Source organism: Klebsiella sp. PL-2018, assembly GCF_019048985.1.
GTDB classification, from domain to species: Bacteria; Pseudomonadota; Gammaproteobacteria; order Enterobacterales; family Enterobacteriaceae; genus Klebsiella; species Klebsiella michiganensis.
Window position 1 is genome coordinate 516,012 of sequence record NZ_CP077673.1, and the last position, 461,373, is coordinate 977,384.

Annotated in this window: 421 protein-coding genes, 5 tRNA genes, 3 rRNA genes, 2 pseudogenes, 1 riboswitch and 1 other annotated feature (2 of these 433 running past the window's edge); of the genes and pseudogenes, 221 read left to right on the top strand and 210 right to left on the bottom strand. The window is 55.5% G+C overall.

Annotation, left to right across the window (positions count from 1 at the left end):
* The 12 genes from amiB to rlmB form a co-directional block, all read left to right on the top strand.
* A protein-coding gene (gene amiB, locus MKleb_RS02430) for an N-acetylmuramoyl-L-alanine amidase AmiB (RefSeq protein ID WP_025107634.1) crosses the window boundary here: on the top strand, positions 1-14 show its 3' end. 1,318 nt of this gene lie to the left of the window's left edge; only the last 14 of its 1,332 coding nucleotides appear in the window; its start codon lies beyond the left edge, outside the window; it ends in the stop codon at positions 12-14.
* Between the two features lie 10 nt (positions 15-24).
* Positions 25-1,914, top strand: coding sequence for a DNA mismatch repair endonuclease MutL (gene mutL, locus MKleb_RS02435; protein WP_025107633.1), 1,890 nt, complete (start codon positions 25-27; stop codon positions 1,912-1,914).
* Entirely contained in the window at positions 1,907-2,857 is a 951-nt protein-coding gene (miaA, locus tag MKleb_RS02440; protein ID WP_032695150.1) for a tRNA (adenosine(37)-N6)-dimethylallyltransferase MiaA, read from the top strand. The genes mutL and miaA overlap by 8 nt, the downstream gene beginning before the upstream one ends.
* Positions 2,858-2,949: 92 nt before the next feature.
* Positions 2,950-3,258: an RNA chaperone Hfq gene (hfq, locus tag MKleb_RS02445; protein ID WP_004097968.1), complete on the top strand. Its 309-nt coding sequence runs from the start codon at positions 2,950-2,952 to the stop codon at positions 3,256-3,258.
* Between the two features lie 75 nt (positions 3,259-3,333).
* A complete protein-coding gene (gene hflX, locus MKleb_RS02450; protein ID WP_004097973.1) occupies positions 3,334-4,614 on the top strand; it encodes a ribosome rescue GTPase HflX in 1,281 nt (426 codons plus the stop codon).
* 65 nt (positions 4,615-4,679) lie between these two features.
* Positions 4,680-5,936 carry an FtsH protease activity modulator HflK gene (gene hflK, locus MKleb_RS02455; protein ID WP_014227623.1) on the top strand — a complete coding sequence of 419 codons (1,257 nt, stop codon included), beginning with the start codon at positions 4,680-4,682 and terminating at the stop codon, positions 5,934-5,936.
* Between the two features lie 2 nt (positions 5,937-5,938).
* Positions 5,939-6,943: a protease modulator HflC gene (hflC, locus tag MKleb_RS02460; RefSeq protein ID WP_004097977.1), complete on the top strand. Its 1,005-nt coding sequence runs from the start codon at positions 5,939-5,941 to the stop codon at positions 6,941-6,943.
* A 197-nt stretch (positions 6,944-7,140) separates the two neighbouring features.
* A complete protein-coding gene (locus MKleb_RS02465) occupies positions 7,141-7,338 on the top strand; it encodes a DUF2065 domain-containing protein (RefSeq protein ID WP_004097978.1) in 198 nt (65 codons plus the stop codon).
* A gap of 102 nt (positions 7,339-7,440) precedes the next feature.
* Positions 7,441-8,739 carry an adenylosuccinate synthase gene (locus tag MKleb_RS02470; RefSeq protein WP_004097979.1) on the top strand — a complete coding sequence of 433 codons (1,299 nt, stop codon included), beginning with the start codon at positions 7,441-7,443 and terminating at the stop codon, positions 8,737-8,739.
* 149 nt (positions 8,740-8,888) lie between these two features.
* Entirely contained in the window at positions 8,889-9,314 is a 426-nt protein-coding gene (nsrR, locus tag MKleb_RS02475; RefSeq protein WP_004097980.1) for a nitric oxide-sensing transcriptional repressor NsrR, read from the top strand.
* A 37-nt stretch (positions 9,315-9,351) separates the two neighbouring features.
* Entirely contained in the window at positions 9,352-11,802 is a 2,451-nt protein-coding gene (gene rnr, locus MKleb_RS02480) for a ribonuclease R (RefSeq protein WP_217076430.1), read from the top strand.
* Positions 11,803-11,888: 86 nt separating this feature from the next.
* Positions 11,889-12,620: a 23S rRNA (guanosine(2251)-2'-O)-methyltransferase RlmB gene (gene rlmB / locus MKleb_RS02485; RefSeq protein WP_004109129.1), complete on the top strand. Its 732-nt coding sequence runs from the start codon at positions 11,889-11,891 to the stop codon at positions 12,618-12,620.
* Positions 12,621-12,665: 45 nt separating this feature from the next.
* Here rlmB and MKleb_RS02490 read toward each other — a convergent pair whose 3' ends face one another.
* Entirely contained in the window at positions 12,666-13,019 is a 354-nt protein-coding gene (locus MKleb_RS02490) for a hypothetical protein (RefSeq protein ID WP_025107632.1), read from the bottom strand.
* Between the two features lie 105 nt (positions 13,020-13,124).
* Between MKleb_RS02490 and MKleb_RS02495 the strand changes: the two genes are divergently transcribed.
* Positions 13,125-14,762, top strand: coding sequence for an isovaleryl-CoA dehydrogenase (locus tag MKleb_RS02495; RefSeq protein ID WP_025107631.1), 1,638 nt, complete (start codon positions 13,125-13,127; stop codon positions 14,760-14,762).
* Here MKleb_RS02495 and yjfN read toward each other — a convergent pair.
* Together yjfN and bsmA are read right to left on the bottom strand one after the other, a co-directional pair.
* Positions 14,753-15,028 (bottom strand): DUF1471 family protease activator YjfN, encoded by a 276-nt coding sequence (gene yjfN, locus MKleb_RS02500; RefSeq protein ID WP_014227626.1) that lies wholly within the window; start codon positions 15,026-15,028, stop codon positions 14,753-14,755. The genes MKleb_RS02495 and yjfN overlap by 10 nt on opposite strands.
* Before the next feature lie 137 nt (positions 15,029-15,165).
* The gene (gene bsmA / locus MKleb_RS02505) at positions 15,166-15,474 is read right to left on the bottom strand and encodes a biofilm peroxide resistance protein BsmA (RefSeq protein WP_004097988.1); all 309 of its coding nucleotides are present in this window, start codon (positions 15,472-15,474) and stop codon (positions 15,166-15,168) included.
* Positions 15,475-15,671: 197 nt separating this feature from the next.
* On the opposite strand from bsmA, the gene yjfP reads away from it, so the two are divergent.
* A complete protein-coding gene (gene yjfP / locus MKleb_RS02510; protein WP_004097989.1) occupies positions 15,672-16,388 on the top strand; it encodes an esterase in 717 nt (238 codons plus the stop codon).
* Here the strand turns inward: yjfP and ulaR are convergent.
* Entirely contained in the window at positions 16,385-17,140 is a 756-nt protein-coding gene (gene ulaR, locus MKleb_RS02515) for an HTH-type transcriptional regulator UlaR (protein ID WP_004097990.1), read from the bottom strand. The two genes, yjfP and ulaR, sit on opposite strands and share 4 nt — an antisense overlap.
* Positions 17,141-17,246: 106 nt before the next feature.
* Positions 17,247-18,311, bottom strand: a complete 1,065-nt coding sequence (gene ulaG, locus MKleb_RS02520) for an L-ascorbate 6-phosphate lactonase (RefSeq protein ID WP_004097991.1) — start codon at positions 18,309-18,311, stop codon at positions 17,247-17,249.
* A gap of 364 nt (positions 18,312-18,675) precedes the next feature.
* Between ulaG and ulaA the strand changes: the two genes are divergently transcribed.
* Genes ulaA through MKleb_RS02550 form a run of 6 tightly spaced genes read left to right on the top strand, consistent with a single transcriptional unit; the run spans position 18,676 to position 23,085 of the window.
* Entirely contained in the window at positions 18,676-20,076 is a 1,401-nt protein-coding gene (gene ulaA / locus MKleb_RS02525; RefSeq protein WP_004097992.1) for a PTS ascorbate transporter subunit IIC, read from the top strand.
* Between the two features lie 12 nt (positions 20,077-20,088).
* Positions 20,089-20,394, top strand: a complete 306-nt coding sequence (gene ulaB, locus MKleb_RS02530; protein ID WP_004109091.1) for a PTS ascorbate transporter subunit IIB — start codon at positions 20,089-20,091, stop codon at positions 20,392-20,394.
* A gap of 9 nt (positions 20,395-20,403) precedes the next feature.
* Entirely contained in the window at positions 20,404-20,871 is a 468-nt protein-coding gene (gene ulaC / locus MKleb_RS02535; protein WP_004097995.1) for a PTS ascorbate transporter subunit IIA, read from the top strand.
* Positions 20,872-20,884: 13 nt separating this feature from the next.
* Positions 20,885-21,535, top strand: coding sequence for a 3-keto-L-gulonate-6-phosphate decarboxylase UlaD (locus MKleb_RS02540; RefSeq protein WP_025107630.1), 651 nt, complete (start codon positions 20,885-20,887; stop codon positions 21,533-21,535).
* Positions 21,536-21,544: 9 nt separating this feature from the next.
* A complete protein-coding gene (locus MKleb_RS02545; protein WP_014227628.1) occupies positions 21,545-22,399 on the top strand; it encodes an L-ribulose-5-phosphate 3-epimerase in 855 nt (284 codons plus the stop codon).
* Positions 22,399-23,085 carry an L-ribulose-5-phosphate 4-epimerase gene (locus MKleb_RS02550; protein ID WP_004097998.1) on the top strand — a complete coding sequence of 229 codons (687 nt, stop codon included), beginning with the start codon at positions 22,399-22,401 and terminating at the stop codon, positions 23,083-23,085. The genes MKleb_RS02545 and MKleb_RS02550 overlap by 1 nt, the downstream gene beginning before the upstream one ends.
* A gap of 62 nt (positions 23,086-23,147) precedes the next feature.
* Here MKleb_RS02550 and MKleb_RS02555 read toward each other — a convergent pair whose 3' ends face one another.
* Positions 23,148-24,341 (bottom strand): MFS transporter, encoded by a 1,194-nt coding sequence (locus MKleb_RS02555; RefSeq protein ID WP_025107629.1) that lies wholly within the window; start codon positions 24,339-24,341, stop codon positions 23,148-23,150.
* Positions 24,342-24,521: 180 nt separating this feature from the next.
* Entirely contained in the window at positions 24,522-24,797 is a 276-nt protein-coding gene (locus MKleb_RS02560; RefSeq protein WP_004098000.1) for a YdgH/BhsA/McbA family protein, read from the bottom strand.
* 336 nt (positions 24,798-25,133) lie between these two features.
* Between MKleb_RS02560 and rpsF the strand changes: the two genes are divergently transcribed.
* From rpsF to MKleb_RS02585, 5 genes are all read left to right on the top strand, one after another.
* Positions 25,134-25,529, top strand: a complete 396-nt coding sequence (rpsF, locus tag MKleb_RS02565; RefSeq protein ID WP_004098001.1) for a 30S ribosomal protein S6 — start codon at positions 25,134-25,136, stop codon at positions 25,527-25,529.
* A gap of 5 nt (positions 25,530-25,534) precedes the next feature.
* Positions 25,535-25,849, top strand: coding sequence for a primosomal replication protein N (priB, locus tag MKleb_RS02570; protein ID WP_004098002.1), 315 nt, complete (start codon positions 25,535-25,537; stop codon positions 25,847-25,849).
* A gap of 4 nt (positions 25,850-25,853) precedes the next feature.
* Entirely contained in the window at positions 25,854-26,081 is a 228-nt protein-coding gene (gene rpsR, locus MKleb_RS02575) for a 30S ribosomal protein S18 (protein WP_000135199.1), read from the top strand.
* 41 nt (positions 26,082-26,122) lie between these two features.
* Entirely contained in the window at positions 26,123-26,572 is a 450-nt protein-coding gene (rplI, locus tag MKleb_RS02580) for a 50S ribosomal protein L9 (protein ID WP_004098003.1), read from the top strand.
* 146 nt (positions 26,573-26,718) lie between these two features.
* The gene (locus MKleb_RS02585; RefSeq protein WP_025107628.1) at positions 26,719-27,669 is read left to right on the top strand and encodes a DMT family transporter; all 951 of its coding nucleotides are present in this window, start codon (positions 26,719-26,721) and stop codon (positions 27,667-27,669) included.
* 19 nt (positions 27,670-27,688) lie between these two features.
* On the opposite strand, the gene MKleb_RS02590 is transcribed toward MKleb_RS02585, so the two are convergent.
* Positions 27,689-28,345 carry a LysM-like peptidoglycan-binding domain-containing protein gene (locus tag MKleb_RS02590; RefSeq protein ID WP_025107627.1) on the bottom strand — a complete coding sequence of 219 codons (657 nt, stop codon included), beginning with the start codon at positions 28,343-28,345 and terminating at the stop codon, positions 27,689-27,691.
* A 451-nt stretch (positions 28,346-28,796) separates the two neighbouring features.
* On the opposite strand from MKleb_RS02590, the gene fklB reads away from it, so the two are divergent.
* Together fklB and cycA are read left to right on the top strand one after the other, a co-directional pair.
* Positions 28,797-29,417 carry an FKBP-type peptidyl-prolyl cis-trans isomerase gene (gene fklB / locus MKleb_RS02595; RefSeq protein WP_004871077.1) on the top strand — a complete coding sequence of 207 codons (621 nt, stop codon included), beginning with the start codon at positions 28,797-28,799 and terminating at the stop codon, positions 29,415-29,417.
* Between the two features lie 306 nt (positions 29,418-29,723).
* Positions 29,724-31,127, top strand: a complete 1,404-nt coding sequence (gene cycA / locus MKleb_RS02600; protein WP_004128150.1) for a D-serine/D-alanine/glycine transporter — start codon at positions 29,724-29,726, stop codon at positions 31,125-31,127.
* A 114-nt stretch (positions 31,128-31,241) separates the two neighbouring features.
* On the opposite strand, the gene ytfE is transcribed toward cycA, so the two are convergent.
* The 4 genes from ytfE to MKleb_RS02620 form a co-directional block, all read right to left on the bottom strand.
* Positions 31,242-31,904 (bottom strand): iron-sulfur cluster repair protein YtfE, encoded by a 663-nt coding sequence (gene ytfE, locus MKleb_RS02605; RefSeq protein WP_014227630.1) that lies wholly within the window; start codon positions 31,902-31,904, stop codon positions 31,242-31,244.
* A gap of 82 nt (positions 31,905-31,986) precedes the next feature.
* On the bottom strand, positions 31,987-32,958 hold the full coding sequence (locus tag MKleb_RS02610) for a DMT family transporter (protein ID WP_004098010.1): 972 nt from the start codon (positions 32,956-32,958) through the stop codon (positions 31,987-31,989).
* Between the two features lie 75 nt (positions 32,959-33,033).
* Complete coding sequence (locus MKleb_RS02615; RefSeq protein WP_025107626.1) at positions 33,034-33,858, bottom strand: AraC family transcriptional regulator; 825 nt, start codon at positions 33,856-33,858, stop codon at positions 33,034-33,036.
* 80 nt (positions 33,859-33,938) lie between these two features.
* Complete coding sequence (locus tag MKleb_RS02620; RefSeq protein WP_014227633.1) at positions 33,939-34,787, bottom strand: SDR family oxidoreductase; 849 nt, start codon at positions 34,785-34,787, stop codon at positions 33,939-33,941.
* A gap of 90 nt (positions 34,788-34,877) precedes the next feature.
* Here MKleb_RS02620 and MKleb_RS02625 point away from each other — a divergent pair, with 90 nt between their 5' ends.
* The gene (locus MKleb_RS02625) at positions 34,878-35,255 is read left to right on the top strand and encodes a winged helix-turn-helix transcriptional regulator (RefSeq protein WP_004098015.1); all 378 of its coding nucleotides are present in this window, start codon (positions 34,878-34,880) and stop codon (positions 35,253-35,255) included.
* Between the two features lie 52 nt (positions 35,256-35,307).
* Here the strand turns inward: MKleb_RS02625 and MKleb_RS02630 are convergent, their stop codons facing one another.
* Positions 35,308-37,251, bottom strand: coding sequence for a bifunctional 2',3'-cyclic-nucleotide 2'-phosphodiesterase/3'-nucleotidase (locus tag MKleb_RS02630; protein WP_025107625.1), 1,944 nt, complete (start codon positions 37,249-37,251; stop codon positions 35,308-35,310).
* A 191-nt stretch (positions 37,252-37,442) separates the two neighbouring features.
* Here MKleb_RS02630 and cysQ point away from each other — a divergent pair, with 191 nt between their 5' ends.
* The gene (cysQ, locus tag MKleb_RS02635; protein ID WP_004098019.1) at positions 37,443-38,186 is read left to right on the top strand and encodes a 3'(2'),5'-bisphosphate nucleotidase CysQ; all 744 of its coding nucleotides are present in this window, start codon (positions 37,443-37,445) and stop codon (positions 38,184-38,186) included.
* Here cysQ and MKleb_RS02640 read toward each other — a convergent pair.
* A complete protein-coding gene (locus tag MKleb_RS02640) occupies positions 38,176-38,733 on the bottom strand; it encodes a YtfJ family protein (RefSeq protein ID WP_025107624.1) in 558 nt (185 codons plus the stop codon). The genes cysQ and MKleb_RS02640 overlap by 11 nt on opposite strands.
* Positions 38,734-39,055: 322 nt before the next feature.
* Here MKleb_RS02640 and MKleb_RS02645 point away from each other — a divergent pair, with 322 nt between their 5' ends.
* Positions 39,056-39,262 carry a DUF1107 domain-containing protein gene (locus tag MKleb_RS02645; RefSeq protein ID WP_004098023.1) on the top strand — a complete coding sequence of 69 codons (207 nt, stop codon included), beginning with the start codon at positions 39,056-39,058 and terminating at the stop codon, positions 39,260-39,262.
* Positions 39,263-39,329: 67 nt separating this feature from the next.
* Here MKleb_RS02645 and araC (MKleb_RS02650) read toward each other — a convergent pair whose 3' ends face one another.
* The 5 genes from araC (MKleb_RS02650) to msrA form a co-directional block, all read right to left on the bottom strand.
* Positions 39,330-40,202, bottom strand: coding sequence for an arabinose operon transcriptional regulator AraC (araC, locus tag MKleb_RS02650; protein ID WP_004098024.1), 873 nt, complete (start codon positions 40,200-40,202; stop codon positions 39,330-39,332).
* A gap of 30 nt (positions 40,203-40,232) precedes the next feature.
* Positions 40,233-42,242 carry a beta-galactosidase gene (locus MKleb_RS02655; protein ID WP_025107623.1) on the bottom strand — a complete coding sequence of 670 codons (2,010 nt, stop codon included), beginning with the start codon at positions 42,240-42,242 and terminating at the stop codon, positions 40,233-40,235.
* Positions 42,243-42,260: 18 nt separating this feature from the next.
* Complete coding sequence (locus tag MKleb_RS02660; RefSeq protein ID WP_025107622.1) at positions 42,261-43,493, bottom strand: oligosaccharide MFS transporter; 1,233 nt, start codon at positions 43,491-43,493, stop codon at positions 42,261-42,263.
* 196 nt (positions 43,494-43,689) lie between these two features.
* Positions 43,690-45,033, bottom strand: coding sequence for a polyamine export protein PaeA (locus MKleb_RS02665; protein WP_025107621.1), 1,344 nt, complete (start codon positions 45,031-45,033; stop codon positions 43,690-43,692).
* A 184-nt stretch (positions 45,034-45,217) separates the two neighbouring features.
* On the bottom strand, positions 45,218-45,856 hold the full coding sequence (gene msrA, locus MKleb_RS02670) for a peptide-methionine (S)-S-oxide reductase MsrA (protein ID WP_025107620.1): 639 nt from the start codon (positions 45,854-45,856) through the stop codon (positions 45,218-45,220).
* 209 nt (positions 45,857-46,065) lie between these two features.
* Here msrA and tamA point away from each other — a divergent pair, with 209 nt between their 5' ends.
* From tamA to MKleb_RS02685, 3 genes are read left to right on the top strand one after another with little or no spacing between them, the layout of a single operon-like run.
* Positions 46,066-47,799 (top strand): autotransporter assembly complex protein TamA, encoded by a 1,734-nt coding sequence (gene tamA / locus MKleb_RS02675; RefSeq protein ID WP_014227642.1) that lies wholly within the window; start codon positions 46,066-46,068, stop codon positions 47,797-47,799.
* Positions 47,796-51,572 (top strand): autotransporter assembly complex protein TamB, encoded by a 3,777-nt coding sequence (gene tamB, locus MKleb_RS02680; RefSeq protein WP_025107619.1) that lies wholly within the window; start codon positions 47,796-47,798, stop codon positions 51,570-51,572. Before tamA ends, tamB begins: the two co-directional genes overlap by 4 nt.
* 2 nt (positions 51,573-51,574) lie before the next feature.
* On the top strand, positions 51,575-51,919 hold the full coding sequence (locus MKleb_RS02685; RefSeq protein ID WP_004098039.1) for a gamma-glutamylcyclotransferase family protein: 345 nt from the start codon (positions 51,575-51,577) through the stop codon (positions 51,917-51,919).
* A 149-nt stretch (positions 51,920-52,068) separates the two neighbouring features.
* Here MKleb_RS02685 and ppa read toward each other — a convergent pair whose 3' ends face one another.
* Complete coding sequence (gene ppa / locus MKleb_RS02690; protein WP_004098041.1) at positions 52,069-52,596, bottom strand: inorganic diphosphatase; 528 nt, start codon at positions 52,594-52,596, stop codon at positions 52,069-52,071.
* 403 nt (positions 52,597-52,999) lie between these two features.
* On the opposite strand from ppa, the gene ytfQ reads away from it, so the two are divergent.
* From ytfQ to yjfF, 4 genes are all read left to right on the top strand, one after another.
* A complete protein-coding gene (gene ytfQ / locus MKleb_RS02695) occupies positions 53,000-53,956 on the top strand; it encodes a galactofuranose ABC transporter, galactofuranose-binding protein YtfQ (protein WP_004098043.1) in 957 nt (318 codons plus the stop codon).
* A 110-nt stretch (positions 53,957-54,066) separates the two neighbouring features.
* Positions 54,067-55,569, top strand: a complete 1,503-nt coding sequence (ytfR, locus tag MKleb_RS02700) for a galactofuranose ABC transporter, ATP-binding protein YtfR (RefSeq protein WP_025107618.1) — start codon at positions 54,067-54,069, stop codon at positions 55,567-55,569.
* 10 nt (positions 55,570-55,579) lie between these two features.
* Positions 55,580-56,605 (top strand): galactofuranose ABC transporter, ATP-binding protein YtfT, encoded by a 1,026-nt coding sequence (gene ytfT, locus MKleb_RS02705; protein WP_014227645.1) that lies wholly within the window; start codon positions 55,580-55,582, stop codon positions 56,603-56,605.
* Positions 56,592-57,578, top strand: coding sequence for a galactofuranose ABC transporter, permease protein YjfF (yjfF, locus tag MKleb_RS02710; RefSeq protein ID WP_004098052.1), 987 nt, complete (start codon positions 56,592-56,594; stop codon positions 57,576-57,578). Before ytfT ends, yjfF begins: the two co-directional genes overlap by 14 nt.
* A 44-nt stretch (positions 57,579-57,622) precedes the next feature.
* Here yjfF and fbp read toward each other — a convergent pair whose 3' ends face one another.
* A complete protein-coding gene (fbp, locus tag MKleb_RS02715; protein ID WP_004098053.1) occupies positions 57,623-58,621 on the bottom strand; it encodes a class 1 fructose-bisphosphatase in 999 nt (332 codons plus the stop codon).
* A gap of 175 nt (positions 58,622-58,796) precedes the next feature.
* Here fbp and mpl point away from each other — a divergent pair, with 175 nt between their 5' ends.
* Both mpl and MKleb_RS02725 read left to right on the top strand, forming a co-directional pair.
* A complete protein-coding gene (gene mpl, locus MKleb_RS02720) occupies positions 58,797-60,170 on the top strand; it encodes a UDP-N-acetylmuramate:L-alanyl-gamma-D-glutamyl-meso-diaminopimelate ligase (protein WP_004098056.1) in 1,374 nt (457 codons plus the stop codon).
* A gap of 64 nt (positions 60,171-60,234) precedes the next feature.
* On the top strand, positions 60,235-60,780 hold the full coding sequence (locus MKleb_RS02725; protein WP_025107617.1) for a GNAT family N-acetyltransferase: 546 nt from the start codon (positions 60,235-60,237) through the stop codon (positions 60,778-60,780).
* 659 nt (positions 60,781-61,439) lie between these two features.
* Here the strand turns inward: MKleb_RS02725 and MKleb_RS02730 are convergent.
* From MKleb_RS02730 to yjgA, 4 genes are all read right to left on the bottom strand, one after another.
* Positions 61,440-62,648 (bottom strand): aldose 1-epimerase family protein, encoded by a 1,209-nt coding sequence (locus tag MKleb_RS02730; RefSeq protein WP_025107443.1) that lies wholly within the window; start codon positions 62,646-62,648, stop codon positions 61,440-61,442.
* A 326-nt stretch (positions 62,649-62,974) separates the two neighbouring features.
* A complete protein-coding gene (locus MKleb_RS02735; RefSeq protein ID WP_014837210.1) occupies positions 62,975-64,117 on the bottom strand; it encodes an iron-containing alcohol dehydrogenase in 1,143 nt (380 codons plus the stop codon).
* Positions 64,118-64,311: 194 nt separating this feature from the next.
* Positions 64,312-65,823: a CoA-acylating methylmalonate-semialdehyde dehydrogenase gene (locus MKleb_RS02740; RefSeq protein WP_025107445.1), complete on the bottom strand. Its 1,512-nt coding sequence runs from the start codon at positions 65,821-65,823 to the stop codon at positions 64,312-64,314.
* A gap of 636 nt (positions 65,824-66,459) precedes the next feature.
* On the bottom strand, positions 66,460-67,011 hold the full coding sequence (gene yjgA, locus MKleb_RS02745) for a ribosome biogenesis factor YjgA (protein ID WP_004098062.1): 552 nt from the start codon (positions 67,009-67,011) through the stop codon (positions 66,460-66,462).
* A gap of 94 nt (positions 67,012-67,105) precedes the next feature.
* Between yjgA and pmbA the strand changes: the two genes are divergently transcribed.
* From pmbA to MKleb_RS29825, 13 genes and pseudogenes are all read left to right on the top strand, one after another.
* Positions 67,106-68,458: a metalloprotease PmbA gene (gene pmbA / locus MKleb_RS02750; protein ID WP_217076431.1), complete on the top strand. Its 1,353-nt coding sequence runs from the start codon at positions 67,106-67,108 to the stop codon at positions 68,456-68,458.
* A 36-nt stretch (positions 68,459-68,494) separates the two neighbouring features.
* Complete coding sequence (gene cybC, locus MKleb_RS02755) at positions 68,495-68,881, top strand: cytochrome b562 (RefSeq protein ID WP_025107446.1); 387 nt, start codon at positions 68,495-68,497, stop codon at positions 68,879-68,881.
* A gap of 291 nt (positions 68,882-69,172) precedes the next feature.
* Positions 69,173-69,511 carry a PRD domain-containing protein gene (locus MKleb_RS02760; RefSeq protein ID WP_004098070.1) on the top strand — a complete coding sequence of 113 codons (339 nt, stop codon included), beginning with the start codon at positions 69,173-69,175 and terminating at the stop codon, positions 69,509-69,511.
* Positions 69,512-69,522: 11 nt separating this feature from the next.
* Positions 69,523-69,885 carry an SFCGS family glycine-rich protein gene (locus MKleb_RS02765; protein ID WP_004098072.1) on the top strand — a complete coding sequence of 121 codons (363 nt, stop codon included), beginning with the start codon at positions 69,523-69,525 and terminating at the stop codon, positions 69,883-69,885.
* Positions 69,886-69,887: 2 nt separating this feature from the next.
* A complete protein-coding gene (locus tag MKleb_RS02770; RefSeq protein ID WP_004098073.1) occupies positions 69,888-70,187 on the top strand; it encodes a DUF4312 family protein in 300 nt (99 codons plus the stop codon).
* A gap of 21 nt (positions 70,188-70,208) precedes the next feature.
* Entirely contained in the window at positions 70,209-70,985 is a 777-nt protein-coding gene (locus MKleb_RS02775) for a DUF4311 domain-containing protein (RefSeq protein WP_004098075.1), read from the top strand.
* A 12-nt stretch (positions 70,986-70,997) separates the two neighbouring features.
* Positions 70,998-71,642 (top strand): DUF4310 family protein, encoded by a 645-nt coding sequence (locus MKleb_RS02780; protein WP_004098076.1) that lies wholly within the window; start codon positions 70,998-71,000, stop codon positions 71,640-71,642.
* A gap of 42 nt (positions 71,643-71,684) precedes the next feature.
* A complete protein-coding gene (locus MKleb_RS02785) occupies positions 71,685-72,818 on the top strand; it encodes an amidohydrolase/deacetylase family metallohydrolase (RefSeq protein ID WP_025107447.1) in 1,134 nt (377 codons plus the stop codon).
* Positions 72,802-73,920, top strand: a complete 1,119-nt coding sequence (locus tag MKleb_RS02790) for a DgaE family pyridoxal phosphate-dependent ammonia lyase (RefSeq protein ID WP_217076432.1) — start codon at positions 72,802-72,804, stop codon at positions 73,918-73,920. Before MKleb_RS02785 ends, MKleb_RS02790 begins: the two co-directional genes overlap by 17 nt.
* Positions 73,917-74,657: a 2-dehydro-3-deoxy-phosphogluconate aldolase gene (dagF, locus tag MKleb_RS02795; RefSeq protein ID WP_025107449.1), complete on the top strand. Its 741-nt coding sequence runs from the start codon at positions 73,917-73,919 to the stop codon at positions 74,655-74,657. Before MKleb_RS02790 ends, dagF begins: the two co-directional genes overlap by 4 nt.
* An 88-nt stretch (positions 74,658-74,745) precedes the next feature.
* Positions 74,746-75,897 (top strand): lactonase family protein, encoded by a 1,152-nt coding sequence (locus MKleb_RS02800; protein ID WP_025107450.1) that lies wholly within the window; start codon positions 74,746-74,748, stop codon positions 75,895-75,897.
* A 22-nt stretch (positions 75,898-75,919) separates the two neighbouring features.
* Positions 75,920-77,830 carry a BglG family transcription antiterminator gene (locus tag MKleb_RS02805; protein WP_025107451.1) on the top strand — a complete coding sequence of 637 codons (1,911 nt, stop codon included), beginning with the start codon at positions 75,920-75,922 and terminating at the stop codon, positions 77,828-77,830.
* Between the two features lie 24 nt (positions 77,831-77,854).
* Positions 77,855-77,974 (top strand): annotated as a pseudogene (locus MKleb_RS29825) (type II toxin-antitoxin system mRNA interferase toxin, RelE/StbE family); the annotation flags it as partial.
* A gap of 7 nt (positions 77,975-77,981) precedes the next feature.
* Here the strand turns inward: MKleb_RS29825 and nrdG are convergent.
* The 3 genes from nrdG to MKleb_RS02820 all read right to left on the bottom strand — a co-directional run bounded on the left by nrdG (position 77,982) and on the right by MKleb_RS02820 (position 82,020).
* A complete protein-coding gene (nrdG, locus tag MKleb_RS02810; RefSeq protein ID WP_004098087.1) occupies positions 77,982-78,446 on the bottom strand; it encodes an anaerobic ribonucleoside-triphosphate reductase-activating protein in 465 nt (154 codons plus the stop codon).
* Positions 78,447-78,767: 321 nt separating this feature from the next.
* Positions 78,768-80,906 (bottom strand): anaerobic ribonucleoside-triphosphate reductase, encoded by a 2,139-nt coding sequence (gene nrdD / locus MKleb_RS02815; RefSeq protein WP_025107452.1) that lies wholly within the window; start codon positions 80,904-80,906, stop codon positions 78,768-78,770.
* Between the two features lie 370 nt (positions 80,907-81,276).
* The gene (locus MKleb_RS02820) at positions 81,277-82,020 is read right to left on the bottom strand and encodes a MurR/RpiR family transcriptional regulator (RefSeq protein WP_025107453.1); all 744 of its coding nucleotides are present in this window, start codon (positions 82,018-82,020) and stop codon (positions 81,277-81,279) included.
* Positions 82,021-82,280: 260 nt separating this feature from the next.
* Here MKleb_RS02820 and MKleb_RS02825 point away from each other — a divergent pair, with 260 nt between their 5' ends.
* The 3 genes from MKleb_RS02825 (at position 82,281) to celB (ending at position 85,358) form a co-directional block, all read left to right on the top strand.
* Positions 82,281-82,589, top strand: coding sequence for a PTS sugar transporter subunit IIB (locus tag MKleb_RS02825; RefSeq protein WP_025107454.1), 309 nt, complete (start codon positions 82,281-82,283; stop codon positions 82,587-82,589).
* 79 nt (positions 82,590-82,668) lie between these two features.
* A complete protein-coding gene (locus tag MKleb_RS02830) occupies positions 82,669-83,976 on the top strand; it encodes a 6-phospho-beta-glucosidase (protein WP_014227663.1) in 1,308 nt (435 codons plus the stop codon).
* Positions 83,977-84,002: 26 nt separating this feature from the next.
* Complete coding sequence (gene celB, locus MKleb_RS02835) at positions 84,003-85,358, top strand: PTS cellobiose transporter subunit IIC (RefSeq protein WP_025107455.1); 1,356 nt, start codon at positions 84,003-84,005, stop codon at positions 85,356-85,358.
* A 119-nt stretch (positions 85,359-85,477) separates the two neighbouring features.
* Here celB and treC read toward each other — a convergent pair whose 3' ends face one another.
* From treC to treR, 3 genes are all read right to left on the bottom strand, one after another.
* Positions 85,478-87,133: an alpha,alpha-phosphotrehalase gene (gene treC / locus MKleb_RS02840; protein ID WP_025107456.1), complete on the bottom strand. Its 1,656-nt coding sequence runs from the start codon at positions 87,131-87,133 to the stop codon at positions 85,478-85,480.
* A gap of 54 nt (positions 87,134-87,187) precedes the next feature.
* Positions 87,188-88,606 (bottom strand): PTS trehalose transporter subunit IIBC, encoded by a 1,419-nt coding sequence (gene treB / locus MKleb_RS02845; protein ID WP_014227666.1) that lies wholly within the window; start codon positions 88,604-88,606, stop codon positions 87,188-87,190.
* A gap of 128 nt (positions 88,607-88,734) precedes the next feature.
* Complete coding sequence (gene treR / locus MKleb_RS02850) at positions 88,735-89,682, bottom strand: trehalose operon repressor TreR (RefSeq protein ID WP_014227667.1); 948 nt, start codon at positions 89,680-89,682, stop codon at positions 88,735-88,737.
* Positions 89,683-89,862: 180 nt separating this feature from the next.
* Between treR and mgtL the strand changes: the two genes are divergently transcribed.
* Positions 89,863-89,916 (top strand): mgtA regulatory leader peptide MgtL, encoded by a 54-nt coding sequence (gene mgtL, locus MKleb_RS30270; RefSeq protein WP_219539102.1) that lies wholly within the window; start codon positions 89,863-89,865, stop codon positions 89,914-89,916.
* Positions 89,917-90,060: 144 nt separating this feature from the next.
* Complete coding sequence (gene mgtA, locus MKleb_RS02855) at positions 90,061-92,769, top strand: magnesium-translocating P-type ATPase (RefSeq protein ID WP_217076433.1); 2,709 nt, start codon at positions 90,061-90,063, stop codon at positions 92,767-92,769.
* Positions 92,770-92,836: 67 nt separating this feature from the next.
* On the opposite strand, the gene ridA is transcribed toward mgtA, so the two are convergent.
* From ridA to MKleb_RS02885, 5 genes are all read right to left on the bottom strand, one after another.
* Positions 92,837-93,223 carry a 2-iminobutanoate/2-iminopropanoate deaminase gene (ridA, locus tag MKleb_RS02860; protein WP_009652347.1) on the bottom strand — a complete coding sequence of 129 codons (387 nt, stop codon included), beginning with the start codon at positions 93,221-93,223 and terminating at the stop codon, positions 92,837-92,839.
* Between the two features lie 154 nt (positions 93,224-93,377).
* Complete coding sequence (gbpA, locus tag MKleb_RS02865; protein WP_217076434.1) at positions 93,378-94,841, bottom strand: N-acetylglucosamine-binding protein GbpA; 1,464 nt, start codon at positions 94,839-94,841, stop codon at positions 93,378-93,380.
* Between the two features lie 259 nt (positions 94,842-95,100).
* Entirely contained in the window at positions 95,101-95,562 is a 462-nt protein-coding gene (pyrI, locus tag MKleb_RS02870; protein ID WP_004098115.1) for an aspartate carbamoyltransferase regulatory subunit, read from the bottom strand.
* Positions 95,563-95,573: 11 nt separating this feature from the next.
* Positions 95,574-96,509, bottom strand: coding sequence for an aspartate carbamoyltransferase (gene pyrB, locus MKleb_RS02875; RefSeq protein WP_014227670.1), 936 nt, complete (start codon positions 96,507-96,509; stop codon positions 95,574-95,576).
* Positions 96,510-96,545: 36 nt separating this feature from the next.
* Complete coding sequence (locus MKleb_RS02885; protein ID WP_072351778.1) at positions 96,546-96,650, bottom strand: pyrBI operon leader peptide; 105 nt, start codon at positions 96,648-96,650, stop codon at positions 96,546-96,548.
* Positions 96,651-96,842: 192 nt separating this feature from the next.
* On the opposite strand from MKleb_RS02885, the gene MKleb_RS02890 reads away from it, so the two are divergent.
* A complete protein-coding gene (locus tag MKleb_RS02890; protein WP_014227671.1) occupies positions 96,843-97,295 on the top strand; it encodes a YhcH/YjgK/YiaL family protein in 453 nt (150 codons plus the stop codon).
* A 111-nt stretch (positions 97,296-97,406) separates the two neighbouring features.
* Here MKleb_RS02890 and argF read toward each other — a convergent pair whose 3' ends face one another.
* Positions 97,407-98,411 (bottom strand): ornithine carbamoyltransferase, encoded by a 1,005-nt coding sequence (gene argF, locus MKleb_RS02895; RefSeq protein ID WP_014227672.1) that lies wholly within the window; start codon positions 98,409-98,411, stop codon positions 97,407-97,409.
* On the bottom strand, positions 98,381-98,476 hold the full coding sequence (gene argL, locus MKleb_RS30275) for a putative translational regulatory protein ArgL (protein ID WP_370798676.1): 96 nt from the start codon (positions 98,474-98,476) through the stop codon (positions 98,381-98,383). The genes argF and argL overlap by 31 nt, the downstream gene beginning before the upstream one ends.
* A 99-nt stretch (positions 98,477-98,575) precedes the next feature.
* Between argL and rraB the strand changes: the two genes are divergently transcribed.
* Positions 98,576-99,001 (top strand): ribonuclease E inhibitor RraB, encoded by a 426-nt coding sequence (gene rraB / locus MKleb_RS02900; protein WP_004098122.1) that lies wholly within the window; start codon positions 98,576-98,578, stop codon positions 98,999-99,001.
* Between the two features lie 52 nt (positions 99,002-99,053).
* Positions 99,054-99,812 (top strand): tRNA isopentenyl-2-thiomethyl-A-37 hydroxylase MiaE, encoded by a 759-nt coding sequence (gene miaE, locus MKleb_RS02905; RefSeq protein WP_014227673.1) that lies wholly within the window; start codon positions 99,054-99,056, stop codon positions 99,810-99,812.
* A gap of 40 nt (positions 99,813-99,852) precedes the next feature.
* On the opposite strand, the gene MKleb_RS02910 is transcribed toward miaE, so the two are convergent.
* The 5 genes from MKleb_RS02910 to pepA form a co-directional block, all read right to left on the bottom strand.
* Entirely contained in the window at positions 99,853-100,875 is a 1,023-nt protein-coding gene (locus MKleb_RS02910) for an alpha/beta hydrolase (protein WP_025107460.1), read from the bottom strand.
* Positions 100,876-101,027: 152 nt separating this feature from the next.
* Positions 101,028-101,531 carry a GNAT family N-acetyltransferase gene (locus MKleb_RS02915; RefSeq protein ID WP_004098126.1) on the bottom strand — a complete coding sequence of 168 codons (504 nt, stop codon included), beginning with the start codon at positions 101,529-101,531 and terminating at the stop codon, positions 101,028-101,030.
* A gap of 122 nt (positions 101,532-101,653) precedes the next feature.
* The gene (locus tag MKleb_RS02920) at positions 101,654-104,509 is read right to left on the bottom strand and encodes a valine--tRNA ligase (protein WP_004098127.1); all 2,856 of its coding nucleotides are present in this window, start codon (positions 104,507-104,509) and stop codon (positions 101,654-101,656) included.
* Positions 104,509-104,952, bottom strand: a complete 444-nt coding sequence (holC, locus tag MKleb_RS02925) for a DNA polymerase III subunit chi (RefSeq protein ID WP_004098129.1) — start codon at positions 104,950-104,952, stop codon at positions 104,509-104,511. The genes MKleb_RS02920 and holC overlap by 1 nt, the downstream gene beginning before the upstream one ends.
* A 122-nt stretch (positions 104,953-105,074) precedes the next feature.
* Positions 105,075-106,586 carry a leucyl aminopeptidase gene (gene pepA / locus MKleb_RS02930; protein ID WP_004098131.1) on the bottom strand — a complete coding sequence of 504 codons (1,512 nt, stop codon included), beginning with the start codon at positions 106,584-106,586 and terminating at the stop codon, positions 105,075-105,077.
* Between the two features lie 393 nt (positions 106,587-106,979).
* On the opposite strand from pepA, the gene lptF reads away from it, so the two are divergent.
* On the top strand, positions 106,980-108,077 hold the full coding sequence (gene lptF / locus MKleb_RS02935) for an LPS export ABC transporter permease LptF (protein WP_025107461.1): 1,098 nt from the start codon (positions 106,980-106,982) through the stop codon (positions 108,075-108,077).
* Complete coding sequence (gene lptG, locus MKleb_RS02940; RefSeq protein WP_014227676.1) at positions 108,077-109,159, top strand: LPS export ABC transporter permease LptG; 1,083 nt, start codon at positions 108,077-108,079, stop codon at positions 109,157-109,159. Before lptF ends, lptG begins: the two co-directional genes overlap by 1 nt.
* A gap of 41 nt (positions 109,160-109,200) precedes the next feature.
* Here lptG and MKleb_RS02945 read toward each other — a convergent pair whose 3' ends face one another.
* Both MKleb_RS02945 and MKleb_RS02950 read right to left on the bottom strand, forming a co-directional pair.
* A complete protein-coding gene (locus tag MKleb_RS02945; RefSeq protein ID WP_025107462.1) occupies positions 109,201-110,703 on the bottom strand; it encodes a helicase HerA-like C-terminal domain-containing protein in 1,503 nt (500 codons plus the stop codon).
* An 86-nt stretch (positions 110,704-110,789) separates the two neighbouring features.
* Positions 110,790-111,611, bottom strand: a complete 822-nt coding sequence (locus MKleb_RS02950) for a TIM barrel protein (protein ID WP_025107463.1) — start codon at positions 111,609-111,611, stop codon at positions 110,790-110,792.
* Positions 111,612-111,972: 361 nt separating this feature from the next.
* Here MKleb_RS02950 and MKleb_RS02955 point away from each other — a divergent pair, with 361 nt between their 5' ends.
* Positions 111,973-113,478: a CoA-acylating methylmalonate-semialdehyde dehydrogenase gene (locus tag MKleb_RS02955; RefSeq protein ID WP_025107464.1), complete on the top strand. Its 1,506-nt coding sequence runs from the start codon at positions 111,973-111,975 to the stop codon at positions 113,476-113,478.
* Between the two features lie 18 nt (positions 113,479-113,496).
* Positions 113,497-114,306 (top strand): 5-deoxy-glucuronate isomerase, encoded by an 810-nt coding sequence (gene iolB / locus MKleb_RS02960; RefSeq protein ID WP_025107465.1) that lies wholly within the window; start codon positions 113,497-113,499, stop codon positions 114,304-114,306.
* A gap of 547 nt (positions 114,307-114,853) precedes the next feature.
* On the opposite strand, the gene MKleb_RS02965 is transcribed toward iolB, so the two are convergent.
* Both MKleb_RS02965 and MKleb_RS02970 read right to left on the bottom strand, forming a co-directional pair.
* Entirely contained in the window at positions 114,854-115,711 is an 858-nt protein-coding gene (locus tag MKleb_RS02965; RefSeq protein ID WP_004098142.1) for a MurR/RpiR family transcriptional regulator, read from the bottom strand.
* Positions 115,712-115,862: 151 nt separating this feature from the next.
* Entirely contained in the window at positions 115,863-117,776 is a 1,914-nt protein-coding gene (locus MKleb_RS02970; protein WP_014227681.1) for a bifunctional 5-dehydro-2-deoxygluconokinase/5-dehydro-2-deoxyphosphogluconate aldolase, read from the bottom strand.
* A gap of 525 nt (positions 117,777-118,301) precedes the next feature.
* On the opposite strand from MKleb_RS02970, the gene iolD reads away from it, so the two are divergent.
* The 5 genes from iolD to MKleb_RS02995 all read left to right on the top strand — a co-directional run bounded on the left by iolD (position 118,302) and on the right by MKleb_RS02995 (position 124,823).
* Positions 118,302-120,242 carry a 3D-(3,5/4)-trihydroxycyclohexane-1,2-dione acylhydrolase (decyclizing) gene (gene iolD / locus MKleb_RS02975; protein ID WP_014227682.1) on the top strand — a complete coding sequence of 647 codons (1,941 nt, stop codon included), beginning with the start codon at positions 118,302-118,304 and terminating at the stop codon, positions 120,240-120,242.
* A 48-nt stretch (positions 120,243-120,290) separates the two neighbouring features.
* The gene (locus MKleb_RS02980; RefSeq protein WP_217076436.1) at positions 120,291-121,304 is read left to right on the top strand and encodes a bifunctional inositol 2-dehydrogenase/D-chiro-inositol 1-dehydrogenase; all 1,014 of its coding nucleotides are present in this window, start codon (positions 120,291-120,293) and stop codon (positions 121,302-121,304) included.
* Positions 121,305-121,345: 41 nt separating this feature from the next.
* The gene (locus MKleb_RS02985) at positions 121,346-122,230 is read left to right on the top strand and encodes a sugar phosphate isomerase/epimerase family protein (RefSeq protein WP_004098146.1); all 885 of its coding nucleotides are present in this window, start codon (positions 121,346-121,348) and stop codon (positions 122,228-122,230) included.
* A 25-nt stretch (positions 122,231-122,255) separates the two neighbouring features.
* The gene (gene iolE / locus MKleb_RS02990) at positions 122,256-123,155 is read left to right on the top strand and encodes a myo-inosose-2 dehydratase (RefSeq protein WP_004098147.1); all 900 of its coding nucleotides are present in this window, start codon (positions 122,256-122,258) and stop codon (positions 123,153-123,155) included.
* A 168-nt stretch (positions 123,156-123,323) separates the two neighbouring features.
* Complete coding sequence (locus MKleb_RS02995; RefSeq protein WP_014837228.1) at positions 123,324-124,823, top strand: sugar porter family MFS transporter; 1,500 nt, start codon at positions 123,324-123,326, stop codon at positions 124,821-124,823.
* Positions 124,824-124,998: 175 nt separating this feature from the next.
* Here the strand turns inward: MKleb_RS02995 and MKleb_RS03000 are convergent, their stop codons facing one another.
* The 8 genes from MKleb_RS03000 to MKleb_RS03035 form a co-directional block, all read right to left on the bottom strand.
* A complete protein-coding gene (locus tag MKleb_RS03000) occupies positions 124,999-126,309 on the bottom strand; it encodes an ABC transporter substrate-binding protein (RefSeq protein ID WP_014837229.1) in 1,311 nt (436 codons plus the stop codon).
* Positions 126,310-126,508: 199 nt separating this feature from the next.
* Positions 126,509-127,579 carry an ABC transporter ATP-binding protein gene (locus MKleb_RS03005; protein WP_025107466.1) on the bottom strand — a complete coding sequence of 357 codons (1,071 nt, stop codon included), beginning with the start codon at positions 127,577-127,579 and terminating at the stop codon, positions 126,509-126,511.
* Between the two features lie 5 nt (positions 127,580-127,584).
* Positions 127,585-128,409, bottom strand: a complete 825-nt coding sequence (locus tag MKleb_RS03010; protein ID WP_025107467.1) for a phosphodiesterase — start codon at positions 128,407-128,409, stop codon at positions 127,585-127,587.
* A gap of 10 nt (positions 128,410-128,419) precedes the next feature.
* On the bottom strand, positions 128,420-129,307 hold the full coding sequence (locus MKleb_RS03015; protein WP_004108826.1) for a carbohydrate ABC transporter permease: 888 nt from the start codon (positions 129,305-129,307) through the stop codon (positions 128,420-128,422).
* Entirely contained in the window at positions 129,297-130,169 is an 873-nt protein-coding gene (locus tag MKleb_RS03020; protein WP_025107468.1) for a carbohydrate ABC transporter permease, read from the bottom strand. The genes MKleb_RS03015 and MKleb_RS03020 overlap by 11 nt, the downstream gene beginning before the upstream one ends.
* Before the next feature lie 190 nt (positions 130,170-130,359).
* Entirely contained in the window at positions 130,360-131,379 is a 1,020-nt protein-coding gene (gene ahr / locus MKleb_RS03025) for an NADPH-dependent aldehyde reductase Ahr (protein ID WP_217076438.1), read from the bottom strand.
* 129 nt (positions 131,380-131,508) lie between these two features.
* The gene (locus MKleb_RS03030) at positions 131,509-132,087 is read right to left on the bottom strand and encodes a class I SAM-dependent methyltransferase (RefSeq protein ID WP_025107470.1); all 579 of its coding nucleotides are present in this window, start codon (positions 132,085-132,087) and stop codon (positions 131,509-131,511) included.
* The gene (locus MKleb_RS03035) at positions 132,087-133,100 is read right to left on the bottom strand and encodes an HNH endonuclease domain-containing protein (RefSeq protein ID WP_025107471.1); all 1,014 of its coding nucleotides are present in this window, start codon (positions 133,098-133,100) and stop codon (positions 132,087-132,089) included. The genes MKleb_RS03030 and MKleb_RS03035 overlap by 1 nt, the downstream gene beginning before the upstream one ends.
* A 307-nt stretch (positions 133,101-133,407) precedes the next feature.
* On the opposite strand from MKleb_RS03035, the gene MKleb_RS03040 reads away from it, so the two are divergent.
* The 5 genes from MKleb_RS03040 to MKleb_RS03060 all read left to right on the top strand — a co-directional run bounded on the left by MKleb_RS03040 (position 133,408) and on the right by MKleb_RS03060 (position 137,868).
* Positions 133,408-133,492: transfer RNA gene (locus tag MKleb_RS03040), tRNA-Leu, on the top strand.
* A gap of 188 nt (positions 133,493-133,680) precedes the next feature.
* Positions 133,681-134,931: a tyrosine-type recombinase/integrase gene (locus MKleb_RS03045; RefSeq protein WP_217076439.1), complete on the top strand. Its 1,251-nt coding sequence runs from the start codon at positions 133,681-133,683 to the stop codon at positions 134,929-134,931.
* A gap of 158 nt (positions 134,932-135,089) precedes the next feature.
* A complete protein-coding gene (locus MKleb_RS03050) occupies positions 135,090-135,395 on the top strand; it encodes a hypothetical protein (RefSeq protein WP_217076441.1) in 306 nt (101 codons plus the stop codon).
* A gap of 60 nt (positions 135,396-135,455) precedes the next feature.
* Positions 135,456-136,823 (top strand): restriction endonuclease, encoded by a 1,368-nt coding sequence (locus MKleb_RS03055; protein WP_217076442.1) that lies wholly within the window; start codon positions 135,456-135,458, stop codon positions 136,821-136,823.
* A 10-nt stretch (positions 136,824-136,833) separates the two neighbouring features.
* On the top strand, positions 136,834-137,868 hold the full coding sequence (locus tag MKleb_RS03060) for a DNA-methyltransferase (RefSeq protein WP_175341513.1): 1,035 nt from the start codon (positions 136,834-136,836) through the stop codon (positions 137,866-137,868).
* Between the two features lie 385 nt (positions 137,869-138,253).
* Here MKleb_RS03060 and MKleb_RS03065 read toward each other — a convergent pair whose 3' ends face one another.
* From MKleb_RS03065 to MKleb_RS03080, 4 genes are all read right to left on the bottom strand, one after another.
* Positions 138,254-139,144, bottom strand: a complete 891-nt coding sequence (locus MKleb_RS03065) for a plasmid partitioning protein RepB C-terminal domain-containing protein (protein ID WP_217076443.1) — start codon at positions 139,142-139,144, stop codon at positions 138,254-138,256.
* Positions 139,137-140,039: a ParB/RepB/Spo0J family partition protein gene (locus MKleb_RS03070; protein WP_217076444.1), complete on the bottom strand. Its 903-nt coding sequence runs from the start codon at positions 140,037-140,039 to the stop codon at positions 139,137-139,139. Before MKleb_RS03070 ends, MKleb_RS03065 begins: the two co-directional genes overlap by 8 nt.
* Before the next feature lie 13 nt (positions 140,040-140,052).
* Positions 140,053-141,564 carry a recombinase family protein gene (locus tag MKleb_RS03075; RefSeq protein ID WP_217076445.1) on the bottom strand — a complete coding sequence of 504 codons (1,512 nt, stop codon included), beginning with the start codon at positions 141,562-141,564 and terminating at the stop codon, positions 140,053-140,055.
* A 248-nt stretch (positions 141,565-141,812) separates the two neighbouring features.
* Positions 141,813-142,124, bottom strand: a complete 312-nt coding sequence (locus MKleb_RS03080; RefSeq protein ID WP_217076446.1) for a conjugal transfer protein TraD — start codon at positions 142,122-142,124, stop codon at positions 141,813-141,815.
* Positions 142,125-142,943: 819 nt separating this feature from the next.
* Here MKleb_RS03080 and mobQ point away from each other — a divergent pair.
* On the top strand, positions 142,944-144,431 hold the full coding sequence (gene mobQ, locus MKleb_RS03085) for a MobQ family relaxase (protein ID WP_217076447.1): 1,488 nt from the start codon (positions 142,944-142,946) through the stop codon (positions 144,429-144,431).
* Between the two features lie 93 nt (positions 144,432-144,524).
* On the opposite strand, the gene MKleb_RS03090 is transcribed toward mobQ, so the two are convergent.
* The 3 genes from MKleb_RS03090 to MKleb_RS03100 are packed head-to-tail and all read right to left on the bottom strand — an operon-like array spanning position 144,525 to position 146,341.
* Complete coding sequence (locus tag MKleb_RS03090; RefSeq protein WP_217076449.1) at positions 144,525-145,184, bottom strand: hypothetical protein; 660 nt, start codon at positions 145,182-145,184, stop codon at positions 144,525-144,527.
* Positions 145,185-145,198: 14 nt separating this feature from the next.
* Positions 145,199-145,759 (bottom strand): hypothetical protein, encoded by a 561-nt coding sequence (locus MKleb_RS03095; RefSeq protein ID WP_049110045.1) that lies wholly within the window; start codon positions 145,757-145,759, stop codon positions 145,199-145,201.
* 15 nt (positions 145,760-145,774) lie between these two features.
* Entirely contained in the window at positions 145,775-146,341 is a 567-nt protein-coding gene (locus tag MKleb_RS03100) for a hypothetical protein (protein ID WP_217076452.1), read from the bottom strand.
* Between the two features lie 341 nt (positions 146,342-146,682).
* Between MKleb_RS03100 and MKleb_RS03105 the strand changes: the two genes are divergently transcribed.
* The 4 genes from MKleb_RS03105 to MKleb_RS03120 all read left to right on the top strand — a co-directional run bounded on the left by MKleb_RS03105 (position 146,683) and on the right by MKleb_RS03120 (position 148,607).
* Positions 146,683-147,090: a hypothetical protein gene (locus tag MKleb_RS03105; protein WP_217076454.1), complete on the top strand. Its 408-nt coding sequence runs from the start codon at positions 146,683-146,685 to the stop codon at positions 147,088-147,090.
* Positions 147,091-147,215: 125 nt separating this feature from the next.
* A complete protein-coding gene (locus tag MKleb_RS03110) occupies positions 147,216-147,686 on the top strand; it encodes a hypothetical protein (RefSeq protein WP_187259171.1) in 471 nt (156 codons plus the stop codon).
* A 111-nt stretch (positions 147,687-147,797) separates the two neighbouring features.
* On the top strand, positions 147,798-148,076 hold the full coding sequence (locus tag MKleb_RS29830; RefSeq protein WP_228740774.1) for a hypothetical protein: 279 nt from the start codon (positions 147,798-147,800) through the stop codon (positions 148,074-148,076).
* 123 nt (positions 148,077-148,199) lie between these two features.
* The gene (locus tag MKleb_RS03120; RefSeq protein WP_217076456.1) at positions 148,200-148,607 is read left to right on the top strand and encodes an H-NS family histone-like protein; all 408 of its coding nucleotides are present in this window, start codon (positions 148,200-148,202) and stop codon (positions 148,605-148,607) included.
* 62 nt (positions 148,608-148,669) lie between these two features.
* Here the strand turns inward: MKleb_RS03120 and MKleb_RS03125 are convergent, their stop codons facing one another.
* From MKleb_RS03125 to MKleb_RS03140, 4 genes are all read right to left on the bottom strand, one after another.
* Complete coding sequence (locus tag MKleb_RS03125) at positions 148,670-149,920, bottom strand: hypothetical protein (RefSeq protein ID WP_049271439.1); 1,251 nt, start codon at positions 149,918-149,920, stop codon at positions 148,670-148,672.
* 364 nt (positions 149,921-150,284) lie between these two features.
* Positions 150,285-152,942 (bottom strand): DotA/TraY family protein, encoded by a 2,658-nt coding sequence (locus MKleb_RS03130; RefSeq protein ID WP_217076458.1) that lies wholly within the window; start codon positions 152,940-152,942, stop codon positions 150,285-150,287.
* 16 nt (positions 152,943-152,958) lie between these two features.
* A complete protein-coding gene (locus tag MKleb_RS03135; protein WP_217076461.1) occupies positions 152,959-153,483 on the bottom strand; it encodes a hypothetical protein in 525 nt (174 codons plus the stop codon).
* 320 nt (positions 153,484-153,803) lie between these two features.
* Positions 153,804-154,568 carry a hypothetical protein gene (locus MKleb_RS03140; protein WP_217076739.1) on the bottom strand — a complete coding sequence of 255 codons (765 nt, stop codon included), beginning with the start codon at positions 154,566-154,568 and terminating at the stop codon, positions 153,804-153,806.
* 1,457 nt (positions 154,569-156,025) lie between these two features.
* Between MKleb_RS03140 and MKleb_RS03145 the strand changes: the two genes are divergently transcribed.
* Positions 156,026-156,724 (top strand): DNA-binding protein, encoded by a 699-nt coding sequence (locus tag MKleb_RS03145; RefSeq protein ID WP_217076462.1) that lies wholly within the window; start codon positions 156,026-156,028, stop codon positions 156,722-156,724.
* 31 nt (positions 156,725-156,755) lie between these two features.
* Here the strand turns inward: MKleb_RS03145 and MKleb_RS03150 are convergent, their stop codons facing one another.
* The 11 genes from MKleb_RS03150 to MKleb_RS03200 form a co-directional block, all read right to left on the bottom strand.
* The gene (locus MKleb_RS03150) at positions 156,756-156,995 is read right to left on the bottom strand and encodes an H-NS family histone-like protein (RefSeq protein WP_014639269.1); all 240 of its coding nucleotides are present in this window, start codon (positions 156,993-156,995) and stop codon (positions 156,756-156,758) included.
* A 69-nt stretch (positions 156,996-157,064) separates the two neighbouring features.
* On the bottom strand, positions 157,065-157,415 hold the full coding sequence (locus MKleb_RS03155; RefSeq protein WP_217076463.1) for a hypothetical protein: 351 nt from the start codon (positions 157,413-157,415) through the stop codon (positions 157,065-157,067).
* A gap of 39 nt (positions 157,416-157,454) precedes the next feature.
* Positions 157,455-157,691: a hypothetical protein gene (locus MKleb_RS03160; RefSeq protein ID WP_217076465.1), complete on the bottom strand. Its 237-nt coding sequence runs from the start codon at positions 157,689-157,691 to the stop codon at positions 157,455-157,457.
* Positions 157,692-157,743: 52 nt separating this feature from the next.
* Positions 157,744-158,040, bottom strand: a complete 297-nt coding sequence (locus MKleb_RS03165; protein ID WP_217076466.1) for a hypothetical protein — start codon at positions 158,038-158,040, stop codon at positions 157,744-157,746.
* Between the two features lie 79 nt (positions 158,041-158,119).
* Positions 158,120-158,434, bottom strand: a complete 315-nt coding sequence (locus tag MKleb_RS03170) for a hypothetical protein (protein WP_001090932.1) — start codon at positions 158,432-158,434, stop codon at positions 158,120-158,122.
* A 183-nt stretch (positions 158,435-158,617) separates the two neighbouring features.
* Positions 158,618-158,821 (bottom strand): helix-turn-helix transcriptional regulator, encoded by a 204-nt coding sequence (locus MKleb_RS03175; RefSeq protein WP_217076468.1) that lies wholly within the window; start codon positions 158,819-158,821, stop codon positions 158,618-158,620.
* A gap of 293 nt (positions 158,822-159,114) precedes the next feature.
* Positions 159,115-159,444, bottom strand: a complete 330-nt coding sequence (locus MKleb_RS03180) for an NIPSNAP family protein (protein ID WP_217076470.1) — start codon at positions 159,442-159,444, stop codon at positions 159,115-159,117.
* 426 nt (positions 159,445-159,870) lie between these two features.
* Positions 159,871-160,614, bottom strand: a complete 744-nt coding sequence (locus tag MKleb_RS03185) for a hypothetical protein (RefSeq protein WP_025107479.1) — start codon at positions 160,612-160,614, stop codon at positions 159,871-159,873.
* A gap of 165 nt (positions 160,615-160,779) precedes the next feature.
* Positions 160,780-161,214, bottom strand: coding sequence for a VOC family protein (locus MKleb_RS03190; protein WP_004117617.1), 435 nt, complete (start codon positions 161,212-161,214; stop codon positions 160,780-160,782).
* Between the two features lie 146 nt (positions 161,215-161,360).
* Complete coding sequence (gene symE, locus MKleb_RS03195; protein WP_023320260.1) at positions 161,361-161,684, bottom strand: endoribonuclease SymE; 324 nt, start codon at positions 161,682-161,684, stop codon at positions 161,361-161,363.
* Between the two features lie 289 nt (positions 161,685-161,973).
* Positions 161,974-162,678, bottom strand: a complete 705-nt coding sequence (locus MKleb_RS03200) for a DNA/RNA non-specific endonuclease (RefSeq protein ID WP_077254608.1) — start codon at positions 162,676-162,678, stop codon at positions 161,974-161,976.
* Positions 162,679-163,152: 474 nt separating this feature from the next.
* On the opposite strand from MKleb_RS03200, the gene MKleb_RS03205 reads away from it, so the two are divergent.
* On the top strand, positions 163,153-164,184 hold the full coding sequence (locus tag MKleb_RS03205; protein WP_217076472.1) for a DUF1176 domain-containing protein: 1,032 nt from the start codon (positions 163,153-163,155) through the stop codon (positions 164,182-164,184).
* A gap of 209 nt (positions 164,185-164,393) precedes the next feature.
* Entirely contained in the window at positions 164,394-165,407 is a 1,014-nt protein-coding gene (locus tag MKleb_RS03210; protein WP_217076474.1) for a LacI family DNA-binding transcriptional regulator, read from the top strand.
* A gap of 136 nt (positions 165,408-165,543) precedes the next feature.
* Here MKleb_RS03210 and MKleb_RS03215 read toward each other — a convergent pair whose 3' ends face one another.
* The 6 genes from MKleb_RS03215 to MKleb_RS03240 form a co-directional block, all read right to left on the bottom strand.
* Positions 165,544-165,975 (bottom strand): GlcG/HbpS family heme-binding protein, encoded by a 432-nt coding sequence (locus tag MKleb_RS03215; protein ID WP_025107482.1) that lies wholly within the window; start codon positions 165,973-165,975, stop codon positions 165,544-165,546.
* The gene (locus MKleb_RS03220; protein WP_025107483.1) at positions 165,962-166,873 is read right to left on the bottom strand and encodes a dihydrodipicolinate synthase family protein; all 912 of its coding nucleotides are present in this window, start codon (positions 166,871-166,873) and stop codon (positions 165,962-165,964) included. Before MKleb_RS03220 ends, MKleb_RS03215 begins: the two co-directional genes overlap by 14 nt.
* On the bottom strand, positions 166,867-167,694 hold the full coding sequence (locus MKleb_RS03225; RefSeq protein ID WP_025107484.1) for an SDR family oxidoreductase: 828 nt from the start codon (positions 167,692-167,694) through the stop codon (positions 166,867-166,869). The genes MKleb_RS03220 and MKleb_RS03225 overlap by 7 nt, the downstream gene beginning before the upstream one ends.
* Before the next feature lie 23 nt (positions 167,695-167,717).
* Positions 167,718-168,821, bottom strand: a complete 1,104-nt coding sequence (locus MKleb_RS03230; RefSeq protein WP_004108723.1) for a mandelate racemase/muconate lactonizing enzyme family protein — start codon at positions 168,819-168,821, stop codon at positions 167,718-167,720.
* 52 nt (positions 168,822-168,873) lie between these two features.
* On the bottom strand, positions 168,874-170,325 hold the full coding sequence (locus MKleb_RS03235) for an MFS transporter (protein WP_014227730.1): 1,452 nt from the start codon (positions 170,323-170,325) through the stop codon (positions 168,874-168,876).
* A 144-nt stretch (positions 170,326-170,469) separates the two neighbouring features.
* Positions 170,470-172,119, bottom strand: coding sequence for a signal transduction protein (locus tag MKleb_RS03240; RefSeq protein ID WP_025107485.1), 1,650 nt, complete (start codon positions 172,117-172,119; stop codon positions 170,470-170,472).
* A 565-nt stretch (positions 172,120-172,684) separates the two neighbouring features.
* Between MKleb_RS03240 and MKleb_RS03245 the strand changes: the two genes are divergently transcribed.
* The gene (locus tag MKleb_RS03245; protein ID WP_014227732.1) at positions 172,685-174,049 is read left to right on the top strand and encodes an MFS transporter; all 1,365 of its coding nucleotides are present in this window, start codon (positions 172,685-172,687) and stop codon (positions 174,047-174,049) included.
* Between the two features lie 41 nt (positions 174,050-174,090).
* Here the strand turns inward: MKleb_RS03245 and MKleb_RS03250 are convergent, their stop codons facing one another.
* The gene (locus MKleb_RS03250) at positions 174,091-175,434 is read right to left on the bottom strand and encodes an OprD family outer membrane porin (protein ID WP_025107486.1); all 1,344 of its coding nucleotides are present in this window, start codon (positions 175,432-175,434) and stop codon (positions 174,091-174,093) included.
* Positions 175,435-175,518: 84 nt separating this feature from the next.
* Positions 175,519-176,298 carry a histidine phosphatase family protein gene (locus tag MKleb_RS03255; RefSeq protein ID WP_163586401.1) on the bottom strand — a complete coding sequence of 260 codons (780 nt, stop codon included), beginning with the start codon at positions 176,296-176,298 and terminating at the stop codon, positions 175,519-175,521.
* Positions 176,299-176,793: 495 nt separating this feature from the next.
* Here MKleb_RS03255 and surE point away from each other — a divergent pair, with 495 nt between their 5' ends.
* Positions 176,794-177,669, top strand: a complete 876-nt coding sequence (gene surE / locus MKleb_RS03260; RefSeq protein ID WP_014837294.1) for a 5'/3'-nucleotidase SurE — start codon at positions 176,794-176,796, stop codon at positions 177,667-177,669.
* 68 nt (positions 177,670-177,737) lie between these two features.
* Here surE and MKleb_RS03265 read toward each other — a convergent pair whose 3' ends face one another.
* Complete coding sequence (locus tag MKleb_RS03265) at positions 177,738-178,862, bottom strand: ribosomal protein uL16 3-hydroxylase (protein ID WP_025107488.1); 1,125 nt, start codon at positions 178,860-178,862, stop codon at positions 177,738-177,740.
* 603 nt (positions 178,863-179,465) lie between these two features.
* On the opposite strand from MKleb_RS03265, the gene MKleb_RS03270 reads away from it, so the two are divergent.
* From MKleb_RS03270 to MKleb_RS03290, 5 genes are all read left to right on the top strand, one after another.
* A 16S ribosomal RNA gene (locus MKleb_RS03270) occupies positions 179,466-181,005 on the top strand.
* An 87-nt stretch (positions 181,006-181,092) separates the two neighbouring features.
* Positions 181,093-181,167 (top strand) — tRNA-Glu (locus MKleb_RS03275).
* Between the two features lie 190 nt (positions 181,168-181,357).
* Positions 181,358-184,377: ribosomal RNA gene (locus tag MKleb_RS03280) — 23S ribosomal RNA — on the top strand.
* Between the two features lie 194 nt (positions 184,378-184,571).
* Positions 184,572-184,687: ribosomal RNA gene (gene rrf / locus MKleb_RS03285) — 5S ribosomal RNA — on the top strand.
* Together the 16S, 23S and 5S rRNA genes with 1 tRNA gene alongside form the textbook arrangement of a ribosomal RNA operon.
* Positions 184,688-185,354: 667 nt before the next feature.
* Positions 185,355-185,672: a hypothetical protein gene (locus tag MKleb_RS03290; protein WP_014227738.1), complete on the top strand. Its 318-nt coding sequence runs from the start codon at positions 185,355-185,357 to the stop codon at positions 185,670-185,672.
* Positions 185,673-185,711: 39 nt separating this feature from the next.
* Here MKleb_RS03290 and MKleb_RS03295 read toward each other — a convergent pair whose 3' ends face one another.
* The 3 genes from MKleb_RS03295 to MKleb_RS03305 are packed head-to-tail and all read right to left on the bottom strand — an operon-like array spanning position 185,712 to position 190,629.
* Entirely contained in the window at positions 185,712-186,836 is a 1,125-nt protein-coding gene (locus MKleb_RS03295; protein ID WP_004098191.1) for an ABC transporter permease, read from the bottom strand.
* The gene (gene rbbA / locus MKleb_RS03300; protein ID WP_025108467.1) at positions 186,836-189,565 is read right to left on the bottom strand and encodes a ribosome-associated ATPase/putative transporter RbbA; all 2,730 of its coding nucleotides are present in this window, start codon (positions 189,563-189,565) and stop codon (positions 186,836-186,838) included. The genes MKleb_RS03295 and rbbA overlap by 1 nt, the downstream gene beginning before the upstream one ends.
* Positions 189,562-190,629: an HlyD family secretion protein gene (locus MKleb_RS03305; RefSeq protein ID WP_004098195.1), complete on the bottom strand. Its 1,068-nt coding sequence runs from the start codon at positions 190,627-190,629 to the stop codon at positions 189,562-189,564. Before MKleb_RS03305 ends, rbbA begins: the two co-directional genes overlap by 4 nt.
* Positions 190,630-191,162: 533 nt before the next feature.
* Here MKleb_RS03305 and MKleb_RS03310 point away from each other — a divergent pair.
* Positions 191,163-192,560, top strand: a complete 1,398-nt coding sequence (locus MKleb_RS03310) for a diguanylate cyclase (RefSeq protein WP_009652888.1) — start codon at positions 191,163-191,165, stop codon at positions 192,558-192,560.
* Between the two features lie 404 nt (positions 192,561-192,964).
* Here MKleb_RS03310 and trpS read toward each other — a convergent pair whose 3' ends face one another.
* From trpS to MKleb_RS03415, 21 genes are all read right to left on the bottom strand, one after another.
* Entirely contained in the window at positions 192,965-193,972 is a 1,008-nt protein-coding gene (gene trpS / locus MKleb_RS03315; RefSeq protein WP_014227742.1) for a tryptophan--tRNA ligase, read from the bottom strand.
* A 206-nt stretch (positions 193,973-194,178) separates the two neighbouring features.
* A complete protein-coding gene (mtr, locus tag MKleb_RS03320; RefSeq protein ID WP_025108468.1) occupies positions 194,179-195,435 on the bottom strand; it encodes a tryptophan permease in 1,257 nt (418 codons plus the stop codon).
* Positions 195,436-195,768: 333 nt separating this feature from the next.
* Positions 195,769-197,157 (bottom strand): tryptophanase, encoded by a 1,389-nt coding sequence (tnaA, locus tag MKleb_RS03325; RefSeq protein WP_004128455.1) that lies wholly within the window; start codon positions 197,155-197,157, stop codon positions 195,769-195,771.
* Positions 197,158-197,281: 124 nt separating this feature from the next.
* Positions 197,282-197,377 carry a tryptophanase leader peptide gene (gene tnaC / locus MKleb_RS03330; protein WP_004098218.1) on the bottom strand — a complete coding sequence of 32 codons (96 nt, stop codon included), beginning with the start codon at positions 197,375-197,377 and terminating at the stop codon, positions 197,282-197,284.
* 241 nt (positions 197,378-197,618) lie between these two features.
* The gene (locus tag MKleb_RS03335; protein ID WP_004108688.1) at positions 197,619-197,948 is read right to left on the bottom strand and encodes a DMT family transporter; all 330 of its coding nucleotides are present in this window, start codon (positions 197,946-197,948) and stop codon (positions 197,619-197,621) included.
* A 17-nt stretch (positions 197,949-197,965) separates the two neighbouring features.
* Positions 197,966-198,379 (bottom strand): DMT family transporter, encoded by a 414-nt coding sequence (locus MKleb_RS03340; protein WP_014227744.1) that lies wholly within the window; start codon positions 198,377-198,379, stop codon positions 197,966-197,968.
* Between the two features lie 19 nt (positions 198,380-198,398).
* Positions 198,399-199,085 (bottom strand): hypothetical protein, encoded by a 687-nt coding sequence (locus MKleb_RS03345; protein WP_217076476.1) that lies wholly within the window; start codon positions 199,083-199,085, stop codon positions 198,399-198,401.
* 12 nt (positions 199,086-199,097) lie between these two features.
* Complete coding sequence (locus tag MKleb_RS03350) at positions 199,098-199,718, bottom strand: phosphate propanoyltransferase (RefSeq protein ID WP_014837302.1); 621 nt, start codon at positions 199,716-199,718, stop codon at positions 199,098-199,100.
* Positions 199,715-200,137 carry a BMC domain-containing protein gene (locus MKleb_RS03355; RefSeq protein WP_004098223.1) on the bottom strand — a complete coding sequence of 141 codons (423 nt, stop codon included), beginning with the start codon at positions 200,135-200,137 and terminating at the stop codon, positions 199,715-199,717. Before MKleb_RS03355 ends, MKleb_RS03350 begins: the two co-directional genes overlap by 4 nt.
* A gap of 12 nt (positions 200,138-200,149) precedes the next feature.
* Complete coding sequence (cutD, locus tag MKleb_RS03360; protein ID WP_025108470.1) at positions 200,150-201,097, bottom strand: choline TMA-lyase-activating enzyme; 948 nt, start codon at positions 201,095-201,097, stop codon at positions 200,150-200,152.
* Between the two features lie 56 nt (positions 201,098-201,153).
* On the bottom strand, positions 201,154-204,540 hold the full coding sequence (gene cutC / locus MKleb_RS03365) for a choline trimethylamine-lyase (protein WP_025108471.1): 3,387 nt from the start codon (positions 204,538-204,540) through the stop codon (positions 201,154-201,156).
* Between the two features lie 25 nt (positions 204,541-204,565).
* The gene (locus tag MKleb_RS03370; RefSeq protein ID WP_217076478.1) at positions 204,566-205,720 is read right to left on the bottom strand and encodes a 1-propanol dehydrogenase PduQ; all 1,155 of its coding nucleotides are present in this window, start codon (positions 205,718-205,720) and stop codon (positions 204,566-204,568) included.
* A 15-nt stretch (positions 205,721-205,735) separates the two neighbouring features.
* Positions 205,736-205,993, bottom strand: a complete 258-nt coding sequence (locus tag MKleb_RS03375; protein ID WP_004098229.1) for a EutN/CcmL family microcompartment protein — start codon at positions 205,991-205,993, stop codon at positions 205,736-205,738.
* Positions 205,994-206,019: 26 nt separating this feature from the next.
* Entirely contained in the window at positions 206,020-207,624 is a 1,605-nt protein-coding gene (locus MKleb_RS03380) for an acetaldehyde dehydrogenase (acetylating) (protein ID WP_025108472.1), read from the bottom strand.
* A gap of 53 nt (positions 207,625-207,677) precedes the next feature.
* Entirely contained in the window at positions 207,678-207,956 is a 279-nt protein-coding gene (locus tag MKleb_RS03385; protein WP_002442217.1) for a BMC domain-containing protein, read from the bottom strand.
* 15 nt (positions 207,957-207,971) lie between these two features.
* Positions 207,972-208,256 (bottom strand): BMC domain-containing protein, encoded by a 285-nt coding sequence (locus tag MKleb_RS03390; RefSeq protein WP_004098238.1) that lies wholly within the window; start codon positions 208,254-208,256, stop codon positions 207,972-207,974.
* A gap of 17 nt (positions 208,257-208,273) precedes the next feature.
* Positions 208,274-208,552 (bottom strand): BMC domain-containing protein, encoded by a 279-nt coding sequence (locus tag MKleb_RS03395; protein WP_004098239.1) that lies wholly within the window; start codon positions 208,550-208,552, stop codon positions 208,274-208,276.
* A 404-nt stretch (positions 208,553-208,956) separates the two neighbouring features.
* The gene (locus MKleb_RS03400) at positions 208,957-209,475 is read right to left on the bottom strand and encodes a FidL-like protein (RefSeq protein ID WP_004098240.1); all 519 of its coding nucleotides are present in this window, start codon (positions 209,473-209,475) and stop codon (positions 208,957-208,959) included.
* Positions 209,472-210,272: a winged helix-turn-helix domain-containing protein gene (locus tag MKleb_RS03405; RefSeq protein ID WP_014227752.1), complete on the bottom strand. Its 801-nt coding sequence runs from the start codon at positions 210,270-210,272 to the stop codon at positions 209,472-209,474. The genes MKleb_RS03400 and MKleb_RS03405 overlap by 4 nt, the downstream gene beginning before the upstream one ends.
* A gap of 145 nt (positions 210,273-210,417) precedes the next feature.
* Positions 210,418-211,002 carry a TetR/AcrR family transcriptional regulator gene (locus MKleb_RS03410; RefSeq protein ID WP_004098242.1) on the bottom strand — a complete coding sequence of 195 codons (585 nt, stop codon included), beginning with the start codon at positions 211,000-211,002 and terminating at the stop codon, positions 210,418-210,420.
* A gap of 147 nt (positions 211,003-211,149) precedes the next feature.
* Positions 211,150-211,932, bottom strand: a complete 783-nt coding sequence (locus MKleb_RS03415) for an NAD(P)H-dependent oxidoreductase (RefSeq protein ID WP_025108473.1) — start codon at positions 211,930-211,932, stop codon at positions 211,150-211,152.
* An 87-nt stretch (positions 211,933-212,019) separates the two neighbouring features.
* Here MKleb_RS03415 and MKleb_RS03420 point away from each other — a divergent pair, with 87 nt between their 5' ends.
* The 4 genes from MKleb_RS03420 to MKleb_RS03435 all read left to right on the top strand — a co-directional run bounded on the left by MKleb_RS03420 (position 212,020) and on the right by MKleb_RS03435 (position 214,193).
* On the top strand, positions 212,020-212,928 hold the full coding sequence (locus MKleb_RS03420) for a LysR family transcriptional regulator (RefSeq protein WP_025108474.1): 909 nt from the start codon (positions 212,020-212,022) through the stop codon (positions 212,926-212,928).
* Positions 212,922-213,365, top strand: coding sequence for a FosA family fosfomycin resistance glutathione transferase (locus MKleb_RS03425; protein WP_025108475.1), 444 nt, complete (start codon positions 212,922-212,924; stop codon positions 213,363-213,365). The genes MKleb_RS03420 and MKleb_RS03425 overlap by 7 nt, the downstream gene beginning before the upstream one ends.
* Before the next feature lie 251 nt (positions 213,366-213,616).
* The gene (locus MKleb_RS03430; protein WP_042933975.1) at positions 213,617-213,904 is read left to right on the top strand and encodes a BrnT family toxin; all 288 of its coding nucleotides are present in this window, start codon (positions 213,617-213,619) and stop codon (positions 213,902-213,904) included.
* Entirely contained in the window at positions 213,891-214,193 is a 303-nt protein-coding gene (locus tag MKleb_RS03435) for a BrnA antitoxin family protein (RefSeq protein WP_025108476.1), read from the top strand. The genes MKleb_RS03430 and MKleb_RS03435 overlap by 14 nt, the downstream gene beginning before the upstream one ends.
* 120 nt (positions 214,194-214,313) lie before the next feature.
* Here the strand turns inward: MKleb_RS03435 and MKleb_RS03440 are convergent, their stop codons facing one another.
* Both MKleb_RS03440 and MKleb_RS03445 read right to left on the bottom strand, forming a co-directional pair.
* A complete protein-coding gene (locus MKleb_RS03440; protein ID WP_025108477.1) occupies positions 214,314-215,657 on the bottom strand; it encodes an APC family permease in 1,344 nt (447 codons plus the stop codon).
* Entirely contained in the window at positions 215,654-216,565 is a 912-nt protein-coding gene (locus MKleb_RS03445) for an acetamidase/formamidase family protein (RefSeq protein ID WP_025108478.1), read from the bottom strand. The genes MKleb_RS03440 and MKleb_RS03445 overlap by 4 nt, the downstream gene beginning before the upstream one ends.
* A 587-nt stretch (positions 216,566-217,152) precedes the next feature.
* Here MKleb_RS03445 and MKleb_RS03450 point away from each other — a divergent pair.
* Positions 217,153-218,139: an IS110 family transposase gene (locus MKleb_RS03450; RefSeq protein ID WP_025108460.1), complete on the top strand. Its 987-nt coding sequence runs from the start codon at positions 217,153-217,155 to the stop codon at positions 218,137-218,139.
* A gap of 55 nt (positions 218,140-218,194) precedes the next feature.
* On the opposite strand, the gene MKleb_RS03455 is transcribed toward MKleb_RS03450, so the two are convergent.
* Positions 218,195-219,619, bottom strand: a complete 1,425-nt coding sequence (locus MKleb_RS03455; protein ID WP_025108159.1) for an aminotransferase-like domain-containing protein — start codon at positions 219,617-219,619, stop codon at positions 218,195-218,197.
* Positions 219,620-219,796: 177 nt separating this feature from the next.
* Here MKleb_RS03455 and MKleb_RS03460 point away from each other — a divergent pair, with 177 nt between their 5' ends.
* The 4 genes from MKleb_RS03460 to MKleb_RS03475 all read left to right on the top strand — a co-directional run bounded on the left by MKleb_RS03460 (position 219,797) and on the right by MKleb_RS03475 (position 223,477).
* Entirely contained in the window at positions 219,797-219,961 is a 165-nt protein-coding gene (locus MKleb_RS03460; protein WP_064507003.1) for a DUF1127 domain-containing protein, read from the top strand.
* A 923-nt stretch (positions 219,962-220,884) separates the two neighbouring features.
* Positions 220,885-221,349, top strand: a complete 465-nt coding sequence (locus tag MKleb_RS03465) for a MarR family winged helix-turn-helix transcriptional regulator (protein ID WP_014227766.1) — start codon at positions 220,885-220,887, stop codon at positions 221,347-221,349.
* A gap of 6 nt (positions 221,350-221,355) precedes the next feature.
* Entirely contained in the window at positions 221,356-222,423 is a 1,068-nt protein-coding gene (locus tag MKleb_RS03470; RefSeq protein WP_025108160.1) for an HlyD family secretion protein, read from the top strand.
* The gene (locus MKleb_RS03475) at positions 222,413-223,477 is read left to right on the top strand and encodes a DUF2955 domain-containing protein (protein WP_004098265.1); all 1,065 of its coding nucleotides are present in this window, start codon (positions 222,413-222,415) and stop codon (positions 223,475-223,477) included. The genes MKleb_RS03470 and MKleb_RS03475 overlap by 11 nt, the downstream gene beginning before the upstream one ends.
* 2 nt (positions 223,478-223,479) lie before the next feature.
* Here the strand turns inward: MKleb_RS03475 and MKleb_RS03480 are convergent, their stop codons facing one another.
* Positions 223,480-224,394: a LysR family transcriptional regulator gene (locus tag MKleb_RS03480; protein WP_025108161.1), complete on the bottom strand. Its 915-nt coding sequence runs from the start codon at positions 224,392-224,394 to the stop codon at positions 223,480-223,482.
* 312 nt (positions 224,395-224,706) lie between these two features.
* Here MKleb_RS03480 and MKleb_RS03485 point away from each other — a divergent pair, with 312 nt between their 5' ends.
* Genes MKleb_RS03485 through MKleb_RS03495 form a run of 3 tightly spaced genes read left to right on the top strand, consistent with a single transcriptional unit; the run spans position 224,707 to position 226,974 of the window.
* Positions 224,707-225,390, top strand: coding sequence for a nucleoside recognition domain-containing protein (locus MKleb_RS03485; RefSeq protein WP_014227768.1), 684 nt, complete (start codon positions 224,707-224,709; stop codon positions 225,388-225,390).
* Positions 225,383-225,850 (top strand): YjiG family protein, encoded by a 468-nt coding sequence (locus MKleb_RS03490; protein WP_004128539.1) that lies wholly within the window; start codon positions 225,383-225,385, stop codon positions 225,848-225,850. The genes MKleb_RS03485 and MKleb_RS03490 overlap by 8 nt, the downstream gene beginning before the upstream one ends.
* Positions 225,851-225,870: 20 nt before the next feature.
* Complete coding sequence (locus MKleb_RS03495) at positions 225,871-226,974, top strand: M20 peptidase aminoacylase family protein (RefSeq protein WP_025108162.1); 1,104 nt, start codon at positions 225,871-225,873, stop codon at positions 226,972-226,974.
* A 59-nt stretch (positions 226,975-227,033) separates the two neighbouring features.
* Here MKleb_RS03495 and MKleb_RS03500 read toward each other — a convergent pair whose 3' ends face one another.
* From MKleb_RS03500 to MKleb_RS03525, 6 genes and pseudogenes are all read right to left on the bottom strand, one after another.
* Complete coding sequence (locus MKleb_RS03500; protein ID WP_025108163.1) at positions 227,034-227,288, bottom strand: putative Se/S carrier protein; 255 nt, start codon at positions 227,286-227,288, stop codon at positions 227,034-227,036.
* Positions 227,285-228,052 carry a putative 2-hydroxyacyl-CoA dehydratase activator YjiL gene (gene yjiL / locus MKleb_RS03505; protein WP_014837323.1) on the bottom strand — a complete coding sequence of 256 codons (768 nt, stop codon included), beginning with the start codon at positions 228,050-228,052 and terminating at the stop codon, positions 227,285-227,287. Before yjiL ends, MKleb_RS03500 begins: the two co-directional genes overlap by 4 nt.
* A gap of 8 nt (positions 228,053-228,060) precedes the next feature.
* Positions 228,061-229,212: a double-cubane-cluster-containing anaerobic reductase gene (locus tag MKleb_RS03510; protein ID WP_025108164.1), complete on the bottom strand. Its 1,152-nt coding sequence runs from the start codon at positions 229,210-229,212 to the stop codon at positions 228,061-228,063.
* A gap of 82 nt (positions 229,213-229,294) precedes the next feature.
* A complete protein-coding gene (locus MKleb_RS03515) occupies positions 229,295-229,534 on the bottom strand; it encodes a DUF2164 domain-containing protein (protein WP_009652824.1) in 240 nt (79 codons plus the stop codon).
* Positions 229,535-229,699: 165 nt separating this feature from the next.
* Positions 229,700-230,397, bottom strand: a protein-coding gene (locus MKleb_RS03520) for an IS1 family transposase (protein ID WP_223274117.1) whose coding sequence is annotated in 2 segments (ribosomal slippage) — positions 229,700-230,148 and positions 230,148-230,397 — 699 coding nt in all. Because the reading frame shifts where the segments join, the coding sequence is not laid out codon by codon here.
* A 59-nt stretch (positions 230,398-230,456) separates the two neighbouring features.
* Positions 230,457-230,711: pseudogene (locus MKleb_RS03525) on the bottom strand (IS1-like element transposase); the annotation flags it as partial.
* A 288-nt stretch (positions 230,712-230,999) separates the two neighbouring features.
* Between MKleb_RS03525 and MKleb_RS03530 the strand changes: the two are divergent.
* Complete coding sequence (locus MKleb_RS03530) at positions 231,000-232,211, top strand: phosphoadenosine phosphosulfate reductase (protein WP_025108165.1); 1,212 nt, start codon at positions 231,000-231,002, stop codon at positions 232,209-232,211.
* Positions 232,211-232,837: an IbrB-like domain-containing protein gene (locus tag MKleb_RS03535; RefSeq protein ID WP_014227775.1), complete on the top strand. Its 627-nt coding sequence runs from the start codon at positions 232,211-232,213 to the stop codon at positions 232,835-232,837. Before MKleb_RS03530 ends, MKleb_RS03535 begins: the two co-directional genes overlap by 1 nt.
* Positions 232,838-232,847: 10 nt before the next feature.
* Here MKleb_RS03535 and mdtM read toward each other — a convergent pair whose 3' ends face one another.
* From mdtM to MKleb_RS03550, 3 genes are all read right to left on the bottom strand, one after another.
* Positions 232,848-234,089 (bottom strand): multidrug efflux MFS transporter MdtM, encoded by a 1,242-nt coding sequence (gene mdtM / locus MKleb_RS03540; RefSeq protein WP_025108166.1) that lies wholly within the window; start codon positions 234,087-234,089, stop codon positions 232,848-232,850.
* 163 nt (positions 234,090-234,252) lie between these two features.
* Positions 234,253-235,533, bottom strand: coding sequence for a DUF445 domain-containing protein (locus tag MKleb_RS03545; RefSeq protein ID WP_217076740.1), 1,281 nt, complete (start codon positions 235,531-235,533; stop codon positions 234,253-234,255).
* Between the two features lie 9 nt (positions 235,534-235,542).
* Positions 235,543-236,240, bottom strand: a protein-coding gene (locus MKleb_RS03550) for an IS1 family transposase (RefSeq protein WP_223274117.1) whose coding sequence is annotated in 2 segments (ribosomal slippage) — positions 235,543-235,991 and positions 235,991-236,240 — 699 coding nt in all. Because the reading frame shifts where the segments join, the coding sequence is not laid out codon by codon here.
* A gap of 378 nt (positions 236,241-236,618) precedes the next feature.
* Here MKleb_RS03550 and MKleb_RS03555 point away from each other — a divergent pair.
* Positions 236,619-237,053 (top strand): RICIN domain-containing protein, encoded by a 435-nt coding sequence (locus MKleb_RS03555; RefSeq protein WP_025108168.1) that lies wholly within the window; start codon positions 236,619-236,621, stop codon positions 237,051-237,053.
* 88 nt (positions 237,054-237,141) lie between these two features.
* Here MKleb_RS03555 and MKleb_RS03560 read toward each other — a convergent pair whose 3' ends face one another.
* A complete protein-coding gene (locus MKleb_RS03560; protein WP_025108169.1) occupies positions 237,142-237,783 on the bottom strand; it encodes a LysE family translocator in 642 nt (213 codons plus the stop codon).
* A gap of 46 nt (positions 237,784-237,829) precedes the next feature.
* Positions 237,830-238,645, bottom strand: a complete 816-nt coding sequence (locus tag MKleb_RS03565) for an AraC family transcriptional regulator (protein WP_025108170.1) — start codon at positions 238,643-238,645, stop codon at positions 237,830-237,832.
* 208 nt (positions 238,646-238,853) lie between these two features.
* Between MKleb_RS03565 and MKleb_RS03570 the strand changes: the two genes are divergently transcribed.
* Both MKleb_RS03570 and MKleb_RS03575 read left to right on the top strand, forming a co-directional pair.
* Complete coding sequence (locus tag MKleb_RS03570; RefSeq protein ID WP_025108171.1) at positions 238,854-239,780, top strand: Rpn family recombination-promoting nuclease/putative transposase; 927 nt, start codon at positions 238,854-238,856, stop codon at positions 239,778-239,780.
* 178 nt (positions 239,781-239,958) lie between these two features.
* Entirely contained in the window at positions 239,959-241,329 is a 1,371-nt protein-coding gene (locus MKleb_RS03575) for an NAD-dependent succinate-semialdehyde dehydrogenase (protein ID WP_217076480.1), read from the top strand.
* Positions 241,330-241,374: 45 nt separating this feature from the next.
* Here the strand turns inward: MKleb_RS03575 and MKleb_RS03580 are convergent, their stop codons facing one another.
* The 16 genes from MKleb_RS03580 to MKleb_RS03655 form a co-directional block, all read right to left on the bottom strand.
* Positions 241,375-241,695 carry a hypothetical protein gene (locus MKleb_RS03580; protein ID WP_004098289.1) on the bottom strand — a complete coding sequence of 107 codons (321 nt, stop codon included), beginning with the start codon at positions 241,693-241,695 and terminating at the stop codon, positions 241,375-241,377.
* Positions 241,695-242,240 carry a YfaZ family outer membrane protein gene (locus tag MKleb_RS03585; RefSeq protein WP_004098290.1) on the bottom strand — a complete coding sequence of 182 codons (546 nt, stop codon included), beginning with the start codon at positions 242,238-242,240 and terminating at the stop codon, positions 241,695-241,697. The genes MKleb_RS03580 and MKleb_RS03585 overlap by 1 nt, the downstream gene beginning before the upstream one ends.
* Positions 242,241-242,588: 348 nt before the next feature.
* Positions 242,589-243,545: a GTPase gene (gene yjiA, locus MKleb_RS03590; protein WP_025108173.1), complete on the bottom strand. Its 957-nt coding sequence runs from the start codon at positions 243,543-243,545 to the stop codon at positions 242,589-242,591.
* A gap of 11 nt (positions 243,546-243,556) precedes the next feature.
* The gene (locus tag MKleb_RS03595) at positions 243,557-243,760 is read right to left on the bottom strand and encodes a YbdD/YjiX family protein (protein WP_004098292.1); all 204 of its coding nucleotides are present in this window, start codon (positions 243,758-243,760) and stop codon (positions 243,557-243,559) included.
* A 109-nt stretch (positions 243,761-243,869) separates the two neighbouring features.
* Complete coding sequence (btsT, locus tag MKleb_RS03600) at positions 243,870-246,020, bottom strand: pyruvate/proton symporter BtsT (RefSeq protein WP_025108174.1); 2,151 nt, start codon at positions 246,018-246,020, stop codon at positions 243,870-243,872.
* A gap of 297 nt (positions 246,021-246,317) precedes the next feature.
* Positions 246,318-246,830 (bottom strand): 4-hydroxyphenylacetate 3-monooxygenase reductase subunit, encoded by a 513-nt coding sequence (locus tag MKleb_RS03605; protein WP_025108175.1) that lies wholly within the window; start codon positions 246,828-246,830, stop codon positions 246,318-246,320.
* A 19-nt stretch (positions 246,831-246,849) separates the two neighbouring features.
* Positions 246,850-248,412 carry a 4-hydroxyphenylacetate 3-monooxygenase, oxygenase component gene (gene hpaB, locus MKleb_RS03610; RefSeq protein ID WP_004128599.1) on the bottom strand — a complete coding sequence of 521 codons (1,563 nt, stop codon included), beginning with the start codon at positions 248,410-248,412 and terminating at the stop codon, positions 246,850-246,852.
* 363 nt (positions 248,413-248,775) lie between these two features.
* Positions 248,776-249,666, bottom strand: a complete 891-nt coding sequence (hpaA, locus tag MKleb_RS03615; RefSeq protein ID WP_009652862.1) for a 4-hydroxyphenylacetate catabolism regulatory protein HpaA — start codon at positions 249,664-249,666, stop codon at positions 248,776-248,778.
* Between the two features lie 9 nt (positions 249,667-249,675).
* Positions 249,676-251,052, bottom strand: coding sequence for a 4-hydroxyphenylacetate permease (hpaX, locus tag MKleb_RS03620; protein WP_025106899.1), 1,377 nt, complete (start codon positions 251,050-251,052; stop codon positions 249,676-249,678).
* A gap of 43 nt (positions 251,053-251,095) precedes the next feature.
* The gene (hpaI, locus tag MKleb_RS03625; protein ID WP_217076741.1) at positions 251,096-251,887 is read right to left on the bottom strand and encodes a 4-hydroxy-2-oxoheptanedioate aldolase; all 792 of its coding nucleotides are present in this window, start codon (positions 251,885-251,887) and stop codon (positions 251,096-251,098) included.
* A 10-nt stretch (positions 251,888-251,897) separates the two neighbouring features.
* Complete coding sequence (gene hpaH, locus MKleb_RS03630) at positions 251,898-252,701, bottom strand: 2-oxo-hept-4-ene-1,7-dioate hydratase (protein WP_004098303.1); 804 nt, start codon at positions 252,699-252,701, stop codon at positions 251,898-251,900.
* A 99-nt stretch (positions 252,702-252,800) separates the two neighbouring features.
* Positions 252,801-253,181, bottom strand: a complete 381-nt coding sequence (locus MKleb_RS03635) for a 5-carboxymethyl-2-hydroxymuconate Delta-isomerase (protein WP_004098305.1) — start codon at positions 253,179-253,181, stop codon at positions 252,801-252,803.
* A gap of 12 nt (positions 253,182-253,193) precedes the next feature.
* Positions 253,194-254,051 carry a 3,4-dihydroxyphenylacetate 2,3-dioxygenase gene (gene hpaD / locus MKleb_RS03640; protein ID WP_004098307.1) on the bottom strand — a complete coding sequence of 286 codons (858 nt, stop codon included), beginning with the start codon at positions 254,049-254,051 and terminating at the stop codon, positions 253,194-253,196.
* A 1-nt stretch (position 254,052) separates the two neighbouring features.
* Positions 254,053-255,519: a 5-carboxymethyl-2-hydroxymuconate semialdehyde dehydrogenase gene (hpaE, locus tag MKleb_RS03645; RefSeq protein WP_025106897.1), complete on the bottom strand. Its 1,467-nt coding sequence runs from the start codon at positions 255,517-255,519 to the stop codon at positions 254,053-254,055.
* The gene (locus MKleb_RS03650; protein WP_025106896.1) at positions 255,516-256,280 is read right to left on the bottom strand and encodes a fumarylacetoacetate hydrolase family protein; all 765 of its coding nucleotides are present in this window, start codon (positions 256,278-256,280) and stop codon (positions 255,516-255,518) included. The genes hpaE and MKleb_RS03650 overlap by 4 nt, the downstream gene beginning before the upstream one ends.
* Positions 256,277-256,909 carry a fumarylacetoacetate hydrolase family protein gene (locus MKleb_RS03655; protein ID WP_048262622.1) on the bottom strand — a complete coding sequence of 211 codons (633 nt, stop codon included), beginning with the start codon at positions 256,907-256,909 and terminating at the stop codon, positions 256,277-256,279. The genes MKleb_RS03650 and MKleb_RS03655 overlap by 4 nt, the downstream gene beginning before the upstream one ends.
* Positions 256,910-257,194: 285 nt before the next feature.
* Between MKleb_RS03655 and hpaR the strand changes: the two genes are divergently transcribed.
* Positions 257,195-257,632, top strand: a complete 438-nt coding sequence (gene hpaR / locus MKleb_RS03660) for a homoprotocatechuate degradation operon regulator HpaR (protein WP_217076481.1) — start codon at positions 257,195-257,197, stop codon at positions 257,630-257,632.
* A gap of 121 nt (positions 257,633-257,753) precedes the next feature.
* On the opposite strand, the gene MKleb_RS03665 is transcribed toward hpaR, so the two are convergent.
* Positions 257,754-258,968: an amino acid deaminase gene (locus tag MKleb_RS03665; protein ID WP_217076482.1), complete on the bottom strand. Its 1,215-nt coding sequence runs from the start codon at positions 258,966-258,968 to the stop codon at positions 257,754-257,756.
* Positions 258,969-259,169: 201 nt separating this feature from the next.
* Between MKleb_RS03665 and MKleb_RS03670 the strand changes: the two genes are divergently transcribed.
* The 5 genes from MKleb_RS03670 to MKleb_RS03690 all read left to right on the top strand — a co-directional run bounded on the left by MKleb_RS03670 (position 259,170) and on the right by MKleb_RS03690 (position 264,058).
* On the top strand, positions 259,170-260,609 hold the full coding sequence (locus tag MKleb_RS03670) for an N-acyl-D-amino-acid deacylase family protein (protein WP_025106893.1): 1,440 nt from the start codon (positions 259,170-259,172) through the stop codon (positions 260,607-260,609).
* Positions 260,610-260,619: 10 nt separating this feature from the next.
* Complete coding sequence (locus MKleb_RS03675; RefSeq protein WP_004098320.1) at positions 260,620-261,012, top strand: RidA family protein; 393 nt, start codon at positions 260,620-260,622, stop codon at positions 261,010-261,012.
* A 103-nt stretch (positions 261,013-261,115) separates the two neighbouring features.
* Positions 261,116-262,600 (top strand): sodium:solute symporter family protein, encoded by a 1,485-nt coding sequence (locus MKleb_RS03680; protein WP_025106892.1) that lies wholly within the window; start codon positions 261,116-261,118, stop codon positions 262,598-262,600.
* Positions 262,597-263,469, top strand: coding sequence for a 2-dehydro-3-deoxygalactonokinase (locus tag MKleb_RS03685; protein ID WP_025106891.1), 873 nt, complete (start codon positions 262,597-262,599; stop codon positions 263,467-263,469). The genes MKleb_RS03680 and MKleb_RS03685 overlap by 4 nt, the downstream gene beginning before the upstream one ends.
* A complete protein-coding gene (locus MKleb_RS03690) occupies positions 263,456-264,058 on the top strand; it encodes a 2-dehydro-3-deoxy-6-phosphogalactonate aldolase (protein WP_025106890.1) in 603 nt (200 codons plus the stop codon). Before MKleb_RS03685 ends, MKleb_RS03690 begins: the two co-directional genes overlap by 14 nt.
* Here the strand turns inward: MKleb_RS03690 and MKleb_RS03695 are convergent.
* Together MKleb_RS03695 and MKleb_RS03700 are read right to left on the bottom strand one after the other, a co-directional pair.
* Positions 264,055-264,918, bottom strand: a complete 864-nt coding sequence (locus MKleb_RS03695; RefSeq protein ID WP_014227796.1) for a MurR/RpiR family transcriptional regulator — start codon at positions 264,916-264,918, stop codon at positions 264,055-264,057. The genes MKleb_RS03690 and MKleb_RS03695 overlap by 4 nt on opposite strands.
* A 70-nt stretch (positions 264,919-264,988) precedes the next feature.
* On the bottom strand, positions 264,989-265,522 hold the full coding sequence (locus MKleb_RS03700; protein WP_029946908.1) for a GNAT family N-acetyltransferase: 534 nt from the start codon (positions 265,520-265,522) through the stop codon (positions 264,989-264,991).
* 32 nt (positions 265,523-265,554) lie between these two features.
* On the opposite strand from MKleb_RS03700, the gene MKleb_RS03705 reads away from it, so the two are divergent.
* On the top strand, positions 265,555-266,391 hold the full coding sequence (locus tag MKleb_RS03705; protein WP_025106888.1) for a GNAT family N-acetyltransferase: 837 nt from the start codon (positions 265,555-265,557) through the stop codon (positions 266,389-266,391).
* A gap of 3 nt (positions 266,392-266,394) precedes the next feature.
* Here the strand turns inward: MKleb_RS03705 and MKleb_RS03710 are convergent, their stop codons facing one another.
* Positions 266,395-267,756, bottom strand: coding sequence for an MFS transporter (locus MKleb_RS03710; protein ID WP_025106887.1), 1,362 nt, complete (start codon positions 267,754-267,756; stop codon positions 266,395-266,397).
* A 179-nt stretch (positions 267,757-267,935) separates the two neighbouring features.
* On the bottom strand, positions 267,936-268,850 hold the full coding sequence (locus MKleb_RS03715; RefSeq protein ID WP_025106886.1) for a GntR family transcriptional regulator: 915 nt from the start codon (positions 268,848-268,850) through the stop codon (positions 267,936-267,938).
* Between the two features lie 139 nt (positions 268,851-268,989).
* Between MKleb_RS03715 and MKleb_RS03720 the strand changes: the two genes are divergently transcribed.
* The 10 genes from MKleb_RS03720 (at position 268,990) to MKleb_RS03765 (ending at position 280,345) form a co-directional block, all read left to right on the top strand.
* Complete coding sequence (locus MKleb_RS03720; RefSeq protein ID WP_025106885.1) at positions 268,990-270,012, top strand: zinc-binding alcohol dehydrogenase family protein; 1,023 nt, start codon at positions 268,990-268,992, stop codon at positions 270,010-270,012.
* 11 nt (positions 270,013-270,023) lie between these two features.
* Positions 270,024-271,469, top strand: a complete 1,446-nt coding sequence (locus MKleb_RS03725; RefSeq protein ID WP_025106884.1) for a tagaturonate reductase — start codon at positions 270,024-270,026, stop codon at positions 271,467-271,469.
* A gap of 284 nt (positions 271,470-271,753) precedes the next feature.
* Complete coding sequence (locus tag MKleb_RS03730; RefSeq protein ID WP_025106883.1) at positions 271,754-274,519, top strand: sigma 54-interacting transcriptional regulator; 2,766 nt, start codon at positions 271,754-271,756, stop codon at positions 274,517-274,519.
* Positions 274,520-274,618: 99 nt separating this feature from the next.
* On the top strand, positions 274,619-275,041 hold the full coding sequence (locus MKleb_RS03735) for a PTS sugar transporter subunit IIA (protein ID WP_025106882.1): 423 nt from the start codon (positions 274,619-274,621) through the stop codon (positions 275,039-275,041).
* 14 nt (positions 275,042-275,055) lie between these two features.
* Entirely contained in the window at positions 275,056-275,526 is a 471-nt protein-coding gene (locus MKleb_RS03740; protein ID WP_025106881.1) for a PTS sugar transporter subunit IIB, read from the top strand.
* An 18-nt stretch (positions 275,527-275,544) separates the two neighbouring features.
* A complete protein-coding gene (locus tag MKleb_RS03745; RefSeq protein ID WP_025106880.1) occupies positions 275,545-276,324 on the top strand; it encodes a PTS mannose/fructose/sorbose/N-acetylgalactosamine transporter subunit IIC in 780 nt (259 codons plus the stop codon).
* Positions 276,302-277,153, top strand: coding sequence for a PTS system mannose/fructose/sorbose family transporter subunit IID (locus tag MKleb_RS03750; RefSeq protein ID WP_217076483.1), 852 nt, complete (start codon positions 276,302-276,304; stop codon positions 277,151-277,153). The genes MKleb_RS03745 and MKleb_RS03750 overlap by 23 nt, the downstream gene beginning before the upstream one ends.
* 12 nt (positions 277,154-277,165) lie before the next feature.
* On the top strand, positions 277,166-278,227 hold the full coding sequence (locus MKleb_RS03755) for an SIS domain-containing protein (RefSeq protein ID WP_025106879.1): 1,062 nt from the start codon (positions 277,166-277,168) through the stop codon (positions 278,225-278,227).
* Between the two features lie 17 nt (positions 278,228-278,244).
* A complete protein-coding gene (locus MKleb_RS03760) occupies positions 278,245-279,255 on the top strand; it encodes an SIS domain-containing protein (RefSeq protein WP_025106878.1) in 1,011 nt (336 codons plus the stop codon).
* A 139-nt stretch (positions 279,256-279,394) separates the two neighbouring features.
* Positions 279,395-280,345 carry an Rpn family recombination-promoting nuclease/putative transposase gene (locus tag MKleb_RS03765; protein ID WP_025106877.1) on the top strand — a complete coding sequence of 317 codons (951 nt, stop codon included), beginning with the start codon at positions 279,395-279,397 and terminating at the stop codon, positions 280,343-280,345.
* A 53-nt stretch (positions 280,346-280,398) separates the two neighbouring features.
* Here MKleb_RS03765 and opgB read toward each other — a convergent pair whose 3' ends face one another.
* From opgB to MKleb_RS03795, 6 genes are all read right to left on the bottom strand, one after another.
* Positions 280,399-282,690 carry a phosphatidylglycerol--membrane-oligosaccharide glycerophosphotransferase gene (gene opgB, locus MKleb_RS03770; RefSeq protein WP_025106876.1) on the bottom strand — a complete coding sequence of 764 codons (2,292 nt, stop codon included), beginning with the start codon at positions 282,688-282,690 and terminating at the stop codon, positions 280,399-280,401.
* A 257-nt stretch (positions 282,691-282,947) separates the two neighbouring features.
* Entirely contained in the window at positions 282,948-283,442 is a 495-nt protein-coding gene (locus MKleb_RS03775; RefSeq protein WP_014227812.1) for a YjjA family protein, read from the bottom strand.
* Positions 283,443-283,507: 65 nt separating this feature from the next.
* On the bottom strand, positions 283,508-284,245 hold the full coding sequence (gene dnaC / locus MKleb_RS03780) for a DNA replication protein DnaC (protein ID WP_014227813.1): 738 nt from the start codon (positions 284,243-284,245) through the stop codon (positions 283,508-283,510).
* A 2-nt stretch (positions 284,246-284,247) separates the two neighbouring features.
* Positions 284,248-284,787, bottom strand: a complete 540-nt coding sequence (dnaT, locus tag MKleb_RS03785) for a primosomal protein DnaT (protein WP_009652817.1) — start codon at positions 284,785-284,787, stop codon at positions 284,248-284,250.
* A gap of 108 nt (positions 284,788-284,895) precedes the next feature.
* Positions 284,896-285,369, bottom strand: coding sequence for a threonine/serine exporter (locus tag MKleb_RS03790; protein ID WP_004098364.1), 474 nt, complete (start codon positions 285,367-285,369; stop codon positions 284,896-284,898).
* Positions 285,360-286,136 (bottom strand): threonine/serine exporter family protein, encoded by a 777-nt coding sequence (locus MKleb_RS03795; protein WP_025106875.1) that lies wholly within the window; start codon positions 286,134-286,136, stop codon positions 285,360-285,362. The genes MKleb_RS03790 and MKleb_RS03795 overlap by 10 nt, the downstream gene beginning before the upstream one ends.
* 283 nt (positions 286,137-286,419) lie before the next feature.
* On the opposite strand from MKleb_RS03795, the gene pobA reads away from it, so the two are divergent.
* From pobA to bglJ, 4 genes are all read left to right on the top strand, one after another.
* A complete protein-coding gene (gene pobA / locus MKleb_RS03800) occupies positions 286,420-287,604 on the top strand; it encodes a 4-hydroxybenzoate 3-monooxygenase (protein WP_025106874.1) in 1,185 nt (394 codons plus the stop codon).
* 22 nt (positions 287,605-287,626) lie between these two features.
* Positions 287,627-288,496: a helix-turn-helix domain-containing protein gene (locus tag MKleb_RS03805; RefSeq protein WP_025106873.1), complete on the top strand. Its 870-nt coding sequence runs from the start codon at positions 287,627-287,629 to the stop codon at positions 288,494-288,496.
* 278 nt (positions 288,497-288,774) lie between these two features.
* Positions 288,775-289,497: a helix-turn-helix transcriptional regulator gene (locus MKleb_RS03810; RefSeq protein ID WP_014227819.1), complete on the top strand. Its 723-nt coding sequence runs from the start codon at positions 288,775-288,777 to the stop codon at positions 289,495-289,497.
* A complete protein-coding gene (gene bglJ, locus MKleb_RS03815) occupies positions 289,458-290,138 on the top strand; it encodes a DNA-binding transcriptional activator BglJ (protein WP_025106872.1) in 681 nt (226 codons plus the stop codon). Before MKleb_RS03810 ends, bglJ begins: the two co-directional genes overlap by 40 nt.
* A gap of 13 nt (positions 290,139-290,151) precedes the next feature.
* On the opposite strand, the gene MKleb_RS03820 is transcribed toward bglJ, so the two are convergent.
* A complete protein-coding gene (locus MKleb_RS03820) occupies positions 290,152-290,610 on the bottom strand; it encodes a YbaK/EbsC family protein (RefSeq protein ID WP_014227821.1) in 459 nt (152 codons plus the stop codon).
* 340 nt (positions 290,611-290,950) lie between these two features.
* Here MKleb_RS03820 and MKleb_RS03825 point away from each other — a divergent pair, with 340 nt between their 5' ends.
* On the top strand, positions 290,951-292,294 hold the full coding sequence (locus MKleb_RS03825; RefSeq protein ID WP_025106871.1) for a PTS sugar transporter subunit IIC: 1,344 nt from the start codon (positions 290,951-290,953) through the stop codon (positions 292,292-292,294).
* 46 nt (positions 292,295-292,340) lie between these two features.
* On the opposite strand, the gene fhuF is transcribed toward MKleb_RS03825, so the two are convergent.
* Both fhuF and MKleb_RS03835 read right to left on the bottom strand, forming a co-directional pair.
* Positions 292,341-293,129, bottom strand: coding sequence for a siderophore-iron reductase FhuF (gene fhuF / locus MKleb_RS03830; protein WP_025106870.1), 789 nt, complete (start codon positions 293,127-293,129; stop codon positions 292,341-292,343).
* A 107-nt stretch (positions 293,130-293,236) separates the two neighbouring features.
* Positions 293,237-294,283, bottom strand: coding sequence for a GGDEF domain-containing protein (locus MKleb_RS03835; protein WP_025106869.1), 1,047 nt, complete (start codon positions 294,281-294,283; stop codon positions 293,237-293,239).
* Positions 294,284-294,546: 263 nt separating this feature from the next.
* On the opposite strand from MKleb_RS03835, the gene MKleb_RS03840 reads away from it, so the two are divergent.
* Entirely contained in the window at positions 294,547-294,786 is a 240-nt protein-coding gene (locus MKleb_RS03840; RefSeq protein WP_033836844.1) for a DUF1435 domain-containing protein, read from the top strand.
* A gap of 19 nt (positions 294,787-294,805) precedes the next feature.
* On the opposite strand, the gene MKleb_RS03845 is transcribed toward MKleb_RS03840, so the two are convergent.
* The 4 genes from MKleb_RS03845 to rsmC all read right to left on the bottom strand — a co-directional run bounded on the left by MKleb_RS03845 (position 294,806) and on the right by rsmC (position 296,322).
* Positions 294,806-294,892 (bottom strand) — tRNA-Leu (locus MKleb_RS03845).
* Positions 294,893-294,923: 31 nt separating this feature from the next.
* A tRNA-Leu gene (locus tag MKleb_RS03850) sits at positions 294,924-295,010 on the bottom strand.
* A gap of 28 nt (positions 295,011-295,038) precedes the next feature.
* A tRNA-Leu gene (locus MKleb_RS03855) sits at positions 295,039-295,125 on the bottom strand.
* Between the two features lie 168 nt (positions 295,126-295,293).
* Positions 295,294-296,322: a 16S rRNA (guanine(1207)-N(2))-methyltransferase RsmC gene (rsmC, locus tag MKleb_RS03860; RefSeq protein WP_025106867.1), complete on the bottom strand. Its 1,029-nt coding sequence runs from the start codon at positions 296,320-296,322 to the stop codon at positions 295,294-295,296.
* 158 nt (positions 296,323-296,480) lie between these two features.
* Here rsmC and MKleb_RS03865 point away from each other — a divergent pair, with 158 nt between their 5' ends.
* The 13 genes from MKleb_RS03865 to deoD all read left to right on the top strand — a co-directional run bounded on the left by MKleb_RS03865 (position 296,481) and on the right by deoD (position 308,881).
* Positions 296,481-296,894 (top strand): DNA polymerase III subunit psi, encoded by a 414-nt coding sequence (locus MKleb_RS03865; protein ID WP_014837349.1) that lies wholly within the window; start codon positions 296,481-296,483, stop codon positions 296,892-296,894.
* Positions 296,863-297,309 carry a ribosomal protein S18-alanine N-acetyltransferase gene (rimI, locus tag MKleb_RS03870; RefSeq protein WP_004098383.1) on the top strand — a complete coding sequence of 149 codons (447 nt, stop codon included), beginning with the start codon at positions 296,863-296,865 and terminating at the stop codon, positions 297,307-297,309. Before MKleb_RS03865 ends, rimI begins: the two co-directional genes overlap by 32 nt.
* Before the next feature lie 14 nt (positions 297,310-297,323).
* Complete coding sequence (gene yjjG, locus MKleb_RS03875; protein ID WP_004098385.1) at positions 297,324-298,001, top strand: pyrimidine 5'-nucleotidase; 678 nt, start codon at positions 297,324-297,326, stop codon at positions 297,999-298,001.
* 92 nt (positions 298,002-298,093) lie between these two features.
* Complete coding sequence (prfC, locus tag MKleb_RS03880) at positions 298,094-299,683, top strand: peptide chain release factor 3 (protein WP_004098388.1); 1,590 nt, start codon at positions 298,094-298,096, stop codon at positions 299,681-299,683.
* A gap of 217 nt (positions 299,684-299,900) precedes the next feature.
* Positions 299,901-300,512 carry a molecular chaperone OsmY gene (gene osmY / locus MKleb_RS03885; protein ID WP_014227828.1) on the top strand — a complete coding sequence of 204 codons (612 nt, stop codon included), beginning with the start codon at positions 299,901-299,903 and terminating at the stop codon, positions 300,510-300,512.
* 124 nt (positions 300,513-300,636) lie between these two features.
* The gene (locus MKleb_RS03890; protein WP_003856556.1) at positions 300,637-300,798 is read left to right on the top strand and encodes a DUF1328 domain-containing protein; all 162 of its coding nucleotides are present in this window, start codon (positions 300,637-300,639) and stop codon (positions 300,796-300,798) included.
* 120 nt (positions 300,799-300,918) lie between these two features.
* Positions 300,919-301,992, top strand: a complete 1,074-nt coding sequence (locus MKleb_RS03895) for a patatin-like phospholipase family protein (protein ID WP_004128693.1) — start codon at positions 300,919-300,921, stop codon at positions 301,990-301,992.
* Positions 301,989-302,783 (top strand): metal-dependent hydrolase, encoded by a 795-nt coding sequence (locus tag MKleb_RS03900; RefSeq protein ID WP_025106866.1) that lies wholly within the window; start codon positions 301,989-301,991, stop codon positions 302,781-302,783. Before MKleb_RS03895 ends, MKleb_RS03900 begins: the two co-directional genes overlap by 4 nt.
* A 131-nt stretch (positions 302,784-302,914) precedes the next feature.
* Positions 302,915-304,192, top strand: a complete 1,278-nt coding sequence (locus MKleb_RS03905; protein WP_004098395.1) for a NupC/NupG family nucleoside CNT transporter — start codon at positions 302,915-302,917, stop codon at positions 304,190-304,192.
* A 416-nt stretch (positions 304,193-304,608) separates the two neighbouring features.
* Positions 304,609-305,388 carry a deoxyribose-phosphate aldolase gene (gene deoC / locus MKleb_RS03910; RefSeq protein WP_014837351.1) on the top strand — a complete coding sequence of 260 codons (780 nt, stop codon included), beginning with the start codon at positions 304,609-304,611 and terminating at the stop codon, positions 305,386-305,388.
* A gap of 78 nt (positions 305,389-305,466) precedes the next feature.
* The gene (gene deoA / locus MKleb_RS03915; RefSeq protein ID WP_014227832.1) at positions 305,467-306,789 is read left to right on the top strand and encodes a thymidine phosphorylase; all 1,323 of its coding nucleotides are present in this window, start codon (positions 305,467-305,469) and stop codon (positions 306,787-306,789) included.
* Positions 306,790-306,841: 52 nt separating this feature from the next.
* A complete protein-coding gene (gene deoB / locus MKleb_RS03920) occupies positions 306,842-308,065 on the top strand; it encodes a phosphopentomutase (RefSeq protein ID WP_014837353.1) in 1,224 nt (407 codons plus the stop codon).
* 93 nt (positions 308,066-308,158) lie between these two features.
* Positions 308,159-308,881, top strand: a complete 723-nt coding sequence (deoD, locus tag MKleb_RS03925; protein ID WP_004098401.1) for a purine-nucleoside phosphorylase — start codon at positions 308,159-308,161, stop codon at positions 308,879-308,881.
* 49 nt (positions 308,882-308,930) lie between these two features.
* Here deoD and lplA read toward each other — a convergent pair whose 3' ends face one another.
* Together lplA and MKleb_RS03935 are read right to left on the bottom strand one after the other, a co-directional pair.
* Positions 308,931-309,947, bottom strand: coding sequence for a lipoate--protein ligase LplA (gene lplA, locus MKleb_RS03930; protein ID WP_014227834.1), 1,017 nt, complete (start codon positions 309,945-309,947; stop codon positions 308,931-308,933).
* 10 nt (positions 309,948-309,957) lie between these two features.
* Complete coding sequence (locus tag MKleb_RS03935) at positions 309,958-310,599, bottom strand: YtjB family periplasmic protein (RefSeq protein WP_217076484.1); 642 nt, start codon at positions 310,597-310,599, stop codon at positions 309,958-309,960.
* Between the two features lie 104 nt (positions 310,600-310,703).
* Between MKleb_RS03935 and serB the strand changes: the two genes are divergently transcribed.
* From serB to nadR, 3 genes are read left to right on the top strand one after another with little or no spacing between them, the layout of a single operon-like run.
* Positions 310,704-311,675, top strand: coding sequence for a phosphoserine phosphatase (gene serB / locus MKleb_RS03940; RefSeq protein WP_014227836.1), 972 nt, complete (start codon positions 310,704-310,706; stop codon positions 311,673-311,675).
* A 9-nt stretch (positions 311,676-311,684) separates the two neighbouring features.
* Positions 311,685-313,067 (top strand): DNA repair protein RadA, encoded by a 1,383-nt coding sequence (gene radA / locus MKleb_RS03945; RefSeq protein ID WP_004098408.1) that lies wholly within the window; start codon positions 311,685-311,687, stop codon positions 313,065-313,067.
* A 21-nt stretch (positions 313,068-313,088) separates the two neighbouring features.
* Positions 313,089-314,321 (top strand): multifunctional transcriptional regulator/nicotinamide-nucleotide adenylyltransferase/ribosylnicotinamide kinase NadR, encoded by a 1,233-nt coding sequence (gene nadR, locus MKleb_RS03950; protein WP_004098414.1) that lies wholly within the window; start codon positions 313,089-313,091, stop codon positions 314,319-314,321.
* A gap of 108 nt (positions 314,322-314,429) precedes the next feature.
* Here the strand turns inward: nadR and ettA are convergent, their stop codons facing one another.
* Positions 314,430-316,097, bottom strand: coding sequence for an energy-dependent translational throttle protein EttA (gene ettA, locus MKleb_RS03955; RefSeq protein WP_217076485.1), 1,668 nt, complete (start codon positions 316,095-316,097; stop codon positions 314,430-314,432).
* A gap of 273 nt (positions 316,098-316,370) precedes the next feature.
* Here ettA and sltY point away from each other — a divergent pair, with 273 nt between their 5' ends.
* Both sltY and trpR read left to right on the top strand, forming a co-directional pair.
* Positions 316,371-318,308, top strand: coding sequence for a murein transglycosylase (sltY, locus tag MKleb_RS03960; RefSeq protein ID WP_025106864.1), 1,938 nt, complete (start codon positions 316,371-316,373; stop codon positions 318,306-318,308).
* A 117-nt stretch (positions 318,309-318,425) separates the two neighbouring features.
* On the top strand, positions 318,426-318,758 hold the full coding sequence (gene trpR / locus MKleb_RS03965) for a trp operon repressor (RefSeq protein ID WP_004098417.1): 333 nt from the start codon (positions 318,426-318,428) through the stop codon (positions 318,756-318,758).
* Here the strand turns inward: trpR and yjjX are convergent.
* Positions 318,745-319,260: an inosine/xanthosine triphosphatase gene (gene yjjX / locus MKleb_RS03970; RefSeq protein ID WP_025106863.1), complete on the bottom strand. Its 516-nt coding sequence runs from the start codon at positions 319,258-319,260 to the stop codon at positions 318,745-318,747. The two genes, trpR and yjjX, sit on opposite strands and share 14 nt — an antisense overlap.
* Positions 319,261-319,374: 114 nt before the next feature.
* Here yjjX and gpmB point away from each other — a divergent pair, with 114 nt between their 5' ends.
* Entirely contained in the window at positions 319,375-320,022 is a 648-nt protein-coding gene (gene gpmB / locus MKleb_RS03975) for a 2,3-diphosphoglycerate-dependent phosphoglycerate mutase GpmB (protein WP_014227840.1), read from the top strand.
* On the opposite strand, the gene robA is transcribed toward gpmB, so the two are convergent.
* Positions 320,019-320,888, bottom strand: a complete 870-nt coding sequence (robA, locus tag MKleb_RS03980; protein ID WP_014227841.1) for an MDR efflux pump AcrAB transcriptional activator RobA — start codon at positions 320,886-320,888, stop codon at positions 320,019-320,021. The genes gpmB and robA overlap by 4 nt on opposite strands.
* 209 nt (positions 320,889-321,097) lie before the next feature.
* Here robA and creA point away from each other — a divergent pair, with 209 nt between their 5' ends.
* Genes creA through creD form a run of 4 tightly spaced genes read left to right on the top strand, consistent with a single transcriptional unit; the run spans position 321,098 to position 325,113 of the window.
* Positions 321,098-321,571: a protein CreA gene (creA, locus tag MKleb_RS03985; RefSeq protein WP_004098425.1), complete on the top strand. Its 474-nt coding sequence runs from the start codon at positions 321,098-321,100 to the stop codon at positions 321,569-321,571.
* Positions 321,572-321,583: 12 nt separating this feature from the next.
* Positions 321,584-322,273: a two-component system response regulator CreB gene (gene creB / locus MKleb_RS03990; RefSeq protein WP_004098427.1), complete on the top strand. Its 690-nt coding sequence runs from the start codon at positions 321,584-321,586 to the stop codon at positions 322,271-322,273.
* Positions 322,273-323,697, top strand: coding sequence for a two-component system sensor histidine kinase CreC (gene creC, locus MKleb_RS03995; RefSeq protein ID WP_025106862.1), 1,425 nt, complete (start codon positions 322,273-322,275; stop codon positions 323,695-323,697). The genes creB and creC overlap by 1 nt, the downstream gene beginning before the upstream one ends.
* A gap of 57 nt (positions 323,698-323,754) precedes the next feature.
* Positions 323,755-325,113: a cell envelope integrity protein CreD gene (gene creD / locus MKleb_RS04000; protein WP_025106861.1), complete on the top strand. Its 1,359-nt coding sequence runs from the start codon at positions 323,755-323,757 to the stop codon at positions 325,111-325,113.
* Positions 325,114-325,167: 54 nt separating this feature from the next.
* Here creD and arcA read toward each other — a convergent pair whose 3' ends face one another.
* A complete protein-coding gene (gene arcA / locus MKleb_RS04005; RefSeq protein WP_002887843.1) occupies positions 325,168-325,884 on the bottom strand; it encodes a two-component system response regulator ArcA in 717 nt (238 codons plus the stop codon).
* 95 nt (positions 325,885-325,979) lie between these two features.
* On the opposite strand from arcA, the gene yjjY reads away from it, so the two are divergent.
* The 6 genes from yjjY (at position 325,980) to thrC (ending at position 332,245) form a co-directional block, all read left to right on the top strand.
* Positions 325,980-326,120, top strand: a complete 141-nt coding sequence (gene yjjY / locus MKleb_RS04010) for a YjjY family protein (protein WP_001541509.1) — start codon at positions 325,980-325,982, stop codon at positions 326,118-326,120.
* A gap of 398 nt (positions 326,121-326,518) precedes the next feature.
* A complete protein-coding gene (locus tag MKleb_RS04015; protein WP_025106860.1) occupies positions 326,519-327,205 on the top strand; it encodes a tRNA/rRNA methyltransferase in 687 nt (228 codons plus the stop codon).
* A gap of 212 nt (positions 327,206-327,417) precedes the next feature.
* Complete coding sequence (gene thrL / locus MKleb_RS04020) at positions 327,418-327,486, top strand: thr operon leader peptide (protein WP_004222578.1); 69 nt, start codon at positions 327,418-327,420, stop codon at positions 327,484-327,486.
* Positions 327,425-327,542, top strand: a sequence feature (Thr leader region). Its footprint overlaps the gene before it by 62 nt.
* Positions 327,543-327,567: 25 nt before the next feature.
* Complete coding sequence (gene thrA, locus MKleb_RS04025; protein WP_014227847.1) at positions 327,568-330,030, top strand: bifunctional aspartate kinase/homoserine dehydrogenase I; 2,463 nt, start codon at positions 327,568-327,570, stop codon at positions 330,028-330,030.
* 1 nt (position 330,031) lies between these two features.
* On the top strand, positions 330,032-330,961 hold the full coding sequence (gene thrB / locus MKleb_RS04030; protein WP_025106859.1) for a homoserine kinase: 930 nt from the start codon (positions 330,032-330,034) through the stop codon (positions 330,959-330,961).
* Positions 330,962-330,964: 3 nt separating this feature from the next.
* Positions 330,965-332,245: a threonine synthase gene (gene thrC / locus MKleb_RS04035; RefSeq protein WP_004098452.1), complete on the top strand. Its 1,281-nt coding sequence runs from the start codon at positions 330,965-330,967 to the stop codon at positions 332,243-332,245.
* Positions 332,246-332,297: 52 nt separating this feature from the next.
* Here the strand turns inward: thrC and yaaA are convergent, their stop codons facing one another.
* A complete protein-coding gene (gene yaaA / locus MKleb_RS04040) occupies positions 332,298-333,071 on the bottom strand; it encodes a peroxide stress protein YaaA (RefSeq protein ID WP_004098454.1) in 774 nt (257 codons plus the stop codon).
* Between the two features lie 77 nt (positions 333,072-333,148).
* The gene (locus MKleb_RS04045) at positions 333,149-334,579 is read right to left on the bottom strand and encodes an alanine/glycine:cation symporter family protein (RefSeq protein WP_025106858.1); all 1,431 of its coding nucleotides are present in this window, start codon (positions 334,577-334,579) and stop codon (positions 333,149-333,151) included.
* A gap of 203 nt (positions 334,580-334,782) precedes the next feature.
* On the opposite strand from MKleb_RS04045, the gene tal reads away from it, so the two are divergent.
* The 3 genes from tal to MKleb_RS04060 all read left to right on the top strand — a co-directional run bounded on the left by tal (position 334,783) and on the right by MKleb_RS04060 (position 337,854).
* Positions 334,783-335,736, top strand: coding sequence for a transaldolase (gene tal / locus MKleb_RS04050; RefSeq protein WP_025106857.1), 954 nt, complete (start codon positions 334,783-334,785; stop codon positions 335,734-335,736).
* A gap of 99 nt (positions 335,737-335,835) precedes the next feature.
* Positions 335,836-336,423 (top strand): molybdopterin adenylyltransferase, encoded by a 588-nt coding sequence (gene mog, locus MKleb_RS04055; RefSeq protein WP_004098459.1) that lies wholly within the window; start codon positions 335,836-335,838, stop codon positions 336,421-336,423.
* Between the two features lie 120 nt (positions 336,424-336,543).
* Entirely contained in the window at positions 336,544-337,854 is a 1,311-nt protein-coding gene (locus MKleb_RS04060) for an MFS transporter (RefSeq protein ID WP_014227850.1), read from the top strand.
* Positions 337,855-337,900: 46 nt separating this feature from the next.
* On the opposite strand, the gene satP is transcribed toward MKleb_RS04060, so the two are convergent.
* The 3 genes from satP to MKleb_RS04075 form a co-directional block, all read right to left on the bottom strand.
* Positions 337,901-338,467 carry an acetate uptake transporter gene (gene satP / locus MKleb_RS04065; protein ID WP_014227851.1) on the bottom strand — a complete coding sequence of 189 codons (567 nt, stop codon included), beginning with the start codon at positions 338,465-338,467 and terminating at the stop codon, positions 337,901-337,903.
* A gap of 88 nt (positions 338,468-338,555) precedes the next feature.
* Positions 338,556-339,305, bottom strand: coding sequence for an acidic protein MsyB (msyB, locus tag MKleb_RS04070; RefSeq protein WP_025106856.1), 750 nt, complete (start codon positions 339,303-339,305; stop codon positions 338,556-338,558).
* 27 nt (positions 339,306-339,332) lie between these two features.
* Positions 339,333-339,737 (bottom strand): DUF2541 family protein, encoded by a 405-nt coding sequence (locus MKleb_RS04075; RefSeq protein ID WP_025106855.1) that lies wholly within the window; start codon positions 339,735-339,737, stop codon positions 339,333-339,335.
* Positions 339,738-340,123: 386 nt separating this feature from the next.
* On the opposite strand from MKleb_RS04075, the gene dnaK reads away from it, so the two are divergent.
* The 4 genes from dnaK (at position 340,124) to MKleb_RS04095 (ending at position 344,851) form a co-directional block, all read left to right on the top strand.
* Positions 340,124-342,040, top strand: coding sequence for a molecular chaperone DnaK (dnaK, locus tag MKleb_RS04080; RefSeq protein ID WP_004128758.1), 1,917 nt, complete (start codon positions 340,124-340,126; stop codon positions 342,038-342,040).
* 87 nt (positions 342,041-342,127) lie between these two features.
* A complete protein-coding gene (gene dnaJ, locus MKleb_RS04085; RefSeq protein WP_014837364.1) occupies positions 342,128-343,264 on the top strand; it encodes a molecular chaperone DnaJ in 1,137 nt (378 codons plus the stop codon).
* A 167-nt stretch (positions 343,265-343,431) separates the two neighbouring features.
* Positions 343,432-344,379 carry a LysR family transcriptional regulator gene (locus MKleb_RS04090; RefSeq protein ID WP_163586396.1) on the top strand — a complete coding sequence of 316 codons (948 nt, stop codon included), beginning with the start codon at positions 343,432-343,434 and terminating at the stop codon, positions 344,377-344,379.
* 124 nt (positions 344,380-344,503) lie between these two features.
* Positions 344,504-344,851, top strand: a complete 348-nt coding sequence (locus MKleb_RS04095) for a phage holin family protein (RefSeq protein ID WP_014227856.1) — start codon at positions 344,504-344,506, stop codon at positions 344,849-344,851.
* A gap of 140 nt (positions 344,852-344,991) precedes the next feature.
* Here MKleb_RS04095 and MKleb_RS04100 read toward each other — a convergent pair.
* From MKleb_RS04100 to MKleb_RS04110, 3 genes are all read right to left on the bottom strand, one after another.
* Positions 344,992-345,689, bottom strand: a protein-coding gene (locus tag MKleb_RS04100; RefSeq protein ID WP_223274117.1) for an IS1 family transposase whose coding sequence is annotated in 2 segments (ribosomal slippage) — positions 344,992-345,440 and positions 345,440-345,689 — 699 coding nt in all. Because the reading frame shifts where the segments join, the coding sequence is not laid out codon by codon here.
* 33 nt (positions 345,690-345,722) lie between these two features.
* Positions 345,723-346,238 carry a glycoside hydrolase family 108 protein gene (locus tag MKleb_RS04105; RefSeq protein WP_217076487.1) on the bottom strand — a complete coding sequence of 172 codons (516 nt, stop codon included), beginning with the start codon at positions 346,236-346,238 and terminating at the stop codon, positions 345,723-345,725.
* A 16-nt stretch (positions 346,239-346,254) separates the two neighbouring features.
* Positions 346,255-346,698, bottom strand: coding sequence for a winged helix-turn-helix domain-containing protein (locus MKleb_RS04110; protein WP_025106852.1), 444 nt, complete (start codon positions 346,696-346,698; stop codon positions 346,255-346,257).
* A gap of 385 nt (positions 346,699-347,083) precedes the next feature.
* Between MKleb_RS04110 and MKleb_RS04115 the strand changes: the two genes are divergently transcribed.
* The 5 genes from MKleb_RS04115 to nhaR all read left to right on the top strand — a co-directional run bounded on the left by MKleb_RS04115 (position 347,084) and on the right by nhaR (position 355,948).
* Positions 347,084-349,183 (top strand): glycoside hydrolase family 18 protein, encoded by a 2,100-nt coding sequence (locus MKleb_RS04115; protein WP_217076488.1) that lies wholly within the window; start codon positions 347,084-347,086, stop codon positions 349,181-349,183.
* Positions 349,184-349,273: 90 nt separating this feature from the next.
* On the top strand, positions 349,274-352,333 hold the full coding sequence (locus MKleb_RS04120; RefSeq protein WP_025108495.1) for a hypothetical protein: 3,060 nt from the start codon (positions 349,274-349,276) through the stop codon (positions 352,331-352,333).
* A 328-nt stretch (positions 352,334-352,661) separates the two neighbouring features.
* Positions 352,662-353,354, top strand: coding sequence for a winged helix-turn-helix transcriptional regulator (locus MKleb_RS04125; RefSeq protein WP_025108496.1), 693 nt, complete (start codon positions 352,662-352,664; stop codon positions 353,352-353,354).
* 466 nt (positions 353,355-353,820) lie between these two features.
* Entirely contained in the window at positions 353,821-354,996 is a 1,176-nt protein-coding gene (gene nhaA, locus MKleb_RS04130; RefSeq protein ID WP_025108497.1) for a Na+/H+ antiporter NhaA, read from the top strand.
* Between the two features lie 52 nt (positions 354,997-355,048).
* Positions 355,049-355,948 carry a transcriptional activator NhaR gene (gene nhaR, locus MKleb_RS04135; RefSeq protein WP_014227863.1) on the top strand — a complete coding sequence of 300 codons (900 nt, stop codon included), beginning with the start codon at positions 355,049-355,051 and terminating at the stop codon, positions 355,946-355,948.
* Positions 355,949-356,100: 152 nt separating this feature from the next.
* On the opposite strand, the gene rpsT is transcribed toward nhaR, so the two are convergent.
* Complete coding sequence (gene rpsT / locus MKleb_RS04140; protein ID WP_003018940.1) at positions 356,101-356,364, bottom strand: 30S ribosomal protein S20; 264 nt, start codon at positions 356,362-356,364, stop codon at positions 356,101-356,103.
* A gap of 330 nt (positions 356,365-356,694) precedes the next feature.
* On the opposite strand from rpsT, the gene ribF reads away from it, so the two are divergent.
* From ribF to rihC, 6 genes are all read left to right on the top strand, one after another.
* Positions 356,695-357,633, top strand: a complete 939-nt coding sequence (gene ribF, locus MKleb_RS04145; protein WP_217076489.1) for a bifunctional riboflavin kinase/FAD synthetase — start codon at positions 356,695-356,697, stop codon at positions 357,631-357,633.
* A 44-nt stretch (positions 357,634-357,677) separates the two neighbouring features.
* Complete coding sequence (gene ileS / locus MKleb_RS04150) at positions 357,678-360,494, top strand: isoleucine--tRNA ligase (RefSeq protein ID WP_025108498.1); 2,817 nt, start codon at positions 357,678-357,680, stop codon at positions 360,492-360,494.
* Positions 360,494-360,994, top strand: a complete 501-nt coding sequence (gene lspA / locus MKleb_RS04155; RefSeq protein ID WP_004098485.1) for a signal peptidase II — start codon at positions 360,494-360,496, stop codon at positions 360,992-360,994. The genes ileS and lspA overlap by 1 nt, the downstream gene beginning before the upstream one ends.
* Before the next feature lie 51 nt (positions 360,995-361,045).
* A complete protein-coding gene (gene fkpB / locus MKleb_RS04160; RefSeq protein WP_004098486.1) occupies positions 361,046-361,495 on the top strand; it encodes an FKBP-type peptidyl-prolyl cis-trans isomerase in 450 nt (149 codons plus the stop codon).
* A 1-nt stretch (position 361,496) separates the two neighbouring features.
* The gene (gene ispH, locus MKleb_RS04165; protein ID WP_014227866.1) at positions 361,497-362,447 is read left to right on the top strand and encodes a 4-hydroxy-3-methylbut-2-enyl diphosphate reductase; all 951 of its coding nucleotides are present in this window, start codon (positions 361,497-361,499) and stop codon (positions 362,445-362,447) included.
* A 65-nt stretch (positions 362,448-362,512) separates the two neighbouring features.
* On the top strand, positions 362,513-363,427 hold the full coding sequence (gene rihC / locus MKleb_RS04170; RefSeq protein WP_163586397.1) for a ribonucleoside hydrolase RihC: 915 nt from the start codon (positions 362,513-362,515) through the stop codon (positions 363,425-363,427).
* Between the two features lie 28 nt (positions 363,428-363,455).
* On the opposite strand, the gene MKleb_RS04175 is transcribed toward rihC, so the two are convergent.
* A complete protein-coding gene (locus tag MKleb_RS04175; RefSeq protein WP_004098489.1) occupies positions 363,456-364,394 on the bottom strand; it encodes a LysR family transcriptional regulator in 939 nt (312 codons plus the stop codon).
* 280 nt (positions 364,395-364,674) lie between these two features.
* Here MKleb_RS04175 and MKleb_RS04180 point away from each other — a divergent pair, with 280 nt between their 5' ends.
* From MKleb_RS04180 to MKleb_RS04195, 4 genes are all read left to right on the top strand, one after another.
* Positions 364,675-365,730 (top strand): 4-oxalomesaconate tautomerase, encoded by a 1,056-nt coding sequence (locus MKleb_RS04180; RefSeq protein ID WP_217076490.1) that lies wholly within the window; start codon positions 364,675-364,677, stop codon positions 365,728-365,730.
* A gap of 108 nt (positions 365,731-365,838) precedes the next feature.
* Positions 365,839-367,272 carry an anion permease gene (locus tag MKleb_RS04185; protein ID WP_217076491.1) on the top strand — a complete coding sequence of 478 codons (1,434 nt, stop codon included), beginning with the start codon at positions 365,839-365,841 and terminating at the stop codon, positions 367,270-367,272.
* A 108-nt stretch (positions 367,273-367,380) separates the two neighbouring features.
* Entirely contained in the window at positions 367,381-368,640 is a 1,260-nt protein-coding gene (locus MKleb_RS04190) for an SLC13 family permease (protein WP_064406661.1), read from the top strand.
* A gap of 69 nt (positions 368,641-368,709) precedes the next feature.
* Positions 368,710-370,998 (top strand): hydratase, encoded by a 2,289-nt coding sequence (locus MKleb_RS04195; protein ID WP_217076492.1) that lies wholly within the window; start codon positions 368,710-368,712, stop codon positions 370,996-370,998.
* Between the two features lie 66 nt (positions 370,999-371,064).
* Here the strand turns inward: MKleb_RS04195 and MKleb_RS04200 are convergent, their stop codons facing one another.
* Complete coding sequence (locus tag MKleb_RS04200) at positions 371,065-372,009, bottom strand: LysR family transcriptional regulator (protein ID WP_046878536.1); 945 nt, start codon at positions 372,007-372,009, stop codon at positions 371,065-371,067.
* A 92-nt stretch (positions 372,010-372,101) separates the two neighbouring features.
* Here MKleb_RS04200 and MKleb_RS04205 point away from each other — a divergent pair, with 92 nt between their 5' ends.
* Positions 372,102-372,731: an alanyl-tRNA editing protein gene (locus tag MKleb_RS04205; protein WP_163586400.1), complete on the top strand. Its 630-nt coding sequence runs from the start codon at positions 372,102-372,104 to the stop codon at positions 372,729-372,731.
* 44 nt (positions 372,732-372,775) lie between these two features.
* On the opposite strand, the gene MKleb_RS04210 is transcribed toward MKleb_RS04205, so the two are convergent.
* The 6 genes from MKleb_RS04210 to citS all read right to left on the bottom strand — a co-directional run bounded on the left by MKleb_RS04210 (position 372,776) and on the right by citS (position 380,177).
* Positions 372,776-373,474, bottom strand: coding sequence for a citrate response regulator transcription factor CitB (locus MKleb_RS04210; RefSeq protein ID WP_004098499.1), 699 nt, complete (start codon positions 373,472-373,474; stop codon positions 372,776-372,778).
* The gene (locus MKleb_RS04215; protein WP_014227876.1) at positions 373,467-375,095 is read right to left on the bottom strand and encodes a citrate sensor histidine kinase CitA; all 1,629 of its coding nucleotides are present in this window, start codon (positions 375,093-375,095) and stop codon (positions 373,467-373,469) included. Before MKleb_RS04215 ends, MKleb_RS04210 begins: the two co-directional genes overlap by 8 nt.
* Positions 375,096-375,325: 230 nt before the next feature.
* Positions 375,326-376,627, bottom strand: a complete 1,302-nt coding sequence (locus tag MKleb_RS04220) for an oxaloacetate decarboxylase subunit beta (RefSeq protein ID WP_025108511.1) — start codon at positions 376,625-376,627, stop codon at positions 375,326-375,328.
* A gap of 15 nt (positions 376,628-376,642) precedes the next feature.
* The gene (oadA, locus tag MKleb_RS04225; RefSeq protein ID WP_217076493.1) at positions 376,643-378,412 is read right to left on the bottom strand and encodes a sodium-extruding oxaloacetate decarboxylase subunit alpha; all 1,770 of its coding nucleotides are present in this window, start codon (positions 378,410-378,412) and stop codon (positions 376,643-376,645) included.
* A gap of 15 nt (positions 378,413-378,427) precedes the next feature.
* Entirely contained in the window at positions 378,428-378,676 is a 249-nt protein-coding gene (locus tag MKleb_RS04230) for an oxaloacetate decarboxylase subunit gamma (protein WP_025106464.1), read from the bottom strand.
* Between the two features lie 160 nt (positions 378,677-378,836).
* Positions 378,837-380,177, bottom strand: coding sequence for a citrate/sodium symporter CitS (gene citS / locus MKleb_RS04235; protein WP_025106465.1), 1,341 nt, complete (start codon positions 380,175-380,177; stop codon positions 378,837-378,839).
* A 405-nt stretch (positions 380,178-380,582) separates the two neighbouring features.
* On the opposite strand from citS, the gene citC reads away from it, so the two are divergent.
* The 12 genes from citC (at position 380,583) to folA (ending at position 395,021) form a co-directional block, all read left to right on the top strand.
* On the top strand, positions 380,583-381,611 hold the full coding sequence (citC, locus tag MKleb_RS04240; protein WP_025106466.1) for a [citrate (pro-3S)-lyase] ligase: 1,029 nt from the start codon (positions 380,583-380,585) through the stop codon (positions 381,609-381,611).
* Between the two features lie 29 nt (positions 381,612-381,640).
* The gene (gene citD, locus MKleb_RS04245; RefSeq protein ID WP_025106467.1) at positions 381,641-381,934 is read left to right on the top strand and encodes a citrate lyase acyl carrier protein; all 294 of its coding nucleotides are present in this window, start codon (positions 381,641-381,643) and stop codon (positions 381,932-381,934) included.
* Positions 381,931-382,800: a citrate (pro-3S)-lyase subunit beta gene (citE, locus tag MKleb_RS04250; RefSeq protein ID WP_025106468.1), complete on the top strand. Its 870-nt coding sequence runs from the start codon at positions 381,931-381,933 to the stop codon at positions 382,798-382,800. The genes citD and citE overlap by 4 nt, the downstream gene beginning before the upstream one ends.
* A gap of 10 nt (positions 382,801-382,810) precedes the next feature.
* The gene (gene citF / locus MKleb_RS04255) at positions 382,811-384,337 is read left to right on the top strand and encodes a citrate lyase subunit alpha (RefSeq protein ID WP_025106469.1); all 1,527 of its coding nucleotides are present in this window, start codon (positions 382,811-382,813) and stop codon (positions 384,335-384,337) included.
* 19 nt (positions 384,338-384,356) lie between these two features.
* Positions 384,357-385,265 carry a triphosphoribosyl-dephospho-CoA synthase CitG gene (gene citG, locus MKleb_RS04260; RefSeq protein WP_025106470.1) on the top strand — a complete coding sequence of 303 codons (909 nt, stop codon included), beginning with the start codon at positions 384,357-384,359 and terminating at the stop codon, positions 385,263-385,265.
* Positions 385,266-385,510: 245 nt separating this feature from the next.
* Positions 385,511-386,332 carry a 4-hydroxy-tetrahydrodipicolinate reductase gene (gene dapB, locus MKleb_RS04265; protein WP_004098517.1) on the top strand — a complete coding sequence of 274 codons (822 nt, stop codon included), beginning with the start codon at positions 385,511-385,513 and terminating at the stop codon, positions 386,330-386,332.
* A 457-nt stretch (positions 386,333-386,789) separates the two neighbouring features.
* On the top strand, positions 386,790-387,938 hold the full coding sequence (gene carA, locus MKleb_RS04270; RefSeq protein WP_014837384.1) for a glutamine-hydrolyzing carbamoyl-phosphate synthase small subunit: 1,149 nt from the start codon (positions 386,790-386,792) through the stop codon (positions 387,936-387,938).
* A gap of 18 nt (positions 387,939-387,956) precedes the next feature.
* Positions 387,957-391,181 carry a carbamoyl-phosphate synthase large subunit gene (carB, locus tag MKleb_RS04275; protein ID WP_014837385.1) on the top strand — a complete coding sequence of 1,075 codons (3,225 nt, stop codon included), beginning with the start codon at positions 387,957-387,959 and terminating at the stop codon, positions 391,179-391,181.
* Positions 391,182-391,569: 388 nt separating this feature from the next.
* Positions 391,570-391,803, top strand: a complete 234-nt coding sequence (locus tag MKleb_RS04280; protein ID WP_014227888.1) for a YgdI/YgdR family lipoprotein — start codon at positions 391,570-391,572, stop codon at positions 391,801-391,803.
* 149 nt (positions 391,804-391,952) lie between these two features.
* Positions 391,953-392,486: a glutathione-regulated potassium-efflux system oxidoreductase KefF gene (gene kefF / locus MKleb_RS04285; RefSeq protein WP_004098522.1), complete on the top strand. Its 534-nt coding sequence runs from the start codon at positions 391,953-391,955 to the stop codon at positions 392,484-392,486.
* Positions 392,479-394,344 carry a glutathione-regulated potassium-efflux system protein KefC gene (gene kefC / locus MKleb_RS04290; protein WP_014227889.1) on the top strand — a complete coding sequence of 622 codons (1,866 nt, stop codon included), beginning with the start codon at positions 392,479-392,481 and terminating at the stop codon, positions 394,342-394,344. The genes kefF and kefC overlap by 8 nt, the downstream gene beginning before the upstream one ends.
* A gap of 197 nt (positions 394,345-394,541) precedes the next feature.
* On the top strand, positions 394,542-395,021 hold the full coding sequence (gene folA / locus MKleb_RS04295) for a type 3 dihydrofolate reductase (protein WP_004098524.1): 480 nt from the start codon (positions 394,542-394,544) through the stop codon (positions 395,019-395,021).
* A 40-nt stretch (positions 395,022-395,061) separates the two neighbouring features.
* Here folA and apaH read toward each other — a convergent pair whose 3' ends face one another.
* From apaH to lptD, 6 genes are all read right to left on the bottom strand, one after another.
* A complete protein-coding gene (gene apaH / locus MKleb_RS04300) occupies positions 395,062-395,910 on the bottom strand; it encodes a bis(5'-nucleosyl)-tetraphosphatase (symmetrical) ApaH (RefSeq protein ID WP_025106471.1) in 849 nt (282 codons plus the stop codon).
* 3 nt (positions 395,911-395,913) lie between these two features.
* Positions 395,914-396,291 (bottom strand): Co2+/Mg2+ efflux protein ApaG, encoded by a 378-nt coding sequence (gene apaG, locus MKleb_RS04305; RefSeq protein WP_004098526.1) that lies wholly within the window; start codon positions 396,289-396,291, stop codon positions 395,914-395,916.
* Positions 396,292-396,293: 2 nt separating this feature from the next.
* Positions 396,294-397,115: a 16S rRNA (adenine(1518)-N(6)/adenine(1519)-N(6))-dimethyltransferase RsmA gene (rsmA, locus tag MKleb_RS04310; RefSeq protein WP_004098527.1), complete on the bottom strand. Its 822-nt coding sequence runs from the start codon at positions 397,113-397,115 to the stop codon at positions 396,294-396,296.
* Positions 397,112-398,092, bottom strand: a complete 981-nt coding sequence (pdxA, locus tag MKleb_RS04315) for a 4-hydroxythreonine-4-phosphate dehydrogenase PdxA (protein ID WP_014837386.1) — start codon at positions 398,090-398,092, stop codon at positions 397,112-397,114. The genes rsmA and pdxA overlap by 4 nt, the downstream gene beginning before the upstream one ends.
* A 121-nt stretch (positions 398,093-398,213) precedes the next feature.
* Entirely contained in the window at positions 398,214-399,500 is a 1,287-nt protein-coding gene (surA, locus tag MKleb_RS04320; RefSeq protein WP_004098530.1) for a peptidylprolyl isomerase SurA, read from the bottom strand.
* A gap of 53 nt (positions 399,501-399,553) precedes the next feature.
* On the bottom strand, positions 399,554-401,896 hold the full coding sequence (lptD, locus tag MKleb_RS04325) for an LPS assembly protein LptD (protein WP_014227893.1): 2,343 nt from the start codon (positions 401,894-401,896) through the stop codon (positions 399,554-399,556).
* A 244-nt stretch (positions 401,897-402,140) separates the two neighbouring features.
* Between lptD and djlA the strand changes: the two genes are divergently transcribed.
* Positions 402,141-402,968, top strand: coding sequence for a co-chaperone DjlA (djlA, locus tag MKleb_RS04330; protein ID WP_004098532.1), 828 nt, complete (start codon positions 402,141-402,143; stop codon positions 402,966-402,968).
* 30 nt (positions 402,969-402,998) lie between these two features.
* Here the strand turns inward: djlA and MKleb_RS04335 are convergent, their stop codons facing one another.
* Together MKleb_RS04335 and MKleb_RS04340 are read right to left on the bottom strand one after the other, a co-directional pair.
* The gene (locus tag MKleb_RS04335) at positions 402,999-403,697 is read right to left on the bottom strand and encodes a response regulator (RefSeq protein WP_025106473.1); all 699 of its coding nucleotides are present in this window, start codon (positions 403,695-403,697) and stop codon (positions 402,999-403,001) included.
* Entirely contained in the window at positions 403,687-405,312 is a 1,626-nt protein-coding gene (locus MKleb_RS04340) for an ATP-binding protein (protein ID WP_014837388.1), read from the bottom strand. The genes MKleb_RS04335 and MKleb_RS04340 overlap by 11 nt, the downstream gene beginning before the upstream one ends.
* A gap of 322 nt (positions 405,313-405,634) precedes the next feature.
* On the opposite strand from MKleb_RS04340, the gene MKleb_RS04345 reads away from it, so the two are divergent.
* Both MKleb_RS04345 and citX read left to right on the top strand, forming a co-directional pair.
* A complete protein-coding gene (locus tag MKleb_RS04345; RefSeq protein ID WP_025106474.1) occupies positions 405,635-406,990 on the top strand; it encodes a 2-hydroxycarboxylate transporter family protein in 1,356 nt (451 codons plus the stop codon).
* Between the two features lie 168 nt (positions 406,991-407,158).
* A complete protein-coding gene (citX, locus tag MKleb_RS04350) occupies positions 407,159-407,698 on the top strand; it encodes a citrate lyase holo-[acyl-carrier protein] synthase (RefSeq protein WP_025106475.1) in 540 nt (179 codons plus the stop codon).
* A gap of 81 nt (positions 407,699-407,779) precedes the next feature.
* Here the strand turns inward: citX and rluA are convergent, their stop codons facing one another.
* From rluA to araB, 6 genes are all read right to left on the bottom strand, one after another.
* Positions 407,780-408,439, bottom strand: a complete 660-nt coding sequence (gene rluA / locus MKleb_RS04355; protein ID WP_004098537.1) for a bifunctional tRNA pseudouridine(32) synthase/23S rRNA pseudouridine(746) synthase RluA — start codon at positions 408,437-408,439, stop codon at positions 407,780-407,782.
* A gap of 12 nt (positions 408,440-408,451) precedes the next feature.
* The gene (gene rapA / locus MKleb_RS04360; protein ID WP_025106476.1) at positions 408,452-411,358 is read right to left on the bottom strand and encodes an RNA polymerase-associated protein RapA; all 2,907 of its coding nucleotides are present in this window, start codon (positions 411,356-411,358) and stop codon (positions 408,452-408,454) included.
* Between the two features lie 187 nt (positions 411,359-411,545).
* Positions 411,546-413,903 (bottom strand): DNA polymerase II, encoded by a 2,358-nt coding sequence (polB, locus tag MKleb_RS04365; protein ID WP_108703579.1) that lies wholly within the window; start codon positions 413,901-413,903, stop codon positions 411,546-411,548.
* A gap of 157 nt (positions 413,904-414,060) precedes the next feature.
* The gene (gene araD, locus MKleb_RS04370; RefSeq protein WP_217076495.1) at positions 414,061-414,756 is read right to left on the bottom strand and encodes an L-ribulose-5-phosphate 4-epimerase; all 696 of its coding nucleotides are present in this window, start codon (positions 414,754-414,756) and stop codon (positions 414,061-414,063) included.
* A 73-nt stretch (positions 414,757-414,829) separates the two neighbouring features.
* Positions 414,830-416,332: an L-arabinose isomerase gene (araA, locus tag MKleb_RS04375; RefSeq protein ID WP_004098541.1), complete on the bottom strand. Its 1,503-nt coding sequence runs from the start codon at positions 416,330-416,332 to the stop codon at positions 414,830-414,832.
* Between the two features lie 10 nt (positions 416,333-416,342).
* Positions 416,343-418,052, bottom strand: a complete 1,710-nt coding sequence (gene araB, locus MKleb_RS04380; RefSeq protein WP_025106478.1) for a ribulokinase — start codon at positions 418,050-418,052, stop codon at positions 416,343-416,345.
* Between the two features lie 337 nt (positions 418,053-418,389).
* On the opposite strand from araB, the gene araC (MKleb_RS04385) reads away from it, so the two are divergent.
* Both araC (MKleb_RS04385) and MKleb_RS04390 read left to right on the top strand, forming a co-directional pair.
* On the top strand, positions 418,390-419,235 hold the full coding sequence (araC, locus tag MKleb_RS04385) for an arabinose operon transcriptional regulator AraC (protein ID WP_217076496.1): 846 nt from the start codon (positions 418,390-418,392) through the stop codon (positions 419,233-419,235).
* A gap of 128 nt (positions 419,236-419,363) precedes the next feature.
* Positions 419,364-420,131 carry a DedA family protein gene (locus tag MKleb_RS04390; protein ID WP_014227902.1) on the top strand — a complete coding sequence of 256 codons (768 nt, stop codon included), beginning with the start codon at positions 419,364-419,366 and terminating at the stop codon, positions 420,129-420,131.
* Here MKleb_RS04390 and thiQ read toward each other — a convergent pair.
* From thiQ to sgrR, 4 genes are all read right to left on the bottom strand, one after another.
* Entirely contained in the window at positions 420,118-420,819 is a 702-nt protein-coding gene (thiQ, locus tag MKleb_RS04395) for a thiamine ABC transporter ATP-binding protein ThiQ (RefSeq protein WP_014227903.1), read from the bottom strand. The two genes, MKleb_RS04390 and thiQ, sit on opposite strands and share 14 nt — an antisense overlap.
* Positions 420,803-422,413, bottom strand: coding sequence for a thiamine/thiamine pyrophosphate ABC transporter permease ThiP (thiP, locus tag MKleb_RS04400; protein ID WP_025106479.1), 1,611 nt, complete (start codon positions 422,411-422,413; stop codon positions 420,803-420,805). Before thiP ends, thiQ begins: the two co-directional genes overlap by 17 nt.
* Positions 422,389-423,372 carry a thiamine ABC transporter substrate binding subunit gene (thiB, locus tag MKleb_RS04405; RefSeq protein WP_009654640.1) on the bottom strand — a complete coding sequence of 328 codons (984 nt, stop codon included), beginning with the start codon at positions 423,370-423,372 and terminating at the stop codon, positions 422,389-422,391. Before thiB ends, thiP begins: the two co-directional genes overlap by 25 nt.
* 31 nt (positions 423,373-423,403) lie before the next feature.
* Positions 423,404-423,566, bottom strand: a riboswitch (TPP riboswitch).
* A 37-nt stretch (positions 423,567-423,603) separates the two neighbouring features.
* Positions 423,604-425,259, bottom strand: a complete 1,656-nt coding sequence (sgrR, locus tag MKleb_RS04410; protein ID WP_025106480.1) for an HTH-type transcriptional regulator SgrR — start codon at positions 425,257-425,259, stop codon at positions 423,604-423,606.
* 87 nt (positions 425,260-425,346) lie between these two features.
* Between sgrR and sgrT the strand changes: the two genes are divergently transcribed.
* Together sgrT and MKleb_RS04420 are read left to right on the top strand one after the other, a co-directional pair.
* On the top strand, positions 425,347-425,499 hold the full coding sequence (gene sgrT / locus MKleb_RS04415) for a glucose uptake inhibitor SgrT (protein WP_004098552.1): 153 nt from the start codon (positions 425,347-425,349) through the stop codon (positions 425,497-425,499).
* Between the two features lie 228 nt (positions 425,500-425,727).
* On the top strand, positions 425,728-426,912 hold the full coding sequence (locus tag MKleb_RS04420; RefSeq protein WP_025106481.1) for a sugar efflux transporter: 1,185 nt from the start codon (positions 425,728-425,730) through the stop codon (positions 426,910-426,912).
* A gap of 47 nt (positions 426,913-426,959) precedes the next feature.
* Here MKleb_RS04420 and MKleb_RS04425 read toward each other — a convergent pair whose 3' ends face one another.
* Positions 426,960-428,270: an MFS transporter gene (locus MKleb_RS04425; RefSeq protein ID WP_217076497.1), complete on the bottom strand. Its 1,311-nt coding sequence runs from the start codon at positions 428,268-428,270 to the stop codon at positions 426,960-426,962.
* A 230-nt stretch (positions 428,271-428,500) separates the two neighbouring features.
* Here MKleb_RS04425 and MKleb_RS04430 point away from each other — a divergent pair, with 230 nt between their 5' ends.
* Positions 428,501-429,397, top strand: coding sequence for a LysR family transcriptional regulator (locus MKleb_RS04430; protein ID WP_014227908.1), 897 nt, complete (start codon positions 428,501-428,503; stop codon positions 429,395-429,397).
* Positions 429,398-429,435: 38 nt separating this feature from the next.
* Here the strand turns inward: MKleb_RS04430 and aroD are convergent, their stop codons facing one another.
* The 9 genes from aroD to leuL all read right to left on the bottom strand — a co-directional run bounded on the left by aroD (position 429,436) and on the right by leuL (position 439,625).
* Entirely contained in the window at positions 429,436-430,191 is a 756-nt protein-coding gene (gene aroD / locus MKleb_RS04435; protein WP_025106483.1) for a type I 3-dehydroquinate dehydratase, read from the bottom strand.
* Between the two features lie 33 nt (positions 430,192-430,224).
* The gene (locus tag MKleb_RS04440; protein WP_217076498.1) at positions 430,225-431,439 is read right to left on the bottom strand and encodes an MFS transporter; all 1,215 of its coding nucleotides are present in this window, start codon (positions 431,437-431,439) and stop codon (positions 430,225-430,227) included.
* Positions 431,440-431,450: 11 nt separating this feature from the next.
* Positions 431,451-432,314 carry a shikimate dehydrogenase gene (locus tag MKleb_RS04445; RefSeq protein WP_025106485.1) on the bottom strand — a complete coding sequence of 288 codons (864 nt, stop codon included), beginning with the start codon at positions 432,312-432,314 and terminating at the stop codon, positions 431,451-431,453.
* Positions 432,315-432,324: 10 nt separating this feature from the next.
* Positions 432,325-434,358 carry an oxidoreductase gene (locus tag MKleb_RS04450; protein WP_025106486.1) on the bottom strand — a complete coding sequence of 678 codons (2,034 nt, stop codon included), beginning with the start codon at positions 434,356-434,358 and terminating at the stop codon, positions 432,325-432,327.
* Positions 434,359-434,761: 403 nt separating this feature from the next.
* Entirely contained in the window at positions 434,762-435,367 is a 606-nt protein-coding gene (gene leuD / locus MKleb_RS04455; protein ID WP_014227913.1) for a 3-isopropylmalate dehydratase small subunit, read from the bottom strand.
* 10 nt (positions 435,368-435,377) lie between these two features.
* Positions 435,378-436,778 carry a 3-isopropylmalate dehydratase large subunit gene (leuC, locus tag MKleb_RS04460; protein ID WP_025106487.1) on the bottom strand — a complete coding sequence of 467 codons (1,401 nt, stop codon included), beginning with the start codon at positions 436,776-436,778 and terminating at the stop codon, positions 435,378-435,380.
* 2 nt (positions 436,779-436,780) lie between these two features.
* Positions 436,781-437,872, bottom strand: a complete 1,092-nt coding sequence (gene leuB, locus MKleb_RS04465) for a 3-isopropylmalate dehydrogenase (RefSeq protein WP_025106488.1) — start codon at positions 437,870-437,872, stop codon at positions 436,781-436,783.
* Positions 437,872-439,443 (bottom strand): 2-isopropylmalate synthase, encoded by a 1,572-nt coding sequence (leuA, locus tag MKleb_RS04470; protein WP_004098567.1) that lies wholly within the window; start codon positions 439,441-439,443, stop codon positions 437,872-437,874. Before leuA ends, leuB begins: the two co-directional genes overlap by 1 nt.
* Before the next feature lie 95 nt (positions 439,444-439,538).
* Positions 439,539-439,625: a leu operon leader peptide gene (leuL, locus tag MKleb_RS30280; protein ID WP_009654551.1), complete on the bottom strand. Its 87-nt coding sequence runs from the start codon at positions 439,623-439,625 to the stop codon at positions 439,539-439,541.
* A gap of 603 nt (positions 439,626-440,228) precedes the next feature.
* Here leuL and leuO point away from each other — a divergent pair.
* The 19 genes from leuO to ftsZ form a co-directional block, all read left to right on the top strand.
* Entirely contained in the window at positions 440,229-441,197 is a 969-nt protein-coding gene (gene leuO, locus MKleb_RS04480) for a transcriptional regulator LeuO (RefSeq protein ID WP_086073947.1), read from the top strand.
* Between the two features lie 391 nt (positions 441,198-441,588).
* On the top strand, positions 441,589-443,313 hold the full coding sequence (ilvI, locus tag MKleb_RS04485) for an acetolactate synthase 3 large subunit (protein ID WP_025106489.1): 1,725 nt from the start codon (positions 441,589-441,591) through the stop codon (positions 443,311-443,313).
* A 2-nt stretch (positions 443,314-443,315) separates the two neighbouring features.
* Positions 443,316-443,807 carry an acetolactate synthase small subunit gene (gene ilvN, locus MKleb_RS04490; RefSeq protein ID WP_004098573.1) on the top strand — a complete coding sequence of 164 codons (492 nt, stop codon included), beginning with the start codon at positions 443,316-443,318 and terminating at the stop codon, positions 443,805-443,807.
* A gap of 180 nt (positions 443,808-443,987) precedes the next feature.
* A complete protein-coding gene (gene cra, locus MKleb_RS04495; protein ID WP_004098577.1) occupies positions 443,988-444,992 on the top strand; it encodes a catabolite repressor/activator in 1,005 nt (334 codons plus the stop codon).
* A 626-nt stretch (positions 444,993-445,618) separates the two neighbouring features.
* Positions 445,619-446,077 (top strand): division/cell wall cluster transcriptional repressor MraZ, encoded by a 459-nt coding sequence (gene mraZ, locus MKleb_RS04500; protein ID WP_009654608.1) that lies wholly within the window; start codon positions 445,619-445,621, stop codon positions 446,075-446,077.
* Between the two features lies 1 nt (position 446,078).
* Entirely contained in the window at positions 446,079-447,020 is a 942-nt protein-coding gene (gene rsmH / locus MKleb_RS04505; RefSeq protein ID WP_004098579.1) for a 16S rRNA (cytosine(1402)-N(4))-methyltransferase RsmH, read from the top strand.
* Complete coding sequence (gene ftsL / locus MKleb_RS04510; protein ID WP_002888550.1) at positions 447,017-447,382, top strand: cell division protein FtsL; 366 nt, start codon at positions 447,017-447,019, stop codon at positions 447,380-447,382. Before rsmH ends, ftsL begins: the two co-directional genes overlap by 4 nt.
* 15 nt (positions 447,383-447,397) lie before the next feature.
* The gene (locus MKleb_RS04515; RefSeq protein WP_004098582.1) at positions 447,398-449,164 is read left to right on the top strand and encodes a peptidoglycan glycosyltransferase FtsI; all 1,767 of its coding nucleotides are present in this window, start codon (positions 447,398-447,400) and stop codon (positions 449,162-449,164) included.
* Positions 449,151-450,638, top strand: a complete 1,488-nt coding sequence (gene murE / locus MKleb_RS04520; protein WP_004098583.1) for a UDP-N-acetylmuramoyl-L-alanyl-D-glutamate--2,6-diaminopimelate ligase — start codon at positions 449,151-449,153, stop codon at positions 450,636-450,638. Before MKleb_RS04515 ends, murE begins: the two co-directional genes overlap by 14 nt.
* On the top strand, positions 450,635-451,993 hold the full coding sequence (murF, locus tag MKleb_RS04525) for a UDP-N-acetylmuramoyl-tripeptide--D-alanyl-D-alanine ligase (protein ID WP_163586168.1): 1,359 nt from the start codon (positions 450,635-450,637) through the stop codon (positions 451,991-451,993). The genes murE and murF overlap by 4 nt, the downstream gene beginning before the upstream one ends.
* A complete protein-coding gene (gene mraY / locus MKleb_RS04530; RefSeq protein WP_004098585.1) occupies positions 451,987-453,069 on the top strand; it encodes a phospho-N-acetylmuramoyl-pentapeptide-transferase in 1,083 nt (360 codons plus the stop codon). Before murF ends, mraY begins: the two co-directional genes overlap by 7 nt.
* Before the next feature lie 2 nt (positions 453,070-453,071).
* Complete coding sequence (gene murD, locus MKleb_RS04535) at positions 453,072-454,388, top strand: UDP-N-acetylmuramoyl-L-alanine--D-glutamate ligase (protein ID WP_025106491.1); 1,317 nt, start codon at positions 453,072-453,074, stop codon at positions 454,386-454,388.
* Positions 454,388-455,647 (top strand): cell division protein FtsW, encoded by a 1,260-nt coding sequence (ftsW, locus tag MKleb_RS04540; RefSeq protein ID WP_004098587.1) that lies wholly within the window; start codon positions 454,388-454,390, stop codon positions 455,645-455,647. Before murD ends, ftsW begins: the two co-directional genes overlap by 1 nt.
* A complete protein-coding gene (gene murG, locus MKleb_RS04545; RefSeq protein ID WP_014837405.1) occupies positions 455,644-456,714 on the top strand; it encodes an undecaprenyldiphospho-muramoylpentapeptide beta-N-acetylglucosaminyltransferase in 1,071 nt (356 codons plus the stop codon). Before ftsW ends, murG begins: the two co-directional genes overlap by 4 nt.
* Positions 456,715-456,761: 47 nt before the next feature.
* Positions 456,762-458,237 carry a UDP-N-acetylmuramate--L-alanine ligase gene (gene murC, locus MKleb_RS04550; RefSeq protein ID WP_014227921.1) on the top strand — a complete coding sequence of 492 codons (1,476 nt, stop codon included), beginning with the start codon at positions 456,762-456,764 and terminating at the stop codon, positions 458,235-458,237.
* Complete coding sequence (locus MKleb_RS04555; RefSeq protein ID WP_046877801.1) at positions 458,230-459,150, top strand: D-alanine--D-alanine ligase; 921 nt, start codon at positions 458,230-458,232, stop codon at positions 459,148-459,150. Before murC ends, MKleb_RS04555 begins: the two co-directional genes overlap by 8 nt.
* 1 nt (position 459,151) lies before the next feature.
* Positions 459,152-459,985, top strand: coding sequence for a cell division protein FtsQ (ftsQ, locus tag MKleb_RS04560; RefSeq protein WP_217076499.1), 834 nt, complete (start codon positions 459,152-459,154; stop codon positions 459,983-459,985).
* Positions 459,982-461,238, top strand: a complete 1,257-nt coding sequence (ftsA, locus tag MKleb_RS04565; RefSeq protein WP_004098594.1) for a cell division protein FtsA — start codon at positions 459,982-459,984, stop codon at positions 461,236-461,238. Before ftsQ ends, ftsA begins: the two co-directional genes overlap by 4 nt.
* 62 nt (positions 461,239-461,300) lie before the next feature.
* Positions 461,301-461,373: the 5' end (the start) of a cell division protein FtsZ gene (ftsZ, locus tag MKleb_RS04570; protein WP_004098597.1), read on the top strand. 1,079 nt of this gene lie beyond the right edge of the window; the window shows 73 of its 1,152 coding nt (coding positions 1-73); its start codon is at positions 461,301-461,303; its stop codon lies off the right edge, out of view.

Below are 461,373 nucleotides of genomic sequence, written 5' to 3' on the forward strand. Positions count from 1 at the left end.
CGTTGTTAAATTAAGGAGACGGCCATGCCGATTCAGGTTCTACCGCCGCAGCTCGCCAACCAGATTGCCGCAGGTGAAGTGGTGGAACGTCCGGCGTCGGTGGTCAAAGAGCTGGTGGAAAATAGCCTCGATGCCGGGGCGACGCGCATCGACATTGATATTGAGCGCGGCGGGGCGAAGTTAATCCGCATTCGCGATAACGGCTGCGGCATCAAAAAAGACGAGCTGGCGCTGGCGCTGGCTCGTCACGCCACCAGTAAAATTGCTTCGCTGGATGACCTTGAGGCGATCATTAGCCTCGGCTTTCGCGGCGAAGCTCTGGCCAGTATTAGCTCAGTGGCGCGTCTGACGTTGACCTCGCGTACCGAAGATCAGCAGGAGGCCTGGCAGGCCTATGCCGAAGGGCGCGATCAGGCGGTCACCGTGAAGCCGGCGGCGCACCCGGTGGGAACAACGCTGGAAGTGCTGGATCTGTTTTATAACACCCCCGCCCGGCGCAAATTTATGCGCACCGAGAAAACCGAGTTTGGCCATATCGACGAGATCGTGCGGCGCATTGCGCTGGCGCGCTTCGACGTGACCATCAACCTCAGCCACAACGGCAAGTCCGTGCGCCAGTACCGGGCGGTATCGCAGGACGGCCAGCGCGAGCGGCGTCTGGGCGCGATCTGCGGTTTGCCATTTCTCGAACACGCGCTGGCGATTGAGTGGCAGCACGGCGACCTGACCCTCAGCGGCTGGGTGGCCGATCCGCTACATACCAATCCGACGCTGGCGGAGATTCAGTATTGCTACGTCAATGGGCGGATGATGCGCGATCGCCTGATTAATCACGCGATTCGCCAGGCCTGTGAAGACAAACTGGGCGCCGACCAGCAGCCTGCCTTTGTGCTGTATCTGAAGATAGATCCGCATCAGGTGGATGTGAACGTCCATCCGGCCAAACATGAAGTGCGTTTTCATCAGTCGCGCCTGGTGCATGACTTTATCTATCAGGGCGTGCTGAGCGTCCTGCAGCAGCAGCTGGAGGTGCCGTTGGCGGAAGAGGGCGATGAGCCCGCGCCGCGGCAGGTGCCGGAAAACCGCATTGCGGCGGGCGGCAATCATTTTGCCCAGCCAGCGGTCGCGCGTGAAAGCGCCGCTCCCCGTTACCGGGATGAGCCCGCCGCGCCGCGTTTTAATACCGGAGGTTCGCGAGAGTCCGCCGCCTCGGGTTCATCTGGCGGAGCCGCCTGGCCGCACGCGCAGCCAGGCTATCAAAAACAGCAGGGTGCGCTTTATCGCCAACTGCTGGATACGCCGGCCACGGAGCGCAAACCCCTGGCTCCCGCACCGGCAGCGGAAGGCCTGTCGGGCCATAGCCAAAGCTTTGGCCGCGTACTGACGATTATCGATAGCGACTGCGCGCTGCTGGAGCGCGGCGGTAAGTTAGCGCTGCTGGCTCTGCCGGTTGCTGAGCGCTGGCTGCGCCAGGCGCAGCTAACGCCGGGCGCAGAGGCGGTTTGCGCCCAACCGCTGCTTATCCCGCTGCGGATAAAAGTGTCCGACGAGGAAAAAGACGCGCTCAAGCAGGCGCAGTCGGCGCTGGCTGAGGTCGGGATTGAACTCCAGTCCGATGCGCACCACGTGACGGTCCGCGCAGTGCCTTTACCCTTAAGACAACAAAATTTACAAATCTTGATTCCTGAACTGATAGGCTACCTGGCGCAGCAAAAAACCGTCGACGTCGGCAATATTGCTCAGTGGATGGCGCGTAATCTGGCGAGCGAACATGCGCAGTGGAACATGGCGCAGGCGATTGCCGTCCTGGCGGATATCGAACGCTTATGTCCGCAGCTGGTTAAAGCGCCGCCGGGTGGTCTGTTACAACCTGTTGATTTACATTCGGCGATGAATGCCCTGAAAGATGAGTGATGTAACTGAGGCAAGCCTGCCTAAGGCAATATTTTTAATGGGCCCGACGGCCTCTGGTAAAACCGCATTGGCTATCGCCTTACGTAAAGTTTTGCCAGTAGAGTTGATTAGCGTTGATTCAGCCCTCATCTATCGAGGAATGGACATAGGCACGGCCAAGCCCGATGCCGCGGAGCTGAGCGCTGCGCCGCATCGTCTGCTGGATATTCTTGACCCGGCCGAAGCTTATTCCGCGGCGGATTTCCGCCGCGATGCGCTGGCAGAGATGGCCGATATCGTCGCTGCCGGGCGAATTCCGCTACTGGTTGGCGGAACGATGTTGTATTTCAAGGCGTTGTTGGAAGGATTGTCGCCTCTACCCTCGGCTGACCCTGAGGTCAGAGCCAGGATCGAGCAACAGGCCGCAGAGCAGGGATGGAACGCGTTACACCAGCAGCTACAGGAAATTGATCCGGTTGCCGCCGCGCGTATTCATCCAAATGATCCGCAAAGACTTTCCCGAGCACTGGAAGTTTTTTTCATTTCGGGTAAAACTTTAACGGAGCTGACGCAAACGTCAGGTGATGCTCTGCCGTATAAGGTGCACCAGTTCGCCATCGCCCCGGCGAGCCGTGAACTGCTCCATCAGCGCATAGAACAGCGTTTTCATCAGATGTTGGCTTCAGGTTTTGAAGCAGAAGTGCGGGCGCTTTTTGCCCGGGGAGATTTGCATACGGATATGCCTTCCATTCGTTGTGTCGGATATCGCCAGATGTGGTCTTACCTAAATGGCGAGATCCCGTATGATGAAATGGTTTATCGAGGTGTTTGCGCCACGAGACAGTTAGCTAAACGTCAGGTGACCTGGCTGCGCGGTTGGGAAGGTATCCACTGGTTAGACAGTGAACAACCTGAACAAGCGTTCAACAAAGTATTACAGGTTGTTGGTGCTAGCCTGGACTGAACGTGTACAATTGAACGGGTATCGTGCGTAATTTTTTTAAGAATCGTAAGGTTCTGAGTACAAAACAAGCATACATATAAGGAAAAGAGAGAATGGCTAAGGGGCAATCTTTACAAGATCCGTTCCTGAACGCTTTGCGTCGGGAACGTGTTCCGGTTTCTATTTATTTGGTGAATGGTATTAAGCTGCAAGGGCAAATTGAGTCTTTCGATCAGTTCGTGATCCTGTTGAAAAACACGGTCAGCCAGATGGTCTATAAGCACGCAATTTCTACTGTTGTCCCGTCTCGCCCGGTGTCACACCACAGCAACAATGCTGGCGGCGGTACAAACAACTATCACCACGGTGGTGGTGCGCAGGGTTCTTCTGCGCCGCAGCAAGACAGCGAAGACGCCGAATAAGGCAGATGCTGTTTTTCCACGTCGGGGAGCCAGGTTTTCTGCGTTCCCCGCTGGTATTTTATAAGGGGTTTACGCTTGTTTGACCGTTATGATGCCGGTGAGCAGGCGGTACTGGTACACATCTATTTTTCGCAAGACAAAGATATGGAAGATCTCCAGGAGTTTGAAACTCTGGCCTCTTCCGCCGGTGTCGAAGCAATGCAGGTGATTACCGGTAGCCGTAAAGCACCGCACCCGAAGTATTTTGTTGGTGAAGGTAAAGCAGTCGAAATTGCGGAAGCCGTAAAAGCGACCGGTGCATCGGTCGTGCTCTTCGATCATGCCCTGAGTCCGGCACAGGAACGGAACCTGGAGCGCTTATGCGAATGTCGGGTTATCGATCGTACCGGCTTGATTTTAGATATTTTTGCCCAGCGAGCGCGTACCCACGAAGGGAAACTGCAGGTCGAGCTGGCGCAGCTGCGCCACATGGCGACTCGCCTCGTTCGCGGCTGGACCCACCTTGAAAGACAGAAAGGCGGGATTGGTTTGCGCGGCCCGGGGGAAACCCAGCTCGAAACTGACCGCCGCTTGCTGCGTAACCGTATTATGCAGATCCTGGCGCGACTGGAAAAAGTTGAAAAACAGCGTGAGCAGGGACGGCGGTCACGCGCCAAAGCCGATATTCCAACCGTGTCGCTGGTCGGTTATACCAACGCCGGTAAATCCACGTTGTTCAATCAGATAACCGAAGCCGAGGTCTATGCTGCGAACCAGCTGTTCGCCACTCTGGACCCAACGCTGCGCCGGATTGATGTCCCTGATGTCGGCGAAACCGTCCTGGCGGATACCGTAGGCTTTATTCGCCACCTGCCGCACGATCTGGTGGCCGCGTTTAAAGCGACGCTCCAGGAGACGCGCCAGGCGACGCTGTTGCTGCATATCATTGATGCTGCCGATGTGCGCGTGCAGGAAAATATTGACGCAGTGAATACGGTGCTCGCGGAAATCGAAGCTGATGAGATCCCGGCGCTGCTGGTCATGAATAAAATCGACATGCTGGATGATTTTGAGCCGCGTATCGATCGGGATGAAGAAAATAAACCGATTCGGGTCTGGCTTTCCGCCCAGACCGGGGTTGGCGTACCGCTGCTTTTTCAGGCTTTGACGGAACGGCTTTCTGGTGAAGTGGCCCAGCACACGCTGCGCCTGCCACCGCAGGAAGGTCGGTTGAGAAGCCGGTTCTATCAGCTTCAGGCGATAGAGAAAGAGTGGATGGAGGATGACGGTAGCGTTGGTCTGCAGGTGCGCATGCCGATCGTTGACTGGCGTCGCCTCTGTAAACAAGAGCCAGCGCTGGTTGAATACGTGATTTGACCTTGCAGCTTGCCTGAAGATATTGACCCCTGTGGGGATATCAAAAACAAATATGGAGCATATACATGGCGTGGAATCAGCCCGGTAATAACGGACAGGACCGCGACCCGTGGGGAAGCAGCAATAACCAAGGCGGCAACTCTGGGGGAAATGGCAACAAAGGCGGTCGCGAGCAGGGACCTCCCGATCTGGATGATATCTTCCGTAAGCTAAGTAAAAAACTTGGCGGCCTGGGTGGCGGAAAAGGTGGACTGGGCGGCGGTAGCGGCTCTCAGGGACCTCGCGGGCCAATGGGCGGACGTATCGTCGGCATCGTTGCCGCCGCTGCGGTTATTATCTGGGCAGCCAGCGGTTTCTATACCATTAAAGAAGCTGAACGTGGCGTCGTCACTCGCTTTGGTAAATTTAGCCATCTGGTTGAGCCTGGCCTTAACTGGAAACCTACTTTCATTGATAACGTTCAGGCGGTTAACGTTGAGTCGGTCCGCGAACTGGCGGCTTCCGGCGTCATGCTGACGTCTGACGAAAACGTCGTGCGCGTTGAGATGAACGTGCAGTACCGCGTGACCGATCCGGAACGCTATCTGTTTAGCGTCACCAGCGCGGACGACAGCCTGCGTCAGGCCACCGACAGCGCCCTGCGTGGCGTGATCGGTAAATACACCATGGACCGTATCCTGACCGAAGGACGTACCGTCATTCGTAGCGATACCCAGCGCGAGCTGGAAGAGACCATTCGTCCGTACAACATGGGTATCACCCTGCTCGACGTCAACTTCCAGACGGCGCGTCCGCCGGAGGAAGTAAAAGCCGCGTTTGATGATGCGATTGCCGCGCGTGAAAACGAACAGCAGTACATTCGTGAAGCGGAAGCTTACACCAACGAAGTCCAGCCGCGGGCTAACGGTCAGGCGCAGCGTATCCTTGAAGAGGCTCGCGCCTATAAGACCCAGACCGTTCTTGAAGCGCAGGGTGAAGTGGCTCGTTTTGCAAAAATTCTGCCTGAGTATAAAGCGGCTCCGGAAATTACCCGCGAGCGTCTGTATATCGAAACCATGGAAAAAGTGCTGAGCCATACGCGCAAAGTGCTGGTTAACGATAAGGGGAGCAACCTGATGGTTCTGCCTCTGGATCAGATGCTGAAAGGCGCCGGCGCGCCGGCGGCAAAGAGCGATAGCAGTGGCGCAAGCGATCTGCTGCGTCTGCCGCCTGCAGCCAGCTCAAACAGCGCCAGTAACGCTTCTACCTCTACGGGAGGCACCATTATGGACCAACGCCGCGCCAACGCGCAGCGTAACGACTACCAGCGTCAGGGGGAATAACGATGCGTAAATCTGTTATCGCGATAATTGTCATCGTGCTGGTGGTGCTCTACATGTCCATCTTTGTGGTCAAAGAGGGCGAGCGCGGCATTACGCTGCGTTTTGGTAAAGTTCTGCGCGACGATGAAAACAAACCGCTGGTGTACGCGCCTGGCCTTCACTTCAAGATTCCTTTTATTGAATCCGTGAAGATGCTTGATGCGCGTATCCAGACGATGGACAACCAGGCCGACCGCTTTGTTACCAAAGAGAAGAAGGACCTGATTGTTGACTCTTACATCAAGTGGCGCATCAGCGACTTTAGCCGTTACTACCTGGCAACCGGCGGCGGTGACGTTTCCCAGGCCGAGGTGCTGCTGAAGCGTAAATTCTCTGACCGTCTACGTTCTGAAATTGGCCGTCTGGATGTGAAAGACATCGTGACCGACTCCCGCGGCCGTCTGACCCTGGAAGTCCGCGATGCGCTGAACTCAGGTTCTGCGGGCACAGAAGATGAAGTCAGTACGCCGGCTGCCGATGACGCGATTGCTAAAGCGGCGGAGCGTGTTGAAGCAGAAACAAACGGTAAGGTTCAGGTGATCAACCCGAACAGTATGGCGGCGCTGGGTATTGAAGTCGTCGACGTGCGTATTAAACAGATCAACCTGCCTGCCGAAGTGTCTGAAGCGATCTACAACCGTATGCGCGCCGAGCGTGAAGCGGTAGCGCGTCGTCACCGTTCACAGGGTCAGGAAGAAGCTGAAAAACTGCGCGCGACCGCGGATTATGAAGTGACCAAAACGCTGGCGGAAGCCGAGCGTCAGGGTCGTATTCTGCGCGGTGAAGGCGATGCTGAATCGGCGAAACTGTTTGCTGATGCATTCAGCCAGGATCCAGGCTTCTATGCCTTTATCCGTAGCCTGCGTGCGTATGAGAACAGCTTCCAGAGCAATCAGGATGTGATGGTTCTCAGCCCGGACAGCGATTTCTTCCGCTATATGAAATCACCCACGTCAGCGACCCGCTGATAAGCAATGAGTAAGCAAAAAGGCGCCCGTTGAGGCGCCTTTTTTACAATGTTCGCAGCGGATTTGGGTTCGCCAATGGGTTATGTATTTTGTTTCATAAAGCCGGTTCATAACAATGATGAAATACCGGAGAATATGAATTGAGCAACGACTCACAGGGGTGAGCGACGGTGGCTGTACTTACATAAAGGTGAATAATGAACTCTACAATTTGGCTGGCACTGGCGCTGGTTTTAGTACTTGAAGGGCTTGGGCCGCTGCTTTATCCGCGCGCGTGGCGTCGAATGGTCGCCACGATGAGCCAATTACCGGATAATTTATTACGCCGGTTTGGCGGAGGTCTTGTGGTTGCCGGTATCGTCATCTACTACATGTTGAGGAAAACGATTGGCTGAGCGTAAAGTAGACTAATTTCCCGCCTTTTGAGTGCAAAAAGTGCTGTAACTCTGAAAAAGCGATGGTAGAATCCATTTTTAAGCAAACGGTGATTTTGAAAAATGGGTAACAACGTCGTCGTACTGGGCACCCAATGGGGTGACGAAGGTAAAGGGAAGATCGTCGATCTCCTGACTGAACGGGCTAAATATGTTGTGCGCTATCAGGGCGGTCACAACGCCGGCCATACTCTCGTAATCAACGGTGAAAAAACCGTCCTCCATCTCATTCCATCAGGTATTCTTCGCGAGAATGTCACCAGCATCATCGGTAACGGTGTCGTGCTTTCTCCGGCTGCGCTGATGAAAGAGATGAAAGGTCTGGAAGACCGTGGTATCCCTGTCCGCGAGCGTCTGCTGCTTTCTGAAGCGTGCCCGCTTATCCTCGAATATCACGTTGCGCTGGATGTCGCGCGTGAAAAAGCGCGCGGCGCGAAAGCTATCGGTACGACCGGTCGCGGTATCGGCCCGGCTTACGAAGATAAAGTGGCTCGCCGCGGTCTGCGCGTTGGCGATCTGTTTGATAAAGCCACCTTCGCTGAGAAACTGAAAGAAGTGATGGAATATCACAACTTCCAGCTGGTGAATTTCTACAAAGCTGAAGCGGTTGATTACCAGAAAGTTCTCGATGACGTCATGGCGATTGCCGACATCCTGACCGCGATGGTTGTTGACGTTTCCGATCTGCTTGACCAGGCGCGCAAGCGTGGCGATTTCGTCATGTTTGAAGGCGCACAGGGTACGCTGCTCGATATCGACCACGGTACCTATCCGTACGTAACCTCTTCCAACACCACCGCAGGTGGCGTGGCGACCGGCTCCGGTCTGGGTCCGCGTTATGTAGACTACGTTCTGGGTATCATCAAAGCGTACTCCACTCGCGTAGGTGCGGGTCCGTTCCCGACTGAGCTGTTTGATGAAACCGGCGAGTTCCTGTGCAAGCAGGGTAACGAGTTTGGCGCTACCACCGGCCGTCGTCGTCGTACCGGCTGGCTGGATGCCGTAGCGGTGCGCCGCGCGGTGCAGATTAACTCCCTGTCCGGTTTCTGCCTGACTAAGCTGGACGTCCTGGACGGCCTGAAAGAAGTTAAAATCTGCGTAGCCTACCGGATGCCGGATGGCCGCGAAGTGACGACCACTCCGCTGGCTGCTGACAACTGGGAAGGCATCGAGCCGATTTACGAAACCATGCCGGGCTGGTCTGAAACCACCTTTGGCGTGAAAGAGCGCAGCGGTCTGCCGCAGGCAGCGCTGAACTACATCGCACGCATTGAAGAGCTGACCGGCGTACCGGTTGATATTATCTCTACCGGTCCTGACCGTACCGAGACGATGATTTTGCGCGATCCGTTCGACGCATAACGATCTCCAGGGGCGCCGTTAAGGCGCCTCTTGTTTTTGCTGTTCGCCCGCCCCATTTAAATAAATTAGCGGCCTGAGCGCTGGCTGGTTTATCATCAATAGTAATTGTCTACCGACGCACTCTGTTTTTCTTTTCCCTGAGGTTGATTGTGCAGTTAACGAGTTTCACTGATTACGGATTACGCGCGCTGATTTATATGGCGTCGCTACCGGATGGAAGAATGACCAGCATCTCCGAAGTGACGGAGGTTTACGGCGTTTCCCGTAATCATATGGTTAAAATAATCAATCAACTAAGTCGCGTGGGGTACGTGACGGCGGTACGGGGAAAAAACGGGGGAATTCGTCTGGGGAAACCGGCAAATATGATTCGCGTGGGTGATGTTGTTCGCGATCTGGAGCCGCTCTCGTTGGTCAACTGCAGCAGCGAATTTTGCCATATTACGCCCGCCTGTCGTCTGAAACAGGCGCTTGCTGAAGCCGCGCAAAGTTTTCTCAAGGAACTGGATAACTACACGCTGGCCGATTTGGTTGAAAAGAATCAACCGCTTTATAAATTATTGCTGGTGGAGTGACGTAAACTTCACTGGAGATGACAACGGAGGAACCGACATGTCACAAGATCCTTTCCTGGACCGCGAATCTGAAAAATACGCTAATCCAATCCCGAGCCGGGAATTTATCCTCGATCATTTAGCAAAACGCGAAAAACCGGCTAGCCGACATGAGCTGGCAATAGAGCTGAATATTGAAGGCGAAGAACAACAAGAAGCATTGCGCCGCAGACTGCGCGCAATGGAACGCGATGGTCAGCTGGTCTTTACGCGTCGTCAGTGCTATGCGCTGCCGGAACGTCTTGACCTGCTGAAAGGGACCGTTATCGGTCATCGCGATGGTTATGGCTTCCTGCGCGTTGAAGGCCGTAAAGATGACCTGTATCTGTCGTCCGAGCAGATGAAAACCTGTATTCACGGCGATCAGGTGCTGGCGCAGCCGCTGGGCGCCGACCGTAAAGGCCGTCGCGAAGCGCGTATTGTCCGCGTACTGGTGCCAAAAACGGGCCAGATTGTGGGCCGCTACTTTACCGATGCGGGCGTTGGCTTCGTGGTGCCGGATGACAGCCGCCTGAGCTTCGATATCCTGATCCCCCCGGAACAGATCATGGGCGCGCGGATGGGGTTTGTGGTGGTGGTTGAGCTGACCCAGCGCCCAACCCGCCGCACCAAAGCGGTCGGCAAGATCGTTGAGGTCCTCGGCGACAATATGGGTACCGGCATGGCGGTCGATATGGCCCTGCGCACCCATGAAATTCCCTACGTCTGGCCGCCAGCGGTCGAAAAACAGGTCGCCGGCCTGAAAGAACAGGTACCGGAAGAGGCGAAACAAGGGCGCGTTGATTTACGCAGCCTGCCGCTGGTCACCATTGATGGCGAAGACGCCCGTGACTTTGATGATGCCGTGTACTGCGAGAAGAAACGCGGCGGTGGCTGGCGTCTGTGGGTGGCGATCGCCGATGTGAGCTACTACGTGCGCCCGGGTACGCCGCTGGATGGCGAAGCGCGCAGCCGCGGCACGTCGGTCTACTTCCCGTCTCAGGTGGTTCCGATGCTGCCTGAAGTGCTCTCTAACGGCCTGTGTTCACTGAATCCTCAGGTCGACAGGCTCTGTATGGTTTGTGAAATGACGATTTCGGCCAAGGGGCGTCTGACCGGCTTCAAATTCTACGAAGCGGTGATGAGCTCCCATGCCCGTCTGACCTATACCAAAGTCTGGCATATGCTGCAGGGCGACCAGGATCTGCGTGAGCAGTACGCGCCGCTGGTTAAGCATATTGAAGAGCTGCATAACCTCTACAAAGTGCTGGACGGCGCGCGTGAAGAGCGCGGCGGTATCTCATTTGAGAGTGAAGAAGCTAAATTCATCTTTAATGCTGAACGCCGCATTGAACGTATTGAGCAGACTCAGCGTAACGACGCGCACAAGCTGATTGAAGAGTGCATGATCCTGGCGAACATCTCCGCTGCGCGCTTCGTTGAGAAGGCCGAGGAACCGGCGCTGTTCCGTATCCATGACAAACCGAGTACGGAAGCGATTACCGCATTCCGTTCGGTGCTCGCGGAGCTGGGGCTTGAACTGCCTGGCGGCAACAAGCCGGAGCCGCGCGACTATGCGGAATTACTGACCTCTATCGCCGATCGTCCGGATGCAGAGATGCTGCAAACCATGCTGCTGCGGTCGATGAAACAGGCGATATACGACCCGGAAAACCGCGGCCACTTTGGTCTGGCGCTGCAATCCTATGCCCACTTCACCTCGCCGATTCGCCGCTATCCTGACCTTTCGCTGCATCGCGCGATCAAGTATTTACTGGCGAAAGAGCAGGGCCATAAAGGCAATAGCACCGAGACCGGCGGCTGGCACTACAGCATGGACGAGATGCTGCAGCTGGGGGCGCACTGTTCGATGACCGAGCGTCGTGCTGATGAAGCGACGCGCGATGTTTCGGACTGGCTGAAGTGTGATTTCATGCTGGATCAGGTGGGTAACGTCTTTAAGGGCGTGATTGCCAGCGTGACCGGCTTTGGTTTCTTCGTCCGTCTGGATGAGCTGTTTATTGATGGTCTGGTGCACGTCTCCTCCCTCGATAACGACTACTACCGCTTCGATCAGGTCGGACAGCGTCTGATTGGTGAATCCGGCGGCCAGACCTATCGACTGGGCGATCGCGTGGAAGTGCGCGTTGAAGCGGTCAACATGGACGAGCGTAAAATTGACTTCTCGCTTATCTCCAGCGAGCGCGCGCCGCGCAACGTCGGTAAGACCGAGCGTGAAAAAGCGAAGAAAGGCGGCGCAGGTAAATCTTCCGGACGTCGCCGTCAGGCGGGCAAGCAGGTAAACTTCGAGCCGGATAGCGCATTCCGCAAACAGAAAGGTCAGTCTCAGCCGAAAGCCGCTCAGCCAAAAGGCGAGAAGAAAGCGAAAAAGCCGTCGGAGAAAACCCAGAAGATAGCCGCAGCGACCAAAGCCAAGCGCGCGGCGAAGAAAAAGAATATCGCTGAGTAGTGCGATTCCCTTTACCCCCGCGCCTCCCGACATCGTGGCGGGGCGGGGGGAAGGGAACGGATAACAGAACCTAAACGAGTAGATAAATGAGTGAAATGATTTACGGCATCCACGCGGTGCAGGCACTGCTGGAGCGCGCTCCTGAACGTTTTCAGGAAGTCTTTATTCTGAAAGGCCGTGAGGATAAGCGCCTTATGCCGCTGATCCATGCCCTGGAAGCGCAGGGCGTGGTGATTCAGGTCGCCAGCCGCCAGTTTCTGGATGAGAAAAGCGAAGGCGCCGTTCATCAGGGAATTATTGCCCGCGTGAAGCCCGGACGTCAGTATCAGGAGAACGATCTGCCGGATCTGATCGCCTCTCTCGATCAGCCGTTCTTTTTGATCCTTGACGGCGTGACCGATCCGCACAACCTCGGCGCCTGTTTACGTAGCGCTGACGCCGCTGGCGTGCATGCGGTGATTGTCCCCAAAGACCGTTCTGCGCAGCTGAATGCCACGGCGAAAAAAGTGGCCTGCGGCGCGGCGGAAAACGTCCCGCTGATCCGCGTCACCAACCTGGCGCGTACCATGCGTCTGCTGCAGGAAGAGAACGTCTGGATCGTCGGTACCGCCGGCGAGGCCGATCATACGCTGTTCCAGAGCAAAATGACCGGATCGCTGGCGCTGGTCATGGGGGCGGAAGGCGAAGGCATGCGCCGCCTGACCCGGGAGCACTGCGACGAGTTGATCAGCATCCCGATGGCCGGTAGCGTGTCGTCGCTGAACGTATCGGTCGCCACCGGTATTTGCCTGTTTGAAGCGGTACGCCAGCGCAGCTAATCTCTTCTTTCCAAATAAGCCATTCTCTGGAATGGCTTATCTTCTTCAGTTCTGACCGCCTTCTCGCTCTATCCGACGGGCAATGTCGAGACCTCTTTCAACATAGTTCAGGACCTGGCTCAAGGGTAATTCTTCTCCCGGTTCATCTCCCGTTTGCTCGAGGAATTTAAGCTGCGCGCCTCGATTCTTTAATACTTTGATGAGATTAAGAAAATTTCCAACAGGATTCTGCTCTTCCAGAATGTCATCGCAGATTTTGTTTTCATCAAATGAGGTGACGTAACCGGAAGCGTTCAGGTTCTGTTTGATAGCGCTCATCGCGAGATGAGGAAGATGGCGGTGGATAAGCGGAATATAGTTCGGCGCATTTTGCCGATCTTCAATAATTAAATGAATCATGAAATTCCCTTTCTGATTGTGAGAGAACTTTATAACAGAGTTCTCTGACGGAAAGTGCGCCGTTGTCCATACTTATGGATAGAGCCATTGAAGGAGGGAAACATAATGCACTGGCAAACTCATACCGTATTTAATCAACCCTCGCCGCTATGTAACAGTAACTTATTCCTGTCCGATACCGCCCTGCGTGAAGCCGTCGTCCGCGAAGGCGCGGGCTGGGATGGCGATCTGCTGGCGAGCATTGGCCAACAGCTGGGGACGGCCGAATCGCTGGAACTGGGGCGCCTGGCCAACAGCAATCCGCCGGAACTGCTGCGCTATGACGCAACGGGATCGCGTCTTGACGATGTTCGTTTCCATCCCGCCTGGCATTTACTGATGCAGGGGCTGTGCGCTAACCGGGTACATAATCTTGCCTGGCAGGAAGAGGCTCGTGAAGGCGCCTTCGTTGCCCGCGCTGCCCGCTTTATGCTGCATGCGCAGGTCGAGGCGGGCACCCTGTGTCCCACCACCATGACCTTTGCCGCGATTCCATTGCTGCAGCGCTCCTTACCCGAGACTTTTAGCGACTGGCTATCGCCGCTATTAAGCGATCGCTACGATCCGCACCTTGTGCCGGGTAATCAGAAACGCGGGCTGCTTATCGGGATGGGGATGACGGAAAAGCAGGGCGGGTCCGATATCCTGAGCAACACGACGCGAGCGGAGAAAAGCGCAGAAGGCTTTTATCATCTGATCGGACATAAATGGTTTTTCTCGGTACCGCAGAGCGATGCTCATCTGGTGCTGGCTCAGGCGCCGGCGGGCCTCTCCTGCTTTTTTGTTCCGCGCCTGTTGCCGGATGGCCAGCGTAACGGCGTACATCTGGAAAGGCTGAAAGATAAATTAGGTAACCGCGCGAACGCCAGCAGCGAAGTCGAGTTTTTCAATGCCTGCGGCTGGCTGGTCGGAGAAGAGGGCGATGGCGTCCGGCAAATTCTCAAAATGGGCGGCCTGACCCGTTTTGACTGCGCGCTGGGTAGCCATGCGCTGATGCGCCGGGCCTATTCGGTAGCGCTATACCATGCTCTGCAGCGTCAGGCATTTGGTAAAAATCTGGTCGATCAGCCGATAATGCGTCAGGTTCTGGGGCAGATGGCGCTGCGGCTGGAAGGGCAAACCGCCTTTCTGTTCCGCCTGGCGAGGGCCTGGGACAGGCGCGACGATGTGCAGGAAGCGCTATGGGCAAGGCTGTTCACGCCCGCCGCGAAATTTGCTGTCTGCAAATCCGGGATCGCGTTCGTCGCCGAGGCGATGGAGGTACTGGGCGGTTCAGGCTATTGTGAAGAGAGTGAATTACCGCGTTTGTACCGTGAAATGCCGGTAAACAGCATCTGGGAAGGTTCCGGTAATATTATGTGTCTGGACGTGATGCGGGTTCTGATGAAGCAGCCGGCGGCGCTCGAACTTCTGGCGGCGGAGTGCGCGGAAGTGAAAGGGCAAAATCGTCATTTCGATCGGACGTGGCGGCAGCTGCAGCAGTGGCTACGGCGGCCTCTGGAAGAGCAGGGGCGGGAGATTACCCGGCTGGTCTATATGCTGGGCGTTGGGGCGCAGCTATTACGCTTCGCGTCACCGCCGCTGGCAGAGGCCTGGTGCCGTATGATGCTCGACGCGCGCGGCGGCATGCGGCTGGATGAGCAGACGCTGGATGACTTACTGTTACGGGCAACGGGGCGTGGACGACAGGCGCCTCAGGCATAAAGAATGGCCTGTACCCGCCAGTTGTCCGGCTGCTGCTCCTCGTACATCTGGACGATGCGATACCAGGAGGCGCCCTGCTCATCGGCCTGCACGGCGATAGCGTGTTCAACATCCTGCTGGCTGCCCGAGATGTTGTTAACGCAAATCAGGCCAATTTCGTTCAGGCCCGTTACGCAGTCAGCGCTGGCAAACTCCGCTGACTGCGCGGAAGTATTGGCCGTGACGGTGGTCAACATCAGGCTGGGTAGGGTAAAAGTTCGTTTCATCGTCAGCTCCATTTCACATAGTCCTGAGGGCAGTCCGTTGCTAACGTCCTGCCAGGTTACAGCTGGCCGAACGTTATTATGCACAGGAGAACGTGAATGGATGCAAAGCAGTGTAAAGCTGGCTTAAAGGTTGACCGCTATTTACGGTACAAAATTGCCTGCGAATACCACTGGCCCGGAACCATGGTGTCATCAATCATTATGATGACGTAGTAATCCGCTTTAGCCGCCTCAGCTTTGACCTTTAGCGCAGCCTCGACATCCATCGGTGAGCCGTACATTAATACGCTCACCGTCCCCATCTTCTGCAGACCCGCCGTCTGATTACGCTGGATCTCTTGTGGATGGTCGGTTGCCGGCGGCGGCGCCTTTGGCGTCCCCTGTAGGGCGCTACAGCCGGTTAAAGCGATTGCCATTAACCACGGTGCAAACCTACGCATAACCATATCTCGTTTCCTGTTAGTCATAGTGTAGTGGTAGCCTGAATGTCATTTCCGGGGAATGTTCCCAAATTGTTATCCCGTACGCGATTTTCGAATGAAAATATCGTGAAAGCGTAATCTGGTTCTCAAGATTATGAATCATGTGCGAACGAGCGACTTGAGTAATAACATAACATCACTTGAGAGAAAGGAGACGGTAAATGATTGCACTAGAAATGCGTAACCTTGCGGGTGGGGAGGTTCTCCATGCGTACCCGCAGGGCGCCGCGGATACGGCGCTGCCTTGCATTGTCTTTTATCATGGTTTTACCTCTTCTAAGCTGGTCTACAGCTATTTTGCCGTTGCGCTTGCAGAGGCGGGGTTTCGGGTGATTATGCCTGATGCAGCGGAACACGGCGCGCGCTACCGGGGAGACGAACAGGGGCGGATGCAGCGCTTCTGGCCGATTCTGATGAACAATTTTATTGAATTTCCGGCACTACAGGAGGCGATTCGGGATCGGGGATGGCTTGCTGACGACAGGCTGGCGGTGGCAGGCGCATCGATGGGCGGAATGACGGCATTAGGGATTATGACCCACCACCCGGAGCTGAAAAGCGTAGCCTGCCTGATGGGGTCAGGCTATTTCAGTTCGCTCTCGCAGGCGCTTTTCCCTTCGCCTTCGTTCGATGCAGAACAGCTGGTGGCGTGGGACGTCAGCCAGCAGCTGGCGACCCTGGCCAGCCGTCCGCTGCTGCTCTGGCACGGCGATGAAGATGATGTCGTGCCGCCGGGGGAAACCTTCCGCCTGCAGCAGGCGCTGCAGCAAAACGCGCTGGCCGACAATTTAACCTGCCTCTGGCAGAAAGGCGTCCGCCACCGCATTACGCCGGAAGCGTTAGCCGCGACGGTGGACTTTTTTCAACGTCACCTTTAAACGCGAATCACCTGCACGCCCTGATCCTCAAGCTGCTTGAGGATCGCCTCATCCGCCTGTTTACCGGTAATCACCAGGTCGATTTGCCCGGCCTGGCTAAAGAGCATTCCGGCGCGTTCGCCGACTTTGCTGCTGTCGACCAGGACCGCGAGTTTGCCGACGACGTTAAGCATTTTTTGCTCCGCCATCGCCGTCAGCATATCGGTTTTATACAGCCCTTCGGCGGTCAACCCTTTGCCGCTGGTGAACATCCAGTGCCCGGCATACAGGCTGTTTTCGCTGCCCTGCGGGCTCAGGGTGATAGAGTGGCTGCGGTTATACTGCCCGCCCATAATGATGACGCTGTCGTGTTCCTGATCGATCAGATAGTTGGCCAGCGGCAAATAGTTGGTGATGATCTGTACCGGTTTGCCGCACAGCTCCTGCCCAAGCAGGAATGCGGTAGAGCCGCAGTTAATGACGATGCTTTCGCCAGGGTTGACCAGCTGCGAAGCCGCACGCGCAATCCGTACCTTCTCATCGTGGTTTTGCGCCTGGTGAATATTCATTGGCGACCAGCGCGGGCGCTGCTCGCTGATGGCTTCCGCGCCGTTGCGGACTTTTTTTAGCCTGCCGCTTTCGTCGAGTTTGTTGATATCGCGTCGTGCCGTCGCCGGAGAAATTCCCAGCCGGGAAATCACCTGCTCCACGGTGACAAATCCCGTTTGTGCCAGCAAATCCAGTAAAATTTGATGTCTTTGCGCTTCCGTCATGAGCAAATCCGATTAAAAGTGATAAGCAAAGATGATATTTGAAATCAGGTGAAAATACTAATGCTGACGGGGATAATTTCCGGCGGGCGGTCCCGCCGGAGAAGCCTTACAGGAACGACTTAAAGGGCAGGTCCGGTTCCATCGTGAAGCAATCGTCGAATCCGCGCGGATAATGGTATTCGAAGTTGTCTTTATCCAGCGGCCAGGTGAATTTTCCGCCCACCTGCCAGATGAAAGGCTTAAAGCCATACTGCAGACGATCTTTTTTCATCTCCCACAAAACGCGGATTTCCTGCGGATCGGCCTGGAAGTTTGACCAGATATCGTGATGGAACGGGATTACCACTTTAGCATTCAGCGACTCGGCCATGCGCAGGATATCGGCGCTGGTCATTTTGTCGGTGATACCGCGCGGGTTCTCGCCATAGGAGCCCAGCGCCACGTCGATCTGGTGTTCGTTACCGTGCTTCGCGTAGTAGTTGGAGTAGTGGGAATCGCCGCTGTGATACAGGTTGCCGCCCGGCGTTTTGAACAGGTAGTTCACCGCGCGCTGATCCATTCCGTCCGGCAGGACGCCTGCGGCTTTTTGATCCGCGGGTAAGGTGATGAGGGCCGTACGGTCAAAAGCGTCAAGCGCGTGGATTTCAACATCCTTTATTTTAACCACATCCCCTGGTTTCATCACGATACAGCGCTCTTTTGGAACGCCCCAGCCCATCCACAGGTCGACGCAGGTTTGCGGGCCGATGAACGGCACGTCCTCGGCGCAGTTCTGCATGACCGCGGCGGCCACGTTCACATCAATATGATCGTTATGATCGTGAGTGGACAGTACGGCGTCGATCTGGCGAATAGCGAACGGATCGAGAACAAACGGAGTGGTGCGCAGGTTTGGCTGGAGCTTCTTCACGCCGGCCATACGCTGCATCTGGTGGCCCGTTTTCATCAGCGGGTTCCCGTGGCTTTGCTTGCCGGTACCGCACCAGAAATCGACGCAGATATTGGCTCCGCCTTCGGATTTCAGCCAGATGCCCGTACAACCCAACCACCACATGGCAAAGGTGCCCGGCGCAACCTGCTCTTGTTCAATTTCTTCGTTCAGCCAGCTACCCCACTCCGGAAAAGTGTTCAGGATCCATGATTCGCGGGTGATGGTTTGTACTTTACTCATTTGTTTTTCCCTCACATATTATCAGAAGTAATCACGATGTGATTTGTTTTGACGAATACTGGCACCGTTTATTCAAGATTGCAATCCTGAAATTTGCCCTTCATGAGGGGAATCGTGGAGAGTAAAAAGAGGGGCAGGCTGACGTTATGACATGAGTTAGGTTTTATTTCATTGATTTAAATATACTATTTTACATTTTGTAGAAATGAGAATTAATACGATGGCGGATTGTGTGATTATTTGCGGCGTGCGTCACATTTAATCAAATATAATCTTGTTGTGATTATTTTTGATTATTAGAGTGATCGCAACAACCAACCTGGGCGTAGCGTGCGTTCAGAGCGTCCACCTTCTGGAGTGTGTTATGGAGATTCTCTACCACATCTTTACCGTGTTCTTTAACCAGGTTATGACCAACGCCCCGCTGCTGCTGGGTATTGTGACCTGCCTGGGCTATATCCTGCTGCGCAAAAGCGCCAGCGTTATTGTTAAAGGGACGATTAAAACCATTATCGGTTTTATGCTGCTGCAGGCCGGCTCCGGCATTCTGACCAGCACGTTTAAGCCGGTCGTGGCGAAAATGTCTGAGGTTTACGGCATTAACGGCGCTATCTCCGATACCTACGCGTCAATGATGGCCACGATCGAACGCATGGGCGACGCCTACAGCTGGGTGGGCTATGCCGTGCTGTTAGCCCTGGCGCTGAATATCTGTTATGTCCTGCTGCGGCGTATTACCGGTATTCGCACCATCATGCTGACCGGGCACATCATGTTCCAGCAGGCGGGGCTGATTGCCGTCTCTTTTTACATCTTCGGCTACCCGATGTGGACGACCATCATCTGTACGGCGGTACTGGTGTCGCTCTATTGGGGCATTACCTCGAACATGATGTATAAGCCGACTCAGGAAGTGACCGACGGCTGCGGCTTCTCCATCGGACACCAGCAGCAGTTCGCTTCATGGATTGCTTACAAGGTCGCCCCGTATCTGGGCAAAAAAGAGGAGAGCGTTGAGGATCTTAAGCTGCCGGGCTGGCTGAACATCTTTCACGACAACATCGTCTCCACGGCCATCGTGATGACCATTTTCTTCGGCGCGATTCTGCTCTCCTTCGGCATCGACACCGTACAGGCGATGGCGGGTAACACCCACTGGACGGTCTATATCCTGCAAACGGGCTTCTCGTTCGCCGTCGCTATTTTCATTATCACCCAGGGCGTGCGCATGTTCGTCGCCGAACTTTCCGAGGCGTTCAATGGTATCTCCCAGCGCCTGATTCCCGGCGCCGTACTGGCCATTGACTGTGCGGCGATCTATAGCTTTGCGCCAAACGCCGTCGTCTGGGGCTTTATGTGGGGCACCATCGGCCAGCTGATCGCCGTCGGTATTCTGGTCGGCTTCGGCTCTTCCATTCTGATTATTCCGGGCTTTATCCCGATGTTTTTCTCAAACGCCACCATCGGCGTCTTTGCTAACCACTTTGGCGGCTGGCGCGCGGCGCTCAAGATTTGTCTGGTGATGGGCATGATCGAAATATTTGGCTGCGTCTGGGCGGTGAAGCTGACCGGCATGAGCGCCTGGATGGGCATGGCGGACTGGTCAATTCTGGCGCCGCCGATGATGCAGGGCTTCGCCTCCATCGGTATCGCGTTTATGGCCGTCATTATCATTATCGCACTGGCTTATATGTTCTTCGCAGGGCGCACGCTGCGCGCTGAAGAGGACGCGGAAAAACAACTGGCAGATGCTTCTGCTCAATAAGGAGTTTCGACTATGACCGTACGTATTCTGGCTGTATGTGGCAACGGGCAAGGCAGTTCCATGATCATGAAGATGAAGGTGGACCAGTTTTTGACCCAGTCAAATATCGATCACACGGTAAACAGCTGCGCGGTGGGGGAATACAAAAGTGAACTCAACGGCGCGGACATCATCATCGCCTCCACCCATATCGCCGGTGAGATTAGCGTCTCCGGCAATAAATACGTGGTTGGCGTGCGCAACATGCTCTCGCCTGCGGATTTTGGCCCGAAACTGCTGGAGGTGATCAAAGCGCACTTCCCGCAGGATGTGAAGTAAGGACGCCAAATGAAATTACGTGATTCGCTGGTGGAGAACAACTCCATCCTTTTACAGGCCGACGCCAGCACCTGGCAGGAAGCCGTCAAGCTGAGCGTTGATTTACTGGTGAAGGCGGATGTCGTGGAGCCGCGCTACTACCAGGCCATTCTGGATGGCGTTGCTCAGCACGGCCCTTATTTTGTGATTGCTCCCGGTCTGGCGATGCCGCACGGTCGGCCGGAAGAGGGGGTGAAGAAAACGGGCTTTGCGCTGGTTACGCTGAAAACGCCGCTGGTTTTCAATCATGAGGATAACGACCCGGTCGACATCCTGATCACCATGGCGGCCGTGGATGCCAATACCCATCAGGAAGTCGGCATCATGCAGATCGTCAACCTGTTTGAAGATGAAGCCAATTTTGACCGTTTACGCGCCTGCCGCTCCGCGCAGGAAGTTCTGGAATTAATTGATAACGCTACGGCAGCGGCCGTTTAAAAGGAACACCAAAATGTCATTACCTATGTTGCAGGTTGCGCTCGATAACCAATCTATGTCTTCCGCGTATGAAACGACGCGCCTGATTGCCGATGAAGTGGACATTATTGAAGTCGGTACCATTCTCTGCGTGGCTGAGGGCGTACGCGCCGTTCGCGACCTGAAGGCGCTCTATCCCAACAAAATCGTGCTGGCGGACGCCAAAATCGCCGATGCCGGTAAAATTCTCTCCCGCATGTGCTTTGAAGCCAACGCCGACTGGGTCACCGTGATCTGCTGCGCGGACATCAACACCACCAAAGGCGCGCTGGACGTGGCGAAAGAGTTCAACGGCGACGTCCAGATCGAACTGACCGGCTACTGGACCTGGGAGCAGGCGCAGGAGTGGCGTGAAGCGGGCGTTCAGCAGGTGGTTTATCACCGCAGCCGCGATGCCCAGGCCGCCGGCGTAGCGTGGGGCGATGCGGATATCAGCGCGATCAAACGCCTGTCCGGGATGGGCTTTAAAGTCACCGTCACCGGCGGCCTGGCGCTGGAGGATTTGCCGCTGTTCCAGGGGATTCCGATCCACGTCTTTATCGCCGGTCGCAGCATTCGCGACGCCGCTTCCCCGGTGGAAGCCGCGCGGCAGTTTAAACGTTCGATCGCCCAGCTGTGGGGCTAAGGAGCGGCTATGCTGTCGAAACCTATTCCGCTCGGCATCTATGAAAAAGCGCTCCCCGCCGGGGAGTGCTGGCTGGAACGTCTGCGGCTGGCTAAGGCGCTCGGTTTTGATTTCGTCGAAATGTCGGTCGATGAAACTGACGACCGCCTGGCCCGGCTCGACTGGAGCCGGGAGCAGCGCTTCGCGCTGGTTAACGCGATTGCGGAAACCGGGGTGCGCGTGCCCTCAATGTGCCTGAGCGCCCATCGGCGCTTCCCGCTCGGTAGCGAAGACGACGCGGTACGGGCGCAGGGCCTGGAGATTATGCGCAAAGCGATTCGGCTGGCGCAGGATGTGGGGATTCGCGTAATCCAGCTGGCGGGCTACGACGTCTACTACCAGGAAGCCAATAACGAGACGCGTCGTCGTTTCCGCGATGGGCTAAAAGAGAGCGTTGAAATGGCCAGCCGCGCGCAGGTAACGCTGGCGATGGAAATTATGGACTACCCGCTGATGAACTCGATCAGCAAGGCGCTGGGCTACGCCCACTACCTGAATAATCCGTGGTTCCAGCTCTATCCGGACATCGGCAACCTTTCCGCCTGGGATAACGACGTACAGATGGAGCTTCAGGCCGGGATGGGGCATATCGTGGCGGTGCATATAAAAGACACGAAACCCGGCGTATTTAAAAACGTGCCGTTCGGCGAAGGCGTCGTCGATTTTGAACGTTGTTTCGAAACGCTCAAGCAGACGGGCTACTGCGGCCCGTATCTAATTGAAATGTGGAGCGAAACGACCGACGATCCCGCCGCCGAGGTCGCGAAAGCGCGCGATTGGGTGAAGGCGCGGATGGCCAGCGCCGGTCTGCTGGAGGTGGCATAATGCAAACGCTGAAACGGCAGGTTTTCGACGCCAATATGGATTTACCGCGCTACGGCCTGGTCACTTTTACCTGGGGTAACGTCAGCGCTATCGACCGCGAACGGGGGCTGGTGGCGATTAAGCCCAGCGGCGTCGCCTACGAGACCATGAAAGCGGACGATATGGTGGTCGTGGATCTCGAAGGGAACGTGGTGGAAGGACGCTATCGTCCTTCTTCCGATACCGCCACGCATCTGGCGCTGTATCGCCGCTATCCGAGCCTTGGCGGCGTGGTGCATACCCACTCGACGCACGCGACGGCCTGGGCGCAGGCGGGTCTGGCTATTCCCGCTCTGGGGACGACCCACGCGGACTACTTCTTTGGCGACATTCCCTGCACCCGGGCGTTAAGCGCGCAGGAAGTGGCGGAGGCTTATGAGCTGAACACGGGCCACGTGATTATCGAAACGCTGGGTGACGTTGAGCCGCTGCATACGCCGGGCATCGTGGTCTATCAGCACGGGCCTTTTGCCTGGGGCAAGGATGCGCACGATGCGGTGCATAACGCGGTGGTGATGGAAGAGGTGGCGCGGATGGCGTGGATTGCTCGCGCGATCAATCCGCAGCTGAAGCCCATCGATAGCTGGCTGATGGACAAGCATTTTATGCGCAAGCACGGGCCAGATGCCTATTACGGGCAAAAGTGAAACAGGTGCTCCGGAGCATTTCATCTTTATGATGAATCAACCGGTCTGCTCCGGAGCCATTTTTAGTTTTGCTGATAAGCCGACGGCATGCAGCGCATGCCAACCAGCGTCACAACGCAGATTATCGCGCCGGCGTAAAACGTCGAGGCGGCGCCCAGAACTTCCCACAGCACGCCCGCACCGGCGCTGGCCAGCAGCAGGGCGATGCCGCTCATCAGGTTGAACATCCCGAACGCTGTTCCGCGCAGTTCAGGCGGGGCGGTGTGCGCCACCATCGCCGCCAGCAGACCCTGCGTCATGCCCATATGAATACCCCACAGCGCGACGCCGGCTAAAAGCGTGCTCCAGTGGCTGCTGAGCGCCAGCACGATATCGGCGGCGATCAGCACCAGCAGGCCCCACTGCAGCATTCTGCTGTGGCTCATGCTGTCCGATAGTTTCCCGAATGGATAGGCGGTCAGGCTGTAAACCAGATTCATGGCGACCATCACCAGCGGAATAGCGAACAGCGGGATCGCCATCTGCTGGGCGCGCAGGACCAGAAAGGCTTCGCTGAAGCGGGCAAGGGTAAAAATCGAGCCGATAGCCACCACCCACCAGTAGGCGGCGGAAAGCTTCTTGAGATTCTCGCGGCGCAGGGGGTTAGTGCGTTTCTGGACGACCGCCGTCCTGGGCTCTTTTAATCCAAAGCCCAGTAAAGCGATAGAGAGAACGGCGGGGATCGCCGCGACCCAAAAAATAGACTGGAAATCGTTATCCCAGAGAAACATCAGCGCGACGGCAAGCAGCGGCCCCAGAAAAGCGCCGATGGTATCCAGCGACTGGCGCAGCCCGTAGGCGGCTCCGCGAATTTCCGGCGGGGTGACGTCGGCGACCAGCGCATCCCGCGGCGCGCCGCGTATCCCTTTGCCCACGCGGTCGATCATCCGGGCGCTAAACACCACGCCTGAGGTGGGCGCGATGGCGAAAAGAGGCTTGCTCAGCGCACCCAGGCCATAGCCGAGCAGCGCCAGCCCTTTACGCTTGCCGACATAATCGCTGATGACGCCGGAAAACACCTTCAGTATCAGCGCGGTGGCTTCCGCGACGCCTTCGATAATGCCGATAATAATGACGCTGGCTCCCAGCGTGGTGGCCATAAATAGAGGGAGCAGGCTGTGGATCATTTCCGAGGAAACATCCATCAGCAGGCTAACGCCGCCAAGAACCCAAACCCCTTTTGGGATACGGCTTAGCGTGGCAAAACGCGGAACCATGAAGCACTCCGGATAATCATGCGGTTAAAGAGTGATTAAATCAGGTTACGCTGGCGCTGATAAGTCACGAGAAAAAATAATTCTCAATTGCATTAAGGCGCGATTGTGCGGGTATGACCGCCGGGCAATGCCATCGTTGGCTTCTCCCTGCAACGGGAAGAAGCCAACGATCCGGGAAAACTAGCGGTAAATGGCGGCACTGGCGTGAATGGCGCCGTCGCTTCCCGGTTCATGAATGAGGATCGGCTGGAAGTACTTCGCTCCCTGAGCATCGCTCTGCTGGCTAAGCGCCTGGTCGGCTTCCTGCTCGGTGGCGATGTTGTGGTTGATATAGATAACGCCGAGGCTCTGCACATCGTCCATGTTGCGGGCCTGGCGGGCATCGATTTTAATAGCAGCCAGCGCGTTGGCGCTCAACAAAAGCGCTGCCATCATGGTTATGAGGATGTATTTCATCACCTACCTCCTTATGACGCTCCTGACGTTCACCCGCTTCCCTGGGGTATGGATTGCTTCTGATCTAAGTGTAATCTCTGCCTGTCTGGCGTATCGCGACCATTTCTGATGCAGTTGTTCAAAAAATTGTCGCTTCCGTCGTTGATTAATTTTAAATCACTGGCTTAAGGTCACTTCGCGCTTAGTGCGAATTATTTGCACAATTCACTTGTCTTAAACCCCGCTCGCCCGTATTATGACGCGTCAATTTTTCAGCCGCCCTTTAACACGTTCCTTGCCTCCATGGGCCGCGGCTGACCCAGACAGGAGGCTGAATAATCCGTAAGGAGCAATTCGATGCGTCATTACGAAATCGTTTTTATGGTCCATCCTGACCAGAGCGAACAGGTTCCGGGCATGATCGAACGTTACACTGGTGCAATCACTGCAGCAGAAGGTACGATCCACCGTCTGGAAGACTGGGGCCGCCGTCAGCTGGCTTATCCGATCAACAAACTGCACAAAGCTCACTACGTTCTGCTGAACGTTGAAGCGCCGCAGGAAGCGATCGATGAGCTGGAAACTAACTTCCGCTTCAACGACGCCGTTATCCGCAGCATGGTAATGCGTACTAAGCACGCTGTTACCGAAGCATCTCCGATGGTTAAAGCGAAAGACGAGCGCCGTGAGCGTCGCGAAGATTTCGCCAACGAAACCGCAGATGATTCTGAAGCTGGGGATTCTGAAGAGTAATCCTGATGACCAACCGTCTGGAGCTGTCCGGCATTGTATGCAGGACTCCACTTCGTAAGGTCAGCCCGTCAGGAATTCCACACTGCCAGTTCGTGCTTGAGCATCGTTCAGTGCAGGAGGAAGCCGGTTTTCACCGGCAGGCATGGTGCCAGATGCCCGTGATAATTAGCGGACACCAGAACCAGGCCATTACTCACAGTATAACGGTCGGTAGCGCAGTAATCGTTCGAGGGTTCATCTCTTGCCACAAGGCAAAGAACGGCTTGAGCAAAATGGTTCTGCATGCCGAGCAGATTGAATTGATAGATTCTGGAGACTAGCCATATGGCACGTTATTTCCGTCGTCGCAAGTTCTGCCGTTTCACCGCGGAAGGCGTTCAAGAGATCGACTATAAAGATATCGCTACGCTGAAAAACTACATCACCGAAAGCGGTAAGATTGTCCCGAGCCGTATCACCGGTACCCGTGCAAAATATCAGCGTCAGCTGGCACGCGCTATCAAACGCGCTCGCTACCTGTCCCTGCTGCCGTACACTGATCGTCATCAGTAATCGGTCACGGTCCATTAATACGACTTTGAGAGGATAAGGTAATGCAAGTTATTCTGCTTGATAAAGTAGCAAACCTGGGTAGCCTGGGTGATCAGGTTAACGTTAAAGCGGGCTATGCTCGTAACTTCCTGGTACCACAGGGTAAAGCTGTTCCTGCTACCAAGAAAAACGTTGAATTCTTCGAAGCACGCCGTGCTGAACTGGAAGCCAAACTGGCCGAAGTTCTGGGCGCTGCTAACGCACGTGCTGAAGCAATCAACGCACTGGGCACCGTTACCATCGCGTCTAAATCTGGCGACGAAGGTAAACTGTTCGGTTCCATCGGTACTCGCGACATCGCTGACGCTGTAACTGCAGCTGGCGTTGCCGTTGCTAAGAGCGAAGTTCGTCTGCCGAACGGCGTTCTGCGCACCACCGGTGAGCACGAAGTGGACTTCCAGGTTCACAGCGAAGTTTTCGCTAAACTGGTTGTTAACGTTGTAGCTGAGTAATTTTTTACTCAACTCACGTCGAGACGCCGGCCTTGTGCCGGCGTTTTGCTTTTCTGTCTTTGTCGAATCTTTTCCTGGTATGGTGGCTATTCTTAGCAACTTTCTGGATAATAAAATAAAACACTATTTTATTTCTGGTGAAGTGAATGGACGCACCCTCGATTTTTTCCCGCAAGAAAGTGGCTTATGCCTGCGCAACCCTCTGCTGTCTGCTGTGGGGAAGCTCCTATCCGGCGATTAAAAGCGGCTATGAACTGTTTCAGATTGCCACTGATGATGTGCCGTCTAAAATCGTCTTTGCTGGCTATCGCTTTCTGTTTGCCGGCGCGCTGCTGCTGCTCTTCGCGCTGGCGCAGCGTAAGCCGATTGCCCGCTTGAATCCCCGTCAGTGCGGGCAACTGGCGATACTGGGCGTCACGCAAACGTCTATCCAGTACGTTTTCTTCTACGTTGGCCTGGCGTTTACCACCGGCGTGAAGGGATCGATTATGAACGCCACCGGTACCTTCTTCAGCGTTCTGCTGGCGCACTTTATCTATCAGAATGACAGGCTGAGCTACAACAAAGCCATCGGCTGTATTGTCGGCTTTGCCGGCGTGATGCTGGTCAACGTTAATCGTTCATTGAGCGATTTTAGCTTTGTCTGGCAGGGTGACGGCTTTGTGGTGCTGGCGGCGTTTATCCTGTCGGCGGCGACGCTGTACGGGAAGCGCATTTCGCAGACGGTTGACCCGACGGTGATGACCGGCTGGCAGCTGGCGTTTGGCGGCCTGGTACTGGTCGGCGGCGGCTATCTGACCGGCGGCACCCTTGAGGTTCACAGCGCCGCTGCTGCGCTGGTTCTGGCTTATTTGACGCTGCTCTCTTCCATCGCCTTTGCTCTATGGAGCGTGCTGCTCAAGCATAACCGGGTGAGCATGATTGCGCCGTTTAACTTTGTGGTCCCGGTTGCCGGCACCGTGCTGTCGGCCATCTTCCTCGGCGAGAATATTCTTGAACTGAAATATGCGGTTGCGCTGGCGCTGGTGTGCGCCGGGATCTGGTGGGAGAATAAGCCGGGGACAACATCCGGGAAATCGCCACAGCAGGCCGGGTAAGCTACCCGGCCGTGAGGCCTTAACGGACGCGAATAAAGCTGCCGTTCGACTGGCGGGTAAATAGCACCTGCTGGCCGCCGCCGGTATCGATAGTCAGCCCGGTGACCACGCCGCTGGCGTTCTGACGGATCTGGACCGTCTGCCCGGTCTGCAGTGAGCTTAGCGGTTTACCGGCGCCTTCCACCTGGGCCATGGCGTAAACGTCGGTCGGCGGCAGGTTGTGGTCGCGGAACAGCTGCGCGAGAGTTTTCCCCGATTCAATACGGTAGGTCCGCCACTGCTGCTCGATGCCGGGAGTCGACTGCGGCTCCTGATAAGGCTGAGATGCGGTCTGCTGCGGCTGATCCGGCTGCTCATCCTGAATCGGCTCCGGTGCGACCGGCGCCACCTGATCGGCATCGTTGACCGGCGGCGTGTTGGTGATGGGCGGCAGCGGGACCGCCTGATTGCCGGAAGAGGGCTGCGACTGGGATTGCAGGTTGAGATTCGCCTCGCGGCTGGCCTGAACCGGGCTGCTGTTATCCTCGGAAGGGAGCAGAACGCCGATAATTACCAGCAGCGCCCCGGCAATGATGCCGCGGCGGTGCATCGGCGGTAGCGGATCCATGAGGCGAAAATGATCCGGGGCGTGCCAGATCTTCGCCAGGGTAGATGTCAGTTCAAAGCGCCCGGGCATGGCTTTCCTCCTGCTCCGCATATTTTTATCCTGTAAATAAAGTATATACCCTAAATAATTTAAGTCGCAGGACAAGGTTTGCCTTGAACAGCGCTTGCGCTGGCCCCGTAGGGGCGAGGCCGCAGGCCGAGTAACGCGGCAAGCCAGTAAGTTCCCAGGAGCATAGATAACTATGTGACTGGGGCGCGCTGGCGAAGCCAACGCTCCTGCAACTTAAAGTATGACGGGTATAGATGGCTAACTTCCTGAAGGACGAGACAAAGCTATGTTTCGTGAGGTTAACCTTATCTCTCTATTGTTTCTGTTTCCCTTAGATTTGTCATCATCCAGGCGACAAAGTTTTACCCGTCGTGCTATGGCTGATATGCTTCCCACCTCTTTTCTCCGCTCGCCGCCTTTCGCAATTTGAAGGCCCGGGAGCATGAGAATCCCCACCAAAAAAGGAACAAAGATGGCAACCCCAACTTTTGACACGATCGAAGCACAGGCAAGTTACGGTATCGGCTTGCAGGTTGGACAACAGCTGAGCGAATCTGGCCTGCAGGGGCTGCTGCCGGAAGCGCTGGTCGCGGGTATTGCTGACGCGCTGGAAGGTCAACAGCCGCAGGTGCCGGTGGAAGCCGTTCACCGCGCGCTGCGCGAAATCCACGAACGCGCTGACGCCGTGCGTCGCGAGCGTTTCCAGGAAATGGCCGCGGATGGCGAGAAATACCTGGAAGAAAACCGCGAGCGCGAAGGCGTGAACAGCACCGAGTCTGGCCTGCAGTTCCGCGTTCTGACCCAGGGCGAAGGCCCGATCCCGGCGCGTACTGACCGCGTTCGCGTTCACTACACCGGCAAGCTGATCGACGGCACCGTCTTCGATAGCTCCGTTGCGCGCGGCGAACCGGCTGAATTCCCGGTGACCGGGGTGATCGGCGGCTGGATTGAAGCGCTGACTCTGATGCCGGTGGGTTCCAAATGGGAACTGACGATTCCGCACAGCCTGGCCTACGGCGAGCGCGGCGCGGGCGCATCCATTCCTCCGTTCAGCACCCTGATTTTTGAAGTTGAACTGCTGGATATTATCTAAACAGCAGGTGCTTCCTCTCCCGTACGGGGGAGGGAGCCGCTTTAAATAGTGTAAAACCCTTAAGTTGAGCGTTTGGTGGAGCTTTATATTGCATATCTGCTTAATGGGTGTATTTTTGTGAGCTGTTTCGCGTAACCGGAGTGATATAACACTCACTTTAAACATAAAATTAACATTATATCTAAATCATAGTATTCATCCCTCCGATTCTTACCTAATATCGATAAACCCTCGTTCCGGGGTTAATACGAATGAAGGGCCAGTAGAGCCCGAACAACACAGACAGGTACAACAGGAAAAAATCACATGGTAGATCAGGTCAAAGTCGCTGCCGACGAACAGGCTCCGACTGAACAATCGCTGCGGCGAAATCTCACTAACCGGCATATTCAGCTTATTGCTATCGGTGGTGCGATTGGCACCGGGCTGTTTATGGGCTCAGGCAAAACCATCAGCCTTGCCGGGCCGTCAATTATTTTTGTTTATATGATCATCGGCTTTATGCTGTTTTTCGTCATGCGCGCCATGGGCGAACTGCTGCTGTCGAATCTCGAATACAAGTCGTTCAGCGATTTTGCCGCCGACCTGCTGGGCCCCTGGGCAGGCTATTTTACCGGCTGGACCTACTGGTTCTGCTGGGTGGTAACCGGGATGGCGGACGTGGTGGCGATCACCGCCTACGCGCAGTTCTGGTTCCCGGGACTCTCCGACTGGGTCGCCTCGCTGGCGGTCATCCTGCTGCTGCTGGGCCTTAACCTCGCCACCGTGAAGATGTTCGGCGAGATGGAGTTCTGGTTTGCGATGATCAAAATCGTCGCTATCGTGGCGCTGATTGTCGTCGGCCTGGTGATGGTGATGATGCACTTCCAGTCACCGACCGGCGTAGAAGCCTCTTTCGCCCATCTGTGGAATGACGGCGGCTGGTTCCCGAAAGGCATCAGCGGATTCTTTGCCGGCTTCCAGATAGCGGTCTTCGCCTTTGTGGGCATCGAACTGGTGGGAACCACGGCGGCGGAAACCAAAGATCCTGAGAAATCCCTGCCGCGGGCGATTAACTCAATTCCAATCCGCATCATTATGTTCTACGTCTTTGCGCTGATCGTGATTATGTCAGTGACGCCGTGGAGCTCCGTCGTGCCGTCAAAGAGCCCGTTCGTTGAGCTGTTTGTGCTGGTCGGGCTGCCGGCGGCGGCAAGCCTGATCAACTTCGTGGTGCTGACCTCGGCGGCCTCTTCCGCTAACAGCGGCGTGTTTTCCACCAGCCGTATGCTGTTCGGTCTGGCGCAGGACGGACAGGCGCCGAAAATGTTCGCCAAGCTGTCGAAGCGCGCGGTACCGGCGAAAGGCCTGACCTTCTCCTGTATGTGTCTGCTGGGCGGCGTGGTCATGCTGATGGTCAATCCAAGCGTGATCGCGGCGTTTACCATGATTACCACGGTGTCGGCGATCCTGTTTATGTTCGTCTGGACGATTATCCTGTGCTCGTATCTGGCCTATCGCAGAAAGCGTCCGCAGCTGCATGAGCAGTCCAAATATAAGATGCCGCTGGGCAAACTGATGTGCTGGGTGTGCATGGCATTCTTCGTCTTTGTGCTGGTCCTGCTGACGCTGGAAGCCGATACCCGCGAAGCGCTGATGGTGACCCCGCTGTGGTTTGTGCTGCTCGGCGCGGGCTGGCTGTTTGCCGGCAAGAAGCGCCTGGCGAAATAAAAAATCTTCGGCAGCGGTTTTTAACGTTGCTTGCAACGGTCCGTCATAAAAAAGGCCACCCGGGGTGGCCAATAAGACTGACAATGTCGAGGGCGCCTGCGGGCGCCTTTTTATTTACTTTCCGGCGAGGGCACGCGGGAACAGTACGTTATTTTCAAGGCTGATGTGCTCCATCAGGTCATCAATCAGCTCGTTGATGCCGTTGTACATCGCTTTCCAGGTAGTGCAGGCTTCCGCCGGCGGCGTCACGTTCTGCGTGATGTGCTTAATCACCTCCAGCAGCTCGCCCGCTTCATCATGCTCGCTTTCCATGACGCTGATAGGACCGCCGGCCTGCGTTCCCATGCCCTGTTTGATCATCGGGAACAGAATCTGCTCCTCTTTCATCATATGGCTGGAAAGCTCCTGGTGCAGCATGGTCAGATACTTGGTTAAGCCTTTCGGAACGTTGGGTTTGTCGGCGTGAACGCGCTCGACTTTAGTGGCCTGTAAAATCAGCTCCGGCAGCTGCTCGCGATGCCGGTCGTGATAGCGAACGATAATGTGATCGATGATTTCCGCATAGGGCGCAGCCCGCCAGTCGCGCTCTACCGGCTCTTCCGCCAGTTTGGCCAGCTCGGCTTCAATCACCGCGACGTCCAGCTCTTTGCGCGACGCCGCGCGCTCCAGCGTCTGTTTGCCGCCGCAGCAGTAGTCCATATCGTATTGACGGAACAGCGCGGAGGCGCGCGGAATCGTCAGCGCCAGCTCGCCTAAAGGTTGGTCACGGAAAGCCATAGCAGTTACCTCGTCATCAAGAATATAAGTTGTATTTTAAATGCATCTTATGTTCCTGGGAATACCCCTTTAGGATACCAGGCTATTTTTTCTCGCTGACCAGCTCCTGCAGCGCGGGCTTTTCCGGGCGGGCACGCACGGCGGACACCACGCCGAGCACCAGCAGCAGGATACCGCTGAAGGTGAGAAGCGGGGGCAGGCTCTGGCGCAGAATAAAGGTATACAGCAGTCCGGCAAGGGTTTCGAAGACGATCAGCGGCCCGAGGATCACCGTTGGCAGACGCTGGCTGGCAACGTTCCAGCACCACGCGCCGACCCATGAACAGAAGATAGCGATCGCCAGCATCAGGGTGACAAACACCGCCGGGCGCGGGCCGAAGGGGAGCGGAAAGTCCGCGTGCTGGCCGTGCAGCCATCCGCAGGCGATAAGGTATCCGGCCAGGGATACCGGCAGGGTCACCAGCGCCTGCGCGGTGGCCCACATCATCGGCGGTTTATCCGGATTTTCCCGCAGCCAGCGTGCGTTGCGCAGCGCGTACCAGGCCCAGCACACCACCGAGATCAGCGCCAGCGCGATACCGGAGCCGTAGCGCCACGGGCTGAAATCGGGTAAGCCCTGATGCAGCTCGGCGATATTGACGCACGCCAGGCCGAGGGCAATACAGACCAGCGCCGGGAACAGGCGTCGCCACGGCAGCTTGCCGTCGCGCTGGCTATAGAGCAGGTTGGCGAAAACCGGCAGCACGACCGGCAGGGTGCCGATGATCATCGTCGATACCGGCGCGCCGGTACGCTGAATCGCGCTGGCCAGGCAGACGTAATAGATTAAGTTGCCCATCATGGTCAGCCCCAGCGCCGTCCACCAGTCTTTCCCGGTGAGCTGGCGCAGCCGCGCGCGGCCCAGCCAGGCCAGCGGCAGGGCGATCAGCCCCAGCGCCAGATAGCGCCCCATCGACTGTAAAACCGCCGGGTATTCCGGCACCAGTAAAGGACCCACGAATATCAATCCCCACATCAGCCCTGCCAGCAGGGCATACAGCACACCACTAATCATCACGCCTTCCATTACTCTTTTCGTTGGCGACAGTGTAGGAGAGGTTTAAGCGGGAATATTGTATGAGGTTGCGCATTAGCGCGGGAGAACCTGCTTTTGATAACGCACCGGCGTAATGCCGTAGCGGCGGGTGAACGCGCGGGTCAGGTGCGACTGGTCGGTCAGCCCGGCGGCGAGAGCGACGTCGGCGGCGGGCATGCCGCGGGTGAGAAACGCTTTAGCGCGCCACAGGCGAATCGCCATCAGCATCTGGTGCGGCGTAACGTGGAAGTGCGCTTTGAACTGGCGCTGGAAATGGTACGGGCTCAGCGCCGCTACCTGCGCCAGCTCATCGAGGGTCACCGTACGCATATAGTTATCGTGCAGATAGTCGCGCACCTGCTCGAAGCGGTGGCGGGCTTCGGGCAGCGCAGCGGCGTGATGGGCAAACGGGCGGAAGGTATCGATCAAATCCAGCAGCAGACCCTGCTGCGCCAGCGGATCGTCAGTATGCCACAGGCCGTAGATGAGATTGCCGATTTGCCGGGAGCGCAGCGGATCCTGACGCACCACCTCGCTGAACCACCAGTGGCGCACGCCGGTCACCTCTTCCAGCGTATCCGGGTCAAGATAAATCATCCGATAGCGCCAGCCGTCGGCGGTCTCCGCCTCGCCGGTGTGCAGTTCATCGGGATTCATGGTGACGATAGAGTTGACCGAAGCCACGTGCTGGCTGCCGCGATAGCGAAAACGTTCGGCGCCGAGTTCTATCGCGCCGATACCAAAAGCTTCATGGGTGTGCGGTTCAAAGGCGTAGCGGGAGATATGGGCATGGTACAGCTCAACGCCGGGCAGCTGCGCCAGATGGCGAAAGCGCGCGCTGTCTCTTTCATCACTGAACTGTTCTGGTACGCCTTGCATGCGATAACTCCCGACGGACATCCGTGCATTATTGAGGATGGCCCGCCGGGATGCTACAAAAATTAACCACTATGTAACAGTTACAGAATGCCTTTGACGCTCTCTGCCAGCGTCGTGGTTGGGCGACCGATGAGCTTACTCAGGGTGCGGCTATCGTCGAACAGACCGCCTTTGGACGCGCCGGTATCAGAATCCGCCAGCATGTCAGCCAGGCCAGCGGGCAGGCCTACGCCCTTCAGCGCGGCGGCGAAGTCGGCTTCGCTGAGGTTTTGATACACCACGTTTTTACCGCTTTGTTTGCTCAGCTCAGCGGCAAGTTCGCTGAGGGTCCACGCTTCATCGCCCGCCAGCTCGTACACTTTTCCGGCATGGCCCTCTTCGGCGATAACGCGAGCGGCGGCGGCGGCGTAGTCCGCGCGGGTGGCGGAGGCGATTTTGCCGTTACCGGCCGCGCCGATAAATACGCCATGCTCAATCGACGGCGGCGCGCTGGCAAGGTAGTTTTCGGTGTACCAGCCGTTGCGCAGCAGGGCATACGCAATGCCGGAGTCGGCGAGCATTTTCTCGGTGGCGATATGCTCATCCGCCAGCCCCAGCGGGGAGGTATCGGCGTGCAGCAGGCTGGTGTAGGCGATGAATTTCACGCCGGCGGCTTTCGCCGCGTTAATCACGTTGCGGTGCTGGACGGCGCGCTGGCCGACTTCGCTGGACGAGATCAGCAGCAGTTTGTCCACGCCCTGCAGGGCGGCGGTCAGCGCGGCTTCATCGCTGTAGTCGGCCTGACGAACCACTACGCCCTTTTGGCTCAGCGATTCGGCCTTCGCCGGGTTGCGCACGATAGCCACAACCTGGCCTGCGGGGACGGTAGTTAACAGATTTTCCAGGACGTGCTGGCCAAGCTGGCCGGTTGCGCCGGTAATTGCGATCATAGGTCTTCTCCTTCGTGTTCATTGGCAGTTGTGGTAAGCTAACACCTTAACTAACTTTTAGTAAGTACGTACAAAAAGGTAAGTGTGAATATGGCGAATCTGACGCTGAGCGAGCAGCTACGCAACGGCAACCTGTTTGCCGAACAGTGCCCCTCGCGGGAAGTGCTCAAGCACGTGACCAGCCGCTGGGGCGTACTGATTTTGGTGTCCCTGCGCGATGGCACCCATCGGTTTAGCGATCTGCGGCGTAAGATCGGCGGCGTCAGCGAAAAGATGCTGGCCCAGTCGCTCCAGGCGCTGGAGCAGGATGGCTTTCTTAACCGCGTGTCGTACCCGGTGGTACCGCCGCACGTTGAATATAGTCTGACTCCGCTCGGTGAGCAGGTGAGCGAGAAGGTGGCGGCGCTGGCGGACTGGATTGAGCTGAACCTGCCCGCGGTTCTGGCGAACCACGAACAGGTAGCCTGAGGGTGATGTCAGGATAGCCCCGGTAAGCGCAGCACAACCGGGGAACCGGCAATTATTTACTCAAATCCAGCTGATAAATGGCAAAGCCGATATCGTCGGTAGCCACCTGGCGCATCGGGTATTGCGCTTTCTCTTTGATAAACGCCGCGGCCTTATCGCCCGGTGAGGTTTCAAAGCGAATATCCAGCGGTACGCTGCTGTGGATCGGCGCCAGGCGCCAGTTGTTATCCGCGGCCGGATGGATCTCGCCGTTTTTCTTCGACTCCGCGCCAATCCACGCCGCCAGCACCGAGCGGTTTTCATCCGGCGAGGCGAACGCGATATGATCCTCGCCGGTGCCCTGGAATTTACCGCCGTAAGCGCGGTAGTTATTGGTGGCGACGAGGAAAGTGGCGTTCGGATCGATTGGCTTGCCGTTAAAGGTCAGGTTTTTAATTCGCTCGGCCTGCGGATTAACGGGCTGACATTCGCCGTCATAGCGCGCCGGCTGGGTGATATCGATCTGGTAGTTCACGCCATCGATGACATCGAAGTTGTAGGTGCGAAAGCCGTCCCAGTTAATCAGCGACTGCGGCTTTCTGCTGCCGGGGTCAATCTGATTGAACTGCCCGGCGGAGCACTCCAGCCACTCTTTAACCTCTTTACCGCTGACTTTCATCACCACCAGGGTGTTGGGATACAGGTAGAGGTCGGCGGCGTTGCGGAAGGTGAGCTGCCCTTTTTCCACTTCAACAAAGCTGGCGGGGTCATTTTTGCGTCCGCCGACTTTAAACGGCGCGGCGGCGGAGAGTACCGGTAGTTTCGCCAGATCCGGGTCGCCCTGAATATAGTGCTCAACGTAGGCCTTCTGGGCCATATTGACCACCTGCACGGTCGGATCGTCCTGCACCAGCGCCAGATAGCTGTACATATTATCCGAGGATTGACCAATCGGTTTGCCGACAAACTCGCGGGTGGCGTCATGGTCGGCTTTTAGTACCGCCACCATGTTGCTGTCTTCTGCCGCCAGCGATTTCTTCGCCACCGAGTCGTAGATCGGCCGCGCTTCGGCTTTCGCTGCGCTGACCTGCCATTTACCGCTGTCGTTGTTCAGAACCAGATCGACCACCCCAAGGTGATCGCCCCACATGCCCGGCATCACTGCCGGTACGCCGTTCAGCGTACCTTTCGCGATATCTGCGCCTTTGATACCGGCAAAATCTTTGCTCGGGAAGACGGCGTGAGCGTGGCCGAACATAATGGCATCGACCCCAGGCACCTGGCTTAAATAGTAAACGGAGTTCTCCGCCATCGCCTGATACGGGTCGGCGGAAAGGCCGGAGTGGGCAATGACCACCACCACGTCCGCGCCTTTCTCACGCATTTCCGGGACAAACTTGCGCGCGGTGGCGGTAATGTCGTTGACGGTGACTTTGCCGCTGAGATTGGCTTTATCCCAGGTCATAATCTGCGGCGGTACGAAGCCGATATAGCCAATGCGCAGGGTCTGCGTTTTGCCGTCGCTATCCTGTACCTGGGTATCCTGAATCAGATAAGGCGTAAACATCGGTTGGCCGGTTTTGGCGTCAATAATATTGGCGTTCACGTAGGGGAATTTTGCCCCGGCCAGCGCTTTGTGCAGGAAGTCGAGCCCGTAGTTAAACTCGTGGTTGCCGAGGTTACCTACGACATAATCCAGGGTATTCATCGCCTTGTAGACCGGGTGAACATCGCCTTCTTTCAGTCCCTTCGCCGCCATATAGTCGCCCAGCGGGCTGCCCTGAATAACGTCGCCGTTATCGACCAGCACGCTGTTTTTGGCTTCCTGGCGCGCTTTCTCAATCAGGGTTGCGGTACGCACCAGGCCAAATTTTTCCGTGGCGCTGTCTTTGTAATAGTCAAAGTCCATCATATTACTGTGCAGATCGGTGGTTTCCATGATCCGCAAATCGACCGTCGCCGCATTTACGCTGGCGGCGATCAGCGTGGCCAGCAGCGTTGCGCTAAACTTAATCATCAGTGGCGTCCTTTTTTATGAGCAATAGCACAGAAGAAAATGTATTTACATTCTGTTGCTTACAGAAATGTGAATCATGCCAGAAAAGCGGTGAAGGAAACCGCCATCGTTATCACAGATAGCGGAACTCACAATGATGCGATATAAATAAAACAACGAGTTAACGCCACTGTAACCAGACGAGGTGGAGAATGTTAGAACAAGTATGTCAGCTAGCACGGAACGCGGGCGATGCCATCATGGAAGTTTACGATGGAAAACAGCCGATGGACGTTGCCAGCAAGAAGGACGATTCTCCGGTCACGGCCGCGGATATTGCGGCGCACAAGGTGATTATCAGCGGCCTGCTGGCGCTGACGCCCGATATTCCGGTTCTGTCGGAAGAGGACCCGCCGGCCTGGGAGGTGCGCCAGCACTGGCAGCGCTACTGGCTGGTGGACCCGCTGGACGGCACCAAAGAGTTTATCAAGCGCAACGGCGAGTTTACCGTCAATATCGCCTTGATTGAAAACGGGAAGCCGATCCTTGGCGTGGTCTACGCGCCGGTGATGAAGGTGATGTACAGCGCGGAAAAGGGCAAAGCGTGGAAAGAGGAGTGCGGCGTTCGCAAGCAGATTCAGGTCCGCGATGCGCGTCCGCCGCTGGTGGTGATTAGCCGCTCCCACGGCAATGACCCGGAGCTGCAGGAGTATCTGGAGCAGCTTGGCGAACACCAGACCACCTCAATCGGTTCATCGCTGAAGTTCTGTCTGGTCGCCGAAGGGCAGGCCCAGCTTTATCCGCGCTTCGGGCCGACCTCCACCTGGGACACCGCGGCCGGTCATGCGGTCGCCAGCGCCGCCGGGGCGCACGTTCACGACTGGCAGGGGCGTACCCTTGATTACACGCCGCGTGAATCGTTCCTCAACCCCGGCTTCCGGGTCTCTATTTATTGAGCAGCTTGTGCAGCAGGGCAACCACCTGCTGCACCTCTTCCTGGCTAAGCGCGCCGTCTTTAGCCCACTGTACGCGGCCATCTTTATCCAGCACCACGATGGCCGAACTCTCTTCATTAAGCTGCCACGCTTTGCGGACCACACCGTTGCTGTCGACGATAAACTGCGACCAGGGGTAGAGCTGCTTATTGCTCTCAATACTGCTGCGGACAAACATGCCTGAACCCGGGATAGCGTCATCGGTATTGACGATTGTGGTGGTTTGATAGCGATCGTGCGGGAGCTTCGCGCTTTTAATCGCTTCAATCAGGGTCGCGTTTTTTTCTTTTGCCGACGAGCGCCCGGCAATATGCTGCACGACGCGCACTTTCCCCACCAGCTGCGCGCTATTCCAGCTTTTATAGCTAAACTTATCGTTGCTCAGTACCAGCTCCCCCCGATCCGCGACGCCGACCGGCGCAACGCGCTGACCATCGACAAAGTTATGCGCCGACGCCATCAGCGGGAACAGGAGACATGAAACGGCCAGTAATCTACGTAGGGTCATGGTGTTTCCTTTTATTATCTGTGCAGGTGATCCGACCACTTGGTCTGCTTTAATCATAAGTGCGATTTATGGGCATTACCCGCAATGATGGTGCCAGTTTGCGTGTTGACGCACAATTCCGTCTAAAATCGGCGACTTATACTACCTTCATCGGATGCCTGAAACGAAAACTCTGAATTATTGTCATCATAAGGTAAATAAACTTATACAAACTGGGTATCACTCAGATTCTGGACTATAGTTTCAGGGCATTAAAATTTGCGATTCCGGTACGTGGGCTAACTGTGGCACCACAGGAGCGTAACCCTGGCAGGAGACAACAATGAAAATTTTCCAACGCTACAACCCGCTACAAGTAGCGAAGTACGTGAAGATCCTGTTCCGTGGACGTTTGTATATCAAGGACGTTGGCGCTTTTGAGTTTGATAAGGGCAAAATCCTTATCCCGAAGGTTAAGGACAAGCTGCATTTGTCAGTGATGTCTGAAGTCAACCGCCAGGTGAGCCGTCTGCAAACAGAGATGGCATAACCTGAAAAGAGGTATGACTACACGGTAAAAAGGCGGCTCCCTAAGGGAGCCGTTGATGTTTCTGGACCTATCCCTTCATTTCCGCATAGCGTTTACGGTACTCTCCCGGGGGAATGCCGTTATGTTTACGGAAAATGCGCGTGAAATAGACCGGGTCTCCGTAACCTACCGACAGGGCGATTTTGTTAAGCGGCAGGGAGGTGCTCTGGATCAGCCACCTCGCGCGGTTGATGCGCTGCGCCTCGCGCCAGGCGTAAACCGTTTGCCCCAGCTCATTTTTGAACAAATGCGCCAGCCGCGAAGGGGAGAGAAAAACCATCGCCGCCAGGGTCTCGATCTTCATCTCCTGGGCAATATGTTCGTTAAGATAGTCGCACACCGCGTTAATCCGCGGGTCGTGGGCGTGGCGGTTGCTGATCGGCTGTCGCTGAAAGCAGTTCAGGATCAGGCGCTCCAGCGCATTCATCGCCAGCGCCTCCGACAGCGGGGCGGAAGCGGAGTGGTGGCGGATAACTTCATAGAACAGATCGCGCAGACTCTGCAGCTGCTCAGGATCGTTGACCGTGGTTTTACCAATGCCGTGGGTCGTTTGATCCCATTTTAGCCAGTCTATCCAGTAGGGCCGGGGGATGAAGTAGATCCATAAATGATCCCAGTATTCGCTGTGTTCGTCCCGTCCGTAATGGTGCGGAACGCCGGGCGGGAAGAGCAGCAGATCGTTTTCACGACACAGAAGGGAGCCGTCTCCCGCTTTCGCGCGCGCCTGGCCGCGAAGCGTCAGATTGATGATGTAACCTTTCATCCCCTGCGGGCGGTTTATGTAGTAGTCCAGCTTTGAGCCGCGGGTGATGGGGGTAAAGCCGGCGACGACCCAGGCGTTGAAGGTAAAGGTCTTCATCAATGGCGAGAAGTTCAGTAGCTCATTGATATCCAGTTCCATCGTTTCTCCCGCCCGAGCGCCGCCGCCCGCTTAACTTTCGATGATAGTAAATTCCCATGCTTTGAGGCGCAACGGCTGGCCGCAGCTAACTTTTTCCCCGCTCAACAGCGCGTTGCCCGATGTCTCGCTGATAAACGCCTGCGGTTCGCCGGAGTAGTTGAACAGGAAGTGGATGCTGTTGCCGTCGCGGTTGCGCATCTTTTTGACCACCAGCGGATAGCGGTAGGCCGATGTACGTGAACGCAGATCCAGTCCTGCGGTCAGCCGATCGAACAGCTGGCTAATCAGCGTTTTCTGCGGCAGGAAGCCAACGTAAATCGCCCGACCCTGAGCGTAATCCGCCTCGGTGGCGGCGGCATAGTCGCCCCATGCCGGATGCTGATAGCGCAGTAGCGTACGGGTACCGGCGTCCGGCGTCAGCAGCTCCATCCACAGCTCGGCCTGATTGTCTTGACGGCAATCAATGTCCGCGCTGCAGGCGCTTACCGTGGTTTCTTCCGGCAGGGTGAATTGACTGTAGCTCACGCCGCAGCTCTCGCGCAAAATTCCCGGCTGCGCGCCGCTGCGCACCTTCACGTTTTCATCGCTAAAGCCTGATTTAAAGCCGATCAGCGCTCTGCCGCCCTGCTCGATATAGCGGTTGATGCGCGTCAGCAGGCCATCATCGGCGGCGTAGAGTCCGGGTACGATCAGCGCGCGGTAGCGCGCGGTTTCCTCGTTAACGTCGTGGATAATATCGAGGCTGATATTGTGGTCATACAGCGCATCGTGGAAGCGGCGGAAAATATCGTTGTAAATATTGCCCTGCGCGTCGCCGGGACGGAACTGGTTAAGGGCGTCCATCGCCTCATTGCTTATCAGCAGCGCGACGTCGTTTTCTGCCTTCAGCTCCGCCAGCTGCGGCGACAGGCGGGCAAAGTCAGCCCCGATAGTGGTGGCCTCCTGCCAGGTCGCGTTGCGCGAGAAGTCGTGGCTTAACAGCCCCTTCCAGTAGGTCTCGAACGCGTTATGAATCGAATGCCAGTGCCAGTAAGAGACCATTGCCGCCCCCGATGCCACGTGGCTAAAAGCCTGCAGGCGCAGCTGGCCCGGATAAGGTGTCCACTGGGCAAAGCCCTGCGCCTGGGTTTCCAGCACGAAGTAATTCTTACCCTGCTTTAGCGAACGCGTAATGGCGCCGCCAAACGCGATTTCTCGCCCGGTCAGGTGTTTCTGGCTCGGGTGATAGATATCGACACCGGCAATATCCAGCGTCTGCGCCGCCGCAAAATGGTCAACTCGCGGCTGCACGCCGTAGGAGTAGCCGCGCCATTCAAAATCGAAGTTGTGGGTGACGAACTGATGCGGCTGGGCATATTCGCGCACGATCTCCGCCTGCCAGGCGAGATACTCCGTCACCTGCTGGCGCTGGTAGCGGGAGAACGCGCAGGCGAGGCTGGCGTTGATAGTGTTTTCGACCGGCGGAAAATCCTGCCAGCTATCGATGCGGTTGCTCCAGTAGTCCAGACCAAAATCGTTATTCAACTGGTCAAGGTCGGGGTATTTTTCCTGCAGGCTGCGTACAAAACCCTCCTGCATATGGCGGCCGATATTATCGTAATGCTTGGTTTCGTTATCCAGCTGCCAGCCAATAATCGCCGGATGGTGCTGCACGTGCGCCATTAGCGTACGGATAATCTTTTCGGCATAGCGGCGAAAGGTCGGGTTGACGATATCCATAATCTGGCGCGGGCCATATTTTTGCTGCCCGTTGACGGTAGTGACCAGAATATCCGGGTGCTTCGCCGCCAGCCAGGCCGGGACGGCGTAGGTTGGCGTGCCGATAATCACCGCGATCCCCGCTTTATGCATGGCATTCAGCACCCGGTCGATATGGTAGAAGTTATATTCGCCCTCCCGGGGCTCCAGCGTACTCCAGGTCGATTCGGCAATCCGCACCACGTTAATGCCCGTTTCCTGCATTAAGGCGATATCTTTCGCCAGCCGATCTTCCGGCATATATTCATCGTAATAGGCCACGCCATAAAATAAATCAGACATACAGGTTACCTCCTTAAATTAATGCGCGGGCGCCGGCTGCGGGGCAAAAGTGCGCGCTTTGTCCAGCGTAATAAATGAAATCAGGGTAAAGCACAGGGCGATACCGCCGAGCACGATATAGCTGCTGGTAAAGCCCATGCTCTGGTACATATGACCGATGCCGGTAGAAAGGAAAATAGAGCTAAAGCTTTTCGAAAACTGGAAGCCGATTAAATAAACCGTGGCCGAAAGCAGCGGGTTGAAGTTGGCCGTAATATATTTCAGCGCGGCGACGAGTAATACCGAGCTTTCAAAACCGTGCAGCAGTTTAATCAGGCTAATGGACACCGGACCCATAGCCCAGGCCGAGCCGATAATGCGCAGACTCATAATCATTCCGCAGTACAGCAGAGCATTTTTCGGGCCGATTTTATTCACGAACCATGGGGCGAAAAACATCACCACCGCATCAAGGAAAATCTGACCTGTGGTTAAATAGCCGAAGACTTCCGCGCCGCGCGCTTTGCTCTCAAAGAAGTGGCTGTAATAGATGGCGAACTGCTGGTCGTAGGTTTCATATACCGCGCCGACGCCGATCGTGTAGATCGCGAAGAACCAGAATTTCTTCATTTTCAGCAGCGAGGTGGCGTCGCTCAGGGTGACCGGCGAGGCTTTACTACTGTGTATCGCGCCTTGTTTATTCGCGCTAATCTGCATTTTCCAGACAATGACCAGCAGGCATACGCCGGCACCGCTGGCCAGCCAGAAAATCATGTTCTGGTCGATCCCGTAGAGCTTGCCTGCCGCGAAGGTGCCGATAGCCGCGCCAATGCCGCCAAACATTCTGGCGCGACCAAACTCAAAACCGGAAGCGCGGCTGACTTTATCAATGTAAGCTTCGCAAATACCGCAGCCTGCGCCGTAGGCCATGCCAATATAGATGCCGCCCGCCAGCGCCCCGAGAAAAACGTTAACTTTTAATAATGGCGCAAAGACGTAGATCCAGTAGGGGGCAAAGAGGGTAATAATGATGGCCAGCAGCCACATCAGGTTTTTACGATAGACCAGCCTGTCGGATATAAAACCGAATAGTGGTTGAACGCAAACGGCAATAATCGCGGTAAAGGAATAAACCAGACCGACGTCAGTGTAATTAATGCCGATGGTTTCCGTTAACCACAATGATAAATAAGGATAGCAGCATCCCCAGCCAATAAAGAAGAACAGGAAGAACAGACAGCTTATATAGTAGTTTTTATTTGATTCTATCATGGTAACCCTCGCTTCCTTTATTCAGGAATATGATCGTGTAGACGCGAGCAAAGTTACCTTTTTGCGCAGAGGGGAGTCATGAACGTTTCGCTGTGGAGCAGTAAAAATCTGCTATTGCCCGAGGGGCGTGAGCAGCCTCACATTCGGACAATAAAAAAGGCGGATTTTCATCCGCCTTGTCGGTTCGTCAACGGTTTTACGCTGACTCTTTATCGCTGTTGGCCGCATCCGGCAGCTTGGGCACCAGCACCGTCGGCTTATTGTCGATACGGGTCACCAGCAGCTGATCGATGCGGTAGTTGTCGATATCCACCACTTCGAACTTATAGCCGGAGAATTTCACCGCGTCGGTGCGCTTGGGAATTTTACGCAGCATAAACATCATAAAGCCGCCGATGGTCTCGTAATTGCCGGACTGCGGGAAATCATCGATATCCAGCACCCGCATCACGTCGTCGATCGGCGTTCCGCCGTCAATGAGCCAGGAGTTTTCATCGCGCGCGACGATCTGCTCTTCCAGCCCCTGGCCGACGAGGTCGCCCATCAGGGTGGTCATCACGTCGTTCAGGGTGATAATCCCGACCACCAGCGCATATTCGTTCATGATCACGGCGAAGTCTTCACCGGCGGTTTTAAAGCTTTCCAGCGCTTCAGACAGCGTCAGGGTATCCGGGACAATCAGCGTATTGCGAATCTGCACGCCGCCGGTCAGCACCAGACTCTGGTTTGCCAGCACGCGGTTCAGCAGGTCTTTGGAATCAACGTAGCCGATGATGTGGTCGATATCTTCATTACAGACCAGGAACTTGGAGTGCGGATGCTCCGCGACCTTATTCTTCAGGCTCTGTTCATCTTCGTGAAGATCGAACCAGATGACGTTTTCACGCGAGGTCATCGATGAAGGCACGGTGCGTGATTCCAGTTCGAACACGTTCTCAATCAGCTCATGCTCCTGCTTACGCAGCACCCCTGCCAGCGCGCCGGCTTCCACCACGGCGTAAATATCATCGGAGGTAATGTCGTCTTTACGCACCATCGGAATTTTGAACAGGCGGAAGATATTGTTGGCCATGCCGTTAAACAACCACACCAGCGGGCGGAAGAGAAACAGGCAGAAGCGCATCGGGTTGATGATGCGTAAAGCGACGGCTTCAGGCGCGATCATACCGATGCGTTTCGGAGTCAGGTCAGCAAACAGAATGAACAGGCTGGTGACCAGGGTAAAGGAGATAATAAAGCTCAGCTGCTCGGAGAGCTCCGGGGACATATAGCGGCTAAAGAGGCTGTTAAACGCCGGCGAAAATGCCGCATCGCCGACGATACCGCCGAGAATCGCTACCGCGTTGAGGCCGATTTGCACCACGGTAAAGAACATCCCGGGGTTTTCCTGCATCTTCAGCACGCGTTGAGCGTTGATGTTGCCGTCATCGGCCAGCAGCTTGAGTTTGATTTTACGTGATGCGGCCAGCGAGATTTCCGATATCGAAAAGAACGCACTGACGGCTATCAGACAAAGTATTACTAAAATACTGTTTAACATATCTTATCTGACCGTTGAGATCAGATCCTCGGAAGGGAAGTGGATAACGCTAAGTGGAATTCACAAAAAGCCGGTCCGAAGGCTCTGGACCGGCGATAGCACGGCGTAGTATAGCGTAAGGTACTGTAAAGCCGCCAGAGCGTAAATTATTCAATCCGGCGGCCTGCCCTACGGTGCAGCCGCATCAGGCCTGCGGCGGCAAACAAACCCCAATTCCGCCAATGCCGCAGTATCCGTACGGATTTTTATGCAGATACTGCTGATGATCGTCTTCCGCATAGTAGAACGGCTTCGCCGTCGCGATCTCGGTGGTGATAGTGCGCGGGTCGTTGGCTTCATTCATTGCCGCCTGGAAACGCGTCAGGCTGGCCTTCGCCGCCTCGCTCTGCTCAGGCGTTAGCGGATAAATCGCGGAGCGATACTGCGTTCCGCGGTCGTTACCCTGCTGCATGCCCTGCGCCGGGTCGTGATTTTCCCAGAATACCTGGAGCAGCTGCTCATAGCTGATAACCTGCGGATCGTAGACCACGCGCACGGCTTCAGCATGGCCAGTCTCGCCGCTGCAGACTTCGCGGTAGGTCGGGTTGGGCGTATAGCCGCCGGTGTAGCCAGCGGCGGTGCTATAAACGCCGGGCAACTGCCAGAACAGGCGTTCAACGCCCCAGAAGCAGCCCATGGCGAACAGGGCGACTTCCATTCCTGCGGGAACGTTGGTCATCGAGTGACCATTGACGGCGTGGAGCGTAGCCACCGGCATCGGCGTGTTGCGTCCCGGCAGCGCGTCCGCTTGGGCGACAAGATGCGTTTTATCAAATAGACTCACGGTGGGCCTCTCAAAACAGAAAATGTGGTTAAGGTTGTAACCAAGCGTGTCTTTGAACACAATAAACGCGCTTAATACGTCTAGATTTAAACATAAGAATTATTTGGGATAACGTCTATTTTTCAACCCTTAGTTGTTAGGGTTTTGTTAAGCCGTGGAGCGGCACTTTCGTTTCCTTCGGGGGGAAACAAGGATATTCAGGAGAAAAAGTGCTACAAATCCGCCAGTTATGTATCGCCAGCGTTTTGCTGGTCAGCGGGGTCGCCAGCGCAGCGAGCGTGCGTTTGCAGGTTGAGGGACTATCCGGGGAACTGGAAAAAAACGTCCGCGCCCAACTCTCTACGATCCAGAGCGATGAAGTCACGCCGGACCGGCGCTTTCGCGCGCGCGTTGATGATGCTATCCGCGAAGGACTGAAAGCGCTGGGCTACTACGAACCCACGATTGATTTTGATTTACGTCCGCCGCCGGCGAGGGGGCGTCAGGTGCTGATCGCCAAAGTCACGCCCGGCGAACCGGTGCGCATTGGCGGCACTGACGTGATTTTACGCGGCGGCGCCCGAACCGATCGCGACTATCTGGATTTGCTAAACACGCGCCCGGCGATCGGCACGGTCCTCAATCACGGTGATTATGACAGTTTTAAAAGCTCTCTGACCCGGGTTGCGCTGCGTAAGGGCTACTTTGACAGCGAGTTTAATAAAAGCCAGCTTGGCGTTTCCCTCGACCGGCATCAGGCCTTCTGGGATATCGACTACAACAGCGGCGAGCGCTACCGCTTTGGCCCGGTCACTTTTGAAGGCTCGCAAATTCGCGACGAATATCTGCAAAACCTGGTGCCGTTTAAGCAGGGCGACTACTACACCTCGCAGGATTTAGCCGAACTTAACCGCCGCCTGGCGGCAACCGGCTGGTTTAGCTCCGTCGTGGTGGCGCCGCAGTTTGACAAGTCCCGTCAGACGAAAGTGCTGCCTCTGCAGGGCGTGGTCTCTCCGCGTAAAGAGAACACCGTGGAAACCGGGGTTGGCTACTCAACCGATGTCGGGCCGCGCGTCAAAGGCACCTGGAGAAAGCCGTGGATGAACTCCTACGGCCACAGCCTCACTTCCAGCCTCAGCCTTTCCGCCCCTGAACAGCAGCTTGATTTCAGCTACAAGGTACCGCTGTTAAAAAGCCCCCTGGAGCAGTACTACCTGATGCAGGGCGGCTTTAAACGTACGGATCTCAACGATACCAAATCTGACTCCACCACCCTGGCCGTTTCGCGCTACTGGGAGATGTCGAGCGGCTGGCAGCGCGCGCTGAACCTGCGCTGGAGTCTTGACCACTTTACCCAGGCCAACGTCACCAACACCACCATGCTGATCTATCCCGGCGTGTCGGTGAACCGTACCCGTTCGCGCGGCGGCCTGATGCCGACCTGGGGCGATTCGCAGCGCTATTCGGTGGACTACTCCAACACCATGTGGGGCTCGGATATTAACTTTATTGTGATGCAGGCGCAGGACGTCTGGATCCGTACCCTTTATGACCGCCACCGCTTCGTGGTGCGCGGCAACCTCGGCTGGATTGAGGCCGATAACTTCAGCAAAGTCCCGCCGGATCTGCGTTTCTTCGCCGGCGGCGACCGCAGCATTCGCGGTTATAAATACAAATCTATCTCGCCAAAAGATGACGACGGCAAACTGATGGGGGCCTCGAAGCTGGCTACCGGCTCGCTGGAGTATCAGTACAACGTGAGCGGCAAGTGGTGGGGCGCGGTGTTCGTCGATAGCGGTGAAGCGGTAAGCGATATCCGCGAAAGCAACTTTAAAACCGGCGCCGGCCTCGGCGTGCGCTGGCAGTCTCCGGTCGGGCCAATCAAGCTGGATATCGCCAGACCGATCGGCGACAAAGAAGAGCACGGTTTACAGTTTTACATCGGTCTGGGGCCTGAATTATGAGTTTATGGAAGAAGATAAGCCTCGGCGTACTGATTTTTCTGCTGCTGCTGCTGGGGACGGTAGGATTCCTGGTGGGGACGACGACCGGTCTGCATCTGGTTATCAAAGCCGCCGATCGCTGGGTCCCGGGGCTGGAAATCGGTAAAGCCACCGGCGGCTGGCGCGATCTGACGCTGGAGAACGTGCGCTTTGAGCAGCCGGGCGTGGCGGTCACCGCCGGCCAGTTCCATCTGGGCGTTAAGCTGCGCTGCCTGTGGGACAGCAGCCTGTGCGTCAACGATATCTCCCTGCGCGATATCTATGTGGCGATCGATACCAGCAAGATGCCGCCAGCGGCGCCGGTTGAAGAAGAAGAGAGCGGGCCGCTGAATCTCTCCACGCCTTATCCCGTCACCCTGAGCCGGGTGGCGCTGCATAACGTCAACGTGAAAATTGACGATACCGCCGTCTCGGTGCGCGACTTTTCCACGGGGCTCAACTGGCAGGAGAAAAACCTCACCCTGACGCCGACCTCGCTGCAGGGGTTGCTCATCGCGCTGCCGAAGGTGGCGAAGGTGGCCCAGGAGCAGGTCGTCGAGCCGAAAATTGACAACCCGCAGCCGGAAGAAAAGCCGCTCGGCGAGACGATGAAAGAGCTGTTCTCGAAACCGGTGCTGCCGGAAATGACTGACGTCCATCTGCCGTTGAATCTTAATATTCAGGCGTTCCGCGGCGAGCAGCTGCGTCTCACCGGCGATACCGATATAACCATCTACAATCTGCTGCTTAAAGTCAGCAGCATCGATGGGCAGATGAAGCTGGACGCGCTGGACGTAGACTCCGACCAGGGGAAAGTCACGGCTTCCGGTAACGCGCAGCTGCAGGATAACTGGCCGGTCGATATCACCCTCAACGGTACGCTGAATATTGACCCCCTGAAGGGCGAGAAAGTGCAGCTAAAAGTGGGCGGCGAAGTGCGTAAAAAGCTCACGGTCGGCGTCGATCTGAATGGTCCAGTCGCGATGACGCTGCGCGCCGAAACGCAGCTGGCTGAGGCCGGCCTGCCGCTGGATATGGAGGTGAAAAGCCAGCAGCTCTACTGGCCGTTTACCGGCGAGAAAGCGTATCAGGCTGACGATCTTCTGCTGAAATTTAACGGCAAGATGACCGACTACACCCTGGCCTTTAGCACCGCGGTGAAAGGGCAGTCGCTGCCGCCAGCGAAGATTAACCTGAACGCGAAGGGCAACGAGCAGCAGGTGAATCTCGATAAGCTCACCGTCGCCGCCCTCGAAGGGAAAACCGAACTGAAGGCGCTGCTCGACTGGCAGCAGGCGATCAGCTGGCGCGGCGAACTGACGCTTGACGGTATCAACACCGCTAAAGAGGTCCCGGACTGGCCGTCGAAGCTCAACGGTCTGATTAAGACCCAGGGCAGCCTGTACGGCGGCAGCTGGCAGATGTCGGTGCCGGAGCTGAAAATTACCGGTAACGTGAAGCAAAATAAAGTCGATGTAAGCGGATCGCTGCAGGGCAACAGCTATATGCAGTGGAAAATCCCCGGCCTGCATCTGGCTTTAGGCCCTAACAGCGCCGACGTGAAAGGCGAGCTGGGGGTCAAAGACCTTAACCTTGACGCCACCATTGACGCGCCGCATCTCGATAACGCCCTGCCGGGCCTGGGCGGGACGGCGAAAGGGCTGGTGAAGGTTCGCGGCACCGTCGACGCGCCGCAGCTGCTGGCGGATATCACCGCCCGGGCGCTGCGCTGGCAGGAGCTGTCGGTGGCTCAGGTGAACGTGAAGGGCGATGTGAAATCCACCGACCAGATTGGCGGTAACCTTGACGTACGCGTAGACCGTATTAGCCAGCCGGGCGTGAATATCAGCCTGGTGCAGCTCAATGCGAAGGGCAATGAGAAGCAGCACGACCTGCAGCTGCGGGTGCAGGGCGATCCGGTCTCCGGGCAGCTCTCGCTGGCGGGGAGCTTTGACCGCAAAGCGGAGCGCTGGAAAGGCACGCTGAGCAATACCCGTTTCCAGACCCCGGTGGGGCCGGTGGCGCTGACGCGTGATATCGCGCTGGATTACCGCAACCTTGAGCAGAAAATCAGCATCGGGCCGCACTGCTGGACTAACCCGAACGCCGAGCTGTGCGTACCGCAGACCATCGACGCCGGCGCGAGCGGGCGCGCGGTGGTGAACCTCAACCGTTTCGATCTCGCGATGCTCAAGCCCTTTATGCCGGAAGCGACACAGGCCAGCGGCGTGTTTAGCGGTAATGCCGATGTGAGCTGGGACACCACCAAAGAGGGGCTGCCGCAGGGTAAGGTCACCCTGAGCGGGCGTAACGTGAAGGTGACGCAGACGGTTAACGACGCGCCGCTGCCGGTGGCTTTCGATACCCTGAACCTCACGGCCGATCTGCACAATAACCGCGCCCAGCTGGGCTGGCTGATTCGCCTGACCAACAATGGCCAGCTGGACGGACAGGTGCAGGTCACCGATCCCCAGGGCCGACGCAATCTGGGCGGTAACGTCAATATCAGCAACTTCTCGCTGGCGATGATCAACCCTATCTTCTCGCGCGGTGAAAAGGCGGAAGGGAGACTGAACGCGCGTCTGACGCTGGGCGGTAACGTCCAGAGCCCGCAGCTTTTCGGTCAGATGCAGCTGAACGGCGTGGATATTGACGGTAACTTTATGCCGTTTGATATGCAGCCGAGCCAGCTGGCGATGAATTTTACCGGTACCCGTTCGACCCTGCAGGGGACGGTGAACACTCGCCAGGGACAGATTGCGCTCAGCGGCAACGCCGACTGGACGCAGATTGACAACTGGCGCGCGCAGATTGCGGCGAAGGGCAGCCGGGTGCGGATAACCGTGCCGCCGATGGTGCGCCTGGATGTGTCGCCGGACGTGGTCTTTACCGCCACGCCAAGCCTGTTTAACCTGGATGGCAGCGTTGACGTACCCTGGGCGCGTATCGTCGTCAACGAAGTGCCGGAAAGCGCCGTTGGGGTCTCATCTGACGAAGTGATGCTGGATAAAAATCTGCAGCCGATTAAGCAGCAGAGCGCCGGTATCCCTATCAACAGCAATCTGACGATTCACGTGGGCAACAACGTTCGTCTCGACGCCTTTGGTCTGAAAGCGCGTCTGACCGGCGATTTGAAAGTGGCGCAGGACAAACAGGGGCTGGGGCTCAACGGGCAGATCAACATCCCGGAAGGGCGTTTCCATGCCTACGGCCAGGATCTGATCGTGCGTAAAGGCGAGCTGCTGTTCTCTGGTCCGCCGGATCAGCCGCTGCTGAATATCGAAGCCATTCGTAATCCGGACGCCACCGAGGACGACGTTATCGCCGGCGTTCGCGTGACCGGCTCGGCCGATCAGCCGAAGGCGGAGATTTTCTCCGATCCGGCGATGTCGCAGCAGGAAGCGCTCTCTTACCTGCTACGCGGGCAGGGTTTAGGCAGCGGACAGAGCGATAGCGCAGCCATGACTTCAATGCTTATTGGTATGGGGGTTGCACAAAGTGGTCAGGTTGTGGGTAAAATCGGCGAGACGTTTGGCGTAAGCAATCTGGCGCTGGATACCGAGGGAGTGGGCGACTCCTCCCAGGTGGTGGTCAGCGGCTATGTACTGCCGGGTCTGCAGGTAAAATATGGGGTAGGGATCTTTGACTCCCTGGCGACGTTGACGTTACGCTATCGCCTGATGCCTAAGCTATATATGGAAGCTGTGTCTGGCGTAGACCAGGCTCTCGATTTGCTCTATCAGTTTGAGTTTTAGCAATGCGAATATTTGTTTACGGCAGTTTACGACGCAAACAAGGCAACAGCCACTGGATGACCAACGCTCAGTGGCTGGGCGATCATAGTGTCAATGATTATCAACTGTACAGCCTGGGCCACTATCCAGGCGCGGTGCCCGGCGATGGCACGGTACATGGTGAGGTCTATCGTATTGACGCATCGACGCTGGCTGAATTGGATGCGCTGCGTACCAAAGGCGGCGAGTATGCTCGTCACCTGATCCAGACGCCCTACGGTAGCGCCTGGATGTATGTCTATCAGCGCCCCGTTGAGGGCTTCACGCTGATAGAAAGCGGCAACTGGTTGGATAAAGACCAGTATTAATAACGATAACGCCACCTTCGGGTGGCGTTGTTTTTTGTGGCGTTAGGTGCTGTCGCCGGCTAAGGCGTCAGCCGCCGCTCGGGCATGGATCAACGGCCAAAAAAACACCGCCCGGAGGCGGTGTTTTTGCGAACCTGAGTGCGGCTGAATTACTTCTTAGCGCGCTCGAAGGAAGCCACGATTTCAGCTTTCGCCGCTTCAGCGTTGTCCCAGCCGTCAACCTTAACCCATTTGCCCGCTTCGAGGTCTTTATAGTGCTCGAAGAAGTGGGTGATCTGCGCTTTCAGCAGTTCCGGCAGGTCGTTCACATCTTTAATGTGATCGTACTCTTTGCTCAGCTTGGTGTGCGGTACCGCAACCAGTTTCGCATCTTCACCGGATTCGTCGGTCATTTTCAGCACGCCAACCGGACGGCAGCGGATGACTGAACCTGGCTCCAGCGGGTACGGCGTCGGGACCAGAACGTCAACCGGGTCGCCGTCCAGGGACAGGGTGTGGTTGATGTAGCCGTAGTTGCACGGATAGAACATCGCCGTGGACATGAAACGGTCAACGAACAGTGCACCGCTCTCTTTGTCGACTTCGTATTTGATAGGATCTGCGTTCGCCGGGATCTCGATCACGACGTAGATGTCTTCCGGCAGATCTTTGCCCGCAGGTACGTTGAGTAAGCTCATGTCTGTTTCCTTTAAAATGTATGGCAAACAAGTGCCCGGTATTATAGCCAACTCACATCGAATGTCTTCGCTTCTTTTTCCCCAGAACGGGTGGGTGGAGTCTGAATTTTTCAGCGTAAGACAGCCTGAAAATCCATAAACATAGCCGCATACTGAATAAAATTATGTAACCGTTTTCATTGCATATGCTTGATATCTCAAAGTGTGCAAAATTTCGTCATAAACGGCGAAGCTCGCGCGGCTCGCGAAGCCTCACCGGCTCTCCGCTGGTGAGATGGCCGCCGATTAACATCTAATTAACTTTTTTGAAGTGTGATGTAACGCATTCAGTTACATCTCCGATTGTCTATAGTTTGTCCGCAGGTGAGGCTTTAACCAACAATAACCCTACGAGGATCCTCTTATGTGGAAGCGCTTACTTCTTGTCACAGCAGTTTCCGCAGCTATGTCGTCTATGGTCATGGCTGCCCCTCTTACCGTAGGTTTTTCGCAGGTCGGTTCTGAATCCGGCTGGCGCGCGGCCGAAACTAACGTCGCGAAAGAGGAGGCCGCGAAGCGCGGCATCACTCTGAAGATTGCCGACGCGCAACAAAAACAGGAAAACCAGATTAAAGCCGTACGCTCCTTTATCGCTCAGGGCGTCGATGCCATCTTCATCGCGCCGGTCGTAGCGACCGGCTGGGAGCCGGTACTGAAAGAAGCGAAAGAGGCCAAAATCCCGGTATTCCTGCTCGACCGCTCAATTGATGTTAAAGACAAAGATCTCTACATGACCACCGTCACCGCGAACAACGTGCTGGAAGGCCAGCTGATCGGTGAGTGGCTGGTGAAAACCGTCGACGGCAAGCCGTGTAACGTTGTTGAACTGCAGGGCACCGTAGGGGCCAGCGTGGCGATTGACCGCAAGAAAGGCTTCGCTGAGGCCATTTCTAAAGCCTCTAATATCAAAATTATCCGCTCCCAGTCCGGCGACTTTACCCGCAGCAAGGGCAAAGAAGTCATGGAGAGCTTTATCAAAGCGGAAAACAACGGCAAGAACATCTGCATGGTTTACGCCCATAACGACGATATGGTGATTGGCGCCATTCAGGCGATTAAAGAGGCCGGGCTGAAGCCGGGCAAAGATATCCTCACCGGCTCTATCGACGGCGTGCCGGATATCTATAAAGCGATGATGGCCGGCGAGGCCAATGCCAGCGTCGAGCTGACGCCGAATATGGCCGGTCCGGCGTTCGATGCGCTGGAGAAATACAAAAAAGACGGCACCCTGCCTGAAAAAGTCACCATCACCAAATCGACCCTCTACCTGCCGGATACGGCGAAAGAAGAGTTAGAGAAGAAGAAAAATATGGGCTACTGAGTAGCCGAATGACAGGTTCACCGCCGCCTCCGGGATGTCCCCGGTCGCTAAAGCGCGGCTGATTTCCCTCTCCTCCCATCGGGGAGAGGGCAAAGGTGAGGGGGGAGAGCATGAACGGCGAATTACATCAGGAAATCCTTCGTACTGAAGGGCTTAGCAAATTTTTCCCCGGCGTGAAGGCGCTGGATAACGTTAATTTTAGCCTGCGCCGGGGCGAAATCATGGCTCTGTTAGGCGAAAACGGCGCAGGTAAATCCACCCTGATCAAAGCGCTGACCGGCGTCTATCATGCCGATCGCGGGGCCATCTGGCTGGAAGGGCGGGAGATCGCGCCGAAAAATACCGCTCACGCCCAGCAGCTGGGGATCGGCACCGTCTATCAGGAAGTGAACCTGCTGCCTAATATGTCGGTGGCGGACAATCTGTTTATCGGCCGCGAGCCCAGACGCTTTGGCCTGCTGCGGCGTAAAGAGATGGAAAAGCGCGCCACCGCGCTGATGGCGTCCTACGGTTTTTCTCTTGATGTCCGTGAACCGCTGAACCGCTTTTCGGTGGCGATGCAGCAGATTGTCGCGATCTGCCGGGCGATCGACCTGTCAGCAAAAGTGTTAATTCTTGATGAACCGACCGCCAGCCTGGATACCCAGGAGGTGGAGATGCTCTTTACCCTGATGCGCCAGCTGCGCGATAGCGGGGTCAGCCTGATTTTCGTCACCCACTTCCTCGACCAGGTCTATGCCGTCAGCGATCGCATCACCGTGCTGCGTAACGGCGGTTTTGTCGGCTGCCGGGAAACCCGCGAGCTGCCGCAAATTGAACTGGTGAAGATGATGCTGGGCCGTGAACTGGAGCATAACGCCCTGCAGCGCGCGGGCCGCACCCTGCTGAGCGATAAGCCGGTGGCCGCCTTCGAAGATTTTGGCAAAAAAGGCACCATCGCACCGTTTAGTCTGCAGGTCCGTCCCGGTGAAATCGTCGGCCTGGCGGGGCTGTTAGGCTCGGGACGTACGGAAACGGCGGAGGTGATCTTTGGCATTAAACCCGCCGACAGCGGCAAAGCGTGGATCAAAGGCAAGCCGCAAACCCTGCGCTCGCCGCATCAGGCATCCTGCCTCGGGATCGGCTTCTGTCCGGAAGATCGTAAAACCGACGGCATTATCGCCGCCGCCTCGGTGCGGGAAAATATCGTTCTCGCGCTCCAGGCGCAGCGCGGCTGGCTGCGGCCGATTGGTCGGCGCGAACAAAATGAGATTGCTGAACGTTTCATTCGTCAACTGGGTATTCGTACCCCCAGCGCTGAACAGCCGATCGAATTTCTCTCCGGCGGTAATCAGCAGAAGGTGCTGCTCTCCCGATGGCTGCTGACGAAGCCGCAGTTCTTGATCCTTGATGAACCGACTCGCGGTATTGACGTTGGCGCCCACGCCGAAATCATCCGCCTGATTGAAACCCTGTGCGCCGATGGTCTGGCGCTGCTGGTCATTTCTTCAGAGCTGGAAGAGCTGGTGGGTTACGCCGATCGGGTGATTATCATGCGCGATCGCCAGCAGGTGGCGGAGCTGGTTCTGAGCGAGCTCTCCGTGCCGGCGATCATGAACGCTATTGCGGCATAAGGAGTAACCGATGATGCCTCAATCTGTTCCGAAAACCGGCCAGCCGAAACGGCGCTTTAACTGGCCAAAAGGGATGCCGCAAATTATTGCGCTGCTGCTGGTGCTGGTCGTTGACAGCCTGGTCGCCCCGCATTTCTACCAGATCGTGCTCCAGGACGGGCGACTGTTCGGCAGCCCGATAGATATTTTGAACCGCGCCGCGCCGGTGGCGCTGCTGGCGATTGGCATGACGCTGGTTATCGCCACCGGCGGGATTGACCTCTCCGTCGGAGCGGTGATGGCGATTGCCGGCGCAACGGCGGCGTCAATGACCGTGGCGGGGCACAGCCTGACGGTTGTGCTGCTCGCATCGCTGGGGGCCGGCGCGCTGGCCGGTCTGTGGAACGGCATTCTGGTGGCGGTGCTGAAGATCCAGCCGTTCGTCGCCACGCTGATCCTGATGGTCGCCGGACGCGGCGTGGCGCAGCTGATCACCTCCGGGCAGATCGTGACCTTTGACTCTCCGCATCTGGCGTGGCTCGGCAGCGGATCGCTACTGCTGTTCCCGACGCCGGTGATTATCGCGATCGTGACGCTGGTGCTGTTCTGGCTGTTTACCCGCAAAACCGCGCTGGGGATGTTTATCGAAGCGGTGGGGATTAACATTCGTGCGGCGAAAAACGCCGGGGTAAATACCCGCATCGTCGTGATGTTGGCCTACGTGCTGAGCGGCGTTTGCGCGGCGATTGCCGGGATTATCGTTGCGGCGGATATTCGCGGCGCGGATGCCAATAATGCCGGGCTATGGCTGGAGCTGGACGCCATCCTGGCGGTGGTTATCGGCGGCGGCTCGCTGATGGGCGGGCGTTTTAACCTGCTGCTCTCGGTCGTCGGGGCGCTGATTATCCAGGGGATGAATACCGGGATCCTGCTGTCAGGATTCCCGCCGGAGCTTAATCAGGTAGTCAAAGCGGTGGTGGTGCTGTGCGTACTGATCGTCCAGTCGCCGCGCTTTATCAGCATACTGAAGGGGATGCGCGGCCATGATAAAACGTAATTTACCGTTAATGATTACCCTCGCGGTCTTCGTACTGGGATACCTTTACTGCCTGACCCAGTTTCCCGGCTTTGCCTCGACGCGGGTGATCTGCAATATCCTGACCGACAATGCCTTTCTTGGGATCATCGCCGTCGGCATGACCTTCGTGATCCTCTCCGGCGGGATCGATCTGTCGGTCGGGTCGGTGATCGCCTTTACCGGCGTATTTCTCGCTAAAGCGATCGGTTTCTGGGGGATTTCGCCGCTGGTGGCGTTTCCGCTGGTGCTGGTGATGGGCTGCGCCTTTGGCGCGTTTATGGGCCTGCTTATTGATGCGCTGAAGATCCCGGCGTTTATCATCACCCTCGCCGGGATGTTTTTCCTGCGCGGCGTCAGCTACCTGGTCTCGGAAGAGTCGATTCCCATTAATCATCCGGTGTATGACGCGCTGTCAGGACTGGCATGGACCATCCCCGGCGGCGGGCGTCTGAGCGCGATGGGGCTGTTGATGCTGCTGGTGGTGATCGGCGGAATTTTTATGGCCCACCGCACCCGCTTTGGCAATCAGGTTTATGCCATCGGCGGTAATGCGACTTCGGCGAACCTGATGGGGATTTCCACGCGGAGCACGACGATCCGCATTTATATGCTCTCTACCGGGCTGGCGACGCTGGCGGGGATCGTTTTCTCCATCTATACCCAGGCGGGCTATGCGCTGGCGGGCGTTGGCGTTGAACTGGACGCGATTGCATCGGTGGTTATCGGCGGTACGCTGTTGAGCGGTGGGGTGGGGACGGTTCTCGGCACGTTGTTTGGCGTCGCCATTCAGGGGCTGATTCAAACCTACATCAACTTCGATGGTACGCTGAGTTCATGGTGGACCAAGATCGCTATCGGTATCCTTCTGTTCATCTTTATCGCGCTGCAGCGCGGCCTGACGGTGCTGTGGGAGAATCGGCAGAGTTCGCCGGTGACAAGGGTGGGGCACTGATGGAAGGATTTCCCCTCCCGTAAGGCGGGAGGGGAAGAGGCGGGTTACGCGTCCGGGAACTCTTTAATAAAGTTTTCGACGTCTTCAACCATATGGTTGTTGCCGACGAAGAAAGAACGGCGCTGATGCAGGCTTTCCGGGATGATATCCAGAATACGCTCTTTACCATCGCTGGCCTTACCGCCCGCCTGTTCCGCAAGGAACGCCATCGGGTTGCATTCGTACAGCAGACGCAGTTTACCGTCCGGGTGGCTGGCGGTGCTCGGATAGAGATAGATGCCGCCTTTAAGCAGGTTGCGGTGGAAATCCGCCACCAGAGAGCCGATGTAGCGTGAGGTATACGGGCGCTGGGTCTCTTTATCTTCTTCCTGGCAGTGCTTAATGTACTTCTTCACGCCCATCGGGAACTTAATGTAGTTACCTTCGTTAATCGAGTAGGTGTTGCCTTTTTCCGGGAAGCGCATGCGCTCCTGGCACAGGCAGAAGACGCCAAGGGAGGGGTCATAGGTAAAGGCGTGGACGCCGCAGCCGGTGGTGTAAACCAGCATCGTCGAGGAGCCATACACCACATAGCCCGCGGCGACCTGTCGGTTGCCCGGTTGCAGGAAATCTTCTTCGGTAACGGGGGTGCCCACCGGCGTGACGCGGCGGTAAATAGAGAAGATCGTGCCAACAGAGACGTTAACGTCGATGTTAGAAGATCCATCCAGCGGGTCCATCAGCACCACGTATTTGGCGTGTTCGCATCCTTCAAAGACGACGATCTCATCTTCTTCTTCAGAGGCGATCCCGGCAACAATATCGCGTGCTCGCAGTGCGGCTTTCAACTTTTCATTGGCAAACAGGTCGAGTTTTTGCTGAACCTCGCCCTGAACGTTTTCAGCACCGCTGGCACCCAGGATATCGACCAGGCCGGCCTTGTTGATATCGCGGTGGATGATCTTGGCGCCTAACTTTATCGCCGACAACAAAGCAGTAAGCTCGCCGGTTGCGTGAGAGAACTCGTGCTGCTTTTCGACAATAAATTCACCTAACGTTTTCATAACCCGTTCCCTGCATGTTTATGTGAAGTAAAACGAACATAACAATCTTAACAAAGAATAAAAAAAGTTCGCACTGGTGAATCGCGCCAGCAAAATACGGATTCGCCTGAAATGCATTTCTTTCCCCCCCAACATCCCGGTAAACTGTGCTTCAGATAAGAGAAGGAAATGACGAATGCGCATTCATATTTTAGGAATCTGTGGCACGTTTATGGGGGGGCTGGCGATGCTGGCGCGTTCCCTCGGTCATGAGGTAACGGGGTCGGATGCGAACGTCTATCCGCCAATGAGTACCCTGCTGGAAAACCAGGGAATTGAGTTAATTCAAGGATATGATGCCAGCCAGCTGGATCCGCAGCCGGACCTGGTGATCATCGGTAACGCAATGACGCGCGGAAACCCGTGCGTGGAAGCGGTGCTGGAAAATAATATCCCTTACATGTCCGGTCCCCAGTGGCTGCACGATTTCGTGCTGCGCGATCGCTGGGTGCTGGCGGTTGCCGGAACGCACGGGAAAACCACCACTGCCGGCATGGCGACCTGGATCCTCGAAGCCTGCGGCTACAAGCCGGGCTTTGTTATCGGCGGCGTTCCGGGCAACTTCGATGTTTCCGCGCGCCTCGGCGACAGCCCGTTCTTCGTGATTGAAGCCGATGAATACGACTGCGCTTTCTTCGATAAACGTTCCAAATTTGTTCATTACTGCCCGCGCACGTTGATTCTCAATAACCTTGAATTCGACCACGCGGACATCTTTGACGATCTAAAAGCTATCCAGAAGCAATTTCATCATCTGGTGCGTATTGTGCCGGGCAAAGGCAAGATTATCCTGCCGGAGAACGACATCAATCTGAAGCAGACGATGGCGATGGGCTGCTGGAGCGAGCAGGAGCTGGTTGGCGAACAGGGGCACTGGCAGGCGAAAAAGCTCACCACCGATGCTTCCTCCTGGGAAGTGTGGCTGGACGGCGAGAAAGTCGGCGAAGTGAAGTGGGCGCTGGTCGGCGAGCATAATATGCATAACGGCCTGATGGCCATCGCCGCCGCCCGGCATGTCGGCGTGCTGCCTGCCGATGCGGCCAACGCGCTGGGCAGCTTTATCAACGCCCGCCGCCGTCTGGAGCTGCGCGGCGAAGCCAACGGCGTGACCGTATACGATGATTTCGCCCACCACCCGACGGCGATTCTGGCGACCCTGCAGGCGCTACGCGGCAAAGTTGGCGGTACCGCGCGTATTCTTGCCGTGCTTGAACCCCGTTCTAACACCATGAAAATGGGCATTTGCAAAGACGACCTGGCGCCGTCTCTCGGTCGCGCGGACGAGGTCTTCCTGCTGCAGCCGCAGCATATTCCGTGGCAGGTTGCTGAAGTGGCTGACGCTTGCGTACAGCCTGCGCACTGGAGCGCCGATGTCGATGCGCTGGTGGATATGATTGTTAAAACCGCCCATCCTGGCGACCACATTCTGGTGATGAGCAACGGTGGATTTGGCGGCATTCATCAGAAGCTGCTCGATAAGCTGGCGAAAAAAGCCGAGGCGGCCGAGTAGGCTATTCTCCTCGTTTATCCGCCCTCCGCGTGAGGGCGGATAGTTTTTGTGGCCAGGAGGGTTCATGTTGAATTCAGAAAGAGTGACCTCTACCGATTCCGCGCATTTTCCCGCGCTTGATGCGCTGTACGGCAGGGCCTTCCCGTGGCACGAGCAGCGTGAAGCCGAGGCTAAGCAGCAGGCGCTTGATAATCCGCATTATGAACTGGAAGCCTGGTTCGATGATGGCCAGTTTATTGGCCTGAGCGGCTGCTGGCGGTTTGCTGACTATCGCTACGTTGAACATCTGGCCATCGACGATACCTTGCGATCGCGCGGCTACGGCAAGCGGCTGTTAGCTGAAATACTTCAGCGCGCGCCGCTGACCGTTCTGGAAATCGATCCGCTGACCAGCGAAGTTGCCCATAAGCGCCTGCGCTTTTATGAAACCATGGGATTTTGCGCGAATCCCTGGGCGCATCGTCATCCGACCTATCATCAGGGCATCGCCGATCATGAACTGATCGTGTTGAGCTATCCGCAGCCGATTAATGAGGCGCAGTACCAGCGCTTTGCGCAGGATTTGCGTTTGGTGGTCATGGAGCAGGCTGGCGCGGTCAAGGTTTTGTAGCCCGGACAAGGCGCGTCAAGCGCCGCCTCCGGGAAGCAGCGCGCAATGTCATCTCCGCTTTTTTCCCCGGCTCGCGCTGCGCTTAGCCGGGCTACGGGTTTACCGTCGTCTGCGGGACGGTAGCCCGGACAAGGCGCGTCAAGCGCCGCCTCCGGGAAGCAGCGCGCAATGTCATCTCCGCTTTTTTCCCGGCTCGCGCTGCGCTTGGCCGGGCTACGGGTTCAGCGCCGTCTGCGGGCCGGTAGCCCGGACAAGGCGCGTCAAGCGCCGCCTCCGGGAGGCAGCGCGCAATGTCATCTCCGCTTTTCTCCCGGCTCGCGCTGCGCTTAGCCGGGCTACGGGTTCAGCGCCGTCTGCGGGCCGGTAGCCCGGGTCAGGCGCGTCAAGCGCCGCCTCCGGGAAGCAGCGCGCAATGTCATCTCCGCTTTTCTTCCGGCTCGCGCTGCGCTTAGCCGGGCTACGGGTTTACCGTCGTCTGCGGGCCGGTAGCCCGGGTCAGGCGCGTCAAGCGCCGCCTCCGGGAGGCAGCGCGCAATGTCATCTCCGCTTTTTTCCCGGCTCGCGCTGCGCTTAGCCGGGCTACGGGTTCAGCGCCGTCTGCGGGCCGGTAGCCCGGGTCAGGCGTTACGCCGCAACCCGGGATGGGCTCAAAGCTTACGCTACTCCTTCGCGATAGGCGTTTCGTTTTCCGCCACTTTGGTATCGCCCTGAATGGCCGCGATTTTCTTCTCCACGTCGGCAACCTGCTCGCTGCTGTGCAGCAGCGTATAGGTCAGATCAAACTGGGTGCTTGCCCCGGGCTGAAGCTGCTTAACGCGTTTTTGCTCGCGCTCGATGGTTACCGGATAGGCGTAGCTGGTACCCGGCTCAATACCGGTCACGTAACCCTGTTTCTCGGTATCGGTGTTTTTCCACAGCGTCAGCACCGGCAGCTGGCGGGTATCAAACTGAATCGATGCCCCTTTGTCGCCGGCTTTGTTGACCACGGCGGCCAGCGTTTGATGATTTTCGTCCGCCAGCGGCTGCATGTTAAACACCATTTCATCGAAATCTTTGGTTGGACCGGCGTAGGTTTGCCAGGTTTTTAAGCCGGCTTTGGCGTAGTCATTGAACGGGCTGATGCTGGCGATCGGCGCCATAAAGCGGGCCCCCTCTTCGAGGATCGGCTTGCCAAAGTTGCTGTGATAGATAATCTGATAGTCATGCGGATAGTCAGCATGGTTGGTTAAGACATCGTGCAGGCTGAAGCTGTTGCTGCCGGGTACATAGCGCAGCTCGGTCATGGTCTGCAGATCCGCTTTCTTAAACGTGCTCTCCTTCACCAGCCCGCGAACGCGAATTTCATACGGCGCGGTGTCCGCGACTTCCACTTCCACCTGTGAAGCCGGCGTGTTGCCGACTTTACCGTGCAGGGTATAAATCTGCCCGTCTGCGGTTACCGGGTGGCCGGTCCATTCATAGCCGCAGCGCACCATCATTTCATTGAAGCCTTCCAGCCAGCCCAGCCCGTTGCGGCTTTCGAGGTTAATAAAGGCCGGGTTGACCACCTCTTTTACCGGTGAGTCCCAGCCCATCCGTGAACCAAAACCTTCGATTTTCAGTAGATTCATGCCGCGAGTCGGGCTCAGGGTAATCGTCAGGCCGTCTTTGCTGTGGATCACGAGGATTTTGCTGCCTTCCTGTTTCCCGCCGTGAAGGACTTTTTGCTCAATGCTGAAGTTATGATCTTTTATCTTCAGCTGGTCGCTGGTTATCTGCCAGTTTCCTTTATCCATACCGCTTTCAGCGCTTGTCAGCACCCATGTTTTCGCGACTACAGGCCCAGAAACAAGCATAGCGATTGCTGTTAAAGCTAATGTTTTTTTCATTTTTTAACCCTTTTGCTGAATCGATTGTGTTGCTGATGCAGGGAATTTAGTTGTAAGTGGATTATGAAAATGTGAAGTGTCTCACCTGGTGAGAAAACGGCCGTTTTTATATTTTTAAATGAGATTTAAATCGCTTTTTTTAAGTAATTATAAAAGTTGTTGCTAAAAAAATGTGAATCAAGATGATTTTAGCTTTAACGATTCAGCTATTACTGGCTACGGCTATGATGAAGCCTTTAGAAACGACAGGGCCGCCGGGCTTTAGTGGCCCAGGCGGCCCTGGTTGAAGCGGCTTTATCGTGTAAAAAAACGCAGCGGGGAGGTTATCAAGCGCCGTAGAACGCTTTGGTATAGAGCCCTTTGACATCCTGAACGGACGGATAGTTAGGATTCGTTAATGTGCAGGGATCGTCAACGGCATGGTGACTCATTCTGTCGAGGACGTTCACAAAGGTGATTTCATTGATTTCAACTTCGCCGCACTGGCTTAGCGTTTTCGGCACGCCCAGACGTTGATTCAGCGCGTTGATCGCTTCAATCAGGTTTTTGATGCCTAACGCCGCTTCCAGCTGACGATATTTTTTGGTGAACTTCGCATTATATTGAATGATATAAGGCAGCATAATCGCGTTTGCCAGACCGTGGGTAATACCAAACTCGCCGCCAATCTTATGCGCCATTGAATGAACTAACCCCAGCGAGGCGTTGGTGAAGGCGATTCCCGCCAGCGCAGAAGCATTGTGCATATGCATGCGGGCGTTTAAATCATCAGGTGAGCGCCAGGCGATTTCCAGATACGTAAACACCAGCCGAATCGCTTCTACCGCATAGGGGTCAGTAAACGAGTTGGCCGCGGTGGACACATAGGCTTCAATGGCGTGGGTCAGAACGTCCATTCCGGTATGAACGGTAACGTGCGGCGGCATTTTTGCCGGAATGGTGGGGTCGAGAATGGCGATATCCGGTACCAGATCGGCGGCAACAATCGGGTATTTGATATGATTTGCCGTGTCGGTGATCACCGAAAATGCGGTGATCTCAGAGGCGCTGCCGCTGGTGGAAGGGATCGCCACAAATCGGGCTTTATTGCGTAGCGCCGGCATGGAACCGACCGGGAGAATATCCTCGAACTTCAGCTGCGGATGCTCGTAGAAACACCACATTACTTTTGCGGCATCAAGCGCGGAGCCGCCGCCAATCGCCACTATCCAGTCCGGTTCAAAAGCCTGCATCGCTTTTGCGCCGCGCCAGACGGTTTTAATGGACGGATTGGGTTCGACATTATCGATAATAATGCACTCCATACCTGCTTTATTGAGTTCGCTGACGGCTTTATCCAGAAAGCCAAAACGCTTCATGGAACTTCCGCCAGTGACTAACGCGGCTTTTTTGCCGCTCAGGGTGGAAAGATGTTCTAAAGCATTTTCGCCATAAATAATACTGCGAGGAATTGAGAAGGCCTGGGTCATAGGAAACTCCATTTAATATTAAGGATTTTTTTAGTGTGCATTCGTCATTTACGATTCAGCGACACGTGCAGAGTAAAAAAATCGAATTAATGCTCCAGATATTGCTGAAGCAATATCTGGAGGGAGTTGACCGTCATACTTCGAGCGGCTGGTGCGTTGACTGCAACTTGAATTATTTGGGGTATTAGCGGCGTTTAAATCGTACCGTCCCAGGAGTCGACTTTTTCGCGTTTCGCTTCCTCTTCATCAAACCAGCGCGAGGTCACGCATTTTGATTCGGTGTAGAAACGGACGCCGTCTTTGCCCAGGCAGTGCAGGTCGCCGAAGAAGGACTGCTTATGGCCTGAGAACGGGAATACGCCGACCGGCACAGGTATACCGACGTTGATACCGACCATGCCGCCGTGGGTGCGTTTCTGGAATTCGCGGGCGTAGTAGCCGCTTTGGGTGAAAATAACCGAGCCGTTGGCAAACGGGTTATTGTTCATAAGTTGCAGACCTTCCTCGAAGGTTTTGACCCGCTTAAAGCACAGCACCGGCCCGAAAATTTCCTGCGTGCCGATGCTCATCTCTTCGGTTACGCGATCCAGGATGGTTGGCCCGACGTAGAAGCCATTTTCCTGACCCGGCACCTGAATAGCGCGACCGTCGAGCACCAGCTTTGCCCCCTCCTCAATGCCTTTATTAATCCAGTTGATGACCGATTGCTTATGATCTTTAGAAATCACCGGACCCATATCGGTATCGCGCAGATAGCCGGGGCCGATTTTCAGCTGTTTGGCTTTCTCGACGACGGCGGCAATCAGCTTATCAGCGATCTCTTCCTGCACCACGACAACCGGCAGCGCCATGCAGCGTTCGCCCGCGCAGCCAAACGCGGCGTTGATAATCCCCGCTGCGGTACGGTTAATTGGCGCATCGGCCAGCACCAGGGCATGGTTTTTCGCTTCGCACAGCGCCTGAACGCGCTTGCCGTGAGCGGCGGCTTTGGAGTAAACGTGCAGGCCCACGGAGGTTGAGCCGACGAAGGAGACGCCGTTGACGTCCGGGTGGGTCAGCAAGATATCGGCTTCATTGCGTGAGCAGGTCACGACGTTAATCACCCCATCCGGCACCCCTGCTTCCTGATAGAGTTTGGTGATTTCCATACAGGTCATCGGCGTCATACTGGCCGCTTTAATCACCATGGTATTACCGGAGGCGACGCATAATGGCGCCATCCATCCCATCGGGATCATTGCCGGGAAGTTAAACGGCACAATACCGGCGAACACGCCAATTGGCTCACGATAAAGGTTGGTGTCGATCCCGGCAGAGGCGTCCATCAGGTTTTCACCGGCCATGAGAGTGGGAATCGAGCAGGCAAGCTCGGTACCTTCTTTCGCTTTTAATACATCGCCCTGGGCGTCGCCCCAGGCTTTACCGTTTTCTTTTGCCACCAGCTCGGTTAAGCGGTCCTGATGCTGGATTAATAATTCGCGAACGCGGAACATAATTTGCGAGCGTTTAATGGCCGGCGTATCTGACCACGCCGGAAAGGCTTTGCGCGCCGCGGCAACGGCATCCAGCACTTCTTGCTCGGTGCAGCAGGGGGCCTGAGCCATGACTTCCCCGGTACTTGGGTTATAGACGTCCATATAGCGTTCGGTCTGCGATACGCGCCATTGACCATCAACGAAATATTTCAGCCTTGGTACAGTAGTCATATTTTTCTCCATGATGATAGCTGTCGACTCTCTAAAATCTGGCTCCGGTCGGCGGCAAATAACCGACCGCCGGGTTAGCCCCTCTCGTGAAAAGTGAATTCCTGCTTCTTGCCGGACGATGGCCTCCGCTGGGCGATTCACCTGCGGCGGTGCGGATGATTTTGTCGACTTTCTGCTGAGGAAAGCCTGCAGACGCCAGGTTTTAATGAACAGAACTCACTGGCCAAAAATACGCGCACGCACCGTTTCGGTTCTTGTACTTTAATGAAATTTATTTTTCATTATTATAATGTATGAAATAACAAAACCGTTTTGAGAGGTGGATCAAAGATAAGCAAACTGCTGATAAAGTCAGCGCCCTAAAGGCAGGGTTATATTGTTTTATTTAATAAAGTTAACAGGTTGTGTTGATGGCATTGGCGTTGATGGCGAGGGGAGATTGCCAGCCGGATTGCAATGGAACGGCTTTCTTGTGAAATAAAAGTTAAATATATGCGCGAAATCGAATGAAAATGAAAAATTAAAACCGATTTAAATGCAGGGAAAATTCGAATTGACCATTGTCCATGGCATTGCGTTCGAGGGAGTGGGTCGCCCGGATCGGGCAACAGCCGTAATCCGGGGAGTCATACAGAATTAGCCTTCGCTTTCGGCCAGTTCGCGCAGGTACTGGAAGATAAGACGCGCGGACTTCGGCGGCTTGTTGCCTTCTTTCTCTTTTTTGGCGTTGCGGATCAGCGAACGCAACTGCTGACGATCGGCATCTGGCCACAGGTTCAGCACTTCAGCCACGGCATCATCACCATTATCAATCAGACGATCGCGGATCTGCTCAAGCTTATGGAACAGCGCAACCTGCTGGTTGTGGCGGTTCTTCAGCTTGTCCAGCGCCTGACGAATCGGCTCGACGTCGCGGCTGCGCAGCATTTTACCAATCAGCTGCATCTGGCGGCGGCGGCCTTCTTTCTTGATACGCTGGGCGAGTTCAATCGCGTCGCGCAGGTCGGTATCCAGCGGGATTTTATCGAGCGCGTTTTTACCCAGCTCGACCATTTCCGCGCCAAGACGCTTCAGTTCTTCGGCGTCACGCTTAATTTCACTTTTACTGACCCAGATAATTTCATCGTCTTCATCTTCGACGTCATCACCAGGGACGTCGTCGAGCCAGTCTTCGGGCTGCTTTGTCATCTCAGGCTCCTTAAAAAAGAGACTAATGTTACCAGTTAAGGCGCGCACTGAAAAACGGTTCTCTGTTAGACTTCAGTTAACTCCTTCTTACATTATGGCATTAGCGATGAAAGTCATCTCTCAAGTTGCACAACAGCGTAAGACGCTGGAAGAGGCCGTGACCACGGCGCTGGAACTGGCGGCAGGCAAATCCGACGGCGCGGAAGTCTCCGTCAGTAAAACTACCGGTATCGGCGTGAGCACCCGCTACGGCGAAGTGGAGAACGTAGAATTCAACAGCGATGGTGCTCTCGGCATCACCGTTTATCACCAGAATCGCAAAGGCAGCGCGTCTTCGACCGATCTCAGCCCGCAGGCTATTGCCCGCACGGTGCAGGCGGCGCTGGATATCTCCCGCTATACCTCGCCGGACCCGTGCGCGGGCGTGGCGGATAAAGAACTGCTGGCTTTTGAAGCCCCGGACCTTGACCTGTTCCATCCGGCGGAAGTTTCCCCGGATGAAGCCATCGAGCTGGCCTCCCGCGCTGAACAGGCGGCGCTAAAAGCCGATAAACGCATCAGCAATACCGAAGGCGGCAGCTTTAACAGCCACTACGGCATTAAAGTGTTCGGCAACAGCCACGGCATGCTGCAGAGCTACTGCTCTACCCGCCACTCGCTCTCCAGCTGCGTGATTGCCGAAGAGAATGGCGATATGGAGCGCGATTACGCTTACACCATCGGACGGGCGATAGACGACCTGCAATCGCCGGAGTGGGTTGGCGAAGAGTGCGCCCGCCGCACCCTGTCGCGCCTGGCCCCGCGTAAGCTATCGACGATGAAAGCGCCGGTGATTTTCGCCAACGAAGTCGCTACCGGTCTGTTTGGCCATCTGGTCGGGGCGATCGCCGGCGGTTCGGTTTACCGTAAATCCACCTTCCTGCTTGATGCGCTGGGTAGCCAGATCCTGCCGGACTGGCTGACCATTGAAGAGCATCCGCACCTGCTGAAAGGTCTGGCTTCGACGCCATTTGATAGCGAAGGCGTCCGTACGGAACGCCGGGATATCATTAAAGACGGCGTACTGACCCAGTGGCTGCTGACCAACTACTCGGCGCGTAAGCTGGGGCTGAAGAGCACCGGCCACGCCGGCGGTATTCACAACTGGCGGATCAACGGCCGCGGCCTGAGTTTTGCAAAGTTGCTTAAAGAGATGGGAACCGGCCTTGTCGTAACGGAACTGATGGGGCAGGGTGTAAGCGGCGTCACCGGCGACTACTCACGCGGCGCGTCCGGCTTCTGGGTAGAAAACGGCGAAATTCAGTATCCGGTCAGTGAGATAACCATTGCAGGAAATCTGAAAGATATGTGGCGTAATATCGTGACCATCGGCGACGATATCGAAACGCGCAGCAACATTCAGTGCGGTTCCGTACTGCTGCCGGAGATGAAGATCGCCGGGCAATAACACTTGTGTGCTTAATAATAAAAAAGGAAGTGAGCAATGCGTAAAAAACTGTTAGCGATGCTGGCCGTATCGGCTTTTGCGCTTGGTTCGGCATCGGCTTTCGCCGATCTGGGCGAAGACATGGATACCCTTGCTGAGAACCTGCAAGTGGTGCAGAAAACTTCAGATGCCGGCGAGCTGAAAGCGGCGCTGAATAAGATGCGCACAGCGGCGGTTGACGCCCAGAAAGAGACGCCGCCGAAGCTGGAAGGTAAAGCGGCGGACAGCGCGGAAATGAAAGACTATCGTCACGGTTTCGATGTGCTGATCGGCCAGATTGACGGCGCGCTGAAGCTGGCTAATGAAGGCAAAGTCAAAGAAGCCCAGGCCGCAGCGGAAGAGTTTAAAACCACCCGCAATACATACCATAAGAAGTACCGTTAATTTCTCTTTGTGGGGAGGCGTCAGCCGATGCCTCCCACATTCTGTTAATTCAAAACTCCATCACCGTCACATTTTTCGCTTTTCCTGCATGCCGGTTTTCGCCACCGTGACACCGAGGATCTTGTGATGTTCATCACGAGAATTGGTTGAGGCGAATACATTCACAATAACTATGTGAAATAGATCACGCCTGCCTTCTTCCTTTCCACTTCGAAGTGGAAAACAACTCGCTACAAACTCTTTGCCCCCGGCATTAGTGTTATCCCCAGAGACATCAACGGGGTAATTCAAGTGAATAACGGAGCGGTAACACACGTCCCAGAGGAGCAGGCCACGCTAACCGAACAGCTGGCCGACAAGATGCTGCAGCAGGTTTTCGCACTATTAAGCCGCCGCAACATCGTCCCCAACGACGTTCAGGAGCAAATGCTGACTTCCCACGTTCGGGCGATGGCCCATCGGTCAATCAGCGGCGAGCCGCTGCCGGAAGTGGATGCCAGCCTGTTCGAAGAGATCTCAGAAGATTCAATGATGCTGGCCCGCGAAGTGGTCGCGCAGTTCGGCAATCTGCCAGATGAAGAAGCCTGGCTGCTGTCCGTCCACTTCGAAGTCGCGAAAGATAACCTGTAAGGAGCACACAAATGGAACAAATCACCGTTGTTATTGGCGATCGCCTGGGTAAAGGACAAAAAGTTGCCGCAGGTGCGGAAAAAGCCGGCGCTCGCGCCGTGGTCGTGCCGGGCGTTGCCGCGGATATGAAGCTGGGCGACATGATGAAGGCGGAAAACGCCACCTTCGGTATCTCTTTCTGCGGCAGCGGCGGCGCAGGGGCTATCACCGCGCAGAATAAGCACGGCTACAAGGCGAAATATGGCATGCGTTCCGTTGATGAAGGCGTCACCGCGATCAACGAAGGCTACAACGTACTGGGCTTCGGCTTTATGGATAAAGAAGAGCTGGGTGAACGCCTGGTTGAGGCCTGGAAGAAGAAGTACGGCGCGTGAGCATGAAAGAGCAATTCACCACCACGGTGAGCGTTACCGGCAAAGGCGAGAGCAAAACGCGCGCTTTTGCCGATGCCCTGAACCATGTCCAGGCGGCGGTGATGAAAACGTCGCCGCACATCTTACTGCGTATTGAACCACAGGACGTGGAGGTTGTTCATGCGCGTGAAGCGGTACGGAAAGAGGCCTTTTTATTCTTCTTTCTGCGCCGTGAGCGACGAACCTACAGCGTGGAGCTGAAGGTCACCGTCACCGTGACCGCCATTAATCTCGATAAAGTGGATTTCGTCACGCAAACCTGATTTTCACCAAAGGGTCAGACTATGTTCCTGATAATTTTAATAAAATCGCTCATCATCGGCGGCCTGGTTGGCGTCGGCGTAGGCGCCGGAGCGGCACGCATGTTTCATGCGCCCACCACGCAGGGGATGGGGGCGTTTCGTACCTTGGGCGAGCTGAATTCATGTGAAGGCGATCCGGCTTCCCACTTCTCATTTGGCCTGGGCTTCTTCTTCAACGCCTGGGCCTCTTCCGTCGCGGCAGGCTCCTTCACTCAGGACGTTGACCACCGCATTATCCCCAACTGGGGGGCGGCAGCGCTGATGATTAAAAACCGCAACGTCGGCGAGACGCTGCACGATCCGAAAAAGATGGCCATCGCCTGCGGCATTATCGGCATGATCGTGGTCGCTTTCCTCAACCTCACCGCCTCTTCTGTACCGGAAGCGCTGCAGGTGACGGCGGTTAAAGTGCTGGTTCCGGCGGCAAACCTGCTGGTGAATACGGTGATGCCGGTCATCTTCTGGCTGGCGGCGATTGATGCCGGTAAAAAATCAGGCTTCTGGGCGACGATTTTTGGCGGCGCGGCGCAGCTGATTATGGGCAACGCCGTTCCGGGCCTGGTGCTGGGCATCCTGATCGGGAAAGGCGTTGAAGAGAGCGGCTGGCACCGCGTCACCAAGGTGATGATGGTGGCGATCGTCGCGCTGTTCGTTCTGAGCGGCTTCTTCCGCGGTTTCGACATGAAGATGATTGAATCCTTCCATCTGACCGTGCCGAACTGGCTGGAACTGATCCACAACTCGCTCAGCGGTAAATAACAGGAGCCTCTCATGGAACAAAATAAAGGTTTTTGGTATGCCGACTGGTCGTTCCCGATCTTTGTTGGCCTGCTCTCCGCCGGCGTCTTTGCCGGGACGCATATGTACTACCTCTACGGCATCGGCGCGTTTAACGAAGTCGCCTTCGTGGCGATGCTGAAAGCGGGAATTGATACCGGGGCCTACGGCGCGGTAGCGGCGTTCGGCGCCAGCTTCCTGTTCGCGCGTATTATCGAAGGCTCGCTGGTGGGGATTCTGGATATCGGCGGGGCGATTCAGACCGGCGTCGGCTTAGGCGTTCCGGCGCTGCTGCTCGGCGCGGGCTTTGTTTTCCCGGTCGCCAACTTTGCCGCCTCGCTGGTCACCGGACTGGTGCTGGGCCTCGCGATTGGCTACATCATCATCCTGGCGCGTAAATTCACCATCAACCAGAGCGATTCCACCTACGGTGCGGACGTCATGATGGGGGCCGGTAACGCCTCAGGCCGTTTCCTCGGACCGTTGATTATCCTCAGCGCCATGACCGCTTCTATTCCTATCGGCATCGGTTCCCTGGCGGGCGCGCTGCTGTTCTACATCTGGCAGAAGCCTATCACCGGCGGCGCGATCCTTGGCGCCATGCTTCTTGGGTCAATCTTCCCGGTGGCGATTAGTTAAGTCCTGCGGGCGCCTCGGCGCCCGCGTTAACAGGAGAGAGATATGTTTGATTTACTCCTGCGCCGTGCGCGCCTCGTCGACGATACCCTGACCGATATCGCCATCCGGGACGGTAAAATCGCGGCGCTTGGCGAGATTAGCGCGCCTGCGCGCAAAACCCTTGAGCTGGACGGTCGCTATTACGTCAGCGCAGGCTGGATTGACTCTCACGTTCACTGCTATCCGAACTCGCCGATTTACCATGATGAGCCGGACAGCGTGGGGGTTGCTACCGGCGTGACCACCGTGATTGACGCGGGCAGCACCGGCGCGGACGACGTGGATGATTTCTACCAGCTGACCCGCAAAGCCGCGACCGAAGTTTACGCCCTGCTTAACATCTCCCGCGTCGGGCTGATTGCCCAGAATGAACTGGCCAATATGGCGAATATCGACGCGGAGGTGGTGAAGCAGGCGGTCAACCGCTACCCGAACTTTATCGTCGGCCTGAAGGCGCGGATGAGCAGCAGCGTGGTGGGGGAAAACGGCATTACGCCGCTGGCGCGCGCAAAGGCGATTCAGCAGGAAAACGGCGGCCTGCCGCTGATGGTGCATATCGGCAACAATCCGCCCGACCTGGATGAGATCGCCGACCTGCTGACCTCCGGCGACATCATTACCCACTGCTACAACGGTAAACCCAATCGTATCCTGACGCCGTCCGGCGAGCTGAAAAGCTCGATTTCCCGCGCGCTACAGCGCGGCGTGCGCCTTGATATCGGCCACGGCACCGCCAGCTTCAGCTTCGAGGTGGCGCGGCGGGCGATTGCTATGGGCATTCTGCCGCACACCATCAGCTCCGATATTTACTGCCGCAACCGTATCGACGGCCCGGTGCGATCGCTGGCGCTGGTGATGTCGAAATTCCTCGCCATTGGCATGTCGCTGCCGCAGGTCATTGACTGCGTGACCGCCAACGCCGCTGAAGGCCTGCGTCTTAGCCACAAAGGGCGGCTGGAAGTGGGTTACGACGCCGACCTGACGCTGTTTACCCTCGCGCAGACGCCAACGGTGCTGGTGGATGCGGAAAAAGAGAGCCTTCAGACCGACAAGATTCTGCTGCCGCTTGCCGCCGTTCGCGCGGGCAAGGGCTATCTGACCGAACAAGGGAGCGCAGAAAATGCCTTCGATTTTTGAGAAATATGATTTAAAACAGGTGATTAATACCTCCGGTCGTATGACCATTCTCGGCGTCTCCACGCCACGGCCGGAAGTGGTGGACGCCGCGATGGCGGGGATGAACCAGTACTTCGAGATGAAAGATCTGGTCAATAAAACCGGCGCGTATATTGCGAAGCTGCTGGACGTGGAAGGGGCGACCGTCGTCTCCTGCGCCTCGGCGGGCATCGCCCAGTCGGTGGCGGCGGTGCTGGTAAAAGACAGCGACTGGCTGCTGGAAAACCTGCACGTGACGCCGATTGAAAACAACGAAATCGTGCTGCCTAAGGGTCATAACGTCAATTTTGGCGCGCCGGTGGGCACCATGGTGGCGCTGGGCGGCGGCAGGCTGGTGGAAGCGGGCTACGCCAATGAATGTTCCGCCGGGCAGCTGGCGGCGGCCATTACCCCGCGCACCGCGGCCATTCTGTATATCAAATCCCACCACTGCGTGCAGAAAAGCATGCTCAACGTGGCGCAGGCGGCAGCGGTGGCGCAGAGCCATAATCTGCCGCTGATTGTCGACGCGGCGGCGGAGGAAGACCTCCAGGCCTACTATCGCGCCGGCGCGGATCTGGTGATTTATAGCGGCGCGAAGGCGATCGAAGGGCCGACCAGCGGGCTGGTGATTGGCAAAACCCAATACGTTGAGTGGGTTAAACGTCAGTCGAACGGCATTGGCCGGGCGATGAAGGTGGGCAAAGAGGGGATCCTCGGCCTGACCTGCGCCATTGAGCACTATCTGACGGCGCGCAAAGAGAGCGGTGAAGAGATGGTGGCGAAGATGACGCCGTATATTCAGCAGCTCAATACGCTCGATGGCGTCACCGCGCGCGTGGTCTGGGACAGCGCCGGCCGCGATATCGCGCGGGCGGAGATCAAGTTTGATGAAGCGGTGACCGGCGTCGATACCGGCGATCTGGTCAATGCGCTGAAGCAGGGCGAATACGCCATCTACTTCCGTGGCTATAAAGCAAATGAAGGCATTATTGAAGCCGATGTCCGCAGCGTGAACGCGCAGCAGCTGGAGATTGTCTCCTGTCGCATCGCAGAAGTTTTGAACAAGGAGAAAAACGCATGAAACTGACCCCTAATTTTTATCGTGACCGCGTCTGCCTGAACGTGCTGGCGGGGAGCAAAGAGAACGCCAGCGAGATTTATGAGGCGGCGGAAGGTCATGTACTGGTGGGCGTGCTCTCCAAAAATTACCCGGACGTCGCCAGCGCGGTTGCCGATATGCGTGAATACGCGCAGCGGATTGATAACGCGCTCTCCGTGGGACTGGGCGCGGGCGACCCGAACCAGTCGGCGATGGTCAGCGAAATTTCGCGTCAGGTGCAGCCGCAGCACGTCAACCAGGTATTTACCGGCGTGGCGACCAGCCGCGCGCTGCTGGGGCAGAACGAAACCGTGGTTAACGGCCTGGTGTCGCCAACCGGTACGCCGGGAATGGTGAAGATCTCCACCGGCCCGCTCAGCAGCGGCGCGCCGGACGGCATCGTACCGCTGGAAACGGCGATTGCGCTGCTGAAAGATATGGGCGGCAGTTCGATTAAATATTTCCCGATGGGCGGGCTGAAGCATCGCGACGAGTTTATTGCGGTGGCCGAGGCCTGCGCCCATCATGATTTCTGGCTGGAGCCCACCGGCGGGATCGATCTGGAAAACTACGGCGAGATCCTGCAGATCGCGCTGGACGCAGGGGTGAGTAAAATTATCCCGCATATCTACAGTTCGATTATTGATAAAGCCAGCGGTCACACCCGCCCGGCGGACGTGCGTCAGCTGCTTTCGATCACCAAACAGTTAGTAAAATAGCGCCGATTGTCCCTCACCCCGGCCCTCTCCCCAACGGGGAGAGGGTTAGGGCGAAGGGAAACCGCCACCGAACCATCAAGGAGTCACCATGCCAACCGCTCGTCACCTGCTTGTTGCTTCACTCTCTCTGCTCGCCGCCGGCGCCGCTGCGCAAACCCAGTACGCCTGGGTCGGCACCTACAACCCCAATGGCGAAGGGCTGTATCGCTTTACCGTTGATAGCCAGACCGGGGCGCTGCGCGATAAAACGCTGGTCGGGACGCTGCCTGACCTGGCCCAGCTTACCGTCTCGGCGGATGGCAAAACCCTGTACGGCGCCAGCGAAGTGGAAAAGGGAGTGGTGCAGGCGTGGCGCATCGGCAGCAACGGTGAACTGAGCGAGCTGAATCAGGTCGCTTCCGGCGGCGCCGGGCCGGTTTATCTCTCCCTGACCCCCGATGGACGTCATCTGCTGGTGGCAAACTACGTCAGCGGCAGTATCGCCGTGCTGCCGGTGAAAGAAGATGGTAACCTGGGCGAGGCGGTGGATGTGCGTCAGGATCAAGGACCTGCAGGCGCGGAACGCCCGGCGGCAGCCGTCGAAGGCAGTTTTGCCATTAGCGATCATAACGGCCCCCACGCCCATATGATCGCCGCCGATCCCAGCGGTAAATTCGTTTACTCCACCGATCTCGGCCTGGACCGGATCTATCAGTACCGGCTGGATAACGCCACCGGGAAGCTGACGCCGAACGATCCGCCGTTTATCGCGGCCTCATCTCCCGGCGCCGGACCGCGCCACTTTGTGTTTACGCCGCAGGGCGACGGACTATGGTTGATTAACGAAGAGGCGTCGACGCTCACTTTTTATCATCTCAATAAGCAAAGCGGCCTGCTGCGCGAGGGGAAAACGGTCTCGGCGCTGCCTGCAGAGTATAAGGGCACCAGCTTTGCCGCCGGCCTGGTCCTGAGCCGCGACGGCAAGCAGCTGTACGTCGCCAACCGACTGCATAACAGTATCGCCCACTTTACGGTGCTGGCTGACGGCAGCCTGAGCCACCAGGACGATATCTGGACCCGCGGCGACTATCCGCGCACGCTGACGCTGGACAGTCAGGGGCAGTGGCTGTACGTCATGAACCAGCGTAGCGACAACATCACCCGCTTTCGTGTCGCGCCGAAGGATGGCAGGCTGACGTTCTCTCCGGACTACACCCCGGTTGGCAGCCCGTCGCAGATGGTGATATCCGCTCAACCCTGAGCCGTAAGAAAAAGGAACTGACATGCGATTTCCCCATCAACGTTTAGCGCAGCTGTTTACTCTGTTGCAAAACGAAACGCTGCCGCAGGAGGAGCTGGCGCAGCGGCTGTTGGTTTCTACTCGCACGGTACGCGCGGACATCACCGCGCTGAACGCGCTGCTGCTGCACTACGGCGCGCAGTTTATCCTCACCCGCGGCAGCGGCTATCAGCTGGTGATTCACGATCCGACGCGCTATCAGACGCTGGAAGAGAGCGCGCCGAAAGCGCAGCATATCCCGCGAACCGCGGCGGATCGCATCCACTTTTTGCTGGTGCGCTTTTTAACTTCCGCGTTTTCTATCAAGCTGGAGGATCTGGCCGATGCGTGGTTCGTCAGCCGCGCCACCTTACAGGGCGATATGGTTGACGTACGCGAGCGTTTTCAGCGTTATCAGCTCACCCTCGAGACCCGGCCGCGCCACGGCATGAAGCTGTTCGGCAGCGAGGTCTCCATTCGCGCCTGCCTGACCGATCTGCTGTGGGAGCTGAGCCAGCAGGGGCCGCTGAACCCGCTTATTGGCGAAGAGGCGTTTGACGCCAGCGTACCGACGCTGCTGGCCGGCGTGCTGCAGGAGACGTTAACCCGCCATCACGTGCGGCTGACGGATGCCGGAGAGCGCTTTATCTGCCTGTACGGCGCGGTTGCCGTGCGCCGCGTGAGCGAAGGGTATCCGCTGGCCGATTTTAGCGCCGAAGATGTGGCGCAAAACGTACGCGACGCCGCACGCGAGCTGGCAAACACGATGCAGCAGCTGGCGGGCAAACTGCTTGCTCCGGCGGAAGAGGAGTGGCTGTGCGTCCACCTTGCCGCCCGCCAGGTGCAGGACGTCGATCCGGGCACCATCAGCGCCGACGACGACGAAGCGCTGGTGAACTACATCCTGCGCTATATCAATCAGCAATATAACTACAATCTGCTGGACGATGCCCAGCTGCATGCGGATTTACTGACTCATATTAAGACCATGATCACCCGCGTGCGCTACCAGATAATGATCCCCAACCCGCTTCTGGAAAATATCAAACAGCACTACCCCATGGCGTGGGACATGACCCTGGCGGCGGTATCGAGCTGGGGGAAATATACTCCCTACGCCATCAGCGAAAACGAGATCGGCTTTCTGGTGCTGCATATCGGCGTCGGGCTGGAGCGCCATTACAATATCGGCTATCAGCGTCAGCCGCAGGTGCTGCTGGTCTGCGATACCAGCAACGCGATGGTGCGGATGATTGAAGCCATTCTTCAGCGTAAGTATCCGCAGCTGGAAATTGCCGCCACCCTTTCGCAACGCGAATATGAACAGCGGGAAGAGATCGCGGAAGATTTTGTCATTTCCACCGTGCGCATCAGCGAGAAAGAGAAGCCGGTGGTCACCATTGCGCCGTTTCCTACCGACTACCAGCTCGACCAAATTGGCAAGCTGGTGCTGGTGGACCGCACGCGTCCCTGGATGCTGAATAAGTATTTTGATGAGGCCCACTTCCAGGTGATAGATACCCCGATGGATCAGCAGGCGCTGTTTGCCACGTTGTGCCAGCAGCTGCAGCAGGAGGGGTTTGTCGGAGCGGAGTTTCATGGGTCGGTGGTGGAGCGTGAGGCTATCGTCAGCACCATGCTCGGCGACGGGATCGCGCTGCCTCACGCCCTCGGCCTGCTGGCGAAAAAGACCGTGGTCTATACGGTTATCGCCCCGCACGGTATCGCCTGGGGCGACGAAACCGCGCATATCATCTTCCTGCTCGCCATCAGTAAAAGCGAGTATGAAGAGGCGATGGCGATCTACGATATTTTCGTCACCTTCCTGCGCGAACGCGCTATGACCCGCCTTGCCGCCACCCGCAGTTTTGCTGAGTTTAAAGCGGTGGCCATGGAGTGCGTCAGCCGGTTTTGAGATGCGCAGCCAGAGTTCGAGCCGCGCGCTTCGGGATATCGACGGGTATATCAGGTTCGGGATGAGGTGGTGAGGGTTTATGTTATTGCTGTGGGAAAACGAGAGAAATTAGCCGTCTATCGGAACGTCCATAAACGGCTGTAGCGGGAGGCTATCTCAGGTGATGTACAACCTGGTTGCTGCTGCCGCGCCAGATCAGCGCCGGGTCTTTTAAGTCCTGCACAAATTTGCCATCAACCAGCACGTTGATGAGATCCACCACCTGCATCTGCGCGGCGTTAAGTTCGGAAAGCCTGTAGCCGGTCCACACCCAGATATCTTTGCCGGGGCACTCGGCGCGAACGCGCTGCACCAGCTTAAGGATCTCCGGGACGTTCTGCGGATGCAGCGGGTCGCCGCCGGAAAGCGTGATTCCCTGGCGCTTAACGCGGGTATCGTTGAGGTCAGCAATAATGCGGTCGGCCATCTCGGCGGTGAACGGCATGCCGGAGTTTAGCCGCCAGGTGCTCTTGTTATAGCAGCCGGGGCACTCGTGAACGCAGCCGGAAACGAACAGGGTGCAGCGAGTGCCCGGACCGTTAACAATATCTACCGGGTAGTACTGATGGTAATTCATTGTTTCCTCTTCTCATTTGACGCTGTAGCGGCGTTGGCTGCGCTCGTGCGCCCAGGTCACTTACTACAGTAAGCTCCCCGGGACTTGCTCGCTTGCCGCCTTGCTCTGACGCGAATTGCTTTGCGAAAACGGAGGGGCTTTGCATTTGTAAAGGGAACGGCTCCCGGCGTCGCTGCGCTCGGCCGGGCTACGAAGAGCCGCATACGCGGTTGTAGCCCGGATAAGGCGCTTTGCGCCGCGATCCGGGAACGGCTCGAGTGGCCGGCCGGTCCCCTCTCCCGGCAGGGGAGAGGATTAGGGGAGGGGCTAAACCACCTGGAATTAACCGATCTGCCCGTTGCCCAGGTGCTTAACCCGGCGCTTCACTTCTTCCTGCTTGCCGGCGTTGAACGGACGGGCGTCCGGGCTCCCGAGATAGCCGCACACGCGGCGGGTTACCGACACGCGGGAGGCATCGTGGTTGCCGCATTTCGGGCAGGTGAAGCCTTTGCTGGTGCATTCGAACTCACCGGTAAAGCCGCACTCGTAGCATTCGTCGATCGGCGTATTGGTCCCGTAATAGGGCACGTGCTGATAGCTGTAATCCCACACGTCTTCCAGCGCTCTCAGGTTGTGCTGAATATTCGGGTACTCGCCGTAGCAAATAAAGCCCCCGTTAGCCAGCGGCGGATAAGGCGCTTCAAAATCGATTTTATCGTACGGGTTCACCTTCTTCTCTACGTCAAGGTGGAAGCTGTTGGTGTAATACCCTTTATCGGTTACGCCTTCGATCACGCCGAACTCAGCGGTATCCAGACGGCAGAAGCGGTCGCAGAGGTTTTCGCTCGGCGTGCTGTACAGGCTAAAGCCGTAGCCCGTCTCGTCTTTCCACTGGTCTACCGCTTCGCGCAGGCGCTGAACGATGGCGATGCCTTTCTCACGCAGCGCTTCGCTATCGTACATATGCTTGTTGCCGAACAGCGCGTTGATGGTTTCATGAATGCCGATATAGCCCAGCGAAATCGACGCGCGGCCGTTTTTGAAAATCTCAGAGACGTCGTCGTCCGCTTTCAGACGCACGCCGCAGGCGCCTTCCATATACAGAATCGGCGCCACGCGAGCCTTCACTCCTTCCAGACGAGCGATGCGGGTCATCAGCGCTTTACGCGCCAGCTGCAGGCGTTCGTCGAGAAGTTTCCAGAACTCAGTCTCGTCGCCACGGGCTTCCAGCGCGATGCGCGGCAGGTTGAGGCTGATAACGCCGAGGTTGTTGCGGCCATCGTGCACCTGTTCGCCGTCCTCGTTTTCCCACACGCCGAGGAAGCTGCGGCAGCCCATCGGGGTTTTGAACGAGCCGGTCACCTTCACGACCTGATCGTAGTTGAGGATATCCGGATACATGCGCTTGCTCGCGCACTCCAGCGCCAGCTGCTTAATATCGTAGTTCGCATCGCCAAACTTGTGGTTCAGACCGTCGCGAATGGCGAAGACCAGCTTCGGGAATACCGCCGTTTTACGGTTTTTACCGAGTCCCGCAATGCGGTTGCGCAGAATGGACTGCTGAATCAGACGCGATTCCCAACTGGTGCCGAGGCCGAAACCGAAGGTCACGAACGGCGTTTGACCGTTAGCGGTATGCAGGGTGTTCACTTCATATTCCAGCGACTGGAAGGCGTCGTAGCACTCTTTCTCGGTGCGGGAACGGGCGTAGCCTTCGGCGTCGGGGATGTGCCACTCTTCGGCAATTTTACGGTGCTTATTGAAGCTTTCGGTAACAAACGGCGCCAGCACTTCGTCGATGCGGTTGATGGTCGTACCGCCATAAATATGGCTGGCGACCTGAGCGATAATCTGCGCCGTCACCGCGGTAGCGGTAGAGATCGACTTCGGCGGCTCAATCTCGGCGTTGCCCATTTTAAATCCCTGGGTCAGCATGCCTTTAAGATCGATCAGCATACAGTTGAACATCGGGAAGAACGGGGAGTAGTCGAGATCGTGATAGTGGATCACGCCGCGCTCGTGGGCCATGACCACGTCATGCGGCAGCAGGTGCTGGCGCGCGTAGTGCTTGGCGACGATGCCCGCTAGCAGATCGCGCTGGGTAGGGATGACTTTACTGTCTTTGTTGGCGTTCTCGTTGAGTAACGCCGAGTTGGTCTGCTCAACCAGGCCGCGAATTTCCTGGTTCAGACGACCGCGCTTTTCACGTTGGCTATCGCGGTCGTGGCGATATTCAATGTAGGCGCGCGCCAGCTGCTTGTAGGGACCGGACATCAGCTGGTTCTCAACGGCGGTCTGGATCTCGCTGATATCCACCTGGGCGCGGCCCTGCATTTGCTGGCTAACGACTTCTGCGACGGTGGCGCAATAGTCTGCGTCATCGACTCCCGCTGCTTTAGCTGCACGTAGAATTGCTTCATTAATGCGCTCTGACTTGAACGGCACTTTACAGCCATCGCGTTTCATCACATGCGGTGTCATGATCACTCCATAATTTTTTACAGAACAGGTTATCCACAGAGGCGGAAGGTCAACCGAAGTCCCGGGGCGCTGTAGCTGCCGCCGTTTCCCTCCGATCCCGGCCCTTTTTATCCACATCCCATCACCGCCTGAGTACGATGGGTGTGGTGACATAATAGACTATTAATACAATATGTGGGGCCGGGACGCATTTTAAGTTCTATATGTAGTGCTTTGCATCAAAGATGTTTGCAATTTTATTGATGCAGAACAAAGTAAAAAGAGGAGAGCAGGAATGATGGGCGCTTGCGCTTAATGTAAATTTATCCGCTTATAAAATAAGCAAAAATGGGGCCTGAACGCAGGAAATTCAGGCCCGAAAGGAATAACGTCAGGCGAGCAGCGCGTCGTTAAGCAGGTCAACCAGCAGCAGCAGGGCGTAACGCGCGGCCTGCGCATTCTCAGGCAGGGGCAGCAGCGCGGAGGCCATATTGCTCAACGCGTGGTTGACGGGGGTGAGGGCGAAAATTGTCGCTTCCTGTACCCGGGCCAGCAGGGTCGCGCCCTGCAAAATCGCGTCGGCCTCGCCGGTTGCCAGCACCAGCAGGAGATGATCGTCGCTGAGGGTACTGGCGATCATCCGCATCAGGGCGCTGTCCTGGCAGAGATTCATCACGATCCCGATGGAGAGCAGCTGGTGCTGAAGCAGCGTCGCCAGCGCGATGTCCTGTGCGCCGAGGGCGAAACAGTGTACGGCGCGGGCATTTTGCAGGCGCGTGCGCAGCTTTTGCAGCGTTGATTCGGGCGTGCTCACCAGCTGCTGCTCAAGATGTGTGCTAATCAGGCTTAATTTGTCGCGCCACGCGACGGGCAGCGCGGCGCTCTCCTCGTTAAGCCAGCTGGTACGACGTTCGCAAGCCTGCGCCAGCTGCTTTCGCAAATCACGAATATCCTCGCAGCCGACGGAGCGGGCAAAGCGGGTAATTGTGGCTGCGCTCACGCCAGCGCGCACCGCCAGTTCATCAATCGAAGCGCTGGCGGTAAAACTTAAATTCTGCAGAATAAATGCCGCGACTCTTGATTCCTGAGCGCTAAAGCGAGTCATGCCTTCCTGTAACTGTCCTACGATATCCATGCTTTCAGCCTCTTTCTCCGCCACCGCCTGATTGAAAATATTTTTCAAGTAATGAGGGCTTTTTATACCACGCAATCACGCACAATGCCTGAGATTATTGCCGATTTCGCTTTTATGCCGGAGTAAAGAGGTGAAAAATAACGCTTCGATCACGTACGTGAAAAAAATTTTCATATAGCCTTCACCCATACCAGCACCTCGTCTTATAGTCGATGGTGTCTGTTTAGCGCTCGCTTACGCCAAATCCATTGGGAGGAATTATGCCACGTATCGTCCTGTGCTGCGCCGCCGGAATGTCCACCAGCATGCTGGTTAACAAAATGAAGGTCGAGGCGCAGCAGCGCGCTCTGGGGCTGGAGATTTACGCCGTACCCGTCGCCGAGTTTGAGCGCGAGTTGCCCAATGCCGACGTGATCTTACTGGGGCCTCAGGTGAAGTATGAAGCGGCCCGATTGACGGAGCTTGCTGCACCGCACGGGAAAGCCGTGGCGGTGATCGACATGGCGGATTACGGCATGATGCGCGGGGCCGCCGTCCTCGATAAAGCGCTCGCTCTGCTGAACTCCTAACCCTTTCCCATCAACGCGTTCATTTCGCAACGCCGCTGCGGCCTTGCGCGGGGATCTGTACGCCAAAAATGAGGCCACTATGCAAACATTGAAAATTGCCGTCATCGGCGGCGGCAGCAGCTATACGCCGGAACTTATCGAAGGCATTATCCTTCGCCATCAGCAGATTCCGGTCACGGAACTGGCGCTGGTGGATGTCGAAGCCGGGCGCGAGAAAGTGGCGATTATCGCCGCGCTGACCCAGCGTATGCTAAAGCGCCATGGCCTCGAACAGGTGAAGGTCAGCGTGCATTTCGGCCTCGATGAGGCCATTCGCGGCGCTCAATTCGTGCTGACCCAGCTGCGGGTTGGGCAGCTGGCGGCGCGGGCGGCGGATGAGCGGTTGGGGCTGAAGTACCATCTGCTGGGTCAGGAAACCACCGGCGTCGGCGGCTTTGCCAAAGCGCTGCGCACGATTCCGGTGATTTTACAGGTTGCTCGCAAGGTGGAAGCGCTGGCGCCCGACGCCTTTATCCTTAATTTTACCAATCCGGCAGGGATCGTGACGGAGGCGGTGAGCCGCTACAGCAGCGCGAAAATCATCGGCCTGTGCAACGTGCCCATCAATATGCAGCACATGATTGCCGGAATGCTGGACGCAAAAGAAGAGGAGGTCCGGCTGAGCTTCGCCGGGCTGAATCATATGGTCTGGGTACACAAGGTGATGCAGGGGCGGGAAGAGGTGACCAGTAAGGTCATCGACATGCTGTGTGACGGTCAATCGCTCTCGATGAACAATATTCAATCGCTGCCGTGGCCGGCGGAGTTTCTGCGGGCCCTGAAGGCCATCCCCTGTCCCTATCATCGCTATTTCTGGCTGACGCCGGCGATGCTGGCGGAAGAGATTGAGGCGGCCAAAACCAAAGGCACCCGCGCGGAACAGGTGATGAAGGTGGAACAGGAGCTGTTTGATATCTATGCCCGGCCCGAGCTGGATGAAAAGCCCGAACAGCTGAGCTTCCGCGGCGGGGCGTACTACTCCGAAGTGGCGGTGGAGCTGATTAACGCCATCTACAACAATCTTGGCAAAGAGATGGTCGTCAACACCCGCAACAACGGCGCGATTCAAGGCTTCGATGATGATGCGGTGGTGGAAATTAACAGCATTATTGACGCGCAGGGCGCACGACCGCTGGCCTTTGGCGCGCTGCCGCCGATCATGAACGGTCTGACGCAGCAGGTGAAAGCCTTCGAGCGCTTGACGATTGAGGCCGCGGTCCACGGCTGCCGGGATAGCGCGCTGCTGGCGCTGGTGAGTAACCCGCTGGTCGGGAATGTGACCGATGCCCGGGCGCTGCTTGATGAGGTGTTAACCATCAACCGCCCCTGGTTAACGCAGTTTAACTAAACTTTTCCGCCTTCGGGGATACCACTATGTCTCGTACTTCATTTATTGAACGCTATGTCATGCCCGCCGCGCTGAAAATCGGCGGTCAGAAGCATGTCCTGTCGGTACGCGACGGCATTATTCTCAATATGCCGTTTATGCTGATTGGCTCGTTTTTCCTGATATTCGCCTACCTGCCGATTCCCGGCTACGGTGAGATGATGACCAGCGTGTTTGGCGATGCCTGGCGCGATAAGATGCTGTACCCGGTCAAAGCGACCTATGACATCATGGCGCTGCTCTCCGCGTTCGGCATTGCCTACCGGCTGGCGGAAAAATATCGCACCCTGGACCCGCTCAGCGCCGGGGCGATGTCGCTGGTGGCGTTTGTGATGACGATCCCCCAGGCGACGCTCTTTACGCCGGCAGACGGTTCGGCGGCGCAGCTTGTCAAAGGCGTGCTGCCGGTGGGGATGATTGGCAGCCAGGGGCTGTTTGTGGCGATTGTGATTTCGCTGCTTTCCACGGAGATCTACCGCCTGGTGGCCAGCCGTAATCTGGTGATCCGCATGCCGGAGGGCGTACCGCCCGCGGTGGCGAAATCTTTTCTCGCCCTGATCCCCGGCTTCTGCGTGCTGGCCGTGGTGCTGGCGCTGCGCCTGATCGTTGAAGCTTCGCCGTTCGGCGATATCAATAGCATGATTACCACCCTTATCGGTATTCCCATGTCGCACGTCGGCGGTTCGCTGCCGGGGATGATTATCTCGGTGATCCTGATTGGTATCCTGTGGACCCTGGGGCTGCACGGCGACACCATTGTGCTGGTGTTTATTCGCCCGGTCTGGCTGTCGAATATGTCGGAAAACCTGGAAGCGTTTCAGAATGGGCTGCCGATCCCGCATATCATCACCCAGCAGTTTTATGACCTGTGGATTGCGCCCGGCGGTACCGGGGCGCTGTTAGGACTGGTGATTTTTATGCTGCTGCGCAGCCGTAGCCAGCAGATGAAACAGCTGGGGAAAATCGCCGCGCCGGGAGCGCTGTTCAATATCAGCGAGCCGATGGTATTCGGCATTCCGCTGGTGATGAACCCGTACTTCTTCCTGCCGTTTATTTTGACGCCGGTCCTGCTGGTGATTGTCTCGTATACCGCGATGGCCACCGGGCTGGTGATGAAGCCGGCGGGGATTGCGCTGCCGTTTACCACGCCTATTTTTATGAGCGGCTATCTGGCGACGGGAGGGCACATTTCCGGCGCGGTGCTGCAGGTGGTGAACCTGGCGATCTCGCTGGTGATCTACTATCCGTTCTTCCGGGCATGGGATCGCCTGAAGGCGAAAGAAGAGCAGGCGTCCGCGCAGCCGGAAGCCAGCGCGACGCTGTCTGCGGCCGATCGTATTTAAAGCATATTCCCGGAGGCGGCGCTTGACGCGCCTGTCCGGGCTACCGGCTCGCAGAAGAGGGTGAACCTGTAGCCCGGGTAAGCGCAGCGCGACCCGGGACTCTCATCGTAAGCCGTGGGTTACTCCTGCAGCCACCATACCGCTTCAAACGGACGCAGGGTCATATCGGCAGGGCGGTTCGCCGCCTCCGCGTAGTTGCTCATCAGCATCCGCCAGTCGCCGCTCATCGCTTCCGGCTGCCAGCGCTGGAACTCGCGGCTCAGGTTCGCCACGACCACCAGGGTTTGCCCCTGCCACTGACGGCGATAGCACCACAGCGACGGATGTTCCGGCAGCAGATCCTGATAGTCGCCCCAGGTCAGCACCGGTGTGCTCTTGCGCAGCGTAATCAGCTGCTGATAGGCATAAAACACCGACTCCGGGTCCGCCAGCGCCGCCTCGGCGTTAATCTCGCGATAGTTATCGCATAGCGCAATCCACGGCTCGCCGGCGGTGAATCCGCCGCCCTCACCGCTGTTCCACTGCATGGGCGTGCGGCTGTTATCGCGCGATTTGCTGGCCAGAATCGCCAACAGTTCATCCGCATCCCGGCCCTGCGCCGCGCGTTCGATAAACATGTTGTGGCTCTCAACGTCGCGATAATCGGTGATGCGCGTAAAGTGCGGGTTGGTCATGCCAATCTCTTCGCCCTGATAGATATAGGGCGTGCCCTGCATGCCGTGCAGCACCATCGCCAGCATTTTCGCCGCCGGGACGCGGTACTCCCCCTCGTCGCCGAAGCGGGAGACGATGCGCGGCTGGTCGTGATTACACCAGAACAGCGCGTTCCACGCGCGATTGTGCATCCCCTGCTGCCAGTGCCTGAACAGCGATTTCAAGGCTACAAAATCCGGGCGCGCCAGCGTCCACTTCTCGCCGCCGGGATAGTCCACCTTCAGATGGTGGAAGTTAAAGGTCATCGATAGCTCGCTGCCGTCGAGCGCCGCGTACTTCTGGCAATGCTCAAGCGTGGTGGAGGACATTTCGCCCACCGTCATCAGGTTGCGCGGGGTAAAGACATCGCGGCTCATCTCCTGCAAAAATTCGTGCGCTCGCGGACCATCGGTATAGAAGCGCCGGCCGTCGCCCGCGGTATCTGACGGGAAGGTCTGGTCTTTGGAGATAACATTGATCACGTCGAGGCGCAGGCCGTCGACGCCGCGATCGGCCCAGAATTCGCAGACTTTTTTCAGCTCCGCGCGCACCGCCGGATTTTCCCAGTTCAGATCCGCCTGCTCGACGGCGTACAGATGCAGATAGTACTGCTCGCTTTCGGCGTGCCACTGCCAGGCGTTGCCGCCAAACTTAGATTGCCAGTTGTTCGGCGGCGTGGTCGGTTCGCCGTCGCGCCAGATATAGAACTGACGATACGGGCTCTCTTTGTTGAGCGCTTCGCGGAACCAGGCGTGCTCGGTCGACGTGTGGTTCAGCACCATATCCAGCACGATACGAATTCCTCGCGCCTTCGCCTGGGCCACCAGCTCGTCGAAATCGTCGAGCGTGCCGTAGGCGGGATCGATAGCGGTATAGTTGGCCACATCGTAGCCGTTATCCACCTGCGGCGAGACGTAAAACGGCGTCAGCCAGATAGCGTCAACGCCGAGCTTTTGCAGATAGTCGAGGCGGGAGGTCACGCCGCGCAAATCGCCGGTGCCGGTCCCGGTGGTGTCCTGGAAACTCTTTGGATAGATTTGATAAATAACGCCGTTTTGCCACCAGAGGGGAAGGGTATTCATATTGCGTTCCTGCTACAAAAAAGGGGGGCGACAGCGCGCCCCGAAAATAAGACGTCAGACAATCTGTAAGGTGCCCTGGCGGAATTTGCGCTGGTAAACAACCGTTGTCAGGACAATCGGCACGACCACGGCGATAGCCATCGCCAGCGCGTAAACCTGCCAGTAGGTTGGCTGAATGGAGAGGATACCCGGCAGGCCGCCGACGCCGATGCCGTTGGCCATCACGCCGTTCAGTCCGCACAGCAGCCCGGCAAGACCGGAGCCGACCATCGCGCAGAGCATCGGGAAGCGGTATTTCAGGTTGATACCGTACATGGCCGGTTCCGTCACGCCGAGGTAGGCGGAAATGGCCGCCGGAACGGAGATTTCGCGTTCGTTCTGTTTACGGCTGGCGATGATGATACCCACCACCGCCGATGCCTGGGCGATGTTGGACAGCGCGATCAGCGGCCAGACCGGCGTACCGCCCATGCTTTGAATCATCTGCATATCGATGGCGAGCGTGGTCTGATGGACCCCGGTAATCACCAGCGGCGCGTACAGGAAGCCGAACAGCGCGGCACCAATCGGCGCGAAGCTGCCGGTTAACAGATGACGCACGGCCCAGGCCACGCCGTCGCCAATCATGCGGCCAACCGGGCCGATAAAGGCGTGGGCGAGAAAGACCGCCAGGATCAGCGAACAGACCGGCACGATCACCAGATAGAGGTAGTCAGGCACGATGCGTTTCAGCCGCGTTTCGATAAAGCCGAGCGCCAGCCCCGCCATCAAGGCCGGGATCACCTGCGCCTGGTAGCCGACTTTCTCAATGGTGAACAGGCCGAAGTTCCATACTTCCGGCACCTGCTGGCCCAGCAGGTAGGCATTCATCAGCTGCGGAGAAACTAACGTAACGCCCAGCACGATACCGAGGATTGGCGTGCCGCCCATTTTCTTTACCGCGGACCAGCAGATACCCACCGGCAGGTAGAAGAAGATCGCCTCGCCAATCAGCCACAGGAAGTCATAAAGGGTTTTCAGCGACGGGTGCATCTGCGCCAGCGTCTGGCCGTTGCTCATCGGCAGATCGCCGATCACGTTGCGGAAGCCTAAGATCAGACCGCCGCTGATCAGCGCAGGCAGCAGCGGGAAGAAGATCTCCGCGAAGTGTGAAATGAGCTGTTCATGCCACTTCATATTCTGCCGCGCGGCTTTCTTGGCTTGTTCTTTATCGGCGCTGGCCTGGCCGGTGGTCGCCAGCAGCGCTTTATAGTAGTCGCCAACCTCGGTACCGATCACCACCTGGAACTGACCGGCGTTGGTAAAGCAGCCCTTCACCATGCGGAGCTGTTCAATTTCTTTCGGTTTGGCAATGGCTGGATTATTCAGCACAAAGCGCAGACGGGTAATACAGTGGCTGACGGTGGCGATATTGTCGCGCCCGCCCACCAGTTCGATAAGTTTATCGATGTCCTGCTGATTCACTTTACTCATGATGAGGCCTCATGACCGAGGGGAGAGGTTGCATTTAACTTGCATTGGATCCTACTCGCTCCGCTTGAATTGCAAAATGGGAACGTTCCCGAAACCCAGCGAAGATCACATAAATCGTTAAGACAGGCTTAATTCAGTACGGCGGGAATCACGATTTGACGGGGTTCACGGTTTCCGGCGATCTGCTCGATCAGCTGCTGCGCCGCCTGGCGTCCGGACTCGGCGTAGCCGGGATCGACCGTCAGGATCTCCGGGTGGAGAAACTTCATCAGCGGCGTGCTGCCGACGCTGGCGAGCTGGAGACGATCGATTCCCTGCTGCTGGAGATATTTGCTGGCTCCCAGCGCGAGGGTATCGGTGGCGCAGACCAGCGCGCTGGTTTCAGCCGACAGCACGCCGGCGACGTTTTCATACCCCTGCTTCATGCCCAGGCCCGGCAGCGCGGCGAGGGGCGTGAGGTGTTTTTTCTGGCAGAAATCGAGGTAGGCCTGGTGGCGGCGCTGCCCGGTGGTGATGTCGCTGTGCGGCACGCCGAGGAAACTGATGTGGCGATGCCCGCGATCGTACAGGCGCTGCATCAGCATCCTGATCGATCCTTCATCGTCATAGCAGACGGAGGCGATGCCCGGCGCGTCGCGGGCCAGCAGCACCAGCGTCTCTCGCCACGGGGTGAGCATCTCTTCATGGATGCCGGTGAAACCAAACAGCACCACGCCGTCGATATTGCGCCGGGCGAGCATGCCGAGATGCTCCTCGACCAGCGCCGGGGAGAACTGGCTCTCCATCATAATCGGATCGTAGCCCTGAGCGTAAAAGGCGGGAAGCATGGTCTGTACGGCGAGGTTTTCCGACAGCGAATCCAGACGGGTGACGATGATCGCCACCACTTTATCGCTCTGGCCGCGCATCGCCCTGGCGGAACGTGAGGGCGAAAACCCGTGCTGCTGCATCACCGCTTCAACGCGCTCACGCGTGCGTTCGCTGACGCCGCTTTCGTTGTTAAGCACGCGCGATACCGTCGATTTCCCGACGCCGCTTAAGCGTGCGATATCTTTGATGGTCAGCCGGTTTTGCATGCAGGGTTCTCGTTGTGGTCCGCTTAAAGTGAGCCTAATGCTACTCAACGAAACCACAATGAGCAAAGTCTGGTTTACGTCTGGTTTAGTTGCCCGGGGGTATTATCGCCATAATAGCCACAAATAGATTATCGGCGACGGTATAATTCGCGCCGTTTGTATTCATTTACCGGAGATTTTATGGACCCCGATCCCACTCCTCATCCTCGATGGAGCCCCCTTTTTTTCCGGTAAATCTGCGTAGCGCTGCTTTACCGGAAGCGTAAAGCAGCGATGTCTTTGACGTCCCTGCCATAAAAATAACATGCCTGACAGGTAAGGTTGACTCGCGCCTGTCGGTAGCCTGCGTTCGCTCGCGCGAGCGCGGAGGGACTGTTTATGTTTAAAAATTTTACCCGCCAGCTGTTTGCCCAGCTTGGTCGTCATTTACCGCGTCGTTTAGTACAACGCGATCCGCTACCCGATGCCCGCAATCTGGCGAGCGCGCCGATCCCGGACTCCCTCGGCAAGCAGTGCCTGGACGTGGCGGCAATGGATGAGAATGAAATCTGGCGCGCCTTCGCCAGCCATCCGGAAGGGCTAAATGCGGGCGAAGTGGCGCAGAAAATCGCGCAGTATGGCGAAAATCAGATCCCGGCGCAGAAGCCGTCGCCGTGGTGGGTGCATCTTTGGAGCTGCTACCGCAACCCCTTCAACCTGCTGCTGACCGTTCTGGGTATCGTCTCCTACTCAACGGAAGATCTGTTTGCCGCCGCGGTTATCGCCCTGATGGTGGGGATCTCCACGCTGCTGAACTTTATTCAGGAAGCCCGTTCAACTAAAGCGGCGGACGCCCTGAAGGCGATGGTCAGCAACACCGCGACGGTCCTGCGGGTGGTGAACGAACAGGGCGAGAGCCGCTGGTGCGAGCAGCCCATCGACCAGCTGGTGCCGGGGGATATCGTCAAGCTATCGGCGGGAGACATGATCCCGGCAGACCTGCGCGTCATTCAGGCGCGCGACCTGTTTGTCGCTCAGGCCTCGCTGACCGGTGAATCGCTGCCGGTCGAAAAAGTGGCCCGCACCCGCGACCCGCTGCAGGCAAACCCGCTGGAGTGCGACACCCTGTGCTTTATGGGCACCAACGTGGTCAGCGGTTCGGCGCAGGCGATTGTTTTCGCTACCGGCGGCGGCACCTGGTTTGGCCAGCTGGCTGGCCGCGTCAGCGAGCAGGAAAGCGAGCCGAACGCCTTTCAGAAAGGCATCAGCCGGGTCAGCATGCTGCTGATCCGCTTTATGCTGGTGATGACCCCGATCGTGCTGCTGATTAACGGCTACACCAAAGGCGACTGGTGGGAGGCGGCGCTGTTCGCGCTCTCCGTCGCGGTGGGCCTGACCCCGGAAATGCTGCCGATGATCGTCACCTCGACCCTGGCGCGCGGGGCGGTGAAGCTGTCGAAACAGAAAGTGATCGTCAAGCACCTGGACGCGATACAGAACTTTGGCGCTATGGACATCCTGTGCACCGATAAAACCGGCACCCTGACGCAGGATAAAATCGTGCTGGAGAACCACACCGATGTCTCCGGCAAGGTGAGCGAACGCGTGCTGCATACGGCCTGGCTGAACAGCCACTATCAGACCGGGCTAAAGAATCTGCTCGATACCGCGGTGCTGGAGGGCGTCGAGCTGGAGTCAGCGCGCGGGCTGCCGGAACGCTGGCAGAAAGTCGATGAGATCCCGTTCGATTTTGAGCGTCGCCGCATGTCGGTGGTGGTGCAGGAGCAGGACAACGTCCATCAGTTGATCTGCAAGGGGGCGCTGCAGGAGATCCTCAACGTCTCGACCCAGGTGCGCTATAACGGCGACATCGTACCGCTGGACGACACCATGCTGCGGCGCATCCGTCGCGTAACCGACACCCTCAACCGTCAGGGACTGCGCGTGGTGGCGGTGGCGACGAAGTACCTGCCCGCCCGCGAAGGCGACTACCAGCGCGCGGATGAGTCAGACCTGATCCTCGAAGGCTATATCGCCTTCCTCGATCCGCCGAAAGAGACCACCGCCCCGGCGCTGAAGGCGCTGAAGGCCAGCGGTATTACGGTCAAAATCCTGACCGGCGACAGCGAGCTGGTGGCGGCGAAAGTCTGCCATGAAGTGGGGCTGGACGCGGGTGACGTGGTTATCGGCAGCCAGGTTGAAGCGCTGAATGATGATGAGCTGGGCGAGCTGGCAAAACGTACCACCCTGTTTGCTCGCCTGGCGCCGCTGCACAAAGAGCGTATCGTGACCCTGCTGAAACGCGAAGGACACGTGGTGGGTTTTATGGGCGACGGCATTAACGACGCTCCGGCGCTGCGCGCGGCGGATATCGGTATTTCCGTCGACGGCGCGGTGGATATCGCCCGCGAGGCGGCGGATATCATCCTGCTGGAGAAGAGCCTGATGGTGCTGGAAGAGGGGGTTATTGAAGGCCGCCGGACCTTCGCCAATATGCTCAAGTACATCAAAATGACCGCCAGCTCCAACTTCGGTAACGTCTTCAGCGTGCTGGTCGCCAGCGCCTTCCTGCCGTTCCTGCCGATGCTGCCGCTGCATCTGCTGATCCAGAACCTGCTGTACGATGTCTCCCAGGTCGCCATTCCGTTTGATAACGTGGACGATGAGCAGATCCGTAAACCGCAGCGCTGGAACCCGGCGGATCTCGGCCGCTTTATGGTCTTCTTTGGGCCGATCAGCTCCATATTCGATATTCTGACGTTCTGCCTGATGTGGGGGGTGTTCCACGCCAACACGCCGGAACATCAGACCCTGTTCCAGTCCGGCTGGTTCGTGGTTGGCCTGCTGTCGCAGACGCTGATTGTGCATATGATCCGTACGCGGCGGATCCCGTTTATCCAGAGCCGCGCGGCCTGGCCGCTGATCGTGATGACGCTGCTGGTGATGGTGGTGGGGATTGCGCTGCCGTTCTCGCCGCTGGCGGGCTACCTGCAGCTTCAGGCGCTGCCGCTCAGCTACTTCCCATGGCTGATAGCGATCCTTGCGGGCTATATGACGCTAACCCAGATGGTCAAAGGCTTCTACAGCCGCCGCTACGGCTGGCAGTGAGCGAGGCGCTTTACCTGCAGAAACAACAAAGGCAGCCACGGGCTGCCTTTGTTCATACTGTCTACGATTAGCGACGAATGGCGATCGCTTCGATCTCAATTTTTACGTCTTTCGGCAGACGCGCCACTTCCACGCAGGAGCGCGCCGGGAAGGTAGCGTTGTGCTCGGTGAAGAAGGCTTCATAGGTGGCGTTAACGGTGGCGAAATCGTTGAGGTCTTTGACGAAAACGGTGGTTTTAACGATATCGCCCACTTTCAGGCCCGCGGCTTCGACGATAGCTTTCACGTTCTCCAGAGACTGACGCGCCTGAGCGGCGACATCTTCCGGCACGCTACCGGTTTTCGGGTCTACCGGGATCTGGCCGGAAGTGATGATCATGTTACCCAGATCAACGCCCTGAACGTACGGGCCGATGGCTGCTGGCGCATTTTCCGTCGCGATAGTTTTAGACATGAGTTCTCCTGAAATATGTGAATGTAATCTGACTGGCGTGGGTCATTATAAAGAGTGCTGGCTGCTTTATCATTAAGCAGGCCGCATTTTGCGAAGGAGAAAAGCGGATAACGCAGCGCGCTATCCGCATAAGGCGTGAGCCTGAAGGATGAAGTTAGTGGGTGACTTCCGTCCATGCCATGGTCCAGTCAGAACCTGTACCCGGTTCGAACTGAGTGGCGTACTGGCTCCACTGCACGCAGTAGCCGCTGTAGGGGAACGGGCGACATTGGTACACTTTGCCGTTTTTAGGCTGCATGACTTTCGTTCCCGCCTTATAGCTTTTCAGGTTATCCGGGAAGGTATAGTCGTAGTTCCCCGCAGGCGCAGGCGTCGGATCCGGCTGAACCGTACTCTCTTCCAGCATCAGGTCAATGACCCCCTGGCTGAGGGTGGCGCCCTGCGCATTGCTGGCTGAGTAGCGCAGCATATGATGACCTGCCTGAACGTTGGTCAGCGGAATAGATACCGTCAGGGAGCGATTATCTATCGTCTGCTGAATGCTCCCTTTCTGCGTGCCCGCATGGTCGTTGACGGTGGCGGTGAGATGCATTTTGCCGCTGGCCGTGGCGTTGAACGTCACCGTCGCTTTCCCGTTGGCGATTTTGGTTGCGTTAACGTTGGCGACGCTCAGGGATTCTTCCACGATATCGTCTGACTGCGACTCGGCGTAGGTCAGCGTAACGCTTTGAACGGTGCTGTCTTTTGGCACATACACCTGGTTAACGCCGTGGAGGGGGGTAATGTTGCCATCACTCCCTTTTACCCCGGCGCGCAGCTTGCCCTGGTGCGCGGTATTAATAGCTTCAGCCAGATCGTAAGACCACTGGCTGCTTTTTCCTTGCGCTTCGCTGGCGATGGTCAATTCCGTTTGTAGCGAATGAACTTCACCGCTCGCGTTAAAGAAATGGGCAATGACTTTATCTCCCGCATGGAGATCTTTCCCGCTAAGCTGGCCGGCGAGCTGCGTTGTCCAGAGGGATTCATTCTCCGTTTCATCGCTGGCGCCGCCGAAATCAACGTCAATGGCCTGATAAAAACTATTTGCCGTATCGGCAATTTCCCAGACGGCATAAATAACCTGATAGCCGGTGCGATCGGGTACATTACAGGAGTGCGTGACCTGTACAGCCGGCGTCGCGCCATTACCGTCGATTTGACAAAATGGCCTAGTTTCAAAATCGCTGCGCGTCAGCGGCTTATTTTGATCCCAGTTCTGTTTGGTAATGTAATAACGCCAGTTAGTCGTTCTATGCGGCGCAGAATGGTGCCAGACGAAATTATTTTTACCGCTCTTTATCGTGGTTTTCGCCCAGCGAGTCGGGCTCTGGCTATCTAGCTGCGAGAAGTTGCTTTTACCCGCGCTGGCCAGGTTACCATCAGGCGGCATTGCCCCTTCAGGAAAACCGCTCGCTTGCTCGACGCTTTGCGGTTCCCACTGCACCGAACCGCAGTCGGTGTTTTTCCCTAAATGACATTGGTACGCCCGACTTGGCGGCGATTCCACATAGCCGTGCGCCAATGCTGAGGAGGTAAATAATAATGTTGCTGTATATAACGATATTTTTTTCACTTTCATAATTCATCCTGTGAACATTGATTAAATAATGGAAAACGCACTGGAGTGTATGAAGGGGAAAATTCAGGTTCAATAGCAGTGATATTTAATGATTAATCTCATTGTTTGTTATTTTTAATTATGAGGCGTGTTGATGAGAAATTGATGAATGTTGATTATCTGACCCGTGGTCAGTGAGTTGACGGCCGTGCGGATGATTTAAATTATCGTTCAGGAGCAGTCCCGTTTATCGGGCTGCTCCTGATAAAACCTGGCGAATTTAATTTGCCAGCACGACATGATGTGAAAATTCTTTTTCACAATATTTGCACTTCAGCGCGATATCGTTTTCGCGTTTCTTCACCGCAAAGCTGGAGGACACCGGCTCGGCGTGGCTAATACAGTTGCTGTTCGGGCATACCAGCACGTTGTTAATACGGTCTGGCAGATTCGGTCGGGATTTACCGACGACTTCATACTCATCAATGCGGTTTACCGTGGCCTGCGGCGCGTACAGGGAGAGCTGGTTGACCTGCTCGTCGGTCAGGAAGGTGTTCTCAATTTTGATCAAATCTTTGCGGCCCATTTCGCCTGACGGCAGGTTCAGGCCGATGGTGATGCGCTGATCCGTTTCGGTCAGTTTGAACAGGGTCAGCAGCTTAAAGCCGACCTGCGCCGGGATATGGTCGATAACGGTGCCACGTTTGATGGCTTCTACCTGTAATTTATTGTCGTGTGTCATCTCTTTTCCCCTTACAGTGCCAGATCGCTATTCAGTACCAGCGCCAGTAACGCCTGGCGCGCGAAGATGCCGTTACCCGCCTGCTGGAAGTACCAGGCGTGCGGCGTTTTATCGACATCGGTGGTGATTTCATCAATGCGCGGCAGCGGATGCAGCACCTTCATGTTCGCGCGCGCGCCTTCCAGGTCGGCGGCGCGCAGGACGAACTGCGCCTTCACGTTGGCATATTCCGACGGGTCGAGGCGCTCTTTCTGCACGCGGGTCATATACAGAATGTCCACCTCTTCCATCACCTCTTCAATGGCGCTATGCAGGCTCCAGGCAATGCCTTTTTCGTCGAGCATGTCGAGGATGTACTGCGGCATGGCCAGCGCGTCCGGGGCGATAAAGTAGAAGCGGTTGCCGTTAAATTTCGCCAGCGCCTGGGTCAGGGAGTGAACGGTGCGGCCATATTTCAGGTCACCCACCATCGCCACGTTAAGATTTTCCAGACGGCCCTGGGTCTCCTGAATGGTGAACAGATCCAGCAGGGTCTGCGTCGGATGCTGGTTCGCGCCGTCGCCGGCGTTGAGTACCGGAATACCGCCGGAGAACTCGGTCGCCAGACGCGCCGCGCCCTCCTGCGGGTGGCGCATGACGATGGCATCGACATAGGTGCTGATGACCGAGATGGTATCGGCCAGGGTTTCGCCTTTTTTGCCCAGCGAGGTGTTGCTGCTGTCTGAGAAACCGACCACGCTGGCGCCCAGGCGGTGCATGGAGGTCTCAAACGACAGGCGGGTGCGGGTCGACGCTTCAAAAAAGCAGCTGGCGATCACTTTATGCTTGAGCAGCTCCGGCTGCGGATTGGCTTTGAGTTTTGCTGCGGTTGCCAGTACCAGTTCAAGGTCTTCGCGGCTGAGATCGTTTATGGAAATGATATGTTTTTGATATAGCGGGTTAGCCATGTTTATCTCCTGACGCCTGGGCAAAAAAAAAGCCCCTTAAATAAGGGGCTTTACGAATACGGATGCAACGGAAAGAAAAAACGGCAGGCCAGCGTCTGTTTTCAGACGCGGTAAGACGCGATGTCGTACACACTGAACCATAATTCCTCCCGGCAAAACGGGTGGCATTATACGCAGCTCATATTTCGGATCAAGCGATTAATCCACAAACAGGTAAACGTTTGCCTGGGGAATCATGCGTTAACGCAAAAAACCCGCAAAAAGAAGTGGTATGGCAGTCGGATGGGGGGTATAAACTCGAAATGAAAAGCTGTTTTATATTTGAGGGCTATTATGATCGTTGGAAATATTCACCATCTGCAAAGCGGGTTGCCGGCGTCTCTGCGTGAGGCGATCGAACATGTTAAAGCGCATGTCACCGACGCGACGCCGCTGGGTAAACATGATATTGACGGCAACAACCTGTTCTATCTCATTTCCGAAGATACCACCGAGCCGATGGCCGACCGCCGCGCCGAGTATCACGCCCGCTACCTGGACATCCAGATTGTACTGAAAGGCCAGGAAGGAATGACCTTTAGCGTTCTCCCTGCCGGCGCGCCGGATATCGACTGGCTGGCGGAGAAAGACATCGCTTTCCTGGCGGAGGGGGCGCAGGAAAAAACCGTCATCCTCAGCGAAGGCGACTTTGTGGTGTTCTATCCCGGTGAAGTGCATAAGCCGCTGTGCGCCGTGGGCACGCCGGCGAAGGTGCGCAAAGCGGTAGTGAAGATGCTGATGGCGTAAAAAATACCCCGGGCTGCGGCTGGCGCCTTGCCCGGGCTACAGATCCGCGCGGTTTGGGGGCGAGTAGCCCGGATAAGCGCAGCGCAATCCGGGGAAATATCGCGGGAACGCTTACTTACCCAGCGTCGCCACCATCACCGCTTTGATGGTATGCATGCGGTTTTCCGCCTGGTCGAAAACGATGCTCGCCGCGGATTCAAATACCTCGTCGGTCACTTCCATACCGCCATGCAGGCCGTACTCCGCCGCCATCTGTTTGCCGAGCGTGGTCTGGTCGTCGTGGAACGCGGGCAGGCAGTGGAGGAATTTCACCTGCGGATTGCCGGTCAGCGCCATCATCTCGCTATTTACCTGATACCCGCGCAGCAGCGCGATACGCTCCGCCCACTTCTCTTTGGCTTCGCCCATCGATACCCAGACGTCGGTATAGATAAAGTCCGCGCCCTTCACGCCCGCCGCAATATCTTCGGTCAGCGTAATATTGCCGCCGTTTTTCTGCGCCAGCGCCCGGCACTGCTCGACCAGCTTCTCTTCCGGCCAGCAGGCGGTTGGCGCGACCAGACGCAGATCCAGCCCGGTCAACGCGGCGGCTTCGAGCATAGAGTTGCCCATATTATTCCGCGCATCGCCGGCGTAGACCAGGGTCATCTGATTAAAGGCTTTGCCCGGCAGATGCTCCTGCATGGTCAGTAAGTCCGCCAGCAGCTGGGTGGGGTGGAATTCGTTGGTCAGGCCGTTCCATACCGGAACGCCGGCATACTCGGCCAGGGTTTCAACCACTTCCTGGCCGTGGCCGCGATATTGAATACCGTCGTACATGCGCCCCAGCACGCGGGCGGTGTCTTTAATCGACTCTTTATGGCCAATCTGGCTGCCGCTGGGGCCGAGCCAGGTGACGCGAGCGCCCTGGTCAAATGCGGCAACTTCGAAAGAGCATCGGGTGCGGGTAGAGTCTTTTTCGAAGATGAGCGCGATGTTTTTGCCGGTGAGATGCTGAATTTCAATATTGTTTTTCTTATCAGCTTTAAGCCTGGCCGCCAGCTCAAGCAGAGCGGTGATTTCGGCGGGGGTAAAATCGAGCAACTTTAAAAAATGCTTCTGATAAAACGCGGACATGGTTCCCTCACATGGCTCAAGCCATTTGTTGAATTAAAATTCACTTTATATGTATGAATATTCATTTGCAACCCCGTGTCATAAATCTTTCGCTCAGAAGGTGGAGGCAATCACGGCGGTATGTGACAATAGAAGCATCCGCGACACATTATGAGGAACGAGCCATGGCAAACCCGGAATTACTGGAAGAACAGCGTGAAGAAACGCGCCTGATTATTGAAGAGCTGCTCGAAGACGGCAGCGATCCTGACGCGCTGTACACCATTGAGCATCATCTCTCTGCCGATGATTTCGAAACGCTGGAGAAAGTGGCGGTCGAGGCCTTCAAGCTGGGCTACGAAGTGACTGAGCCGGAAGAGCTGGAAGTCGAAGAGGGCGATACCGTGATTTGCTGCGATATTCTCAGCGAATCCGCGCTGAATGCCGAGCTGATTGACGCCCAGGTTGAGCAGCTGATGACCCTGGCGGAAAAATACGACGTTGAATACGACGGCTGGGGCACCTACTACGAAGATCCGAACGGGGAAGACGAAGAAGGTGACGACGACGAAGATCTGGTTGATGAAGACGATGACGGCGTTCGCCACTAAGTAGCAGAGGTATACGGCGGTGCGGTATGCCGCCGTATAGCAAGGAATTTTAATGGATTACCCGCAAATACTCGCCCCGATTTTAAGCTTTCTGCATTGCCCAACTCCTCAGGCGTGGATTGATGAAGCCCGTAAACCGGAAAACCTCCCGCTGCTGTTGACCGACCATATGGTGTGCGAGCTGAAAGCGGCGCAAAACGCTATGCTGCTGGTGCGTCGATACGTCGCGGATAAAGCGGACGCGGATGAGCTGCTGGCCTGCCTGAAGCCGTATGAGGACTTCACCTACCGCTGGGGGCCGGAGCCGGATTTCGTCGCGCTGCATAAGCAGATAAATAAAAGCGCCATGCCGCAGACCGACGATCCCTGGGGACGTCAGCTACTCGACAGCATGATTCTGCTGATCAAAGAGGAGCTGCATCACTTCTGGCAGGTGAGGGAAATCATGCTTTCCCGCGAAATCCCGTACGTCAAAATCACCGCCAGCAACTATGCCCGCGGGCTGCGCCGGGAAGTGCGTTCTCACGAACCGGTCATGCTGATCGATAAACTCATCTGCGGAGCCTATATTGAAGCCCGCTCCTGCGAGCGTTTTGCCGCGCTGGCGCCATGGCTGGATGACGATCTGCAGAAGTTTTATCTGTCGCTGCTGCGTTCCGAAGCGCGCCACTATCAGGACTATCTGGACCTGGCGCAGAGAATCGCCCAGGACGATATCAGCGAACGCGTGCGCCAGCTTGGCGAAGCGGAAGCGGCGCTTATTAACGCGCCTGAAGCGGAGTTTCGTTTTCACAGCGGCGTGCCCGCCTGAGCGTCAGGCCGCCGCTTCACCGCCGCGGCCTGACGATCCATTACAGATTGGCGTTTTTGTCTTTCTCTGCCGTCGCGGCGGCTTTGGGCGCGCCGAGGGTCGCTTTAAACCAGTTCACCACCCGTTCAATAACCGGCTTCTGATACCAGCTGTCATCGCCGTGCTCCGCGCCCGCCAGCAACACGTAATCGGCCGGGTTGCCCTCCTTTTTCAGCGCGCGATAGAGCTGTTGACTTTGTACCGGTGAAACCAGGGTGTCGGCGCTGCCGTGCATAATTAAAAACGGCGGCTTTTTACCGCTGATATGGCCCATCGGGCTGGCCGCCAGGGCTTTTTGCGGATCGCTGTCAATCGTCGCTCCCGGCCAGTCGCGAAAGGCGCTACCGTGTACCAGCAGTGCTTCAGTGACCGCCGGCGACTGGTGCACTTTTTGAATCGCCTGCGGAAAACCTTCGCCGATATTCAACAGGTTCGAAATACCGTACAGCGTGGCGGCGGCCTGCACGTCCGAGGATTGCGCCAGGTTATCGCCACGATCGAACGTTTTGTCACCGTTGGTGAGCGCCAGCATCTGCGCCATATAGCCGCCTGCGGAATCCCCCAGCACGCCAATACGCGACGGGTCTATACCGTATTCCGCGGCATGTTCGCGCAGATAGCGAACGGCGGCTTTACCATCGATAACCGGGGCCGGAAAGGTGTCGGGAACCGTACGGTATTCCGCCGCCGCGACGACGAATCCCGCCGCCGCCAGCGCCATACGCATCTCGATAAACTTATTCCAGGCCGCGCTGGTGAAACCGCCGCCGGGGAAATAGATGATTGCCGGTTTCAGATCGCCATTACGCGGTACCAGTAAAGACATATGCAGCTGACGAACGGCGACGGTGCTTTTTACCTGGCTATAAACGATATCGTTGAGCGCATCGATACGGCCCCGGGTTTTTTCCACGCGAATGACCTGAGCGCCTTCGGTATTGCCAGCAAGTTCGCCGGCGTTAACGCAGGAAGCCATGCCGGCAAGCAGCAGGCCGCCGGTGAGCAGGAGGGGGAGTTTTTTCATGATGTTCTATCCTGAGCAAAGCCTGCCGCGGCGGCAGGCGAAAAGATCAAATGCTCGAAGAGTGTATTAGCGAAAACGGGCGGTGAATAACGCTCTTTTTGCATGAAAACCATGCATTTTTTCGATTAATCAACGTCGCCGTTTTGCGGGCGCTACAGCACTTTCAACATCCTGACTTCGCAGTCAACGTGGCCGGTGCAGCCCAGCGGCTCAGCAATATGCTCGAAGCCGAGGTGCTCATATAAACCGACCGCTTCTTTCAGGAAGGCGGTGGTTTCCAGATAGCAGCGTTTGAATCCCTGCTCGCGGGCGTAATCAAGGGCCATCAGCGCCAGCTTTTTCGCCAGCCCCTGGCCGCGCGCGGAGGTCATAAAATACATTTTTTGTAGTTCGCAGATATCGGGCTCGCTGCAGGAGAGCGGTGCCACTCCGCCGCCGCCCACCACTTCACCATTCTGCTCAACGACCCAATAGGCGGAACCCGGCTGGCTATAAAGCTCATAGAGTTCATCCAGATTCGGATCGGCTACCGTATAGCCTTTGTCGGCGGTCAGACCATATTCAGCGGAGACCTGGCGGATAACAGCGGCAATCGCCGGATTATCATTAGCCGTGATGCGGCGCAGGGTTAGCGGTAGGGTTGCGCTCGTATTCATGTGAAGACTCATTGCAAAATAATGACGGATAATGTTGTTAATAACACTGCGGGAGGGGAGAGTGCAAGCGAGGATCTTTCACAGAAAACGCCCCTTATCCGAATGGATAAGGGGCGAGTGAATTACAGCGCGGCGATAATCGCCTGCTGCTCAATCAGCTTCGCTTTTGCTTCCGCGTAACCTTCCAGCTTCTCACGCTCTTTGGCGATCACCGCTTCCGGCGCGCGCGCCACAAAGCCTTCGTTGGAGAGTTTGCTTTCGATGCGGCCAATCTCGCCTTCGATTTTGGTCACCTCTTTAGCGAGGCGCGCCAGCTCATCTTCTTTATTGATAAGGCCAGCCATCGGGATCAGCAGCTCGGCGCCGTCGATAATTTTGGTCACGGAAACCGGACCTTTATCATCGGCAGGCAGCACGGTGATGCTTTCCAGACGCGCCAGGTTCAGCAGGAAGCTGCGGTTGTCGTTCACGCGACGAATTGCGGCTTCGCTGCAGCCGCGCAGCAGCAGCTCCAGCGGCTTACCTGGGGCGATGTTCATTTCCGCACGGATGTTACGCACGGCGACGATCGCCTGCTTCAGCCATTCGGTATCGGCCAGCGCCGCTTCGTCAACCTGAGACGCATCGTACTGCGGGAACGGCTGCAGCATGATGGTATCGGCAGTGATACCGCAAATGACCTTCACGCGCTGCCAGATGGTCTCGGTGATGAACGGAATAATTGGGTGCGCCAGGCGCAGCAGACCTTCCAGAACGGTCACCAGCGTGTGACGGGTGCCGCGCAGCTCAGACTCGGAACCGCCGTTCATTACCGGCTTGGTCAGCTCCAGATACCAGTCGCAGAACTGGTTCCAGGTGAACTCGTACAGAATGCCTGCGGCAATATCGAAGCGGAAGCCGTCCAGCGCCTCGCGGTAGGCTTTGATGGTCTGGTTGAATTCCGCCAGGATCCAGCGGTCCGCCAGCGACAGGGTCATCTCGCCGCCGTTAAAGCCGCAATCCTGATCTTCGGTATTCATCAGCACAAAGCGGCTGGCGTTCCACAGCTTGTTGCAGAAGTTACGGTAACCTTCCAGACGCTTCATATCCCAGTTGATATCGCGGCCGGTAGAGGCCAGCGCCGCCAGGGTAAAGCGCAGGGCGTCGGTACCGTGCGGCTCAATACCGTTCGGGAACTGCTTCTCGGTGCGTTTGGCGATTTTTTCCGCCAGCTGCGGCTGCATCATGTTACCGGTGCGTTTTTCCAGCAGCTCCGGCAGGGAAATGCCGTCGACCATATCCAGCGGGTCGATAACGTTGCCCTTCGATTTGGACATCTTCTGGCCTTCGTCATCGCGGATCAAACCGGTCATATAGACGGTTTTAAACGGCACCTGCGGCTTGCCGTTTTCATCTTTGATGAAGTGCATGGTCATCATGATCATGCGGGCAATCCAGAAGAAGATGATGTCGAAGCCGGAAACCATCACGCTGGTCGGGTGGAACTGACGCAGGGCATCGGTGTTTTCCGGCCAGCCGAGGGTGGAGAAGGTCCACAGCGCGGAGGAGAACCAGGTATCGAGAACGTCTTCGTCCTGGCGCAGCGCCACGTCGGCACCCAGGTTATTTTCCTGACGCACTTCGTCTTCGGTGCGGCCAACGTAGACGTTGCCGTCGTTGTCGTACCATGCCGGGATGCGGTGACCCCACCACAGCTGGCGGGAGATACACCAGTCCTGAATATCGCGCATCCAGGAGAAGTACATGTTTTCGTACTGCTTCGGCACGAACTGGATGTCGCCGTTCTCCACCGCTTCAACCGCCGGTTTAGCCAGCACGTCGGCGCGGACGTACCACTGGTCGGTCAGCATCGGCTCAATCACCACGCCGCCGCGGTCGCCGTACGGGACGGTCAGATCGTGCGGTTTAATCTCGTCCAGCAGGCCCAGGGCGTCGATAGCGGCAACCACCGCTTTACGCGCGGCAAAGCGCTCCAGCTTCTGGAACTCCGCCGGGATGGCGTTTGAGTAGACATCGGACTCGTTGCCTTTGGTGTCGTAAACTTCCGCGGTTTCGCGGATGTCGCCGTCAAAGGTCAGGATGTTGATCATCGGCAGCGCATGACGCTTGCCCACTTCATAGTCGTTAAAGTCGTGCGCCGGGGTGATCTTCACGCAGCCGGTGCCCTTTTCCATATCGGCGTGTTCATCGCCCACAATCGGAATGCGGCGGTCAACCAGCGGCAGGATCACGAATTTGCCGATAAGGTCTTTATAGCGCGGATCTTCCGGGTTAACGGCCACGCCGGTATCGCCCAGCACCGTCTCCGGACGGGTGGTGGCGACGACCAGATAATCTTTACCGTCAGCGGTTTTCGCGCCGTCGGCCAGCGGATAGCGGATATGCCACATCGAGCCTTTAGACTCGCGGTTTTCCACTTCCAGATCGGAGATGGCGGTGCGCAGTTTCGGGTCCCAGTTGACCAGGCGCTTACCGCGGTAGATCAGATCTTCTTTGTACAGGCGGACAAAGACTTCTTTTACGGCGTTGGACAGGCCTTCGTCCATGGTGAAGCGCTCGCGCTCCCAGTCCACGGAGTTGCCCAGGCGGCGCATCTGACGGGTAATGGTGCCGCCGGATTCCGCTTTCCACTGCCAGATTTTATCGATAAAGGCGTCGCGACCGTAGTCGTGGCGGGTTTTACCTTCTTCGGCGGCAATCTTACGCTCAACCACCATCTGGGTAGCGATACCCGCGTGGTCGGTACCGGCCTGCCACAGGGTGTTTTTACCCTGCATGCGCTGGTAGCGAATCATGGTATCCATGATGGTTTGCTGGAAGGCATGACCCATATGCAAACTGCCGGTGACGTTCGGCGGCGGGATCATGATGCAGAAACTTTCCTGGCTTTCGTCGCCATTGGGTTTGAAATAGCCCTGCTTTTCCCAGTGCTCGTAAAGCGGCTGTTCGATATCTTGGGGGTTGTATGTCTTTTCCATTATTTCCAGGTTGCCGTGTTCAGGTTGAAACCAGCCATGCGGTACGCTTTATAGCGTTCGCGCGCCAGTTGTTTCAAAGAATCTTCATAAGGGACGAAGTCTATCACTTCTGTGAAAGCGGTGGCAAAATCTGCAAAGTTTAGCCGCAGGCTAATCAGAATATCCCGCGGGCTGCTGTTGCGCTTTTGCGGCCAGGCAATCTCCACCGGCGCGCCGCCGCGCGGACCTTCTCCCGCCAGATTATGCGGAACGAAACTTTCCGCGGGTCGAGCCCAGAGCGCTTCGTCCAGACGAATGGCCTGCTGCTCATCTTCACAGGCGATGAGTACCCGCTTGCCGCTGCGCCAACGTTCTGCGGCAATGTCACACACCAGTTGTTCAACGGCGCTCAGGCCGTCTTGTTGCGTATCATTGTCCAGAAGATAGAACGTTGCGTTTTTCATATATGGGGCTTCTTGTGGTGACTTTAAATGCTTAAGCCGGGCGGCGCTACGCTGACCCGGCCTATAAACGGCATCTTTTCGTTGGCCCGGCAAGCGTAACGCCACCGGGCATCAGACGGCAATTACTCTTCGCCGGTAAATCCGGCGCGGTTGAGCAGGAACTGCGACAGCATCGCCACCGGACGACCGGTCGCGCCTTTGGCTTTCCCGGAACGCCACGCGGTACCGGCGATATCCAGGTGCGCCCAGTTGTACTTGCGGGTAAAGCGCGCCAGGAAGCAGCCCGCGGTAATCGCCCCGCCGGGACGGCCGCCGATATTGGCCATATCCGCAAAGTTAGACTCCAGCTGCTCCTGGAACTCGTCGCCAAGCGGCAGACGCCATGCGCGATCGCCCGCCAGTTCGGACGCGCCGATCAGCTCGTGGGCCAGCGGGTTGTGGTTCGACATCAGACCGGTGATGTGGTGGCCCAGCGCAATCACGCAGGCGCCGGTCAGCGTGGCCACGTCGATAACGGTTTCCGGCTCGAAGCGCTCAACGTAGGTCAGCACATCGCACAGCACCAGACGCCCTTCGGCATCGGTGTTCAGCACTTCCACCGTTTGCCCGGACATCGTGGTCAACACGTCGCCTGGACGATAGGCGCGGCCGCCCGGCATGTTTTCACATCCGGCCAGCACGCCGACAACGTTCAGCGGTAGCTGAAGTTCGGCAACCATACGCATCACGCCGTACACCGCCGCCGCGCCGCACATGTCGTATTTCATCTCGTCCATGCCTTCGGAAGGCTTGATGGAGATGCCGCCGGAGTCAAAGGTCAGACCTTTACCCACCAGCACGATAGGGCGCGCGTCTTCCGCCGGGTTGCCTTTATATTCAATAACCGACATCAGCGATTCATTTTGCGAACCGTTGCCGACCGCCAGATAGGAGTTCATTCCCAGCTCTTTCATCTGCTGTTCGCCGATAACGCGGGTAATGACGTTCTTACTGTAGGTATCGGCCAGCTGGCGCGCCTGAGAGGCCAGATAGGCGGCATTACAGATATTTGGCGGCATATTGCCGAGATCTTTCGCCGCTTTGATGCCGGCAGCAATCGCCAGACCGTGCTGAATAGCGCGTTCGCCGCTGGTCAGCTCGCGACGGGTTGGGACGTTGAAGACCATTTTACGCAGCGGGCGACGCGGCTCGCTTTTGTTGGTTTTCAACTGGTCAAAGCTGTACAGCGTCTCTTTGGCGGTCTCGACCGCCTGACGCACTTTCCAGTAGTTATTGCGGCCTTTGACGTGCAGCTCGGTCAGGAAGCAGACGGCTTCCATTGAGCCGGTATCATTCAGCGTATTGATTGTTTTCTGAATGACCTGCTTGTACTGACGTTCATCCAGCTCGCGCTCTTTGCCGCAACCAATAAGCAGAATGCGCTCTGACAGAATGTTCGGCACATGGTGCAGCAATAAAGTCTGGCCAGGTTTGCCTTCCAGCTCGCCGCGACGCAGCAGGGCGCTGATATAACCGTCGCTAATTTTATCAAGCTGTTCGGCGATGGGGGAGAGGCGACGTGGTTCAAAGACGCCGACCACGATACAGGCGCTCCGCTGCTTCTCCGGGCTACCGCTTTTTACACTGAACTCCATGCACTATGCTCCTGAATCTTAAAGACAACAGTGGTGGCTACAGATATACTCGTCGTCTTTCAAGTTGCAGATGCGTTGGCTGCGCCTGCTCACCCCTGTCACTTACCTGATGTAAGCTCCGGGGCTTCACAGTCTTGCCGCCTGCCTGCAACTCGAAATCCATAGAGTATAGAAATTGAAAGCTTTCGTAACTCATGTCCGCTGTTGTGGTGACTTCGTGTTAATCTTAACGTTATTACGGCCTTGGTTCGTCAGAAAAGATCCTGATACGCAGAACCAGCGAGTCATTTAATCTTAGCGATGTTTTCGACGACCAAAGAGAATAAATGACGTTTAAGCCATGAAACAAGCAATTTTCCTGCAATAAAACGGGTTTTTACGGGCGTATTTATAGTGATAATCATAAGATATCTGGTTCGTGAGACGCTGAAAAGCCAGTTGGCGATCCTATTCATCCTGCTGCTCATTTTCTTTTGTCAGAAACTGGTCAGGATCCTCGGCGCCGCTGTTGATGGCGATATCCCGACAAATCTGGTTCTCTCGCTGTTAGGGCTGGGCGTACCTGAAATGGCGCAGCTTATTCTGCCCCTGAGCTTATTCCTCGGGCTGCTGATGACGCTGGGCAAACTGTATACCGAAAGCGAAATTACGGTGATGCACGCCTGCGGCCTGAGTAAAGCCGTGCTGGTGAAAGCCGCCATGATCCTGGCGCTCTTTACGGGCGTCGTCGCGGCGGTCAACGTGATGTGGGCCGGCCCCTGGTCTTCTCGTCACCAGGATGAAGTGCTGGCGGAGGCGAAAGCGAACCCCGGCATGGCGGCGCTGGCTCAGGGCCAGTTCCAGCAGGCCAGCGACGGCAGCGCGGTGCTGTTTATTGAGAACGTCAACGGCAACCGCTTCAGCGACGTGTTCCTTGCTCAGCTGCGGCCGCGAGGCAATGCGCGCCCGTCGGTGGTGGTCGCGGATACCGGCGAGCTCTCGCTGCGTAAAGACGGCTCGCAGGTGGTGACCATGAATCAGGGCACCCGCTTTGAAGGCACCGCGATGCTGCGCGACTTCCGCATTACCGACTTCAAAAACTATCAGGCGATAGTCGGCCATCAGGCGGTGGCCTCCGACCCGAACGATACCGAGCAGATGGATATGCGCACCCTGTGGCATACCGATACCGATCGCGCCCGGGCGGAGCTGCACTGGCGCTTCACGCTGGTGGCAACGGTGTTCATCATGGCCCTGATGGTGGTGCCGCTCAGCGTGGTGAACCCGCGCCAGGGCCGCGTGCTGTCGATGCTGCCGGCGATGCTGCTCTATCTGGTGTTCTTCCTGCTGCAAACGTCGATTAAATCGAGCGGCGGTAAAGGTAAAATGGATCCGATGGTCTGGATGTGGGCGGTAAACCTGCTCTATTTCTCGTTGGCCGTGCTGTTGAACCTGTGGGATACGGTGCCGATGCGCCGCTTCCGTGCCCGTTTTAACAAAGGAGCGGCGTGATGCAGGCGTTTGGGGTACTTGACCGTTATATCGGTAAGACGATTTTCAATACCATCATGATGACTCTGTTCATGCTGGTTTCCCTCTCGGGCATCATCAAGTTTGTCGACCAGCTGAAAAAGGCCGGGCAGGGCAACTATGATGCGCTGGGGGCCGGAATCTACACGATTCTCAGCGTGCCGAAAGATATCCAAATCTTCTTCCCGATGGCGGCGCTGCTCGGCGCGCTGCTGGGGCTGGGGATGCTGGCGCAGCGCAGCGAACTGGTGGTGATGCAGGCTTCCGGCTTTACCCGTTTGCAGGTGGCGCTGTCGGTGATGAAAACCGCGATTCCGCTGGTGCTGCTGACCATGGCGATGGGCGAGTGGGTTGCCCCGCAGGGCGAACAGATGGCGCGTAACTATCGTGCTCAGCAGATGTACGGCGGTTCGCTGCTTTCCACTCAGCAGGGGCTATGGGCGAAAGACGGCCATAACTTTGTGTATATCGAGCGGGTAAAAGGCAACGATGAGCTGGGCGGGGTGAGCATTTACGCCTTTAACGACCAGCGCCGCTTACAGTCCGTTCGCTATGCCGCTTCGGCAAAGTTCGACACTGAGAATAAGCTCTGGCGGCTGTCGCAGGTGGATGAATCCAACCTGACTGACCCGAAACAGGTCACCGGAACGCAGACGGTTAGCGGGACCTGGAAGACCAACCTGACGCCGGACAAGCTCGGCGTGGTGGCGCTGGACCCGGACGCGCTGTCCATCAGCGGCCTGCACAACTATGTTACCTATCTGAAGTCCAGCGGTCAGGATCCGGGCCGCTATCAGCTCAATATGTGGAGCAAAATCTTCCAGCCGCTGTCGGTGGCGGTGATGATGCTGATGGCGCTGTCGTTTATCTTCGGCCCGCTGCGTAGCGTACCGATGGGCGTCAGAGTGGTGACCGGGATCAGCTTCGGCTTTATCTTCTACGTGCTGGACCAGATTTTCGGCCCGCTCACCCTGGTGTACGGCATTCCGCCGATTATCGGAGCGCTGTTGCCGAGCGCCAGCTTCTTCTTGCTGAGCCTCTGGCTGATGATGCGTAAAACCTGACGTCACGCGCCCCCTTCCTGAATTCAGAAAGGGGGCTTTTTTTAGCGTTTCCGCCCGCCAAGTAAGCTTCCCAGCATTCCCCTGACTATCTGGTTGGTGACCTGACGCACCGCGCTCTTCGCTGCCGTTTGCACAATGCCGTCGCGTTTGCCGCCGCGCGGCCCGGTGGTGCCGAACAGAATGTCTTTGAGCCCGCCGAGCAGACCGTCGTCATCGCCGTTTTGCTGGCCTTTTGCGGGCGGTGATTGCTGCTGCTCCGTTGTGCTCTGAACGCCCTGTTGCAGCATTTCAAAGGCCGATTCACGGTCGATCTCTTCTTCATATTTTCCGTACAGCGCCGAGTGGTTAAGCAGCCCGTTACGTTCGTCATCGGTGACCGGCCCCATACGCGAGCAGGGGGCGATAACCATCGCGCGTTCCACTATCGAAGGGCTGCCTTTCTCATCAAGAAAGGAGATCAGCGCCTCGCCGGTGCCCAGCTCCTGGATCGCCTGTTCGGTACTGAACGCGGGATTCGCGCGCATGGTCTGCGCGGCGGTTTTTACCGCTTTTTGGTCTTTCGGCGTGAAGGCGCGCAGGGCGTGCTGCACGCGATTACCCAGCTGACCGAGAACCGCATCGGGAATGTCCGCCGGGTTTTGTGAAACAAAATAGACCCCGACGGCTTTAGAACGAATCAGGCGGATGACCTGCTCGATTTTATCCAGCAGCACCTGCGGCGCATCGTTAAACAGCAGATGCGCTTCATCAAAGAAAAAGACCAGCTTTGGCTTCTCCTGGTCACCGGCCTCCGGCAGGCGTTCGTAAAGCTCGGAGAGCATCCACAGCAGGCTGGCGGCGTACAGCTTCGGCATCTGGTAAAGCTTTTCGGCGCTCAGGATATTAATCACCCCTTTACCCTCAGCGTCGACGCGCATCCAGTCCTGGATATCGAGCATAGGTTCGCCGAAAAAGTGCTCCGCGCCCTGCTGCTCCAGGGTTAATAATCCGCGCTGAATCGCCCCAACGGAGGCGCTGCTGATGTTGCCGTACTGGTTCTGAAACGCTTTGGCGTTGTCGCCAATGTATTGGGTTATGGCGCGCAGGTCTTTAAAGTCGAGCAGCAGCAGCCCGCGATCGTCGGCGATACGGAAGATGATATTCAGCACCCCGGACTGAACCTCATTGAGGTTAAGCAGGCGAGCCAGCAGCAGCGGCCCGAGATCGGAAACCGTGGCGCGAACCGGGTGGCCTTTTTCGCCAAAAATATCCCATAGCACCACCGGATTGGCGTGCGGCTGCCAGTCCGTTGCGCCGATTTTTTCCAGACGCGCCTGCAGCTTTTCCGAACTTTGGCCCGACTCGGCGATACCGGTGAGGTCGCCTTTCACATCGGCCATAAATACCGGAACGCCGATTTCCGAGAAAGACTCCGCCAGCTTTTGCAGAGTGACGGTTTTACCGGTCCCCGTGGCGCCGGTAATCAAGCCGTGGCGGTTGGCCATAGCGGGCAGTAAATGCAGCTGTTTATCCAGCGTGCGTGCAATCAGCAGAGGTGAGCTCATGAGCGATTTCTCCATTTATCCTGCTGCGAGTATAGGCAACCTGATAGCAAAAGGAGGGAAATCACGCGCGCCTTCGCTTATTCACGTCAGGCGCAGTGGCGCTGAATTAACGCGATGCTCTGCTCGATTTCGCGGCGGATATCGTCTTCGCTCCAGTTTGCCAATTCCGGCGCGAAGGGTTCGAACGCATACACGCCCTGATAGCCGCGCGCCTCCAGGTTTTTGACCTGCTCGCAGCTTTGCAGCTGGTCTTTTGCGGTCAGCATGATGCGCTCATTGTCGGTAAGGGCTTCGCGCGGGCGGGTATCCTCTACGCCGGAAAGATGGATCAGACCGATTTCGCCGATATCCACCTGGTTAAACTCCTGCTCCGCCTGCGGATAAAGATGATGATGGAAGGTATCTATCAGCAGCTTAAACGGCACCCGCGCGTCGTGGATCAGCGTTTGCGCCTGCGCCGAGGAGCGGAGCGAGCTCTGCGGGAAACCGAGCGGCTCCACCAGCCCCTGAATACCGTAGAAGGCGAATAGCGGCGCCAGGTCACGCAGGGCGTTAAGGGTTTCGCTCGCCGGAACCTCGGTACCATCGTTCAGCGGGCACAGCACCAGCGATTTGGCACCAACGGCTTTGGCTTCTTTCAGCAATGACTCCGTCAGGCTACGAACCTCTGCGGTGCGGCAGTTGAAGGGGTAGACCGCATTGATAGTGAGGATCTCAATATGGTAGCGGTCAGCCAGCTCCCGCACCTGCTGGTGGCTCAGGTCGTCGGTTACTTTTCCGCTGGGGAGGTCGTTACGTAGCTCGACTTTGTTCAGCCCCAGGCTGTTCACCAGCCGGAAAAAGGCCTCAATGCTGAGTGACGGGGCGATCTTGCGGTTGATGCAGAAACGTTGCGATGCAATAGCCATTTTGACTCTCCAGAAACGTAGGGATCGAATTCGTTCGAATACCTCATAGTCAAAACATTTATTCCAAAATTAGCAATGTATGAAATGGTGATTTTTTGAGCCGACTCGCAAAATATTTTTCTGCTGCGTTTTAAAGAGCACGGGTTGCAGGTGGCGCTAAATCTCAACTCTTTTTATCGTGCTTTAGTCCGCAAGCCGGCAATTTCTTACACGAAATTGCGACCATCATCACCAAAATAGAATTTCACTAGTCATCAATATTGAAATATTAATTTCATTTTACTACGGTTACAGCACAGCAGATCCAGTAATGGGCCGTACTGCGTTGGCCCCCGATACCCCATACAGATGAGGCGAGAGCATGACTATCACAGGAAACTTTATTGGCGGGAAAACCGTTACCAGCGGCAGCAGCAAAACAATGCCGGTTTTCGACCCCGCGACGGGCAAAGTGGTCCGCGAAGTCACGCTATCGACCGCGCAGGAAGTCTCTGACGCCATTCAGGTGGCGCGTGATGCTTTTGAATGCTGGTCGCGCACCACGCCGCTGCGCCGCGCCCGCGTGATGTTCAATTTTAAAATGTTACTGGAACAGCACGCTGAAGAGCTGGCGGGGATTATCGTCAGCGAACACGGTAAAGTGTTTTCCGACGCGATGGGGGAGCTGACGCGCGGCATGGAAGTCGTTGAGTTTGCCTGCGGTATTCCGCACCTGATCAAAGGGGAGTTCTCATCGGATGTCGGCACCGGCGTTGATAGCTATTCTCTGATGCAGCCGCTGGGCGTGGTAGCGGGCATTACGCCGTTCAACTTCCCGGCGATGGTACCGATGTGGATGTTCCCGCTGGCGCTGGCCTGCGGCAACAGCTTTGTCCTGAAGCCGCCAGCGCTGGCGCCTACTGCCGCGGTGCGTCTGGCGGAATTGCTGAAACAAGCGGGTCTGCCGGATGGCGTCTTTAACGTCGTGCACTGCAGCAACGAAGATGCCGAGCAGCTATACCGGGACCCGCGGATCGCGGCGGTAAGCTTTGTCGGATCTTCCGGCGTGGCGGAGCATATTTATAAAACCGCCAGCGCTTATGGCAAGCGGGTACAGGCGTTTGGCGCGGCGAAAAACCACGCGATTGTGATGCCGGATGCCGATCTGGATGCCACCGTGAATGCCATTATGGGCGGCGCGTTCGGCTCGGCGGGCGAGCGCTGCATGGCGCTGCCGGTGGTGGTCGCCGTGGGTGATGAAACGGCGGATAAACTGATTGCGCGCCTGAAGCCGCTGGTGGAATCCCTGAAGGTTGGGCCGGGCTGTATGCGCGGAAAAGAAGAGAACGAAATGGGGCCGGTCGTCTCCGATACCCATCAGAAAAAAGTGCTGGGATATATTGATAAAGGGGTCAGCGAGGGGGCGACGCTGGTGGTTGACGGACGCAAGCCGCAGGTGCCCGGGTTTGAAGAGGGATACTATGTCGGCGGAACGCTGTTCGACAACGTCACGCCGGAGATGACTATCTGGCGCGAAGAGATTTTTGGCCCGGTGCTGGGGATTGTTCGCGTGGCGGATTACCACAGCGCGCTGGAGCTGGTGAACAGCCATGAGTTCGGCAACGGTAGCGCCGTCTTTACCAGCAACGGCCACACCGCGCGTGAATTTGTCCATGATGTCCAGGCCGGAATGGTTGGGGTCAACGTACCGGTACCCGTTCCAATGGCCTTCCATAGCTTTGGCGGCTGGAAACGCTCCGTATTCGGCGCACTGAACGTCCATGGCCCGGACGGCGTGCGCTTCTATACGCGTATGAAAACCGCCACCGTCCGCTGGCCGCAGGGTCAGCAAACCGTATCTGAATTCAGTATGCCGACGTTAGGCTAATCGGCGAAGGAGAGCGCCATGTCTTTACTGGCTAAAGCAAAAAAAGAAGGGCAGATTCAGCACATCACCCCGCAGAGCGCGGGGTGGAAGTACATTGGTTTTGATGTCTGGATGTTAAAGAAAGGGCAAACCGTCACCCTGGAAAGCGGCGATCGCGAGCTGTGCCTGGTGCTGGTTGCCGGCCTGGCTTCGGTAAAAACCACGCAGGCGGATTTCCCGAACCTCGGCCAGCGTATGTCGCCGTTTGAGCGGACGCCGCCCTGGTCAGTCTACGTGCCGCCGCAGGATAAAGTCGAAGTGACGGCAGATTCTGACCTCGAGCTGGCCGTATGCAGCGCCCCGGGTAAAGGAACCTTCCCTGCACGGGTTATCTCCCCGCAGGACGTGGGCGTAGAGCATCGCGGTAAAGGGCGTAACCAGCGGCTGGTGCACAATATTCTGCCGGATAGCGCGCAGGCGGACTGCCTGCTGGTGGTGGAGGTTTACACCGAGGAAGGGGCGACCAGCTCATGGCCGTCGCACAAGCACGACACGGCGCTGCCGGGCCAGGAAACCCAGTTGGAAGAGACCTACTATCACCGTTTCGATCCGCCGCAGGGTTTTGCCTTCCAGCGCGTCTATACCGATGACCGCAGCCTTGATGCCTGCATGGCCCCCTACAACCACGATGTGGTCATGGTGCCGCGCGGCTATCATCCGGTGGCGGCGATTGCCGGATATGACAGCTACTATCTGAACGTGATGGCCGGCCCGGATCGCAAATGGATGTTTACCTGGGAAGAGGATCACGCGTGGATCAATAGCCCTGATTATCCCCGCCACGATTAGCATCGGTTGAGGATAAAAAGGCCGGTTAGCCATGCTAGCCGGCCTTTTTGATCCTGTTACCCGAATAAGATCGTCGTCGAAATTCTGCCACATCCCCGGCTCGCGCTGCGCTTAGCCGGGCTACGGGTTTACCGTCGTCTGCGGACAAGTAGCCCGGGTAAGATGTTTATGTCGCCATCCGTAGACATGAAAAATTTAAGCCAGCTGCACCCCGGCTCGCGCTGCGCTTAGCCGGGCTACTGGTTTACCGTCGTCTGCGGACAAGTAGCCCGGGTAAGACGTTTATGTCGCAATCCGGGAATAATGAAAAGCTTAAGCCAGCTGCACCCCCGGCTCGCGCTGCGCTTAGCCGGGCTACGGGTTTACCGTCATCTGCGGACAAGTAGCCCGGATAAGACGTGTACATTGCCATCCGGGAGTCATGAAAAACTTAAGCCAGCTGCACCCTGGCTCGCGCTGCGCTTAGCCGTGCTACGGATTTACCGTCATCTGCGGACAAGTAGCCCGGATAAGACGTTTACGTCGCCATCCGGGAGGCATGAAAAATTTAAGCCAGCTGCTTCGTCTCTGCATCTTTGCTGCTGTTCAGCGCCAGCGAGACCGCCAGCGTCTGGGCCAGGCACAGCGAGGCCACCTGCGAGCGGAAACCATCAACCTGCGCCTCGCGCACCACAAAGCAGACGTCGCTGAAGGCCGCTAGCGGGCTGACCTGGCTGTCGGTAATCGCTATCTGTCGTGCTTTACGCTGCGCGCCGAGCTCCACCAGTTCAACCACTTCCCGCGCATACGGAGAGAAGCTCACCGCCACCACGACATCTTTCGGCCCGACCAGGCTCAGCTGCTCGGTAAACATGCCGCCCAGACCGTCAATCAGGAACGCTTTACGGTCCAGATGGCGCAGGGCGTAGGTCAGATAGGAGGCGACGCTAAAGGAGCGGCGCAGGCCAATAACGTAGATATTCTCCGCTTCCGCCAGCAGCGCGACCGCGCGCTGCAGATCGTCGCCGGAGGTCTGCATCGCCAGCTGCTGCAGCGCCTGGGTATTGACCATGGTGAACATATTCAGGATTTCGGTCGGCGTTTCCGGCGGGGTTGCGTCATCCGTGGTGGTCTGGCGGAACAGACGCGCGCGCTCGGTATAGTTAGCCGTCTCTTCCATCAGGTGCTGCTTGAACATCTGCTTCATTTCGTTGAAGCCGCTAAAACCAAAGGCGTTAGCGAAGCGGATCAGCGTGGAAGGGGGGACGTCAGCTTGTTGTGCGATAGAGGCCACTGTGTCGAAAGCCACGCTATTGCTGTTATCGAGAATATAGCGGGCTACCTGTTTCAGGCGTTTGCTTAACGTGTCGTAGCGACGCCTGATTTCATCCTGCAAGATGGTAAGTTGGGTCGGATTATTGGCCATAGATTGCGCTCTGAGAAAATGAAAGGAATATAATTTCCAGTGTATCAAATGAAGCGAATTTTTCATTTACTACGATGAAATACGCGATTCATTTCACGAAGATCCAGAAAAAAGCCCGCATCTTCTGAAGAGGATGCGGGCCTGGGCGGAATCAGCCGCGGGCTTCTCGCCAGTAGCCGATGAGCGTGAGGTAGTTGCGTTTCACTTCGTTAATCAGCGCTTCGTCGCTGAGCTCTCCCTGCATCCAGCGCCGTGAAGGCTGGCCAAAAATGGTGCGTCCTACGGCAAAACCTTTGATCATCGGATGCTTCGCCGCTTCGGCAAAACCGGCGCGCAGACGGTCCGAAGGGGCGTCCAGGCCGAGGATTAAGATCCCGCGGCACCAGCTATCTTCGCGTGCAATCAGTTTGCCAATCCTTTCCCATTCCGCGCTCGACAGCGGCGGCAGCTTCCACCAGTCCGGCTGGATGCCCAGCTGATAGAAGTGCTCCAGCATGTCGTGGTAGTGGCGTTCATCTTTATCCGGGCCGTTTTCCGGCAGGATGATTTCCAGCAGCAGCTCATGCCCGGACTTGTTGCACGCCTGCCAGACCTCCAGCAGCAGCGCATCCTGTTCGGCGCGCAGCTCGGCCGGATCGGCCGGATGATAGAAGACCAGGCATTTCACCACGTGCTCCAGCGGCCAGTCGATCAGCTGGGAACCGATGTTGCCATGTTCCAGGCGCAGCGGGCGCGAGCTCGGCATTTCAATCGGTCGACCAATCCACCAGCCCTTGCCGGTGATAGCATTGAGCGAGCGCTGGCCGTAGGTGCCATCGGCGAGGATGCCGCTGCGACCGTCAAGACCGGCTTCGTCTGCGGCGGCTTCCGCGGCCGCCAGCAGCAGCAGCTTCAGCTGCGGAATGCAGGATTCATCACGCCCGGTTTCCAGCGCCAGATCTGCCAGCTGTTTACGGTGGTCAAAGGCGAAAATGCACAGCTCCGGCCATGCCTGGCGGCGGCTGGTGACGCGATGGAGATGGTTGAGACGATCGTCGATATCCGGACGCGGCACCGATTCTGCCCGCGACAGATAGTCGTCAAGCTCGGCTTTGGTCGGCATTGCGGGCGCGCAGCCGTGGCGTGAAACCACCAGCGCGCCGCAGGCGTTAGCGTAGCGGCAGGCCTGCTCCCAGCCTTCATCGTTAAGCCAGCCGCGCAGCAGGCCGGACATAAAGGCATCGCCCGCGCCCAGGACGTTAAGCACGTCTACGCGTACGCCCTGCTGCAGCGGCACGCTATCCCAGCTGTCGGGAATAGCGCCTTCCAGCACCACGCAGCCCATCGGACCGCGCTTGCAAACCAGCGTCGCTTTCGTGGCGTTACGCACGTTTTTCAGCGCGGTCAGGGTATCGGTGCTGCCGCCGGCAATATGAAACTCCTCTTCTGTCCCCACCACTAAATCGAACAGATGCAGGACTTCCTGCAGCTGGCTGGTCACCTGGCCGGATTCAATGAAACGCGTTTCACCGTCGCCTAAAGACGTTAACCCCCAAAGCACCGGACGATAGTCGATATCCAGCGCGGTACGCAGGCCGTGGCGGCGGGCGTACTCCAGCGCCTTCAGCACCGCTTCGCGCGTGTTGGCGTGCGAAAGGTGGGTGCCGGTTACCGCCAGCGCCCGGGAAGAGGCGATGTACTCTTCCTTAATATCTTCTGGCGAAAGGGCCATGTCGGCGCAGTTATCGCGGTAAAAGATCAGCGGAAACGTCTCCTGATCTTTAATCCCCAGCATCACTAACGCCGTCAGGCGCTGCTTATCGGTGATCAGATATTCGGTATCGACGCCGGCGCGGCTCAGGGTTTCGCGTAGAAAACGACCATTATGCTCATCGCCCACGCGAGCGAGCATTGCCGATTTTAATCCCTGAATGGCGGTGCCGAAGGCGACGTTGCCGGAAGAGCCACCCAGGTATTTAGAAAAACTGGCGACATCTTCCAGCCTCGCGCCAATCTGCTGGGCATAGAGATCGACTGCCACCCGGCCAATACAGATGACGTCGAGTCGCTTTACTGCTGCATTCATAGCTAGGGTTTCCTTTTGCATTTCTGCTGTACGGAAGAGTCGGGATACCGACAGCGTCTCCGAAAACAGCCTGAGGGTTATTGGTTATCTCTAGTTTGAGAAATAAATATTTCATTTGCAAACTAGATCGAAATTAAAAAACCAAAAATGTGAGGGATATACCACTATGCCGCGCTGAGCCTCATTCTGCCTCGGATCCTGGGCTGCGGCTGAAAGTTGAACTGGAGCCCGTTTAGACGCGGTCTTTACCTATGATTTTTAAGGGGATATTAAGAGGTGGGCCGCGTAATTTGCGCGTTATCCCGTATACAGGATGCGAATGAAACGGGTGAAATGCATAGAGAGTTTGATCGCTCTCGCAAAATGAAATATTTCTTCTGTATTTCTATTTAATGAAAAAAATGTTTGCCTATAATCCAGAAGTATTCCAGTGACGTTAACGATTTCCCTGACTCATCGCTGTATCGCTGTGCAGGGCAAAACGCGAACCCACACGCAAATACTGAACAATAAGGATTGGGCAACATGGGCAAACTGAGACTGACAATGGCGCAGGCGCTGGTGAAGTTCCTGGATAACCAGTACCTGGAAGTCGATGGCGAAGAGCATAAGTTCGTCAAAGGCATCTTTGCTATCTTTGGCCACGGCAACGTGCTGGGAATGGGCCAGGCCCTTGAACAAGATAGCGGTGAAATGCGGGTCTATCAGGGGCGTAACGAGCAAGGGATGGCGCATGTCGCCACCGGTTTTGCCAGACAGTCCCTGCGTCGTCAGATTATTGCCTGCACCTCCTCCATTGGCCCCGGCGCGGCGAATATGATTACCGCTGCTGCCACCGCGACCGCCAACCGCATCCCGCTGCTGCTGCTGCCGGGCGATGTGTTTGCGACCCGCCAGCCTGACCCGGTGCTGCAGCAAATCGAACAGAGCCACGATCTCAGCATTACCACTAACGACGCGTTTCGCGCGGTGAGTAAATACTGGGATCGCATCACCCGTCCGGAACAGCTGATGAGCGCCTGCATTAACGCCATGCGCGTGTTGACCGACCCGGCGGAAACCGGTGCGGTCACGCTCTGTCTGCCGCAGGATGTCCAGGGCGAAGCCTGGGATTATCCGGAATCCTTCTTTACCCGCCGGGTACACCGCCTTGATCGCCGTCCGGCCAGCGCCGCGCAGCTGGCGGATGCCGTGGCGGCGATTAAAGCCAGCCGTAAGCCGTTGATCGTCTGCGGCGGCGGGGTGAAATACTCCGGCGCCGGCGAGGCGTTGACCCGTTTTGCCGAGCGCTACGGCGTGCCGTTTGCCGAAACCCAGGCGGGTAAAGGCAGCGTTGTCTCTTCGCATCCGTATAACGTGGGCGGCGTCGGCGAAACCGGCTGCCTGGCGGCGAACCTGCTGGCGAAAGAGGCGGATCTGGTCATCGGTCTCGGCACGCGTTTCAGCGATTTCACCACCTCGTCAAAATGGATTTTCCAGCACCCGGGCGTGCGCTTCCTCAATATTAACGTCAGCAACTTCGACGCCTGGAAGCTGGATGGCATCCCGATGCTGGCGGATGCTCGCGAAGCCCTCACTGCCCTGGACGACGCCCTGTCCGGCGAATCCTGGCAGGCTGGCTGGGGCGAGCAGATTGAAAGCGTGCAGAGCCGCCAGCTGAAAGAGACCCAGCGCGTTTACCAGGCGGTGTGGCAGGAAACCGCTTTCGTCCCGGAAATCGACGACCATCTGGATCGGGAATCGGTGTATCGCGAATTTCGCCAGATAACCGACTCCACCCTGACGCAAAGCAGCGTCCTTGGCGTACTCAACGAAACGTTGCCGGCGGATGCGGTGATTGTAGCGGCGGCGGGGAGCCTGCCGGGAGACCTGCAGCGCGTCTGGCGCAACCGGGCCACCAATACCTATCACGTGGAATACGGCTACTCCTGCATGGGGTATGAAGTCAGCGCCGCGCTGGGCGTGAAGTTAGCCCAACCGCAAAGCGAGGTCTATTCGCTGGTCGGCGACGGCTCGTTCATGATGCTGCACTCCGAGCTGGTGACCTCCCTACAGGAGCGCGCGAAGATCAATATCGTGCTGCTCGACAACATGGCCAACGGCTGCATTAACAACCTGCAAATGGAGCACGGTATGGACAGCTTCGGCACCGAGTTCCGCTTCCGCTGCGCCGAATCGGGCCAGCTGCAGGGCGGCCTGGTGCCGGTAGATTTCGCCACCGTCGCTGCCGGCTACGGCTGCAAAACCTGGCGCGTCACGACGCTAGAAGAACTACGCCACGCGCTGGACGCCGCGCGCCGCGAAACCGTCAGCACCCTGATAGACATTAAAGTGCTGCCGAAAACCATGGTGCACAAATACGGCAGCTGGTGGAACGTCGGCGTCGCGCAGTCTGCGCTCTCCGAGCGCATCCGCAAGGTGGCGCAAATGATCAATGAAAAACGCGCTCAGGCGCGGGATTACTAAAACAGAACACAAACCCTGAACCCTACAAATCTCGGGAGAAAACCAACTATGTCACTCAAATTAGGTGTCATCGGTGCCGGCGCTATCGGTAAAGAGCATATCCGTCGTTGCACTCAGGTACTGCAGGGAGCCACGGTAGTGGCGGTTTCGGATATCAACGAAGAGAACGCCCGCGCCGCGGTTGCGCTGCCGGGCGTGCATGCCGAAGTGTACGCCGACGGTCATGACGTGATTAAGGCCAGCGACGTGGACGCTATTCTGGTGACCTCATGGGACCCCACCCACGAAGAGTACACGCTGGCCGCCATCGCCGCCGGGAAGCCGGTGTTCTGCGAGAAGCCGCTGGCGATGAGCGCGGGAGGCTGCCGCCGCATCGTTGATGCGGAAATGAAAGCCGGTCGCCGCCTGGTGCAGGTTGGATTTATGCGCCCTTACGACGAAGGCTATCTGGCGCTGAAAAAAGTGATCGATGACGGCGACATCGGCGCGCCGCTGATGCTGCGCTGCGCGCACCGCAACCAGTCGGTGGGCGAGGATTACATCACCAACATGGCGATCACCAACACCCTGATTCACGAGCTGGACGTTCTGCGCTGGCTGCTCAATGACGACTATGTTTCCGTACAGGTGCGCTTCCCGCGCTCCACGTCCCACACCCACGCGCGCCTGAAAGACCCGCAGATCGTGTCGTTTGAAACCAAAAAAGGCACGCTGATCGACGTGGAAGTCTTCGTGAACTGCCAGTACGGCTACGACATCCAGTGTGAAGTGGTAGGGGAAACCGGGATTGCCCGCCTGCCTGAGCCGTCGGCCGTGCAGATGCGCAAAGCCGCTAACCTGTCGACCGCTATCCTGACCGACTGGAAGGATCGCTTTATCAAAGCGTATGACGTTGAACTACAGGCCTTTATCAATGATGTTCAGGCCGGCCAGCTGCACGGCCCATCGGCGTGGGATGGCTACGCGGCGTCCGTTGCTGCCGACGCCTGTATCAAAGCCCAGGAAACCAGCGAGCCGGTTGAGGTGACGCTGCCGGAATGCCCGGCATTCTACAAACGCTAATCCCGCTTTGCTGACGGAACTTCTTTGCACAGGTAACGACGATGAAAATTGCTTTTGACGTTGATGTCATTAAAGACCTCGGGGTAACCCGAATGGTCCATCAGGTGGCGGAGTGGGGCTACAAGTACATTGAGCAATCGCCGCACCCGCAGATCAACCCGTTCTACAAGCACCCGCGCGCCAGCCGGGAAATTATGGCTGAGTACAAGCAGGCGCTGCGCGATACCGGCGTGGAGCTCTCCTCGTTTATCTGCGTCTACCGCTGGTCCGGTCCGGATGAGCTGCGCCGTCAGGCGGCAGTGAAAAACTGGAAACGGCTGATCGAAATCGCGGTTGAAATGGGTGTACAGGTGATCAACACCGAGTTCTCCGGCGATCCTAACCAGCCGGAGATTTGCGATGAGATGTTCTATCGCTCCATGGAAGAGCTGCTGCCGATTTTTGAGCGCGAAGGCATCCGTGTTGAAATTCAGGCACATCCGTGGGACTTCTGCGAAGAGAACAACGAAACCGTCGATATCGTGAAGTCGTTCCGCAGCGATAACGTTAAGTACGTTTACAGCGTCCCGCACACCTTCTTCTATGACAAAGGCGTGGGCGACGTTGAGAAGATGCTGCGCTACGCGGGAAGCGATCTCTCCCATGTGCTGATCGCGGATACCCGCAACCATACAAAACACTGCCGCTATATCGTTAACCCACCGGGCGTAGATGCCGTCGTTCACCAGCACGTGGGCGTCGGAGAAGGGGATGTTGATTTCGACGCGCTGTTCCGCACCCTGCGCGATATGAAATTTGCCGAGCAGACCTTCAAGGTCGGCGGTGAGCCGATTGTGGCCACCTCGCTGTTCGGCTACCCGGAAAAGATGAAATACCAGGCAGTGGAAACCCGTGAACTCATCGAACGTGAATTGCTGCGCCGGTAAGGCGCAGCGGCAGGAGCCCCCTACTATGAACAAAGATAACGTAAAACTGGCTATCGCCCCGATTGGCTGGACTAACGACGATATGCCGGAGCTGGGCAGCGAGAATACTTTCCAGCAAATCGTCAGCGAAATGGCGCTGGCGGGCTTTACCGGCAGCGAAGTCGGCAGCAAATATCCACGCGATCCGGCGGTTCTCAAGCCGATGCTGGATATCCGCGGCATTCAGATTTGCAACGCCTGGTTCAGCACCTTTTTTGCTAACGGCCAGCGGGAAAAGACCATTGATGAATTCGTTAACCACATGAATTTCCTGCATGCTATGGGCGCGAAAGTGATCGGCTGCTCTGAGCAGAGCGGCAGCATCCAGGGGCTGGAAAAGCCCATTCTGGAGAATGCGAAACCGTGCTTTAGCGAAGAAGAGTGGCAGCGGGTGGCGGAAGGCTATAACACCCTCGGTCGTCTGGCGGCGGAAAAGGGCATGCAGGTTTGTCTGCACCACCATATGGGCACCGGTATCCAGACGACGGCAGAGATCGACAAGTTTATGTCGCTGGTGGATGACAAAGTCTTCCTGCTCTACGACACCGGACACGCCTGGTATTCCGAAGGCGGCGAAGAGCCGATGCTGGCGATTCTGAAAAAATATCTGCCGCGCATTAACCACGTGCACCTGAAAGACGTGCGTCCGCCGGTGATCGAGCAGGTGCGTCGCGAAGGGCTCTCCTTCCTGGACGGCGTGAAGAAGGGGACCTTCACCGTGCCGGGCGACGGCGTCATTGATTTCCGTCCGGTGTTCAAGCTGCTGGACGAGCATGGCTATAAAGGCTGGATGGTGGTTGAGGCCGAGCAGGATCCGGCGCTGGCCAACCCATTCGAATACGCCGTAAAAGCGCGCAAATATATCCGCGAGACGGCAGGAATCTAATCGTTGTTTTATTTTCAGGCCATACGTCGTATGGCCTGCTTTTTTTACCCCATCACTCAGCAGTAGCTCAAGACGTAGAACGAAAACAACACGTCGGTGAGGCCTCGGCCTCTGCATTCAGACTAGAGCAAATCTTCCCTCAAACAAGGCGGGTTACTGGAGTCTATTATGTCTAAGGAACAATATCTTACACTCAATAAAGCGTCGGGACCGAATAGCGAGACCCCGACAACGCCCTTTGTAAAAGTTGTCGCCCTGATCGCGACGCTTGGCGGTTTACTTTTTGGCTATGATACCGGGGTGATTTCCGGTGCTTTACTCTTTATGGGCACCGAGCTTCATCTTACTCCCTTTACCACCGGTCTGGTCACCAGCTCGCTGCTATTCGGCGCCGCCTTTGGCGCGCTGCTTTCTGGCAATCTGGCGAATGCGGCGGGCAGAAAGAAAATTATTCTGTGGCTGGCGGTGCTTTTTGCCATCGGCGCGATAGGCACCTCTATGGCGCCGGACGTTAACTGGATGATTTTCTTTCGTCTTATTCTCGGCGTGGCGGTCGGCGGGGCGGCGGCCACCGTACCGGTCTATATTGCCGAGATAGCTCCCGCGAATAAGCGCGGACAGCTGGTTACTTTGCAGGAGCTGATGATCGTATCCGGTCAGCTGCTGGCCTATATTTCTAATGCCACGTTCCATGAAGTCTGGGGCGGGGAAAGCACCTGGCGCTGGATGCTGGCGGTGGCGACGCTACCCGCCGTGCTGCTCTGGTTTGGCATGATGTTTATGCCGGATTCACCGCGCTGGTACGCGATGAAAGGGCGCCTGGCGGAAGCCCGTCGCGTGCTTGAGCGCACCCGGCATAAAGATGATGTTGAGTGGGAGCTGCTGGAGATCACCGAAACGCTGGATGAGCAGCGCAATCTCGGTAAGCCCCGGTTCAGCGAGATTATGACCCCGTGGTTGTTCAAGCTGTTTATGATCGGTATTGGTATAGCGGTTATCCAACAGCTTACCGGTGTAAATACCATTATGTACTATGCCCCCACGGTACTGACCTCGGTTGGTATGACTGATAATGCCGCGCTGTTTGCCACTATTGCCAATGGCGTAGTCTCAGTATTGATGACATTCGTTGGCATCTGGATGCTTGGCAAAATTGGCCGTCGCCCGATGACCATGATTGGTCAGTTCGGCTGCACCGCCTGCCTGGTCTTTATCGGTGCGGTCAGCTATCTGTTGCCGGAGACGGTTAACGGCCAGCCTGATGCGCTGCGCGCCTATATGGTTCTGGCAGGGATGTTACTGTTTCTGAGCTTTCAGCAGGGGGCGCTATCGCCAGTGACCTGGCTACTCATGTCGGAAATATTTCCAACCCGCCTGCGCGGTATTTTTATGGGGGGGGCGGTATTTTCAATGTGGATTGCCAACTTCCTGATCTCCCTGTTCTTCCCGATACTGCTGGCGTGGTTAGGGCTTTCAGGCACCTTCTTTATCTTCGCCGGTATTGGCGTATTTGGCGCGATATTCGTGATTAAATGCGTACCGGAAACCCGCCACCGTAGTCTTGAACAAATCGAGCACTATCTGCGGGATAAGCTGGACACCAGTGAAGAAGGGCAGGCCGCCAGGGCCCGGCGAATAGTGGCTGAATCGCAGGCGGATAAAGTGTAACGCTGATTGCCAACGGTACCTGCGATGCTGGTGCGGTGCTCAGCGGTCTGCACGGACCGGGCTAACGAGCCGTATCGAACGATCCCCTCCCCTTGAAAAGGGGGAGGGGGCACACTGCTTCCGTACGGTATTGCAGAAGATACCTCAGCTATCGGCGGGGATAGTGAGGGAAGGCCTACTTCACTTCCGCCAGCGCGGTCTTATCGACGTAGGGCTTCATCAGCGCATCGGCTTCCTTCTGCGCCGCCTGCACCGCGGCTTCCGGGGTAACTTTGGCATCGTTCACCACCGCGGCCAGCTGGTTTTCCATCGCTTTACGCACGGCAACGGTCTCCCAGGTGGAGTACCACGGATGGGCATACTTCAGCTGTTCGAGGGCGATCGCCGCGCGCGGATCCTGCTGCAGATACGCCTTCATTTCCGGCGTATCGTAGGCGGCCTTACGCGGGGAGAAGTAGCCGGTAAAGCGGCTCCAGGCGCCGTTGACCTGCGGGCTCACCAGATACGTCAGGAACTGATACGCCGCTTTTTTCTGCGCGTCGTTGATGCCCTTGAAGCTCACCAGGCTGGCGCCGCCGATCGGTACCGCGCGCTGCTCTTTGGCCGGCAGCATCGCCACGCCCAGCTCAAAATCTTTGCTGTTCTCGCGCATAAAGCCCAGCGCGCCGGTGCTCAGCATCGCCATTCCGACTTTGCCGGAGAAGAAACTGGCGCCGATCTGTTTCGAATTCAGCACGCCGGAAGGCATGACTTTGTCTTTATAGACCAGGTTCTGCCAGAAGCGCAGGGCGCCGATGGTGGTTGGCGTGTTGTAATAGACTTCGCCCGGATAGTCCTCGTTAAAGTATTTCCCGCCGTTGGCGCGCACCAGCGCCGAGAAGATCCAGCCGCCGTAATCATCGTTGGTCGACGGCAGCATGATCCCCCACTGGCCTTTGCTTTCGTCGGTCAGCTTTCTGGCGTCCGCCAGCAGCTCGGCCCAGGTTTGCGGCGGCTGTTTGATCCCGGCCCGATCGAACATCGTTTTGTTGTAGTAGAGGATCGGCGTCGAGTTATGGAACGGGATCGCATAGGTGGTGCCCATCACTTGGGCGTTTTTATGCATTGCGGGCCAGAACGCCTTCACCAGAAAATCCCCCGCTTTTTGATCGCCATACTGGAACAGCTCGTCCATCGGCAGGATCTCATCCTTCAGCGCCAGATCGGTGGTGAAGTTGGCGGACATAATCACCAGCGCGGGCGGCTGCCCGGCCTTCTGCGCCGATTCGGCTTTGATCTTGGTGGTGTCGTAGTTGCCGGTAAAGATCCCGCGCACTTCGACATCCTGCTGCGACTCGTTGAATTGCTTAATGACACGGGTCATCTCCATGGTCAGCTTGCCGTCCACCGGCGCCGGAAACATGAAGTCGATCTTCTCTTTCGCCAGCGCCGCGCCGCTCAGGGCAAGGCTGAGCCCAACCGCGAGAGCGGTGAGAGGTTTAAACATAGTTTGTCTCCATCAGTAAGCACCTGTCCACAGGCTATTTTATTTGCCAGTTTGGCCCTGGGCAGTGCTCAGACAAAACTCGTAGAGTTTTGAACACCCTTCAGGGTGGCCCGAAGGGGGAGCGTAGCGAATCATCCTCACGTACTACACGTACGCTCCGGTTCTTCCGCGCTGTCCGTGTCCAAACTGACTGCAACAATTACGCCTGATGTACCGGCGCTAAATTATGCTGTTTCTCAGCATGAAAAAGATGCACATCGGCAGGTGAAAAGCCGAGGATCAGCGAATCGCCTTTCTCCGGTACCGCGCCGCGATGGCGACGGCTAAAGCGTAGGGTGCCGATGGGGGTGCTGACGTGGAGCAAATAATCGGCTCCCATCAGTTCTCGTTGCAGCACGGTGGCGGGCAGGCGCAGATGACTCTCCTCCACGCGGTCGCTGATATGTTCCGGGCGAATGCCTAACCACACCCGGGATTCTTCACGGTAGCGCGGCGGCAGCGGATAGCGCAGCTCACCCAGTAATACCTCACCATCAGCGCAGGGCAGCGAGAGCAGATTCATCGCCGGAGATCCGATAAACCCGGCGACAAACAGGTTGGCCGGGTTGGCGTACAGATACTCCGGTCGCCCGACCTGCTGTACGTGGCCGCCGTTCATCACCACGATGCGGTCGGCCATCGACATCGCTTCCGTCTGGTCATGGGTGACGTAGACGGTGCTGGTTCTGAGCTGCTGGTGGAGGTCCATAATGCTGTCGCGCACCTCGCTACGCAGGCGGGCGTCGAGGTTGGAGAGCGGCTCATCCATCAGGAACAGGCGCGGATTGCGCACAATCGCCCGCGCCATCGCCACCCGCTGCCGCTGGCCGCCGGAGAGCTTCGCCGGTTTTCGATCGAGCAGGGTATCCAGCTGCAGCATCTGCGCGACTTTATCCACCCGCGGCTGCCAGCTGCTTTTCTCTTCCTTGCGCACTTTCATGCCGAAGGTGATGTTGTCGCGCACCGACAGATGCGGAAACAGCGCATAGTTCTGGAAGATCATCGCGAAGTTGCGCTCTCTGGGCGACATTTCGGTGATGTTCTCATCGTGCAGCCAGATCTCCCCCTCGCTGACCGGCTCCAGCCCGGCGAGCAGGCGCAGCAGGGTGCTTTTACCGCAGCCGGACGGGCCCACCAGCACCACGAACTCCCCTTCGCGAATATCCAGCGACAGGGCGCTGAGGGCCGGTTTACCGTCAAACTGTTTACTGATGTTTTGCAGACTAAGCATGGCGTTTAGCAATCTTCCGTTGGGCAGCTGATATTTTCGTCGTACATCCACGGTCCGGCGTAGTGGGTCAGAGGATGCTGATAGCTCACCCACTGCTCGTCGACCTGGCGATGCATCAGGCACGACGCCGGAGAGAGGTCGTAGTACGGACGGGTATCTTCATGAAAGTAGGGCACCTGGTGGACGGTTCCCGGGATGGTGGAGATGATGGCCTGGCGATACTGGGTCATGGTCAGGCTGTGGTTATGGCCGCAGAAAATGCGCGTCAGCGACGGGAAACGCTCAACCAGCGCCAGCAGACGATGGCCGTTTTCGCAGGCGATAGGGTCCATCTGCGCGTTGCCCAGCGGCAGCGGCGGATGATGCATAAACACCGTCGCCGGTTTATCGCCGCCATCAAACAGCTGAGCCTCCAGCCACTTGATGGTTTCCTCGGTCAGCCAGCCTTTCGACGTACCCGCCCGGCTGGAGTCGATAAACAGCAGGCGAGTGGCAAAATCGTCTACCGCGTAGTGCATGTTTTGCGCATCGCTGCCGAGCTGCGGACACAGCGGATGCAGATATTCCAGAAACAGCGCTTTATCGTCGTGGTTGCCGGGAATGAGATACAGCGGATAGTTCAGGCTGCCGAGGATCTGGCGGGCGACCTCATACTCTTCCGGGCGGCCGCAGTTGACGATATCGCCGCTCACCACCACCGCGTCCGGACGCTCCTGCAGGGCATTCAGCTGGGAGACGACGTCGGCATTGGCGGCGTTGACGTCAATAAAGCCGTACAGCTTCTGGCCGCGGCTGCGGAAATGGGTATCGGAAATTTGCGCTAACAGCATGAAGAGCTCCTTATTTTATCCCGGAGAAGCCGAAGCTTCGCAGGAACTGTTTCTGGAAGAGGATGAACGCCAGCATCAGCGGCAGGCAGACCATCAGCGTGCCGGCGCCGATGATGCCCCACTGACCGCCGGATTCTGCGCCCATGGCGAACGAGACCAGCCCCACGGTCAGCACCTGTTTGTCCGGGTCGTTCAGCATCATCAGCGGCCACAGATACTCGTTCCAGTGGTAGGTAATACTGACGGTGGCGAAGGCCAGCACCGACGGCCAGGACATCGGCAGCAGCACGCGGAACAGCACCTGCCACCAGCGACAGCCCTCCATCAGCGCCGCCTCTTCCAGCTCTTTGGGTATGGCCAGAAACGCCTGACGCATCAGGAACACGCCGAACGCCGAGGTGAAGTAGGGCATCATTACCCCGGTGAGGGTGTTGAGCAGGCCGAAGGTTTTCAGGGTCAGCATGTTCGGCACCATCATCACCACCGGCATGATCATCAGCTGGACGAGGAACATCAGGAACAGCGTCTTCTTGCCGCGGAACTCGTGGCAGGCGAAGACGTAGCCGGCGGTGGTGATGGTTAACAGCTGCACGAAGAAGGTGCCGAAGGTGAAGATAAGGGTGTTGGCGTAGAGGCTCAGCCAGTCGGCGCTGGCCCAGGCATCGCGGAAGTTATCCAGCGTCAGCGGCATACGGGGCAGCAGCGAGGCCATATCCTCGCCGAAGGTCGTGGCGCTGAACGAGGTCGCCAGCATCCATAAAAACGGGCTCATCCACAGCAGCGCCAGGCAGCACATTAATACCGTGAGCGTAAAGGGCTGCGAGCGGCGCAGGCGCAGCCAGAGCGGGCGCGATGCGCTGTGCGATCGCAGCGCCAGCGGCGATATTTCAGCGCTCATAGTGCGCTCCTTTCTCCAGCAGTTTGAGGTTAATCAGCGAGAAGGCAAACAGCCCGGCTAGCGTCAGGAAGGTGGCGGCGGAAGCTTTACCTAAATCATGGGTGTCCCAGGCGAGGTTCTGGATGTAGTAGAGCAGCACGGTAGTGGCGTTATCCGGCCCGCCGCGGGTCATCACCGCCACGTGGTCGATCTGGGTGATGGAGTAGATCAGCGCCGTGGTTATCACGAAGCTCAGGGTCGGGCGCAGCAGCGGCAGCGTCACCTTAAAGAACACCTGCGTGCGGGTGGCGCCTTCCACGATCGCCGCTTCGCGCGTGGAAGCCGGAATGCTTTGCAGCCCGGCGAGGAAAAACAGCATGTAGTAACCGGCGAACTTCCACACGCCAATCAGCGCCAGCGCCAGCAGCGCGCTATTGCTGCGCCCCAGCCAGTTGTTGTTCATCGGGCCAAACAGCTTCGCCAGATAGTGGTCGAGCAGGCCAAGGCCGGGCATAAAGATAAACAGCCACAGCGCGGCGGCGCTGACCATAGGGATAATCATCGGGAAGAAGAAGGCGGTGCGCAGCCAGCGGTTGACGCGGTGATTCTCGGTCAGGGCGACCGCCAGCAGCAGGGCGAGCGTCACGCCCGGTACCACCGTCAGCAGGATATAAAGCAGGTTATTCACCAGCGACTGCCAGAAGACGCCGTCGGCGAACAGACGACTAAAGTTCTCCAGCCCGACATACTGGCCGCCGTCGCTGACCATGCGGGTATCGAACAGGCTGTCATAAATCGATCGCCCGAGGGGAAACCAGGTAAACAGTAATAAAAACAGCAGGGAAGGCGACAGTATCAGCCAGGGGAGCCAGGTTTTTCTCATGGTGGCGGACGTCTCATTCAGGCGTTTGTAGAAGCCCGGATTGTGAGAAGGATTGACTGCAAACGTATGGCGGGGAGATGACGGTTTAATGACCAGGGAAACAAGCGCCGGGCAGACGGGCCGCCCGGCATCACCCCGGTCAGTGGCGTTCAGGCCGCGCGGCTGCGGCCTGAAGCATGACGAGGAACGATCAGAAGTCGGCTTTCAGCACCACGCGGTAGCGGGCCTTGCCCTCGCGAACGTGCTTCAGCGCCTCGTTGATCTGCGACATCGGGAACAGCTCGGTGGTCGGCGCGACTTTGCTGCGTCCGGCGAATTTCATCAGCTTGCGCAGCTCGGCCGGGTTGCCGGTGGCCGAGCCGGAGATGCTGCGGTCGCCGCCAATCAGGGTGAAGGCGGGGACCGGGAACGGCTTCATTACCGCCCCGACGGTGTGGAAGTTGCCGCCATACGCCAGCGCTTCAAAGTACGGCTGCCAGTCGAGGTCGACGGCGACGGTGTTGATAATCAGGTCGAACTGGCCGGCCAGCGCCTTTAAGGCTTCGGGATCGCGGCTGTTCACCACGCGATCGACGCCCATTGCCAGCACTTCCTGCTCTTTCGCCGGATTGGAGCTAAAGGCGGTGACTTCCGCGCCCATCGCGTGCAGCAGCTTGATGGCGATATGGCCGAGGCCGCCAATACCGATGACGCCGACGCGGCTGTTCGCCGTGACGTGATGCATCAGCAGCGGCTTGAAGACGGTGATGCCGCCGCAGAGCATCGGCCCGGCGGATTCGAGATCGACGTTTTCCGGCAGCGGGATCACCCATTGCCAGTCGGCGCGCAGCTTATCGGCGAAGCCGCCGCGGTTGATGATGGTGGGCACCGAGCCTTCCAGACAGTTCACGTGGTTGCCGCTGATACAGGCGTCGCAGTGGCCGCAGCTGCGCGCCGTCCAGCCAATGCCCACCTTCTGGCCAACCTTCAGCCCCTTATCCTGCGCCGCGCTGCCCAGCGCCGCCACCCGGCCAATCTCCTCGTGACCGGCCACCAGCGGATAGCTCGACATGCCCCATTCGTTGTCGATCATCGACAGGTCGGAGTGGCAGATCCCGCAGTACTCCACCTGCACTTCGACATCTTCCGGCTTAAGGTCGCCGGCATCGTACTCCCACAGCGACAGATCGGCGCCCGCTTCTTTGGCGGCGTAACTTTTAATAGTGCTCATGACAGTTTCCTTGGGTTTGGCGTAGTTAAGAAGGAAGTGTAGAGCATGGGGCGAGGGGACGCTTGGCAGAAGGAGGGGGGAAGCTTGCGCAAGCCGGCTTCTCTGCGAGAGAGAAGCCATCGCGACAGTTCAGCTTTTGAGTAACAGCGCGTTGAGCCAGATTTCGCTCCGCTCCGGGCGCTTATCCACCGTCTGCCACATGTTGGCGATACGGATATCCGCCAACGGTTCGATCAGCGCCGTCAGCCCTGCTTCGTCGAGATCGGTAAACCGCCGCCCCTCTTTTTCTCGCTCGCCTGAACCGTATTTAAATGAGACGTACCAGACGCCGCCGGGTTTGAGGGCCGTAGCCAGTTTGTGCATTACTCCCGGCATCTCCGCGGCGGGAACGTGCAGCAGCGAAGCGCAGCACCAGATGCCGTCATACCGCACGCTTTCGCTGATACTTTGAAAGGTCGCCTGACGCACGGCCAGCCCGCTGTGTTGCGCAGCCCGCTCGACCATGGCCGGTGAGGCGTCAAACGCCTCGACCCGGTAGCCCATATCGGCAAAGGCTTTGGCATCGCGTCCTGAGCCGCATCCCGCATCGAGGATCAGCCCGTTCGGTTCAATTGCCCCGATAAAAGGCGCGTACAGAGAGGTCATATCGACAGCGACGGTTGAAGCCACAAAGCTGTCAGCGTTCTGCTGGTAGTAGTTGATTGTCATCAGAATATATCCGTTCCGGCGGCCTGAGGTTCCCATTCATGAAGGAGCGTAATGCGCGCAGTGTTCCAGATTTTGGCGAGGAAGTCATCGCGGCGGGCGGTCGTGTTGCCGGTCTGACGGATTAAGGTTTCACGCAAGGGAAGGTGGCTGGTAATAAAATATTCGTTTCTGTCGCGCAGGCGGCGCAGCAATTTTGCCGACGGTACCCGCATAAACTTGCCTTTCTCCCCGCGGTTGCAGCTCTTGCAGGCGAGTACCAGGTTCCAGACGCCGTTGATATTCGCCACCTCGCCGCGCGCCGCCCACGGGATAAAGTGGTCAACGTCGGCCAGGTTCTCATCCCCGCTTTCGAGACTGATCGGCGCATAGCAGTAAAAGCAGCGGCCTTTTTGGTAGCCGTTCAGGCTGTCGCGACAGCTGGAGATGGCAACTCGTCGGGTATTCAGGGTGCTGAAGAGCTGCTGTTCGGCGGCATCATATTCCACGGCGATCAGGCTGCTGGCGATGTTCATCGCCCACGCCTGCTCCACCAGACGCCAGCGGGCGTCCGTTTCGTGGATCAGGTTCTGGTACTGCTGGCGCTCCGTCAGAGAATAAAAGTCGTCGGTCAGACGGATACCCTGATGCGTTTTACGCTCGTCGATAAAAAAGCGCCTGGCGATTTCGCCCTGATTCACGTTATGAAATTTATCCAGCACCACGCTAAAGCCGAGCTTAACCGTTGCCGCGATGAGCTGATCCTGGGTTATCTCCTGGCGATTGAAGCGGCTACAGGCGCTGAGAAACTGGCTTTTTGAGGACGTGATCTGTTTGGGGGCCTGCTCAAGATGGCGACACAGATGCTGGCTGAACGGCACCGCCAGCTCCTCGAGGCGTATCAGATCGCTACCGTCGCGGCGGATATCGTACAGCGCATGCGCCAGCGCAAACTTATAGGAGGCGACGTTTTTGCCAAAAAGAATAATGCCGCGCCAGTAGTTCTCCAGCGTCGGTTCGATCTGATAGAAGCGCATTGCGGAAATCCTGTTTTGGGAAGGTACCGGCGTTATTACGCGTGCTAATAACAGGATCTGATAACAAATTGCCGAAAATGTAAACCGAATTGAGCCGTTTGCAGGATTTTGCGAGCAGGCTCGGAGAAAGAGGAAACCGCGAGTGGGAAAGGTGAGAACGAGGGGGTTATATCTGGAACGTATTGAATGTTGGCCGAAATGCGGCTTGCGCTGTTTTTTTCAACACTTAGCGGGGCGATCGCACTCTGCCGCTTGCGCAGCAGCCAGTGACAGGTATAATCCAGAACGTTTTCCGTATCCTTTCCGTGCCGGAGTGGCGAAATCGGTAGACGCAGTTGATTCAAAATCAACCGTAGAAATACGTGCCGGTTCGAGTCCGGCCTTCGGCACCAATCAAGTCTTTTTTTTCGTCTACTAAAGTCTATTTACGTATACAAAATCAATAAGTTAGATATCCTGCCTCTTGTTTCAGGTCTATTAAAGTCTACTGTCGTATATCAACATCTACCAACAAATGATGGTATAACTGTTGGTAGCTTCGGTTCGATTGAAATTGATACCAACAAGGGGAGGGGGATCTATGGCTCTTACTGATATCAAAGTCAGAACAGTTAAGCCTGCAGACAAACCTTTCAAACTTACCGATGGTGAGGGGATGCACCTGTTGGTTAACCCCAATGGCTCAAAATACTGGCGTCTTCAATATCGTTTTAGTGGCAAACAGAAGATGCTGGCGTTAGGGGTTTATCCAATGGTTTCGTTGGCAGAGGCTCGTAAGAGGCGCGATGCAGCAAAGAAACTGATATCTGATGGTATTGATCCCTCTCAAAAGAAAAAAGAGGATAAAATTGAAGAAAGCGGAGCACTAACCTTTGAGGCTGTAGCAAGAGATTGGCATGCATCCTGTAGCAAAAAATGGTCGGAGTCCCATAGTGAGCGGGTGCTTAAAAGCTTAGTGGATAATCTTTTCCCTGCGTTAGGTAAACGTAAGATTTCGGAACTGAAAACTCGGGATCTACTCGCTCCAATAAAGGTAGTAGAGGCGAGTGGGCGATACGAAGTAGCTTCGCGCCTTCAACAGCGAACGACTGCAATCCTACGTTTTGCCGTACAAAATGGTCTACTTGATTATAATCCAGCTCAAGATATGGCTGGTGCAATCGCTGTAGCTAAACGAGTGCACCGCCCGGCTCTAGATTTCGAACGTATACCCGAATTACTTGATCGTATCGAATGCTTTAAAGGTCGAAAGTTGACGAAATTGGCAGTGAAACTCACTCTACTGGTATTCATACGTTCAAGTGAACTGCGTTTTGCAAGGTGGCAAGAAATCGATTTTAAAAATGCGCTTTGGACGATACCTGCAGAACGAGAACCCCTAAAGGGCATTAAATACTCACATCGTGGTTCTAAAATGCGTAGCCCTCACCTCGTACCTTTAAGCCGTCAGGCACTGATAGTCTTAGAGGAGATAAAACAGATCAGTGGGGACTACGAATTGGTATTCATAGGCGATCACCAGCCCGATAGGCCAATGAGTGAGAACACTGTTAACAAGGCCCTTCGCGCGATGGGCTATGATACCAAAACGGAAGTTTGCGGGCATGGGTTTAGGGCAATGGCCTGTAGTGCGTTGATAGAATCAGGTTTATGGTCAAGGGATGCTGTTGAGCGTCAGATGAGCCATCAGGAGCGTAATAATGTTCGCGCCGCTTACATCCACCTTGCTGAGCATCTCGATGAGCGTAGGTTAATGCTACAGTGGTGGGCTGACTATCTTGATGCCAATCTTAACGATATGGTAAGGCCATTTGATTTTTCCAATAAATAACATATCTTTGCGTAAGCAAATGAAATAATCATTTCATTACAATAACATAATTAGCCATCTTAGGTTGATGGCTATATGTCTATGACGTAGAATGTAGACATTACGCATCCGCTAAATTCTGACGGATCTATGTTTCAATCACTTTATAAGATTTTAATATGAAACTTTTAAATACATATGAAGATAAAGAAAAAGCTGAATATTATCTTTCAAAAATCGTTGGTGAAAAAAGACTAGCTAGTGAAAGGGATGGTACAGAAACTATTTATAACCTGTTTGGAGATGCTACGTGGACAAATTTATTTCTGTTAGATATGTTTGAATTAAAAGAGTTGAAAAATATTTTAGCTGCAAAAAATAATAAATTAGCCTACGATAAAGAAAAATATTTAAGTATTATGAAAAATCTCAGATATGCTGAAAGTGCATTTTCATTAACTATCCCCAAACATTGGATGATATAAATATTTGACTTTCATCATTTCTTGCGATATAGTTGAGAGTTTTTTAATTATGGAGTGATTATGAGCCAGCGAAGCGATTTACCATTTGGAAGTGAGTTTTCTCCGTCCCAAATTGATCTTGTCGGGCTTTTGGACATGATCGCGCAAAATGAGAACAATAAAACTTTAGAAGAGGCAATCAGAAATGCTTTCTTTTCCAAACATGGTAATGGGAATATACGAAACCAGAATATACTTGCCATGAATTGTCGGCTGGGGTTGAAGGCATATGGAATAATTAATGCAGATGGAAAATTTACTGATTTTGGTAGGAAATTACTTACGCTAAAAATATCATCATCAGATTTATATAAAGAACTTGCGCGACATATATTACTGAACTTGAATGGTATGACTCTTGTCCAATGTATAAAAGACATGACTGTTGCAGGCGAAATAGTCAATCTGACCACCCTCCGAAAAGGGTTAGCTGAGCGAGGAGTGCATTATCCTTCAGGTGGAAAGCATCCGAGTATGATGCGTCTTTGGTTAGCTAAAGCTGGGGTGTTTATCGGTAGTCGTTGGCAAGTAAATGATCAAGCGATAAAAGATATACTTGGCTTGGATACCGATGACTTCCCTCAGTTAGCGTCTTTAACGTCTCAGCAAAAAGCGTTTGTCCTTACGCTTGCTAATATTGATAGTCAGGATGAAATACCCGCAAACCATATAGTAAAGTTGGCGGAGGCTACTTATGGAATTGAGTTTCCTGAAAAAAGCTTACCTAAGCAAGTGTTGAATAAATTAGAAGAGTGTGGCTATATTCTTGCTAGAAAAACGACAGAAGGGCGAGGGGCGAAACCATTTATGATTACAGCAACTGATAAATTAGTTGCAGAAATAATCATGCCTTTATTGAATCAGTTAGAGCAACAAACAGATCCTAAATTAATTGAGTTACTAAGAAAGCCTCTTGCAGAAATATTAGAGGAAATCGATTCTTCTGATCGCTATATTAGCGGGCTCGCATTGGAAGCTTTAGCGTTCAAACTTATGCGACTCTTAGCAATGGACTATGCAGCTACACGGCTTAAAGCACAATCCACTGGTGGTGCTGAGATTGATATCATATTTCAGTCATCCCGCCTTGTCTTTTCAAGGTGGCAAGTCCAATGTAAAAATACATCACGTGTATCTTTAGATGATGTAGCTAAGGAAGTCGGATTAACTCATTTCCTAAAGTCTAATGCAATTGTAATGGTTAGTACTGGAGATATTGGAAGCGAAGCTCGTCGCTATGCGAACAAAATTATGGCAGAATCTAATCTTTGCGTGGTAATGGTCGATAGAGACGACTTGAATATAATCAGGGATAATCCATCATATATAGTTGAGGCTTTCAATAGAGAAGCTTCACATGCTATGAATTTGAAGAAACTTGACATCTAAGAGAATTTGTATGAGTAACAAAAAAATCAAACCAAGAATTTATCATAAAACTGATCTAGGTAAAATTTTTCTTGGTGATTCATTGGATGTCATGAGTACATTACCAGATAGTAGTGTCGATCTAATCATGACGAGTCCTCCTTTTGGATTGGTAAGAAAAAAAGAATATGGAAATGTTCATTCTGATGATTATCTTGACTGGTTCAAGAGTTTTGCTATCCAATTCAAACGAATCTTAAAAGATAGCGGAAGTCTCGTGATAGATATCGGTGGTGCGTGGAATCAAGGACAGCCAACGAGAAGCCTTTATCATTTTAAATTGCTAATTATGTTATGCGAAGAGTTCGGATTCAATCTTGCACAAGAGTTTTATTGGTGGAATCCTTCAAAATTGCCTACTCCTGCTGAATGGGTTACAGTTAGAAGAATAAGAGTTAAAGATGCAATAAATACTGTATGGTGGTTATCAAAATCCCCTTGGCCAAAGGCGAGTAATCGTAAGGTATTGCAGCCATATAGCCCAAGTATGAGGACATTATTAGAGAAAGGATACAAAGCTAAGAAAAGACCTAGTGGGCATGACATAAGTGAAAAATTTAGTATCGATAATGGTGCAGCAATACCACCAAATCTTCTGGCTATACCCAATACAGAAAGTAATAGCTCTTATTTACGGTATTGTCAAGATGAAGGTATAAAGTCACATCCTGCACGTTATCCATCTGATTTACCTGAGTATTTTATCAGAATGTTAACTGATGCCGGTGATACCGTTATTGATCCATTTGGCGGTAGTTGCATGACTGGTGAAGTATCGGAACGTTTAGGCCGAAACTGGATATGCTGTGAAATGGTGGAAGAATATCTACAAGGCGCAGTAGGCCGCTTCAAATCGGTAATCACAACTGAAAGACCGAATATTGATGAAGATTCATCTTATTATCGAGTTCCTCGTCCCGGATTATATTGGGGGCAAGAAGAAGAAAAATTAGATGAGGATGGTGGGAAAAAAAGAAAACCCAAATCCGAGAATCAAAATAATTAAAATAGATAGGGTTTTTTGACCCTTTTTATTAATGTTAGAAGCATCTCCGCGAAAATGAACGGTTAATATAATAAAGAAAGGGCCTTTCGGCCCTTTCGTTTTCCCTTAAAGGGAACTCTCCATTGGAGAGAATACTTATCCCCATACGTGGGGCAACTCAATCAGCCCATTGAGCTGTAAACACCTCCCCATATGTGGGGCAATCAGACACTTCGTTGAAGTGAATATTCACAAGGAACACTTATTAAATACGATATTAAATATCAATTGTCAAATTTATTTCTCTAAAACTTTCAGATTTAAAAACAATATATAATTATATAGCACAACTATGAACAACACACTACAACATAAAATGCATTGTCCATAGTGGTCCGTATAGTATTTAACGCAACTCTTTGTCTTCGTACACTGGCAATGAGTCAATAGCAGCAATTTTCTTTAGTTGAGCTAAATAATCCGGATTATTATCTACCAACCAATTTAATACAGAATAATTAGAAAGTAGTTTTTTTATGTGTCCAATAATCACGGCTAACTTTAAATTATTTGTTCCATATATATTCTCGAGTTGTTTAGTCTCTATTTCCATAGCAGCCATTTCTCGTTCCATTCTGGCAAAATTTTTTGCTATGTCTTGTTGCTTTAGTTTCGAATCTTTAGGATTTATTAGCATATCATCGGGAGTGTAATGTAATAATGATAGAGCAAATTTACGACTAAAATTGTTTATACTCATCATCGTAGATACCGCCTCCAGCTGTCTTTCTGGTTTCATTTTACGTAAAATAGCGAATATGGCTTGAGGAACATGTTGATTTGCTAATAAAGCGGTAGTTTCCGGACTAATCCCATCAAGTAATCTAAACTTTGCCCTGAGAGTATCTACTGATATATTCAGAGATTGACTAATTTTTTCCGCTGAAACACCAGCATCCACAGCCTGTAATATCATACGATATTCCTGAATAACTGGTAATCGATTGACATACTTGTTATAGCTGTAAGATTCTTCATCCTCAGAAATCAAACAAGGTACAGTGGATAGTCCTATATCCTTTGATGCTTCAACTCTTAAATGACCATCAAGTATTATCTTTTCTGACAAATTATTAATATAAATAACTATGGGTTCTATGATACCAACTGTTTTCACCGTGGAAAGGATCTGATGATATTTTACGCTTGATTTCACATTTATAGGCAACTCTTTCCCATATAGCAGATCAGAAACATTAATAATAAAACACTTATTACCGAAGTTAGGTTTATTCATTTTCAAGACCTCGTTCTGGGTCAACATTATCCAGAATAAATGCAGGCACAGAATTCAGGCTCTCAACAGATAGAAGTTCTGAAAACTCTCTATTCCTCAATAAATTAACCATTATCTCTTTAACAACCATTAGGCTAGATATTGTAAACTCAGATCTTGTATGAATAATTTTATGCCTTTTGACATTTTCTTGATAAAGTTCTTTTAACTCATCAGAAGTAATCCGCTTCTTTTTTACCCCCTGAACAAAAGAATTATTATCACTTCCCTTACCTGATGTTTCTCTCTGAGATAAGATCCTTTTAATTGCACCTATCTGCTTTGAGTTAAGTTCACCAGAATTAAATCCTTCTAAAAGAAGGTGTTGTATATCAACTCCTTTAGCTCTTGATATTTCTACCGCTATATATATCGGGATTCTGCCAGACTCAACAGCAGAAAGTAATTTATCTTCGCCATTTTCTTTTAGTGATACAATAGAAGCTACCCAATTTTTAGAACGGCCAATTTTATTAGCAATCTCTAACTCAGAAAAACCTTTATTCTTTAATTCTATAATGCTGTTGAGAAGCTCCGTCGAACGTGGTTTTCTTCGAGCAATATTTTCTGCCAGACTCATGATATGACCATCTTCATGATCAACTGACTTTATTATTGCTGGGATTTGTTTTTCACCTAATATTTCATAAGCCTCAATCCGTCCTTGCCCACAAATTAAATCGTACACATACGTCTTACAGGTTGAGTCAGATAACCTAACCGTAATAGGTTTTTTTAGCCCTATGTTTTTTATACTTTCAACAAGTTCATCGTGAATAGATTTGCTTCTTGAACGTGGATTAACGATTCTGATCTCTGAGATATCTATAAGCTTTATTTCTTCATATTCATTCATCAGTGGATTCCTTTTAAAAAACATCACGTTTAAGGATTTGCAAAAAAGGTATCAAGTCATCATATCGATAAAACTCTAACTGGTAAGGATTTAACTCTTCAAAAACAAACTGATTATCTAATAACTCTATTGAAGGGAATATATAGTAATCTTTGGTGTTCACGTTTTGACTATCAAGTCTAACAACGATACAAATATCATAGCTAAACTTTCGCTCAAACCGGATTCTCCAGCGCTTTCTCGTGTTATTCATGAAACAACGGGAGATAACTACAGACATTTTAACTTCATCATTAATAGTAAAGTATTTAGACTCCTCATCATAATCAACATAACAGCCTTGTTCTGTAATATCAAAAATGAGTTTTTCAACTAAACTATGGTACTTTTCTCTTAGCAAGGAATTAATTCGCAAATAGTCATAATCGTGCTTTGGTTTATAGTCAATTAATTTATAAGCCTGTAATAGACCACCAAAACGTTTCCTATAAACAGATGAGGATGGTGTATCATCATCTTCATCTATAATTATGCCGGATAGTTTCCCTTTTGTTTTAAAAAGCTCGGAGAGTTTACCAAGTAAATCATCATTACTAAGATGAATACTTCTATTACTAATAATAGTCTGAGCTTGTAAAAATAACTCAGGAGAAATAATAGCTTCAAAAGCATTTTCACATCTTATCCATTCATGCTGTGGGTTGTGGATAAGACGCTGCTTTAAACGAGAAGATGTTCGGTTATAGACATTATGACCAATATACTTTTCGTTAGTTAAAATCTCGTGGATCTTTCCTTTGGTCCATTTAGTGCCATGCTCTGCAGTAATCCCTCTTCTATTCAACTCAGAGGCAATAACCCTCTCTGGCTTAAAGTTATTCACGAATTGATTGTATATCCATCTAACCGTTATGACTTCATCTTCCGGCCCTAATACTAAAATTATTCGATCAGTCTGGATGCTTTTCCACTCTCTATATTTAAGTATCCCTTTATGTTTATGGTTTTCATCTATCAACATTCTTCGTAAACCATATCCAGCAGGCCCGCCTTGGTGATATCCACGACCAGCCAGATTAGCTTGTCCAAGAAAGACTTTTTGTGATAAATCCCGACTTAAAGAAGAAGCTTTTTTTCGATCTATGAATAATTGAAAATCAGCATAATCACTATTACCTTCGATGGTAGGGTTTGCACAATATATGATGCCAACACCATGCATTTGAAGTTGATGGGTATAATATCCAAATTGATCTATACTCTGAAATCGCCCAAAACGGCTTATGTCATAAACTAAAACTGCTTTAATATTTATTTTCCCTTCAACCACATCATCTATTAACTGTTGAAATGCCTGTCTTCGGTTTGCCGTAACCCCACTTTTTCCAGAGTCATCATATGTATGAATGATATTCATCTTATGTTCTGACGCAAATTTACTTATGAATTGAGATTGATTGAATATTGAATACTGCTGATGGTCTGTAGACATTCTCAAATATTGAGCAACATTGACTTCATCCATAACATCCACCTCACCTCAATGAAAAAGATTATGGTTTCATGGAAAAGTCAAATTTCAAAAAACCTTCCTCCACAATACCTTAACGAAAATTCACTTAAGCTAAACTACACTATAAAGCACATAGATTTTCTTGAGCACGATCTCAAAAACGAACACTATTTGAACAATCACCTCTGTAGTTCTAAATACCCAACTTTCGCCGAACACGGAAAAAACCTTCATTATCATGATGTTAGATTTTTTAATCGTTATTCCTGTCTACCAACCATATCCTCAAGAAACCTTTTACCGCGTAATTTCAGCCTTGCCTTATCCTCAGCACCAACATTTTGAAAATGTATTAATATACCCAACACAAACTCCTTATCGACGTCTTCTACTTTACAGCCAAAAGCTTTAGCTACTTCTGCCCCAAGGATTATCTTCAGGCGTGTCTCAGCACTCTTGGACAAAGATTTCTCTTTGGTTTTGAGACGATTCAAACGCATCTGCGCTGATGCTATTTTTTGCTTAATTGTTTTTTCTGTTCTTGGCTTTCTGTTTGTATCATCCGTACTCATAATTACTTATCCTTTTAGTTTTTAAAAACATCAAATACAATTGAAAAAGGAAACGGTCAAACCACATGAGTAAATCGAACATTTTACTTTGAATTAAACTACGCAGCACGAGATGATTGTTCCTGACAATCAGTAGTTAAACAGGCTTGCCTGTTAATGATGGGATTTATCCCGAAAAAATGGTGTTTTGGTTTTAAAATTGATAAATCAGTAAGTTCAAAATAAAATTATGCAACACATATGCGAGCAACCATAACTTAAAATACCTGATACTCTCCGCGTTACTTATTTTATCAAATCAATGAAAACAATTTCATCTCTTGTTTTTTGACTCTGATTTCTGGTCTTAACCTGTGAATTGTGCAACACGCAAAAGCATCTGTTATTTTCACTGTTTTATCTACATTCCGCTTTCCCGCCTTCCGGCGGGAGGGAAAATACTACTTATGCCCTTACGGGCGTTACCTAAAACCAAAATATTAAGTCTTACCATCCTACCTCAGCCGTTCATCCGATTTCTGCTCAGTTAATTTCACAGACATTAAAACTAGCGTTATTATTTAGCTATAGAAAAACTTAATACATTGTCGTTATTTTTAGCTCCTTTAGGAGATATAAAAATAAAGCAATGCCCACCTATACACTCACTTCGTGAGCGTGTGGGGTCTACCGACGGTTGCCTGCCGCAGGCTAAAAGCAAAACCAAGGTCAACGTCAACACCAGAGTTTTTCTTACGAAAAACTAAAACCAGCATAGTCGCATTGGGGATTTATATTTTGGTTTGATATTTAAATTTATATTGAGGTTGTTTTTATTGTATGGCTATTTTTCATCTTGATTTTAAAATTGTGAAACGAAGTGAGGGCAGATCTTCCGTTGCGAAGGCTGCTTATCATGCTCGCTGCAGAATCACAGATGAAAGAACAGGTGATACCTATGATTATAGCCGCCGTAATGATATATACGGACATTTCATATTAGCACCAGTTAATGCTCCTCAACATATCGTAAAAGACTCGACAGCATTATGGAATGAAGTTGAAAGAGTTGAGCGCCAGAACAACGGTCAGACAGCCCGTTATTTCGATGTTGCTATTCCCACCGAGTTAAATAATGACGACAAGAAAAAACTTGTTCTTGATTATTGTCAAAAAAATTTCGTTGATAAAGGCATGATTGCCGATATCGCTTTTCATGATCTCGATAGCGACAACCCACATGCTCACGTTATGTTGACGTTAAAAACCATAGGCCCGGAAGGTTTTGGTAAAAAAGAAAGAAGCTGGAACGACAGAAAAATGTCTGTGTTGTGGCGTGAATCATGGGCATCTATGGCTAACAGCTACCTTGCTTCTGCTGGTTCATCAGAACGAATTGACCATCGTTCTCTCCAAGCCCAGCACGAGGAAGCGTTAGAAAAAGCAACAGTAGCTTTAGATAATGAAGAAAAAGCGTTATGGCTTGCTAAAGCGGCTGAAACAAACCGTCCTGCAATGAAACGTATACATAGTGCTAAATGGCGTAGTAGAGCAGCTCAAGAGCAAAGAGCTGTAGAACAAGCTGTTCGTGATGCTGCGAAGCAAGAAGCCGTTGAAGTCTACAAAACATTCAGTGAACTTGATCTTGAAATCGTCGTTGACGTCAGAAGCTTTACGATTACACATCTTGCCGAACCAGAAGAGGTCGTATTACCTGTGTCCCATACCGGCTCATCGAACTCAGCAGAACAGAAACCTGTTCTGGTCGCTCCGGCTCCTCCTACAAGAGCCAAAGGAGTTAAATCTTACCGTGATAAAACAAAAATCAGTAAAGTTGTTGCTGCTAAGAAACCATCTGTCAGTATTTCTGATATTGAAACAAATACTATCTTGAAAACTTCTTCTTCTAAAACCCAAAACAGGGCATCCAGAAGTGCCCCTGAACGTATTAAAAGAAAACAGGCTATTCCGCGTCAGGATAATATTTTTAAACGTTTCACTGCCCTTTTAGTTGATTTTATCAGAGATAAATTCATATGGGCTAAAAAAGAAAAAACTAAAGTTGATATTATCAGTGAGGAACATGATAAACGTATTGCTGAAAACTATGTCTTTGATGAAGTATTAGGTCATCATATTCCACGCATTGAATATGAGAATAAAGCCAAGTTTAACCAAGATGACTATAAGCCAACGTCTGATGAGATCAGCCGTTTCCCAAACCGCCCTAAGAACGAACAGCCGGAAAGCGATCATCGCATGGATCTCATACCACATGCCAGCAAAGATAAAGCCCCACGTATGAGGCCACCGGGATATAGAAAATAAAAGGCCAGATTTAGATAAGATAATGCCAATTAATTTCAATAAGAAACTTCAAAGCCGATTTTCATCGGCTTTATTAAGTAATGTAAATATATTTTACCAATCTTCTCTTTCTTTTTTCTCAAGAGCATCCCGATAACGCTTTTGCTCAAGAATGCTTAGATTGGGATCAGATAGAACACTCCGCCCCTTCACAGCAATATCGTAGTCAATTTGAGATTGTGTTTCATATTCTTTGTTCGGCTTAAAATAATCTGATTGTGGTGCAGATGATGATTCCGAAGAACCAGAATACGTTTTACGTCCAGCGCAACCGAGATAAGCCAGTAGACAGGCAAACAGAAAGAAGGATGTCCATACTGTGTTATAGCCGTTAATCGTATATCCACTTCCATTCACATCTGAAAACACGCCATGAAACCTGACAGCATAGACAATCAGGAATGATGAGAGTATAACAGCCCGACTTTTCCCAACAGTCAAATGCTTACGCACGATTTTTACCGTTGGTACTAGCGTGACCGCAAACAGCACTATTGCAGCTAACACCAGCCATACTGGAAACAGCCCGTAGTTTTGCGTGATATTTTGCGATAGCGTCACAAGGGACAGCACTAAGAAAGCGTTAAGAAGAAACAGTCTGGCTACCATCGATACCTTCACGTTCTTTTGAGTCTTACGGAGAAACAGCACCGGAGCCAATGATGGTATGTTCATCAGCAGACCGATGATAAGCACCCAATAGATAGAGTTCATAGCTTTTCCTGTAATTACCTTGTGGCCCAGCCGTTATTGGTTTTCACCAGAATAATTTTTGCTTCTTCTGATTCTGACACTCCTTTCACGCTTGAGAAAGCATCTTTATCAACCCAGCTTGGAATATCTGAGAGTTTCCATGTATATGATACCCGTGTTACTTTTTGACCACCAGCGTCGCTGGGTTCAGTCCACTCTTTTATTTCATCCACTGTTCTAGTACCTACGCAAGCCCCATGCTCCTTATCCCAAAATTTCGCTTTAGCTCCTTTATCTGTTGCTGATAAGGCTGCAACACGGGTAAACCCTTGTTGTTCGAATTCAATATCGATTAAGCCCGATTTTTTAAGTCCTTCCAAGATAGGGCTCACATCATTTCCTCGAACATTAACTCTGACGAATACTCCGGGTTCGCTGAAGCTTTCATAAGCATCACTGTTATTTTCTTTTGTATTAAAAGAATAACAAACAGGCTCCTTACTGATTTCTTTATTTATCGTTTTCTCAAAATCTCCCTTATCTCCACAACCGACAAGCAAAATAGCCCCCACGGCTACTAACGATATTTTATGCATTTTATTAACCCTGAATTAATGATTGATAGTGCCATTTCTCAAAACAACAAGACGAACTGGCATATCGGCGTTGTTGACGGTAGCGAACCCACGGACTTCGAAGTTGTTGACTGTTCCAGTGACAGTGACTTTCTGGCCTTTCTTGTAAGTCAGAACCGCATCATCAAGGCCAGAATAGTAATCAATCCAGACCATACCACCACAATAGCTTGTATCGGCTGTTTTGAATAGCAGGTAATAGTTAGGGGTTGACATGGGCATTCCCGTCATCATATCGCTGGCACTTCTGCCCTTCGTAACTTCCAGAACCGTGGCATTGGTGATAGCGATCCTTTTGCCTGTCCATTTCTTTTCTGCTGCCATTGCATTTTCTTCATAGTCTTTGCAGACAGCACCAAGGCCAGATACAGACGATACCGGGCCAAGGCTTTGAGTGGTGGCAGTTCCCCCCAGCGCTTTACCTACTGAAGACAACGAAGAACTGATTGCGCCATTAACTGTATTTACGCCATCGTTGAGATGCTGGCAGCCAGAAAGAAACACCAGAGAGACCGCCAGTGGTAAGAAGTTATGTCCTTTCATTTATTCCTCAAGGATTTAGTCAGATTCGTATACCCCAATCCCGGCGCTCTCACCGACAGATCAGGAGTTATCGTCTAATCAATTGATAGAATTGAATTATTTTTGGTGTTCGTCACATCGTTTAAATCGATCGATACAAAACAAATGATAGTCGCAAGCTATCATAAACAATATATCGATCGATTAAATCAATTAAAAGACCGATCGATAAATCCTTTTTAATCGCTGATATCTATCAATGTCAACTTATCGATCGATTTTACAGATCATTTTGCTTGAGTATGCTGGCACTGGCGACTATGCTGGGCTGAGATAAAGCAGTAAAACAGCGAGGAATGAGCATGGAAAACAACAACGAGCGAAGCTCTATGGAAATCTTCGAAAAAGATCAAAAAATCGCTTTTGTTGACTCGTTCAGCGATGCTGCTTTGTCTTACGAATACGAACAGGCGGGCTTCACCATTAATTTAATGCAACGCTCGGTTCTTCTCTTTAACCATAATATAAAGAAAAACGTAATGTCTTCGACATTGCGTAAAAATATGAACAGCACATTTATATATCCATATAGCAACATCAGGGAAATCAACTACTCGCTGCCTGATTGCAGATCCGATGATGCCGAGATCTGTATTATGACTGATGATGAACTAAATCCAGTCTGGACGTTCAGGGTTCCATCTCACGCACATTATATTTGCGAGAAATGGATGGAAGTATTTAATAACCGTATTTTCTTTTACCCATAAACAAAGTATTAAACAAAAGGAAAATAAATATCTGACTAATGATTCTAATTAATAGAATTATTTGCTTTTTAGTGAATTAATGTTTAATTATATACACATAGAATAATTGATATCGAGGTATATTTATGTCTGGAAAAAATCCGTTTTGGAATTATGATTATAATGCGGCACAACGTAATAGAGAAATTGTAGACTCTTACCAACAGGCAAATGAGGCAAGGCTGGATTCTCAACAGTCGCAGTTTGAAGCGTCTATGGCTAATGACAGGGTTAGTAGAATACAGATGCAGTTGAATAACACAATCAATAGCCATAAGAAGGTTGTCGCTGATTACGAGCAACGTCTGGAAGGGTTTAGGCTTAACTTCTTCAAAATAATGATGCAGTCGAATATTTTCTACAGAACGATAAACAGATTGCAAGAAGAATGGCCTGACCAAAAAGACCATATTCTTGATGAAATTCAACGGCAGCGAGACTACTGTAATCATCCAGAATATCGCGAAAAATGGTGGGACGCCGTATCTAAAAACAATATAGGTGAAAGTGTTTTGGCGTTTCCTTACCCGCAACGCGAGCTAAAAAAGAAACCATAAAAAGAGCTTTGGCTTCTTCATGATTTATAATCATTTCCTATAAGATACTATTCGTTGTGTCTCCTATAGACACGTCTAAATATTAATCATCCATTTTGTGGAATACTCACCATGACAGCTATTTTGCATCCAAATTATGTTGTTGTATCAAAGCTAATATCTAAGTTTGACATTACACATGACAGTAGAGATGAAAATATTAATATCTTGATTTCTGTCATTTATGACTTGGATAACGGCAATACAATCGAATACTACATTAATAATCAGGAAGAGGCTGAGAAAAAATGCATTGAGAACAACAGATTTTCAAGAAAATTTAAAAATCGCATTGATAATATATCATCTGAAGAAACCCGCTCGGCTAAAGATAATCACAAACTCAAATAAAAAATTTGAAATCAGGATGGAACTAATGTCTATACCATATAATGTATTGATTTTGTGCACAGGAACGATTAAAACTATGATGTTATTGCTTGTATTCTTTACCACAAACATTAGGGAAATCGCATGTCTGATGCTTTAAAGATCATCAACAATATTCGTACTCTCCGTTCTCAGGCTCGTGAACTGACACTCGAAACCTTGGAAGAGATGTTAGAAAAACTCACTATCGTTGTAGAAGAACGTCGTGAAGAAGAGGCCTCATTTCTAAAGCAGCAGGAAGAGAAACAGGCCAAGCTGGAAGCATTCCGTCAGAAGTTGTTGGAAGATGGCATAGACCCGGCAGAGTTGCTTTCAACTGTTAACTCATCTTCTTGCAAGACCGGAGCGAAACGCGCCCCACGTCCAGCTAAGTATAAATACATCGATACCGATGGTTCTGAAAAGACATGGACAGGTCAGGGCCGAACTCCTCGTGCTATCGCTGCTGCGCTCGAAGCCGGTAAGGCACTGGAAGATTTCGAGATCAAATAATCTTCATACCAAGTCTACCAAATCCGCTGGCCCAGCGCTGGCGGTTTTTTTAATGACTTCAATTATTTTGTTGCCTGAGTCGCTCTTGTCGCATTTGTTTTTAAATTATTCAGCATTTGCTTATCAACAGGTTGTAGTTGTTGTCCTAACAGAGCCGCAAGCAAAATATTTGTGTCTTCTGTTCTTTCGATTTGAAGCATTTGTAATCTTAAATCAAGTGCCTGCATTCTTGCCTGCTCATGCGCAGTTTCTTTTTCATCAGCACTACTGATTTTTACCTGCCAAGCGTCAGCACCTGTTGTATCTGCATAGCGTGAATAGATCTCATATCTTAACATTTCCCACTCTGAAGGATTATCCGGGAATGTTGTGCCGGGAAATAGAGTTGCATACTTGTTTTTTACGGAAGTATCTGACCAAGCAAGGTTTGCTCCCTGCGTAGAACCTAATGTGGATCCTATTTTGGCTCCTCTTGAGTTCACTGATACATTACTTGCTTTTTTCATTGCCAGTACGGAATCAATGGCGTTTGTTCCAGCAGTGCTTCTGGAGACAAAGCTCGAAAAGGCCGATAAATATTCTCGTCCTTCAGTTGTATCTTCTAATCCCTTGTTCTTTAATGGTTCAACTGGTAAGTTCCCTATCAGATTTCTTTTTGCCGCTTCAGCTACTTCAATCTGCTCAACAGAATAGGACTGATTCGAAACCTTATTAGACAATGCTTCGGATTTAGATAATGGTGGTGTAATTAGGCTTGATGCCGACTTATCTTTATCAGGATACTGACCTATAGTATTGCACCCACCTCTGTTATATTTCACATCATCTTCGGAGCAAACACTTATTGATACTCTGCCCATGATGTTTTTCTTGGCCTCATTTATTCCGGTATTTGCTTGTGTAAACATCTTAACGCTGTTTTCAGATAAAGCCTCTTTCGCTGAGCTTGTATTCGATCCTGCTGCACCACGACCACCTGCGCTCGTGACTTCTTCACAGGCATTGGCATCAGGTATCCTGTTTAAGATATTTTTCATGCGCTGTTCTTGGATTGCCTGACTGGCATTACTGACAACAGCATTCTTCTGGTTCTCATTTGCTGTTATTGTTGCTTGTGCCAGCTTGTCGTTCATTGAAACTAATGTTTCAATTATTCCATTGCCCATAGATTGAGGTGAAGCCCCCATAAGATACGGTGTCAAAATCTCTTCTGTGACGGGCCAGACAGCAAAAGCTGTATTTGTATATAACACAGAAAAACACAAAGCCGAAACCACTGTTATTCTCTTTAATTTAAATTTATTGTTTCTCATTACAATACTCCCGTTAACTTATTACCTAATTTATAATTTAACTAATTAAATGTAAGCTGTCAATTTTAACAGAAACATTTATTTAGCATCTGCCTTGAAAAGTAATATAACAGAGGACATATAAAACAAACGGAGTGAATATCATAAATGCAGCGATATTTTTATATATTTTTGCCTATAAAAAATATTTTATAGGAGAATAAAATCTTACATGAGAAATGCCCATATTCAATAAAGACTGTGGTGATGTTCTATTTTTCACTATAGTCATTTAAATTATGCTGGTAAGTAAACATATAAAGTGAGTTCCATTCCAGATAACGAACAATTAAAAAGAGGGCGAAAGCCCTCTTTTTATATCACATTATCTGTCATTACTTTCAGTGGGTGATGAACTACCACCGGAAGATCCACCACCATTCCCTTTATCTGGAGCCTTAAAGCTTTCAATTGGTGAAGCTTGGGCCTGAAGGTTTATAGGCAGCAACGGTCTGTTATGTTCACCAAACGATACCGCTCTGTTAGCAGCCTTTTGGGCTACATTCATATAACCTGCAGCGCCTGCTGTATCACCAACAGCATCTGCTGCCTCAGCCGCATTGTAAGCCGAGTTAGCACTTTCAAGAGACTGATATTCATCCTGCTGATCCAGTGGGCCAGCATTACTCATATGAGTTCTGAATGCAGATCCCGTATCATTGGCTTTATTAGCTGCCTGTGCTTTCCCCTGTTTAGCCTGTTGCTGTTGTTGAAGCTCACGTTGCTGTTCACGGTCTTTATTGATTTGCGCATTCCTGATCTGATTACCCATCGCATTTGAGGTATGAGAAACCTGATCCAACACGGTTTTGGTGAACATAGCACCTTCAACACCTTTTGATGCCGACTGTGCGTAACCCGACATGCTCTGACCACCATGAACACCAAGCCACTTCATAATTTCATCAGGGATGATGTGAATCAGTGAAAGTGATTTCTTCACTACCGTGAACATCATCGCAATATAAACAGCAATGAGAGCCAGTGACTCGATGATACCTATCCCGGCATTGGCTGACATCATGCCAAACGCGCCGGAGAATGTTTCATTGACGATCCCACCAAGGATAGGAAGCATCGTATAGGCTGCTATTAATCCTGTTATCATTAGCGCTGGTCGCATGGTTAACGATAAAACCAGACCATAACCAGCGCCACCACGACCCACTACGCCATCACCGTCTGGATGTAAATGTGTTATTACCCATAATGGTGCTGCGACCATTGCTTCAAGGCACAGGATCATCCAGCCGACGCAAACACCAAACCACATGACGTAAGGCAACATAGGAATAACGACGGCTAAGGTATCACCAGCTATCCATAAAGGGATAACCAGTGGCATAACAATCCCCATAGCGCCAAATGCACCCGATACCCAGCTTGCAGTCCATGAAGTCCATGCACCAAGACCTGCGCCAACAACCGCAGAACTTCCTAATAACGTCCAGCCAGCGGCACTGATCGTATCCCCAAGCCCTTTAACGGCTAATAACGGGTTTATCGCCTGTAAATTGGCAGCAGTTGTGTCGGTTGAAAATGAAACAATTTTCCCTTGCTTTCTTCCATTAATAACGCTGGAACTGAGAAAACCCGCCATTGCACCAGAAATACTCTTATTGGCTTCACTTTGAAGAGAAGAAACTATTTTCCCGGCATCATCTGTTTTAGGGCCAGCGCCACTTTTACCACTGGTATTGGCTTCCGTTCGGTTTTGCGCATCAATACCATTCGCATATCTTGAAGCTGTCGTTGATTTCGCCATATCCTGAGCTACTTTTGCCATAATCGCGTTCAGGCTGTTATCGAATATATCTCCGTATTCCATTGTCGCTTGCCCACCTACAGGAAGATTATGAGCTGCTCCATTAATCGCATCCTGCACACGGATCAGTTTCATACTCCATGCGCCAGCCATAAACCATCCGTCTTTCTGGACATTCTCTTTGAAATCATCCCACTGGTCGCCAGTGGAGAAAACTGTTCGTACTGCAGTATCAATAATGGATACATATGAGGCCGTTGCGCTGTTTATTCCGGTCTGAATATCAATATTATTATCGGCCACATACTGTTCAGCCAGCGTTTTCATACTATTATCAAGGCCGATAAATGCGGCATTGTGTGCCTCAATAACATCTGAAATATTCGTCTTTATATCCTGTGGCATATAAGCCATATACATGCCGCCAGCAGCAATGGTAGCCTGAGCTTTAGCCTGTTCGTCATAAGAAGCTTTGGCCTTCGGGTCAGTAAGCGTGATGCTTCCACATGCAGCCTTGGATACCAGTAAATTTTTATTCATATCATTACCGGCATTGCTGGCTCCATAACTGTATGTGTATAAATAGGCACCTTTCTCCGGTGTCATTTCAAACGCAGGCGTGACGTGCGGGAAGGGATCGGCTGCTGCTGATTTCTTCCATAATTCTCCCGCCTTTAACATACAGACGTTATTGATAAAGGCAGTTTTGGCTATGCGATCAAGCTCCTGATAAGATGCAGATGTGGTAATAACAGCCCCATCTGAGGGGTTGGATGCATAGGTATTCCAGACGGTATCTGCCAGACCGACTCCCTGATTAATCATCCACAGCACCATAACCTGAGCGGCACAGAAACCACCTGCTGCCGGGAGTATCATTGCCGTGCCTAATGCAGTTCTTACGGGCAACCACATGGAAGACCATTTCTTACCCAGCATTTCTCCGTCATGTGCCGTTGACATGGTTCCGGCAATCAGTGTGTAGGCAGCTAAAATGCCACCAACCAGTAAAACAGCGCTGTTGAGGATCGTCATTGTGCTGGCTAAGGGGCTTTCCGCTAAATTCTCTGGGAATAAGATATCCAGAAACCACAGCTTTGATTTGTCTGTCTCCGGGACGGTAAATAAATCGGCGGCATAAGCTGACTGAGTTAATAACAGGCTAGCTAATATTGCTAATAATATCGACACTTCTTTTTTCTTTATATTTATCATCATTACATTCCTTTGCCTCTTACTTCATTGAATTACTGATGCTGCTCCAGACATCGGTTCCATTGATGGTTGCTCCCGATCCTGATGAAGAGCCAGTTCCTGTAGAAACACTTCCATTTGCGATATTCCCAATCACGGGCATATCAATAGAAATACTCTCGGATATACTTCCGGTCAGTTGACTGACTTTTTCTCTCGCAATCGAACAGGCTTTACTTATTGCTGCTTCCTTCGTTTTTTTAATTATTGAATCCACAGATGGCAGGCTGATGCCGAGGTTTCCCACAGGCCAAGCGTCCGTACAACCAATCGTCTCAAGCGACTGATTGATGTTATCCATGAAATTCTTCGCTACCGGCTCTAACTGAGCCGCATCCTGCTTCATTGCGTTATATTGCGCTTGTTTTAATGATGAGCTGACATCCGGGCTACAGACTGCTGCGTTAGCTGTGGTTGCTGAAATTAATATTGTTGCGGGAAGGATTATTTTGAAAATGCGGACACAGACATTTGTTCGCCATTTATTTTTATTAAGTTTATTCATTTGATACTCCCTTTATTTATTACATTTTATTCACCATATTTTCTTCTTCTGATTAAATAAAAATATAATGCCTTATTAATATATATTAAATAAAATAGAATTAATCAAGAGAACGATAATTTAATTTGACAATGACTTTGTTTTTGATTACTGTTAAAGAGTAAATAAATGATTACTCCGAAAAATTTATTACAATACTCTGAAGAGGCCAGTTTGTCTGGCTTCTTTTAATTTAATAAGGATTTCACCTTCCACATCCCAACGTTTAAAATATGAATATATGTGTATAAAAAGTCCAGAGAAGTCGCGTTAATGGATTACTAAATATTATCCCAATCTAACGGTTCTTCTGGTGGCACAAGACTTGTGTTCTCTACAGAAGGGATTTCATTTATACTTTCTCTCTCCACTAACCCTTGAGACTTTTTAGCCTGTAATCTTGCGATTAACACATCTATATCTTCTTGGTTACTAACTTTTTCTATAACTTTCTCAATTGTACTGTCTCTATCGTCAACTTTTCTATTACCACTATCATTACTGATAGCACTTTCCATTTGCTCCTCTATTGCTTCTTTCTTTTTTATAATCTCTGAAACAAAACGAGCACGATCACCATTGAAGACAATAGCAGGATTAATGAAATACCAGTTTTTCTCATTGGTTTTAGCTATAATACGTTTTTCGATGAGTTCTTTTATCCCTCTGTAAAAGATAGATTCAGACAAGACAAAGTGATCTATCTTTTCCGCAAGCGACATTGCTTTTTTACAACTCAGGTAAAAGTGATCTTTTCCTATCGCATCCTGATAGATACGTAAAAAGATGAAAAATACTTTATAGGCGGTTTTCGTGAGATCAAAGTATGCTTTTATCTGAGATGTGTAGAGTTTAATGAACTCTTCTTTATCAACCTCTTGGGTATGCACGATATTGGCGAAATAACTTTTACCTGCATTTTTCTTTTCAAAAAGTTCTGTTCCTCTTGAAACAGTTAGATTATTCTTTCTTGTTTCAATCTTTAGTTCTGTTTCAAAGCAAAAGGGATTTAAGCCTAAATCCAAGTCAACATCTATTTCATTCATCATATTATTACCTCTTGTTACTTTATTTATAATAAATTAAATACCATGCACAAAAAAGATATCAAGTTTTTTACATATTTTTTTGCGAAAATATTTTCAAAATCGCAACTATTCCAGTGACGATACTTTAAAGCACTGTCGTTTTTAAGCTAAAAATGACATAGAAACTGACTGCAAAGTCAGGAAAGCTCAACGTGCAGTCAGAAATACTGACTATAGAGTCAGGAACACTGACTGTACGGTCAGTCGTATATTTTCGTTCTAAGCTTTATGACGTAAGGGCTACAGGCCGGTTGTTTCTTAATTTAATTTTGCAAGAAGTAAGAGATAATACTTAATAGGATTAAAAGAAACCGGGCGATTTTTATAATCGCCATACAGGGTTTCAATATTTTAAATGATTAGTTTTTTTGAGTGCAATATTTATTTTTATTGCGAAGCATTTCTTTCTATTTCACTAACATCTTTTTTTTGAAAATCACCACCATCTATGAGCTGAAGCTCATGTGCTGACGCACGGCTACGCCCTAACTCAGAAATATGTATTTTTATCTTGATGAGGTGTCTTATTAATATTGATAGAAAAATGAGGAAAGATCTTTTCCAGATCATTTCATCACAAAAAACAAAATTGATCCTATATTTGAACATAGCATTACCGCAATAACGTATAGCATTTTCCCTTAAACGAATAGGAAAATTATATTTTCAGTAGCAGCACTTAGTGATTGTTCAAGACAATCACATTGCTGGAACAGGGTTCATCCCTGTTAATGATGGATTTATCCATAAAGAATTGCGGCGATAGCCGCTATGAAATAAAGGAGAAACAATTTCATCTGTACTCATATATAAGCAGTGCTTAGTGATTGTTTAAAACAATCACTTCGCTGTAATAACATTATAGTAAAAATAAAATAGGTAGCACAAGGTGCCATTTTCATAAGGCACAAATGAGTTTCATAGCAAAACGTTTCTGGACAGATCAATTACGAAATATTTCAATACAATTCATCCTTCATTGCTGAAAACCTCCAACGCCATTCATAAAACAGCAGGTGCCATTCAACAGACACACATTCCCTTTTACTATATTAAACTTATTACTATATTACAGCTGTTATTTCTCATATAAAACAACATATTACAGTAAAAAGGTTATAGGTTCCTATAACTATGGTTATCGATATCTATAACTCGGATTATAGTTTGCTATAACCATAATTAGCAAAAACTATAACTATAGTTCCGCACTGAAACTAATCTTTAAAACTGGCGAGCATTCCACTCTCAATAAACTTATTCCAGTCACGAATCAATAACGGCTTCAATTTATCCTGTTCTGTGGATGGTTTTCCACTATATTAAAACTTTTTCCACTTATTTTTGACTTTGTTATTGACCATAGTGTTTAATCTGTTATGTATTAATAAAAACAATAACAAAAGGAAAATACAATGACACAAATAGATTTTCAATCTCTTAGCAGTTTATCCCCCTTTCAGCTAACACAGTATATTGATGATCATCTTTTCACTAATGAACAGAAAGTGCAGATATTCGAACATTATCACAGCACACATAAAGACACTACCAATATCTATTCGAGAAAAGAAAACATTAAATCTATTAAAAAAGATGTTGATTATGTCCATATGTTCACAAAAAACTTCCAGCAACTCGCAGAACTTGATATTTCCAAGAATGAGTTGAAGGTTTTCGCAAGGATTTTAAACATCATGGAGTTTGGAAACTGCTTTCATATATCGCAAGCAAAGCTATGCCGCGACTTAGATATTAAAAAATCAAATATGTCTCTTGTCTTTAAAAAGCTCAAAAAGAAAGGGATCATTATAGATAAAGATGGAGATCTCTTTATGAACTCCAACATATTTCTTAAGGGACAAGCGCATTCTATCAATGCCAAACAACGCCCTAATGTTAAAAAGGCACAGGGATTTAACGCTAATAATGAACCAGTATTTGATAATGTTTATACATTTAATCAAACAAATGATTCTGACAATCAACCTACAGAGGGAATGACTACATCTGAGCCACCAAAAACATCTGATAGCTGTTCTAACAAAGAAACAGATCCAGCACTGACGCTGCAGTATCCTAAAACAGAAGAGCCAGCTTATGATGATGTTTAATATATAAGCGAAGAAGCAACATAGTGACTGGCTACTGCCAGTCAATGAGATCCTCTGGTGATATTCTATCCTTCTCCATCAATTTGAGGATCTTTTTCATTTTTAACTTACGTGCCTTTTTCTCACCAATCTCCTGATAGTATTCTTCCCGCCGTTCCGCTACTACCTTGCGGAACTTCTTCAAGAGTTTGTTCAATGTCTTTATATCAGTGGTAGCCGCTTCAGCTTGGATTTTTCTATACATATACATAACGTGGAATTCATCAATCATATTAAACCTCTTAGTTTTATCATTCATGTGATTTCCCTCTTTCGAGGGAATACTCATTACATCTAAATATCAAATAACTGTCATTTTTAGCTTCCAGTAAATCGGATCTTCATTTTCATCCTGATTTATATTTTTTGAAACAAGTTCAATGATGTGTTCTTGATGCCAATACAAGATTGTGGCTTTTAAATCTCTTCTATTGATATCAGATACATCATTTTTGACAGAGTATTTCTTCATCTCACGAGCAATCAAAACGTCATATGTGATGCCTGAAAGGAAACCATCATTCAAAATATCTATTGCTGTTTCAGGATGTTTTTCATAAATATCATATATCTCATCACAGTATCCTTGTAAGATGTTAGCAACAAGTTCGTTTTTTGTTTCCTCATAACTATTCAATATAATCTCTTTCATCTTTAATCCTTTTATTTTGTTAATGGTTAGTAAAAATAATTAGTTGTTATAAACGATATTGATGATAACGGAGCCATATTCCAAATCTAACTCATCAACTAAATCGTTATTGACATGTCTATTTAAAGCATCAATCAAGTTCTTATCCCCTATCATTTCTTCTACTGAATACCCACTTAGAGCAACAAATACATCAAAGCTTTCTTGAATAGTATTCATTACGTTAGGAGTTCCTTCGCACAGCATACTTACTACTACAGATATTTTATTTGTCATTTATATTTTCCTTTATTACTAATCTTAGCCCCTTGCGGGGCAAAATGGATTCTTATTTTCTGAAGCTGTCTGAATATCTAACCAACATAGCAGCAACCATTTCAAAGTTAACCTGATTAATATCACCGTTATTACCCTCTTGGGCAGTGAATATTTCAAAGTTGTTCTGAATGTGGTCAATCACATGGATAATAAATGGACTCATAAAATCCGGGTCATCTAGATAATCATTAGCATCCCCATCGCCATTAACTTCCATGAACATATTCCAGCTTGTGGTAAATGATCTACATGCAAGGTCATAGAACAGTTCAGTTGATTTATTAATACCTATCTTCTCTTTAAACATATTTATATCCTCATAGTTAAATGCTTATTTAATTCATTGTGTTTTTTATTAGCCCCTTCCGGGGCCGAATACGCGGTTATTAGCTCATACTAAAAAGTAATGCTTGAGTATGTACATATCTCATTTCATGCATAACTTTATCCATATCAACATAAATCAGTCTTTCTCTTTTACCTGCCTCTTCCATATGTTTATCAAAGCGCTTTTCCAGATATTCTTTAACATGCAAAAGATATGATTCAGTTCTATTACTATCTAACATTATGGCTTCCAATACCTCATACTCTTCCTGCTCTTTATATATACGTATTCCTGTGATATAAAGATTCTTCGCCATAGCAGTAAAAACTTTAGTTGATGAGTCCTTAATGTTATTTAGTTCTTCAGTATTCATATAGTTACTCCTTATTTTTTAAATGTATAACTCCCTGCATTTGCATGCATTATTTGAGAGCAGTTTATATTTTTTGTTTTATGCTGATACTAAGTTCGATTGTTTTTACATATGACCTCCCACGTTTATATTTTTTAGTTTATAGGCTAACTGGTTGTACCGAAACCATTATGATTTTGTTTTTTATGCTACTTTATTACCTGATAAAGAAATCCTTTCTTCAATCCACTTATCAATATCACTTTCTAAGAATGCTATTGCTCTTTCACCAAGTTTTACTTGGGCCGGGAATTCATTACGACTAATCAGGCGATAAATCCAAGCTTTACAAAGGCCCGTTCTATTTAATACTTCAGGTAAACGGATAAATCTTTTTCTTTCGTTCATATATTTCCTCGTCGTTGTTTTGATGAGGTTATTATTCGAATATCGCTTATGATAATCAACACCTGTTTTTTCGGAATTATTGCGTAAATGAGTGTTTTTTGTACAGATTAGAAAGGAATAGTTTGAATGCTGTTACAAGACGGGGCTTAGAGGGTTTTGGCAAAAAGTGCTATTTTTAGAAGCAGGAACGAGATTTTTAAAATGTACCTATTTATCAATGAATTATGTTAATTCAGTTTAAATTCTGTACTGCGGAGGATACCCACTTAACAGCGCATCCCCCTTTGCTCGCTTTATCTCAATCCATCAATGCCGTTTTGTGGTAGTGATAGAACTGATTTTAAACTGAATTCAATTCGACTGATGATTGCTTCTCGTGGGCCACTGCGCCAACCCGCACTTGCGTAGAAATCCTCAAGAACGCTTTTCATCTGTTCTTCGCTGTCAAAAGCACGTATGAGGTAGTAGCTGTCAGCATCATGGAGAGAGTTTCCGTACGCAACCACATCAATACCGTTCCGGGCATGGAGTGCAACACTTACCTCACGCATGATCTGATGAAACTCCTCACCAGAACCTTTTTTCAGGGTGTATTGTAGTATTTCGATGATCCTATCCTTCATACCTTCTCCATTAATGAGCATGAGAAATTGTTTCAGTGACGCTAACGCATTCAATTGGTTTAGGGAAGAAGGGCTGTTAGTTTTAGTCCAGTTATGGGGCTAGGGAGCAGAAGCAACGTTTAAGGTAAGAGGGGACAATAATTGAGACGCCATTTCTATCTAATATTACTTTAGCTTCCTTACACGGAATGCCAGAGTTGTTCTTGCCAATAACCCGTTAAGAGATTTAAGCTGTAGGTATACTGATGAGTTATCACGCTGTTCGATAATCACTGAACGGGACTGTTGGTATGTTTGTTGGTACTGAAAATTGTCTTTTAAATTTTAATACTTTTTAACATAGGGTTATATGCGATGTTCGAGTCCGGCCTTCGCACCAAATCCCCCAATCAGTCCACTAAAATACTTTTTTGTATCTGCATTTCATCATTTGAAAACCTCCTGTTGAGGCGTTTGTTCTTCTGGCTCCGATGCGGCTAGCACAGCACGCTCCCCACTTTCCACCCGCGCTTCCTCCTCACACCACCTTTCAAACAGCTTGGCGAATCTGACGCTTTGCCAGGTTTCTCCAACCTGGCTCAAGATAAAGCCAGTGACCACAATAGCGGAAATAAAGTAAAACAGTGAAAATGCGATAGCTGAATTTACGCCCCCGCTGGCCAGTAACGATTGTATTGTTGTCCACCAGGCGCAGGCAAAAATGACAATTGAAATTAGCCAGAAAACCCCGCTAACGATGTGAAATTTTTTAATTTTTTCAGCATCGACAGAAAAATGGTTTTCTTCACAACGATAAAAGGATGGGTTTTTAAGGAAACTCATTAATCGTACATCATATGAGCCGATATTTTTATCAGCGATAAACGCGATCAGCTGATGGGCGTGCCAGACAGGAAGAGTTATCCCGATCTGCTCATACAAAAATTTCATTTGTACCGTCTGATGCGTCCTCGAGAGTTTAGTGTCGGGTATTTCAGCGTTCGCTATCTCAGCGATTTTATTCAGCACCTCTATTTTCGTTTCAATAGGTACCTTTTCGAAGTGAATTTTTCGCTTTGCTGGCGGGCTGAACATCACTTTTCCCGCCCAGTCGATGATCTTTTTAGCCACATATAAAATCGCGGGTAGCAAAACCAGCTTTGCAATATCTATCTCGTTAATAGCTCCCATCGTTATTCCTTTATAAAATGAATACGCTATGAATTTACAACACTGAATTTATTTTATGTAGCCCTCATTATTATGAGGGCTTCGATATGGCTAATTCCTGGGCTGGCTCCTGGTCTGACTTAATGCCAACCGCCCAATACGACCCCTGCCCGGAGGCCGTTATACTTAAAGACTGAAGCCAATCTCCACCGATGCCGCACTGCGTTCCCCCTCGCCATGGTAAACCGCTTCGATATTGTTACCATCGGGATCGCGTACAAAGGCCGCGTAGTACCCCGGGTGATAAGTTCGCTCACCGGGTGCGCCGTTATCACTGCCGCCGTGTGCCAGCGCCGCCTGGTAAAAAGCATCCACCGTCTCACGATCCCTGGCCTGGAAAGCCAGGTGATGCCGTCCTGTCGGCTTACCTGCGGAACCGGGGCTATTAATGGATGAAACAACAAGCTCATCAGCCCAAAAATAATCGTCGTAGGTATTCACGACAGGGATCTCAAGGACCGCCAGCACGGCTGTATAAAACGCTTTGCTGGCCTCGAAATCATTTACCACAAGCTGGATATGGTCGATAAGCCTGCCGCGATGTAATCGGTAAGTCTCCATGATGGTTTCCTCATTCAGTCGTATTAACAGGTATTTATCCGTTATCTAAAAGGAGCGTTGTACGGATTTGATGGATGAGTACAGGTCCGGAGTGGCGATATAGAGCATGGCATTAAAATCCTGTCTGTCACCGCAATCCTGACTCCTCAACCCCGTCCCCCAATCACCCCGATAAACTCTCTGACCTGCTTCTGCTTCCTGGCCGACAGCTTCTCCACCCTGCGCATCGCGGCTTCCAGCTCCGGTTCCGGCTCAACCGCCGTCAGCACAATGCAGCCATCCATCACCCGCACCTCCACCCGGGTGCCGGTCGAAAACCCTGCCGCCGCCAGCCACTGGCCCTTCATGATCAGCGCCGGAACAAGACGACGATCTGGCAAACGTCTCACATAACTCACCGTCAACTGACGCTTATTTTTCGGCGACACTTCTGGATCAAACGAATCTACAATACAATCAGCATTAGTCATGGTTGCTATTCCCTGTAAATAGTAATTGTGATCAGCGGTGCGGGTGTGTTGGCGCACATTCGCACCGCGCTAAATAACACCTGTAAACCTAACCAGTAATAAAAATAAAGTCCAGACTTTAATCGGACATAATAAACGCCTTTAACCGCAAATTAAGAATTAACAGAATGCATGATGCTATTAATTAGCGCCTGTGGAAAATGACTTTCCTGATATTGCTGAAATAACCGCAAAGCAGATTCAAAAAATAAAAGCGAGATAATGCGCGCAACAGGATGCCCATGCCCAATTACGGGCACCCCATCTCTTTAGCCAGCGTACCCTTCCGGGACTTCAGGCGGCGGGCGATACCTGCCGGCAGGGCGGGCCAGAACGAGAGCGCCGGATGAGTCCGCCGCTCAATCTCCTCCACCGTCACTTGATAATCACAAAAACTGGCGCTTTTTGGCGTCGCCTGATCCAGCAAAAACGCCGCGTATTCGCCTTTATCCGGACTGGAGCCGATAAAAATAATCTTCCAGTAGCCGCTGGGAAGCTCCACCTCGGGCGCGGCGGGCAGGGTAGCGATATGCCGTTCGAACAGCGGCCCGGTAACGGACCACACCACCGCCACGTCGCGGCGCTCGGCGAGGGCGCGCTCCTTATCCTCCAGCCGCGCCCACGCCCCCTGATTCAGGTCGGAGGCCTGCGGGGTGATATTGGAAAGATAGTTTAACGCCTGCCAGTCTGCGCTGGCGCCGAGCCCGGCGAGAGGCGCCTGATGCCCGCGATCGACCGCCAATGCTGCGCTGGCCCCTTTATATGCCGCGGGGGCAAGGGTATCCGTAGCGGGTAAATCCGGATCGCGCTTCCAGCTGCGCGAACGCCCGCTGGCCAGGCTGGCTTTGGTGATTTTATACGCCACCCAATTAGCGAATTTGCGCTGGCTGTTGTTATTGAGCGTATAGGCTTCGCGAACCAGCGTCTGCGCGCTTCCGCCGGTCGGGCAGCCCACTTCACAATGATCCACGCCGGATGATGCGGCAGCGCACGCGACGGCAAAAAATAGCGACGGCAGAACGCTGAATACTCGGGATAGCTTCATATTATTGATGACGTCAAAGAAAAGATGAACCGATGCATAAAAGAACCCCCTGAATAATCAGAGCGGAATTCAGCTATGAATCGCAAAGATGAAGTGAGAGCGTAAAAAGAGTTAGCCGGTCGCAGCTGCGCGGAATATCACAAGATGATTTAACATCACGGCGGATGTTATTTTGTGAACCCAGAAATGATGTCGAATGAGGTGACCAGACTCTCAGGCCCGCTATTTTCAGCCGGGCTGAACGTGCGGGAATATGCCCGACGACGCGTAAAGCGGTGCGGCATCCATGTCGTTGTCTGAAAAAATGTCGCGGCAGGGGAAAACGCTTCTCTCTGCGAGGAGGATTACTCAGACTACGCGGATGACCGATTAAGGAGAGAAGGTATGAAAAAGGAACTCTGGAGAGGCGTGCTGGCACTGGCCGTACTTAGTCTCCCCGCGATGGCGAAAACAGGCGTGTCATTCAGTCACAAAGACTGGGAAGTGGTGTGTGATAACACGCTGACCTGCCGGGCGGCGGGATACAGCGCTGAAGAAGGAAGCGGAGGTTCGGTGCTGCTGACCCGCCAGGCCGGAGCGGGCACCGCCGTCTCGGGAGAGCTGATGCTGGCGGAGGTGACCGACAGCGACGTTCTGCCGGGCAAACTGACGCTGTGGATCAATGGCCAGCCGGCAGGCGATGTGAAGCCAGCAAAAGAGAGCTGGCCGCTGTCGGAGAAACAGGCCCGGGCGATCGTTAACGCCATCAAAGGCAGCGGGAAGGTCGAATTTACAGGCGGGGAGGCGCCGTTTGTGCTTTCCGGCGAAGGCGCTTACGCGGTACTGCTGAAAATGGACGATGTTCAGGGGCGAATCGGCACGCCGGGCGCGTTGACCAAAAAAGGCGACAGGCCGGAAAGCAGCGTCCGGGCGGCGATTCCTGCCCCGGTCATTCACCGGGTCATGCCTGAGAAGGCGCAGGAGAGAGCGTTAACCGCGCCTGAGCTGGCGGTGCTCAAGCCGAAGCTTCTGGCCACGCTAAATAACGATGATTGGTGCGATCGCCTCCAGCCTAAGGAGGGGGAGGAGGCTGAAACCATCAGCCTGACGCCGTTGGATAACGCGCATTCCCTGATTTCGGCCTTGTGCTGGCGGGCGGCCTATAACGAGGGATACGGCTATTGGGTTGTGGATAGCAAACTTGAGGGTAATCCAACGCTTATTACGGTTTCCGGTTCTGAGTATGGCGACGGCGAGATTTTTATGAGCCAGAAAGGGCGAGGGCTCGGCGATTGCTGGGGGACGGCGAGCTGGCTCTGGGATGGCACAACGTTCCGCAAAAGCCGTGAAGCGACCACGGGGATGTGCCGCTATCTTCGCCTCGGCGGGACATGGGATCTCCCCACCTGGGTGACCGAGGTTAAACCGGCAAAGTGAAATCACGCGGCAGAATCTCTCCCGACACACACGCCGACAGAGAGGACAGGGAAGGATCTTAACGATCCTCCGCGTAGCGGGATCGCGATCGACAGCGCCAGTGGCGTCAGAAAACTGACGCCTTGTTCAAAATAACAGCGCGGCTAATGTATTGCTAACTCGAATTAGTTTATGATTAAGCCGTTCTGTTCGTTATGGAAAATGAGTTTATGGCCAAAACCGTTGAGCAAGTCGCCAGGGCGCTGAAAATCTCGATTACCACCGTGCGCCTGGTGCTGGGTGGCAAAGCTGAGCAGTATCGCATCAGCGCCAAAACGCAGCAGCGTATTAATGATTACATCGCCGAGAACGGGCTGGTCGTTAACCATATCGCCCGCAGCCTGAAGCTCAATAAAACCGAGACCTTAGGGCTGGTGATCCCGCGTTTATCCAACCTGTTTTTCTCCACCCTGGCGGAAAAGCTCGAAGCCTGCTGCCGTCAGGCGGGGTATCAGCTAATGATTGCCTGCACCTACAGCGACAGCGAGCATGAAAACAGTCTGGTTGAAGGGCTGCTGGCGCGCAACGTTGACGGGCTCTTCGTGGTGCCCTCTACCCGGGAAACGCAGCTGCATCATCAGAAGGTGGCGCGCAAGCGGCCGCTGGTGCTGCTCGACCGCGATTTTGGCGAGAGCGACGTGTCGCTGGTGGTGAGCGATAACTACAACGGCAGCAAAAAGCTGGTGCAGGCGATGACCCAGGCGGTGGACGTCTCGCCGATTTTTTTTATCGCCGGGGATACCCAGCAGCCGTCTATCCAGCGTCGTCTGCAGGGCTACCTGAGCGAGCTGCCCGCCGGCAAGGAGTGGATATTGTCCGCCAGCCATAACCGTCAGGAAGAGGGCAAACAGCTGATGCTCGATTTTCTGCGTCAGCACCGCGAGCCGCCGAAGGCGTTTATCGCCTCCTCTCTGCCCATTCTGGAAGGGACGCTGAGCGCGCTGCGGGAAACCTACGGCTTTATTCCGTCGGATATTCCCATCGGCACCTTCGATGAACATCAGATGCTGGGATTTCTGCCGAACGCGGTGTGGTCGATGCGCCAGGATGAGGACGCCTGGGCGCAGCACGCGTTTCATTTGATGCAGCAGAAGCTGCAGGGGGAAAATGCCGATGTGAAGATCACCGTGCCGATGACCCTGATTCACCGCCCGCTGTCGGTGGAGAAGCAGCGGAGCCAGTAAATGACACGGCTTGTGTGAACACGTCAATTCCCGGCTGCGCTATGCTGGCCGGGGCTACAGATACCGCATCCTGCGCGCGCTGGTAGCCCGGATAAGGCGCGGGCGCCGCAATCCGGGAACCCTTAACGATCCCTCATCAAATCAGCCGCTGAACAAACCGCGCCGCCAGCCCGGCGTCCAGCTCCGGCGGCAGGCCGCTGATCCCGACGCCGCCAATGGCCAGCCCGTCGACGATCACCGGCTCGCCGCCCGGCATCGCCAGCAGCTGCGGGTCGTTAAATACCGCCAGCTGCAGGGCGCCGGCGCTGACCTCTTGCGCCAGCGTTGCCGTCGGACGGCGAAAGCGCAGGGCGCTCCAGGCCTTGCGCTGTGCCAGCTGGCGCGGTAGCGGTGGGCAGCGAGCGTGCGCGCCAAAGGCGATGAGCTCGCCCTCCGGCCCGACAACCGCCACCGCCAGCCCCCGGGTTCGCGCATCGCTTTCCGTCTCCTGTAAAAACCGCGCGACCTGCTGGCACACGACGCTATCGTTCAGACGGACCTGGGGACAGAGCGCGTCATTGTCCGGCATCGGCGATATACCCCCGTAAGCGCAGATAGAGGTCATCCAGCTCGCCTTTCTGCGCCGCCGTCAGCGCCACAAACGGCTCGCGGGTGGGGCCGGTATCGACGGTCTCTTTCGCGGCAAGATACTTCGCCGACTGGAACACGCCGCGCGCGACCAGCTGCTCCACCACCTCGTTGATCTGCTGCTGCAGGCGCTGCGCCCGGGCGATGTCGCCCTGTTGAAAAGCGCTGCGCAGGGCGAGAAACAACTCCGGCTGCAGGTTAACCGTGGTGCCAACCGTGGCCGTCGCGCCCGCCGCGAGGCTGGAAAGGAAGATCTCATCGAAACCGTTAAAAAAGACTTTCTCCGGGTAGCGGGCGATCATCCGTTCCAGCGAATAGAGGTTATGCGAAGTATGCTTCACCCCCAGAACCTGCTCATCGCCGAGCAGCGCGTCGGCGCTCTGGGCATCCAGCTCGACGCCGGTAAACTGCGGAATGTTATACAAAATCACCGGAATCGAAATGGCGTCCAGCACTCGACGGTAGTAGGCGATAATCTCCTCGCGGCTATATTTGTAGTAGTAGGGCGGCACCAGCGACACCGCGCTGGCGCCGTCCTGCTCGGCGTGCTTCGCCAGCTCGACGGCATCCCGGGTGCGCGGCGTCCCGACGTGGGCGATCACCGGCACGCGACCGCCCGCCGACTGCACCAGCGTTGCCAGTACCTGCCGGCGCTCATCGAAACGCAGCAACGGCCCCTCCCCGGAGGAGCCGCAGCAGTAAAAGCCCTCAACCCCGCGCGCCAGCTGGGCGCGGGCGAGAGCGTCCAGCGCCGAGTAGTTCACCGACTCATCGGCGTGCATCGGCGTCACCACGGCGGAGATAATGCCGCGAAAAACCTGCCATTTATCGCTTACCATGCGGTCCAGCCTCCATCCACCACCACGTTGGAACCGGTCATATAGACCGAGGCGTCGGAGAGCAAAAACACCACCGCGCCGTTGTACTCGTGGGCTTTCGCCATCCGCCCGATGGGGATACGGTTGGTGTAGTTTTTCTGGAAGCGCGGGTCCTGATCGCTGCGCTCGACGCCGGAGAGGGTCAGAGTATTGACGCGAATGCCGTCGCGCCCCCAGTAGGTGGCGCAGTAGCGGGTAAAGTTATACAGCCCGGACTTTGCCGCCGAATAGGCCACCGGTTTGACGAACGGAATGCCGGTGTCCTCTTTTTTGTAGCTATAGATATCCTGCACAGGGGAGACCACGCCGTAGATCGAACCGACGTTGATGATCGAGCCGCCTTTGCCGGCCTGTTTCATGCGCTTGCCGACCTGCTGGGTCATCAGGAAGGTGCCGACCAGGTTCACTTCCACCACCTCGCGGAACACCTCTTCCGGAAACTCTTCAAACGGGCCGGAGACTTCCGGCGGCGCGCTGGGCTGGGTGTCGACGCCCGCGTTGTTGACCAGGCCATCCGGGACGCCCCACTTCGCTTCAATGTTATCCAGCACCCGGTTAATGCTGGCTTTATCGGTAATATTCACTTCCGCGCACAGCAGGCGGTCGGAGTCCTTAATCGCCCCCAGCACGCGGTCGACGCGCGCGGCATCGACGCGGGTGGCCAGCGCCGCCACCTTCGCGCCGCGGTCGTGTAACGTCTTCACGTACTGCGCCCCCAGCTGTCCCAGGCCGCCGGTCACGATGATGACCTTGTCTTTAACCGAGAATAACGTGTCTTCCATTGTCCTTTCCCCTCACTGCGTGGTTAGATTTTGTGGGTTGCGAGGTAATCACGATCGAGAATAATGCCGTGGCCCGGCCGTTCGCTCGGCACGTAGTAGCCGTCCACCTCTTCGCCCGCTTCGGCGATGATGCGCAGATCTTTCCAGCGCCCGCCGTCGGTCATCTCGGCGTATGAGATATTCGGCACCGTTGCCAGCAGGCTGGCGCTGAGCTCCATGACAAAATGCGGCGTCATTGGCAGGTTGTGCGCGCGGGCGACGGCGGCGATATCCAGATAGCCGGTGATCCCGCCGACGCGGCCGAGATCCGCCTGGATGTAATCCGCGCTGCCGCTCTCGATGTACTGCGTAAACTGGTTTAAGTTATAGACGTTTTCTCCCAGCGCGATAGGCGTGGCGCTGCGTTCGCGCAGCCGCAGGTGGCCGGCGATATCGTCGGAGGGCAGCGGCTCCTCAATCCACAGCAGGTTGAGCGGTTCGAACAGCTTGAACGCGCGCAGCGCCTGCGGGAAGTTCCAGCCCTGGTTGGCGTCCACCGCCAGCGGGAAGCCTGGCACTGCTTCCTGAATCTTACGCAGCCGCTCCACGTCCTCCTCCAGCGTCGGTTTGCCCACTTTCACTTTCGCCGCCAGGTAGCCGGTGCTTTTCCAGCGTTTGACCTGGTCAATCACTTCCTCAATGGACAGATGCAGGTTGATGCCGCTGCCGTACAGCGGAACGCGATCGCGTACGCGGCCAAGAATGTCGATAATCGGCGCATTGAGGGTTTTACCTAACAGATCCCAGTAGGCAATATCCAGCGCCGCCAGGGCATGGGTGGTGACGCCCGCGCCGCCGACGTCGTGTACGTGTTTATACGAGCGATGCCACAGGCCGCGCGGGGAGAGCGGCTGGCCAATAACGTCCGGGATAATCTCGGCAATCAGCGCGGAGATGGTTTTCCCGCACCAGCCGGAAGTGTGGCTAAAGCCGGTCCCGACGTGGCCGTTAGAACCGTAGACGTCAACAATCGCCACTTCGATATCGGTGACGTGGTGAATTTGATCTCCCCACGGGCCTTCCGGCAGCGGAACGCGGGCGGTCATCAGTTCGATATTTTCAATCACGGGCATTTTTGTGCTGTTCATCTGATTCCTTCCTTTATGGGTTCAGCGGGGGCCGCCCCTGCGGCCCGGGCGGTTAATGTTTGGAGGCCGGGGATTCATGACCCTCCAGGGCGATTGCCGGGCTGGCGTCATGCTCTCGATCGTTTTCGTCGCCCACCGCATGGCCGAAGACTTCCGGCAGCAGGAAGATGGAGGCGAGGAAGGCGCAGAACGGCGCGATAGCGATAATCATCGAGGCGACCGGTACGCCGACCGCTTCAAACAGGGCCGGGAAGACCAGGGTGGTAACGAAGGCGGTGACCTTGACGATGGTGTAGCCGATGCCGGAGGCCACCCCGCGATAGCGCGGTTTTGCCACCAGCGAGATCACCGTCATGCCGCTTTCGGAATCCCAGTAGTGGCCCCACAGCATTAGCGCCGCGCCGAAAATGATAAATGCGAAGCTGCTGCTGTAGACGCCCCACGCCGATATCGAAATACCGATGGTGACCAGCAGGAAGCCGTATTTGCTCAGTCCCTTATGCCCAAGCTTCGGCAACAGCAGCGGGCCGACAAATGCCGAGAGCGCGGCGATACAGTTCACCGCCAGCAGGGCGAGGTTATTCTGGATCTGCCCGGAAATCCCGATGGTCACGAGGATCAGCGGCAGGAAGAAGGAGAAGGCGTAGTTTTCAAACGACTGCACGGCGCAGGAGAACCAGCCGAACAGGGTGGTGCGGCGGGTAAACGGACGGCGGAACAGATCGTGCAGCGTCTCTTTGAGCGTCGGGTCGGCGATAGTGACGTTTTCATTGGGCAGAATGTCGTCCAGCAGACGGCCATCCTGTTCGCCGTAATATTCACGGGAGGCTTTTTTCGCTTCGATAAAGCGGCCGCGTTCGACGAACCACGCTGGCGTCTCCGGCAGCTCCCGACGCATAAACAGCAGCAGGCAGGCCGGGATCGCCGGGACCGCCAGCACGATGCGCCAGATCATATCCGGGTGAACATCAAGCGCCACCAGCGTGGTGACCAGCAGAATGGCGGCGATAATCCCTAGCGCGAACATAAACTGCCAGCGGTTAGCCATCACTTCGCGCTTGCCCTTCGGCATCACCTCCATGATGTAGGTAAAGCCGTTAGCCACGTCCGCGCCCACCGGGATCCCGGCGAGGCAGCGAATTATCGCCAGCCAGTACATATTGGGCGCCAGGCCCTGAAGAACGGCGAAGATCGCGAACAGGATCATCGACCAGAGGAAAATTTTACGCCGTCCGAGCTTATCGGTCAGCCAGCCGCCGAGCAGCGCGCCGACCACCGCGCCGAGCTGGGTGCCGGCGGCGGTAAAACCGAGCAGCCAGCTGCTGGGCTCATAAATATCTTTCAGGGCGAATAAAATAAACGCCATGGAATAAATATCCCATGACTCAATTAATAATGCGGTGATCATCAGCCATCCCGCTTTGGTGCAGCCGGGGGCCTCCTGCAGATCGAGCCGTTTCTTTGCCTTCTGGATAATAAATTCAATATGTTGCTGCTGATACATATAATCCTCTCTTATCCGGGCAGGCGGAGAGCCCGCCCGGACAGATGCGCGTTGATCCGCTCTTTATGGGCGATAAAGAGACGAATGAAGCGGATGTTTGCCAGGATCGCTAACAACGTAAAAATTACATAAGCGAATCAGTTGTTATTTCATTAATAAATGCGCATCGCCTGCGATAAAGACTTTCATATTTTGCGTCAGCGCCTGGGCAATAAAGGCGTTCAGCACTTCGGATAATACCTCCTCCTCTACGTAAGCCAGACTGAGATGGTTGCTCTGGTGGCCCGCCATTAAATCGTCGCGCGAAACCCCGTCGAGAACGGCGTTGAGTAATGGCCACTCGTAGTTGGTCGCCCGGCGGCGGCGTTCGAATTCGTCATGCGGCAGTTCGACGGCGGTGCCGGTGCCGATATGCAGGATCACCTGGGTGCCTTCGTAGTGCGCTCGCGCCCAGATAAAGCGTCCGGCTTTGCCTTGACCGGCGATGGTCGAGCCGCCGTAGGGGAAGAACATCGCCGGCTGGCGATAGCCGGTTGCCCCGGCGATCCCGCCTTTCAGATGGGCGAACGGCACAGCGCCGGAGATCTCCAGATCCCAGTAGAACGTGCCGTTGTATTCGCTACCCCAGCGGATATCGTGAAGGGTGGTTTCGCTCGCCATACCCAGCGCGCCGAGCAGCTTCGCCAGCATCACCTGCGGGATGGCGCTGCCCATATCCACCTCGTTGATGCAGGGGATCGGCGCGTCCGGACAGACGATCTCGCCGTTCTCATCCGGGATCGGGAAACGTTCCGCGTTGCCGATGGCGCCTTCGGCAAAATCTGAGGCGGCGCAGCTGTCTTTGAGCCCCTGCTGATACTGCACGCCCACTGCCGTCAGGCCGAAGCGCTTCACGAAGCGCGCCATGGCGATCATCATTGCGCACTGTTCCAGCACCTGCTCCCGGGTCAGATCCTTCGCCCCGTCGGCGCCGAACCGGAAGCGCATGCCGCGGGTCTCATACCAGTCGAGACAGGCTTCGCGCAGGTCGGTCGGCACCTTGTTCATTTCAACCAGCAGCGCCGATTGCGACAGCGACTCCACCGGCATCCCTACGTCGATCATCGCTTTTTGCGGGAACACGCCGTTGATCATCCCCATACAGAAGGTATCGAACAGCCCGACAATGGCCTTGTGTTTGAGGATCGACTGCCCAACCTTCACGCCAATCTGCCCGGCTTTGCTGGCCAGCAGCGGCGCGCTGGGCGCGACAGGATGCAGATAGCCGAGCTTATGGCTGAGATGGCCGTCGCGCAGCCAGGTGTCCAGGCCACGAATAAACGCCTCGTCGGCGAAGGTTTCCGACCAAAGCCGCGAGTAGCTGCGCTCCAGGCTGGTGAGGCAGCCTGCCATACAGAGCATGCCGACGAGGCCCGGCCAGGTACCGTCAAAATTGGCGAGCAGCAAAATAGGGCCGCGATGATGTACCAGCGAAGGAGCAAGGTGATGGGAGTATTGCCAGGCGGTCAGCAGGACAATAATCGGCGCATCCGGATCGATCCCGGCGAACAGCTCGCTACCCTCTTTCTGGCTGCTGATAAACCCGTGACCGCGCTGCTCGTTGACCGGATGGGCGCGGCGCAGGCGATAGCCTAATGTTTCCAGCGCCGTTTCCAGACGCTGTTCAAACAGCTTCTGCGTGGGCCAGCAGGTGACGTTAGCCGGTTCGCGGAGATCCGCATTAGTCACCATCAACACTTCGCCTGGCTGCGGGGTAATAAGCCCGGCTTCCGCGGGTAACGTTAAATTCAGCATGTGAATTTCTCCTGTAGGGGATAGGTCGCTTGGTTATCGTTGAGCGTGCTGCGCCGGGGTAAGCGCGGCATCAATCGTTCTGTTGCTGGCTAATTTCTTTGGCTAACTCGAATTAGCAAATTAGGATAAAAAAAAGACAGGAACAAACTCTTTACCGGGGATTTGTGATGGCTATCAATGTGCAATTATTAACTTATTAATATTTAACTCTTTATTTTAAACGGTGGGTCGAGGTGACAGGGAACGCTTGCTGAGGCGGCATAAAGGCGGGCAGAAAAGCGGACGGGAAGCGCAGCGGGGACGGTAAATCAGCGTTAAATATATAATTGATTGAATTTGATAAATTATTTACGTTATGCCGTAAGCGATTTGTCTCGCGGCGCTAGGGCGGGTGTTAAAATTTAACCGATCCTGGTCACACTCTTTTAGCATTTACGTTGTGAATCTCCGTATCTTGTTATAATTAGCTAATTCGAGTTAGCTTGCGGGCGATTTTCCCTCGCCACCGCGGTTAGCCAGGCGCTGCCCGACTTAACAATAATGATTCAGGACAGAGGATTTAATGATGACTATGCTTACCTCGCCCGCCATGACCCCTGCAAAAAATGAACAAACATCGCAACAAACGCATGAAAGAAGAAAGCTGCTCACCGTGCTGGGCTCCGGTCTTTCCGGCACAACGATTGAGTTCTATGACTTTTTTATCTACGGCACCGCCGCCGCGCTGGTGTTTCCGTCGCTGTTTTTTCCTAACCTCTCGCCGCTGATGGCGCTGCTGGTGTCCTTCCTGACGCTGTCGATTACCTTCGTCAGCCGGCCCATCGGGGCCATCGTATTTGGCCACTATGGCGATAAGATCGGCCGCAAAAAATCGCTGGTTCTGTCGCTGATGATTATGGGTATTTCGACTTTTTTCATAGGCTTAATCCCCAGCTACGACACCATAGGCAACGCCGCGCCGCTGATACTTATCTTTTTGCGCCTCTGCCAGGGCTTTGCCATCGGCGGCGAATGGGGTGGGGCGACGACGCTGATCACCGAGTATGCGCCGCGCCATCGCCGGGGCTTTTTCGGCACTTTTGTTCAGTTGGGCAACGTGCTTGGCCTGTTTATCGCTACCGGCGTTTTTGCGCTGGTGGTGATGCTGCCGGAGGATGACCTGATGTCCTGGGGCTGGCGCGTGCCTTTCCTGTTAAGCATCGCGCTGTTGTTTGTCGGGATGTTTATCCGCTCAAGGATCGAAGAGACGCCGGTGTTCCAGGAGAATCAGAAACAGCAGCAGAACGCGCCGAAAGCGGCGGAGCAGAAGTTTCCCATTCTCACCGTACTCAAGCATCACCGTAAAGCGGTGTTCCTGGCGATGGGCATGCGCATGGGGGAGATTGTTCTGGGCTGGCTGACGGTGGCGTTCTTTATGTCCTATGTGACAAGGGAACTCAACTTTACTCGCGAAACGGCGCTGAACGGGCTGCTGCTGGCCAGCTTTGTCGGCATTTTTACCTTTCCGTTCTTCGGCTGGCTTTCAGATAAAATTGGCCGCCGACCGGTCTATCTGGCCGGCGCCGCTATCACGCTGATCTTTGCCTTCCCGCTATTCTGGATGATCGACTCCGGCTCGGTGAAGATGTTTATGTTCGCCACCACCTTCTGCTATTCCGTGGGGCTGGGCATGATGTTCAGCGTTCAGCCGGCCTTCTTTTCGGAGCTTTTTGACACCAGCGTGCGCTATACCGGCGTGTCGCTCGGCTTCCAGCTGGCGAACATCGTCGGCGGCCTAACGCCGATGATTGGTACCTTGCTGCTGGTGTGGTCCGGCGGCGCATCGTGGCCCATCTCGCTGTTTCTCGCCTGCATGGCGCTGATTACCATCCTGTGCGTCTGCGTGACGCGGGAAAGCTATAACGATGAGCTTAATGAGGTGAAGAAGTAGCCGGGGAGGGTTGCCCCGCCATGACCGGCGGGGCGGGCGTATCAGAACAGATTAAATTTATATTCGATAATCACTTCCGAAGAGAGCGAGTTGGCCCGGCTGTAATGGCCGTCGGTAAGCACCGGCGTTTTGCCATTCATCTTATAGGACCAGCCCGGCCCGAACATCGCCCAGACGGTGAGATTTTTCAGTCTTGGGTGCGTCGGCACCCAGCGGCTGAAGGCGTTAATTTCTCCGGTACGGACGTGGTTGCCGCGGTAGTTAAACTGGGCGATGTTGCCGGCGAGACCGATCGCCAGCTCCGGCGTCAGGTTATAGTCCGACATATTAGAGAGAACCAGCTCACCGTCGCGCATATAGTCGTTGCCGGCATAGGCCATTGAGGTAAAGGTCCCGCGCGAGTTTTTACTCATATGGCGCGGGTAGAAGCCCACTTCATTGGCCTTGTTCGCATCGGTATAGCCCAGACCCCACTTGGTGCTCCAGTTGTCCGCCTGCCACTTCACATCCATGGCGATGTGCCAGGCGTCGTCGTCAAAGTCACGCTTATTCGCTGGCATCGCTTTATACTCGTCCAGCGCGTGAGTGGCGTAGACCTGAGTACCGATGTTCAGCGCTTTTATCGGCTTAATATTGGTAAACAGAATATGGCGGCGCAGATAGTTATCGCTTTCACCATAGCCGTACTGCATGTTGAGGTGCTCGCTTTGCCACAGAATATCGCCGCTGGCAATATGGTTAATGTACTGTCCGCTGTTGGTCTGGAAGCGTTTCTTATCCGGCGAGTTACGATCCATCGCGCTTTCGATGTACGCGCCGCGCAGCGTGAAGGGGCCGTAGTTCACCGCGCCGGTCCAGCCCAAATAGGTGGTCGGGGAGAGGCGGGTGGAGTTGGAGATGACGCCAAAGTTTTTCATCGTCTGCCAGCCCCAGCGGGCGTTCAGATGAGTGTCCGCCAGGCGATACTGTAGCTTGATGTTGCGTTGACCAAATTTGGAAAAGCCTTCAGCGTTGCTCTTTTTATTCCCGCTGCCGTTGTTATACAGCACGCCGCGGGAGTTAAAGTAATCGCTGGCGCCGAGCTTGACCGCTCCGTAGTAAGTGGCATCAAAGCCAATAATATCGGCAAAATAGCCGGACTGATAATCGACGGCGACGCCCTGACCCCAGGCATTATGGACTTTCTTTGGCTCGGTCTCTTCTTCCTTAAGATATTTCCAGTAGTTTTTAAACGATAAATTCATATGGGACTGGCTGAATAACGGATCGTCGAGCACGGTATCGATATAATCGTGCTCCTTCAGGCTGTTAGTGGTCGAAGCTGACCAGGCGCTGGCGGGAATAGCCAGCAGCATAATGGCGACTGTTGTAGTATTGATTTTCATGATAAACCCCAGAGTAGGGACGCAGCGATCCAGGCGAGGTGTTTTCGCCTGAAGTCTGACGTAATAAATAATTAAGCGTGGGTATTATTCTTTATCGAGAGCCTGTTTTCCGGCTTCAACATATTTCATGGTGCCAATTTCTGGAACGGTATATTTGCCGTCTTTATAAACAATTTTAACCACCGCGGCATTGGCAAGCGGCTTGTTTTTCGCGTTATCGTCGGTTAAATCGGAAATCATAATCTGCATTGCGGTACCGGATGAAATTGCCAGCACGTTTTTATCGCCCCGGGCCTGCGCGTTTTCAACGATAGTGTGCAGCGCTGCCTGGGTACGGTTTTTTACCTGCTGATAGTTTTCCGCCATACCCTTTGGGTCGGCCGCTGCCAGCGCGTTCTGGTTGGTATCGACGGCCAGGGTGCCCGCTTTCATTTGGCTGAACAGCGCAGCGCCGTCTTTAAGCCCCAGCTGTCTGGCGCCGGCGTCGGCCATATCTTTGTTATAGCCACCTTCGAAACCGCCGAAGAAGGCTTCCCGCAGGCCGCTGATCTCAGTAAGTTTGTAATCACTTACTCCGGCTTGCTTAAGGATCACCTGCATGGTTTCACGCTGACGTCCGGCATCGCTGGAATAGAAGCTATCAAACGGAATACCTTTAAGCCCCTCGCCGAGATAACGAGCGACGCGAATGCCGTCTTCGGTAAGCGGTGAGTCCGCCCAACCCTGCACGCGGTCAAACGTATTCAGCAGCGTTTTGCCATGGCGGGCGAAATAGATATTCACGCCGTCATCGTTTTTAACTTCCGCCGCAGAGCAGGTTGCCGCACCTGCCGCCATCATTAATGCTATTAGCCACTTCTTCATATAACGCTCCACCTGAATGGTCTTTTTATAAGCAAAAAAAAACCTACGTCAGATATTCGACGCGAAGCATAAATAAGATTATGTTCGCTCGAACGTCTATAACGTAGGTTTCGCCTGTTCTAAACAGTAACAATCCAACAAGGGCGACGTTAGCACTAATTATGAGAAAAGACACCCTCTATTTATTATAAATGTCAGTAAATGTGATCGTCTTCATGGAGGTAATTTTGTCGATTGAGTTGTATCTTAAGTTTAATTTTCAGATTAATTGGCAGTTTTCGGATTAAATAATTTTAGAGGATTGATCTCCGTCACAGAATAATGATGTCCGGGCTGGACTCTTTTACGCTCTGGCGTTATTTTCGCAGCACTCTGGGATTGTTACTGACCACAGGCAAAACCTAAGACCCCTGTCCGCCAATTTGGCGTGCGGCAGGAGTCTTAGGTTTTTTTTTGCGCCTAAGAAATACCTCTGCTACCCAACAAGGAGTGATGATGAGAACGAAAATCCTGACTGCCGCCATTCTGGCGTTATCTGCCGCTGGCGTACAGGCTGCTGAAAAACCGCTGAAAATACTGCTGGTTAACGATGATGGCTGCCAGTCTGTGGGGACCACTTCGCTGCAGGAAAAACTGGCGGCCAAAGGGTATGACGTCTGGATGGTGGCGCCGGCAACGAATCAGAGCGGTATCGGGTCGGCAATTACCTTTAAAACGGGTAAAGTTTTTGATGTCAAAAAAGCCGCTGACAAACGCTACTGCTTCCCGGGAACCCCTGCCGATGCGCTGGATTTTGGCCTGTGGGGCGTACTGAAAGACGCGCCGCCGGATCTGGTGATTTCGGGCGTCAACGATGGTCCCAATACCGGTATGGCGCAGGTTAACTCCGGCACCGTGAGCGCCGCGGCCCGCGCCGTACGCTACGGTTTCCCGGCGATTGCCGCCAGCATTGGCTACCGCTTCACGGAAGAAGAGATGAAGAACAAATGGCCGAGCACGCATAAGTACTGGCCTGATTCGGTGGATTATGTCGTCTCGCTGGTGGATAAACTTAACGCCGCGCATAAACCGGGAAGCCCGATTATGCCGCAGGGGGCCGGGTTAAGCATTAACTATCCGCCGCTGCCGTCGGCTGAAATTAAGGGCGTTCATTATATTGAGAATGAACAATTCCCTGTGCCGCAGATTGGTTATGAACTTCTGGCGGACGGTACCGCCAAACAGACGATGAATCCGGAGGCGATGAAACCGGCGGAAGGGGATAATGACTCGGGCTGGCTCAACAAAGGATATATTACTTACACCCTGTTTGATGGTTCATGGAACGCGCCGCACTACCAGGCGCAGTTTGAGGCGCTGCTCGGTAAATGATGCTGTAGCGATAGTAAAGAAGAAGGCGCGGGCTCCGCGCCTTCTTTATATGAACCGATGATGAAGCGCTATTCGTCGAAGAACCAGTAGCCCTGGTTAATCAGGCGGGTCAGATCGGCGATAAAAGCCGGATTGCGCAGCGCGGCCTCGCCTAGCTCCTCTTTACCCAGCAGGGTATAGCGGCACAGCGCGTCCAGAGCCGCGGGATCGGTTGGCTCCAGCTGTTCGCTATTCACAAAGAAGCTGTCGCCGATGTGCAGTACACGCAGGCCGCTCAGGCGAGTCAGCATCTCACCGCCCGCCAGCGCGTCGACAATCTCCTCTTCTTCAAAAGGCGGTTCAGCGGGCGCAATATCCAGCTCGTGGCGCGGCGTGGTGGCAAAACGCCCAAACCAGCGGCGGAAATCTTCCGGCTGGCTAATCATCTCGATCATCATGCCGCGCAGGCGTTCCAGTTCATACTCTTCTACCCGTCCCGGATGTTCGCGGCAGGTCAAATCCGGATCGCTGTAGTGCTCGCCGCCGAGATCGTTTTCCAGCGCGTAATCGGCAAAGCTGCTGATCAAATCGCGGCCGTTTGGCCCACGGAAGCCGACGGAGTAGTTCAGCGCCGTTTCGTGAGTGATTCCGTCGTGCGGGAATCCGGGCGGAATGTACAGAATATCGCCAGGTTCCAGATCTTCATCAATGATCGGCGGGAACGGGTCAACGTGCAGCAGCGCCGGATGCGGGCAGAACTGACGCATCGGCAGCTTATCGCCCACGCGCCAGCGGCGGCTGCCCATGCCCTGAATAATAAAGACGTCGTACTGGTCGATATGCGGGCCTACGCCGCCGCCCGGTACGGAAAAGGAGATCATCAGATCATCTAAACGCCAGTCCGGCAGCACGCGGAAGGGGCGCACCAGTTCAGCGGCGGGCATATGCCAGTGGTTTACCGCCTGAGCCAGTAGCGACCAGCCGGTTTCGCCCAGGCCATCAAAATGTTCAAACGGCCCGTTGCTGGCCTGCCATTGACCGTTCTTGAGGCTCACCAGTCGACTATCGACTTCCGGTTCCATGGCCAGCCCGGCCAGCTCATCCGGCGTAATCGGATCGACGAAATTCGCGAAAGCCTTCTTTAATACGACCGGCTGCTTTTGCCAGTACTTTTCTAAAAACTCGGGCCAGTTAATGTTGAGTTGATAAGCCATAGGTTCATACCAATAAGAAGAAACGGCCCTGATTATAGAAATATGCACCCTCAAGCCGCTTTGTCATGGGTCAAGGCTGGTGCTTAATTCATCATCTGAAGTCACGACGCGGTAAGAGAGGGGGAAACGTAAAGCGGATAACGTTGATTTTCGCAAAATGTCGCTTTTGCCTGAATTCGCTGCAGCCCGCGTGGCGTCTGGTTTTCCCCCATTTTTTCTGGCGTGCAGGGAACGTGGAGAGTTTAAATTATGAGCGTTTGATAAGTTTTTTGTATTTTAAGGGTTGCTATATCCCGGCAGCTCCCTATAATGCGCTCCCACTGACACGGCAGATGTGAATCACTTCACAAACAACCGGGTCGGTTGAAGAGAAAAAATCCTGAAATAACGGGTTGACTCTGAAAGAGGAAAGCGTAATATACGCCACCTCGCAACGGTGAGCGAAAGCCGCGTTGCACTGCTCTTTAACAATTTATCAGACAATCTGTGTGGGCACTCAAAGTGACATGGATTCTTAACGTCCTCGGACGAAAAATGAATACCAAGTCTCAAAGAGTGAACACGTAATTCATTACGAAGTTTAATTCTACGAGCATCAAACTTAAATTGAAGAGTTTGATCATGGCTCAGATTGAACGCTGGCGGCAGGCCTAACACATGCAAGTCGAACGGTAGCACAGAGAGCTTGCTCTCGGGTGACGAGTGGCGGACGGGTGAGTAATGTCTGGGAAACTGCCTGATGGAGGGGGATAACTACTGGAAACGGTAGCTAATACCGCATAACGTCGCAAGACCAAAGAGGGGGACCTTCGGGCCTCTTGCCATCAGATGTGCCCAGATGGGATTAGCTAGTAGGTGGGGTAACGGCTCACCTAGGCGACGATCCCTAGCTGGTCTGAGAGGATGACCAGCCACACTGGAACTGAGACACGGTCCAGACTCCTACGGGAGGCAGCAGTGGGGAATATTGCACAATGGGCGCAAGCCTGATGCAGCCATGCCGCGTGTATGAAGAAGGCCTTCGGGTTGTAAAGTACTTTCAGCGGGGAGGAAGGCGATAAGGTTAATAACCTTGTCGATTGACGTTACCCGCAGAAGAAGCACCGGCTAACTCCGTGCCAGCAGCCGCGGTAATACGGAGGGTGCAAGCGTTAATCGGAATTACTGGGCGTAAAGCGCACGCAGGCGGTCTGTCAAGTCGGATGTGAAATCCCCGGGCTCAACCTGGGAACTGCATTCGAAACTGGCAGGCTGGAGTCTTGTAGAGGGGGGTAGAATTCCAGGTGTAGCGGTGAAATGCGTAGAGATCTGGAGGAATACCGGTGGCGAAGGCGGCCCCCTGGACAAAGACTGACGCTCAGGTGCGAAAGCGTGGGGAGCAAACAGGATTAGATACCCTGGTAGTCCACGCTGTAAACGATGTCGACTTGGAGGTTGTTCCCTTGAGGAGTGGCTTCCGGAGCTAACGCGTTAAGTCGACCGCCTGGGGAGTACGGCCGCAAGGTTAAAACTCAAATGAATTGACGGGGGCCCGCACAAGCGGTGGAGCATGTGGTTTAATTCGATGCAACGCGAAGAACCTTACCTACTCTTGACATCCAGAGAACTTAGCAGAGATGCTTTGGTGCCTTCGGGAACTCTGAGACAGGTGCTGCATGGCTGTCGTCAGCTCGTGTTGTGAAATGTTGGGTTAAGTCCCGCAACGAGCGCAACCCTTATCCTTTGTTGCCAGCGATTCGGTCGGGAACTCAAAGGAGACTGCCAGTGATAAACTGGAGGAAGGTGGGGATGACGTCAAGTCATCATGGCCCTTACGAGTAGGGCTACACACGTGCTACAATGGCATATACAAAGAGAAGCGACCTCGCGAGAGCAAGCGGACCTCATAAAGTATGTCGTAGTCCGGATTGGAGTCTGCAACTCGACTCCATGAAGTCGGAATCGCTAGTAATCGTGGATCAGAATGCCACGGTGAATACGTTCCCGGGCCTTGTACACACCGCCCGTCACACCATGGGAGTGGGTTGCAAAAGAAGTAGGTAGCTTAACCTTCGGGAGGGCGCTTACCACTTTGTGATTCATGACTGGGGTGAAGTCGTAACAAGGTAACCGTAGGGGAACCTGCGGTTGGATCACCTCCTTACCTTAAAGAACCTGCCTTTGTAGTGCTCACACAGATTGTCTGATAGATGTAAAGAAGCAAGACGGCTGCGAAGTCGCGACACCTCGTGTCCCCTTCGTCTAGCGGTTAGGACTCCGCCCTTTCACGGCGGCAACAGGGGTTCGAATCCCCTAGGGGACGCCACTTGCTGGCTGTGAGTGAAAGGCACAACCAACCGATATCTCAAAACTCATCTTCGGGTGACGTTTGAGATATTTGCTCTTTAAAAATCTGGATCAAGCTGAAAATTGAAACGACACACTGTTTAAGTGTGTTCGAGTCTCTCAAATTTTCGCGACACGATGATGTTTTACGAAACATCTTCGGGTTGTGAGGTTAAGCGACTAAGCGTACACGGTGGATGCCCTGGCAGTCAGAGGCGATGAAGGACGTGCTAATCTGCGAAAAGCGTCGGTAAGGTGATATGAACCGTTATAGCCGGCGATGTCCGAATGGGGAAACCCAGTGCAATTCGTTGCACTATCGTTAACTGAATACATAGGTTAACGAGGCGAACCGGGGGAACTGAAACATCTAAGTACCCCGAGGAAAAGAAATCAACCGAGATTCCCCCAGTAGCGGCGAGCGAACGGGGAGCAGCCCGGAGTCTGAATCAGCTTGTGTGTTAGTGGAAGCGTCTGGAAAGTCGCAGGGTACAGGGTGATACTCCCGTACACTAAAACGCACAGGCTGTGAACTCGAAGAGTAGGGCGGGACACGTGGTATCCTGTCTGAATATGGGGGGACCATCCTCCAAGGCTAAATACTCCTGACTGACCGATAGTGAACCAGTACCGTGAGGGAAAGGCGAAAAGAACCCCGGCGAGGGGAGTGAAAAAGAACCTGAAACCGTGTACGTACAAGCAGTAGGAGCCCCACCACCAAAGCGTTTCGCTTTGCGTGGTGCGCAAAATGCGTAACGACAGCGCGATGGACGGTTAACGGAGCGTAAGCGACGTTCAACATCAAAAATCAGGCAGTGGAGCGTTTTGGGGTGGGGTGACTGCGTACCTTTTGTATAATGGGTCAGCGACTTATATTCTGTAGCAAGGTTAACCGTATAGGGGAGCCGCAGGGAAACCGAGTCTTAACTGGGCGTTAAGTTGCAGGGTATAGACCCGAAACCCGGTGATCTAGCCATGGGCAGGTTGAAGGTTGGGTAACACTAACTGGAGGACCGAACCGACTAATGTTGAAAAATTAGCGGATGACTTGTGGCTGGGGGTGAAAGGCCAATCAAACCGGGAGATAGCTGGTTCTCCCCGAAAGCTATTTAGGTAGCGCCTCGTGAATTCATCTTCGGGGGTAGAGCACTGTTTCGGCTAGGGGGTCATCCCGACTTACCAACCCGATGCAAACTACGAATACCGAAGAATGTTATCACGGGAGACACACGGCGGGTGCTAACGTCCGTCGTGAAGAGGGAAACAACCCAGACCGCCAGCTAAGGTCCCAAAGTCATGGTTAAGTGGGAAACGATGTGGGAAGGCCCAGACAGCCAGGATGTTGGCTTAGAAGCAGCCATCATTTAAAGAAAGCGTAATAGCTCACTGGTCGAGTCGGCCTGCGCGGAAGATGTAACGGGGCTAAACCATGCACCGAAGCTGCGGCAGCGACACTATGTGTTGTTGGGTAGGGGAGCGTTCTGTAAGCCGTTGAAGGTGGCCTGTGAGGGTTGCTGGAGGTATCAGAAGTGCGAATGCTGACATAAGTAACGATAATGCGGGTGAAAAACCCGCACGCCGGAAGACCAAGGGTTCCTGTCCAACGTTAATCGGGGCAGGGTGAGTCGACCCCTAAGGCGAGGCCGAAAGGCGTAGTCGATGGGAAACAGGTTAATATTCCTGTACTCGGTGTTACTGCGAAGGGGGGACGGAGAAGGCTATGTTGGCCGGGCGACGGTTGTCCCGGTTTAAGCATGTAGGCGGATGTTCCAGGTAAATCCGGAACGTTACTAACGCTGAGGTGTGATGACGAGGCACTACGGTGCTGAAGTGACAAATGCCCTGCTTCCAGGAAAAGCCTCTAAGCATCAGGTAACATCAAATCGTACCCCAAACCGACACAGGTGGTCAGGTAGAGAATACCAAGGCGCTTGAGAGAACTCGGGTGAAGGAACTAGGCAAAATGGTGCCGTAACTTCGGGAGAAGGCACGCTGATGGTAAGTGAAGCGACTTGCTCGTGGAGCTGAAATCAGTCGAAGATACCAGCTGGCTGCAACTGTTTATTAAAAACACAGCACTGTGCAAACACGAAAGTGGACGTATACGGTGTGACGCCTGCCCGGTGCCGGAAGGTTAATTGATGGGGTTATCCGTAAGGAGAAGCTCTTGATCGAAGCCCCGGTAAACGGCGGCCGTAACTATAACGGTCCTAAGGTAGCGAAATTCCTTGTCGGGTAAGTTCCGACCTGCACGAATGGCGTAATGATGGCCAGGCTGTCTCCACCCGAGACTCAGTGAAATTGAACTCGCTGTGAAGATGCAGTGTACCCGCGGCAAGACGGAAAGACCCCGTGAACCTTTACTATAGCTTGACACTGAACACTGGTCCTTGATGTGTAGGATAGGTGGGAGGCTTTGAAGTGTGGACGCCAGTCTGCATGGAGCCATCCTTGAAATACCACCCTTTAATGGCTGGTGTTCTAACGTGGGCCCCTAATCGGGGTTGCGGACAGTGTCTGGTGGGTAGTTTGACTGGGGCGGTCTCCTCCTAAAGAGTAACGGAGGAGCACGAAGGTCAGCTAATCCTGGTCGGACATCAGGAGGTTAGTGCAATGGCATAAGCTGGCTTGACTGCGAGCGTGACGGCGCGAGCAGGTGCGAAAGCAGGTCATAGTGATCCGGTGGTTCTGAATGGAAGGGCCATCGCTCAACGGATAAAAGGTACTCCGGGGATAACAGGCTGATACCGCCCAAGAGTTCATATCGACGGCGGTGTTTGGCACCTCGATGTCGGCTCATCACATCCTGGGGCTGAAGTAGGTCCCAAGGGTATGGCTGTTCGCCATTTAAAGTGGTACGCGAGCTGGGTTTAGAACGTCGTGAGACAGTTCGGTCCCTATCTGCCGTGGGCGCTGGAGAATTGAGGGGGGCTGCTCCTAGTACGAGAGGACCGGAGTGGACGCATCACTGGTGTTCGGGTTGTCATGCCAATGGCATTGCCCGGTAGCTAAATGCGGAAGAGATAAGTGCTGAAAGCATCTAAGCACGAAACTTGCCCCGAGATGAGTTCTCCCTGACCCTTTAAGGGTCCTGAAGGAACGTTGAAGACGACGACGTTGATAGGCCGGGTGTGTAAGCGCAGCGATGCGTTGAGCTAACCGGTACTAATGAACCGTGAGGCTTAACCTTACAACGCCGAAGATGTTTTGGCGATTTGAGAGATTTTCAGCTTAGATTACAGATTTTCGGGAACGAAAGATTTTACGCTGAGGCAAGGCGGCAAATGAAGTAAAGGAAGGAGCATACTGAAGTATGTGACTGACTTTACGAATGCAGCCAACGCAGCATCGGTGTAAAAGATTCGTTTCTGACAACAGAATTTGCCTGGCGGCACTAGCGCGGTGGTCCCACCTGACCCCATGCCGAACTCAGAAGTGAAACGCCGTAGCGCCGATGGTAGTGTGGGGTCTCCCCATGTGAGAGTAGGGAACTGCCAGGCATCAAACAAGTGAAGAGCCCATCCTGACGGATGGGCTTTTTGCGTTTTTGTCGTCTGAGAAATCCGTATTAAAGCCCGGCAAGGATCCTTTACCAGACCTTTTTCACGATAGGGCATCCGCAGTACTTAAGCGAAATAAGTATATATCGCTTTGAAATAAAAGGTTTTTTGAACTTTACCTGGCGTCACAACGAGAACGATGAATCGTGCGGGGAGCTTGCCGGCAAAACTACTGAAAGCCGTGACGGCGAATAGCATAGATCTATTTAAACTCAATTATTTATCGAAAACTCATCTACAAAGAATTTATTTTGTGAATAAAATAATTAGCATGAACGTTATATGAAAATAAAAATAGAGATAAACGCGTTTCTGAATATTTAATAGGAATTATATTAAGAATATTACCCGCATAACGCTTAAGTTATTCTAAAGTCATCAGGTTAACAAATAGATACGAAACCCTCTCCCCTGCCAAGCACACAGGCATAACAGCTGGACTTTTTCTGCGAAATGACTTAGTGTCCTTAACACTTTGTTAACTCGATCTGGTTTAAGTTAATTCAAATTTGCTAAAAACATAGGGTGCATTGCCTGTATGGAAGCTAACCCGGTAACGTCTTTTGACGAATAGTGCATGTTACCGGCTGGCAATATGAGAATATAAATGAAATTTCTGATTAACTGGCCTCCTTTGCGCCAACTGATACATTATATCCGGGAGCGTTTTACCTTTCTGGTCCTGCTCTGCTGGCCGGCGATCATCTGGCTGGTTTGCCGGGCGCTTGTCTGGTTAACGGATGGATTGATGGCTCTTCTGGGTAAACCCACCGACCACTCGTTTACCGTGTATCTTCAGCCGCTTATGACGCTAAGTGCGCTGCTGAGAATTTCCGTCAGCTGGGTGCTGCTGCTGTTTATCCTGTTCAGCATGGCGATGGGATTCACCTGGGCTCTGCGGCGCTTTATGAATCGCCATAAATAGCGCCGATGCCGCGACCGGCAGAGCGACATCGGTATTGCCTCAGGCCATTTCCCCGATCGTCTTACGAAAACGCAGTAGGGCGATAGTAAAAAACACGCCACCGATAGCCAGCAGCGTCAGAAACTGCGGCCAGACGATAGAGAAATCAGCGCCTCGATAAAGAATGGCCTGCGCCAGGCTGACAAAGTGGGTTGTCGGCATGGTGAGCATAATATCCTGTACAGCCTGCGGCATACTTTCCCGGGGCGTGGAGCCGCCGGAAAGCATCTGCAGCGGCAAAAGCACCAGAATCATCAGCAGCCCCAGCTGCGGCATGGAACGCGCCACCGTGCCCATAAAAATGCCGATTGAGGTGGTGGCAAACAGGCTCAGGGCCACCCCAAGCATAAAGAGTGGTATCGAGCCTTCTATCGGTACCTGCAGCACGCCCTGAACCATCAGGATCAGAGAGAGTCCGGAAACCACCAGCACCACCAGCCCCATTGACCATATCTTCGCCATCATGATTTCAAACGGCGTGACCGGCATAACCAGCAGGTGCTCCACGGTACCATGCTCTCGCTCGCGTATCAGCGCCGAGCCGGTCAGCACGATCGCCAGCATGGTGATATTGTTGATAATTGCCATGACGGCGCCGAAACGCTCCTGTTCCAGGTTCGGGTTAAAACGCATCCTGACGGCCAGCTCAACCGGCAGCGTACCGTTGTCCCGGTAGCGGGCGACAAAGCTGTTCACTTCGCCGGTGACGATATTCTGGATATAGCTATTGCCGGTAAACGCCTGGCTCATTCGCGTCGCGTCGACGTTAACCTGTAGCGCGGGCTGGCGTCCGGCCAGAACGTCGCGCTGGAAATCCGGCGGAATATTGATGGCGAAAGTATAGCGTCCCGCATCCAGCCCGGCGTCCATCTCATCAGCGGTGATCAGCGCCGGCGGCAAAAACCAGGGCCGGTAAAAACCATTGATAATACGCGATGAAAGCTGCGACTTATCCATGTCGGCAATAGCGATGGGCGCCAGATGCAGCGAACCCGGCATAACGGTCGCAGAGGAGTAAACCGAGACGGTAAAAGCAAAGACAATCAACGTCAGCATCGCTTTATCGCCCAGCAGGCTGCGTAGCTCTTTCATCCCCAAATTATAAATATTGCGTAATCCGCGCATTATCCCTCCTGTTTTTTCAACAGCCACACGCTCAGGCCCAGCACCAGCGGAACCGCGATAAGCAGCGGAATAAAGGATCCCCACAGGTCGGTCAGATTCAGCGCTTTGGAAAACGTTCCTCGCGCGATGGTCAGAAAGTGGCTGGTTGGATAAATCTGGCCAATCCAGCGCCCGGGTCCTTCCAGCGAGGCGACGGGGTCGATCATCCCGGAAAACTGCGTCGCCGGGATAAGCGTAATGATCGCGGTGCCGAAAATAGCCGCAATCTGGCTTTTCATAAAGGTTGAAATCAGCAGGCCAAGTCCGGTGGCGATAGTGACGTAGAGCAGCGCGGCGAGGGTGAGCGTCAGAAAACTCCCTTTGTGCGGTACGCCAAAAACAAAGACCGACAGCGCGCAGAGCAGGAAGAAGTTGAACATCCCCAGCACGATATACGGCACCTGTTTACCCAGCAGAAATTCGCTGCGGGTGGTTGGCGTCACGTACAGATTGATGATTGAACCAAGCTCTTTCTCGCGGACCACGCTGAGCGCGCTGAGCATCGCCGGGATCATCATCAACAGCAGCGGAATCACCGCCGGTACAATCGCCGGCAGGCTCTTCACATCCGGGTTATAGCGATAGCGGGTCTCGATGGAAATCAGTGAAGTATCGCGATTGGGGCTGGCCTGGCGACCGGCCATCTCCTGCAGCCAGGCCAGATGCATGGCCTGCACATAGCCGCGCACCGTCTCCGCGCGGTTCGGCATCGCGCCGTCCACCCACACGCCAATCTGCACCGGCGTTCCCCGGGCGATATCGCGGCCAAAATTAGGCGGAATTTCAATCGCTACCGCCAGCTCGCCGTTGCGCATTCTTCTGTCCAGTTCGCTATAGCTTTGCAGCGGCGGCTGTTCGATGAAGTAGCGTGAGCCGGCGATATTTTGCGACCAGCCCTGGCTACTGACGGTCTGGTCGCGGTCGAGCACCGCAAACCGCAGATCTTCGACGTCCATACTGATCCCATAGCCCATGATAAACATCAGGATCACGGTGCCGAGCAGTGCCAGAGTCGATCGCACCGGATCGCGGCGCAGCTCAAGCGCTTCGCGGCGGCTGTAGCTAAACAGGCGCTGCAGGCTGAACGCCTGACGCGGCGCCACGCTTTCGGCTTTATGTTCCATCGCGGGAACCGGTGCAGCCTGCGCATCAGGCGGCTGCGCGGCATCCGCCGCTTCCTGTAGCCAGGCGATAAACGCCTCTTCAAGGCTGGCCGATCCGCGCTGCTCCACCAGCGCCTGCGGCGTATCGCTGGCCAGCACTTTTCCGGCATGCATCAGCGAAATGCGATCGCAGCGTTCCGCTTCATTCATAAAGTGGGTGGAGATAAAAATGGTCACCCGGTCCTGACGCGCAAGATCGACCATCAGCTGCCAGAACATGTCCCGGGCTACCGGATCGACGCCGGAGGTGGGTTCATCAAGGATTAACATTTCCGGGCGGTGGATCACCGCGACCGCCAGCGAGAGGCGCTGGCGGATACCTAGCGGCAGCGAAGCGGGCAGGGTGTCCTCAACCTCTTCCAGCATAAAGCGCTGGCTCATTTCGGCGATCCGCCCCGGGATCTCCGCATCAGGGATGTGGAACAGGCGGGCATGCAGCTCGAGGTTTTGCCGTACGGTCAGTTCGCTATAGAGGGAGAAGGCCTGCGACATATAGCCAACGCGGCGGCGGGTTTCGATATCCCTGGGGTCGACCGGCTGGCCAAACAGCCACGCCTCGCCTTCGCTGGCCGGTAGCAGCCCGGTCAGCATTTTCATGGTTGTTGATTTGCCGCAGCCGTTGGAGCCGAGGAAGCCGAAAATCTCGCCGCGGGCAATGCGAAAGTTGACGTGGTCAACGGCGACAAATTGACCGAAGCGCATCGTTAGCCCACGCGCTTCAATCGCAATTTCGCTTTCATCGGCATTGCGCGGCGGGATGATCACCTCTTTATGCGCCAGGCGCTGGGCTTCGGGAAGCAGGGCGATAAACGCCTGTTCCAGCGTCTGACTCGCCGTGTGCGCTTTAAGCTCATCGGCGCTGCCGGTCGCCAGAACTTCCCCCGCGTTCATGGCCACCAGCCAGTCAAAGCGCTCCGCCTCCTCCATGTAAGCGGTGGCGACCAGGACGCTCATCTCCGGCTGACGCTGGCGGATGCTGTCGATCAGATCCCAAAACTGCGCCCGCGAGAGAGGATCGACGCCGGTGGTGGGTTCATCGAGGATCAGCAGCTGCGGGTCGTGAATGAGCGCGCAGCACAGGCCGAGCTTTTGCTTCATCCCCCCGGAGAGTTTTCCTGCCGGGCGGTCGCGAAACGGCGCCAGGCCGGTACTCTGGAGCAGCTCATTGATGCGGATGTCGCGTTCGGCTTTATCATGGCCGAACAGACGGGCGAAGAAATCGACGTTTTCATAGACCGACAGGGTATGGTAGAGGTTCTTCCCCAGCCCCTGGGGCATCCAGGCGATTTTCGGGCAGACGTCCTGGCGATGACGTACCTCGCTCATATCGCCGCCGAGCACCATAATGTTGCCGTGCTCAATCACGCGCGCGCCGGAGATCAGCGATAGCAGGCTGGACTTGCCCACGCCGTCGGGCCCGATCAGGCCCACCATACGGCGAGCGGGAATGCTCAGCGTAATGTCCTTCAGCGCGACGGTTGCGCCAAAGTGCTGGCTGACGTTTTCCAGGCGGGCGACGGTTTTCATTGCGGCAACCTCACCGTCAGCGCTTCAGGCCACGCCTGCTGGTTATCCAGACGAACCCAGGCCATCCCGGGCAGGCCGGTCTTCACATACTCCAGATGCTCCGCCAGCAGCTCTGGCGGAATACGGGCTTTTACGCGGAACATCAGCTTTAGCCGTTCATCGCTGGTTTCCACCGTTTTAGGCGTAAACTGCGCCACGCTGGCGACAAAACTGATATTGGCGGGGATCACCAGATTCGGCGCGGCATCGAGGATAATTCGCGCTTCGCTGCCCAGCGCCAGCAGACCCGCCTGCTCGGTAGGCAGGAAGAAGGTCATATAGACATCGGATAAATCGACCATATTCAGCACCCGGCCGCCCGCCGCCAGCACCTCTCCCGGTTCGGCGACGCGGTACTGAATGCGGCCATCGCGCGGGGCTTTCAGCTCGCTATCGTCGATATCGGCGATAATCCGCCGTTCGGTCGCCTGGGCGGCCTCGACCCGGGTTTGCGCCTGAATGATGCTGGTGCGCGCCGCCTCAATCGCGGCCCTGGCGGCAGAGACCTGCGCTTTGGCGGATTCCAGCGCCGCCCTGGCGCTTTCTGCCGCCGCCTGGTCGTCATCCAGCTGCTGCGCGGAGACCGCGCCGCGCTGCGAGAGCGTGCTGGAGCGGACGTGACGTTTAGCCGAGGAGTTCAGCTCCGCCTGCCGCTGCTTCACCACCGCTTCCGTAGCGCGCATTTCGCTTTGACGCTGGTCGAGCAGGGCTTTCGCGGCGGCAATCGCGCTCTCTGCTTCCTTGATTTGCGCGGCGGCCTCCAGCCGTTGTTCGTTGAGTACCCGGGTGTCCATACGGGCCAACACGTCGCCCTGGCGAACAAACTGTCCCTCTTTGACCAGGATGGTGTCGATACGCCCGGCGGTTTTGGTGGCGATATCGACTTCTGTGGCTTCAATCCTGCCGTTACTGCTGGCAAAGCCCTCAGGAATTCCCGGCGGGCGAAGCATCCACCATGCCGCTGCGGCAATCACCACCGCTAAACCAATAACGTATCCAACCCAACGCCGTTTGATTTTGTCCATACGCGACTCGCTTTGTTCCATAGGCTGAGTGGTGCGCGCTTCTCCTCCGCATGGCGGAGTTTCGTCTCTTCAGGGAAGGGAGAAATCGGGGATAAGGCCGACCGGCGCAGGGAGCCTGCAGCGCTGCTAACCGGTCAGAAAGAGGTGCGATCAATGTGGTCATCATCAGCAATCCTCGCCTTAAATGAAACACGCATATTTATTGCTACCGTCAATGTCATACTAACACCCGCAATGAGTATGTCCATATACAAAGCAGGGTCTTGTTGTCGGGTTAACATAAAAACAGCGAGGAGCGCGATGGAACAATATTACCCATAATGCCTATTGGGGTTAATGCTCCGGATACCGGCGCAGATAATCTTAATCGTTCTTCATTAAATCATCGTACATATAAGCTATTCCTTAGCGCTAATAACCAGAGGATATTATTCCCTGGCGACTGGCGCATTTTTAATCTGGTTGCCCCAGGAGAACTGTTGTATGATCGGCGGCCCTGAAAATACACTCACGCCGGGCGAGCGCTTTATTCAATGAAAGATGAAAGCCAAAAATATATCTCGATTATTTTTAAGGAGTGGTTGCCGCTGTACGACAGCCTGACGCCGGAAGTGAGGGCGGTACTTAAAAATATCGCCGGGCAGCAGGCGGAGGCGTTAGCGACCCGTTTTTATGATTTTATTTTCCAGGACCCGGACATTGCGCGGCACCTTAGCTATGACTTAGTTCAGGAGCGGCTCAGCAGCTCGCTGGCCGGGTGGGTGAAAGATATCCTGATGTGCGATAAGGAAAATCTGCAGGCGCTGGCGGAGCGGCAGTACCTGATCGGCAGCATCCATTCACGCATCGGTATCCCGGCAGAGGCGGTACTGCGCGGCGCGCGCCAGCTGAAAGCCGGGCTGATTGAAAATATCCGCGATAGCCAGCTCGATCGCGAGACCAGCGTTGCCGCCATCTACTACGCCATCATGGCCATTAACATGGCGGTAGAAATGATGTGCCACGCCTATACCCTGTCGCACTATCGGGCGACGAAAAATGAAGAAGCGTACCGCCTGTATAGCCTGATGGATAACGTGCCGCTGGAATATGGCAAACAGCAGGCCTCGCTCTCCGGATGGGAAAATACCGCTATTTTTAATATCGTTAGCGATAATAAAAGCGATATTAACGGAGCGTTATTATCTGATTCTGAATTTGGCCTGTGGTTCCGCCATAAATGCGTGCGTTATTTTAACAAAAATCCGCAAATGCAGGAAATCGCCGACTTAATTAGCAAGGTGGATGCGCTGTTATCCGCCTGGAAATCCTCGTCTGAGGGTTCTGAGTATAAAAACACGCAGGCTTTGCTGCAGGGGATCCATATCCATTGCCAGCAGATTGGCAGCCAGATGGGGGTGCTGTTTAGCAGCCTGTCGCAGATGCAAAGCGGTAAGGATACGCTGACCAGCCTGCTTAACCGCCGCTATCTGCCGGTTGTCCTCAAGCATGAAGTGACGCTGGCGATGGAATATGAACTGCCGATGACGGTGGCGATTATCGACATCGACCACTTTAAAGAGATCAATGATAGCTGGGGGCACATGGTCGGCGACCGGGCGATTAAGCACGTTGCGGAGCTGCTCAGCGATAATATTCGATCCAGCGATTATATCTTCCGCTACGGCGGCGAGGAGTTTCTGCTGGTGCTGGTGGAGACCGGCGCCGCGGAAGCCTTTACGATCCTTGAACGGCTGCGTAAAAAAATCAGCCAGCTGGCGTTTAGCGTTGGCGCTGACAATGAGATTTCGATTACCGCCAGCATCGGCTACGCCGTCCACACCGGTCATCCGGATTACAATCTGCTGCTGCGCGATGCCGACAGCGCGCTGTACGTCGCCAAGCGCGATGGGCGCAACTGCGTGAAGCTGCATGAAGGCGACGGCAACTAAGCTGCCGGGTCCTTCCCGGAGGCGGCGCGCTGCGCCTGTCCGGGCTACCGGATCGCAGACGGCAGTAAACCCGTAGCCCCGGTAAGGCGACAGCCGCCACCGGGGAATAAACCGCAGAGTATCTTCCGGTCGGGCGCCATCCCGGGGGCGGCGCGCTGCGCCTGTCCCGGCTACCTGATCGCAGACGGCAGTAAACCCGTAGCCCCGGTAAGGCGACAGCCGCCACCGGGGAATAAACCGCAGAATATCTTCCGGTCGGGCGCCATCCCGGGGGCGGCGCGCTGAGCCTGTCCCGGCTACCTGACCGCAGACGGCTGTGAACCTGTAGCCCGGGCAAGGCGCCTCAGGCGCCGCCCCCGGGAGAGATGTGGCAGCGGATTTCAGTGCGGAGAGATCGCCGCGCCTCAAAACAGCACCGGCAGCCCCAGGCCGCGTTTTACTTCATGCAGCGTCCGTTGTGTCAGTTCGTGCGCCCGCTCGCTTCCCCGGCGCAGCAGCGCCAGTAGCATGCCTTTATCCTGAATATAGGTCGCCCGGCGTTCGCGTATCGGCGCCAGCAGCTCCTGTAAGCAGGTCTCCAGCGCGTTTTTGCACTGCCTGTCTCCCAGCCCTCCGCGCCGATAATGGGCTTTCATCTCGGCAACGAAGGTCTTATCAGCATGAAAGGCGTCGAGATAAGTGAATACCACGTTGCCTTCTGTCTGACCCGGGTCGGCGACCCGCAGGTGATTCGGGTCGGTATACATGGCGCTGACCGCACGGTGGATCTCCTCTTCGCTGGCCGAAAGGGTGAGCGTGTTCCCCAGCGATTTCGACATTTTGGCGTTGCCATCAATGCCCGGCAGGCGGCTGACGTCGCTGAGCAGCGCTTTGCAGTGCCGTAAGATCGGCGTCGTCGTCAGGCTATTCATTTTGTGCACGATCTCATTGGTCTGTTCAATCATCGGTAGCTGATCGTCGCCAACCGGCACCAGTTCGGCCTTAAAGGCGGTGATATCGGCGGCCTGGCTTATGGGATAGGCTAAAAATCCCACCGGCAGCGAGCGGGAAAATCCCTTCTGGGCGATTTCATTTTTCACCGTCGGATTGCGTTCAACCCGGGCGACGGTGACGATATTCATATACAGCGCGCTGAGTTCGGCCAGCGCCGGCAGGGCGGATTGCAGGCAAATGGTGGTCTTCTGCGGATCGATGCCGACGGCGAGATAATCGGCCATCACCTCAAGGATATTGCTGCTGATTTTTTGCGGGTTGCTGCCGTTGTCGGTCAGGCCCTGCAGGTCCGCGACGAGGATAAACTGCTGGTGGTCGTGCTGGAGCAGCACGCGCTGGCGCAGGGAACCGACGTAGTGGCCGAGGTGCAGCTGGCCGGTAGGACGGTCGCCGGTCAGGATCGTTTGGCTGGTGTTCATAAGTGACTCCTTAGGATGCTATCAGGCCGAAGGGCGACACTCAGAAACAACAAAGCCGCCTTCCGGCGGCTTTGAATAGAGGAAACGTCAAATCTTGCCGCCTGTTATGCAGGCAGCCACCAACGGCGGAGGTGAGAGATGACAACGTTTCTGTTCATCTTTTTATCCTGCCACGAAAAGCCGCGGCAGTAAAAGCCCTTTTTTATTCAGCGATAAACCGGCAGCAGGTTAAAGCTGGATAAAATATGAATTATTGCGTTGGCGCCGCCGAAGCACAAAATCAGGACAATCATGGCATTGCCACCCCACACCCGATAGTTCGGGCTGCCGAAACGCCTGCGCGAGGCGCGCGCCAGCAGGGCGGGAACGATAGCGGCCCAGACGGTGGCGGCGAGGCCGGCGAAACCAATGGCGTAGATAAAACCGTTAGGCCACAGCAGCCCGCCGGCGATCGGCGGCAGAAAGGTCACCAGCGCGGTTTTAAACCGCCCCAGCCGGCTATCGTCAAACTTAAACAGATCCGCCAGATAATCAAACAGGCCAAGAGTCACGCCCAGGAACGAGCTGGCGACGGCGAAGTTGGAAAAGACCGTCAGCAGTAAGTCCAGGGTCGAACTGTTCAGCAGGCCGCTTAAGGTCTGCACCAGCACGTCGATGTTGCCGCCTTTTTCGGCGATAGCGATAAACGCCGGGCGCGGAATATTGCCCATTGTGCCGACCAGCCAGATGATATACAGCACCAGCGCCATCAGCGTGCCGAGCAGCAGGCAGCGGCGAATGATAAGCGGATCTTTACCGTAGTACTTCATCAGGCTGGGGACGTTGCCGTGATAGCCAAAGGAGGCCAGGCAGAACGGCAGCGTCATCAGGACGTAGGGCAGATAGGACGCATTGACCTCCGCGCGGTTAAACAGAATCGCGGGCTCCACGTGCCACATCAGGCCGCCGAAGGTCATAAAAAAGGTGAGGATTTTGGCGCCCAGCACGATAGTCGTCATCCGGCTTACCGCTTTCGTACTTAGCCAGACGATAAAGGCGACCACCAGCGCGAACGCCAGGCCGCCCAGGCGTGCGGGAACCGCGAGGTTCATCTGCGCAAAAGTATGCTGAATAACTGAACCGCTGGCGGAAATATAGGCGTAGGTCAGGATATATAAAACAAAGGCGACGGTCAGGCCGTTAATAATATTCCAGCCGTTTCCCAGTAAATCCTTCGTAATCGTGTCGAAGCTGGCGCCAATATGATAATTGAGATTGGCTTCGAGGATCATTAACCCGGAATGCAGCATGCAAAACCAGGTAAAAATGAGCGCCAGCAGCGACCAGAAAAACCAGGCGCCGGACATCACCACCGGTAAAGAAAACATGCCTGCGCCAATAATCGTGCCGCCGATAATCATCGCTCCGCCAATCAGCGATGGGGTATTTGTTGAGACCGCTTTTGAGACTGATAGTGTAGCCATAAGGTGCATTCCTCACGTGGCTATAATTATTATACCCGTCATACTTCAAGCTGCAGATGTGTTGGCTGCGTTCACTCACCCCAGTCACTTACCTCAGTAAGCTCCTGGGGATTAATGAGAGGCTCCTGCCTCTCACCGGAGGCCAGCCTTCGGCTGGTCAAATTCGTTCCCGACGAATTTGTCACTCTCTTGCCGCCTTTCTGCAACTCGAATTATTTAGGGTACAGATAACGGCTGCGGGCAAACGGCTACCCGGCGCAACCCGAATGATTGAGCTTAAAGAGATGGAATTAAATTAATGGCGCTCTCATTGCGAGAGCGCCGTGATGCGGTTTATTTCACCGGTTTCAGTCTGGCGACGAAGTGGCGCAGTACCGGCGGTTCATAGGTGAAGGTCAGGCCCTTAATCGTGGCGGCGCGCGCCTTAACGGCGATCAGCGCATCAGCGATATAGTCCATATGATCGTTGGTGTAAACCCGGCGCGGAATGGTCAGGCGCAGCAGCTCCATCGGCGACGCCTTCTGTTTGCCGGTTTGCGGGTCGCGGCCCAGCAGCAGGGAGCCGATTTCCACGCTGCGGATGCCCGCTTCCAGATACAGCTCGTTGTTTAGCGCGTGCGCCGGGAACTGCTCCGGTGGGATATGCGGCAGCAGCAGCTTAGCATCGACGAACACCGCATGGCCGCCGGTCGGATACTGAATCGGAATGCCGCCTTCGCGCAGGCGTTCGCCGAGGTATTCCACCTGATTGATGCGATAAGCGAGGTAATCCTCGTTGGTCCCTTCTTCCAGGCCGATAGCCAACGCCTCCATATCGCGTCCCGCCAGGCCGCCGTAGGTGACAAAGCCCTCCATCGGCACGCAGCGAATGCGCACTTCGTTGAACAGATCTTCGTCATCGCGGAAGCAGCACAGGCCGCCGATATTCACCATCGGGTCTTTCTTGGCGGACATGGTCAGCATATCGCCGTACTGGTACATCTCAAGAATAATCTCTTTCACCGATTTATCGGCGTAGCCCTCTTCGCGTTGTTTAATAAACCAGGCGTTTTCGCAGAAGCGGGCGGAGTCGATCACCACCGGAATATTATTCTGGCGGGCAATCTGATACACCTCGCGCATATTCGCCAGCGATACCGGCTGGCCGCCGGAGCTGTTACAGGTGACGGTGGTAATAATCGCCGCCACGTTTTCCGCGCCGTGTTCGGCGATGGTCGCTTTCAGCAAATCAATATCAAAGTTGCCTTTCCAGTCGTACCACGAGGTGGTATCGAAGGCTTTCGGCGTCACCACGTTAATGGCTTTTGCGCCGTTGAGCTCCACGTGCGCGGCGGTGGTATCGAAGTGGAAGTTGGAAATAAACACCGGATGCGCCGACTTGCGGCGAGCAATCAGGCTCGGGAACAGAATCTGCTCCGCGCCGCGCCCCTGATGGGTGGGAATGGTATACGGATAGCCGATAATCTCTTTGACCTTTTCGCACAGATGCTGATAGTTACGCGACCCGGCGTAGGCTTCGTCGCCCATCATCAGCCCGGCCCACTGATGGTCGCTCATCGCGCCGGTGCCGGAGTCGGTCAGCAGGTCGATATACACGTCCTGGCTATTGAGCAAAAACGGGTTATAGCCCGCCTCTTCCAGCGCTTTGACGCGATCGTCAAAGGTAGTCATGCGAATGTTTTCGACCATTTTAATGCGGAATGGCTCAGGGATACGTTTCATTTATTTTCTCCATGGGGATGCTGTGCCGCGTTTGTCTATTTGGCGACAAATAAAAAGCGCAACAAATAGCGACTAAACGCAGTGCTGAATTAATTTTTTTTAGGGAGTAAACAGCAGCGGAGAATTAACGAGGGAAGTCGTTGGAGATGCGGTGATCTAAATTATACCAGTCGTCCAGGCCGCCCTGGGCAATGAGGCGATAAATCGATTTTTGCGTCATGACATCGTCCTCTGTGGGTGAAGGGATGCCATAAAAATAAGGTAAAATGAGAAAATAACCACGATTAAAATCACAAAAAATAATTTATCGATAAGCGGAGTATAAAAATTTGACGCTCGTCGTCTTTTTAGCGTTATTGATTAGCAGGCGATGGTTTTTTGTTTTTTTATTACGCCAATAACGGCTTATTGAGTGAGGTTTTTAGCGCCTTCACCGCAATCAATGAAGGCGCAGGCGGGACTTACATGCTGGAGAAGACGTTCATAATGATGCCGCCGGAGATGATCAGCACCATAGCGAGAATGGCCGGGATATCCGGTTTTTGCTTATAGAGGATCATTGAGCAAATCGTGACGCCGACGATACCAAAGCCGCACCACAGCGAGTAGGCGACGCCGACCGGAATGGTGCTCATCGCGCGGGTGAGGGCGAAGTAGCACAGGCCGTAGGCGCATACCACCAGCACCGACGGCGCCAGCTTGCTGAAGCCGTTGGTCTTTTTGATCATCGACGTGCCGGTGATTTCGGAGCCGATAGACAGCGCCAGCCATAAAAATCCGAGGTTAAACATAAGCGGTTCCTTTTCTGTTAGTTGGCGACTTTTTTGTCCAGAGATGCAGCGGCCGGCTGCGCGGGTGCTTCCTCGCTCTCTTCGCTACCCATTTTGGAAAACAGGTTCATGATCACGATCCCGCTGGCGATAACCGCCATACCGATAATGGCGGCGGTGTCCGGGTGCTGGCCGTAAAACGCCATTCCCAGCGTCGATACCACGAGAATGCCGGTACCGGACCAGGTGGCGTAGGCCAGACCGACGGGAATATCCTTCACCGCGCGGGATAGCGAGTAGTAGCAGGTGCAGTACAGCAGCACCAGCAGCCCGAGCAGCAGCATTTTGCTCATCCCTTCACTGCTGCCGAACATTTTGAGGGTGGAGGTGGCTGAGGTTTCGGAAACGATAACCAGCAGCATCCATAGCCAACACTTTGTTTTTGAAGACATAAGTTAAACTCCGGGTTTACTATTTAAGGTAAGGTTCTTTTTTTCTGTTTTTTAAAAAATCGATAGCGGCATCGGTCAACTGCGCTTCAGGGGCACAGGCCAGCGCCGGATTATTCACCACGTCTGTGACAGTGAGATAACGCCGCGGACCGCTCGCCGACGGCGCCGTCGCTCCGCGACCCGACGCCAGCTTCTCCAGCAATTCGTTCATGGTGCACAGCGCGATGCCGCATTCGGCCAGGCGGGCCAGCGTGGCCTGCATATGTCCGGCGTAAGCGCTATCAGGCTGCGCCCCGCGCAGCTGGTTAAGCTCGCTGGCGGGATCGCAGTGATAGCGCAGTGCCAGCACCGGCAGGCCGCTCAGCAGGGCATCGTGCACGCGGCGGGCAACGGGACCGTGCAGGGAACCCTTCACCAGATCCGCCGCCAGCGGGTAGTCGAGAAACGGCAGCAGCAGCGCCTTATACGAGACCGAAGGCAGCTCCTGTTGCCAGTCGGCCGCTGGCAGCGTTTTACCGATACCCCGCCACTGCTCGCCGTCGTCAATCCCGCTATCCAGCGCCAAGTGCAGGCTCTCGCCGCAGCCGGCCAGCCGCTGGCGAATAGCGTGCCGGTAGCCCGCCGCGGCGGTCACCATCACCAGTACCGGCGGCCGCAGACGCTGGATAATGCGTTCAACCAGGTCTTCCATCTGTTGGTCGGTCATGGCGAGCCTCCGTTAGCCGATGAGCGTGACCTGCGCGCCGTTTTTCAAGCCGGCGGCGTTGGCCTCTTCGGTATCAATATGAAACTCCAGCGCGAAGTCTTCGCGTACCCGCACCACCACTTCATCAAAGGTCAGCTGGCGTTCGCCGTCGCTGCGGACGCTAACCTTCTGGCCGTTGGCGACGTTCAGCTGGCGGGCATCCTGCGGCGACATATGGATATGCCGCCAGGCGCAGATCACCTGCGATCGCAGTTCAACGTGGCCTGCCGGGCCGATCAGCAGCGCGCTGCCCGCGTTCTCCAGCTGGCCGGATTCGCGAACCGGCGCTTTGATGCCGAGGGTAAAGCAGTCGGCGCGGGAGATTTCCAGCTGCGATACCGGGCGGGTTGGGCCGAGGACGCGCACCTGGGTGAGCGAGCCCTTCGGACCGACCACGGTGACGCACTCCTGGGCCGCGAACTGCCCCGGCTGGCGCAGCGGCTTAAAGGGCGTCAGGACGTAGCCCTTGCCAAACAGCGCTTCGACGTCCTGCTGCGCCAGATGGACGTGGCGGTTAGAGATGCCGACCGGAATAGCCGGAGCAACGTGGCTCAGGCGGGCGGCGATTTTTTCATGGAGCAGGGTGTCGATCATGCCTTCTTCCCTTTCCTCATCGCCGCGTTTTTATCTTCCGTCGGCGCAGGCGCGGCGGCGGGTTCAGTGGGTTCCCTTGTTTCTACAGCGGCGGGCGCGACGGCTTCAGCCTCAAGCGGCGCGGCAGCTTCCGCGCGCGGCGGACGGCCTTTCAGGGTGCTGAGGGCGTCCACGACGCTGCGCTCCGGACGGGCGATCGTCAGGGATTTGACCTGCGGGTCGATGAGCGCGGCGACGGCCACGCCGCGTTCGATAGCGGTGTGAATCGCGCTGATCTCCCCTTCAAAGCAGACGCTCACCAGCCCCGAACCGACTTTGCGGTAGCCAATGCAGGACACGCCTGCGCTTTTGCAGGCGGCATCCACGGCCTGAACGGCGGCAACTAACCCTCGCGTTTCAATTACGCCTAAACTTTTCATTGTCGGCTCCTGTTAATGGCGGACTAAGCGAATATCAAAATCAAACTGCGTGAAGAACGTTTCCAGCCGGTCTAACTCCTCGGCGGAATAAGTTGGGTCTCGGGTAATGGGGTAAGGCATATCGAGGCGCTCATATTTTTTGCGCCCCAGCTGGTGGTACGGCAGCATATCGATGCGGCGGATATTTCCGCGCTTCGCCAGCTTTTGTACGTAATCAATGGCCCCGGTAATGGCATCGAACGAGTCGTTATAGCCGCGAACCAGCGGCATGCGGATAATGACGTTAGCGCCGGAATCCACCAGCCACTCCAGGTTGCGGCGAATGCCTTCGTTACCGATGCCAAATAATGCTTTATGGTGCTCGCTGTTAATTTGCTTAATATCGAATAAGAAGGTGTCGGTCACCGGCGCCAGCTTTTGATAATTGGCCAGCGGCGTGGTGCCCTGCGTTTCCACGGCGGTATTGAGCATCATCTTTTTGCATTCGCTAAAGAGCGCGACGGCAAAATCGGTCTGCAGGCTCATTTCCCCGCCGCCGATGGTGACGCCGCCGCCGGAGGAGATATAAAAGTCGTAGTCCTGCATGATGATCTCCATCAGTTCGCTGACGGTGACATCTTTGCCCATAATATCCAGCGCGTTCTGGGTGCAGATCTCTTCGCACTTGCGGCAGCCGATACAGTCTTTATTGCGGTTGACGAAATGCTTCATTTCGCCGTTTTCTTCCGCCCGATAATGAATTCCCGCCGGGCAGACGCTGACGCAGTCGCCGCAGTTAATGCATTTATCCTGTGAGAACATCACCTGAAACTGGCTATTCAGCCCTTCCGGGTTAGCGCACCACGGGCAGCGAATATTGCAGCCTTTGAAAAAAACCAGCGTGCGGATCCCATCGCCGTCATAGATCGAATATTTCTGAATATTGAATATTCGCCCGGTTAATTCTTGTTTTGCGCTCACACATACCTCCAGAAAAACGATCGGGACATCCGTGTCCAAAAACGTCCGTGTCTTTATCAGAACTTCTCGATGACCGTACGGCTGATAATCTCGTCCTGAACTTCTTTGCACAGCTCAACGAAGTAGGCGCTGTAGCCCGCGACGCGGACGATCAGGTCGCGGTATTTTTCCGGCTCCTGCTGGGCTTTTTTCAGCACTTCGTTATCGACATAGCTGAACTGCATCTGGCCGTTGCCGAGAATCGACGCGGTGCGCAGCAGGGTAATCAGGCCGTGACGACCTTCCGGGGTATCCAGCAGCCCTTTGAGGAACTTGAAGTTGTGCACCATGCCGATGTTCATGGTTTCGACGTTCATCTTGCTCACCGACTTGATGATCGCCGTTGGACCCTGCTTATCCGCGCCCTGAGTCGGGCTGATACCGTCGGAGAGCGGCATCCACGCCAGGCGACCGTTCGGCGTGGCGTTGGTCAGCTCGCCGATCGGCGTATTGTTGGAGATGGACAGGGTGCCGTGGCTCAGGGTGGAGTAGAGCATCTTGTACTTACGGCACTCGCGCTCGGTCCACTCGGTGATATCCAGCGCATACTGATCGACGTAGTTATCGTCGTTGCCGTATTTCGGCGCGTTGAGGCAGTCGCGGCGCAGGCCTTCAAAGCCTTCGAAGTTCGCCAGCAGCGCGTCGCGTACCTGTTCGAGGGTGTATTTCTTATCTTCAAACACCAGCTTACGAATCGCCGCCATGGAATCGACGTAGGTCGCCAGACCGGAGAAGATCAGCCCCGGGCCGTGGTTGATCATCGCGCCGCCGGCGGCAACGTCTTTGCCTTTTTCCATGCAGCCTTCCACCAGCAGCGACATCAGCGGCTTCGGCGCCACGTCGCGGTGCACGCGCTGGCTGATGACCGTCCCGATCGCCGACAGGCGTACGATATGGGCGATCTGTTTTTTCACCGCCGCGTCGAAATCCTCGAAGGTGTGCAGGTCGCGCAGGTCGCCGGTATCCAGCCCCTGATAGCTGTCAAACAGCACCATCCGACCGCGGTTTAAAACGAACTCAATGGCGATGGGCCACTGGGTGTAGCCGGTGGAGGTCCACTGATAGATGCGGCCGGATTTCTGCGGCTCGACGCAGCCCATCAGGCAGTAGTCGCGGGCGTCTTCGAAATCGAAGCCTTTACGCAGCATCATCTTGATATGGGAGTCGTCGAAGTGGCAGGCCGGGAAGCCCATCCCCGCTTTGACGACGTCGACGATTTTTTCCATATACTTCTGCGGCGACTGGTTGTGAATACGGCAGGCCAGCGACGGCTGGTAAACCTTCACGAAGCGCACGGCGTCCATGATCAGGTAGGTCAGGTCGTTACAGGCATCGCCGCCGGAGCGCTTCTGACCGCCGACGGTCAGGTTGATAAACGGCTGATAGCCGGCGAAATATTTCGCCCCCAGCTCGCTGGACATCCACATCAGCTCGGCGCATTTGATGATAAACGCCTGCAGCAGCTCCAGCGCGGTGTCGTGAGTCAGGCGGCCTTCGCGGATATCGGCTTCAAACATCGGGTAGCAGTACTGGTCTACGCGTCCCAGGGACAGTCCGGTCTGGTTCTCTTCAATTTCAAACAGCGACTCCACGGTCCAGATGCTCTGCAGCGCTTCCTGCAGGGTTTTCGGCGGATTCGCCGGCACGTTCTGGTTCACCTCGGCGATGGTCAGCAGCTCGGCGCGACGCTGGGCGTTCTGCTCAATCGCGGCCAGTTCACGGGCGCGGGCGGCGATGCGGTGCGCGTAGTTAATCACCCCTTCGCAGGTTTCAATGGCCGCTTTGTAGTAGTAGATGCGGTCGATATCTTCCGGGTTTTCCATACTCAGGCTGGCGAGATGCGCCTCGGCGTCGGCTTTAATGCCGTTCATCCCTTTGGTAAACAGCAGCACGTCGTAGCCCGGGCAGGTGTCGCCGCCGCCGTTGATCTGGTGGTAGGAGAGGTCGCTGACGAAGGTCTCGCCGCTGAACGCCCACACCCCCGCTTCGCGGTACTGGGCTTCGCAGATTTCATCCAGCGAGCGGCCTTCCCAGAACGGCACGATCTCTTCGCGGATGGTTTTTTTATCTGCTTCGCTGATTTCAAACGGATCCTGCGGACGGGTGCTCATGGTATCGAGTTCGTCGCGCACCCAGCGCCAGGCGATATCCGGCGAGAAGGCGCCCGCGCGCGGCTTGCCGCACGGATGACCGACGATCAGCTCATCGTCCTGAATCAGAATCGGCGCGGTTTCGCAGGCGTGGCGGAAGGCTTTGGCGCGCAGCAGAATCGTCGGCATGCCGGGGTTGGCTTTGACCACTTCGGTAAAGGCCAGCGCGCGGTAGATAGAGACGCTCGGGCGCACGGTCAGGTAGTGGTTACGCAGGCGCTGCATGCGCGGGGTCAGCCCTTCTGCTGCCGGCGTCTCGCCGGCGGCGGCAAACGGGGCGGCGGAAACGTGCTGGACGCCCTTGAACAAACGCACCGGCAGATGCAGGGCGCTCAGGTTGTGCTGCGCGCTGAGGAACATGTCGGAGAGTTCGTTAATGCGCGCGTTCTCAAGGCTTGCGCCGTGCAGCAGGGCGTCGAACATCGGATAACCGTCGATCGCGCAGGCGGCGCGCACTTCGCACAGCTCCGCCAGCTTGAACCACAGCGATTCGACGATTTCATACGCCTGCTGCGGGGAGAGCGCGCCGTTGTTGATATCGTGCTGGTAGTAAGGGAGCAGGGCTTTGTCGGCGCCTTCCGGGTTGACGGCGTAGCTGCCGTTATCGAGCTGGAGCGCCAGCTGGAACAGATAAAAGGCCTGGCACGCCTCTTTGAAGCTGCGCGCCGGATGCGCCGGAACGTGGTGCAGAATGGCGGCGCTGTCCAGCAGTTCCGCCCGGCGGTAAGCGTTGGTTTCCGCGGCGGCCAGCTGTTCCGCGCTGTTGGCTAGGTTTTGCGCCAGCGCCAGCAGGGCATCGCAGGCGTAGATGGCCGCGCGGCAGCCGTTGACTTCATCCATGCCGCTGCGGCTGACGGCGCTGCCCAGCGCGCGGGTTTTCTCTTCCAGCTGATGTTTTATCGCCAGCACGCCTTTTTCCATCACCAGCTTGTAATCCGGGGAGTCGAGATCGCTATTCAGGTTGAGGAACTGGAACGCGGACGGGCGACGGACGGCGCTCTCGTCGTGGAAAATCGCCCCGTGCGGTTTGCGGGTCTGGTTGCCGACGATCAGCTCGTCGGCGCTGATGCACAGCGGCAGCTGGCGCATCAGTTCATAGAAGCGGCGCGCCGGTTTGACGGCGGCGGGAACCCCGGCGATATCGCCATCAAGGGCGTTGAGCGTGGTGGCATGTTCGGTGCACAGGGTGCTTTTTTGTGAGAGTAAACGTTCTGCCAACACTTTGACGCGCGGCGTTAAGCTGTAGTGTGCCATAGGTAAGGTTCTCCAAATCTTGTTATCAGTGGCCCTGAACGGCGTTGCCGGTCCATGCCCGGCGATAGAGTTCGGTCAGTGCGTGAGCGTCCGGCGCGCGTGGGTTCGTCGGGGTACAGCTGTCGCGTAGCGCCTGGCCGACCATCTCCGCCAGCCGCTGTTCAAATTCGGCGGCAATGACGCCGGTATCACGAATGCCGGCCGGCATGCTCATTTCGTCTTTTAGCGCCTGAATGGCGACCAGCAGGCTGGCGACGCCCTGGCGGGTAGTGGCCGCAGGCAGATCCAGCAGATGGGCTAATCGGGCGTATTTGCGGGCGGCATCGGTATCGCACTGCCCGTGATAATCGGCGTTCCAGGCCACCACGTCCGCCATCAGCAGGGCGTTAGCGCGGCCGTGGGGGACGCGAAATACGCCGCCGAGCGCGTGGGCAAGGCTGTGGGTAATGCCCAGCGAGGCGTTGGTGAAAGCCATGCCCGCCATGCAGGAGGCGTTGTGCATCGTTTCCCGCGCCAGCAGATCGCCACCGTTGCGCCAGCAGGTCGGCAGAAAGCGAAATACCTGCTGCACCACTTTCTCCGCCAGCGCATCGGAAAAGTCGCTGGCGGCGAGGGAGACATAGGCTTCCAGCGCGTGACATAGCACGTCCATCCCGGTATCGGCGGTGATCGCCGGCGGCACCGAGGCCACCAGCGCCGGGTCAAGAATGGCGATATCCGGCAGCAGCGACGGGTCCACCAGCACCAGCTTCTCGGCGTGGGCTTTCACCACTGAAAAGGCGGTGACCTCAGAGCCGGTGCCGCTGGTGGTGGGGATCGCCACAAAGCAGGGCGGCTCGCGGTGAGCGTCCGGACGGGTTTGCGCCAGGGCGAAAATAACCGCTTTGGCTGCATCAATCACCGAACCGCCGCCCAGCGCGATAACCAGATCCGGATAGCTGTTATCCATCCGCTTCATACCGCGCACCACGGTGGCGATATCCGGGTCGGCCACCACGTCGTCCCAGACCTGGAAAGCGATGCCGCGCGCATTGAGGATCTGCGTGACGCGATCGGCGAGGCCAAACTTAACCATCGCCTGGTCGGTGACCAGCAGCACGTTGCGGGCGGGCAGCTCGTTCAGGATGGCAAGCGCATCCTGACCAAAGCGAATCCGGGGTTTCAGCAAAAATTCACTCATTGGGTTATTGACTCCTTAAGCGTCCCGAAACACGTTCTCGACAATGGCGACCACCGACATGGCCTTGTAGCGCTCTTTGTTGAGCGCCAGGTACTCTTCGGCCAGCACGATGTCGTGCATACCGGCGCCGACGCTATCAACGGCAACCCAGGTCTGGTCTTTCATCGGCTGCTGGTCATCATCTAATTTGACGATCAGCAGCAGGTTGCTGCCCCGTAGCTCATCGCACTTCTGCGTGGCGACGACATGTCCGACTACCTTTGCGAGAATCATTGTTTTTATCGCCTTATATCAATGTGTTACTTACCAAGGCGTTCCAGCACCTGGCGGATGACGCGTTCCACGTTTTGCTCATTAATCTCGCTGTCCGCGCCGACGGCGGCGGCAGACGCAAAGCGATCGTCGGCGCTGGCCGGGTGGGCCGCGGTGGCGGCGGTCGCCGGGGCGTTAAAGCGCTCATCGTCGAAGATGCTGCGGTTCGGGCCGGCCGCCGGGCTGACGATGGTCGGCTGCGGTTCCGGGCGGCTGCCCGGCGCGCGCAGCTCATCGATGGAGCGCACGCCGTAGCCCACTTTGCGGATGTTGAGCAGGTTCATCGGCCCGACGTTGTCTGAGCTGGAGCCGCCGCCGACCGCGCCGCAGCCGAGCGTCAGGGCCGGGGTGATATTGGTGGTCGCGCCGATGCCGCCCAGCGCCGCCGGGGTGTTGATCAGAATGCGGTTAACCGGTTTTTCCAGGCAGAACTGGCGGATGACGTCCTGGTTGCGGGTGTGGATCACCAGCGTGTGGCCGAGGCCTTCGTTGGTCAGCAGCTCCACGACGCGGTGGCAGGCGGCTTTCCAGTCCTCTTCGACGTACAGGCCGAGTACCGGGCACAGTTTTTCCCGCGAGTAGGGGTTGGTATGCGATACCGTGGTCTGCGCGGCAATCAGCACCCGGGTGCTGGCCGGGACGCAGAAGCCGGCCATCTGGCTCAGATAGAGCGCGGTTTTACCGACCACTTTGGGGTTGATGGTGCCGTTGGGGCGCAGCAGCAGGGCCGCCATTTTTGCCGCTTCGCTTTCGTTCATGAAGTACGCGCCCTGAGCTTCCAGTTCGCGATGCACTTCGTCGTAGATGCAGCGTTCGACGATAATTGACTGCTCGGAGGCGCAGATGACGCCGTTATCGAAGGTTTTACTGGTGATGATATCTTTCACCGCGTGGGGGATATCGGCGCTGCGTTCGATAAACGCCGGGCCGTTACCCGGGCCGCCGCTAATGGTCGGCGTGCCGGACGCGTAGGCGGCGCGCACCATGCCTTCGCCGCCGGTCGCCAGGATCAGCGACACGTCTTTGCTGTGCATCAGCTCTGAGGTGGCTTCGAGGGTCAGCTGGCTAATGGCGTCGACGCTACCGGCAGGTGCCCCTGCCGCTTCCGCCGCGCGCTTCACGATTTCAATCGCTTTCCAGCTGCACTGGCGGGCGCCGGGATGCGGGGAGAAGATAATCGCGTTGCCGGCCTTCAGGGCAATCAGCGTTTTGTAGATGACGGTGGAGGTCGGGTTGGTCGACGGCACCAGCGCACAAATGACCCCCAGCGGCACGCCCACGTCCATCACTTTTTGTAGCGGATCGTCATGAATGATACCGACGGTCTTCATATCTTTGATGGCGTCGTAGACGCGCAGCGAGGCGAAGCGGTTCTTCAGCACTTTGTCCTGCCAGTTGCCAAAACCGGTTTCTTCCGCGGCCATTTTCGCCAGCGCTTCGGCATGATGCGCCGCTTCCTGGGCCACGTTCTTCACGATGGCGTCGATTTGCTGCTGCGAAAAGGTGGCCAGAATCGCCTGCGCCTTTTTGGCATTGCGCACCAGCTCCCGGGCGTTCTGCCGGGACTGCAAATCGTTATCCAGTTCAATCATGAGTCTATCCTTCATCAGACTAAAAGAGTGGAGACGGGGCGCGCCCTGTCAGGTCATGCTTTGTGCTGCGCCGCGATTTTTTCGATGTCGTTATGCGGACGCGCGATGACGCGAGAGGTGACGACTTCGCCGATGCGTTTTGCCGCTTCCACGCCGGAATCCACCGCGGCATTCACCGCGCCGACGTCGCCCTTCACCATCGCGGTGACGAGGCCGGAGCCGACGTTTTCATAGCCAATCAGCTCCACGTTGGCGGCTTTACACATCGCATCCGCCGCTTCAATACAGGCCACCAGCCCTTTGGTTTCGATAAGCCCTAGCGCTTCTTTCATCAGGTTTTTCTCCGGTTAATCCATGATTTTGTAATGCGAGACGATTTTGTTGATGTCGTTATGCGGGCGGGCGATAACCAGCGAAGTCACCACTTCACCGATGCGCTGCGCGGATTCGACGCCGGAATCCACCGCCGCTTTCACCGCGCCGACGTCGCCTTTCACCATCGCGGTGACGAGGCCGGAGCCGACGTTTTCATAGCCAATCAGTTCCACGTTGGCGGCTTTACACATCGCATCCGCCGCTTCGATACAGGCCACCAGCCCTTTGGTTTCAATCAGACCTAATGCATCACCCATTTGCGTTCTCCTGGCCATCAGGCCTTGTGTTTAATGACGATTTTGTTGATGTCGTTATGCGGACGAGCGATAACCAGCGAGGTCACCACTTCACCGATGCGCTGCGCGGATTCGACGCCGGAATCCACCGCCGCTTTCACTGCGCCGACGTCGCCCTTCACCATCACGGTCACCAGCCCCGAGCCGATGTTTTCATAGCTAATCAGCTCGACGTTGGCGGCTTTACACATCGCATCCGCGGCTTCAATGCAGGCCACCAGACCTTTGGTTTCGATAAGCCCTAATGCATCACCCATGGTTTCTCCTCCAGAACAGTTTTGTGATTCGGAAAACCGACCGCGTAACGGCGTCAGGACGCGGATGCGGCGTTCGGGATTCACTATAGGGAATGGCGAGTGAAGTGAAATTTAAATCTGCTAGAGTGGTATTTTTAGTCTTTTGCTCTGTGATTTAGGTTAATTAAGGCGCTGATTTATGCATTTGTGCTGCGATGGCGGGGCGGATTGAGTGACGATTGTGGCGCTTTTTTCACCATTTAGCCGGAGGCGGATTGATGTTAATAAGTTGATAATTTATTGCAGATCGGGGGTAATTTGACGATATATGAAGTGTGGAGAGGATCGCGTTTTCTTCGGCAGGCTAAATGCAAAACGTGCGGTTTTACTAACGGGAAAGCGAGGAAGGAAAAGCGGGTGTGAGCTTAGTCAAGCTTGCTGCCGGACTTCAGCGTGCAGACGTAGAGCGGGGAGTTGATAGAACTGAGAAGAATAGCTTTCTCATTGAGCTTCTGCGCGTTGAGAAACAGGCCATCGTGGCTGTCGGACATCTCGCGCATAAAGTAGTCGAAGATCACGTCAGGCGATTCATCGATGGACGAGGCGCTGGATTCCCACTTGCTGATGCGATAGTGGCGCTCGGTGGTGGAGATGCGTTTGCTGGTGTAGCTAAATTTGACGTAGCGCTGGAGATAAAGCCAGCCGGCGGCGGAATCGGTGTAGCCCTCGACGACCATCGACCCTTTGCCGTTGGCGGCAAAGTTGAAATGGATATTGCCGTTGACGTTCTCTTTCTCCATGTTCTCAAAGCGCATAATCGCTTTGGTCGAGCAGCTCATCACCCCGCCGTTTTCGACCGGCAGCAGCTTCCAGGCGCAGAACCCGGCGGCGGCAATAAACACCAGGCTGGAGAGGGCGAAAAAGGGGCGCGGGGCGAGTCTCATTGCGGTTTCCATGAATAGTAAAAATAGTTATCGCAGTAGCTGAACGGGTTATCTTCATGCATCGCGCAGTGGGCCAGGAATACCCGGCCCAGGCCGTTGGTTTCCAGCCGGTCGCCATAGAAGAAGACGAAGCGTTCGCCGGGCTTGCATTCCAGCTTCAGGCGCTGGCGCACGGCATCAAAATTCTTGCCGTAGGCGGTTCCGGCAACGGAGCGCAGCATCTCATCGCTGGCCAGCAGCTCGCACTGGCTGTGGCGCATTTGCGTCAGGGTGATGGGGTGCGATGTGCTGCCGCCGAGAAAACTGCAGACCACCAGCAGCAGGGCGATGGTGAGCAGGCAGCCGCCGGCGAGATACCAGCAGGTACCGCGCGCGTGGCGGCTGGAAACGGTCTTTTGTTCTTCCGGGACCGCGGCCGGGTCTGGCTCGGCTTCTGCCGCGGGCGGCGGCTCCGGCTCCGGGCTGGCGTCGAGCCTCTCGATGGTGAGATCCGGATTGAGCTGCAGCAGTCCGCGCGACACGGTGACGATAATGTTGTCGATATCGTAGTGGCGGAAGGTTTTGCGCAGCATGCTCAGGTACTGATTGAGATTGCTGTTGGATGAGGTTAACCCGTTGTCATCCCAGACTTTTTTAAGCACCTCATCGCGGCTGACCACCTCGGTGTGACGCAGGAAGAACCACAGCAGCGCGTTGGCGGTGATGGACAGCTGGCTGTCCGCTTCATCGCTTCCCGGTAACGTTAGCGTGCCGTCCATTGCATCATAAATAAGACGGCCATGGATGTTATAGCGCATCGTGGCCTCAATCTATCACGTCATACTTCACGTTGCTGGTGCGTTGGCTGCGTTCGCTCACCTTGGTCACATAGTTATCTATGCTCCCAGGGATTCGCTCCCTTGCCGCCTTCCTGCAACGCGAATTATTTAGTGTATATATGCTTCACGCAGGAAGCGTCATCTTCGTCAGATCGCTGACCAGCGACTGCCGGTGCCCGGGGCTCATGGTGCGCCCCTCGGTTAATTCCGATAGCCAGATGCCGTCCGCCGCATAGCGCACCAGCGTACCGGTATGGCTATTGTCCAGTTCATCGCCCTTCGCCAGATGGTCCAGCATCCAGTCGCGCCAGCATTTTCGCAGCACCGGTTCATCCGGCATGGCCAGCGACAGCACCATCAGCTGGCGGCTCTCCTGGGTATCCGTGAGTTCCGGCGCCGACAGATAGCGCAGATAGGCGCGGGTAAAGCGGCCATAAGAGACGTTATCCGCGGCCATAAGCTCTGCAATCGCCTCTTCCATAATCGCCAGCAGGCGGGCAAAGAGGGCGAAAATCAGCGCCTGCTTGTTGGGGAAATGGTGCAGTAAACCGCCTTTGCTGACGCCCGCTTCGCGCGCGACGGCGTTCAGCGACAGCGAGGCGATACCGTCCCGGCCGGCGATGGTGGCGGCGGATTCCAGCAGTTGCTTATGCAGGCGGACGGGATCTTTTTTACGATGTTGGGCTTCCATATTCATGGCCCGAATCATACCGACCAGACGGTATGATTATTCTTGATCGCTATCAATATGCGAAGGGGCGCAGCGGGGCGGGATGACGTTATTGCGTGGAGGCTCACAGTTCACCTTATGAATTGTGGTGATATTCGCCGCGCCGCGAATATCGCCCACTGAGATTCACACAGGCTTCACGTGGATAGCGAGGCCGTTTTCTCCCGGCGCCAGCTCCGGACGCAGGTTCAGAGAGGGGATCAGATAGTCGCCGTGATTCTGCCGACGGAAGGGAATGGGCGGCGTTTCGGAGAGGGTATCCAGCCGCCGGGCCAGCGCCTCGCGCAGCGCGGCGAAGCGCTGTTCATCGAGTTTGTCGGTGCGGTAGAACACCACCGGCGGCAGCACATCAAAGCCGGGATAGAACAGCATCCCGTGCTGAATAGGGAACAGGATGTCGTCGATAGACCCGTTAATTCCGCGCGGCGCGTAGTGCTCCGCCCATCCGCCGGCGGTAACGACCAGCATCGCCCGTTTCCCCGCGAACGTGCCTTCGCCGTAGCGATCGCCCCAGTGGGTTTCGCTGTGCTCGCCGACGCCGTAGGCAAAGCCGTAAGCGTAGACCCGATCAATCCAGCCCTTCATGATGGCGGGCAGCGAAAACCACCACAGCGGGAACTGAAAAATCACCGTATCGGCCCACAGCAGCTTCTCCTGTTCGCCCACGATATCCGCGCTTTGCGTGCCGTTAGCGAAGGCGTACTGCGAATCCCGCGTTGCCCGCCAGCTTTCACCGACGGGCGGGGCGCTGCTGTCATCGGCATCAAATCCCGCCTTCCAGCGCATGGCGTAGAGATCGGACACCTGCACGTCATGACCGGCGTTTTGCAGATGCTGCACGGTAAAATCTTTCAGCGCGCCGTTAAGCGAATGCGGTTCAGGATGGGCGTAAACCAGTAGTATTTTCATTGAAATCACCTCTGAGCAATGGAGAGCTGCAGAGTAGAGTCGGCGACGCTATAGTAGAAATGAATTGCTTCAATAACAGGTATAGCGATGATTAATCTCCAGGGGCTGGATCTCAATTTGCTGCGCACGCTGAACGTTCTGCTCAGCGAAAATAACGTCACCCGCGCGGCGCAGCGCCTCAACCTGTCGCAGCCGTCGGTCAGCGTGCAGCTGGCGCGACTGCGGGAGATTTTCGCCGACCCGCTGCTGCTGCCGGGGCCGCGCGGAATGCAGCCCACCGCCCGCGCCGATGAACTACGCGGGCCGCTGCGCGATGCGCTGCTGGCGCTGGAGCTGGCGGTAGCGCCGGTTCAGCCTTTCGACCCGGCCACGGCGGCGCAGACCTGGCAGGTGGCGGCGACCGACTATATGGCATCGGCGATTTTGCTGCCGGTGCTCAATACCCTGCGCATCGCCTCTCCGGCCAGCCGCCTGGCGCTGTTTGAGCTACAGCCCGCGCGGCTGGTACAGCAGGCGGATCGCGACGAAGTGGATCTGTTTTTTCACACGCGAGACGGCGCGCCGCCCGGGCTGCATCAGCGTTTGCTGTTCCGCGAACGCTACGTGCTGGCGGGCAGGGCCGGGCATCCGGCGCTGCGGTCGGCGTTAAGCCTGGCGCAGTTCTGCCAGCTGGAGCAGGTGATTGTCTCGCCGGACGGCGGTGGATTCAGCGCCGCGACCGATAGCGCGCTGGCGAATCTCGGGCTTGCGCGGCGGGTTGTCCTTTCCGTGCCACATTTCCTGTTTATGCTGGAGACGCTGCGCAATAGCGAGCTGGTGGCGGTGCTGCCGGAGCGGCTGGTGCGTGGCGCTGGCGGCCTGACGGTGGTTGAACCGCCGCTGGCGGTCGCCGGGTTTGAGATGCTGATGCTGTGGCACGAGCGCTGGCACCGCGATCCGGCGCACCGGTGGCTGCGCCAGCAAATCGTAACGTCATTAGAGGAAAAGCCATGTTAAGCGGATTAAACCATCTGACCCTGGCGGTCAGCCAGCTGGCGCCTAGCGTGGCGTTTTATCAGCAGCTTCCGGGGATGACGCTGCGCGCCCGCTGGGATAACGGCGCGTATTTCTCCTGCGGCGACCTCTGGCTGTGCCTGTCGCTGGACCCGCAGCGGCGCGTCATTTCGCCGGAGGAGAGCGACTACACCCACTACGCGTTCAGCATTGCGGAAGAGGATTTCGCGCTTTTTGCCGGGCGGCTGAATGCGGCTGGCGTTCCTGTTTGGAAAACCAACAAAAGCGAAGGCGCGTCGCACTATTTCCTCGACCCGGACGGCCACAAGCTGGAGCTGCACGTCGGCAGCCTCGCCCAGCGCCTGGCGGCGTGCCGGGCGAAGCCCTATAAAGGTATGGTGTTTTTTGGCGAGGACGAACAGGCGGCCGGGAACCCGTAGCCCGGCTAAGCGCAGCGTGAGCCGCGGAAAAGTGGAGGCTGTATTGCGCGTTGTTTCCCCGGAGGCGGCGCTTGACGCGCCTTGTCCGGGCTACCGGCCCGAGCGCTCGGGTAGCGCGGCTAAACGCAGCGTGAGCCGGGAACATCCTTTACAATTCCCGCTTTAAAAATGTGAAGTTTTTTCCAACGTTGAGAGTATTATCGCTGGATAATTGTCTATACTTTTTTGTATATACAATCAGGATGAATATGATGCCAATGGAGTTTGAATGGGATGCAAACAAGGCAAGAAGTAATCTAAGAAAACATGGAATCCGGTTTGAAGAAGCGGTGCTCGTCTTTGACGATCCCCGGCATCTTTCCCGACAGGATCGTTATGAGAATGGTGAATATCGCTGGCAAACTATCGGTCTCGTTCATGGGGTCATTGTTATCATGGTTGCGCATTCGGTCCGTTTTGAAAGTGGAACAGAGGTCATTCGTATTATCAGCGCCCGGAAGGCGGACAGCAAAGAGAGAAATCGTTATGAACATGGTTAAACATAAACGTGACAATCCGGATACGCTTACGGCTAAGCGAGCTGATGAGCTTAAAGCGCTGGCCAACAAAACGGATGATGAAATCGATTATAGCGATATTCCCGCCACAGACGACGCACAGTGGTCAGATGCCGTACGCGGTAAATTTTACCGACCGCTAAAAACTCAGGCTTCTGTCCGTATTGATGCCGATATTATGGAGTGGCTTAAACGTCCCGGGAAAGGTTATCAAACGCGACTGAATGCGATCTTAAGAGAAGCGATGATTCGCGATCTTAACAAGAAATAGCCTGCCTCATGATTACCCCGGAGGCGGCGCTTGACGCGCCTTGTCCGGGCTACCGGCCCGCAGACGGCTGGGAACCTGTAGCCCGGCTAAGCGCAGCGCGAGCCGGGGAGATAAATCGCGTTAGCCTTCCAGCTTCAGTTCCACATTGCGCTTGAGCACCAGGCGCATCAGCAGGTAATAGACCACGCCAACCGCCAGCCAGCTCAGCCCCAGCACCTTGGCCTGCGCGTCCATTTCATAAATCACAAAGCCGATAATGCACAGCCCCACCACCGGGAACAGCAGGTGTACCACCAGATTGCGCGATTTCTGACGAATGATGTAATGGTTTATCACGGCAATGTGCAGCACCAGGAAGCCCATCAGCGCGCCGAAGTTCACCAGCCGGCTGAGGTTATCGATATCACCGTAGAACCAGAGGCCGGAAGCCAGCGAAATCAGCGCCACAAACAGGGTGCTGACGTAAGGCGTTTTCAGCCGCGGATGCACTTTCGCCAGCAGCTGCGGCAGCTGCTTGTCGCGCGCCATCGCAAACAGAATACGCGACACGGCGGCCTGCGCCACCAAGGCGTTGGCTATCCCCCAGGAGATCACCGTCGACCACATGGTGACGTACTTCAGCCAGTTGCCTCCTGCCAGATTCGCGGTATCGTAGAAGGCGGTATCGAGGCTGCTGAACGTCATCCCTTGCGCCAGATCGGCGGCGATCCACGTTTGCAGGATAAACAGCGAACCGACCAGCATCAACGCGCCCAGCGACGCCTTACCCACGGTATCTACGCCGCCTTTCGTCTCCTCCGACAGCGTGGAGATCCCGTCGAAACCGAGGAACGAGAGCACGGCGATAGAGACCGCGCCCATCACCAGCGGCAGGCTGAACTTATCGGCGTTGTAGAGCGGGTCGAGGGTCAGATGGCCCGCCCCGGCGCCGGAGTAGAGCGCAATCAGCCCCAGCACGACGAACACCGACAGCACCACGATCTCCGCGATCAGAATCGTGTTATTGGCGCGTGCGGTAAAGGTAATGCCGCGCAGGTTAATCAGGCTGTTAATCGCGATAAAGCCGACAATCCACAGCCAGCCCGGCACGCCCGGCAGCATGGGCGCCAGCGCCGCCGCGCTGACGATATAGAGCAGCGACGGCACCAGAATATAGTCCAGCAGGATCAGCCAGCCGGCAAAAAAGCCGACAATGGGATGAATCCCGCGTTGGGCATAGGCGTATACCGAACCGGAAACAGGGAACGCGCGCGACATCGACCAGTAGCTCATGGCGGTAAAGAACATCGCCACCATGCCGATGAGATAGGCCAGCGCCACCATACCCTGCGCGCCGTCCCAGACGTAGCCAAAGACGCCAAACGGCGCGATGGGCACCATAAAAATCATGCCGTAGACCAGCAGATCGCGGAAGGTCAGAGCCCGATGCAATTCCTGCTTATAGCCAAATTGTTCAACGCTCATACCTGCTCCCCTTCGACGCTCAGGGAGAGCTGTTCAGCCACTGATTTCGGTAAGGCATAACGACAGGTTTTCAGCGGATCGACTACCTGACAGATTTGCAGGTCGCCGGCGATGCTCAGAATACTGATCGCTTCAGCCAGCGTCAGAGAGGTATTGTCGGCGATAAAGTGCGCCATATTGCTGGTGGCCAGGGCGGCGGCATCATCGAGGGTCAGCGCCGAGGCGAGGGTAAACAGGGTCTCGCTGTTTTCGAGCATCGGCAGCGGCAGGCGGCGGTTTTTAACTACCGTCAGTTCGACCAGCACTTCGCCGGGGATTTCCAGACCGCAGACCGAGACTTCGCCATCGCCCATCGCGGCGTGTAAATCGCCCAGCCCGAACAGCGCGCCGGGGACGTTGACCGGCAGCCACAGGGTGCTGCCGGCGGTGATCATTTTGCAGTCCATATTGCCGCCGTGGCTATCCGGCGTGCCGCAGGAGATGGCTTCCCCGGCAGGCGCGACGCCGATCACGCCGACCATCGGGTTGAGCGGGACGCGCACGTGGCCGGGCAGTATGGCATGGTCGTTTTCAATGGGCACGATAGTGACCTTCGGGGCATCAAGCTCGTCGCCAATCACTCCGAGCTGCGGCGCGGTGACCATCACTGCCTGATTGCTCGTCAGGGTAATGCGCTTGATGGTGACCTTGAGCGCATCGCCCGGCTCGGCACCCTCGACGTAGACCGGCCCGGTCGCCGGGTTAATTCGCTGCCAGTCCAGCTCGTTGAACACGGCATCGGCGGAGGTGATTTGGTCGGAGAAGCAGTCGCAGGTTTCGAACAGCACTTCACTTCCGCTGCTGACGGTAGCGACAGGAGCGTTATCCCGCGACATGGCGTAGACCACCTGGTCTTTGGTTATTTTCATGACATTCATCCCGGTTATATTGTTGTGTTTTTTATATTTAGAGTTTCCCGCAGGGGGAGTGAGTGAATTTATCGGGATTATTACAGGAAGGCAATCAGGTCAGTTTTTTCAAAAATAAATGATATATATTTGCTGGTGAATCATGCGGTTGTATATTTTAATTTGATGTTTTTATATGCTGGTTATTAAGTCGTTTGACTATTCAATATCTTATTACTGGTTGTCAGTGTTTCATTATTTACTGCTATTAATCGTTTATATAGCAGATTACTCTGCGAAAATTTACGTGCTGGTAATTTAGCGCAATATGCCGTGGGGGTATTGATGATAATGCCAGAGTATTTGGACTCTCACAGAGGGGGACCCGGAGGCGGTGCTTGCGCACCTGTCCGGGCTTGTATTATTAAAAAATCCAGAGAGAACCGGCCAGTTCCCTCTGGTGGTGGTCCGGATGCCGTGTCCGGGCTCAGACTTTTAGTCTGTTTGGTAGATCCCCGCACCAGACCACCGTTATCCACAAGTGATAAACCGAACAGTATCATGGACCGGTTCACCCGGTACCCCGTATTTACAAGGATGGTTACACCATGGAAAACGAAATTCACTTTATTGGCATTGATGTTGCCAAAGCTAAACTCGATGTCGATATGTTGCGGCCTGATGGCCGTCACCGCAGCAAGAAATTTGCCAACACCCCCGGAGGTCATGACGAGCTCGTCAGCTGGTTGCAGGGACATCAGGTCATCCATGCCCATATCTGCATGGAAGCGACCGGGACGTATATGGAAGATGTCGCCGCTCATCTTTCTGACGCAGGGTATCAGGTCTCTGTTATCAATCCGATGCTCAGCAAAGCGTTCGTCCAGAGTCAGGGAATACGCAGCAAAACTGATACGGTGGATGCCCGCCAACTGGCGTATTTTTGCCGGGAGAAACGCCCGGCGATATGGGAAGCGCCACATCCGGTTGAGCGTGCCCTGCGGGCGCTGGTTCTGCGGCATCAGGCGCTGACAGAGATGCATGTTCAGGAGCAGAACCGGCGTGAAAGCGCGCGTGATGTTCAGTTGCCGAGCATAGACATGCATCTGCTGTGGCTGGATACGGAACTGAAACGCCTTGAAAAGCAGATAAAAGACCTGACGGATGATGACCCGGATATGAAACACCGGCGCAAACTGCTGGACAGTATCCCGGGCATTGGCCCGAAAACTTCAGCGGTGCTGCTGGCTTATGTGGGGCTGAAAGAGAGGTTCAGGGAGGCGAGGCAGTTCGCGGCGTATGCGGGTCTGACGCCCCGGCAACATGAATCAGGCAGCAGTATCAGGCGGGTAAGCAGGATGAGTAAAATGGGCCATGTATCGCTGCGTCGGGCGTTGTATATGCCGGCGATGGTGACGCTGTATAAAACAGAATGGGGCAGGGAGTTCAGGGAACGACTGGAGAAGAACGGAAAAAATGCAAAGCTGATAATCGGGGCGATGATGAGGAAGCTGGCGCAGGTCGCATACGGCGTCCTGAAATCAGGACGCCCGTTCGATGCCACACTGCATACGAAAAATGCTTGCATGGCATAACAGTATCTACCGGCCCGCAGACGGCGGGGAACCGGTAGCACCGGCCAGCGCAGACTCACCCCGGCGCCCACTCCATCGCCACCTTCACCGCCATTCCCAGCTGCACCATCACCTCTTTATGTTTATCTGTCGGCGGCAGGGCGCAGTTGATCCTTAAGCAGTTGCGATATTTCCCGGATGCTGAAAACAGCGATCCCGGCGCGACCTGGATCTTTAGCCGGCACAGCTGCTTCGCGACGCAGACCATGTCCACCTGCTCCGGCAGCTCGACCCACAGCATAAAGCCGCCTTTCGGGCGGGTAACGCAGATCCCGCAGGGGAAAAACTCCCGCAGCCAGCAGGTGTAAATCTCCATATTACGCTGGTAGATCTGCCGCATCCGCCGCACGTGGCGGTGATAGTGGCCTTCGCGAATAAAATTACAGGCCGCCAGCTGGGTGGAGGGAACGTTGGTGCCGCTGGCGGCATACTTCATCTGCAGCAGACGATCGTAATAACGGCCGGGGGCAATCCAGCCGATGCGCAGGCCGGGAGCGATGGTTTTAGTAAACGAACTGCAGAGCATCACCCGGCCGTCGATATCCCAGGAATGGATGGTGCGCGGGCGCGGGTATTCGGTTGCCAGCTCGCCGTAGATATCATCCTCAAAGATAACGATATCGTGGCGCTGGGCGAGGCACAGCGCCGCCCGCTTGCGGGCATCCGGCATGATAAACCCCAGCGGATTATTGCAGTTGGGGACCAGGATCACCCCTTTGATCGGCCATTGATCGAGCGCCAGCTCTAACGCCTCGATGCTGATCCCGGTTTCCGGATCGGTGGGGATCTCGATGGTTTTTAGCCCTAATCCGCGCAGCATCTGCATGGTGCCGTAGTAGCAAGGGGATTCAACGGCGACGATATCGCCGGGCTGACACACCGACAGCAGCGCCAGCGACAGCGCGCTGTGGCAGCCGCTGGTGAGCACCAGATCGTTGGCGGTGACCACCGATCCGCCGTCGAGCATCAGGCGGGCGATCTGTTCGCGCAGCTCGCGACGTCCGGCCAGCTCGTCGTAGTTCAGCACTTCGCTAAGGTTGTGCTGAATTGCCCGGCTCAGCTCGCGCCAGATAGGCTTCAGGCTCGGCTGAGTGACGTCCGGCGAGCCGCCGCCGAAGGGGATAATCGATTTATCGTGGCGGGCGTCGAGCATGGTCAGCACCTGATCCCACTGGGTGATCTCGACGGGACGCTGGACCGGACGCGACATCGGCGGTACCGGCGGCTGGGCTTTGCGCGGGGCCACAAAATAGCCGGATCGCGGCTGCGGCACGATCAGCTGCTGCTGTTCCAGCGTCTGGTAGGCCTGCTGAACGGTGCTGATGCTGACGCCGTGTTCCTGGCTCAGGCTGCGTACCGACGGCAGCTTTTCGCCGGGGCGATACAGCCCCTGTTCGATGCGTTCTGCCAGCAGGCTGGCCAGATGTTGATAGCGGGTCATGCTGTATCCTTGATCGTCGCCATACAGATCAATAAACCAGTACAGATTGGCGGTAAAAATGAGGTCTGCTGTACGTTTTAGCGAATCTGTATGTTAAAGAAAAGTATTTTGTGAATCTGTATTGTTTGCCCGCGGATCCGTGAAGATAAAGCCTCTGGCAAGGTGAGGAGGTAGAGGATGGAATTTCACGAGAATCGGGCAAGACAGCCGTTTATCGGCTTCGTATTTCTGGCGCGGGTGATCAAAAAATGGTGGCTTCGTGAACAAACGCGCAGAACATTGCAGCGTATGAGCGACGAACAGCTAAAAGATGTCGGGCTGCGTCGGGATCAGATCAATTAAAAAGTGCGATTTGTTACCCGGTATTTTCCCGGAGGCGGCGCTTGACGCGCCTGTCCGGGCTACCAGACCGCGCAGAGCCGTAGCCCCGGTAAGCGTGAGCGCGACCGGGGATTTTCCCGGAGGCGGCGCTTGACGAGCCTGTCCGGGCTACCATACCGCGCAGAGCCGTAGCCCCGGTAAGCGTGAGCGCGACCGGGGATTTCCCCGGAGGCGGCGCTTGACGCGCCTGTCCGGGCTACCATACCGCGCAGAGCCGTAGCCCCGGTAAGCGTGAGCGCGACCGGGGATTTCCCCGGAGGCGGCGCTTGACGCGCCTGTCCGGGCGACCAGACCGCGCAGAGCCGTAGCCCCGGTAAGCGTGAGCGCGACCGGGGATTTTCCCGGAGGCGGCGCTTGACGCGCCTTGTCCGGGCTACCAGACCGCGCAGAACTGTAGCCCCGGTAAGCGTAAGCGCGACCGGGGATTTTCCCGGAGGCGGCGCTTGACGCGCCTTGTCCGGGCTACCAGACCGCGCAGAACTGTAGCCCCGGTAAGCGTGAGCGCGACCGGGGATTTCCCCGGAGGCGGCGCTTGACGCGCCTGTCCGGGCGACCAGACCGCGCAGAACTGTAGCCCCGGTAAACGTGAGCGCGACCGGGGATTTTCCCGGAGGCGGCGCTTGACGCGCCTGGTCCGGGCGACCAGACCGTGCAGAGCTGTAGCCCCGGTAAACGTGAGCGCGACCGGGGATTTTCCCGGAGGCGGCGCTTGACGCGCCTGGTCCGGGCGACCAGACCGCGCAGAGCTGTAGCCCCGGTAAGCGCAAGCGCGACCGGGGATGATACATTCACAGAATTTATCAATTCATGCTTATCCACTCTTCGTTTCTTGATACTTACCGTGATAAGTATTATTTTCCTCACCGTTAAGTGAGGAAAAAAAGATGACCGAAGACGACCTGTTTGCCCGCCGCCCGATGGGGATGCGCATGGCGATGGTGGTGCGCCAGTGGCGCGCGATTATTGATTCTGCCATTACCGACACCGGCCTGACCCAGTCAAGCTGGACGGTGCTGATGCAGCTGCATCAGCTGGGGGATAACGTCTCGGTCAGCGAGCTGGCGGAGGTGCAGGGCATTGAACTGCCGCCGCTGATGCGCACCCTCACGCAGCTGGAAAAGCAGGGCTATCTGCTGCGTTCTACATCGCCTTATGACAAACGCATACGCCTGCTGACGCTGACGGCGGAAGGCCGCGCTATTCTGGAGAAGCTGAACCGCGTGATTGAGACCTATCAACAGCGCGTCACCGAAACTATCCCTGAAGCGCAGCTCGCCGCCTTTAGCGCTACGTTAAATCAAATCGCCTGCAATCTGCGGACTATCCGCGAAGAAGATAACAAGATCTAAAACACTATGATGACCCCTGAACAGAAATTTGCCCGCTGGGTAAGGGTGAGTATTGCCGCCTTCCTGGCCATATTCGCCTGGTTTATCGTTGCCGATATCTGGATCCCGCTCACGCCGGACTCCACCGTGATGCGCGTGGTCACGCCGGTCTCGTCGCGCGTCTCCGGCTATGTCTCCCATGTCTATGTGCACAACAACAGCCAGGTGAAGAAGGGCGACCTGCTCTATGAACTGGATCCGACGCCGTTTATCAATAAAGTGGAAGCGGCGCAGATCGCTCTTGAACAGGCGAAGCTGAGCAACCAGCAGCTGGACGCGCAGATCGCCTCTGCCCGCGCCAACCTGCGCACCGCCCAGTACACCGCGCGCAACGATAAGGTGACCTTCGATCGCTACCAGCGCCTGAGCACCATGCAGAACGTCTCTCAGTCGGATCTGGATAAAGTGCGCACCACCTGGCAGACCAGCGAGCAGTCGGTCAGCGCGCTCAACGCCAGTATCCAGAATCTGCTGATCCAGCGCGGCGAGCGCGACGATGGGCGCAACGTCACGCTGCAGAAGTACCGCAATGCGCAGGAAGAGGCGCAGCTTAACCTCGGCTGGACGAAGGTCCGCGCGGAGACTGACGGGATGGTGAGCAATCTGCAGCTTAACCCCGGTCTGTACGCTACCGCCGCCACGCCGCTGCTGGCGCTGGTGAGCAATCAGACCGATATCGTCGCCGATTTCCGCGAGAAGAGTCTGCGCCACACCGGCGTCAACACCGATGCCGCGGTGGTGTTTGATGCGCTGCCGGGGAAAGTCTTCCCGGCGCACGTCACCAGCAGCGATGCCGGTATTCTGGCCGGCCAGGAAGAGGTCAATGGCCAGCTATCGCAGCCGGAGCAGTCCACCCGCTGGGTGCGCGACGCGCAGCGCATGCGCATTCACGTCGCCCTGGACGAGCCGCTGGATAAGCCGCTGCCCACTGGCGCCCGCGCGACGGTACAGCTCTATAACAGCGATGGCCCGTTCGCCCGTACCTTCGCCGGCGCGCAGATCCATCTGGTGAGCTTCCTGCACTATGTCTATTAATACCCTGGCGCGGGTCTTCACCCCGCACGGCAACATCGTCTACACGGCGAACGATTTTCGCCAGACGCTGCGCATCGCCGTGGCCGGCACTATCGCACTGAGCATTTCGACCTTCTACGACGTACAGTACGGCGTCTTTTTCGTGGTTTATCCGCTGATGCTGCTGTCGCTGGTGCCGGTATTTAACCGTCACGTGGCGCGGCAGTTTGTGTTCAGCGCAGCGGTGAACTGCGTCGAAATGGTGTTAATCGTCGGCTATCTGTCGCAGTGGCCGGTGATTATGACGCTGGTGGTGTTTGGCCTGTACGTGATGCGCTTTCGCTTTATGAGCCAGGGGCCGCTGTTTCTGCTGGGGTCGATGGGCGTGGTGTGTCAAAGCACGATGCTCAACTTTATGAGCTATCCCACCAGCAACTGGCACACCCTGATGTTCTCCAATATGGAGGCCTGCGTGATGGCGGTGGCGCTCAGCGCGCTGCTGAACTACTTCATCCCGGACGTTGAACCGCGCAAGCCGCCGCCGCGCATTGAAAAAGATGCTGCCCGTATTCGCCACGAATCGCTGCTCTCCGGCAGCGTGGCGACAATGATCTTTGTGATCTTTCAGGTCTGCGATCTGAGCGACTCGCTGTCGGCGCTAATGGCGGGGATTTTAATTCTGTTCCCAATGCACTATCGCGGCGCGGTGATTAGCTCGATCTGGCGCGTGGTGGGGGTGGTGCTGGCCTGCCTTTATATCCTGGTGGTGCAGCTGATTATCTACGACTTCAGCAATCATATGGTGCTGATGATGCCGCTGATTGGTCTCGGCCTGGCGTTTAGCGCCCGCCTGCACGTGATGGAGAAGGTGGGGGCCGGCGTTGGCTTCGCCAGCATTACCACCATCGGCATCATGTTCGGCCAGAACCTGCATCCGGACCAGGACCTGGTGTTCAGCGATCTGTACCGCATCACTTCCGTCACCGTGGCGCTGATCGTTACGCTGACCATGGTCTTCCTTATGCATCGGCTGCTGAACTGCTTTGCGCCAACCCGATTCGTAGTGACCGAATAAGCTCAGGCCGCCAGCGCCCGCTGCGCGTCGCGAAAAGCGTTGTGCAGCAGCCGCCACATATGATGCGCCGCCGGGGAAAAGCGGCGGTCGGAGTTGCGTAGCAGGTGGCACTGGGCGCTGCTGGCGATGGGATGATCGATGGGGACCGCGGTCAGAATACCGTGGGCTATTGCTTCCCGGGCGGCGTATGCGGTCATAAAAGAGATCCCCAATCCCGCTTGGCTCAGGCTCATGGCGGTGGAAAAGAGGTTGCAGCGATAGGCCGGATGAAACTGCCGTCCGGCGGTTTTAAACATGGCGTTCATATGGCGCTGCAGGCCAAAGCTGTCGGTGAGCGCGATCAGGCGATATTGCGTAAGCTCATCGATGGTGACGGCGGGCAGGGCAGCGATGGGATGCTGTGGCGAGACCACGGCGCAGATAGGGCCCCACTGAAAGCTGTGGCGTTTAAGCTCCGGGTTGCCGATGGGGCCGAAGGCGACCGCCATATCCGCTTCGCCGCTGGCGATATCGTTGAGCATCTCCTGCATGCTGCCGACAATAATATCCACGAACACGTTAGGCCAGGACTGAGAAAAGGTGCTCATTACCGATTCAATAAAGGTGGTGACCAGCCCGCCGCCAATCCTCACCGAGATAGTCCCGCCGCGCATATGGCGTAAATCCTTCAGGTGACTTTCCAGCTTTTCCCGGCGCTGACGGCTTTCGAAGTAGTCCTCCGCCAGCAGACGTCCGGCTTCGGTCAGCACCACGTTTCGTCCCTGGCGTTCCAGCAGTGGCAGCTCCAGCGCCCGTTCCAGCTGCGCTATCTGGCGGCTGATGACTGACGGGTTGATGCCCAGCATATCGGCGGCCCGCCGAATGCCTCCCTGAATCCCGACTTCATACAGATAGCTCATCGGCCTCTCATGCAACATCGTTTCTCGCTCCTTTGTTGACCTGTGGTCAACAATAACACCCTTTCACAGGTATTTATCATCCCGGCAAGTTATAGATAATCGTAATTCGGACAAAAACTGACAGGGAGGAAAATTCTCATCGCTTATTCCCGGCGCGCAATTAAGGCGGCAAGGCTTGGGGAGTTGAAGAATAAGAAATAGTGATGATGCTGATTAAGGGAATATGGAAAAGCTTATCAGCGAAAATAATAAATTCGAATAACAATAAATTGACATAATTTCAAATTGCAAACAATCGCACTAACATTTCATTATGTGAGAGGACAGGGTATGAGTGAAAATAAAACGTTGGAATGTTCCTCCGACGAAACGACAAATGAGTGGAAAGTCGGGCCCGGAGCCTGGATTTCACTGATCGTCGTATTGTTAGTTTTCTCCGGGTTGCTGTTTAAGGTTGAGGGCATGGCCTGGCTGGGGGCGTTTGACTTTACCACCCTCGGCGGCGCGTTCGGCACCATGAAAACGCCGGAAACCAACACCTTTATCGGCAGCGGCGGCATCAGCGCCAAGGCCGGCTTCCTGTTTGCCCTGTCGCTGGTGCCGACGGTGATGCTGGCGCTGGGGCTGCTGGAGATATTTACCCACTACGGCGCGATCCGCGCGGCGCATAAGCTGCTGACCCCGCTGCTTCGCCCGCTGCTCGGGATCCCCGGTTATACCGGCCTGGCGCTGATTACCGACTTACAGAGTACCGATGCCGGGGCGGCGCTGACCAAAGAGCTGTATGACAGCGACAAAATAAATCGTAAGGATCTGGTTATTATGGGGGCCTGGCAATATTCCGGCGCCGGTCTGATTAATAACTACTTCTCGATTGGCTCAGCGCTTTTCGCTTCGTTAACCATTCCTATCATTATTCCGCTGCTTTTAATGTTTGTGCTGAAATTTGTCGGCGCGGCAATCACGCGTCTGGTTCTGAATACCGCTTATAAAAGGGATTTTGAAAATGAATAATTCGGCAAAAGTCGGCAGTAACCCGTTCGATATTTTCGTTATCGGCGCGCGCAAAGGATTTAATATCGCCATCAACAATCTGATGCCGAATGTATTAATGGCCTACGTGATCGCTGAAATGCTGAATTTGCTCGGCGTGATGCAGATCATCGGCCACGTCTGCGCGCCGCTGATGGGCCTGTTTGGCCTGCCGGGTGAAGCTATTACCGTATTGCTGACCTCCTGGCTTTCCGCCTCTGCGGGAACCGGCGTGGCGGTGAGCCTGTTGAGCAAAGGCACCCTCAACGTGGCGGATATCACGATTCTCATCCCGGCGATTTTCCTCATGGGTTCGCAGCTTCAGTACATGGGGCGCCTGCTCGGCGTGGCGGATGTCCCGAAAAAATATTGGCCGCTGCTGATGGCGGTGAGCATTATCAATGCCGTCATCGCCATGCTGGTCATGCGCGTGATTGCATAATAGAAGGCAAGGAGTAAGACGTGTCGCGAACTTTAGAGCATTTCAACTATCTGCATCAAATCCCTGAACTGGGCTTTGAGGAGCACAAAACGTCGGCATACATCGGCGATGCATTAGAAGCCGCGGGGTTTCAGGTTCAGCGCAACGTCGGCGGCACCACCGGCATTGTTGCGCTGCTGGATAGCGGTAAGCCGGGGCCGGTCGTGGCGCTGCGGGCGGATATGGATGCGCTGGGCCATATCATCGATGGCCGCTTAGAGGCTCGCCATACCTGTGGTCATGACGGTCACTCTTCGGTGGTGTTGACCGCCGCGGAAGAGATCCTCGCCGAAGGGCTGGTGAAGCGCGGGAAGCTGAAAATACTCTTTCAGCCCGCCGAAGAGCTGGGCACCGGGGCGATCGCGCTGACGGAAGCGGGCGTGCTGGACGACGTGGAGATGCTGTTCGGCTTCCACCTCAGGCCGCTGGAGGAGTGCCCGAAGGGCAAGGCGGTGCCGGCGATGTACTACTCCGCCTCGGCGACGGTGATGGTCGATTTCCACGGCAAAGCCGCGCATGCCGCCCGGCCTCACCTGGGCGTTAACGCGCTGGATGCCGCGTCGCACGCGGTGCAGGCGGTAAACGGGATTCATCTGGCGCCTTCGCTAACCTGGAGCGCTAAAGCGACGCGCTTTCTGTGCGATGCGGGGGTAACCAACTCGGTGCCGGCGAAAGCGCACGTGTGCTGGGATCTGCGCAGCGCGGAAAATGACGGCATGGCGACGCTGAAAGAGCGGGTGGTGCGGGCGATAGAGAGCAGCGCGGCGGCTTACGGCGCCACCGTCGATATCCAGATCGTCAAGGAGATGCCCGCCGCGATTATCGACGAACAGGCTACGGCTATCGTCAGCCAGGCGATCCGGGAAACGTTTGGCGAAGCCGGCTTAACGGCGGCGAAGAGTACGCCGGGCAGCGAGGACTTTTTCCACTATCTGCGCCTGCGTCCACAGGTGAAGGGCGGGTTCTGGGGGCTGGGCTGCGACCTGCTGCCGGGGCTGCATCATCCGGAGATGCACTTCGACCGCGCCGCGCTGGCGGATGGCGTGCGGGTGTTTAAATCCTGCGTTCGCCAGCTGCTGGGCTGAGGGAACAAACCCGGATATTGTGCTCGCTGTACGCCGCCGGGCGATGATTCGCGCGCTGGTTACGCCTGCGGCGGAAACTGAGCCAGCAGCTGATAATCATCCCCGGCGACGCGAAACAGAGCTTCCGTTTGGCCGGGGAGAATCCACTTCTTTTCTTCGCCCGGCTCACAGCTCAGATAAATGCAAAGCCCGCAGCCGCCGCGCAGCTGGCGCGGAATGTCCTTCACCCGGAAGGACGCTCCCGCCGCCTGCAGGGCTTTGCGCATCCGCACTACCCCCACCGTTGAGTGAAATAAAAACAGATATTCCGTCACCGGCGGCTCCTCTGACGTAAGCCGATCAGCGCCGCGCCGATCGCCCCGGCAAACTGCGCGTCGGGATGCGTCTGCACCGCCATACCCACGTGCCCCTCCAGCCTCCGCGCGAAGGCCGCGCAGTGGCTGACGCCGCCAGTAAACAGCAGCGGCCCCTGCGCCGACAGACGGCCAATAAAATTGGCGCTGCGTCGGGCCATGGCGTTGATCACCCCGGCGAGGATCGCCTCCGGCGGCACCCCGGCCGAACGCAGGCTGATGACCTCGGATTCGGCGAATACCGTGCACATGCTGGTAATCGCATGGGGTTCAATACCGTCGGTGATGCTGTCGAGCTGCTCGACGCTGGCCCCCAGCGTACGCGAGATCACCTCCAGAAAGCGCCCGGTGCCCGCCGCGCATTTATCATTCATCAGGAAATCGGTGAGATTACCCGCCTCGTCCAGCTGGATAACCTTGCTGTCCTGGCCGCCGATGTCGATGACCGTGCGGGTCTGCGGGGCCAGCAGGCGCGCGCCGAGCCCGTGGCACGAGATCTCGGTGACCTGCTTATCGGCGAAATCCACCAGTTGGCGACCGTAGCCGGTTAAGGTTAAAAAGGGGCGCTCGCTCAGGCCTGCGCGGAGCGTTTCCCACGCTTCAACGATGGCGTCGGCGGGGCGAAACGGCGTCGGGCAGAGAAAGCGGCGCTGAATCACGCCGTCTTCAAGCAGGATGCCTTTGGTGGCGGTCGATCCGGAATCAATCCCTACGGTAATGGTCACGCGCGCTCCTAAAGCATCTCGATAAAGGCCGCCACGCGGGTGCTGAGCTGGCCGATATCCGCCGTCGAATAGTCGGTCTCAATGGCGATATAGGGGATGTCGTGCTGCTGGCGCACGTGGCGTTTTATCGCCAGCGATTCCACCGCGTAGGTGTGGCAGGCCTGCAAAATGACATCCACCACGCCGTCCGCCTGATATTCATCCACCATCTGGCTGAGCAGGGACAGGCGCTGGTCGTTCGGCGAAATACAGGAGCAGCCGATGGCGAGATATTTATCGGTCAGGGCGTCGTAAACGTCACCCGTCTCCTCCACGCAGCGCTCGGTGGCTTTCGCGCCGGTGCAGTTTTCAAAACCGACCACCCAGCCGCCGTTGTCCTCAATGGCTTTCACCACTTTTTCCGCCGCGCCGCCGATCGGGCAGCCGGTGATCAGAATACGCGGCCGCGCCTCCAGCCGTTTGCCCTCTTGCCACTGCTGGCGTACCCGATCGGCCATGTCGTTGAGCTCATCGATCAGCGCCGCTTTATCGAAGCGGAAGGTCGCGCCGTAAACCACTTTTAAGATATCGCTGCCGCTGAGCGCGGGCGGGTTGAGCTGCCCGACGCGATAAAAGTTCGCCAGCGCCCGCCGTTCGCGGTTCTTGAGGATAATCGCCTCGCGCAGGGCGGCTTCGGTAATCGGCGTACCAAAGCGATCTTCCACCACCTTCTGCAGGCGCAAAATTTCCGCTTTCCACAGCGCTCGCGAGGCATCATCGCTGGCGCTGTTCGGCAGCTGCATCACGTGCACGGCTTTGAATTCGGCCATGTATTCGTACATTTTCTTTTTGCCGTCGCAGGTGGTTTCGCCCACCACGAGGTCGGAAAAGTAGAAGTAGGGGCATTTGTCGGTCTTGCCAAAACCGTAGCTGCTTTTTATCAGCGGACAGAGGTTGCGCGGCAGATCCTTTTCCGCCTCTTCAATCGTCTCGTCGGAGGTGGAGCACAGCGACACCACCACCGCGCCGGCGGCCAGCGGAATTTCCTGCGGCATAAAGGTGCAGTAGGTGCCAACCAGCGGTATGTTTTGCTCTTTAAGCTCCATGACCGTGAGGAAACCCTGCTGGCGGGCTGCGGAGAAGTGGTCAAAAATGGCGGGTAGATCGGTGATAAGCGACATGGTTTTCCTTCCCCGTACACGGGAGATGATGAAAGAGGTCGCATTATAACCCTGTTTACTGTGGGTATTTATTGATCTTCCGCTAGTAGACTTTTTTCAGATCCATCTCTTCCTGAATCCGATCGCCCCACGCAAGGTGGGTGGCGATGGCCGCATCAATCCCGGCGTTATAAAACATTGGACCCAGCTCTTTCGCAATAAAGTCGACAAAGAATTCCGCGTCAAATTGCTCCAGTTCCAGCTCAAAATTCTCTTCGCAGTATTTAGACAGCTTCTCGCGCAGCAGATCGCGTTGCGGCGGGCTGAGATCGATATCGCTCATGGCGTTCCTTAATCAATATTGTTACGGTGGATCGGGGCTGCTGATTATATCCGATTGCGGAGAGTCAGTTGCGATATGGCGTGATGTTTTTGGCCGCAATAAAGGATATTGATGACCTCGCTCGGCGGAGAATTGTGACTGAGATCACAGGGTAATGACTCCAACTTACTGATAGTGTTTTATGTTCAGATAATGCCCGATGACTTTGTCATGCAGCTCCACCGATTTTGAGAACGACAGTGACTTCCTGCCCAGCCTTGCCAGATGCTGCCTCAGATTCAGGTTATGCCGCTCAATGCGCTGCGTATATCGCTTGCTGATAACGTGCAGTTCTCCCTTCAGGCGTGATTCATAAAGCGGCCAGCCATCCGTCATCCATACCACGACCTCAAAGGCCGACAGCAGGCCAAGAAGACGCTCCAGCGTGGCCAACGTGCGTTCACCGAATACGTGCGCCACAACCGTCCTCCGTATCCTGTCATACGCGTAAAACAACCAGCGCTGGCGTGATTTAGCGCCGACGTAACCCCACTGTTCGTCCATTTCCGCGCAAACAATGACGTCACTGCCCGGTTGTATGCGTGAGTTTACCGACTGCGGCCTGAGTTTTTTAAGTGTCGTAAAATCGTGTTGAGGCCAACGCCCATAATGCGTGCACTGGCGCGACATCCGACGCCATTCATGGCCATATCAATAATTTTCTGGTGTGTACCGGGCTGAGAGGCGGTGTAAGTGAACTGTAGCTGCCATGTTTTACGGCAGTGAGAGCAGAGATAGCGCTGATGTCCGGCAGTGCTTTTACCGTTACGCACCACGCCTTCAGTAGCTGAACAGGAGGGACAGCTGATAGAAACAGAAGCCACTGGAGCACCTCAAAAACACCATCATACACTAAATCAGTAAGTTGGCACCATTACCAGTTTTTTAAGTGTCGTAAAATCGTGTTGAGGCCAACGCCCATAATGCGTGCACTGGCGCGACATCCGACGCCATTCATGGCCATATCAATAATTTTCTGGTGTGTACCGGGCTGAGAGGCGGTGTAAGTGAACTGTAGCTGCCATGTTTTACGGCAGTGAGAGCAGAGATAGCGCTGATGTCCGGCAGTGCTTTTACCGTTACGCACCACGCCTTCAGTAGCTGAACAGGAGGGACAGCTGATAGAAACAGAAGCCACTGGAGCACCTCAAAAACACCATCATACACTAAATCAGTAAGTTGGCACCATTACCAGATCACAGTACTCCCGAGAAAACGAAGATAATAGGAGTTATTCTCGTAACTTTATGAATTTAAATGAGATAATATGATTTTTATGGTGTGAATAACATTTAGTCGCGCTCGCCTTTTTTCAGCATGTTCGGTATCTGGATGAATAATCTATGAACCTGATTTCAGGTTATCTGGCTTACGGAATTTTTCTATAAGTACATTCTGACGGCGATTCATTTATCAGGGGTGAAGGATGAAACGCGTAAAACTGAATATGAATGTTTTTGACGCTGCTCTGATGCGCCTGGATTGGGTATTTGATACTTTCGAGCAGGTCTGTTTATCTTTTTCGGGTGGTAAAGACTCGACGGTATTATTTCATCTGGCGGCAGCCGTTGCGCGTAAAAAAGGGAAAAAGTTTGCGGTATTGTTCGTGGACTGGGAAGCGCAGTATTTATTAACCATCCAGCACGTACAAAATATGAAAGAGCGCTATCAGGACGTGGTAAGCCGCTTTTACTGGGTGGCGCTGCCGATGACCACGGTGAGCGGCGTATCGCAGCATGAGCCGGAATGGGTCGCCTGGCGGGCCGGGGAAGAATGGGTGAGGCAACCGCCGGATGACGCCATCACCGATGCCGGTTTTTTCCCTTTTTATCAGCCGGAAATGACCTTTGAAGCGTTTATACCGGCCTTTTCCCACTGGCTGGCTGCGGGGCGCAGTCTCGCTTCGCTGATCGGCATCCGCACCGACGAGTCGCTGCATCGCTATATGGCGCTCACCTCGCCGACCAAACTGCGCTTTGAGGAAGATAAACCCTGGACCACCGCCTCGCCGGAAGGGTTCAGCTATACCTGCTATCCCCTCTATGACTGGCGGACCCGCGACATCTGGATCTTTAATCATAAGTCGCGCCTCCCCTACAATCCGCTCTATGACCTGATGCACCGCGCCGGCGTACCGCTGAAAAATATGCGCGTCTGCGAGCCCTTCGGCCCCGAGCAGCGGCGCGGGCTGTGGCTCTATCACATTCTTGAGCCGGAGACCTGGGAGCGGATGTGCCGTCGGGTATGCGGCGCGCACAGCGGCGCGATTTACGCCAACGCCAGCGGCGACTACTTTGCGCTGAAGACCAAAATCCGCAAACCGGCGCATTTTAGCTGGCGCGAGTATGCGCTCTTTCTGCTCGACAGCATGCCGGCAAAAACCGCCGAGCATTACCGTAATAAAATCGCTATTTATCTGCACTGGTACCAGACCCGCGGTTTCCCTGACGATATTCCCGACGAGCAGGAAAAAGATCTCGGCTATCGCGATGTTCCCTCATGGCGCCGCATCTGCAAGACGCTGCTGAAAAACGATTTCTGGTGCCGGATGCTGTCGTTCAGCCCGACGCAGCCAAAGCACTATGAGCGCTACTGTCGGCTGGTGAGTAACAAACGTAAAGAGTGGAGGACGCTTTGATGTCGCCGGATGTGGCTAAGACAGTGATTGAATATCTCGAGTCGTTTGACGATGTTGACCTGAAAATCAAAGCGATTAACGAGCTGAAGAGCCTGATCCACCAGCACAGTCCCTTCTGCCGCGAGCCGGTGGACTGCGTGCTGTGGGTCGAGGCCAAAACGGTTGAGGCGAATGACTACAACCCCAACGTGATGGCGACGGTGGAAAAAAAGCTGCTGGAACGCTCTATCGAACTGGATGGTTTTACCCAACCGGTAGTGGTGGCTCGCCAGCAGCGACGGCACCTGGTCGTGGACGGTTTTCATCGCCATCTGATTGGTAAGAGTCGCCCGGAGCTGAACCGGCGCCTGCATGGTTATCTTCCGGTGACGCTCATCAATGCCGAACGCGAAGGGCAGAAAGAGCGCATCGCCGCCACCATTCGCCATAATCGCGCCAGGGGCAAACATCAGATCGCGGCAATGTCCGACATCGTCCGCGATTTACATCGCCAGGGCTGGGACGATCGGCGCATCGGCGAAGAGCTCGGTATGGATGCGGACGAGGTGCTGCGCCTGAAACAGATCAGCGGCCTGACGGAGCTGTTCGCCGACGAGAGCTTTAGTGAAGCCTGGACCGTGGAGTAGCCAATGTGCGCTACTCCTGCGCCAGCGCGGCTTCCGGCTGCTGGCGTATCCGGCTTAATAAACCCGCCAGACAGCACGCGGCCGCAATCCCCGCCGCCACCCCCAGCAGATGAAAAGGCAGCCTGCCGCCGTTAAACCACAGCCAGCGCGCCGCTTCGATAGAGAGCGCGCTGACGCTAAGGATCACGATATTCAGCGAAGCGGAAACGGTGCCCTTTGGCAGATCGTTTGAAAACAGGGTAAAGCGGAACAGTGTCGGGAAGATCAGCCCGATGCCGAAGGCGTAGAAGCAGGTGCCGATCACCGACCACAGCCAGACGTGCGGCCACAGCAGGTTGCCGAGGATCAGGATCGCCAGCCCGGTCATCTGGATGGGCACCGCGCGCCAGATAAAGCGCGGACGCGTCGGGTCTTTTACCCAGCGCGCCACCGACAGGTTGGCAATAATCACCGCGCTGAAGACCGGCACCTGGGTCCAGGCGAACTCGGCGGTGGTCAGCCCGCCGTCGTCAATCAGGATAACCGGCGAGACCGCAACCCAGCTCATCAGTGGAATATAGCTGAGCGAGAGCGTGGCGGCGCCGAACAGAAAAACGCGGTTGCGGAAAACATCGCGGAAATCGCGCAGCACGCCGCTGGCGCTGAAGGGGACGTCGCCGCGCCGGACGGTCTCCGGCATATTCAGCAGTAGCCCCAGCCAGGCGATAAACCCCATGACGGCAATAATCCCGAACAGCACTTTCCAGTGCACGAAGTGCATCAGCGCCGCGCCGGAGAGCGGGCCAATTATTGGCGCGATCAGCACGATCGAGGTAATAATCGCCATCAGCTTAATGGCTTTTGTCTGGCCGAACGCCTCCTGCACGGTGACGTAGCCAACCGTAGCGATAAAACAGATGCTGGTGCCCTGAACAAAGCGCGCGGCGAGGAACTGCTCCATTGAGGTGGTGAACAGGGTCGCGAAGCAGGCCAGGGTAAAGATCAGCGCGCCGGTGAGCAGCACCGGACGGCGGCCGATACGATCGGAGAGCGGCCCGAGCAGCCACTGTAGCGCCATGCCGCCGGCCATATACAGGCTGACCGAGGCGGGAGCCAGCGCCACGTCGGCGTCAAAGTCGCGCACCACGTGAATAATCCCCGGCTGGATAAGATCGGTGGTCAGATAGGCGGCAAAGTCATACAGGATCAGCGCCGCCGGGAAGAACAGCGTGGCGGAATGGCGGGCGAAAAAACGGGTCATCCATTGCAACATCGGTGGGCTCCTTGTTGAGTCTCTACGCCATAAATAGCCGTTTATGCGCGCACTATTTCAGCACTTCACACTGCAATAAATTTAGGGTCAACCTAAATATCCATGTGTTTTTAATGGTTAATATGTATTCATATAAGAAATACATTAAAAACAAAAAGTTGAATTAAATATGTAAATGCAGCAGCGAAGGAATTTGTGAAAACAGCCACAGCAGCAGACCGATAGTGCCGCCAACCAGCGTGCCGTTGATGCGGATAAACTGCAGATCCTTACCAATGTTCAGCTCGATTTGTCGCGACATATCGCGGGAGTCCCAGCTTTTGACCGTATCGCTGATATGGCGCGTCAGGAAGGCGGCAAACTCCGGGGCCACCCGGTGCGCCGCCTGCTCAAGATGTTCGTTCAGGGATTCGCGCAGCGCCTCATCGTGGAGCAGCGTTTCGCCAAACCACTGACCGGCTTCGGCAATGCGCTGCTTAATGCGTGAATCGTCGCTATTAACATCGTTTTTAACCCAGCCGCGCAGATCGGCCCATACCTCGCCCAGATAGCGGTTAAAGGTCTCATCGTTTTTCAGATACGCTTTGATATTGTCCGCTTTTTCCGCCATCAGCGGATCGGACTTCAGGTTGTCGATCAGCTTCAGCGCCGCGCGATCGAAGGCCTGGCGGATCTGATGGGCGCGATCCTGACTCACTTCGTCGAGCAGCGTGTTAACCGCGTCGGTAACCATTTCAGCGCTGTGCTCGCCGAGCCATTCGGTAGGCAGCAGCCTGGCTTTAAGCGGATGCTCGGTCTCCAGCCAGTGCACGATGCCGCGGGCAATAAACGCCCGCGAGCTGTCGCGTTGGAGCAGGGCGATCAGCTGGCTAATCAGCGAATCCAGCAGCTTCTGGTGGCGGTTATCGCGCGTCAGCCCTTCCAGCATCATAGCGCTGGTTTGGGTTAAATCGATCTTATCAATCGCTTTATGTACCGCCCGACGCAGCAGGCGCTGAATGCGCGCGTCATCGGTTAGCTCCAGAAAGCCGCTCATCACCTGCAGCAGATGCTGGCCGACCCGACGCGCGTTTTCCGGCTGGCTGAACCAGTTACCGAGCATCAGCGCCGGTTCATAGCGCCGGATCAGCGCGACCAGAGAGGGCGTATCGAGAAATTTTTCCTGCACGAAATAGCCGAGATTATCGGCAATCCGGTCCTTATTACGCGGAATAATCGCCGTATGCCGCGCAACGAACGGCAGCGGAATACGGCGAAACAGCGCCACGACCGCAAACCAGTCCGCCAGCGCGCCGACCATTGCCGCTTCGGAAATAGCCTTCAGCGCACCGACCCATGGCGTCGGCGGCAGCACGAGGGTAGTGATAAAAATAGCGGCTGCAATCAGCAGCAGCGAGAGCGCCAGCAGCTTGGCGCGTTTCAGTTCAGCGAGTTTTTCGGTAATGACTCCAACTTACTGATAGTGTTTTATGTTCAGATAATGCCCGATGACTTTGTCATGCAGCTCCACCGATTTTGAGAACGACAGTGACTTCCTGCCCAGCCTTGCCAGATGCTGCCTCAGATTCAGGTTATGCCGCTCAATGCGCTGCGTATATCGCTTGCTGATAACGTGCAGTTCTCCCTTCAGGCGTGATTCATAAAGCGGCCAGCCATCCGTCATCCATACCACGACCTCAAAGGCCGACAGCAGGCCAAGAAGACGCTCCAGCGTGGCCAACGTGCGTTCACCGAATACGTGCGCCACAACCGTCCTCCGTATCCTGTCATACGCGTAAAACAACCAGCGCTGGCGTGATTTAGCGCCGACGTAACCCCACTGTTCGTCCATTTCCGCGCAAACAATGACGTCACTGCCCGGTTGTATGCGTGAGTTTACCGACTGCGGCCTGAGTTTTTTAAGTGTCGTAAAATCGTGTTGAGGCCAACGCCCATAATGCGTGCACTGGCGCGACATCCGACGCCATTCATGGCCATATCAATAATTTTCTGGTGTGTACCGGGCTGAGAGGCGGTGTAAGTGAACTGTAGCTGCCATGTTTTACGGCAGTGAGAGCAGAGATAGCGCTGATGTCCGGCAGTGCTTTTACCGTTACGCACCACGCCTTCAGTAGCTGAACAGGAGGGACAGCTGATAGAAACAGAAGCCACTGGAGCACCTCAAAAACACCATCATACACTAAATCAGTAAGTTGGCACCATTACCAGTTTTTCCATAAGCTTAAGCATATAGCCTGACGGCTAATGCGTAAAATCTTCGCCATTTGACGCCCTGGTCATTCGGATTCCTCTTTTTCCGACGAGAGAGACGATGAGGGTTAATTTAATTTACGTAGCTTAAATTCTATTTTTAAATAATTAAACTTAAATGCATTCATAATATATATCCCACATGGGTTTTTTCTTAAGTTAGTTATTAATAAGTGATCTTAATCACATTATATTCAAGGTTAAATAAGGCATTGTTTATTTCAGGGAAAACGTTAATCAATTTCTCTTGCTACTGGTCTTTTATAAAAGGAGTTTTTCATGATTGGTATATTTAAATATGCAGCAAAAAAAGACATGGTATTAGGTATTAGCGATCAGCAAGCCGGGGCTAAGGCTGTTATCTTACCGACGTCCTCACCGTTAAATAAAATTCTGTGGTCGGTTGATGACAGGACCGGCGAGATCGTCCTGGCCGCCAGCGAGGAGCTGCTGCTGGGCATTTGCGGGGATCGTATGGGCTCAGGCGCAGCGATTGAGCTCCAGGTACGCGGGAATAAAGCGACGCAGCGGTGGGATTTAGTCAGCTCACGTCGCTTTATTAAAAGCAAACAAAACCCGAGCTTTGTTATGGACAGCTACAACCGCGGCACGAACCAGGGGAATCCGATTATTCTTTTCGAATTTAACGGCTCGGAAGCGCAGCAGTGGGTATTTGTGCCGATGGATATGTTGACGGCAAATAGTCTGGAATAAATTTTCTTTAAAAGAAAGATAGAATAGAGCCTCGTTTATTCTTTTAAAGAAAATTACGAGGCTTTGTCTTATTGGGGCGTCGACAATATTAATTAAAAATAAACTGCCACACAATCCAACAACCAAAAGCCATCAATACGCCGCCGGCCGTGCGCTCGACTCGCCAGACGACGGCGGAAAGGCGGCGCTGCACCGACGGTAGCGCAATCAGCGTGACCAGCAACAGATCCCATATCAACACCACGCTGGTCATCCAGGCTCCGCTGACGGCCTGCTGCACCAGCGTGACGTTCGGACCCAGCAGGGAGGTCATCAGCGCGAGGTAGAACAGCGCGTTTTTCGGATTGAGCAGCGAAGAACCCAGCCCGAGAAAAAGCTGTTTCACCAGCGGCGGGCGCGAAGCCGAGGCGCCGTGCAGCGCCAGCGTGGTCGGACGGCTTCTGAGCAGCAGGCTGCCAATCCACAGTAAATACGCCGCGCCCAGCAGCTCAATCACCGTAAACAGCTGCGGCGCCTGGCGCAGGATCCCCCAGCCGATAATGGCCAGAAGAATATACAGACCGTTTCCGGCGGCAATGCCGATACACAGGCCGACGCTGCCGCGCAGGCGATAGCGGATGGCGTAGCCCACCAGCAGAAAAAAATCCGGCCCGGGGCTCAGCAGGGCGACAAAATGGGAGAGCGCCAGCGCGGGGAAGGCGGAGGGAAAGAGCGTAGCGAGTATGTCCATAGCAACCTCAGTATTAATCTGAGGTCACCTTACGCCAGCGTAAACGCTAATTATTGTCTGTTATTGATCGGGACTGCGCATACTGGCGCGGCGTGGCGGCGGTATAGCTGACAAAGGTTTTATGAAAGTGGCTCTGGTCGGCAAACCCGGCCTGGTAGCCCACATCGGCGATATTATCCCCGGCCCGCAGGCGCGTTTTGGCGAACTCAATCCGCGCGATATTGATAAAGCTGGCGGGCGTCAGGCCGGTATCCTGCTTGAAGGCGCGGATCAGCGTCTCTTTGCGCAGCGCAAACTCATCGGCGAGGCTATCCAGCGTCGGCGGCGCCTGCAGATTGGTTGCCAGACGACTGAACAAACGCGCGCTGGTCTGGCTAAGCGCCACTGGCGCGAGCGGGTGCAGCGGCAGGTCGCGCAGGAACCGGGCGACGCTGGCGGGTAGCGCGGCGGTGTTTTGCTGAGTCATCAACGCCACGATCTGCAGATACCGGGCAAAAAGCCCGGCATCGCGAATCACCGGCTGGGAGGTTATCAGCCGCTCGTGATGCGCATCGTTTGCCAGCTGTCGCCAGCACCAGCTTAGCTCGAGATAGAGCATATGATAGCTGCGCGGCTGGCCGTCGCGCGGATTGCAGCTATGGGGCGCCTGGGCGGGGATAATAATCAGATCGCCCGGCCGCAGCAGATACTCCTGCCCGTTGCAGATACAGCACGTTTCCCCCTCGATAATCGCCCCCACGGAGAGCTGCGGATGGCGGTGACGTTTGTAGGCCTGACGGCTTTGCCAGGTGCTGCGCAGCTCCAGCCAGGGCAGCTGTTCGTCGCGCCAGAAGGTTTGCTGAATATCGCGCGTATGGCTCACGGTGGGCTCCTTAGCTGAGGGGGATAGCTGTTTATAACATGCCTTCATCCTGCGGGAGAACCGCGAGTCGCGTTCAATAAAAATGTCTCGCTTGCAGCCGAAGGAAGATATCTTTCGTCGCGGCTCGTAAAGGTCAGCAACAGTGTGTGTGATGAGAAAAATGGCGCAGTAGAGTGGCGGCAGGATTTTTTTACGCAGGCGGATAGCCATGGAAAAGGGTACTACGTCAACGCCGCACGATGCGGTCTTCAAACAGTTTTTACGTCAAGCTGATACCGCGCGCGACTTTTTGGATATCCATCTTCCTCCGGCGCTCAGACAGCTTTGCGACCTGGATTCGCTGACGCTTGAATCCGGGAGCTTTATTGAGGAGAACCTGCGGGCATACTACTCCGATGTTCTTTGGGCACTGAAAACCGCGGCGGGAGAAGGCTATATCTATGTTGTCATCGAGCATCAAAGCTCTCCGGATGCGTATATGGCCTTCAGAATGATGCGTTACGCCATTGCTGCGATGCAGCGCCATCTGGATAACGGACATAAAACGCTGCCGCTGGTTGTACCGATACTGTTCTATCATGGCGTCGCCACGCCTTATCCCTGGTCGTTATCCTGGCTCGACAAGTTTGCCGACCCTGCTCTGGCTAAGCAGCTTTATACCATGCCGTTTCCGCTGGTGGATATTACCGTTGTGCCTGATGACGAAATTGTCCAGCATCGAAGAGTCGCCTTACTGGAGCTGATGCAAAAACATATTCGTCAGCGCGATTTGCTGGGCATTGTGGAACATCTGACGGCCATTTTGCTTAGCGGATACGCTAATGACAGGCAGCTAAAAACGCTGTTTAATTACCTGATTCACTCGGGCAAAGCGCTTCGGTTGGGGAAATTTATCCGTGAAGTGGCTCAGCGTGTTCCGCAGCATAAGGAGAAGCTCATGACTATCGCCGAAAGGTTACGTGAAGTGGGGCGCAGGCAGGGGAAGCGGGAAGGTCGACTTGAGGGCGTTGAGGAGGGGCAGCGCGCCGAAGCGCAGCGTATTGCTCAAACGATGCTCGCCGAAGGTATGGCCCTGGAAACGGTGCTGAGAATTACCGGTTTGTCGGAGGCGGATATCCGGGCTGTTACTCACTAATTTATTGATATTGTGCTGTTATTTATGAGCGATTTATGCCGATAGCGCGCTCCGTTCCATTTCGGGAAAATTCCGTATCTCTCTGAGTTTGGCCGCATCCTCAGCTATCTCGACTACCCTTAATATCCTGTGCGGTATTTATGACTGCGTTAACAGCGATAACAAGGAGACATGCGATATGGCTTATCAGACGGTGAATCCTGCAAACAATCAGCTTATCAAAGCGTACCCGGCACACAGCGACGCGGACGTGGAAGCGGCTCTGCAGAAGGCGGATGCGCTATATCATTCGTCGTGGTCGAAAGGCGATATAGCGCAGCGGCTATCGGTGCTGCACAAGCTGGCGGATCTGATCGACGGCCGGGTTGACGAGCTGGCGAAAATCGCCAGCCAGGAAATGGGCAAACTCATTGAGCAAAGCCGCGGTGAAGTGAAGCTGTGCGCGCAAATTGCCCGCTACTACGCCGACAACGCCAAACAGTTTTTGGCGCCGGTAAAGTATCCGTCCGAGCTGGGTGAAGCCTGGGTTGAACACCATCCCATCGGCGTACTGATGGCGGTAGAACCGTGGAACTTCCCTTATTATCAGCTTATGCGCGTGCTGGCGCCGAACCTGGCGGCGGGGAACCCGGTTATCGCCAAACACGCCAGCATCGTCCCGCACTGCGCGGAAACCTTCGCCCACCTGGTACGCGAAGCCGGTGCGCCGGAGGGCGCGTGGACTAACCTGTTTATTTCTCAGGATCAGGTGGCGAAGATTATCGCCGACGATCGCGTACAGGGTGCCGCCCTGACCGGCTCGGAAAAAGCCGGTAGCGTGGTGGCGGCGCAGGCGGCTAAACACATCAAGAAAGCGACGCTTGAACTGGGCGGAAATGATGTCTTTGTGGTCCTGGACGACGCCGATCTGGAGAAGGCGGTGAAGATCGGCGTGCAGGCGCGGCTCAACAACGCAGGCCAGGTGTGCACCGCGGCGAAGCGCTTTATCCTGCATGAAAAAATTGCCGACTCGTTCCTGAGCCAGTTTACCGAGGCCTTCCGTCAGGTGAAAATCGGCGATCCGCTGGATGAGCGCACGACGCTGGGGCCGCTCTCTTCAAAAGATGCGCTGGAGACGCTGACCAAGCAGGTGAACGACGCGGTGAAAAACGGCGCGAAGCTGCACCTGGGCGGCAAACCCGCGCAGCGGGAAGGCAGCTTTTTCGAGCCCACCATACTCACCGGCATTACCCGCGATAACCCGGCCTACTTCGAAGAGTTCTTCGGCCCGGTCGCGCAAATCTACGTGGTGAAAGATGACGATAAGGCGGTGAAGCTGGCCAACGATTCGCACTATGGCCTCGGCGGAGCCGTATTCAGCCAGGATATCGAAAGGGCGAAACGCATGGCGTCGCGGATTGAAACCGGTATGGTCTATATCAATTGGCTAACCGATACCGCTCCGGAGCTGCCGTTTGGCGGCGTTAAGCGCTCCGGGTTCGGCCGCGAGCTTTCCGATCTCGGGATTAAAGAGTTTGTGAATCAGAAGCTGGTGGTCGTGCATAAATAGCGGCGTGAAGACAAAAACCTGCCATCTGGCAGGTTTTTTTGGCGTTCACTGAACTTCAATCTTATCCCAGCCGCTCTTAAACATGCAGCTGTCGACGAGCGTATCCCTGCGCCCCTCATTGGCGTCCTCAACCGTATAGCTGGTGGAAATATCCTTTTTCTTGTTCTTTTTGTCCGTTTTTTCCGAGCTTGAACCGGTGACGACGTTATCCGGGGGGAGATCGATCAGCGCCTGCGCTTCGCACTCCGTGAGCTTTTTATTCATCTCCGTATCGCTGACTCCCGGCTTCACCCATTTGTACTGGACGCAGCCTGACAGCAGCACGGTGAAGCTCAGAACGCAAAGCGCGGCGAAGCGGCCGTTCATCAGAAGGTAACCCCGCCGCCGACATAGGCGCCGTCAATCAGCGTGTGGCCCGGGCGGCCATCTTTGCCGTCGACGCTGACATGGCGATAGCCCACTTTCAGCGTGACCGGGGTGATTGGCGTCCAGCTTACGCCGCCGTTGGCTTCAACGTAGTTTTTGACGCTATTGTTCAGGCCCTCCGGTGCGGCATAGCCCTCACCATAGAGATGGATGCTGTCGGTCAGGGCCACGTTGACGCCGCCGCCGATGGGGAAGGCCACGCCGTTATCGCCTTTTTTAGGGCCGAGGTAGATGGCTTTCGCGCCGGCATTGAACATCACCGGGCCGAGTTCCAGGTTATAACCCGCGCCTACGCCGCCTGTCTGGGTACCGTCATCGGTATTTTTGAGCCAGTTGCTTTCCACATACAGGCCAGAAGAGGATTTCCCCATTTCCAGATTCAGGTTGGTGAAGTTCTTGCCCTGCTCAACGGTGCCGCCCATCGCGAGTGCGGATCCCGAGACGGCAGTCAACGCCGAGAGAAGAAGGATATTCAGCTTTTTCATGTTTTATGCCTCATCATTACATTACGCGGAGGGCACCTTAACAATCGATTTTTATGACTGCAAATCAGCGAGTGATGACTGTTTTATGCTAATTTTGTTATTAGATATATTTATTTGTGTTGTTTGTTAGTTGTTTTTACTGCGGAGTCAATGGGTAATCTTTAGCCGTTGAGCGTGAGTTGAATCTTTTGGCTAAATATTCGCTGAACAGGCGCGAAAAAGCGGTTGTGGACGCAATAATTGGCTTTCTAATTATTTCCAAAAACATTTCTATTGTTACATATAAGAACGAAATTTTACATTTCAGCCGCGCATTCCCCCTCCAGAAGAGGGGGGCGAGCGACATGACTACTTGCGCAGGCTCGCAAATGCGGTGCGAATCTCATCTTCCGGAAGCTGTATCCCAATAAACACCAGGGTACTGTGCGGCCGCTCATCGCCCCACGGCCGGTCCCAGTCGGCGCTGTATAGCCGTTGAACGCCCTGGAACAGCAGGCGGTTGGGCTCGCCGTCGATCCATAGCATCCCTTTATAGCGCATCAGCTGTTCAGCAAAGGTGAGCAGCAGGTTTTCCATCACCCGCGACACGTCGCTGATATCCACCGGATAATCCAGCTCCACCACGATAGACGACACGTCGTTCTGCTTATCGGCCATAAAGTGGAAGCGCGGTTTGCTGCTGACCACGTTCTCTTCCAGCATAAAGCCGCTGGTGTTAAACAGCAGATTCAGGTCGATATCGCCGTGGGTGACGTTGTAAATCGGCGCGCGGGCGTTAATACGCATCAGCCGTTCGCGGAGCTTGTCGCTGTCGCCCGCCACGTCAGTTTTGGTGAGCAGGATACGATCGGCGTAGCCCACCTGCGACTGGGCAATGGTGAACTGATTCATCTGCTGGTCGGCATGCACCGCGTCAACCAGCGCAATCACGCCATCCAGCAGATAGCGTTCACACAGCACATCGTGAGAGAAAAAGGTCTGGATAATCGGGCCGGGGTCGGCCATGCCGGTACATTCGATCACCAGCCGGTCAAAATCAATTTCTCCGCGATCGCGGCTGTCGAGCAGATCGAGCAGGACGTCTTCCAGTTCGTTGGAACGGGTACAGCAGATGCAGCCGTTGGTCAGGGTTTTAATCTGCGTGGCGCGATCGCCGATAAGCTGGTCATCGACGGCGACTTCGCCAAATTCGTTTTCGATAACGGCAATTTTAAAGCCGTGCCGTTCGTTCAGGATATGGCGCAGCAGGGTGGTTTTACCCGCGCCAAGAAAACCGGTGAGCAGGGTGACTGCAATCGGTGCCATGTTTGCCTCCATTAGCAGCAGCGTACGCCGCCTTTGCCGTCGCCGCCGTAGCGGGCCTGCTGGCGTTCGCGAAAGAATTCATCGTAGGTCATGTACGGCTTGTCCGGATGGTTAGTCTGCATATGCTCGACGTAATTATCGTAATCCGGAATGCCAATCAGCATTTTCGCTGCCTGACCGAGGTATTTTTTTGCCTGACCTAAGTTACCAAACATTCTGAGTCCCAGAGAACGAATAAAGCCGGATGGCGGCTAGCGCCTCATCCGGCCTACAAACATTCGTTTGTGTAGACCGGATAAGCGTAGCGCCATCCGGCATTAAGGTTTAGTGATGCGAAGAGGTCTTCACGCCGCCTTCCGGTACCGGCACGTACGGGGTCTCTTTATCGGTACGCACTTTATCGTTGCGCACGTTGAGCCAGGTTTTGATGCCGTAGAAGATGATGCTGTAGACCACCACCAGGAACAGAATGCTCAGACCCGCGTTGGTGTAGTTGTTCACCACGATATGGTTCATGTTGGCAATCTGCTGCGCGGTCAGTTCGCCGCCGGCGGCGATCTTCTCTTTATACTGCTGCGCCATGAAGAAGAAGCCTTCCATCTGCGGGTTGGTGCTGAACAGTTTCAGGCCCAGCGCCCAGGTGGTGCACAGCAGCAGCCATGCGGCCGGGATCACGGTGACCCAGATATATTTGGTGCGCTGCATTTTGACCAGCACCACGGTGCCGAGCACCAGCGCCACGGCGGCCAGCATCTGGTTAGAGATACCGAACAGCGGCCACAGGCTCTTCACGCCGCCCAGCGGGTCGACCACGCCCTGATACAGCAGGTAGCCCCACAGGCCGACGCAGCCCGCGGTACCGATAACACCGGCCACCAGCGAGTCGGTTTTCTTGAGGAACGGCACGAAGTTGCCCAGCAGATCCTGCAGCATAAAGCGGCCTGCACGGGTACCGGCATCCAGCGCGGTGAGGATAAACAGCGCTTCAAACAGAATACCGAAGTGGTACCAGAAGCCCATATCCGCCATCGGGATGATTTTGTGGAACACGTGAGCGATACCCACGGCCAGCGTCGGCGCGCCGCCCGCGCGGTTCAGTACCGACGGTTCGCCGATATCTTTCGCGGTTTGCAGGATTTGCTCAGGTGAGATCACGAAGCCCCAGGAGCTGACGGTCGCCGCCGCGTGTGCGGTGACATCCCTCAGCTGCGCGGCAATCAGCGCGGCGTTCTCACCGCCCATTTCGTGCAGGTTCGGCATGGTGATGCCCAGACCCGCCGGCGGGGTGTTCATCGCGAAGTAGAGGCCCGGTTCGATAATTGAGGCCGCTACCAGCGCCATCACCGCCACGAAGGACTCCATCAGCATCGCGCCGTAGCCGATAAAGCGGGCGTCGGTTTCGTTAGCCAGCAGCTTCGGCGTGGTGCCGGAGGCGATCAGGGCGTGGAAGCCGGAGACCGCGCCGCAGGCGATAGTGATAAACAGGAACGGGAACAGCGCGCCTTTCCACAGCGGACCGGTACCGTCAATGTACTGGGTCACCGCCGGCATTTTCAGGTCCGGATTGAGGATAACAATGCCCAGCGCCAGGCCGACGATAACGCCAATTTTCAGGAAGGTCGCCAGGTAGTCGCGCGGCGCCAGAATCAGCCAGACCGGCAGCAGCGCCGAGATAAACGCGTAGCCAATCAGGGTAAAGGTAATAGTGGTGTCTTTAAAGGTCAGCGCCGGGCCCCAGTACGGGTCGTGGGCAATCACGCCGCCGAAGTAAATCGACGCTACCAGCAGGACGATACCAATCACCGATACTTCGCCTACGCGGCCCGGGCGCAGGAAGCGCATGTAGATCCCCATAAACAGGGCGATCGGCACGGTCGAGCAGACGGTGAAGACGCCCCACGGGCTTTCCGCCAGCGCTTTCACCACGATTAACGCCAGCACCGCAAGGATGATGATCATTATCAGGAAGCAGCCGAACAGCGCGATGGAACCCGGCACCGGACCCATCTCCTGCTTGATCATTTCTCCCAGCGAGGCACCGTTACGGCGCGAGGAGATGAACAGCACCATAAAGTCCTGCACCGCCCCTGCCAGCACGACGCCCGCCAGCAGCCACAGGGTACCCGGCAGGTAGCCCATCTGCGCGGCGAGCACCGGGCCCACCAGCGGACCGGCGCCGGCAATCGCGGCAAAGTGGTGGCCGAACAGCACGTAGCGGTTGGTCGGAACGTAGTTCAGGCCATCGTTATTAATCACCGCAGGCGTGGAGCGCGTAGGATCGAGCTTCATGACCTTTTGCGCGATATACAGGCTGTAATAACGGTAGGCGACGAGGTAGACGGAAACCGACGCCACCACGATCCACAGCGCACTGACGTGCTCGCCGCGGCGCAGAGCGACGACCGAGAGGCAAAATGCCCCGATGATTCCAAGAATCACCCAGGGTATGTGCTTGAATAACTTTTTAGTATCCATAGTAAAACCTGGCTTAATAAGATGAATAATGGGCCGAAGCCGTCTGGGTTTAGTTAGGGTTTGAGGAGGCATTGATTAGCTATGCTGGGGACCATCTTGCCAGAACGTCGCGCGCGTAAAGTTGGGTAAATCTGTGAGTGGTTATATTCGGGGTTAAGCGGTCACTTGCAGGGGTAAGCGGTTGGGGATAAGAACGGGTGTCCGTAAATATGTGATTGAGATCACAGGAATATTCCCGCCGTGACGATGGGGGGAAGCGAGGTAATCCCCTCTCCCGCGAGAGAGGGGAAGGCAAAACTACGCCACGACTTCCATCTCCATCATCACCGGATGGAAGCGGCGCTTAAAGTAGATCAGCCCGTGGCCCTGCTGGCTCAGGGTAATGTTGCTGATTTCCACCAGATAGACCAGGTGGCTACCGATGGTCTGCACCTGGCTAATCTCGCCCTCAAGGCTCGCCAGCGCGCCTTTCAGCACCGGCTGGCCCAGCGCGCCTTTTTGCCAGCCGCTGAGGCCGAAACGGTCATCCATCGTCATCCCGGTCATGCCGGCGAAGTGGCGGGCCATCTCCTCTTGCTCGTGGTTCAGCACGTTGATGCACAGCTTGCCGTTGCCCTGGAACACCGGATTCATCGCGCTGTTAGCGTTGATGCAGACCATTACCGACGGCGGCGTATCGGTCACCGAACAGACCGCGGTGGCGGTGATACCGCAGCGGCCCGCCTCGCCTTCGGTGGTGATGACGTTAACGGCGGCCGACAGACTGGCCATGGCATCGCGAAAACGCAGACGTTGTTCATCTAATTGCATTGTGACCTCCCGCTGCCGGTTACTTCAGCAGCTTATCCAGCATGTTGATATCGGTATTGTTGTGCAGATGCGGCACCGTCCAGCCGTTCTGGTCGTACTCGGACAGGCAGCGATCCACCATCGCCATCATTTTGTCCATGTTGCCGGAGCTCTGCGCCTGACGCAGGCACTGCAGGCGAATCTCATCCTGGCTACCGGAGTAGTTGATTTCGTACAGTTCATGACGGCCGCCAAACTCGCTGCCGATGGCGTCCCACATCAGTTTGAGGATCTTGATGCGCTCGACGTGATCCATGCCGTTCGATCCGCGCACGTATTTCGCCAGGTATTCGTTGATCTGCGGATTATTGAGATCGCGGGCGCTGGACGGCAGATAGATCAGGCCGCTGGTGACGTTGCGTTCAATAATGTTTTTGATTTTGGCGTAGGCCATCGGCGCCATCACGCGATAGGTTTGCAGCGCGGCGTGATCCGGCAGATACGCGCCGTTAACCCACGGCGTGGCTTCGGCGCACATCGAATCGCTCAGCGCCCAGAACATATTGCGCCAGGCCACCACTTCGCCGAGATCCGCCTGCACGCCGCGGAATTCAAGGGTGCCGGTGCACTCCAGCGAGCGCTTGAGCAGGGCGGTGATGAAATCGAGCTTCACGGCCAGACGCACGCAGGCCTGCAGCGGATACATGCGGGCGAAGCCGCCCTCCATCGTCCAGCGGCGGCAGCGATCGAAGTCGCGATAGATCAGCACGTTTTCCCATGGGATCAGCACATTATCCATCACCAGGATCGCATCGTTTTCGTCGAAGCGGCTGGAGAGCGGATAATCGTAGGGCGATCCGGTTGCTCCGGCGACCAGCTCATAGGAGGCGCGGGAGATAAGCTTGACCCCTTCGGCGTCCATCGGCGCGACGAACATCAGCGCGAAGTCCGGGTTTTCGCCCATCACCTGCGCCGAGCCGAAGCCAATCATGTTGTAGTGGGTGAGCGCCGAGTTGGTGGCTACCACTTTCGCGCCGCTGACGATGATCCCGGCATCGGTCTCTTTCTCCAGCTTGATATAGACGTCTTTCACTTCGTCGGCTGGCTTATGGCGGTCGATGGGCGGGTTGACGATGGCGTGGTTAAAGTAGAGGCCGGTTTCCTGGATGCGGGTGTACCAGTTACGGGCGTTCTGTTCAAACTGACCATAAAACGCCGGGTTTGCGCCTAGCGCGCAGCCGAACGCGGCTTTGTAGTCCGGGGTACGGCCCATCCAGCCGTAGCTCAGGCGCGACCATTCGGCGATAGCGTCGCGCTGCTGGCGCAGATCGTCGGCGCTTTTCGCGACGCGGAAGAACTTGTGGGTATAGCCGCCGCTGCCGGTATCGGTGCCCCAGCACAGGGTATCCTGCAGCTCGGGTTTATGCAGCGCGTCGTACATCTGGGCGACGGAGGCGGCGGCGTTGCGGAACGCCGGGTGGGTGGTCACGTCCTTAACGCGTTCGCCGTAGATATAGATTTCGCGGCCGTCCTGCAGGCTCTTCAGGTACTCTTCACCGGTTAACGGGCGTTTAGCGTCGGCACGGAAATTTTCAGGTTTCATAGGTGACCTCTTCAGTATTAATCGGAATGCGATGTTAAATTTATGTTTTGTTTTTGTTGTTCAATTGAAGCGGTTAACGCGGCTTTCGTGAAGAGACTTTTAGGTCAACGGTCGGTACTTTTCAGGCGGGGTTGGGTTATGTGATCGGGGGTTGGTTTTTCTATTTTCCGGCCTGGCTCCCCGGTGATCCGACGACAAGCCAGGGCGGGTTTTGAATGTGTAGGCCGGACAGATGCGCAGCATCGCCTCCGGGAAATGCAGCGATTCTGCACTCTGCTCCGGGGGGGCGGCGCTTGATGCGCCTTGCCCGGGATACCGCCTCTCAGACGGCTGCGAACTCGCCGCGCCGTCCCCGGCAAGCTCTTATGATACCGGTACTTTTTGCGTTCTGAACGCGCTCGGCGAGCAGCCGACTAAGCGGTTAAAAAAGCGGGCAAAATAGGCCGGATCCTTAAAGCCCAGCTGCCAGGCTATCTCGTTGACCGCGCTGTCGGAAAAGAGCAGTAGCCTCTTGGCTTCGCGCAGCTGCCTGTCGAAAATCAGCCGTTTGGGCGGCCGGTTGGCGAAGCGGCGGCAGATATCGGTTAACCGGGATTCGGTCAGATGCAGCTCGCTGGCGTAATCCGGCACCGTCCAGTGCTGATGGTAGTGGCCGTCGATCAGCTGGTTAAACCGCTGGAACAGCTTGAGCTCGCCGCGTATCCCGCTGGCCGCGTGATCGTCAAGCTTCGCGTTGCGCAGCAACAGGGTGAACACCGCCTGCGCCAGCAGCGTCAGGGTATGTTCCCGCCCCGGCAGCTGCGACGTCGATTCCCGTTCAATCAGCCGCCAGTAGTGCGCCAGCGCCGCCAGCTCCTCGGGCCTGTCGGCCAGCGACAGGCAGATGCCCGGCAGACCGAAAGCCTCCCGCGTGCCGGGATAGAGCACCTCCAGCAGCGGCCAGACCAGATCCTCGCGCACCGTCAGCACGTGACCGTCGCTATCGGACTCGGTGATAAAAGCGTGCGGCACCGAGGGCGGCGTCAGGACAAACAGCGGCGCCTGCACCGAATAGCGATGATCGTCGAGCTGCAGCTCAATCTGCCCGGTATCGAGAAAGTGCATCTGAAAATACTGGTCGTGACGGTGCGCCTGCATATCGCGGCCAAAGAACTCTGCCATCCTGGCAAACGATTGATAATGCACATCTTCCGTCCCCAGGCTCTCATCGTACTCTTTATTAATATCGATATTGGCTATCGGGCTCTGGCACATGGCGGCTCCTTACGGCGTCGCGCGCGGACGCGTTCCTTTCATCGGAATCACCCAGATAATCATCGCGCCGATGACCAGCAGGGCGGCGACGAACCACAGGCCGCTGCTGAAGCTGCCGGTAATATCCTTCAGCCAGCCGATCATAAAGGGGCTGAGCGCCGATCCGATATTACCCGTCGCGTTGATCACCGCGATGCCGATCGCTCTGGCGCGCAGGCTGATCGACTGATCCGGCGTGGTCCAGAAAATGGCCATTGCGCTAAACGATCCGGTGGAGGCCATCACGATCCCGAGCAGCTGGATCAGGTTGTGATTGGTGGCCGACGCCAGCAGCCAGCCCGCGGCGGCGAACAGGAACGGCAGGGCGGTGTGGTGCTTACGCTCCTGATGTTTATCGGAGTGGCGGCTCCAGTAGATCATTCCCAGAATGGTACAAATCTGCGGGATCGCCGCCAGCAGGCCGATGGTGATATTGCTGCTGCTTTCGTTAAAGCTTTTGAGGATCTGCGGCGTCCAGATGCTGATCGCGCTGAGCGTATTGGTCAGGCAGAAGTAGGCCAGGGTGTACATCAGCACGATCGGCGTGAACACTTCCCGCCACAGGCTGCGCTGCTGCATGGCGTGATGGCTGATCGCCCCTTCCGGCTGGACCAGCGTCAGGCGGTCGTTATCCATCATCTCCTGCAGGCATTTTTTATCATCCGCGGTCAGCCATTTCGCCTTCGACGGCGAATCATCAAGCCAGAACCAGACCATAATACCGAGCAGCACCGACGGGAAGCCTTCCAGCAGGAACAGCCACTGCCAGCCGTGCAGGTTCAGCAGGCCGTCCATCGACAGGATATAGCCGGAGACGATCGACCCCAGCGCGGTGGTCACCGGCATCGCGATCATAAACAGCGCGTTGGCGCGGGCGCGGAAAAAGGCCGGGAACCAGTAGGTCAGATAGAGCAGAATGCCGGGCAGAAAACCGGCCTCGGTGATCCCCACCAGCATGCGCAGGATATAAAGACTGTTCGGTCCGGTCGCGAACATGGTGGCGGTGGAGGCGATGCCCCACAGCACCATGATGGTGGCGATCCAGCGGCGAGCGCCAACGATGCTGAGCATCACGTTGCTGGGAATGCCGAATATCACGTAGGTGGCGTAAAACAGGGTGGTGGCAAGACCAAACATGGTGGCGTTAAGGCCCAGATCCTGGCCCATGGTCAGCCCGGCAAAACCGATATTGATGCGATCTAAAAACGAAAAGATAAACAGCACGAACAAAAAGACGATCAGGCGGCGAAAGAGCTTGTTGATAACCGACTGCTGCTGCGCCGTCAGCTGCTTGTGCTGATTAGCCGGATCGAACTTTTCCGGGATGGCAGATGATGTATCGCTCATTATCATTTTCCTCTAATGGGAATTTTGTAGGGTACTGCGGGTATTAATAGACGCCTGACGAACCCTGGGCGGTTTTTTCCGCGCCAAATCGCGCCGCCAGCGCTTCCGCGCCGCGGGCCAGCAGGGTGGTATCGACGCCGACGGCGACAAACAGCGCGCCGAGTTCCAGGTAGCGCTTCGCCAGCGGCTCGCTGGCCATCAGGATCCCCGGCGCTTTGCCCGCCGCGCGAATTTGCCCGATGGCGCGCTCAATGGCGGCCTGCACTTCCGGGTGCTGCGGGTTGCCGCTGAAGCCCATATCGGCGCTCAGATCCGCCGGGCCAATAAACACGCCGTCCACGCCCTCGACATCGAGGATCTGCGGCAGATTGTTGAGCGCTTCGCGGGTTTCGATCTGCACCAGCACGCATATCGCGTCGTTGGCCTGATGGAGATAATCCGGGACGCGGTTCCAGCGCGAGGCGCGGGCCAGCGCGCTGCCGACGCCGCGAATGCCCGCCGGCGGGTAGCGGGTGGCTTTCACCGCCAGCTGCGCTTCGTCGGCGTTCTGCACCATCGGCACCAGCAGGGTTTGCGCGCCGATATCCAGCAGCTGTTTAATCTGCACCGGGTCGTTCCACGACGGCCGCACCACCGGCTGGCTGGGGTAGGGGGCGATCGCCTGTAGCTGGGTCAGTATCGTCTGCACGCTGTTTGGCGCGTGCTCGCCATCGATCAGCAGCCAGTCGAACCCGGCCCCGGCTAGCAGCTCGGCGCTGTAGCTGCTGGTCAGCCCCAGCCACAGGCCAATCTGCGGACGACCCGCTTTTAAGGCGTCTTTAAAGGCGTTATGCATCATGTTTCTCCTAGACAAAGCGGCAGCTAATCGCGCCCATGTTGCCGTAGTCGACGTGGAAGGTGTCGCCCTTGCGCGCCGGTACCGGACGGGTAAAGGAGCCGCCGAGAATAATCTGCCCGGCTTCCAGTTGGACGTCGTACGGCGCCAGCTTGTTCGCCAGCCAGGCCACGCCGTTGGCCGGGTGATTCAGCACCCCCGCGGCGACGCCGGTCTCTTCAATCACGCCGTTGCGATAGAGCAGGGCGGCGATCCAGCGCAGATCCAGCTCGTCGGGTTTAATCGGGCGGCCGCCGAGGATCACCCCGGCGTTGGCGGCGTTATCGGAGATGGTGTCGAAGACTTTGCGCGGGCGCTGGGTTTCCGGGTCGATGTTGTGGCAGCGGGCGTCAATCAGCTCCAGCGCCGGGATCACGTAGTCGGTGGCGTTGTAGACGTCGAACAGGGTGCAGTGGGGGCCGCGCAGCGGTTTGGCCAGCACGAAGGCCAGCTCCACTTCGATACGCGGGACGATAAAGCGGTCGGTAGGAATATCGCCGCCGTCGTGGAAAAACATATCGTCCAGCAGCGCGCCGTAATCCGGTTCGCTGATTTGCGAACTGGCCTGCATTGCTTTTGAGGTCAGGCCGATTTTATGTCCTTTCAGCACGCGGCCTTCGGCGATTTTCATATTTACCCATTCGCGCTGTACCGCGTAGGCATCTTCGATAGTGATCGTCGGGTGATCCAGCGAAATAGCGCGGATCTGTTCACGCTGTTTTTCCGCCTGGTTTAGCCGCTGGGCGATCAGGGTATGGGTATGTTTATCGAGCATAGTTGCTTCCTGTTACGTCATTCGGTGCTGCTGCGCCGGAAATAAAAGCCGGCGTCGTTTCACCCTCTCCCGGCGGGAGAGGGCCTGACCGGCCGCACGCTATTTAAACAAGGCGTGCACGTTGTTCTGCTTGTAGTTCAGTGTCGGGTGCAGTTCATCAATCTCAAACGACAGCGCCAGATAGCGGCTCTCCATCAGCGCGGCGAAATGGGCTTTGATCAGCGTGAACAGCATATCGCCCACGTCCTGGCGGCTCTCCAGGCTGCGTCCGGCGCCAATTTTCAGCGTCATATGCACAAAGGCGTAATCGTGCTGGCCGTCGGCCATCTGCCAGGTATCCAGCCAGATGGCGCGGCTGCGAATGCCGCCGATGGGGAAGATGCCGGTGGCCGCCAGCGCGGCGTTCACTTTGCCGAACAGGCCCGGTAAATCAGCCTGCTCGCGGATGTTGTCGGTACATTCAGCGATAAAATGCGGCATTCTGCGTGCTCCTTACGCCGTTTCCGGCAGCGGGAAGACGGCGTTGACCTGACCGGTGCCGGAGCTGGCGAACAGCTCGGTAATAAACTCTACTTTGCCGTCGTATTTGTCCCAGCCCAGCAGGCCCAGCAGCATCACCGTGTCGTGCATATTGCCTTCGCCGAAGCAGTAGTCGGCGTACTCCGGCAGCATGGTGCAGAACTCTTTGAATTTGCCTTCGCGCCACAGCTTCACGACCCGTTCGTCCATCTGGTGATCGAACTCGCGGGTATAGCTGTTCATCCCCTCTTCGGCGCGCTGGTCGTCGATAAAACGGTGCGACAGCGAGCCGCTGGCAAAGACCGCCACGGTGCCGTCATATTTCTCGATAGCCTTAAGAATGGCTTCGCCCAGCCTGCGGCTGTCGGCAAAATCATGAACGGTACAGAACGCCGAGATAGAGACCACTTTGAAATGCTTATCGCTGTTCATGTAGCGCATCGGCACCAGGGTGCCATACTCCAGCTTCAGGCTCGGAATGTTATGCGCTTTGGCGCGGACCCCGAGCTTGACCGCTTCGTCGGCGATCAGGTGGCCGAGCGCCGGGTTACCGTCATAGTCATAGGTCATGTCGCGAATAAAATGCGGCAGCTCGTTGCTGGTGTAGACGCCCTGGAAATGGTCGGCACAGTTGATGTGGTAGGCGCTGTTAACCAGCCAGTGGGTATCAAAAACGATGATGGTATCCACGCCCAGCTCGCGGCACCGCTTGCCGATTTCTTTATGCCCATCGATGGCTCCCTGGCGGCAGCCGTGGTTTTTACCCGGCAGTTCAGAGAGATACATCGACGGTACGTGAGTAATTTTTGCTGCTAACGCTAACTTTCCCATATCAGACTCCCCATTTTGGGATCGGATGGTCGCCCATCGAGATGCAGACGTTTTTCATTTCAGCGAACACTTCAAAACTGTATTCGCCGCCTTCGCGGCCGGTACCGGAGGCCTTCACGCCGCCGAACGGCTGACGCAGGTCGCGGACGTTCTGGGTGTTGACGAACACCATTCCGGCTTCGATGCCGCGCGCCAGGCGCAGCACTTTGCTGACGTCCTGGGTCCAGATATAAGAGGCGAGGCCGTACTCCACGTCGTTGGCCAGGCGCAGACCTTCCGCCTCGTCTTTAAACGGCAGCAGACAGGCTACCGGGCCAAAAATCTCTTCCTGCGCCACGCGCATGCGGTTATCGACGTCCGCCAGCACCGTTGGCCGCAGGAAGTTGCCGTTTCTCAGATGGGCGGGCAGATCGGCGGGTTTATCCGCGCCGCCGGCCAGCAGGGTCGCCCCTTCTTCAATGCCGAGGCGGATATAGCCGGAGACTTTCTCCCAGTGCTGCTGGCTAATCAGCGCGCCCACCTGGGTATTCGGGTCGGTGGGGTCGCCGACGCGCAGGCGGTTAGCCCGCTCGGCGAAGCGTTTAATGAACTCGGGGTAGATGCTCTGCTGAATGAAGATGCGCGAGCCGGCGGTGCAGCGTTCGCCGTTGATCGAGAAAATGGTGAACAGCGCGGCGTCGAGGGCGCGCTCAATATCGGCGTCTTCGAAAATCAGCACCGGCGATTTGCCGCCCAGCTCCATGGAGTACTTTTTCAGCCCGGCGTTTTTCATGATGTTGCGCCCGGTGGCGGTACCGCCGGTGAACGAGACCGCGCGTACGTCATGGTGGCGGACCAGCGCATCGCCCGCCGTCGCGCCGTAGCCCTGAACCACGTTCAGCACCCCCGGCGGAATACCCGCCTCCAGCGCCAGCTCGCCAAGACGGTCGGCGGTTAGCGGCGACAGTTCGGACATCTTCAGCACCGCGGTATTGCCCAGCGCGAGGCACGGCGCCACCTTCCAGGTGGCGGTCATAAACGGCACGTTCCACGGCGACACCAGCGCGCAGACGCCGACCGGCTGCACGAGGGTGTAGTTGAGCATCTTGTCGTCAACCGGGTAGGTCTTGCCGTTCATCTGCTGGCACACTTCGGCGAAGAATTCGAAGTTGTGCGAGGCGCGCGGGATCAGCACGTTTTTGGTCTGGTGGATCGGCAGGCCGGTATCGGCGGTCTCCATGGCGGCGATCTCGGGGACGTTCTGGTCGATCAGATCTCCCAGCCGGCGCATCAGACGCGCGCGCTCTTTCATCGGTAGATTGGCCCATTTCGGAAACGCCTCTTTCGCCGCCGCCACCGCCTGATTCACCTCGTCGGCGCCGCCGGAGGCGACTTCCGCCAGCACTTCGCCGGTGGCCGGGTTAGTGGTATGGAAATATTTCGCGGCGGCGACGTTTTTGCCGTTGATCCAGTGGTTAATTTTTTTCATGACAGCTTCTCCTCATATGCCTGCTGGCTAATGATGTGGTTGACCAGGCGGCCGACGCCTTCCACTTCGACGATCACTTCATCGCCCGGCACCACGTCCGACAGCCCCTTCGGCGTGCCGGTGGCGATCATGTCGCCCGGCTGCAGGGTCATAAATTCGCTGAGGTAAGCGATCAGGAACGGAATGCTGAAGATCAGATCGGCGGTGGTGCCCTGCTGGCGCAGTTCGCCGTTGACCCAGGTGCACAGCGCCAGGTTGTGCGGATCGGGGATCGCCTCTTTGCTGACGATCCACGGGCCTATCGGCGTCAGGGTGTCGCGGCTTTTGACCCGCAGGTTGGGACGATAGTAGTTTTCCAGGTAGTCGCGGATGGCGTAGTCGTTGCAGACGGTGTACCCGGCTACGTACTCCATGGCGTCGGCTTCGGTGACCTTACGCGCGGTTTTGCCGATCACCACCACCAGTTCAGCCTCGTAGTGCATGTACTCGACGTTATCCGGGCGCACCGACTCCTGGCGGTGGCCGATAAAGGTGTTGGGCGCTTTGATAAATACCAGCGGCTCGGTTGGCGGCGTAAACGCCAGCTCGCTGGCGTGATCGGCGTAGTTCAGGCCCAGCGCGAACAGGGTGCCGTCGGCGGGCGGCAGCCAGCGAAACTCGCCTTCCTGAAGTAACCTGCCGTTGGCGAGCTGGACCTGACCGCGTTCATCAACCTGGACATCGTGCCGTTGCCCCTGCCACTCAATACGTGCCTGTTTCATGCTAGTTCTCCTTCAGCAACCACCGGGTTTTCCAGCGCCGGGAAGCCCTCGGCGAGAATGCGTACGCGATCGCCGGGGCGCAGCGTAACGCGGGAGTGGGGCGTACCGATCAGAATCGCATCGCCGGGATTGAGGGTGGCGAATTCGCTCAGGGCGCTCAGCAGCTCGGCGGCGGAGCGCTGGAGATCGACGGTATTCCAGCTGTCCGCCTCGCGACCGTTGATTTCGGTGATGATGGTCAGGTTATCGACGTTGCTGAGCGGCGCGAGCGCGCCAAGCGGGCAGAAGCCGTCGCGGCATTTGGCTTTGATGGCCGGACGATAGAAGCTCTCTTCCGGCAGGCTGACGTCGTTCGCCAGCGCGTACCCGGCAATATAAGCCGCAGCGTCTTCCGCGGCGATTTTGCGTGCGGTTTTACCGACGATTAGCGCCACGGTGGCGCCGCTCTGCACGGTTTCGCCTTGCGGATAGGGAATGCTCTCGCCGTCGCCGATAACGGTGTTGCGCGGTTTGATAAACCAGACCGCGGTCTTCGGCGGGGTTTTATACGGGGCCTGCTGGAACGCTTCGCGCCAGGCGTCGAGCTGGCTGCGGTGGTTAAGCGCCACGGCGAAGATGGTACCTTTCATTGACCACTCCTCTGCTACGGAATTAGGAAGTTAGTTAATTCATTAATATGTTAATGATCATCTTTTATGCTTTGCGGAAAGGTTTGGCAAACAGAAGTGAATGTTTTGTGATCGGATTAACAATAAATTTACAGTTATATTTTTTATTTGTTGTTAATCAATTAGATAATTAATTTTCTTGTACCTTCTGGTACTTTTCAGAGGCAGAAACCGGTTGCCTTCAGAAGGAATTAGCGCTAATTATTAACTTATTAACAGATTGGGGATTTATTTCAGAGGTATGTGATGCATGATTCGTTAACTATCGCGCTGCTGCAGGCGCGGGAAGCGGCGATGGCCCACTTTCGGCCCATCGTTAAACGCCACAATCTGACCGAGCAGCAGTGGCGTATCGTGCGCATCCTCGCCGAAATTCCGTCGATGGATTTTCACGATCTGGCCTTTCGCGCCTGTATTTTACGTCCGAGCCTGACCGGTATTCTGACCCGCATGGAGCGCGACGGCCTGGTGCTGCGTTTAAAACCGGTTAACGATCAGCGCAAGCTGTACGTTTCGCTGACGCCTGCGGGCCTGAAGCTGTATGAAAGCGCCCAGGCCCAGGTCGAAGAAGCCTATCGCCAGATAGAAGCCCAATTTACCGTCGAAAAAATGCGTCAGCTTACCGCGCTGCTGGAGGAGTTTATCGCCCTGGGGAATGGGGTGGGTGGAGAGGAAGAAGCGTAATTTTCCTTCCGTGAAGCTAGAAATATTCCCCCGGTCGCGCTGTGCTTACCGGGGCTACGGGCCGGTGCCATCCCGTAGCCCGGATAAGGCGCCAGCCGCCATCCGGGGAGTTCCCTGCCACTCAGAACAGGGTATCGAGCTCTTCCAGCACGTTATACTGCTCGTCCACCAGCAGTAGGGTTTTCCATTTATCAAACGTCAGGCACGGATGCGAGGTGCCGAACACCAGAATATCGCCGACCTGCACGTCGCTGCCCGGCGCGAGGCGCAGCATACAGTGCTGATCCATGATCCCGACGCTTTCGATCCCCGCCGCAGACAGCTGCGCGCCGTTGCGATAGCGAGCGATCGGCTGCGGCAGTCCGGCGTCGAAGGCGCAGTCGCGCTTGCCGAAGTTGACCACCGCGCGATCCGCTTCCGGCACCGACTGGACCATCGCCATCAGCTCCAGCGCCGAGGTTAAATCACCGCCCAGATCGCAGGCGATCGGATCGCGCGCCACCAGCGCTTTCTGCGCGATATCGTAGATCCCCCGATCGTGGGTGATATAGCAGCCGGGACGGATAACGATCCGGCAGCGCGCCGGTTTCTTCGCCGCCAGCCAGATATTGCACACCACGTCATACCAGACGGTACCGGCGCCGGTCAGCACAAACTCCCCCTCAACCAGATGTTCCATCCGGCAGGCCAAATCGGCGGCCTGGCGCAGCAGAGCCTCCACCTGCGGCTGCGGATCGTCGCCGTGCAACACCCCTTCATACAGCTCAAGTCCGCGCAGCTTAAGGCCCGGAAGGTCCGCGACGGCCTCCGCCAGAGCCTGTGCATCCTCAACGCTGCGGCAGCCGCAGCGCCCGCCGGCCACGCCCAGCTCAATCAGCACGTCCAGCGTTTGCCGCCGTTCGCTGAAAAAGGCCGACAGCGCGCGGGCGTTGGCGAGGCTATCGATGCAGCAGATATACTCCGCCGCCCGGTAATGCGCCTTCAGGCGCGATACCGCCTGCATATTCGCCCTGCCGACCAGCTGATTGACCATCAGAACGCGCTCAACGCCGCTGGCCATCGCCGCGCTGGCCTGCCAGGCGCTGCCCACGCCGATTCCCCATGCGCCCGCCCGCTGCTGGGCCTGAAAAATCCACGGCGTCATCGTTGTTTTACCGTGCGGCGCCAGCGAGACGCCGCGCGCGTCGGCGTAGCGCTGCATCCAGGCGATGTTATTTTCCAGCGCCGTTTTTTTCAGCAGCGCGGCGGGGAGGCAGACCTCCTCCGCCAGCAGATTTGCCGGAGCGGCCATCACGGCGGCTTTGTGCGGAATAAGCGTATCGGAGTGGTATTTCATAACACTATCCTTTTAGGGTTTATGCTCGGAATAAAGCTGAGTATCAATTTTAATTAATTGAAAAATATAAATTTAATATGTGATTTTTATTGTTTGTGAATAAAAGTATCACAATTTGATCTGGTTTTTGCGTAGTTTTCCACTGTTTTTCCGCCTTGTAAATGGTTAACTTGTCGACAGAGTTGAAAGGGAGTCATTGCGATGAAAGTTAACTGGCTTTTCAAAAACGTCACGGTCATTGACGGCAGCGGCGGACCGCAGTTTCGCGGCGACGTGGCGGTGAAGGGCGATCGGATTGTAGATATGGCCCCGGCGCTGAACCTGCCGGCGGAGCAGGTGATTGACGGGCAGGGGCGCGTGCTGGCGCCCGGGTTTATCGATGTGCATACCCATGACGACATCAACGTCATTCGTATGCCAGCCTATTTGCCCAAGCTGAGCCAGGGGGTGACGACGGTGATTGTCGGCAACTGCGGGATCAGCGCGGCGACGGCGACCCTGCGCGACGGCGTGCCTGACCCGATGAACCTGCTGGGCGAGCAGGAGCACTTTGTTTACCCCACCGTTGATGCTTACGCCCAGGCGGTGGAGGCGGCGAAGCCGTCATTGAACGTCGGCACGCTGATTGGCCATACCGCGCTGCGCAATAACCATATGGACGATCTGTTCCGTCCGGCGACGGACACCGAGATCGCCGGAATGCGGGTGCAGCTGCGCGACGCGCTGCGCCAGGGGGCGCTGGGTCTGAGCAGCGGGCTGGCCTACGCCAGCGCGTTTCAGTCCACCACCGAAGAGGTGATGGCGCTGGCCGAGGAGCTGGCGGCGGAGGGGGGAATTTATACCACCCACCTGCGTTCTGAGTTCGAGCCGATTCTGGAGGCGCTCGACGAGGCGTTCCGCATTGGCCGCCACGGCAACGTGCCGGTGGTGGTCTCGCATCATAAGTGCGCCGGCGCGAAAAACTGGGGCCGCACCCGCGAGACGCTGGCCTTCTTCGATGAGATGCGCCAGCGCCAGGAGATTGCCTGCGACTGCTATCCCTACTCCGCCAGCTCATCGACGCTGGATATGAAGCAGGTGACCGATGAGTTCGATATCGTCATCACCTGGTCGGAAGCGCAGCCCGAGCAGGCCGGGAAAACCCTGCGGCAGATTGCCGACGGCTGGCAGGTTAGCCTGCACGAGGCGGCGGCGCGGCTGATGCCCGCAGGCGCCATCTACTACAACATGGACGAGCAGGACGTGCGGCGGGTGCTGCGTTACCCGGTGACCATGATCGGCTCCGACGGTCTGCCGAACGACCCGATGCCGCATCCGCGGCTGTGGGGCGCGTTCCCGCGAGTCCTGGGCCACTACTGCCGCGATGAACGGCTGTTTCCGCTGACCACAGCTATCCACAAAATGACCGGGCTGTCGGCGGCGCGTTTCCAGCTGGCGGATCGTGGGTTGGTGAAAGTGGGCTACTTTGCCGATCTGGTGCTGTTCGATCCGCAGACGGTGCGCGATGTCGCCAGCTTCTCCGACCCGAAACAACCGGCGGAGGGGATCGAGGCGGTGATGGTCAACGGCGTGATGAGCTACGGCAGCGACAAAAAGATTATCGGGCGCGCGGGGCGTTTCCTGCGCCGCCAAATGAACTAAGGAGTGCAAAATGAGTATTAAACGTTATGGCGTAGAAGGCGGTACCGGCACCGGCGGGCAGCATCTGCCGTTCGCGCGCGCGGTGGAGGCGGGGGGCTGGCTGTACGTTTCCGGCCAGACGCCGATGAAGGACGGTGAAGTGGTGGAAGGCGGAATTGTCGACCAGGCGCGTCTGGCGATTCAGAACTGCGTGGATATCATGACCGAAGCGGGCTACACCCTGGCCGACGTGGTGCACGTCAAGGTGATCCTCACCGATGCGCGCTATTTCCAGTCTTTCAATAAAGTGTTCCGCGAGTTCTTTGGCGACAACCCGCCCGCCCGTATCTGCTGCGTCGCGGACCTGGTGGTGGATTGTAAAGTCGAAGTAGATGTGACCTGTTATAACGCGGCTCGCGTATAAAAATTTATTAACCAGAAATATAAACAGGATTTTTGAGCGCTGAATTCATTCAGCGCTTCGTAGCCTTTTACCTTTTACCTACTCAACTGGCAGGATGTGAATAATGAATAGTCATATCTTTTTAGTCGGCTTTATTATTTACGCGCTGGCCATGATTTGGCTTGGCTGGTACGTGTCGCGTAATCAAAAAAGCGGTGAAGATTTTTTACTCGGCGGCCGTTCCTTACCGCTGTTCCTGACGCTGGGCTCCACCGTGGCGACCATGGTGGGGACCGGTTCAAGCATGGGCGCCGTAGGCTTCGGCTACAGCAACGGCTGGGCCGGAATGCTCTACGGCGTGGGCGGAGCCATCGGTATTTTGCTGGTGGCCTGGCTTTTTGCCCCGGTGCGTAAACTGCGCTTTATGACCATGAGCGAAGAGCTCTCTTATTATACGGGCGGCAGCCATTTAATTAAAAATATCGTTGGCATAATGATATTTGTTGCCTCGATTGGCTGGCTGGGGGCGCATATTCTTGGCGGCAGCATGTATTTATCCTGGGCGACGGGGATAAATCTGACGGTGGCCAAAATTATTATTGCCCTGGCCTTTGCGATTTACGTCATCATCGGCGGTTATTCTGCGGTGGTATGGACGGATACCATTCAGGCATTAATTCTCTTTTTCGGCTTTATCCTGATGGCGATTCTGGCGGTGGTTCACGTCGGCGGATGGGATGCCATCGTACAGGCGATGGATCCCAGGGCGATGAGCCTGTTCGCGGTCGATAAGCTGGGCGTCATTCCGGCGCTATCGCTGGCGATGGTCATCGGCGTCGGCGTGCTGGCGACCCCTTCCTATCGCCAGCGTATTTATTCGGGGAAAGATGTCTCTTCGGTGCGCCGCTCGTTTGTCTATACCGGCGTGCTGTATCTGTTTTTCTCGGTGCTGCCGGCGATTATCGGCATGGCGGCATGGACAATGAACCCCCATCTTGAGAACAGCAACTACGCCTTCCTGTTCGCCACCAGCTTCCTGCCGGCGATACTGGGGCTGGTGGTGCTGATTGCCGGGCTTTCCGCCACCATGTCCTCGGCCAGCTCCGATGCGATAGCCGCCGTGGCCATCATGATGCGCGATGTCTACACCCTTGTTACCGGAAAAATGCCGCCGGCGCATAAGGCGATAACGCTCTCCCGCTGGATGCTGGCGTTCGTCATCGGCCTGGCGATGATCTTCGCCCTGACCTCGAACGATATCATCAGCTATATCACCAAAATGATCTCCATGCTGATGTCCGGGCTGTTCGTCTGTTCAATTCTGGGCCGCTTCTGGCTGCGCTTTAACTGGCAGGGCGCGCTCACCGCGCTGCTGAGCGGCATGCTGGTGTCGATTGTGGTTCTGGTTAAGGCAGACTGGCTGGCTTACTGGGGCAATCCGTGCATACCGTCGGTCGTCGGCAGCTTCGTTTCCGCCATTTTTGTCACCGTCATGACGCCAGCCAGCAAAATCAGCCGTCAGCAGGCGCTGGAAATGATTACGCAAGAGCGGGAAGGGCAGGCGATCCCGGCGAAGACGGCGGTGCAGGCCTCGGGAGAAGCACCATGAAGGACTATATTGCCGTCGACTGGGGCTCTACTCAGCTGCGCGGCTGGCTGATTCGCAACGGCCAGTGCGTCGGGACGAAGCAGCTGCCGCTGGGCATCACCCGCCTGAACGGACGATCGCCCGCCGACGTATTCGCGGAGCATGTGGCCCCCTGGCGCGGCGCCGAAATGCTGCCGGTGCTGATGGCCGGGATGATCGGCAGCGATGCGGGCTGGCAAGCGGTGCCGTATGTGGCCTGCCCGGCGGCGATCGACGCGCCGGGGCAGCAGCGATGCGCCGTGGCTGAAGGCGTGTGGATTATTCCCGGGCTCAAGATTGCCCGGGACGGGGAGTTCAACGTGATGCGCGGCGAAGAGACGCAGCTGCTGGGGGCTATGGAGCTGGCGCCAGCGGAGTGCTACGTGCTGCCGGGCACCCACTGCAAATGGGTACAGGTGACGGACGGCATGGTGCGTCATTTTGCCACGGCGATGACCGGCGAACTGCACCATCTGCTGATGACGCAATCGCTGATCGGCAAAGGGCTGCCGGCCCAGCAGGCGGACGAGGCGGCGTTTGAACAGGGGCTGGAAAAAGGGCTGGCGCAGCCGTCGCTGATTAGCGAACTGTTTGTCGCCAGGGCCGCCCGGGTACTCGGGGCGCTGGCGGCAACCTCGGTCAGCGACTATCTCTCCGGGCTGCTGATTGGCGCGGAGGTGGCGACCCTCGGGCAGCGTTACCGTACCTCCGGCGTCACGCTGGTTGGCGACCCGGCGCTGAATGCCCGCTACAGCCGGGCGATGAGGGCGCGCGGAATGACGGTTAACAGCTGCAGCGGCGATGAGGCGCTGCTGGGCGGCATGGCGAGGATAATGCATGGACAAGATTAAACTGGTAGCGATTTTACGCGGTATTCGCCCCGCTGAGGCGGCGGAGCATATTGAGACGCTGATAAAGGCGGGATTTCGCTATATCGAAATTCCGCTCAACTCACCGGACTGGCAGCAGAGCATTCCGCAGATGGCCGCACGCTTCGGCGAGCAGGCGGTGATTGGCGCGGGAACGGTGCTTAAGGTGGAGCAGGTCGATTTTCTGGCCGATGCCGGGGCGAAGCTTATCGTGACGCCGAATACTGAGCCGACGACGATCCGCCGGGCGGTGGCGCGCGGAATGCGGGTCTGCGCAGGATGCGCTACCGCGACCGAGGCGTTCAGCGCGCTGGACGCCGGGGCGCAGTGGCTGAAGATTTTCCCGTCTTCCACCTTCGGCCCGGACTATATTCGGGCGCTGAAAGCGGTGCTGCCGCCGGAGGTGCCGGTGCTGGCGGTCGGCGGCGTGACGCCGGAGAATCTGGCGAGCTGGGTCGAGGCGGGATGCGCCGGCGCCGGTCTGGGAAGCGATCTGTATCGCGCCGGGCAGGCCGTGGAGCGTACCCGTCAGCAGGCGGAGAGGTTTATCGCCGCCGCCCGCAGCGGTTAATCGCCCAGCGGCTGCCTGTCGACGCCGCCGCGATGGCTGTCGAGCGCCAGCTTAATCCGGCGCAGCCTGCCCTTTGCCTGGGTTTTGTTGGCCATCGCCAGTTCGGTGGCCAGCACGTCAACCATCGCCAGCATCGCATAGCGTGAAGTGCTGGGCTTGAAGATATAGTCGTTTTCGCGCACCAGCAGCGGCAGCACCAGATCCGCCTGCTCCGCCAGCGGCGTTCCGGCGGGGGTGATGGCAATGACCTTTGCGCCGTACTGCCTGGCAATCGCCGCGCTCTCAATAATTTCCTGGGTATAGCCGCCCAGCGACAGCACGATAACCACATCCTTTGGCGTCACCGCCGAGCTCATCATGCGCACCAGCAGGCCGTCGTTCTGGCTGACCACCGGCAGACCGAGGCGAAACAGACGGTACTGGATCTCCTGGGCGCAGATGGTGGAGCCGCCGCCCATCCCGAGGGCCAGGATCTGCCGCGCGTCGCTCAGCCAGCTCACCGCGCGCTTCAGCGCCTCAATATCCAGCGCCCGGCGGTTGGTCTCCAGCACGCCGATGATCGACTCGTAGATCCCCTGCACGCCCTCAAGGTCCGGAACATCGAGGATAAATCGCTGCCCGACCGCCAGGGATTGCGCGAGCTTCATCTTCAGCTCGCGGACGTCTTTGCAGCCGAGCGCCCGGGCAAAGCGGGTGACCGAGGCCTGGCTGGTGTGGGTCAGGCGCGCCATCTCCGCGATGGGCAGCTCCGCCGCCGCCGCGACATCATCGAGAATAAACTGCGCGATGCGTTTTTCGGTCGCCGTGAGTTCCACAAAGCGATCGGTAATGCAGGAAATGATATCGATTGACCAGGACATACGGGTATCAACGGGTAAGTTTTGAATGGTACTTTGTACCATATTCCGCCGCTGAAATCAGCGCCGGAGGCTACAGCGCTAAGCGCATGGCGCAGCGCGTTTCCGGCGGCAGGCCGTGTTCCGTTTCCAGCTCCCTTTTCGCCGCCAGTCCCGCCGGTAGCCTTAGCTCGCTTAACATTGAAAACCCCAGGCGCGTGTAAAACGGCGCGTTCCACGGCACGTCGCGGAAGGTGGTGAGCGTGACCGCCGGATACGCCGCCTGGCGGGCTGTCTCTATAACCTGCTCCAGCATCATGCGGCCAACGCCTCGTCCCTGCCACGCCTGATGAACGGCGATCTCCACGATAAACAGCGCATCATCCAGCGGTTCGCTCAGCAGGAAGCCTATCGGTTGGTCATCGGCCACGGCCAGCAGGCTATGGTCAGTTTCAAGAAACAGCCGGTGGCGCTCGGGGCTTATCACTTCGCTTTCCGCCAGCCAGGCCAGCGCCGGGATCTGGCGAAAAGCCTGGGCCGCCGAGCGCTCAATGGCGGGCAGAAGAGGGATGTCTCTCTCCTCAGTCAGGCGTAACGTCGCGGCGGCGGTTATAGTGTTAGTTTTCATCACCTCAGCATAGCAGCCTCCGGGAGAAATGTATGGAGCTTACCGCCGTTTCCGCCACCCAGTTCAGCGTCGCGCAGCTGACGACGATCCTTTGCGACTGTTTCGAAGATTACCTGGTTCCCGTCACGCTATCGGTAGAGGTTTTTGTCCAGCGTTTTAGCGCCGAAGGGCTGAGCCTGCTGGATTCCTGCGTCTGGCTGGATGGAGATGTCCCCGCGGCGATGGCGGTCGTCGTCCGACGCGGCGATGAAGCCAGGCTGGCGGCGTTCGCGGTGCGGCCTGCGTATCGCGGAAAGGGCGTTGGCCGCCGGCTGATGTCGCCGCTTATCGACGCGCTGCGCGAGCAGGGCGTACGGCGGATGTGGCTGGAGGTTATCCGCGACAACCACGCCGCGGTGGCGCTGTATCAATCGCTGGGCTTCGAGGTGCGGCACGGGCTGTGCGGCTATCTGAGCGCGCAGGCCGCGAGCGAGGAGTCATCCGTATTGCAGGAGTATGACGTGCTGGCGCTGACGCGCAGGGCCGGCGCCGAGATTAACGGCCAGCTGCCGTGGCTGATGGACCCGCTCACCTTCAGCACCCTGCCGTGCCGGGCGCTGAGCCTACATCAACAGGCTTTCGCCGTGCTGGCGACCTTAACCAGCAGGCCGCAGCTGCAGTTTTTATGGGTCGATCCCGCCGCCCGCGGGCGCGGGCTGGGACGGGAAATGCTGATGGCGCTCGCCAAACGCTTTCCGGGGCTCGGGACCTCGGTGACCATCCCGGAGCGCTTTACGCCGCTGTTTCACGCCGCCGGCTATACGCCCATGGCATTAAAACAGTATGAAATGAGCGCAACGTTGAGCGCCCCGCCGCCAGCAGGGCGTTGAGATTCAGCCGTTACGCGGGTCGCTAATCGGCTGACGAACCAGGAAAATATAGGCCAGCGCGCCGAGGGCGGTCACGCAGCCGCAGATAATCAGCGCCAGCTGGAATGAGTGGGTGGTATCGACGATAAACCCGGTCACCACCGGCGCGAAGGAGGCGCAGATAAAGCTGGCGAAGTTCTGGATGCTGCCGACGGACGCGGTCATTCTCGAGGCCACCGCGACGTGAATCAACCCCCAGCAGGAGGTGCCGGCAAAGTGGATGCAGAACAGCGCCATACCGATTAACAGCACCGCAGCGATAGAGGTAGTGGCCTGCGGCACAATTAACGTAAACGCGGCGGAGCAGAACATCCCGGCAATAATGCAAATTTTACGGCTTTTGATCGGCGCCATGCCGCCTTTAACCAGCCAGTCGGTGACGTAGCCGTTGATAAGCATACCGGCGGCGCCGAACAGGAACGGAATGGCGGCCATAAAACCGGTACTTTTCAGATCGAGGCTATACGCCGTTTGCAGGTAGCCCGGCAGCCAGGCCAGATACAGCCACGCGGTATAGTTGATGCCGCTGAAGCCCAGCATCATTCCCCACATGGTTTTGTTTTTAAACAGGCTGCGCCATTCGGAAAAGCTCAGCGGGTCGCGGCGAACGTTGACGCTTCCGGCGTTAAGGTAGGCCTGCTCGTCGGCGGTGAGAGAGATATCTTCCCGGTTGCGATAGAGCATATACCAGCCGATAGCGACGAAGATCCCCAGCACGCCGATGGTGATAAACATCCCGCGCCAGCCCATCATCAGCATCATGGCGGCAAGGATCGGCGGGCTGATCGCGACGCCAATCGTCGAGGCGGCGTTAAAGAAGCCCATCGGGCGGCCGCGCTCTTTGATATTAAACCAGTCGTTGATCACCTTGACGCCGCAGGGGTTCATCGGCGCTTCGCCGATCCCCATGCCGATACGCACCAGCACGAACTGGGTAAAGCTGTGTACCATCCCCGAGACCGCCTGAAACAGCGACCAGAAAAACATCCCCAGCCCCAGCATGATGCGCGGACCTTTACGGTCCAGCAGCGGCCCGCAGGGGAGCTGGGCGATGCCGTAGGCCAGCGAGAAAACGGACAGCAGCGCCCCGATTTCGGTGGCGCTGAGCCCCAGCTCCTCGCGAATCGTTAAGTTCGCGACGGACAATGAACTTCTGTCGAGGTAATTAATCACCGCCGCCAGAAATAACAGGATCATTGCCGTTGTCTGAATTTTTTTAATGCGAGTACTACGCGTTAACGTATTATCTAACGGAACAGTCATCGTCTCCGCCTTTCCTTTATCAAAGGTTGTCTGCGGGTCGATAGTGATATTTCGTGATTCCACGCCTGACTCCTGGTTATTCTATTTGAACGACAAGTGACATCGAATGGTTTAAAACCCACCCACCTATTTCACAGTAAAGTAAGTCGACTTGTTTTCAGCATAAATAACCTTTTTTCTGGCGCTGGTTTATGTTTTGAGATCTGTGCTGCTGATTATCATTTTCTGTTTTTAATCGGTACTTAATAAGCCAGGGATTCGCTCTGCCTGAGCGAGTTAATCATTGATTGCTTCGCCGAGTTCAGGTGGTTACGCAGCGCCAGGTTGGCGTCCAGATCGCTGCGGCAGATAAGCGCGCTCAGGATAGTCATATGTTCATCAATGGCGATGATATTGCGCTGTTTAAGGTCGCTCTCATCCCACTGATAGTGAAAGTGAAAAATCACGGAAATAATCTCAAGGGATTGATTAAAAAATATATTCTCAGCCGCGGACAGGAGCAGAGAATGAAAGTCGCGATCGAGCTGGGAAAACATACGAAAGCTGTCGCCGATGCTGTCACGCAGGGCGCGATGGCGCTCAAGCAGGGTTTTCGCCTGCAGCCAGCGGGCGTCGTTGTCCGGGAGGTTGAGGAAGTGCTGTAGCGCGTGGGTTTCCAGCATTTCCCGCAGTTCGAACAGCTGCTCGGCCCAGGATTGCTCAAACTTCTTCATATTCCACTGGCCGCGCTTTTCGCTTTCAATCAGGTTGTAGCGGCTGAATTTCAACAAAAACTCCCTGACCACGACCGGGCTGACGCCGGCAGCACGCGCCAGCTGTAGCTCGGAAAATATCTCTCCGGCGCGCAGCTGGCGCTGGTTAATCATGGTGTAAAACGCCTGCTCGAAGAGACGGTTCTGCTCGGCCAGCGAGGCGCTGGAGCCATCGAAGCCGTCCTGCATCTCCGGCTGGCGAAGGATCTGGTAGTCCTGACCGCTCTGGCGCAGCACGCCGCGCTCGCACAGGTGGCTGAGGATATGGCGCACGGTGGTGCGGCTGATGTTGTACATCTCCGCCAGCGCGCTTTGTGAGGGCAGCGGCGACGGAAGAAAGCCGCGCGCCATATCGTTAATGACCTGGTTAATGACGTTGTGACGAAGGTTTTGCGAGCGGCTCATTATGCATCTCCATTTTTTTAGCTATTAAAGCCGGATTTAAAACAGTTTTGTGCGTGAGATTTCACAATTTTTGCAATGAATTTATTCTCACCTCTGTTTTTCATCGATATCTAAACCAACAAATACGGAGGAAATTATTATGACGTCGATGAATACATTAGTGTGTCAGGAACCCAAAATATTGCGCTGGGAAAAACGCCAGATTCCCATTCCCGGCGATGATGAAGTGCTTATTAAAATAAAAACGGTGGGGATTTGTGGTACGGATATTCATGCCTGGGGAGGGAATCAACCTTTTTTTAGCTATCCGCGCGTGCTCGGTCATGAAATATGCGGTGAGATTATCGGTCTGGGTAAAAATATTCTTAATCTGAAAAGCGGACAGCAGGTTGCCGTCATACCCTACGTCGCCTGCGGTCAGTGTCCGGCCTGCCTGAGCGGCCGGACAAACTGCTGCGAGAAAATTTCCGTGATCGGCGTACATCGGGACGGCGGGTTTAGCGAGTACCTCTGCGTGCCGGTAAAAAATCTGCTGGTGGTGGATGACGTCGAGCCGGAAGCCGCGGCGCTGATTGAGCCTTTTGCCATCAGCGCCCACGCGGTGCGTCGCGCCGCTATCCAGCCGGGAGAGCAGGTGCTGGTGGTCGGCGCGGGCCCCATTGGTCTCGGGGCGGCGGCGATCGCCAAAGCCGACGGGGCGCAGGTGGTGGTGGCGGATACCAGCCCGGCGCGGCGCGACCACGTGGCGCAGCACCTTGGTCTGGCCACGCTCGACCCTTCCGACCCGCAGTTCACCGAACGGCTGTGTGCCGCGTTTGGTGGTTCGCTGGCGCAGAAGGTGATCGACGCCACGGGGAATCAGCAGGCGATGAACAATACGGTGAATTTAATCCGCCACGGCGGCAGCATCATCTTTGTTGGCCTGTTTAAAGGTGAGCTGCAGATCCCGGACCCGGAGTTTCATAAGAAAGAGACGACCATGATGGGCAGCCGTAATGCGACGGAAGAGGATTTTGCCAAAGTCGGGCGGCTGATGGCCGAGGGGAAAGTCACCGCCGGGATGATGCTGACCCACCGCTACGATTTCAGGTCGCTGGCTGAGATTTACGAAAACGACGTGATTAACAATCGCCAGCTTATCAAAGGCGTCATTCATTTTTAGCAGGTAAGGCTATGAAATCGTTAAACAGAAAAGATTTTCCCGGGCCGCGGTACCCGACGCGCGTGATTCAGTTCGGCGAAGGCAACTTCCTGCGGGCGTTTATCGACTGGCAGCTGGACCTGCTGAATGAGCAAACCGATCTGGCGGCAGGCGTGACCATCATTCGCCCGATCAACACCGAGTTTCCGCCGTCGCTTAATATCCAGGACGGACTCTACACCACGGCGATCCGCGGGCTGGACGAACGCGGCGAGGCGGTGAGCGAGGCGCGGATTATTCGATCGGTGAATAACGAGATCAACCCGTGGCAGGATTTTGCCGGCTATCTGGCGCTGGCTCGTAATCCGGCGATCGCGTTCGTATTTTCAAATACCACCGAAGCGGGCATCAGCTATCACGCCGGAGACCGGCCTGACGATAAGCCGCCGGTCAGCTTTCCGGCGAAGCTGACCCAGCTGCTGTTCGAACGGTTCCGCCATTTCAACGGCGCAGCGGATAAGGGGTGGACGATTATCCCCTGTGAGCTGATCGACTACAACGGCGAAGCGCTGAAGGCGCTGGTGCTGCGCTATGCCGAAGAGTGGCAATTGCCCGCGGCGTTTCGCGACTGGGTTGAGACCGCCAATACGTTTTGTTCAACGCTGGTTGATCGCATCGTCACCGGCTACCCGCGCGAGGAAGCGGAAAAGCTCGAAGCGGAGCTGGGCTACCATGATGCTTTCCTGGATACCGCCGAATACTTCTGGCTGTTCGTTATCCAGGGGCCGCAGGCGCTGGCGAAGACGCTGCGGCTCGAACGTTACCCGCTCAATATCCGTCTCGTAGAGGATATCCGGCCCTATAAAGAGCGCAAAGTCGCCATTCTTAACGGCGCGCACACCGCGCTGGTGCCGGTGGCGTGGCTGTGCGGCGTCGATACCGTTGGCGAAGCGATGCAGGACGAAGCCATTCGCCATTATGTGCAGCAAACTATCGACGAGGAGATTATTCCGGCGCTGGATTTACCGGCCGATGAGCTGAGGCAGTTTGCCGATGCCGTGACCGGGCGCTTTCTTAATCCCTGGATTCGCCATCAGCTGCTCTCTATCGCCCTGAACGGCATGACCAAATTTCGCACCCGGATCCTGCCGCAGCTGCTGACGCATATCCGCCAGCACGGCGCAATCCCGCCGCGGCTAACGTTCGCCCTGGCGGCGCTCATCGCCTTCTATCGCGGGCAGCGCGACGGGCAGGCGTATCCGCTGCAGGATGATGATGTCTGGCTAAGCCGTTTTGCCGCAGGATGGGCGCAGGTGGCGCAAGGCCGCCCGCTGCATGAACTGGTCACCGAAGTCCTGCAGGATACCGGGCACTGGGGTGAAGATCTGACGGCAATACCGGGTCTTGTCGAACAGGTCACGCGGTATCTGGAAGTCATTTTGAGCGCGGGGATGCGGGAGGCCCTGAGGCGGCTGTAGTCGGTTTGTTGTGCGGCGCCCGCGGATTTGGGCGCCGTTTTTTTTGTGCTCTGAACCGCAAAAAATAAATTAAGCGCCAATGGTTGGTGGATTTCCCGCATCATAAGAGCCTATCCCATTAGGGCTATTTTGCTTGCCATTTTGAACCTGGGCAGTGCTCAGAATCCTCACGTACTACGTGTACGCTCCGGTTCTTCCGCGCTGGCCGTGTTCAAACTGCCTGCGCCAATAACGCCTACTGGAAGAGGCTCTAAGTACCTATGATGGCATTGATGGGGGATGCGATGCGTAAAACGGAACTGTTGGCTTTTCTGCAAAATCAGACCGATTTTTTTGATCCGGATAACCTGAGCGAGGTCTTCACCGCCGGCTACCTGGCCCGGCGTTTTGCGATGCAAAGAAACACCGCCAGCCACTATCTGAATCAGCTGGTGGCCCAGGATGTGCTGGTGAAGGTTAATACCCGTCCCGTCTATTTCCTGCATAAGGCCGCCTTCTGCCAGCAGTTTTTCCCCCTTTCCCGCAGCGAGTACGCCAGCATGGCGGAGCTGCTCGCGGAGAGCGATCGGCAGCCGGAACAGGCGGATCATTTTTCATTGCTTACCGGCCATGACGGTAGCCTGCGCAAGCCTATCGAACAGATGAAAACCGCGCTGTTTTATCCCAACGGCGGGCTGCCGCTGCTGATCGTCGGCGACAGCGGAACCGGCAAAAGCTATATGGCGGAGCTTATGCATGAGTTTGCTATCGCCCAGGGACTGCTGGCGCCCGATGCGCCCTTTGTCAGCTTCAACTGCGCCCAGTACGCCAGCAACCCGGAGCTGCTGGCCGCCAACCTGTTTGGCTACGTCAAAGGCGCGTTTACCGGCGCGCAGGGCGATAAGGCCGGGGCGTTTGAAGCGGCAAACGGCGGCGTGCTGTTTCTCGATGAGGTCCACCGCCTCGATGCGCAGGGCCAGGAGAAGCTCTTCACCTGGCTGGACCGCAAAGAGATTTATCGGGTGGGAGAGACGGCGCAGGGGATGCCGATTTCGCTGCGGCTGGTGTTTGCCACCACCGAAGATATTCACAGCACGTTTCTGACCACCTTTATTCGTCGTATTCCGATCCTCATTAGCCTGCCTGATTTACAAAACCGCAGCCGCGGCGAGAAAGAAGCGTTAACGCTGCAGTTTTTCTGGCAGGAGGCCCGCACGCTGTCCGCCCGGCTGCAGCTGACGCCCCGGCTTTTACAGGTGCTGACGCACTACGTTTATCGCGGCAACGTCGGTGAGCTGAAGAATGTCGTCAAGTACGCCGTCGCGTCGGCGTGGGCCAGGTCTCCGGGCAGCGAGAGGCTAAACGTCACGCTGCACGATCTGCCGGAAAATATCATGGCCGCGACGCCGGCGCTTAGCGAACCGATGGGCCAGCAGGAGCCGCTGCTTATTGAACCGCAGACCAGCCTGGTCTGGCTGCTGCGCGCGCGCGACCCGGTTCAGGGGCTGATCTATGATGCTCAGTGCCGCGTTCTCGCGCTGTATGAGGCGGTGCTGAGTAAAAAAACGATCTGGGAAGAGGCGCAAAAAAGCATGGGCGAGGAGATGGAAACCCTCTTCGATCGGCTGGTTTTCGATAATCATGATGCCAACAGCTCGCATCTGCTGCTGCTGATAACCCATCAGGTGCGGGAGGAGTTTTATCGCCTTGAAAAGCGCTTCAATATTCAGTTTAACGGCAACTGTATCTACGCCCTGAGCCACTACCTGATTCATCGTTCTCGCCAGGCGCAGTCGACGATGAGCAATGAGAAAAGCCGCCAGCTGGAGGATTTCCTGGCGCAGAAATACCCGCTGCTTTATCGCTTTTGTGAAGAGATCCTCTCCGCGCTGGCGCTGAAGCTGGATATTGAACCCCGACGCATTGACCTGCTGCTGCTGGTGCTGTGGTTACAGAAAAATGGCGCCATTAGCCAGCAGCAGGTGACCCGGGCAGTTATCCTCGCCCACGGTTACGCCACCGCCAGCAGCATCGCCAACGTGGCGAACCGGTTGCTGAAAAGCCAGCTGTTTGAGTCATTCGATATGCCGCTCGACGTGACGCCGGAGGCTATCGCTAACCAGGTGATGGCCTGGATCGAGAGTCACGCGCTGGCCTCCGGACTGGTCATCCTGGTCGATATGGGATCGCTGAACGCCATTCACAGCCACTTCAACCGCCGGCTGTCCACGCCGATGGCGATTATTAATAACGTCTCGACCGGGATGGCGATGTACGTCGGGGAGCGGGTTTTGCAGGGCGATATGCTGGAAGATATCGTCCGGGAGATAGGCAATGACCTCGCGGTTGAGCATCAGCTCTATTACCCGCAAACGGACAAACCGCGGGCGATTCTTACAACCTGCGCCACCGGTCTGGGGGCGGCGGCGAATCTGTCGGCGCTGTTAAAAGCCAGCATTCCTGAGACGCTCGGCATCGATATTGTGGCATGCGATGTGGAAACCCTCGCCGATCCCGCGCGGCGGGCGCCGATGCTCAGCCGCTATGAGGTGCTGGCGATTGTCGGCACCCTCGATCCGCATCTCGCCGATCTGCCGTGGATCTCGCTGGATTCGCTGATTTCCGGCGAAGGAAGCCGCCCGCTGATGCGTATCTTCGGCGAACTGGCCTCCGCTGAGCAGGTCAGCGAGATCAATAACCTGATCCTGAAAAATTTCTCGCTGCGCCGGGTGATCGAGTCGGTGACGATCCTCGATACCGGTAAAGTGATCAATCAGGTCGAGCAGTTTTTACTGCGCTATGAGCATCTGGCCGGCTGCGATGTGCCTAACGATCGCAAGGTGGCGCTGTACGTGCATATCAGCTGTCTGATAGAACGCCTGATCCGTAACGCTTCGCCATCCCATTATTCCGGCAAACAGTGTCCGGAGAGCGAGCTGGTTATTCTGCGCGAGGCCTTTAGTGTCATTGAGAACGGATATAGTGTCAAAATCCCCGCCGTTGAGCTGTATTACATTCACGATATCCTGACGCGAGAAACGGAATTTATTCAGGAAGATCAAGAGTTTTAAGACTCTTCATCGGTTCGTCCTTGCGCTAACCGGCACGCCACTGTTTCTGGCACGCCGGTTGCACTTAAGAAAGCAGTGGAATGCGCTTTCGAGGTAAGGATGAAACGACACTATATTTTTGCCAGCCATGGCACCTTTGCTAACGGTTTGCTGAACTCCGTGGAGCTGATCCTCGGTAAGCAGCCGGATATTTATACACTCTGCGCCTACGTCGAAGAGGAGGCCGATCTGACGCAGCAGGTGGAGACGCTGCTGGCGCGTTTCCCCACCCAGGATGAGCTGATTGTCATTACGGATATTTTCGCCGGTAGCGTCAATAATGAGTTTGTGCGTTTTTTATCGCGCCCTAATTTTCATTTATTGTCCGGTTTAAACCTGCCGCTGATTATTGATTTACTTATTTCCGCAGGCGAAGAAAATACCGAGAAATTAATTTCTGAAGCATTAACAAGCGCCAAAGAGAGCATTCAGTACTGCAATCAGACGATTGCCAGTGCGATGACTATTGATAAAGACTTCTGAAATGAGGGAACACCATGATTACGCTATTAAGGGTTGACCATCGATTACTTCACGGCCAGGTGGCCTTTTCCTGGACCCAGTATGTCGGCGCCGATTGCATTTTAATCGCCAACGATAATGTCCCTGAAGATGAGCTGCGGAAAACCACAATTAAGCTCGCTAAACCGCCTTCGGTAAAACTGGTGATTAAAAATATTAACGACGCTATCGAATCGATAAAAAGCGGCGTGACGGATAAATATCATCTTTTTATCGTCGTGGAATCGGTCAATGACGCCTGGCGTATTGCCAGCGCCGTCGAGGGGATAAAAAGTATTAATCTCGGCGGAATAAAAGCCAAAGAGGGCAGTAAAAATATTTCTAAGGCGATTAATTTACTGCCGGAAGAAATTGAACAACTGCAGCAGCTGGTCGGGAAAGGCGTCGAAGTTGAGATCCGCCAGGTCCCTAACGATCGCAAACAGCTTTTTGCGCAATGCGTTTAACTCCGCGGAGGACAGATTATGGTAGAGGCTCTCTTACTGGGTCTGGTGGCGTTTATCGCGCAATCGGAATATGCCCTGGGGACGTCGCTGATTTCGCGGCCAATCGTCACCGGGCTGCTGACCGGGCTGGTGCTGGGGGATGTCCAGACCGGCGTCATCATGGGCGCGACGCTCGAGCTGGCGTTTATCGGCTCTTTCTCCGTCGGCGCATCGATCCCGCCTGATGTAGTAACCGGCGGTATTCTCGGCGTGGCGTTCGCTATTACCTCCGGCGCAGGAACGGAAACGGCGCTGCTGCTTGGCCTGCCCATCGCCACCCTGACGCTGATCCTGAAAAACGTCTATCTGGGGATGTTTATCCCGATGCTCAGCCAGAAGGCTGACGGCTACGCGGAGCGGGCGGATACGGGCGGCATTGAGCGCATGCATCTGATTGCCGGCTTCGGGCTGTCGCTGATGCTCGCCACGGTGGTGACCATCTCATTCCTGGTCGGCAGCAATGCGGTGAAATCCCTGCTCGATACCATCCCGGAATTTATCAAACACGGGCTCAGCGTCGCTACCGGCATTATTCCGGCACTCGGCTTCGCAATGCTCGCCAGGCTGCTGATTAATAAGAAAGTCGCGCCGTACTTTTTCCTCGGCTTTGTGCTGATGGCCTACCTGAAAATCCCGGTGACCGGCATCGCTATTCTCGGCGCTATCGTGGCGGTGGTGATGGTTAACGTCACCGCGCTGAGCTCACCTCGTACGACGACAGAACAAGGAGTCAGCGATGACGACGAAGATGATTTCTGAAGAGACTCTGCAACCGCAGGCGCAGGAAGAGGCCCGTATCACGCCGCGCGATCTACGCCGGGTATTCTGGCGCTCCTTCCAGATGGAGTTCTCGTGGAACTATGAGCGGCAGATGAATCTCGCCTTTGTTTACGCGCTGATTCCGGTGCTGAAAAAGCTCTATCCGCGCAAAGAGGAGCTGGCCGGGGCGTTGAAACGGCATCTGGTGTTCTTCAATACCACGCCGCATATCGTCACCCTGCTGCTGGGGATCACCACGGCGATGGAGGAGAAGAATAGCCAGCAGAAGAACATGGACGCCAACGCGATTGATAACGTCAAAGCGTCGCTGATGGGGCCGCTGGCCGGGCTGGGGGACTCCTTTTTCTGGGGCACGCTGCGCCTGATCGCTACCGGCATCGGCACCAGCCTGGCGTTAAAGGGCAACATTCTCGGTCCCATTCTGTTTCTGCTGGTGTTCAACGTGCCGCACATCCTGGTGCGCTGGTTCTGTACCCGCTGGGGCTATGTGCTGGGCACCGGGGTTCTGCAGCGGATCCAGAAGAGCGGAATGATGGAGAGCCTGACCTACGGCGCGTCGATTATCGGCCTGATGGTGGTCGGGGCGATGACCGCCTCAATGATTGATATCACCATCCCCCTCTCATTCGGCGCCGGAGAGGCGAAAACCCAGGTGCAGGACATTATCAACGACATCCTGCCCTGCATGCTGCCGCTGGTGAGTTTTGGCATCGTTTACTGGCTGCTGGGGCGCAAGGTTAAACCGCTTTCTATTATCGGCGGAATGGCGCTGGTGGGCATTCTGGGGTCGTGGATAGGTTTATTTTAACGGGAGTCGAAAATGGTACCAACGATGATGACCTATATCAGCGAAGAGTCGGCCTGTCTGACGCAGATCCTGCGCGACTACCGGCAAAAGCTGGCGGCGATTGAGACCTTTGCCCGCCAGCACCCGGTGCGCCGCATTCTGCTGTTGGCGACCGGCTCGTCGCTGAACGCCGCCCTGTGCGCGCGCTATTTCTTTGAGCAGCGCTTCGGCGTCCTGGTTGAGATTAAAGAGCCGTACAACTTTACGCACTACGAGGCGGTCGATCCGCATACCGATCTGGTGGTGGCGATTTCGCAGAGCGGTAAAAGCGCCTCGACGCTGGCGGCGATGCGTAAGGTACAGGCATTGAGCCTGCCGGTTTTTGCGCTGACCTCCGATACGCAAAGCCCGATCGCCCGGGCCTGCGATGAGATACTGGATATCAATACCGGTATCGAGAGCGTGGGGTTTGTCACCCGCGGGTTTAGCGCGACGGTGCTGAATTTGCTGCTGATGGCGCTGATGATTGCCCGTGCCCAGGGGAAAGCCAGCGAGGCCGAGGAGCAGCGCTATCTTGCCGAACTGCAGCGGCTGGCGGCGGCGATCCCGGATGTCATTGACCGCACCTCGCGGTTTATCGACAGGCATGGCGAAGCGCTGCGGGGCGGCGAGCGCTTTGTCGCCACCGGCTATGGCGCGCTGGTGGGCGTCGCGAAGGAGTTCGAAACCAAATTTACCGAAACGGTACGCGTGCCTTCCAGCGGTTTTGAACTTGAGGCCTATATGCACGGCCCCTATCTGGAAGCCAATGCCCGCCATGTGATGCTGTTTATTGAAGATGCGCCGGATGCGCGGAGCCGGGCGCTGCGGGATTATATGGCGCCGTCCATTGCCCGCGCCTTTACGCTGACGCTGAGCGACGAAGAGGATGCGCAGACGCTGGCGCTAAGCTGCCCGTGTGAACATCACCTGGCGCCGCTGCTGCTGATTGTTCCCGTCCAGATGCTGGCCTGGCATACCGCCGGCCTGAAAGGTATCGATCTGGCTAAACGTATTTTTGACGATTTTGATCGCGTCTTAAAAAGTAAAATCTGATTATTCAGGAGAAAACTATGTTGGGTTTTAATCAGGACGAGTATCTGACCAGTGCTCGCGAGATCATCGCTGCGCGCAAACAGGCGGAAACCGTTGCCGATGATATTTATCAGAGCGGCTGTAGCGCCTTATTTTTCGCCTCGGTGGGCGGTTCTTTGGCGCCGATGATGGCAATAAATGAGTTTGCAAAAGAATTAACCAGCGTGCCGGTTTACCTTGAGCAGGCGGCGGAATTAATTCATCGCGGACATAAAAAATTAAATAAAGATGCGGTGGTGGTTACGCTATCCAAGTCCGGCGATACCAAAGAGTCAGTAGCCATTGCCGAATGGTGCAAAGCGCAGGGGATTCGCGTGGTGGCCATCACCCGTAACGCCGATTCGCCATTAGCCGAGGCGGCGAGCTGGCATATTCCGATGTGCCACAAGAACGGCGTGGAATATGAATATATGCTGCTCTACTGGTTATTCTTCCGCGTCATTTATCGTCACGGTGATTTCGCGAATTACGATCGTTTTGCACGCCAGCTGGAATTGCTGCCGGAGAATCTCCTGCAGGCCAAACGCCAGTTCGATCCGCAGGCGGATAAAATCGCCGCTCAGTATCACGGCTGCGACTATATGATGTGGATCGGCGGGGCGGAAATGTGGGGTGAGGTCTATCTGTTCTCAATGTGTATTCTCGAAGAGATGCAGTGGAAGCGGACCAAATCGGTGAGTTCAGCCGAGTTTTTCCACGGCACCCTGGAGCTGCTGGAAAAAGAGGTCCCGCTGTTCCTGGTCAAAGGCGAGGGTAAATGCCGGGCGCTGGATGAGCGCGTTGAGCGCTTCGCTGAGAAGATCACCGACCATCTGGTGGTGATTGACCCGCGCGACTATCCGCTGAACGGCATTGATGAGGCTTTCCGCTGGATTATGGCGCCGTGCGTGGTTTCCACCCTGCTGGTGGACAGGCTGGCGGCCCATTTTGAACACCATACCGGGCACGACCTTAATATCCGCCGTTACTATCGTCAGTTTGATTACTAAGCTTTGCTGATGGCGGCCAGCCGGACTGGCCGCTGCGCCCTTCTCCGAGGCGCTTCCCATAAAATCATCGCCAAAACCAACGAAGTAAAAACCGATGGTAGAGTCCGGCTTTCCTTCTCTTTCAGGCAAGCGGACGGCCATGAAAAAACGGATGACCTCAACGCCGCACGATGCGGTCTTTAAGCGATTTCTTCGCCACCCGGAGACGGCGAATGATTTTCTCACGCTGCACCTGCCGGAAGCGATCCGCCAGCGGTGTGATTTTTCTACCCTACGGCTGGAGCCGGCGAGCTTTATTGATGAAGATCTGCGCGCCTGGTATTCGGACGTACTGTGGTCGGTACAAACCCCCTGCGGCCTGGGATATGTGTATGTGGTGATAGAGCACCAGAGTTCGCCGGATAACCATATGGCTTTTCGCCTGATGCGCTATGCGATTGCCGCGATGCAGCGGCATCTCGACGCCGGGCACAAAACGCTGCCGCTGGTAGTGCCGATGCTTTTTTATCACGGCGCGACCAGTCCTTATCCCTTTTCCCTGAACTGGCTGGACGAATTTGCCGACCCGCAGATGGCGAGGACGCTGTACGCCTGCCCGTTTCCGCTGGTTGACGTAACGGTGATGCCGGACGATGAAATCGTTCAGCACCGGCGGGTCGCTCTGCTGGAGCTGATGCAAAAGCATATTCGTCAGCGCGATCTCAGCGGGATTACGGAGTCGTTGGCGACCCTTGTGATGCTGGGATACACTAACCGCAGGCAGTTAAGAGTGCTGTTTCATTATATGCTGCAGTACGGCAATAGCGCCGATCCGAGCGTGTTTCTCCGCCGGTTGGCCCGCCGTCTGCCACACTATGAGGAGAGGTTGATGTCTATCGCTCAAAAGCTCAAGCAGGAAGGTCGGCAAGAGGGCAGGCAAGAAGGTCGCCAGGAGGGGAGGCAGGAAGGGATACAGGAAGGCCTGCAGGAAGGGAGCCGGCGGGAAGCGCTGCGCATTGCCGGCAGTATGCTGCAGAACGGTTTAGATACCGAGACGGTACAGCGGATTACCGGACTGTCGGCGGATGAGCTAAAGCCGCTGCATGGCTAATTTCTACCCATCGTCACCACGGCCCGGCGCAAAAAGCCGCCGGGCACGATGGCTTATCCTTCGCTTTTCACCACTTTGATTTCAACCATGCCGATGCCCAGCTGACGCGGAGAGTGGCCGAGAATATTGCCCTCGTTCGTGGACTGCGGGTCCGGCGGCGCAATCGTCAACGTACTGCTGCGCGACGGATTATCGAAATGCAGGGTGGTGGTGGTGACATCATTGGCCAGCGTTAGCGTTTGTTCGCTGTTGCCCACCCGTACCGGAATCGGCTTATTGGCATTCGGCCCGTAGGCTTTGGCGGTAATCACCAGATCGAATTTCTCCGGCAGCGGCTCTTTATATTCAATTTTCACTTCACTGCCGAGCTGGGCATTAGACCAGCGCCCCCAGGTTTCCGGTCGGGAGATGCCGCTGAACTGCTTCACCTCTTCCGGCGCGCCGGCGACGTTAAACAGGAAGCTGTCGGCTTTATAGCGAATATCGTTATCGACGATCTTCAGCGTATCGACGTTGCCTTTATAACGCTCCATGTCGATAAGGGTATCTTTGAACGCGGTTTTACCTTGCCACTGGGCTTTGTCGACGCGCTGGACTTTCTGTTCGCCCCCCAGTTGGCCCTGCGAGACGCACCAGTCGGTAGAGAGCGCCACTTCCGGCGACCACAGCTGACCCATCTTGTAGCAGCGGTCGACCCAGACGAAGTTATCGCGCGGCGCGAAATCGGCCAGTTGGAAGCGCAGCGGCGCGGAGTATTCGCTTTCCGGCAGCGGCTCAACGCGCTTATCGGAGATACGCAGCAGCAGCGGCAGGCGGAAATGGCTGCCGGAGAAGGAGATCATATTCTTCTGTGAATCCACGGTGAAATTCTTCATCTCTTTGGGGAAATTCCACAGGCGGATGATATCCGGCTTCCACGCCAGCACCTTCTCTTTCATATTGAGGAACACGGCGGAGAGCGACTCGCCGGAAAGGCTGCTGCGGCCAAGGCCAATAAAGTTATCGCCGCCGAGGATATCGAGCACCGTCGCGCCGTTATCCATGGTATTACGCTTGATGGCCAGCGTATCCTGCTGGGGCTCATCGCCGCGCAGAACGAAAAACAGGTTGCTGCGATCCTGCTTATTCAGATAGTCCCAGGCGCTGTTTTTCATTGCCAGGTGATCGGATGACACCACGATGACCGTATTTTTGAACCACGGCGAAGCTTTAATCTTCTCGATTAACGCCGCGACATGCTCCTGACTACAGGAGACGGCGCTGAACGAAAGATTCTTTTTACCGTCCATATCGTAGCTTTTACGCTGGCAGGTGCGGGAGATAAAGCCATCCGGATGATGGGTATCGACCGTCAGCGCAAACAGCGAAAAGCGCTTTCCTGACTGCGAAAGCGCTTCGAATTTTTTCCAGGTTTCATCAAGAACCGTATCATCGTAGAACCCCCAGTCGTTACGATAGGCCGGATCGGCGACGGTGGTTTTTAGCTCTTCCGCGCCGTACAGATGATCGAAGCCGTGAGATTTAAGGAAAACGTCTTTTCCGGCGAAGCGCAGATTAGCGCCCTGCACAAAGTAGTTCTCGTAACCCGAGTTTTTCAGGATATCTCCAAGGCAGATATTCTGCGGGAAAAAGCTGGAAACCGAGGCCGAGGCGTTGCCTTCAAACGGCGCAAACAGCGGGATCCCGCACTGGGAGGCGACCATTCCGGCAATCGTGTAGTCGGTACCGGGGAGCTGGGCGGTGTTGCTGAAGTCCAGCCCCTCGCTTTTCAGTTTGCCGAGCTCTGGGGTCAGGTTCGGGAACGCATCGTTATTAAAATAAGTGCGCTCAAGGCTTTCGCCGTAAATGTACACCAGGTTCAGTTTCGGGTTGGCGATGCTTTTTGACGGTTCTTTGTAGTAAGCCGCAAAGTCAGGATCGCCATCGCGGGACTGGGATTTAACCAACTCGCTAATCTGTCGGAAGGCGGGGCTGGCATCCACTGACGCCAGCGCCAGAACCAGCGCCACCAGGCTGTAACCAAAGTGATGAGGATGATGCCGGCGACGGCGGAGCACCCAGCCGAGTGCGCCAAATACCGCGACCAGCGCGACGACCAGCCCCACGCCCGGCAGAATATATTTGCCCACGCCGGCGCCCGTCAGGCTGTTGGTCAACGTATAAAGTACCGCGTCATTGATACCGTCGCCGGTGAAGTAATTGCTGGCGTAGAGGGTAATATTCAGAACAACGAACAGGCCCAGCACAGTGAGGGTGGCGGCGAACCACCAGGTATTACGACCGGCTTTTAATGCGTAAATCATCACCGAAGCAAGAAACAGGGCGATGGATAACAACTCTGACACAGCTCATCCTCATTCACGCCAGCTGTCGGCTGGCCAGATAGATCTTTTTTCACGCTACACTGTAATTGCAGCGCAATATTGCCGCAATTGTATCGTCATGAATTTGTGCTGTGGTTCAGAATTGGTTTAGAAATCGCCGTTTTTGAACTGCCTCACATCCAGTCAGCCAGGGGATTTGGGGGAAAGATGTTAAAAAACAGACGTTGCCGCCGCGCAGGCAAGGGTAACGCGCCAAACGCGGCATTAAGAGGATAAAATCAGGAGAGGAAGCTCACGCCCTGTTTTAAGACCAGATCGCAGGCTTTGGTTTTCACTTTTTCCGCCAGCGGGCTGCTGCCAAGGGTGTTCAGATTCAGCTGCTGGCCGTCTTTACTGGTCAGCAAGCCCTGAAGGCCCTCAAGATAGCTGGTGTCCTCTTTTTGTTTTTCCGGCGTGCTGAGACCCAGCTTATCCAGAACCTGATTTTTAACGTTTTCGGTATTGGTAACCGAAGCCAGCTTCTGTTTCGCGCAGTAAGACATAATCCCGGCGGCATTATTCATGCTGCTGGAAGTCAACGACTGGCTGCCGCCGTTGAGCAAACCGGTCAGCGAAGAGAGGGACATACCGCCGCTTTGCTGGCTTCCGCTCTGACTGCTGAGCTGGTTAGCGGCGCTGGAGAGCGAATCCTGCCAGGAGGTGGCGTGCGCGCCAAAGGTCAATAAAGCGCCGGCCACCATTGCCGTGCGGAACAACGTTTTTGCAGATTTCATAGACGTACTCTTCGCCGTGACTGAATAATCCCCTGATTATAACGCCGGCGGGGTTCAGAAATATCTTAATACTCTTTTCCGGTTACGCGATCGCGGTAGCTGTCCCAGTTGAAGTTAACCCACAGGCTATTGCCCAGCCGCATCCGGTCCATCACGCGCTCGCCGAGCAGCTTGTTCATCTCGTCCATGGTGCTGTTGGTTAGCATACCGGTAGGGCGCTTTGACGAAGAGCGGCGATCGACGATCTGGTTAATAATCACCTTTTCGTAGCGTGATTCCGTTTGCATGCCGATTTCGTCAATCACCAGCAGGTCCACTTTGCTCAGGTCGGTGAGCAGCTGCTCTTCGCTGGTTTCCCGGTTGCCAAAGGTATCTTTCATCGCTGACATGATATCGGCGACGGTGATAATCAACACCGACTTACCCCGAAGCAGCAGTTCGTTGCAGATAGCGGCGGCGAGATGGTTTTTTCCGGTGCCCGGTTTGCCGGAGAAGATAAAGCTGGCGATATTGCCGTCGAACTCCTCGACGTACTGGCGCGCTCGGGACAGCGCAATCATCTGGCCTTCACACTCCACCCGGTAGTTATCCAGCGAGCAGTTCTGATGCAGCGGGCGGATGCCGGAGCGGTTAAAGGTTCGCTGCATTTTCATGGCCCGGTTTTCGCGTTCCAGCGCCTCAGAACGCAGCTTGCCCTGTTCTTTTTGCCATGCCAGCAGCTCCTCACCTGTCTTAAACGCGGGTTCGACATGGGCTGGCATCATCTTTTGCAGGCGCTTCATTAAATCGCCGACATTTTTCATGCTCATCCTCGGAATCCTCGTGGAATGTGATTATCAGGTTCGCTAATCGCGTTGACGTCCCGGCGCGGCTGACCGCCGTTGCTGGCCCGGCCAATCTGTACGCTGCGCGCCAGCTTCTGCTGCCACTGGACATGATGAAAGACTTTACCTTCCGCCTGCCAGTAAGCGACAAATGCCGCCAGCTCTTCCGGCGTCACGGGCTGGCTCAGGGCGATGCCCCACAGCGCGGCCAGGCGCTGAAAATCCGCATCCGGCTGCCAGTCGGCGTACATCGGAAATTTCCCCATCGGAACCGCAACGGGGGTCGCCGTCGGCTCGTCAAAAAACTGCGCGTCCAGCGCAATATCGCTGTTAGGACGCGCGAGTTTTGCTTCCAGCTCCAGCAGCTGCGCCAGACGCTCCGGAGTCAGCGCATAGAATGCGGGGGCGTTGTTGGCAAATACGGCGACGGCGCCGCTGGCCGATTTTGCCAGTACCGCTGCGTGATCCTGCATGAAGTCATCCAGACCGCTAAAATCGGTAGTTAATATTCGTGAAGACATAAATCAATCTCAACTCTGAACAACTAAAAAGAGAGGGGTAGCTGCACACATAGTAGCATAGAGGTCGCTCAGGAAGGAGCGCCGCGGGCGACCCGGCGGCGCGATTAGCTAGACGCGCGGACGCTTGCGATACAGCCAAAGCCCGGGGATAGACAAGCCAATGGATAATGCGCCAACGATCGATGAAGCCTTAAGGAAGTTGCTCAGCAGCATAATCATCATCTCTTCCGAGTAGCCGAAATGGCTGATTTTCACCGCTGAAATCATCGCGGTATAGGCGGAGATGCCGGGGAACATCGGGATCACCGCCGCTACGGTAAAAATCTTCGGGTGCGCCAGATACCAGCGGGACCACTGGATACCGATGCTGCCAACCAGCAGTGCCGCCATAAACGTCGCCCACTCAATATTAAAACCCGCCGTCATCATGACCATGCGCGAGCCGTGGCCGATAGCGCCCAGCAGCGCGCACCAGCGCAGCGCCCGCTGCGGGACGTTGAACACCATGGCGAACCCGACGGCGGGAATGGCTGCCAGCATCATATCCAGCGCCAGTTCGTAGAGATAGAAAATTATGCCCATCCGCGTAGCCCCCACATCGTCATCGCCATCACCACGCCGATACAGGTGGCGAGCGTCAGCAGGCTGGCAATGGCCCAGCGCGCCAGACCGGTGTTGATATGCCCCTTAAACATGTCGGCAACGGCGTTGATCAGCGGAAAACCGGGTACCAGCAGCAGCACGCTGGCGGCCATCGCGATCGTCGGCGTGCTGGCGAAAGCCGGCAGGCGCAGCATCAGCCCGGAGATAGTCGTTGCGACGAAGGCGGTGAGGCAAAAGTTGATTTGCGGATGCATTGAACGATGGGTGAGTACCTGGCGAATATACATGGCTACCGTACTGGCGCAGAAGGTGACCAGCGCACCGTCCCAGCCGCCGTTGTTAAGTTTGCAAAAGCAGGCGCAGGAGAGGCCGACCATGAAAACCAGCAGCCAGCGCGGATAGCGCAGCGGCTTGATTTGCGCGAATCGCTTTTCGACATCCTTATAATCCAGCAGCTTATGCTCTGCCATAATCACAATATGCTGAACCTCCGTGACGACGTGCATGTTGATGCCGCGATCGGTGTTTTTTCGCGTTGAGGTCAGACACTCCCCGTCCTTAATAGTGGTGAGAACAATCGCATTCGAAGAGATGGCGCTTTCCACGCTATCCATCCCTAAGGCCAGACCCAGACGGGTTGAGAGCTCCTCAACCAGCGCGCTTTCCGCGCCGTGTTGTAATAAGAAAAGACCACATTGAATACACAATCGCGTGATAGCGCGCTGAGTTGCCCGATCTGCTTGCATAAATACCTGCTGTCCGTGATGCCCGTTGCCGTAGTGTCTGGCGATACTTTTACCTGAAGTCTTGTTTTAGCTGAGCGGTCAGGATCAAACAATGTGTAAAAAACCACCCGCTCTACGGGAACCCTGAAATTTGAACTCTGCCACACTTCCGCAAGATTGGTGAAAAGTCCAATTTTTGCACCCGTTTCTCCCTTCTTTTTCCCATCAGAGTTATCAAAAATGCAAATTCAAACTTTTAATAAACAAAAAACAAACAAATAATTAACCATGCTGAGGCGATGCGATGAAAACACAGGTGGCGATTATCGGAGCGGGCCCGTCGGGACTCCTGCTGGGGCAGTTATTACATCACGCCGGGATTCAGACCGTCATCCTTGAGCGACAGACGCCTGAGTATGTGCTGGGGAGGATCCGCGCGGGAATTCTGGAAAGCGGAACGGTAGAACTGCTGCGCGAAGCCGGGGCGGCCCGGCGAATGGATGCGGAAGGGCTGGTCCATCACGGCGTCGAATTTTTGTTTGAGGGCAAGCGCGTCCCGGTTCCGCTGACGGAACTGACGGCAGGCAAAAGCGTGATGGTGTATGGCCAGACCGAAGTGACGCGGGATTTGATGGCGGCGCGGGCGGAATGCGATGCAGCGACGATTTATGGCGTCAGCGATGTCACCATTAATGAGGCAAAAAGCGATCGACCGTCGGTCTCTTTTATCAGCAATGGCGAAAACTGCCGCCTTGAGTGCGACTTTATCGCCGGCTGCGACGGCTTTCACGGCGTGTCCCGCCAGAGCATCCCGGCAGGGGTGCTGAAAGAGTACGAGAGCGTCTGGCCGTTTGGCTGGCTCGGGCTGCTGGCCGATACGCCACCGGTGAACCCGGAGCTGATTTACGCCCACCACGAGCGGGGGTTTGTGCTCTGTAGTCAGCGATCACTAACTCGAAGCCGCTATTATCTGCAGGTACCGCTTAGCGAAAAGGTGGAGGAGTGGTCTGATGAACGCTTCTGGACTGAGCTCAAGCGGCGTCTCCCTGATGAGCTGACCAATAAGTTAGTAACCGGTCACTCACTTGAGAAGAGTATCGCGCCGCTGCGCAGCTATGTAGTGGAGCCGATGCAGTACGGGAGGCTATTTCTGCTGGGAGATGCGGCGCATATCGTACCGCCTACCGGGGCGAAGGGGCTGAATCTCGCGGCGTCCGATGTGAACTATCTTTGGCGGATCCTGTGTGAGTATTATCACCATGGCCGTATTGACCTCTTAGCCAGCTACTCGCGTTTGGCGCTGGATCGGGTGTGGAAAGGTGAGCGATTCAGCTGGTTTATGACGCGTCTGCTGCATGATTTTCCGCAACAAAGCGAGTTCGACAGAAAAATGCAGGCGGCGGATCGTCGCTACTATCTTGAATCACGCGCCGGGTTAACCACTATCGCTGAAAACTATGTGGGTCTGCCGATGGAACGCGTGGCGTAATAGAAAAGGCTCTGGAGTCGTGATGCAGGCAGCGAGTACCATTCCCGTTTTCAAACTGTATGGCGAAGATCAGGGCTGGCCAACGCCCGATCTTCTGCACTGTGAGTCCATACTCCAGCGCAGCCATCTTTATGAATGGCATATCCGCGTGCATCAGCACGCAGAGCTGGTGCAGCTACTGTATCTGCATAAAGGGCGGGCGGAGATTGAAATCGAAGGCGCGACGACCGTGATGACAGCGTCCTGTATTCAGGTGGTTCCGGCGCTATGTATTCATGGATTTCGCTTTTCGCCGGGTACGGAGGGCTACGTTTTGTCGCTGGCGCTGCCGCTGCTCGGAAGCCTTGAAAATCAGTTTGGCAGTCAGCTGGATGTGCTCGGCCACCCGCGTTGCGTGCCGGTGAAGAGCTCCCGGGGCCATATCCGGGCGCTGTTTACCGCTTTGCAAGAGGAGTACCGCGAAGATTACGATGCGCGCGAAATGATGCTGCATTCACTGCTGGGAGCGCTGTTGGTCTGGCTGAATCGGCAATATCAACCGCAGCTCATAACGGAGGACAAAGCGGAACGTAAGCGGAGCGTCATACGTCATTTCTCGCGCCTTATCGAAAGCCACTATCGTGAACATATGCCATTAGCCGGGTATGCCAGGGAGGTGGGGGTGTCTGCGACTCATTTGAATTATTTGTGTCATGAATTTTATGGCTGCAGCGCACTGGGGGTTTTACATCAAAGGTTGATGCTTGAGGCGCGTCGCAACCTGCAGTATACCAGCATGACTATCGCTCAACTTTCTGATTACTTAGGGTTTACTGATGCGGCCTATTTTTCTCGCTTCTTTCGCCGCTATAGCGGTGAATCACCAAAAGTATTTAGGAAAAAAATAAAATAAATAAATCGTTATTTAATATATCTTAAGTTAGCGTATCTAACGACGATGTTAACCATTTCTAATTTATTGATGACAACTACCTGTGTTAATGTTAATCATTGGTATGGATAACAGCAATATGTTACTCCTCATTATTAAGTTGGCTTTAGGGTGCGATATCGCGCACCCGCCAGGGATGATAAAGATTCATTTGGGCAAAATAATTACGATGACTATTAAATTATGCATCCAATTGTTTTTCCGCCGGCGGTGAGTCTTCGACAGGAAGCGGAGGGTTTATGTTACCAGGACAAGGTAAGTTCGGCATTATTATCAGCAGAATACCGGTTATGCAGTCCGGCTTAAAAGCCATCGTTGGGGAGCATCTCCCTGATTATGAATTGAGTTTTTGTCGTTCTCAGGATGAGCTAACCCTGCTGCAGCTGCGTCGTGCAGTGTTAGTCATTGCTGACTTGTCCGGTGAAATAGAGCATCCAAGAAATATTTGCGAACATTACTACTCTTTAATGACTCAATACAGGGATATACACTGGGTCTTTATGGTAGGTAACGCCTGTTTTCCGTTAGCTGTTCAATTATTAATGCGTCCTGAAAGTACATTAATTTCGGACAGCGAGCCGGTAAAACGTCTCATTGAGGTTGTGCGCGCGGGTGGACTTGCCGCTGAACGAATTAGCCAGACGTTGTTCTCTCCTGAGGTAGAACGCATCGATGAAGAACCGCAAAAGCTGGTTATTCTGACTCTTTCTGAGCGTAAGGTGTTGAGGCTTCTTGCAAAAGGATGGGGAATTAATCAAATTGCTGCTTTATTGAAGAAGAGCAATAAAACCATAAGTGCGCAGAAAAATAGTGCTATGCGCCGCTTATCTTTGCGTAGTAATGCAGAGATGTATGCCTGGATTAATAGTGCACAGGGAATGAAGGAGCTGAATATTTATTCAGCCTATGGAGATCAAACAGAATGGAAAAAGACCTCACAACAAGATATGTCGCTATCGTAGAGAAATGTGCGATGACAGAAGTGGCGCTTCGCCACATATTAATTAATGAAAGTGGTAAGAATTATCGTATTCAGTTCTTTAAAGATACGATGGCATTAAAACGGGAGTTTCAGGCGAGAGATTTTTCTGCGATTATTTTTTCACTTTCAGGTAACCGCAGATCCCGACTTGAAAGCTTGCTCTTTCTCCATGAGATCGCGCGTTATTGTCCCGACACGCAAAGAATTATCTTAGCTAATGATGAAGCGGAAATGCGTTTGGTCAGCCATCTGACGCCTTCTCGCTTACACGGTATTTTGAATAAATCGGCCTGTCGGCTACAGCTGCAGGAGTGCTTGCTTCAGCTTCTCGATCGTAGCTATCCGGCGAATGAGAGCTCGTTAAGCCAAAAGCAGAGTATCTATAGCCAACTTTTGAGCCCAACGGAACATACCATCCTGCGATATATGTCTTATGGCTACTCGTTGCCGGAAATAGCGACGCAGCTGGAACGCAATATCAAAACGATCCGGGCCCATAAGTTTAACGCCATGACCAAGCTCGGCGTCAGTTCTGATATGGGACTACTGAGCGCGGCAGACATACTCATGCGCCTGTCGGCGAATAATGATGATGCCACGGTGATGCGCCTTGCTCAGTAACCTCAGCGGTCTGTTAAAGACACACGTCAATCCACTTAGCATCAGTCAGCTGCGCCAACCGTTCAGGTGAAATACGAACGGCGCTATATATTGAACCTGCTGCTGGCAGCACTTCCGGGTACTGCCTCAGTGAGATATCGCAGTACACAGCCAGCGGAACTTCCAGGCCAAATGGGCAGACGCCGCCAATGGGGTGTCCCGTTAGCGTAATGACCTCATCGCTGCTTAGCATACGGGCTTTAGCGCCAAAGGCTTCCTTTAGCTTTTTATTATCCAGGCGCGCATCGCCTTTCGCGACAACGAGAACAACCCTTTCTTTTATTTTTAAAGACAGGGTCTTGGCGATTTGCCCGGGTTCAACGTTATGCGCCGCTGCGGCTAACGCTACCGTGGCCGTGCTCTGAGTAAGTTCGATGATTTCGATATCGGGGGCGTGGTCAGTAAAAAACTGCCGCACGGACTGCAGACTCATTGGAATCTCCTGATTAAGGCTTGTTAAAAATCTGTCACAAGCTTCGCAAAGTGTAAATATCCATGGTAGAGAATCAAGATTCTTTTTAATTTCTGGATCTCCTTCACATTCACCGCAACCGGTTACTGTAACCGGTTGCGGTTATTCACAGAGACAGGAATACTGACAAGGTAACTTCCCTGCGTCACCTATAACAAAGAGCCGAAGATGAATCGAACCTGGTTGAGCAGTCGGGCCAGCAGGCTATCCGATTGGGTAACCCTCTCGCCGAAGCGGGTTCATCATAACGGCAAGATAATCGTTGTTGGGCCTGTTCATCTAGCCTGTCAGGAGGGCTGCTATGTCTGCTAACCATGCTGCATTTAATCTGATATTTCGCTTCGTAGAAAATTACATCAGCCCTGTCGCTGGACGCATCTCGTCTCAGCGCCACGTTATGGCAATCCGCGACGGTTTTATCTCCGCCATGCCGTTTATGATTGTCGGCTCTTTTCTGCTGGTATTTGCGTATCCGCCGTTTTCACCGGATACCACATGGGGATTTGCCCGCGCCTGGCTGGATCTGGCAAAAGAGTTTGAAGGGCGAATTCTGACGCCGTTCGATATGACGATGGGCATTATGTCGATCTACATTTGTGCCGCGATCGCCTATAACCTCGGCAAGCATTACGAAAAAACCAATCAGCTCGACCCCTTTATGTGCGCCATGCTGTCGATCATGGCCTTCCTGCTGGTGGCGGCGCCAAAAACGAACGGCAACCTGCCGGTAGATAGCCTGGGAGGAACGGGCATATTTACGGCGATTCTGGTGGCGGTCTACTGCGTTGAAATGATGCGCTTCCTGAAGGCGCATAATATCGGTATTCGCCTGCCGGATCAGGTGCCGCCGATGATCAAAAACTCGTTTGATCTGTTGATCCCGGTACTGGTTGTCGTCCTGACGCTCTATCCCCTGAGCCTGCTTATTCAGCATCATTTCGATATGCTGATCCCTCAGGCGATTATGGCTATCTTTAAGCCGCTGGTTTCCGCAGCGGACTCCTTACCCGCAATTTTGTTGGCGGTTCTGGTGGGCCACCTGCTGTGGTTTGCGGGGATCCACGGTGCGGCCATTGTTTCCGGCATGCTGCAAATGTTCTGGCTCACTAACCTCGGCATGAACCAGCAGGCCCTGGCTCAGGGGGCTCCGCTGCCGCATATCTTTATGGAAGCGTTCTGGACATTCTTTATTGTGATTGGCGGTTCAGGGGCGACGATGGGGCTGGTATTCTGCTATCTGCGCAGCCGCTCCGCGCATCTGCGTTCGATTGGCCGTCTGAGCGTGGTGCCAAGCCTGTTTAACATCAACGAGCCGGTTATTTTTGGCACCCCTATCGTGATGAACCCGGTGTTCTTTATTCCCTTCCTGCTGGCGCCGATGGTTAACGCCGTACTGGCCTGGGCGGCAATGAAGCTGGATCTTATCGGCCGGGTGATTTCGGTTGTTCCGTGGACTGCTCCGGCGCCGATTGGCGGCGCGTGGGCGCTGGGGTGGGATTTCCGGGCGGCGATTCTGGTGGTCGTCCTGGCCTGCGTTTCGGCGATTATCTACTTCCCGTTCTTCAAGGTGTACGAGAAACAGCTGCTCGCGCAGGAGGCCGAAGAGGCGCAGCGCATGGCGGAAGAGAGTCAGCAAACGGCATAAAAACAAACGGGCGGCTGAATAGCCGCCCGTTTGTTTTCACCATCGATTATTTCAGCGTACAGTCCCCGCACTGCTGTACGTCCGGCAGGCGATAGCGCTGGCAGCAGGTGCGGCGCACGAGCTGCCCTTCACGTAAAACCACCGTACGCCACAGCGGGTTATCCTCACCGCCTGATAGCTGTTTGTTGAAGAAGAAGAGCTGACGCAGCGCGGCCACTTTTTCATCTCCGACCAGGGTTCTCATTTCCCCGAGATACCAGTTAATCAAATAACCCGTATTGCTCCAGATAAGTTTGCCATTGATATCGCCAGTGGCTTCAAGCGCCTGCACCACGGGTTGCAAAGCGGTGGTGACCAGCTTTTCCATCCGGGACTGCGCGGATTCTGCCGAGGAAGTACCTGCTGAATGGATATCAATCCAGAAACAGGCGGCACGGCCTGTTTCATGAAACTCGACGCGAAAATGCTCCGGCGCCAGGCTAACGGCGCGTTCTTCACTCAACAGCGCCAGCATTAAAGGGGGCACCAGTAAACCGATGTACCATTGTGCCCAGAGGGATAGCAGCGGTTTTTGCTCACGGGCTTGCCCGGGCTGGTTGCGATAAATATGGTCAGAATACGTCGCGATTAACGAACTCAGCGTCGCGGGCTGCGACCACTCAGCCAGGGTGAGGGCATGGTGAGGGGCTTCTTCATTCAGACGGATAAAATCCAGCAGATGCGGACGTAACGCGGTAATCTTGTCCCGTATTGCGTTCGCCAGTTCACGCTCAGCCGAAGGGAGCGGAGCCCGCCAGATGATCTCATTGTTGAATGCAAGTGAACGGTAAGCCATCGGTGACAGATACAAATCTAAATGATAATGATTTCTGATACTAATGCCGCGGCACCGGCTTGGCAAGAGATTTGTCCGCGCGGCGACGCCTGCCGCGCGGTAAAGGCCTAGCTGGTGAGAATAATGTTACGTCCCATATTTTTGGCTTCGTAGAGCGCGTTGTCCGCCCGTTTCAGCGCGCTGTCGATATCCGCATCCATCAGCGGCGTCATGCCGATACTGATGGTCACGTTGGTCGCGACGCTTTCATTAAACATATGCGGGATTTTTAGATCGTAGACCCGCTGGCGGATGCGCTCTGCGGCCTGAAGGGCGTTTTCCGCACAGCTGCTGGTCAACAGCACCATAAACTCCTCGCCGCCAAAGCGGGCAACGATGTCGCGCGAGCGCACGGCGTTACGAATGGCGGCGGAGACCTGAATCAAAGCCTGGTCGCCCATCATATGCCCGTAGTGGTCGTTGTAGGCTTTGAAATGATCAATGTCCAGTAGCAGAACGTAATGCCCGGCGCCGTCGAGAGAAAGAATGGTGTCCAGCCGGTTTTGTAAGCCCCGCCGATTATACAAACCGGTAAGCGGATCCAACATACTGAGATCGTTAAGGGTATTGCGTTCCTTCAGCAGCTTATCCATGAGCCCCTGCGTGAATACATCGCTGCGTTTCTGAATAAGGCTTTGCAGGGTGATACCGGCAATAGGCAACAGAAAGCACCAGGACATGCGCAGCCATTGTTCTCCTCCGCCAAGAATCAGGCAGATAAGGTATGTGGGTAAAGAGTGCAAAGTAAAGCCAATGATATTGCTGGAAAAAGCAATGGTGCCAATAAATAACACGCTTAATAAGGCGATCACCAGGTAGTTAAAATGCGGCGGCCCCATCACCATTGCTTTTAGCGCAACGTGCCACGCCCAAAGCAGGCCAAATAGCAGAGAAATAACCGGAATATTTATTTTGTGCTGAGAGAATTTACAGTGCCATAGCAGCAGGACCGTGCTGCAGGCAACTATCAGAAAACAGGGTAATGTAAAAGTGATGACGGTAAAGAGCGGGCTGACAAGGGATAAGACGGATGAAACTAAATTAAGCAGTAAAAATAGCCGTAAGGAATACTGATATTTCTGTTCGTAATGGGAGCGCCAGGATTGTGCAGTCATGTCGGAGTTGTCATTATTAATCGTTAAAATTCAATGTGATGTTAGTTTGAAGTGAATAATAAAAAACAGTGCGCAAAATAAGGTTTTTACGAAATAATCAGATAATTTAATATATTATTTTTTGCCGCTTAATTTATCACCTTCATGAATGTATGTCATTACCACAAACGTAAAGAATAAGGACGCGCTATTTCCCCGGGATGACAAATGATAAAAATTAACATATGATATTGGTTATCATTATCGTTGTGAGAGGCGAAAACATGTTGCAGCGAACTTTAGGGAGTGGATGGGGCGTGTTGATCCCTGGCGTACTGATTGCCGTCCTCGGGTTTGCCGATTTGTCGGTAGATGCCTGGCGCGGATTGGTGACGCTGGGAATGCTCATGTCAGCGGTGATGATTTGGCACCGTCAGCTAAGGCACTTTGTTCTGCTGCCATCATGCGTGGCGCTGGTCAGTGGGATGATGCTGATAATAATGAATTTGAAGCTGATGGGATAAAACGGAAGGGTAAGAATATTGGTGCGAGGGGGGGGACTTGAACCCCCACGTCCGTAAGGACACTAACACCTGAAGCTAGCGCGTCTACCAATTCCGCCACCTTCGCACAGTATTCTTAATTTTTGATATCGCCTCGTTGGTGCGAGGGGGGGGACTTGAACCCCCACGTCCGTAAGAACACTAACACCTGAAGCTAGCGCGTCTACCAATTCCGCCACCTTCGCCCAGTGCGAGCAATATCAACGTGGATTATGGTGCGAGGGGGGGGACTTGAACCCCCACGTCCGTAAGGACACTAACACCTGAAGCTAGCGCGTCTACCAATTCCGCCACCTTCGCATACCATCGACACTATGAAAGTATCGTTACCACGGAGGCGCATTCTAGTGGTTTTCAGCTATTCGTCAATAGTTAATTGTATCAGTTGGATTGATTGTTGCAAAAATGGACGGTCAGAGAGGAAAAACATCGGCGACCAGCGTCTGCTGGCGCCGAAAAAACGCAGGATTATTTCTTCGCCTGACGGGTCATCACCGTCCGGTAGACCTTAAAGCGGCCCGTTTGGGCAATCACTTCATGGAAGCCGAAGATCTCATCCAGCACGTTCGGATAGGGCAGGAAGGCGTTAGCGACGATGCGCAGTTCGCCGCCGCTGTTCAAATGACGAACGGCGCCGCGAATCAGCGTTTGCGCGGCCTCCAGGCTGGTCTGTAGACCATCGTGGAAAGGCGGGTTGGAGATAATCATGTCGAAGCGGCCGTTCACTTCAGAGAACACGTTGCTGGCGAACACTTCCCCTTCGATGCCGTTAGCGGCCAGCGTGGCGCGACTGGCTTCAACTGCCGGGGCGCTGACGTCGCACAACGAGAGGCGGACTTTAGGCGAGTGGCTGGCCAGCACGGTTGCCAGCACGCCGGCGCCGCAGCCGACATCAAGCACTTTACCTTTGGTATGCGGCGTCAGCGTGGAAAGCAGCAGCTGGCTACCGACATCCAGGCCATCGCGGCTGAAGACGCCCGGCAGCGTTTTAATCGTCAGATTATCCAGCGAATACTCGCCCCAGTACTGTTCTGCATTGAACGCGGGCTGTTTTTCCAGACGACCGTGATACAGCCCACAGCGGCGCGCGCTGTCGACTTTGCTCAGCGGCGCATATTCCACCAGCATCTGCTCGGCGCTGCGCACGCCGCTGCGGTTCTCGCCAACCACGAAAATATCAATACCGGTCGGCAGCAGCGAAAGCAGGTTCATCAGCTGAAACTGCGCTTCCGGTTTGTTCTTTGGCCAGTAGTAAATCAGCGTATCGCAATCGGCGACATCGCCGGCCTCTGCGACCAGGCTATAGCGGGCATTTTCGCCCATCTGGCGGCTCAGTACCTGCCAGTGGTGGAACTGCTGGGTATGGGCGCGGCTGGCGGCCGTGTCCAGACGTGCGGGCAGGTCATCCTGCAGGTCACCGGCAAACAGAACGCGGGCGGACTCGAAATCATCACTGTGGCGCAGCAAGACTTCACTTGCCGGGGTAAAAGCGGACATGAAACACTCCTTCATTAAGACTGGCGCCGATTATACACGTTATCTTTCGGCCTGCCTCTTTGTTGGCGGCGGGATGCGCTCCGACCGCCGCGTAGTTTGTTGGCGCAGATACGACGGATTTGCTATATTGCGCGCTTAATTAACAGGAGTGTTTCGCTATGACATCCCGACGAGACTGGCAATTACAGCAGCTGGGCATCACCCAGTGGTCGTTACGTCGTCCTGGGGCGTTACAGGGTGAAATCGCTATCTCGCTTCCTGGACATATTCGTCTGGTGATGGTGGCGGAAGAACCGCCATCGCTGACCGAACCGCTAATCAGCGATATTCTGCGCGCGCTGGCCCTGATGCCGGAGCAGGTGATGCAGCTGACGCCTGAACGCGTTGCGATGCTGCCTCAGGACGCACGCTGTAATAGCTGGCGGCTGGGCACCGACGCGCCGCTGCTGCTGGCGGGCGCACAGCTTTCCACGCCCGCTTTCGATGAACTTCAGACCAGCACGCCTGCTCGCATGGCGCTCTGGCAACAGATTTGCGCACATGAACACGATTTCTACCCTCAACCCGGCTGATTTGCCCCGCGCCTGGCAAATTGAAACGCGCGCCCACGCTTTTCCGTGGAGCGAACAGACGTTTGCCAGTAATCAGGGCGAGCGCTATCTGAATCTTCAACTGTCCGTGGACGGCGTGATGGCGGCCTTTGCCATTACGCAAATCGTGCTCGACGAAGCGACGCTGTTCAATATTGCCGTCGACCCCGCTTTCCAGCGTCGCGGTCTGGGCAGGGCGCTGCTGGAACGGGTGATTGATGAAGTTGAAAAACGCGGCGTCGTCACGCTGTGGCTGGAGGTGCGCGCGTCTAACGTCGCCGCCATCGCGCTCTATGAAAGCTTAGGCTTTAACGAGGCGACGATTCGCCGCAACTATTACCCCACGGTCGACGGACGTGAGGACGCCATCATAATGGCACTGCCAATCAGTATGTAAGACAAGGTGATACGATGAAGTGGGACTGGATTTTCTTTGATGCCGACGAAACGTTATTTACGTTTGACTCATTTAGCGGCCTACAGCGGATGTTTCTCGACTATAGCGTGACGTTCTCCGCAGAGGATTTTCAGGACTACCAGGCCGTGAATAAGCCGCTATGGGTGGATTATCAAAACGGCGCCATTACCTCTCTTCAGCTGCAGCATCAGCGCTTTGACGGTTGGGCGGAACGCCTGAACGTCCCTCCCGGCGAGCTGAACGCCGCGTTTATGAACGCGATGGCGGAGATCTGCTCGCCGCTGCCGGGAGCGGTATCGCTGCTTGATTCGCTGCAGGGGAAGGTAAAAATGGGCATCATCACCAACGGTTTTACCTCACTGCAGCAGACGCGTCTTGAACGTACCGGACTGCGCGATCACTTTGATTTGCTCATTATTTCCGAAGAGGTTGGGGTGGCTAAGCCGGATGCGCGTATTTTCGACTATGCGCTGGCGCAGGCGGGCAATCCCGATCGTTCGCGGGTGCTGATGGTTGGCGATACGGCGGAATCGGATATTCGCGGCGGCGTGAATGCCGGGCTGGCGACCTGCTGGTTCAACCCCCATCAGCGCGAACTGCCCGCGGACCTCCGCGCGGACTGGACGGTCACCTCTTTAAGCGAACTGGAGCAACTCCTGTGTAAACACTGATTGCCTCCCCCCCATTGATGGGTAAAATAGCCGCAATTTTTTCGTATTCAACATGCGCGGCGCGTTGCCGCGTTTACTAAGAAGATTGAATTATGACGTTGTCTCCTTATTTGCAGGAGGTGGCCAAGCGCCGCACTTTTGCCATTATTTCTCACCCGGATGCCGGTAAAACGACCATTACTGAAAAGGTGCTGTTATTCGGACAGGCTATTCAGACCGCCGGAACGGTGAAAGGTCGCGGCTCCAGCCAGCATGCGAAATCTGACTGGATGGAGATGGAAAAGCAGCGCGGTATCTCCATCACCACGTCCGTGATGCAGTTCCCGTATCACGACTGCCTGGTTAACCTGCTCGACACCCCGGGCCACGAAGACTTCTCCGAGGATACCTACCGTACCCTGACGGCGGTAGACTGCTGCCTGATGGTTATCGATGCCGCGAAAGGCGTCGAGGATCGTACCCGTAAGCTGATGGAAGTCACCCGTCTGCGCGATACGCCGATCCTGACGTTCATGAACAAACTCGACCGCGACATCCGCGATCCTATGGAGCTGCTGGATGAAGTGGAAAACGAGCTGAAAATCGGCTGCGCGCCGATCACCTGGCCGATTGGCTGCGGCAAACTGTTCAAGGGCGTTTACCATCTTTATAAAGATGAAACCTACCTGTATCAGACCGGTAAAGGCCACACCATCCAGGAAGTGCGCATCGTGAAGGGGCTGGATAACCCGGAGCTTGATGCCGCGGTGGGTGAAGACCTGGCGCAGCAGCTGCGCGATGAGCTGGAACTGGTGCAGGGCGCGTCTAACGAATTCGATAAAGAGCTGTTCCTGGCGGGCGAAATTACGCCGGTATTCTTCGGCACCGCGCTGGGTAACTTTGGCGTCGATCATATGCTGGACGGTTTAGTGGAGTGGGCGCCCGCGCCGATGCCGCGCAAAACCGACACCCGCACCGTGGAGGCCGCGGAGGAGAAGTTCACCGGCTTCGTCTTTAAAATTCAGGCCAACATGGACCCGAAACACCGCGACCGCGTGGCCTTTATGCGCGTGGTTTCCGGTAAGTACGAGAAGGGTATGAAGATGCGCCAGGTGCGTATCGGCAAGGACGTGGTGATCTCCGACGCGCTGACCTTTATGGCCGGCGACCGTTCGCATGTGGAAGAGGCGTATCCGGGCGATATCCTGGGTCTGCATAACCACGGCACCATTCAGATTGGCGATACCTTCACCCAGGGTGAAATGATGAAGTTCACCGGTATCCCGAACTTCGCCCCGGAACTGTTCCGCCGCATTCGCCTGAAAGATCCGCTCAAGCAGAAACAGCTGCTGAAAGGGCTGGTTCAGCTTTCTGAAGAGGGGGCGGTGCAGGTGTTCCGTCCGATCGCCAATAACGATCTGATCGTTGGCGCGGTGGGCGTGCTGCAGTTTGATGTGGTTGTTGCTCGCCTGAAGAGCGAGTACAACGTTGAGGCGATTTACGAGTCCGTCAACGTCGCGACCGCACGCTGGGTGGAATGCAGCGACGCGAAGAAATTCGAAGAGTTTAAGCGTAAGAACGAAATTCAGCTGGCGCTGGATGGCGGCGATAACCTGACTTATATCGCCCCGACCATGGTTAACCTGAACCTGACGCAGGAACGTTACCCTGACGTCCAGTTCCGTAAAACCCGCGAGCACTAATCCTCTCCGGAGCGCGGTTTTCGCCGCGCTCCACGCCATTTTCACCTCGGATTGCCCTTTCTGGAAAGTTCTTAATTCTTACCGTTTTGCGCGCTTTTTTACCCGTTCATGCCGCACTCTTCCGCGTATCTACTACATTTAATAAGTAATTTTTGGAATCCTGGCTTAATAGACTACTTATTTTGCTTTACCTGCTTAGATATAACGAGGAACAACGATGACAAAACTTAAGAGCGGCAAGACACTCCTGGCCCTCTTCCTGGGCTCAGCAATAATCAGCGCTTCGGCGTATGCGGAAAACTCGACCGCAGATAGCGCAAAATCTGCAGCAAGCAATGCCGGGCAAGCCGTTGATAATTCGATGAACAAAGTCGGGAATTTTATGGACGACAGCACCATCACCGCCAGGGTGAAAGCGGCGCTGATCGATCATAAAGATATTCGCAGCACCGATATCTCTGTGAAAACTGAAAACAAAGTCGTCACGTTAAGCGGTACGGTTGACAGTTCAGAGCAGCATAAGCAGGCGCTTAGCGTAGCGAAAGCGGTTGAAGGCGTGACCTCCGTTAACGACAAGCTTAGCGTACAGAACGAAAAATCTGCTTCGCTGAAGGGCTATGCCGGCGACACGGCGGTGACCAGCGAGATCAAAGCGAAATTACTGGCTGACGATATCGTTCCGTCGCGTAACGTGAAGGTGGAGACCACCGATGGCGTTGTACATTTATCCGGTACGGTAGAGTCCAGTAAGCAGTCGGAGCGGGCGGAAGGTATTGCGAAAGCCGTTTCCGGCGTCAAAAGCGTGAAGAATGACCTTAGCGTCAAATAAATCTATTCACTAAAAAAATTTATTCTGCGGTCTTTCCGCAGGATGTGTAGCACCACAGGGTTGTGTATGCGCGGCCTGAGTGCGCAGAAAATCGACCGTCATTAACTATGGTAAGGAGAGACGTATGTTTAGATGGGGCATTATTTTTCTGGTGATCGCGTTAATTGCCGCCGCTCTGGGCTTTGGTGGCCTGGCGGGTACCGCTGCCTGGGCTGCGAAAATTGTCTTCGTTGTCGGTATTATCCTGTTCCTGGTCAGCCTGTTCACCGGCCGTCGGCGTCCCTAGACGTTAACGCGTGAAATACCGTCTTACATAAAGCCAGTCAATGTGACTGGCTTTCTCAGTTTCAGGGCGTTAAAAATTGCGTTACCTTTGTTTTTATAATAAGCCAGACAGGAAAGCAGGGTGGGGCAGCGAATTCCCGTTACGTTGGGCAACATTACGCCGTTATCTGTTAAACCCTTCCAGCCGGGCAGGCTCGCACTGGTGTGCGAAGGCGGGGGGCAGAGAGGGATTTTTACCGCCGGGGTGCTGGACGAATTTATGCGCGCGGGATTCAACCCGTTCGACATGATGTTCGGTACCTCTGCCGGGGCGCAAAATCTCTCGGCCTATCTGTGCAACCAGCCCGGCTATGCCCGCAAAGTGATCACCCGCTACACCACCGCCCGCGAGTTTTTCGACCCGATGCGTTTTGTGCGCGGCGGGAATCTTATCGATCTTGACTGGTTGGTCGACACCACCTCGAAAAAGATGCCGCTGGCGATGGCCTATGCTGAAGATTGTTTTGCCCAGGGAAAAGAGTTCTGGATGTGCGCCTGTCGCGGCGATGATTACACGCCAAACTACTTTTCCCCCACTCAGCAGACCTGGCTTGACCTGATTCGCGCCTCCAGCGCCATTCCCGGTTTTTACCGCAGCGGCGTGCTGCTGGATGGCGTGAGCTATCTTGACGGCGGCGTCAGCGATGCGATCCCCGTACAGGAAGCGGCCCGTCGAGGGGCGCAAACCATCGTGGTGATCCGCACCGTTCCGTCCCAGATGTACTACACGCCGCAGTGGTTTAAACGTATGGAGCGCTGGCTTGGCGAAAGTAGTCTGCAGCCGTTTGTGAATCTGGTGCAGCATCACGAAACCACCTATCGCTCCACGCAAGAGTTCATTGAAAAACCGCCGGGTAAGCTGAGAATTCTGGAAATTTATCCGCAGAAGCCGTTGAAGAGTATGGCGTTAGGCAGCCGTCTTCCGGCGTTGCTGGAGGACTACAAGACCGGACGCCAGTGCGGGCGCTACTTTCTCGCTACCGTCGGTAAACTGCTGGCCGACAGACCGCCGCTGCTGCGCCATGCGCCGCGTATTGCGGTACCGAAAACGGTCGTTATTCCGCCAGCGCCGGTGGCCAATGAGATCCCTCAGGCGCCGGTCATCGCGGCGGTGCAGGCCAATGATGCCAGCTTTGAAAATGAGGACCTGGCGTGACCCTACGATTTATTGATACCCACTGCCATTTCGATTTTCCCCCTTTCACCGGCGACGAAAGCGCCAGCATTGCCCGGGCGGCGGAGGCTGGCGTGACGCAGATCGTGGTACCTGCGACAGAAGCGGATAACTTCGCCCGCGTGTTAGCGCTGGCGGAGAAATATGATGAGCTCTACGCCGCCTTAGGCCTCCATCCGATAGCGATTGAACGGCATAGCGCAGAGAGTCTTGAACGGCTTGAAGCCTGCCTGGCGAAACGCGACGCTAAGCTGGTCGCGGTTGGGGAGATCGGTCTCGATCTCTATCGGGAAGATCCGCAATTTGCACGTCAGGTTTCTGTATTTGAGGCGCAGATGCGGCTGGCGAAACGCTACGATTTGCCGGCGATCCTCCACTCCAGACGCACTCACGACAAGCTGGCGATGCTGCTGAAAAAGCACGCTTTACCGCGAACCGGCGTAGTGCACGGTTTTGCCGGTAGCCTTCAGCAGGCGGAGCGGTTTGTGCAGCTGGGCTACAAGATTGGCGTTGGCGGCACCATTACCTATCCGCGCGCCAGTAAGACCCGCGATGTGATCGCGCAGCTGCCGCTTTCGGCGCTGCTGCTGGAGACCGATGCGCCGGATATGCCGTTGAACGGTTTCCAGGGGCAGCCGAACAGGCCAGAACGGGCGGCTCGCGTCTTCTCCACCTTATGTGAACTACGCCCGGAGCCCGCGGAAGAGATAGCGAATACCCTGATTGATAATACAAATGCGCTTTTTGCGCTTCCGCAACGCTTTGTTGAGTGACCTGTGTCTCATTCCTGCCTTTTTATCTCATTGTTTTGCTTAAAATGTGTGAGCTGAAATGAGCATGATGGTTTCATGCCGTTATAATCGCGGGGTTTTAAGGCTGAACTCTCAATACACAGGGACTCTGTATGCAAATTATCATGGGACTTATCGGCATGGTGGTGCTGTTAGCCATCGCTGTGCTCCTCTCCAGTAATCGAAAAGCCATCAACCTGCGTACCGTCCTCGGCGCCTGGATTATCCAGGTGGGGATCGGCGCGTTAATTCTCTACGTGCCGGCCGGGCGCACCGCGCTGCTGGCCATGTCGAACGGCGTTGCCAACGTCATTGCTTACGGCAATGAAGGGATCGGCTTTATCTTTGGCGGGCTGGTTTCCGACAAGATGTTTGAAGTCTTCGGCGGCGGCGGGTTTGTTTTTGCCCTGCGCGTCCTGCCGGTCATCGTCTTCTTCTCATCGCTGATCGCCGTGCTTTATTACCTCGGCATCATGCAGTTTGTTATCCGCATTCTCGGCGGGGCGCTGCGCGCGGTACTGAAAACCTCGCGCACGGAATCGCTCTCTGCCACGGCGAACATCTTCGTTGGCCAGACCGAAGCGCCGCTGGTGGTGCGTCCATATATCGCCACCATGACCCGTTCCGAGCTCTTCGCCGTGATGTGCGGGGGCCTGGCCTCGGTTGCGGGCTCCGTTCTGGCCGGTTACGCGCAGATGGGCGTACCGCTGGAATACCTGATTGCCGCTTCGTTTATGGCGGCGCCGGGCGGCCTGCTGTTCGCGAAGATTATCGTGCCGGAAACCGAGCAGCCCCGGGACAACCCGGCGATGGAAAAAAACGACGCCGATCCGCAGGCGCCGGCGAACGTGCTGGATGCCGCCGCGTCCGGCGCGGCTTCCGGGATGCAGCTGGCGCTTAACGTCGGGGCGATGCTGCTGGCGTTTATCGCGCTGATTGCCCTGGTTAACGGTATTCTCTCCGGCGTGGGCGGCTGGTTTAACCATCCGGACCTGTCGCTGCAAATGATCCTCGGCTGGGTCTTCTCACCGCTGGCGTGGGTGATTGGCGTTCCGTGGAATGAGGCCACCGTTGCCGGCTCGTTTATCGGCCAGAAGCTGATTATCAACGAGTTTGTGGCCTACATGAATTTCGGTGAATACCTGAAAGCCGACGCCGAGGTCGCAGCCGCCGGTTTGCAGGTGATTTCAACCCACACCAAGGCCATCATCTCGTTTGCCCTGTGCGGTTTTGCCAATCTGTCATCCATTGCGATTCTGATTGGCGGACTGGGCGGCATGGCGCCTAATCGTCGCCAGGAAATTGCCCAGCTGGGCATGCGGGCCGTGGCGGCGGGGACGCTGTCTAACCTGATGAGCGCCACGATAGCGGGCGTCTTCCTCGCGCTATAGCGCCGTCGTTAATCACGACCCTACCCCGCGGCACCGCCGCCGCGGGGATCTCTCATCTGTGTGTTAAAATCCTATCATTTAATAATTATCTGTTTATCAATCACTCATGATGCATCTGGCATTTTTTCGCACAAAATGTCCGCGCTGATATCGAGGTTGACCGCGTGGGTATGTTACAATAATAACATTGCCTCGACACTGAGATTCCTGATTATGCTTAAAGAGAGTCTGGCCTTCGGGGGGCATGCACAGGGATTTATTATGTGATTCATATCACTCTACAGTAATGCAAATTAGTAATTAGTTTTCATTAACTGTGATGTATATCGAAGTGTAACGGCGAGGGGATGTTACAATAGTAACAGACTCGCAAGGTGAACAAACTTTAATACGGCAATACGCCGTCGGAGTATGAAATGACTGATTTAACGGCAAGCAGCCTGCGCGCGTTGAAACTGATGGACCTGACCACCCTGAACGATGACGACACCAATGAAAAAGTGATCGCGCTGTGCCACCAGGCCAAAACACCGGTAGGGAATACTGCCGCAGTATGCATCTACCCGCGCTTTATCCCGATCGCGCGTAAAACGCTGAACGAGCAGGGTACCCCGGATATCCGGATCGCGACGGTGACCAATTTCCCGCACGGTAACGATGATATTGCTATTGCGCTGGCGGAAACCCGCGCGGCGATAGCTTACGGCGCAGACGAAGTTGACGTCGTATTCCCTTACCGCGCGCTGATTGCCGGCAACGAACAGGTGGGTTTTGACCTGGTGAAAGCCTGTAAAGAAGCCTGCGCGGCGGCAAACGTGCTGCTGAAAGTGATTATCGAAACCGGTGAGCTGAAAGAAGAAGCGCTGATTCGTAAAGCGTCTGAAATCGCCATCAAAGCCGGTGCCGATTTTATCAAAACGTCTACCGGTAAAGTTCCGGTCAATGCGACCCCGGAAAGCGCGCGCATCATGCTGGAAGTCATCCGCGATATGGGCGTTCAGCAGAGCGTCGGCTTCAAACCGGCGGGCGGCGTGCGTAGCGCAGAAGACGCGCAAAAGTTCCTCGCTATTGCCGATGAACTGTTCGGTGCCGACTGGGCCGACTCTCGTCACTACCGCTTTGGCGCTTCCAGCCTGCTGGCAAGCCTGCTGAAAGCGCTGGGTCACGGCGATGGTAAGAGCGCCAGCAGCTACTAATACGTAATTTGCCTGACCTCAAGGCCGGATGCTGTCCGGCCTGTGGTTGGTCTTTGACTCTTTCCTCGGGAGGTTATCTTGTTTCTCGCACAAGAAATTATTCGTAAAAAACGTGATGGTCATGCGCTGAGCGATGAAGAGATTCGTTTTTTCATCAACGGCATCCGCGACAACACCATCTCAGAAGGGCAGATCGCCGCGCTGGCGATGACCATTTTTTTCCACGATATGTCTATGCCGGAACGCGTTTCGCTGACCATGGCGATGCGGGATTCAGGGACCGTTCTCGACTGGAAGAGTCTTAACCTCAATGGCCCGATCGTCGATAAACACTCTACCGGCGGCGTAGGCGATGTGACCTCGCTGATGCTGGGGCCGATGGTCGCGGCCTGCGGCGGCTATGTCCCGATGATCTCGGGGCGCGGTCTCGGGCACACCGGCGGTACGCTCGACAAGCTGGAAGCGATTCCTGGGTTCGATATTTTCCCGGACGATAGCCGCTTCCGTGAAATCATTAAAGATGTCGGCGTCGCGATTATCGGGCAGACCAGCTCTCTGGCGCCGGCGGACAAACGTTTTTACGCCACGCGCGATATCACCGCAACGGTGGACTCTATCCCGCTGATCACCGCCTCCATTCTCGCCAAGAAGCTGGCGGAAGGCCTGGACGCGCTGGTGATGGATGTCAAAGTCGGCAGCGGCGCCTTTATGCCTACTTATGAGCTTTCCGCCGCGCTGGCCGAAGCGATCGTCGGGGTATCCAACGGCGCCGGCGTGCGGACGACCGCGCTGTTAACCGATATGAACCAGGTGCTGGCTTCCAGCGCCGGTAATGCGGTGGAAGTGCGTGAAGCCGTGCAGTTCCTCACCGGCGAGTACCGCAATCCGCGGCTGCTTGAGGTGACGATGGCGCTGTGCGTCGAGATGCTGATTTCCGGCAAGCTGGCGCAGAATGACGCCGACGCGCGGGCGAAGCTACAGGCGGTGCTGGATAACGGTAAAGCCGCAGAAGTCTTCGGCCGGATGGTGGCGGCGCAAAAAGGGCCGAACGACTTCGTGGAAAACTACGATAAGTATCTGCCGGCCGCGATGTTGAGCAAAGCCGTCTATGCCGAAGGCGAAGGGTTTGTCGCCGAAATGGACACCCGCGCGCTGGGCATGGCGGTGGTGTCAATGGGCGGCGGTCGCCGTCAGGCATCGGATCTGATTGATTACAGCGTCGGTTTCACCGACGTGGTTCGCCTCGGCGCGCGTATCGACGCGCAGCAGCCGCTGGCGGTTATCCATGCTAAAGATGAAAACAGCTGGCAGGAAGCGGCCAAAGCCGTGAAAGCGGCCATTAAACTTGACGATAAAGCGCCTGAAATGACGCCGACGGTCTATCGTCGTATCACCGAATAGTTATATACTGATCTGATCGCTTTTTTGCAGCGCAAAAGGTACGGAGAATAATATGAAACGTGCATTTATTATGGTGCTGGACTCATTCGGCATCGGTGCGACTGAAGACGCCGATCGCTTTGGCGACGTCGGTTCAGACACCATGGGCCATATTGCAGAAGCCTGTGCCAAAGGCGAGGCTGACAACGGCCGCAAAGGCCCGCTCAATCTACCGAATCTGACCCGTCTGGGGCTGGTTAAAGCCCATGAGGGTTCTACCGGTAAAATTGCCGCCGGTATGGACGGCAGCGCGGACGTTATCGGCGCCTACGCATGGGCGCATGAGCTCTCTTCCGGTAAAGACACCCCGTCAGGCCACTGGGAAATCGCCGGCGTGCCGGTTCTGTTTGACTGGGGCTACTTCCCCGAGCATGAAAACAGCTTCCCGCAGGAACTTCTGGATAAACTGGTTAAGCGCGCAAACCTGCCGGGCTACCTCGGCAACTGCCACTCTTCCGGTACCGTTATCCTCGACCAGCTGGGCGAAGAGCATATGAAAACCGGCAAGCCGATTTTCTATACCTCCGCTGACTCGGTATTCCAGATTGCCTGTCATGAAGAGACCTTTGGTCTCGATAAGCTGTACGAGCTGTGTGAAATCGCGCGTGAAGAGCTGACCGAAGGCGGCTACAACATCGGTCGCGTTATCGCGCGTCCGTTTATCGGCGACAAAGCCGGCAACTTCCAGCGCACCGGTAACCGCCACGATTTGGCCGTTGAGCCGCCGGCGCCGACGGTGCTGCAGAAGCTGGTCGACGAGAAAAAGGGCCAGGTTGTATCGGTGGGTAAAATCGCCGATATCTACGCCAACTGCGGTATTACCAAAAAGGTGAAGGCGACCGGCCTGGATGCGCTGTTTGACGCCACCATCAAAGAGATGAAAGAAGCGGGGGACGAGACCATCGTCTTCACCAACTTCGTGGACTTCGACTCTTCCTGGGGCCACCGCCGCGACGTTGCAGGCTATGCCGCAGGGCTGGAGCTGTTCGACCGCCGTCTGCCGGAGCTGATGGAACTGGTCGGGGAGGATGACATTCTGATCCTGACCGCCGACCACGGCTGCGACCCGACCTGGACCGGTACCGACCATACCCGCGAGCACATTCCGGTGCTGATCTATGGCCCGAAAGTGAAGCCGGGTTCGCTGGGTCACCGCGAAACCTTCGCCGATATTGGCCAGACCCTGGCAACGTACTTCGGTACGTCTCCGATGGAATACGGCAAAAACATGCTGTGATTATTTGCCCGGTGAGCCTCGCTCGCCGGGCCTTTTTTGTCGACCTGATTAGGCATAGCCGCCATCAGGTAAAACATTCAGAAGGATTTAACGATGGCTACTCCACACATTAACGCAGAAATGGGCGATTTCGCTGACGTTGTGCTGATGCCTGGCGACCCGCTGCGCGCGAAGCACATTGCAGAAACGTTCCTTGAAGATGTCCGCGAAGTGAATAACGTGCGCGGTATGCTGGGCTTCACCGGTACCTACAAAGGCCGCAAAATTTCCGTGATGGGTCACGGCATGGGGATCCCGTCCTGCTCCATTTACGCAAAAGAGCTGATCACCGACTTCGGCGTCAAAAAAATCATTCGCGTCGGCTCCTGCGGCGCGGTGCGTATGGACGTTAAGCTGCGCGACGTGGTTATCGGCATGGGTGCCTGTACCGACTCTAAAGTTAACCGTATGCGTTTTAAGGACCACGACTTTGCGGCGATTGCCGACTTTGGCATGGTGCGTAACGCGGTTGACGCGGCAAAAGCGCTGGGCGTTGACGCTCGCGTGGGCAACATTTTCTCTGCTGACCTGTTCTATGCGCCGGACGGCGGCGAAATGTTCGACGTGATGGAAAAATACGGCATTCTGGGCGTGGAAATGGAAGCGGCTGGCATCTACGGCGTCGCGGCGGAATTTGGTGCGAAAGCGCTGACCATCTGCACGGTCTCCGACCACATCCGTACCCACGAGCAGACCAGCTCCGCTGAACGTCAGACGACCTTCAACGACATGATTAAAATCGCGCTGGAATCCGTTCTGCTGGGCGATAAAGAGTAATCATCTCTTCCGCCCTCTCCCTATGGGAGAGGGCCGGGGTGACCGCACGTTAGCGTACCGCGCCGGCAATCCATGCCGAGAGCTCCCGCAGCGCTTTCTCCTGCTCCGGGAAATCCACGAGTAATGCATCGCACTCCTGCTGCAGCATATCCGCGCGGTAGAGGCATCCCTGCAGCCTGGCGGCCAGCGCTTCCAGCGGCGCCGGGTTGAGGCTGTCGGTAAAAATCTGCGTGCGCGTGATATGGCCTTTTTCGACGTCGAAATGGAGCTCTACGCCGCCCCAGGTAAAACGTTCATCCAGCAGATGGCTGAAGGCCGGAGCTTGGCCAAAGTTCCACTCCCAGCTGCTCTGGCGGGCAAAGGTCGCGGCAAAATTCGGCAGGTCCGGCATTTTCTCCGGAGAGATCACTTCGGCCTCCACGCGCTCGCCGTAATGGGCGAAGAACGCCTCCTGAATCGCTTCGCAAACCTGCTGATGGGTAATGCCCGGCAGCAGCTCGACCAGATTGGCTACCCGTCCGCGCACGGAGGTAATGCCTTTGGCCTGCAGCTTCTTCTTATCGGGATTGAGGTAATTGGCCAGGCGGCTTAAATCGGCGTTCAGCAGCAGCGTACCGTGGTGAAAGCCGCGATCCATCGTTTCGCGATAGGCGGAACCGGAGACCTTGCGGTCGCCTTCGGCGGTTTTGACCACCAGATCGTTGCGGCCCGAGGCTTCCGCCGCTACGCCCAGCGCATTCAGCGCCGTCAGCACGATATTTGTGGAAACGGTTTTATCGTACTCCGGTTTGCCGGCCATAAAGGTAAAGCAGGTATTGCCCAGATCGTGGAATACCGCGCCGCCGCCGCTGCTGCGACGGGCCAGGCGCACGTTATCTTCTTCCATACGTCGGGTGTTGCACTCTTTCCACGGGTTCTGCGCGCGGCCAATGACCACCGTATCGGCATTGCGCCACAGAAACAGCACCCGTTGAGTCGCGGGCATCTGGCGAAAAATAGACTCCTCAACCGCCAGATTGAACCAGGGGTCGTAAGAGTCGGAGAGCAGCAGGCGCAGCGTTGACATGGCGATTTCCTTATTCTGATTCATCTTTATCTTCATCCTGCACCGGCTTATTGGCGGTGAGCAGGAAAGGCGATTGCTGCCAGCGGGTACGTTTACCCTGCAGCAGGGTGCGCGTCAGGACGACGCCGATGGCCAGAGATAGCAGCAGCATCAGACGCAGGATATTGGTGGTATTATCGACCTGCTGCGCTTCGGTGGCCAGGGTATGGGTATCCAGCGTCAGGCGCAGGTAGCCGAGCGGGCCGTTTTTACCCTGAACAGGTTCGACGATTTGCTGGTTGAAGTAGCCGCCGGCTTTTTTACCGTCCAGCGCCAGCCGATCGCGTACCTCGACGCTTTCGCCGGAACGCGCCACCAGGTCGCCCTGTTCGTCATATACGCCGGCGTCGAGGATCCGGCTTTTATGGGTAAGCTGATCCAGCAGCTGGCTAATCCGCTTTTCGTCGGGCGTTTCGCTACGCATCAGCGCCGCCAGGTTGAGCGTGACCTGCTGGGCGAGCGTGCGGGCCAGTTCTTCCAGCTGCGGATTGCGCTGCTTCTGGCTGTTCTGGCTGAACCATGAGGCCCCCTGCATCAGGGCGACGAGGAGCGCGAGACAGATCAGAACAATCACCGCGCGATGCAGCCGGAATTTAAGTTTTGCGCGTACCATATTCCACCTTTGAAAATTTGCAGCTTAATGTTGCCAGAAGCGCTGGTTACAAGGTAGCCTCATGCGTTATTTTCCTCGCCTGAATGAAGTTATGTGGAGCCGTGATGCCAAACAGTTTGACCTGGTGCGACCTGCCTGAAGATGTTTCCCAGTGGCCTGGATTGCCGCTTTCCCTGAGCGGTGATGAGGTCATGCCGTTGGATTATCACGCCGGACGCAGCGGCTGGCTGCTGTATGGCCGCGGTCTTAACAAGCGTCGCCTGACCGAGTGGCAGCGAGAACTGGGGGCGGCCCTGGTGATTGTTGCCTCCTGGGCGGTCGACGACTATCAGGTGATTCGGCTGGCTGGTTCTTTGACGCTACGAGCGACCCGTCTGGCCCATGAGGCCGGTTTTGACGTTGCGCCGCTGGGTAAAATCCCGCATTTACGTACGCCGGGGCTGCTGGTCATGGATATGGACTCGACGGCGATTCAGATTGAGTGCATTGATGAAATCGCCAAACTGGCCGGTACCGGCGAGCTGGTCTCTGAAGTGACCGAGCGCGCGATGCGCGGCGAACTTGATTTTACCGCCAGCCTGCGCCAGCGGGTGGCGACGCTGAAAGATGCCGATGCCAATATTCTGCTGCAGGTGCGGGAAACGCTGCCGCTGATGCCGGGCCTGACCCAGCTGGTGCTGAAGCTGGAAACGCTCGGCTGGAAAGTGGCGATCGCCTCCGGCGGCTTCACCTTCTTTGCCGAGTATCTGCGCGACAAGCTGCATCTCGACGCGGTGGTCGCCAACGAACTGGAGATCATGGACGGTAAGCTGACCGGCAACGTTATCGGCGATATCGTCGATGCGAAATATAAAGCCAATACGCTGCGTAAACTGGCGGAAAAGTATGAGATCCCGCCGGCGCAAACCGTCGCCATTGGCGATGGCGCAAACGATCTGCCGATGATTAAAGCGGCAGGGCTCGGCATCGCCTATCATGCTAAGCCCAAAGTTAATGAACTGGCGGAAGTGACAATCCGCCACGCTGACCTGATGGGGGTATTCTGTATTCTCTCCGGCAGCATGAATCAAAAGTAAGAGGTTAACGTGGCGAAAGCTCCAAAACGCGCATTTGTCTGTAATGAATGCGGTGCGGATTATCCGCGCTGGCAGGGGCAGTGCAGCGCCTGTCATGCCTGGAATACCATAACCGAGATGCGCATTGCCGCTTCGCCCCAGGTGGCAAGAAACGAACGTCTGTCAGGATATGCCGGTAATGCCGGCGTATCGAAAGTGCAGAAGCTCTCCGATATTAGCCTCGAAGCGCTGCCGCGCTTTTCGACCGGCTTTAAAGAGTTTGACCGCGTGCTCGGCGGCGGCGTGGTGCCGGGGAGCGCGATTCTGATCGGCGGCAACCCCGGCGCGGGTAAGTCGACGCTGCTGCTGCAAACCCTGTGTAAGCTCGCCGAAGGTATGAAAACGCTCTACGTCACCGGGGAAGAGTCGCTTCAGCAGGTGGCGATGCGCGCTCACCGTTTAGGCCTGCCGACGGCTAACCTCAATATGCTGTCAGAAACCAGCATTGAGCAGATTTGCCAGATTGCCGATGAAGAAAAGCCGCAGCTGATGGTTATCGACTCCATCCAGGTAATGCATATGGCCGACGTGCAGTCGTCGCCGGGCAGCGTGGCCCAGGTGCGCGAAACGGCGGCCTATTTAACGCGCTTTGCCAAGACGCGCGGCGTGGCTATCGTCATGGTCGGCCACGTGACCAAAGACGGCTCGCTGGCCGGGCCGAAAGTGCTGGAGCACTGTATCGACTGCTCCGTGCTGCTCGACGGCGACGCCGATTCTCGTTTCCGCACCCTGCGCAGTCATAAAAACCGCTTCGGCGCGGTCAACGAGCTGGGCGTATTCGCCATGACCGAGCAGGGGCTACGTGAAGTGAGCAACCCCTCGGCTATCTTTCTGAGCCGCGGTGACGAAGTGACTTCCGGCAGTTCGGTGATGGTGGTCTGGGAAGGCACGCGACCGCTGCTGGTGGAGATCCAGGCGCTGGTCGATCACTCGATGATGTCCAACCCGCGCCGCGTGGCGGTGGGGCTGGAGCAGAACCGTCTGGCGATCCTGCTGGCGGTCCTGCATCGTCACGGCGGTCTGCAGATGGCCGACCAGGACGTCTTCGTCAACGTGGTTGGTGGCGTGAAGGTCACCGAAACCAGCGCCGATCTGGCGCTGCTGCTGGCGATGGTTTCCAGCCTGCGCGACCGTCCGCTGCCCCAGGACCTGGTGGTTTTCGGCGAAGTGGGTCTGGCAGGCGAAATTCGCCCGGTGCCGAGCGGCCAGGAGCGTATTTCAGAAGCGGCTAAGCATGGTTTTCGTCGGGCGATTGTTCCGGCAGCCAATGTGCCGAAAAAAGTGCCGGAAGGGATGCAAATCTTTGGCGTGAAAAAGCTTGCGGACGCACTTAGCGTCTTTGACGACTTATAATAAGTTAAAAGGAGACTCGCGATGTCGTCATTTGACTATTTAAAAAGCGCCATAAAGCAGAAGGGGTGTACGCTACAGCAGGTAGCTGACGCCAGTGGGATGACAAAAGGCTATCTGAGCCAGCTGCTGAACGCGAAAATTAAAAGCCCCAGCGCGCAGAAGCTGGAAGCGCTGCACCGGTTTCTCGGGCTGGAGTTTCCGCGTCGGCAAAAAAGCGTTGGCGTGGTATTTGGTAAGTTTTACCCGCTGCATACCGGCCATATCTATTTGATTCAGCGCGCCTGTAGCCAGGTCGATGAGCTGCACATCATTATGGGCTACGACGATCCCCGCGACCGCGAGCTGTTTGAAAAGAGCGCGATGTCGCAGCAGCCGACCGTGCCCGATCGCCTGCGCTGGCTGCTGCAGACCTTCAAGTACCAGAAAAATATCCGCATCCACGCCTTCAATGAAGAGGGGATGGAACCTTATCCGCACGGCTGGGACGTCTGGAGCCGCGGGATCCGCGCCTTTATGAACGAGAAGGGCATTGAGCCTAACTGGATCTACACCTCGGAAGAGGGCGACGCGCCGCAGTATCTGGATCATCTGGGAATTGAAACCGTACTCATCGATCCTAAACGCACCTTTATGAACATCAGCGGCGGGCAGATTCGTGAAAACCCGTTCCGCTATTGGGAATATATTCCTACCGAAGTGAAGCCGTTTTTCGTGCGCACCGTGGCGATCCTGGGCGGTGAATCGAGCGGTAAGTCGACGCTGGTGAATAAGCTATCCAATATCTTTAATACCACCAGCGCCTGGGAGTATGGCCGCGACTACGTCTTTTCGCACCTCGGCGGCGATGAGATGGCGCTGCAATATTCCGACTACGACAAGATTGCCCTCGGCCACGCGCAGTATATTGATTTCGCGGTGAAGTATGCCAACAAGGTGGCGTTCATCGACACGGACTTTGTCAGCACCCAGGCGTTCTGTCTCAAGTACGAAGGGCGGGAACACCCCTTTGTGCAGGCGCTGATCGACGAGTATCGTTTTGACCTGGTCATTCTGCTGGAAAACAACACGCCGTGGGTGGCCGATGGTTTGCGTAGCCTTGGCAGCTCGGTGGACCGCAAAGAGTTTCAGACGCTGCTGGTGTCGTTGCTCAAGGAAAACGAGATAGATTTTGTGCATGTGAAAGAGGCCGACTACGATGCCCGCTTCCTGCGCTGCGTGGAGCTGGTGAAAGAGATGATGGGCGAGCAGGGATAGGCCTTCTGCGGCCTGATGCCGCATGAATGCCTGCGCCTGGCTACAGCCCTTTCCCGGCGGGAGAGGGGGCAAACACGAAAAAGGGCAACCTGCGTTGCCCTTTTGCTTTTACTTCGCGATACGTTTGTACTTAATACGCTTCGGCTCCAGCGCATCGGCGCCGAGGGTGCGTTTCTTGTACTCTTCGTATTCGGTAAAGTTACCTTCGAAGAATTCCACCTTACCTTCATCCTGGTAGTCCAGAATGTGGGTCGCGATGCGGTCGAGGAACCAGCGGTCGTGCGAGATAACCATCGCGCAGCCCGGGAACTCCAGCAGGGCGTTTTCCAGCGCGCGCAGGGTTTCGATATCCAGGTCGTTGGTGGGCTCATCGAGCAGCAGGACGTTACCGCCCACCTGCAGCAGCTTCGCCAGGTGCAGACGACCGCGCTCACCGCCGGACAGCTCGCCAACGCGCTTGCCCTGGTCAACGCCTTTGAAGTTAAAGCGGCCCACGTAGGCGCGGCTCGGCATCTCGGTGTTGCCAATCTTCATGATACCCAGCCCGCCGGAAACTTCTTCCCATACGGTTTTGCTGTTGTCCATCGCGTCGCGGAACTGATCGACGGAGGCCAGCTTGACGGTTTCACCCAGGGTGATTGAACCGGCATCAGGCTGTTCCTGACCGGACATCATGCGGAACAGGGTGGATTTACCCGCGCCGTTCGGGCCGATGATGCCGACGATAGCGCCTTTCGGTACCGAGAAGCTCAGGTCGTCAATCAGCAGACGGTCGCCGTAGGACTTACGCAGGTTGCTGACTTCAACCACTTTATCGCCCAGACGTGCGCCTGGCGGAATAAACAGTTCGTTAGTCTCGTTACGCTTCTGGTACTCGACGTTGTTAAGCTCTTCAAAGCGCGCCAGACGGGCTTTGCCCTTAGACTGACGGCCTTTCGCGCCCTGACGGACCCACTCCAGCTCTTTCTCGATTGACTTACGGCGCGCCGCTTCCTGAGAAGCTTCCTGCGCCAGACGCTGATCTTTCTGCTCCAGCCAGGAGGAGTAGTTGCCTTCCCACGGAATACCTTCGCCGCGGTCAAGCTCAAGGATCCAGCCGGCGACGTTATCGAGGAAGTAGCGGTCGTGGGTAATCGCCACGACGGTGCCTTCGAAATCGTGCAGGAAGCGTTCCAGCCACGCGACGGACTCTGCATCCAGGTGGTTAGTCGGTTCGTCGAGCAGCAGCATGTCTGGTTTTTCCAGCAGCAGGCGGCACAGCGCGACGCGGCGGCGCTCACCGCCGGACAGGTTGGCGATTTTCGCGTCCCAGTCCGGCAGACGCAGGGCATCCGCCGCGCGCTCAAGCTGGACGTTCAGGTTATGGCCATCGTGCGCCTGGATAATCTCTTCGAACTTGCCCTGCTGAGCGGCGAGCTTGTCGAAGTCGGCATCCGGCTCCGCGTATTTGGCGTACACCTCATCCAGACCTTTCAGGGCGTTGACCACTTCGGCCACCGCTTCTTCAACCGACTCACGTACGGTCTGCTCCGGATTGAGCTGCGGCTCCTGCGGCAGATAGCCGATTTTCAGGCCCGGCTGCGGACGGGCTTCGCCTTCGATATCGGTATCGATGCCGGCCATGATGCGCAGCAGGGTAGACTTACCGGCGCCGTTCAGACCGAGAACGCCGATTTTTGCGCCAGGGAAAAAGCTCAGGGAGATATTTTTCAGAATATGACGTTTCGGCGGAACCACTTTGCCGACACGATGCATGGTATAAACGAATTGAGCCACGTTGGACTTCGCCTCTTTTATATACTCTTCATCCCTCAGGCTCGCTTGATGCAGCCAGAATGATTTTGAGTAGGGTAGTGAATAGTTTTCAAAGGCGAAGTGTAGCCTTTTTCGCGCTTTAATCCCAGCGAGGCGATGGGATTCACAAAAGCGTAAAAAAATGTCCGGGACGTGGCGCGATTCGCGTTGTCTGATTAGCATATCTACGTAATACCTGAAATTTTTGCCCGCGGCATGATGCTGCTGTGGTGTATCTGAATAGAGGAAGAGCTTGTGGAAAAAGCCAAAACTGTGACGTGGCGTCTTCTGGCCGCCGGCGTAAGTCTGCTGACGTTAAGCCAACTGGCGCATGCGGATTCACTGGATGAACAGCGCAGCCGCTATGCTCAAATTAAACAGGCGTGGGACAGTCGACAAATGGACGTCGTCAATCAGCTGATGCCCACCCTGACGACCTATCCGCTCTATCCTTATCTCCAGTACCGGCAGATTACCGACGATCTGATGAACCAGCCGGCGCTGGTGGTGACCAACTTTATCGCCGCCAACCCGACGCTGCCTCCCGCGCGCTCGCTGAAATCACGGTTCGTCAATGAACTGGCGCGCCGTAGCGACTGGCGCGGCCTGCTGGCCTTCAGTCCGGATAAGCCGACCGGCACCGAGGCGCAGTGCAATTACTACTATGCGAAGTGGAACGTCGGCCAGGCTCAGGAGGCCTGGGACGGCGCCAAAGCGCTGTGGCTGAGCGGCAAAAGTCAGCCAAACGCCTGTGACCAGCTGTTTGGCGCCTGGCGCGCCTCCGGCCAGCAGGATCCGCTGGCCTACCTTGAACGCATTCGCCTGGCGATGAAAGCGGGCAATACCAGCCTGGTGCGGGTCCTGGCCCAGCAGATGCCTGCCGATTATCAAACGATTTCGACGGCGGTCATCGCGCTGGCTAACGATCCCAACAGCGTGATGACGTTCGCCCGGACAACCGGCGCGACGGATTTTACCCGCCAGATGGCGGCGGTCGCGTTTGCCAGCGTTGCGCGGCAGGATGTGGAAAATGCGCGCCTGATGATCCCCTCATTAGCGCAGGCGCAGCAGCTCAATGAAGATCAGATTCAGGAGCTGCGGGACATCGTCGCCTGGCGCCTGATGGGCAGCGACGTGACCGAAGAGCAGGCCATCTGGCGCGACGATGCCATCATGCGTTCGCAATCCACCTCGCTGGTGGAGCGCCGGGTTCGTATGGCGCTGGGCCTTGGGGACCGCCGGGGCCTGAACACCTGGCTGGCGCGCTTGCCGATGGAAGCGAAAGAGAAGGACGAATGGCGCTACTGGCAGGCCGATCTGCTGCTGGAGCGCGGGCGCGATGACGAAGCGAAAGATATTCTCCGCTCGCTGATGCAGCAGCGCGGCTTCTATCCGATGGTCGCCGCGCAGCGCCTTGGCGAGGAGTACAGGTTCCGCATCGATAAAGCGCCAGCGAACCTCGATCCGGCGCTGACCTCGGGGCCGGAAATGGCGCGGGTGCGCGAACTGATGTACTGGAATATGGATAACACCGCCCGCAGCGAGTGGGCCAATCTGGTCACCAGCAAGACCAAAGGCCAGCAGGCGCAGCTGGCTCGTTACGCGTTTAATCAGAACTGGTGGGATCTCAGCGTCCAGGCCACCATCGCCGGTAAATTGTGGGATCAGCTGGAAGAGCGTTTCCCGCTGGCCTATAACGACCTCTTTACCCGCTATATCAGCGGTAAAGATATTCCGCAAAGCTACGCAATGGCCATTGCGCGTCAGGAGAGCGCCTGGAACCCGAAAGCCGGTTCACCGGTTGGCGCCCGCGGTCTGATGCAGATTATGCCGGGGACGGCAACGCATACGGTGAGCATGTTCAGTATTCCCGGCTATAGCGGTCCATCGCAGCTGCTCGATCCGGAAATGAACATCAACATTGGTACCAGCTATCTGCAATATGTTTATCAGCAGTTTGGCAATAACCGTATCTTCGCCTCCGCCGCCTATAACGCCGGTCCTGGGCGTGTGCGTACCTGGCGGGGCAACAGCGGCGGCCGCATTGACGCGGTGGCGTTTATTGAGAGCATTCCTTTCTCTGAAACGCGCGGCTACGTGAAAAACGTTTTGTCCTATGACGCCTACTATCGCTATTTTATGGGCCAGAAAGAGACGCTGCTGAGCGATGCGGAGTGGAAGCTGCGCTATTAATATCGCCGTCGTCGGGCAACATCGTATTTCGCGATGTTGCCCGAAATCCGTAGAGTCCGGACAGAAGTATGTTATGCTTTGTACTCGTTAGTGAGTACATTCGACAGGTGGCGTAACATGACCCAACAATCCCCCTATTCAGCGGCGGTGGCCGAACAGCGTCATCAGGAGTGGCTGCGTTTTGTTGCTCTCCTGCAGCAGGCGTACGCCGACGATCTCCATCTGCCGCTTTTACAGCTCATGCTGACGCCCGACGAGCGCGAGGCGCTGGGCACGCGGGTGCGTATTATTGAAGAGCTGCTGCGCGGCGAGATGAGCCAGCGCGAGCTGAAAAACGAGCTCGGCGCCGGGATCGCCACCATTACCCGCGGTTCGAACAGCCTGAAGTCAGCCCCGCCGGAGCTGCGTCTGTGGCTGGAGCAGGCGTTGATTAACGTTAACGATAAATAGCGTTATGAAACGGGCTTAGCGCCAGCACGACGGCCTGATGATAAACGCTGCTGCGCGTCAGTTTTCCGGCCGTAAATACGCCGATAGCGCCCTCTTTACGGCCAATTTCATTGATGCCGGTATACTGAGACATCACCGGCCCCAGCGCTTCTCCTGCCTGGACTTTTTCAAGAATGACCTGCGGCAGAGGCAGGGTCGCCGAGCGCGCTTCGCCGCGCAGGCTGCCGTCCTCGATCGTCACCCAGCTAAAGGTGCTGCCCTCATCGATGCCGGCTTCAATAGCGACCCAGAAGTCAGCATTGGGCTGCGCGCGACGCGCGTTAGCCACGCGGTTTCGTGCGCCAGCGCGCGTTTCGTCGCTGCCGAAAGGCTGTTCCGGCACGCCGCTCTCGACGGAGACGGACTCAATGTGGCAGGATCCTTCGCCGAAGATCTCGTTAAAAGCCTGCAGAATTGCCTGAATTTTGGCGGGATTAGTGGTAGCTGAGACAACATGGTGCATAATCAAAACAACTCAGAAATACTAAACATCATCGCAGTATACTCCAAATCATTCTTGTTGCAGGCGGCTATGCTTGTAGCTTAATGGTTAAGAGCTCATAACGGATAATAAAGCATGTTACAGGTATACCTTGTTCGCCACGGTGAAACGCAGTGGAACGCCGAGCGACGTATTCAGGGCCAGTCCGACAGTCCGCTTACCGCCCACGGTGAGCGTCAGGCCTGGCAGGTAGGCGAGCGCGCCAGAACGCTGGGGATTACGCATATTATCGCCAGCGATTTAGGCCGGACGCGGCGTACCGCAGAAATCATCGCTGAAGCCTGCGGATGCAGCGTCATGACCGATTCACGCTTGCGTGAGCTGGATATGGGCGTGCTGGAAAAGCGCCATATCGACTCGCTGAGCGAAGAAGAAGAGGGCTGGCGTCGACAGCTGGTTAACGGTACGCCCGACGGGCGCATCCCGCAGGGAGAGTCAATGCAGGAGCTGAGCGACCGTATGCACGCGGCGCTGACCTCTTGTCTGGAGCTGCCCGCAGGTAGCCGGCCGCTGCTGGTGAGCCACGGCATGGCGCTGGGGTGTCTGGTGAGTACGATTCTTGGCTTGCCCGCCTATGCGGAGCGTCGCCTGCGTCTGCGCAACTGCTCTATCTCTCGCGTTGACTATCAGCAAAGCCCCTGGCTGGCGTCGGGATGGGTCGTGGAAACCGCGGGGGATGTCTCGCATCTTGATGCCCCCGCGATGGATGAGCTACAGCGTTAACGACGAATCGGAATCAGGTATTCGCAGCGCAGCTGAATAGGCGGTTCCTGATTCCGGTTTTCATCTTCCGGGAAGAAGCGTTCGATATCCAGGCCCTTACGACGAGTGAGATTGAGCATCGGCATGCAGGTGCCGTAAACCGTCAGAATAAATTCCTGTAGCCCGGTGCCCAATCCTTCGTAGGTAAACATCACGTATTCGCCGCCTTCCAGCGTCACCGGGTGGGCGTTGTGCAGATGGCCGTTAGCCAGCTCCGGCGTCAGCGCGGTGGTGTAAAACACCTCCTGCTCATCGTCTTTATCGAGGCTCGGACGCGGCTCATGCAGGCCGTACAGCGTCGGAGGAATCGATGGCGTATTGGCGAGGAATTCACGCCAGAACTGCACGCGCATCTGATTACGGAAATCGGAGATCTCTTCCAGCTTGCAGGTATAGCTCTGGGTCACGCCGACCAGCTGAGTGGTGTTCAGCGTGACGAATTCGTACTGCGGCATGGTGAACTCGCCCAGACGCAGCGGAGGACGCATACCGTAAGAGCTCCAGTCGGGGGAGCGTCGGTAAAGGGCTGGCGTCAACGAGAACTGTTTTTTAAATGCGCGAGTAAAAGTCTGCTGCGAGTCAAAGCGATACTGCAGCGCAATATCGAGAATCGGACGCGCGGTCAGGCGTAGGGCAACCGCTGACTTAGATAAGCGACGGGCGCGAATATAGGCACCAATGGCATGGCCGGTCACGTCCTTGAACATTCTTTGCAGATGCCACTTGGAATAGCCCGCCTTCGCTGCCACATTGTCCAGTGAGAGTGGCTGATCCAGGTGACCTTCCAGCCAGCTAAGGAGATCGCGAATAATCCCTGCTTGATCCATAAAATATCCCCATCCTTAAACTCAGGTGCCTGATACTAAAGGTAGCGGATAATAGCATTTTTTGATGTTTTAGCATTCAGTGTTTTTTTTGCTTTTAAATGCGATTCTTCCAGAAGTATCGGTGGTAATTTTGTAAAGCTGTGATCTATAAAACTTTTCTTCTTAATGTGTGATAATCACTCAGCTAAATTTTTAAGAATGGTAACAATATGAAATACAAGAAGTTAGTGGCAGGTATGCTTTTACTGGCGGGGTCTCAGATGGCGCAGGCGGAGCAAATTGGCTCTGTGGATACCGTGTTTAAGTTCCTTGGGCCGGATCATAAAATTGTCGTAGAGGCCTTTGACGACCCGGATGTGCAAAACGTGACGTGCTACATCAGCCGGGCGAAAACCGGGGGAATTAAAGGCGGGTTAGGGCTGGCGGAAGATACCTCTGATGCCGCGATCTCCTGTCAGCAGGTGGGGCCGATTGAGCTGACGGATAAAATCAAAAACGGTAAAACGCAGGGCGATGTCGTGTTCCAGAAACGCACCTCGCTGGTATTTAAAAAGCTGCAGGTGGTGCGCTTTTACGATGCCAAACGCAATGCGCTGGTCTATCTGACCTATTCGGATAAAATCGTCGATGGCTCGCCGAAGAACGCGATTAGCGCGGTGCCGATTATGCCATGGAATAAATAACAGGGAACGCCGATGCAACAACCGCGGATCTGGTTGGTGGAAGATGAGATGAGCATCGCCGATACGCTCGTCTACCAGCTGCAGCAGGAAGGATTTATCGTTACGGCGTTCGAGCGCGGACTGCCGGCGCTCGATGCGGCACATCACCACCAACCCGACCTGGCGATTCTCGACGTCGGGCTGCCGGATATCAGCGGGTTTGAGCTCTGTCGGCGGCTGCTTGCCCGCTACCCGGCGCTGCCGGTGCTGTTCCTGACGGCCCGCAGCGAAGAGGTGGATAAGCTGCTTGGCCTGGAAATCGGCGCTGATGACTATATTGCCAAGCCATTTTCCCCTCGTGAAGTTTGCGCCAGAGTTCGCACCGTTCTGCGGCGGCTGCAGAAGTTCGCCGCCCCTCCACCGCTCTTGCGCGTGGGGGAGTTCACATTGAACGACGCCGCGGCTCGGGTCACCTGGTGCGGTCAGAGCCTGAATCTGACCCGCTATGAGTTTTTATTATTAAAAACGTTACTGCACTCTCCGGGGCGCATTTTTTCCCGCCAGCTGCTGATGGAGCAGGTATGGGGCGATGCGAACGAGAGCTTCGATCGTACCGTGGATACTCATATCAAAACGCTGCGCGCTAAGCTGCGAGAAGTGAACCCTGACATCTCCCCCATCAATACGCACCGCGGCATGGGATACAGCCTTGGAGGCTTCTGATGCGCATCGGTATGCGGCTGCTGATGGGCTACTTTTTGATTGTGGCGATCGCGGCCTGGTTTGTGCTTTCCATCTTCGTTCAGGAGATTAAACCCGGGGTCCGGCGGGCAACCGAAGGGACGCTGATTGATACGGCTACCCTGCTTGCCGAGCTGGCCCGCGAGGATTTACTCTCCGCCGATCCCCAGCACGGGCGCCTGGCCCAGGCTTTTCAAACGCTGCATCGCCAGCCGATCAACGCCAACATTGCCGGCATTAATAAAGTTCGCAATGAATATCACGTCTATATGACCGATGCGCAGGGCAAGGTGGTGTTTGATTCTGCGGGCAGTGCGCTGGGGCAAGACTACTCGCGCTGGAACGATGTCTGGCTCACTTTACGCGGGCAATACGGCGCGCGCAGCACGCGCAGCGATCCGAACGATGATAACAGCTCGGTGATGTATATTGCCGCGCCGGTGACTGACAGCGGCCGAATCATTGGCGTGCTAAGCGTCGGGAAACCCAATCTGGCCATGGCGCCGGTCATTAAACGCAGCGAGCGGCGTATTCTGTGGGCCGGCGGGGCGCTGCTGGGGATCGCGCTCCTGATAGGCGCTGCGATGGTATGGTGGATTAACTTTTCCATCGGCAAGCTGGTTCGCTACGCGGACTCCGTGACCGCCGATCGTCCGGTTCCGCTGCCGAATCTGGGCGGCAGCGAACTGCGTAAGCTGGCGCAGGCGCTGGAGAGTATGCGCCTTAAGCTTGAAGGTAAAAACGCCATTGAAAACTATATTTATGCGCTGACCCATGAGCTGAAGAGCCCGCTGGCGGCGATTCGCGGCGCGGCAGAAATTCTCCGTGAGGCTCCTCCGCCTGAGGTCGCCGCCCGTTTTACGCGTAATATTCTGGCGCAGAACGCGCGAATGCAGTCGCTGGTGGAAAATTTGCTCCAGCAGGCCCGGCTGGAGAACCGGCTGGAGATCGCCCGACGTCCCGTCCCCGTCGCTGAGCTATTTCATCGCCTGGCCGAGGAGCGCGAGATCGCGCTGGCGGCGAAAAAAGTGACGCTGCGCTGGCAGGATACGCCTCTGATGGTTGAAGGCGATCGGGAGCTTCTGGCGCAGGCGTTGGGTAATCTCGTTGATAATGCTATCGATTTCACGCCTTCCGCAGGGGAAATCCTGCTTGGTGCTGAAGAGCGTGATGGCGGCGTGCTGTTAACCGTATGCGATACGGGATGCGGCATTCCCGACTACGCCCTGGGGCGTATTTTTGAACGTTTCTATTCCCTGCCTCGTGAAAATGGGCAAAAAAGCAGTGGCCTGGGGCTGGCGTTTGTTCGTGAAGTCGCGCGCCTGCATCAGGGGGATATCCAGCTGGTTAATCGCCCTGAAGGCGGCGCGTGCGCTTTGCTGACACTTCACGCTCACTTCACATAGCTTCAAACTCTCCCCACACGGCCCCTTTAAGGTGAGCACATCACTAAGGAGAGGGCTATGTTGAAATCACCACTATTCTGGAAAATGAGCACCCTGCTGGGGTGCATTTTACTGTTGTCGATCCCGCTGATGCTGGTCCGGCAGCTGATCGTTGAACGCGCGGACTATCGTAGCGACGTGGTTGACGCGCTGGAGAGCAGCACCAGCGGATCGCAGAAACTGGCTGGGCCGCTGATTGCCATTCCGGTGACCGAGACGCTAACGCGGGTTGAGGGAACTAAAACGGTAGAATATCAAACCCAATGGGTACACTACTGGCTGCCGGAGACGCTGGCGGTCACCGGTAATCAGGATGTTGAATCTCGGAGAATCGGTATCTATGAGGGGCAGATCTGGCACAATAATCTCAGCGTCAAAGCGCATTTTGAACCTTCGCGCATCAAGGCGCTCAGGAAGCAGACGATTACGCTGGGCAGACCGTTTCTGGTCGTCAGCGTCAGCGATGCGCGCGGTATTGGCGAGATTAAGTCACCAGAGCTCAATGGCGAGAGGCTACCCGTTGAGCCTGGGCCGGGTCTCGACGACAGCGGGGAGGGCATTCATATGCCGATGCCGCTGTTACTCCCTGAACAAAAAGCGCTGGATATTGAATTCACGCTCAATCTGAATGGCAGCGGCAGTTTCTCGGTGGTTCCGCTTGGGCGCAACAGTACCTTACAGCTTGCCGGCAATTGGCCGCACCCGGGGTTCCTTGGCGACTTTTTACCTGCAAAGCGGGAAGTCAGCCCAACAGGCTATCGCGCCCAGTGGCAAAGCACCTGGTTTGCCAACAATATGGCGAAGTTTTTTGTTGAGGGTCGGCAGATTGAGTGGCGTCAGTTGCCTGCTTTCAACGTGAATGTCACCACGCCCGCCGATCAATATCAGCTGACCGATCGGGCGACAAAATATGCCGTTCTGTTGATAACGCTGACGTTTATGGCATTTTTTGTTTTTGAAAGCTTAACGCGGTATCGCATGCACCCCATGCAGTATCTGCTGGTGGGGCTGTCGCTGGTCATGTTCTATCTGGTGCTGCTGGCGCTGTCCGAACATATCGGTTTTACGGCATCGTGGATTGCCGCCAGCCTGCTAGGCGCGCTTATCAATGGGGTGTATCTTCAGGCAGTATTGAATGGTTGGCGTAACAGTTTACTGTTCGTCTGTGCGCTACTGCTGCTGGACGGCGTTATGTGGATGCTGTTGCGATCGGAAGATAGCGCATTGCTGCTGGGGACCGGCGTATTGCTGCTGGCGTTAAGTGCGCTGATGTTCCTGACTCGCCACGTTGACTGGTACGCGTTATCTCTGCCGAAGGCAAAAGGTGAGCTGCCGGACGCTGGTCAGGATGACGATAAGCTCAGGATCTGGAAATAAAAAAAACGGCGCGAATTGCGCCGTTTTTACGTTATGACAGCAAGAAAAACGGTGTTATTCCTGCAGGTCGCCACAGAAGCGGTACCCCTCGCCATGGATGGTGGCGATAATTTCCGGGGTGTCCGGAGTGGATTCAAAATGCTTACGAATGCGACGGATGGTCACGTCCACGGTACGGTCGTGCGGCTTCAGCTCACGGCCGGTCATTTTCTTCAGCAGTTCCGCACGCGACTGGATTTTGCCCGGATTTTCGCAGAAGTGCAGCATGGCGCGGAATTCACTGCGCGGCAGCTTGTACTGCTCACCATTGGGGCTTACCAGCGAGCGGCTATTGATATCCAGCTCCCAGCCGTTGAACTTATAGCTTTCCACGCTACGGCGCTCTTCGCTCACGGTACCCAGGTTCATGGTACGGGAGAGCAGGTTGCGCGCGCGGATCGTCAGTTCACGTGGGTTGAACGGTTTAGTGATATAATCATCGGCGCCAATTTCGAGGCCAAGGATTTTATCCACTTCGTTATCGCGGCCGGTGAGGAACATCAGCGCGACGTCCGCCTGCTCACGCAGTTCGCGTGCTAACAGGAGACCATTTTTACCCGGCAGGTTGATATCCATGATCACCAGGTTGATATCATTTTCAGACAGGATCTGATGCATTTCCGCGCCATCGGTCGCTTCGAATACATCATAACCTTCTGCTTCGAAAATACTTTTTAACGTGTTGCGTGTTACCAACTCGTCTTCAACGATAAGAATGTGCGGGGTCTGCATGTTTGCTACCTAAATTGCCAACTAAATCGAAACAGGAAGTACCAAAGTCCCTGACCTGCCTGGTGCATGTCGCAAATTAACATGCCCGGCGTAACATGACTAAAGTACGTAATTGCGTTCTTGATGCACTTTCCATCAACGTCAACAACATCATTAGCTTGGTCGTGGGTACTTTCCCTCTGGACCCGACGGTGTCAAAAACGGCTGTCATCCTAACCATTTTAACAGCAACATAACAGGCTAAGTGAGGCATGACACCCAATAAAACTACGCTTCGTTGACATATATCAAGTTCAATTGTAGCACGTTAACAGTCTTGTGAAATCATTGCATCTAAACGGGATTCATCTTCACAATTCATACTTCGCTCAATTAGTTGCAATGAGAAAATAATAAACGCGGTGAATCCAAAGCCTCAAAACGTACTCGGACGTAAATTTCATTGCCAAACATACGGATAAAGCCGTTCTGTTAACATACTCTGTGTCATGGTGCCTTGGGAATAGTTTAGTTTTTTTTATGGGTGATAAAGCTCAAATTTAGTGATTTTTGTTGCAAATTTGTAAATTCACGGCGCGTAAAATGAGGGAAAAAATCGTTATTCCCACCGCCTAAAAGGTAAAAGAGAAACCGAATGCGTTTATCAATTGTATTAGTGTCCCCGGCTCGGGCGGAAAACGTCGGGGCGGCAGCCAGAGCGATGAAAACCATGGGGTTTAGCGACATGCGTATCGTCGATAGCGAGGCGCATTTGCAGCCCGCCGCGCGCTGGGTCGCGCACGGTTCTGGCGATATCCTCGATAATATCAACACTTATGCTACGCTGGAGCAGGCGCTGCACGATGTTGATTTCACCGTGGCCACGACCGCCCGCAGCCGGGCGCGTTTCCACTACTACGCGACGCCGCAGCAGCTCCTGCCGCTGCTGGAAGAAAAAGCGCAGTGGATGCATCATGCCGCGCTGGTGTTTGGTCGGGAAGATTCTGGTCTGACGAATGAAGAACTGGCCCTTGCCGATGTGTTGACCGGTGTGCCGATGGCGGCTGACTATCCTTCGCTAAACCTGGGGCAGTCGGTGATGGTCTATTGCTATCAGCTGTCCTCATTGCTGCAGCAGGCCCCGTCAACCTCCGCCGACGCAGATGATAATCAGCTGCAGGCGTTACGCCTGCGAACGCGCGATCTGCTTAACCGCCTCGGCGCGGGTGACGATGTAAAACTGTCCGACTGGCTGGAGCAGCGGATAGGACTTTTGCAGCAGCGAGACACCGCGATGCTGCATCGTTTACTGCACGATATTGAAAAAAACCTCCCAGGGTAAAATGCTGTCATATTATTTTCATATGGTCTTATGTGCTAATTATTGGCGTCTGGATGCGTAAATCCGGATGAATTGTCAGGTTGCTATGGCGTATTGGCCAGGTGTGAAAAAAAGGGTTAAAAGTAGAAATTCGTTGACTTAAGTCGACAGATACTTTAACCAATATAGGCACAGGACACAGACAGATAAAAATTACAGAGTACACAACATCCATGAATCGCATCGGCATGATCACCACGATTATCACCACCACTATTACCACAGGTAACGGTGCGGGCTGACGCGTACAGGAAACACAGAAAAAAGCCCGCACCTGAACAGTGCGGGCTTTTTTTTCGATAAAAAATCAAGGGGTCATAACCATGCGTGTGTTGAAGTTCGGCGGTACATCAGTGGCAAATGCAGAACGTTTTCTGCGTGTTGCCGATATTCTGGAGAGTAATGCCAGGCAGGGGCAGGTAGCGACCGTACTGTCTGCCCCGGCGAAGATCACTAACCATCTGGTTGCGATGATCGAAAAAACCATTGGCGGGCAGGATGCGCTGACTAATATCGCTGATGCCGAACGCATTTTCGCCGAACTTCTGCAAGGCCTCGCCGATGCCCAGCCGGGCTTTCCGCACGCTCAGTTGAAAATGTTTGTCGAGCAGGAGTTTGCGCAAATCAAACACGTCCTGCACGGTATTAGCCTGCTCGGACAGTGCCCGGATAGCGTCAATGCGTCTCTGATCTGCCGGGGAGAAAAGCTCTCCATCGCTATTATGGCCGGCTTACTGGAAGCGCGCGGTCATAACGTCACGGTGATTAATCCGGTTGAAAAACTGCTTGCCGTTGGCCATTACCTCGAATCCACCGTGGACATCGCCGAGTCGACCCGCCGCATTGCCGCCAGCCAGATCCCGGCTGACCATATGGTGCTGATGGCGGGCTTTACCGCCGGTAACGAAAAGGGCGAACTGGTGGTGCTGGGCCGTAACGGCTCTGACTACTCCGCAGCGGTGCTGGCCGCCTGCCTGCGCGCCGACTGCTGTGAAATCTGGACCGACGTTGACGGCGTTTATACCTGCGACCCGCGTCAGGTGCCGGATGCGCGTTTGCTGAAGTCGATGTCCTATCAGGAAGCTATGGAGCTCTCCTACTTCGGCGCCAAAGTTTTGCACCCGCGTACTATCGCCCCCATCGCCCAGTTCCAGATCCCCTGTTTAATCAAAAATACCGGTAATCCGCAGGCGCCGGGTACGCTTATCGGCGGCAGCAGCGATGAAGACGATCTGCCGGTGAAAGGTATCTCTAATCTCAACAATATGGCGATGTTCAACGTCTCCGGGCCGGGGATGAAGGGGATGGTTGGCATGGCGGCGCGCGTGTTCGCCACTATGTCCCGCGCGGGAATCTCCGTTGTTCTTATCACCCAGTCCTCTTCCGAATACAGCATCAGCTTCTGCGTGCCGCAGAGCGATTGCGCTCGGGCGAAGCGGGTAATGGAAGATGAATTTTATCTGGAGCTGAAAGAGGGGCTGCTTGAGCCGCTGTCGATCATGGAACGCCTGGCGATTATTTCGGTTGTCGGCGATGGTATGCGCACCCTGCGTGGGATTTCCGCTAAATTCTTCGCTGCGCTGGCGCGCGCCAATATCAACATTGTGGCGATTGCCCAAGGTTCTTCCGAGCGCTCTATTTCCGTTGTCGTGAGCAACGATGATGCGACCACCGGCGTTCGCGTGACCCACCAGATGCTGTTCAATACCGATCAGGTGATTGAAGTGTTTGTCATTGGCATCGGCGGCGTCGGCGGCGCGTTGATCGAACAGATCAAGCGCCAGCAGAGCTGGTTGAAGAGTAAACATATCGACCTCCGCGTTTGCGGGGTGGCTAACTCGCGCGCCTTGCTGACCAACGTACACGGCCTGAACCTTGAACACTGGCGCGATGAGCTGGCGGAAGCCAAAGAGGCGTTCAACCTGGGGCGACTTATTCGTCTGGTGAAAGAGTACCATCTGCTGAACCCGGTGATTGTCGACTGTACCTCCAGCCAGGCGGTGGCCGATCAGTACGCCGATTTCCTGCGCGAGGGTTTCCACGTGGTGACGCCGAACAAAAAGGCCAATACCTCATCGCTGGATTACTATCATCAGCTGCGTCATGCCGCGAGCAGCTCACGACGTAAGTTTTTATACGATACCAACGTCGGCGCGGGGCTGCCGGTAATCGAAAACCTGCAAAATTTGCTGAACGCCGGCGATGAGCTGCTGCGCTTCTCCGGTATTCTGTCCGGCTCGCTGTCATTTATCTTCGGTAAGCTGGACGAAGGCGTAAGCTTCTCCGCGGCGACGAAGCTGGCGCGTGAAATGGGCTATACCGAACCGGATCCGCGCGACGATCTTTCCGGCGTGGATGTCGCGCGTAAGCTACTGATCCTCGCGCGTGAAACCGGGCGCGAACTGGAGCTGTCTGACATTATCGTAGAGCCGGCGCTACCGGCGGGTTTTGACGCCAGCGGCGATGTCGACAGCTTTATGGCACGCCTGCCTTCTCTGGATGACGAGTTTGCCTCGCGGGTCTCAAAAGCGCGCGATGAAGGTAAGGTCTTGCGCTATGTCGGTAATATCGAAGAGGATGGCACCTGCCGCGTGAAAATCGCCGCGGTTGATGGCAACGATCCGCTGTTTAAAGTGAAAAACGGCGAGAATGCGCTGGCGTTCTACAGCCACTATTACCAGCCGCTGCCGCTGGTGCTGCGCGGTTATGGTGCGGGTAACGATGTGACGGCAGCTGGCGTTTTCGCTGACCTGCTGCGTACCCTGTCATGGAAGTTAGGAGTTTAAGATGGTCAAAGTATATGCCCCGGCTTCCAGTGCTAATATGAGCGTCGGGTTTGACGTGCTGGGCGCGGCGGTAACGCCGGTTGACGGCACGCTGCTGGGGGACAATGTCTCGGTTGAGGCGGCGACAAGCTTTAGCCTGCAAAACGTGGGTCGCTTCGCCAGTAAACTGCCGACGGCGCCGAAGGAAAATATCGTCTATCAATGCTGGGAGCGTTTTTGCCAGGAGATTGGCAAGAAGGTACCGGTGGCGATGACCCTGGAAAAAAACATGCCGATTGGTTCCGGCCTGGGTTCCAGCGCCTGTTCCGTCGTCGCCGCGCTGGTCGCGATGAACGAGTTCTGCGGCAAGCCGCTCAATGAGAGCCGAATGCTGGCGCTGATGGGCGAGATGGAAGGGCGGATTTCCGGCAGTATCCATTACGATAACGTCGCGCCGTGCTATCTGGGCGGGATACAATTGATGCTTGAGGAAAACGGCATCATCAGCCAGCAGATTCCGGCCTTCGACGAGTGGCTGTGGGTGCTGGCCTATCCGGGTATTAAGGTCTCCACCGCGGAAGCGCGGGCAATTTTGCCGGCGCAGTATCGCCGTCAGGACTGTATTGCCCACGGTCGTCATCTGGCGGGCTTTATTCACGCCTGCTATTCCCGCCAGCCTCAGCTGGCGGCGAAATTGATGAAAGATGTGATTGCCGAACCGTATCGTACCAAACTACTGCCGGGCTTCAGCGAAGCGCGTCAGGCAGCAATGGAAATTGGCGCGCAGGCGTGCGGCATTTCCGGTTCCGGTCCAACGTTGTTTGCACTATGCGATAAACCGGAAACCGCGCAGCGCGTCGCCGACTGGCTGGCTACGCACTATCTGCAAAATCAGGAAGGCTTCGTTCATATTTGCCGGCTGGACACGGCGGGCGCTCGAGTAGTGGGATAACCAATGAAACTCTATAACTTAAAAGATCATAACGAACAGGTCAGCTTTGCGCAGGCCGTCACGCAGGGGCTTGGCAAGCATCAGGGGCTGTTCTTCCCGCACGATCTGCCGGAATTCAGCCTGACTGAAATCGACGAGATGCTGCAGCAGGACTTTGTGTCGCGTAGCGCAAAAATCCTGTCGGCATTTATCGGCGATGAGATCCCGCAGGGCGTTCTGCAAGAGCGCATCGGCAATGCCTTTACCTTCCCGGCGCCGGTCAGCAAAGTGCAGGACGACGTCGGCTGCCTCGAACTGTTCCACGGCCCGACTCTGGCGTTTAAAGACTTCGGCGGCCGCTTTATGGCGCAGATGCTCACCCATATCGCAGGCGACAAACCGGTCACTATTCTGACGGCCACCTCCGGCGACACCGGCGCGGCGGTTGCGCACGCGTTTTATGGCCTGCCAAACGTCAAAGTGGTCATTCTCTATCCGCGCGGCAAAATCAGCCCGCTGCAGGAAAAGCTGTTCTGCACCCTCGGCGGTAACATTGAAACTGTGGCTATCGACGGCGACTTTGACGCCTGCCAGGCGCTGGTTAAACAGGCCTTTGATGATGAAGAGCTGAAAGCTGCGCTGGGTCTTAACTCGGCTAACTCAATCAATATCAGCCGCCTGCTGGCGCAGATTTGCTATTACTTTGAAGCCGTGGCTCAGCTGCCTCAGGAAGCCCGTAACCAGCTGGTTATCTCGGTACCCAGCGGTAACTTTGGCGATCTGACCGCCGGCCTGCTGGCCAAATCTCTGGGTCTGCCAATCAAACGCTTTATTGCGGCGACTAACGCCAACGACACCGTGCCGCGCTTCCTGCAGGACGGTAACTGGTCGCCGAAAGCAACCCAGGCCACGCTGTCTAACGCCATGGACGTCAGCCAGCCGAACAACTGGCCGCGCGTGGAAGAGCTGTTCCGTCGTAAAATCTGGCGCCTGAATGAGCTGGGCTACGCGGCGGTGGATGATGAAACCACCAAAGAGACCATGCGTGAGCTGAAGGCTATCGGCTATACCTCAGAACCGCATGCGGCGATTGCTTATCGCGCGCTGCGCGACCAGCTGCAGGCGGGCGAGTACGGCCTGTTCCTCGGCACGGCGCATCCGGCGAAGTTTAAAGAGAGCGTGGAAGAGATTCTGCAAGAGACGCTGCCGCTGCCGAAAGAGCTGGCCGATCGCGCCGATCTGCCGCTGTTGTCGCATAATCTGCCGGCCGATTTTGCCGCGCTGCGTAAGCTTATGATGGGCTAAGTCTGAATCAGCGCTTCCCTGCTGCATGATTTGCGGCAGGGAAGCGGTTTTTTTATTGCTCGTGGCGTTTAAAGACCAGCTCTCCGTTACCCGAAGCGTCGGCGTCAAAGAAATAACCTTCGCTATCAAAGCGGGTCAGCTGCTCCGGCTTCGTTAAGCGATTCTCAATGATGTAACGACTCATCAAGCCGCGCGCTTTTTTAGCGTAGAAGCTGATCACTTTAAACTTGCCGTTTTTCTCATCAAGAAATACGGGCTTAATTAGCTGGCCCTCAAGCCGTTTGGGTTTCACCGACCTGAAGTACTCATCAGAGGCCAGATTTACCACAATATCGTCGCCCTGGGCTTTCAACGCCTGATTCAGCTTATCGGTAATAACGTCTCCCCAATACTGATACAGATCTTTGCCTTTTGCGTTCTCAAGCTTAATCCCCATCTCCAGACGATAGGGTTGCATCAGATCCAGCGGGCGCAGAACGCCGTACAGGCCGGAAAGCATCCGCAGATGCTGCTGGGCAAAATCGAAATCGGCTTCGCTAAAGGTCTCTGCCCGCAGGCCGGTATAGACATCACCCTTAAACGCCAGGATCGCCTGACGGGCGTTGTCCGGGGTGAAGTCTGGCTGCCAGTCGTGAAAGCGGGTCGCGTTCAGGTCAGCCAGCTTGTCGCTGATGCCCATCAGTTTACCAATCTGCGGTGCCGACAGCTGACGGGCAATGCCGATAAGCTCCTGAGAGTGTTCCAGTAGCTCTGGCTGGGTATAACGCGTCGTTGCCAGCGGGCTTTGATAATCGAGCGTTTTTGCAGGTGAAATCAGAATGAGCATATCCAGTCCTTACAGGAAATTTTTGACGACTTTAGCAAAAAAACGTCATGAGAGGATCGATAGCTGCGATTGCCGCGCTATTCGCGCGGCAGGTTGTCCCATGTTCCCGGTACCAGCTGCTGATGAATTTCAGGGTAGCGGGTGACGTCAAATTCCGGCCGCTGGCCCAGCTTCCGCTGTCGCAGATAATCGCTGGCAATGATGCGCACCGTCGGCGACAGCAGCAGGATAGCCGTCAGGTTAGTTATCGCCATCAGCGCCATGATGATATCCGCCATCTGCCAGACCACCGGTAGGCTGACCATCGCGCCGGTGACGACCATACACAGCGTGAGCAGACGCAGCAGCCAGATGTTACGCAGGCTATCCATGCGGAGAAAAATGAGATTATTTTCGGCATAGATATAGTTTGCGACGATCGAACTGAAGGCGAACAGCAGCACGATAAAAGCGACAAAGCTGGAACCCCAGTCGCCGACGAGGTTGCTCATCGAATGCTGGATAGCCTGAATGCCGCTTGCCGCTTCTTCGTTGCCGTCTCGCGGCGCCAGCATGATGATCACTGCGCTGGCGGTACAGATCACGATGGTATCAATAAAGACGCCAATCATTTGTACGATCCCCTGCGCCGCGGGATGAGGGGGCCAGGAGGCGGCAGCGGCGGCGGAATTTGGCGTCGAACCCATACCCGCTTCATTGGAAAACATCCCGCGCTGAAAGCCGCTGGTGAGCGCCTGGCTGATGGTGTAGCCCACCGCGCCCGCAGCGGCCTCTTGCCAGCCGAAAGCGCAGCGGAAAATGATTTCAAAAATCGTCGGCAGGGCGGTGATATGCCACAGGCCGATAATCAGGCTGGTCAGCACCCACAATAAAGCCATAAGCGGCACGAGCCACTGCATCAGCCGCGCTACGCCGCGAATCCCGCGAACGATGACCAGCAGGGTCAGCGCCGCCAGGACGCCGCCGGTGATAACATCGGGTAAACGAAACGCATACTCCATGGCATGGGCAACGGAGTTGGCTTGTACGGTATTGAAGATGACGCCGTAGGCCAGCAGGAGAAGAACGGAAAACAGCACGCCCATCCAGCGCATGCCGAGTCCCCGGGCCATATACCAGGCCGGGCCACCGCGAAAGTGCCCGCGGGAGTCGCGCTCTTTATAAAGCTGCGCGAGGGAACATTCGGCGAAACTGCTGGCCATGCCGAGCAGCGCCGAGACCCACATCCAGAAAACGGCGCCGGGGCCACCTGCGGCGATGGCCAGCGCCACGCCTGCCATATTGCCGCTGCCCACGCGCGCCGCAAGGCTCATACAGAGCGCCTGAAAAGAGGTTAACCCGCCGGGCTGCGGCTGAAGGCTCTTTTTCAGACTTCTGCTAAACTGGCGGATATAACGGAACTGAATATATTTTGTTCGCCAGGTAAACCAGACGCCAGCGCCCAGTAACAGATAAATCATTACCGAGCCCCAGAGTATTTCATTGATAAACGACAGAAAATCAGGCATCAAGCATCCTCTTGCCCATATCGGTGCGCGAGTGTAAGCGCTACCAATCCAGTGACAATCCTTTAGTGTTCAGGGAATTAATTGGCCCAGTTTATCACACTCTGCGCTCATGCATTGTAGGCGGTTGCGCTGCCCCGGCAGCGTGTTATCATCTTGGCAGACCGGTTACATCCCCTTAACTGCTGTTTAAGAGAAACACTATCATGACGGATAAATTGACTTCTCTGCGTCAGTACACCACTGTCGTAGCTGATACCGGAGATATCGCGGCAATGAAGCTGTATCAGCCTCAGGACGCCACGACTAACCCTTCTTTGATTCTCGGCGCGGCTCAGATCCCTGAGTACCGTAAGCTGATTGATGACGCTGTTGCCTGGGCTCGCGGCCAGAGCAGCGACCGCGCGCAGCAGATTATCGATGCTTCCGATAAGCTGGCGGTGAACATTGGTCTCGAAATTCTTAAGCTGATCCCTGGCCGTATTTCCACCGAAGTTGATGCTCGCCTGTCCTATGACACCGAGGCTTCTATCGCCAAAGCTAAGCGCCTCATCAAACTGTACACCGATGCTGGCATCGGCAACGATCGCATTCTGATCAAACTGGCTTCTACCTGGCAGGGCATTCGCGCCGCTGAGCAGCTGGAAAAAGAAGGCATCAACTGTAACCTGACGCTGCTGTTCTCCTTCGCTCAGGCGCGCGCCTGTGCAGAAGCGGGCGTATTCCTGATTTCTCCGTTCGTTGGTCGTATCCTCGACTGGTACAAAGCCAACACCGATAAGAAAGAGTACGCGCCGGCAGAAGATCCGGGCGTGGTGTCCGTAAGCGAAATCTACGAATACTACAAACAGCACGGTTACGAAACGGTGGTTATGGGCGCAAGCTTCCGTAACCTCGGCGAGATCCTCGAACTGGCCGGCTGTGACCGTCTGACTATCGCTCCTGCGCTGCTGAAAGAGCTGGCGGAAAGCGAAGGCGCCATCGAACGCAAACTGGCCTTCAGCGGCGAAGTTAAAGCGCGTCCGGCGCGTATCACCGAATCTGAATTCCTGTGGCAGCACAACCAGGATCCGATGGCGGTAGATAAACTGGCGGAAGGTATCCGCAAGTTTGCGATCGACCAGGAAAAACTGGAAAAAATGATCGGCGATCTGCTGTAATCCCCCATGTGGCCGGCGTCCGTCGGCCACATTAAACTGTCTGCCTTGCTCCCCTCGGTGTATTATTCTGTCTATTAATACTGTTTGAACGGAATAATCATGAACACCTTACGAATCGGCTTAGTTTCCATTTCCGATCGCGCCTCCAGCGGCGTCTATCAGGATAAAGGCATTCCCGCGCTTGAAGCATGGCTGGCCCGTGCGCTCTCCACGCCTTTCGAATTGCAAACCCGCTTGATCCCGGATGAACAGGTTATTATCGAGCAAACCCTCTGTGAACTGGTCGATGAAATGGGCTGCCACCTGGTCCTGACGACCGGCGGCACGGGCCCGGCCCGCCGTGATGTTACCCCGGATGCGACGCTGGCGATTGCCGATCGGGTGATGCCCGGCTTTGGTGAGCAAATGCGCCAGGTGAGCCTGCACTTTGTGCCGACGGCCATTCTTTCTCGTCAGGTTGGCGTTATCCGCAAGCAGGCGCTGATCCTTAACCTGCCCGGGCAGCCAAAGGCGATTGAGGAAACGCTGGAAGGCGTGAAAGATGCGGAAGGTAACGTGCTGGTGCACGGCGTTTTCGCGAGTGTACCGTATTGTGTACAGCTGCTTGAGGGGCCTTATGTGGAAACAAACGGCGAGGTAGTAGCAGCTTTCCGTCCTAAAAGCGCCAGGCGTGAAACATTATCCTGAATTTACCGTATTCCTGATATAACCTGCATCACCAGTGGTGTGTTGTTTTATTTACGATATAGTGTTTTTTACTTTACACCGTACGTGGAATATCTTCATACCTCTGGATGATCGCCCGTTATGTCACACTACACCCGACCTCTGAATCGACAGGATTATAAAACGCTGACGCTGGCCGCCCTCGGCGGCGCGCTGGAGTTTTACGATTTCATTATCTTTGTCTTCTTCGCCGCCGTTGTCGGCGAGCTATTTTTCCCGGCCGATATCCCGGAATGGCTGCGCCAGGTACAGACCTTCGGCATTTTTGCGGCGGGCTATTTAGCTCGTCCTCTTGGCGGCATCATTATGGCCCATTTTGGCGATCTGGTCGGGCGTAAGAAGATGTTTACCCTGAGTATTTTACTGATGGCGCTGCCTACGCTGGCGATTGGCCTGCTGCCCACCTACGCGTCGGTAGGCATCGTGGCGCCGCTTTTGCTGCTGCTTATGCGCATTCTTCAGGGGGCGGCGATTGGCGGTGAAGTCCCCGGCGCCTGGGTCTTTGTGGCGGAGCATGTACCGGAAAAAAGAATAGGTATCGCCTGCGGTACGCTGACCGCTGGCCTGACGGTGGGGATATTACTGGGGTCGGTCGTCGCGACGCTGATTAATACTCATCTGACTCCTCAGGGTATCCACGATGGCGGCTGGCGTATTCCGTTCCTGTTAGGCGGCGCGTTTGGTCTTGTCGCCATGTATCTGCGCCGTTGGCTCCAGGAGACGCCGATTTTCCTCGAAATGCAGCAGCGTAAAGCATTAGCGCAGGAGCTGCCGGTTAAAGCCGTCGCGCTGAAGCATCAGAAAGCGGTGGTGGTCTCAATGCTGCTGACCTGGCTTTTATCCGCCGGCGTGGTGGTGGTGATCCTGATGTCGCCGGTCTGGCTGCAAAAGCACTACGGTTTTGCCCCCGCAATCACCCTGCAGGCGAACAGTATTGCCACTATCATGCTGTGTATCGGCTGCCTGCTGGCAGGGCTGGCCGCTGACCGTTTTGGCGCCAGCCGCACGTTTATTGTCGGCAGCGTATTCCTCGCGGCGGCAAGCTGGGCGTTCTATCATCTTTCCGGCGATAGCCCGCAGCGCCTGTTCCTGCTTTACGGTGCGGTGGGGCTGTGCGTCGGCGTGGTCGGGGCGGTTCCGTATGTGATGGTGCGCGCGTTCCCGGCTGAAGTGCGTTTTACCGGTATCTCATTCTCTTATAACGTCTCTTACGCCATCTTTGGCGGTCTGACGCCGATTGCGGTGACCATGCTGATGGGCGTTTCGCCGATGGCGCCCGCGTGGTACGTGCTGGCACTGTCGTTGATGGGATTGGGGCTGGGGATCTGGCTGCGCCAGGGGCTGGAACAACAGGTCGCTGCGCCGAAAGCTGAACTGCAGCGCCTGCCGTAAATCGATAGGGCTCACGTCGCCGCTCGCGAACGGGCGGCGACGTTAATTAATGCTTTTCGCCGATTGGCAGAACGGTGCGGCCAAACTGCTCGTTCAGCACTTCACCCATCGCCAGATAGATGGCGCTAGCGCCACAGACCAGACCGACCCAGCCCGCAATCTTAACGATGCCTTCGTTATCAGCCAGGTGACCAATCGCCAGCAGCGCGAACAGCACGGTCAGACTGAGGAAAACAAACTGCAGCATACGCGCGGCTTTCAGGGTGCCAAAGAACATAAACAGGGTAAAAACGCCCCATAGTCCCAGGTACATACCGAGGAAGTGCGCGTTGGGTGCTTCTGCAAGGCCCATTTTCGGCATCAGAAGAATAGCAACCAGCGTCAGCCAAAAAGCGCCGTAAGACGTGAATGCGGTTAAACCAAAGGTGTTGCCTTTTTTAAACTCCAGCAGGCCGGCAAAAATCTGCGCAATGCCGCCGTAAAAAATGCCCATCGCCAGGATAGCTACATCAAACGCGAACAGGCCGCTATTTGCCAGGTTAAGCAGAATAGTGGTCATGCCGAAGCCCATAAGGCCCAGCGGTGCCGGATTAGCCAACTTAGTGTTGCCCATAATTCCTCAAAATAATGATTAGAAAGGGAAGCATTCCCCGTCTCTCAGCGACGGGGCGCGGCATAATAATTAGGCGCTGCGAAACTGTCTATGATCTGGCGGGGTATTTTTCACCAATTTCATTTTTCACCTGATGAAGTCTGGTCATTTGCCGTAAACAGGCAATATGCAGTACGGCCGGGATGGTCACGCGATAAGCGCTGCCGCTCACGGCTTTGACGCCATTAAACGCGGCGCCGAGGGGGCCGCCAAGCCCCGCGCCGCGAACCAGACCGTGGCCGATGACGCTAACCGCGGCGTGCGTGCGCAGGATCTTCGCCAGCCGGATTTCCAGAAGGTGGTTGACGCCCTGCGCCAGCTTATTTGTCTGCAGCAGATGGGGAAGTAATGCTTTATGGTCGTTGACCCGACACTCAACGGCAGTGAAGAAGTCAGCTTTCTGCCGATCGTCCATCTTCTTCCAGCTGTGTTCAAGGAAGTGCTCCAGAAGATGCTGTTCTATTTCCGGCGTAGAGGTGTGCTTATCGGCTTTGATTTTTAGCCGCTTGCAAACATCCAGCAAAATTTCCCGGTAGAACTTTCCGTGACGACGCAGCGTGTTGGCGATGCTGTCGCCGCCGAAGTGCTGGAGCTCGCCGGCAATGAGCTGCCAGTTGCGACGATAGCGTTCGGGATGCCCTGCCATCGCCTGGAAAGTTTGATTACGTAATAGCGTACTTGAAAGGCGCGGCTTTCCATTCTCATTGTGGGTCAGAATTCGGGTGAATGTTTCCAGATGCTCTTCGCTACAGCGATGAAGAAAAGAGAGGTCTTCATCATCCAGATAATTAATTTTCATAAATACCAGATAAGGTGAACAGTAATATTAATCGTCGCCAATGATTTTTAGCGAGGCCATGTCGGAAGAGTTAATCGTGTGGCCAGAAAAAGCGATTTTTTTTACGCAGCGCTTGTTATCGTTGTCGCTATTAATGTTAATCCAGTCGGTGGTTGCCCCCTGTTTGATGGTTGACGGAACGTTGAGGCTCTGGCTGGCGCTATTGCTGGCTTTAAAGTACACCGTCGCGCCGGAGAGCTGGATGTCGCCGCGATCGGCAGTGAGCTGGATACGCTTAATCACCCGGCATACCGGTAGCTTCAGCGTGAGATCGTTAGTCTCATTTCGCGGCATGGCGACAACCCCTAAAATTTTATGATCGTTAGCGGATGCTGACGTTATTAAGGCGGTGCTTAAAAATAACCCTGCTGATATATGAATCAGTGATTTCATGAGGATTTCCTGAATATTGGATGAGTCATAGCGGGGGCGTATTTTATCACCGGAACTTTATTGTCTTTAGCACGTAATCATTGCGGATTATGTCAATTGTTTTATGAATATATTTAACTTTAATTATTATCATTAATTATATTTTGTGCGTTTTTAGGCCCGCTTTCCGGACCGCTTATGAGGCCTGCTTGCCACCCGTCGGCGCGGGCAGGGCAAAAATTTTTTTGTATCCCCCCTTGATGCCGCGGTGGGCGACCCCATCTTGTAGTCAACCGCAGTGAATGAACCTGAAAAAAAATGATGTCTGGGTAGTTGAAACCGCACGTTTCGCCCTTATTACAGGTTCACAACCACATGTTGACTGAATTTTTAGTGGAGACGTTTAGATGGGTAAAATTATTGGTATCGACCTGGGTACTACCAACTCTTGTGTAGCGATTATGGATGGCACTACTGCACGCGTGCTGGAGAACGCCGAAGGCGATCGTACCACGCCTTCTATCATTGCCTATACCCAGGATGGTGAAACTCTGGTTGGTCAGCCGGCTAAACGTCAGGCAGTGACAAACCCGCAAAATACCCTGTTTGCGATTAAACGCCTGATTGGCCGCCGCTTCCAGGACGAAGAAGTCCAGCGTGACGTTTCTATCATGCCGTACAAAATCGTTGCCGCAGACAATGGCGACGCATGGCTTGATGTGAAAGGCACTAAAACCGCACCGCCGCAGATCTCTGCCGAAGTGCTGAAGAAAATGAAGAAAACGGCTGAAGATTACCTGGGTGAACCGGTAACTGAAGCGGTTATTACCGTACCTGCTTACTTTAACGATGCTCAGCGTCAGGCAACCAAAGACGCCGGCCGTATTGCAGGTCTGGAAGTCAAACGTATCATCAACGAACCGACTGCCGCTGCGCTGGCTTACGGTCTGGATAAAGAAGTCGGCAACCGCACTATCGCGGTGTACGACCTCGGTGGTGGTACCTTCGATATCTCCATTATCGAAATCGACGAAGTTGATGGCGAAAAAACCTTCGAAGTTCTGGCGACCAACGGTGATACCCACCTGGGCGGTGAAGACTTCGATACCCGTCTGATCAACTACCTCGTTGACGAGTTTAAGAAAGATCAGGGCATTGACCTGCGTAACGACCCGCTGGCGATGCAGCGCCTGAAAGAAGCCGCTGAGAAAGCGAAGATTGAACTCTCTTCCGCTCAGCAGACCGACGTGAATCTGCCGTACATCACCGCAGATGCCACCGGTCCGAAACATATGAACATCAAAGTGACCCGTGCGAAACTGGAAAGCCTGGTAGAAGATCTGGTTAACCGTTCCATCGAGCCGCTGAAAGTTGCTCTGCAGGATGCTGGCCTGTCCGTATCCGATATCCAGGACGTTATCCTGGTTGGTGGTCAGACCCGTATGCCAATGGTTCAGAAGAAAGTTGCTGAGTTCTTCGGTAAAGAGCCGCGTAAAGACGTTAACCCGGACGAAGCCGTTGCCATTGGCGCTGCTGTTCAGGGCGGCGTCCTGACGGGTGAAGTGAAAGACGTTCTGCTGCTGGACGTTACCCCGCTGTCTCTGGGTATCGAAACCATGGGCGGCGTGATGACTGCGCTGATCAATAAGAACACCACCATCCCGACCAAGCACAGCCAGGTGTTCTCAACTGCTGAAGACAACCAGTCTGCGGTAACCATCCATGTTATTCAGGGTGAGCGTAAACGCGCATCGGATAACAAATCTCTGGGTCAGTTCAACCTGGATGGTATCAACCCGGCACCGCGCGGTATGCCTCAGATCGAAGTGACTTTCGACATCGATGCTGACGGTATCCTGCATGTGTCCGCGAAAGACAAAAACAGCGGTAAAGAGCAGAAGATCACTATCAAAGCCTCTTCTGGTCTGAACGAAGAAGAAATTCAGAAAATGGTACGCGATGCTGAAGCTAACGCAGAAGCTGACCGTAAGTTTGAAGAACTGGTACAGACCCGTAACCAGGGTGACCACCTGCTGCACAGCACGCGTAAGCAGGTTGAAGAAGCAGGCGATAAACTGCCGGCTGACGATAAAACCGCTATCGAGTCTGCGCTGACCGCGCTGGAAACTTCGCTGAAAGGTGAAGATAAAGCCGATATTGAAGCGAAAATGCAGGCGCTGGCCCAGGCTTCCCAGAAGCTGATGGAAATCGCTCAGCAGCAGCACGCTCAGCAGCAGGCTGGCGGCGCTGACGCTTCCGAGAGCAACGCGAAGGACGACGATGTTGTTGACGCTGAGTTCGAAGAAGTGAAAGACAAAAAATAATCGCCCTTTGAACGGGTAAAACACTGGCACGGGCGAAGAGGTTTCCTCTCCGCCCGTGCACGCATGTTAAGGGGCTGAAAAACACCAATGGCAAAGCAAGACTATTACGAGATTTTAGGCGTTTCCAGAACAGCGGAAGAGCGTGAAATCAAAAAGGCGTATAAGCGCCTGGCCATGAAGTATCACCCGGACCGTAACCAGGGTGATAAAGAGGCTGAAGCTAAATTCAAAGAAATCAAAGAAGCGTATGAAATCCTGACCGATGCCCAGAAGCGTGCAGCCTACGATCAGTACGGTCACGCCGCATTTGAGCAGGGCGGCATGGGCGGCGGCGGCGGTGGTTTTGGTGGCGGCGCGGATTTCAGCGATATCTTTGGCGATGTTTTCGGTGATATCTTTGGCGGCGGACGCGGTCGCCAGCGCGCAGCGCGCGGCTCGGACCTGCGCTATAACATGGATCTGACGCTCGAAGAAGCCGTTCGCGGCGTAACCAAAGAGATCCGTATCCCGACTCTGGAAGAGTGCGACGTTTGCCACGGCAGCGGAGCCAAAGCGGGTAGCCAGCCGCAGACTTGCCCAACCTGTCACGGTGCGGGCCAGGTCCAGATGCGCCAGGGTTTCTTCGCCGTTCAGCAGACCTGTCCGCATTGCCAGGGGCGCGGTACGCTGATTAAAGATCCGTGCAATAAATGCCACGGTCATGGTCGCGTTGAGAAAACCAAAACGCTGTCGGTTAAAATCCCGGCGGGCGTCGATACCGGCGACCGTATTCGTCTGGCAGGTGAAGGTGAAGCGGGCGAGCATGGCGCACCTGCTGGCGATCTGTATGTACAGGTCCAGGTTAAGCAGCACGCCATTTTCGAGCGTGAAGGAAATAATCTGTACTGCGAAGTCCCGATTAACTTCACCATGGCCGCTCTCGGCGGAGAGATTGAGGTTCCGACGCTGGACGGTCGTGTAAATCTTAAAGTGCCGGGCGAGACGCAGACAGGTAAGCTGTTCAGGATGCGCGGTAAAGGCGTGAAGTCCGTGCGCGGCGGTGCGCAGGGCGATCTGCTGTGCCGCGTGGTGGTTGAAACTCCGGTTGGTCTTAACGATAAACAAAAGCAGCTGCTGAAAGATCTTCAGGAGAGCTTTGGTGGACCAACGGGTGAGAAGAACAGTCCGCGCTCTAAAAGTTTCTTCGATGGTGTGAAGAAGTTTTTCGATGATTTGACGCGCTAATTGCTATTCATTTCCTGACTTTCTCCAAGCCCGGGCCTTCGTGCCCGGGCTTTTTTCTATCCGGCTTCCACACTATTTAAATTAACCTATTATTTATCAGGGCTAACAATTGATTTATTTTGAGTATTATCTATATTGCTTTTTTCATTTTTAGAGGCCTGCAGCGGATGGGATCGAAAGGTGCCAATAAGGATTTTGATTATAATTTAATCAAGACTCTTGACGCTGTTATTTCGGCTGGAAATGCTGCTAAAGCAGCCAAAAAACTTGGAATTACCCCTTCTGCCGTGTCATTGGCGCTCCGCCGTTTACAAGGGTATTATCAGGAAGAGTTGTTTGTTCGTGGTAAAGATGGTTTGTTACCTACCGCGAAGGCGATTGAAATCTATCAAAATTTCCGTCAGGCGATGGAATTGGTAGAGAGCACATTTATTTCCGACAAAAAAGATAACGCTGACGCCAGGATGACTATTTTAGGCGGAGATATCGTTGAGACTTACTACCTCTCTCAGCTTTATGCAGACGATATCTTTGAGCACGTGTTACTAAATCATTATTCATCACGAAATCTTTCCCGCGAGGTGCTGGCTGATTTACTACTCACTGCGGAATGCGATCTTCTGATTAGCAGCGAGCCGTTGAATATCCCGGGAATTGATAATCAGCTTATCGACAGCTTCAGGAGCTTTGTTTGCATTTTCGCCAGCAACCATATCCTGAGTACCTTACCTCATATCTCATTACATCATTTCTATTCTTCTCGTCACGCGATGTATCAACTGGGTAGGTATTCTCCGATGATTATAAATGATAAAGGCCTTTTTAAAGATAATCTTTATTATAAAGGATCGCGCATTATCGGCTATCGCACCGATTCACTTAATGGGATGTTAAGTATGATTGAACGCACCTCATTAATCGCATTAATGCCGTTAAAGCTGGCACTTTTTTATAAAAATCAGCGCAAATATGATATTAAGTTTGTTCAGCCGCCACCTGAACTCACGTTCAAATCTATACAGATTTATGCATCATGGGACAAAAATAGTAAAAATATATCCATCATTAACGAAGTTGTCTCCCGGTTACACACGCTGTCATCATTTCGTCGCTGAGGAGTATCTTTTCAAACACTATATCAAATATGGTTTGGTTTGATACTCTTTGATTATTTTAAAATAGTCAACCTACCTACACTCTGGTGGTGCCTTTTTATATGAGTTAATCAAGGAGTGTACTATGTCTATTCCCAACCATCTCGAAACCACGGAAGTCGTTTTGCTGGAAGTCGAAATATTGTTCACAATTATTGCTACCGGCGCCTGGGGGGGATTTGTTAGCTATCTTATCCGCCGTGATAGGCAAGAGGGTGACGATCATTCCCATAAGGGAATCATGCACTGTTTGACCCAAGTGGTGGTTTCCTGTTTTACCAGTTTTTTGCTCAGCGCTGTAGCGATTGAAAAAGAGCTTAGTTTTAATATGGTGCTACTCGCCGCCGGTCTTGGCGGAGTATTTGCAGGGCCGATTTTAAAAATTCTTGGCGAGAAAATTAAAAAAGCGCTGGACGACGCAAAAATACATTAACTACATCTTTAATGTATATCGATCATGATAAAAGGCTCATCCCTGAGTCTTTTATTAGCTATAATTAAATAATCGTGTTATTTGACTCTGGCTTTCATCCAGCCAAAAATGAACTCTTCATTTTGGGTAATGACTCCAACTTACTGATAGTGTTTTATGTTCAGATAATGCCCGATGACTTTGTCATGCAGCTCCACCGATTTTGAGAACGACAGTGACTTCCTGCCCAGCCTTGCCAGATGCTGCCTCAGATTCAGGTTATGCCGCTCAATGCGCTGCGTATATCGCTTGCTGATAACGTGCAGTTCTCCCTTCAGGCGTGATTCATAAAGCGGCCAGCCATCCGTCATCCATACCACGACCTCAAAGGCCGACAGCAGGCCAAGAAGACGCTCCAGCGTGGCCAACGTGCGTTCACCGAATACGTGCGCCACAACCGTCCTCCGTATCCTGTCATACGCGTAAAACAACCAGCGCTGGCGTGATTTAGCGCCGACGTAACCCCACTGTTCGTCCATTTCCGCGCAAACAATGACGTCACTGCCCGGTTGTATGCGTGAGTTTACCGACTGCGGCCTGAGTTTTTTAAGTGTCGTAAAATCGTGTTGAGGCCAACGCCCATAATGCGTGCACTGGCGCGACATCCGACGCCATTCATGGCCATATCAATAATTTTCTGGTGTGTACCGGGCTGAGAGGCGGTGTAAGTGAACTGTAGCTGCCATGTTTTACGGCAGTGAGAGCAGAGATAGCGCTGATGTCCGGCAGTGCTTTTACCGTTACGCACCACGCCTTCAGTAGCTGAACAGGAGGGACAGCTGATAGAAACAGAAGCCACTGGAGCACCTCAAAAACACCATCATACACTAAATCAGTAAGTTGGCACCATTACCTCATTTTGTCTATTTTTTTCAGTGATATCCAGGTAGTAGGCGCCCTGGCTACAGTTGAGCGCTTTGACTAATACCTCCTCTCCCTGCTTACCACGTAAGGTCAGAAAATACTTGAGGGCCGCGAGCGTTCGGGGGCCAATCTTGCCATCGGTTTTGATATCCTGGTAGCTTCTTTCTTCCCGATTTAGTGCATTTAGCCAGCGCTGTAGCCACACGCAGGGATAGTGGGGGCCAATATTGACTGCGGCATCGCAGAGTTCAAAGGAAATGGGGTAGGAGAGTGTTGATATCTGCTCGAAGCCAGGTTTAATCCAATAATCTTCTTCGAGAATAGAAAATGCTTCAGTTCGCGTCAGGTTGATCATCTCACCGGTATAACCATGGGCCCGGGCTGTCGCCTCAGTGATTCCCCAGTTGGTTGCACCACCTTTATCTTTCGGGTTCAGGCTGTAACCACCTTCCATCGCCAAAATGCCATCAATGATTGGGTTCATTTTTTCTCTCCTTGAATTAATGAATATGCAAATACATCACTGTACCGAAGGTGACAGAAAAGACCGTGGTTAATGCTGCCAGCGTCTTTCTGAAAACCTGTCGTTTGTTTTCTTTCTTCTTGCTTTCCATTGCTTTAATAGGGATCTCTTTATTAACTTGAATGCCTTGTCTTGGGATGGTGATAAAGAGATCGTTTATTCCAAGCGACTTCAGATCTCGTCTGATCAGGTAGAGTATTTGCGTTAAATTTGCATCATTGACAAAATGGCTACGACTTCCCCATAACTCTGTGGTTATTTTTTGGCGCTCAATAATATCCATATCAGCATTTTCGATGATGAAGCTAAGACACTTCGCCCTCATTGCCGTCATTTTAATGACCTTTGAGTTGGAAGCGGTTCTCAGTTCATACTTTCCTTCATTATAAACGCAATTGTCGTTGATGAGATAAGTTTTCATATTGTCGTCCTTTAGATATGATCCTGTTTGCTTGCGTTAAATATATTGTACGAGAATTGTCTTAATCTATTACTTGTCATCCGTATTATTGTAATGTCATTTGATGGTGAGAGCTTAATCACATAATCTCATGTAAGTTAAATGATATTTAACTAGATGATTAATGATATTTACTATGCTGCTGATGTTTTAATCCCGTTTTGATGAGATGCGTTTACCTGCTGATGAGCCGGAGATTATTACTATCATTTTGGCCTCATAAATTAGCGTGAAGCCTGTCTCGAAAACGTGATGTTTTGTGATTAGCCATCGCCTCGTAAGGATTGGATTATTGGCCCGGCAGAACGAACTGCGACAATTTTTCAAACTTAAAAGGAAATTAAAAATGGCTACCAGCAAATTGATTCAAGGCGATACGCTGACCGAAACCAGCAACGCCGCAGACGGCTTTAACCCGGCAACAGAAGTGAGCGCATACAGCTATACCTCCGCTCGCGTCGCTAAACCGGTCTATAACAAATACAAAGCTTCCACCACCAAACCCAAAGTCTTCGGCTACTACACCGACTGGTCACAGTATGATGGTCGTCTGCAGGGCGATGATTCAAAAGATAACCGCGGTCGCGGCTACGACCTGGCCAACGTTTCTCCTACCGCCTACGACAAAATCATCGTCGGTTTCGTCGGCGTGACCGGCTTCCACAAAGTAGACAACCTGTGGCGCGACGTGGTTGCCGAAGGTGCCGATCAGTGCGGAAAAGTGAAGTACGAGCCCACCTTTCTCGACCCGTGGGGCGACTTCCAGTCTTACGTTAACGTTGGCCATACCGTCAGCGGCTGGGATGTCGATCCGAAGACCGTGACCCAGAGTAATACTAAAGGCCTGCTCGGCGGCCTGCGCGATCTGCAGGCCAAAGCGAAGCAGCAGGGCCACGACCTGGTGCTGTCCATGAGCATCGGCGGCTGGAGCATGAGTAACGGTTTCCATGAAACCGCCGCGTCTGACGCCGCGCGTAAGGTCTTTGCCAAAGGCGTGGTAAAACTGTTCAAACAGTTCCCGATGTTCAGCGAAGTGGATATCGACTGGGAATATCCGAACGCCGAAGGCGCTGGCAACCCGTACGGCCCGGAAGACGGCGAGAACTACGCCCTGCTGATTGGCGAACTGCGTAAGCAGCTGGACGCCGCAGGCCTGAGCAACGTCAAAATCTCCATTGCCAGCTCGGCGGTGGTCAAGACGCTCGGCTACTCTAACGTCAATGCGCTGCTGGAAGCGGGCCTGTACGGTATCAACGTGATGACCTATGACTTCTTCGGTACCCCGTGGGCGGAGAGCGTGACCCACCACACCAACCTGAAGGCGCTGGAAGAAGGCGGCTGGGGGGTGGATACCGTTGTCGGCCATCTGCTGTCCGAAGGCTTCCCGGCAGAGCGAATCAATATTGGTTACGCTGCCTACACCCGTAACGGGCGCAACGCGGAGCTGGAATCCCTGTCCCCGCTGAAAGGCACCTATAGCCCGGGCACCGGCACCACCGTAGGCTCCTTCGAATCGGGCACCACCGAATGGTACGACATCATTTATAACTACCTGGATCTGGAAAACCAGAAAGGCCGTAACGGCTTCAACGTCTACACCGACAAGGTTGCCGACGCGGACTACCTCTACAACCCTGACAGCAAACTGTTCATGTCCCTGGATACGCCGCGCACGGTGAAAGCCAAGGGCGAATACGCCGCCAGCCTCGGCCTGGGCGCGCTGTTCACCTGGACAATCAACCAGGACAACGGGGTGCTGGTTAACGCCGCCCGTGAAGGTCTGGGCTATGAAATGGCGTCTGAAGTTATCGATATGGAGCCGTTCTATTTCGAAGGCATCAACGTCGACCCGGCGGATGAACCGGATGAAGAAGATGCGACTACCGACGTGAACCACGCGCCGAAAGCCGTCGTTGAACTGCGCGTCGTCGGCGGTTCTACCGTACAGCTTTCCGGTGAAGGATCCTCTGACGAAGATAAAGACGATATCACCTTCAGCTGGGGTGTTCCGTCTGAAATCACCGTGGCTGACAAAACCGTTCCCGTGATTGAGTTCGTCGTTCCGGACGTTTCCGTTAAAACCAACTTCCAGTTCACCCTGTTTGTCCGGGATGTCTGGGGCGAGCCTTCTACCCAGCAGCGTTTCGTGTTGGTCGCCGTTCCGGCTGCGTCTCAGATTCAGCCTGAGCCGGAAGAGGAAGATAGCGTTGTGCCAGTCGAGCCGGAAGAAGATACCACGCCGGCAGAAGATGAGACTTCGGGGGATGACGCGACTACGCCTTACCCGCTGTGGGATGCTGCTACCGTGTACGGTGGGAACTGGGGATCATTCGAAACGGTAAGCTGGAAAGGCCATAACTACCAGGTTAAATGGTGGTCTCAGGGCGACCAGCCGGATCTGAACTGCGCTGCGGGCCAGGCGTGGACTGACCTTGGTGCTTACTAATCCTTTTCATTAAAGGAAAAGGATTGAGTTCAACAATACAAGCCCCGGAAAACCGGGGCTTTTTCCACCAGGGAACGAGGAGTGTTGTCAATGACGGTCTCGATTAAAAACAGCCAGATCGATGTGAATAGCTGGTATCAAAAAATCACGTTAACCATCACCAATGAAAATAACCGTGCCGTGGATATGAATCATGCGGTCATTAGCTTTACCGGGTCCGGCCATCAGGATCCGTGGGGAAATTTTGGCGGTACCCTCAAAGGGGACATGCCTCTTACGTTAAGCGGTAAATCACAGGGGACCGTTGACGTCAATGAAATCATTATTAATAACAGCCGGCAGCTGTTACTGCAGCCGGGCGAAAGCGGTACGTTATTCTTCAGTTTTGCCGCCACTCAGGTTCCGGTAAAACTCTCGACCTTCACATTAACGCTGGCCTCTTCGGCACAAGACGAGACAACGGATGACGCTGCAGATGAGGTTGAGCCAGAACCTGAAGTTCCCGCCGATGATGATACTGATAGCCTGAAGCCCGAACCTGAAGACAATATCCCTGCTGATGAGGAAACGGATGAGGTTGCTCCGGAACCTCAAGAGCAGGGCGATGATGCGGTTAAGGAAGAGGAAGGGATAGTTATTGCGGCAAGCCAGCTGAGTACGACCAGCTGGTATCAGCGCGTCACCCTGACGCTGACCAATCTCTATTCCCACTCTATCGATCTTAATCAACTTAAGCTGGAGTTTACCGCCAGCGGGCATCCCGATCCTTACAGCCCGTTCAGCGGTTCTTTGCTCGGCAATAAGCCCGTGACGCTGGGCAGCGACGGCGGTTGGCCCATCGAGAAAAATACGATTACCCTTCATCATGATGGCGAGTTCTGGCTGACGGCCGGGGCCAGCGCCGAGCTGCAGTTCTTTCTTTCCGCGACCCAAACTCCGGTCACGATGAGCGGCTTAACCGCAACCCTGGCGCACGATCCTGGCCGTCAGGGGACGATTGAAATTCAGTTTCCACCGTTGGCGGAAAGCACAATCCTCAAGCCGACCATCGATCTGCGCTATCCAGACGCAACATCACAACGCTTTGCCGGCGAGTGGGGGCAGGCTTTAGTCATCGGCGATCTTAGCGCCGGCGATTACGCTATCACCGTGCTGGAGCTGTGCAATGATGATATGCGGATCGCGCCCGTTGAATCGACGTATCCGCTTAAGCTTGTTTCCGGCCATGACGCCCAGACCTGCCGGGTTGCGTATCAACCGCCAGTACCGTTGGCTTCGGTACGCCTGACTGTCGATGCCCCTGAGTTCATCGGCGCGGAAATGGTGGTTGAGCTGTGGACGGAATCTGGCGTCTGCGAAAGAACCCTGACAATGCCCGTCAATCAAATGCAGCTGGTGACCCGGCTTACCGCGGGGCACCGCTATCAGATGGGTTTGCAACCTGCGGTTATCAATAACCAGATGGTGACGACTCCCGCCCAGCCGACTATTTTTACCCCTGAACAAGGGGTGGCGAAAGAGGTCCTCGTCGGTTTCCGGCAGACGGAGGTTGATAGCCATGATTTTGTTGAGGTTCAGGCCACTATACTGGGCTTGCCTGAGGGCGTTTCGCCCCAGCGCTATCGGTTCTGCTATGGGCAATATCAATATACTCTGATGCTGGAGAGCACTCCCCATCTGCAAACGCTGGCGATGCCTATGGCTCCTGGCCAGTACAGCGTTGAGGCGCCAGAGGTTTATCTCTCCGGGACGCCGTGGCGCTGTGAACCGGACGCACCGCTGCGGCTGTTGCAAAGCGTCAACCATATCACCCTGGAGTTTGTTCAGGGCGTTCCCTTGCAGGTTAAAGGCTGGCCAAACTATCTCGCCCACGGTGGCGTGACGGTGAATGCGGCGGACACCGTATCGCTATACCGCGACGTCCCCTTCAGCGCCCTGTTTAAATACGATGGTTTTGATGGCGGCGGTGACCCCGTCCCGGCTGCGGAAGTGGATAAAAACGGCGACGGCTTTCTTGATTATGATTCGCTCCCGATTCACAAAACCGTTCCTCTGGTACGTGAGATTGAAAAAGAGGCGGGCCGTTGCGTAATGCCGGTCATGGTGGTGTATATCGCCAATGCCAGCGGCGGCAGTGCGCTCGCCGATCTCCAGGACGCTCAGCGGTTGCGTAACCATTTTGGCAACTTCATCACCCAGTGTCTCGCGGCGCAATCCTGGAAGGATGACGAGCATCCGGTTCCCGCCACCTTTGTGCTGAACCCCGATTTTCTTGGCGCGATGCAGCAGGAGCCGTATGGCTACGCTGCGGTGCGTCAAGCGAATAGCATGCAGGTTAATGTCCAACTGGCGGCCGCGATTAACGCTTTGCCTGCGCTTCCGGGATTCAGCGCGCCGGTGTTGCCGACTTTCTCTAACGATCTCTACGGTTATGTCCAGGCGATCAACTACCTTGTGCGGCAGTTCGCGCCGGATGTGGCATTCGGCTGGCAGACAAACGTATGGGCGACAGGAACGGCAGATTGGGTACTCAGGCCGAACGCCGATCCGGCCGCGCAGGGGACCGCTATCGCCAACTTTATCAATGAGCTGGGTGTCTATAGCGGTGAGTATGCGCCAGACTTTATCGCCTTTGATAAATTTGAGCGCGATTGCTTTAGCCCTGATGCATTAGCGCACTATGCCTGGAACGCGACCTGCTGGTTTAATTATCTGGGGATGGTAAAACACGCGGCTAAAGCTCTGCGTAAACCGGCAATGCTGTGGCAAATTCCGGGCGGCCATATGCCAACCGTGGATGAAGGCAACAGTAAAATTGCCGCCGCGCATTACGCATCGGGCGGAAGCTTCTTCATGGGCGATGCGCGTATTGGCTGCGATCTCGATACCATCGCGTCAGATCTGCTCAATACGACGGTGAATAGCGCAACTTACGGCGCGGCGACCGTCGGTGACTTTTTACGCCAGGATAAGGGTTACGACTGGGGGCAAATGCAGGCATTGAATCTACCCGACTACCATGTTTTCTCAGTACTGTGGGGCGGCGGCTCGACGGTAAGCATAACCACCATTCACTCTAATGGTGAAGATGGCGGTTGGCTTGCAGATAAAATGGTTGAGTATTATACCGCACCGGCCTATTTCAGTTAATGTCGCATTTACCCCGCCATAGCGCCTGAAAAATGCATCGCTGTTCATAGTGATTCAGAATATTTAATTTCTGAATCACTATTTTTTAGTGTATTTTTATTTCGGGAGAGATAGTTTCAGCAGTTATTTTATTGTTATGTTAATTTTTTGTTTTGCGATTTATTTGTGGTTGTTGAAGTTTATATTAAGAATTTGCGCTTTGTGCTAAGTATTGCGTTTTCGTGCTTGCGGCTAAAAATATACTTCCGGGAGGATGTTTATAATGAATTGAAGATAACCTCCGTTAAGTATATCTTGGGGTAATCTATGATTATGGTAATAATGAAAAATGAAATTAGACGTTGCTGAAAATGATAATGGGAATACCCTGCATTCCTATCTTTTTTCCCAACAGGCTAAACCGCATGCAGCGCTTGATGCACTCTTCGCCTCGCTATGGCCCTTCGGTAAACCTTTTAATTTGGCTCCCGGAGATGAGTTTTTACTGAATTCAGACGGGGAAAATAAAATTGTGCTGCTGGAGTCCGGTATATTTTCGTTTTGCCGCTGTGGCAGCGGACTTCATGTTAATTCCTCTTTTGCTCCCGCCATTATCGGATTAGTCGATAGTTATGGGGTGACTTACAATGTTCCGACCCGGCCAGAACACTTTCTGATAGCGGAAACGAAGTGCAGCGGGCGCGCAGTGTCTCTGCCCGACTTTATCAAGACTGTTGATGAGTGCGATCTGTGGCACGATGTCGCACGAATACTTGCCTATCGTCTGATGGTCATGAGCGTACGCGATCGTGAACTGGTTGGCGTGGACTCTTATCTGAAGGTGAGATCGTTATTAATCGAGCTTTGGGCTTATGCCAGCGAATATCGACAAAGTATTAATGTGCTTAACTTCATTCAACGCCGAACAGGAATATCCCGTAGCCGTACCATGAAGCTTCTCTCTGAACTGAAAAAAGGCGGCTATATAACTATTGATGGCGGCCGTTTAATAGATATGAAAAAATTACCCACGGCTTTTTAATACTTTTCAGGGCAAAGGTGTTTATTAGATTAGTAGTCACCTTTTAAACTTTCTTGGTACAGCAATCGTCGAGATATTCATATATTGATTATCCTGTCAATCATGCTAATGACGTAAAGAGAGATTTCCCATTGGTATAGTTTTTAAATATCTTATGGGGCATAAAAAGCGTCGACGATCGCGGCAATCGCTCATGCTTCATCCCATTCACGCTAAGCTAATACGCATAACCTTGAAGATGGCGATACGGATCCTTTCCTTATGGTCCGTTGAGGATGGAGCTGGCGTACCTCTGACTTCCTGTCCGGACAACGCAGCGCCCCCACTGACGATCGGACGGCCAATCTCTTAACGAGGGTTAATTCGTAAAAATCGAGTCTAATGGCAATTTAAAACTGATTTTTTCGAGGTTTCCGCATATGTATTATACTTTTATCGAGTTGTTTGCGGATAAGGTGAGGTAAAAGTGAAACATCTGCAGCGTTTTTTTCAGAGCGATGCTTCCGGGGGAATTATCTTAATCCTGGCCGCCATCATGGCCATGTTATTAGCTAATACCGGCATGACCAGCGGCCTGTATCGCTCTTTTCTGGAAACGCCCGTCCAGCTGCGCGTAGGTGCGTTAGAGATCAACAAGAACATGCTGTTGTGGATTAACGACGCGCTGATGGCGGTATTTTTCCTGCTTATCGGTCTGGAAGTGAAGCGTGAAATGAATCAGGGGGCATTGGCCAGCCGTCGCCAGGCGGTGTTTCCGGTGGTCGCGGCGTTGGGCGGCATGGTGGTGCCGGCGCTGGTCTACCTGGCGTTTAACGGCCAGGATTCGATTGCCAGAGAAGGGTGGGCAATTCCGGCCGCCACCGATATTGCCTTCGCGCTGGGCGTACTGGCGCTGCTGGGGAATCGGGTGCCCGCCGCGCTGAAGATTTTCCTGATGGCGCTGGCCATTATCGACGATCTGGGCGCCATTATTATTATTGCGCTGTTCTATACGCACGATCTTTCCGTCGTGTCACTGGTTGTTGCTGCCGGAGCCATTGCTGTGCTGGCGGGGTTAAATCTGTGCGGCGTACGGCGTACCGGGATCTATATTCTGGTGGGCGCCATACTCTGGACCGCGGTTCTTAAGTCGGGGGTTCACGCAACGCTGGCCGGGGTCATTGTCGGCTTTATGATCCCGCTAAAAGAGCAGAACGGCAAATCGCCGGCGAAGCAGCTTGAGCACGTGCTGCATCCGTGGGTGGCATTCCTGATCCTGCCCCTGTTCGCCTTCGCTAACGCGGGCGTTTCTTTGCAGGGCGTCACGGTCGAAGGGCTGACCTCACTGCTGCCGTTGGGTATTATTGCCGGGCTGTTTATCGGCAAGCCGTTGGGTATTAGCGTCTTCTGCTGGCTGGCGCTGAAGCTGAAATGGGCTTCGTTACCCGAAGGAACTACCTGTAAGCAAATTATGGCGGTCGGCATCCTGTGTGGGATTGGCTTCACAATGTCGATTTTTATTGCCACCCTGGCCTTCGGTAGCGTCGACCCCGGATTGATCAACTGGGCCAAGCTTGGCATCCTGATTGGATCGATATTATCGGCCGTCACGGGATACATAATATTGCGTAAGCGCGTAACGGATTCGGGCTACGCGGCTTAACATCTCACGGAGAGCCGCTACGGCTCTCCTGGACATTATCAGGGAGAGAAGCATGTCGCATATCAACTACAACCACCTGTACTACTTCTGGCATGTCTACAAAGAGGGCTCCGTTGTTGGCGCGGCGGAAGCGCTGTTCCTGACGCCGCAGACCATTACCGGGCAAATAAAGGCGCTGGAAGAACGCCTGCAGGGGAAATTGTTCAAGCGCAAAGGAAGGGGGCTGGAGCCTAGCGAATTAGGTGAACTGGTGTTCCGCTATGCGGATCGCATGTTTACGCTGAGCCAGGAAATGCTCGACATCGTTAACTACCGTAAAGAGTCGAATCTGCTGTTTGATGTTGGCGTTGCGGACGCGCTGTCGAAAAGGTTGGTGAGCGGCGTACTGGATGCCGCGGTCGTCGAGAATGAACAGATCCATTTACGCTGCTTCGAGTCGACCCACGAAATGCTGCTGGAGCAGCTAAGCCAGCATAAACTCGATATGATTATCTCCGACTGCCCCATCGATTCCACCCAGCAGGAAGGGCTGTTTTCGGTGAAAATCGGCGAGTGCAGCGTGAGCTTCTGGTGCATGAATCCGCCGCCGGAAAAACCGTTCCCCGGCTGTCTGGAAGAACGTCGACTGCTGATCCCCGGTCGCCGTTCCATGTTAGGGCGCAAGCTGCTGAACTGGTTTAACTCGCAGGGTTTGCAGGTGGAAATTCTGGGCGAGTTTGATGATGCGGCGTTGATGAAGGCCTTCGGCGCGGCGCACAATGCGATATTTGTCGCACCGACGCTCTATGCGCATGATTTCTATAGCGATGAGTCGATAGTCGAGATCGGACGCATGGACAACGTCATGGAGGAGTATCACGCCATCTTTGCCGAACGAATGATCCAGCATCCGGCGGTGCAGCGTATTTGTCATCGCGACTATTCGGCGCTCTTTACGCCGCCTCAGGCATAGGCCAGAACGGTTTCTTGCCGCACCAGTTCATGCGGAAGCATGAGCTGGCTGCGATAACCAGAACGCGAGTCGTGACGTATTACGTGATAAACGACAGGCATAAAAAAACCCGCTTTCGCGGGTTTTTTTACAAAGCGACAACAAGCAGGCGATTAAGCCAGTTTGTTGATCTGAGCGGTCAGGTTTGCTTTATGACGCGCAGCTTTGTTTTTGTGGATCAGACCTTTAGCAGCCTGACGGTCCACGATTGGTTGCATTTCGTTAAATGCTTTCAGTGCAGTAGCTTTGTCGCCAGCTTCAATAGCTGCGTATACTTTCTTGATGAAAGTACGCATCATAGAGCGACGGCTAGCGTTGTGCTTGCGGGCCTTTTCAGACTGAACGGCGCGCTTCTTAGCTGATTTGATATTAGCCAAGGTCCAACTCCCAAATGTGTTCTATATGGACAATTCAAAGGCCGAGGAGAATGCCCGTTTAGCCTTCTTTTGTCAATGGATTTGTGCAAATAAGCGTCGTTTAAACTAACAACGCTTTATTACGTAGTGATGGCGCAAGATTCTACCAGCTTGTTGCAGGCGAATACAGCCTTTCGACCATAAAAATCGACGACCCCGGAGAGATTTTCCCGCAATCTCGCGCTGAGTGAATGAATTCCCGGGATCTTTCGGTGAAGAGGTGCAATCGCTGGTTAACGTCGCCAGTTGTACAAGGTATACTCGGACGATTTTCACTGTTTTGAGCCAGACATGAAGCTGATACGCGGCATACATAATCTCAGTCAGGCCCCGCACGGGTGTGTGCTGACCATTGGAAATTTTGACGGCGTGCATCGCGGGCACCAGGCATTATTGCAGCGTTTGCGCGCAGAAGGTCGCCAGCGTGGCTTACCGGTGGTGGTGATGATTTTTGAACCACAGCCGCTTGAGCTTTTTGCCGCCGATAAAGCGCCCGCGCGTTTAACGCGCCTGCGTGAGAAGCTGAATTATCTGGCCGAAAGCGGCGTCGATTACGTACTGTGCGTACGCTTCGATCGGCGCTTTGCGGCATTGACCGCCCAGGACTTTATCAGCGAACTGCTGGTGCGCCAGCTGGGCGTCCAGTTCCTCGCCGTTGGCGATGATTTCCGCTTTGGCGCCGGTCGCCAGGGGGATTTCTTGTTACTGCAAAAAGCCGGCGTGGAGTTCGGCTTTGACGTCACCAGCACTCAAACCTTCTGTGAAGGCGGCGTGCGCATCAGCAGCACGGCGGTACGTCAGGCGCTGGCGGACGACGATCTGCCCCTCGCGGAGACGCTGCTGGGGCATCCGTTTACTATCTCCGGTCGCGTCGTGCACGGCGATGAGCTCGGGCGCACAATAGGCTTCCCGACGGCGAATTTACCGCTGCGCCGTCAGGTTTCCCCGGTAAAAGGGGTCTATGCGGTAGAAGTGACAGGGCTTGGCGACAAACCTTATATGGGCGTCGCCAACATTGGTACTCGTCCAACGGTCTCCGGCGTGCGTCAGCAGCTGGAAGTTCATCTCCTGGATGTTGTAATGGACCTCTACGGTCGCCATATAGATGTAATACTGCGTAAAAAAATACGTAACGAGCAGCGATTTGCGTCCCTTGATGAGCTGAAAACGCAAATCGCACGTGATGAGTTAACGGCCCGCGACTTCTTTGGGCTAACCGGCCAGGCATAACCCTGACGGTGTTTATCAAACCGAAATACGGAACCGAGAATCTGATGAGTGACTATAAATCGACCCTGAATTTGCCGGAAACAGGGTTCCCGATGCGCGGCGACCTCGCCAAGCGTGAACCGGGAATGCTGGCGCGTTGGACCGATGATGACCTGTACGGCATCATTCGTGCAGCCAAAAAAGGCAAAAAAACCTTCATTCTGCATGATGGCCCTCCTTATGCGAATGGCAGCATTCATATTGGTCACTCGGTTAACAAGATTCTGAAAGACATTATCGTTAAGTCCAAAGGGCTGGCGGGCTATGACTCTCCGTACGTACCGGGCTGGGACTGCCACGGTCTGCCGATCGAGCTGAAAGTGGAACAGGAGTACGGCAAGCCGGGTGAGAAATTCACCGCCGCCGAGTTCCGCGCTAAGTGCCGTGAATACGCCGCCACCCAGGTTGACGGACAGCGTAAAGACTTTATCCGTCTGGGCGTGCTGGGCGACTGGTCGCATCCGTACCTGACCATGGACTTCAAAACCGAAGCCAACATCATCCGCGCGCTGGGTAAAATCATCGGCAACGGCCACCTGCACAAAGGCGCTAAGCCGGTGCACTGGTGCGTAGACTGCCGCTCCGCGCTGGCTGAAGCGGAAGTCGAGTATTACGACAAAACCTCTCCGTCCATCGACGTGGCGTTCCACGCGGCCGATAAAGCGGCGGTGCTGGCGAAATTTGGCGTGGCCGATGTCAACGGCCCGGTTTCTCTGGTTATCTGGACCACCACCCCGTGGACCCTGCCGGCGAACCGCGCCATCTCGCTCTCCCCGGAGTTTGACTATGCGCTGGTGCAGGTTGACGGTCAGGCGCTGATCCTGGCAAAAGACCTGGTCGACAGCGTGATGAAGCGCGCCGGCATTGCTGATTACACCATCCTGGCGGTGGTGAACGGCGCCGAGCTGGAGCTGATGCGCTTTAAGCACCCGTTCCTCGATTTTGACGTCCCGGCGATCCTGGGCGATCACGTCACGCTGGACGCGGGTACCGGTGCGGTGCATACCGCGCCAGGCCACGGTCCGGATGACTATGTCATCGGTCAAAAATATGGCCTGGAAGTGGCGAACCCGGTTGGCCCGGACGGCGCCTATCTGCCGGGAACCTATCCAACGCTGGACGGCGTAAACGTCTTTAAAGCCAACGATGTTGTCGTTGCGCTGCTGTCAGAAAAAGGCGCGCTGCTGCACGTTGAAAAAATGCAGCACAGCTACCCGTGCTGCTGGCGTCACAAAACGCCGATCATCTTCCGCGCCACGCCGCAGTGGTTCGTGAGCATGGATCAAAAAGGTCTGCGCAAACAGTCGCTTTCCGAAATCAAAGGCGTGCAGTGGATCCCAGACTGGGGCCAGGCGCGTATCGAATCGATGGTCGCCAACCGTCCTGACTGGTGTATCTCCCGTCAGCGTACCTGGGGCGTACCGATGTCGCTGTTCGTGCATAAAGAGACGCAGGAGCTGCATCCGCGCACGCTGGAACTGATGGAAGAAGTGGCGAAACGCGTAGAAGTCGACGGCATCCAGGCGTGGTGGGATCTCGATTCCCGCGACATCCTCGGCGCCGACGCGGATAGCTACGAGAAGGTGCCGGATACGCTGGACGTCTGGTTTGACTCCGGCTCGACCCACTCTTCCGTCGTTGACGTGCGTCCTGAATTCGCCGGTCACGCCGCCGATATGTATCTGGAAGGCTCCGACCAGCACCGCGGCTGGTTTATGTCATCCCTGATGATCTCTACCGCGATGAAGGGCAAAGCGCCTTACCGCCAGGTACTGACCCACGGCTTTACCGTTGATGGCCAGGGCCGCAAGATGTCCAAGTCTATCGGCAACACCGTTTCTCCGCAGGACGTGATGAACAAGCTGGGCGCGGATATTCTGCGCCTGTGGGTGGCTTCCACCGACTACACCGGCGAAATGGCGGTCTCTGACGAGATCCTCAAACGCGCCGCTGACAGCTATCGTCGTATCCGTAACACTGCGCGCTTCCTGCTGGCGAACCTCAACGGTTTCGATCCGGCAAAAGATATGGTGAAACCGGAAGAGATGGTCGTGCTGGACCGCTGGGCAGTAGGCTGCGCGCAAGCGGCGCAGGACGATATCGTCAAAGCCTACGAATCCTATGACTTCCACGAAGTGGTGCAGCGCCTGATGCGCTTCTGCTCCATCGAAATGGGCTCGTTCTGGCTCGATATCATTAAAGATCGCCAGTACACCACCAAGGCTGACAGCATCGCGCGTCGTAGCTGCCAGACCGCGCTGTACCATATTGCCGAGGCGCTGGTGCGCTGGATGGCGCCGATCATGTCCTTCACCGCTGACGAAATCTGGGGTTACCTGCCGGGCGACCGCGAGAAATACGTCTTTACCGGCGAATGGTATACCGGCCTGTTTGGCCTGGACGCTGACGAAGCGATGAACGACGGCTTCTGGGACGCGCTGCTGAAGGTGCGTGGCGAAGTCAACAAGGTTATCGAACAGGCTCGTACGGACAAGCAGGTGGGCGGCTCTCTGGAAGCGGCGGTAATGCTGTACGCCGATGCCGATCTCGCGGCGAAGCTGAACGCGCTGGGCGATGAATTGCGATTTGTCCTGTTGACCTCAGGAGCGAACGTTGCCGATTATGCGCAGGCTCCGGCCGACGCCTGGCAGAGTGAACTGCTCAAAGGTCTGAAAGTCGTGCTGAGTAAAGCCGAAGGTGACAAGTGCCCGCGCTGCTGGCATTACACCACGGATATCGGCAAGGTGGCGGAACACGCGGATATCTGCGGACGCTGTGTCAGCAACATCGCCGGTGACGGCGAAAAACGTAAGTTTGCCTGATGAGTAAACCGATTTGTTCAACGGGGCTACGCTGGCTGTGGGTCGTCGTAGCCGTGCTGATTATCGATTTAGGCAGTAAATTCCTGATCCTCCAGAACTTCGCTCTGGGGGATACGGTATCGCTGTTCCCATCGCTTAATCTGCACTATGCGCGCAACTATGGCGCGGCTTTTAGCTTCCTCGCCGACAGCGGCGGCTGGCAGCGCTGGTTCTTCGCCGGTATCGCTATCGGTATCTGCGTGATCCTTGCGGTGCTGATGTATCGTTCTAAGGCGACGCAAAAGCTGAATAATATTGCCTACGCCCTGATTATTGGCGGCGCGCTGGGGAATTTATTCGACAGGCTGTGGCATGGTTTTGTCGTCGATATGATCGATTTCTACGTTGGGAACTGGCACTTCGCCACCTTCAACCTCGCCGATACCGCTATCTGCATCGGCGCGGCGCTGATTGTGCTGGAAGGCTTCTTACCGAACGCGGCTGCGAAGAAACAGGCGTAACAAAACTCGCCCGGCGGCGCTGCCGCCGGGCAAAACAAGTGAGCAACCTGCATGTCTAAATCAGTACAGAGCAACAGTGCGGTGCTGGTGCACTTCACCTTAAAGCTCGACGATGGCTCCACCGCAGAGTCAACCCGCAATAACGGTAAACCCGCGCTCTTTCGCCTGGGCGATACCTCGCTTTCTGAAGGTCTTGAACAGCATCTGCTGGGGCTGAAAGAAGGGGATAAAACCACCTTTTCGCTGGAGCCGGACGCCGCGTTTGGCGTACCGAGCCCGGACCTGATTCAATATTTCTCGCGCCGGGAGTTTATCGACGCGGGCGAGCCGGAAGTCGGCGCGATAATGCTCTTTACCGCAATGGATGGCAGCGAAATGCCCGGCGTGATCCGCGAAGTGAACGGCGATTCGATCACCGTTGATTTCAATCATCCGCTGGCCGGGCGTACCGTTCATTTTGATGTTGAAGTGCTGGAGATCGATCCGGCGCTGGAGGGGTAAGATGCAGATTCTGTTGGCTAACCCGCGCGGCTTCTGCGCAGGCGTTGACCGCGCTATCAGCATTGTTGAAAACGCGCTGACGCTATACGGCGCGCCGATCTACGTGCGTCATGAAGTCGTGCACAACCGCTATGTTGTCGACAGCCTGCGTCAACGCGGCGCTATTTTTATCGAGCAGATTAGCGAAGTGCCGGACGGTGCCATCCTGATTTTCTCCGCCCACGGCGTCTCTCAGGCCGTTCGCAACGAGGCGAAAAGCCGCGATTTGACGGTTTTTGACGCCACCTGCCCGCTGGTGACCAAAGTGCATATGGAAGTCGCCCGCGCCAGTCGCCGCGGCGAAGAGTCCATTCTGATTGGCCACGCCGGTCATCCGGAAGTTGAAGGCACCATGGGGCAGTACAGCAACCCGCAGGGGGGGATGTACCTGGTGGAATCGCCGGACGATGTCTGGACGCTGGACGTGAAAAACGACGCTAAGCTGTCGTTTATGACCCAGACGACGCTCTCCGTCGACGATACCTCCGACGTGATTGACGCTCTGCGCGAGCGTTTCCCGAAAATCGTCGGGCCGCGTAAAGATGATATCTGCTACGCCACGACTAACCGCCAGGAAGCCGTCCGCGCGCTGGCCGGGCAGGCCGACGTGGTGCTGGTGGTGGGGTCGAAGAACTCCTCGAACTCTAACCGCCTGGCCGAGCTGGCGCAGCGGATGGGGAAAGCGGCCTATCTGATCGACGACGCGACCGATATCCAGGAAGCCTGGGTCAAAGAAGCGGATTGCGTCGGCGTGACCGCGGGCGCATCGGCGCCGGATATCCTGGTACAGAACGTGATTTCGCGTTTGCAGGAGCTGGGCGGCGGCGAAGCGGTGCCGCTGGAAGGCCGCGAAGAGAACATCGTTTTCGAGGTGCCGAAAGAGCTGCGCGTAGATGTCCGTGAAGTAGAGTAAGTTCTTTTCCGCCGCAGTATGAGAAGATGCCAGACTTAACGTCTGGCATTTTTTATGGAGAAACGATGCGCTTACCTATCATTCTGGATACCGATCCCGGCATTGATGACGCCGCGGCGATTGCCGCCGCGCTGTTCGCCCCCGAGCTTGATCTGCAGCTGATGACCACGGTGGCGGGCAACGTGTCGGTGGAGAAAACGACCCGCAACGCCCTTCAGCTTCTGCATTTCTGGAACGCCGATGTTCCCCTGGCCCAGGGCGCGTCGATGCCGCTGGTTCGCCCTCTGCGCGACGCCGCCTCGGTGCACGGCGAGTCCGGTATGGAAGGCTACGATTTCGTTGAACATCACCGCCAGCCGCTGGCGAAACCAGCGTTTCAGGCGATCCGCGACGCGCTGATGCACGCCCCGGAGCCGATGACGCTGGTGGCAATCGGCCCGTTAACCAACATTGCGCTTCTGCTGACCCAGTACCCGGAATGCCGCTTTAATATCCGTCGCCTGGTGATCATGGGCGGCTCCGCCGGGCGCGGCAACTTTACGCCGAATGCGGAATTTAACATCGCCATCGACCCGGAAGCGGCGGCTAAAGTGTTCAACAGCGGGCTGGATATCGTCATGTGCGGGCTGGACGTCACCAATCAGGCGATGCTGGCGCCGGATTACCTCGCTACTCTGCCAACGTTGAATAAGACCGGGAAAATGCTGCACGCGCTGTTTAGCCACTACCGTAGCGGCAGCATGAGCAGCGGGCTGCGTATGCACGACCTGTGCGCGATTGCGTGGTTGGTTCGCCCGCAGCTCTTTACCCTTGAACCGTGCTTTGTGGCGGTAGAAACCCAGGGCACATGGACTTCAGGCACCACGGTGGTTGATATCGAGGGCAGGCTGGGCCAGCCGGCAAATGCACGGGTGGCGCTGGGGATGGACGTCGAAGGATTTCAGCGCTGGGCGGCCGAGGTGATTGCCCTGGCGCCTTAACCGGGGGACGAAGCGGCCGGCGCGGCGCTCAGGTATTGTGAGTGGAATCAACGACGTTGCGCCATAGCGCGCCCGCTTCATCCGTCCACATAAGCAGTAATAGCGAAGCTAACCGTTCTGCCGCCGCGGAGAGAGGTCTGTTCTTTACGCGGATCATACCAAGCGTCCGCCGGATAACCGGCTCCACGAGCGGAACGCTCACGACGGTGCTATTGCCGCTATGGGGCATTGCCAGACAGGGTAGCGCCGAGACGCCCAGTCCGGCTTCGACAAGGCCGAGCGAGGTCGACAAATGCCTGACTTCATAAAACCAATCCAGTCGCCAGGGCTTATCCGCCAGGCATTTCTCTATTAACTGTCGGTTGCCGCTTGATTTCCTGACGCCGATTAAGGTCTGGCTCACCAGTTCCCGCCATTCGACTAATTTTCGACACGCCAGAGGGTGGTCTTGCCGACAGGCCAGAACAAAAGGTTCATTCACCAGGGGGATAAAATCGATGTCTGGATATGTGATGAAGTTCATGTTTATTCCAAAATCAACTTCGCCTTTTCGTACCGAGTTCATGCACGTTTCTATACCTTGTTCATAAATTCGTACTTTGATGTTGGGGTAGTTTTTATTAAATTGCACGATAGCGCGCGGTAAAAAGTAAAATACGGCGGTCGGAATGCAAGATAGCGTAACGGTATCATGTAATTGAGACGTTGAATCGTTGAGGTTAAATATTGCCGCATCAAGACTGGAAATCAACGCTTTGGCCTTGGGGAGCAGTATTTTTCCGGCCTGGGTAAGCGCAAGTTTTCGCGTGGTTCGTTCGAATAGCGCAATATTCAGATGACTCTCTATTTTTTTTATCTTTTTGGTGAGTGCCGGCTGCGAGAGGCTGAGCTGCTCGGCGGCTTTGCTAAATGAGCCAAGCTCTGCCACCGTGACAAAGGCTTTCATACCGGATAGTTCATTTTTCATTATTGCTCCGTAGGGTTTAATAAGCGTTGTTCTAAGTAGACGACAAGTCATTATTAAGCAGGCATGCTTTTTTATTAATACTTAGCAGGAATAACTCTTATGGCAAAATTTTATCAACCAGCGAAATTCTTGCAAGTAGAATGCATTGGTAAAATACCTGGCGTGATTTATCTGGCCGTTAATTAAGTAAATAAAAACCTTAAAGAACATAAAACCAATTAAATTCACGCGGCGTTTTATTCAATTCTTCTATTTATTTCTGGCGGATAAGGAACATGCTATGAAGAGCATTCCCTGTGTATTAATGCGTGGAGGGACATCAAAAGGTGCCTTTCTATTAGCAGATGATTTACCCAAGGATATTCAGAAACGTGATGAGTGCTTGTTAACCATAATGGGATCCGGTCACGAGCTGGAGATTGACGGTATTGGCGGAGGGAGCCCGCAAACCAGTAAAGTGGCCATTATTAGCCAATCCCTTAGCGACAAAGCGGATATCGATTATCTGTTTGTTCAGGTCATCGTCAATGAACGGCGGGTGGATACGACGCCAAACTGCGGCAATATGCTGTGCGCGGTTGGTGGCTTTGCCATTGAACATGGGTTGGTTAAGGCGGTGTCGCCGGTTACGCGAGTGCGTATAAGAAATGTGAACACCAATACCTTTGTTGACGCTGACGTTCAAACACCAGATGGAAAGGTTATTTATGAAGGCGATACGCAAATTGATGGCGTTCCAGGCCATGCCGCGCCGGTTGCGCTGACTTTTTTGAATGCCGCGGGCGCAAAATCCGGCCAGCTTTTCCCAACGGGCAATCGTATGGAAGTTTTTGATAATGTGCGAGTGACCTGTATTGATATGGCGATGCCTATGGTGGTGATCCCGGCCCAGAGTCTGGGAAAAACCGGATATGAATCTGCCAGCGAATTAGATCGGGATACAGCCTTACTCAAATCGCTGGAATCTATTCGCCGTCAGGCCGGGAAGGCGATGGGGTTTGGGGATGTGAGCAATATGGTTATCCCTAAACCGGTTCTGATTTCTCCGGCGCTAAGCGGCGGAACGCTAAATGTACGTTATTTTATGCCGCATAACTGTCATAAATCGCTGGCGATTACCGGCGCTATCGGTCTGGCAAGCGCATGTGTTATTCCAGGCACCATTGCGAATGAACTGACGAAGCTATCGGGCGATGGCGTTATTACGGTCGAACACCCCAGCGGGGGGATCGACATCGATTTAAGTCATACCGCTGAGCGCCCGGAGGATATTCGGGCATCGGTTATACGTACCGCGCGGAAAATCCTTTCAGGAACGGTTTACATCCCCGAATAAATATCCACCCTCCGATTATCTATCAATCCACCGTAGAAGAGGAGAGGGGAGGCATGTGAATACGTTCAGCAAGCATCCTCAAATATTGAGTGCAGGTAAGGAATGGAAATGCAAAATAATAAATTATGGAAGCTGCTTGTTATTATAGCAATACCGTTACTCATCAGTTTATGCCCGGCGCCGGAAGGATTGTCCACACTTGCCTGGGTATTATCCGGTGTCTATCTGGCAGCGATTGTAGGTTTAGTGATTAAACCGTTTTCTGAACCCGTGGTATTGCTGATCGCCGTTGCGGCATCAATGGTGATTGTGGGCAATTTGGGTGACGGTTCGATAAAAGCCGCCAGCGTATTAAGCGGATACTCATCAGGTACCACCTGGTTAGTTTTTTCTGCATTTACCCTGAGCGCGGCATTTGTGATTACCGGATTGGGTAAAAGAATTGCTTATATTCTTATCGGCAAGATTGGCAGCACGACGTTGGGCCTTGGCTATGTTACCGCTTTTCTTGACCTGATTCTGGCGCCCGCCACGCCGTCGAATACGGCCCGCGCCGGCGGCATCGTCTTACCCATAATCAATAGCGTCGCCGTCGCCTTAGGGCCAGAGCCGGAGCGGAGCGCGAAGCGCGTAGGCCACTACCTCATGCTGAACATCTATATGGTCACTAAAACGACCAGCTACATGTTCTTCACCGCCATGGCCGGGAATATCCTCGCGCTGAAAATGATCGAAGATATTTGCCACATAAAATTGAGCTGGGGAGGATGGGCGCTGGCCGCAGGACTACCTGGCATCATTATGTTGCTGCTGACGCCGCTGATTACCTACAAGCTGTATCCGCCAGAATTAAAGCGGGTTGATAATAAAAAGATCGCTCAGACAGGCATAGACGCTTTGGGGCCGATGACGGTGCGGGAGAAGATGCTGTCTTGCCTCTTTGTTCTTGCGCTCGGCGGTTGGGTATTCAGCAGCGCCCTTGGGGTCAATGAGTCTACCGTTGCAATCTGCGTAATGGCGCTGATGCTGGTATTGAAAATCGTCACCTGGGATGACGTGATTAAGAATAAAGGAGGATGGAATACGCTCATCTGGTACGGGGGCATTATTGGTTTAAGCTCATTGCTCTCTAAGGTTGGATTTTTCGTATGGCTAGCAGAGGCGCTTAAAAATAATATTTCCTTTGATGGCCACGGCAATATCGCTTTTATTGTGATTGTCGCACTGAGCATATTGGTTCGTTATTTCTTCGCATCAGGGAGTGCTTATATTGTCGCGATGGTACCGGTCTTTGCCATGCTGGCGAATGTTTCTGGCGCACCGATAATGCTCACCGCGCTCGCGCTATTATTCAGCAACTCTTATGGGGGCATGGTAACCCACTACGGCGGTGCGGCAGGGCCAGTTATTTTTGGCGTTGGCTATAATGATATCAAATCATGGTGGATTATTGGTGGGATATTAGCATTGCTGACTTTTATTCTGCAAATCACCCTCGGGGTATGGTGGTGGGAGATGTTAATCTCCTGGGGGGTAATTTAAATAATCTTTAAGGAGATGAAGGTTTGCCCGGGCATCCTCTGATGCCCGGGGGGAAGTCCTCTTATTAAGAAAACATAGCCTTTTAGCAAGGTGAGGTGCGATATATTTATGTCTCCAGTTACGATTACGTTGTCGCTATTGGTTTTTTCTATTGTCATGTTTGTTTGGGAAAAAATACCTTTAGCGGTAACGGCCATGATTGTTTGTATTACTCTGGTGGTGACCGGGGTTTTTGATGTCAAAACGGCTTTTGCCGGTTTTATTAATCAAAATGTGATTTTGTTTGTGGCTATGTTTGTGGTTGGCGGCGCCTTATTCGAAACCGGGGTGACGGATAAAATTGGTAGTATGGTTACACGCTACGCCAGGACAGAAAAGCAACTGATAGTCGTCATTATGCTGGTCTGCGGAACGCTTTCCGGGCTGCTATCCAATACCGGCACGGCGGCGGTCCTCATTCCTGTGGTGATTGGCGCAGCGATGAAATCAGGATATGCCCGGTCGCGCTTGCTTATGCCGCTGGCTTTTGCCTCGGCGCTGGGGGGAAATTTATCGCTGATCGGCTCACCCGGCAATCTGATCGCACAGTCGGCGCTGGAGCAGGTTGGTCAACGCTTCGGGTTTTTTGAATATGCTAAGCTAGGCATTCCAATGCTGGCCTGCGGCATACTCTATTTTGTGACGATCGGCTATCGCATATTGCCAAAAACGAATGCGGCCCAGCCTCAACGTGTTAATAATATTAAAGCGCAGGCATGCCCGAAATATAAGCAGGTGATTGCGCTATCGGTATTAATCCTGACCGTACTGGGCATGATTTTCGAAAAACAGCTGGGTTTGCCGATTGCGATCGTCGGTTCAATTGGCGCATTGTCGTTGATTGTGACCCGGGTCATTACGGAAAAACAGGCTTACCAGGCTATCGACTCGCAGACGATTTTCCTATTCGGCGGCACTCTGGCATTAGCGAAAGCGCTGGAAACCACCGGCGCTGGCGCCATTATGGCGCGCTCAATTATCGCGTTATTAGGCCAGCAGGCGTCGCCTTTCTTACTTCTGAGCGCCGTATTGATAATCTCCTGCGCGTTAACCAATTTCATGTCGAATACGGCAACTGCCGCTTTATTAATGCCGATTGGCCTGTCTATTGCTCACTCTATGGGCGCCGATCCCCGGGCGGTGTTAATGGCGATTGTTATCGGCTGTTCATGTGCTTACGCAACGCCGGTGGGCACCCCGGCCAATATGATGATTTTTTCCGCGGGTGGCTACAAATTTGTCGATTACGTTAAGGTTGGATTGCCGCTTATTTTGATATCGGTCATTGTCAGCTTTATTTTGCTGCCTGTTTTCTTCCCATTTTATTAATCGCGGTCAGCCATTTTTACCGAATGGCTAATGTCAGGCGTGTTTTTTCAACATCTAAGGATATATGTGATGATTAAATTGTATGACCACGGAGTCTATATATCACACCAGCACGGTATTATTGCTGCTGATAAGGGGTCAGTCGCGTTAGAGAAGCATGAGGCACGCAAGGGAACGATCTCGTGGTCGATCCTCTCCGCCCATAATACTTCAGGGAATGAACAGCAGTTAAAAATTAAATTTGATTCAATGGCCTCCCACGATATTACTTTTGTCGGCATCATCCAGACTGCGAAGGCCTCGGGAATGGAACGTTTTCCATTACCCTATGTTCTGACGAATTGCCATAATTCGCTTTGCGCTGTCGGCGGCACTATCAACAGCGACGATCATATATTTGGTTTGTCCTCAGCGCAAAAATATGGCGGCATTTATGTCCCGCCCCATATCTCAGTTATTCATCAATATATGCGCGAGATGATGGCCGGCGGTGGGAAAATGATCCTGGGCTCAGACAGCCATACGCGCTATGGCGCTTTAGGGACCATGGCGGTTGGTGAGGGGGGCGGCGAGTTGGTTAAGCAACTGCTCGGAGAGACCTGGGATATTGATTATCCTGAGATTGTCGCCGTGTATTTGACAGGAAAACCCTCGCCCGGCGTTGGTCCTCAGGATATTGCCCTGGCGATAATTGGCGCGGTGTTCGAGCGCGGTTATGTGAAAAATAAAGTTATGGAGTTTGTGGGGCCGGGCGTGGCGACAATGTCTACCGACTTCAGGAATAGCGTAGATGTAATGACCACGGAGACCACCTGTTTATCGTCCATCTGGCAAACGGATGAAGAGACAAAAAACTACCTGCGTATTCACGGCAGGGAACAAGACTATTGTCCGCTCTCAGCAAAAGAGATGGCCTACTATGATGGCTGCATAGAAGTGAATTTAAGCACCATCAAGCCGATGATCGCCTTGCCTTTTCACCCTGCCAACGTCTATGAAATAGATACGCTTAATGAGAATTTGCAGGATATTTTGCACGAGATTGAGATTGCGGCGGATAACATTTCCCAGGGACGCGCCAGGCTCTCTCTGCTGGATAAAGTCGAACATGGGAAGCTGCGGATTCAGCAGGGGATCATCGCCGGCTGCGCTGGCGGAAATTATGTTAACGTGGTCGAAGCGGCTCATGCCTTGAAAAATCACGCCTGCGGTGACAACGTTTTCTCTCTCTCGATATATCCCTCATCCCAGCCGGTGCTGATGGATCTGACCAAAAAAGGGATAACGACCGATTTATTAAGCGCTGGCGCGATTATGCGTACCGCATTTTGCGGCCCCTGCTTCGGCGCAGGCGACACGCCCATGCATAATGGACTGAGCATTCGCCACACGACGCGTAATTTTCCCAACCGGGAAGGGTCCAAACCCGGGAATGGGCAAATGTCGGCCGTTGCGCTGATGGATGCCCGCTCCATAGCGGCGACGGCTGCCAATGGGGGCGTGCTGACATCGGCTTCCGCGCTCGATTGCTGGGAAGACATTCCGCAGTATGAATTTGATGCTTCACCTTATCGGAGCCGGGTTTATCAAGGGTTTATTAAAGGAGCGTCCCGGCAATCGCTGATCTACGGCCCCAATATAAAAGACTGGCCGGAGATGAGTGAGCTAACGGACAATATTTTGTTAAACGTGACCTCAAAAATCATGGATCCGGTGACCACCACCGATGAACTGATTCCATCAGGTGAAACCTCATCATTTCGTTCCAATCCGTTAGGGCTGGCTGAGTTTACCCTTTCGCGGCGCGATCCGGGCTATGTCGGCCGTAGTAAGAAGATTGCGGCGCTGGAAAAATTACGGATCGAGGGGGACGATCCTTGTCGCCTGGAGCCGCAGCTTGAGGCGGTTTTTTCCCGGATCCGCCAACTGCCGGGGCAGGAAAACGTCACGCTTGAGCAGACGGAGATTGGCAGCATGGTTTATGCGGTTAAACCCGGCGATGGTTCCGCACGAGAGCAAGCCGCCAGCTGCCAGAGAGTCCTTGGTGGCCTGGCAAATATTGCCCAACAGTATGCCACGAAGCGCTATCGTTCGAACGTGATTAACTGGGGAATGCTGCCATTGCAGATGAAGGCGCTGCCGGAGTTTGAGGTCGGCGACTTCATCTATATCCCGGGGATCAGGTCAGCCCTGGAAACCGATCTGCATCAGATTACCGCGTTCGTGATCGGCCACGATCGCCCCATTAAAGAGATCTCTCTTTACATGGAGGGGCTCAACTCAGCAGAGCGGGAGATAATTAAGGCGGGAAGCCTGATTAATTATAATAAATTACGCTTAACAACCCACCATCAGTAAACGATATTGATCATCAAGATGAATCAATGGGGGTGATATCGCATCCCCGTTTTTATTCATAGCCGCTTATTCCGTGGTTTTCGATCGCGGCGCTAAAGCTGGGCTGCCTGATGCCGGCTTCATCTTCTCGCTAAGATAATCAATCATCGCCCGCATTCTGGCGGGCATATGCTTATTGCCCGACCACAGTAGCCAGAGCTGGCCAGAATAGCGGCTGATAAACTCCCACTCCGGTAAAACCTGCACAATCTCGCCGCGCGCCAGCGCCTCACGGGCGGTAAACAGCGGCAGGCTGCCGATGCCCAGATTCTGCTTCACGGCATCAAGGCGCACGGCCGTATGGTTGGCGGCGTAGCGGCCGTGAGTCTGAATCGTTTCCGTTTTCCCCCCGCGGCGGAACTTCCAGCGCGAATCTGCGGGCGTCTCGCCAAGGCTGATACAGCTATGTTCGCGCAGATCCTGCGGCGTTTGCGGCGTGCCATAGTGCTCCAGATAGCCGGGCGTCGCGCAGATGACGTGGCTGATGGTCATCAAAGGCTTACCGTGCAGCCCCGGCGAGGGGGTAGGGGTGATACGCAGCGCCAGATCGATGCCATCATCAATAAAATCGAGAACCCGATCCTCAAGCCGCAGACAGACGTCGATCTTCGGGTAGCGGTTAAAAAATTCCAGCATCAGCGGGTGAATGGCAAACCGTCCCACGGCTTTCGGCACGCTGAGCGTGAGCTTGCCCTGCGCCACCGCCTGGGTACTGCTGGCGGAGTCCATGGCCATACGCGCCGATTCCAGCATCTCCAGCGCATGTTCATACACCATTTTCCCGGCATCGCTGAGGCGCAGCTTGCGCGTGGTGCGGTGCAGCAGCTTGCAGCCCATCTCCTGCTCCAGGCGCGAGACGCTGCGGCTGATCGCCGAAGGCGTTGCGCCGGCCTGGCGTGCGACGGCGGAGAAGCTGCCCTGTTCCACAATCTGTACGAACAGGGCGAGGTCGGGCAGTAGGCTCAGATTCATTTGTGCTTCCGGAGCAAAATTGCGTTGATGTCAGGCGGGATTATCGCCGCCAGCAATATCAATATACTGTCCTGACAGAGAGGAGGACAACCATGACTGAACGCCTTTATTACACCAGCGACGCCGAGGAATGCCTTGCGCAAGTCGTCAACTGCCTGAGCGAAGCCGATGGCCGCTATGCCATTGAGCTGGATCGCACGCTGTTTCACCCGCAGGGCGGCGGGCAGCCGGCGGATCGTGGCTGGATTGCCGGCCTCGCTGTCGAGGGCGTGGTTAGCCGCGGCGATAGCGTGGCGCATATCGTTTCACAGCCGCTGCCGGCCGGCGAGGTCACGATCCGCATCGATCCAGAGAGCCGGCGGCTGCACGCGCGTCTGCACTCCGCCGGGCACGCGCTTGCCCAGGCCGGGGAGCTGTCGGGCTGGCAGCCGATCAAAGGACATCACTGGCCGGGAGAAAGCCGTATTATTTTTGCCCCAGGCGCGCATGGCGGGCTGCCCGAGGCCAGCGCGCTGCTGGAAAAAGTTGAGTCCTGGCAGGCAGACAATTTACCGCGTCAGCTTACTTTTGCCGATGGCCTGCGCAAGGTCGGGTTCGGCGACATGCAGAGCTATCCCTGCGGCGGGACGCACGTGGCCAGCCTGTCCGAACTGGGTAAAGTCGTCATTTCCCAAGTGAAGATGAAAAAAGGGCAAATTATTGTCAGCTACACGGTGGAATAAGCGAGTGAAAGGAGATGCACACTCAACAGGGCATCTCCTGGTGCTTAAATATGCGCAGGATGTTTACCGTGATAAATCCGCTCCGGTCTGCCGACTTTGCCATAGCTGATTTCAGCCTCAAGGAAATCGTTTTTAACGCCCTGCTCAAGGTAGCGGCGGGCGGTGGTTTTACTACTGCCGAGAATACGGGCCAGGGTGTCTGCGGTATGGACCGTTTCCGGGTCGGCAAAGAGCTGTAATACCCGATTAAAGGTGCTCTCATCAATACCCCGCAGCGGAGAACCTGCGGCTTCCGCGTGCTCTTTTGCCTGGATATTGAACAGGGCGTCAACATGGGTCTGGCTTGCCTGCTCGCTTGAGCGAAGAGAGCTGCGATAGCGGGCAAAACGCTCAAGCGTATGCTGCAGGCGCTGATAGTGAACGGGTTTAATCAGGTAATCAAAAACGCCCATCCGCAGGGCTTCGCTGATGGTATCCATATGGTTGTCGGCGGTGATGAAAATGATGCGCCCTTTATAATGAGTATTGACGGCGTGGCGGATCAAATCGAGTCCTTTGCCATCGGGTAAGAAGTTATCCAGCAGGGTGAGCTGGGGCTGATAGAGGCGAAGCATCTTTTTTGCGCTTTCCAGTTTATCCGCAATGCCAATGACTTCGAACTGGGGAAATTGCTTGATGGTATCCACCAGAATTTCCGCCAGCATAGGTTCGTCTTCAACGATGAGAGTGGTGATGCTATCCATGGTGTTCATCTCGGGTCAGGGGGATATAAAGGGTAAAAATAGTGCCAAAAGGGATGTTGTCATCGACGACGATATTGCCGCCCGCCTGCTCAACGTAGCTGCGAACCAGCCAGAGTCCGATGCCGTGATCGCCGCTGTCGCTGCTGGTCACGCCGCGTTCAAAAATACGATCGCGCAGCGATTCCTCAATCCCGCAGCCCTGGTCGGCGATCTCGACGATCGCTTCGCCGCCCTCGCTGTTGATCAGGCATTCGATCTGCTTTGAACCTGCCGGCTGACGTAGGGCGGCGTTGTAGGCGTTATCCAGCAAATTGCCGACGATCGAGATCCATTCATTATGCGACAGCGAAGAGGGGAGGGTTTCAACGTGACAGGCGGGATCGAAGACCAGCTCTAATCCGAGCTCTTTGGCGCGGTAATATTTGCCGATCAGCAGCCCGGCAAGGTGGTTCACTTTAAAATTGCGGGCAATAAAATCGAGCACTTTCTGGTGGCTCTCAGACTGCTGCTGAATAAGATCCAGCGCGTTATCGTAGCGTTTTAAAAACAGCAGCCCGGCAATGGTGGAGATCAGATTGCGATGCTCGTGCTGTACGGCGCGCAGGTTATCCGCGTACTGCTGGACCTGGCTGAGCTGCAGGCTCAGAGTGTTGATATCGTCTTTACTGCGAAAGCTAATGACCCAGCCCTGGGGCTCGTTATTAAGCGTGACGGCCATACGGCTGGCGATCACTTTAATCTGATTAAAAGTGACGATTTCGTCTTTTTTATTTGTCTGCGGCGCGTCATAGAAGAATGCCTCCTGAGAGATCACGCTGCTGATGCTTTTGCCAATCAGAATGGTTTCCGGCTGGCTCAGGTTTAATAGCCTCCTTGCGGTTTGATTGATGGCGGTAATTCGGTAGTGGGAGTCAATAGCTATCAGCCCCTCAAAGACCGATTCAAACAGGACGCTCTGCTGGATAAGCAGCTGTGAGAGCTGCTGTGGTTCCATATTCAGCATCTGTTTTTTGATATGCAGCGAGAAGCGCCGGGCGCAGTAGAGCAGCAGAAGCAGCATGATCGCCATCGGGATCATCAGCGATCCGATTTGCAGACTCAGCCAGTTTTCTAACTGTTCGATGGTGTAGCCCACCGATACAATACCGATCACCTTCCCGGTGCTGTCCTGGATCGGCGACTTGCCGCGTAATGACGAACCGAGCGATCCTTTACGCACCGACACGTAGCTTTTGGCGTTATACAGCGCCTCGTCGCTGTCTCCGCCTTCCATCGATTTACCGATTTCCTCTGGATTCACGTGATACAGGCGCCGGCCTTTCGCGTCACCGACGGTGATATAGGTGGCGTCGGAAAACGATCGCATCGGGTCGATAAGTTCTTTAATGCGCGGTAAATCGTGCTTTTCTACCGCGTCAACCAGTTCAGGCATGGCGGAGATCTGCATGGCCTGAATCAGCGCGCGCTGTCCTACCTGGTAATGCAGGCGTTCCTCCGTAATGCTGGTGAGATACCATGACATGGCCAGCATCACGATTGTCGAGGTAAACAGGATCAACAGGAAGATGCGGTTCTGAAACGAACGTCGGGCAAACCAGTGCGTGATTTTTCGGGCAAACATTGGGCGAATTGACATCAAAAGGTCATTTTCTCTTTTTTAGGGGCCGACGGCGCTGAATCGGCCCACAGATTTACTGATTTCAGAACTCATCCAGTAGGAATACGACGTTTTACGTACCACCCGATCGGGCTTTTGCGCCGTAGCCTGGGGTATTTCCCGGAGGCGGCGCGCGGCGCCCGTCCGGGCGGGTAGCCCGGCTAAGCGCAGCGCGAGCCGGGAACAACGAGTTTTTACATCGCCAGCACGTACTTGAGCATCACCCCGGCGGCAATCGCCGAGCCAATCACCCCCGCCACGTTCGGGCCCATCGCGTGCATCAGCAGGAAGTTCTGCGCGTCCGACTCCAGACCCACTTTGTTTGACACCCTGGCCGCCATCGGCACCGCCGACACCCCGGCCGAGCCAATCAGCGGGTTGATTTTGTTCCGGCTGCACAGGTTCAGCAGCTTTGCCATCAGCACCCCCGCCGCCGTCCCCACGCAGAACGCAATCACCCCCAGCACCAGTATCCCCAGCGTCTGCGGCTGCAGGAACTTGTCCGCCACCAGCTTGGCCCCCACCGACAGCCCGAGGAAAATGGTCACGATATTTATCAGCCCGTTCTGCACCGTGTCGCTCAGGCGCTCCACCACCCCGCTCTCGCGCATCAGGTTGCCGAAGCAGAACATCCCCAGCAGCGGCGCCGCGTCCGGCAGCAGCAGCGCCACCAGCAGCAGCAGCACCGCCGGAAAGAGGATTTTTTCCCGCTTACTCACCGTGCGCAGCTGCACCATGCGGATTTTCCGCTCCTTCTCGCTGGTCAGCGCCTTCATAATCGGCGGCTGGATTAACGGCACCAGCGCCATATACGAGTACGCCGCCACCGCGATGGCCCCGAGTAATTCCGGCGCCAGCTTGCCCGACAGATAAATCGCCGTCGGGCCGTCCGCGCCGCCGATGATGCCGATGGCCGCCGCCTGCGGCAGGGTGAAGCTGATGATGCCGAAGTAGTTCAGCGTCAGCGCCCCCAGCACCGTGGCGAAGATGCCGAACTGCGCCGCCGCCCCCAGCAGCAGGGTCCGCGGGTTGGCCAGCAGCGGGCCGAAGTCGGTCATCGCCCCGACGCCCATAAAAATCACCAGCGGGGCGATACCCGAGCCGATGGCGACCTTATAGAAGATGGCCAGCACCCCGGCGGAGTAGCCCATATCCGCGGCGAGGTCCTCCATCTGCCCCTGCACCGACGGCAGCGCCAGCGCCAGCGCCTCCCTGATGGCGTGGACATCCGGCGTACAGTGGAGCTTCGCGGCAATCACCGCCAGCTGCCCGGCGTCGTGGTGCGCCAGCAGGCTCTCCAGGGCGGTCAGCGCCAGCCCGGCCTCCGGGATATTCGACAGCAGGCCGCCGAAGCCAATCGGCAGCAGCAGCAGCGGCTCGAACTTCCTCGCGATGGCCAGCCACAGCAGCAGCAGGCTCACCAGCAGCATGACGGCCTGGCCGGCGCCGAGGTGCATCAGCCCCATGCCCTGAATCAGGGCGTTCAGACTTTCCATTTCCGTTCCTCTTCCTTACGCCAGGCTCAGCAGGGTGTCGCCCACCGCCACTGCGTCCCCGGATTTCACCGCGATACCGCGCACGGTCCCGGCCTGCGCGGCGCGGATTTCGGTTTCCATCTTCATGGCTTCCAGAATCAGCAGCACGTCGCCCTCGCCCACCGCCTGGCCTTCCGTGGCAGTGACCTTCCAGATGGTGCCCGCCAGCGGCGCGGTCACCGGGGTGCCGGCACCTGCCGGGGCGGCTGCGGGGGCCGTGGCCTGAACGGGGGCCGCTGCCGTCAGCGGGCTGATATCGCCGCCGTCGCTGACCTTCACCACAAAGGCCTTGCCTTCCACTTCCACGGTGTAGACGCCGGAGGCGGCCGGTTTCTCTGCTTTCACAGCAGGTTTGACCTCTTCAGCCTGAGGCAGCGGCTCGAACGCCGCCGGGTTATGGCGGTTCTCAAGGAACTTCAGGCCGACCTGCGGGAACAGGGCCACGGTGAGCACGTCGTCGATGGCGTTATCGGCAAGCTGAATATTCTTCTCCTGCGCCTGGCGCTTCACGTCGGCTTCCAGCTGCGCCAGTTCCGGCTTCAGCAGGTCCGCCGGACGGCAGGTGATGGCCTCTGCTCCGTCCAGCACGCGCGCCTGTAATGCCGCGTTGACCGGCACCGGGGTGTGGCCGTACTCGCCCTTCAGTATTCCGGCGGTCTCCTTCGCGATGGTTCTGTAGCGTTCGCCGGTCAGCACGTTAAGCACCGCCTGGGTGCCGACAATCTGCGAGGTCGGGGTGACCAGCGGGATAAAGCCGAGGTCCTCGCGCACGCGGGGGATTTCCGCCAGCACCTCATCCAGACGGTGGGCGGCGTTCTGCTGCTTCAGCTGGCCCTCGAGGTTGGTGAGCATCCCGCCCGGCACCTGGGCCACGAGGATACGGCTGTCGGTGCCCTTCAGCTGGCCTTCAAAGGCGTGGTATTTCCTGCGTACCTCGCGGAAGTACGCCGCGATGCTCTCAAGCCTGAGGATATCCAGCCCGGTGTCATGTTTTGTGCCTGCCAGCGTCGCCACCAGCGCTTCGGTGGCCGGGTGGCCGTAGGTGGCGCTCATGGAAGAGATGGCGGTATCGACACCGTCGACGCCGGCCTCGATGGCCTTCAGCAGGGCCATTTCCGCCATCCCGGTGGTGGCATGAGCATGCAGGTGCAGCCTGACGTCATAGCGTTTTTTGATTTCGCTCACCAGCTCGAAGGCCGCCATCGGGGTGAGAATGCCGGACATGTCCTTAATCGCGATGGAATCGACGCCGGTCTCCAGCAGCTGTTCGGTCAGGTCGAGCCAGGTCTGCAAGGTATGGGCCGGACTGGTGGTGTAGGAGAGCGTGCCCTGGGCGTGGGCGCCGTGGCTGCGCACCGCCTGCAGGGCGGCCTGCATATTGCGCGGGTCGTTCATGGCGTCGAAGACGCGGAACACGTCCATGCCGTTTTTGACGGCGCGCTCGACGAAACGCTGCACCACGTCATCGGCGTAGTGGCGGTAGCCGAGCAGGTTCTGGCCGCGGAGCAGCATCTGCAGCGGGGTCTTCGGCATGGCCTTTTTGAGCTCGCGCAGGCGGACCCAGGGGTCCTCGCCGAGGAAGCGGATGCAGGCGTCAAAGGTGGCGCCGCCCCAGCATTCAAGGGACCAGTAGCCCGCGTCGTCGAGGGTGGCCGCAATGGGGAGCATATCGTCGAGACGCAGGCGGGTGGCGAAAAGGGACTGGTGGGCGTCGCGCAGGACGACATCGGTAATGGCAACGGTCATGGATTCCTCCGTGAATTAAGGGTTAAGTCGGCGATGGTGGTGGATAGCGGCGGCAATCAGCGGCTTTAAGCGGGCGAAGTCGTCAGCGGGCGCGGCGGCGACGGATGCGGCCTTCGGCGCAGGAGCCGGTTCCGGGAAGAAGCGGTTGACGGCGGCGGACATGCCGCGGATGGCGAAAATCAGCAGAAACAGAAACGCCAGCACGAACCCCATGCCGAGGAACATCAGGGTGAAGCCTTCACCCAGCAGTACAGCTTCAGTCATTGAAAGACCCTAAAGTAAGGGCACGACGGCGTGTTTGAAGGCTAACCAAACGATACTTCCGGCTAAGGAGTAGGGTGGATTTCCCGAAGCCGCCCCCGGCTCTGGACCCTAAAGAGCACCGCTGTGGTTGACGCTCAAACATCGCCATCGTGCGTGTTGGTTACATCATCATGCCGAACACAATGCTGGCGATGACCAGCACAATACCGCCGCCCAGACGGGAGGAGATTTGCGCATAAGAGATAAGATTCATACGGTTACAGGCAGAGAGCACTTCCAGATCGCCCGAGCCGCCGCGGTTGGCCATGCACAGACCGGCGGTGATCGCGGACTCAATCGGGAAGAAGCCAATCATCCAGCCGCCGATGGCCGCCCCGACGACCGCACCCACCACGATCACCGCCGCGATGATGACGTTCGCGAAGGTAATCGCGTCGATAATTTCCTGCAGGTCGGTGTAGCACACGCCGACGCCGACCATCAGTACCCACAGCAGCTGCTTAGAGAAGAAGTCAGACAGGCGTTTGGCGCCAGCTTTAATCTCCGGTGAGCAGAGGCCGGAAGCGTTCAGCGCCGCGACGATCAGCACCATCCAGGCGAAATAGTGGATAGAGACGCCGCCAATGCTTGGCAAAATTTTCTTGGCAATAACGTAGGCCAGCAGGAAACAGGTGGTGGCGAGCACCAGGCCGACGGCGGTTTCGCGATGGGTAATCTGGCCCGCTTTTTCATCGTCTTCGACTTTAAAGGAGGCTTTACGCACCAGTTCGCCTTCACCGCTCAGCCAGGTGTGTTTTTTACCGATAATATCGAGAAGTGCAGCAAAGACGATGGCAAAGATGTTGGCGATGGTCAGGATAGCAATCGCGGTGGAGTAGTACTCTTCACGCGAACGGCCGGTGACGGAGTGATAAATTTCAGACAGCGGCACCGCGCCCGCGCCGTTGCCGCCGCCCATAATCGGCAGGACGTACAGCATCATGATGCGGTCGATGGAGATACCGAAGCACAGACCAATGATAATCCCGAAGATGGATGCGCCGAGGATCCCCATTAAAATGGTCGGAATATAACCCAGCAGAGATTTCAGCAGCAGCTTACGGTTAACCGAGAGGATTGCGCCGGTAATCAATACTGCGATGAATAAGTTCAGGAAGTTACTTTTATCCATCACATTAGTGATTGCATCAATTTCTTTCTGGGTGAAAATGCCGGCGTAAACGAAATAGGCGGCCACGAGGAAGATCATCACCGGCGCGCCGCCGATATATTTATTGAAGATTGGCAGGCGTTTGCCAATTTCGCCAAAAACGGCGCCAATAATAAACATGATCGCGAAGCCACCAACAATGTCGGTCGGCAGGGCATTATAAAAGTGTGAAAGTAGTAAAGTGATTAACGCAAAGGCGTAAAGCGGTAGCGGCATGCCGAAGATTTTAAACCCCAGAATATCGCTAACCCCTTTTTTCTCCGCAGATGGAGCCTGGCTCATATTAGTCATATGACGTCACCCTGTTAAAAAAAGGAATATACACATCATCCTTCAAGCTGCCTCTTTGTTGGCAGCCTTCACTCACCCCAGTCACTTACTATGCGTAAGCTCCTGGGGATTCATTCAGTTACCGCCTCGATGCAACTTGAATGATTTTGTGTATTAATGCCGTTAGAAAAAACAATAATAGGACGGCGGCATAATAATAAATATGTTCCCCGGCGATATGTGATTATCTTCACTGATTAGTCGTGTTTTTAATTAATTTAATTGTTTTTATTCTTCTGAATTAATTAACAACATAAAAACCATAAAGCCAATTAAGGTACGCGGAAAAATGTGATTGAAATAAAAGAACCGCTGCGGGAACGATGGCGAAATACAGCTCGTTTTGGTCAATGAAGCGCGAAAAAAATGAATCTGATAGTAAAACGCGTCGCGGTACAGCTCGACCCCCGGCGGCGAGAGGCCGTTGACCTCTTTCTTCATCAGCACCAGCTCTCGCTGGAGGCGGACTGCGAATGGGCGATTATCGTCGAGTACCAGCGGCGCATTGTCGGCTGCGGCGCCATTGCCGGATGCGTTCTGAAGTGTATTGCCGTCGACCCGTCGCTGCAGGGGGAAGGGCTCAGCCTGAAGCTGCTGACTGAACTGATGACCCTGGCGTATGAGCTGGGCCGCAGCGAACTGTTTCTGTTCACTAAACCCTATAACGCGGCGCTCTTCTCCTGCGCCGGGTTCTGGCCTATCGCCCGCGCGGGGGAGCAGGCCGTGTTAATGGAAAATAGCCGCGAACGTCTGGCCCGCTATTGCCGCCAGCTTACGATGTATCGCCAGCCCGGCGAAAAAATCGGCGCCATCGTGATGAACGCCAATCCCTTTACCCTGGGGCATCGTTGGCTGGTGGAGCAGGCGGCTCAACGCTGCGACTGGCTGCATCTGTTCGTGGTGAAGGAGGATGCTTCGTTTTTCCGCTACCGCGATCGCGTGGCGCTGATTGAACAGGGGATCGCCGGGATCGCTAACGTGACCCTGCATCCGGGGTCGGCCTATCTGATCTCGCGCGCCACTTTTCCCGGCTACTTCCTTAAAGACAAAGGCGTGGTTGACGATTGCCACAGCCAGATCGATCTGCAGCTCTTCCGCGAACGTTTAGCCCCGGCGCTGGGGGTGACCCACCGCTTTGTCGGCAGCGAACCGCTGTGTGAATTAACCCGTCGCTACAACCAGCGCATGCGCCAGCTGCTGGAAGCGCCCGGCGACGCGCCGGCGATTCAGGTGGTTGAGCTGGCGCGGGTTGAGAAAGAGGGCGCGCCCATTTCCGCTTCCCGGGTGCGCAGGCTGTATCAGCAGCGCCAGTGGTCGTCGATTGCGCCGCTGGTGCCGCCGGGAACCCTCTCTTTTCTGATGCATCTGGCGGAAAGCGAACACCAAACCGCCTGATTTACCTCCATAACTAAGGATCAGCCTCTATGGAAATAATGATTGACGCCCTGGCCGGCACGCTGGAATCCAGCGATGTGATGGTCAGGATCGGGCCTGCGAATGAGCCAGGTATTCAGCTTGAAATCGATAGCATTGTGAAGCAGCAGTTTGGCGCGGCGATTGAGCGGGTGGTCAGAGAGACGCTGACGCAGCTTGGCGTTACCCGGGCGAACGTCGTCGTCGATGATAAAGGCGCGCTCGAATGCGTACTAAAGGCTCGGGTTCAGGCCGCGGCGCTGCGCGCGGCGCAACAATCTCAACCGCACTGGAGTCAGCTATGAAACCTCGTCGCAGTATGCTGTTTATCCCCGGCGCCAACGCCGCGATGTTAAGCACCTCATTTGTTTACGGCGCTGATGCGGTGATGTTCGACCTCGAAGATGCCGTCTCGCTCCGTGAAAAAGATACCGCCCGCCTGCTGGTGCATCATGCGCTACAGCATCCGCTCTACCGGGATGTGGAAACCGTGGTGCGCATTAACCCGCTCAGCACGCCGTTTGGTCTCGCCGACCTTGAGGCGGTGGTGCGCGCGGGCGTCGATATGGTGCGCCTGCCGAAAACCGATAGCAAAGAAGATATCCATGAGCTGGAAGCGCAGGTCGAGCGGATTGAGCGCGAATGCGGCCGGGAAGTGGGCAGCACGAAATTAATGGCGGCGATAGAGTCGGCGCTGGGCGTAGTGAACGCGGTTGAGATCGCTCGCGCCAGCCCGCGCCTGTCGGCCATCGCGCTGGCGGCCTTCGATTACGTTATGGATATGGGCACCAGCCGCGGCGACGGCACCGAGCTGTTTTACGCCCGCTGCGCGGTGCTGCACGCGGCGCGCGTCGCCGGGATCGCGGCGTACGACGTGGTGTGGTCGGATATTAACAATGAAGAGGGTTTCCTCGCGGAAGCGAATCTGGCGAAGAATCTTGGCTTTAACGGTAAATCGCTGGTTAACCCGCGCCAGATTGAGCTGCTGCACCAGGTTTATGCCCCCACGCTGAAAGACGTTGAACATGCGCGGGAGGTGATCGCGGCGGCGGAAGAGGCGGAAGCGCGCGGTCTGGGCGTGGTATCGCTGAACGGCAAGATGATAGATGGACCGATTATCGATCATGCGCGCAAAGTCGTGGCGCTGTCGGCTTCCGGCATTCGTGATTAAGGAGTAAATAATGAAAGAGACCGTAGCAATGCTTAATCAGCAGTACGTGATGCCGGAAGGATTAGCGCCCTATGCGGGCGTGACGGCGCAGAGCCCGTGGCTGGCCAGCGAAAGCGAAAAGCGGCAGCGTAAAATCTGCGCCTCGCTGGAGGAGGCGATTCGCCGTTCCGGGCTGCAAAACGGCATGACCATCTCTTTTCACCACGCCTTCCGCGGCGGCGACAAGGTGGTCAATATGGTGGTGGCGAAGCTGGCTGAGATGGGTTTTCGCGATCTGACGCTGGCTTCAAGCTCGCTTATCGATGCCCACTGGCCGCTGATTGAGCATATTAAGAATGGCGTGATCCGGCAGATTTACACCTCGGGTCTGCGCGGTAAGCTGGGGGAAGCGATCTCCGCCGGCCTGATGGAAAACCCGGTACAAATCCACTCTCACGGCGGCCGGGCGCATTTAGTGCAAACCGGTGAGCTACGCATTGATGTGGCGTTCCTCGGCGTGCCGTGCTGCGATGAATATGGCAACGCCAACGGCTTTAGCGGTAAATCCCGCTGCGGATCTCTGGGCTACGCCAGAGTGGATGCCGAGGCCGCCGGATGCGTGGTGCTGCTCACCGAAGAGTGGGTAGATTATCCAAACTATCCGGCCAGCATCGCCCAGGATCGGGTGGATCTGATTGTGCAGGTCGATGAGGTCGGCGATCCGGCGAAAATCACCGCCGGGGCGATCCGTTTGACCAGCAACCCGCGCGAACTGCTGATCGCCCGCCAGGCGGCGAAAGTGATCGAACACTCTGGCTATTTCAAAGACGGTTTCTCTTTGCAGACGGGGACCGGCGGCGCATCGCTGGCGGTGACCCGTTTCCTCGAAGATAAGATGCGTCGTAACAACATTACCGCCAGCTTTGGTCTGGGCGGGATCACCGGCACGATGGTCGATCTGCACGAAAAGGGGCTGATCAAAGCGCTGCTGGATACCCAGTCTTTTGACGGCGATGCCGCGCGTTCGCTGGCCAATAACCCTAACCATATTGAAATTTCCGCTAATCAGTACGCCAATCCCGGTTCGAAAGGCGTCTCCTGCGAACGCCTGAACGTGGTGATGCTGAGCGCGCTGGAGATCGATACCGGATTCAACGTTAACGTGATGACCGGCTCCAACGGCGTGCTGCGCGGCGCGTCCGGCGGCCACAGCGATACGGCGGCGGGCGCGGATTTAACCATTATCACCGCGCCGCTGGTGCGTGGGCGCATTCCGTGCGTGGTGGAGAAGGTGCTGACTTGCGTGACGCCGGGCGCCAGCGTGGATGTGCTGGTCACCGATCACGGTATCGCCGTCAACCCGGCGCGTCAGGACCTGATTGATAACCTGCGTAACGCGGGTATCCCGCTGCTGACCATTGAAGAGCTGCAGCAGCGCGCCGAACTGTTGACCGGCAAGCCTGACCCGATCGCCTTCACCGATCGGGTGGTGGCCGTGGTGCGCTATCGCGACGGGTCAGTGATTGATGTCATTCATCAGGTTAAAAGCGCCGGTTAAACGCGCTGAGGAGAAAGGCATGAGCGAAGTGATGATAAGCCAGCGTCGCCCGTTGAGCCGTCAAACGGTGACGGCGGAGGAGATAGTTTCTCGCGTGGAACGGGCGCTGCTGACCGAAGTCCGCCTGACGCCGAAACCGGGCCTGGTGGATATTCGTAACGCCGGCGCGCATCGGGATATGGATCTGGCCTCTTTTGAGGCCAGCACGGCGGCTGTCGCGCCATGGATGGAGAAGTTTTTCATTATGGGCCACGACACGGCCAATATCACGCCGGAGCAGGTATTGACGATGCTGCGTCCGGTGGGCATGGCGTGCGAGACGGATATGCTGGAGGCTACCGGCGGGGTGAATACCCATCGCGGCGCGATCTTCGCTTTTGGCCTGCTCAGCGCGGCGGCGGGAAGGCTGGTGGCCAGAGGGGAGCCGGTTGAACAGCACCGGGTTTGCGATCGGGTGGCCCGTTTCTGCCGCGGCCTGGTCGGGCGCGAGCTCTCCTCTCCAGAAGGAATGAAGGTCAGTAAAGGCGAAGGGCATTTCCTGCGCTACGGGCTCTCCGGCGCCAGAGGCGAAGCGGAAAGCGGCTTTCGCACCGTGCGCACCCAGGCGATGCCGGTCTTCAATCGCGTTATGGCGGACACCGGCGATACCAATCTGGCGTTACTGCAGACTCTGCTGCACCTGATGGCCTGGAATGACGATACCAATCTGGTGTCGCGCGGCGGGCTGGAAGGGCTCAATTTTGTGCAGCAGCAGGCGCAAAAGCTGCTGTGGGAAGGCGGGGTGCTGACCGACGGCGGGCTGGAGGCGCTGCGCCGGCTGGATGATGAGCTGATTATTCGCCACCTTAGCCCGGGCGGTAGCGCCGACCTGCTGGCGGTCACCTGGTTCCTGTCCGGTTTCCCGGCCGGCGAGCTGTTCCTGCACTAATCGCTGCTTTTCTGTCGCCGTATTCCCCGGATTGGCCATACAGGGCCGGGCCGGGGTTGCGGACTGCGCGCGCTCCTCGCTTCTCACTACACCACGGCAAATTCCCGGCACAATCTTATAGTTTTTACTGATATCGGCGGCAGTTTGTCATAAATTTCTAATTATCGGTGTTTTTGAGTAGCGGCCCATCGATGAGCTGGTTACTCTGAAAACAATTTACGTAGTGTTAACAAAAGAGAATAGCTATGCATGATGCACAAATCCGCGTGGCCATCGCGGGCGCGGGCGGCCGGATGGGACGCCAGTTAATTCAGGCGGTACAACAGATGGACGGCGCGGCGCTTGGCGCGGCGCTGGAGCGCGAAGGTTCCTCGCTGCTCGGCAGCGATGCGGGCGAGCTGGCGGGCGCGGGCAGGTCAGGGGTGGTGGTGCAAAGCAGCCTCGAGGCGGTAAAAGACGATTTTGACGTTTTCATCGATTTTACCCGCCCGGAAGGCACGCTGGCCCATCTTGCGTTTTGCCGTCAACACGGCAAAGGCATGGTTATCGGCACCACCGGGTTTGACGACGCCGGGAAGCAGGCGATTCGCGACGCTTCGCAGGAGATCGCCATCGTGTTTGCCGCCAACTTCAGCGTCGGCGTCAACGTGATGCTTAAGCTGCTGGAAAAAGCGGCGAAGGTGATGGGCGACTATACCGATATTGAGATTATCGAAGCGCATCATCGTCACAAAGTGGATGCGCCATCGGGTACGGCGCTGGCGATGGGCGAGGCGATTGCCGGAGCGCTGGATAAAGATCTGAAAGCGTGTGCGGTCTACAGTCGCGAAGGCTATACCGGCGAACGCGTTCCCGGCACCATCGGCTTTGCGACCGTGCGCGCCGGGGATATCGTCGGCGAACATACGGCGATGTTTGCGGATATCGGCGAACGTATTGAAATCAGCCATAAGGCTTCCAGTCGGATGACTTTCGCAAATGGTGCCGTTCGTTCCGCTTTATGGCTAAAAGGCAAGAAAAACGGTCTTTTTGATATGCGTGACGTGCTTGAATTGAACTCTTTATAACGATTATTACCCATCGTGATGTGGTTATTGCTTTCAATAAGTAATTGATTGCAAGGGGCAATGTTTTATTGCCCTTTTTTATTTTTGGTGTTTAACCTGTTTTTTATCGCCAAGCCTGAAAAATACTATCTTATCCGCCTTGTTTTTGTTGTTTTATTGTAAATTTTGACCATATGGTCTACTTTTTCAATCCCTGCCCGGCGATTTTACAAACATCCTCCTCCGCAAGCGTTTTCCCGGGCGAGTTAGGTGATCTTTTTGCCCGTTAAGGCAGGTATTACTGAATAGTGGCCTGAAACAAGATTAAAAATATCCGCTTTAAGTTGACTTTTACCCGCCATCTCTCCAGAATGCCGCCGTTTGCCAAAATTCTGCGGGCAACAGATTTGCATTGATTCAGATCTACATTATGAATTAATATGCAAATAAAGTGAGTGGATATTCTCTGGAGGGTGTTTTGATTAAGTCAGCGCTATTGGTTCTGGAAGACGGAACCCAGTTTCACGGTCGGGCCATTGGGGCTACCGGCACGGCGGTTGGGGAAGTCGTTTTCAATACTTCAATGACCGGTTATCAAGAAATCCTCACTGATCCTTCCTATTCCCGCCAAATCGTCACTCTAACTTATCCCCATATCGGCAACGTCGGCACCAATGCCGCCGATGAAGAATCTTCTCAGGTACATGCGCAGGGTCTGGTCATTCGCGATCTGCCGCTGATTGCCAGCAACTTCCGCAATACCGAAGACCTCTCTTCTTATCTGAAGCGCCACAATATCGTGGCGATTGCCGATATCGATACCCGTAAGCTGACCCGCCTGCTGCGCGAAAAAGGCGCGCAGAACGGCTGCATCATCGCCGGCGATAGCCCGGATGCGCAGCTGGCGCTGGAAAAAGCGAAAGCTTTCCCGGGCCTCAACGGCATGGATCTGGCGAAGGAAGTGACCACCGCAGAAACCTACAGCTGGACGCAGGGGAGCTGGACGCTGGCGGGCGACCTGCCGGAAGCTAAAGCGGAAAGCGAGCTGCCGTTCCACGTGGTGGCCTACGATTTCGGTGCCAAGCGCAACATCCTGCGCATGCTGGTCGATCGCGGCTGCCGTCTGACGGTGGTGCCGGCAAAGACCTCCGCTGAAGAGGTGCTGAAGATGAATCCGGACGGTATCTTCCTGTCCAACGGTCCCGGCGACCCGGCGCCCTGCGACTACGCTATCGCAGCGATTGAGAAGTTCCTGGAGACCGATATTCCGGTATTCGGCATCTGCCTCGGCCACCAGCTGCTGGCCCTGGCGAGCGGCGCGAAGACCGTGAAGATGAAGTTCGGCCACCACGGCGGCAACCATCCGGTAAAAGATATTGATAATAACGTGGTGATGATCACCGCGCAGAACCACGGCTTTGCGGTGGATGAGGCGTCTATGCCCGCCCACCTGCGCGTGACCCACAAGTCGCTGTTCGACGGCACCCTGCAGGGGATTCACCGTACCGATAAACCGGCGTTCAGCTTCCAGGGACATCCGGAGGCGAGCCCCGGCCCGCACGATGCCGCACCGCTGTTCGACCATTTTATCGAATTAATTGAGCAGTACCGTCAGTCCGCGAAATAATCAGGAGTTAAGAGAGCCATGCCAAAACGTACAGATATAAAAAGCATCCTGATTCTGGGCGCGGGCCCGATTGTTATCGGTCAGGCGTGCGAGTTTGACTACTCCGGCGCCCAGGCGTGTAAAGCGCTGCGCGAAGAGGGCTACCGCGTTATTCTGGTGAACTCTAACCCGGCCACTATCATGACCGACCCGGAAATGGCTGATGCCACCTACATCGAGCCGATTCACTGGGAAGTGGTGCGCAAGATCATTGAGAAAGAGCGTCCGGATGCGGTTCTGCCGACCATGGGCGGCCAGACGGCGCTGAACTGCGCGCTGGAGCTGGAGCGTCAGGGCGTGCTGGCCGAGTTCGGCGTGACCATGATTGGCGCGACCGCCGACGCGATTGATAAAGCCGAAGACCGCCGCCGTTTCGACGTGGCGATGAAGAAAATCGGTCTCGATACCGCGCGTTCCGGTATCGCGCATACCATGGAAGAAGCGCTGGCGGTTGCCGCTGAAGTTGGCTTCCCGTGCATCATCCGTCCGTCCTTTACGATGGGCGGCACCGGCGGCGGTATCGCCTACAACCGCGAAGAGTTCGAAGAGATCTGCGAACGCGGTCTGGATCTCTCCCCGACCAACGAGCTGCTGATTGATGAATCGCTGATCGGCTGGAAAGAGTACGAGATGGAAGTAGTGCGTGATAAAAACGACAACTGCATCATCGTCTGCTCCATCGAAAACTTCGACGCGATGGGCATCCACACCGGCGACTCCATCACCGTGGCGCCGGCGCAGACCCTGACCGACAAAGAGTACCAAATCATGCGTAACGCTTCGATGGCGGTACTGCGTGAAATCGGCGTAGAAACCGGCGGCTCCAACGTTCAGTTCTCGGTGAACCCGAAAGATGGTCGCCTGATCGTTATCGAAATGAACCCGCGCGTCTCCCGCTCCTCGGCGCTGGCCTCGAAAGCCACCGGCTTCCCGATCGCTAAAGTGGCGGCGAAGCTGGCGGTTGGTTACACCCTTGATGAGCTGATGAACGATATCACCGGCGGCCGCACCCCGGCGTCGTTTGAGCCGTCCATCGACTACGTCGTGACCAAAATCCCACGCTTCAACTTTGAAAAATTCGTCGGCGCGAACGACCGTCTGACCACCCAGATGAAGTCGGTGGGCGAAGTGATGGCGATTGGCCGTACCCAGCAGGAGTCCCTGCAGAAAGCGCTGCGCGGCCTGGAAGTGGGCGCTACCGGTTTCGACCCGAAAGTGAGCCTCGATGACCCGGAAGCGTTGACCAAGATTCGCCGCGAGCTGAAAGACGCGGGCGCTGAGCGTATCTGGTACATCGCTGACGCTTTCCGCGCGGGCCTCTCCGTTGATGGCGTGTTCAACCTGACCAATATCGACCGCTGGTTCCTGGTGCAGATTGAAGAGCTGGTGCGTCTGGAAGAGAAAGTGGCTGAAGTCGGTATTACCGGCCTCGACGCCGACTTCCTGCGTCAGCTCAAGCGTAAAGGCTTTGCCGATGCGCGTCTGGCGAAGCTGGCTGGCGTGCGCGAAGCGGAAATCCGCAAGCTGCGCGACCAGTATGACCTGCACCCGGTCTACAAGCGCGTGGATACCTGCGCGGCGGAATTCGCTACCGACACCGCCTACATGTACTCCACTTATGAAGACGAGTGCGAAGCCAACCCGTCCGTTGACCGCGACAAAATCATGGTGCTCGGCGGTGGCCCGAACCGTATCGGCCAGGGCATCGAGTTCGACTACTGCTGCGTCCATGCCTCCCTGGCGCTGCGCGAAGACGGCTACGAGACCATTATGGTCAACTGTAACCCGGAAACCGTCTCTACCGACTACGACACCTCCGACCGCCTCTACTTTGAGCCGGTGACGCTGGAAGACGTGCTGGAAATCGTGCGCATTGAGAAGCCGAAAGGCGTTATCGTGCAGTACGGCGGCCAGACGCCGCTGAAGCTGGCGCGCGCGCTGGAAGCGGCAGGCGTGCCGGTTATCGGCACCAGCCCGGATGCCATCGACCGTGCGGAAGACCGCGAGCGCTTCCAGCACGCGGTTGACCGCCTGAAGCTGAAGCAGCCGGCGAACGCCACCGTGACCGCGATCGAAATGGCGGTCGAAAAGGCGAAAGAGATTGGCTACCCGCTGGTGGTGCGTCCGTCCTACGTTCTCGGCGGCCGCGCGATGGAAATCGTCTACGACGAAATCGACCTGCGTCGCTACTTCCAGACCGCCGTCAGCGTCTCTAACGATGCGCCGGTGCTGCTGGACCGCTTCCTTGACGATGCGGTTGAAGTCGACGTCGATGCGATCTGCGACGGCGAAATGGTGCTGATTGGCGGCATCATGGAGCATATCGAGCAGGCGGGCGTGCACTCCGGCGACTCCGCGTGTTCGCTGCCGGCCTACACCCTGAGCCAGGAAATTCAGGACGTGATGCGCGAGCAGGTGCAGAAGCTGGCCTTTGAGCTGCAGGTGCGCGGCCTGATGAACGTGCAGTTTGCGGTCAAAAACAACGAAGTCTACCTGATTGAAGTCAACCCGCGCGCGGCGCGTACCGTCCCGTTCGTCTCGAAAGCCACCGGCGTACCGCTGGCGAAAGTCGCGGCGCGCGTGATGGCGGGCAAAACGCTGGCTCAGCAGGGCGTCACGAAAGAGATCATCCCACCGTACTATTCGGTGAAAGAGGTGGTGCTGCCGTTTAACAAATTCCCGGGCGTTGACCCGCTGTTAGGGCCAGAAATGCGCTCTACCGGTGAAGTCATGGGCGTAGGCCGCACCTTCGCGGAAGCGTTCGCCAAGGCGCAGCTGGGCAGCAACTCGACGATGAAGAAACAGGGACGCGCGCTGCTCTCCGTTCGCGAAGGCGACAAAGAGCGCGTGGTGGATCTGGCGGCAAAACTGCTGAAGTTTGGTTTCGAGCTGGATGCGACCCACGGTACCGCGATTGTGCTGGGCGAAGCCGGCATCAACCCGCGTCTGGTGAACAAGGTGCATGAAGGCCGTCCGCACATTCAGGACCGCATCAAGAATGGCGAATACACCTACATCATCAACACCACCGCGGGCCGCCAGGCGATTGAAGACTCCAAGCTGATTCGCCGCAGCGCCCTGCAATACAAAGTGCACTACGACACCACGCTGAACGGCGGTTTCGCGACCGCAATGGCGCTGAATGCCAACGCGATGGAAAAAGTGACCTCGGTGCAGGAAATGCACGCGCAGATTAAAAAGTAATATTATCTGCCAGTAAAAGCGCCTCCGGTGGCCAACGCCGGAGGCGCTTTTTTTTGCGTGACGATAAGCCTGGGCGGAATAAAGTGACGCTCCCCGCGGCGCTGAACGTCGAACAAAAACAGGGGGATCGGCGTTAACAGGCCACTTCGGAGAGTTCTGGTTTTCTCTCGCCGGACAGTCAGCTAGCCTAAAGTGGTTAGGGTGATAATGAATATGACTTAGAGCCTATCCCAGTAGGCGTTATTGGCGCAGCCAGTTTGGATACGGACAGCGCGGAGAAACCGGAGCGTACACGTAGTACGTGAGGATTTCGAGCACTGCCCAGGTCCAAAATGGCAAGTGAAATAGTCCTAATGGGATAGGCTCTTAATAACGGGAGAGAAACACCATGCACAACAAGCCCCTCACCGCTGCTATCTTCGCCGCTGCCGCACTTTTCACCGTGGCCGGCTGTTCATCTAATCAGTCGCTAAAAACGACCGACGGAAAAACCATTGTCACCGATGGCAAACCGCAGGTGGATGACGACACCGGCCTGGTGTCCTACAAAAACGCGGAAACCGGCCGCACCGAGCAGATCAATCGCGATCAGGTTAAGTCCATGGACGAACTGGATAACTAAGCATTATCCACGGCCCCGTACCGCGGGGTCACGCCTGCCTGACCGATCCTCGCCCTGAACGAGAGATAAATCACACTTATCACTGTAAGCGGTTCGATTAACTGTCTACACTCTTGCTGATTACAACAAGAGCTAACGCAGGCTAATCAATGATCCTCATAATTTATGCGCACCCTTATCCGCAGCACTCGCATGCGAATAAGCGGATGCTTGAGCAGGCAGGGACGCTTGACGGCGTCGAGATACGCTCTCTCTATCAACTTTACCCCGATTTCAATATCGATATCGCTGCCGAGCAGGCGGCGCTGGCCCGTGCCGATCTGGTCATCTGGCAGCATCCGATGCAGTGGTACAGCGTGCCGCCGCTGCTCAAGCTGTGGATGGACAAAGTGCTGGCGCACGGCTGGGCATACGGGCACAACGGTATCGCGCTGCGCGGTAAATCGCTGATGTGGGCGGTGACCACCGGCGGCGGCGAAAGCCATTTTGATATTGGTTCCTTCCCCGGTTTCGACGTCCTGGCGCAGCCGCTGCAGGCGACCGCGCTGTATTGCGGCATGAAATGGCTGCCGCCGTTCGCGATGCATTGCACTTTTATCTGCGATGACGAAACCCTTCAGGCGCAGGCGCGCCACTACCGTCAACGTTTAATCGAATGGCAGGAGGCGCACAATAATGGATAGCCATACGCTGATACAGGCGCTCATCTATTTAGGATCCGCCGCGCTGATCGTGCCGATTGCCGTACGCCTTGGGCTGGGGTCGGTGCTCGGCTACTTAATTGCCGGCTGTATTATTGGCCCGTGGGGGCTGCGGCTGGTCACCGACGCCGAGTCGATTCTGCACTTTGCGGAAATCGGCGTGGTGCTGATGCTTTTCGTTATCGGTCTTGAGCTCGATCCCCAGCGGCTGTGGAAACTGCGCGCCTCGGTGTTCGGCGGCGGGGCGCTGCAGATGGTCGTCTGCGGCGTGCTGATTGGCCTGTTCTGCATGTCGCTGGGTCTGCGCTGGCAGGTTGCCGAGCTGATTGGTATGACCCTGGCGCTCTCCTCAACGGCGATCGCTATGCAGGCGATGAACGAACGTAACCTGACGGTTACCCAGCTGGGCCGCAGCGCCTTTGCGGTGCTGCTGTTCCAGGATATCGCGGCCATTCCTCTGGTGGCGATGATCCCGCTGCTGGCGGCGAGCGGCGGCTCGACGACGCTGGGCGCGTTTGCGCTCTCGGCCCTGAAAGTGGCGGGCGCGCTGGCGCTGGTGGTGGCGCTCGGACGCTATCTGACCCGGCCGATGCTGCGTTTTGTCGCGCGCTCCGGCCTGCGTGAAGTCTTCAGCGCCGTGGCGCTGTTCCTGGTGTTTGGCTTCGGGCTGCTGCTGGAAGAGGTCGGGCTGTCGATGGCGATGGGGGCCTTCCTCGCCGGCGTGCTGCTGGCGAGCTCGGAGTACCGCCACGCCCTGGAGAGCGATATTGAACCGTTTAAGGGCCTGCTGCTGGGGCTGTTTTTTATCGGCGTCGGGATGTCTATCGACTTCGGTACCCTGGTGACGCATCCGCTGCGGATCCTGATTCTGCTGGTGGGATTCCTGGTCATTAAATCCCTGATGCTGTGGCTGATCGCCCGGCCGTTAGGCGTTCCGCGCGCCCAGCGCCGCTGGTTTGCGGTGCTGCTGGGGCAGGGGAGCGAATTCGCCTTTGTGGTCTTCGGCGCGGCGCAGATGGCCGATGTCCTGGACGGCGAATGGGCGAAGGCGCTGACCCTCGCGGTGGCGCTATCAATGGCGGCCACGCCAATCCTGCTGGTGCTGCTGACCCGCCTGGAGAAATCCGCCAGCGGCCAGGAGCGCGAAGCCGATGAAATTGACGAAGAGCAGCCGCGGGTGATTATCGCCGGCTTTGGCCGTTACGGGCAGATCGCCGGCCGCGTACTGCTCTCCAGCGGGGTGAAGATGGTCATTCTCGATCACGATCCTGACCACGTCGACACCCTGCGTAAATTTGATATGAAGGTGTTCTACGGCGATGCGACGCGGGTGGACCTGCTGGAGTCGGCGGGGGCGGAAAAGGCGGAAGTGCTGATTAACGCCATCGACGATCCGCAGACGAACCTGCAGCTGGCGGAGCTGGCAAAAGAGCATTTCCCGCATCTGCAGATCATCTCCCGCGCCCGCGATGTCGATCATTACATCAAGCTGCGCCAGGCCGGGGTCGAAGCGCCGGAGCGTGAAACCTTCGAAGCGGCGCTGAAGTCCGGACGCATGACGCTGGAGGCGCTGGGCCTGGGCGCCTACGAGGCCCGCGAACGGGCCGATCTGTTCCGCCGTTTCAATCTGCAAATGGTGGAAGAGATGGTGGCGATGGCGGAAAACGACGCGGCTTCCCGGGTGGCGGTATTCAAGCGCACCAGCGATATGCTGACCGGCATTATCAACGAAGACCGCAATCATTTATCGCTGGTTCAGCGTCACGGCTGGCAAGGAACGGAAGAGGGACGGCATACCGGTGACATCGCCGATGAGCCGCAAAATAAGCCCTCGGCATAAGGGAGAATTCAGGGTGTTACGTTAGCTTTACAAGTAACATTTTGTTTTCAATTTAAATCCTGCCTGGCGGCTCACGGGGCTTACGTGGGCTCGCCAGCAAATCTTAAAATTTTCTGATTCTTTACTCTTCGCCCAGTCGACGAAGTATTACGCTTTCCGTATAGTGGCGACAATTTTTTGCATTCGGGAATTATTCAATGATCAGTCTGATTGCGGCGTTAGCGGTAGATCGCGTCATTGGTATGGAAAACGCCATGCCATGGAATCTGCCTGCCGATCTCGCCTGGTTTAAGCGCAATACCTTAAACAAACCGGTAGTGATGGGACGTCTTACCTGGGAATCCATCGGTCGTCCGTTACCGGGGCGTAAAAATATCGTGATTAGCAGCCAGCCCGGCACCGACGATCGCGTGCAGTGGGTCAAATCGGTCGATGAAGCCATTGCCGCCTGCGGCGACGTGGAAGAGATGATGGTGATCGGCGGCGGACGCGTGTACGAGCAGTTCCTGCCGAAAGCGCACAAGCTCTATCTGACCCATATTGATGCGGAAGTGGAAGGGGATACCCACTTCCCGGATTACGATCCGGATGAGTGGGAGTCGGTATTCAGCGAGTTCCACGATGCCGATGCGCAGAATTCCCATAGCTACTGCTTCGAGATTCTGGAGCGCCGCTAAGGTTTTCCCCGGTGACGTTCGCTCACCGGGGTGACTCTCTTCAGGAGGCGATCGCCTCGCCTTCATCAAGATTGGTCTGCCGGTTCGATCGCTGCGTGAAGTACGTTTTATCTTCCCAGCGCAGGCAGGTCAGATCGCCGCCCCAGCAGCAGCCGGTATCCAGCGCGTAAATCCCTTCCGGCGTGCCTTTCCCTTCCAGCGAAGCCCAATGACCGAAGGCAATGCTGTACTCGCTGGCCACCGGCCCGGGAATAGCAAACCACGGCTTGAGCGGCGCGGGCGCGTTTTCCGGCGCCTCCTTGGCGTACATATCCAGCTGCCCGTTCGGGAAGCAGTAGCGCATGCGGGTAAAGGCGTTGGAGATAAAGCGCAGGCGCGCCAGGCCGCTGAGTTCGTTGCTCCAGTTGTTCGGCATATCGCCGTACATCGCATCGAGGAAGAACGGATAGGAGTCGCTGGCAAGTACGGCTTCCACATCGCGGGCGCACTGTTTGGCGGTTTCCAGATCCCACTGCGGGGTGATCCCGGCATGGGCCATGACCAGCTTTTTCTCTTCATCGATTTGCATCATCGGCTGACGACGCAGCCAGTTGAGCAGATCGTCGGCGTCCGGCGCCTCAAGCAGCGATTTCAGCCGATCTTTGGGTTTATTGCGGCTAATGCCCGCAAAGACCGCCAGCAGGTGCAGGTCATGATTGCCCAGGACGAGGCGTACGCTATCGCCAAGCTGTTTCACGAAACGCAGTACTTCGAGCGAACCGGGACCGCGCGCGACCAGGTCGCCCGTGAGCCACAGCGTATCAGTCTCAGGGTTAAACTCCACCTGCTCTAATAATGCGATCAGTTCATCGTAGCAACCGTGAACGTCGCCAATAAGGTATGTAGACATGTTTTAATGGATGAGAGTGGGTACTGCGAGACGGAAAACAGGGATTTCGATGGTGAACGGCGCGCCGTTCACATCGATCATCGCATAATGTCCCTGCATGGTGCCCAGCGGCGTTTCAATGACCGCGCCGCTGGTATATTGATATTCGCCGCCGGCCGGAATATGCGGCTGCTCGCCGACCACGCCTTCACCCTGGACTTCGGTCTCACGACCGTGGCCGTTGGTGATAAGCCAGTAGCGGCCAAGAAGCTGAACCTGCGTCCGCCCCAGATTGCGAATGGTCACGGTATAAGCGAAGACGTAGCGCTCTTCTTGCGGAGAAGATTGCGATTCGATGTAGACGCTTTGCACCTGTACACAAACTCGGGGCGAATTAATCATGGTTAGCTCTCCTTGGTGGGCGCGTTCTCAGATAACCAGTTAGCTAGCTGACAGTACTGCGCTACGGAAATATTCTCTGCGCGCTTCGCCGGATCGATGCCCAGTTCGGTCAGAACCTCAACGCTGAACAGGTTGCCGAGACTGTTGCGGATCGTTTTCCGACGCTGGTTAAAGGCTTCCGTCGTGATACGGCTCAGTACGCGCACTTCTTTCACCGGATGCGGCAGCGTGCGGTAAGGCACCAGACGCACCACGGCGGAATCGACTTTAGGCGGCGGCGTAAAGGCGCTCGGCGGAACTTCAAGCACTGGAATGATCTGGCAGTAGTACTGCGCCATTACGCTTAACCGACCATACGCCTTACTGTTCGGCCCGGCAACCAGGCGATTGACGACCTCTTTTTGCAGCATAAAGTGCATATCGGCAATGGCATCAGTATAGCTGAACAGATGGAACATCAGCGGGGTCGAGATGTTGTACGGCAGGTTGCCGAATACGCGCAGCGGCTGGCCCATGCTCTGCGACAGCTCGCCGAAGTTCATGGTCATCGCGTCCTGCTGATAAATCGTCAGCTTAGGTCCGAGGAACGGATGCGTCTGCAGACGAGCGGCCAGGTCGCGGTCCAGCTCGATAACGGTGAGCTGGTCGAGGCGTTCACCGACCGGTTCGGTCAGCGCGGCGAGGCCGGGGCCGATTTCAACAATCGCCTGGCCTTTTTGTGGATTGATGGCCGAGACAATGCTGTCGATCACAAACTGATCGTTGAGAAAGTTTTGCCCGAAGCGTTTACGGGCTAAGTGGCCCTGATGGACTCGATTATTCATTGAGTATTAACAATCATTTTAATGGCGAGATTAAGCGCCGTGATAAAACTGCCGACTTCCGCTTTCCCCTGGCCCGCAAGTTCAAGCGCGGTGCCGTGGTCAACGGAAGTGCGAATAAATGGTAAACCGAGCGTAATGTTCACGCCGCGGCCAAAGCCCTGGTATTTTAGCACGGGCAGGCCCTGATCGTGATACATCGCGAGTACCGCATCGGCATGGTCGAGGTATTTCGGCTGAAACAGGGTATCCGCCGGCAGCGGGCCGCTGAGATTCATCCCCTTCGCGCGCATCTCTTCGAGCACCGGAATGATGGTATCGATCTCTTCCGTCCCCATATGGCCGCCTTCGCCCGCGTGCGGGTTCAGGCCGCAAACCAGCACGTGCGGGTTGCTGATACCAAATTTGGTGCGCAGATCGTGATCCAGGATAGTGATGATTTCCCGCAGCAGCTCTGGGGTAATCGCATCGCTTATCGCTTTTAGCGGCAGGTGAGTGGTCACCAGCGCCACGCGCAGCGCTTCGGTCGCCAGCATCATCACCACTTTACTGGCCTGCGAGCGCTCTTCAAAGAATTCGGTATGACCGGTAAAGGCGATCCCCGCATCGTTAATAATGCCCTTGTGCACCGGCCCGGTAATCAGCGCCGCGAATTCGCCGTTCAGACAGCCATCGCAGGCGCGGGCCAGCGTTTCCACCACGTAGCTGCCGTTGCTGACGTTGAGCACGCCCGGTTCAACCGGCGCGTTGAGCGCGACGGGGAGAAGGGTCAGGGTGCCTGCACGCTGCGGCGTAGCGGGAGCGGTGGGGTTGTAAGGCAGAAGCGATAAAGGAAGACCGAGCAGGTTCGCCCGGTCAGACAGCAGAGCGCCATCGGCGCAGATCACCAGCTCTACCGGCCAGTCGCGCTGCGCAAGCTGCACAACGAGGTCGGGGCCAATCCCGGCGGGTTCACCGGGAGTGATAACAACTCGATTCATACACGTCATCCTTCAGGCGGTCTCTTACTGGCTGCGCTTCGTCGCCCCCGTCAGAGACCGGGGCGATTTGCTCAGCCGCCTCGATACACCCTGAGCGATGTTGTGTATGAGGCTAATGCAATTAGTTGCTCAGAACCTTCACGTAGGCGCTGGCGCGCTGTTCCTGCATCCAGGTCGCCGCTTCTTCAGAGAACTTACGGTTCATCAGCATGCGGTAAGCGCGATCTTTCTGCGCGGCGTCGGTTCTGTCGACGTTGCGGGTATCCAGCAGCTCAATCAGGTGCCAGCCGAAGGAGGAGTGAACCGGAGCGCTGGTCTGGCCTTTATTGAGGCGCAGAATGGCGTCGCGGAAGGCCGGATCGAAGATATCCGGCGTCGCCCAGCCTAAATCACCGCCCTGGTTGGCAGAGCCCGGATCTTCAGAGAACTCTTTTGCCGCTTTGGCAAAGGTGGTTTTTCCACTCTTAATATCAGCCGCGATCTGCTCCAGCTTCGCCCGAGCCTGATCGTCGTTCATGATCGGCGACGGTTTCAGCAGGATATGGCGAGCGTGAACTTCGGTCACGGAGATGTTCTGGCTGCCGCCGCGCATATCGTTAATTTTCAGGATATGGAAGCCCACGCCGGAACGTATCGGGCCGACGATATCGCCTTTTTTCGCGGTGCTCAGCGCCTGGGCGAAGATGCCCGGCAGTTCCTGAATCCGGCCCCAGCCCATCTGGCCGCCTTTCAGCGCCTGCTGGTCGGCAGAGTAGGTGATAGCCAGTTTGCCAAAGTCCGCGCCGCTGCGCGCCTGCTGAACCACTGAATTGGCCTGATCCTGAGCCTCTGCCACCTGCTCGGACGTTGGGTTTTCCGGCAGCGGGATCAGAATGTGGCTGAGATTCAGCTCGGTGCTGGCGTCGTTCTGATCGCCAATCTGTTTGGCCAGGGTTTCAACTTCCTGCGGCAGAACGGTGATACGACGACGGACTTCGTTGTTACGTACTTCCGAAATCAGCATCTCTTTACGAATCTGATTACGGTAGGTGCTGTAGTTAATACCGTCATAGGCCAGACGGCTGCGCATCTGATCCATGGTCATGTTGTTTTGTTTGGCGATGTTGGCGATGGCCTGGTCGAGCTGATCGTCAGAGATCTTCACGCCCATTTTCTGGCCCATCTGCAGGACAATCTGGTCCATGATCAGACGCTCAAGGATCTGATGACGCAGGGTGGCGTCATCCGGCAGCTGCTGCCCGGCCTGGCCGGCGTTCAGTTTTACCGATTGCATCAAGCCATCGACGTCGCTTTCAAGAACAACGCCATTATTGACGACAGCCGCTACTTTATCGACAACCTGTGGGGCAGCGAAACTGGTATTCGCGATCATGGCGATACCGAGAAGCAGCGTTTTCCAGTTCTTCATACTTTTTCCATTTCAATTAACCGCAATTGCGGATTACGTGTAAACCAGCCACATCACAGGGAGCTCTGGTACGGTAAAATGTTCGAACGCAGCATCTGCTGGGTGCCGAGACCGTAGTTGGAGCTCAGGCCGCGCAGCTCAATGTTAAAGCCGAAGGTGTTGTCGTATTTGCTTTCGCTGCTGCTGTTATCCCAGCCGTTGATCTTACGTTCATAGCCGACGCGGATAGCGTAGCAGCAGGAGCTATACTGAACCCCTAACATCTGGTTCGCTGACTTTCTGGTATTCGTGTCGTAGTAATAAGCGCCGACGACTGCCCAACGATCGACGATTGGCCAGCTGGCGGTCATCCCCACCTGCGAGATACCATCTTTGTACTGCTTAGCGGTGGAATAAGACGGCAGGGTCGCCTGAATGTATTCCGGGCTCGCATAACGATAGTTAAGTTGTACTAAACGGTTTTCGTCGCGACGATATTCCACGGTTCCGCTGCCGGTTGCGACGTTATCCAGACGCGTATCGTACTGAATTCCCCCGCGTAAACCCCAGTCATCGGCGATGCGCCAGTAGGTATCGCCAGCCCATACCAGTGAACCTCGCGTGTCGTTGTTCTCCCAGTTGATGTTGTCGTCACCGGTACGTGCCTCGGTGAAATAGTAGATTTGACCAACGGAAATATTAAAACGTTCAACGGCGGCGGCATCATAAACGCGAGATGTGACGCCGGTGGAGACCTGGTTGGCGGAAGCGATACGGTCGAGGCCGCTATAGGTACGGTCGCGGAACAGGCCGCTGTAGTCCGACTGCAGCAGGGTTGAGTCGTAGCTGCCGATCTTGCTCTGGTCACGATAGGGGATATACAGATACTGCATCCGCGGCTCAAGCGTCTGGGTATAGTTCTCCTGCATATCGCGCTCGAAAACCATTTTACCATCGACTTTAAACTGCGGCATGACGCGGTTAACGGAGTCTTTGTAATCGGTACCGTTGGCCGCGTTGTAGTCATCAAGGTTGCTTTGCTGGTAATGGGTTGCCAGCAGTTTTGCCTCAGTATTGATGCTTCCCCAGCCGTTCGACAGCGGCAGATTGATGGTTGGCTCGAAGTGAACGCGCGTTGCTTCCGGCATTCTGCTGTTCGAGTTAACAAAATGTACCGCCTGGCCATAAAGATGGGTATCAAACGGGCCGACATCGTTCTGGTAGTAGTTCACGTCCAGCTGCGGCTCGGCGGAATAGGCGTTGCTTGAGTCGCGGTTAAAGACCTGGAACTGCTTGGTCGATACGGTGGCGTCAAAGTTCTGATTCGCGTAGCCAGCGCTGAGCTTCTGCGTCGCGTAGCCATCGGTACTGGAACCGTATTTAGAGCTGAAGTCGTTAAAGTAGTCCGGGTCGCTGACTTTGGTGTAGTCGGCGTTGAAGCGCCACACCTGGTCTACGACGCCAGAATGGTTCCAGTAGAACAGCCAGCGGCGGCTATTGCTGTCGCCGGAGTGATCGTCCTGGTAAATTTTATCCGAAGGCAGGTAGTCGAACTCGATTAGGCCGGTTCCTGCTTTGGTCAGATAGCGGAATTCGTTCTCCCACATGACGCCGCCGCGCTTGCTCATATAGTGCGGCGTCAGCGTGGCGTCGAAGTTCGGGGCGATGTTCCAGTAGTAAGGAAGATAGAACTCGACGCCGTTTTTGGTGCTGTATTTGGCGTTGGGGATCAGGAAGCCCGAACGACGCTTGTCGCCCACCGGCAGCTGCAGGTAGGGACTATAAAAAATCGGTACGGAACCGAGCTTGAAGCGGGCGTTCCAGATCTCAGCGACCTGTTCTTCGCGGTCGTGGATGACTTCACTGCCGACCACGCTCCAGGTGTCAGAGCCCGGCAGACAGGAGGTGAAGCTGCCGTTTTCTAAGATGGTATAGCGGTTTTCACCGCGCTGTTTCATCAGGTCAGCGGTACCGCGCCCCTGACGGCCAACCATTTGGTAATCGCCCTGCCAGACGTTGGTATCTTTGGTGTTCAGATTCGACCAGGCTTTCGGCCCTTTGAGGATCACCTGATTGTCATCATAGTGAACGTTGCCGAGGGCGTCGACCGTGCGCACCGGCTGCGGCTGGCCCGCGGCCTGCTGCTGGTGAAGCTGCACTTCATCGGCCTGCAGTCGGCTGTTCCCCTGATTGATATCAACGTTGCCGGTAAATACGGCGTTATCAGGATAGTTGCCTTTCGCATGATCGGCATCGATCGTCACCGGCAGGTCGTTGGGTTTCCCTTCAACCAAAGGACGATTGTAGCTTGGTACGCCAAGCATACACTGCGTGGCGAGATCGGCAGCGAGGCCCTGTTGGCTATACAAGGCGCTGGCAATCATGGTGGCCAGGAGGCTGGGAATACGTTTTTTCATACGTTGTATTTGTTGTTCCGTCATCGTGTGGCAGCGGCTTGCAAACGGTCAGAGCCTAACGTACTCGTCTAAATCGCGCTAGTGTTAATCCTGCCCGTTTCGAGCCCGAGCGTTAGGCACCGTGTAGAATGACGAGTATGATAAAGCAAATTATAGGCTATGTCCCACAATTGACCGAGGCGTAAACGCTTTGTAACGTGCGGTCAGATATAGCTTAACTGGCGGCAGAGAGATTGGGGAGTCTATGCAGTATTTGGGTAAAATAATTGGCGTTGCGGTTGCGTTGATGATGGGCGGCGGCTTTTGGGGCGTGGTGCTGGGCTTCTTAATCGGGCATATGTTTGACCGCGCGCGCAGCCGCCGGCTGAACGTCTTTGCCAATCAGCAGGAGCGCCAGTCGCTGTTTTTCTCGACGACGTTTGAAGTGATGGGGCATCTGACCAAATCGAAAGGGCGCGTTACCGAAGCCGATATTCAGGTCGCCAATTTGCTGATGGATCGCATGAACCTGCACGGCGAAGCGCGTACCGCGGCCCAGCACGCGTTTCGCGTAGGGAAATCAGATGATTACCCGCTGCGGGAGAAAATGCGCCAGCTGCGCAGCGTCTGCTTTGGGCGTTTTGATTTAATTCGGATGTTTCTGGAAATTCAGCTGCAGGCGGCTTTCGCCGACGGCGAACTGCATCCCAACGAACGTGACGTGCTGTTTGTGATTGCCGACGAGCTGGGCATCTCCCGCGCTCAGTTCGAACAGTTCCTGCGCATGATGCAGGGCGGGGCGCAGTTTGGCGGCGGTTCGCAGCAGCAATCTTACGGCCAGCGCGGCGGCAGCGCCGGCTGGCAGCAGGCGCAGCGCGGGCCAACCCTTGAAGATGCCTGCAATGTGCTGGGCGTCAAACCGACCGACGATGCCGCCACCGTCAAGCGCGCCTATCGTAAGCTGATGAGCGAGCACCATCCGGATAAGCTGGTGGCGAAAGGGCTACCGCCGGAAATGATGGAGATGGCTAAGCAGAAAGCGCAGGAGATCCAGAAAGCCTGGGAGCTGATTAAAGAGCAGCGCGGCTTCTAAACGACCGGCCTCTCCCGGGCGGGAGAGGCGTCACGATGCGCCGGCGGCGCGGCGGTACATACGCCGCGGATGGCCAATCTTGCCGTACAGCATTTCCACCTCCAGAAAGCCGATTTCCACGCAGTGCTCCAGATAGCGACGGGCCGTGGTTTTGCTTAAGCCAGCCTCGCTCACCACGTCATCAACCGAAAAGCAGCGCTCTTCTTCGCCGGTAAACAGGCTCTGCACCAGCGCCAGCGTTTTTTCTTCAATGCCTTTACTGCCGCTATCGGCTCGGTAGTTTTTAGCCTGCAGCTGATACAGCGAATCCACGTTCTGCTGGTCGACGATCTTCCATTCGCGCTGCTGATCGTAGAACTGCACGAACCGTTCAAGGGACTGGCTCAGGCGCTTCCATGATACCGGCTTAAGAATGTAGTCGAAGGCGCCGTTGCGGATTGCCTGGCTACAGGTTTCCATATCGCTGGCGGCGGTGATAAAGATCACCGAGCAGTTAGCATGGGCCATAATAGGGTCGTTCATCAGGGTGACCCCTTTGCCGTCCGGCAGGTAGTTATCCAGCAGCACCAGCTGCGGCGGTCTGGCGTTGAGTATCTGCCGCGCCTGGGCGAGAGAGGCCGCCGTGCCGGTCAGCCGCATGCGCGGGTGTTTCTGGATAAGCTCGGCGTGCAGCCGCGCCAGTTCGCTTTCATCTTCAACGATCAGGACATCGACCAGGTCATGATGCATAGTGCGTCTCTTCTTGCGGATGGGCTGGCCCGCTGGCGGGAATAAACAGCGTGAAAATCGCCCCGCGCGGCGCGTTGTCGGCCACTTCAATCGTGCCGCCAGCCTGGGTGACATAGCGCTCAATAAGATACAGTCCAATACCGTGATCGCCGCGGGTTTTGGTGGTGACGCCGCGCTCAAATATATGCTCGCGGATCTCCGGGCGAATACCAACGCCGCGATCGGCGACTTCAATCATTAATTCCCGGGCGTTGAGCTGAATCAGGATCTCGACCGGTTCGTGTGGTAGTTCAGCGCGCTGGGTGGCTTCAATGGCGTTATCCAGCAGATTACCGATGATAGAGATAAGCTCGGACTCCATCAACGACGGCAGCGGGCGGTCGATGCGGCAGGCCGGGTCAAAGCTCAGCTCAACCCCTTTTTCCCGCGCGCGGGCGGCTTTACCCAGCAGCAGGCCGCACAGCGTCGGCGAATTAAAGTGCGATGAAATAAAGTCCAGCAGCTCCTGGGCATGCTCCGACTGCGCCTGAATATAGCGAATCGCCTCGTCATAGTGGCCCATATGCAGCAGGCCGGAGAGGGTCGTCATCCGGTTGAGCTGTTCATGGCGCATGATGCGCAGATTATCAACGTAGCGTTTTACCTGGCTGAGCTGGGCGCTCAGGGAGTTGATCTCATCGCGGTCGCGGAAGGTGATCACCCAGCCCTGTAGCGCATTCTCCAGCATGATTCGCACCCGGCTGGCGAGTACCGTCAGCTGATTAAAACGGCACAGCTCGTCGTGGGTATCGCTTTCGAACATCTCTCCGCCGGCGAAAAACGGCTGCGGCGTAATGACGCTATCGATAGACTTACCGCGCAGCTGGTGCGCGGGCTGGCTCAGTCCGAGCAGGCTGCGGGCGGCGTGGTTTATCACTTCAATACGCCGGTGATGGTCAATCACAATCACCCCTTCGTATATCGACTCCATCATCGCTTTTTGCTGACGTACCAGCAGGCCGATTTCGCGCGGCTCCAGCGAGAAAATTTGTTTTTTAATGCTGCGGGTGAAGTACCAGGAGAAGATAAACAGCGCGATAAGCAGCAGCACCGCGGCGATGAAAATATTGATGACTTTTGCCAGCGTGATGCTGTCGAGATAGCTGGTGAGGTAGCCGACGGAGACAATGCCAACGACCCGACCCGCGTCATCGAAAATGGGCGCTTTGCTGCGCAGGGAAATACCGAGTCCTCCTTTGCGGATGGTGGTCGTGCTTTTCCCCTCAAGTACCGGCTGGTTATCGCCGCCAACCAGCCGCGTGCCGACCCACTCCGGATGGACAGAGTGAAACAGATGCACGCCCCGCTTATCGCCAATGACGATAAAACTGGCGTCGCTGTGGGCGGCGATATTTTGCATAAAAGGCTTTATCGCCAGCGCGTCTTCACGCGCCACCTGCTGACGTAAATCCGGCATCAGCGCGATTTCTTCTGCCTGTATTTTCGCGCGGGCGCTCATTTCCTGATAAAGCTGATGGCTGGCGTCGAAATAGTAATACACGCCCAGCAGCGCAAACAGCACTGAGAAAAAAGCGACCAGCGAAATGAACAGCTTAAACTGAAATGAAACCTTCATAAGTATAATGCACAGTATCAGGGATACGGCAGCGTATCATTTTTTCGCTGCCGGCATCGTGGCTGAGGGAAACCGGTGAACGTCACAAGAGCGTCCGGGAACCAGAATTATCCGCTGGCGGGGAATTTATCAAGGTTAATCAGGCGCTGGATTTAAAAACCTTAAAAACCACGGCAATAAATCAGAGCGGTTTCACAATAATAATAGAAACCATAAAAACCATAGTGACCATTAAAACTTCTTTTTTAATCTGCCGATCCTCACATTAACTCCGCGCGTGGCCCTCTAACCTGAAAAGTAATAATAACCAGAGGGCTTAATTATGAGCACCACAGACAATGCATTCTCTGCAACCATCGACCCTATTAATACGCCGAAACCCGCGCTTAAGCAGCGCTGGTGGCATATCCTCGATAACTGGAAAGTCGGTATTATCCCGCTGCCGCTCTTTTTGCTGGCCGGCGGCCTGATCGCGCTGGACTGCCTGGGCGGCAAGCTGCCGAGCGATATCGTCGTGATGGTAGCGACGCTGGCCTTTTTCGGTTTTGCCTGCGGCGAATTCGGTAAACGGCTGCCGGTACTCGGCAAGCTCGGCGCGGCGGCCATCTGCGCGACCTTCATCCCTTCTGCGCTGGTGCATTACGGCCTGCTGCCGGAGGTGGTGGTGGAATCGACCACTAAATTCTATAAGTCGACCAACATTCTTTATCTTTATATCTGCTGCATTATCGTCGGCAGCATTATGAGCATGAACCGCACCACGCTGATTCAGGGCTTTCTGCGGATTTTCTTCCCGATGCTGTGCGGCGAAATCGTCGGCATGGTGGTCGGCGTCGGCGTCGGTACCGCGCTGGGGCTGGAGCCGTTTCAGGTGTTCTTCTTTATCGTCCTGCCGATCATGGCCGGTGGCGTAGGCGAGGGGGCGATCCCGCTGTCGATTGGCTACGCCGCGCTGATGCATATGGATCAGGGCGTGGCGCTTGGGCGCGTGCTGCCGATGGTGATGCTGGGCAGCCTGACGGCGATCGTTATCTCCGGCTGTTTGAACCAGCTGGGCAAGCGTTTCCCGCATTTGACCGGGGAGGGGCAGCTGATGCCGAACCGCCGCAACGAGACGCATCGCGAAACGCCCGTCGAGGGCAAAATGGACGTGACAACGCTGGCCTCCGGCGCGCTGCTGGCGGTGCTGCTCTATATGCTGGGTATGCTGGGGCAGAAGACCATCGGCCTGCCCGCGCCGGTGGGCATGCTGTTCCTCGCGGTGCTGCTGAAGCTGGTGAACGGCGTCTCTCCGCGCCTGCAGGAGGGGTCGCAGATGGTGTATAAGTTCTTCCGTACGGCGGTCACCTATCCGATTCTGTTTGCCGTCGGCGTGGCGATCACTCCGTGGCAGGAGCTGGTCAACGCCTTTACCGTGACCAATTTGCTGGTGATTATCAGCACCGTAACGGCGCTGGTGGCGACCGGTTTCCTGGTCGGCAAAAAGATTGGCATGTACCCGATTGACGTGGCGATTGTCTCCTGCTGCCAGAGCGGTCAGGGCGGTACCGGCGACGTGGCGATTCTGACCTCCGGCAACCGCATGAACCTGATGCCGTTCGCGCAGATCGCAACCCGGATCGGCGGCGCGATTAATGTTTCGCTGGGTCTGCTGTTCCTCAGTCACTTTCTGGCCTGATTTAACTTTTTTATAACCGCTAAGTCTGCTTTTTCATGCTAAATGGCGCAGAAAATATCTGCGCCCCGTCTCCAAAACAGGGATCGTTTAGCGATACAATCAGCGCCATTATTCGCGACTGCGACGGCAGCCTGTCCGCTGCCTTTTATTAAGTGAGGAGAGAAACAAATGTCAGTGGATACTCTCGCCCGTGAGGGCGTAAGCATGGAAGCGCTGCTGGCGGCGAAAGAGCAGCGCGCCGCGCGCCAGGCCGACTGGTTAGCCCATTATCAGCGGCCGGTGATTTCGCTGACCCTGGTGACGCCGGGCGCGGTGAAAGACAGCATTCGCTACCGTAATATGATGGGGGTGGCGCTGCAGGCCTGCGATCAGATGCTGTGGAAACACCGCTGGCAGACGCTGGATCGCCAGGTGCTGTGGCTGCCGACCGGGCCGGAAGCGCTGTGGTGCGTCGATCACGCCGCCAGTGAAATCAAAGCCTTCTGTACCGATCTTGAGCATACCCATCCGCTGGGCCGCCTGTGGGATATTGACGTCATTTGCCCGAAAAATGGCCTGGTTGGCCGTCAGTCAATGGGGGAGAACCAGCGCCGCTGCCTGCTGTGCGACGAGCCTGCGCACGCCTGCGCGCGCAGCCGCCGTCATGACTCCGGGCAGGTTGTGGCCCGCGTTGAGCAGATGATTGATGCGTGGTTTGCCCGCGACTGACGTCCGTTTTCCGCGGCATTGATGAGCGAGGAGTAGCCCGGGTGAGCCGCTGGCGGCACGACCCGGGACAGAGAGGTACGGTCAGAAGTCGATCGGCGCGCGAAACGTCATCGTATTACCGAAAGCGGGGTGGGTGATGGTCAGCGTTTCGGCGTGCAGCAGCAGACGCGGCGCCATGGCCAGCGCTTCCGGCGACGCATAAAAGCGGTCGCCAAGAATCGGATGGCCCAGCGCCAGCATATGCACGCGCAGCTGATGCGAACGCCCGGTAATCGGCTTCAGGCGCACGCGGGCGGTGTTGTCCGCCGCCAACTCCAGCACTTCATACTCGGTTTGCGCCGCTTTGCCGGTTTCGTAACACACCTTCTGCTTTGGCCGGTTCGGCCAGTCGCAAATCAGCGGTAAATCCACCAGACCCTCGGTTTTCTCCGGATGCCCCCAGACGCGGGCGACGTACTGCTTTTTCGGCTCCCGTTCGCGGAACTGCCGCTTTAGCTCGCGCTCTGCCGCTTTGGTCAGGGCCACCACAATCACGCCGCTGGTCGCCATATCCAGCCGGTGCACCGACTCGGCCTGCGGGAAGTCGCGCTGAACGCGCGCCATCACGCTGTCTTTGTGCTCGGCAAGCCGGCCCGGCACGGACAACAGGCCGCTTGGCTTGTTGACCACCATAATGTGCTCATCCTGGTAGAGGATAACCAGCCAGGGATCCTGCGGCGGATTGTAGTTTTCCATCGCCATATTCGCGTTCCGTTACTGGTGGGTGACCACGATTAAGCGCAGCGCATCCAGGCGCCAGCCCGCCTGCGCCAGCGCGTCCATAACCTGCTGACGGTTGCTCTCGATAGCCGCCAGTTCATCATCGCGGATGTTCGGGTTCACGGCGCGCAGCGCTTCAAGGCGCGACAGCTCGGCCGTCAGCTTATCGTCGGCTTCTTTACGCGCGGCGTCGATCAGCGCCTGGGCCGCTTTGGCTACCTGGCCTTCGCCCTGCTGTAAAATCGCGTGGACGTCCTGCTGGACGGCGTTGACCAGCTTGCTGCCGGTGTGGCGGTTAACCGCGCTCAGCTGACGGTTGAAGCTTTCGAACTCCACCTGACCGGCGAGGTTGTTGCCGTTTTTGTCGAGCAGCATGCGCACCGGCGTCGGCGGCAGGAAGCGGTTGAGCTGCAGATGCTTCGGCGCCTGCGCTTCAACGACGTAAATCAGCTCCAGCAGCAGAGTACCTACCGGCAGCGCTTTATTCTTCAGCAGCGAAATGGTGCTGCTGCCGGTATCGCCGGAGAGGATCAGATCCAGACCGTTGATAATCAGCGGATGCTCCCAGGTGATGAACTGCGCGTCTTCGCGGGACAGGGCGACGTCACGCTCAAAGGTAATGGTGCAGCCATCTTCCGGCAGGCCCGGGAAATCCGGGACCAGCATATGGTCGGAGGGGGTCAGGACAATCAGATTCTCACCGCGATCGTCCTGGTTGATGCCGACGATATCAAACAGGTTCATGGAGAAGGCGATCAGGCTGGTGTCGTCATCCTGTTCTTCAATGCTTTCCGCAAGCTGCTGGGCTTTTTCTCCGCCGTTGGAGTGGATCTCCAGCAGACGGTCGCGGCCCTGTTCCAGCTGCGCTTTCAGCGCTTCATGCTGCTGGCGGCAGGCTTTGATCAGGTCGTCAAAGCCGTCGGTATTTTCCGGCGTGGCAAGATAGTTGATCAGTTCGTTATGCACGCTGTCGTAGACGGTTCGGCCGGTCGGGCAGGTGTGCTCGAACGCGTCCAGGCCTTCGTGATACCAGCGCACCAGCACCGACTGGGCGGTTCTTTCCAGATAGGGAACGTGGATCTGAATATCGTGAGCCTGGCCGATACGGTCAAGACGGCCGATACGCTGCTCCAGCAGATCCGGGTTGAACGGCAGGTCGAACATCACCAGATTGCTGGCGAACTGGAAGTTACGGCCTTCGGAGCCGATCTCAGAACACAGCAGCACCTGAGCGCCGGTATCTTCCTCGGCGAACCAGGCGGCGGCGCGGTCGCGTTCGATAATCGACATCCCTTCGTGGAACACCGCGGCGCGAATGCCTTCGCGCTCGCGCAGGACCTGCTCCAGCTGCAGCGCGGTGGCCGCTTTGGCGCAGATGACCAGTACTTTCTGCGAGCGGTGGCTGGTGAGATGGCCCATCAGCCATTCAACGCGCGGATCGAAGTTCCACCAGGTGCCGGTATCGCCTTCAAATTCCTGATAAATCTGCTCCGGATAGAGCATGTCGCGGGCGCGCTCTTCGGCGGTTTTGCGGGCGCCCATAATGCCGGAAACTTTAATGGCCGTCTGGTACTGGGTCGGCAGCGGCAGACGAATCGTATGCAGCTCGCGTTTCGGGAAACCTTTGACACCGTTACGGGTGTTGCGGAACAGCACGCGGCTGGTGCCGTGGCGGTCCATCAGCATCGACACCAGCTCCTGACGAGCGGCCTGGGCATCATCGCGATCGCTGTTGGCGGCCTGCAATAATGGTTCAATATCCTGTTCGCCGATCAGATCGCTCAGCGCGTTCAGATCGGCGTCGCTCAGCTTATTACCGGCCAGCAGCAGGGCGACCGCGTCGGCAACCGGACGGTAGTTCTGCTGCTCTTCAACAAACTGGGCGAAGTCGTGGAAACGGTTGGGGTCGAGCAGGCGCAGGCGGGCGAAGTGGCTCTCCATTCCCAGCTGCTCCGGCGTCGCGGTGAGCAGCAGAATGCCCGGCACGCATTCGGCCAGCTGTTCAATCGCCTGATATTCCCGGCTCGGGGCGTCTTCGCTCCAGACCAGGTGGTGCGCTTCATCAACGACCATCAGATCCCATTCGGCTTCGCACAGGTGTTCCAGGCGCTGCTTGCTGCGGCGCACGAAATCCAGCGAACAGATCACCAGCTGTTCGGTTTCGAACGGGTTAATCGCGTCGTGCTGCGCTTCGGCATAACGCTCATCGTCAAACAGCGAGAAGCGCAGGTTAAAGCGGCGCAGCATTTCCACCAGCCACTGGTGCTGCAGGGTTTCCGGGACGACGATCAGGACGCGTTCCGCGGCGCCGGAGAGCAGCTGCTGATGCAGGATCATCCCGGCTTCAATGGTTTTACCTAAACCTACTTCATCCGCCAGCAGGACGCGCGGCGCGTGGCGGCGGCCAACGTCGTGGGCGATATTCAGCTGATGCGGGATCAGGCTGGTGCGCTGGCCGCGCAGGCCGCTCCACGGCATGCGGTACTGTTCGCTCTGGAATTTACGCGCGCGATAGCGCAGGGCGAAACGATCCATACGGTCGATCTGTCCGGCGAACAGACGGTCCTGCGGTTTGCTGAAGACCAGCTTGCTGTCGAGGAGCACTTCACGCAGGGTAACGTTGGCTTCCTGGGTATCGAGGCGGGTGCCGGTGTAGGCCAGCAGACCGTTCTCTTCATTAACTTCGTCAACCTGGAGTTGCCAGCCTTCGTGGCTGGTGATGGTATCGCCCGGGTTAAACATCACGCGGGTGATTGGGGAGTCGTTGCGTGCGTACAGACGGTTTTCGCCGATGGCGGGGAAAAGCAGGGTCACCATGCGCGCGTCCAGCGCAACGACCGTCCCTAATCCCAGTTCGCTCTCTGTGTCGCTAATCCAGCGTTGACCAAGTGTAAAAGGCATATATGTTCGGCTCTTTAGTTCTTTGATTGCAGGCAATAGTTGAGCATCTCCATGGAGAATCGGAGATACGTCAAAATTGGGTCCAGGAATGGAAAGGGCGCTATATTACTGGATGGCGGAACGTTCGTCACGTCCTCCTCACCCTTCATTTTGCGGCTTTTTCGCCAGCGGAATGAGTGAGAAAAAATCAAAATAGCCCCAGCTGCCCCGTCACTATTGTAGCAAAATCGTCGTCGACAAAGGGAAGTATTCCTTCGGCGACAGGCTCTAATTGCTTAGAAAGATAGTGTTCATAATCCAGCGGTGATTGCTGATAATCCACCGGCTCCGGCCCGCCGGTGGTCCAGACGTATTTAATGCTGCCGCGCTGCTGATACTGCTGCGGCCTGCCCAGCCTGACGTTTTGCTCATCAGCGAGCCTGGCCGCGCGCACGTGCGGCGGCACGTTGCGCTGATACTCCGCCAGCGGACGGCGCAGGCGCTTGCGGTAGACCAGCCGATCGTCAAGCTCGCCGTTCATCAGCTTATCAATGGTTTCGCGCACGTAATCGCGATAGGGCTGATGGCGGAAAATGCGCAGATAAAGCTCCTGCTGAAACTGCTGGGCCAGCGGCGTCCAGTCGGTGCGTACCGTCTCCAGCCCTTTAAACACCATGCGCTGCTCGCTGCCTTCCTGAATCATCCCGGCGTAGCGCTTTTTACTGCCGGTATCCGCGCCGCGAATGGTGGGCATGAGAAAGCGGCAGAAGTGGGTTTCGAACTCCAGCTCGAGGGTGCTGACAAGCCCCTCTTTGCTCAGCTCCGCCGCCCACCATTCGTTGACAAAGGCCACCAGCGAGCGGCCGATGCTGCTGGCTTCCTCTTCGCTGTGGGACCGTTTGAGCCACACGAAGGTGGAGTCGGTATCGCCGTAGATAACGTCATAGCCCTGGGATTCAATCAGCGCTTTGGTCTGGCGCATAATCGTGTGGCCGCGCATGGTGATGGATGAGGCCAGACGCGGATCGAAAAAGCGGCAGGCGCTGGTACCGAGCACGCCGTAGAAGGCGTTCATAATGATTTTCAGCGCCTGCGACAGCGGTTTGTTTTTATGCTGCTTGGCCTCGTCGCGCCCGTGCCAGATTTGCCCGACGATCCCCGGCAGGCAGTGTTTTTCTCGCGAGAAGCGCGCGCCGAGAAAGCCTTCGGTGCTGTGAGCGTCATCGGGCTGCGCCAGACCTTCCACCAGCCCTACCGGGTCGATCAGAAAGGTGCGGATAATCGACGGGTACAGGCTTTTGTAATCCAGCACCAGCACCGAGTCGTAGAGGCCGGGGCGGGAGTCCATCACGTAGCCGCCGGGGCTGGCCTGCGGCGGCACTTCACCGAGGTTCGGCGCGACGTAGCCGAGCCGGTGCATGCGTGGGAAATAGAGATGGCTAAAGGCGGCTACCGAACCGCCGTGGCGATCCGCAGGCAGGCCGTTGACCGTCGCGCGCTCCAGCAAAAACGGCATGATCTCGGTTTTGTGGAAGATGCGCGTGACCAGCTCGCAGTCCTGCAGGTTATAGGTGGCCAGCGCCGGTTTATCCTGGTGAAAGCGGCGATCGATTTCATCCATCCGATCCCAGGGATTATCAATGGCTTTGCCCTCGCCGAGCAGCTCGCGGGCGACCGACTCCAGCGCAAAAGAGGAGAAGTTCCAGAACGCGGATTTCAGCGCCTCGATGCCATCGATAATCAGGCGGCCGTTGGCCTGAGCAAAGAAGACGCCATTCTTAAAACCGTGTTCGCGCCACTCCAGTTCGCTGTTGCCGCGGCCGAGCAGCAGCGGGATGCGATAGCGCTCGGCGTGCTTTTGCAGGACGCGTAAATCAAACTGCACCACGTTCCAGCCGATCAGCACGTCCGGGTCGTGGGCGGCAAACCAGGCGTTAAGCTTTTCCAGCAGCAGCGGGCGGCTGGCGACGTACTCCAGTTCGAAATCGACGGCAGGCGGGGTGGCCGGTTCCGGCCCTAACATATAGACGACCCGCTGGCCGCAGCCTTCAAGGCCGATGCAGTAGAGCTCGCCGTGGCGGCTGGTTTCGATGTCCAGCGACACCCACTTCAGGGGCGGCCGGTAGTGGGGATTGGGCTTCATCCGCGCGTTGACCAGCCGCTGACCGCGCGACTCGCCTTCAACCCACACCGGGGCGGTGATAAAGCGCTCCATCAGATAGCGCTCCGGCGGGCGAACGTCGCCTTCATATACCGTGACGCCGTTTTCGCACAGCTTTTTTTCCAGCCGCATCAGCTGGCGGTGAGCGCGGCAGTAGAGACCAAACACCCGCTGGCGATGAAAATCTTGCAGAGTGAGCGCAGCAAGGCGATGGCCGTTTTCGCCCTGCAGCAGGCGTTCAGCCTGCGGGCGCTGCGATTCGGGAATGAACGCGACGGATTCCTGCGGCGGCAGGGTGACCTCAAGCGGGCCGTCATCGGTCGCCAGCCAGAATGTCAGTTCGGTGCCCTGCGGGGTATCCCGCCAGTGACGGGTGAGTAAAAAACCTGCTCGTGGCTGCGTCACGCCGTGCTCTCATCAGTAAAAACCAGGCCTGATTATAGCCTGGTTCACCGAATGATGCTGGGGTTTTATACAGGTGTGGCGCGCTGCTTCCCGGACTTAGCCGGGCTACCAGCCTGTAGCCCGGCTAAGCGCAGCGCGAGCCGGGAATGCTGCGGCCTTACTGCCCGTAATAGGCTTTCGCGCCGTGCTTGCGCAGATAGTGTTTATCCAGCAGCGTTTGCTGCATCTCCGGCAGCTGCGGCGCCAGCTGGCGGCAGAAGATGCCCATATAGGCGATCTCTTCCAGCACGATAGCGTTATGCACCGCGTCTTCGGCGTTTTTCCCCCAGGCAAACGGGCCGTGCGAGTTCACCAGCACGCCGGGCATTTGCGCCGGATCGATGCCTTTTTCACGGAAGGTTTCAACGATCACTTCGCCGGTTTGCCATTCGTACTCGCCGTTGATCTCATCGTCGGTCATCAAACGGGTACAGGGGACCGCGCCGTAGAAATAGTCGGCGTGGGTGGTGCCGGTAGCGGGAATCGACTGTCCGGCCTGCGCCCAGATGGTGGCGTGACGCGAATGAGTATGAACAATGCCGCCCAGCGTCGGGAATGCCTGATACAGCAGACGGTGGGTTGGCGTATCCGAAGAGGGCTTTTTCTTGCCTTCCACCACGTCGCCGGTCTCCAGGCTGACCACCACCATATCCTCGGCGGTCATGACGCTGTAGTCGACGCCGGAGGGTTTAATCACCAGCACGCCCCGTTCACGGTCGACGGCGCTGACGTTGCCCCAGGTGAGGGTAACCAGATTGTGCTTTGGCAGGGCCAGGTTGGCTTCGAGAACCTGGCGTTTAAGATCTTCTAACATACTGTGCTCCGAATTGCTGGCGAGTCAGTTCCCCTCACCCGCACCCTCAGGGAGAGGGTGAGGGGACGGCCCCTTAGCGTTTTGAACCGTAATACACTTCGTTCCAGCGCAGCGCGTCCTTGAAGGAGGGCAGACGGGTTTCGTTATCAATCACGGTCAGCTCGATATCCTGCAGCTCAGCAAACTGGCGCATATCGTCGAGGGTGAGCGCATGGCTGAAGACAGTGTGGTGCGCGCCGCCAGCGATGATCCAGGCTTCGGACGCGGTGCGCAGATCCGGATGCGCTTTCCACAAGGCGTTGGCCACCGGCAGCTTCGGCAGTTCGTGCGGCGTTTTCACCGTTTCAATGGTGTTCACCAGCAGACGATAGCGATCGCCGAGATCGATCAGGCTGGCGACGATCGCCGGGCCGGTCTGGGTGTTAAAGATGATGCGCGCCGGATCGGCTTTCCCGCCGATGCCCAGCGGCTGCACGTCGAGAATCGGTTTTTCAGGGGTGGCGATGGTCGGGCAGACTTCCAGCATATGCGAGCCCAGCGCCAGATCGTTGCCTTTCTCGAAGTGGTAGGTGTAATCCTCCATAAAGGAGGTGCCGCCCTGCAGACCGGTTGCCATCACCTTCATGATGCGAAGCAGAGCGGCGGTTTTCCAGTCGCCTTCGCCCGCAAAGCCGTAGCCCTGCTGCATCAGACGCTGCACGGCGAGACCCGGAAGCTGTTTCAGGCCGTGTAAATCTTCAAAGGTGGTGGTGAACGCGTGGAAGCCGCCCTGTTCCAGGAAGCGCTTCATCCCCAGCTCAATGCGCGCGGCATCGAGAAGGTTCTGCCGCTTATCGCCGTGGATTTGCACCGCGGGGGTCAGGCGATAGCTGCTTTCGTACTCATCCACCAGGGCGCTGATTTCACCGTCGGTGACCGCATTGACGACCTGCACCAGATCGCCCACCGCCCAGGTGTTAACCGAGAAGCCAAACTTAATCTGCGCGGCGACTTTATCCCCGTCGGTGACCGCCACTTCGCGCATGTTATCGCCGAAACGGCACACTTTCAGGTGGCGGGTATCCTGTTTAGAGACCGCCTGGCGCATCCACGCGCCGATGCGCTGATGGGCTTCTTTATCCTGCCAGTGGCCGGTCACCACGCTGTGCTGCTGACGCATGCGGGCGCCGATGAAGCCAAATTCGCGGCCGCCGTGGGCGGTCTGGTTCAGGTTCATAAAGTCCATATCGATGCTGTCCCACGGCAGGGCCGCGTTGAACTGGGTGTGGAACTGCATCAGCGGTTTATTCAGGATCGTGAGGCCATTGATCCACATTTTCGCCGGCGAGAAGGTATGCAGCCACACCACCATCCCGGCGCACTTATCATCGTAGTTTGCGTCGCGGCAGATATGGGTGATCTCATCCGGCGTGGTACCCAGCGGCTTAAGTACCAGTTTGCACGGCAGTTTGGCTTCCGCATTCAGGCTGTTCACCACATGTTCTGCGTGCTTTGTCACCTGACGTAGCGCTTCAGGGCCGTACAGATGCTGGCTACCGATAACGAACCACACTTCATAGTTATTAAAAATCGTCATTTTCATGTCCTTAATGGGTGAGGGCTGCCTGAGATTGCGGCGCGGATTCCGCTTTTGCAGTCGAAGGGAGATAACGTTGTTCCGCGCTGAGCGACCACTGCTGGTAGCGCTGATAGAGTTGTTCGAAGCGTTGCGCCTGCGCCGGACGAGGCTGCAGGGTACTTTCCACCTGGCTGGCCATGTTTTCCTGTGCGGCAGGGATATCGCGGTATACGCCGGCGGCAACGGCGGCGAAGATAGCCGCGCCCAGGGCGCAGCACTGATCGGACGCGACGATTTGCAGCGGGCGATTCAGCACATCGCAGCAGGCCTGCATGATCACCGGGTTTTTGCGCGCGATGCCGCCGAGCGCCATCACGTTATTGACCGGGATCCCCTGTTCGGTGAAGCACTCCATAATGGCGCGGGCGCCAAAAGCGGTGGCGGCAATCAGTCCGCCGAACAGCGCAGGGGCGTCGGTGGCGAGGTTCAGATCGGTAATGACCCCTTTCAGACGCTGGTTGGCATTCGGCGTACGGCGGCCGTTAAACCAGTCCAGCACCACCGGCAGGTGGTCAAGAGACGGATTTTTTGCCCATGCGTCGGTCAGCGCGGGCAGCAGCTGTTTCTGGCTGGCTTTGATCTGCTCTTTGAGTTCCGGGTGGGCCTGCGCCAGCTGCTCCAGCGGCCAGCCGAGAATGCGGCCAAACCAGGCGTAGATGTCGCCAAAAGCGGATTGCCCCGCTTCCATACCGATAAAGTCAGGCACGACGCTGCCGTCGACCTGGCCGCAAATCCCTTTCACCGTGCGCTCGCCAACGCTCTGTTTATCGGCGATCAGAATGTCGCAGGTGGAGGTGCCGATAACTTTGACCAGCGCGTTTGGCTGCGCACCGGCGCCGACGGCGCCCATATGGCAGTCGAATGCGCCGCCGGAGATGGCGACGGTTTGCGGCAGGCCCAGGCGCGCGGCCCATTCGGCGGTGAGCGTGCCGACCGGGATATCCGCAGTCCAGGTATCGCTGAACATCGGGTAGGCCAGGCTCTGGTTGATTATCGGGTCGAGTTCATCGAAGAAACCGGCAGGCGGCAGTCCGCCCCAGCTTTCATGCCACAGGGATTTGTGCCCGGCGCTGCAGCGGCCGCGACGAATATCCTGCGGGCGGGTGGTCCCGGAAAGCAGGGCCGGCACCCAGTCGCACAGCTCAATCCACGACGCGGCGGCCTCGGCGACGGCGCTGTCCTGGCGGGTCACGTGGAGGATCTTGGCCCAGAACCATTCGCTGGAGTAGATACCGCCGATATAGCGGGAGTAATCCTCTTTGCCCGGCTGGTGGCACAGGCGGGTAATCTCCTCCGCCTCCTCCACCGCGGTATGGTCCTTCCACAGCACGAACATGGCGTTGGGGTTGCTGGCGAATTCGTCGCGCAGCGCCAGGACGTTGCCGTCGGCGTCGATGGGCGCGGGGGTGGAGCCGGTGCTGTCAACGCCGATACCCACCACGGCAGCGCGCTGTTCGGCGCTAAGCGCGGCGAGGACGCTTTTCAGCGCGGCTTCCATTGATTCGATATAGTCGCGTGGATGATGGCGGAACTGGTTGTTCGGACCATCGCAAAATAGCCCCTCCTGCCAGCGCGGATACCACTCGACGCTTGCGGCGAGCTCTTCGCCGGTCGCGCACTCTACCGCCAGGGCGCGTACTGAATCACTGCCAAAATCGAGGCCAATCGCAATTGCCATACTGTTACTCCATGCTAAAAATCATTCATGGTGAAACAGTAGATATCTGGGCTGAAAACCGTCAGGCCGTATTCGCTAATCTTATGGACTATATTGCTGTGACGTCGCAAAGTGTGACGCCGTGCAAATATTCAATGTGGACTTTCCTGCCGTCTTTATAGACACTTCAGTTATGCGCTGAAAGCGCCTGAACTGTGCGCCGTGCTCAGTTTTTATCGAGAAGAGGCGGGTTTTAATTCATTTTCTAACCCGCGTCGCAGCATGAGCGACCAGCCAGAGGATAAAATACAAGGTATGGACAATTGGTGTCCTTAATGTCTCCTGGAGAGCAGAGTTTATGGCCGAAACGCAAAACGATCCTTTGTTGCCGGGTTACTCTTTTAACGCCCATCTGGTGACGGGCCTGACGCCAATTGAAGCCGATGGCTATCTTGATTTCTTTATTGACCGTCCGCTGGGCATGAAGGGCTATATCCTTAATCTGACGATTCGCGGCGAAGGGGTGATCAATAACCACGGAGAGCAGTTTATCTGCCGGCCTGGCGATATGCTGCTGTTCCCGCCGGGAGAGATTCACCATTATGGCCGCCATCCCGATGCCCGCGAGTGGTATCACCAGTGGGTCTATTTCCGGCCGCGCGCCTACTGGCATGAATGGCTTAACTGGCCAACGATTTTTGCCCAGACCGGCTTTTTCCGCCCGGATGAGCAGTGCCAGGCGCGCTTTGGCGAACTGTTCGGGCAGATTGTGGAAGCCGGGCAGGGCGCCGGGCGTTACTCCGAGCTGCTGGCGATCAATCTTATGGAGCAGCTGCTGCTCAGGCGCATGGAAGCTATCAACGAATCGCTGCATCCGCCGCTGGATAACCGGGTGCGCGATGCCTGCCAGTACATCAGCGATCATCTGGCGGACAGCCATTTCGATATTGCCAGCGTCGCCCAGCACGTGTGCCTGTCGCCGTCGCGCCTGTCGCATCTGTTCCGCCAGCAGCTGGGGATCAGCGTACTGGGGTGGCGGGAGGATCAGCGCATTAGCCAGGCTAAGCTGCTGCTGAGCACGACGCGGATGCCGATCGCGACCGTTGGCCGTAACGTCGGTTTTGAGGACCAGCTCTACTTTTCGCGCGTGTTTAAGAAATGCACCGGCGCCAGCCCGAGCGAGTTTCGCGCAGGGTGTGAATAAAAAGTAAAGAAAGTGAAATGATGGCCCGGATTTTTAACACAGCCAGTAAACTATACAAACAAATGATGGCTTGACGAAGTATGAACGGCTCCGGAGAATCCGTGCTTCGTTTTTAAACCGGGTACATTATGCAAGCATTGCTGGAACACTTTATTACTCAATCCACGGTCTATTCTCTGATAGCCGTTCTGCTGGTCGCCTTCCTCGAGTCGCTGGCGCTGGTGGGGCTTATCTTACCGGGAACGGTGATGATGGCCGGATTGGGGGCGCTGATCGGCAGCGGCGAGGTTAACTTCTGGCAGGCGTGGCTGGCGGGGATTATCGGCTGTTTGCTTGGCGACTGGATTTCATTCTGGCTTGGCTGGCGGTTTAAAAAGCCGCTGCATCGCTGGTCTTTTTTGAAGAAAAACAAAGCGCTGCTGGATAAAACCGAACATGCGCTGCATCAGCACAGCATGTTTACGATTCTGATTGGCCGCTTCGTCGGGCCGACGCGCCCGCTGGTGCCGATGGTCGCCGGGATGCTCGATCTGCCGGTCGCGAAGTTCATCCCGCCGAATATCATCGGCTGCCTGCTGTGGCCGCCGCTCTACTTCTTACCGGGAATCCTTGCCGGGGCGGCCATTGATATCCCGGCCGATGAGAATAGCGCCAGCTTTAAGTGGCTGCTGCTGGGGGCGGCGCTGCTGGCGTGGCTGGCGGCGTGGCTATGCTGGCGGCTGTGGCGCAGCGCCAAAAGCGCTGGCGATCGTCTCACCCGTTTTCTGCCGCGTTCGCGCCTGCTGTGGCTCGCTCCGCTCATGGTGTGCGCCGCCGGCGCGGCGCTGGTGTTTGCCTTCCGTCATCCGCTGATGCCGGTCTATCTCGACATTCTGCATAAGGTTATTTTGCGCTAATTCCCAGCAGCGCCGAGGCGCTGCTGTTGCCGCTGAGCAGCGCGGCGGTCGCGCCATCCCAGGCAATGCGTCCCTCAGCCACGACCACCGACCGCGGCGCGATGCGCGCCGCATCTTCCACGCTGTGCGAGACCATCAGCAGCGTCAGCTGCCGCTGCTGGCAGACGTCGGCAACCAGCGTCAGCATCTCCAGCCTCAGCGCGGGATCGAGCGCCGAGAAGGGCTCATCCAGCAGCAGTACCGGCTGCTGGCGCACCAGACAGCGCGCCAGCGCCGCACGCTGGCGCTGGCCGCCGGAAAGCTCGCCCGGCAGCCGCTCTAACATCGCGTCAATCCCCATCTGTCCGGCAATCGCCTGCAGATGGGCGGATTGATCCGCGTTCAGCTTGAGCCCCGGGTGCATTCCCAGCGCAATGTTCTGGCGGATGGTGAGATGGTTGAACAGATTATTTTCCTGAAACAGCATCGATACCGGACGACGCGCGGGCGGCGTGTGGGTATGGGGCTGGCCGTCGAGCGCGATACTGCCGCTGGCGGGCGTTAAAAAACCGGCAATCAGGTTCAGCAGCGTGCTTTTTCCGGCCCCGCTCGGGCCAAGAACCGCGATGCGCTCACCGCGTTCGACGGAAAGCGTAAAACGCATCGGCAGATGCTGGTAAAGCCAGGTCACATCATTCAGTTTTAGCATCGCGTCCCGGAAGTTTTTCAATCACGCTAAAGAGTAAAAAGCACAGCAGCAGAAGCAGAAGGGCGGTCACGGCGCCGTCCTGGCTACGGTAAGAACCAATTTGCTGATACAGATAAAAGGGCAGCGTACGGAAATCTTCGTTGCCGAACAGCGCCACGACGCCGAAATCGCCAATCGACAGCACGCAGGCGAAGGCCAGCGCCTGGGCCAGCGGCCGCTTTAAAGCGCGAAGCTCGACCACCCGAAGGCGGGTGAAGCCGCGCATCCCCAGCGACTGGCAGAGGGTGCCGTAGCGGGCGGCGATATCGCGCATCGGGTTTTCCAGTACCTTGAGCGCATAGGGGATTGCCATCAGCGCATTGGTGAAAATCACGATACCGTCGGCGGACTCGGGCAGGCCCACGCTGTTATTGAGCAACAGGAAGAAACCGGTGGCCAGCACGATGCCCGGCATGGCGAGGATCAGCATCCCGCTCAGCTCAAGCGCCTGACCGGCCAGAGGGTGACGGCGGGCGCGAAGCTCGCGGCTGCTCCAGAGCAGCATCATGGTAAGGATGACGCTTAAGAGCCCGGCGGCAAGCGCGATACGCAGCGACGTCCACAGCGCCTGCCATAGCGCCGGCTGATGCAGCACGCTCAGCAGATTGCTGTTCAGCCCGTCGCCTATCACCGCCAGCAGCGGCGGCAGCAGCAGTAAAAGCGCCGCGCCAATCAGCGCCGCGTCGCACAGCCGGCTGTACAGCCGGTCGTCGGGATCGCGCCAGCCGCGAATATGGCTGGCCCCGATGGCGAGGGCTTTACTCAGGCGCTGGCTAAGCAGCACCAGCCCGAGGCAGCAGACCATCTGAATAAGCGCCAGCATCGCCGCGCGCGCCGGGTCGTAGTCGAAATTAAGGGCCTGGTAAATCGCCAGTTCGATGGTGGTCGCCCGCGGGCCGCCGCCCAGCGACAGCACGGTCGCAAAGCTGGCGAAACAGAGCATAAAGATCAGCGCCGCGACCGGTGGAATTTGCCGGCGCAGCCACGGCCACTCGACCAGCCGGAAGAAGACGTAGCCGCGCATGCCGAGCTGGGCGGCGATTTGCCGCTGTTCGCCGGGGATATTTTCCAGCGTCTGCAGCAGCAGGCGCGTGGCCATCGGCATATTAAAGAATACGTGCGCCAGCAGGATCCCCTGTAGCCCGTAGGGCGAGAATTCCCATTGCCAGCCAAAAACGTGGCATAGCTGGGCCAGCCAGCCCTGACGACCGTAGACGCTAAGAATGCCGAAGACCGCCACCAGTACCGGCAGAATTAAGGTCATCGCGCAAAGGCGCAGCAGCAGCGTGCGCCCGGGGAAGCGCCGCCGGTACAGGGCGCGGGCGAGGAATATCGCCGGTAGCACCGAAAAAAGCGCGGAAAGGAAGGCCTGCCAGAAGGAGAAACGCACCACGTGCCAGAGATAGCTGTCGCGGATAAGCGCGTTCCAGGAGGTCTCCGGGGCGCTGAACCATAGCGCCAGAAAGGCGGCCAGCGCCACGACGACCAGCACGATGGCCGCCGTGAGTCCCGGCAGGAGCCAGCCGAAAGCTAGCGGCTGACGGCGCGTTGCCATGCGCTAATCCAGTTCTGACGTTCGGCGGCCACCTGTTGCGGTGTGAATTCGAGGGTCGTTTGCGGTTTCATCAGCGCGTCAAAGCCTGCCGGAAGCGCAACCGTCGTCACCGGATACATCCAGTTGCCGGTGGGGATCGCGTTCTGGAAGCCCGGCGATACCATAAATTTAAGGAACTTTTCCGCCAGCTCCGGCTGTTTGCTGGCCGCGGTGCGGGCGGCTACCTCAACCTGCAGGTAGTGGCCTTCAGCGAAGTTTGCCGCGGCGTAGTTATCTTTTTTCTCTTCGATAATGTGGTAAGCCGGGGAGGTGGTGTAGCTCAGCACCAGATCGCTTTCGCCTTTCAGGAACAGGCCGTAGGCTTCGCTCCAGCCCTTGGTAACGGTAACGGTTTTCGCCGCCAGCTTCTGCCAGGCTTCCGGCGCTTTATCGCCGTAGACTTTTTGCATCCACAGCAGCAGGCCCAGGCCCGGCGTACTGGTGCGCGGATCTTCATAAATCACCCGCCATTTTTGCTCGCCCTCAACCAGCTCTTTCAGGCTTTTCGGCGGATTTTTCAGCTTGTTTTTATCGTAAACAAAGGCGAAGTAGCCGTAATCGAACGGCACGAAGGTGTCGTTGTCCCAGCCGCCGGGCACGCTGACCGCGCTGGCCGGGACGCCGCTTTTGGCGAACAGCTTGCTTTGCGAAGCGGCTTCCAGCAGGTTGTTATCCAGTCCCAGCACCACGTCGGCTTTGCTGTTTTTGCCTTCCATTCGCAGGCGGTTGAGCAGCGAGACGCCATCTTCCAGTGCCACGAACTTCAGCTCGCAGCCGCAGTCGGCTTCAAAGGCTTTTTTAACCGCCGGGCCCGGGCCCCAGTCGGCGGAGAACGAGTCGTAGGTATAAACGGTGAGCAGCGGTTTGGCAAAAACGGGCGCGGCGACCAGCGCCAGCAGGGGGAGTAATTTTTTCAACACTTTGCACCTCAGAAAAAGGGGTGGCAAAGGATTTTGAGAGGGCCTCAAATCCCTTCGCCGGCGTTATCCGGATCAGGTTCGACGGGTATTTTCTCAGCCCATACGCTTTATCTTCGGGTTGCTTCTGCGCTAACCGCGCGTTGAGGCAACTTGAATGAGATTGCGTATGTTTATTAGCACCCCGTTGAGAACGGCAGTTAGTGTAATGATTTTGTTTGCCAACGGAAAGCATTACGGCTCCGGCGGCGCGAACCACGCGGACTTAAAGTCAAACCAGCCGAGCGTGTTCATGCGTACGCCGCGCATGCTGCGCTGCCCCTGGATCATCAGCCAGTGGTGGATCAGCGGCACCACGGTTTGATTGGCCAACAGCTGCTGACTCCAGGTGGCCGGGTTCAGCTCGCCCGCGCGCCAGCGAGCGGCGTCATGTTCCCAGTCGATGGGGATACAGTTGCGAATCAGCGGAACTTCATACAGCCAGGCAAACAGGGAGAAATCGATCGGCAGCGTAAAGTTGGCGCTGTTGAGCCAAACGTCGCTGACCACCTCCCCGCGGTGCCACTCCTGATACTCCAGCTCCTGGATCTCCAGCTTAACCTGATGCTCGGCCAGCAGCGTTGCCATGATCCCGCCCATCACGCGATGCTCGACGTGATCCTGGTAGTAGGTCAGCCTGACTGTCTCAAGGCCGGCAGGCTTCTCGCAGGCGTGGCTGCGCGCATGATGCCAGCGGGGCAGCAGGCCATACGCCGGGAACCAGTTGCCCTGATAGTGCTCGCCGGCGTGATAGAGCAGGTTAGCGGGCTGGAACACATAGCTTAGCCACTGGCGTACCGCGCTGTTACCGCCCAGCGGGCTGCGGGCGTCGAACAGCAGGTAATAACACCCCTCTTCCAGGCGGCTTTCCACCGCTTTTTCGCTTTGCGTGGTGCCCTGTAACGTCAACCCGCCGTTGGGTTCTTCGCTGATTTCCGGCAGGACCCAGACGTTCACTTCATCGATCAGCGCCCGGTAGCCGAAATAGTCATCGAAGGCGTGAATTTTGAGCTGATTCTGGTTATTACGCACAACCGAGTAGGGCCCGGTCCCCACGGGGATACTGGAGAAATTCTCCATCGTTCGCCACTCATGCGGAAGGATCATGGCCGGGACCTGGCTTAACAACCACGGCAGCCAGCGGTCGGGCTGGCGGAGATGAATGTCGAGGGTCCATGCGGTGGGAGAGTCGATGCGCTCAATATGAGAGAACAGCGGCAGGGCGTTGCTGCGCTGCAGAGAGGTGATGACATCTTCCATCTCCAGCTCTCGTCCATGATGAAAATGAATCCCCGGACGCAGAAAAAAGCGCCAGTGGGTGGGGGCGATCTGCTGCCAATGGTGAGCAATATCGGCCTCCAGTTCCCCATTTTCCTCATTTACCCGCGTCAGGGCGCTAAAAATCTGCCGGGCAATATGCGTTTCCGAGCGGCGCAGCGCGCTGCCGGGCAGCAGATTTTTCATCGGCCGATAGTAGAGCACGCGCAGGATATGCCGGCCCTGACGAAAGCTGCGGCCTAAATGGGAAACCAGCATTTGCCGGACGGCGGCTTTATCGCCAACCAGCTGCACCAGCTGATCGATTCTGTCCTGATCCAGCAGATCTTCCGCCCTCTGCTGCTGCAGGGCGAGACCGGTATAGAGAAAAGAGAGGCGGGAGCGCTTGCCGCGCCCGGCCTCCGCCTCCCAGGTCAGCCAGCCGCGCGCTTCCATCATGTTGAGTAGGGTACGCATATGGCGGCGCGAGCAGCTTAGCATCTCTGCCAGCGCATTCAGCGTGGTCTCCTGCGACTTGCCATCGCAGCACTGCCACAGGCGGATGAACTGCTGTTGTAAACGACCGGAAGACATAAAAGGGGAACTCCTGATAAAAACTCAGCAATTTATTACTTCCTATATTAAGTCAATAATCAACGTCGATGAAGCGAGGAGGTGAATATGATGGGGTCAACCATGAAACAGTTCTACCAACGCTACTTTTCTGCGACGCAGGATGCGTCCTGGCTGGCCCGCCTGATGGCAGGAAGACAGCAGAAAATGCTCGGCGAACTGATGCAGTGGGGAGTTACGTCGCAGACCTCTGATCATTGACTTGCAGACATCATGTGTGACTGAGTATTGGTGTTATACTCGTCGTCTTTCAAGCTGCAGGTGCGTTGGCTGCGCCCGCTCGCCCAGGCCACATAGTTATCTATGTTTCCAGGGACTTACGTTCTGGCCGCCTGCCCGCAACTCGAAATCCATAGAGTATAGAATCACCCGCCAGCAGAATACTTCTGCTGGCTTTTTTCGTTTTCTTCGCGTGCTTAAGGATATTTCATGCTGTGGTTAATGACGATGGGGCGTCGTCTAAACGGCGTTTACGCCGCTTTTATGCTTGTCGCTTTCATGATGGGGATCGCCGGCGCGCTGCAGGCGCCGACGCTCAGCTTATTCCTCAGCCGCGAAGTGGGCGCGCAGCCGTTCTGGGTAGGACTGTTCTATACGGTTAACGCCATTGCCGGCATTCTGGTCAGCCTGGCGCTGGCTAAACGCTCCGACAGCCGGGGCGATCGCCGGCGGCTGATTATGTTTTGCTGCCTGATGGCGGTGGGAAACGCGCTGCTGTTCGCTTTTAATCGCCACTATCTGACGCTGATTACCTGCGGGGTTATGCTGGCCTCGGTGGCGAATGCCGCGATGCCGCAGCTTTTTGCCCTCGCGCGGGAATATGCCGATAGCTCGGCGCGCGAAGTGGTGATGTTCAGTTCGATAATGCGTGCGCAGCTTTCGCTGGCGTGGGTTATTGGTCCACCGCTGGCTTTTATGCTGGCGCTGAATTATGGCTTCACCACCATGTTTTCGATTGCCGCCGGGATCTTTGTTATAAGCCTGGCGCTGATCGCCGTCAAACTGCCCTCGGTCGCCCGCATTGAGCAGCCTTCGGAAGGCGCTGACGTGCTGGAGCAGGCCGGAGGATGGCACGATAAAAACGTGCGGATGCTGTTCATCGCCTCCACGCTGATGTGGACCTGCAATACCATGTATATCATTGATATGCCTCTGTGGATCAGCAGCGATCTTGGCCTGCCGGACAGCCTCGCGGGGATTTTGATGGGCACCGCTGCCGGGCTGGAGATCCCGGCGATGATACTGGCGGGCTACTACGTTAAGCGCTGGGGCAAACGCAAGATGATGGTGACAGCGGTTGCGGCGGGCGTGCTGTTTTATATCGGTCTGATTCTGTTCCACGACCGCGTGGCGCTGCTGGTGCTACAGCTGTTTAATGCCGTATTTATCGGGATTGTTGCCGGGATTGGCATGCTGTGGTTTCAGGATCTGATGCCCGGACGGGCGGGCGCCGCGACGACGCTGTTTACCAACAGTATTTCCACCGGGGTGATTCTGGCGGGGGTGATTCAGGGCGCGCTGTCGCAAAGCTATGGTCACGCCAGCGTCTACTGGACGATTGCCGCAATTTCGCTGGTGACGCTGTTTATGACCAGCAGGGTGAAAGATATCTGAATCGCCACCCCTGTCCCGGCAGGATGCCGGGACAGGGGCTGGACAGGTTATTTCAACACGATCCTTTTAATATCGCCGATAATAAAAACATACGCGATAACGCCAACCAGCGCGGTTAAACCGATATAAATCAGCGCGTAGAAAAAATTACCGGTCATGGATATGATAACCCCAATAATTAATGGGGTAATAATTGATGCCATATTAGCACAGAAGTTGAAGATGCCGCCGGTCAATCCACTCATATTCTTAGGGGCAATGTCAGAAATAAGCGTCCAGCCGAGGCCAACCATACCCTGACCAAAAAATGCAATCGACATAATAATAATGACTGCGGTGTTGCTATCGACCCAGTTAGCAATGATGATGCAGCTCGACAGTAGCAGTCCGGAAATAATTGGCAGCTTTCTGCTAATATTTACTGAGTTGGTTTTCTTTATTATTTTATCGGATACCCAACCGCCGAAAAAGATACCGATAGCCGCGGCCAGGAACGGCCAGGAGGCGAAGAAACCCACGTGAAGCCAGGGGAGGTGACGTTCGTTAGCCAGATAAGTCGGGAACCATGTCAGGAAGAAAACCAGCGTGGTGTTACCGGCAAATTGACCAAGGCTGGCGCCGATGATTTGCCGGCAGCACAGCAGACGTTTCGCATCATGCCAGTTGAAAGGGATATTTTCATTGACGGATGTCGTATTTTCTACGCCGATATACTCCAGCTCTTCTTTATTTGCCGTTTTTGATTCATGTGGCTCGTGATAAAACTTCCACCATACAAAAGTAAACGCAATACCCAACCCACCGGTCAGGAAAAATAGCGTTCTCCAGCCATGATGCTCCAGAATTAAAAAAAGGAGCGGAGAGAATGCGGCCAGGCCAATATATTCACCGACGGTGTAAGTCGCCGTTGCCCGGGCGCGTTCATGCTGCGGAAACCATTTACTGACGACACGGCTATTAACCGGGAAACAGGGGGCTTCGCTGATGCCTAAGCCTAAACGCAGCAGCAGCAGCGATTTTAGGCCGACAGAAAAGCTTTGCAGTAAGGTAAAGGTTGACCAGAAAAAAATAGAAAGCGCGTAGGTCAGCTTATTGCCGAAGCGATCGAGAAACATCCCGCCGGGAATTTGCGCCAGAGCGTAGGTCCAGGCGAAAGCGGAAAAAACGATCCCCATCATGGCCGGGTCAATATCTATTTCGCTCGTTAACTTGGGCGCAACAACACCTAAAATAGTCCGATCGAGATAATTTATCATCGTCCCTATCGATAGTAACATTAAAATTACAATTCGCGTTTTAGTTCGCTTTTGCGTGGCCGACGGCAAAATCGGCCGTTCCTGAGCATCGATCGTCCTCATAGTGATTTCCTTTAAAGTTTAAAATATTTTTGCATGAATTTATGCAGGCAAAAATATTCTATTTGACGTTGACACTATCGATGATAAGTCACGCTTTGTTACGGCTTCTGTGACATGGCATAACAATATTTGATATGACCCCGATATTTCTCCTTTTCGGCTCATCATCGATAGCCTGTATGGTATATTAGGGGCATGAGTTTTATTCTTATATTATACGAGCAAAAATAATGAACCTAAAGCAACTTTATTATTTTAAGCGGCTGGCAGAAACCGAGCACTACACTGAAGCCGCCTCCAGTCTTTTTATCACTCAACCCTCGCTAAGCCACGCCATATCTGAACTGGAGAAAGAGCTTGGCGTGGCGCTATTTGCCAGGAAAGGGCGTAATGTCAAAATTACGCAGAATGGTAAGCGCTTTCTGCCCTACGTCGAAGATGCCCTGGCCTCATTAGAGAATGGCCGCATGACGTTGCAAAAAAATAGCGACGAGAACAAGGAGAATATTCGCATTGCGTTTATTTACACCATGGGCGAATATGTTGTTCCGCAGTTAATTAATAAATATTCCCTTTCACCATCTCGTCACAATGTGACATTTTCTTTTACTCAGGGAACGTCGTTAACGCTTCTGCAGGAACTGAAGGCCGGGAAAAGCGATCTGGCGATTTGTTCCTATATTGCGGATGAGCCTGATATCGACTTTATTCCTATTATTCAGCAGGAGCTGGTCGTGGTAACGGCAAAAGATCACCCTCTGGCCAGGCTCTATGAAAATGAAGTCGACCTGGTGGAGACTATCCACTATCCCTATATCTATTTTTCAGAAAATAGCGGGTTACGCCCCTTTATTGATAACGTGTTTATGCAGCAAAAGCTGGTGCCGGATATTGCCTGCTACGTTGATGAGGATACGGCGATGGCGGGGCTGGTCAGTATTGATTACGGTATTGCGATTATGCCGCGAATTTCCGCGCTCTCGTATTACAACGTGCATATCCTGACGATTAAAAATGCGATTCCTCCACGTTATATCTATCTGGCAACGATGAAAGAGCGGGTACTTTCTCCGGCGATTCAGTCATTTAAAGATGTCATTATTAATGACAGCCAAAAAATCCGCTAGCAACATCGCCCGGAGGGTGACCCCCGGGCGAAGTTTTATCAGGAAAGAATATCCATCAGTTCACGCAGTTGGGTAATGGCGATTTGCCCTGGCGCAGAAGCCTGGCCGACGGTACCGAAGGTCATTGCTGAACCGAACAAACGGCCGGTTACCCGGCTCACGCCACCGGATTTACCCATCGACATGGTGATTAACGGCCGAGTCGCGTACTTCTCTTTCATCGTCAGGGTTGCCGAGAGCAGGGTCAGGACATCCTGCGGCGACTGCGGCATAACCGCGATCTTCGGCAGGTCAGCGCCAAGATCCTGCATGCGGCGCAGGCGGTAGATGATATCTTCCTGAGCCGGCGTTTTATGGAAATCGTGATTGCTCATGATAACTTTGACGCCCGCAGCGTGGGCATCGCTCACCAGCGAGCGAATTTGCGCTTCGTCGTTGAACAGCTCGATATCAATCACGTCGGTCAGACCGCTAACGGCCGCCTGGCGATTCAGCTCAAAATAGGCTTCGTCGCTGATTTCCGTTTCGCCACCCTCTTTTTTACTGCGGAAGGTGAACAGCAGCGGGATCTCTTTCAGCAGCTGGCGAATCTCGCCCAGCGCCAGCAGTACCAGCTCCGTTTCTCTGACCTGGGTGAAGTGATCGACGCGCCACTCGATAATATCGGCTCCGGCGGTAGCCAGCGCGCGCGCGTTAGTCTGCAGCTCGGCGAGCGTTTTGCCGATCAGCGGTACGCAGATTAAGGTTTCCCCTTCCTGGAAGGTGATGTTTTTTACTGTTACTGCTTGAGTCATGTTGGTATCCATTATTCTTTTTGTCATTGACCATCAGGCGGTTGCTGCAACCCGGGATGTTTTTGCAGCGGCGCGAACCTGAAGCTGACGATAACCGATGTACAGGGCGATCACAAAGCCGACGATCGCGATCAGAAGATCGAACCACATAATGCTGGCGATACCCATCTTCGACAGTTTTGCCGTGATCAGCGGGATCGTAAAGCTGGCCAGACTTCCTGCGGTATAAAAGATCCCGGTGGCTTTGCCTTTTCCGTTCGGGAAGCTCATGGCCATAATGGTCGCGCCTATCTGCAGCACGCCGCCGGCGGCGGCAAAGCCGATGATAAAGGCGAAGCCGGTCACTATCATTGGCGTAGGGAACAGGCAAACGATCAGCAGTGACATCATCGACAGGAAAGTGTAAACGATCATGGCGACGGCCGAGCTAAATACCTCTTTGACAAAGGCCGCGGTGACGAACACGCACGTCAGGGAACCGGCAGTATAGACGCTCAGGAGTTTAATGGCCGACTCGTGCGGGATGCCGGCAACGAACTCTCCGTACTGCGCTAACCACTGGCTGACCAGATAAAAAGTCGCCATACCGATATAGCCGTACAGGGTAAAGATGGCCATATCCAGCTTGCCGGCGTTCGCCTGCGGGGCAACGGCGGCGGCCGACGATATTTCTGCGGTTTCCTTTTTCGCCCGATGGTCCGGGAAAGGCATTTTTATCAGGTAGATAGCACTAATAATCATCAATACAGCGGCGATGATAAACGACCATCCGTACCACATATTCGCCCAAATCAGCGCACCGATAATGAACGGCAGCAGGAACTGCCCGGCAGAGACAAAGGCTTTAATCAGCACATTCGCCCGGCTGGCGGAGTTAGGGAAGGCTTCCATCAGCGCCGGGTAGGTCCCGGAGTCGAGGAAGCTGTTCGCCAGGCCCGCCATAATGCCGAAGAAGTAGGCCATATAAATGTTTTTCGTCAGTAAAATACCGAGGAAGAACACCAGATAGCTGGCGATGCCGAGATAGATAAAAGGTTTACGGCCAAAACGGTCGGACAGGAATCCTGTGACGATCGTGGCGAGCTTACCGATCCCGAGCGACGAAATGACGATGGAGACGCCGGCAGCGTCGGTTCCCCACTGTTCCTGCAGATTCGCCATATTGAGGGTGATTAACAAAACCCCCATGCCGTGGATCAGGTAGTTAAGATAGAGCCCAGCCGCCGTTGGGACATATGGATTTTTCATCGCGCCCATCCTTAGAACAGGATACTTTTGATGTGTTCAACCGGCATTTCTTTGCCCGTCCAGATTTCAAAAGCGCGCGCGCCTTGCCAGAGCATCATCCCCAGACCGTTGATGGTGCGGCAGCCTTTTTTCTCGGCCACTTCCAGCAGATAAGTTTTGCGCGGGTTATAGACCACGTCAGAAACGATCAGATCCGGGCGCAGGAAGCTGTCATCAGGCAGCAGCATCTGGCCTTCAAACGGTTTCATACCCACGCCGGTGGCGTTGGTCAGAATGACGCTGCTGTCGATTTCCGCGCGCAGTTTGTCATGATCGTCCAGATCGAACAGGTGGATCTCGCAGTTGGTGTTATTACGGATTTTGGCGACGGTCTGTTCTGCATTGGCGAAGAACTTATCTTTGCGGTTAAAGATGGAGATCGCTTTGACGCCATCGAGCGCGGCCTGAACGCAGAGCGCGGTTGCCGCGCCGCCAGCGCCCAGAACGGTCATTTTTTTGCCGATGATATCAATGCCCTCTTCTTTGAGCGCGCGCATATAGCCGGTGCCATCGGTAATGTGGCCGGTCAGTACGCCATTGTCGTTCACCACGGTATTCACCGCGCCAACCAGTTCTGCCGCCGGCGAGAGCTTGTCCAGATACTGGCAAATCTCCGTTTTGTTCGGCATGGAGACGTTACAGCCGCGCAGTTTTAACGCGCGAAAGCCCTGTACCACGTCTTTCAGCTCTTCGTTACCGACTTCGAAGGCCAGGTAAACGTAGTCCAGCCCCAGATGAGCAAAAGCTTCGTTATGCATGGTTGGCGACATGCTGTGGCGAATCGGAGTCGCAATCAGGCCAATAAGCTCGGTGTGTCCGGTAATACGTTCTGCCATGATAAAATCCTCAATATGTTAGAAATGGAATTTTTGTCGATTCGCGGTTGCCGAGAGCCCCCATATCTTCGAGGGTGTCCAGCACGTTGCGCCCTTCGCGCACGCCATCAATGATTCGCCGGGCCATCAGGCTGTCGCCGATGTTCATTATTTTTACGTTATTGGCTCTGGCCCATTGTTCAATCTCAGTGAGACCGGCGGTGTTGGCGCGCATTCCCAGGCAGACGAAGCCGTAATCGAAAGGAATGTCGAAGGTGCCATCCGCGTTTTTAACGGTGAAATGCGTCGGGGTGACGGCAACCAGCTGCGTGCGCATGTGCTGTTCCACGTGATGTTCATCCAGCATGGTCAACATGGCGTTTTTGGTAATGATGTCCAGATCGCGACCCGGCGCGTCCTGCATCTCGATAAGCACGGCGCTGGCACCGCGCGCGGAGAAGTACTCGATGACGTCCAGACCCACGGCGCCTGCGCCGACGACGGCGATGCGTTTACCTGTAGCATCGGCAAACTGGTCCAGATGATGAATCATGTTGGTAATGGAGAAGACGTTCCCGCCTTCGACATCGATGTTCTCGCGCAGTCCTTCAATGGGCGGCAGCAGGGGCACTGAACCGGTGGCGTTGACGATTAAATCCGGGCGAAGAGCGGAAACGGACGCCACTGTGGCGCGTCTGCCGACCTGCAGCATCAGGTTATCGAGCGAGGCGATACGGTTTTTCATAAACTGCGGAAAATCAGCGATACGCTTTTTCTCCGGCAGCAGGGAGATCTCGCTGGCCAGTCCGCCGATGCTGTGCTTCTCTTCCAGCAGCCAGGTATGGCAGCCGACTTCAGCCGCGGTGCAGGCCGCTTCCATTCCCGCCGTACCCGCGCCGATGACCACGACGTTGGTATCGCGGATCACGCGCTGCTGCTTATACGCGTCGCCGTGGATGATATCCGGGTTGATCGAGCAGCGAAGAGGGCGGGAGCGGGCGATGCGGTGATCCGCGCAGCCAATGTTGCAGGAGATGCATTTCCGCATCAAACGTTCGTTGCCGCTTTGAACTTTTTGCACCCACTCCGGCTCGGCGATCAGGCCGCGGCCAATGGCAATCAGGTCGGCATCGCCGCTGGCGATAATATCTTCGGCGACTTTCGGGGTACGGATGTTGCCGGCAATCACCGTGGGCTTGTGGAATTTGTCGCGTACCGCGCGCGAGAGGTAGCGCTTCCAGCCATCTTCCAGAGACATCTGGTCAATCTGGAAATTGAGGTTGTCGTTTTGCGCGGCGGAGACGTTGATAATATCCACTTTTTCCTGACACAGTTCGAGGATCCGCAAGGAGTCTTCGAGCGTATTTCCACCTTTCAGAAAGTCATCGGCGCTAATACGCAGGCTGACCGGAAAACGCGGGCCTACGCAGGCCCGTACCTTATCGACGATTAGGGTTAATATTCTGGCGCGATTCTCTACGCTGCCGCCAAATTCATCGGTGCGCTTATTAAACAGCGGTGATAAAAACTGGCTAATTAAATAAGAGTGGCCGGCGTGAATTTCCACGCAGTCGAATCCAGCGCGGCGAACGCGCTCCGCCGCGTCACCAAATTTATCGACGGCATGATATATCTCATCGTGCGTCATCGGGCGGGGAATATTCCCGTTCTTTTTGGACGGCGTGCTGGAAGAAGACAGCGGCATTTCGCCGTTCAGGCGATACGCATAGGCCGACGCGCCGGCGTGGTTTAATTGAATACTGACGCAGGCGCCGTGTTTATGTAAGGTTTCGGTTAATTTGAACAGGCGCGGAATATATTGATCGTTATCGATACGCAGCTGCGTAGTGCCGTTAGAGGCGAAAGGAAAATCGATGCAAATATTCTCGATAGTGATGAGTCCTGTGCCGCCCCGCGCGCGTAGCTCATAGTAGTCAATCTGCTCCTGCGTGACTTCCCCGTTCAGGCTCGCCAGGTTAGTGCCCATTGGCGGCATGATGATGCGGTTTTTTATTGTCATTCCGTTAATGGTCAACGGGGAAAAAAGATGGGGATAGTGGCTCATATGCTCTCTCCACTGGATGCCTGATAGCCTTTTACGGCGATTCTGGCCTGTCCAAAGTTAATATTTCTCTGTGGGGAAAGATAACGAGGCGTTTAATAGAAAAATAATGCTTTTTTTTGCGCGGAGCTATAGCGTGATTCTATGGGATTAACAATTTATTTACACATTAGTGTTTTTACCTTAAATATTTCAATCGATTTTTTACTTGTACTTGTGGAATGACACAAAAAGAGTAGGGGAATGATTGAATAGATGCCCAATTGATAATGATTTATTTTTATCGCGGCGAAAATGTCGCCCCGTTATAGCGACGAATATTGATATATGTGCGCCAGATCTCATTTTTACCGGCGAAAAAAAAGCCCAGATCGCGGTCCGGGCTGAGATATACATGGCGGCTGCCTTAATTCATAAAGGCCGGCTGTTTTTTCTCATAGGCTGAGATCGCCTCTTCATGCTGCAAAGTCAGGCCGATGCTGTCCAGACCGTTCAGCATGCAGTGGCGGCGGAAAGCGTCAATTTTAAAGCTGTAAGATTTATCGCCTGCTTTAACCACTTCGGCTTCCAGATCGACTTCAAACTTAATGCCCGGCTGAGAGTGGACCAGCTTAAACAGCTCATCGACCTGCGCTTCGCTCAGGGTGACCGGCAGCAGCTGATTGTTAAAGCTGTTGCCGTAGAAGATATCGGCGAAGCTCGGCGCGATGACGACTTTAAAACCGTAATCGGTCAGCGCCCACGGCGCGTGCTCGCGCGAAGAGCCGCAGCCGAAGTTTTCCCGCGCCAGCAGGATAGAGGCGCCTTTATATTCCGGGAAGTTCAGCACGAATTCCGGGTTAGGCTGTTCGCCTTTGTCGTCCAGGAAGCGCCAGTCGTTAAACAGATGGGCGCCAAAACCGGTACGCGTGACTTTCTGCAGGAACTGCTTTGGAATGATTGCATCGGTATCGACGTTCGCGGCGTCCAGCGGAACCACCAGGCCGGTATGTTGGGTAAATTTCTCTGCCATGATGGTTTCCTTATTTCAAGCTACGGATATCGGCGAAATGACCGGTAACGGCCGCCGCGGCTGCCATGGCCGGGCTGACCAGGTGAGTGCGCCCGCCGCGGCCCTGACGGCCTTCAAAGTTACGGTTGCTGGTGGAGGCGCAGCGCTCGCCCGGGTTCAGGCGGTCGTTGTTCATCGCCAGGCACATGGAGCAGCCGGGTAAACGCCACTCAAAACCGGCTTCAATAAAGATTTTATCCAGGCCTTCGGCTTCGGCCTGCGCTTTTACCGGACCAGAGCCTGGCACGACCAGCGCCTGAACGCCCGGCGCGACTTTGCGGCCTTTCGCGATTTCGGCCGCCGCGCGTAAGTCTTCGATACGCGAGTTGGTGCAGGAGCCGATAAAGACTTTATCAATCGCCACGTCGGTTAACGGTACGCCAGATTTCAGGCCCATATAGGCCAGCGCTTTTTCCGCGCTCGCGCGCTCTACCGGGTCGGTGAATGATGCCGGGTCCGGGATGATATCGGTGACGGAGATGACCTGGCCTGGGTTGGTGCCCCAGGTGACCTGCGGGGCAATCTCTTCCGCCTGCAGGGTGACAACGCTGTCAAATGTCGCGCCATCATCGGTGGTCAGGGTTTTCCAGTAAGCGACGGCTTCGTCAAAATCCTTGCCTTTCGGCGCGTGCAGGCGGCCTTTCACGTAATCAAATGTGGTCTGGTCAGGCGCGACCAGGCCTGCTTTCGCGCCCATTTCGATAGCCATATTGCACAGGGTCATGCGGCCTTCCATGCTTAAATCGCGAATGGCTTCGCCGCAAAATTCAACAACGTGCCCGGTACCGCCGGCGCTGCCGGTTTTACCGATGATCGCCAGAACGATGTCTTTGGCGGTGATGCCCGGAGCCGCTTTACCTTTGACTTCGATCTTCATGGTTTTAGCGCGACCCTGCTTCAGCGTCTGCGTAGCCAGGACGTGTTCGACTTCAGAGGTGCCGATACCGAAGGCCAGCGCGCCGAATGCACCATGGGTTGCCGTGTGTGAGTCGCCGCAGACGATGGTCATACCCGGCAGGGTGACGCCCTGTTCCGGCCCCATCACGTGGACGATGCCCTGGAAAGGGTGGTTCAGATCGTACAGTTCCACGCCGAACTCTTTGCAGTTTTTAATTAACTCCTGCATCTGGATACGCGCCATTTCGCCGGACGCGTTAATGTCTTTCGTCTGCGTCGAAACGTTGTGATCCATCGTGGCGAAAGTTTTGCCCGGCTGACGTACCGGGCGTTTGTGGGCGCGCAGACCGTCAAACGCCTGCGGCGAGGTCACTTCGTGAACCAGATGACGGTCAATGTACAGCAGCGGGGTTTCGTTTTGCGCTTCATAAACCACGTGAGCATCAAACAACTTTTCGTATAACGTCTTCGCCATGATTACACCCCTTCAGCGACATAGCGGGCAATGATATCGCCCATTTCATCGGTACTGACCGCCGTCGCGCCGCGCGCTAAATCGCCGGTGCGTACGCCTTCTTCTAATGCGCGGTTGATCGCATTTTCAATCGCGGTTGCCGCGTTATCGGCATCCAGGCTATAGCGCAGCAGCAGCGCCAGGGAGAGGATCTGCGCGATGGGGTTAGCGATGTTTTTACCGGCGATATCCGGCGCGGAGCCGCCTGCGGGTTCATATAAACCAAAGCCTTGCTCGTTGAGGCTGGCGGACGGCAGCATGCCCATTGAACCGGTAATCATGGCGCATTCGTCAGACAGGATGTCGCCGAAAAGATTGGAGCACAGCAGGACGTCAAACTGGGACGGATCTTTGATCAGTTGCATGGTGGCGTTGTCGATATACATATGCGACAGCTCAACGTCAGGATACTGCTTACTGACTTCACTAACGATTTCACGCCACAAAATAGAAGACTGCAGCACGTTCGCTTTATCAATCGAGGTCACTTTGTGGCGACGCTTGCGGGCGGACTCGAACGCAATATGGGCGATACGCTCAATCTCAAAGCGATGATACACCTCGGTATCGAACGCTTTCTCATGCTGGCCGCTGCCTTCACGGCCTTTCGGCTGGCCGAAGTAAATGCCGCCGGTCAGTTCGCGGACGCATAAAATGTCGAAGCCGTTAGCGGCGATATCGGCGCGCAGCGGGCAAAACTCTTCCAGGCCCTGGTACAGCTTAGCCGGGCGCAGGTTGCTGAATAATTTGAAATGCTTACGCAGGGGCAGCAGCGCGCCGCGCTCCGGCTGCTCCGCGGGCGGCAGGTGCTCCCATTTCGGTCCGCCAACGGAGCCAAACAGGATCGCGTCGGCCTGTTCGCAGCCTTCGACGGTAGTCTGCGGCAGGGGAGTGCCCTGACGATCGATGGCGACACCGCCGACGTCGTGCTGGCTGGTGGTAATGCGCATATCAAAACGGTGGCGAACGGCTTCCAGTACTTTCATCGCCTGGTTCATGACTTCCGGGCCAATACCATCACCTGGTAAAACAGCAATATGGTAATTCTTCGACATTACACGGTTTCCTTATTGTTCTCTTTATTCTGAGCTTTGCGTTGCAATTCTTTTTCGACTTCAGCGGCGCGCCAGATATTGTTCAGGACGTGAACCATGGCTTTCGCGGAAGATTCCACGATATCCGTCGCCAGACCCACGCCGTGGAAGCGGCGGCCGTTGTAGTTCGCCACGATGTCCACCTGGCCCAGCGCATCCTTACCCTGACCCTTGGCGTTGAGGTCATATTTGACCAGCTCAATCTCATAGCCGGTGATGCGGTTAATGGCCTGATAAATGGCGTCCACCGGGCCGTTACCGTTGGCGGCCTCAGCTTTTGTTTCATCACCGCATGCCAGCTTCACGGAGGCGGTTGCGATATCGCTGGAGCCGGACTGCACGCTGAAGTAATCCAGGCGGAAATGCTCCGGTTCTTCCTGCTGTTTATTAATGAAGGCTAATGCTTCCAGGTCATAGTCAAATACCTGGCCCTTTTTATCCGCCAGCTTGAGGAACGCGTCATACAGATGGTCCATGTTGTAGTCGGTGTCTTTATAGCCCATCTCTTCCATACGGTGTTTCACCGCCGCGCGGCCGGAGCGTGAGGTCAGGTTCAGCTGCACCTGGTTCAGGCCGATAGATTCCGGCGTCATGATTTCGTAGTTTTCGCGATTCTTCAGCACGCCGTCCTGGTGAATACCGGAAGAGTGGGCAAAGGCGCCGGTTCCGACGATAGCTTTGTTGGCAGGGATCGGCATATTGCAAATCTGGCTGACGGTCTGGCTGGTACGCCATATTTCCTGGTGATTAATGCGGGTGTGCACATTCATAATGTCTTTGCGCACTTTAATCGCCATGATCACTTCTTCCAGCGAGCAGTTGCCGGCGCGTTCGCCGATACCGTTCATCGCGCCTTCAACCTGGCGAGCGCCGGCGTGGACCGCTGCGAGGGCGTTACCGACCGCGATGCCTAAGTCGTCATGGGTATGGACGGAGATAATGGCCTTGTCGATGTTAGGCACGCGTTCGTACAAACCGGTGATGATGTTGGCGAATTCGAACGGCATGGTGTAGCCGACGGTATCCGGAATATTGATGGTTGTTGCGCCTGCATTAATCGCGGCTTCAACGACGCGAGCCAGATCGGCAATCGGCGTACGGCCAGCGTCTTCACAGGAAAACTCGACATCGTCAGTGTAGTTGCGTGCGCGCTTCACCATATAGATGGCACGTTCAATAACCTCATCCAGGTTACTGCGCAGCTTGGTGGCGATATGCATCGGCGAGGTGGCGATAAAAGTGTGAATACGGAACGCTTCCGCCACTTTTAATGATTCTGCTGCAACATCGATATCTTTTTCTACGCAGCGGGCCAGGGCGCAAACGCGGCTGTTTTTGATCGTGCGCGCGATGGTTTGCACGGATTCAAAGTCGCCTGGAGACGAGACTGGGAAGCCCACTTCCATGACGTCAACGCCCATCCGCTCCAGGGCCATAGCAATCTGCAGTTTCTCTTTCACACTCAGGCTGGCTTGTAACGCTTGTTCACCGTCGCGTAAGGTCGTATCGAAAATAATGACTTGCTGGCTCATGGTTTAGATCCTTGGTCTGTGTCCTGGCGCCTTGCTTACGAGCATAAAAAAACCCGCGCATTGGCGCGGGTTTTATAGTCTTGCTGGAAGATGACTTAACGATGAACGTCGCCCAACAGCCTACCGCGCAAAATGGATGCGTTTAGTAGTAGTAGGCTGAGAAAGCGAATGCTGCGAATCATTGCGTCATGCTCCAGATGAAATCGTTATGTATTTAGAGTTACTGGATATGGGGTTTGATGTCAACCCTTGGGTGAAGAAAAGGTCTTTTTACCCGCGAGAAGAATTAGCTAATTGTGCTGACGATCGCGCTTTTTTGCCGATGATCCTTTTTAGGACATCAGCGCATGTTGAGATATTTTCACTATTTGATAATTTTGATTTTCGCTGAGAGCCGCAAGGATAGCGCGCCTGGCCAGAATCATATCTTAATGAAATAGCTGAATTTATTTGTTTGCTGAATGTGTCCATGTTTGTAAGGGGGAATTATCAATGATAATAAAATGTGAATGTTAAGGGCAGCTTAAACCGATATTGTAATAGTGCTTAAATTATAGTTAACCGCTGCTGTTATTGTTTATTTTTGATATTTATGGGTACACTTGGTTTTATCAAGTAAACAATATGGTTAGGGGGTTGCGAGTACGTTCAACCGCAGAATTTTCGTCGCCACTCATAACCTTAATATATTCCTAAAATTCATCTTTGCCCTTTTGTAAATGTCATATGCATGGTAAATGATATTTTCAGAATTAATTACTGCACTTTGGCAAAGGGAATTTAGCGTGACAGTGGAGTTAAATATGTTAAAAGAAAATACTGAATATAAGCCGGACTCAGAGGTGGAAAACGCAAAACCTCAGCTGAGAATGGTCGACCTGAATCTGTTAACCGTATTTGATGCGGTAATGCAGGAACAAAATATCACCCGTGCGGCACATTCCCTGGGGATGTCGCAGCCGGCGGTCAGCAATGCCGTATCAAGACTGAAAGTGATGTTTAATGATGAGCTGTTTGTTCGTTATGGGCGCGGCATCCAGCCAACGGCGCGTGCTTATCAGCTATTTGGTTCTGTACGACAGGCATTACAATTAGTGCAGAACGAGTTGCCGGGCTCGGGCTTCGAGCCGCTCAGCAGCGAGCGGGTCTTTAATTTATGCGTTTGCAGCCCGCTGGATAATGCATTGACTTCGGTTATTTTCAATAAAGTTGGCGAGATTGCGCCCAACATTCATTTGGTCTTTAAATCGGCATTGAATCAAAACACGGAACATCAATTACGTTATCAGGAAATTGAATTCGTTATTGGTTATGAAGAGTTTCGTCGCCCTGAGTTTGCCTGCGTGCCTTTATTTAAAGATGAAATGGTGCTGGTGGCGAGCCGGAAACATCCGCGTATTTCTGGCCCAATGATGGAAAATGATATTTATCAGGAGGAGCACGCGGTTGTCGCGCTCGATCGCTACGCTTCATTTAGCCAGCCGTGGTATGACACCGCGGATAAACAATCGCGTATTGCTTATCAAGGTAACGCGATGGTCAGCGTATTAAATGTGGTTTCCCAGACCAATATGGTTGCTATCGCACCGCGCTGGTTAGCCAGCGAGTTTGCCGATAAGCTGGATTTGCAAATATTACCGTTGCCGCTGAAAGTGAATAGCCGTACCTGCTATCTTTCATGGCATGAAGCGGCGGGCCGTGATAAAGGGCATCAGTGGATGGAAGAATTGCTGGTCAATATCTGCCAGCGCTAAACGGTCGCGATACAAACGGGGGCTTCGGCTCCTGCTTTGTGTGACAAAAATCACTAAACGTAGAATTTTATTCTGTTTGCGCTTGTCCGCCCCCGGCGCTGCCCGTTAAAAAATGGATGATTTGCTGTAGTTGGTTATTTTCCCCGAGCATTGACTATCATATTTTCTTATCTCCGAAGTTTTTCACCGTGTTTTAGCTGCGAACCTTTCTTTTATCCTTTTAATGCCTCTTAGGTGCCGACGGTCGCCAATTGCCTGCCCGTTAGCGAGCAGTTATGGTAACGGCATGCAGTCTATTCACCTCAGGACGAAGCTTTTGCGCTTCGTCTTGTGCGAGCGCGCGGAAATCGGATTCCGCTGTCGTTAAAAACTATAAGCCGGGAGGCAAACCATGGAGATGTTGTCAGGAGCCGAAATGGTCGTCCAGTCGCTGGTCGATCAGGGCGTCAAGCAGGTGTTCGGTTATCCCGGGGGCGCGGTCCTCGATATCTATGATGCGTTACATACCCTTGGCGGAATCGATCACGTACTGGTCCGCCATGAGCAAGCTGCCGTGCATATGGCGGATGGCCTTGCGCGCGCAACGGGCGAGGTCGGGGTAGTCCTGGTGACCTCGGGTCCGGGGGCGACTAACGCGATTACCGGCATTGCGACGGCTTATATGGATTCCATTCCGCTGGTGATTCTTTCCGGTCAGGTCGCGACGTCCTTAATTGGCTACGATGCTTTCCAGGAGTGCGACATGGTGGGGATCTCCCGACCGGTGGTAAAACACAGCTTTCTGGTTAAGCAAACCGAAGATATTCCCGGCGTGCTGAAAAAAGCGTTCTGGCTGGCGGCCAGCGGGCGTCCCGGCCCGGTCGTCGTGGATCTACCGAAAGATATTCTCAATCCGGCGAAAAAACTGCCGTACGCCTGGCCAGATACGGTCAGCATGCGCTCTTATAATCCGACGACGTCGGGTCATAAAGGGCAGATTAAACGTGCGCTGCAGACGCTGGTGGCGGCCAAAAAACCGGTGGTTTACGTCGGTGGCGGGGCAATAAACGCGCAGTGTGAACCGCAGCTATTTGCGCTGGTTGAGAAACTGAAGCTGCCGGTGGCGTCTTCGCTGATGGGGCTGGGCGCCTTCCCTGCCTCGCATCAGCAGGCGTTAGGGATGCTGGGCATGCATGGGACCTATGAAGCCAATATGACCATGCACCATTCCGACGTGATTTTCGCCGTTGGCGTGCGCTTCGACGATCGTACAACGAATAATCTGGCCAGGTACTGTCCGAACGCGACGGTGCTGCATATTGATATCGATCCCACTTCGATATCCAAGACCGTTCCTGCCGACGTGCCTATCGTTGGCGACGCCCGCCTGGTACTGGAACAGATGCTGGAACTGCTCGACCATGAAGAGACTCAGCAGCCGCTGGATGAAATCCGCGACTGGTGGCAGCAGATTGAGCAGTGGCGCGCGCGTCATTGCCTGCAGTACGACACGCAAAGCGGCAAGATTAAACCGCAGGCGGTAATTGAGACCATCTGGCGGCTGACGCACGGCGATGCGTACGTGACGTCCGATGTGGGTCAGCATCAGATGTTCGCGGCGCTTTATTATCCTTTCGACAAACCGCGGCGCTGGATCAACTCAGGTGGTCTGGGAACGATGGGATTTGGCCTTCCCGCCGCGCTGGGCGTGAAGATGGCGCTGCCGGAAGAAACGGTGATTTGCGTGACCGGCGATGGCAGCATCCAGATGAATATTCAGGAGCTCTCCACCGCGCTGCAGTACGAGCTGCCGGTGCTGGTGCTGAACCTCAATAACCGCTACCTCGGGATGGTGAAGCAGTGGCAGGATATGCTTTACTCTGGCCGTCATTCACAATCCTATATGGAGTCATTGCCTGATTTTGCTCGCGTCGCGGAAGCCTACGGCCACGTGGGGATTCGTATCAGCGACCCGCAGGAGCTGGAAGCGAAGCTCGCTGAGGCGCTGGAGCAGGTGCGTAATAATCGACTGGTTTTCGTTGATGTAACGGTTGACGGCAGTGAGCATGTATACCCCATGCAGATTCGCGGCGGCGGTATGGACGAGATGTGGCTGAGCAAAACGGAGAGGACCTGATTATGCGCCGGATATTATCAGTATTACTGGAGAACGAATCGGGCGCGCTATCCCGCGTGATCGGCCTCTTTTCACAGCGCGGTTATAATATTGAAAGCCTGACGGTTGCGCCGACGGACGATCCGACGTTATCCAGAATGACGATTCAAACCGTTGGCGATGAGAAAGCGATTGAGCAGATAGAAAAGCAGCTGCACAAGCTGGTAGACGTGCTGCGCGTTAACGAGCTCGGACAAGGCGCGCACGTTGAGCGTGAAATTATGCTGGTGAAGGTCCAGGCCAGCGGCTATGGACGCGATGAGGTCAAGCGCAATACGGAAATCTTCCGTGGGCAAATTATCGACGTCACGCCGTCTATCTATACCGTTCAGCTGGCGGGAACCAGCGATAAGCTGGATGCGTTTTTGGCTTCGCTGCGCGACGTGGCGCGAATTGTTGAAGTCGCCCGCTCGGGCGTAGTCGGATTGTCGCGCGGCGACAAAATCATGCGCTGAGCCGCTTAAACCGACGTAAAAATAGCCCGACACAGCCTGTCGGGCTATTTTTTTGCGAAATCGGTGGGAACTGTGGACTAAAGCGGTTGCTGCGCTTACTTTTCTGCGCTTAGATGTTATAAAAACGAATCCATACCTGAAGAATGGTTATGTTCTGTACTTATTACCCAAGGGGCAATTGTGAAACTGGATGAAATCGCCCGGCTGGCCGGTGTCTCGCGAACGACCGCTAGCTATGTGATTAATGGGAAAGCGAAGCAGTATCGCGTTAGCGATAAAACTGTTGAAAAGGTGATGGCGGTGGTTCGTGAGCACAACTATCATCCGAATGCGGTTGCTGCAGGCTTGCGTGCAGGACGTACGCGGTCCATTGGTCTGGTTATCCCGGACCTGGAAAACACCAGCTATACGCGCATCGCTAATTACCTGGAGCGTCAGGCGCGCCAGCGCGGCTATCAGCTATTGATCGCCTGCTCCGAGGATCAGCCGGATAACGAAATGCGCTGCATTGAGCATCTGCTGCAGCGTCAGGTCGACGCGATAATCGTTTCCACCTCATTACCGCCTGAACATCCGTTCTATCAGCGCTGGGCTAACGATCCGTTCCCGATTGTCGCGCTCGACCGCGCGCTCGATCGAGAGCACTTCACCAGCGTGGTGGGCGCCGATCAGGACGATGCTGAAATGCTCGGTGCGGAATTGCGTAAGTTTCCGGCTGAAACGGTGCTGTACCTTGGCGCGCTGCCGGAGCTTTCGGTGAGCTTCCTGCGCGAGCAGGGATTCCGTACGGCATGGAAGGACGATCCGCGAGAGGTGCATTTCCTCTATGCAAACAGCTACGAGCGCGAAGCCGCGGCGCAGCTCTTTGAAAAGTGGCTGGAAACGCATCCAATGCCTCAGGCGCTGTTTACGACTTCGTTTCCGCTGCTGCAGGGCGTGATGGACGTCACGCTGCGCCGGGAAGGGAAGCTGCCTTCCGAGCTGGCTATTGCCACTTTTGGCGATAATGAGCTGCTGGATTTCCTCCAGTGTCCCGTTTTAGCCGTGGCCCAGCGCCACCGCGACGTGGCGGAGCGCGTGCTGGAGATCGTGCTCGCCAGCCTTGATGAACCGCGTAAGCCGAAACCAGGGTTAAGCCGTATCCGGCGCAATCTTTATCGTCGCGGCAGCCTGAATCGCCGCTAAGCGCGTGACCAGGATTATTCGTAGAGCATTCGCCAGACGGAGACGCGTCTGGCGATAATCCGCTGAGATGACGTAAAAATTGCAGGGTTAAGGATCTTTCAGACAAATCCTTAATCTTCCTGACATCTCTTTTAATTTTATTCTTCGTGCCATTTATTCCACGGTTTAATTAGCCCATAAAAGGATTAGCGTATTTATTTGTATTATTTTGTTACATTCAGCGGGTGAGTTGCTGAATTAACACTCATTTCCTCGCTATTATGGTAGCGATAAGCGCTGTACCCCGCAGTAAGAGTGCCTCTCCTGTGAAAACTGGTGCTGTTAACGGTCATCAGAATGGCCTAAAATGCCGCTCGCGTCGCAAACTGACACTTTATATTTTCCCTTCGAAGATATTTTGCTGCTTTAACTGTTACAAGTTTGTTGGTTGTTTTCTTACCGATATTCATAACGTTAATTTGCCTCGTTTGTTGGTTGATTTTTCCTCAGGGCGAATATCGGCTGTAAATAATGGGTTTTTGAGCTCTGTTGGCATCCGTGCTGGCTTGACAAGCTTTTCCTCCGCTCCGTAAACTCCTTCTTGTGGGAATTTGTGGGGTAAAGTGGCGAAAAGGGGTGAGGCTGGCATGTTCCGTGGGGCAACGTTAGTCAATCTCGACAGTAAAGGCCGTCTGGCCGTACCGACGCGCTACCGCGACGGGCTGATCGAGAACGCTTCCGGTCAATTGGTATGCACCATTGACATCCATCACCCGTGCCTGCTGCTTTACCCTTTGCCTGAATGGGAAATCATCGAGCAAAAATTATCGCGTTTATCGAGCATGAACCCCACCGAGCGGCGCGTACAGCGTTTGCTTCTGGGACATGCCAGCGAATGTCAGATGGATAGCGCCGGGAGGCTATTAATCGCCCCGGTGCTGCGGCAACACGCCGGGCTGACAAAAGAAGTGATGCTGGTCGGGCAGTTCAATAAGTTTGAGCTGTGGGACGAAACGACCTGGTATCAACGGGTCAAGGAAGATATCGACGCTGAGCAGTCCGCTTCCGGGGAACTGTCGGAGCGCCTGCAGGATTTGTCTTTGTAAAATGATGGAAAATTATAAACACACTACGGTACTTCTGGATGAAGCCGTTAACGGCCTGAATATTCGTCCTGACGGTATCTACATTGATGGTACCTTTGGCCGCGGCGGCCACTCGCGCCTGATTCTCTCCCAGCTGGGAGCGGAGGGACGCCTGCTGGCGATCGATCGCGACCCGCAGGCTATCGCCGTCGCGAAAACTATCGATGATCCCCGCTTTTCCATCGTTCATGGTCCTTTTTCTCAGCTGGCCGACTATGTTGGCGAGCGCAATCTAACCGGCAAGATCGACGGTATTCTGCTCGATCTTGGCGTCTCCTCACCGCAGCTGGATGACGCTGAACGTGGCTTCTCTTTTATGCGCGATGGTCCGCTGGATATGCGCATGGATCCGACGCGCGGCCAGTCAGCCGCTGAATGGCTACAAACCGCCGACGAAGCCGATATTGCCTGGGTCATCAAAACCTTCGGCGAAGAGCGCTTTGGTAAACGCATTGCCCGCGCCATCGTCGAACGCAACCGCGTGGAACCGATGACGCGTACCAAAGAGCTGGCGGAGGTCGTTGCGGCGGCGACGCCGGTGAAAGATAAATTCAAACATCCCGCGACCCGTACCTTCCAGGCGGTGCGCATTTGGGTGAACAGTGAACTGGAGGAGATAGAGCAGGCGCTAAAAAGCTCGCTCAGCGTGCTGGCCCCGGGCGGGCGGCTCTCAATCATCAGTTTCCACTCGCTGGAAGACCGTATTGTGAAACGCTTTATGCGCGAGCAAAGCCGTGGTCCGCAGGTTCCGGCAGGGTTACCGATGACCGAAGAGCAGCTTAAAAAACTGGGCGGCCGTGAGCTAAGAGCATTAGGCAAGTTGATGCCGGGCGAAAAAGAGGTAGCTGAAAATCCTCGTGCCCGTAGTTCAGTTCTGCGTATTGCAGAGAGGACGAACGCATGATCGGCAGAGTGACAGAAGCCCTAAGCAAGGTGAAAGGGTCGATAGGAAGCAACGAGCGCCATGCTTTGCCTGGCGTGATCGGAGACGACCTTCTGCGGTTTGGGAAGCTGCCACTCTGCCTGTTCATTTGCATCATTATTACGGCGATTACGGTGGTGACAACGGCGCACCATACTCGCCTCTTAACCGCGCAGCGCGAACAGCTGGTGCTGGAACGCGACGCGCTGGATATTGAATGGCGCAACCTGATCCTCGAAGAAAATGCTCTCGGCGATCACAGTCGGGTTGAGCGGATCGCGACCGAGAAGCTGCAGATGCAGCACGTCGATCCATCACAAGAAAATATCGTTGTACAGAAATAAGGATTATTGCGACGCATGAAAGCAGCGCCGAAAACGCCAAAAGCAAAACGTCAGGAAGAACAGGCCAACTTTATCAGTTGGCGTTTTGCGTTGCTGTGCGGCTGTATTCTGCTGGCGCTGGGCTTCCTGCTGGGCCGCGTGGCCTGGCTACAGGTGATTAGCCCGGACATGCTGGTACGCCAGGGCGATATGCGTTCTCTGCGCGTGCAGGAAGTCTCTACCGCGCGCGGAATGATAACCGATCGTTCCGGCCGCCCGCTGGCGGTGAGCGTGCCGGTAAAAGCTATCTGGGCTGACCCGAAAGAGCTGCATGAAGCCGGGGGCGTGACCCTGGACAACCGCTGGAAGGCGCTGGCCGATGCGCTGAATATGCCGCTGGATCAGCTGGCATCGCGCATCAATACCAATCCACGGATGCGTTTTATCTATCTGGCGCGTCAGGTGAACCCTGATATGGCCGACTACATCCGTAAATTGAAGCTGCCGGGGATTCATCTGCGGGAAGAGTCCCGCCGCTACTATCCGTCTGGCGAAGTAACCGCTCACCTCATTGGCTTCACTAACGTCGATAGCCAGGGGATTGAGGGCGTAGAGAAGAGCTTTGATAAGTGGCTTACCGGCCAGCCCGGCGAGCGTATCGTGCGTAAAGACCGCTATGGTCGGGTAATCGAAGATATTTCGTCCACCGATAGCCAGGCCGCGCATAACCTGGCGCTGAGCATTGACGAACGCCTGCAGGCGCTGGTGTATCGCGAGCTGAATAATGCGGTGGCGTTCAACAAAGCGGAGTCAGGTACCGCGGTTCTGGTCGACGTTAACACCGGCGAAGTGCTGGCGATGGCCAACAGCCCGTCGTACAACCCGAATAATTTCGCGGGTACCTCCAAAGATACGATGCGTAACCGCGCCATTACCGACGTGTTTGAGCCGGGTTCAACGGTGAAGCCGATGGTGGTGATGACGGCGCTTCAGCGCGGCATTGTTAACGAAAATACCGTACTGAACACCATTCCCTATCGAATTAACGGCCACGAAATCAAAGACGTGGCGCGCTACAGCGAATTGACCCTGACCGGGGTACTACAGAAGTCGAGTAACGTCGGTGTTTCTAAGCTGGCGTTAGCGATGCCGTCCTCAGCGTTAGTAGATACTTACTCACGTTTTGGACTCGGAAAAGCGACCAATTTGGGGTTGGTCGGAGAACGCAGTGGCTTATACCCTCAAAAACAACGGTGGTCTGACATAGAGAGGGCCACCTTTTCTTTCGGCTATGGGCTAATGGTAACCCCGTTACAGTTAGCGCGAGTCTACGCAACGATCGGCAGCTACGGCATCTATCGCCCGCTGTCGATTACCAAAGTTGATCCACCGGTTCCGGGCGAGCGCGTCTTCCCGGAATCACTCGTTCGTACCGTTGTTCATATGATGGAAAGCGTGGCGCTGCCCGGCGGCGGCGGCGTGAAGGCGGCGATCAAAGGCTATCGCATCGCCATTAAAACCGGTACGGCGAAAAAAGTAGGGCCCGACGGCCGCTACATCAACAAATACATTGCTTACACCGCAGGCGTTGCGCCCGCCAGCCATCCGCGCTTTGCGCTGGTGGTGGTGATCAACGATCCGCAGGCGGGTAAATACTACGGCGGCGCCGTTTCCGCGCCGGTCTTCGGTGCCATCATGGGCGGCGTACTGCGCACCATGAACATTGAACCGGATGCGCTGGCAACGGCTGAAAAAAGTGAATTAGTGATTAATCAAGGCGAGGGAACAGGTGGCAGATCGTAATTTGCGCGACCTTCTCGCTCCGTGGGTGCCAAATGCGCCGGAGCGAATTCTGCGAGAAATGACGCTGGACAGCCGGGTGGCTGCTTCTGGCGATCTTTTTATCGCGGTTTTAGGTCATCAGGCGGACGGGCGTCGTTATATCCCGCAGGCGATAGCGCAAGGTGTTGCTGCCATTATTGCTGAGGCCAAAGATGAGGCCCATGACGGCGAAATCCGTGAAATGCACGGTGTGCCGGTTATCTATCTGAGCCAACTCAACGAGCGCTTATCCGCGCTGGCCGGGCGTTTTTACCATCAGCCTTCGGAACAACTGCGCCTGGTGGGCGTCACCGGGACTAACGGCAAGACCACCACGACACAGCTGCTGGCGCAGTGGGCGCAGCTGCTGGGGGAAACCAGCGCGGTAATGGGAACCGTAGGCAATGGCCTGCTGGAGAAAGTTATCCCAACGGAAAACACCACCGGTTCGGCCGTTGATGTTCAACACGTACTCTCTGGCCTGGCAGGGCAGGGGGCGACGTTCGCCGCGATGGAAGTCTCTTCCCACGGGCTGGTGCAGCATCGCGTAGCCGCGCTGCAGTTTGCCGCCTCGGTCTTCACCAACCTGAGCCGCGATCACCTCGATTACCACGGTGATATGGAACATTACGAAGCGGCGAAATGGCTGCTCTACTCAACCCACCATTGCGGGCAGGCGATTGTTAATGCGGACGATGAAGTCGGTCGCCGCTGGCTGGCGAAGCTGCCGGATGCGGTTGCCGTATCGATGGAAGATCACATTAACCCGAACTGCCGGGGCCGCTGGCTCAAAGCGACCGCCGTGAGCTATCACGATAGCGGCGCCACCATACAGTTTGCCTCCAGCTGGGGGAACGGCGAGATCGAAAGCCGCCTGATGGGCGCCTTTAACGTCAGCAATCTGCTGCTGGCCTTAGCCACCCTGCTGGCGCTGGGCTATCCGCTTGCCGATCTGCTGAAAACCGCCGCGCGCCTGCAGCCGGTATGCGGGCGTATGGAAGTGTTCGCCGCGCCGGGTAAACCGACCGTGGTCGTTGATTACGCCCACACGCCTGATGCGCTGGAAAAAGCGCTGCAGGCGGCGCGTCTGCACTGTCGCGGTAAACTGTGGTGCGTATTTGGCTGCGGCGGGGATCGCGACAAAGGCAAGCGCCCGCTGATGGGCGCTATCGCCGAAGAGTTTGCCGATATCGTGGTTGTCACCGACGACAACCCGCGCACCGAAGAGCCGCGGGCGATTATCAATGACATTCTGGCCGGCATGCTGGACGCGGGCCATGCCAGGGCGGTGGAAGGTCGTGCGGAAGCGGTCACTAATGCGGTGATGCAGGCGAAAGAAAACGACGTCGTTCTGGTGGCGGGCAAAGGCCACGAGGACTATCAAATCGTCGGCAATCGCCGACTCGATTACTCTGACCGCGTCACCGTAGCGCGTCTGCTGGGGGCGGTAGCATGATTCGCTTGACTCTCAGCCAGCTCGCCGGCATCACGCATGGCGAGCTGCACGGCCGCGATGTGGCGATTGATGACGTCACCTCCGATACCCGAAAAATCACGGCGGGCTGCCTGTTCGTGGCGCTAAAAGGCGAGCGCTTTGATGCGCATGACTTTGCCGAACAGGCGAAAGCTGCCGGCGCGGGCGCACTGTTGGTCAGCCGTCAGCTGGCCTGCGATCTACCGCAGGTGGTGGTGAAGGATACGCGTCTGGCGTTTGGCGAACTGGCCGCGTGGGTGCGTCAGCAGGTGCCGGCGCGCGTGGTCGCGCTGACCGGATCTTCCGGAAAAACCTCGGTTAAAGAGATGACCGCGGCGATTCTGAGCCAGTGCGGCAATACGCTGTATACCGCAGGTAACCTGAACAACGATATCGGCGTGCCGATGACGCTGCTGCGTCTCACCAAAGAACATGACTACGCGGTCATCGAGTTAGGCGCTAATCACCAGGGGGAAATTGCCTGGACCGTTAGTCTGACCCGTCCCGAAGCCGCGTTAGTGAATAACCTGGCCGCCGCGCACCTGGAAGGCTTTGGCTCTCTGGAAGGCGTGGCGAAAGCCAAGGGCGAAATTTACACCGGTCTACCGCTCAACGGCATCGCGATTATGAACGCCGACAATAATGACTGGCTGAACTGGCAAAGCGTGATTGGCGAGCGTAAAACCTGGCGTTTTTCGCCGAACGCCGCCCACAGTGATTTCACGGCAACCAACGTTCATGTGACCTCGCACGGGACTGAATTTACTCTGCAGACCCCAACGGGCAGCGTTGATGTACTGCTACCGCTGCCGGGGCGCCATAACATCGCCAACGCGCTGGCTGCCGCGGCGCTGTCAATGGCGGTGGGGGCGACGCATGAGGCGATCAAAGCGGGTCTGAAAGATCTGAAAGCGGTACCGGGGCGGTTATTCCCGATTCAGCTGACCGACAGCCAGCTGCTGCTGGATGATTCCTATAACGCCAACGTCGGCTCGCTGACCGCCGCGGTACAGGTGCTGTCTGAGATGCCGGGCTACCGGGTACTGGTCGTCGGCGATATGGCCGAACTCGGCGCGGAAAGCCAGGCGTGCCATCGTCAGGTGGGCGAAGCGGCAAAAGCGGCCGGGCTCGATCGCGTACTGAGCGTCGGTACGTTGAGCGCAGAGATCAGCGGCGCCAGCGGCGTTGGCGAACATTTTAGCGAGAAGGCCACGCTGGTGACCCGCCTGCGCGAGCTCACCGCAGAACATAAAATTATGACCATTTTAGTGAAGGGTTCACGTAGTGCCGCCATGGAAGTGGTAGTACGCGCATTACAGGAGAACGGAACATGTTAGTATGGCTGGCCGAACATTTGGTCAAATATTATTCAGGCTTTAACGTCTTTTCCTACCTGACGTTTCGCGCCATTGTCAGCCTGCTGACCGCGCTGTTCATCTCTCTGTGGATGGGCCCGCGCATGATCGCCCGTCTGCAAAAACTCTCCTTTGGCCAGGTTGTACGTAACGATGGCCCGGAATCTCACTTTAGTAAGCGCGGTACGCCGACCATGGGCGGGATCATGATCCTGACCGCCATTGTTGTCTCCGTTCTGCTGTGGGCCTATCCATCTAACCCCTACGTCTGGTGCGTGCTGACGGTACTGGTGGGCTACGGCATCATCGGCTTCGTTGATGACTACCGTAAAGTGGTTCGTAAAGATACCAAGGGTCTGATTGCCCGCTGGAAATACTTCTGGATGTCGGTGATTGCGCTGGGCGTCGCCTTTGCGCTGTATATGGCGGGTAAAGATACGCCGGCGACTCAGCTGGTGGTGCCGTTCTTTAAAGACGTGATGCCGCAGCTGGGCCTGTTCTACGTCCTGCTGGCCTATTTCGTTATCGTCGGGACCGGTAATGCGGTCAACCTGACCGACGGCCTTGATGGGCTGGCGATTATGCCAACCGTATTCGTTGCCGCCGGCTTCGCGCTGGTTGCCTGGGCGACCGGGAACATGAATTTCGCCAACTACCTGCATATCCCTTATTTGCGTCACGCCGGTGAACTGGTGATCGTCTGTACAGCGATTGTCGGCGCGGGCCTGGGCTTCCTGTGGTTTAACACCTATCCGGCACAGGTCTTTATGGGCGATGTGGGTTCGCTGGCACTCGGCGGCGCGCTGGGGATTATCGCCGTGCTGCTGCGCCAGGAATTCCTGCTGGTGATTATGGGCGGTGTATTTGTGGTGGAAACGCTCTCGGTGATTCTGCAGGTCGGCTCCTTCAAGCTGCGCGGTCAGCGCATCTTCCGCATGGCGCCGATTCACCATCACTATGAACTGAAAGGCTGGCCGGAACCGCGCGTTATCGTGCGTTTCTGGATTATTTCGCTGATGCTGGTGCTGATTGGCCTGGCGACGCTGAAGGTACGTTAATCATGGCAGATTATCAGGGTAAAAAAGTCGTCATTATTGGGCTGGGTATGACCGGCCTGTCATGCGTGGACTTTTTCATGGCTCGCGGCGTGACGCCGCGGGTGATGGATACCCGCGTTGCGCCGGCGGGGCTGGATAAGCTGCCGGAAGCCGTTGAGCGCTATGTCGGCGGTCTGAACGAAGACTGGCTGTTGACGGCGGACCTGATTGTTGCCAGCCCTGGCATCGCGCTGGCGCATCCTTCCCTGAGCGCCGCGGCGGATGCGGGAGTAGAAATTGTCGGCGATATCGAACTGTTCTGCCGCGAGGCGCAGGCGCCGATTATTGCGATCACCGGTTCCAACGGTAAAAGCACCGTGACTTCCCTTGTGGGAGAAATGGCGAAAGCGGCGGGGTTGAACGTTGGCGTCGGGGGCAATATTGGCCTGCCGGCGCTGATGCTGCTGGATGCTGAGCGCGAACTCTATGTCCTGGAGCTTTCCAGCTTCCAGCTGGAAACCACCTCCAGCCTGCGGGCGGCCGCGGCGACGATCCTTAACGTCACCGAAGATCATATGGACCGCTATCCGCTGGGGCTTCAGCAGTACCGCGCCGCCAAACTGCGCGTTTATGAGAACGCCCGGGCCTGTATCGTTAATGCCGACGATGCGTTAACCATGCCGGTACGCGGCGCTGACGATCGCTGCATCAGCTTCGGCGTTGACGTTGGTGACTATCACCTGAACCGCCAGCAGGGAGAAACCTGGCTGCGCGTCAAAGGCGAGAAAGTGCTCAACGTCAAAGAGATGAAGATTAGCGGCCAGCATAACTACAGTAACGCGCTTGCGGCCCTGGCTCTGGCGGACGCGGCGGGTCTGCCGCGCGCCAGTAGCCTGAAAGCGCTGACCACATTCACCGGGCTGGCGCATCGTTTCCAACTGGTGCTGGAGCACAACGGCGTGCGCTGGATCAACGATTCTAAAGCCACCAACGTCGGCAGTACTGAAGCGGCGCTCAATGGGCTGCATCTTGATGGAACGCTCTATCTGCTGCTGGGCGGCGATGGGAAATCCGCTGATTTCACGCCGTTAAGCCGTTACCTGACCGGCGACAACGTTCGCCTGTACTGCTTCGGCCGCGACGGCGCGCAGCTGGCGGCCCTTCGCCCGGACGTCGCCGTGCAAACGGAAACCATGGAGCAGGCGATGCGCCAGATTGCGCCGCAGGTTGTCGCGGGTGATATGGTGCTGCTGTCTCCCGCGTGCGCCAGCCTCGATCAGTTTAAAAACTTTGAACAACGCGGCGACATCTTTGCTCGCCTGGCGAAGGAGTTAGGTTGATGCGTTTATCACTCCCGCGCCTGAAAATGCCACGGCTGAGACTGCCGCGTCTGCCGGGAATGTTTATTTTCGCATGGCTGTTCGCCGCGCTGAAAGGCTGGGTGATGGGCTCGCGGCAAAAAGATACTGATAGCCTGGTGATGTATGACCGGATGCTGCTGTGGCTGACCTTTGGCCTGGCCGCAATCGGCTTCATTATGGTGACCTCGGCGTCGATGCCGGTAGGCCAGCGTCTGGCGAACGATCCGTTTCTGTTTGCCAAGCGCGATGGCTTATACATTCTGCTGGCGCTAGGGCTGGCGATGGTGACGCTGCGCCTGCCGATGGAGTTCTGGCAGCGCCACAGTACCGCGATGCTGATCGCCTCTATCGTCATGCTGCTGATTGTTCTGGTGGTCGGCAGCTCGGTTAACGGGGCGTCGCGCTGGATTGCGCTGGGGCCGCTGCGTATCCAGCCTGCGGAGTTTACCAAGCTGTCGCTGTTCTGCTACATCGCCAACTACCTCGTGCGTAAAGGCGACGAAGTGCGTAACAACCTGCGCGGCTTCTTAAAGCCGATGGGCGTGATTTTCGTACTGGCGATTTTACTGCTGGCGCAGCCTGACCTCGGTACCGTCGTCGTGCTGTTTGTGACCACCCTGGCCATGCTGTTCCTGGCGGGAGCCAAGCTGTGGCAGTTCATCGCCATTATCGGGATGGGGCTTTCGGCGGTCGTACTGCTGATTCTGGCTGAACCGTACCGTATCCGCCGCGTGACCTCTTTCTGGAACCCGTGGGAAGATCCGTTCGGCAGCGGCTACCAGCTAACCCAGTCGCTGATGGCCTTTGGTCGCGGCGAAATGTGGGGGCAGGGCCTGGGCAATTCGGTCCAGAAGCTGGAGTATTTGCCCGAGGCGCACACCGATTTCATCTTCGCCATTATCGGTGAAGAGCTCGGTTATATCGGTGTGGTACTCGCACTTTTAATGGTATTCTTCGTCGCTTTTCGCGCCATGTCCATTGGCCGCAAAGCGCTGGAGATTGACCACCGTTTCTCCGGATTTCTGGCCTGCGCCATTGGGATCTGGTTTAGCTTTCAGGCGCTGGTTAACGTCGGCGCGGCGGCGGGGATGCTGCCAACCAAAGGCCTGACGCTGCCGCTGATCAGTTACGGCGGTTCGAGCCTGCTGATTATGTCGACGGCGATCATGTTGCTGTTACGAATTGATTATGAAACGCGTCTGGAAAAAGCCCAGGCGTTTACACGGGGTGTTCGATGAGCGGTCAGGAAAAGCGCTTAATGGTGATGGCAGGCGGTACCGGCGGACACGTGTTCCCGGGACTGGCGGTTGCGCACCATTTAATGGACCAGGGCTGGCAGGTCCGCTGGCTGGGTACCGCGGATCGTATGGAAGCGGATTTAGTGCCGAAGCACGGCATTGAAATTGATTTCATTCAGATATCCGGCCTGCGCGGCAAGGGCCTGAAGGCGCAGATGCTGGCGCCGGTGCGTATTTTCAACGCCTGGCGTCAGGCGCGAGCGATTATGCAGCGTTTTCAGCCGGACGTGGTGCTGGGCATGGGCGGCTATGTTTCCGGACCCGGCGGTCTGGCGGCATGGTCGCTGGGGATCCCGGTTGTCCTGCATGAACAGAACGGGATTGCCGGCCTGACGAATAAATGGCTGGCGAAAATTGCCAAAAAGGTCATGCAGGCATTTCCCGGCGCTTTCCCGCATGCCGACGTTGTTGGCAACCCGGTTCGTACCGATGTGCTGGCGCTGCCGCTGCCGGAACAGCGGTTAGTCGGGCGTCAGGGGCCGATTCGCGTATTGGTCGTCGGCGGCTCGCAGGGCGCGCGCGTGCTCAATCAGACGATGCCGCAGGTGGCGGCGAAGCTGGGTTCTGCTGTCACCATCTGGCACCAGAGCGGTAAAGGGGGCCAGGAGAGCGTACAGCAGGCTTATTCCGACGCCGGCCAGCCGCAGCACAAAGTCACCGAATTTATTGACGACATGGCGGCGGCTTATGCCTGGGCCGATGTTGTCGTATGTCGTTCCGGGGCGCTGACGGTGAGCGAAATTGCCGCCGCGGGTTTACCGGCGCTGTTTGTGCCTTTTCAGCACAAAGATCGTCAGCAGTACTGGAATGCGCTGCCGTTAGAGAAGGCAGGGGCAGCGAAGATCCTTGAGCAGCCGCAGTTTACCGTGGAGGCCGTCGCGCAAACCTTGGCGGGTTGGGATCGCGAGACGCTGCTGGATATGGCGGAGCGAGCGCGCAGAGCCTCGATTCCGGACGCGACCGAACGGGTAGCAGAAGAAGTGAGCGCCGCAGCACTGGCGCGTTAATCGCGGTGATGATCACCGTCCGAATAAAGAAGTTGATGGCGTAAAGAATGAATACACAAGATCTGGCAAAACTGCGTTCCATAGTGCCCGAGATGCGTCGCGTCCGGCACATTCACTTTGTTGGCATTGGCGGTGCCGGCATGGGCGGTATTGCCGAAGTTCTGGCCAACGAAGGTTATCAGATTAGCGGCTCCGACCTGGCGCCGAATCCGGTGACCCAGCAGTTGACTCAGCTTGGCGCCACTATTTATTTCAACCATCGCCCTGAAAACGTGCGCGATGCGAGCGTTGTCGTGGTTTCCAGCGCGATTTCTGCGGATAACCCGGAAATCGTCGCCGCCCACGAAGCGCGTATTCCGGTTATTCGCCGCGCCGAGATGCTGGCGGAGCTGATGCGTTTTCGCCACGGTATTGCCATTGCCGGCACGCACGGAAAGACCACAACCACGGCGATGGTCTCGAGCATTTACGCTGAAGCCGGGCTGGATCCTACCTTCGTGAACGGTGGTCTGGTCAAAGCCGCTGGCGTGCACGCGCGCCTTGGCCATAGTCGTTACCTGATTGCCGAAGCGGACGAAAGCGACGCCTCGTTCCTGCATTTACAGCCGATGGTCGCTATCGTGACCAATATCGAAGCCGATCATATGGATACCTACCACGGCGACTTCGAAAACCTGAAGCAGACGTTTATTAACTTCCTGCACAATCTGCCGTTCTACGGACGCGCGGTGATGTGCGTGGACGATCCGGTGATTCGTGAACTGCTGCCGCGCGTTGGCCGCCAGCTCACCACCTACGGATTTAGCGATGATGCCGACGTTCGCGTGGAAGAGTATCGTCAGGTTGGCGCTCAGGGCCATTTCCGTCTGGTTCGCCAGGATAAAGAGGTCATTCAGGTGACGCTGAACGCACCGGGTCGCCACAACGCGCTGAACGCGGCGGCGGCGGTGGCCGTTGCCACGGAAGAGGGCATTGATGATGACGCTATTTTGCGCGCGCTGGAAAGCTTCCAGGGCACCGGCCGTCGCTTTGATTTCCTTGGCGAATACCCCTTAGCTGAAGTTAACGGTAAAGAGGGTACCGCGATGCTGATCGATGATTATGGTCATCATCCTACGGAAGTGGATGCCACCATCAAAGCGGCGCGAGCGGGCTGGCCGGATAAAAACCTGGTGATGCTGTTTCAGCCGCACCGTTTTACCCGTACGCGCGATCTGTACGATGATTTCGCCAACGTGCTGACCCAGGTTGACGCGCTGCTGATGCTGGACGTTTATTCCGCGGGCGAAGCCGCTATTCCTGGCGCCGACAGCCGCTCGCTGTGCCGTACGATTCGCGGCCGCGGTAAAGTCGACCCGATTCTGGTTTCCGACCCGGCGCAGGCGGCAGAGATGCTGGCTTCAGTATTGACCGGCAACGATCTGGTGCTGGTTCAGGGGGCGGGAAATATCGGTAAAATCGCCCGTCACCTGGCGGAAATCAAATTGCAGCCGCAAAAATCGCAGGAGGAGCGCCATGGCTGATAAAATCGCGGTCCTCTTTGGCGGAACCTCCGCTGAACGTGAAGTCTCTCTCAATTCAGGTTCGGCGGTGATCGCCGGCCTGCGCGAAGCCGGGGTCGATGCGCACCCGGTCGACCCGCGCGACGTGGATATTACCCAATTGAAAAATATGGGTTTTCAGAAAGCGTTTATTGCCTTGCACGGTCGCGGCGGTGAAGATGGTACGTTGCAGGGTCTGCTGGAGCTGATTCAACTCCCCTATACCGGCAGCGGCGTGATGGCTTCCGCTATCTCAATGGATAAGCTGCGCAGCAAACTGCTGTGGCAGGGCGCCGGGCTGCCGGTTGCGCCGTGGGTTGCGCTAACGCGTAAACAGTTTACCGCGGGGCTTTCCGCTGAGGTAGAACAGCAGATTTCCGCCCTCGGACTGCCGTTGATTGTTAAACCCAGTCGCGAAGGATCCAGCGTCGGTATGTCCAAAGTCAGCGAAAGTTGTGCATTACAAAATGCATTGGCGCTGGCTTTTCAGCATGATGACGAAGTTCTGATTGAAAAATGGCTCAGTGGGCCGGAATTTACCGTCGCTATCGTCGGAGAAGAAATTTTACCGTCAATACGTATCCAGGCGGCTGGAACCTTCTATGATTATGAAGCAAAGTATCTCTCTGATGAAACGCAATATTTCTGCCCTGGCCTGGAAGATTCCGCGCGCGAGGCAGAAATCCAGGCTCTGGTGCAAAAAGCCTGGGATAGTCTTGGCTGTTACGGCTGGGGGCGAATTGATGTGATGCTGGACAGCGATGGCCAGTTTTATCTGCTGGAAGCAAACACCTCTCCTGGCATGACCAGCCATAGCCTGGTGCCCATGGCGGCGCGTCAGGCAGGGATGAGCTTCTCGCAGCTTGTTGTACGAATTCTGGACCTGGCGGGGTGATATGTCGCAGGCTGCGCTGAATACGCGGAACCACGAAGAGGAAGACGAAATCTCTTCGCGTCGAAGTAATGGCTCTCGTCTGGCGGGTATCTTCTTCCTGCTGGCGGTGCTCTGTACCGTGCTGGTCAGCGGATGGATGGTTCTGGGCTGGATGGAAGATGCACAGCGGTTACCGCTGTCAAAGATGGTGGTCACCGGTGAGCGTCACTACACGCGCAACGATGATATCCGTCAGGCGATTCTGGCATTAGGGTCGCCGGGCACCTTTATGACGCAGGACGTCAACATTATTCAAAGCCAGATTGAACGTCTGCCGTGGATTAAGCAGGCGAGCGTCAGAAAGCAGTGGCCGGACGAATTGAAGATTCATCTGGTTGAATATGTGCCGATAGCGCGCTGGAATGATCAGCATATGGTAGACGTGGACGGAAATTCTTTCAGCGTGCCGTCAGATCGCACCAGTAAACAGAATTTACCGATGTTGTACGGCCCGGAAGGCAGTGAGAACGAAGTCCTTCAGGGATACCGCGACATGGGGCAGGTGCTGGCAAAGGATAAATTCACGTTGAAAGTAGCGGCAATGACCGCGCGTCGCTCCTGGCAGTTGACGCTTAATAACGACATTAAGCTCAACCTTGGCCGGGGTGACACCATGAAACGGCTTCAGCGCTTTATGGAACTCTACCCGGTTCTTCAGCAGCAGGCGCAGACCGACGGCAAACGGATAAGCTACGTTGATTTGCGTTATGACTCGGGAGCGGCAGTCGGTTGGGTACCGGCTCCTGTAGAGGAAACTCAACAACAACAGAATCAGGCACAGGCAGAACAACAATGATCAAGGCGACGGACAGAAAACTGGTAGTTGGACTGGAGATTGGCACCGCTAAGGTTGCCGCTTTAGTAGGGGAAGTTCTGCCCGACGGTATGATTAATATCATTGGCGTGGGCAGTTGCCCATCGCGTGGTATGGATAAAGGCGGAGTGAACGACCTGGAATCCGTGGTGAAATGCGTGCAGCGCGCCATTGACCAGGCCGAACTGATGGCGGATTGCCAGATCTCGTCAGTCTATCTGGCGCTTTCAGGCAAACATATCAGCTGTCAAAATGAAATCGGTATGGTGCCGATTTCTGAAGAAGAAGTGACGCAGGACGACGTAGAGAACGTGGTACATACCGCGAAATCGGTTCGCGTGCGCGACGAGCATCGCGTTCTGCACGTTATCCCGCAGGAGTACGCCATCGACTACCAGGAGGGGATTAAAAACCCCGTAGGACTGTCTGGCGTACGCATGCAGGCGAAAGTGCATTTGATTACCTGCCATAACGATATGGCAAAAAATATTGTCAAAGCGGTGGAACGTTGCGGTCTGAAAGTCGACCAGCTTATTTTCGCCGGTTTAGCCGCCAGCTATTCCGTATTAACGGAAGACGAACGTGAACTGGGTGTCTGCGTGGTGGATATCGGCGGTGGTACAATGGATATTGCGGTCTATACCGGCGGCGCGCTGCGTCATACCAAAGTGATCCCGTACGCGGGCAACGTGGTGACCAGCGATATTGCCTACGCTTTCGGTACGCCGCCGAGCGACGCAGAAGCCATTAAAGTGCGTCACGGCTGTGCGCTGGGTTCCATCGTTGGTAAAGACGAGAACGTGGAAGTCCCCAGCGTGGGCGGGCGTCCGCCTCGTAGTCTGCAGCGTCAGACGCTGGCCGAGGTGATTGAGCCACGTTATACCGAATTGCTCAACCTGGTGAATGAAGAGATCCTGCAGCTGCAGGAACAGCTCCGTCAACAAGGTGTGAAGCACCACCTGGCGGCTGGCATTGTATTAACCGGCGGTGCGGCGCAAATTGAAGGACTTGCCGCCTGTGCGCAGCGCGTATTCCATACGCAGGTGAGAATTGGCGCGCCGCTGAATATTACCGGATTAACGGATTATGCCCAGGAGCCGTATTACTCGACGGCGGTTGGGCTGCTGCACTACGGGAAGGAATCTCATCTCAGTGGTGAAGCAGAGGTGGAAAAACGCGTAACGGTCGGGTCGTGGATCAAACGACTCAACAGTTGGTTGCGAAAAGAGTTTTAATTTTTTAAGAGAACGCAGAAAATTAGCGTTCTCAGGCGACAGGCACAACGGAGAGAGAAATTATGTTTGAACCTATGGAACTGACCAACGACGCGGTGATTAAAGTCATCGGCGTCGGCGGCGGCGGCGGTAACG

Coding starts and splice junctions, on each gene's coding strand:
- MKleb_RS03865 (WP_014837349.1), top strand. CDS start 296,481: ATGACATCCCGACGAGACTGGCAATTACAGCAGCTGGGCATCACCCAG.
- MKleb_RS03755 (WP_025106879.1), top strand. CDS start 277,166: ATGGTACCAACGATGATGACCTATATCAGCGAAGAGTCGGCCTGTCTG.
- ileS (WP_025108498.1), top strand. CDS start 357,678: ATGAGTGACTATAAATCGACCCTGAATTTGCCGGAAACAGGGTTCCCG.
- MKleb_RS03670 (WP_025106893.1), top strand. CDS start 259,170: ATGAAAGTTAACTGGCTTTTCAAAAACGTCACGGTCATTGACGGCAGC.
- satP (WP_014227851.1), bottom strand. CDS start 338,467: ATGGGCAACACTAAGTTGGCTAATCCGGCACCGCTGGGCCTTATGGGC.
- MKleb_RS02655 (WP_025107623.1), bottom strand. CDS start 42,242: ATGTCTGATTTATTTTATGGCGTGGCCTATTACGATGAATATATGCCG.
- citF (WP_025106469.1), top strand. CDS start 382,811: ATGAAAGAGACCGTAGCAATGCTTAATCAGCAGTACGTGATGCCGGAA.
- MKleb_RS03095 (WP_049110045.1), bottom strand. CDS start 145,759: ATGCATAAAATATCGTTAGTAGCCGTGGGGGCTATTTTGCTTGTCGGT.
- MKleb_RS03675 (WP_004098320.1), top strand. CDS start 260,620: ATGAGTATTAAACGTTATGGCGTAGAAGGCGGTACCGGCACCGGCGGG.
- MKleb_RS02790 (WP_217076432.1), top strand. CDS start 72,802: ATGCCTTCGATTTTTGAGAAATATGATTTAAAACAGGTGATTAATACC.
- citG (WP_025106470.1), top strand. CDS start 384,357: ATGAGCGAAGTGATGATAAGCCAGCGTCGCCCGTTGAGCCGTCAAACG.
- msyB (WP_025106856.1), bottom strand. CDS start 339,305: ATGAAAATTAATTATCTGGATGATGAAGACCTCTCTTTTCTTCATCGC.
- MKleb_RS04015 (WP_025106860.1), top strand. CDS start 326,519: ATGCGTTTATCAATTGTATTAGTGTCCCCGGCTCGGGCGGAAAACGTC.
- MKleb_RS02560 (WP_004098000.1), bottom strand. CDS start 24,797: ATGAAATACATCCTCATAACCATGATGGCAGCGCTTTTGTTGAGCGCC.
- fklB (WP_004871077.1), top strand. CDS start 28,797: ATGGCAACCCCAACTTTTGACACGATCGAAGCACAGGCAAGTTACGGT.
- MKleb_RS03310 (WP_009652888.1), top strand. CDS start 191,163: ATGAAAGATGAAAGCCAAAAATATATCTCGATTATTTTTAAGGAGTGG.
- MKleb_RS04445 (WP_025106485.1), bottom strand. CDS start 432,314: ATGGCAGAACGTATTACCGGACACACCGAGCTTATTGGCCTGATTGCG.
- mraY (WP_004098585.1), top strand. CDS start 451,987: ATGTTAGTATGGCTGGCCGAACATTTGGTCAAATATTATTCAGGCTTT.
- MKleb_RS03240 (WP_025107485.1), bottom strand. CDS start 172,119: ATGCTGAATTTAACGTTACCCGCGGAAGCCGGGCTTATTACCCCGCAG.
- MKleb_RS04180 (WP_217076490.1), top strand. CDS start 364,675: ATGAAGAGCATTCCCTGTGTATTAATGCGTGGAGGGACATCAAAAGGT.
- thiP (WP_025106479.1), bottom strand. CDS start 422,413: ATGGCAACGCGCCGTCAGCCGCTAGCTTTCGGCTGGCTCCTGCCGGGA.
- citX (WP_025106475.1), top strand. CDS start 407,159: ATGTCAGTGGATACTCTCGCCCGTGAGGGCGTAAGCATGGAAGCGCTG.
- gpmB (WP_014227840.1), top strand. CDS start 319,375: ATGTTACAGGTATACCTTGTTCGCCACGGTGAAACGCAGTGGAACGCC.
- MKleb_RS03170 (WP_001090932.1), bottom strand. CDS start 158,434: ATGAATACTGAAGAACTAAATAACATTAAGGACTCATCAACTAAAGTT.
- lptG (WP_014227676.1), top strand. CDS start 108,077: ATGCAGGCGTTTGGGGTACTTGACCGTTATATCGGTAAGACGATTTTC.
- MKleb_RS03020 (WP_025107468.1), bottom strand. CDS start 130,169: ATGAGAAAAACCTGGCTCCCCTGGCTGATACTGTCGCCTTCCCTGCTG.
- MKleb_RS02730 (WP_025107443.1), bottom strand. CDS start 62,648: ATGAAAAAAACATTAGCTTTAACAGCAATCGCTATGCTTGTTTCTGGG.
- MKleb_RS04175 (WP_004098489.1), bottom strand. CDS start 364,394: ATGAAAAATGAACTATCCGGTATGAAAGCCTTTGTCACGGTGGCAGAG.
- hflC (WP_004097977.1), top strand. CDS start 5,939: ATGCGTAAATCTGTTATCGCGATAATTGTCATCGTGCTGGTGGTGCTC.
- tamB (WP_025107619.1), top strand. CDS start 47,796: ATGAGTTTATGGAAGAAGATAAGCCTCGGCGTACTGATTTTTCTGCTG.
- MKleb_RS03035 (WP_025107471.1), bottom strand. CDS start 133,100: ATGCGCTTCTATCAGATCGAACCGACGCTGGAGAACTACTGGCGCGGC.
- MKleb_RS02785 (WP_025107447.1), top strand. CDS start 71,685: ATGTTTGATTTACTCCTGCGCCGTGCGCGCCTCGTCGACGATACCCTG.
- MKleb_RS04425 (WP_217076497.1), bottom strand. CDS start 428,270: ATGAGGACGATCGATGCTCAGGAACGGCCGATTTTGCCGTCGGCCACG.
- araB (WP_025106478.1), bottom strand. CDS start 418,052: ATGGCAATTGCGATTGGCCTCGATTTTGGCAGTGATTCAGTACGCGCC.
- MKleb_RS03345 (WP_217076476.1), bottom strand. CDS start 199,085: ATGACCGACCAACAGATGGAAGACCTGGTTGAACGCATTATCCAGCGT.
- MKleb_RS04440 (WP_217076498.1), bottom strand. CDS start 431,439: ATGAAAAATCCATATGTCCCAACGGCGGCTGGGCTCTATCTTAACTAC.
- MKleb_RS03235 (WP_014227730.1), bottom strand. CDS start 170,325: ATGTATCAGCAGCAACATATTGAATTTATTATCCAGAAGGCAAAGAAA.
- murF (WP_163586168.1), top strand. CDS start 450,635: ATGATTCGCTTGACTCTCAGCCAGCTCGCCGGCATCACGCATGGCGAG.
- rsmA (WP_004098527.1), bottom strand. CDS start 397,115: ATGAATAATCGAGTCCATCAGGGCCACTTAGCCCGTAAACGCTTCGGG.
- MKleb_RS02615 (WP_025107626.1), bottom strand. CDS start 33,858: ATGCAAGGCGTACCAGAACAGTTCAGTGATGAAAGAGACAGCGCGCGC.
- pobA (WP_025106874.1), top strand. CDS start 286,420: ATGAAAACACAGGTGGCGATTATCGGAGCGGGCCCGTCGGGACTCCTG.
- MKleb_RS03385 (WP_002442217.1), bottom strand. CDS start 207,956: ATGAAAGAAGCGCTAGGGCTTATCGAAACCAAAGGGCTGGTGGCCTGT.
- MKleb_RS03145 (WP_217076462.1), top strand. CDS start 156,026: ATGACACAAATAGATTTTCAATCTCTTAGCAGTTTATCCCCCTTTCAG.
- MKleb_RS03825 (WP_025106871.1), top strand. CDS start 290,951: ATGTCTGCTAACCATGCTGCATTTAATCTGATATTTCGCTTCGTAGAA.
- MKleb_RS03140 (WP_217076739.1), bottom strand. CDS start 154,568: ATGAATGAAATAGATGTTGACTTGGATTTAGGCTTAAATCCCTTTTGC.
- ilvI (WP_025106489.1), top strand. CDS start 441,589: ATGGAGATGTTGTCAGGAGCCGAAATGGTCGTCCAGTCGCTGGTCGAT.
- dnaK (WP_004128758.1), top strand. CDS start 340,124: ATGGGTAAAATTATTGGTATCGACCTGGGTACTACCAACTCTTGTGTA.
- MKleb_RS03000 (WP_014837229.1), bottom strand. CDS start 126,309: ATGTTTAAACCTCTCACCGCTCTCGCGGTTGGGCTCAGCCTTGCCCTG.
- MKleb_RS03650 (WP_025106896.1), bottom strand. CDS start 256,280: ATGAAACAGGCACGTATTGAGTGGCAGGGGCAACGGCACGATGTCCAG.
- thrA (WP_014227847.1), top strand. CDS start 327,568: ATGCGTGTGTTGAAGTTCGGCGGTACATCAGTGGCAAATGCAGAACGT.
- MKleb_RS03890 (WP_003856556.1), top strand. CDS start 300,637: ATGTTTAGATGGGGCATTATTTTTCTGGTGATCGCGTTAATTGCCGCC.
- MKleb_RS03080 (WP_217076446.1), bottom strand. CDS start 142,124: ATGAGTACGGATGATACAAACAGAAAGCCAAGAACAGAAAAAACAATT.
- yjjG (WP_004098385.1), top strand. CDS start 297,324: ATGAAGTGGGACTGGATTTTCTTTGATGCCGACGAAACGTTATTTACG.
- MKleb_RS02495 (WP_025107631.1), top strand. CDS start 13,125: ATGCACTGGCAAACTCATACCGTATTTAATCAACCCTCGCCGCTATGT.
- MKleb_RS03250 (WP_025107486.1), bottom strand. CDS start 175,434: ATGAAAATCAATACTACAACAGTCGCCATTATGCTGCTGGCTATTCCC.
- MKleb_RS04060 (WP_014227850.1), top strand. CDS start 336,544: ATGTCACACTACACCCGACCTCTGAATCGACAGGATTATAAAACGCTG.
- MKleb_RS04390 (WP_014227902.1), top strand. CDS start 419,364: ATGCAAGCATTGCTGGAACACTTTATTACTCAATCCACGGTCTATTCT.
- MKleb_RS03100 (WP_217076452.1), bottom strand. CDS start 146,341: ATGAAAGGACATAACTTCTTACCACTGGCGGTCTCTCTGGTGTTTCTT.
- yjfN (WP_014227626.1), bottom strand. CDS start 15,028: ATGAAACGAACTTTTACCCTACCCAGCCTGATGTTGACCACCGTCACG.
- yjfP (WP_004097989.1), top strand. CDS start 15,672: ATGATTGCACTAGAAATGCGTAACCTTGCGGGTGGGGAGGTTCTCCAT.
- rlmB (WP_004109129.1), top strand. CDS start 11,889: ATGAGTGAAATGATTTACGGCATCCACGCGGTGCAGGCACTGCTGGAG.
- ridA (WP_009652347.1), bottom strand. CDS start 93,223: ATGTCTAAAACTATCGCGACGGAAAATGCGCCAGCAGCCATCGGCCCG.
- MKleb_RS03655 (WP_048262622.1), bottom strand. CDS start 256,909: ATGAAAGGTACCATCTTCGCCGTGGCGCTTAACCACCGCAGCCAGCTC.
- rnr (WP_217076430.1), top strand. CDS start 9,352: ATGTCACAAGATCCTTTCCTGGACCGCGAATCTGAAAAATACGCTAAT.
- hpaH (WP_004098303.1), bottom strand. CDS start 252,701: ATGCTCGATAAACATACCCATACCCTGATCGCCCAGCGGCTAAACCAG.
- araC (WP_217076496.1), top strand. CDS start 418,390: ATGGCCGAAACGCAAAACGATCCTTTGTTGCCGGGTTACTCTTTTAAC.
- cutC (WP_025108471.1), bottom strand. CDS start 204,540: ATGGCACACTACAGCTTAACGCCGCGCGTCAAAGTGTTGGCAGAACGT.
- MKleb_RS04555 (WP_046877801.1), top strand. CDS start 458,230: ATGGCTGATAAAATCGCGGTCCTCTTTGGCGGAACCTCCGCTGAACGT.
- MKleb_RS02995 (WP_014837228.1), top strand. CDS start 123,324: ATGTCTAAGGAACAATATCTTACACTCAATAAAGCGTCGGGACCGAAT.
- MKleb_RS03555 (WP_025108168.1), top strand. CDS start 236,619: ATGATTGGTATATTTAAATATGCAGCAAAAAAAGACATGGTATTAGGT.
- MKleb_RS04210 (WP_004098499.1), bottom strand. CDS start 373,474: ATGGATAGCATCACCACTCTCATCGTTGAAGACGAACCTATGCTGGCG.
- MKleb_RS03065 (WP_217076443.1), bottom strand. CDS start 139,144: ATGAATAAACCTAACTTCGGTAATAAGTGTTTTATTATTAATGTTTCT.
- MKleb_RS04120 (WP_025108495.1), top strand. CDS start 349,274: ATGACGGTCTCGATTAAAAACAGCCAGATCGATGTGAATAGCTGGTAT.
- MKleb_RS03155 (WP_217076463.1), bottom strand. CDS start 157,415: ATGAAAGAGATTATATTGAATAGTTATGAGGAAACAAAAAACGAACTT.
- MKleb_RS03735 (WP_025106882.1), top strand. CDS start 274,619: ATGAAACGACACTATATTTTTGCCAGCCATGGCACCTTTGCTAACGGT.
- MKleb_RS04200 (WP_046878536.1), bottom strand. CDS start 372,009: ATGAATCTGAGCCTACTGCCCGACCTCGCCCTGTTCGTACAGATTGTG.
- MKleb_RS03125 (WP_049271439.1), bottom strand. CDS start 149,920: ATGAGAAACAATAAATTTAAATTAAAGAGAATAACAGTGGTTTCGGCT.
- cysQ (WP_004098019.1), top strand. CDS start 37,443: ATGTTAGAACAAGTATGTCAGCTAGCACGGAACGCGGGCGATGCCATC.
- ulaR (WP_004097990.1), bottom strand. CDS start 17,140: ATGACGGAAGCGCAAAGACATCAAATTTTACTGGATTTGCTGGCACAA.
- MKleb_RS02805 (WP_025107451.1), top strand. CDS start 75,920: ATGCGATTTCCCCATCAACGTTTAGCGCAGCTGTTTACTCTGTTGCAA.
- MKleb_RS02965 (WP_004098142.1), bottom strand. CDS start 115,711: ATGGCCAATAATCCGACCCAACTTACCATCTTGCAGGATGAAATCAGG.
- MKleb_RS03220 (WP_025107483.1), bottom strand. CDS start 166,873: ATGGTAAGCGATAAATGGCAGGTTTTTCGCGGCATTATCTCCGCCGTG.
- MKleb_RS02555 (WP_025107629.1), bottom strand. CDS start 24,341: ATGGTTCCGCGTTTTGCCACGCTAAGCCGTATCCCAAAAGGGGTTTGG.
- MKleb_RS04190 (WP_064406661.1), top strand. CDS start 367,381: ATGTCTCCAGTTACGATTACGTTGTCGCTATTGGTTTTTTCTATTGTC.
- ulaG (WP_004097991.1), bottom strand. CDS start 18,311: ATGAGTAAAGTACAAACCATCACCCGCGAATCATGGATCCTGAACACT.
- kefF (WP_004098522.1), top strand. CDS start 391,953: ATGATCCTCATAATTTATGCGCACCCTTATCCGCAGCACTCGCATGCG.
- MKleb_RS04450 (WP_025106486.1), bottom strand. CDS start 434,358: ATGAGCCACTATCCCCATCTTTTTTCCCCGTTGACCATTAACGGAATG.
- MKleb_RS03715 (WP_025106886.1), bottom strand. CDS start 268,850: ATGAGCCGCTCGCAAAACCTTCGTCACAACGTCATTAACCAGGTCATT.
- lspA (WP_004098485.1), top strand. CDS start 360,494: ATGAGTAAACCGATTTGTTCAACGGGGCTACGCTGGCTGTGGGTCGTC.
- rsmH (WP_004098579.1), top strand. CDS start 446,079: ATGATGGAAAATTATAAACACACTACGGTACTTCTGGATGAAGCCGTT.
- MKleb_RS03380 (WP_025108472.1), bottom strand. CDS start 207,624: ATGATTGAACTGGATAACGATTTGCAGTCCCGGCAGAACGCCCGGGAG.
- ilvN (WP_004098573.1), top strand. CDS start 443,316: ATGCGCCGGATATTATCAGTATTACTGGAGAACGAATCGGGCGCGCTA.
- tal (WP_025106857.1), top strand. CDS start 334,783: ATGACGGATAAATTGACTTCTCTGCGTCAGTACACCACTGTCGTAGCT.
- MKleb_RS03370 (WP_217076478.1), bottom strand. CDS start 205,720: ATGAGTGAATTTTTGCTGAAACCCCGGATTCGCTTTGGTCAGGATGCG.
- pyrB (WP_014227670.1), bottom strand. CDS start 96,509: ATGGCTAACCCGCTATATCAAAAACATATCATTTCCATAAACGATCTC.
- nrdD (WP_025107452.1), bottom strand. CDS start 80,906: ATGACACCGCATGTGATGAAACGCGATGGCTGTAAAGTGCCGTTCAAG.
- araD (WP_217076495.1), bottom strand. CDS start 414,756: ATGTTAGAAGATCTTAAACGCCAGGTTCTCGAAGCCAACCTGGCCCTG.
- MKleb_RS03535 (WP_014227775.1), top strand. CDS start 232,211: ATGTCGCCGGATGTGGCTAAGACAGTGATTGAATATCTCGAGTCGTTT.
- MKleb_RS03060 (WP_175341513.1), top strand. CDS start 136,834: ATGAGTAACAAAAAAATCAAACCAAGAATTTATCATAAAACTGATCTA.
- sgrR (WP_025106480.1), bottom strand. CDS start 425,259: ATGTCTTCCGGTCGTTTACAACAGCAGTTCATCCGCCTGTGGCAGTGC.
- MKleb_RS02985 (WP_004098146.1), top strand. CDS start 121,346: ATGAAAATTGCTTTTGACGTTGATGTCATTAAAGACCTCGGGGTAACC.
- creC (WP_025106862.1), top strand. CDS start 322,273: ATGCGCATCGGTATGCGGCTGCTGATGGGCTACTTTTTGATTGTGGCG.
- apaH (WP_025106471.1), bottom strand. CDS start 395,910: ATGTCTACATACCTTATTGGCGACGTTCACGGTTGCTACGATGAACTG.
- MKleb_RS03575 (WP_217076480.1), top strand. CDS start 239,959: ATGGCTTATCAGACGGTGAATCCTGCAAACAATCAGCTTATCAAAGCG.
- hflK (WP_014227623.1), top strand. CDS start 4,680: ATGGCGTGGAATCAGCCCGGTAATAACGGACAGGACCGCGACCCGTGG.
- treB (WP_014227666.1), bottom strand. CDS start 88,606: ATGAGTAAAGTGAATCAGCAGGACATCGATAAACTTATCGAACTGGTG.
- yjjY (WP_001541509.1), top strand. CDS start 325,980: ATGACTAAAGTACGTAATTGCGTTCTTGATGCACTTTCCATCAACGTC.
- MKleb_RS03820 (WP_014227821.1), bottom strand. CDS start 290,610: ATGAGTCTGCAGTCCGTGCGGCAGTTTTTTACTGACCACGCCCCCGAT.
- robA (WP_014227841.1), bottom strand. CDS start 320,888: ATGGATCAAGCAGGGATTATTCGCGATCTCCTTAGCTGGCTGGAAGGT.
- argF (WP_014227672.1), bottom strand. CDS start 98,411: ATGTCCGCGTTTTATCAGAAGCATTTTTTAAAGTTGCTCGATTTTACC.
- MKleb_RS03185 (WP_025107479.1), bottom strand. CDS start 160,614: ATGGGAGCTATTAACGAGATAGATATTGCAAAGCTGGTTTTGCTACCC.
- hpaR (WP_217076481.1), top strand. CDS start 257,195: ATGCATGATTCGTTAACTATCGCGCTGCTGCAGGCGCGGGAAGCGGCG.
- MKleb_RS04340 (WP_014837388.1), bottom strand. CDS start 405,312: ATGAAGGTTTCATTTCAGTTTAAGCTGTTCATTTCGCTGGTCGCTTTT.
- MKleb_RS03475 (WP_004098265.1), top strand. CDS start 222,413: ATGTCTATTAATACCCTGGCGCGGGTCTTCACCCCGCACGGCAACATC.
- surE (WP_014837294.1), top strand. CDS start 176,794: ATGAGAACGAAAATCCTGACTGCCGCCATTCTGGCGTTATCTGCCGCT.
- nrdG (WP_004098087.1), bottom strand. CDS start 78,446: ATGAATTACCATCAGTACTACCCGGTAGATATTGTTAACGGTCCGGGC.
- cybC (WP_025107446.1), top strand. CDS start 68,495: ATGCGTAAAAAACTGTTAGCGATGCTGGCCGTATCGGCTTTTGCGCTT.
- MKleb_RS03570 (WP_025108171.1), top strand. CDS start 238,854: ATGGAAAAGGGTACTACGTCAACGCCGCACGATGCGGTCTTCAAACAG.
- MKleb_RS03210 (WP_217076474.1), top strand. CDS start 164,394: ATGGCCAAAACCGTTGAGCAAGTCGCCAGGGCGCTGAAAATCTCGATT.
- ppa (WP_004098041.1), bottom strand. CDS start 52,596: ATGAGCTTACTCAACGTACCTGCGGGCAAAGATCTGCCGGAAGACATC.
- serB (WP_014227836.1), top strand. CDS start 310,704: ATGCCAAACAGTTTGACCTGGTGCGACCTGCCTGAAGATGTTTCCCAG.
- mtr (WP_025108468.1), bottom strand. CDS start 195,435: ATGGCTACACTATCAGTCTCAAAAGCGGTCTCAACAAATACCCCATCG.
- MKleb_RS02910 (WP_025107460.1), bottom strand. CDS start 100,875: ATGAAAAAACTCCCCCTCCTGCTCACCGGCGGCCTGCTGCTTGCCGGC.
- mutL (WP_025107633.1), top strand. CDS start 25: ATGCCGATTCAGGTTCTACCGCCGCAGCTCGCCAACCAGATTGCCGCA.
- MKleb_RS03390 (WP_004098238.1), bottom strand. CDS start 208,256: ATGGGTGATGCATTAGGTCTGATTGAAACCAAAGGGCTGGTGGCCTGT.
- MKleb_RS03190 (WP_004117617.1), bottom strand. CDS start 161,214: ATGGAGACTTACCGATTACATCGCGGCAGGCTTATCGACCATATCCAG.
- dnaJ (WP_014837364.1), top strand. CDS start 342,128: ATGGCAAAGCAAGACTATTACGAGATTTTAGGCGTTTCCAGAACAGCG.
- folA (WP_004098524.1), top strand. CDS start 394,542: ATGATCAGTCTGATTGCGGCGTTAGCGGTAGATCGCGTCATTGGTATG.
- thrB (WP_025106859.1), top strand. CDS start 330,032: ATGGTCAAAGTATATGCCCCGGCTTCCAGTGCTAATATGAGCGTCGGG.
- MKleb_RS02955 (WP_025107464.1), top strand. CDS start 111,973: ATGACTATCACAGGAAACTTTATTGGCGGGAAAACCGTTACCAGCGGC.
- MKleb_RS03165 (WP_217076466.1), bottom strand. CDS start 158,040: ATGTTTAAAGAGAAGATAGGTATTAATAAATCAACTGAACTGTTCTAT.
- leuC (WP_025106487.1), bottom strand. CDS start 436,778: ATGGCGAAGACGTTATACGAAAAGTTGTTTGATGCTCACGTGGTTTAT.
- citE (WP_025106468.1), top strand. CDS start 381,931: ATGAAACCTCGTCGCAGTATGCTGTTTATCCCCGGCGCCAACGCCGCG.
- MKleb_RS02620 (WP_014227633.1), bottom strand. CDS start 34,787: ATGATCGCAATTACCGGCGCAACCGGCCAGCTTGGCCAGCACGTCCTG.
- MKleb_RS03530 (WP_025108165.1), top strand. CDS start 231,000: ATGAAACGCGTAAAACTGAATATGAATGTTTTTGACGCTGCTCTGATG.
- MKleb_RS04205 (WP_163586400.1), top strand. CDS start 372,102: ATGACTGAACGCCTTTATTACACCAGCGACGCCGAGGAATGCCTTGCG.
- priB (WP_004098002.1), top strand. CDS start 25,535: ATGACCAACCGTCTGGAGCTGTCCGGCATTGTATGCAGGACTCCACTT.
- MKleb_RS03580 (WP_004098289.1), bottom strand. CDS start 241,695: ATGAACGGCCGCTTCGCCGCGCTTTGCGTTCTGAGCTTCACCGTGCTG.
- yjiA (WP_025108173.1), bottom strand. CDS start 243,545: ATGGCACCGATTGCAGTCACCCTGCTCACCGGTTTTCTTGGCGCGGGT.
- citS (WP_025106465.1), bottom strand. CDS start 380,177: ATGACTAATATGAGCCAGGCTCCATCTGCGGAGAAAAAAGGGGTTAGC.
- lptD (WP_014227893.1), bottom strand. CDS start 401,896: ATGAAAAAACGTATTCCCAGCCTCCTGGCCACCATGATTGCCAGCGCC.
- MKleb_RS04185 (WP_217076491.1), top strand. CDS start 365,839: ATGCAAAATAATAAATTATGGAAGCTGCTTGTTATTATAGCAATACCG.
- MKleb_RS02945 (WP_025107462.1), bottom strand. CDS start 110,703: ATGAGCTCACCTCTGCTGATTGCACGCACGCTGGATAAACAGCTGCAT.
- ahr (WP_217076438.1), bottom strand. CDS start 131,379: ATGAGCACTATTAAAAGTTACGCCGCCAAAGAAGCGGGCGCCGATCTG.
- MKleb_RS04345 (WP_025106474.1), top strand. CDS start 405,635: ATGAGCACCACAGACAATGCATTCTCTGCAACCATCGACCCTATTAAT.
- MKleb_RS03485 (WP_014227768.1), top strand. CDS start 224,707: ATGAGTGAAAATAAAACGTTGGAATGTTCCTCCGACGAAACGACAAAT.
- ftsW (WP_004098587.1), top strand. CDS start 454,388: ATGCGTTTATCACTCCCGCGCCTGAAAATGCCACGGCTGAGACTGCCG.
- MKleb_RS04195 (WP_217076492.1), top strand. CDS start 368,710: ATGATTAAATTGTATGACCACGGAGTCTATATATCACACCAGCACGGT.
- MKleb_RS03905 (WP_004098395.1), top strand. CDS start 302,915: ATGCAAATTATCATGGGACTTATCGGCATGGTGGTGCTGTTAGCCATC.
- fbp (WP_004098053.1), bottom strand. CDS start 58,621: ATGAAAACGTTAGGTGAATTTATTGTCGAAAAGCAGCACGAGTTCTCT.
- MKleb_RS04090 (WP_163586396.1), top strand. CDS start 343,432: ATGGGATCGAAAGGTGCCAATAAGGATTTTGATTATAATTTAATCAAG.
- araA (WP_004098541.1), bottom strand. CDS start 416,332: ATGACGATTTTTAATAACTATGAAGTGTGGTTCGTTATCGGTAGCCAG.
- MKleb_RS03795 (WP_025106875.1), bottom strand. CDS start 286,136: ATGCAAGCAGATCGGGCAACTCAGCGCGCTATCACGCGATTGTGTATT.
- leuB (WP_025106488.1), bottom strand. CDS start 437,872: ATGTCGAAGAATTACCATATTGCTGTTTTACCAGGTGATGGTATTGGC.
- MKleb_RS04110 (WP_025106852.1), bottom strand. CDS start 346,698: ATGAAAACTTATCTCATCAACGACAATTGCGTTTATAATGAAGGAAAG.
- MKleb_RS03290 (WP_014227738.1), top strand. CDS start 185,355: ATGAAATTTCTGATTAACTGGCCTCCTTTGCGCCAACTGATACATTAT.
- bglJ (WP_025106872.1), top strand. CDS start 289,458: ATGGAAAAAGACCTCACAACAAGATATGTCGCTATCGTAGAGAAATGT.
- fkpB (WP_004098486.1), top strand. CDS start 361,046: ATGTCTAAATCAGTACAGAGCAACAGTGCGGTGCTGGTGCACTTCACC.
- creD (WP_025106861.1), top strand. CDS start 323,755: ATGTTGAAATCACCACTATTCTGGAAAATGAGCACCCTGCTGGGGTGC.
- dagF (WP_025107449.1), top strand. CDS start 73,917: ATGAAACTGACCCCTAATTTTTATCGTGACCGCGTCTGCCTGAACGTG.
- rsmC (WP_025106867.1), bottom strand. CDS start 296,322: ATGTCCGCTTTTACCCCGGCAAGTGAAGTCTTGCTGCGCCACAGTGAT.
- MKleb_RS04335 (WP_025106473.1), bottom strand. CDS start 403,697: ATGCATCATGACCTGGTCGATGTCCTGATCGTTGAAGATGAAAGCGAA.
- MKleb_RS04075 (WP_025106855.1), bottom strand. CDS start 339,737: ATGAAATCACTGATTCATATATCAGCAGGGTTATTTTTAAGCACCGCC.
- yaaA (WP_004098454.1), bottom strand. CDS start 333,071: ATGCTCATTCTGATTTCACCTGCAAAAACGCTCGATTATCAAAGCCCG.
- ytfE (WP_014227630.1), bottom strand. CDS start 31,904: ATGGCTTTCCGTGACCAACCTTTAGGCGAGCTGGCGCTGACGATTCCG.
- MKleb_RS04115 (WP_217076488.1), top strand. CDS start 347,084: ATGGCTACCAGCAAATTGATTCAAGGCGATACGCTGACCGAAACCAGC.
- rluA (WP_004098537.1), bottom strand. CDS start 408,439: ATGGCGATGGAAAACTACAATCCGCCGCAGGATCCCTGGCTGGTTATC.
- MKleb_RS02665 (WP_025107621.1), bottom strand. CDS start 45,033: ATGTTAAACAGTATTTTAGTAATACTTTGTCTGATAGCCGTCAGTGCG.
- rpsF (WP_004098001.1), top strand. CDS start 25,134: ATGCGTCATTACGAAATCGTTTTTATGGTCCATCCTGACCAGAGCGAA.
- MKleb_RS03460 (WP_064507003.1), top strand. CDS start 219,797: ATGGAATTTCACGAGAATCGGGCAAGACAGCCGTTTATCGGCTTCGTA.
- ulaA (WP_004097992.1), top strand. CDS start 18,676: ATGGAGATTCTCTACCACATCTTTACCGTGTTCTTTAACCAGGTTATG.
- MKleb_RS03730 (WP_025106883.1), top strand. CDS start 271,754: ATGCGTAAAACGGAACTGTTGGCTTTTCTGCAAAATCAGACCGATTTT.
- MKleb_RS03510 (WP_025108164.1), bottom strand. CDS start 229,212: ATGTCGCTTATCACCGATCTACCCGCCATTTTTGACCACTTCTCCGCA.
- MKleb_RS03840 (WP_033836844.1), top strand. CDS start 294,547: ATGTTGCAGCGAACTTTAGGGAGTGGATGGGGCGTGTTGATCCCTGGC.
- MKleb_RS03335 (WP_004108688.1), bottom strand. CDS start 197,948: ATGTTTAACCTCGGATTTTTATGGCTGGCGCTGTCTATCGGCTCCGAA.
- MKleb_RS03490 (WP_004128539.1), top strand. CDS start 225,383: ATGAATAATTCGGCAAAAGTCGGCAGTAACCCGTTCGATATTTTCGTT.
- ulaC (WP_004097995.1), top strand. CDS start 20,404: ATGAAATTACGTGATTCGCTGGTGGAGAACAACTCCATCCTTTTACAG.
- MKleb_RS03700 (WP_029946908.1), bottom strand. CDS start 265,522: ATGAAAACTAACACTATAACCGCCGCCGCGACGTTACGCCTGACTGAG.
- ribF (WP_217076489.1), top strand. CDS start 356,695: ATGAAGCTGATACGCGGCATACATAATCTCAGTCAGGCCCCGCACGGG.
- MKleb_RS02685 (WP_004098039.1), top strand. CDS start 51,575: ATGCGAATATTTGTTTACGGCAGTTTACGACGCAAACAAGGCAACAGC.
- rplI (WP_004098003.1), top strand. CDS start 26,123: ATGCAAGTTATTCTGCTTGATAAAGTAGCAAACCTGGGTAGCCTGGGT.
- MKleb_RS03175 (WP_217076468.1), bottom strand. CDS start 158,821: ATGAACGAAAGAAAAAGATTTATCCGTTTACCTGAAGTATTAAATAGA.
- djlA (WP_004098532.1), top strand. CDS start 402,141: ATGCAGTATTTGGGTAAAATAATTGGCGTTGCGGTTGCGTTGATGATG.
- ytfR (WP_025107618.1), top strand. CDS start 54,067: ATGAACGGCGAATTACATCAGGAAATCCTTCGTACTGAAGGGCTTAGC.
- creA (WP_004098425.1), top strand. CDS start 321,098: ATGAAATACAAGAAGTTAGTGGCAGGTATGCTTTTACTGGCGGGGTCT.
- MKleb_RS02950 (WP_025107463.1), bottom strand. CDS start 111,611: ATGGCTATTGCATCGCAACGTTTCTGCATCAACCGCAAGATCGCCCCG.
- MKleb_RS03180 (WP_217076470.1), bottom strand. CDS start 159,444: ATGAAGGATAGGATCATCGAAATACTACAATACACCCTGAAAAAAGGT.
- gbpA (WP_217076434.1), bottom strand. CDS start 94,841: ATGAAAGTGAAAAAAATATCGTTATATACAGCAACATTATTATTTACC.
- MKleb_RS29830 (WP_228740774.1), top strand. CDS start 147,798: ATGACAGCTATTTTGCATCCAAATTATGTTGTTGTATCAAAGCTAATA.
- bsmA (WP_004097988.1), bottom strand. CDS start 15,474: ATGGTTATGCGTAGGTTTGCACCGTGGTTAATGGCAATCGCTTTAACC.
- MKleb_RS03055 (WP_217076442.1), top strand. CDS start 135,456: ATGAGCCAGCGAAGCGATTTACCATTTGGAAGTGAGTTTTCTCCGTCC.
- tnaC (WP_004098218.1), bottom strand. CDS start 197,377: ATGACGCAAAAATCGATTTATCGCCTCATTGCCCAGGGCGGCCTGGAC.
- pepA (WP_004098131.1), bottom strand. CDS start 106,586: ATGGAGTTCAGTGTAAAAAGCGGTAGCCCGGAGAAGCAGCGGAGCGCC.
- MKleb_RS02770 (WP_004098073.1), top strand. CDS start 69,888: ATGAAAGAGCAATTCACCACCACGGTGAGCGTTACCGGCAAAGGCGAG.
- arcA (WP_002887843.1), bottom strand. CDS start 325,884: ATGCAGACCCCGCACATTCTTATCGTTGAAGACGAGTTGGTAACACGC.
- MKleb_RS03695 (WP_014227796.1), bottom strand. CDS start 264,918: ATGTCCTGGTCAATCGATATCATTTCCTGCATTACCGATCGCTTTGTG.
- iolE (WP_004098147.1), top strand. CDS start 122,256: ATGAACAAAGATAACGTAAAACTGGCTATCGCCCCGATTGGCTGGACT.
- MKleb_RS03375 (WP_004098229.1), bottom strand. CDS start 205,993: ATGATTCTCGCAAAGGTAGTCGGACATGTCGTCGCCACGCAGAAGTGC.
- MKleb_RS02490 (WP_025107632.1), bottom strand. CDS start 13,019: ATGATTCATTTAATTATTGAAGATCGGCAAAATGCGCCGAACTATATT.
- osmY (WP_014227828.1), top strand. CDS start 299,901: ATGACAAAACTTAAGAGCGGCAAGACACTCCTGGCCCTCTTCCTGGGC.
- MKleb_RS03340 (WP_014227744.1), bottom strand. CDS start 198,379: ATGTCTTCAAAAACAAAGTGTTGGCTATGGATGCTGCTGGTTATCGTT.
- MKleb_RS02920 (WP_004098127.1), bottom strand. CDS start 104,509: ATGGAAAAGACATACAACCCCCAAGATATCGAACAGCCGCTTTACGAG.
- MKleb_RS02980 (WP_217076436.1), top strand. CDS start 120,291: ATGTCACTCAAATTAGGTGTCATCGGTGCCGGCGCTATCGGTAAAGAG.
- iolB (WP_025107465.1), top strand. CDS start 113,497: ATGTCTTTACTGGCTAAAGCAAAAAAAGAAGGGCAGATTCAGCACATC.
- MKleb_RS03665 (WP_217076482.1), bottom strand. CDS start 258,968: ATGAAATACCACTCCGATACGCTTATTCCGCACAAAGCCGCCGTGATG.
- ytfT (WP_014227645.1), top strand. CDS start 55,580: ATGATGCCTCAATCTGTTCCGAAAACCGGCCAGCCGAAACGGCGCTTT.
- lplA (WP_014227834.1), bottom strand. CDS start 309,947: ATGTCAACGCTGCGCCTGCTGCTCTCCGACTCTTACGACCCCTGGTTC.
- creB (WP_004098427.1), top strand. CDS start 321,584: ATGCAACAACCGCGGATCTGGTTGGTGGAAGATGAGATGAGCATCGCC.
- MKleb_RS03560 (WP_025108169.1), bottom strand. CDS start 237,783: ATGGACATACTCGCTACGCTCTTTCCCTCCGCCTTCCCCGCGCTGGCG.
- pdxA (WP_014837386.1), bottom strand. CDS start 398,092: ATGAATCGAGTTGTTATCACTCCCGGTGAACCCGCCGGGATTGGCCCC.
- MKleb_RS02625 (WP_004098015.1), top strand. CDS start 34,878: ATGGCGAATCTGACGCTGAGCGAGCAGCTACGCAACGGCAACCTGTTT.
- MKleb_RS02465 (WP_004097978.1), top strand. CDS start 7,141: ATGAACTCTACAATTTGGCTGGCACTGGCGCTGGTTTTAGTACTTGAA.
- yjjX (WP_025106863.1), bottom strand. CDS start 319,260: ATGCACCATGTTGTCTCAGCTACCACTAATCCCGCCAAAATTCAGGCA.
- rbbA (WP_025108467.1), bottom strand. CDS start 189,565: ATGAAAACCGTCGCCCGCCTGGAAAACGTCAGCCAGCACTTTGGCGCA.
- argL (WP_370798676.1), bottom strand. CDS start 98,476: ATGAATATTCATACATATAAAGTGAATTTTAATTCAACAAATGGCTTG.
- MKleb_RS04105 (WP_217076487.1), bottom strand. CDS start 346,238: ATGAACCCAATCATTGATGGCATTTTGGCGATGGAAGGTGGTTACAGC.
- kefC (WP_014227889.1), top strand. CDS start 392,479: ATGGATAGCCATACGCTGATACAGGCGCTCATCTATTTAGGATCCGCC.
- yjfF (WP_004098052.1), top strand. CDS start 56,592: ATGATAAAACGTAATTTACCGTTAATGATTACCCTCGCGGTCTTCGTA.
- MKleb_RS03265 (WP_025107488.1), bottom strand. CDS start 178,862: ATGGCTTATCAACTCAACATTAACTGGCCCGAGTTTTTAGAAAAGTAC.
- cycA (WP_004128150.1), top strand. CDS start 29,724: ATGGTAGATCAGGTCAAAGTCGCTGCCGACGAACAGGCTCCGACTGAA.
- rihC (WP_163586397.1), top strand. CDS start 362,513: ATGCGCTTACCTATCATTCTGGATACCGATCCCGGCATTGATGACGCC.
- deoD (WP_004098401.1), top strand. CDS start 308,159: ATGGCTACTCCACACATTAACGCAGAAATGGGCGATTTCGCTGACGTT.
- ftsL (WP_002888550.1), top strand. CDS start 447,017: ATGATCGGCAGAGTGACAGAAGCCCTAAGCAAGGTGAAAGGGTCGATA.
- miaA (WP_032695150.1), top strand. CDS start 1,907: ATGAGTGATGTAACTGAGGCAAGCCTGCCTAAGGCAATATTTTTAATG.
- MKleb_RS03635 (WP_004098305.1), bottom strand. CDS start 253,181: ATGCCGCATTTTATCGCTGAATGTACCGACAACATCCGCGAGCAGGCT.
- MKleb_RS03005 (WP_025107466.1), bottom strand. CDS start 127,579: ATGCTTAGTCTGCAAAACATCAGTAAACAGTTTGACGGTAAACCGGCC.
- MKleb_RS03450 (WP_025108460.1), top strand. CDS start 217,153: ATGGAAAACGAAATTCACTTTATTGGCATTGATGTTGCCAAAGCTAAA.
- MKleb_RS03350 (WP_014837302.1), bottom strand. CDS start 199,718: ATGATCGACACCCTGCTCCATGAAAAAATCGCCGCCCGCCTGAGCCAC.
- yjgA (WP_004098062.1), bottom strand. CDS start 67,011: ATGACAAAGCAGCCCGAAGACTGGCTCGACGACGTCCCTGGTGATGAC.
- MKleb_RS03105 (WP_217076454.1), top strand. CDS start 146,683: ATGGAAAACAACAACGAGCGAAGCTCTATGGAAATCTTCGAAAAAGAT.
- nhaR (WP_014227863.1), top strand. CDS start 355,049: ATGTCGCATATCAACTACAACCACCTGTACTACTTCTGGCATGTCTAC.
- citC (WP_025106466.1), top strand. CDS start 380,583: ATGAATCTGATAGTAAAACGCGTCGCGGTACAGCTCGACCCCCGGCGG.
- MKleb_RS02825 (WP_025107454.1), top strand. CDS start 82,281: ATGCCACGTATCGTCCTGTGCTGCGCCGCCGGAATGTCCACCAGCATG.
- MKleb_RS03720 (WP_025106885.1), top strand. CDS start 268,990: ATGACGTCGATGAATACATTAGTGTGTCAGGAACCCAAAATATTGCGC.
- murD (WP_025106491.1), top strand. CDS start 453,072: ATGGCAGATTATCAGGGTAAAAAAGTCGTCATTATTGGGCTGGGTATG.
- MKleb_RS02735 (WP_014837210.1), bottom strand. CDS start 64,117: ATGACCCAGGCCTTCTCAATTCCTCGCAGTATTATTTATGGCGAAAAT.
- nadR (WP_004098414.1), top strand. CDS start 313,089: ATGTCGTCATTTGACTATTTAAAAAGCGCCATAAAGCAGAAGGGGTGT.
- MKleb_RS03775 (WP_014227812.1), bottom strand. CDS start 283,442: ATGAAATCTGCAAAAACGTTGTTCCGCACGGCAATGGTGGCCGGCGCT.
- MKleb_RS02970 (WP_014227681.1), bottom strand. CDS start 117,776: ATGAATGCAGCAGTAAAGCGACTCGACGTCATCTGTATTGGCCGGGTG.
- ispH (WP_014227866.1), top strand. CDS start 361,497: ATGCAGATTCTGTTGGCTAACCCGCGCGGCTTCTGCGCAGGCGTTGAC.
- MKleb_RS02775 (WP_004098075.1), top strand. CDS start 70,209: ATGTTCCTGATAATTTTAATAAAATCGCTCATCATCGGCGGCCTGGTT.
- MKleb_RS03470 (WP_025108160.1), top strand. CDS start 221,356: ATGATGACCCCTGAACAGAAATTTGCCCGCTGGGTAAGGGTGAGTATT.
- trpS (WP_014227742.1), bottom strand. CDS start 193,972: ATGAACACCAGCCAAACGATCCTGACCGGCGACCGTCCTACCGGCCAG.
- murG (WP_014837405.1), top strand. CDS start 455,644: ATGAGCGGTCAGGAAAAGCGCTTAATGGTGATGGCAGGCGGTACCGGC.
- leuD (WP_014227913.1), bottom strand. CDS start 435,367: ATGGCAGAGAAATTTACCCAACATACCGGCCTGGTGGTTCCGCTGGAC.
- MKleb_RS04220 (WP_025108511.1), bottom strand. CDS start 376,627: ATGGAAAGTCTGAACGCCCTGATTCAGGGCATGGGGCTGATGCACCTC.
- oadA (WP_217076493.1), bottom strand. CDS start 378,412: ATGACCGTTGCCATTACCGATGTCGTCCTGCGCGACGCCCACCAGTCC.
- ulaB (WP_004109091.1), top strand. CDS start 20,089: ATGACCGTACGTATTCTGGCTGTATGTGGCAACGGGCAAGGCAGTTCC.
- MKleb_RS04230 (WP_025106464.1), bottom strand. CDS start 378,676: ATGACTGAAGCTGTACTGCTGGGTGAAGGCTTCACCCTGATGTTCCTC.
- holC (WP_004098129.1), bottom strand. CDS start 104,952: ATGAAAAACGCAACGTTCTATCTTCTGGACAATGATACGCAACAAGAC.
- MKleb_RS03305 (WP_004098195.1), bottom strand. CDS start 190,629: ATGGACAAAATCAAACGGCGTTGGGTTGGATACGTTATTGGTTTAGCG.
- apaG (WP_004098526.1), bottom strand. CDS start 396,291: ATGATTAATTCGCCCCGAGTTTGTGTACAGGTGCAAAGCGTCTACATC.
- MKleb_RS03255 (WP_163586401.1), bottom strand. CDS start 176,298: ATGAAGAAGTGGCTAATAGCATTAATGATGGCGGCAGGTGCGGCAACC.
- MKleb_RS02800 (WP_025107450.1), top strand. CDS start 74,746: ATGCCAACCGCTCGTCACCTGCTTGTTGCTTCACTCTCTCTGCTCGCC.
- MKleb_RS03595 (WP_004098292.1), bottom strand. CDS start 243,760: ATGTTTGGTAACTTAGGTCAGGCAAAAAAATACCTCGGTCAGGCAGCG.
- MKleb_RS03110 (WP_187259171.1), top strand. CDS start 147,216: ATGTCTGGAAAAAATCCGTTTTGGAATTATGATTATAATGCGGCACAA.
- MKleb_RS03415 (WP_025108473.1), bottom strand. CDS start 211,932: ATGAAAATACTACTGGTTTACGCCCATCCTGAACCGCATTCGCTTAAC.
- hpaD (WP_004098307.1), bottom strand. CDS start 254,051: ATGGGAAAGTTAGCGTTAGCAGCAAAAATTACTCACGTACCGTCGATG.
- MKleb_RS03745 (WP_025106880.1), top strand. CDS start 275,545: ATGGTAGAGGCTCTCTTACTGGGTCTGGTGGCGTTTATCGCGCAATCG.
- MKleb_RS03135 (WP_217076461.1), bottom strand. CDS start 153,483: ATGAATAAACTTAATAAAAATAAATGGCGAACAAATGTCTGTGTCCGC.
- MKleb_RS03430 (WP_042933975.1), top strand. CDS start 213,617: ATGCCAATGGAGTTTGAATGGGATGCAAACAAGGCAAGAAGTAATCTA.
- MKleb_RS03245 (WP_014227732.1), top strand. CDS start 172,685: ATGACTATGCTTACCTCGCCCGCCATGACCCCTGCAAAAAATGAACAA.
- MKleb_RS02645 (WP_004098023.1), top strand. CDS start 39,056: ATGAAAATTTTCCAACGCTACAACCCGCTACAAGTAGCGAAGTACGTG.
- pmbA (WP_217076431.1), top strand. CDS start 67,106: ATGGCATTAGCGATGAAAGTCATCTCTCAAGTTGCACAACAGCGTAAG.
- MKleb_RS03455 (WP_025108159.1), bottom strand. CDS start 219,619: ATGACCCGCTATCAACATCTGGCCAGCCTGCTGGCAGAACGCATCGAA.
- mdtM (WP_025108166.1), bottom strand. CDS start 234,089: ATGTTGCAATGGATGACCCGTTTTTTCGCCCGCCATTCCGCCACGCTG.
- dnaT (WP_009652817.1), bottom strand. CDS start 284,787: ATGTCTTCACGAATATTAACTACCGATTTTAGCGGTCTGGATGACTTC.
- MKleb_RS03435 (WP_025108476.1), top strand. CDS start 213,891: ATGAACATGGTTAAACATAAACGTGACAATCCGGATACGCTTACGGCT.
- MKleb_RS03835 (WP_025106869.1), bottom strand. CDS start 294,283: ATGACTGCACAATCCTGGCGCTCCCATTACGAACAGAAATATCAGTAT.
- MKleb_RS02885 (WP_072351778.1), bottom strand. CDS start 96,650: ATGGTTCAGTGTGTACGACATCGCGTCTTACCGCGTCTGAAAACAGAC.
- MKleb_RS02725 (WP_025107617.1), top strand. CDS start 60,235: ATGTTGAATTCAGAAAGAGTGACCTCTACCGATTCCGCGCATTTTCCC.
- fhuF (WP_025106870.1), bottom strand. CDS start 293,129: ATGGCTTACCGTTCACTTGCATTCAACAATGAGATCATCTGGCGGGCT.
- MKleb_RS03045 (WP_217076439.1), top strand. CDS start 133,681: ATGGCTCTTACTGATATCAAAGTCAGAACAGTTAAGCCTGCAGACAAA.
- MKleb_RS03010 (WP_025107467.1), bottom strand. CDS start 128,409: ATGCTGTTAGCGCAAATTTCCGATACCCATTTCCGCAGCCGCGGCCAG.
- MKleb_RS04125 (WP_025108496.1), top strand. CDS start 352,662: ATGAAATTAGACGTTGCTGAAAATGATAATGGGAATACCCTGCATTCC.
- tnaA (WP_004128455.1), bottom strand. CDS start 197,157: ATGAAACGTATCCCTGAGCCATTCCGCATTAAAATGGTCGAAAACATT.
- MKleb_RS03230 (WP_004108723.1), bottom strand. CDS start 168,821: ATGAACAGCACAAAAATGCCCGTGATTGAAAATATCGAACTGATGACC.
- leuL (WP_009654551.1), bottom strand. CDS start 439,625: ATGATTCGCAGCATTCGCTTTCTCAGCCTACTACTACTAAACGCATCC.
- MKleb_RS02780 (WP_004098076.1), top strand. CDS start 70,998: ATGGAACAAAATAAAGGTTTTTGGTATGCCGACTGGTCGTTCCCGATC.
- MKleb_RS02585 (WP_025107628.1), top strand. CDS start 26,719: ATGGACGCACCCTCGATTTTTTCCCGCAAGAAAGTGGCTTATGCCTGC.
- MKleb_RS04280 (WP_014227888.1), top strand. CDS start 391,570: ATGCACAACAAGCCCCTCACCGCTGCTATCTTCGCCGCTGCCGCACTT.
- mgtA (WP_217076433.1), top strand. CDS start 90,061: ATGTTTAAAAATTTTACCCGCCAGCTGTTTGCCCAGCTTGGTCGTCAT.
- MKleb_RS03765 (WP_025106877.1), top strand. CDS start 279,395: ATGAAAAAACGGATGACCTCAACGCCGCACGATGCGGTCTTTAAGCGA.
- MKleb_RS03070 (WP_217076444.1), bottom strand. CDS start 140,039: ATGAATGAATATGAAGAAATAAAGCTTATAGATATCTCAGAGATCAGA.
- MKleb_RS04095 (WP_014227856.1), top strand. CDS start 344,504: ATGTCTATTCCCAACCATCTCGAAACCACGGAAGTCGTTTTGCTGGAA.
- mpl (WP_004098056.1), top strand. CDS start 58,797: ATGCGCATTCATATTTTAGGAATCTGTGGCACGTTTATGGGGGGGCTG.
- citD (WP_025106467.1), top strand. CDS start 381,641: ATGGAAATAATGATTGACGCCCTGGCCGGCACGCTGGAATCCAGCGAT.
- MKleb_RS03405 (WP_014227752.1), bottom strand. CDS start 210,272: ATGCGCTATAACATCCATGGCCGTCTTATTTATGATGCAATGGACGGC.
- mraZ (WP_009654608.1), top strand. CDS start 445,619: ATGTTCCGTGGGGCAACGTTAGTCAATCTCGACAGTAAAGGCCGTCTG.
- MKleb_RS03605 (WP_025108175.1), bottom strand. CDS start 246,830: ATGCAATTAGATGAACAACGTCTGCGTTTTCGCGATGCCATGGCCAGT.
- trpR (WP_004098417.1), top strand. CDS start 318,426: ATGACCCAACAATCCCCCTATTCAGCGGCGGTGGCCGAACAGCGTCAT.
- treC (WP_025107456.1), bottom strand. CDS start 87,133: ATGAATACCCTTCCCCTCTGGTGGCAAAACGGCGTTATTTATCAAATC.
- MKleb_RS03420 (WP_025108474.1), top strand. CDS start 212,020: ATGATTAATCTCCAGGGGCTGGATCTCAATTTGCTGCGCACGCTGAAC.
- MKleb_RS03935 (WP_217076484.1), bottom strand. CDS start 310,599: ATGGTACGCGCAAAACTTAAATTCCGGCTGCATCGCGCGGTGATTGTT.
- MKleb_RS04045 (WP_025106858.1), bottom strand. CDS start 334,579: ATGCCTGATTTTCTGTCGTTTATCAATGAAATACTCTGGGGCTCGGTA.
- MKleb_RS03685 (WP_025106891.1), top strand. CDS start 262,597: ATGAAGGACTATATTGCCGTCGACTGGGGCTCTACTCAGCTGCGCGGC.
- MKleb_RS04420 (WP_025106481.1), top strand. CDS start 425,728: ATGCTGTGGTTAATGACGATGGGGCGTCGTCTAAACGGCGTTTACGCC.
- thiQ (WP_014227903.1), bottom strand. CDS start 420,819: ATGCTAAAACTGAATGATGTGACCTGGCTTTACCAGCATCTGCCGATG.
- MKleb_RS02470 (WP_004097979.1), top strand. CDS start 7,441: ATGGGTAACAACGTCGTCGTACTGGGCACCCAATGGGGTGACGAAGGT.
- MKleb_RS02830 (WP_014227663.1), top strand. CDS start 82,669: ATGCAAACATTGAAAATTGCCGTCATCGGCGGCGGCAGCAGCTATACG.
- sgrT (WP_004098552.1), top strand. CDS start 425,347: ATGATGGGGTCAACCATGAAACAGTTCTACCAACGCTACTTTTCTGCG.
- rraB (WP_004098122.1), top strand. CDS start 98,576: ATGGCAAACCCGGAATTACTGGAAGAACAGCGTGAAGAAACGCGCCTG.
- MKleb_RS03215 (WP_025107482.1), bottom strand. CDS start 165,975: ATGCCGGACAATGACGCGCTCTGTCCCCAGGTCCGTCTGAACGATAGC.
- MKleb_RS04430 (WP_014227908.1), top strand. CDS start 428,501: ATGAACCTAAAGCAACTTTATTATTTTAAGCGGCTGGCAGAAACCGAG.
- MKleb_RS03225 (WP_025107484.1), bottom strand. CDS start 167,694: ATGGAAGACACGTTATTCTCGGTTAAAGACAAGGTCATCATCGTGACC.
- deoB (WP_014837353.1), top strand. CDS start 306,842: ATGAAACGTGCATTTATTATGGTGCTGGACTCATTCGGCATCGGTGCG.
- MKleb_RS03425 (WP_025108475.1), top strand. CDS start 212,922: ATGTTAAGCGGATTAAACCATCTGACCCTGGCGGTCAGCCAGCTGGCG.
- MKleb_RS02640 (WP_025107624.1), bottom strand. CDS start 38,733: ATGACCCTACGTAGATTACTGGCCGTTTCATGTCTCCTGTTCCCGCTG.
- hpaB (WP_004128599.1), bottom strand. CDS start 248,412: ATGAAACCTGAAAATTTCCGTGCCGACGCTAAACGCCCGTTAACCGGT.
- MKleb_RS02550 (WP_004097998.1), top strand. CDS start 22,399: ATGCAAACGCTGAAACGGCAGGTTTTCGACGCCAATATGGATTTACCG.
- MKleb_RS03120 (WP_217076456.1), top strand. CDS start 148,200: ATGTCTGATGCTTTAAAGATCATCAACAATATTCGTACTCTCCGTTCT.
- leuA (WP_004098567.1), bottom strand. CDS start 439,443: ATGAGCCAGCAAGTCATTATTTTCGATACGACCTTACGCGACGGTGAA.
- dapB (WP_004098517.1), top strand. CDS start 385,511: ATGCATGATGCACAAATCCGCGTGGCCATCGCGGGCGCGGGCGGCCGG.
- celB (WP_025107455.1), top strand. CDS start 84,003: ATGTCTCGTACTTCATTTATTGAACGCTATGTCATGCCCGCCGCGCTG.
- MKleb_RS03160 (WP_217076465.1), bottom strand. CDS start 157,691: ATGACAAATAAAATATCTGTAGTAGTAAGTATGCTGTGCGAAGGAACT.
- rimI (WP_004098383.1), top strand. CDS start 296,863: ATGAACACGATTTCTACCCTCAACCCGGCTGATTTGCCCCGCGCCTGG.
- prfC (WP_004098388.1), top strand. CDS start 298,094: ATGACGTTGTCTCCTTATTTGCAGGAGGTGGCCAAGCGCCGCACTTTT.
- MKleb_RS03295 (WP_004098191.1), bottom strand. CDS start 186,836: ATGCGCGGATTACGCAATATTTATAATTTGGGGATGAAAGAGCTACGC.
- ftsQ (WP_217076499.1), top strand. CDS start 459,152: ATGTCGCAGGCTGCGCTGAATACGCGGAACCACGAAGAGGAAGACGAA.
- MKleb_RS02740 (WP_025107445.1), bottom strand. CDS start 65,823: ATGACTACTGTACCAAGGCTGAAATATTTCGTTGATGGTCAATGGCGC.
- thrC (WP_004098452.1), top strand. CDS start 330,965: ATGAAACTCTATAACTTAAAAGATCATAACGAACAGGTCAGCTTTGCG.
- MKleb_RS03090 (WP_217076449.1), bottom strand. CDS start 145,184: ATGAACTCTATCTATTGGGTGCTTATCATCGGTCTGCTGATGAACATA.
- hfq (WP_004097968.1), top strand. CDS start 2,950: ATGGCTAAGGGGCAATCTTTACAAGATCCGTTCCTGAACGCTTTGCGT.
- MKleb_RS03445 (WP_025108478.1), bottom strand. CDS start 216,565: ATGAAAATAACCAAAGACCAGGTGGTCTACGCCATGTCGCGGGATAAC.
- MKleb_RS02890 (WP_014227671.1), top strand. CDS start 96,843: ATGATCGTTGGAAATATTCACCATCTGCAAAGCGGGTTGCCGGCGTCT.
- MKleb_RS02540 (WP_025107630.1), top strand. CDS start 20,885: ATGTCATTACCTATGTTGCAGGTTGCGCTCGATAACCAATCTATGTCT.
- hpaE (WP_025106897.1), bottom strand. CDS start 255,519: ATGAAAAAAATTAACCACTGGATCAACGGCAAAAACGTCGCCGCCGCG.
- hpaI (WP_217076741.1), bottom strand. CDS start 251,887: ATGCATAACGCCTTTAAAGACGCCTTAAAAGCGGGTCGTCCGCAGATT.
- symE (WP_023320260.1), bottom strand. CDS start 161,684: ATGACTAATGCTGATTGTATTGTAGATTCGTTTGATCCAGAAGTGTCG.
- MKleb_RS03030 (WP_025107470.1), bottom strand. CDS start 132,087: ATGACAATCAACTACTACCAGCAGAACGCTGACAGCTTTGTGGCTTCA.
- MKleb_RS03585 (WP_004098290.1), bottom strand. CDS start 242,240: ATGAAAAAGCTGAATATCCTTCTTCTCTCGGCGTTGACTGCCGTCTCG.
- MKleb_RS02820 (WP_025107453.1), bottom strand. CDS start 82,020: ATGGATATCGTAGGACAGTTACAGGAAGGCATGACTCGCTTTAGCGCT.
- iolD (WP_014227682.1), top strand. CDS start 118,302: ATGGGCAAACTGAGACTGACAATGGCGCAGGCGCTGGTGAAGTTCCTG.
- MKleb_RS03810 (WP_014227819.1), top strand. CDS start 288,775: ATGTTACCAGGACAAGGTAAGTTCGGCATTATTATCAGCAGAATACCG.
- MKleb_RS03740 (WP_025106881.1), top strand. CDS start 275,056: ATGATTACGCTATTAAGGGTTGACCATCGATTACTTCACGGCCAGGTG.
- carB (WP_014837385.1), top strand. CDS start 387,957: ATGCCAAAACGTACAGATATAAAAAGCATCCTGATTCTGGGCGCGGGC.
- hpaX (WP_025106899.1), bottom strand. CDS start 251,052: ATGAGCGATACATCATCTGCCATCCCGGAAAAGTTCGATCCGGCTAAT.
- dnaC (WP_014227813.1), bottom strand. CDS start 284,245: ATGAAAAATGTCGGCGATTTAATGAAGCGCCTGCAAAAGATGATGCCA.
- MKleb_RS03395 (WP_004098239.1), bottom strand. CDS start 208,552: ATGGGTGATGCATTAGGGCTTATCGAAACCAAAGGTCTGGTGGCCTGC.
- MKleb_RS02765 (WP_004098072.1), top strand. CDS start 69,523: ATGGAACAAATCACCGTTGTTATTGGCGATCGCCTGGGTAAAGGACAA.
- MKleb_RS03410 (WP_004098242.1), bottom strand. CDS start 211,002: ATGATTCGGGCCATGAATATGGAAGCCCAACATCGTAAAAAAGATCCC.
- MKleb_RS02590 (WP_025107627.1), bottom strand. CDS start 28,345: ATGCCCGGGCGCTTTGAACTGACATCTACCCTGGCGAAGATCTGGCAC.
- mog (WP_004098459.1), top strand. CDS start 335,836: ATGAACACCTTACGAATCGGCTTAGTTTCCATTTCCGATCGCGCCTCC.
- MKleb_RS03050 (WP_217076441.1), top strand. CDS start 135,090: ATGAAACTTTTAAATACATATGAAGATAAAGAAAAAGCTGAATATTAT.
- MKleb_RS03440 (WP_025108477.1), bottom strand. CDS start 215,657: ATGAGCGTTGAACAATTTGGCTATAAGCAGGAATTGCATCGGGCTCTG.
- MKleb_RS03760 (WP_025106878.1), top strand. CDS start 278,245: ATGTTGGGTTTTAATCAGGACGAGTATCTGACCAGTGCTCGCGAGATC.
- deoC (WP_014837351.1), top strand. CDS start 304,609: ATGACTGATTTAACGGCAAGCAGCCTGCGCGCGTTGAAACTGATGGAC.
- MKleb_RS02545 (WP_014227628.1), top strand. CDS start 21,545: ATGCTGTCGAAACCTATTCCGCTCGGCATCTATGAAAAAGCGCTCCCC.
- MKleb_RS03075 (WP_217076445.1), bottom strand. CDS start 141,564: ATGGATGAAGTCAATGTTGCTCAATATTTGAGAATGTCTACAGACCAT.
- MKleb_RS02660 (WP_025107622.1), bottom strand. CDS start 43,493: ATGATAGAATCAAATAAAAACTACTATATAAGCTGTCTGTTCTTCCTG.
- MKleb_RS03015 (WP_004108826.1), bottom strand. CDS start 129,307: ATGAGCGCTGAAATATCGCCGCTGGCGCTGCGATCGCACAGCGCATCG.
- ytfQ (WP_004098043.1), top strand. CDS start 53,000: ATGTGGAAGCGCTTACTTCTTGTCACAGCAGTTTCCGCAGCTATGTCG.
- MKleb_RS03680 (WP_025106892.1), top strand. CDS start 261,116: ATGAATAGTCATATCTTTTTAGTCGGCTTTATTATTTACGCGCTGGCC.
- MKleb_RS03355 (WP_004098223.1), bottom strand. CDS start 200,137: ATGAAAAGTTTAGGCGTAATTGAAACGCGAGGGTTAGTTGCCGCCGTT.
- aroD (WP_025106483.1), bottom strand. CDS start 430,191: ATGACTCAAGCAGTAACAGTAAAAAACATCACCTTCCAGGAAGGGGAA.
- MKleb_RS02915 (WP_004098126.1), bottom strand. CDS start 101,531: ATGAATACGAGCGCAACCCTACCGCTAACCCTGCGCCGCATCACGGCT.
- miaE (WP_014227673.1), top strand. CDS start 99,054: ATGGATTACCCGCAAATACTCGCCCCGATTTTAAGCTTTCTGCATTGC.
- MKleb_RS03705 (WP_025106888.1), top strand. CDS start 265,555: ATGGAGCTTACCGCCGTTTCCGCCACCCAGTTCAGCGTCGCGCAGCTG.
- MKleb_RS02610 (WP_004098010.1), bottom strand. CDS start 32,958: ATGATTAGTGGTGTGCTGTATGCCCTGCTGGCAGGGCTGATGTGGGGA.
- rpsR (WP_000135199.1), top strand. CDS start 25,854: ATGGCACGTTATTTCCGTCGTCGCAAGTTCTGCCGTTTCACCGCGGAA.
- MKleb_RS03130 (WP_217076458.1), bottom strand. CDS start 152,942: ATGATGATAAATATAAAGAAAAAAGAAGTGTCGATATTATTAGCAATA.
- MKleb_RS03690 (WP_025106890.1), top strand. CDS start 263,456: ATGGACAAGATTAAACTGGTAGCGATTTTACGCGGTATTCGCCCCGCT.
- MKleb_RS03725 (WP_025106884.1), top strand. CDS start 270,024: ATGAAATCGTTAAACAGAAAAGATTTTCCCGGGCCGCGGTACCCGACG.
- murC (WP_014227921.1), top strand. CDS start 456,762: ATGAATACACAAGATCTGGCAAAACTGCGTTCCATAGTGCCCGAGATG.
- pyrI (WP_004098115.1), bottom strand. CDS start 95,562: ATGACACACGACAATAAATTACAGGTAGAAGCCATCAAACGTGGCACC.
- btsT (WP_025108174.1), bottom strand. CDS start 246,020: ATGGATACTAAAAAGTTATTCAAGCACATACCCTGGGTGATTCTTGGA.
- surA (WP_004098530.1), bottom strand. CDS start 399,500: ATGAAGAACTGGAAAACGCTGCTTCTCGGTATCGCCATGATCGCGAAT.
- araC (WP_004098024.1), bottom strand. CDS start 40,202: ATGGAACTGGATATCAATGAGCTACTGAACTTCTCGCCATTGATGAAG.
- MKleb_RS03465 (WP_014227766.1), top strand. CDS start 220,885: ATGACCGAAGACGACCTGTTTGCCCGCCGCCCGATGGGGATGCGCATG.
- MKleb_RS03515 (WP_009652824.1), bottom strand. CDS start 229,534: ATGAGCGATATCGATCTCAGCCCGCCGCAACGCGATCTGCTGCGCGAG.
- mobQ (WP_217076447.1), top strand. CDS start 142,944: ATGGCTATTTTTCATCTTGATTTTAAAATTGTGAAACGAAGTGAGGGC.
- MKleb_RS03150 (WP_014639269.1), bottom strand. CDS start 156,995: ATGATTGATGAATTCCACGTTATGTATATGTATAGAAAAATCCAAGCT.
- MKleb_RS02630 (WP_025107625.1), bottom strand. CDS start 37,251: ATGATTAAGTTTAGCGCAACGCTGCTGGCCACGCTGATCGCCGCCAGC.
- ftsA (WP_004098594.1), top strand. CDS start 459,982: ATGATCAAGGCGACGGACAGAAAACTGGTAGTTGGACTGGAGATTGGC.
- hpaA (WP_009652862.1), bottom strand. CDS start 249,666: ATGTGCCAGAGCCCGATAGCCAATATCGATATTAATAAAGAGTACGAT.
- rapA (WP_025106476.1), bottom strand. CDS start 411,358: ATGCCTTTTACACTTGGTCAACGCTGGATTAGCGACACAGAGAGCGAA.
- MKleb_RS03205 (WP_217076472.1), top strand. CDS start 163,153: ATGAAAAAGGAACTCTGGAGAGGCGTGCTGGCACTGGCCGTACTTAGT.
- treR (WP_014227667.1), bottom strand. CDS start 89,682: ATGCAAAACCGGCTGACCATCAAAGATATCGCACGCTTAAGCGGCGTC.
- MKleb_RS03790 (WP_004098364.1), bottom strand. CDS start 285,369: ATGGGCATAATTTTCTATCTCTACGAACTGGCGCTGGATATGATGCTG.
- MKleb_RS04215 (WP_014227876.1), bottom strand. CDS start 375,095: ATGTTTGCCCGAAAAATCACGCACTGGTTTGCCCGACGTTCGTTTCAG.
- MKleb_RS04515 (WP_004098582.1), top strand. CDS start 447,398: ATGAAAGCAGCGCCGAAAACGCCAAAAGCAAAACGTCAGGAAGAACAG.
- MKleb_RS03400 (WP_004098240.1), bottom strand. CDS start 209,475: ATGAGACTCGCCCCGCGCCCCTTTTTCGCCCTCTCCAGCCTGGTGTTT.
- MKleb_RS03480 (WP_025108161.1), bottom strand. CDS start 224,394: ATGTTGCATGAGAGGCCGATGAGCTATCTGTATGAAGTCGGGATTCAG.
- MKleb_RS03750 (WP_217076483.1), top strand. CDS start 276,302: ATGACGACGAAGATGATTTCTGAAGAGACTCTGCAACCGCAGGCGCAG.
- MKleb_RS03805 (WP_025106873.1), top strand. CDS start 287,627: ATGCAGGCAGCGAGTACCATTCCCGTTTTCAAACTGTATGGCGAAGAT.